Raw genomic sequence first — 332,086 nt, 5'->3', positions numbered from 1 at the left:
CGTCGGTATAATCCGCGCTGACCCGGGGGAGGCCCCGGTCACTTTGGAGGACCGCTGAACCCCATGTCTGCCGTTGGCACCGTCATTCAAGTCACAGGCCCTGTCGTCGACTGCCGCTTCCCGAACGAAGGCCTCCCTGAGGTCTACAACGCCGTCACGATCAAGGATGAAAAGCTCGGCATCGACCTGACCTGCGAAGTCGCCCAGCACCTCGGCGACGACATGGTGCGTTGCATCGCCCTGTCCTCCACCGACGGACTCGTCCGCGGCCTCGATGTCCACGACACCGGCGGCCCGATCACCGTGCCGGTCGGCGAAGCGACCCTCGGACGCGTTTTCAACCTGCTCGGCAAGCCCATCGACAACGTGGGCGACGTGACTGCCGAGGCCTACCTGCCTATCCACCGCCAGCCGCCCGCTTTCAGCCAACAAAGCGTCAAAGTCGAGTTGCTCCAGACCGGTCTCAAGGTCATCGACCTGCTGATCCCCTTCAACAAGGGCGGAAAGATCGGCCTCTTCGGCGGCGCCGGGCTGGGCAAGACGGTCCTCATCCAAGAGCTCATCCGCAACATCGCGGTCGAAGCCTCGGGCGTGTCGATGTTCGCTGGTGTCGGCGAGCGCACCCGCGAGGGCAACGACCTTTGGCGCGAAATGAAGGAGACGACGTTTAAGGACGCCAGCGGCGAAATGAAGCGCGTCATCGACAAGACCGCCATGGTCTTCGGTCAGATGAACGAGCCGCCGGGAGCCCGCCTCCGCGTCGCGCTGACCGCCCTGACGATGGCCGAGTATTTCCGTGACACCGTCGGCACCGACGTCCTCATCTTCATCGACAACATCTTCCGGTTCGTCCAGGCCGGTTCTGAGGTCTCCGCCCTTCTCGGCCGTATGCCCAGCGCCGTCGGTTACCAGCCGACCCTGGCCACCGAGATGGGCTTCCTCCAGGAGCGCATCACCTCAACGACTAAGGGTTCGGTCACCTCGGTCCAAGCGGTGTACGTCCCGGCCGACGACCCGTCTGACCCGGCCCCGGCCACGACCTTCAGCCACCTTGACGCCTACGTCTATCTCGACCGCGGCATCGCCTCGAAGGGCCTCTATCCGGCCGTCGACCCGCTGGCTTCGACCTCCAAGAACCTCGACCCGCGCATCGTCGGTGACGAGCACTACCGGGTCGCCCGCGAAGTGCAGCAAGCCCTGCAGCGGTACCGCGAACTGCAGGACATCATCGCGATCCTCGGCATCGACGAGCTCAGCGACGACGACAAGACGCTGGTCGCCCGCGCCCGCAAGATCGAGCGCTTCTTCAGCCAGCCGAACTTCGTCGCCGAACAGTTCACCGGAAACCCGGGCCGCTATGTGCCGATCGACGAGACCGTCGAAGCGTTCAAGAAGCTCATCGCCGGCGACCTCGACGACCTGCCCGAGCAGGCGTTCCTCTACTGCGGCGGCCTCGACGATCTGTACGAGAAGGCCAAGAAGCTGCAGTCTGCGTGAGCTTGATAAACCGATCCTCGCACCCTCCCGCTTCTCATGAGCGGTTCGTGCGGGGGTCGGTGGCAAACCGTGTTTCGGCCCGCAATAGTGTCATTTGGTTGCGGCCTAGACCTGAACGCACCGAGGAACCGCTATTTGCGCAGCACGCTTTGGTAGCCTTGTTCGAAAACCTCGCGTAGTTCGTCACAGTCCACCAACTCCAGGCGCACCAGGATCGCCGGGTAGTTCTTGTAGTGCGGTTCGGTGAAGAACTTGCCCGTCGCGGCACCCTCCTGGACCAACATCTCCTTGGCCATCATGTTCGGCGTGCGGACTGCGTAGACCTCGGGGTTGACCACCCTCGGCTTCTTAGGGTGCACACGCTCGCGCCATGCCCAAGCGATGCCCTTCGCCTTGCCCTTCACCATGACGTTGTAGCCCGGTTGTTCACCGTCTGCCGCCACGACCCCAGGGAAGGAGAGGGCGATCCGGCGGAGGTCTGCGACGGTCGCCATGTTCAGTTCCCGCTCACCGAGTCCACCCGGGCAAAGATCGTCCGGGCCCGGGCGACGACCTCCGGGGGCAAGGGCGGCGCGTTCATCGAGGTGACGTTGGCCCGCAGGTGGTCGACCGAGGAGGTCCCTGACAGGACGACGTCCATCCCTGACTCATGCCGGGCGAAACGGTACGCCGCGTCCACAAGGTCCGGGCCCATGAACCCCAGCGGGTCGGACCGGTCAAACGACGCGGGGTCGACCTGGCCGGAAGCGACCAAACCGTCCATCAACTCCATCAGGGCCTCAGGCCGCGACAACGCCCTTCGGACGGCGAACATGACCTGCGTCCCGCAGCCGTTCTTCCTCACCATGTCCATGACCTGGCCCTCCGCGGAGAAGTTGACCACACTGTAACCGACCATGACGACGTCCCACAAGTCGTCCTCGGCCAAGGCCTGTCCCAGCATAGCGTGCGCGGTGTCCTTGAGGAACTGCTCGGTGACACCCAGGAACCGGACCTTCCCCTCCTCGCGCATGCGGACGAGGACAGGCGCTAGGTCTGACCGCACCCGCGCATACTCACCCGGCAAGACGCCATGGACGTTCATCACGTCGATGTGGTCGGTGCCTAGGCGGGAAAGGCATGCCTCCACCCGTTGGCGATAGACGGACGGACTGAACGGGCCCTGGTCGTCGCCGCTCCCGACCTTCGTCGAGAGCACCACCGATTCTCTCGGCACGCCCTTGAGGGCGAGGGCGACGACCGGCTCCGTACCGTACGACTCGGCGGTGTCGATGTAGTTGACCCCCAAGTCGAGCGCGGCGCGCACGACATCCGCCGCTTCCGAGGTCGACCTGCCCAGGGCCAGACCCAGGCGGCTGTGCCCACCGCACCCCAGCCCCATGCGGCTGACCTTGAGCTCCGTCCGGCCAAGGGTCGTCTGCTCCATGGACTCCGTCATACCCCGCGGCCGGTCGTCCTCGGCCCCAGTCCGCCCAGGTTAAACTGAGGCGGATGCAGCGCACCGCCATGATCCTGGCCGCTTTCGCCGTCTTCGTCTTCGCCGGTTGTTCGTCGGAACCGGCCAAGACGAGCGATTCGCCCGCCCCGACGGCCCCTGGGGCAGTCGGCACCGCACCGGCCCCGGCCAACGCCGCCGAAAAGACCGCCAAGGACAAGGAGCTTACCGGGGCTGCCGCCCAGGTCGACCTCGAGAAGGACGCCCTGCCGCTGATCGCCAGCCGTTGCTCTGCCTGCCACACCGGCGCGGACGCCAAGGGCGGCCTGGATCTTGGCGCCATCAAGTCCAAGAAGGACGCCGAAGCGATGAAGGACAAGCTGGCCAAGGCCGCTGACCTGGTCGAGTCACGGCGTATGCCGCCGCGCAAGGCCCCCCAACTCTCCAAGGAAGAGCAAGACACCCTCGTCGCCGCCCTACGAGGTCTCTGAGCCGCCGTCGGCGGCGAGGGTAACATCGCCGCCGACCACCATGGCCACCGAGTTCCATCTTTCCGTCGTCTCCCCCGACCGGACGGTGTTCGAAGACAATGTCGAGGCGGTCGTGTTGCCGGGTGTCGAGGGTTACCTGGGTGTCCAGGCCAACCACGAGGCGACTATCGTCGCCCTGCGCCCGGGCATCGTGGAGTTTCGCGACAACGGCGGCCAGCGTCACTACGTGACCACCTCGGGAGGATTCGCCGAGATCGCGAACAACAAGGTCATCGTCTTGGCCGCGCACGCCCAACGGAGCACCGAGATCGACGTGGCCGAGGCCGAGAGGATCCTCGAAGAGGCCCGCCGCGCGCTCCGGGGCGAGGCCAGTTCGATGACGACCGAGCGGGCCGTCGAAGAGATTGAACTCGCCCAGGTCCGGCTCAAGGCGTCTCGGCTCAACTGAACCCAAGCCCGGCCGCCGGGCGTCCAAAGCCATAGCGGCCATGCTCGCCTGCCTGATCGTCGCCCTCGCCAACCGTGTCATCGATCCCCTGATGGTCACGCGTTTCGGGGCGTCTGAGACCGCCGCTGTCCGCGCCTGGTGGGCCAGTCCCGACCGGTTCCGGGTCGAAGACCAGAACCCTGGTGCCCCCTACGTCGCGGCACCGACTGCGGAAGGCTCCGCATGGCTCCTTGCCTACTACAAGGCTTTCTATCCCGGCCAGCCCGTCATGCCCGACCGCGACCCCACTCCCGTGACCCGCGACCAGATCGACGCCAACGTCTGGCTCCGCCGCCGGATCGACGTCGACTATGCTGTCGCCGAACAAGAGGCCAAGGCGCTCAACGAGGGGCGTGAACCCCTGCCCGACGCCCGGGCCGACACCCCCGCACGGGTCCGACAGTTGGTCGGCGAGGCACCCCGGTTCGCCCGGCCCTTCCATGCCCGCCGGTACACGGTGGCACTCCCCGATTGCACCGTCTTCACCGCCGACACTCCCAAGACCCGCCGCGAGTTTCCCTACCTGCGCACCGTCGGCGGGGTGGACATCCCCGGCGTGGCGACCGGCGAGTCGTTCTGGGCCGCCGCCCGCCGCCAGGTCGGCGCCAACGACCAGCGCGGGCGCGTCCTGCAGGCCGTCGCCCGCCTGGAAGGCGGGTTCGACACCGTCAACACCTACGACACCGGCCGCGTCAGCGTCGGCATCGTCCAGTTCGCCGCGATGGCCGAAGGCCGTGGCTCCCTGGGGTCGGTCCTCTTGGCCTGGCGTAACGCGGACAAGGCCGGTTTCGTCAAGCACCTCCACCGGTTCGGCATCGACGTCACGCCCGACGGCGCCCTGGTCGTCATCGACCCGGCCACGGGGTGGGAACTCCATGCCGCCGCCGCCGCGTGGCGGGTGCGCACCGACGCCCGGCTTGCCGCCGTCCTGTCCCGCGCCGGACGGTTAAGCCCCGGGTTCCAGGCCGCCCAAGTCCGCACCGCCATCGCCCTCTTCTGGCCCGGGGACAAGCGGGCCACCTGGACGACCGGCGGCAGGACGTACACTGCCCGCCTGGCGGACGTGTTCAGATCCGACGCGGGCATGGCGACCTTGCTCGACCGGAGCGTCAACACCGGTGACGTCAGCACCGTCCTCAACGTCGTGCAAGGACAAGCGGTCAGGTCCGGCGCCCGCTCCGCCGCCGACCTTGCCGTCTACGAGGGTGACTTCGTCCGTGCCCTGCGCTACCGCCAAGACTTCACCGCGGTCGCCGGGCTCAGCAAACCAGGGGCCGCCGTGGCCAGTAGCCGCCCCGCGCCGCCGCCCCTGCCCGGCACCACCGCCGGGCCGGGTGTCCTGCGCCCCGCCAACCCCTTGGCCTGGGAACCGCACGGGGGGACGGCGACGACTCCCGCCGCACCGCCCCGCGAGGAAACGGCGCCCCAGCTTCCCGAGGGTGCCGACCCCAAGGTCGCGATTCCCCTCGGCCCGCCTCCCGAACCGCGCAAACCCGAAGACTTCGAGTCGCCCCTTAAGAAAAAGCCCGTGGAAAAGCCACCAAAACAGAACGGAGGCTGATATCCTTCGAGACATGGTGACAATCGTCGCCGCCGCCATCGTGGGCCATGCCGCTCTGTTCACGCCGGACGAAGCCCGGCAAATCGTCGAATTTTGGAAGCCTGAGTACCGGCTGACGACCAAGCCGGTCATCGACGCCGAGACAATGGGCCCCTGGGCCGCGGTGTACAACCCGGAGGCAAGCACATGGCTCCTCGCCTATCTCAAGGCCCGGCAAGGCAACGGCGGCAAGGTGATCCCCACCCAGGACCCCGCCGGCAAGACACCGGAACAGAAGGCGGCGGACGCTTGGATCGACGCCAAGGTAAACCACGACGAGGGCGTCGCCAAGCACAAGGCCGTCGACCTCAACTTCCCCGCCGCCCGGGGAGGCGCCCCACGGCTGCCCATGCCGCCCGCCGACCCTGGCCCCTGCCCGGCCGACATGGTCGCCCTCGTCGGGGCACCGCCCCCGCCGTTCTACTTGACGATGCGGCGCACCGACTTCACCGTCCAGTTTGACGACCTCATCGTGCGCTACCACGACAACGTCAAGGTCAGGCGCAAGTACGCGTACTATCGGTTCGCCGACGGGGTCGCCAGCGAGGGGGTGCCGGTCAAAGAGATGGCACCGGCAGAACTAGACCGCCTGTTTGTCGACGCCGGGCTTTCCGCGTCCGACCGACGCGTCATGGGGGCGGTCTCGCTTCTTGAAGGTGGCTTTGACGCCGTCAACACCTACGACACCGGCTACGTCTCCATCGGCTTCATCCAGTTCGCTTCCCTGAAGGAGGGCGCCGGGTCTCTGGGCAAGATGATGCTCGCCTACAAGACGTCCGACCCCGTGAACTTCAAGAAGGACTTCCATGACTACGGCGTCGAGGTCGACGCCGACGGTGCGCTCGTCGTGCTCGACTTGGCCACGGGCGAGGAACGGAAGGGGCCCGACGCGAACATGGCCTGTGTGCACGACAAGCGTCTCGTCGCCGTCTTCCAGCGGGCCGGGCTCCTCTCCAAGCCGTTCCGCCTTGCCCAACTCCGCTCCGCCAAGCAACAGTTCTATCCCGGCGACGACCCCGTCACCGTCGTGTTCCCCGACGGCCACACCGAACAGGCGTCCGTCCACGACTTCATCAAGAGCGAGGCAGGTATGGCGACCCTCTTCGACAAGAAGGTCAACACCGGGCACATCCGCGAACTGGCCACCGTGCTCGCCGCCGTCGCCGCGGAGCACGCCTGCCCGTCTTGCAAAGAGCTTTCCCGGTACGAACTCGAGGTCGTGCAGAAGATGCGCTACCGGCGCGACTTCCTGGCCGACCCGACCTTGAGCAAGCCGGCCCCGCCGCCGGGCGGCTAAGCTCTGGTCTGCCAGCTCTTCCAGTAGTCGGGGTCCTCGAGGGCGAGGGCCTCGGCGGTGAGGGCCAGCGGCTTGAACGTGTCCATCATCACGGCCAGCTCGTTGGTCCGGGTCGCCCCGATCGAGGCCTCGACCGCCCCCGGTTGGGGACCGTGTGGAATGCCTAGGGGGTGCATCGTGATGGACCCTTCCTCAATGCCCTTGCGTGACCCGAACTTGTCGTTGCAGTAGTACAGGATCTCGTCCGAGTCCACGTTGGAGTGGTTGTAGGGGATGACGATCGCGTCGGGATGGTAGTCCAGCATGCGGGGGCAGAACGAGCAGACGACAAAGTTGGGCGTCGCGAACGTCTGGTGGATGGGCGGAGGCAGGTGGAGCTGACCCGTGATCGGCTGGAAGTCATGGATGCTGAACGCGACCGGATAGACGAACCCGTCCCACCCGACGACATCCAGCGGGTGGAAGCGGTAGCGGTACCGCGTGTGCCGTCCGCGGGCCTTGACGACGACGGCGTAGTCCCCCTCGTCGGTATGAGGCACCAAGGAGTCCGGGGCCCGAAAATCGCGTTCGGAGTACGGGGCGTGCTCCAACATCTGACCGTACTCGTTGCGGTAGCGCCGGGGCGTGGTGACGGGGCCGTGGGATTCAAGCACGACCGCGCGGACCGGAAAGGTCTCGAAGTGGAACCGGTAGATGGTCCCCCGGGGGATGACGACGTAGTCGCCGGGCCGCACCGCCAAGCTGCCGTACATAGAGTCCAACCGCCCCGTCCCGTCGTGAAGAAAGTAGATCTCGTCCGCCTCGGCGTTCTTGAAGAACGTGGTGTCCGGCTGGTTTTCCGCCACCAGGGCCTGGTTCCAAACGCAGTCGCGGTTCCCCATGAGGGGCACGCGGCCGGTGACGCAGTCGCCGCGCGGCGTCATCCGCGCGGTCTTGAGGTGGCGGTGGCGCAGGGGCTCGTCGGCCAGGTATGTCGGCGCGGCCGGGCCGAGGTCTTCCCACCCGGCGACTTCGGTGGGCAGGTTCCGGTGGTAGAGCGTGGTCATCGGCCCGTCGAAGCCGATGGTGCTGAACAGTTGCTCGGCGTAGAGCGAGCCGTCAGGTTGGCGGAACTGGACGTGCTTCTTGGCGGGCAAGTCGCCAAGGCGGTGGTAGCGGATCATCGTCGATGGGCCTCCTCCCCCAGTATAGGTTCTGGGCGGGGAGGCCCTGCGGACGACTAGCGGATCCGGTCGGCGATGGCCCGCCGGACCATCGTGTCGACGATGTCGTCGGCCGAGACGTGGTAGGTGCCCGCGTCGACCTTGGCCTTGATCTCGGCGACCATGGCGTCGCGGTCAGGGGCCCTCAGCACGTCGCGGGTGACAGACTGGACAAGGTCGGAGTCGACCAGGCGGATGACGGCGTCGTCGACCTTGTTGGCTTCCGGGGTGATGACCGGTTCGGCGATGACGCGGGCGATTTGTTCGTTCGATACTTTCACGACAGACCTCTGGGCTGATGGTCTTGGTTTGGCAGCCCGGCCGTCTCCGTGAGACCCGTCGGCTTTGCGGACCGGAGTCGCCTCCGGGGTGCCCTTGAACATCCAAGTCCGTCGCTATTGACCTACATGTGCCATTACGGCGCGACCTCCCCGGTTCTTTAGGGTGGTCCCGCAAAATTAACGGGGCAAGCGGGCCGGGGCGGGGACCGCTCCTCTTTGGTCGCCACCAACGCGCGCTGGACGACGCCGACGTACCACACCCCGTTCTCCCCGGGCGGGGTCTGGTGCCAGTCGTACAGGTACCCCTCGACGAGGTCGCGCCCGCTCAGCCGTTCCTTCAGATCGTACGCGGGGACCCACACCTCGGCAAGGACAGGGTAGCAGTCGGTGGGGAGCGGCGGTTGCATGAGCCGGTAGTCGTCCGTGACATCGACGACGACGACCCGCGCCATGTTGTATTCCCAAAGGTTCCCGCCGATTTCCGCCATCCGCTAAGGGAGAGGACGGACCGAGGGGCTAGTTCGCACCGCCGGCCGTCGGCTTCGGCCCCAGGGCCTGGTCTTTGGAGGGCAAGACGCCCCGGGGGTCCCGGGCGATCGCGCTGCTCTCGGGTGACGCTGGCGCCTGGGGCAGGCTGAGGTTGACCTGCTTCATGTACTTGTAGGGCATCACGATGCTCACGCGCCGGTTGCTGAAGTGGTACGGGTCGTCGGGCACCCGCGGCTCCTTGTCGGCCTTGCCCCGGACTTCAAGGATCTGCCCCTCCTTCACCCCGCCGAGTTGCAACAGGCGGCGCACCGCGTTGGCCCGGGCGCTGCTCAGGTCGTAGTTGTCCATGCCGCCCGCCATCGGGCGGGCGTCCGTGTGGCCGTCGATGAACATCTTGCGGTTCATTTGGGCAAGGACGGGGGCCAAGGTGTTGAACAGCTCCCGGGCCTTGGGGCGGATCTCCGCCGAGCCCAGTTGGAAGAACACCTCGCCGTTGGTCTCGTTCTCGATCAGTTCGATTTGGACGCCCTCGGCAGTCTGGTCGACCGTGACCGCCCCGGTCTGAAGGAGCGGCTTGAGGTTCTCGTCCTTCTGGATCTTCTCTTCGACTTCCTTCTTGACCTTCTCCCCCTCTTTGCGCTCATGCTCGGCGTTAGCGTCAAAGGTCGGCGAACCGGCCGCGCCCGCCGTCACCGGCGGGTTGTCGTCCATGAGGTTGGGCGGGTTGTTGCTCGACCCCTCGTAGACCCCGACGGGGTCGCGGAAATAGGAGGCGATGACGCGCTTTTGGTCCTCGCTCATGCCGAGGATCCACATGACCATGAAGAAGGCCATCATGGCGGTCACGAAGTCGGCATAGGCGACCTTCCACGCCCCGCCGTGGTGGCCGTGGCCGTGCTTCTTGACCTTCTTGATGATGATCGGGGTGCCGTCTTGCATGGCCCTGCCTTAGGCGGCGTCCTTCTCTTTCACCGTGGTTTCCATCTCGACGAACCCGGGCCGGATGCTCGGCTCGATTTGGCGTCGGGCGAACTCGACGCACGTGATCGGCGACTCGCCCCGGGCAAAGCTGAAGAGGGCGTGGCGGATGCAGTTCATGTACATGCCGCCCGACTTGACGCGGGCCGCCACCGACTTACTGACCGGGGCGATGCAGACGTAGCCGATGAAGATGCCCAGGAAGGTACCGACGAGGGCGGCGGCGACCGAGTGGCCGATGGTGGCCGGACCCTGGTCGATCTTGCCCATCGTGATGATGACGCCCAAGACGGCGGCGACGATACCGACGGCGGGCATCGCGTCGGCGACGTTCTGCAGGGCCTCGGCGGGGACCATCTCCTCCTCGTGGGCGACGTCGAGGTCCATCTCCATCATCTCGCTGAGGTCATGGGGACCGACCGCACCGGTGAGGACCACCTTCATCGTGTCGCAGAAGAAGTGCACGGCGTGGTGGTTGCCAAGGAAGGAGGGGAACTTCTTGATGATGTCGCTCTCCTCCGGCCGCTCAATATGCTTCTCGAGGCCCAGCAGGCCTTCCTTGCGCGCGACGGTGAAGAGCTGGTACATCATCTTGAGCAGGTCAAGATAGGCTTGTTTCCCCGCCTCCGGCTTCAAGAGGCCCAGCACGGCCTTGATCGTCGCCTGGAACGTCTTCATCCCGTACGAGCCCAGGAAGATGCCGAGCGCGGCGCCGACGAGGGTGATAATTTCGTTGATCTGGATCAGGACGCCAAACTGGCCACCATGCATGAGGTAGCCGACCAGGGTGGCGATCAGGCCGATGATGATCCCGATGAACGCGAACATGGGCGGTGGAAAACTCCGGGGCCGCACGCCGACAAGGGGCTCGCGGCTGCTCCCAAAGGGATTGTCGGAACGTCCCGTACAATTGCTTAGGAGCGTCAACCGGCGTTCCGGAGACTCGTGATGGCGTCGGCCCCCCTGAAGCCCCCTGGACAGACGGGCAGGGTGCGTCTGCTCGACAGCCACACCGTGAACCAGATCGCCGCCGGCGAGGTCGTCGACCGGCCCGCCGCCGCAGTCAAAGAACTGGTGGAGAACGCCCTTGACGCCGGCGCGACACGGGTCGACGTCGAGGTCGAGGACGCGGGGCGCCGGCTTATCCGTGTCTCCGACGACGGCCACGGCATGTCTGACGAGGACGCCCGTGCCGCGCTCCTGCGCCACGCGACAAGCAAGATCGGCTCGGCCGACGACCTCCTGCGCGTCGCGTCTTTCGGGTTCCGCGGTGAGGCCCTGCCGTCCATCGCCTCGGTCTCCCGGCTGACCCTCTCGACCGGCACGGCCGACGGGGTCCGGCGCGTCCTCGTCGTCGAAGAGGGGCTGACGACCCGCGACGCGGTCGAGGGCGGGCCGCAGGGGACCACCGTCACCGTCGAGGACCTGTTCCTGTGCGTCCCCGCCCGCCTCAAGTTCCTCAAGAGCGACACGACGGAGGTCGGTGCGGTCGCCGACGTCGTCGGCCGCGCCGCGACGGCCCGGCCCGACGTCGCCTTCCGCCTCAGCCATGGGGGCACCGTGGTCCTCCAGACGCCCGGCTCCGGCAGCCTGCTCGACGCGGTGGCGGCGGTGTGGGGGCGCGACCCGGCGCGCGGGCTTGTGCCCGTCGACACGTTCAACGGCCACGCCCGCGTCTGGGGGCTGGTCTCGCCGCCCCACTTCACCAAACCGACCCGGTCGCACCAGTGGCTGTTCGTCAACGGTCGGCCGGTGCGCTCCAGGCTGGGGACGGCGGCGCTCGACCAGGCGTTCCGCTCCCTCACCCCGGAGAAGCGCTACCCCTTGGCGGTGGTGATGGTCGAGGTCGACCCCGCCCAGATCGACGTCAACGTCTCGCCAAGCAAGAGCGAGGTCAAGTTCCATCAGGAAGGGGCCGTCTTCGACGCGGTCCGCCGGGCGGTCAAGGACGCTGTCTTGGCCAGCGGGGCGGTGCCCAGCCTGGAGGGCCTCGCCGCCGCCAACGCCGCCCTGTCGCCCGAAGCCGCCGCACCTCCGGCAGCCCTCTTCCACGTCGCGTTCGGCGAAGGGCTCTCGTCGACGCCGGCCTTCGAGCCGCCCCCCGTCGCCACGCCGGACAGCTTCGTCGACGGCCTGCGCGTGCTCGGCCAGATCGACGACACGTTCATCGTCGCCGAGAACCGCACCTCGCTCCTTGTCGTCGACCAGCACGTCGCCCACGAGCGGGTGCTCTACGAGCAGATCCGTGACACGCGGGGGGCGGGGGCGGTCGAGACCCAACGGCTCATCGAACCTGAGACCCTGGTGGTGGGGCGCCGCACGTTGGAGGCCGTCACCCCGCGGCTCGGGGAGCTCCGCGAGGTCGGGTTCGACGTGGAGCCGTTCGGCACCGAGACTCTTCTCGTCCGGTCGGTGCCCGCCCTCGGGCGGTTCCGGCCCCCGCTCGCCGCCCTGAAAGACATCCTTGACGAGATGGTCGAAAACCCGCCGGGCGCCCTGACCCCGACGCGCGACGACGTTTACATCCTCGCCTCGTGCAAACTCGCCGTCAAGGCCGGTGACCCCCTGGGCCACGCCGAGATGACCCGTCTGCTCCACGACCTGGCCCGCACCGAGAACCCGTACCTGTGCCCGCACGGGCGGCCGATCACGGTGGTCTATCCCAAGGACGCCCTGGCGAGGAAGTTCAAACGTTGACCGTCCTCGGCGTCGACCCGGGCTATGGACGGCTGGGCTACGGCGTGGTGCGCCGGGACGGGAGCCGCCTGGCCTGCCTGGACTGTGGCGTCGTCGAGACCCCGCCCGGCGACATCGGCGGACGGCTCGCCACGATCTACGACGCGGTCGAGGAGGTCATGGCCCGGCACCACCCTGACGCCTTGGCGTGCGAGCGGCTCTTCTTCACCAAGAACCAGACCACCGGCATGGACGTCGCCAAGGCGGCCGGGTGCGTCTTGCTCGCCGCGGCCCGCCGGGGGCTGCCGTGCCACGAGTACGCCCCGACCGAGGTCAAGCTCTCGGTGGTCGGGCACGGGGCGGCCGAAAAGAAGCAGGTGCAGTTCATGGTCGCCAAGCTGCTCGGCCTGGCCGCCGCCCCCCGCCCCGACGACGCCGCCGACGCCCTTGCCGTCGCCCTGACCCACGCCCTGCGGTCTGGGGCCCTGGCCGCGCGCCCCTAGGCGACCGAGCCCAGGGCCTCCCGGACGACCCCGGCCCCAAACAGCGACGGCTGGGGTGGGCGGGCCGGCCGGGACACCAGCCCCGCGACGAACGCGGCCGCCTCCGCAGGGGCCGCCGGGGCATGGACCGCCCCCAGGGCCACCAAGGCGGCACAAGCCGGGCACCCCGGCGGGCCCCACACGACCACCGACGACAGGCGTCGGCGCAGCGCGTCGGCCGCGCCCGCCCACGTGCCCCCGGTGCGGAACCGCGGCTGGACCACCAACGTCACGGGAGACGCGGCGTAGAGCAGGGCGTTGCGGGCCATCGCCTGCCCCGTGCTGAACGGCGCGTCCGGGGCCCACGGGGCGAGGCGGGCGACGCCCGGGGCGGGCGAGGCGGCGTCAAGGCCGCACGGGAGCACCTCGACGGCGCGGCCCTCGCCGCACGCCCGGGCCATGCCGGCGACGGCGAGACGGTCCACCCCATGGGCCCCACCAGATACAAGCGAGAGACCGGCCGCGGCGAGCCCGGAGACGACGGCGGCCAACCACCGCTCGGCCTGCGGCGTCGGCCGTCGTGACCCGGCGACCCCGGCCACGCGGCACACCGGCACCGTTCCGGAGGCCCACACGGCCGGCGGGGCCGACGTCCCGAGGGCGGCCAACCAGCGGGCCGGGTAGGCCGGGCATGACGGGGTCACGGCCCGGGACGCCTCGACAAGAGCCAGGGCCCCCGACAGTACCCCGGGGGCGTCGAGGGCGGCGGCCTCGGCCCACAGGCCCCGGCGGCGCAGGGCGGGGGGGACGGCGCCCAGCGTGGGCGCGTCGGCACGCAGCGCGTCCCAGACCTTGGGCCACCGGGACGCCTCGCCGGCCAAGGCCCCGCCCGGCCCGCCACGCAGGTACAGAGCGACCAGTGCGGCGGCGTGGACGCGCCGCTCCCCTTTGTCCGACCCCGTCACAACGCAAAAAGTATACTGCCGGGCCGTCCAGGTAGGGCCATGCTCAAGCACACGACGATCACGCGCGACCGCGTCCGGCAGTTCATCGAGTTCCAGTTGCGCGAGGGTCTGTTGCACTCGGCCGTGGACGTGCCCGCCGAACTGCTCGTCCAGGCCTGCGCGACACCGGCCGACGCCGCGGCGGCGAAGGGCTGGAAACCGGTACGGCCGGGTGACGTGTGGGGCCCGACCTACCAAGAGGGCTGGTACCGGGTCGCGGCGGACGTCCCTGCCGAACTCCGGGGGCAAAGCCTGGTCCTCACCTACGGGAAGCCCGAGATCGCCTGGGAGCGCGGCGAGATGGTGGAGGGGACGGTCTTTGCCGGCGACGTCGCCGTCGGGGGCCTCGACTTCGCCCACAACTGGTTCCGGCTGCCGGGCGGCGCGACACGCCTGGACTACCTGGTCCAGACCTACGCCCACAACGCCGAGACCACCGTCCACCGGCCCGAAAAGCCGCGCACGGCCAAGCCCGAGGTGTTCCGCGGCTTCATCCTCGCCGCCCTGGACGAAGAGCTCCTCGCTCTCTACTTCGACTGCGCCTTCTGCTTCGACTTCCTCAACGCCGTCGCCGAAGACGACCCGGCCCACGCCACCGTCCTGAGGGCCCTCAACGATGTCTGCAACCTCTGGGCGGGAGGCCGCCCCAAGAGCCTGGCCGGGTGCCGCAAAGTCCTTCGCGACGCGCTGGACAGCCTTGGCAACGAGCTCAAGCACACGATCACGCCGGTCGGCCACGCCCACCTCGACACCGCGTGGCTCTGGCCGCTCAGCGTCACCCACCTGAAGATGACCCACACCACCGCGCTCCAGCTGGACTTGATGGACAAGTATCCGGAGCACGTCTTTGCCCACAGCCAGGCGAGCCAGTACGAGTGGCTGGAGAAGGAACGGCCCGAGCTCTTCGATCGGGTCAAGCGCGCGGTCAAGCGCGGCCAGTGGGAGGTCGTCGGCAGCATGTGGGTCGAGGCAGACTGCAACCTCACCGGACCGGAGAGCCTCGTGCGCCAGTTCCTCTATGGCCGACGCTATTTTCACAAGCACTTTGGGACGACCACCGACGACTTGTGGCTCCCCGACGTCTTCGGGTACTCGGCGGCGATCCCCCAGATCCTCGACAAGTTCGGCATCCAGTTCTTCCTCACCCAGAAGATGAGTTGGAACCAGACCAACAAGATCCCCCACAACACCTTTTGGTGGAAAGGGATCGACGGCACGTCGGTGTGGACCCACTTCCCCCCCGCCGACACCTACATCGCCAGCGGCGCCCCCAGCGAGATCGTCGCGAGCGTCAAGAAGCACCGCGACCAGTCCCGGAGCGACCGCTCCCTCTATCTCTATGGCTTCGGGGACGGCGGCGGCGGCCCGACCGAGTTCCACCTGGAACGCCTGCGCCGGGCCCGCAGCGCGCCGGCGATGCCGGCGATCGAGACCCGCACCAAGGCCAACCACTTCTTCCACCGGGCCAAAGAAGAGAGCAAAGACCTCTGCACGTGGAGCGGCGAACTCTACTTTGAGATGCACCGGGGCACGTACACGAGCCAGGCCGCCAACAAACGCGACAACCGGGTGTGCGAGTTCCTGTTGCGCGACGCCGAGCTCCTCGCCGCCTTCGCCCCCGACTATCCGGCGGCGGAGTTGGAGTCGGCATGGAAACTCGTCCTCCTCAACCAGTTCCACGACATCATCCCCGGCTCGTCGGTGCGCGAGGTCTACGTCGACAGCGCCCGTGACTACGCCGAAGTCAAAAAGACCGGCGCGGCGGTCGTGGAGCGGTCGCTCCGCGCCCTGGGACAGCCGCTCGTCCCCGCTGGGGTCGAGGAACCGTTCGCCATCTTCCACAACGCCCGCGTGCCCAGCCAGGCGGCGGTGCCCTTTGCCGGCGGGCCGGAACCGAATTCCGTCGTGTGCGACGGCGAGAGCCTCCCCGTCCAGGTTGTCGAGGCGTTTGGCGAAAGGCAGCTCGTCTTCCCCGTGCCGACCGGCGCCCTCGGGGCCGTCGCGGTGGCCCACTTCAGCGACGCCCAGCCCCTCGCCCAGCCCCGTTTGAAGGCCGCCCCGCGCAAGTTGGAGAGCCACGAGTGGTCGGTGAAGTTCGACGCCCACGGCAACATCACCAGCCTGCAGACCCTGGAAGACGACCCGGTCGAGTTCGTCCAGCCGGGCAAGCTCGCCAACCTCTTCCAGATCCTCGACGACCGCCCGCTCTTCTGGGACGCCTGGGACACCGACGCCTACAGCCAAGAGGCCCCGCGGGACCTCGTGAAGTCTGAGTCGTTCGAGGTGGTCGAAAAGGGGCCAGTACGGGTCGCCGTCGAACTGGTCAAGCGGTTCGGGGACAGCACGGTCCGCCAACGCATCAGCCTGGGCCCCACCCCGGGGATCCGCTTCGACACCGAGGTCGACTGGCGGGAGAGCCACAAGATGCTCAAGGTCGCGTTCCCGGTCAACGTCAATGCGACCCGCGGGTCGTTCGAGATCCAGTTCGGCCACGTGGAGCGTCCGACCCACCGCAACACCAGTTGGGACACCGCCCGGTTCGAGGTATGCGCCCAAAAATGGGCCGACCTCAGTGAAGGCGGACACGGAATGGCGTTGATCAACACGGGCAAGTACGGCCACGACGTCCACGACAACGTCATGCGGCTCTCGTTGCTCCGTTCGCCCAAGGCGCCGGACCCGGTCTGCGACATGGGCGTCCACCGGTTCACCTACGTCCTCCTCCCTCACTACGGCCAGGTCCAGCACAGCGACGTCGTCGACGCGGCCTACGCGGTGAACGCCGAGCCCCACGTGGTCAAGCTTAAAGCGGGCAAGGGCGGGGCGGGGACGTCCCCCGAGTTGGCGCGGGTCGACGATCGGAACCTGGTTGTCGAAGCGGTGAAGAAGGCGGAGGACTCGGACAAGCTGGTCGTGCGCCTCTACGAGGCCCACAACTCGCGCGGGACGGCCCTGCTCAGCCTGGCCCGGCCGGTGAGGAGGGCCTGGCTGGCCGACCTGATGGAGAAGCCCGGGGAAGACCTTGAGGTCGTCGACGGGTCGGTGAGGCTCACCTACCGTCCCTTCGAGATCATCACCGTCCTCGCCGAAGTCTGAACCGCGACGCAGTAGTATGGCGGCATGCTCACCGCCATACTGCTGGCGCCGCCAGTGACCTGGCAGCATGTCGTTGTCGACCCCGCCTTCCGGTCGGAGGCGGTCGCGGTGGCCGACGTCGACCGCGACAAGAAGCCCGACATCCTCGTCGGCGACTACTGGTACGACGGTGCCGCGCGCAAGCGGCACGAAATCCGGCCCCCGCTGGAACTCGGCGACGGATTCTCGACCTACAGCGAGGCGTTCGCGGTCTTTGCGGGCGACGTGGACGGCGACGGCTGGGTCGACCAGATCACGGTCGGCTATCCGGGCACGGCGGCCAAGTGGTACGCCAACCCGAGGGGCAAGCCCGGCCACTGGAAGGAGAACGTCGCCTGGCCCAGCGTGTGCAACGAGTCACCGCTCTTCGTCGACCTCTTCCGCGACAAGAAGCCTGTGCTGGTGTGCGGGACCCAACCAAACGGTCAGGAAAACCAGGGCCAGATGGTTTGGCTCGAACCGGGCCGCGAGTGGCGGGCCCACCCGGTCAGCGGGCCGTCGACCCCGGGCCACGAGGTCCCCGGAACCCAGCGGTTCTCCCACGGGCTTGGCGTCGGCGACATCAACGGCGACGGGCGGGACGACGTCGTGACGGTGGACGGCTGGTGGGAGCAGCCCCGGGCGGGCCGCGGGGCGGCGGGGCCGTGGCCCTTCCACCCGGCCAAGCTGGGCGGGCCGGCCGCCCAGCTTGCCGTGCTGGACATCGACGGCGACGGCAAGGCGGACGTCGTGGCCAGCTCCGCCCACAACTACGGCGTGTGGGCCGCCGTCCAGCAGGGGGACGGTACGTTCCTCATCAAGGAGCTCTTCCCCCGACTCGTCGCCTCGGCCCACGCCCTGGTCATGGCCGACCTGGACGGAGACAAGGTTCCCGACATCGTCACCGGCAAAAGGTTCTGGGCCCACGCATGGAACGACCCCGGCGCCCGCGACCCGGCCCGCCTGTATTGGCTACGGGGTCGCCGGGCCCGCGACCGGTCGGTCACGTTTCAGCCGGTCGTGGTCGACGAGGACAGCGGCGTCGGCACCGGTCTCGTCGTGGCGGACTTTGACGGTGACGGCAGGCAAGACATCGTGACGAGCAACAAGAAAGGTGTCCATGCCTTTCTGCAGCGTCGCGGCTAGAACGGGTGGCTGGCCGGCGCGTCGATCCGGTCGCCGCCCATATAGGGCACCAGCGCGGCGGGCACCTCGACGTGGCCGTCACGCCAATACGTCTCCAGCAACGCCACCATCAGACGCGGCACGGCGAGGCCAGACCCGTTCAAGACGTGCACGAACTCGGGCGGGGCCCCGGCCTCACGCCGGAAGCGGATGTTCGTCCGACGAGCCTGGAAAGCCTCGAAGTTGCCGCAGCTCGAGACCTCCAGGTAGCGGCCTTCGCCGGGGGCCCAGACCTCCAGGTCGTAGATCTTGGCGGCCTTGTCGCCCATGTCCCCGGTACAGAGTTCGATGACCCGGTAGTGGAGGCCAAGGGCCTGGAGGACGTCCTCGGCGTCGGTCACAAGGGCCTCCAGTTCGTCGTACGACGTCTCGGGTGTCACGAATTTGACAAGTTCGACCTTGTCGAACTGGTGCATGCGCAGGATGCCCCGGGTGTCCTTGCCCGCGGCCCCGGCCTCGCGCCGGAAACACGGCGTGTAGGCGGCCAGCTTGACGGGCAGTCGGGCCCCGTCCAGGATGGTGTCGCGCATCAGGTTGGTGACGGGCACCTCGGCGGTCGGGATCAACCACAGGTCTTCTCCCTCGGCCTTATAGAGGTCGTCGGCAAACTTGGGCAGGTTGCCGGTCCCCTCCAGGCTTTGGCCCAGCACGAGCGCTGGCGGTGACACCTCGTAGTAGCCGTTCTGGCGCACCTGAAGGTCGGCCATGAAATTGGCGAGCGCCCGCAGCAGCTTGGCCCCGGCCCCGGTGTAGACGACAAACCGGCTCCCGCTGACCTTGGCCCCCAATTCGGCGTCGAAGAGGCGGAGGTCCGCGGCGATCTCCTGGTGCTGTCGGCTCGGCTCGGCGCGCTTCTCGCCCCACGTGCGGACCACCGGGTTCTCGGTCTCGTCCTTTCCGTCAGGTGCCGACGCATGGGGCAGGTTGGGGAACTGCAGTTCGACTTCGCGGAGCTGTTCTTCAAGCCACCGCTCCTTCTCCTCAAGCACCTTCTGCTGGCCCTTCATTTCGGCCGTTTTGGCCCGGGCCGCTTCGAACTCTTCGGTCTTGCCGGCCGCCCGCAGGGCCCCGATGGAGTCGGCCACCCGTTTGGCCTCTGCCCTCAGGTCGTCGAGTTCCTTTTTGGTCGCCCGCCACTCACCGTCGACGCGCAGGAACTCGTCGACCGGGGCCGAGACACCCTTGCGGGCGGCCTGGGCGCGGACGAATTCCGGCTGTTCGCGGACGAGCTTGCGGTCGAGCATGTGGACACACAATGTACCTTTCGCGAACCTAAACACCGCCCGACAAGGGCCTTCCGCCGATCCCGTCGATTTACCCGCACATTTGTTACACAATCCTGGACAGGCAGGGTGACTCGACGATGAGGGCTGTTGTGATGGCGGGGGGAGAGGGGACGAGGCTAAGGCCGATCACGGCGAACCGCCCGAAGCCCTTGGTGCCCGTCGCCAACAAGCCGATCATGGAGCACATTGTCGAGCTCCTCAAGGCGCACGGCATCACCGACATTGTCACCACCGTCCACTACCTGGCCCACGAAATCCAGAACTACTTCGGCGACGGCAGCGATTTCGGCGTGGCGATGACCCACAGCATCGAGGACAACCCCTTGGGCACGGCCGGCGCAGTCAAGCAAGCCGAGGTGCTCCTGAAGGGCGAGACATTTGTCATCATCAGCGGCGACGCCCTGACCGACTGCGACATCACCAAGGCGGTCGCGTTCCACCGGGCCAAGGGCAGCTTGGCCACCATCGTCCTCTCCCGCGTGCCCAACCCGTTGGAGTTCGGCATCGTCATCACCGACGAGGAAGGCCGCGTCCTCCGGTTTCTGGAGAAGCCGGGGTGGAGCGAAGTCTTCAGCGACACGGTCAACACCGGGATCTACATCCTCGAGCCGGAGATCTTCGCCTACATGGAGCAAGGGAAGAACTACGACTGGAGCAAGGACATCTTCCCCCAGCTCTTGCGCGAGGGCAAGCCTCTCTACGGCTACATCATGGGCGAGTACTGGTCCGACATCGGCACCTTGGAGCAGTACCGCGAGGCCCAAGCCCATGTCCTGCAGGGTCGGACGAAGCTCAACATCCCCGGTGAACGGACCGCCCCCGGCATCCACATCGGCCATGACACCGTGGTCGACCCGCTTGCCGAGCTGGTCGCCCCGGTGTGCATCGGGAGCAACTGCCGCGTGAAACGCGGGGCCAAGGTCGGCCCGTTCAGCGTCGTCGGTGACTCGTGCCTTATCGAGGAGCGCGCCCAGATCGAGCGGAGCGTGATGTGGGACCGGTGCTACATCAGCATGGACGTGGAAGTCCAGAGCGCCACCCTCGGCAGCCGGGTCACCGTGAAGCGCGAGTCACGGATCAACGAGGACGCGGTCGTCGGAGACCGCTGTCTGATCGACGTCGGCTGCACGATCCGGCCCCGGGTCAAAGTCTGGCCCGACAAGACGATCGAACGGGGCAGCACGGTCACGATGTCGCTCGTGACCGGGAACCGTTGGCGCGGCACCCTGTTCCGCGACCTGGGGGTCGCCGGCATCAGCAACATCGAGATGACGCCGGAGTTCGCCACGCGGTTCGCCTTGGCCTACGGGTCGGTGCTCCCGCCCGGCAGCTTGGTCGTCAGCAGCCGCGACAGCAGCCGCAGTTCCCGGATGATCAAGCGGAGCGTCATGGCGAGCCTGCTCAGCACGGGATGCCGCGTGGTCGACCTGCACGGCCTCCCTGTCCCCATCACCAGGCATCACACCTGCCTCATGGGCGGGGCCGGAGCGGTGAACGTGCGCAAGCTGCCCGGCAATACCAAGCTGACTCTCATGGAGGTCTTTGACTCCAACGGGGCGTACCTGCCGCGCGCCGTCGAACGCAAAGTCGAGGCCAGCTTCTTCCGCGAGGACTTCCGGCGGGCCGACATGGACGACCTCGGCCAAATGGTCGAGGCGGTCCAGCCGGTGGAGGCCTACACCCGCGACTTCAAACTCAAGTTGCCCGAACCCGGAAACCGCCGCATCCGCCTTGTTGTCGACTATGGGTTCAACTCGGTCAGCACGATCTTCCCCGAGATCCTGTCGCAGGTCGGCTTCGAGGTCATCAGCCTCAACTCCTTCAACGACGCCCGGTCGGCCCCGAGGCGGCGGGACCAGATCGACAGCCACCTGGACAACCTGTCGCGTATCGTCCCTTCGGTCGGCTACGACATGGGCGTGCTCGTCACCCAAGAGGGTGAATCCCTCCACCTGGTCGACGACAAGGGGCTTCGGGTGGTGGGCAACACCCTGTTCACCGCGATGTGCCTTCTCGTGGCCCGGTCGAAACCAGGGGCGCGGATCGCGATGAGCGTGACCGCCCCCAACCGGCTCGAGGAGCTCCTCACCAAGCATGGGGCGACCACCGTCCGGTGCCGCTCGGGCGTGCGCGACCTGATGGCCGCGGCGGCCGACAACGTCGACTTTGCCGGCAACGAGTCGGGGGGGTTCATCTTCCCCAACCTCCATCCCGGCTTCGACGCGATGTTCGCCCTCGTCCACTTCGCGAGGCTCCTCCAGGCGGCCGGCACACCGCTCAACGACCTGGTCAACACCCTGCCGGAGTTCCACCTGGCGTACCGGCAGATACCCTGCGCCTGGGAGACGAAGGGCACGGTGATGCGCAAGTTGAGCGAAGAGAGCCGCCAAGGTGCCCGGGTCGAATTGGTTGACGGTATCAAAATCTACGACGAAGACTCTTGGGTCTTAGTGCTACCCGACTCGTTTGAGCCCGTGTTCCACGTCTTCGCCGAGAGCCCGTCCCTGAACAACAGTGAGGCCATGGTGCACGAGTTCGCCGGAAAGATCGACGTGATGAGGTCGGGACGTTGACCCTGGCCCGGATTCTGAGCGCCGCTGTTCTGGTCGGAGCCCTGGCAAGCCACACCCCTGTCGCCGCCCGGCCCGCCCAGGTGTTCACCCAGCCTGCCCGGGTCACCGAACGAAAGGGCAACACCGAAGGGTCGGTGATCGTGCCGATGTACCACCACATCGGGCCGACCGAGAAGTACATGTTCCGGTCGTACGAACACTTCCGCAACGACCTGCTGCGCTTTTACAAGATGGGGTTCCGCCCCGTCACCATGCGGGAGTACGTCCATGACGACATGAAACTCGCCCCCGGGGCGTCTCCCGTCGTCATGACGTTCGACGACTCCCACCGCGACCAGTTCAACATCCTCGAGGACGGCACCGTCGACCCCAAGTGCTTCGTCGGCATTTGGATGGCCTTTGCCGCCAAGCATCCTGACTTCCCCGTCAAGGCCACATTCTTTGTCAACGCGAACGGACCGTTTGGCCAAAAGAAGTGGGTCGCCAAAAAGATCGAGATGCTCAAGGCCTGGGGGTGCCAGGTCGGATCACACACCATGTCCCATCCGAACCTCAAGAAGCTCTCTGAAGAACAGGTCGTCAAGGAAATGGGAGCCTGTATCGACATGATCGAGGCGTTGGGCATGGAGGCAGACTCGTTCTGCTACCCTTACGGCATCAAGCCCAAAGACATGACGTTGCTGACCAAAGGGTTTGAGTACAAGGGCAAGCGGTACAAGCACACCGACGCGTGCCTGGCCGGAGACCAGCCCGCCTACTCGCCCAAGAGTAAGAAGTTCAACCCCTACAACATCGCCCGGGTCGGTGCTGACGATAAGGACCACGGCCTGACCTATTGGTTGAACCGGATCGCCGACGGCAGGCACAAACCTTATGTCCAACCCTGAAGAAACCCTCGTGCCGGCCACCGAGAGAACGGAGAGTCGGACAGTGACATTCAAGCGGGTTAAGACTAACCCAAAGGTCAGGGCGTTGATCGCCGGTGCCAACGACGTCATGCGGGCGATGGGCTACACCGAACACGGCCAGCGGCACGCTGACGTCGTGAGCGGCATCACACGCTACATCATGGAGGGACTAGAGATGCCGCCTCGGCAAGTCGAACTTGCCACCATCGCGGCCTACCTCCACGACATCGGCAACTCGATCAACCGCAACAACCACCCGATCTCCGGCGCCGGACTGGCCTACAACGTCCTCAACGAGATGGGCATGCCGACGGAAGAGATCACGCCGATCCTGGGGGCGATCGGAAACCATGAGGAACTGGTCGGCCAGCCCGTCAGCATCATGTCGGCCTCGCTGATCATCGCCGACAAGGGCGACGTCCACTTCAGTCGTGTCCAGAACCCGGTGATAGAGACCTTCGACATCCACGACCGCGTGAACTACGCCGTCCAGAAGAGCCGCGTCGAGCTCGACGCCCATGCCAAGACCATTCTCCTTGCCCTGGAGATCGACACGTCGTTCGCTACCGTGATGGAGTACTTCGAGATCTTCCTGTCCCGCATGGTCATGTGCCGCCGCTCGGCGAACATGATGGGCTACCGGTTCGCCCTCTCGGTCAACGGAACCTCGTTGGAATAGTAAAGGAAGTCCGCCCGGGGCCAGTCAAGGCACCCGGACGGACATCATCGAGGCGGGGCCGGGCCTAGACACCCACGGAGCCAGCGGCCTTGCGTTCCTTGTTCTTGATGCGGAGGTGCTTGCCGTCGATCGAGAACGCGAACTCAAACTCACCGTCACCCATGTCACCCAGCAGCTCGCGCTGAGCGGGGGTCAGGTCGGCCGGGGTCAGGTACCCCTGGTCCGCCATCATCTTCTTTTGGCCGTCGGTCAGGCTGTCCAAGATCTTGCGGGCCTTGTCTTGGTCCATGGTGAAGTGGCGGTCGATGTCCAACGTGTGACCGTCGAACCCTGACTTGACCTTCGTCGCCTTCTTCACCTCGGGGCGGGTGACCTTGTAGGTGCCGTCCTTGTCGATCGTGATCACAACGTCGCCACCCTTTGACCGAAGGTCGATGACCTGCTTCTTGCCGTCCGGACCGACGACGGTCACTTGGCCGCCCGGGCCAATGAGCCAGCTATGTCGGCCAAGTTCAGCCAAGGCCTTCGCGTCAAAGCCGAAGCTGCGGCCCGTCTTGCCGTCGGCAAAGCCCTTCTGCAACTGCTCCATCTGTTGGTGGAGCTTCTTCATAGCCTCACCGTCCAGCTTCATTTCACCGGCATGGGCCTTCATCTCCTTGGCCAGCTTTTCCATCTTGGCCTTCCACTCGGGCGAGTCGAACTTCTTGGCAAAGTCCTTGCCCCAGGCTTCCATGTGCTTCTCAAAGGCCTTGGAGTCGAACTTCTTCTCGAACTGCTTGGACCACTCGCCCATGTGTTTTTCGACAAGTTCCTTGAAGCGCTGCTTTGTCTTCTCGTCGGCTTGTTCGATGTCCTTAAGGTCCTTGACCCCCATCTCCTTCTTGATCTTGTCAAAGACTTGGGGGATCTCCGCGAACATCTCGACCGGCGGGACAGGGACGGCCTCCGCCGACTGCGGGACTTCGGGGACCTCGGGGATGTCAAAGTTGCCCGCCACGATCTCCGGGAATCCAGCCGGGCAAAGGACGTACTTGTCCCCCTCCTTCTTCGCCTGTAAGCCCATCGCGCTGGCGAGGAGCGGGCCGACGTCCGCGGGGTCGACGTCGGTCAGGGTCAAGGTGACGTCGCGGTCCGGGATGTCCGAGTCGGCGATGGAGATGGGCAGATTGCGGGAGCGTGCCCATGACACGACCTCCCGGGCAGGCACATGGTCAAAGGTTTTGGTCACCTTTTGGGCTGAATCGACCGGGTTGGACGCCACGTGCATGGCACTACCGTCAAGACTGACGAACTGGGCCTTGGCGATCATGACACCTGTCACAGCAACGGCTACTCCAGCCGCTACAACCAGCTTAGAACGGATATTCTTCATGAATCCCCCACCTTGCGAAAGCAAAGCTAAGTGTCCTTACCGGACGAAGGATGCGGGAGGTTCCATGGTCCCTGAGGAAAGGTGAAAATCAGGGAACCCAGGGCCGACCGGGCGGTCCGGGTATCTTGGCGCACTGTCTCACGCTCTCTGTGCCAGGCCAGTGGGCCGGGCACTGTACAGAGGCCATAGGGAGCCAAACAACATGAAGACGTCCAAGTACGAAGCGCTTTATATCGTCCCCGCCTCGCTCACCAGCGAGGAAGTCCAGGCCGTCGCCGACAACTTCAAAGGCGTCGTCGAAAAGAACGGAGGGACGGTCGAGTCGGCCGGTCTTTGGGAGAAGCGGAAGCTTGCCTACGAGATCAACGACCATCGCGAGGGCAACTACATCCTCATGCACTTCGAGGCCCCCGGCAACGTCCCCGCCGAGCTCAACCGCCTCATGCGGATCAACGACCAGGTCATCCGCCACACGATCCTCACCCGTGGCCCCGAGACCGAGACTCCCGCCGAGGTCAAGGCATGAGCCTGAACCGCGTCGTCCTCATCGGCCGGCTGACCCGTGACCCCGAACTTCGGTCGACGACTTCCGGTAAGTCGGTGGCCAACTTCGCGATCGCGGTGGACAAGCGGGTCAAGCCGACGGACGGTTCGCCGACCGCCGACTTTTTCAACATCAGCGCCTGGGGCCAGACCGCCGAGTTTGTCGCCAACTATCTCTCCAAGGGGCGGCTTGTCGCCGTCGACGGCCGACTGCAGTCGCGCAAGTACACCGACAAAGAGGGCCAGAACCGCGAAGCCTTCGAGATCGTCGCCGACAGCGTCCAGGGGCTGGACAGGCCGCGTGACGACGACGGCGCACCGCGAGGCGGCTCCTCCGCCCGCGCCACCGGGACCGCCCCGGCAGAGAACGAGTACGACCCCTTCGCCGACGAGTAAATGCCCCTCCTCGACGACCGCTCCGCCGTCACCCAGCACGACCCGTCCGGCTTCGTCGGGCTGGTCGAGGCGTTTCCTGAGCAGTGCCTCCGCACTTTGGAGATCGTCCGGGGCGCCGACTTGCCCGACGCCCTGCCGGGCGTCACGTCGGTCGTGCTCACCGGCCTCGGCGGCAGCGCGGCCGGAGGAGACTTTGCCAAAGGTCTCTTCGACGCCCAGTCCAGCGTCCCCTTCCAGGTCAACCGCGACTACCACCTGCCCCACTGGGTCGGGCCGTCGACGTTGGTCTTTGCGACCAGCTACAGCGGCAACACCGAGGAGACTCTCGCCGCCTACGACGAGGCAAAGTCTCGCGGCGCCACGGTCGTCGCCGTGACGAGCGGCGGCCAGTTGGCAGAGAAGGCAAAGGCCGACGGATTCACGTGTGTCACGGTCCCCGGAGGCCAGCCGCCCCGCACCGCCCTCGGCTACATGCTCGTGCCGGTCGTCTTCATCAGCGACAAACTGGGCTTGCTGCCCCGGCAAGATTACGAGGGTGTCGTCGCCACGCTCTTTGAAGCCCGCGACCGGTTCGGTCTCGACCGTCCCACCACCGGGAACGAAGCCAAGCTACTCGCCGAAAAGCTCAGCGGCAAAGTCGGCCTCCTGTACGCCGCGGGGGCCTGGCAGGCCGGGGTCGCCAACCGCTGGAAGGGACAGATCAACGAGAACGCCAAAGAAATGGTGTTCACCCACGTCTTCCCTGAGCTCTGCCACAACGAGATCCTTGGTTGGGAGGGGTCGGGCGAACAAGGCGTCGACGCGTGGGTTACCGTCCTCATGCTCGGCGGCGACGAGAGCCCGCGCATGCTCGCCCGGATCGCGGCGACATTTGAACTCATCGAAGGCAAGACCTCGTTTGCCAAGGCGAGCGGATTCGGTGAGAGCCTGCTGGCGCGGATGCTGTCCCTCGCCCATTTCGGCGACTACGTCTCCGTCTACATGGCCGCGTTGGCCGGACGCGACCCGGCCGCCATGGTCGCGATCGACCGGCTCAAGGCCGAGTTGGCCAAGATCGACGCGCCGGCCTAGTCTCGCGTGACCAAGCCCCGCAGCAGCGTGACGTCGACCTTGGTGAGTGAGTCGACCACCACGTCGGCCAAGGAGAAGTCATAGTCCCTCGTGACCGCATTGGGCACGGCGACTGCGGCCATGCCCGCCCGCTTCGCGGCCAAGACACCGTTCGAAGAGTCCTCCAGCGCAACAGAGGCAGTTGGCTCCGCCCCAAGGCGAGAACATGCGCCCAGGTAGAGGTCGGGGGCTGGCTTGGGTGCGTGGTCGTCGCGGGTGACGACGGCGGCGAACCGCTCAAGCACGTCAAGCCGGGCCAGGTGGCCCTCCACCCAATCCCGCCGCGAGCTTGACGCCACCGCGACCGACACGCCGTCGTCGCTCAGGGCGTCGAGCAGGGCCTCGACCCCGGGGAGCAGCAGCAGACCTTCGTTCAGCCGGTCTCGACGCGAAGCCCATTCGGCCATGGTCGCCGCCCTGTCCAGGTCTTGTCGGGAAAGGACGACCAGGTGTTCGAAAGCGTCAAAGGCGGTCGGGCCCGCTCCGACCGCTTTGGCCCAGTCCTCGGGCGCAAGGTCGCACCCATGGTCGGCATAGACCGACTGCCACGCCGCGTACTCGTTCGACTCCGTGTCAGCGATAAGGCCGTCGAAGTCGAAGACCACCGCTTGCAGCATCTTCAGTCGTTGAGTTCCTTCGCCTTTTCCAGGTCGAGCTCCACTGGGATCGCGACCTTGAACGTCGAGCCCTTGCCGACCTCGGACTCTGCCCACACACGGCCAAGATGGACGGTCTCGACCAAGTGCTTGACGAGGTAGAGGCCAAGGCCGGTGCCGTAGATCTTCCGGTTGTCCTCGTTGTTGACCCGGTGGAACCGCTCAAAGACCTTGGAGAGGTGGTCGGCAGGGATGCCGATGCCGTGGTCCTCGATGCCGAAGACGACCTCGTCCCCTTCACGCTTCAGGTGGACGATGACGTCACCACCCTCGGGCGAGTACTTGATCGCGTTGTTGAGAAGGTTTGTCAGGATCTGGTCGAGCTTGTCCTCGTCGCCAATGATGCTGTCGGGGATGCCCTCGGGGACGATCTGCAGCTTGACCTCGTGCCGGTGCGACGCCTGGTTCTGGACCCGCACGACTTTCTCTACGAGCGGCACGACGGCGAACCTGGTGTAGTTGGGTTTGAGCGACTCGCCCGCCTCGATCCGGGCCGTGTTGAGCAAGTCGTCGATCAAACGGCGCAACCGGTCGCACTCGCTGACCACGATGCCAAGAAACTCCTTGCTCTCTTCCTTGGAATACAGGTTGTCGTCCAAGCCCTCGAGCAGGGTGCTGCTGAAGCCTTTGATGGCGGTCAGTGGCGTGCGGAGCTCGTGGGAGGCCATCGCGACAAAGCTCGACTTCATCTTGTCGATGTTCTTGGCCTCGGTCACGTCGTTGAAGATGACGACGAAGCCCAGGTTTTTGGCCTCTTCGTTCTTCACCAAGGCGCCCTGCACGGTGTAGATGCGTTCGACACCATGGAAGTCAAGGCTGACCTCATAGGGATCTGGTTCGTTGCCTGCCGCGCCCATCACCATGAAGGCGTTCAAGCTCTCTTCGGGAAACGCCTCGGAGACATGCTTGCCGACCACGTCGGCGCCCAGCCGGAAAATCGCCCGTGCGCTCTGGTTGATCTGGCTGATCCGCGCGTCGGGCGAGACAAGCACGAGGCCGCTCGTCAAGCTCTCGAAAGTCTGGAGAAGCTCTTCTCGCTCCTCGACGACCTTCTTATACAGCTGCAGGTTGGCGATGATCGACCCGACGTTGCGGGCCATGCGCTCCAACAGGCGGACGTCCTCGTCGTTGAAGTCCTCGCCGTGCCGCTTGTTGAAGGCGTGCAAGACACCGATGGTGGTGCGGTCGACGATCCGGTTCTCTTCGTCGCGCCGCTCGATGACCAAGGGGACGGTGATGCCGTTCTGGACGTGCATCAAGGCGACCAAGTCCTTGCGGGTGCGGGGGTCGTCGTCCGCGTTGTGGAAGATCAGCGGCTCGCCGTCACGGAACACCTGGCCGGTGATGCCTTGGGTCGCGCGGACCTTGAACTTCTCCAGCTTCGACTCTTCGACGCCGTAGGCGGGCGGAATGGCGACCAGTTCGCCGACCTCGGCCTGGTAGAACATGATGACGATCTTCTCCGCTTGGAGGATCATCGCGATGCGTTGGACCAGCCGTCGAAGGGTGACGTCCCCTTCTTGGATGCTGGCCACTTCGCTGGCCGACTCCATCGGCACGGCGGCAGGCACGTTGTCGGCCGGTTTGGACTGCCGGTCAGGTTCGCTGCTGCTGCGAAGGCGCTGGTTCTCCGCCTCCAGCTCAGCGATCCGACTTTGAAGAGACTCCAACCCCTCGTTGCTGTCCGGTGCATGCATCTCGCTCATTGGTTCGCTCAGGGGTCAAGTCCGCTCAACGCGAATGAGGAAGGATACCCAGCGGGCCCTTCGGTCCCACCATCCCGTCAGAAGTCCCGGCCAGCTCTGACACCTCAAGGTCAGGGCTCCCCTAGCTATAATTGAACCATGTCCGAGCACCTGGAGGAAATGCCGCTCTTCCCCCTCAACGCGGTGCTGTTCCCCCACGCCGACCTCCAGGTCCACGTCTTTGAGGACCGGTACCGCGAGATGGTGCGTGACTGCGTCCAGTACGACAGCGGCTTTGGGGTCGTGCTCATCCGGTCGGGGAGCGAAGTCGGACCAGGCGCCGAGCCATACATGGTGGGCACCGCCGTCCGGATCGTCAAGGTGCAAACCTTCGAAGACGGCAAAATGGACGTCCACGTCCGGGGCCAGCGCCGGTTCAGAATCCGCAAGCTCGACGAGTCACGCAGCTACCTCGTGGGACATGTCGAGCCCGTCGTCGAGCTGGAGGTCTCCGACGAGGAATGGGCCACGAAGTTGATCGACCAGGTCCGCGGGACAGTCCACCAACTGCTTGAAGAACAGTTTTCCAAGCTCGACGTCAAAGTGACGTCGATCCACTTGCCCCAGGACGCGACGGACCTCTCGTTTGTCATCGCCAACCTCCTGCACTGCGACAACATCCGCAAGCAATACCTGCTGGAGACCACCGACACGGTCGACCGGCTCAGCGAGATGCTCCCGATCCTAGAGCAACAGATCGTCCAGGCCGAAGAAGCCGACCGGGTGGAGTCACCCACCAATTTCCGCCTGACCACCCAACACTTCGACGACGTGATCTCGCCGAACTAGCGGCGCCGTCAGTCGTGGGCCCCGCGTCCCAGTCCGGCGACCGACATCGCCCGTCGCGTCGCGCGGTGGGCCGTCGGCCAGTCCGCCGCCGTGTATTCGATCGTGAAAGCGTCGAGCCGCTTCCACCCGTCCAGCAAACAGGCGGCGTCCGTCTCCTCGCTCCGGTTGTGCTCGAGCCTGACCGTCACGGGCGAAGTGAAGACCGTGGGCGCAGACCCGGCCGAGCGCACCGCCTCGGCCGCGGCCGCTTCGATGAGCGGACCGGTCACCGACGGGTGGAGGAGCCGCCCCATGTACCGGCCGATCCCATGCTTGACCACCGCCGTCTTCACCCCCGGGACCAGGCCGGCCGCCTCGGCACAGCCCGCCGCGTCACTGGAGACGAAGACGAGGGGCACACCGTAATGGCCCGCCGTCGCCGCCGAGAGGCCGATCTCGCCGGTCTCGACGCCGTTCACCCAGCAGCGGTGCACCATCCCGCTGATCGTGTGCTCCATGATCCCATGGAGCGTCCCCGCCATCCCGTGGTAGCCGACCAGCATGGCCGCATCGAAGCTCCCGTCGATGCCTTCCATCATGCCGTCGGCCCCGCTCCCCTGGCCGCTCATAAGCTCGACGCCCGGCTCCAATTCGTCGATCAGCAGGTTCTTGCTGTTGCCGTGGCTGTCCTTGACCAAGATCATGTCCGCCCCGCCAGCGCGTGCACCCCGGACCGCCGCGTTCACGTCGTGGGTCATCATGCGGCGGGCGAACGCCCAGTCGTAGCAGTCGGAGTTGGGGCCACCGGTTTGAGCCCAGCTCACTGTCCCGGTCGTCCCTTCGATGTCGGCGGAGATATAAACTTTCATGGCTTGTCGTCCCGCACTTCGATGTGCTCGAAGTGCCAGATCGGCACGACCGTCTTTCGGGCGACTTCGACCTCGACGACCGCGGCTTTCAGAGAGCCTGGCACATGGAGCCGCATCTTGACGACCTGCCACATCTGGTCTTGGCGTTCACTGGTGTAAGAACTGAACGGCTCAAGTCGCACCGGCCCGGCCGCCTCACCGTACGTGGCCTTCCACTTGGCCCAAGCCGCCTGGTCAGGGGCCGCCTCCTTGGTCTGGGCGTTCCAGGCGTCAAGGACCCCGGAGCCGTCCCACTTGCCGAACGCCGAATCCGCGAACGGGGCGACGAACGTCGTCGCCGACGCCCGGATCTTTCCGTGGGCGTCGCCCCAAACGACCATCATCCCTGCCAAGGGGAACCCCAGGAAGAACGCCATCAGGCCCGCGACTTTCCACTTTTGGTTCATCTATAACCCCAACTTGGCCTGCAGGGCCTGGTACGCCACCCACTGCGCCCCCGACAAGAACACCAGCAGGGCCAGCTTCGCCCACACCACCCGGCGTCCAAAGAAACGCTTCAGGTCAGCCTTGGCGACGATGTAGAACGTGAAGACGAAGGCACCGAACAGGCCCCAGTTGTTCATGGGCCGAAAAGGGATGTCGTCGAGGCGGTACACCGCCCCGTGGCGGGCGCTGAGCGCCACGACGACCTCGGCCCAGCAGTTCAGGAGGCCGACGATCGCAAGGGCCCCCAGCACGGTCTCGGGCCAAAACCTCCGGTACGGCCGCAGGAACCATACGACCATGGTCAGGATCACCGCGACGTCGACGGCGAACCCCAGGGCGTGCGTCTGGGCCACGCCGCCCACCTGGCTGTAGTAGCGGACCGCCGTCTGAAAGCCTTCCAGGTTCTTCAGGTAGGCCAAATCGGTCCCCAAGAGGACAGTGACCGTCAGGGCGAAGAGCCAGTCCTTACCACCCGGGCCCTGCCCGGTCCTTGGCTCGTCAGGCAGACGGTCGTCGATGCTCATGCGTCGAGCTCGGTGTCCGGCATGGCGTCCGGACGGGTGGCGTGGACGACCGGGACGATGTGGCGTCCTTGGGTGCTCGACTCGTGCACCGCGTGCATGACGTCCAGCAGGTGGGCCGCCATCTGCCCGTTGGCCCGGTGCGGCCGGCCGGACTGGATGGCCAGGGCCATGTCCAGCACGCCGACGCCACGGCTGTTCTCCGCATAGGGGCGTCGCACCTCGACTTCGGTGAAGCTGTCCGCACCCTTCTTCTTGAGGAGCACCGGCCCGCCAAAGCCGTTGGGGTCGGGCACGCGGACCATGCCCTCACTGCCGAAGATGTCAATGTGAGGGTAGCCGGGGTCGGCCATCGTGTCAAAGCTGGTCGTCAACTGGGCGACCGGGCCACCCTCGAACTCCAGGACGCTGTGGATCAGCGTCGGTGTCATGACGGGGATCTTCTTGCCCTCGTTGCCGGCGCTGCTGGCGGTCCTCTCGGCAAAGGTGGTCTGGGCCGAGCCCGTGACCCGGGCCACCGGGCCGACCAAGGTCATGAGCGCTGACAAGTAGTAAGGCCCCATGTCGTAGAGCGGCCCTCCCCCCTTGGCATAGTAGAAGGTCGGGTTCGGGTGCCAGCCTTCCGGCCCGGCCCCCATCATCCAGGCCTGGGCGCTGACGACCCGGCCGATCTCGCCTCGGTCGATCAGTTCGCGGGCCGTCTGCACCCCCGCCCCGAGCACGGTGTCGGGCGCGCAACCGACCCGGACCCCTTTGGCCTCGGCGGCGGCGAGGAGTTCTTGGGCCTCAGCCCGCTCAACCGTCAGCGGCTTTTCGTTGTAGACGTGCTTCCCGGCGCTGACCGCCTTCATCGCCACCTCGTGGTGCGCGTCGGGGACGGTGATGTTCAGGATAATTTCGACTTCTGGGTCGGCAAGGATGTCGTCGAGGCCGTACGCCTTCGGGACGCCGTGCTCTGCCGCCTTGGCCTTCGCCCGGTCGAGGTCGAGGTCGGCGACGGCGGCGACCCGAGTCTGGGCGAATCCGGTGAGGTTTTGCAGGTAGATGCCGCTAATGTTGCCGCAGCCGACGATTCCCACGGCAGTTTTGCGCATGGCCGATTCTGGGGGACGCTTAGCCCCGGTCACGGGACCGGGAGCAATCATAATCACCCTGCCTTGCCCACCCTGTACGACATCTTGGGCGTCCCTCCCAAAGCCGACGAGAAGGAGGTCCGCTCTGCTTACCGCAAGCTCGCGCGCACCTTCCACCCGGATTTGAACCCGGACCCCAAGGCTCACGAGCGGATGGCCCAGATCAATGTCGCCTTCGAGGTGCTCAGCGACCCCGTCCGTCGCATGGAGTACGACGCCAGCATCGGCGAGACGGGCAATGCCGAGCCAGAGCAACGGCAGACGAACCGTAAGCGCGCGGTGGTCGCCACCATCGCCCGGCGTCTGCGCGACCACCGGACCCCCGTCTACGCCATGGGCTTCGCGCCGGGCGCCAACCGCCTCGCGACGGCCAGCTTCGACAACGAGGTGATCTTCTGGTCACCCAGTTACGAGTACCCCGAGTCGCGGGTGAGGCTGGAGGGAGGCGTGGTCAGCGCTATGAGCGTCCAGGGCCCCGAGAGGGTCGTCGTCGCAGGGAGCACCGAACAGAACCTCGCTTGCTGGCGGGTGGACGGAGGCCGCGTGGACGTCTGGCGCACCCAGCCCAAGGACTGGGTCGTGACCCTCGCCCCGTCGCCTGACGGCGAGAGCCTCGCCCTGGGGAGCGTCGACTGTTCGATGCGGGTCGTCCGGGTCTCGGACGGCCAAGTGCGCTTCAGCGGGCACACCCACACCGAGTCGGTGACCGCCCTGGCCTGGAGCCCTGACTCGGCCCGCCTCGCCACCGGTTCGGCCGACGCGACCGTCAAGATTTGGTGCGGATTGACCGGCCGGGAGTTACTGGCCCTGAGCAACGTGCGGTCGACGGTGACGGCCCTCGCCTTCAGCCCCGACATGCGGCTACTCGCGGTGGCCGCCGTCGACCTCTCGATCCGGGTCTTCAACTTGGCCGACGCCACGTTGACGAAGACTTTCTTCGGCCACCAGCGGCCGGTCGAGACCCTGGCTTTCCACCCGCGCAGTTGGCTTCTCGCCTCGGGCAGCCGGGACGGGCGCGTCGGGCTATGGAACGCCCGCAACGGCACCGGTCACGGCCAGATCGACGCTTCGCACCAGCCTGTGTCGTGCGTCGCCTTCTCCCCTGACGGGCTGGCCTTGGCCGCAGGCGGTCTGGACAAGACGCTCCGCGTCTGGTCGCTCAGCACGCCCGAGATCGAAGACTAACCCCGGGCCGCCGCTTCAATCTTGGCGACGTCGATCTTGCCCATCTCCATCATCGCCTCAAAGGCGCGCTTGGCGACGTCGCCGCCTTGGGCCAAGGCGGAAGTGAGGGCGCGCGGCGTGATCTGCCACGAGACGCCCCACCGATCCTTGCACCAACCGCAGGCGCTCGCCTCGCCTCCGTTGCCGACAATGGCGTCCCAGTAGCGGTCGGTCTCGGCCTGGTCTTCCGTGGCGATCTGGAAGGAGAACGCCTCGCAGTGGGTGAACACAGGCCCGCCGTTCAAACCAAGGCATGGGATTCCGCAGACGGTGAACTCGACCGTCAGCACCGCGCCGGCGGTGCCGCCGGGATAGTCGGACGGCGCCCGGTGCACGGCGTCGACCGAGCTGCCCGGGAAGGTCTCGGCGTAGAACCTCGCCGCCGCTTCGGCGTCGTCGTCAAACCACAGGCAAATTGTGTTTTTGTGCATCAGCGGCATTGTGGCCCGAAGCAGGCCGGTCACCCGCTCGTCACCGGCCCCATCTGGACGACTTCGAAGTTCGAGCCCTGCACCGTTTTCAGCGTGTTCAGTTGCTCGTCGTCCCAACGGGAGTCCGGCGCGCCGGACACGTACCAGTCCGAACCGTTGTCGGCGACGATCATCCCGTACTTCTTCATGGCCCGGAGCACGACCTGCGCCTGGGGCGGGAAGGTCGAGATGTCAAAGGACGCCTTGAGCCGCACCCGCATCCCCATTGGCGGGCGGTCCGGGTCGGTGTTGCTGCTCGCCCAATGGCGGGCCGGCGCGACGTAGGCGCGACGGGTCGTCGCCACGGTGAACCGCAAGGCGTGGTTGATCTCACCTGCCGAGACCTCGTCGTAGCGCACCAGCCCAGGAAAGACCGGCAGGCCCGCCGCATCGGCGCTCGTCCACCCGGCCGGGCGGGTCGTGCCCGTGGTCAGGTTGAACTTGGCCCCGGAACCGCAGTGCCAGGACGCGCCCCCACCCTGCGGGTGGCTGTCCCATGTTTCGTAGAGCGTCCAGTTGTCGCGGTCGATCACGAGGACATGGCGGTCGCCGTCGCTGGCCGCCCCGCCTTCGATAGGCGCGTCGGCCGGGAACGGGTACGGGCCAGGGTCACTCTCGTCGGCGTAGTCGAAGCTCATCGGCACCTTGGCCTGGCTTCCCGCGACGACGATGTAAGGGATGCCGAACGGGCCGCCGTTCCAATTCGCCCCGAAGTCCGGGTGCAAGCCTTTGGTGAGCCCGATCGACGCGATGAGGTTGGCGCTGTTGCGGTCCACCGGCATCGTGTCGACCGGGGTGTTCCAGGGGTCGTCGGCAGGCAGTACCCGTTTGCCCCGTAAGTTGGCGTTCGGCCCGAGGTCCGGAGTGCCGGGCGTGCCTCCGGTCGTGCCCGTCGTGCCGCCTCCCGTCGAGCTGCCGCCCGTCGTCCCTCCCGAGGTCGACCCTGTCGAACCAGAAGTGCTTGCCGCCGTACCGCCGCCACCCCCGCCGCAACCGACGACGACCACCATGGCCGCAAGCAGGGCGGCGAGCGCTTTCATGTAATTCTTGTTCCGCATTGCAAGTTGGCGTATCATGCGATTTCGACTGGTCTCGGCGTGGCCTGACAATGGTCAGGACGAGGGACGAGGCGAATCCAGTGTGCTTTCTGACGGTTCAAGGCACGTCTAGGGGCGGTTTGGCATGAACGACCTTCAGCTCGGTATCCACGTCTTCTTGCAGATTGCGATCATCCTGGCGGTGTGCCGCCTCATCGGTTGGCTCGGGCGCCGGTTCCTGGGCCAGACGCAGGTGGTCGGCGAGATGATCGCGGGCGTGTGCCTCGGCCCGTCGCTCCTGGGCGCGGTCGCCCCTCAACTGTCGGACGCGCTCTTCCCGCTCACTTTGCCCGGTGGAGGGCGGCATCCGACCATCCAAGTCGTCTACGCGATCAGCCAGGTCGGCCTGTCGCTGTACATGTTCCTCGTCGGCGTCGACTTGGACATCAACCTCCTCCGGTCGAGGGCCAAGGGCGCCCTCGCCGTTTCAGCAAGCGGCATCGTCGTCCCGTTCATCCTCGGCATCGGACTGGTCCACCTGGTCTATCCCCGGTTCGGCCTCTTTGAGCCGCACGTCGGAGTCGACCAAGCGGCGCTCTACATGGGCGCGGCCATGTGCATCACCGCGTTCCCGATGCTCGCCCGGATCATCCGTGAGAAAGGCATCTCCGGCACGTCCATGGGGACGCTCGCCCTGTCGGCGGGGGCGATGGACGACGTCGTGGCGTGGGTCGGACTCGCCGTCGTCGTCGCCAGCACGAAATCCAACCCGTCGTACGCCTGGTTGGCCATCGGCGGCGGCATCCTGTACGCCATCTTCATGCTGACGGTCGGCAAGGCCCTGTTCAGAAAGGTCGCCCAAGCCGTCGAAAAGGCCAATGAGATGAGCGCGGACGCCTTCGCGGTCGTCCTCATCGTCGTGATGCTGGGGTCGTGGTTCACCGACCTTGTCGGCGTCTACGCCGTCTTTGGCGCGTTCATTTGCGGCACGGCCATCCCCAAAGGTGCGCTGGCAGAAGGCCTCAAGGAGAAAATCGAGCCGTTCGTGGTCTCGTTCATGCTCCCGCTCTTCTTTGTCTTCAGCGGCCTCAACACCAAGATGGGCCTGATCGACTCGCCAGAGCTTTGGACGTTCGCCCTGGCCGCCCTGGGCGTCGCGGTGTTCGGGAAAGGTGTCTCCTGCACCCTTGCCGCGCGGGCCAACAAGGAACCGTGGCGCGAAAGCTTCGCCATCGGCACCCTGATGAACTCGCGCGGCCTGATGGAGTTGATCATCCTCAACATCGGCTTGCAACAAGGGGTCATCACCCAGCGGCTGTACACGGTCTTGGTCCTGATGGCCGTCATCACGACCCTCATGGCCTCACCGCTCTACAGTTGGATCATGGAGAAGAAGCGGCCCGGGGTCCCCGCCGGAGAGCCCGCCTGACCAGTCCCCCGGTGCCTCGCACCGGTAGACTGGCCGGGTCACGAGGCATTCAATGGCAAGGATCGGCATCAACGGTTTTGGACGGATCGGGCGGCTCAGCCTACGCACCCTGCTGACCCACTACAAGGGAAAGCATGACGTCGTCGCGATCAACGACTTGACCGACACAAAGACAAACGCCCACCTCTTCAAGTACGACACGACCTACGGGCCCTGGGCGGGGGGCGTGGAGTCCGCAGAAGGGTCGATCACGGTGGACGGCGACAAGTTCAAAGTCTTTGCCGAGACCGACCCCGCGAAAATCCCGTGGGGCGACCTGGGGTGTGACATCGTCATCGAGTCCACCGGCCGCTTCACCGACGCCAACGCGGCCCGGGCCCACATCACCTCGGGCGGCGCGAAGAAGGTCGTCATCAGCGCACCGGCCAAGAACGAGGACGTCACCATCGTCCTGGGCGTGAACGACGGCATGTACGACGCGGCCAAACACAGCGTCATCAGCAACGCGAGTTGCACCACGAACGGCCTCGCTCCGGTCGCTAAGGTGCTGCACGAAAAGTTCGGGATTGAGAAGGGGCTGCTGACCACTGTCCACGCCTACACGAACAGCCAGCGCACGGTGGACACCGCCGCCAAGGACTTGCGCGACGCCCGCGCCGCCGCCGAGAACGTCGTGCCAAGCAGCACCGGCGCCGCCAAGGCCGTCGGCCTCGTCATCCCCGAGCTCAAGGGCAAGTTCACCGGCATGGCGTTCCGGGTGCCTGTGCCGACCGTCTCGGTCGTCGACTTCACCGCCCACCTGGGACGCGCGGCGAGCGCGGACGAGATCAACGCGGCGATGAAGGAGTTCGCCGACGGCCCGATGAAGGGGATCCTCCTTTACAGCGACGAGCCGTTGGTCAGCAGCGACCTGAAGGGCAACCCCCACAGTTCGGTCTTCTCGGCGGTGGACACGATCGTCCTCGACGACATGTGCAAGATCGTCGCCTGGTACGACAACGAATGGGGTTACAGCTGCCGCATCGCCGACATCTGCGACTTCATCGCCGCCAAGGGCTTCTGACCCCGACGACCGGCCCCCTGCTCTTCGAGGGGGCCGGTCCGCACACATCTTCGGCGACAACGCCCGTGTCGTCGCGTATCCTATCGGGGCGGCCATGCCATTTGAACCGCTTCAGACCGACGAAAAGATCGAAGGGGGGTATCCCCGACGCAAACGCGACCTTGAGACGCAGTTGCTGGGCGGTTGCATGGTCGTCCTGGTCGGGAGCCTCATCACCTACGCCATGGTCGTCTGGCCCTGGTTCGTCTTCAAGGAGTACGCCGTCTCGGGGTTGGGTCAGATGGCCGTCTTTGGCGGTGTCCCGGCCACCGTCTTTGGCGTCGTCGTCATCCGCAAGCTTGAGGCCGCCGGCTTGGCCGCCTTCATGGGCGGAGCGATGGCCGCCGGGGTGTTTGTCTTTCTGCGCCTCCAACAATCGAACCTGGGGCGCTATGCCCAAGACCTCCCGATGCCGGAGTACCCGGAACGCTGGGTCGTGATGGTCCCCCTCGGCTGGCTGGCCTGGATCATTCTCGTCGGGTTGGCCACCTATCCGCGCCGCCCCGAACAGCCATCAAGTTAGGCCCGGCTCGGGCCGACAATCTCCTTGGGCCACCAGCCCCCAAGGACCGACCGAGTGACGTACGGCAAGTCGATCGACCAATACCGCAAGGCTGCGGTGACCAGCGCCTCCCCCCTCCAACTCGTCGTGATGCTCTATGACGGCGCCCTCCGCTTCATGGAGGCCGGCAAGCACGCCATGGAGACCGGTGACCTCTACAAACAGAACGAAAACCTTCAACGCGCGCAAAAGATTGTCGCCGAACTGACCGGTACCCTCGACTTGGAGAAGGGGGGCGAAATCGCCCAAAACCTCGCCGCGCTCTACTCCTTCGTCTACGACCGTCTGGTCCAGGCCAACGTCACCGACCAGTCGAGCTATATCGACCAAGCAATCAAGGTGATGAGCGACCTGCGCGAGGGTTGGTCACGGCTGACCGCCCAAGACAAGGCGCCCCAACTGCTGACCGTCGGGGAGGGGCAAAGTGCCGCTTGAGACCAGCCAACTGAAGTGCGCCGAAAAGGTGCTTGTGCTCACCCACGCCCTCCTCGCCGCGGCCCGGCGGGGCGACTGGGACGATTTCGCCGAGACACTGCGTGCCCGGGAATCGGCGATCTTGAGCCTGGCCAGCGCGCCACTTGACCGGGAGTCGGCTGCGGTCTTGGAAGCCGCGCGGTCCTGCGAGCGGGCCGTCGAACAGGCGATCGCCGAAGCCCAGGGCGACCTCGTCGGAGAGATGGCGGCCGCCTACCGCGACCGGCGCGGCCTGGCCCGCTACGCCGCCTCGGGTCGCCAAGGCGGACTGTTGGACAGCCGCGGCTGAGCCCGCCGGGTACAACCAGCCCCATGTTGACCATGGAGCAGCATCAAGCGCTGTCCGAGGCGAAGGCCCGCCTGGACGCTATCAGGGGGCATCTTTGACCTGCCCCGCTTGGAATCCCAGCTTCAAAAACTAGAAGAAAGGCAAGCAGAGCCTGGGTTTTGGGACGATCCTTCGGCCGCACAGAAGGAACTCCAAAAGGCAGCCCGGCTCCGAGACATGATCAACCCCTTCAAGGCCCTCGCCAAGAGGGAGGGGGAGGTTCGTGACAACTACGAGCTTCTCGCCGGCGAAGAGGACCCCGAACTGGAGGCCCTCGCCGACAAAGACGCCCTGCAGTTCATCAAAGACTTGGACGCCTACGAGCTCCAGACTCTGCTGAGCGGCGAGCACGACGGCAACAACGCCTTGGTCGAGATCAGTGCCGGAGCCGGAGGCAGCGAGGCCTGTGACTGGGCCGAGATGGTCTTCCGGATGTATTCGCGCTGGGCCCAGACCAAGGGCTACAAGATCGAAGTCGTCAGCGAGACCCCGGGCGACGTGACCGGCTACCGCAACGTCAGCTTCGAGGTCACCGGCGCGAACGCCTACGGCTACCTGAAGTGTGAGGGCGGTGTCCACCGCCTCGTCCGCATTTCGCCCTATGACGCCGCCGCACGCCGCCACACGTCGTTCGTCCGCGTCGAAGTCCTGCCCGAAGTCGAGGAAGCCGAGTTCCAGATCGACATGTCCGAAGTCAAGGAGGAGACTCTCCGCGCCGGAGGGGCTGGCGGACAGCACGTCAACAAGACCGAGAGTGCGGTGCGCATGACGCACATCCCGACCGGCATCGTCGTCTTCGCCCAGAGCGAACGGAGCCAGCACAAGAACCGCGCGGCCGCGTTGAAGGTGCTCACGTCGCGCCTCGCCGCCCTGCAACAGACCGAGGACGCGGCCAAGCTGAAGGCCCTGAAGGGCGACATCGGCCCCGCGGAGTGGGGCCGCCAGATCCGGAGCTACGTCATGCAACCGTACACGATGGTGAAGGACCACCGGACCGGCCACGAGACGGGGAATGTCCTGGCGGTGATGGACGGTGACATCGACGGCTTCATCGAGGCGTTCCTTAAGAGGCCGCCGGCATCAGAAGACGACTATGTCGAGTAATCCGGGCCCCTTGGGCCCGTCTACGGAGTGATGATGCTGACCGCCTTTGTCCTCGCCTGCGCGCTGAACCGGATCGGCCAGCAGCCGATGCCGGTGGTCCCCGCCGGTGCCGACCGGACGTTCCAGGCGACGGTCCAGAAGGTTGTCGACGCCACCAACGCCAAAGACTGGGAGAAGGCGGCCCGCCTGGCGGACAGGCTGCCTGAGGACAAGGTCGCGATCCAACTTGACTTCGCCGGTGTCCCCGAAATCCGTCGGCCCGGCTTCCGGGCCGCCGTCCAGAAGGCCGTCGAGGTGTGGAAGGCCGCCCTGCCTCACTTCACCGTGACCGTGGCGGAGAAGGGTCAGATCAAGATCGGCTTCGTCGACAAGCTTCCGCCTGACGAGACCACCAAACTCCCCAAGGGTCTCGTGTCGTTTGTCAGCGACGACCCGGCCGACCCACGGGTGGAGGGCGTCGTCGCTCTGCACCGGGTGAACGACACGACCTCGATCGACGACATCCACGTCCAGAACGAGACCGTGTTCCTCATCGGCCAGTACCTGGGGCTTGGCCAACTGCCACCCGGCACGTCGGCTATGGCCCGGGCTGACACCATCGCGAACTACCCGCATGCGGTCAACGGTGCCGAGAAGGGCGCCGCGGTCGGCGACCTTGAACTCGCCGCGTTCCTGCGCAAAGCGGTCAAGGACCGGAAGCAGGTGTACGCCGGCAAAGCCCATACCCGCGTCAATCCCACCGTCGTTGACTTTGGCGAGGTGACCCAGGGGCAACCGGCGTACGGAGTCTTCGAGGTCACGAACCTGGGTGACGGGCGGAGCGCCCTCCAAGTGGTCCCTGACTGCAGTTGCTTCTCCATCCGCGCGACCAGCATCCTTTCACCGGGCGAAAACACCCGGGTCACCTTCGGGGCCGACACGACGATGTTCCCCGGCCCGTTCCACAAGCAGCTCTATGTCACCACCAGTGACCCCGACCGGCCGATGACGATCGTCGAGGTCAAAGGCAACGTCAAGCCGGCCTACCGGTTCCTGCGCGACAAGGGCCGGGGCCTGGTCTACATGGAAGACGACAGCGGCAAGGCGACCTATTATCTGGCCCTCGCCAAAGGCGTGGACCTCAAAGTCAAGCGGGTCTATGTCCAGGGTCTCAACGCCGCCGTGGCCTTCGAACCCTGGTCGGGCAAGATGGCCGACCCCGAACTCGGCGGCCCCACCGAGGACCGACACGGCTACAAGATCGACCTCCTGATCAGCCCAGGGTCGGTCACCGGTCGCATGCTGGCGACCCTTGTCGTCGAAACCGACGACAAGGTGTGGCATCACCTCTACCACGCTTTCAACGTCCAGCGCGGCATCGCCGCCGACCCGGGCCAGCTCTACCTGGGACTCATCGACAAGGCACCGCGGCGCTACGCCGTCTTTGTCACACGACCTGGCCGCCCCTTCACCGTCAAGGGCGCCAGCGTTGACAACGACCACCTGAAGGTGTGGCCGGAGAGGGTGTCCAGCGACACCTGGCGGGTCGTCGCCGAGTTTGACGGCAAGGCCCTGACCGGTAGCTTGAGCGGCACGATCAAGATCCGCACGGACGACAACGCCCAGCCACTCATCGAGGTCCCCGTGGCGGCCGAGGTGCGGTGAAACTCCTTCTTTGGCTCGTCGCGGCTTTGGCGGTGGGTTGCGGCGTCGCCGCGCCACGACCCGCCGACACCTGGACGGTCGTCATCATGGGCGACACCCAGGGCTACCTGTCCCCATGTGGCTGCACCTCGCCCATGACGGGAGGAATCGTGCGCCGGGCCCAGGCGTTGGACGGGCTTGACCCCGCCCGGTCGCTCGTGCTGGACATGGGTCGGCTCTCGGGCGGGCTGACCCGCCAAGACCAACTCAAGGCCGAGGCCCTCGCTGAATCGATGGCCTACTACCGCGTCGACGCCGCGCTCTTGTCCGAGGAAGACCTGAGAAGCGGCCCCGGGTTCGCCGGGAACCTGGCGGCCCTCGGCAAGTTCCGCTGGATCGGGCGGGTCTTCACCGGCCCGGGCATGGAGATCCTGACCGACATGGCGAAGGGCCCCTTCGGCGTCACGGTGGACGACCCGAGCCAGCCGGTGGCGGTCCAGCCAGGCACCAACATCGTCCTCACCACCGGGGGGCAAGACCGGGCCAGGAAGCTCGCCACCGAGCACCCGTCCCTCCGATTGGTCGCCTACCGCAGTTCTTCGTTGACGACCAAGCCGGTCAAGGTCGGCCAGACCCTGCTCGTCAGTTGCGGCGAGCGGGGAAAGGCGCTGGTGCGGGCCGAGTGGTCCGGTGGGTCGTTCAAGTCGGCGACGGGGATTGAGTTAGGGCCTGGCTTCGACGTCTCCCGACCCAGCCCAGCCGCCCAGGAAGTCGCCGGTGTGTTTCGGCGCTACCTCAAGCGTGTGGAGGGTGAGAAGCTGGTCGAAGCCCTGCCCCGCACAGACTCCGCCTCGTACGCCGGCTCGGCCGCATGCGCCCCCTGTCACGCGGCCGCCGACGCGGCCTGGCGTAAGTCGGGCCACGCCCACGCCCTGAAGACACTGGAAGACAAGGGCCAAGGGCGGGACCCCGAGTGCCTTCCCTGCCATGTCGTCGGCCTGGACAGCAAAGTCGGCTTCCGTGACCGGGTGACGACGCCAGGCCTTGCCGACGTCGGCTGCGAGTCTTGCCATGGCCCACTGCAAAAACACGCCACCGCCCCGGCAACGGAAAAACCAGCCCGGGTCGGCCCAGACACGTGCGCCAAATGCCACAACCTGGAACACAGCCCGGGGTTCGACTTCGCGAAGGCCTGGCCGAAGATCGCCCACTGAAGGAGTTCACCGGCCGGTGTGGATAAGCGGTTGAAAGATCGGCAATCTTCCTGACCTTCGCGACCCAGCTTGAATATAGGCTTGCAAGACACGTTTACTACAGGTTCTAGCCTTGTACTTGTCGTTATTTTTGCATGCCCGGTCTTGAACCGTCCGCGTCCGGACCGGGACAATGAGGTTCCCAGTCCGTTGGGACGAGACTCCTCGAAATGGCCGGAACCGCATTGCGTCCACCTTCATGTGCACAGCCTTTGGGCGGCAGAGTTGACGCTACCGGCACCAATCCTGTCGTGACTTTGGCGTGCAACCAAGGGGCGGTCGAGTTGGCCAGGGAGTTTTCCACCGACCCTTCGCGCCATATCGTCATCGTCGGTCCCTCAGGCTGGGGCAAGACGACCCTGCTGGAGGCGACGGCCCGCGCACTCTGCGAAACCACGGGGCGAGGTGTCTTTGTCGTCCCGGCGACCCGCTGGGTGGAGAGCAAGGCCCTCGTCGGAGACATCGGCCCGGTCGTCGTCGACGACGCCCAGGACGCGACGAAGAACCCGCGGTCGACCCACAAGTTGCGGCAAGCCCTGGAAAGCCGGCTCCGGTTGCACCGTCCGACACTGCTCAGCTTTACGGTCGCCCCTGGGCACCGGATGCGGCCGCCGCTCTGGCTGGCGTCCCGCGAATGGACGGTCGGCACCATGGGTGAACCGGAGGGACCCGAACGCGAAGCGGTGGTCCGGTCCCTGGCCCGGGCCGAAGGTGTCCTCCTAGGCCCGGCCGTCGTCCGGCTCATCGCCCGCCACCTCCGCGGCAACGGCCGGTCGGTCCGCGGCGCCCTCCAGCGCCTTACCCTGGTCAAGCACAACTGGACCGGGGTCGAAGACGCGTGCCGGGCGTGCGGCGTCCTGATGCCCTATTTGATCGGGGAAAACGGTTGGGACCCCCGCGACGAGGTGCATGACGCGGTGAGCCAGACGCTTGCCGACTGGGGTAGGCCCACAAAGAGAAGCGTCAGCGACGTCTGCGCGTATATCCTCTTACACGAGGTCGGCCTCTCCGAACGCGAGGTCGCCAGCTTCTTGGACGTCCAACCGGCGCGGGCCTTCGCCATGGCCTCTGCCGTCGCCAAGAGGATGGGTGAAGGTCGCCCTTCCGCCTCCGTACAGGCTTGCAAGAATGCCGTTTTTGACCGGTTCTGTGCCGAATGAGACAAAACCCAGTGCCATCCTGGACCGTGCGGGTCGTCAATTCGACCGAGAGGTGACCCAAGAATGCGACGCGTCCGCGACCTAGAGCTGAACCGGCTGTCGGTGTCGTCCGACAGCACGTTCTCGGCCGCGCTCACCCTGATGGCCGGGTCGGGACAGTCTGCGGTCGCCGTCGTCGACGACGGCAAGTTCTTGGGCGTGGTCACGATCGAAGCGGCGATTCTCAGCGATGCCGAGGCCACGGTCAAGGAGGCCATGCAGGGCCGCCGTCTGGACCTCTCGCCTGACCAACCGGTCCGGGACGCGGCGAAGGACTTCGTGGGAAGCCAGAGCGCCGTGGCCGCCGTCTTTGACGGCGACCAGTTCCTCGGTCTCTTGTCCCCTCTCGGCTTGCTGATCGAACTCGGCCGTTCCTGGGACCCCATGACCGGCCTGAGTTGGAGCGACGCTCTGCGGGAATGGGGCGTCAGCCAGCTAGAGGCGGACAACGAGATCACCGTCGTGCTCTTCGATATCGACGACTTTGGCCGGTTCAACAAGAAGCACGGGCACATATTCGGCGACCGGGTCGTCTGCGCCTTGGCCGACCACCTGAAGACCAGCATCGACCCAGAAAGGGACGTCCTTGTCCGTTACGCCGGCGACGAGTTTGTGATCGCGACAAGGCGAAACCGGGCCGACACGGAAGCCTTCGTCCAAGGCCTTCTGCGCAAACCGCTTGTGGTCAAGGGGCTGGACGAAAGGGTGACGTTCTCCCATGGCATCGCGGGAGGCAAGCGCGGTCGGTCGCCCAGTCGCACCGACGAGTCGTCGCACCTCCACGCCCAGTCGACCCTTGACAACCTGATCAACCTGGCCAGCAAGGCGATGACGGAGAACAAGTCCGTTAAGAAGGGGGCCGTGACGAAGGGCTTCCCCGAGGGGTTGCGGGTCATGGTCGAGTCGACCGAGCCGGCGGTGGCGACGGTCGAGGCGGTGCGGGACGGTACGACCGGGGTCGGCACCGCGTTCAAGGGCCGCGGGCCCATGGCGATGGCGGTCGCCCGCGCCACGGTCGAGGCGGTGGTCGGCGCGTCGGGCGCCCGGGTACGGGTCGACGATGTCTTCTTTCACCTCGACGCCGACGACGCCAAGCACGTCACCGTCGTCGGCCGCTGGGACGATGCGGGGGAGGAACGGTCGCTGGCCGGGACGGTCGGGAGCGAAGGCGACCCCGACCTCTCCGTCGCCCGGGCCACCCTCGCCGCCCTTTCTCCGGTGACCGCGGCCACCGCCAAGGGCAACCGTAACTAGGCCCTGGTGGTCCGGGCCAAACGCTGGCGTAGTATGGAGTGACATGAACTCTCCACTGGGCGACCGCTTGTCGCAACTGATCGCCCGGCTCGAGGAAAAACTTCCGGCCGGAGACGCCAAGGCCGCCAACTTGCTGGCGGCCTTGCGCCAGGAGTTGCAACGGATGGAGGGTGACGCCCGTGAGCACAGGGAGCTCATCTCCCAGTACGAGGAGGCGTACCAAAAGCTGACCCAGCCTGCCAACCGGATCGCCGTCCTCACGCGGCTGATGGACGACGACGAGGTGCAGGTCGTCCTTGGCGACACCGACTACATCACGCTCGTCGACTCCAGCGTCGATCCCGAAACCCTCGAGCCCGGCATCCAGGTGAGGCTCAACGAAGCCTATGTGGTGGTGGGGACAGTCCCCGAAGGGGACACCGGCCCGCTCGTCAACGTCGGCGACGTGCTCGCCGACGGACGGCTCCGGGTGGGAAACGACGCCCCCGGTTCTCCCGGACGGCTCGTCGGCCGGGCCGCCGCCCTCGCCTACCTACCCATCAAGGCAGGCGACGAGGTCCGCCTCGACGCGGCGGGCCGAATGGCGGTCGAGCACTTTGTCAAGCGGGCGGCGCGGGACTACTTTGTCGAAGAGGTTCCCGAGACCCCGTGGTCAAAGGTGGGCGGACAGCACGAGGCGATCCGCATCATTCGCGAGACGATCGAGCACCCGTTGCTCTATCCGGAGATTTATGAGCGGTTTGACAAGAAGCCGGTCAAGGGCATCCTCCTCTACGGGCCGCCCGGCTGCGGCAAGACCCTGATCGGCAAAGCCACGGCCTACAACTTGGCCAAGGACTATAGCCAACGCCTAGGCAAAGACGTGAAGGAATGCTTCCTCCACATCAGCGGCCCTAAGGTGCTGAACATGTGGCTGGGCGAGACCGAGCGCATGGTCCGCGAGATCTTTGCCACCGCCCGAGCCAAGGCGAAGGAGGGGCAGCTTGTCGTCGTTTTCATCGACGAGGCCGAGGCGATCCTCCGCACCCGGTCAAGTGGCCGTTGGCTGAACATCAGCAACACGGTGGTGCCCCAGTTCTGCGCCGAGATGGACGGTCTGGTCGAACTCGAGAACGTGGTGCTCGTCATCACCTCGAACCGCCCCGACTACATCGACCCCGCCATCCTGCGGCCGGAACGCATCGACCGCAAGGTCAAGGTGGTCCGCCCGGACAAGGAGTCAAGTCGTGAGATCCTTTCGATTTATCTTCACGAGCGGCTGCCCATGGATCCGGGACTCGTCAAGGAGCACGGCGGCGAAGAGTGCGCCCGGGCGCACCTCGTGGAAGCCGCCCTGGAGCACCTGTGGCGGGCCAACAAGCACACCGAGTTCCTCAAGATCCAGTTACGCAACGGGACGACGGAGACTCTGCACTGGCGCGACATGGTGAGCGGCGCGTTGCTGAAGTCGATCGTAGACCGAGCCAAGGACGCGGCGATCCGGCGGGCCGTCGCCGACCCGGGCACACCGCACGGGTTGACCCTGGACGACCTGAAAGCTGCCGTCGAAGCGGAGTACCGGGAGAACGAAATCTTTCCGAAGTCCGACGCGGCCGAGGACTGGTTGAAGCTGCTGGACTTCGAGCCCGAAGCGGTGGCCAATGTCCGGCCCGTCAAGGCAGCCAAAGGCGAAGACCTCGCCCGCAAAAGCGTCATCTGACCAGCGGTCGTCAGAAGCTGACCGGGAAGACCGCCTTGAGGACCAGGGTCTTCTTGAACTCGGTGGCGTTGGGGTCGCCGAGGATCACGAAGAACTCGTTGCCGCGCTTGCCGCTCATCCGGTAGCTCAGGTACCAGTTCCAGTCGGAGCCCCGGTTGACCAGACGGCCCCCTAGGGCCTCAAACTTGCCGAGGTCGTAGTTGGCCGAAAAGACGACTTGTCGCTGAAAACCGTCGAACTCGACGAACTGCGTCTGCACAGCAAGCTGGGCGCGTGAGACAGGCCGGTAGTTCACTTGGAGGCCGACTTGCCGGTACGGGACACCCTGAAACCGTCCCCACGCGAACGAGGCACGGGCGTTGCGGTACGTGTTGGACAAAGGATATTGGGTCTGGACCGAGACGAGGTGGTCGTCCGAGTCCTCGAACCGCGACGATGTCAGCTCGTAGCCGACCCCGATGTCGCTGCGGAACAAGATCTCATTTCGGAGGCTGACTTCACGGCGGTAGGCGCGGCCGTCGAAGTGCCAGTAGTTGGCCCCGGACAGACCTACCTCGTACTGGCGGACGGCCCCTCCTTTCGGTTGTCGCTGGACCCCCGCGTTGAAGTTGAACCCGCGGAGGTCCTGTTCCGGCGAAAAACCGAGGGTGGGGTTGAAGTCCGGGGTGACTTGGACGAGTTCAAAGCCGCCGGAGAAGCCACCACTCTCCCTGAACAGGCCGGCATTGACACGGGAGCCAGTCTTGGTCACTTGGTCGTTGGTGCCCTGTACACCCAAGTAGGCGTCCCAGTCCCCCATGCGTTGGTCAAAGAACATATTGAACGCGTCGTTGTCCATGCCCCGGCGGCCCCGGTGGGCGACGCTGAACTCCAGCGTCCGCGAGTTGTCGAAGCGGTGGCTCATCGACCCGGCAAAGGTCATCTCGTTGCCAAAATCGAAGGTCGAGAGGACGGCCATCTGGGTCTTGGCGCCCAGGCGACCGTAGGCGTTGACGCCGATATCGAAGTCGGTGATCCGCTGCGAAGCAAAGATCCTCTGGTCGAACCCGAAGTTGCGGTAGCGGCTGCCCTCCTGGAAGAAGGGACGGGCGTCGTCGGCCAGCCGCTCAAAGTAACTGTGGTCCAGGGAGAGGATGTTATTTTCGATGTTGCGGAAGTCGGGGTTGACCGTGCCGACGACGGTCAGACTGTCACCCACCTCACTCTTCAGGTCCAACCCGCCGTTGGTGATGTGGCGCCCGTTCTCATCGACGCCCGCATAGACATAGGGCAACATCTTGATGGACCGGTCCTTGGCGACATACGGCACGTCAACCCCCGTCCAAGTCGGAAAGTTGCGGAAGTCGCCCTTGGTGACCGTCCACTCGAAGGTGTTGGTCTGGGCGGACTGGTACCACAAGACGTTGAAGGTCAGGTCGTGTTTGCCGGGCGCCGGACGGCTGACCAGAGCCCAGGGGATTCGGGCCTCGACCTGCCAGCCCGTCGCGGTCACCTTGCCGACACAGTCGAACTCACCCAGCCACTCCGTCTTGGCCGCCCGGCCGCCGCTCAGCCGAAGGCTGGTCGCTCCCTGGGGGTTCATGCCGAACCGGTCGGAGTCTTGGCCGGATCGGTTGGCGTCGATGGCGAGAATGAACGTGTCGTTACCGTCCAAGTCGACGTTCTTGCGGTACTCGTCTTTGACAAGCCGGGAAGGGTCCGTGGCGGCCCGGGCGGCAAAGTACACGAACTTCTCGTCATAGGCCAACCAAAACTCGCCCTTGTCCCGGCTCGGGACATAGACGTCCATGTCGAAGAAGTTCTCCCCGTGACCGGCCCCGGGCCACTCGCCATCGCTGAGGACACCGTCGAGGCGCGGGGCGACGGCGACCTTGACGCCCGGCAACTGGGGGACCGGGTCACCTGGTGTGGCCTGGCCAAGCAGGGCCAAGAAGCAGAGTCCACACGCGGACAAAGACAATCGAACCATGGCGGTCACTACGTGTCAGCGCGCGCCAAGGGTTCCGCGCCGCCGACCAGCGGTGCGGGAGACTACCACGCTCCCCGTATGGAGCTAGAAACTCACCGGAACCACCGCTTTGAGAACGAGCGACTTCTTGAAGTGCGTGGCGTTGGGGTCGCCCAAGATCACAAAGAACTCGTTGCCCTTCTTGCCGCTCAGGCGGTACGAGAGGTACCAGTTCCAGTCGGAGTCTTGGAGCACGACCCGCCCGGCGAGGGCGTCAAAGTGGCCAAGGTCATAGTTTGCGGTGAGGACGAACTGCTTTTGGTCAGGGGTGAACGACACCCACTGGGCCCGGGCGTTGAGTTGCATCCGCTTGACGGGCCGGTAATTGACCCCCAATTGGAGCGACCGGAAGGGACGCCCGCCAAAGCGGCCGACCGTCCCGCCGAAACTAAAGCCGCGGTACACGTTGACAATGGGGTGTCCAGCCTGGAACTGGACGTAGTAGTCGTCGGAGCCCTCAAACCGTGAGACGTCGGCGACGACCACACCCGACCAATTCGACCGCAGATCAACGGCAAACTGGTTCTGGACTTCCCAGCGGTAGGGGCTTCCGTCCATGTGAGTGTAGTACTGGGCGTTGACATTGTCGACCACCGAACTGAACGGCCCCGACTTTGGTTGCGCGTTCACGCCGTAACCCCCCGAGACGCCACGGAGGTCGGCTTCGGGGGCGAACCCGAGCCGGGGGAAGAAAGAAGGGGTCACCTGGGAATACTCCAGTGACCAGTTGGAGCCGGGCGACTGGTTGAACGCCCCGGCGGTGAACCGTGAGCCGCTCTGCACCTCGCTGTCGTGGGTGAACATGCCCCCCACGTAGTACTCCGTGTTTCCCGCGCGCCAGTCGTAGAGGGCGTTGACCGCGTCGTTACGGACCTTCCCCATGTCGTCACGGACGTATCCGACGTTCCACAACGAGTATTCGTCGACCCTTTGCTGGAACGCTCCGGCGAAGACCCCTTGGTTGCCGAAGTCGAAGGTGGAGAGGACGCTTAGCTGGGAACGGGACCCCGGCGAGCCATAGAGGTTGACGCCGAAATCGAAGTCATGTACCCGCTGGGGCGTGAAGGTGTTGAACCCAAACCCGAACGTCCGGAACCGAGACCCTTCCTGGAAGAACGGGCGGGCGTCGTCGGCCAGCCTCTCGAAATACGAGTGGTCGAGGTTCAAGATATTGTTCTCGATGTTGCGGAAGTCGGGATTGACCGTGCCGACCAGGGTGAGGGAGTCGCGCACGCTGGTCTTGAAGTCAAGTCCTCCGTTGAAGATGGCCCTTCCGTCGTCATCGACCCCGGCGTAGCCGTAGGGCAGGAGCTTCACCGAGCGGTCCGGCGGTACCAAGGGGATCTCGACCCCGGTCAGCTTGGGAAAGTTCTCGTAGCCGCCCTTCGTGTACTCCCACTCATATCCCCGGCCGTCCGCCGACCGCAGCCACATCATGTTGAAGACGACGTCGGCGGTCTGCGGCTTCGGCCGGTTGATGAGCCGCCACGGCACCCGCGCCTCGACTTGCCAGCCGTCCGCGGTGATCTTGCCCTTGGCGTCAAACTCCCCGAGCCACTCGGTCTTGGCGGCCCGCCCCCCGCTCAACCGGAGATTGGTCGCCCCCTGGGCGTTGACCCGGAAGAGGTCGATGTCCTGGCCCGAAGCGGCCGCGTCGATGGCAAAGAGAAAGCCGTCGTTTCCGGCAAGGGAGACATTCGGCCGGTATTCGTCGGCGACGATCTTCTTGGGGTCGGTGTAGGCACGGCCGGCAAAGTAGATGAACTTGGCGTCGTACATGATCCAGAACTCGGCCCGTTCGGCACATGCCTGTCCCGAGTTCTGGTCGAAGAAACCTTCTCCGTGGGCGGCCCGGGCCCATTCTCCCGGGGCCAAGTCGCCATCGACGACCGGTGGCGTCGCCGTTTTCACCCCGGGCAGGCTCCGCGGGCCCGCCCCCCGGCTCGACACCGCAAACCCTGCCACGGCAGCCAGGGTCAAGACACGTGCACCCCAAAACATCAACGGTGGATACCGGTGGACTTGCACAGACGTTCCACAATTTTTTCGTTTCTTAAATGCCTATGTCGCGCCAGGGACCTTCTGCCGGCGTGGCAGGCTGGCCATAATTCCCACTATCTGCAGCCCATGCTGAACTGGATTCCCGCCCTGTTCCTGTTGCTGATGCACGGCGCGGCCGTCCCCGAGGGGACGGTCCGTGACACGCGTCTGCCTCTGGACGCCGTGGCGATTGTCCAGGCGGCCCAAAGCCGCGCCCATGGGCCGGGCCTCGCCGCGACGTTTCGGCTGATCGTCCGCTACGCCGCGCAGGCGGAAGCGGCGGCGGCCCCGGCCGCCAAGGCCCTGCTCCCGGTGGCGACCCGGCCGACGTCTGGGGTCGACCAGGCTCTGCCTGAAGACGCTTTCATCACCTCGTCCCGGTCTCGGGACGGCCCGTCCCTCGTCTGACCCCCTCTTCATTTGCCGGCTTGCCCGTGCCCAGGATCTTCGGGCGGCGGGCCCGGCACGGACGATTCCAGGCGACGTGACATAACCAATGATCCAATTTCTCCGCAAACTATTCGACACCAGCGACCGCGACATCGCGACGATCATGCCGATCGTCGAGCAGATCAACGCCCTTGAGGACCAGTTCAAGGCGATGGACGACGAGACGATTCGCGAGACGACCCAGAACTTTCGCAAAGCCCTTGACGACGGCGTGAGCCTGGACAAGGTCCTCCCCGAAGTGTTCGCCGCCGTCCGGGAGGCCAGCCGGCGCACCCTGGGCATGCGCCAGTTCGACGTCCAGCTGATCGGCGGCGTGGTGCTCCACCACGGCCGCATCGCCGAGATGCGGACCGGTGAAGGCAAGACGCTCGTCGCGGTGGCCCCCATGGTCCTCAACGCCCTGAGCGGCAAAGGCGCCCACCTCGTCACCGTCAACGACTACCTCGCCCGACGCGACGCGGTCTGGATGGGGCCGATCTACCACTTCCTCGGCCTGAGCGTCGGCGTCGTCCAGGGCCAAGGCGAAGACAGTGACGAGCTCGGGGGTAGCTACGTCTATGACCCAGGCTACGAGCACGAGGACCCGCGGTATATGCACCTTCGCCCGTGCAGCCGCCGGGAATCGTATCTGCAGGACATCACCTACGGCACGAACCACGAGTTCGGATTCGACTACCTGCGCGACAACATGGCCTTCGACATGGAGCAGTTGTCCATGCGGGAGCTGAACTACGCGATCATCGACGAGGTCGACTCGATCCTCGTCGACGAGGCCCGCACCCCCCACATCATCAGCGGCCCCTCGATGGAAGACGTCAGCGTCTACAAGGAGATCGACGCCATCGTCCGCCACATGAAGATCGAAGAGCACTTCACGGCGGACAAGAAGAACCACAGCGCCAGCTTCACGGAAGAGGGCATGGACTACCTGGAACAGGCCCTGGGCATCGACAACATCGCGAACGACCCGCGCATGTTCCACCACGCCGGGGCTGCGATCAAAGCGTACGGACTGTTCGACAAAGACGTCCACTACGTGGTCCGCAACGGCGAGGTCGTCATCGTCGATGAAAACACCGGCCGCCTGATGTTCGGCCGCCGCTTCAGCGACGGCCTGCACCAAGCATTGGAGGCCAAGGAAGGCGTCACCGTCCAACGCGAGAGCCAGACCATCGCGGTCATCACCTTCCAAAACCTCTTCCGCATGTACAACAAGCTGTCGGGCATGACCGGCACGGCGAAGACCGAGGAAGACGAGTTCCGCAAGATCTACGGCCTCGACGTCGTCACCATCCCCACCAACCGGCCCATGCTGCGCGACGACCAAGAGGACGTGGTCTACAAGACCATGGACGCCAAGTTCCGTGGCATCGGCCGCGAACTCCTGCGCCTCTACGCCAAGCAGCAACCCACCCTCGTCGGCACCCGTTCGATCGAGATGACCGAGACGGTCTCTGCCCGGCTTCAACCTGAAGCCCTCCAGAAGCTGATCCTCGCCGACATGCTCCTGGACAAGTACACCAACGAAAAGAGCTTCCCGAAGACGGCCAAGAAGGACGCCGAGGCGGTGTTCGCCACCAGCCTGGACGAGCTCCCCGTGGCCCAGCTGAAGGACACCATGCGGGCCGCAAGCCTGCCGCCCGACCCCTTCGCCGACGAGGTCGCGGAGTGGTTTTTGGCCAAGCACAACCTTCCCACGGGGACGGACCAGGAGAGGTCGGAGAACTTCACCTTCCTGAAGGAGGCCCTCCACCACGGTGTGCCGCACAACGTCCTTAACGCGAAGTACCACGAAAAAGAGGCCCTGATCATCAGCGAGGCGGGCCGCAAGGGCGCGATCACGATCGCGACCAACATGGCCGGCCGCGGCGTCGACATCCTCCTCGGCGGTCGTGTCGAGGACGACATCGTCAAATTGGCCCGCAACCAGGAGTTGGAGGACGGCGGCTTGGCCAGCGAGTACGCCGACACCTTCCTCAGCTTCCGCCGCGGAGGCACCGAACGTGCCGCGCCGCCGCTGCCCCTCGACGACACCGAGCGCCGCGAACGGGCCGAAGAAGTCCGCGCCCTGGGCGGGCTCTACATCCTCGGCACCGAGCGGCACGAGAGCCGTCGCATCGACAACCAGCTCCGTGGCCGGGCCGGCCGCCAAGGCGACCCGGGGGTCAGCCGGTTCTTCGTCTCCCTCGAAGACCAGCTGTGGAAGATCTTTAACGCGAAGATGCTTGAAAACCCGGTCCTCAAGGCATGGCCTGAGCAAGAAGAGGTCCGGGCCAAGTTCATCTCGAACATGATCCTGAAGACTCAGGAGCGGATCGAGAACCACTTCTTCGAGGCCCGCAAGCACGTCCTTGAATACGACGACGTCCTCAACAGCCAGCGCGAGCACATCTACGGTATGCGGCGCGAGATCCTCTTGGGAGAATCAAGCCGCGACGAGCTGCGCAAGGGCGTCGTGGAAGTCGTCGGCGAGATCGTCCAGACAGGCTGGTTCCAAGACGAGGAAGGTACCGGCTATGCCAGCGACGAGGTGTACGAAAAGCTCAACAACCTCTTCCCGCTGGTCGACCAAGCCACACTCAGTGAGTTTGAGTCATATGAGCCCGGCGAGCAGTTGCTCACCTACTCCACTGAAGCGGCCCTGAAGGCATACGACCAAAAGGTGGAAGCCTATGGCGAAGACGTCATGGGGCGCCTTGAGCAGCACGTCATGCTCCGCGCCGTCAATGACCGGTGGATGGAGCACCTGCAGATGATCGACTACATCCGCGAGGGCATCGGCCTGCGCGGATACGGTCAGGTCGACCCGTTGGTCGCCTATAAAAAGGAGACCTACGACCTCTTCCAGCACACCCTGAAAGCCATCCGGGACCAGGCGGTGAACATGCTGTTCCAGGCCCAGATCCGCTTCGAGGACCCCGCTCCGACGCCGGAAGAACCCATGGCGATGATGCGCATGGAAGACGACGGCTCTGTCGAGCCGAGTGTCGCCAACGGCACGACGGCCCCCGGGTTTGACATCGACAAGGTCGACTGGAAAGTGGTCGGCCGAAACGACGCCTGCCCCTGCGGCAGCGGCAAGAAGTTCAAGTCTTGCCACTATCCCATCGTCCGGTCGATGGGCATCATTTGACCATTTGGTCGACTTACCGCTCGGTCGCAGATCCGGCCGGGCGGTAAGCCAGCAGGTGTTCGACGTGCTTGGCAAGCACGTCGAACTCAATGTTCACTTTGTCACCTGCCTGGCGTCTGCCAAGGGTCGTGACTTCAAAAGTGTGGGGGACCACGGCGACCCTGAAGACGTCGCCGTCGGGCTCGACGACAGTCAGACTGACCCCGTCGACGCAGACCGAGCCTTTGTCGACCAGGTAGCGCCCGCCGCCTAGGCCCGCGTCAAAGACGAACTCCCACCAGCCTTTCCGGTCCTCGACCGCCAGTACCGTGCCGACCCGGTCCACATGTCCCTGGACGATGTGCCCGCCGAACCGGTCACTTGGCCGCATGGCCCGCTCCAAGTTCACCTCAGCGCCTTTGCCCAACTGGGCAAGGGTGGTGCGTCGAAGGGTCTCCTCGCTTAAGTCGAAAGTGATGCTCCGTCCCGTCGTCGCCGCGGTCAGGCAGACCCCCTGCACCGCCACGCTCTCGCCCAACGCCACCGGGTCGCCGGGCCAAGCGTCGCCGATGTCGACCACGGTCTTGAGGGCAGCAGTCTCGGCCACCCGGCCGACCGCCTGGACGATCCCCGTGAACATGGACCGATTATGCGGCGGCCCGGGCTGGCAGGGTGGGCAAGGCACCCATTCCCAGCGACATTGCCTGTGTACCGGGCCGGACGCATACCGACCATGAATGACGGGGCGGAAGGGAAAGGACGTGGCAAACAGGCTAGGGACAGCGGTCAGGACAGGGTTGCGCACCCAGGTGCGCGTCGATCCCAAGGTCGTCTTGGGCAGCCACCTTCTGGAGGTCAGCCAGATCGAACTGGAGCAGGCGATCGAGGCGGAACTCCAGGAAAACCCGGCCCTCGAACGGATCGACGACTTTGAGGAGCCGGTCACCTTCGACGAGATCGTCTCGTCGATCGCGCCGCGCGACAGGTCTCGGCAGACCGACGACCATGAGCAGGCCAGGTCGGTTCCGCAAGACGCCAGCTACGACCTGGACTGGACGGACCTTGCGGGGACAAACGACTCGCTGCTCGACCACCTGCTCGGGCAGTTGCGCGTCGCCCTGCCGGCCCGGCTGTGGCCGCTCGTCACCTACTTTGTCGGTTCGATCAACGACCGTGGCTACCTGACTTGCACCGTGGAAGAGGCCGCCCTTGACTGCGACGCCCTCCTCGAAGACGCCGAGACAGTCCTGGCCGCCCTCAAGGCCTGCGAACCGGCCGGGGTCGGAGCGGCGGACTTGCGCGAATGCCTGTGGCTCCAGACCCGGGACGCCACGACCGAGGCGGAGAAGTTGGCCCGCGCCATGCTCAAGCGCAACTGGGACGACCTCGTCTCCCGCGACTCACGGGCCGTGATGCGGTGCTATGGCGTCGACCGCGAGACCGTCGACGCCGCCTTCGACGTGATCCTCCGGCTCTCACCCTTCCCGGGCGAAGCCTTTGCCGACGGACACAAGCGGACCCGGCGGGACGATCCCGCCACCGTTCGTCCCGACGTCGTCCTCCGATTTGATCCCACGGGCTGGATCGTCGAGGTGCCCGGTCCGAACGCCCTCAGCCTGCGGCTTGACCCCGCTTACGCCCGGCGGCGCGCCGAGCTAGACGACAAGCCGTGGAGCAACGCAGAGCGCCGCCACGTCTTCGAGTTCTCCCAGCGGGCCGAACAGTTCATCGACGCGATCTCCGACCGTCGCCGCACCCTGGCCCTGATCGGCAAGCACCTGGTCGAGTGCCAGACCGGCTTTGTCCAGACCGGCGAGTACCGGTTCCTCGGCACGCTGACCCGGACGCAGGTCGCCCGCGACCTCGGTCTCCATGAAAGCACGGTCAGCCGGGCGACCAACGGGAAGTTCGTCCAGATCGCCACGGGCGACCTGGTCTCGTTCGACATCTTCTTCAAGCCCGCGTTGCGTGTCCAGAAGCTCATCGAGGAAATCTTGGCCCACGAGAACCCGGACAACCCCCTCAGCGACGACCGCATCTCGCAGATGCTCGCCGAGCGGGGGGTCAAGGTGGCCCGGCGGACCGTCAACAAGTACCGCGACCAGAGCAAGCAGTTGAGCAGCCGCCTTCGCCGTGCCGGCTGACGTCTGCTAATTGAGGGCGGCGGCGAACTGCTGCCGGTACATCCGGGCGTAAAGGCCGTCGTCATCCATGATCAAGTCGGCGTGCTTCCCGGTGGCGGTCACGACGCCGCCTTCCAGGACCACGATCCGGTCGGCCTTGATGATCGTGGACAGGCGGTGGGCGATGACAAAGCTCGTCCGCCCCTTCAGAAGCCGGTCCAGCGCCTCCTGCACGAGCGCCTCGGTCTGGGAGTCGAGGGAGCTCGTCGCCTCGTCGAGGATAAGGACACGGGGGTCGGCGAGCAGGGCACGGGCCATCGACATCCTCTGCTTCTCGCCCTGGGAGAGCGAGACGCCCTTCTCGCCCAACCGCGTGTAGTAGCCGTCCGAGAGGTTTTCGATCGTCTTGTGGATGTTGGCCGCCTTCGCCGCTTCGACCACTTGGTCAAAAGTCGCGTCGGGGCGCCCGTAGCGCAAATTTTCGAGGACGGTCGTGTTGAAAAGCGCGCTGTCCTGGATCACATAACCGACTTGTTCGCGGTAGCTCCGCACCTGGATGTCACGCAAGTCGTGGCCGTCGACCAAGATCCGTCCGCCAGTCGGGTCGAAGTGGCGCATCAGCAGGTTGGCGAGCGTCGTTTTGCCCGACCCGCTGAAACCGACGAAGGCGATCATCTCGCCGGGGCGCACGTCCAAATCAATGCCCTTCAAGACTGGCGTGTCCGGCAGGTATTCAAACCAGACGCCCTGCACCTGGACATGCCCCTCTACCTCGGGCATCGCCTTCGCCCCCTCCTTGTCGCTGACCTTGTTCACCGTGTCTAGGGTGCGGAATATCCGGTAGACCGCCGCCTGCGCCCGTGAGATGGGGTCGAGCACCAGCAGGAACCTGACGATCGGCCCGTAGACGTAGTGCACCGAGTAAAGCAAGAACATGACCAGCGTCCCCGCCTTCATTTCGCCGCGAAGGCACATCATGCCGCCGTAGTAGAGCACGAGGGCCTGCCCGACACCGCCGAGGGCCTCGGCAAAGGTCCACATCCGCGCGCCCATCTTGCTCATGTCCAGGTTAAGCCCCATCAGCCCACGGGTCAGGGAGTAAAAGCTGCGGACTTCCCACTTCTCCCGGCCGAACCCCTTGACGACTTGGATGCCGGTCAACTTCTCCTGCATGTCGCCGTACATCTCGTCGCGCGTCCGGCGGATGTCGTCGCTCTTCCGGTTCAAGGGCTTCATCGTCCAGGCGATGTTGAGGATGTAGACCGGGGTGGCGACGAGGCTCAGCAAGGCGAGCTTCCAGGAGATTGAAAAGAGGACGACAAGGACGATGGCCAGCTGCACGGCGTCGCTGGCCATCGTGTTGAGGTTGCCCGTGATGAGGTTCTGCACCGTGCTCGGGTCGTTCATCACGTTACTGACCAATTTGCCGGTCGGGTTCTTGTCAAAGTAGGCGATCGGCAAGCTCTGCATGTGGTCGTAGAGCTTCTCCCTGACGGCGAGAAGGAACGACCAAGAGAGGCGCTGGGTGGTGAAGCCGACCGCGTAACTCAGCAAGCCGGCGATGGTCGCAAACGCCAGGATGTAAACGAAATAGAGGACGGTGTCGACACGCTCGCCGCCCTGGAGCTTGTTGACAATGTCGCCCAGGATGACCGGGGGCAGAAACCCGAACCCGGCCTGGAGCATCGTGAGGAACAGGACGAGGACTTGGAGCCGCCAGAACGGGCTGAGCTCCTTGGCCAACCGCTTGGCGACCACCCAGACACTGTCATATTGCGACGACCCCTCGGGCACGCGCCGCCGCTCGCGCCGCTTCCGGATCATCGCGGCCTCACGCATGCGCGCGAGGCTACCAGCACCGGTGGCGCGGACCTACTCCATCGGCCGGCGATGCCGCAGATAGACCCCGACGCGGACGATTCGGTTGCGGGTCATTTGCTCGACACGTAACTTGCCGACGCCGGTTTCGACCGCGTCTCCCAGCCGTGGCATCCGCTGCACCGTGTCGATCACCATCTGCGCAAGGGTTTCCGTCGAAGCTCCGTCGGAGTCCATTTCGAGGAAGTCAAGCAGCTCGTCGTATCTCACGTCGCCGCGGGCGCTCAGGCGCACCTGACTGGTCTGTTCGACGGGGGCCCGCTCGCTCTCCAAGGTGTCCTCCAGGTCGCCGAAGACCTCTTCGACGACGTCCTCCAGGGTGAGCAAACCGCTGGTGCCGCCGTATTCGTCCTGGACGATCAGGATCTGGGTCTTCGACTCGCGCATCTGGACCACCGCCCGGTCGAGGGTGAGGTTCTCCGGCACAAAGACCGCCGGCCGCGCCACGGCGCGCAAGTCCATCGCGCCCGACGCCATCGCCTTGAGCACGTCTTGGATATACACGATCCCCACCACCTCGTCGATGTCCCCGTCGCAGACTGGGATGCGCGAGTGGGGGATCGCGGCCAGAGCCTCCACCAATTGGTCAGGCGGGGTGGTGACGTCCAGCCACTTGACGTCCAGACGGTGGGCCATCACGTCGTTGGCGTCCAGCCGGTCCAGGCGCAACGTCTTGCTCAGGAACTCGGCCTGGTTCTCGTCGAAGGCCCCCTCTTCCTGGCCGGCCTGGACGATCAAAGCCAACTCGTCGCGGGAGACGCGGTCGGCGTCTCCCGACCCGGCCAGACCGAAGACCCGCAACACCATCGTCCCCGAGGCATGGAAGAGCCACACCACCGGCTTCATGACCAAGACGACCAGTTGCAACGGGCGGACCAACCACCGGGCCGACCGCTCCGGGTCGCGAAGGACGAAGTACTTCGGCACAAGCTCGCCAAAGACGACGAGGGGATAGGAGACGAGGACGATCGACAGGATCTTGACCACCGAGGTCGGTGCGACGGGGCCGATCAGGTCGACAAGACCCTCGGTGACCGGCGGCTCGACAAACGCGCCGAGGGCGATGCCCACGAAGGTGATCCCCGTCTGGATGCCGGCGACGTAGGTGGATTTGTGCTCCAGGGCCGCCAAGACCCGTTTGGCTCCGGCGTCGCCTTTCTTGGCCTGCGCCTCCAGACGGCTTTTGCGGGCCCCGACGACGGCATACTCCGCGGCGACGAAGAAGGCGCTCGCGAGCACCAGGGCCAAGGTGGCCAGGGCAAGGACCAAGGGGCTCATCGCCGTGGCCTGGCCCGGCGCTTCGGGGCCTGTCCGTCGGCACTACTACTGGCAGTGTCGTCCAAGTCGAATTGGATTCTAGCAGAACCGTCCCGTGCCATCATCGACCCATGTTCTTGGAGCCAGGCGTCTATCCCGCCTCGGTCACCCCGCTGACGGACGACGACAAGGTCGACGAGGAGTCGCTTGCCCGGCTACTGGCCAAGTTTGAGGCAGAGGGGTGTCGAGGCGTCGTGCTGGCCGGCACGAACGGCGAAGGGCCGTCGCTCTCGGCCGTCGAGAAGCGCGACCTTGTCCGCCTCGGCGTCGCGTGCCGAGGCAAGCTCAAGGTGGTCTTGGGGGTGGCGACGCCGAGCCTCGACGAAGCAAAGTGGCTCGCCACTCAGGCGGGCAAGGCCGGTGCTGACGGAATCCTTGTCATGCCACCCGCGTACTTTCGATGGGTCGACACGGAGGGGATCGTCGCCTGGTTCAAGGCCCTTGCCGACGCCTCGCCGCTCCCCCTCTTGGCCTACAACTTTCCCAAGGCGACGGGGATCCCGTTGACGGCAGCGACAATGGGGAGGCTGCTGGAGCACCCCAACATCGCCGGTCTCAAGGACTCGAGCGGCGAGGAAGGCAACATCGCCGCCTACCGACAGGCCGCCGGGCCCGACAAGGTCTTGTTTGTCGGAGACGAGTCGCTCCTGGTGCCCGCCATGGAGGCAGGGTGGACCGGCACGATCTCCGGCGCGGCCAACACGGTGGCCCCGTGGCTTGTCCGGACCGTCGCCGAGCCCGACCAGCGCGCCGTCTTGCGCGACCTGCTCGACCCCGTCATCGCCGCCCTGCGCGGCTCGCCCCAGCCGCCGACCAACAAAGCCTTGCTCCACTGGCTCGGGGCCATCAGTTCACCGCGGGCCCGGCTCCCCCTGACGACCCTCGACCCCGTCGAAGTGAAGTCCGTCCTCAGCGGACGCCTGGGCCTCAAGCCAGGTCAAGTTTCAGCGGCGCCAAGCCACGGATCTCGCGGTCAAGACGCCTGAAGTCGGTCGAGACCCCGGCCGCGTGGGGGTTGGCCGACCAGAAATGGTCTCGGACGACACGACGGGGCAAGAAAAGCCCAAGGGCCCTCTTCAACCCACGGAGACGCGACGGCCCGTGGCCCAACATGGGTTGTCCCAGCCGCCACGCCCGACCCCGACACCCCAGCAGGGCGTAGACGGCGAACAAGTTCTGGGCGTTCGCGGCCAACCCTTCCTCGACGGCGCCGCTGCCCGGACGGGCCCGCCGCCAGTCGGACGCGTGGGCAAGGAGCGCCTCGCGTAGCCGCACCTCCTCCAGCATTTGGCGCTCGCTGACCGTGAACGAGTTGTTTTCGTGCATCCGCCAATAGGTCAGGCGTTCGGGCACGCAGACTGCCGGGCCTCGCCAACTGGCCTCCAACAGGGCGACATGGTCGCCCGAATAACGGCATGAAGTCTCGAAGCGGAGCCCCTTCCGTCGAAACACGACCCCGCTGGCGAGCACCCGGTTCTCGTTCAAGAGACAGGGCAGCAGGTCTTGCCTCGGCGTCGTCGGCCAGCCGGCGTGGACGTCCTCCCCCTCGTCGGGACAACCCTTGTCGTCGGCCTTCCAACCGAGGACATAGCTGAACGTCGCCTCGGGCGAAGTCTCCAAGGCCGCCACTTGCTTAGCCAGTTTCTCGGGGTGCCAAAAGTCATCGGAGTTCATCACCGCGACAAGCGGCCCCGACGACATTTCCAAGCATTTTTGCTGGGTAGCGTAGGTGCCCAGGTTGGCGTCGTTGACCGCGACCCGGATGCGGGGGTCTCGGGCGGCGTAGCTCCGTGCGGTCGCCACGCTGTCGTCCGCGCTACCGTCGTCGATCAACTGGAGGTCCCAGTCGGTAAAGGTCTGGGCAAGGACGCTGTCCAAGCACGCCGTCAAGAACCGGCCGTGGTTGTAACTCGGCACAATCACGCTGACCGTCGCCATCTTGCCCCTCCCAGAAATGTTACGCCTGGCAACCACGAGAGTTACCAGGCGCGTGTCAGGGATGTCTCAAGACGACCGTCACGAACCCTGGACTTGCTTCCAGGTGGCCTTGAGCGCTTCGGCGCTCTTGAGCAGGCCCTCCTTCTCCGCCGCGCTGACGGCGGGCTCCAAGACCTTGACGGCTCCGGCCCGGCCGACAAACGTGGGCAGGCTGAGGGAGATGTCACTGATCCCCATGACGCCGGTCTGGGCCGACGACACGGGAAGGAGCTTGTGGTTGTCGAGGGCGATGGCCTCGACGACCTCCTTGATCGACACGCCGACCGCCCGGCCCGCGCCGCCCTTCTGGGCGATGACCGTCGCGCCTGACTTCTTGGTGGCGTCGAACAGCTGGTCGGCGAGCTCCTGGGTGAAGCCCGGCAGCGAGGCGAGGGGCACGCCGTTGATCGTCGCCGACGACCAGATGGGGACCATCGAGTCGCCGTGCTCGCCCAAGATCACCGCCTTCACGTCGGCCGCACCGACCTTGAAGTGGTCGGCGAGCAACGAACGGAACCGGCTCGTGTCGAGGACGGTGCCCAGGCCGAGGACCTTTGACGCCTCCCAAGTGCCGTCGGCGACGGTCATGTGGGTGAGGATGTCGACGGGGTTGCTGACGACCAAAATGGTCGCGCCCGAGGCCAGTTTGACCTTCTTCAACTCGTCCAAGATGCCCTTGAACAGGCCGACGTTGCGGTTGATGAGGTCGAGGCGGCTCTCGTCGGGCTTGCGGCGCAGGCCCGCGGTGATGACGACGCAGTCGCTACCCGCGCAGGCCTCGTAGCTACCGCTCGTGAACGTCTGGTTCGCGATCAGACTGGCGCCGTGACGAAGGTCGAGGGCCTCGCCCGCGGCCAAGTCCTGGTTGACGTCGACCAAGGCGATCTCGTTGATCAGGCCGCCGAGTTGAAGGGCGTACGCGGCGTCGCTGCCGACCCGGCCGCCACCGCCGATAATGCTGACTTTCATGGTGGGTGGCCCGAGTATACGTAAGCCTAAATGACGGGCCAGGGCACGGTCCGGGGATAGGTGTAGGCCTCGATCCGTCCGCTCGGCTCAAATCCCCGCCGTTGGTACCAGGGCACGAGCTCGGCGGCGCATTGGAGCACGACCGGACGGCCCGCCTCGGCGGCCATGAACTTGACGAACTCGACCGCGTCGGTGCCGTGGCCCGCTTCGCGCACGTCGCTGCGGACGCATAGGTTGTAGAGCCCGAACGCCCGCGCCGAGACCGACACCATCACCGCCGAGGCGACCCCGGCGCGGTCCCGCCAACCGAACAACCGGTGGGACGAGCCCGCTGTCGCGGCCGCGATTCGCGCCCGTCCTTCGTCCCCCGTCCGGCTAAAGAACTGGTCCGCCATGAACCGCGCGGTCTCCCGCCGGTCGAAAGGAGACCGGGCCTCGTCCAGGTGGTGGACCAGCCGGAGCGGCGGGGCCGGGCAGGTCATCTGCACCATCGCCTGGCGCCGCTCGAACCCATGGGCTTCCAGCCGGGCGGGCAGGTCGTCAGGCGAGTCGCCGGTCATCGCGAAGGCCCAGAAGCCGACGGTCTCCGACGCATAGCGGGCCAACCATGACAGGTGGCGGTCAATGTCCTTGTCCAAGTCAAACCCCGCCGCGAAATTGCAAAACGAGAGGTCGGTGGGCCCGGAAATGAGGGTGTACGGCTCCCGAAACCGGAGGACGGCCTCGGTCATGGACGACGCGAGGCCCAGGTAGGTCGCCAGGATGTTTTCCCGCGCAGCCTGATCAAGATCGACTAAAAGACCACGCTCCATACCAAAGCCGGTGCCGCACGGCGCGGCATTGCCACCACCCCTAATGATAGACCCTGGTTCACCCTTCGGCCCAAATAAATCGAGAGGCCCTTGGGGGCAAGCATGACGGTGGCGAAGGCGTCGGAGTTCACGTTGGACCGCCAGACGTCGAGGCCGACGCCGACTTGGAGGCCGCGGGCCGTGTCCGCCATCATCGCCAGGCGGACGGTCGGGGAGTAAAACTTCGTCGGTGCGGTGAACGACTTGTTGCTGAACGACGCCTCACAAAACCGGGCGACGGTGTCTATGAGCCGCCTTTGGACGAGAAACCCCCCATAATGTCCGGTTTCAAGAACCAAGACCTGCACATTGCCGAGGTGGTCGATCAGGGCTTGGCTCGTGTCAGGGGGAATGACGGTGTCTTGTCGTGCCCGGACGACAAAGGTCGGCCTCGTGTCGTCCTTTTTGAGAAAGGTGAGTGGCTCGACGGGGACGAGTTCCTGGCGGAGCTTGTCCTCGGTGTAGCCCAGGCGGCGGAGCGCCTCGCGCTGCTGGACGACCCTCGAACTCGACCACAAGACGCCGGCGAGGTCCGCACCGCCCAGCATAAAGGCTCCGGCCCGGAACCGTGGTTCAACGGCGTAGGCCAGTTCGGCCACCAGGGAACCCAGCGACGTGCCCGCAACGGCGACGGCACCCGGTTTGAACTCGTTCCGGGTCGCGATCCAGTCGACGGTGCGCCGGACGTCCAAGACCGCCTGGGCCATGGTCTGCCTCAGCTTGGCGGGGTCGGGCTGGACCGCCAGTTCACCCGACTTCATCCCCCGGGGCGTCCTGCTCAAGTGGTAGGGCAACGGCATCAGCACGCTGGCCATGCCTCGGACGGCCAACCGCTCGGCCATCTCGACCTCGACCATGTTGTCGGTCGCGCCCCAAAAGTGGAGGAGGATGACGACCGGGACCGGCCCCGTCCGCTCGGTCGGCATAATGACGCGGAGCTTGACGGTGTCGTTCTCCGGCACGCCTGAGGCCACGACGCTGGGGAAGCTCGTCGTGAACTCCTCGGTGAATTCTCCTGTCGAAACCTGGCGAAGGACGCCAAACTCGACGGGGGGTACCGGCCCGTCGACCGGCGGAGGTTCCTGGCCGTAGGCCAGGCCTGAGACTACACTCAGCACTAACGCGATGACGACCCTGACGAGCTTGCTGTTTGGCATGGCTGCCCTCCAAACGGCGTCCAGTTTAGACAATGCTCTTGACGCCGCGCTTGGAAGCGCCGGCCTCGACCGGGCGTCGACTCGTGTCGAGACCTCGGCGGTCGACCTGTTCCGCGCGTCCGACTACGTCCCCCCGACCGTCACCGTCGCGCGCCAAAACGTTTGGCGGTGGCCCGCGATGTCCGCGGCATACCGCCAGCCGCTTCTCTCGACCGCCCATCAACCGGAGGCGACGCTCGCCGCCGCCGGACGCCTCGCCGGGCTCGGGGTGCGGCGCGACTTGGTGAAGGACGCCATCGAGACCGCCGAGGGCCGGGCCCTGCGACCCCAGGCCCTGCAGATCGCCCTCGAAAGGATGCGCCAACGCGGCGCGTTTGGCGACAAAGTCCCCTCGGTGGCCAACGTGCCGGGGGAAGTCCAACGGGCCGCCGCCCTGGTGCTGGAAGTCGCCCTCGACACGGTGGCCCTGCGCCAAGCGGCGTTCGCCGGCGTGACCGACATTGACCTGGAGATGAAGCGGGCCCGGCCCGACGGCCTTGCGAGCGACCCGCTGGAGTACCGCCGCGCCCTGGAGACGGCCGACAAAATCGACTTGGCGTACCTCCTCGCCGCGAGCCAAGACCTCGCCCGGGCCGTCGAGCACGCCGGCCAGATCATCGACGCGGTTCCCGACACCGCCGCCTACGAATGGCGGGTCACTACGGCGTGGGGTGACATCGTCCTGACGGGCGGCGGAAAGACCGTCCACAGTGACCGACCCGTCTTGCTGGCCGTCGACACCGGCGGCGACGACACCTACGTCAACCTCCCCGCCAACAAGAACGCGGCGAATTGGCTCAGCGTCGTCATCGACAGCAGGGGCAGTGACAAGTACCTCTCGGAGCCCGACGGAGCGGACAAGCAGGTCAAGAGCCGTCCCGACCGGGCCGGTGGACGGTTCGTCGGCGGTTGCGCCTCGGCGTCGTTCGGGATCACCATCCTGAGCGACCTGCACGGCGACGACCTCTACCGCAGCGTCCGTCCCGCGTTCGGCTCAGCGTCCGACGGCGTGGCGTTGCTGGTGGACGCCGAGGGGGACGACACTTACGACGCGTACGCGGGCTCCGAGGGGTTCGCGACGTTTGGCTTCGGCATCCTGGAAGACTTGTCCGGCAAGGACACCTACCGCGTGTTCAACCAGGGCCAAGGATGCGGGCTCACCAACGGGCTCGGACTCTTGCTCGACCGCAAGGGCCAAGACACCTACGTCGCCGAAGACGAGCCGCGCGATTTTCCCGCCGCGCCTGACCAGACCCATAACGCCAGCTTTGCCCAAGGGGCCGGGGTCGGCCTGCGGATGGACGTCGTCAACGGCAAGAGCCTGGGCGGTGGTGTCGGGGTGCTTCTCGACACCGAAGGAGACGACCAGTACTTTTGCGGGGTCTATGGCCAGGGAGTGGGCTACTGGGAGGGTTGCGGACTCTTGTGGGACCTCGCCGGAGACGACACCTACGCGGCCCAAAGGTACGCCCAAGGCGCGTCGACCCAGTTCGGCCTGGGCAGCCTCGAAGACCTCCGTGGCAACGACGTCTACACACTGGCCGGCGGGCAGGGCCTGGGATTCGGCCAAGACTTTGGTGTCGGCGTCATGCTCGACAGTGGCGGCGCTGACAAGCGGTCAACCGGTACAGAGGCCCTCGGTTTCGGCGCATTGAACGGCGTCGGTTGGGCGGCCGACTTGGACGGCGACGACGTCTACGAAGCCAAGGGACGGGCCCTCGGCGACATCACCGAAGCTCCGGGAAACTCGCTTCGTGCCCCGTTCATGACCCTCGGGGCCTTCCTTGACCTTGCCGGGCGAGACACCTACCCCGCCGCGGTGGCCTGGGCCAAGAACTCCCAACGTTCGGTCCAGCTGCGTCGGCGGGGCGGAGACCCGTCGGAGACACAAACTGGGATCTATTACGACCGGTGACGCAACCATCCCCCACTCTGGTCGGGTAGACCAAGGACGGGAGGATAGAGTTGAACAGAACACTTCTCGCCACGTCCGCCTTCGCCGCATTGGCCGCCGCCGGTTGTTCGGTGCTCGGCCATAGCCTGCTCGAAGAGACCCGTGCCACGGGACCAGTGGTGTCCAAAGAGGCTGCCGCCGGCGAGTTTGACAAAGTCTTGATCCAGGGTCCGTTTCAGGTGGACTTCACCGTCGGCCCCGCCACAACCCCCAAGCTCGACGCCCAGAGAGAGGTCGTCGACGCCACCGAGATCAGGAACGAGCGAGGGATGCTGACCGTCCGGTTGACGAAAAACGTCAGCACCGACAAGCCGATCAAGCTGACCATCTCGTCGCCGAACCTGACTTCCCTTGAGATCGGTGGGGCATGCTCGTTCAAGGTCACCGGTTCGGTCGCGGGGCCCCTGGCCGCCCATGTCGGCGGAGCCAGCAACCTGGAAGTCTCGGGGGGACTCACCACCCTCGAAGTCTCCGGGGCGTCGAGGGCGTTGGCCAAAGGCGTCAAAGGCGCTTCGCTGTCGATCGAAGGAAGCGGCGCTTCGAACATCACCGTCGTCGCCGACGTCGACCGTGTGTCGATCAAGGCAAGCGGAGCGACCCAGGTCAAGCCCGGCGTCAGTGCGAAGCAGGCCACCGTCGAAGCGAGTGGGGCCTCCTCTGTGCGGCTGGCCGTGGCCGAAAGCCTGGTCGCTGATGCAAACGGCGCCTCCAACATCCGCTACAGCGGCCCGGCCGAGCACGTGAAGGCCGAAGCAAAGGGCGCTTCCTCCGTCCAGCGCGGGGACTAGGGCAAAGCGGGGTAAAAGTGCGGGGTCGATGGCGTCCCTTCCGACGACTCCGCCACAGCGGCTCCTTCCCATCCTCACTTGGACGCTGATCGGCCTCAACATCTTGGTCTACGTGTGGGACCGAGGTGGCAACGTCTTGGGCACCAGCACCGTCCTCACCGACTTGGCGATGCGGCCCCAGGAGATCGTCTTCGTCTTCCAAGGTAAGGGTGAGACACTGGCCTTAGGCAAGGTCTTCACCAGCATGTTCCTGCACGGGAACCTGGCCCACCTCCTCGGCAACCTGCTCTTCCTCAACACCTTCGGACCGAGCGTCGAACGCGCCCTTAGCGGCCCGCGGTTCGCCCTGTACTACCTCTTCTGGGGGGTTGTGGCGGCCGCCGCCCACGTCTTCGTCAATCCCGCGTCCGACGTCCCGACCCTGGGGGCCTCGGGGGCGATCGGCGGCGTCCTCGGCGCGTTCTTCATCTTGTTCCCGGCAAGCAAGATCGAGGTCTTCCTCTACATCACGACCGAGGCGGTGCCGGCTTGGCTGCTTCTTGGCGCATGGTTCGTGTGGCAGATACTCTTCCCCCAGCAGGGGGTCGCCAACTGGGCGCATGTCGGCGGCTTCATGGCCGGCATGGCGACGGTCCTGCTCCTTGGCGGCCGCAAGGGCATCCTCAAGGAGCGGCCTTTCGCTGACGAAGACGACACCCCCGATGAATGACCGACCCGTCCCCAAGTGGGTGTGGGCCAGCTTGGTGCTCACCGCCCTGGCCAGCCTCCTCACCATCGTCCCCCGCTTCATGGCCGAGCGCGAGAACCGGGCCGTCGGCCTGGCCATGGAGGCCGAGAACATCCGGCAGCTTGGCTTGGCCGACGGCAAGTCGTATGCCGAGTCGCTGGCCTATCTGGCCGACCATGGCCTGACCGCCGTGGTGATGAGTGACGACGTCCTGGGTGACGAAGTCGGCCTCGGGGGCATGCAGGTGCGCGAGCAGGGCGGTTCGACGACGGTCGTCTGCCCCGACGCCGAGTCTGCGTCCCGTGTCCTCGGGGCTGCCCGGGCCAGGTTTCACACCGGCTCCGCCGCTCCGGGCCAGGCCGTCGTCCTCCAAAGTGTCGACCCGACCGCCCTCAAGTCGTTGTCCATTGGGATCGACCCGGACGCCGCCGCCAAGGTGCGCGGGGCCGGACTCAAGATCATCGCCCGACACGCGAACCTTCCCGGCATCAACGGGGAGTACCTCGACTACCTCTTGGCCACCTCACGCGAACGAGGGGCGGTCGGCTACCTCCCGGTGGGCGACTCAGTCCTGGGCTACCGGGGGCTCAGCCTTCACCTTGGCGACAAGCTCAAGGAGTTGGGGATGCAGTACTGCGCCCCGGAGTTCGCCAAGATCGCCGGCGACTCGAAGATGGTGGAGAAATTCCCCGACATCACCGTCCGCCTCCACACTGCGCAACAGGCTGAGACCAACCTGCTGTCGCCAGGGGCGGTGGTCGAACGGTACGCAAAGGCCTACAAAGAGCGCGGGATGCGTTGGCTCCTCCTGCGGCCGACGACCCTGGCCTCTCCCCAACCGCTCCGCGATGCGGCGTTGATGCTCAACGACATCAAGAAGGCCCTCGTCAAAGAAGGCGGTCAGGTCAGGGCCCCCAGGCCGTTCACCGAGCCCAAGACGGACCGGCTTGCCTTTGTCTTGGTCGGACTTTTCGCCGCGCCGTTTGTCGCGTACACCGGGTCCCGGCTCCTGTCCCCCAAGCTCCTCGTGCCGTTCCTTGTCCTCGCGGCCCTCGCGGGTGCCGCCTGTTATGTCGAAGCCGGCCGTCCGTACGTCGCCCTGGCCGCGGCGACGACGGCGCCATTGCTCGGGTTCCTGTGGCTGAGCAAGTCTGAGGCCCCGTGGTGGCGCCTCTACCTGGTGGTTTCGGCGGTGACCCTCGTGGGTGGCTTGGTCGTGGCAAGCCAACTGGTCGGCCTCAAGTACATGGTCCAAGCCGAGCAGTTCACCGGCATCAAGGTCGCCGTGTTCCTCCCTGTCCTCGCCGTAGGCGCCCTCTTGGCCGACCAGGTGTTCGGCGTCAAGGAGATTTTCGGGCAACCGGTCAAATGGGGCACCCTCGTCACCGGCCTGGTGTTCCTTGCCGCCATGGCGTTTATGATCTCGCGCACGGGCAACGACAACCCTGCCGGGGTCTCCGGGCTCGAACTGAAGCTCCGCTCGATGCTGGACTTCATCTTTTCGACCCGGCCACGGACGAAGGAGTTTGCGGTGGGGCACCCCGCCATGGTTCTGGGCCTCATGCTCTGGACGAGGCGGAAGGAGCTCCCCGGTCTGCAGGGCTGGGCCGCGATGCTCCTCACCGTCGGCGCGGTCGGCCAGACCAGCGTGGTCAACACGCTCTGCCACGCCCATTCCCCCGTCCAGCTGGCGCTGCAACGCATCGTGACGGGCCACGTGCTCGGGTGTATACTCGGCCTCTGTTTGTGGGGGGCGGCCAGTCGGTTCATCAAGCGGCCGGCGAAGTCGGCCTAGATCCATGCCAAGACTCTTGCTTGCCGGTTACTTTGGGTCCGGAAACCTGGGCGACGACGCCATTCTCATGGGGTTTGTCCATGGTTTGCGGGATAAACCTTATGAAGTCCGCGTGATCGCCGGCAGCCCCGAGCGCCTGATGCGCAACTATGGTTTGGTCGGCGTCCCCAAAGTCGATTTCGGCGCGATCAAAGACGCGGTCGAGCAGAGCGACGCCCTGGTCTTTCCCGGCGGCAGCATCTTCCAGGACGTCACCAGCACCAAGAGCGTCATCTACTACGCGAAACTGGTCGATATGGCCAAGAAGGCCAAGAAAAAAGTGATCTTTTTGGGCCAAGGTGTCGGCCCTCTCAAGGGCTTCATCGGCAAGCGGTGCGCCGGCGGGGCGTTCAACGCCGCCGACGTCGTGGCCGTCCGCGACCCCGCGAGCCTGACGACGCTCAAATCCATCGGCTACAAGGGGACACCCCGGGTCACCGCCGACATGGCCTTCCTTCTCCCGAAGCCGGAGATGCCCGCCGACGGCACCTCGTTCGGGGTCGCCAACATGAAGACTGTCGGCGTCAACTGCCGTCCTGTGGCCGGTGACAAAAACATCGTCAACATCTTCGGCGAACTTGTCCGCATGCTCTACAACGCCGGTTACGTCCCCGTCATGCTGCCGATGGACGAGGTCGAGGACCGAAAGCTCCTCGACGACATCGCCAAAGCCCACGGGGGGAAGGTGCCCGAGTTGAAGGGCATCACGACGCCCCGGCAGTTGCAGGAGCGGGTGATGCGGATGGAAGGGGTCGTCGCCATGCGCCTCCATGCCGGTGTCCTTGCCGCGACCGTCGACGTGCCCGCCTACATGGTGAGCTACGACCCCAAAGTCGCCGCTTTCTCGAACCTGATGGGCTACCCAGCCCCTCCATCAGTGCAGGGGATCACCGCCCAGAGGATCTTCGATGGCTTCCAGACCTTCATCAAGGACCGGGAAAGGCTGGCCGCGTCGCTGGAACGACGCCGGGCCGAGTTGGCGGCCTCGGCCCGAAGCAACATCGACATCTTGGACGCGTGCTTTGGGAAGTAGGGCGCTCTTCGTGGTCGTCGCGGCCCTCCTCGCCGCCGGAGCGCAGGGACAGGCCGACAAAAGATTTGAGAAGTGGTACCGCGAGCAGATCGCCAGCCGCATCCGGCTGTCGGGGTACCGCGACCTGGGTTACCACGTCGAGACCGTCACCGGTGACGGCGAGGCCTTCGACCAGACCAACTACGGCGGCCAAGGGGACCGGCGGTTCACCGACCGGGGCTTCGTCCGGGCCGTCGGCAACAAGGTACTTGGCCTCTTCGACTTCGATGTGAACCTGCAGGACAGCCGCTTTCAGGACCCCCAGGGCGAGAAGTTCACCGTCAACTATGACGCCGGCGCCTGGAGCTTCAGCGGAGGCGACATCCAGGGCCGGCTGCTCAACACCAACCGGTTCGCCCGGTTCAACAAGACGCTCCGCGGGCTCAGCGCGGGCTACCGCTCCGGCCCTCTCCAAGTGAAGGCCCTTCGGTCGCAGGCACGAGGCGAGGCCCGTACAGTCAGCATCGAGGGCAACAACACGCCCGGCCCCTACTTCCTGCAAAGCAGCCAGGTCGTGCGCGGGTCCGAATCCATCACCGTCGACGGCGTCACGATGGTGTACGGCGTCGACTACTGGATCGACTACGACCTGGGCGCGGTCACCTTTGAAAACCGGGCGACCGGGTCCAGCCGCCTGATCCCGCCCAGCAGCACCATCGTGGCGACCTACGAGTCGTTCGGGTTTGGCGGCCCGGCAGGCACGATCGAAGGGATCGGGGCCACGTACAGCTTCGGCAAGGGCGGCCGGGCGGGGACGCTGGGGGTCACGACGATGCGCCAGGTCACCGGTTCGTCAGGCCGGCTCTCGTCACGGCTGGAAAAGTTCCAAGGCTACGGGGCGCCGGGCACCCCCTACACGCTCCAGTTCACCCCTCTCCCGGGCCAACCCCTGACGGTCAGAATCGACGGAGTCTTGCAGGCCGAGGGGGTCGACTACTACTTCGACCCGGTCAACAAGGCCGTCTTCTACATCACCCGTTTCGTTCCTTCGACCAGCACGGTGGACGTGGTCTACACACCGACCCCCACCAACAACGTCCAAGGAGACCGGGAGGTCTTCGGCCTGGATTACCGCCTTCCCCTCGGCAAGGGCGGGGACCTCACCGTCAGCCAGGCGTTCGGCCGACTGACCAACACCACCTCGCCTCAAAGCGGACAGGCGCGTAGTGTCGAGGGGCGCTACGTCTCGGGCAAGTACACGTTCAGCGGCTCATGGCGGGACGTCGGCGACGACTTTGTCAGCATCGAGTCCACCGGGTTCAACCGCAACGAGAGGTCATACGACGCCGGCGTCGAGTACAAGCCGGACCAGTGGCGCAGTTTCACGTTCAACACGTCGAACAACAGCATCGCCGTCCGGTCGGTGAACGGGGCGCAGACCACCGTCAACCGCACCAGGTTCACTCGGAACGAGTTCAGCCACACCCTGACCGCTGACCAGACCAAGGCATGGCCCCTCACGTTTTCAGTGGTCGACACCAAGAGTGCCACGTCGGCAGGGGAGACGACGGTGGACACCGCGTCGGTGTCCACACGCCGGACGTTCGGCAAGTTGTCGTCCAGCCTCGGCATCGACTCCAGCCGGATCAGCGGGGTCAGCTCCGGTTCGGTGGACAGTGTCTCCCTCCGAAGCACTTACCTCGCTTCAAAGGTGCTCCAAACCAGCCTCGACCTCGCTCTGAGCAACGTCCGGTCGGGTGACGAGTCGGGTACGGGGCGCAGCGTCAACTTCCGGGCCCGGTACTTCCCCAACTCCGACTTCAACGTTTCCCTGACCTACACCGACGCGGACAACGGCGGGGTCAGCGCCCTGAGCGGGTTCAGCGGCGGCTATGGCTACGGCTACGGGGGCAACGGGTTCAGCAACGGGGCGGACACGTCGATCGTGGGGGCCAGCTCTGGCCGCCGTCTGGCGGTCTCGGCGGACGCCCGCCTTTCCGACCGCTTGTCCGGCTCCGGGACGGCGAGCTACTACCGGACGTCGGGCTCGGTCTCAAGCAACTCGGAGACACGCCAAGTCGGCGGCATGCTGTCGTACGACATGGGCCAGGGCTTCCGGCTGGAGGCCAACGCCGACATCAGCCGTACCCAGTTCATCGACCTCCCCCAAACCTCGTCGAGCACGACCGCCGGGCTCTACCTGGACGGTTCCCCGCCGGGACGGTTCAGCTTCCGCGTAGGCGTCTACCGCCTTTTCACCGGGGGAGGCGGCCAGTTCGGCCAAGACAACGCGTCGTATGAGCTCGGGATGGCTTACCGCCTTGCCGACCGTCATGCCTTGATCTTCAACTGGAACAGTTCCCGCACCACAGGCTACTACCCCCAACTGGACACCGAGTCGTCGCTGACCTACCGGTACCAAATCTGGCGGTCGTTGGCCCTCAACGCCTCGTACCGCTTCCACGACGTGACGAACCTCGACCCCACCAACACGTCCGGCGCTTATCAGTCACGAGGCTTCCATGTTGAGCTTGCGTTCAACTTCGGTCAGTAACGCCACGTCGCTTGGCGCGTAGAATGGTTCACAATGTGCCGCCACAAAATCACCTTCGCTGTCGCCGCGGCCGGACTCTTGCTCCTGGCGGGCTGTGGAGGTTCAAGCGTCGTCAAGACCTCGGTCATCACCGGGACTGTCCTCGACCTCAACTTTCAGGCCGTCCGAGACGCCAAGGTTTGGACTGAGTTCGGCCAGACCACCACGTCGTCAGCTGGCTCATACGCCTTGACCAAGGTCGGCGACGGCGAGGTCCGTGTCTACGCCCGGGTCAACAAGGGGGGCACCTGGTACGCCGGGTCGACCTCCGTGCTGACCACCCCCGACGTCCAGTCGAACGGCAACATCATCGTCGCGCCGGAGGCGGTCATGGCCCGTGTCCAAGGCAACGTGCAGGACCGATCGGGCTACAACCTGGCCCACGCCTCGGTCTTCGCCTATTTCGGCGGCAGTAACAGCAAGCGGGTCTTCACCGACGAAGACGGCAACTTCGAGTTTGACGACCTGCCCGCCAACACGAGCATGAAGATCTCGGCGAGCGGCCGGACGTTCCGGTCGGACCAGGCGATCGTGAACCTCTCGGTCGGTGAGGTCCGCCAGCTTAACTTCATTCTCGACGACGCTGGTTCGCCCGACCTGACACCGCCGCAGAACATCACCGCCACCGCCTATACCTCCGAGCCGGTCGCGACGAGGGGGGCGTCCTCGACCGCGTTGGACTGGGTCAAGAACCATGTCGCCAAGCAACGCAAGGGGCGGACGGTCACGGTTTCTAAACGGGGGCGGCTCCGCAGCGACGTCAATGTCGAAGTCGAGTTGAACTGGGACGTCGACCAGTTCCCCGACCTCTTCGGCTACGGCGTCTACCGCTCGACTTCGGTCACCCAGTCGCCCACAAGCTGGGACTTCGTGTTCGACCCCCTGGGGGCGACCTACCTGGACGCGGGGCTCGAGCCGCTCAGCGACTACTACTACTCGCTGACCACGGCGTCGGCCTGGTTCCCCGACGACCCCTACGTGACCGAAAGCGACTTCAGCCCGGTCGTCGGGGCGCGGACTCTGGAACGTGTCTACACAAGCGGGTTTAACTTCAGCACCAACAAGTTCCAGTACACGGTCAACTCAGGGGCGACGAGCTACGTCGTCTACCTGTTCGACACCTTCCCGAGTGTCAACACGACGGCCAAGTGGCACAACGAGTCAAGCCCCAGCACGACCGGTTCGGTGACGTACACTGGCCCGGCCTTGCAGTCAGGCCGTACGTACTACTGGTTCGTGGAAGGGCGGGCCGACGGCGGGGCGAGTCGAACGATCAGCCAGATTGAAGCACTCCAACCCTAGAGGCCCCGATTGTTGATGAGACATCCGTTTGCCCGGGCGGCGTTCGCCGCCCTCGTCCTGTCGGCCAGCGCGCTCTGCCTGGCCGACCTGCGTGTCGAGGTGGGCGGTGGCCGGTCTCGCGACGACGTGTCCACCCTTGTCGAAGGCGCGGCGCGAATCTACAACCACAACCTTGCCGTGTTGAGCGCGGGCTCCCGGCGACTCCATCGGTCGGACGTCGTCTTCTCCCAGCCGGTACGCGCCTGGCTGACGGTCGGCGGTGAGCCGCTGCGCGGGAGGGCGACGGGTCGGGGCCGCGGCCGTGGCCCGATCACGCTTCAGTTCGAGACCTCCGGCTCCCGCGCGTTCCCCTCCGCTTACAAGGCGTTCCTTCAGTCGGTCTTCGCTGCGGCGACACCGACGCTCGACACCATCTTTGGTCAACCGCTGACTTCGGGCGTCGTCAAAGTCCAAAACTACGACGCCGACCTGCCCGACCGCGCCGCGGTGAGCGGCGGTGTCTTCGTCCCCAACGGGGCCGCGGGCATGGAGATCCATTTCCCGGTCTATCAAAACGACATCGCGGCGGCGGTCAATTTCATCCACACCTTGCTGCTGGCCTACACCGGCACGACGCCGTACCCCGGCGACGTCTACGAGGAGGGGTTTGTCCGCGCCGCCACCATGGCGGCTTGCCGGGTCCCTGGGGTCATCCCCAACAACCCGACCGCGCAGGACGTCGAATCCGTCCTGGACGGCCTCTACGACGCGTCCGCCGAGTACGACTGGTCGAACCAGCCTGGCCTGGGCGGCCCGGCGTTCATCGCGCCGAACCTGGTCTCCACCCCTCTCCCCGTCGGAGGGAGCACGGGCGGCGTTTATCTGTTGCGTTTCAAGATGGCCGGGACGGCGTGGGCGAAGGTGCTCGCCCAGTACCCGACGTTTATCGCCCGCTTCAACACCGACTATGCGACCGCCCCCGCCGCGTACCAAACCCCGGCCGCGGTGGCCGCGCTGGGCCAGCAAGTCATCGACGACCTGGCCGGGCACGCCGGCGCCACCGTGGAGGGCCGCTCTTTCGCGGACTGGACGCAGCGCCAGTGGATCCTCGACACCCGGCTCTCCCCTGGCCTCAAACTTGTCGCCGAGGCCGTCCCTGTCCCGCCCTCGGTGAGCGACGACTTCGGTGTCTTTGGCGTCATCCTCAACGCCTTCAAGGTGGACTCGGCCGGCAACGAAACCCTTCTTTCGGGACGGTGCTACCCCCTCTACTGGAGACCCGAGTTCACCCGGTTCTTCATGACCGCCCAGGACGACATCCTCCAGGTCGGCAACGGGTACGGCTCGGTCGTGCCTAACTTTGGGGCCGACCTCTTTGCCAACAGCCCGTACCGGGTCACCGTCGACCTTCCCTTTGGCGGCAAGGTGGCCCGAGTCGTCCTGCCGGCCGGGGCCGTCGCAACAGCAGACAGTCCGGTGGCCAAGAACGTCTACGGCACCATCACCGGCGTCCCGGCCGACGCGACGGTCTACAGTGTCGTCGTCGACTGGGTCGGGGGCTCCAACAGCGTCCAAGCCCAGAACCTCGCCTTTGGCATGACGATCGCCGACCCCAACTTCGAGAAGGCGCAGTCGGTCACCGTCAAGGTGTTCAAGATCGTCAGCGGGTCGGTCACCGAGCTCTTCAGCAGGGTCGTCAACAAGGGGTTCGGCCCCTTGGCCCTCGACCTGCGCACACCCGCCTGCGACGCCACTTTCACCCTGACCCGCGGGGCCAAGCAAGCTTTGGTCGGCCTCCCGCTTGAACCCTACCGCACCAACGCGGCCGACGTATTCGGCATGCCTGACTCCACCGCCCTCGTGGCCCGGTACAACCCGGTCTTGGCCCGGTACGACCTCTATCCCGACGAAGGCGAGGTACGCGCCGGGCTGGGCTTCTTCATCCGCCCGGCCACGGCCGGCTCCGTCACGGTCAAGGGTCTGATCAACCGCGAGACCCCGACGTCGGTGGCCCTCCGGCCCGGTTGGAACATGGTGACCTGCCCCGACGACGCCAGCCTCGGCACCGCCGACGTCCAGGTGACCCAGACCTCCCAATCCGTCGGCACATGGGCTCAGGCGGCAGGCACATTGCTCGGCAACACGTTCTTCAAGTGGACGCCTGACCCGGTCAACCCCGACCTCGGCACGTTTGTCCCCGCGACGACCTTCGACCCCGGGGTCGGCTACTTTGTCCGGGCCCTGGACGCCGACGGCGCCGTGCTTGTCTTCACCCCTAAGACCCGTGGCCGGGGCACCCGCGCCTTCCACCCCGGGACTGAGGCCACGTCCGGGGCGTGGCCGACCAAGTGGTCGGCCGACCTTGTCGCGACGTCGAGCGCGGGGAACTATTCCGTGTGCACGACGGCGGCCTCGGCGGCAGGTACTTTGGACGACAACCCCCGGTTCGACGACAAACTGCCACCGTCCCCCGGCGGGTTCCAGATGTCGGTCGAAAGCAACGGCGACTATTACCGCAAGCTGTGGCCCGCGTCCCGACGGTCTTTCACCCTCAAGCTGACCGGCCTCCGACCTGGCGTCCTCTGCACCCTCCGGGCCCCCAAGCTCGCGGGGGCCGTCGCCCTCAACGTCCAGCTTCCCGGTGGGCGGGTCCGGCCCCTCACACCATGGTCGGCGGTGACCTTCGCTTCATCGACCAGCACCCTCTTCCTGAAGGTGACGGCCAAGTGAGACACGGTGTCCTTCCCTGGTTCGTCCTTTTCGTCCTTCTTCTCGCCCTGGGGTGCGGGGGAGGTGGAGGAGGGGGTATCGCCACGCCGGACACGGTCAACTTGGTCGGCAACGTCGTCTGGATCGAGACCGGCGAAGGCACCAACCCGGCGTCCACCGTCCGATCCGGGTCGGTGTCGACGGCGGCCGGGGTCTCCGACGGGTTCTTCTCGTTGGACGTGCCCTCCGGCACAACTTCCGTGACCGTCACCTACACACCTGCCTCGGGACCACCGGTCGTCCAGACTTTCACCTTCGCTGCCGCCGTCTCGGACACTGACCTGGGTGAACTCTTCATCGGCCCCAGCACGGTGACCGTCCGTGGCCGCGCCGTCGATTCCTCCACGGGGTCGCCCGTCGCGGCGGCGTCTGTCTCCTTGGCGGGAAGGAACGCCGTCTCCGGTGCCGACGGCTCGTTCAACCTCACCGGTGTCGCGTACTCCAACACTGTCCAGTCGATCTTTCACTCGCTCCAAGGCACCGTCGGCAAAACGGGTTACTTCAACCAGTTCTTCGCCCCGACGGCCGCGGCGGTGGGCGGGGTCGTCGACGTCGGCGACGTCAGCCTGACACCCCAGGGCAGCGACGACACCCCTCCTCCGCCTGGCAACGTCTCGGTGACGGTCACCCCGACCGGAGGCGGAGCGACCGTGCAGGCGTTGGTCGGGGCGACCGTGGTCCGCACCGCCACCTCCGACGGGAACGGACTGGCCCGGCTGTGGCTTCCCGCCGGCAGCTACACGATCAAGGCCACGCTGGGAGGCAAGAGTGGGTCGGCCCCCCTTGTCCTGACCGCGTCAAACCAGACTGCCAACGTCAATGTCACCCTTCAGTAACCGGTCAGTCCGCTTCGCCGCCGGAGCCGCCGTCATGGCGGGGGCGGCGTGGGCTTGCTGGTGGGGCACGGTCAGACTGTTCTCCGTCGACCCCTTTGCGGACTTCCGTCCCGCCAACACGCCGGAGCAAGGCATTGAACTAGGGGCGTTTCAGCTCCGAAGTTTTATCGGGGGGAGGTTGGTCGCCTACGCGTCCGTGAAGGAAGCCACCGCGCGCCGTGACCGTTCGATCCTCGACCTCGTCGGGCTCACCGACGGAAAGTTGACGTCTGATTCCGGTGATGTCTACAATTTCTCGGCGACGACTGCCACATATGGGACGTTCAACAAGTCGCTGACCGCCGAGTCGGGCGCCCGGATATGGAACGAGCACCTCGACCTTGGGGTACCCCGGTTCAGCTACGACGGCACGAGTCGGGTCCTCCGTGTGGACGGAGCCGTCAGTGGCCGGCTCGAAGACGGGGCCATGGTGGCGGCCGGCGTCACCCTCGACCTCGCCAAGCAAGAACTCCTCGTCAACACCTTTGATTGGCAGGGCCAGGCCGCTGCCAGCGGTCAGGGCCGGCAGGAATGGAAGATCAAGGGCGAGAAGTCGCACCTCACCAACGACCTTTGGACCAGCCAGAACGCCCGCGCCGAGTCGTCCGACACGATCGCCTATGGGAAGTCCCTTTCCCTCGACCGTAAGAACGACGTCCTGACCATCACAGGTGACGTCCGCTACTACGGCACGGACGCCAACATGACCTGTGACAAGGTGACCATCTACCGCAAGGAAGGCCGGTCGGTCCTCGAGGGCAACGTCCACATGTTGGTCAAGCCGGAGACCGACAACAAGCCGGTCGAGGTCCAGATACCGCCCCTCGCCCCCGTCGTCCCTGAGTCCATCAGCCAGAGCCGCCCCCCGGCACCCGCCACTGATGCCGGGAAGTCCCAGGAAGACGCCGTCCGCGACCGGGAGAACTTGCGCCAATACCCCGCCGCGGTCGTCGCCGACCGCATCGAGTATTGGTACAAGAAGGGCAGCCGGCGGGCGGTCATCACCGGCAACCCCCAGGCCCGCCAAGAGCTTCCCGGCAACCACTGGCGCATGGTCTGGGCCAATGAGGCGTTCTACGACGGCGAAAAGGACCGGCTCAAACTCGTCAGCCGCGAGGGCAAGAAGGACGCCCGGATCAAGAACAGCCTGGGCGACGACCTTCAGTGCGTCGATGTGCTCGTCTCGACCAAGAAGGGCGACGACATGATGGAGGCGTCGGAACCAGAAGGGGTCGTCACCGTGCGCGACGACGAGACGCCCGAGAAGCCCGGTGGCGGGTCGGGAGGCGGGACAACCGGAGGGGCACCACCCTCGGTCACCGGACCGATCGGCGGCGGGCGGCGCGGCTAAGCAAGTCCGGCCAGGCCCAGAGCCTCGGCGTCGCCCTGCATCGCCGCCAGTACGTTGGCGATGTGCTCTTCCAGCGGGAGGCCGACCAGTTCCGCCCCGCGGGCCACATCGTCGCGGCTTACACCGGCGGCAAAGGCGGGTGTCTTCAGTTTCTTCACGACACTTTTCACCTCGACCTCATGGACACTGCGACTGGGCCTCACGTAGGTGACCGCCGTCACAAACCCACTCAGCTCGTCACAAGCGAAGAGATGGCGCTCCAGGGAAGACTCCGGTTCGACGCCGGTCTTCTGCGGATAATGCGCGGCGACGGCCCGGACGACCGCCGGGTCAACCTCCATGGATTCCAGCAACTTGATCCCCCACAGCGGGTGCTCGTCGGGGTGCTGTTCGTAGTCGAAATCATGGAGGAGCCCCGCCAGCCCCCACTGCTCCACGTCGGCGCCGAGTCGGGTGGCGTACCAGCGCAAGCAACACTCCACGCCCAACATGTGCCGCCGGAGCGAATCGCTGGGGGTGTGCTGGCACATCAGCTCATAGGCGGCGGCGCGGTCCATCTTCGTCAGTCTATCCGGCGGGTCAGGTCCGCCACAGTGCCGACAAGGGCAACGCCCACAAGCCGTCGCCTCCGGCCTGGGCCGTGTCGCCCAGATAGAAGACCACCCCCCGGGCCAAGGCCTGCCCGGCGATGGCCTGAAAGAACCGCAGGGCCTGGAAGTCGGCTGGCGCCACCGCCTTGTCGGCGACCACTGACACGCCGACGCACTTGCCCCCGGGCCCCTGGACCACCACCGGCAAGGCGTATTGGCGTGCGGAGCGAAAGTGCGAGACGGTATGCCCCGCCCCAAGCCAGGCACATTGTTTCACCAATTCCATGCAGACAAAATTGGACAAAAAGGCCTCCTGCTGGCCCGGAGCGAGGTAGTCGGCGACACCAGAGTCCACCAGGGCGAGCCTCGGCGACTTGGCGACCCTCGCCTCACCTCCCGACCATGCGGGGATCGAGCGCACCAGATATACGGCCTCCAGCAGAGAGAGGTACCGGTTGACGGTGGAGGGCGGGATCGCGGTCACCCGGGAGAGCGACGTCACGTTGACCACGGCATACGGCTCGGTGGCCACCGCCCGCAAGAGCCGCGGCAACTGGACGACGCCGTCCACGCGGGCCAGGTCGCGCACGTCACGCTCCACCAGGGCGCGGACATAAGACGAGAACCATGCCTCACGGCGTGCGGCACCTTCCCGCTGGGCCGGCTCGGGAAACCCGCCCCGGTTCAGGCGGTCGCGCCAGTCGACGGCAGGGTCAATGGGTTCGGGCGGTTCGTCGGAAAACGCCCACGGGACAAAACCCTCGCGCCGGCCTTCTACTTCCCCCTGCGAGAGGGGCCAGAGGTCGATGGTCTCCATCCGGCCCGCCAGACTTTCGGCCAGCTTGGGAAGGAGCAGCAGGTTCGCCGAACCGGTGACGAGGAACTTTCCCGGAGAGCGGTCCTTGTCAACCAGCGACTTGAGGGCGCGGAACACACCGGGGGCGCGTTGGACTTCGTCGATCAGGGCGCCTCGGGCATGGCTGGCCACGAAAGCGGCCGGGCGGGTGCGGGCCAGGTCAAGGGCGACGTCGTCGTCCAGGGTCACGTACGGCTCGGGTCGCACCGCCTGGGCCAAGGTCGTCTTGCCACACTGCCGGGGGCCGACCAAGGCGACGACTGGCGTGTCGGCAAGCGCCTCACGGACGCGTGTTTCGGCGAACCGCTCGATCACGGAGGAATATTACCCACAGCGTGGTGGATTTTCCACCAATTATAGGTTACTTGCCTGCTTTGTCCCGCCGGGCGGCGACGAGGATCTTGCGCCACTTCTCTTCCCGCAGGTCGTCGGTCGCGACCCCGTGGTGCGTCCCGCTGCTGTGGATGAAGTAGGCGCCACCGTCCGGGAAGAATCCGAGGAAGATGCCGGTGTGCCCGACCTTGCCGCGCTTGGACTCCCAGAAGGACAGCCGGTCGCCTGGTTGCAAGTCTTCAAATCGTTCGACCGGCGTGCCGACCCGCGACTGCTCGTCGGCGGTGCGCGGCAGGTCGACCCCGATCTTGCCGAACAGCTTCATCACGAAGCCGCTGCAGTCGATGCCGTTCTTGAGGTCGGTGCCGCCCCAAACGTACTTGGTGCCGATGTAGTTGAAACTGTAGTTGAGCATCGCCTGCTTGAGCTGGGCGTCTTGGCCGTTGCCCGTGCGGACAGGCGAGCCACTCCGGCTCGGCAAGCTGCCCCCCCGCTGGGGAGTCGCGGCGGCGGTGACGTCATACGGTAGCTGGGCGACACGGTCAGAAAGGATGTAGCCCGTGCTCCCGTCCGACATCACGACCGCAAGCCACTCCTGGTTGTCGGTCGGGTTGACGACCAGGTACTGGTACAGCTTGGTGCTCGACAGGGTCCGCGATTTGATGTTGCGGTTGCGGAAGATCCTCGTGGCGTCGACGACCTGGCCCAAGCGTCCGATGACCTTGACATTCGGGTCGGGCTTGGCTTGCTGGGCGGCGGTGGCGTCTTGGGCAAAGGCCGGCACCGTGGCGGCCGCCATCACCAAGAACCCGAGGGCGCGTCGGATCTCCATAGGCGTCACGTACATTATAGGTCGTTTTCGAGGCGGCGTTAGTTCAGTGCCAACGTCCGAAAGGCCGCCAAAACCGCCAGACCGTCGTCAGAACCCAGTAGTTTTCGCGTCGCCCGCTCGGGGTGGGGCATCATGCCAAGGACGTTTCCGGCCGGGTTGACGACGCCGGCGATGGCGTTGGTGGCCCCGTTGGGGTTCCACTGGTCGGCCACCTCTCCCTCCGGCGAAACATAGCGGAACGCCACGAGGCCCTCGCCTTCCAGTCGGGCCAGGGTCTCGGCGTCGGCGACGTACCGGCCCTCCATATGGGCGATGGGTACACGGATGACGCCGTCGACACGCTCTGTCCACGGGCTTGTGCGGTTCACCGCCTTCAGATAGCAGTCCTGGCCCAAGAATTTTTGGTTGACGTTCTGCATCAGGGCGCCGGGCAAGATGTGTGCCTCGCACAGAATCTGGAAGCCGTTGCAGATACCGGCGACGGGCCGGCCCTCGCGGGCGAACCGCCGCACCTCGTCCATCACCGGGGCCGTCGCCGCCATCGCGCCGCATCGCAGGTAGTCACCGTAGGTGAAGCCGCCGGGCACAAACACCGCGTCGAACCCGGCCAGCGAGGTGGAGTCGTGCCACACGTACTCGGCCGCGACGCCGACGTCCTCGCGCAACGACCAAAGGGCGTCTTGGTCGCAGTTGCTGCCGGGGAACTGGACGACGGCGACCTTCAATTCAGGACCTCGTAGGTGTAGTCCTCGATCACCGGGTTCGCGAGAAGCTTCGCGCACATCGCTTTGACCCGCTCCTCGTCGAACTTCTCCATCTTCAGGGTGATCGTCTTGCCGATCCGGGCGTCGGCGACTTCGTCGAACTGCAACTTGTGCAGCGCACCGGTCACCGTCCGGCCGGCTGAGTCCAAAAGCGACGGCTTGAGGTTGACGAAGACTCGGACTGTGACCATATCTGCGATTGTGGCAGTAGTGGTCGGCCCTCGTGGCCGGGCCAACCCAAAGGACCGGCCCGCGACCCCTCCCATGGGTACCTTGTGGCCGACATGCGACTGCGGCTCGGACTTCCCAAGGGCAGCCTGGAAGAGGCGACCTACAGCTTGTTCGGCCGGGCCGGGTTCACCATCCGCACCGCCAGCCGAAGCTACCAGCCGATCATCGACGACGAGACGATCGAGCCGGTCTTGCTCCGGCCCCAGGAGATCCCTCGCTTCATCGAAGACGGCGTCATCGACGCGGGGCTGACCGGCCACGACTGGATCACCGACTGCCAGGCCGACCTCCACGAGATTTGCGAACTGCGCTACTCCAAGCTGACGAGCAACCCCATCCGGGTGGTCCTCGCCGTCCACGAGGACAGCCCGTACCAGACAGCGAAAGACCTCGCCGGGCAGACCGTCGCCACCGAGTACGTCCGCATGACCCAGCGGTACTTCGCCGACCATGGCGTTGACGTCAAGGTCGAGTTCAGTTGGGGGGCTTGCGAGGTCAAGGTCCCCAGCCTTGTCCCCGCCATCGTCGTCAACACCGAGACGGGCTCCAGCCTGCGCGCCCACAAACTTCGGATCATGGACACCCTTCTCACGTCCACCACCCGGTTTGTGTGCAGCCGTTCGGTATGGGACGACCCAGAGAAGAGGGAGAAGCTCGATTCCATGGCGATCCTGCTGACCGGCGCGATCAACGCCACGAAGTTGGTGGGGCTCAAGATGAACATCCCCGTCGCCGAGAAGGACGCGGTCCTTGCCGTCTTGCCGTCGCTCAAGAACCCGACCCTTTCGCAGCTCAGCGACCCTTCCTGGCTTGCCGCCGAAGTGATCCTCAGCGAGCGGGAGGTGCGTGACCTGGTCCCGGCGCTGAAGAAGGCCGGGGCGACGGGCATCGTCGAGTACCCGCTGAACAAAGTCATCCTGTAATACCTTCCGTCCCGAGGTCGGGGCCGCCGGACCCGCCAAAGGTAAAGTCCGGCGATGGCCCGCCGCGCGATCAAAGCCGAGGACTTGGCGCTCTTTCAGCTTGTTTCCGACCCGCAAGTGTCTCCGGACGGTAAGACCTTGCTGGTCACGAAATCGGTCGTCAACGACAAGAACAAAGTCGTCAACAACCTGTTCTTGGTCGACGTCGCCACGGGGGCGGTCAAGCAGCTCACCCAGGGCGAAGGCGGAGCAGGCCACGGGCGTTGGTCACCAGACGGCAAGAAGGTCGCGTTTGTCTCGGGCCGAGAGAAGCCGACGGCGCAAATCCACCTGATCGCGGTCGACGGTGGCGAGGCGGCGAAGCTGACCCAGTTCCCCGAAGGAAGCGTCGGCGCGTTCAAGTGGTCGCCCGACGGCAAGCACCTCGTCGTCTCCTTCCGCGAGACCCATCCGGACCGCACCACAAAGGCCGCCAAAGAGCGGGAGGAGAAGGGCCTGAGCACGCCTCCCTGGGTCATCGACGACGTCTGGTACCGCGAGGACGGCGACGGCTACTTTGGCGGTCAGCGCTACAAGTTGTACTGCGTCGACGCTGAGACCGGCAAGCACAAGTTGCTCTATGACGAAGCCTCGATGGGCGACTATGGCTTTGATTGGCTCCCCGACTCCAGCGGGCTGATTGTCAGCCACTCGGCGGAGAAGGACCCCGTCTTGACCCCGCCCGACGACCAGCTGTACCACGTCCCGCTCAAGGGCAAGGCGAAGATGCTGAAAGGGCTCCTCGCCGGGAACAAGTTCATGCCTGTCGTCTCTCCCGACGGGACCACGGTCGCATTCCTCGGGGACCACGACAAGTCCGACCCGTGGGGTGTCCGGAACATCCGGCTCTACACCGCCCCCGTAGAGGGAGGCGACCAAAGGTGCCTCACCGACAAGGACGACTACTGCCTGGCCACGATGACCCTTACCGACACCAGCGCGGCGGGCGGGGCCTTCTTGGAATGGACCCCCGACGGCAAGGCCCTGACCGTCATGGTCGGGTGGCACGGCTCCGTCCAGGTCGGCCAGGTCGACGCGAAAAAGGGCGGAGTCAAGCTCCTCACCGAGGGCGTCCACACCCTCCACGTCGGGCCCAGCAGTAAGGACGGTTCTGTCCGGGGACTGGCCGTGGCCGACTTTGGCAGCCTGACCGAAGCAGGTGTCTTGGTCGGCGGCAAGGTGAAGACGCTCACCCACTTCAACCAGGAATACTTTGAGAAGGTGAAGGTCGCCCCCGTCGAAGAGATGTGGCTTGACTCCACCGACGGCGTCAAGGTCCACACCTGGGTGGTCAAGCCGGCCGACTTCAACCCCAAGAAGACGTACCCCTGCGTCATCGAAGTCCACGGCGGACCCCATGCCCAATATGGGACAGCCTTCTTCCATGAGTTCCAAGTGCTCGCCGCCGAAGGCTACGTCGTGGTCTTCAGCAACCCACGGGGCAGCAAGGGATACGGGGAAGCCTTCTGCGCGGCGATCCGGGGCAAATGGGGCGACAAGGACTGGGCGGACGTCCAGGCTGTCACCCACTGGGCCCAACACCAGCCGTTCATCAAGAGCGGCCAGGTCGGCATCATGGGCGGGTCGTACGGCGGCTACATGACCAACTGGGCGGTCGGCCACAGCGACGCTTATCGCGCCGCGATCACCGACCGCTGCGTCTTCAACTGGCTTTCCGCCGGCTGCAACAGCGACTATCCACTCAACCGGGACGGCTACTTCGGCGGCAAGTCTTGGGGCTCGTACAAGGACATCGAGGTCTTGTGGGACCAATCGCCGGTCAGCCACTTCGACAATGCGGACACGCCGATGCTCATCATCCACAGCGAGGGCGACTTGCGTTGCAACGTCGAACAGGGGGAGCAGGTGTTCGCGATCTTGAAGACCAGGGGCGTCGAGACCCGCTTTGTGCGCTACCCGTCGAGCACAAGCCACGGCATGAGCCGCAACGGACCGCCCGACCTGCGGGTGCACCGGCTCGGGCAGATCGTCGATTGGTGGAAGCGCTTCTTCTGATCTAAGGGCCGCTTGTCGCGACACCCAGGGCGTCGACGATCCGTCCGGCCCCGTCGCGCAAGACGTCGACGACGGGGATGCCCAACCGGTCTTCCAGTTCCCGGGCATGGGCACCGGCCTCCTCACGGGTCAGAGAGCCAGGGTTGAGCGCGACGGCGACGGTGCGGGGTCGGGCGAATGCGACCACCGCCTCGGCGAGGTCCTCCACCAATTGGATGGCTTTCTCGACCGGAGGCACTTTCACCCACGGTTGGCGGGGGATGACTTCCATCCCCGCCCGGTGGCACATCACAAGGTGGGTGGGCATGGACCCGCGGAGAAGAGGGAGCGGCGCGGTGCTCGCCGGGTGGCCAAGGGAGCCTTGGCCCTCGATCACAATCAACTGCTTGTCCATGTGCCGGGTCACCTCGCGCTCGACGGACGCCGCCGCATAATCGACGCGGACCGCGTCAAGAGGCACACCCGCCCCGCTGACGACGATGCCGATTTGGCCGGTGGCGACGAACGCCGACGAGATCCCCCGTGACTGCGCCTCACGCAGGACCTCCAGGCCGGTCGTCATCTTTCCGACCGCCATGTCGGTGCCGACCGTCAGCAAACGTACCCCGTTGTGCAGCCGTGCCTGGCCACTGGCCGAAGACAGGCCCGGCGGCTCCTGCCTGACGTCCCAGACCCAACTTTTCGCGCCAGGATAGCGCGGCGCCAGCCGCTCATGGAGCCCGTTGACAACGTTCAACCCAAGGCTGACCATTTGGTCAAGGACCGGTCGCCATGATTCGGGGACGAGCCCGCCCGGAGGCGCGATGCCGAGGACGACGGTGTCCGCACCCAGGCCTGCCGCCTCCGCGACCGTGGCGACGACGGGGACACGGCGCGGAACCCCGGTGAGAGGGACGCTGTCTTCGCCGGCGTGCCGGCAGTCCACCAGGCACACCACGTCGTTGGGGCTGTAGCGCAGGACGCCGACCGCCATTTTGGCGGTCTTGTCCTCGAAGCCACCTTCGCAGTAGAGGGCGAGCCGGTTTTCGGGCTTGAGCACGGGTCTATGAATCTACCAACTCGACGCCCAAACCGGGCCGGTCGCTGGGCATGACGAGTCCGTTTTCGACGGTGAGGCCGACGGCAGGGTCCGGGGCCAAGTTCAAATGGGAGTCGAGGTCGATGTGGTCGAACAGCGCCCCGATATGGGCTCCCGCACCAATGCTCACCGAACTCTCCCCCATGCAGCCGATCATCGTCCCCAGCCCGTGGGCCCGCGCCACCGCGACCAACCGGAGCGCCTCGGTGAGGCCTCCGGTCTTCATCAGCTTCAGGTTCACGCCGTCGCACCGGTCGGCGAACCGAGCGACGTCGGCGGCGACGCGGATGCTCTCGTCCAGGAAAATCGGCAATTTACGGGAAGCGAACAATTCGGGAAGTTGATCTTCGGCCCCACGCACCAGGGGCTGCTCGACATAGTCGCAGCCACATTCGGAGAGCCAATCGACCATGTGCTTGGCGTCGGCGAGCGACCAACCACCGTTGGCGTCGACCCGCAACAGGGCACCGTCGGCCACAGACCGCGCCGCCTCGTAGGAGGCTTTGTCGGCTTCGATGCCGGCAGGATTGCCCAGCTTGATTTTTAGAGCCCGGCCGTTATTGTCTTTCAGCAGCTCGGGAACGCGCTCCAACACGACCTCGGGCGTCTCGATCCCCATCGTGACGCTTGTCGGCACCGTCGGCTTGCCGAGCCCGAACAACCGGTAGAGCGGCATGCCCGCTTGCTTGCCGAGCAAGTCCCACAAAGCGATGTCCAGGGCGGCGACCGCGCCGGCGTCGATCCCGGCGGCCACCGCCTTTGCGTAGACGGCATGGATGCTCAGGCCTTCGATGTCGCCGAGACCCTTCAGCTGCTCTTGGGCAAGGGCGGCCAAGGTCTCGTCGAAGCCTGTCCCGGGAGCGCATTCGCCGACCCCGGTGTGGCGGCCGTCGGACACGGACACGTAGAGGTTGGTCGAGCCGGTCGAAAGACCGCGACTGATGCGGAGGGGGAACTTCTTGGTGACCTGGACGGTGCGAAAGGACAGCGTCACTTGCGCGCGGCTCCCTTGAGCGAAGCTTCGATAGCGTCCAGCTTCAGTTTGGCGGCCCTACGGGCAAATCCTCGACAAAGCAGTGCGGTCAGAGAGGCGGCGACAAGAGTGAAGAACAGGTTCTCTGGCGAAGGCCCGCCGTAAAAGTAGCGGTCTGCAATCAGCTTAGAGACGATCCCGAGCCAAATGGGAAACGTGACAAATCCCGTAAGCACCGCGGGCCAGTTGTACGCCTTGGCCGAAAGGGTCGTCACGCCGTTGGCCTGGACGACTGAGATCTCGCCATAGCCCGGCCCCAGTGCCGTCTTGGATGTCCAAACCGAACGCTGGCCGATTGGGGTCGCCCACATCGCCTTGCCCCCACCGATGGCGGTCAACAACGCTTCGATATGCGAAGCAGAAGCTCCCCCCTGCCAACTCCGCTCCATCTCTGTCCGATAGAGTGTGACGATCTCGCCGGCAGCACCCCCTGGCGCATGCTGGGGTTGGTCGGCCAAGCGCTCGGCAAGGGCCTTTTCCAGAGCGTCCGGATCGATACGGAGTTCGGTGGCAACTTGGCGCAACTCGTCGAGGCTCACCGTGCCCGGCTCACCCTGGATCTCCAAGGCACGGCGGATGACTTGTGCGGCTTCGTCCTCGCCCAGTCGCTTCAGTTGCTGTTCCAACACGTTCACCCAGATTGTAGTCCCATCAGGAGGCTACGGGGCATCGCCTCAACCGCGTTGCATACTCTTGACCTCGTCGGCGTAGAGATCCTTGACGACCTTCCGCCGCACCTTCAGGCTCGGGGTCAACTCGCCGCCCTCCACCGAGAAGGCCCGGCCGAGCAAGACGTGCTTCTTGACCTTCTCAAAGTCAGCGAGCTTCTTGTTCGCCTTGTCGACCTCGCCCTTGAGCAGTTCCTTCACGGGAGGCAGCGTCACCGCTTCGGCGAGGTCGGCGGCCTTGAGTCCTTGCTGGCCCAGCCACGTCTTGAGCCGGTCAAAGTCGGGCACGACCAGCGCGCAGCAGTACTCCATCCCGTCGCCAAAGAGCACGACCTCGTTGATGTAAGGACTCTCCTTCAGGGCGTTCTCCACGGCCTGAGGGGCGACGTTCTTTCCATTGCCCAACACCAGGAGGTCTTTTTTGCGGTCGGTGATCTTGATCCGCCCGTCCTCCCATTCACCGATGTCGCCGGTGTGGAACCAGCCCTCGGCGTCGATCGCCTCGGCGGTGGCCTCGGGCAGGTTGTGATAGCCCGACATCACCGACTGGCCACGGATGAGGATCTCGCCGTCTCCGGCCAGTGACACCTCGACACCTTGGATGGGTTCGCCGACCGTCCAGTACCTGCTCCGGTCGGGGTGGTTCAGACAACTTGCCGCGGTCGTCTCGGTCAGGCCATAGCCCTGAAGGACGAGGAGGCCGAACGCCATGTAGAACTCGGCCACGTGGGTGGGCAAGGCGGCACCACCCGAGACAAAGAACTTGATATGGCCGCCGGTCTTGGCCCGGATCTTCTTACCCACCAACGCGTCGGTCAGGCCGAACAAGGGGGCAGGCTTGCCCTTGGCCCGGGCCACACCTTGCTCCAAGGCCAGGTTAAAGAGCCATTTCTGTAGCGGCTTTTGCTTTTCGACCCCGTCTAGGATGCGCGACTTCATGTTCTCCAAGAACCGGGGGACGCACAGCATGACAGTGGGCTCATGCTTGACCATGTCGCCAGCGAGCGAGGCGAGACTGCCCGCGTACACGATCCGCGCCCCGACGGATACCGGCAAGATGTGACCGGCAAACCTCTCGTAAACATGCGACAAGGGTAGGAACACCAAGAAGGTGTCGGTCTCATCGACGGGGAGCGAACTCTTGATGTTCTCACACAAAAAGACGAAGTTCCGATGGCTGAGCACCGCCCCTTTGGGTTGGCCGGTGGTGCCCGACGTGTAGATGAACGTCGCGGTGTCGTCGAGTCCGACGGCGTCGATCCGCGCCTCCCAAGCGGCCTTGTCCATTCCGGAACCTTGGGCAGCGTCAAGGAGTCCTGGCTCACCGTCGGAGGGGCGCAGGTAGACGGCTTCCCGGCCCGGCAGCTTCGGGGCCAACCGACTTTCCAGAAGCACGGAAACCTTCGCGCCGCAGTCGTCAGCGATGTAGGTGGCTTGGTCGGGCGGCAGGGTGGGGTAGATCGGCACGGTGACGACACCCAGCGAGAGCGCCGCCCAGTCGGTCAACGCCCACTCGAAGCACGACTCGCCGAGAATGACAAGCCGGTCGCCTTTCTGGAGGCCTAGGGAGTCCAGGGCCCGGGCGTACTCGAAGACTTTGTCGTACAGCTCACGATATGTCGTCGCCTGGTCTCTCCCTTTGGCGGTGACCAAGTGACTTGTGCGGTCGGCGTACTCCTGACAACGGTCACGGAGCATGTCGCCGAGCGACCGGGCGCGGAGTTGTCCCGTCATTTTTCGACCGGAAGGCCGCGGCCTGTGTACTCCGTCCACCCGCCCCGCAGGCTGGCGACGTCGGTGAACCCCATCTCCTGAAGCACCTGGGCGGCCAAGGCGCTCCGGTGCCCGCCCCCGCAATAGAGCACGATCTTTTGCGAACGGTCGGCCAAGTCCGGGTCCCGTTTGTAGTGCTCCAAGTCGGCACGGACCTCGAGAAAGCCCCGGGGGTAGTTCCTCGCCCCGGGAATGCGCCCGGCGGCAAATTCATCGGGTTCCCGGACGTCCATCAGCCAGTAGTCCGAAAGGGCGGGCAGGTCGTCGACGCCGACCTCCCGGACCACCTCCAGGGCTGCCTGGACATAATCGTGGAGGGACTTCGCCATGACGACCAACATTACCCTTCTCAGCCTGGCTCTGGCGGTGTCGCCATGGGGGCAATCGAAGCAGATGGACGAGATCAAGGCGACCCTGGACAGACTGCCGAAGCTCAGTGAGGCGACCGTGGCCACCGGCGACTGGCTGGTCAAGAACCCCCGTGAGCTTGCCAAGGCGTACCACGGCCCCGGCCCCCTCGACGTCACGCTGGACAACGGCCTCGTCCGCCGCACATTCCGACTTGGCCCAGGCGTGACGACTTACAGCCTGCAAGAACGGACGGGCGGCCACGAGTTCCTCCGCGCCGCTTCGCCCGAGGCGACGTTGACCCTCAACGGCACAAAGGTGCCGGTCGGCGGGATGACCGGACAACCCGACCGGGCCTACCTCACCCCGTCGTGGCTCGACGCGATGAGGCCGGACCCCGAGGCGTTCCAGTTGCTCAGAGTCCAGTTCACCGTCCCGGAGAAGCCGTTCGACTGGACCCCCAAGGGCCGCCCGGCGGCGGGCCCATGGCCACCGCGCGGCTGCGCCTTCACCATGTCCTTCACCCACCCGCGGCATCCCGGGTTGTTGGTCGACGTCGCCTACGAACTGTACGACGGCGCCCCCGCGATGATGAAGAAGCTGGTGCTGCGCAACGTCGGACAGGCCCCCGTCCGGATCGACGGGTACCAAAGCGAAGTCTTGGCCCTTGCCGAGGCACAGAGCGAGGTCGACACCCCGGCGGGCTGGACGTACCCGAACCTCGAACTGTTGAGCGACTACTCGTTCGGCGGCATGGCCGGGGGCGAAGCCAACCGGGCCCGCAAGTGGAGCGAGGACCCCGCGTACACCACCCAGGTGAACTACCGCCTGCAGACCCCGTGCCTGCTGACCAGCGAACCACCCGTCGGACCCGGGGTGATCGTCCCACCCGGAGGCAAGTGGGCGAGCAACCGCTCGTTCCTCTTGCTCTACGACACGACAGAGCGGGAGCGGCGTGGCCTCGCCCTCCGGCGCGCATACCGGCTCCTTGCCCCGTGGACGGCGGAGAGCCCGATCATGCTCCACCTGACCACCACCGACGACGCGAAGGCCAGGGCCAGCATCGACCAGGCCGCCGAATGTGGGTTTGAAATGGTGATCTTCTCCTTCGGCAGCGGCCTTGATATGGAGAATTTTTCCGAGGACAACTTGTTGAAATTCAAGAAGTTGGCCGACTATGGCCACGAACGGGGGCTCAGGGTCGGCGGCTACTCCCTGCTGGCCAGCCGGCGGATCGACGACCGCAACGACGTCATCAACCCCAAGACGGGGAAGACCGGCGGGGCGATCTTTGGCAACTCCCCGTGCCTGGGCAGCGAATGGGGTGAGGAGTACTTCCGCAAGGTGCAGACATTTCTCCAGCGGACCGGGTTCGACCTCCTGGAGCATGACGGCAGTTACCCGGGCGACCTGTGCGCCAGCACCAACCACCCGGGCCACCAGGGCCTGGAGGACAGCCAGTGGACGCAATGGCGGCAGATCACGGGCTTCTATGCGTGGTGCCGGGCACGGGGGATCTATCTCAACGTCCCCGACTGGTACATGCTCGCGGGCTCGAACAAGACCGGGATGGGTTACCGTGAGACCAACTGGAGCCTGCCCCGCGCCCAACAACACATCCACAACCGGCAAAACCTCTTTGACGGGACCTGGACCAAGTCGCCGACGATGGGCTGGACCTTCGTGCCGCTCACGGAGTACCAAGGTGGAGGCGCGGCGGCGACGATCGAACCGCTCAAGGACAACCTGGCCGACTATGAGCGGCACCTCATCAACAACTTCGCCTACGGCGCCCAGGCCTGCTACCGCGGCCCGAGGCTCTACGACGCGCCCGAGACAAAGGCGGTCGTGGTCAAGTGGGTGCAATGGTTCAAAAAGCACCGCGAGGTGTTGGAGGGCGACATCATCCACCTCCGCCGCGCGGACGGGAGGGACATCGACTACGCCCTGCACGTGAACCCGCGCGGCGGGGAGAAGGCGATGCTCGTGGTCTTCAACCCGACCGACGCGGCGGTGAAGCGGGAGATCAAAGTCCCCTTGCACTATGCGGGTCTGGCCGGAAAGGCGTCTGCGTCCGTCAACGACGGCCCAGCCAAGGCCGTGGCGCTCGACGCCCTTGAAACCGCCAAGGTGGTCGTTGACGTCCCCGCCGGAGGGTTCAGCTACTTGACCTTCAGGGCGCCGGTCAAATCAGGCTGAGTTCTTTCACCCGCAAGTAGGCGCCGACGAGGGCGGACGCGAGGTCTTGCGGCTCGGCCTCAAGGGTGTGGAACCCAGCGGCGCGCAACACCGACTCGGCCTTCTTGCGGTCGGCGGCGTACCACAGGGCCGCCGTCCTCGCGTACATGTCCCGGTCGTCCTGCACCCGCAGGGCCCGAAGTTCGCGTAGTTTGGGGTCGGCGACCCGGACGACCATCAGCAAGTGGCGCCGGTGGATCGGCCCCAGGGAGCTGACCAAGTCTTGGGCCTGGTCTTCGTTCTCGGCGTCGGTGAAGACGACGAGCAGGGACCGCTTCTTCCACCGGTTCGCGAGGTAGGTGAACGCGGCGGCGTAGTTCGGCTGGACGGGTTCGGCCTGGGCGTCGTGGACGCGGTCGAGGATCGCCGCGACCTGGGCACGGCCTTTGCGGGGGGCCGCATAGGCCTTGATGACGTCGTTGAAGGCGAGGAGCCCGATCTGGTCGCCCTTACGTTCCGCGGTGTGCATCAGCATCAGGGCTGAGTCGAGGGCCAGGTCGAGTTTGCGGACGCCGTCGACCTCTGCCATCATGTGCCGCCCGAGGTCGACACACACGATCACCGCCTGGTTCTTTTCGGTCTCAAAGTTCTTCACGACCAGCTTGCCGCGCCGGGCGCTGGCCTTCCAGTCGATCGTCCGGTAGTCGTCCTCGTTGTAGTCGCGCAGCGACTCAAACTCCTGGCCCAGCCCTTTGTGGCGCGTCCTTCTGAGGCCAAGCATGTTGAGCTTGCCGCGCTGCTTCAGGAGGTCAAACTCCTTGACCGCCTTGACATTCGGATAGACCCGCACGGTCTCTTGGGTGGGCAGCACCTTCTGCACCCACGCGAGCCCTAGCGGGGCGAGATAACGGACGTGGGTGCCGGCGAAGTCCTGCTCGCCCCGTTCCCGGGGGACGATCGTGTAGCTGACCTCCTCGGGGCGGTCGGGCGACAAGGTCATCTTGAAGTCGGTCTGGCTGGCCTCTGCCGAGCCCGGAGGCTCGTCACGCACCTCGGCGACCACCGGTGCTTGGCTGGTGTTCTCCAGGGACAGCTTCACCGCATTGGGCACGCGGACACTGAGGATCGGGTCGCTTTCCCGCTTCACGACCAGCGGGTCGCCCTTCTTTGCGACGAGACCCGTGATGAGCAAGAGGCCGAAGATGCCCACGTCGTAGGGCAGAACGAACTTCTCGAAACCAGGCACGACCGCCCCGACCAAGGCCATCGGAATGCCCAAGGCGACCAGGGCCCAAAAGCGTTTGGTCGGAACGATCATGCGTGTACGATCATACACGTGACCGACCAGCATATGGTTTTGACCCCCGAGAAGGTCGTGGTCAGCTACCGTCTGGCGAGCCTGGGGACCCGGATCATCGCCCACCTCATCGATGTGGGCCTCGCCCTCATCTTGCTCTACCTGGTCGCCGTCGCGGCGGCTTTTGGCCTCGCCGCAACTCCGGAGCTTTCCGGGGTCGCCATCGCCCTCATCTTCACGTTTGGCCTGTACCTCTACTTTGCCTTGCTGGAGGGACTGTGGGGTGGCAAGACGATCGGCAAGAGCCTTATGAACCTGCGGGTGATGATGGTGGACGGCACCCCGGTCACCTTCCCGGCCGCCGTCTTTCGCAACCTCCTTCGCATCGGCGACTTCCTCCCCGGCCTCTATCTGGCCGGGTTCCTTTCGATCTTCACCAACCCGCGGAGCCAGCGGATCGGAGACATCGTCGCCGGAACCGTCGTCGTCCACGAACCGCGGAACCTCTACTCGTTCACGCCGGCGCCGCACCGTTACGGCGTCCACCGCTTCGAGGACACCGTGGGCGACCTACGCAAGATGACCCTTCAGGAGTACTTCGCGATCAAGCGGCTCTGCGACCGATTCCCCGAACTCCCCGCCCAAACCCAGACGGAAAGCCTCCGTGACATCTGGTTTCCCTTTGCAAACCGCATCGGGGTAGAACCGAACCCCAACGTCCATCCGCTCTACCAGATGGAGGCCGTCGTGATGAAGTACGGCCGTATGCACAAGCTGGTGTGAAACCAGGGGAAAGAGTGGGGGACCGATTGGAGAACCGGGCGACGGGGAGAAACCCCGCCAAACATGATCATTTCCCACATGCTTTTCCACTTGGGCAAGGCTGGCTGCTCGGACCGTTTCGAACCAGAGTGCCGGGCTCTTTGAAGGTCGTCATGCTGGCGTCCATCTGGTTTTCCACACGTGCCAACACCCTAATAAGAACAACAGGTTTGATAAAGAACACCCGTTTGAAGAGAGAAGCGTTGTGGACGGCGTGACGGTCACGTCGGCGCGCTACCAGGACTTCCGCAACTTAGGCGCGGTGGTTTTGAACGCGGACCGAGGTGTCAACCTCATCGTCGGGCCCAACGCCCAGGGCAAGACGAATCTCTTGGAGGGGCTGTACCTCCTCTCCACGGGACGCCTGTTGCGTGGGTCGCGCGAGGCCCAGGCGGTCCGACATGGAGAACTTCGTGCTGGTGTCGAAGCTGACTTGGCCCCACACGGCACGACCATTCGCGTCGGGATCGAACCTGGTACACGCAAGCGTGCCTTGGTCAACGGAGTGGCCCTACCCCGGGCCGCCGATCTGATCGGCCGCCTACCATCGGTCAGCTTCAGCTCGCAAGACCTCGCCGTCGTCTCCGGTGAGCCTGCCGACCGCCGTCATCTCCTGGACACCGAACTCAGCCAGGTCTACCCCGCCTACCTCAAGCACCTGACGATCTACAAGCGGGCGCTGGAGCAGCGCAACGCCCTCCTCCGGCGTGCTCAGGAGAGCTACGTGGACTCCACTGCGTTTGAAGTCTGGGAGGACCAACTCGCCCACCACGGTGAGGCCATGCGCGGACACCGCTCCGCGTGGGTCGCGGAACTGGCAGGACTGGCGTCCGAACGTCACGCGGTGCTTGGGGACGGCGAAGTGCTCTCTTTGTCGTACCGGCCCAACGACGAAGGCGACCTCGCCAATGCCCTTGCCTCTGGCCGAGGCCACGACGTCCACCGTGGTTCGACGGGTGTCGGCCCGCACCGCGACGACCTGAACATCTTCGTGGGTGGGGCCGAGGCGCGTCATTTCGGCAGTCAGGGCCAGCAGCGCACCGCTGTCGTCGCGATCAAGCTTGCCGTCCTCGCTCTCGCCGTGCGCACGTTCGGTTTCCCGCCGATGTTGCTCTTGGACGACATCTTCTCCGACCTGGACGACCGGCGTCGCGCCCACCTGATGGAGGTCGCCTTCGACGCGGGCGGCCAGGTGTTCGTCACCTGTACCGAGGCTGAACAAGCGGGTGCAAAACTCCTGCGCACGGCCAAAGTCTTCCGGGTACGATCCGGACGGCTGGAGGAGGAATGAAGAGGCTCTCGGACGTGTTGTCTGGCGCATTGCCAAGCCCTGAACTCTTGCGGGCTGCGCGCGCCCAAATGGTCATGCGGCGCTGGGAGGAGGCGGTCGGCCCCTTCCTCGCGGAAAAGTGCGTTCCCGACCGCTATGACCACGGCACTCTCTGGGTCGCCGCCGCCGGATCGGCCTGGGCCCAGGAACTGCGCATGCGCCGCCTGCAGGTCACCGAGGTTCTCAACGACATGGCTCGCGAGAACCTGTTCACCGACCTACGCGTCGGCGTGCGCCCACCCCGTCGAGACTAGAAGGCCTCCCCATGCGCGACCAACTGGCCCGTCGGCCGATCGTGGTCGCGTTCCTCGCCCTCTGCGTGGGGCTGACGTCTGGGTTCGTCCCGTGGCACGCCTTGGGTGCCGTCGCCCTCTTTTGGTGCCTCCCCGACCGTCGGAGCCGGGTGATCATATTGGTCTGCCTGGGGATGGGCTGGCTGCTCCGTCCGGTTCCTCCCGAAAGGCTTGTGTGGGAGAGGCACCCAACCTTTCTGACCGGGCGCGTGGCCAGTGTGCCGTCCGATATCTCCCAAGGCCAACGTCGGTGCCTCTTCGACACGGGGCAGGGTCGATTCACCCTGACGGTCCCGGACGGCCAAGACGTGTCATTAGGTGACACGGTGCGAGTCGGAGGTGAACTGGGCCCGCTGTTCGAGGGTAGCGGTGACTCCCGGGGTGCCGTCGGCCACATCAAGGCAGTGGGCGGCGTCGAGGTGGTCTCGGCAGGCCCGTTCGTCGGGCGTTGGGGCCTTGCCGTGCGGGACAGCTTCCGGCGCTTTGTCGACGGAGCCCTGCCGCCCAAGGACGCCGCCCTTGTGGACGGGATCGCCTTCAACGTCACGTCGGGGATCGACGAGGCCGACCACGTCAACATGGTGCGCGCCGGCATCGTCCATGTCGTCTCGACGTCGGGTGTGCACGTCGTCCTTGTCGCCGGGATGCTGGCCTGGTTGGCCCGGCGAGCCCCGATGCCGCGGACTTGGAGCCTGGCCGCGCTCGGGTTGCTCCTCGTCGTCTACGCTTGTGCCTCGGGGCTGAGGCCCCCGATGGTGCGAGCGGTGCTGATGGCTCTCATGGCCCTCTCGGCCTACCTGTTTCGAAGGGAGCCGGACGGCCCGACTTCCCTGGCCGCGGCCGGACTGGCGACCCTGGTCGTCGACCCGTGGGCCGTCGTCGACGTGGGATTTTGGTTGTCCGTGGTGGCCGTCGGGGCTCTTGTGCTCTTTGTCGACCCGTTCACCACGTTGGAGACAGGCCGCGACCCCCGGGCCTGGTTGACGTCGGCATGGCGGAGCAGCCTCGTCGCCACGGCCGCCACCTTGCCCGTGGTCGCCACGGTGTCGGGGAGTGCCGCCTTGGCGGCGCCCCTCGCCAATCTCGTGGCCGTACCCGCCAGCGAGACCCTTCTTGGTGCGTCGTTGGCCAGTTGGCTGGTCAGCCTTGTCGTGCCCGTCATGGGCAAGGGCCTCCTCTTGCTCACATCGGGCCCACTTCTGGCGCTCCTGCGGGGTGCGGCGGCAGCCGGGTCGGCCGGCTGCGTGCCCGTTCCCGCCCTGTCTCCCTACTGGTGTCCGTGGCTCTATGGAATTGCGTTGGCCTTTTGGCGACCCTGGGTGCGTCCGGCGTGACTTCCTCGTCGCCTGGGCCGTCGTCGGCCTGGTCGGCATGGGGCTTGAGGTCTCGCGACGCCACATGCCGCCCCAAATCAGCTTCCTCCAAGTGGGGCAGGGAGACTGCACCGTGTTGCAGACCGATGGCTATGTCATGGTGGTCGACGCGGCGGGAAAGACCGACGGCTTCGACGCTGGCGAACGGCTTGCCGTGCCCGAACTCCGACGGCTGGCAGTCGACCGCATCGACCTCCTTGTTCTGACCCATCCCGACGCCGACCACGTCGGCGGCCTGGCAGCCCTCACCTTTCACTTCCGCGTCGGTGCGGTCGCCGTCCCCGCGCATTTCCAAGGGGACCTTGCCATGCTCGGCACGTTGCGGCATGCCGGCATCGACCCTGCCCGTGTCCATTGGGTGCGTGACCCTGTCGACTTGTCGTTCGGTGTCGCCCAAGTCAGATTGACGACGGCCCCGGCCTCGCTGGTCGCCAGCGACAATGACGGGTCGATGCTGACCAGAGTCAGAGTGGGCGACGGCACCGCCGTCCTGACGGGTGACGCCAGTGACGCGGTGGAGCACTGGCTCCATGGCCGACCCGGCTGGCAGACGCAACTCCTGAAAGCCGGCCACCACGGCAGTCGGTCGTCGACATCCACCGAGTGGTTGGTTCAAACCTCGCCCCAGTGGGTCGTCTTCAGTTGTGGTCGGACAAACCGGTACGGCCACCCTACCGCCGAGGCTCTCCAGCGAGCGTCAAAGATGGCCAAGGTGCTGCGCACGGACCGCGACGGCACCTTGACCTTTAGGTTAGGGGAAGGCGGCTTTCACCGTTTGGTCAACCGCCAAACGCCTTGATTTGAGCCGTCGCCTTCTCCGCCCGGTCCTTGCCGTCGGCAAGGTTCGCCCGTAACTTCTCGACGACCTCCGGCTTTGCCCGTTCGACGAACTGGGGGTTGGCCAACTGGGCCTCCATCTTCGCCAACTCGGCGTTGAGTTTGTCAAGCTCTTTGCGCAGGCGCTGCACCTCTTTGTCTTTGTCGATGAGGCCCTGCGTCGGAAGGAACACGTCGATGCCACCGGCGGTGGCGGAGACATGCTCCTCCGTCGGTTTGTGCGGCTTGAGTTCGGCAAACCAAGCCTGGGTGCGGACGAACTCATGGCCCTCGCCGAGGTCACCCTCGAAGTAAGCGACGGGCAACTGCTTGATCGGCGACGCCCCGCACTCCGCCCGGAGGGCGCGGAGCGCCCGTGTCGCCTCGATCCAGCCGCCGACCTTGCCCTCGGCCTCTGGGTCGGCCCAGGCGGCCAGGGTGGTAGGCCAGTTCTCGGCCATGACAAACTGTTTTTTGTCCTTCACCGGGAGGTCGGCGTAGACCTCTTCGGTCAGGTGGGGCATCACGGGGTGCAGCATGACCAAAAAGGCCCGGAGGCATTGCACAAGCACCCACTGCGGGGTGGCGCGCTGCCCTGGGTCTTGGAGCCGGGACTTGCTGACCTCGATGTACCAGTCGCACAGTTCGGACCAGAAGAACGCATAGAGGGCTTGGACCGCCGACTGGATGTCGTAGCCTTCGAATCCGGCCGTCACCGCGTCTTGACAGGCGGCAAGCCGGCTCAGGATCCATCGGTCGACGGTCTGCAGGCTCTCGGGCTCCTTGTCGACAAAGCCGTCCAGGTTCATGAGCACGAAGCGGCTTGCGTTCCAGACCTTGGTGCCGAAGTTCCGCGCCTCGTCGATCTTCCTCGGCCCGTACCGGAGGTCTTGGTTGAAGCCGGTCTGGCTGAACAAGGCGAACCGGAGGGCGTCGGCACCCTTGGTCTGGATGACTTCCAACGGATCGATACCGGTGCCGAGGCTCTTGCTCATCCGCTTGCCTTGCTCGGTGAGCACCGTCGCGTAGATGTAGACGTGCTTGAACGGCAACTGCTTGGTCAGGTCGAGGCCCATCATGATCATGCGGGCGACCCAGAGATAGAGGATCTCGCGGCTTGTGACGAGGACGTCAGTCGGATAGAAGGTGGCGAGGTCGTCGGTCTGCTCGGGCCAACCCATCGTGGCGAACGGCCAAAGCCCCGAGCTGAACCAGGTGTCAAGCACGTCGTCGTCTTGGCGGACGATCTTTGCGTCGCCCGCCTTGACCTGCGCTTCGTCCCAGGTCAGGGCGGCGTAAGGCGTGCCGTCCTCGGTGTAGTAGACGGGGATGCGATGGCCCCACATGAGTTGGCGGCTGACGTTCCAATCACGGATGTTGCGCATCCACTCCAAGTACACGTCCTTGTACCGGGGCGGGAAGAACTTCACCTCATCCGACTCGGCCGCTGCGATCGCCCCTTCGGCCAAGGTGGTCTGCGAGGCAAACCACTGCTCACTGACCAAAGGTTCGATGACGTCCTTGCTCCGGTCGCTGATCAGGATGGCGATCTCGTGGTCCTCGATCTTCTCGAGGGCGCCGGCCGCCTCAAGCGCCTCCACCATCTTCGTCCGGGCCTCCTTGCGGTCGAGGCCCTGAAACTCAGGCCCACCAAGCTCGGTCACCTTGCAGTCAGGGTCGAGCATGACGAGGATGGGCAGGTTGTGGCGTTGCCCGACCTCGAAGTCAAACGGGTCGTGGCCTGGCGTGATCTTCACCGCGCCAGTGCCGAACTCGGGGTCGGGATACTCGTCGGCGATAAGGGGCACCTCACGACCGACGACTGGCACGACCAGGGTCTTGCCGACAAGGCCGGTGTACCGGCCGTCCTTTGGGTGCACCGCCACCGCGACATCGGCGAGAATGGTCTCCGGGCGAGTGGTCGCGATGGTGATGTGGCCGCTTCCGTCGGCGAAGGGGTAGCGGACATGGTAGAGCTTGCCCTGGATTGTCTGGCGTTCCGTCTCGATGTCACTGACGCTCGTTTTGAGGACAGGGTCCCAGTTCACGACCCGGAGGCCGCGCTTGATCAGGCCCCTCTCAAACCAATTGACGAACGTGGTCAGCACCGCCTTTGAGTAGTCGTCGTCCAGGGTGAACCTTTGCCGTGACCAGTCGAAGGCGCAGCCGAGCATCCGGAACTGCTTCAGGATGGTGTCGCCACTTTCCCGACGCCACTCCCATGCCTTGGCGACGAACTCGTCTCTGGACAAGGCGCCCGGGCTGATCCCCTGCTTTTGGAGGCTCTTGCGCACCACGGCCTGGGTCGCGATGCCGGCGTGGTCTTGTCCAGGCAAGACCAGCACCCGATAGCCGCGCAGCCGCTTGTACCGGCCGAGCAAGTCTTGGACGCCGTAGCACAAGGCATGGCCCATGTGCAGTGACCCGGTGATGTTCGGTGGGGGGATGGTGACGGTGAAGAGGGGCTTGGAAGTGTCGGCGTCGGGCTGGAAGAGGCCCGCATGCTCCCATGCGGCATACCATTTGGGCTCGGCAGACGTGGCCTGATAGCCCGTGTTCGGGGCGGTTTCGCTCATATTCGGTTACCTTCGTGTCGCGAAGACGACCTGATTGTACAGCGGGCTAGGGCCGTAGCGGGCCGTTTGTTTCACGTGAAACATCAAGCAGGAGGCTGGAGGGCGGCCAGGAGGAGGACGGAGAACGGCAATGAGACAAGCAGAGAGTCCATGCGGTCGAGGAGTCCGCCGTGGCCCGGCAAAATGCCACCGCTGTCCTTCTTGTTGACCGATCTCTTGAGCGCGCTCTGCAGAAGGTCGCCCGTCTGCCCCGTCACCCCGGCCAAGGCGCCCACCAGCAGCCCGACCCAGGCCGGGGGCCCGATGAAGAGGGACAGCACGGCCCCGGTCATGGCAGAAGCAAGGAAGTTGGCGACCGCCCCCTCCCAAGTTTTGTTGGGGGAAATCGCCGGGGCCAGCGGGTGCTTGCCGTAGGCTCGGCCGACGAGCAATGCGGCGGTGTCACCGATCCAGAGGGGGCCAGCGGCGAGCAAGACCAGATTGGGGCCGATCAGGTGCGGCTTGCTGGCTGCCGCCGAACTCATTTGCAGTTCCATCGCGGCGACAATCGGCGCGACAATCCAAAGGACACTGAAAAAGTCGGTGCCGGTCGCGCCTTTGGCCTTGATCCGTCGCAACAGGGCGGCGACCCCGACCACCGTCCCCGCAATCCCGACAGCCGCAGGCGGCAGCCTCATGGACAGCCCGGCCAGGGCCAATCCGGCCAGCCCGGCGCAGGCGATCACGGGCCACTTGGGCGTGGCCCCGACGAGGTCGGCCAGTTCCCAAGAGCAGGCGTACGCCACAAACGCGGCCAAGGCCAGCGCGGGCCAGACCACCGTGCAATGCACGGCGAACATCGTCACCAGGAGGAGAACGAAGGCGGTCGCGAGGCGCGTTCTCAATGCTTTAACACAGATACGGCCCGGAAGCCAAAAGGGCTCCGGGCCGCGTGGAAGTCAAGTCGGCCTCAGGGGTTGACGGTGACTTTGATGGTCGTCGAGTACGGTTTCTTCAGGCCATAGGCGTCCGAGATCGTCAACTTGACGACATAGTCGCCCGGCTTGCGGAAGCGCCGCGTGACGGTCTGGCCCTCGGCGTCGACTCCGGCGAAGTTCGCCGAGTCGAAGCACCACTCGTACTTAAGGGCCGTGGCGCCACCATAACCGCTGCCGACAAACGTGTATTCGTCGCCGACGGCAAGGTTGAGGTCGGCACGCGTGTTCATTTCGCCGTAAATCGGCGTCGGATCGTTCACGATCTTGATCTGGCCGATGTAGAACGTGCTCACGCTGTCGCCTGAGAAGGCGATCGAGACGATCTCCTTGTTCGTCTTCTCAAGTCCGCTGATGGCTTGGAGCGGGATCCCCGCGGGGGCCCAACCTTCCTTGCCGGCAAAAGTGGACGAGAGGTCGACGTAGGCCTCCGACATCTTGCCGTCGCTGGTGCCGACGACGACGCGCACATGGGTCAGCGCGGGGACTTCGGTCGAAGTTGCCGACTGCCCGCCCTTGCTGCCCGGGAATCCTCCCGGCCCACCAGGGCCACCGGGCAATCCCGGCCCACCACCGGGGCCGCGCTGGCCACCACCGCCACCGGCTCCACCGGCGCCCGCTGGCCCACGACCGCCACCACCACCGGCTCCGCCGGCGCCCGCCGGTCCACGGCCACCCGCGCCACCAGCTCCGGCCGGGCCACGGCCGCCGGCACCGGGGAAGCCGCCCGCGCCAGGGAATCCGCCGCCGCCGAACTTGCCGCCACCGGTGCCCCCAAACGTTTGGTTCTTGCCTGGGACAAGCACCATCAACTGCAACAGGTTGTTCTTGTCGTTAAACGCGGTTCCCACGTTCACCGGGTTCGCAAATCTGAGGATGCCACCCTGGAAGTAGTTGCGCGAAGACACGCGGATCGAAGTCGTGCCTTCGAACGCGGCCTCGTCGGCCTCCTTCACTGTGCCGCTGCCCCAAGAGCTGAGCGAGATGCCTTGGTCTTTGGCGGTGCGGGTCGGCGCGTAAATCTCCTGTGACAGGCCGACCACGGCCGCCAAGGAGAACGCGGCCAAAGTCGTGGTTTTGATCCAAAGTTTCATGTCGGGCCCCTGGTTTTGCAGCCTCTGCACATCTTATGGACGCCGTAACCGGCTGATCGCTACGGCGCGCCCTGTCTCTGTTGAGACGTCGATGACTACTCCACAGATTACACCAGGTTCGTTCGCGACTTCAAAGCGTGTCGGCAAGCCTGACACGAACTTCCGCAGCACGATGTCCTTGTCCATGCCGATCACGCTCGGGACCGGGCCGCACATGCCGACGTCGGTGATGTAGGCGGTGCCGCCGCGCAGAACCGTCTCGTCCGCGGTCTGGATGTGGGTGTGGGTGCCGACCACCGCCGACACGCGACCGTCCACGTAGTGGCCGAAGGCCACCTTTTCGCTGGTCGCCTCGGCATGAAAGTCAATAAAGACGTGCTTGGTGCCGATGTGGGGCAGGAGCTCGTCGACCGCGGCGAAGGGGTCACCGTAACCGTCCAAGAAGACGCGCCCGCAGAGGTTGACGACGGCCAAGTCGACCTGGCCCTTCTGCACATGGCACACGCCACGGCCCGGCACGCCCTTGGACATGTTGTGGGGCCGGACAATGGGCTTGCCCTTGTCCAGGTAGTCGAAAATCTCCCGCTTATTGAAGGCGTGGTTGCCGAGAGTGACGGCGTCAACGCCGTTGCGAAAAAGCTCGTCGGCGATGTCGGGCGTGATCCCGACCCCGGCGGCGCTGTTCTCGCCGTTCACGATGACGATGTCGGGGTTATGGGCGTTCCGGAGGCTCGGCAGCGCCTCGAGGACGGCGGTGCGCCCTGGCTTGCCCACGATGTCGCCGAGGAAGAGGATGCGGTATGTCACTGGCCCACGACCTCGGTGACACGAAACTCACGAATGACGGTGACGCGCAAGGGGCCAGGGTACTCCACGCCGGCCTTGATCCGCCTCGCGACCTGCTGGGCGACCCGCTGGGCCCCAGCGTCGTCGATCTGGTCGGCGCGGACATAGACGCGGACCTCGCGCCCCGCCTGCACCGCATAGGCTTTCTCGACACCAGCGAGGCCCGTCGCCAGAGACTCGATCGTCGCCAACCGCTCGATGTGGGCCTCGACCTTCTCGCGCCGTGCGCCGGGCCGGGCCGCGCTTAGGGCGTCGGCGGTCGCGACGACGACGGCCTCCGGCGTGTCACAAGGGATCTCGTCGTGGTGGGCGCCGACGGCCTTCAGCACTTCGTCCTGTTCGCCGTGGAGCCTCAAGAACTCCATGCCGGCCAGGGCGTGGGGCCCTTTCCACTCGGCACCGAGGGCTTTGCCGACGTCATGGAGCAGCCCAGCCCGGCGGCAGACCGCGTCGTCGGCCCCCAGTTCTCCCGCGAGCAGGGAAGCCAGCCGCGCCACCTCCACACTGTGCTCAAGGACGTTTTGGGCGTAGCTGGTGCGGAACCTCAGTTGACCAAGGACGTGGGCGACAGGAGCGGGCAGCGGGCCTGCCTGGGCCCGGGCAGCCGCGTCGTGGCCCGCGTCGACCAGGCTGGCCTCGATGTCAGCCAGGGTCCTCTCGTGGATCTCCTCGATCCGGCCAGGGTGGATGCGACCGTCCAAGACGAGTCCGACCAGGGTCATCCGGGCCGCCTCGCGCCGCAAGGGGTCGAAGCAGGAGACGGTCACCGACTCCGGGCTGTCGTCGATGATGAGGTCGGCTCCGGTGACCGACTCGAACGCCTTGATGTTGCGGCCGTCCCGGCCGATCAGCCGGCCCTTCATGTCTTCGCTAGGCAAGGGGACCACCACGGTCGTGCCTTCGGCCACTGCGGAGGCCGCCGCGCGACGGACGACGTTGAGCAACAGGCGTTTGGCCGCCGCCGCCGCCTCACCGGGCGTCATCAATTCGTCGCTGCTCGCCATGTCTCAGTCGGGAAAGAGCCGTTCGACCACGTCGCGGACGGTTTCTTCGTCAAACCCCCGCGCGGCAAGGTACCTGGCCACCTTGGCCGGCCCCGCCGCCGTGCCCAGCTTGGCGGCGAGTGTCGTCGCGCGCTCGACCTCGCCGGCGTGGTCCATGGTGCCGAGTGCCTCGTCCACCACGGCCTCGTCCACTCCGCGCGACAAGAGCTTTGCCCGCACTTTGTCTCGTCCCACCGGCTTACCGGACTTGGCCGACTGGACAGCGTCGTCGGCGACGCGGCCGTCGGCCACGTAGCCCAGTTCGATCAGCCGGGCGACGACCGCGTCGATGTCGGCGGCCTCGATCCCGCGCGCCGTCAGGTGGCGGGCCAATTCGCTGGCCGTCCTTTCGGATCGGCCGACTGCGGCCCACGCGATCTCGAAGGCGCGGTCGCGGGAAGTCACACGTTGAGGGCGCCGCCGACCACGGCGGTCTCCGAGATGGCTCCGCGGGCCTTCACGCCCAGCTTTTGGCGCACAAGGCCGTCCAATTCGTCGAGGACCTCAGGGTGCTCGTCCAGGTAGCCCCGGGCGTTGTCTCGACCTTGTCCCAACCGGGTCTCTCCGTAGTTGTAGTACGTGCCCGCCTTGCTGACGAAGTTGTGCTCCACGGCCAAGTCGAGAACGTCGCCGGCCCGGTTGACGCCTTCGCCAAAGATCATGTCGAACTCGGCGTTTTTGAACGGCGGGGCCACCTTGTTCTTCACGACCTTGACCTTGGTGCGGGCACCGTAGGCGTCGGGCCCGTTCTTCAGGAACTCGCCGCGGCGCACCTCCAGGCGGGTGCTGGCCCAGAACTTGAGGGCGCGGCCACCGGGGGTCGTCTCCGGGTTGCCGAACATGACCCCGATCTTCTCGCGGATCTGGTTGATGAAGATCGCCGCCGTCCTGGTCTTGTTGATCGAGCCTCCGAGCTTGCGCAGGGCCTGGGACATCATCCGGGCTTGGAGGCCGACGTGGCTGTCGCCCATGTCGCCCTCGATCTCGGCCTTCGGCACGAGCGCGGCGACCGAGTCAAGGACGACGACGTCCATCGCGCCGGACCGGACCATCGAGTCCATGATCTCCAAAGCCTCTTCGCCGGTCGTCGGCTGGGCGACGTAAAGGCGGTCGACGTCCACTCCGAGCCGCTTCGCGTACTCCAGGTCAAGGGCGTGTTCGGCGTCGACGAACAGGGCCATGCCCCCGGCTTTCTGCGCCTGGGCGATGACGTGCAGGGCAATCGTGGTTTTGCCGCTCGACTCCGAGCCGTAGATCTCGGTGATGCGGCTACGTGGCAGGCCGCCGATCCCCAGCGCGGCGTCCAGCGAAAGGGACCCGGTCGAGATGGCCTCGACGGGCTCTTGGTCGGCTCCCCCCAGGCGCATGACCGAGCCCTTGCCAAACGACTTCTCGATCTGCTGAAGCGCGATCTCCAGCGCCTTCTCTTTGTCCCCCGTGCTGCTTTTGTCTATCGCCATAGTCGTGGTGTCCTGTTTTCACCCAGAGTGTTAGACATCAGTATACCAGTATTGCCGCCGGCTGGCAACCGCACGCCTCGTTGTCAACCTCGCAGAAATACCTGAATTGCCCTATTGTCCCAAACTTGACTAGCCCAGTATTTGTGCGGCCAGTAATATTACTGGTGCAGCCGCGACAATCTGTGCGGCTCAGGTTTGAGGGAGATATGCAGAAGATTTTGTTGGTTGCCGGTGGCGCGCTTGTCGCCGCCCTGGGCCATGCGTTCACGGTCGCGTCATTCCAAGACCCGACCATCGGTGAGTCCGACCTTGTTGTTTTCACTGTGACCGGCTCGACGATCGGAGCCGCCTATACCGGGATCGAGCTCAACGTTCTTGGCACCACTTACTCCGACGTGACCCTGGCGATGGCTCCCGTCGCCTACTCGGGTGCCGGGGCCGTCAAGGACGTCGCCGCCGGGTCCGCTGTGTTCAGCACGGGGTCGGATTCAAACGTCCTCACCATCACCTGGGACGCGGGCACCTTTGTCGCGCCGTTCGGGTTTGGAGCCAGCTTTGCCTCTTTGCAGAACGTCACCTTCAGCGGGTCGAGCATCCCTGCCGAAGCGAGCAACTGGATCGACCAGCAGTTTGCCTTCTCGTTCGCCAATCCGCAGACTTCGGCGGACGGAGACACCTACTCGGCGTCGATGACGTCGTCGGCGGTGCCCGAGCCGGCCACGATGGCCGTCCTCGGCTTAGGCGTCGCCGCCCTCGTCGGTCGCCGCCGCCGGGGCTGATTGCCCCGCCCAGGTTCCAGCGCGGCGTCAGCGGTAAAGCTGACGCCGCCTTTGTATACTTGCGGCATGCTCAGGGCGACCTTGGCCGCTCTTGTCTTGGCCATGGCGTCGCTCGCCCTGCCCCAAGACCGCCCTGTCACGACGGTGCGCATGATGGCCAAGACGTGGGCCGTCCCGTCACCCAACGCCAGCGACCCCCGTTCGGTCGCCCGACGCGCCATCTTCGACGAGTTCCACCGACAGAACCCCGACGTCCAGGTCGCCAACGCCGGCGGGCTTGAGCTGGCCTCCGACACTCAAGAGGTCGGCCTCTTCATGTCCATGGCGGGCGACACCTCGCCGGACGTGTTCTACGTGAACTTCCGCCAGTACTACAACTTCATCGACCAAGGGTTTTGTCGCCCGCTTGACGACCTCGTCCAGAACGACCCTGACATTATCGGCCGCATCACGCCCGAGGTGCTCCGCGTCCTGCGCAGTTACGACGGCCACTTGTACGCGGTGCCGTTCTTTCAGGCCGCCCAAGCGCTCTACTACCGCCGCGACCACTTCCTGGAGGCCGGCCTCGATCCGGACCGACCGCCCCGCGACTGGGCCGAGTTCCTGGAATATGGCCGCAGGCTCACCGACAGCAAGCCGGGCCGGAACGGATTCGCCTTCGGCACCTCGGCCCAGAGCCAGGCGTATTGGTGGGTCAACTTCCTGTGGCAAGCCGGTGGCGAAGTCGCCCTGCCCACCGAGTCCGGGGTCTGGAAATCGGCTATCGACTCGCCTCAAGGTGCGGTGGCCCTCGACTACTTCCGGCGGCTGACGACAGAGAAGTGGACCGGCAAGGACGGCCTGAAGCACGGGCCGATCAGCCGCATGACCGCCGACCTTTCTGCCGACATCGCCGCAGGCAAGATCAGCATGTGGTTCAGCTACACCGGGGACGTCGTGCTCAACCAGAGCGACATACCCGCCCAGTTGATCGGCATCGCCCAGATGCCGGCCGGGCCGGCCGGCCACGCCAACGAAGTCAACGCAGGCATGTGGGCGGTCAGCAGCAAGGTCAAGGACCCCAACAAGCTGGACGCCTGCTGGCGCTTCATCAAGTTCTGGGCGAGCCAGCAGGGCGCCCGCATCAGTGCGGAGCGGTTCATTGACGCCGGGCTCTCCAAGTTTGTCAATCCTGCCGTGCTGGAGGAGATCGGGCGGCACGACCTGGCCACGCAGGTCGACCCCAGCTACGCCGAAGCCAACCGCGAACTGTTCAAGCATGGGCATCCGGAACCATACGGCCACAACTGCCAGCAGGTCTATTCGGTCCTCGACGGTGCGCTGGAGCGGGCCCGGCACGAAAGCACCCCCGCCCGAGTCATCCTCAAACAAGTCGCCGCGGAGATGGACCGCAAGCTCCTCGGCTACACCCCGCCTGCCGTCCTCGCCCGCCAACGCGGGTGGGCCACCGGGCTGGTGGTTTTTCTGGCCGCCCTTGGTGGTTGGCTCGGGTGGGTCGCGGTCAGAAGGGCCCGGTCCCGCCTTGCCCAGGTCGAAGACCGGCTCGCCGCGGGGACCGACCGCCGCCGGGTCGCCCGGTTCTTGTTCTGGTGGCTCCTGCCTGCGGCCGGCACGATCTTTTTCTGGGCCTACGTCCCCCTTGCCCGGGGCTTGGTCATCGCGTTCCAAGACTTCAAGATCATCAAGGGCAGTCACTGGGTCGGCCTCGACAACTTCATCGAGGTCTTCACCCAACCCATCTTCTACCGGTCGGTCGTCAACAGCCTTGTCTTCGTCGGTCTGTCGGTCGGGGTCGGGTTCTTGCTCCCTGTCTTTCTGGCCGTCGGGCTCAACGAGATCCCTCGGGCCAAGGTGTTCTACCGGACGCTTTACTACCTTCCCGCGATGACCAGTTCGGTGGTCGTCGCCTTCCTTTGGCGACAGATCTACGACCGGGGGCCCCAAGGTCTGCTCAACTCCTTGCTCGACCCGTTCGCCGCCCTGTGGGACCGTGTGTCCGGCGTCCAGCACGTCCCGCTCGCCCTCGATTGGCTGGGCGACCCAAAGCTCGCGATGCTCGCCGTCGTGCTCCCCGGCATCTGGGCGGGGGCGGGCCCCGGGTCGATCCTCTATCTTGCCGCTCTCAAGCAGATCCCCGGAGAACGGTACGAGGCCGCCGATCTCGACGGGGCCAGCTGGGCGCACAAACTGCGCCACATCACGTTCCCCGGCCTTCGGCCCCTCTTGCTCATCAATTTGCTCGGCGCGGTCATCGGCGGGTTCAAGGCGATGGAGGGCATCTTCATCCTCACCGGGGGCGGCCCGGTCTACGCCACCCACGTCCTCGGCCTCGAGATCTGGACGAACGCGTTCCAGTTCCTCAAGTTCGGCTATGCGACCGCCGCCGCCTGGGTCATGGGGGCGATGCTCATCGGCTTCACCCTGGTCCAGATGCGCACCCTGACCCGGTTGAAGTTCAGCGCGGGGAAGGGATGAGCATGGCTAACGGCTACCCGCGCCCAGGTCCAGGGGACTGAGGACGCCCTTGTTCGCGACCGCCTTGACGACCCGGTCACCCCTGCTCTTGCGCACCGAGCCGTCGACGGTGAGCAAGCATCTCACGCCACCCTGCCAGTCCATCGAGTCAAAGAACATGAGCGTGAGGTCTCGATGCTCCATCGCGAAGGCGTTTTGACTGGCCAGGAGACTGTTACCGGAAAAGTTGTCGCTCCGGGGGTTTGTGCTTTTGAACACCGTCTCTACCGCCTGTTCTGCGCCCAAGACGACATTCGAAGCGACAAACGGCAGGACGCCTGAGCCCGAGTCCATGACCGGGGGGAAGCGGTCGTCGTGCTCGCTCGCGTACATCAGGGTCGCGGTGCCGATCTTCCTGAGTCTGCTCATGTCAGCGGTCTGTTGGGCAGCCAGCCTGGCCTGGGCAAACACCGGATAGAGGAGCGCTCCCCCGACGGGGAGGCACACCACGCACATCAGGGCGACAGCGATGGCGGCGACCATCGCCGGGCTTCGTCCCGTGGTCGCGGTGTACGACGGCGGGGAAGGAGGGGACACTGACTCCGTCTGGGGAGGAGGTGTCGCGAACAACCCACCCAGCGATCCTGCCGCCACCGGATCGCCCCCCGACTCTGGTCGCAGGGTCGAATCAGGCCTTATCTCGCCTTTGGCCGCCAGTTCTTTGAGCTGGTCGAACGTGAACGGCCCCTCGTCGGCCTCGCCGACCACGACAAAGTAGCGCATCGTCTCCCCAGGATAACGCACTCGGGCGTTCCCTGGATCATGAGGAGACGACATCTCGACGGCCCCCCGGGCCGGCCATGGCGCGGGTAGCTTTGTGTCGATGCCGGAACGGATCCTAGTGGCCGATGTCGGCATGGAGAGCCGGGCCGCCGGCGCGGACGCGGTGTACACCTACGCTGCCCGTCCCGGCTTGCGGGTAGGGGACGCCCACTTGGTGCCTCTCGGGCCGCGCGTGGCGGTCGGCTACGTCCTCGCCGTCCGCGAGGTCGAGCCTGAAGGCCTCGGGTTCGACCCGGCGATGCTCAAGCCAGTGGGCCCCCAAGTCCGTGGCATGGAACTTCCCCCTCCGACCCTTGACCTCGTCCACGAGGTCGCCCGCCAGACCCTGTCGTCATTGTCTACCGCCCTCGGCCCCGCCGTGCCTCCCGGGACCCGCGACCGTCTCGTCACGACCTGGGAGTGGACCGGGCGCCAAGGCGGGGGTGATCTCTCGCCCGCCCTGCAGGAATGCCTCCGTGTCCTCCAAGAGAAAGCGGTGGTCGACACCAAGGCCAAGCCTTTGCCGGGCGGCACGAAGCGCCACCTTCTCGACCTCGAAGGACTCGGGCTAGCGCGACAGGTGTTCGCCCTAGCCCCGGCCGTGGCCCGGCGAGGGGCGGTCGGCCCCCTTCGGCTGACTCCCGACAACGAGAGAGTCGAGAAGTTCCTCGCCGGCCCTGGCCGCCGCAAACCGGCCCAGTCGGTGACACTGATGCGGCTGCAGGGTAGCGAGGGGGCCAGCTTTTCGGCCCAAGAGATCAAGAGCCTCGGCGGGGTGACCGACCAGACCGTGAAAGCCCTGGTGGACGCCGGGCTCCTCGTACCGTCGACGGACGAGACGGTGGCCGCCCGACCCCCCAAACCCAACCTGGAACAACAGGCGGCCATCGACGCCGTGTCGGCCGCGGTCCGGGCCGGGAGGCCCGAGCGGTTCCTCCTCTTTGGTGTCACCGGGTCGGGGAAGACCGAGGTGTATCTCCGCTGCGCGGAAGAGGCACTCAAGCGGGGTCGGCAGGTGCTTTATCTCGTGCCCGAGATCGCCTTGACCGCCCAGGTCATCGCCCAACTCCGCGCCCGGTTCGGCCCGCGCGTCGCCGTCCTGCACAGCAACATGACTCCGGCGGAACGGCTTGAGTCCTGGCTGCGCGTCCGCGGTGGGGAAGCGCCCGTCGTGCTGGGGGCCCGTTCGGCCCTCTTCGCGCCGCTCCATGACATCGGCCTCATCGTCATGGACGAGGAGCATGAGGCCAGTTACAAGCAGGAGAGCGCCCCTCGGTACCACAGCAGGCGCGTCGCCGTCTGGATGGCGGGCCGGCACGGATGCCCCCTCGTCACGGGTTCGGCGACCCCGTCGGTCGAGAGCTTCTATGAGGCCGAGACCGGCCAGGCCACGCTCTTGCGCATGGACAAGCGCGCCGCCAGCGCCCGCCTGCCCGACGTCCACCTGGTGGACCTGACCGAGATGTTCCGCGAACACCGCGCGTCTGTCTTTGCCCCGCCTCTGCACGAAGCGCTCGGTGAGACCCTGGCCGCGGGAGAACAGGCGATCCTCTTCCTCAACCGCCGGGCCTACGCGCCCTTCGTCGTCTGCCGCGACTGCGGCCACCGATTCACCTGTCCACGGTGCGCCGTGACCCTCTCGTTCCACCGAAGAGAGCACCGGCTCCGGTGCCACCATTGCGACCACGACGTCCCGGCCCCCGACCAATGCCCTGCCTGCTGCGGCGATAAAGTCAACGCGTTCGGCGTCGGGGCCGAAAAGGTCGAAGAGGCCGTCACCGTCCACTTCCCGACCGCCCGGGTCGCCCGGCTCGACCGCGACGTCGTCCGCCGGAAAGGCGCCCTGGAGGAGACCTTGGCCAAGTTCCGCGGCGGTGAACTAGACGTGCTTGTCGGCACCCAGATGGTCGCCAAGGGCCTCGATTTTCCCAACGTCACCCTTGTCGGGGTCATCGCCGCCGACATCTCGCTCAACATCCCTGACTTCCGCGCCAGCGAGCGGACATTCCAGCTCCTCTCCCAGGTGGCGGGGCGGGCGGGCCGGGGTCAAAAGCCGGGCCGTGTCTTCATCCAGACGCTGAGTCACGAGCACCCTTCGGTCGTCGCCGCCCAAAGTCATGACTACGAGTCGCTCTACCGGGCGTTGAAGGAGGAGCGGCAGGCCGTCGACTACCCGCCGTTCCGGCTCCTCGTCAATGTCGTGTTCTCGGGGCCGGTGCGCCAAGCGGTGGTCGAGCACGCCGCCGCCGCTGGGCAACGGCTCCGTACCGCCCTGCCCGACGCCGAGGTGCTCGGCCCCGTCGACTGCTCCCTGGAAAGGCTGAACGAGCAGTGGCGCAAGCACGTGTTGCTCAAGCTGGACCCCGGTGCCGACCTCTCCCCAGTCCTGGCTGCGGTCCGCGGCATCGAGTCCTCTGATGTCCGCACTGTCATCGACGTCGACCCCTACAACATGATGTGAGGGGCCTGCCTCAGCCTTACCGCAGGTACGCGGCGAACTGCTCGAGGTGGTACATGTCGTGGCCGGCGACGGTCCACGCCCAGTCTTGGGCCGACATCGGGCCGCGCTCGTTGTGGACGGCCACGCTGTCCCACTGGGCGTCGCTCAGGCTACTGCAGTACTCCACCAATTTGGCCCGCTCCTTGTCGAACCGGTCGAGCGTGGCAGGCACGCCCCAGGTCTCGTAGTGCTCCGCGACCGCCCGTTCTCCTTCGTCGATCCCGTACACGGTCGAGCCAGGTTCTTCCACGCATTGCCTGATCCGGCCGAGCATGATCGGTTCCCAGTCCACCAGGTGGGCGAGGGCGAACCGGAGCGAGAACCGGCCCGGTTCCAAGGCGTCGTCATGCCGGCTCGTCGGCACGGCCGACACGACGCTTCGGACGGCAGCAGGGCTGAGGCGCAGGGCCTGGAACAAGTAGTGGCGTTTGTCCATGTCGCCTTCTACCCCCTGTCGGGGGGCAGAAGGCGTCACGACCCGCGGTCAACCTCGGCCCAAGATCGCGTCCATCGCGTTCGAGGCGTTCTTGGCCCGCACGAGGGGGTAGTGCCGGTAGCCAGGGATCAATTCAGCCACGACCGGGCCCGAGTAGCCGACCGCCTCGATCGCCGCCATCACGGCGGGCCAGTCCACATCGCCCTCCAGCAGGTCGACGAAGCCTTCGGCGGTGCCGACGGCGCGGCGGAAGTCTTTGAAGTGGACACCGGCGACCCGGTGGCCGAGGATGCGCAGCCACTGGTCGGGGTAGCCGTAGGGCAAGATGTTGCCCACGTCGACGTAGGCGCCGCACGCCTTGTCGCCGACTTCGTCGATCACCCGGGCCATCTCCATCGGCGACAAGAGGAACTTGTTCCAAACGTTCTCGATCCCCATGCGCACGCCCAAGGACTCGGCGGTCGGGGCCAGGGCCTTCAGGCCTTCGATGGCGTGACCGGTCACCTCGTCGTAGCTTTGGGTCGGGCGGTCGGGGAGGAAGAAGACATCGACCGCCCCCGGGATCGTCAGCAAAGTCTTGCACCTGAGCCACGCGGTGATCTGGAGCATCTTGGCCAACGCGTCCTTGGCCCGCTGGCGGTCTTCGGCGGCCGCGCTGGCCAGGTTGTAGCCCCAGTACAGGCCAGAGGCCACGCTGGCGACCTTGACCCCGGCCGCGTCGGCTTGGGCCAAGATTCCGGCGCAGTCCGCCTCGCTGGTCTCCAATCCCAGCACGCCGTCTTCCGAGACGCAGACTTCGACCGCTTCGTACCCGTGGTCCTTGGCCCATGCGAAGAACTGGGGCAAGGGCAACGTCGCGTCAAGGCCGCCGGGGTACGACCAGTAGTTGATCGACTTCAGGATCATGGCCCGTGGTACCTGGTTTCTAACCAGCCTGGCTAGGCTTGGGCGCGGCCCATGGCCCGAAGGCCGTGGCGAGGGCGGCGGCCGCGCAGACGGCTCCTGCCATCCAGTACGGCCAGGCGGGGTGCATGTCGAACAGCCATCCCCCCAAGACCGGCCCTCCGACGAAGCCGACACTACGGGCGCTTTGCATGATGCCGAACAGCTCGCCTTGCCGTTCCGACGGCACCGCCTTGCTCGCCATGCCGCTGATCGTCGGGTTGGCCACTCCGGTCCCTGAGGCATAGAGCGAGCTGAGGACGAGCAGTCCGCCCAAATGGGGGGCCAGCGGGGTCAGGCTGAGCCCCACGCCCTGAAGGAGGAACGACGACCAAAGCAGCGTCCGCTCACGGAACCGCGCGACCAGCCACCTGAGCGCCAGGGCCTGGACAGCGAGCGCCACCGCCGACTCATAGGAAAAGACGATGCCGAACTCCCTCGACCCATAGCCCAAGTTGTGTTTGATCAGCCGTCCGAAGGTGCCTTCCAGACAGGACAACGCGAACCACGCCACCCCGGCCAGCGCGACCAGAGACGCGACGCCCGGATGCTCGCGCAGCAGTCCGGACCGATTCTCCTTCGGCTCACCAGGGGAGACACGGGCCGAGGACGGTCGGACGGCCACCGCGACCAGCAGGAGACCGGTGGCGGAGAAGGCTGCCGCTAAGTAGCCGAGTGTCGCCGAGCCGAACGACGCGGTGACCAGGCCGCCTAGGGCGGGGCCAAGCACGAGACCCGTCGACATCGCCGCGCCCAGGCGGCCCAGCGCGGGCGTGCGCTCCTCGGTGCCGGTCAGGTCGGAGACCGTGGCTTGGGCGACCGCCATGTTGGCGCCCCCGAGCCCGGCGACAAACCGGCTGACCGTGATCCATGCCACCGTGGTCGCCGCCCCGTAGATCACCATGCTCACGACGGAGAGCCCGGTGCAGACGAGAAAGATCTGTTTCCGACCGACCCGGTCGCTGGCGTGGCCCCAAAGTGGCGAGGTCAGGAGCTGGACGACGAACATAAGGGCCAGAATCGCCCCGATCTGGATCCCTGGCGCTCCCAGCGCCTCGGCGCGCAGCTGGAAGTCCGGGATCAACATCCCGAAGCCCAGCATGTCGAAGAAGACCGCCCCAAGGTACGGCCATTCGGCCGGTAGCCGCCTCACGTCTTTGGCGTCCCCTCAAAGAACGGGCAACCTGAACTGTCCCGCTCCGGCGCGTCGGCAAGGTCGAGGGTCGCGGGGGCCGCACCGGTCGCCTTCGCAATTTCAGTGTTCATGTCTTCCAGGATCCGCTTCGAATATCCAGGATATTGCTTGATCACGACCCCGTCGCGACCAATAAGCGTCGAATACACCGAATTGAGCGCGTGGTAGGCGTCAAATGTCTTGCGGCCTGGCTCGATGACGATGGGGAACCGGGCGTCAAAGTCCATCTTGTATTTCTCCGCCTTGATTCGAGTCGCGTCGGTCACGCCCAAGATCGAGAACTTTCCGGCAAAGTCTTTGGTCAATTGGTTGAAGAACGGCTGGGCTTCGATGCTGCACGGGCACCCGTCTTTGATCGTCACGACAAGAACAGGCCCCTTGGCGACCAGCTCGGACAGCCGGACCGTCTTCCCCGACGTGTCGGGCAACTCGATCTCGGGGGCCACGAGGCCGGGCACCGCTTCGGCCGACCGTCGCATCGCCTCCGTCACCGGGTGGCGTGGTTCGAGGGCCATGTTGACCGAGTTGGACACGACCGGCCCGGCGGTGACAGACCCTTTGAACGCCGACGTCGCCAAGCCCCAGGCCACGACCGCGGCCCCCGCTCCGACTAAGCCCCACCGCATCAGGCGAACGTCCATGGCTCCAGTCTAGCAAGCAGTCTGCTTACCCCGGGGACCCTGGTCTGTCGTAAGTACAATATCAAGCTATGGCGCAGCGCCTCCCCGAGTGGCTGACGATCCGGCTTCCTCGCCCGGACACGATCAAGGAGGTCGAGCAGATGATGCGGTCGAAAAACCTGCACACTGTCTGTGAAAGCGCGCGCTGCCCTAACCTTCCCGAGTGCTGGTCCAAGAAGACCGCCACCTTCATGATCCTGGGCAACACCTGCACGAGGAGTTGCGGCTTTTGTGCCATTAAAGTCGGCCGGGGCGAGACCGTCGACATCTTCGAGCCCCTCCATGTCGCCGAGACCGCCAAGACGATGGGCATGAAGCACGTCGTGGTCACCAGTGTGGCCCGAGACGACCTGCCTGACCAAGGGGCCGGCCAGTTCGCCCTGACGATCGACGCCCTGCACCGCGAAAACCCCGACATGATCGTCGAGGTCCTCACTCCCGACTTCCGTGGTGACGAAGAATGTGTGCGCACGGTCTGCCAGGCCCACCCCGAAATCTACAACCACAACATCGAGACCGTCGAACGGCTCCACACCATCGTCCGTCCCCAGGCCAAATACGCCCGCACGATGCGCCTTCTCCAAATGGTCAAGGAGATCGACCCGACGATCTACACCAAGTCGGGCCTCATGCTGGGCTTGGGGGAGACCAAGGACGAGGTCGTCAAGACTCTTCACGACCTCTACGACCACGGCGTCGACGCGGTGACGATCGGACAGTACTTGCGACCCACGATGAAGCACCTTCCGGTCGTCGAGTACATCCATCCCGACGTCTTCAAAGAGTACGAAGACATCGGCGAGAAGATCGGCTTCGCCTTCGTGGCCAGCGGTCCCTTTGTCCGGTCAAGCTACAACGCGATCGCCTTCAGCGAAAAAGTCATGCGCGAGCGGCTGGACCGCCTTGATGCGCAAATGAAACGACGCACGACCCTGCCCCAGGCCGTCTCTCCATCGTAAGGGGCGTTTCCCGTTATTCTTGACGGGAAGGTCTAGTCGAAGTGGGCAAGCGTCTGTGGCGGACAATCCTCTGGTTCGCCCGCGTCGGGATGGCGTGGGTGCCCGCCCTCTTCATGCTCGCCTGGGGCGTCGAATACGTCCGCGCGTGCGTCGCGACGGTCTTGGCACCAGGGGAACCCGTGACCTATGCGTACCTCTCGTCCGACGGGGTCGTCACCCTCCGCGCCGACTCGTACGTCATCGACGTCGTCAACCAACGGGTCCTCTTGAAGGGGCTTTCATTGTCCCGGCCCGACGGCCAAGTCGTCGGACGGTCGGCCGAAGCGTTCGTCGCAAACCGGCCCGGAAGTTTCCGCGTCGTGCTCAAGTCGGCCGAGGCAAGCTTGGAGCGGGGCAAGAACGGCAAGGTCAATGTCGCCGGGCTGCTCCCGAAACCCACTGGCGAGCCGGACAAGACCCGCCTCGAAGTCGAAGTCGACCGGCTCACCCTGAACTACCGCGACCTCACCGGCCCGACACCGCTGGCCCGCCGGGTCGTCGTCAAAGACCTGTCCGTCGCCCGGGCCGACGGCGACACCCTGGCCTATGCGGACGTGCAGGGGGCGGCGACGGTCGCCGCGTGGGCGAAACCCGACGGCGATTGGTCGGCTGACGTCCGTCTTTCGGGTGGCGACCTTGCTTGGCTCGTCGAACCGGCCCGTCGGTGGGCCCCCGGCCGAGGGGGCGACTGGAGCGCCGAAACCCTCGCCGGACGGGGCCGGATGCAGCTCACCGGGAAGGCAGGTCGGATCTCGGCGACGGGCGACCTCGATCTGAAGGCCGGGGGGTTGACCGTCGGCGACACTCTGCAACGGGCGGAGGTGACCGCCGAGGTCCGCGGCGGGCTTGACCAAATGAAGGTCGTCGCGCGGGCCACGGAACAAGGCCGGTCGGCCACGTTTGACGGGGTCGTCGCCTTCGGCGACCAAGTCGCCGCGGCAGGCAAGTTCCGCGCCACCGTCCGGTCGCGGGCGGACGCATGGCCCGTCTTGGCAAGGGCCCTGCCCAAGGACGTCCGGTTTGGCAACGCGGTGTATGCGGGGTCGGTCAGCTATCGCGACGGCCGGCCCGTGGTCGTCGGGGACCTCACCGCCGACAAAGTCTCGGCGGGCGGCCTGGACCTCGACAAGGTCAAAGGCACGGTAGGGGTCAGCGGCGACCGGGTCGCCTTGGTCGCCAAGAGCATCGGTCTGATGGGCACGGACTGGTCGGGGCGGATCGACCTGGACATCAAGTCCGGCGCACTCAAGGGCTTCGCCGAGACCCGTGACGACTTTGCCAAGCTCCTTCCTCGCGACAGCGACCTCCACTTCGTCGCGCCGGGGCATGCCAAGGTCATCGTGGCGGGCACGACGACTCACCTCACCGCGACCATGGACGGGGCGGCCAAGGTCGCCTGGCTGCGCCCCGACGGGCCGTCGGTGGAACTGGGCGACCTCGTGGCCCGGGCGTCGCTCAAGGACGGCAAGGTGACCCTTGACCGGTGCCTCTTCAGTGGCGCGGCCGGAGCGGCCAAGTTGGCCGGCACCATCGACATCCAAGACAAGGTGCTCGACCTCCGCGCCAGTGTCCCCGGGGTAAGGCTCGAACCCTTCTTTGACACCGTGCAGGGCACCGTGGCCACCGACTTGACCGTGACCGGGCCGGTCGACGGCTGGCACTACGAAGGCCGGGTCGAAGCGTACGGCGTCGAGACTCCCGAGCTTTCCGTCCCCCAGGTCGTCGCGCTCTACACTGGTGACCGGGAAGGGCTCACGGTCAGTGAGTTCCGTGCCCGGCTCCTCGGCGGAAGGCTGACGGGCACGGGCTATGTGGACCTCGTCGAACGGTCGCTGGCAGCAGACTTCACCGCCCAGGACCTCGACGTCGCGCGCCTGACCCAAGGCGAGGTCGTCGGTCAGGTCGACCTGACCGACGGCCACATCGGCGGCACTCTGGACGCGATCGTGGCCGACACCCGGGCCACCTCGGTCGGATTGGTGGCCCAGGGAGTCCGCATTGACGACGCCTCAGCCCTTGTCACCCTTGACGGCGGCCAAATCAACCTGACGGGGGCGAAGGCCACCGTCGGCGGCGGACAGGTGACAGCCGACGGGTTCCTTGAGCTTGACACCTTGGCGATGTCGTTCGCGGGGGGCTGGGACAAGGTCAATCTTGCGTCCCTAGTCCCCAACGCCCTTGACCTTTCAACCGAGGGGACGACGTCCGGCGAGTTCGTGTGGGGCGACCCGGGCGTCGGTATGCCGGGCGGCTACGCCCGCGCCCAGATCGACTCACTCTCGTTAGCCCATCTCGAACTTGGCTCGGGAGACATCGACGCCGAGCTGTCGGGGGGTCATTTCCGCGCGTCAGGACTCATCGGCACAATCGACCGATACGTGCATCTTGTCGCCATGGACTATGACATAGAATCAGACAAGGTCGCGGCCCAAGCGGACATCGCCGAGTTTGGCCTTCGTCAGGCGGTTACGGCAGCCTTGGCCAGGGCCCCTGACATCCCGCTGGAGACCCGAAACATGGTCCAGACGCTGGGTGGGTCGGTCAGCGCCCATGTCGAGGTATCGGGCACGGCCACCGAGCCCGTCGTCTCGGTCCCAAGTCTCACTGTCGACGACATCAGCGCCGACGGCCGGCCCATGGGCGACCTGGTCGCAAACGGAGACTACAGCAAGGGCAAATGGAACCTGGGACAGCTACTCTGGACCAAGGGCGACGCCCGGATTGACGCCACCGGTTCTCTCGACGGAGGCGACAACTTGGCGGGCAAACTCGAGGTCGTCGGGTTGTCCATGGCCGACGTCGGGGCCTTCATCCCTGGCGTCGACATTGACCAGGGCACCGCGTCGGCGACCATGCTCTTTTCGGGCAAGTCTGGTGCGCCGGTCGCCCGAGGCTCGGCCAAGCTGGACAAGGTGGTCTTGCGCGACGGCGCCGGTGGGCGCGTCAACATCCCCCTCTCCGCCAACGTCTCAGAAATCACCTGGCGAGACGGCTTGCTCGTCAGCGACGGAGACTTCACCGTGGCGACTGACCAAGTCCAGGGTGGACTGACCGGCGGCTTCACCCTCGACCTTCCGACGGTCGGTTGGGGTGTCGACGACACCCGCCCCGTGGGTGTGGCCGTCCGGATGGACGACCGCCCCCTTGCCGCCCTGGCCGGCTTGTGGCCGGAGATCGAAGAGGCGGGCACGACGGGCAGCGTCTCCGCCCAGATCAAGGTGTCGGCAAGGAAGGGCGACATCCTTGTCGGGGGTACTGCCAAGGTTGTGGCCGACAGCAAGGGCCAGAGCATGCTCAAGCTGAAGTCGTTGGCCGAACCTGTCCGCGACGTGGCGGCCCAGATTGACTTTGGTGGACGTTCAGCCAAGATCAAGGCGTCGGCCACCAGTCCTTTCGGCGGGACGGTCGCCTTGGACGCCGACCTGGACGCAGACGAGGCCCTCCGTCAAGCGTTCAGCGTAGAGAACCTGCTCGCCGGTTCCACGGTCAACGCCATGCTCACTATGGACAAGCTGGGGTGGCGTGGCCGGATGAACGGGGCTGACCGGACGTCGGCGATTGTCCTGGACGGCCAACTGACCGCGGCGGGCCGCCTGGACGAGCCGACTGTCGGCGGGCGGGTCGAGCTTCATGGGGCCGCCCTCAACGTGGCGCCCGGGCCGCCCCCCGGCGCGATGCCCGACAAGCCACTGGTCGACCCGGTCTTCGACAACGTCACGGTGGTCGCTGACCATGGCACCCAGGTCAACGTGGCGGCCGCGTCGGTCAACCTCTTTGGAACCGGAGTCTTGTCGGGGAGCCTGTCTGACCCGAACTTTGCCGCCGAACTGGGACTTGACGGCGGGGCCCTCCGCCTGCCGAGCAACCGCATCACGCTCGACGAAGACGGCCGGATCAAGGTGCTGGTCGAGGGCTACCCGCCAAGCGTCAGGGTCGATGTCGACCTGACCGGGCGCACTGTCGTCACCGCGCGGCAGACAAGCGACCAGTACCAGACGTACACGGTCAACCTGGACATTAAAGGCAACTTGCTGGGTGACACACCTCTCCAGATCATTGGCACAAGCGACCCTCCAGACCTGACCAACGAGCAGATCATGGCCATCCTTGGTGAGCGCCAGCTCATCGAGTCCCTTGCCGACAGCGCGCTGGGCAAGGGCTCGTCCCAGGGCCTGCGGGACAGCTTCTACTCCGTCGCTCTTCCCACGCTGACCGCCGGCCTGACCGAAAACCTTGCCCAAGGGCTTGGCCTCGACTACCTGCTCCTCGACTACAACCCGCTTGACCAGGCCCTCGTCCGCGCGGGGAAGAACCTGGGCCGGGGCTTCATGCTCCAGGGCGTCCGCCAACTAGCTGAACCGACCTTTGGCCGGACGAAGTATGAGATCGCCTTGAGCTACCGGCCGCCGTTCCGAGACCGGTTCTTCAGCCGCGTCCGGTTCACGTTGTCGCAAGACCAGGACGTCCCGTGGAAGCTGGGCTTCGGCTGGTCCATCCGTTTTTGACCCGGTCGGTGCCCTGACCGTGTCACCGGGGTAATGTGCTCGTCTAAACTAGCGTTTCTGGTTGGATCAAGGACAGGCATGGAGTTTCGTCGAATTCTAGGGGCGGTCGTGTTGGCCGTGGCAGCCTCGCTCGCGATGGCGCAACAGGCCCGGATCGTGTCCAAGATCACGATCAGCGGTAACAAGGAGATCAGCGAGGTCGCCATCGCGGCGGCAATGAAGCTGAAGGTCGGCTCGACCTTCACAGAAGAGGACCGCAAGTCTGACCAGGACAAGATCCTAGACCTCGGCTACTTCCGAGACGCGAAGATATTCCAGTTCCCCGCAAACGACCGTGACATCGAGCTGAAGGTCGAGGTCAGCGAATATCCCGTGATCAAGGAAGTCCGGGTCACGGGGAACCTGGCGGTCAAGGCCGCCGACATTGAAGCGGCGGTCCGCGGCGTCCAACAGATGGGCAAGATCTGGTCGTCGCGCAATGCCAGCCCCATCAAGGACGCGGTCAAGGCCCTGTACGAGAAGGAGGGCATCTTCGTCGAGTTCGAGATGGTCGGCCCCCAACTGGAGTCTCCGGGAACCCTCACGGTCGCCGTGCTGGAACCCACCATCGAGCAGATCAAGTTCCGCGGCCTCACCCGCACCAAGCCAGAGACCATCAAGCGGATGATGAAGTCCAAGCCGGGCGGCACGTTTAACCGGGAACTGCTCCGCAGCGACCTGTACGGCCTGGGGAGCACCTATTGGTTTGACGAGATCAAGCCCGACGTCCAATTGGGCGAGCGCCCCGGTGGGTACGTCGTCAACATTGATTTCAACGAGGCGCGCACGGCCCAGATCAACGCCGGTATCGCCCTGGACCCCCAGAGCCGCATCGTCGGCACGCTCAGCTATGGGGACACCAACTTCAAGGGCCTTGGCCAGAGCGTCGGCGTCCAATTGAGCCAGGCCACCGTCGGCGGCGGCCCGAGCGCCGAGTTTGGTTTCACGAACCGCTTCTATGACGCCAAAGACACGGTGATGAGCTTCCGGCTCTTCTCCAAAGTCATCTACAACTTTGCCGGAAACGGCGTCTTTGGCACCGGTGACGACCAAACCGACCAGTTCGACGAGCGGCGCACCGGCATGCAGTTGAACTTCAGCCGACCGGTCAGCAAGCGCTACCGTGTCAATCTTGGGCTCCAGGCCCGCGACGCCCGCACCATCGACCTCCAGACCACGGGGACGCAGAACTACATCCAGCAGGACGGCACTTTGGTCAGCCTGAGCCTGGGCGGCGAATATGACACGACCCGTGGGGGCGCGGAGCCCTACGCGGGCGACAATTTCAAATTGACCCTGGAGCCGGGGTACAGCAATATCACGAAGGTCGGGGGCAACGTCGCCTCGTACCAGGACCTCGTCGGCAGCAGCACGTTCCTCCGCTCGACCTTGGAGTACCGCAAGTACTGGTCGAAGACGCCGAAGCCCAAGAAGGGAGCGGCCGACCCTAACGCCGACATCGAGATCGCCCCGCGTCCGGTCATCGCGTTTCGGGCCCGCTACGGCAACATCTCCGGCACCGTGCCGTTCTTCGAGCAGTTGTTCGTCGGCGGTTCGGACTCACTCCGCGGATACACCAACCAGCGCTTTTGGGGAAGCCAGTCCTTCCTCGCCACTCTCGAGTACCGGCACCCGATCCAGAAGAACTTCACCCTTGCCGCATTCGGTGACTACGGCGGAGCTTGGGGAGGGTACGGCGAGTTGAACGACTTTGAGCAATCTTCCAGTCCAAACTTGCACTTTGGATACGGGCTGGGCATCATTTTCCGGGTCCAGGGCCTTGGCGGCATCCGCGTCGACCTTGCCTTCAACCAAGAGGGTGGTTCCAGGACCCACTTCTCATTCGGCCAAAGTTTCTGAAACGGGAGACCAGGGAAGGAGTCCGACAGGTAGTGACCTTTATGAGCAAAAACCACGCAATCGCACTGGCCGCGGCCGCCCTTCTGGGGCTCGGCCTCATGGCCTCGGCCGGCTTCCAGACCGGCCAAGACAAGTTCGCCGTCGTTGACATGAACAAGGTCATGAACGAGAGCAAGAAGGGCCAGAAGACGCGTGACAGCCTCCAAGGCAACTTCCGCCAGCGCACCGGCGTGCTGGAGTTCCTGAACACCAACGACGTCGCCACCGAGGAGCAGGCGAACCGCCTCCGCCAGTTGTCGCTCAAGGAGAACCCGACCGACGCGGACAAATCGGCTGTCGAAGCCCTGAAGGACGAGATCAAGAAGTCGGTGAAAGAGTTCAACGACCTCAACCTCAAGAGCTCACCGACTCCCGAAGACCGCACCAAGTTGGAGGGCCTCAACGCGCGCCGGAACACGATGAAGGAGAAGGTCATCCCGAGCATGCAGAAGGAGTTCGACGACGAGTTCAACGAGATGAACCGCAAAATGCAGGGCGACCTCCTGACTGCCGCCAAGGCCGCCGTCAAAGAGGTAGCAGGGAAGAAGGGTGTGACGATGGTCTTCGAGTCCAGTGTCGTCATGTTCTCAGCTAACGACTTGACCGAAGACGCCGTCAAGGCGATGGATGCCAAGGGGTAAGGCCGACCTCCGCCTTCTGGCCGTCGCCGCGGCCGGAGCCGCCGTCGCGGGTTGTGCGCCGGCCTTGGAAGCCGTCCGCCTTGACATGCCCGCGACGCCTGCCCTGGCCCGGCCCGCAACCGGGACTCCGTCCGTGGGCCGCACCATTTCCGGTGCGCATGTCAAAGTTCCTGCCGCCGAACCCCGGTCGGTAGCGTCCGATGTCGATGCCGTCCGCGTCGCCGACGCCCTGGCCGACCTACGCGAATCGCAACGCTTGGAGCTTGAGAACCTGGCGGCGAGGCTGTATGAAAAAGACCTGGAGTCCTTGCGCGCGAGCCGGGCCGACGAGCTCATGGCGGTGAACGCCGAGTACAGCAAGGAGCGGGAGAAACTGTGGGACGAACTGGCTGCCGCGTTTTATGCCCAGGCCGACGCGATGGGCCGTGACCGCATCAGGCTGGCCTGGCTGGTCGGTTTCCCTGACCCAGACCCCAACTCCCGCCGCAAGCCCCGCCGCAACGACCTGGTGGGCAAGAAAGAGCTGGAGCAGGCCGCCCTCGTCCGCAAGAGCATCGTCAAGCGTGAAGACGAGTTTTGGGCCAGGGTCGAGTTGTTGTCCTCGCCGGTCAGGAGCGCCTATGTCGACAAGCTCCGCAAGATCGCCGCGAAGTATATGGCCGCTGACGAACGGGCCAAAGAGGACGCTAAGGCCAAGGCCGCCGACATCCTGAGTGGAGCCACCTCCGATATCGAGACGCCGGGCGTCGAGTTTGGTGTCTTTGTTCCGGCCACCGGAGCCCAAGAGGTGACCCTGGCGCCCATGGGGGTCTCGGCATTGCCCAAGGAGACGAAATCCGTCGAGACGGTCCGTTCGCCAAGGGTCGAGGTCTTTTTGAAGCTGAAGAACTATCGCCTCGCCCAACCTGGCGAGAAAGCCCGCGACGTGACGGAGGAGTTCGCCCGATGGAGCCGCCAGTACAACACAAGACCCTGACCGAAATCGCCGCGGCGCTAGGAGGCACCTTGGTCGGAGACCCGGCCACCGTCGTCGTCCGGCCTGTGCCGGCCGGGAGCGACGATCCCGAGGGCATCACCTTTGCCGGTGACGAGAAGTATCTGGCCAAGGCGTTGGCGAGCGGTGTCGGCGCCGTCATTGCCCGGACAGGGTCCGATCTCCAGGGTAAGGCCGGAATCTTGGTCGACGACCCCCGGCGGGCGTTTGGTGCCGTGCTGGCGATGTCGGCCCGGCCCCTGTCGGCGCCGCCAGGGGTCCACCCCACCGCCGTCATCGACCCCACTGCGCACGTCGCTGGAAACTGCTCGATCGGGCCCTACGTCGTCGTCGGGGCCGACGCGACGGTGGCGGAAGGTTGCAAGCTCCTCGCATCCAGTTACCTCGGCCCTGGTTGCCGTCTTGGTGAAGGGACAGTGCTCATGCCCCACGCCGTCTTGGTGCAAGACGTGCAGCTCGGTCGGCGGTGCGTCGTCCACTCGGGGGCTGTCTTGGGTGCGGACGGATTCGGTTTTGTCTGGGACGGCAAACGGCAAGTCAAGGTGCCCCAGGTCGGCGGTGTCGTCATCGGCGACGATGTGGAGGTCGGGGCGAACAGTTGCGTCGACCGGGCGACCTGCGGGGCGACGACCCTTGGAGACGGCGTCAAACTTGACGACCTTGTGATGGTCGGTCACAACGTCACCGTCGGCGACCAAAGCGTCATGGCCGCCCTCGTCGGCGTCGCGGGCAGTTGCACGGTCGGTTCCCGGGTCACGATGGGCGGCCAAGTCGCCCTCGCCGACCACACCGTGGTGTGCGACGACGTCGTCCTAGGCGGCCGCACCGGTGTCATGCAAGACATCACCGAACCCGGCGCCTATCTGGGTACGCCCGCCGAGCCCGTGCGCAAGGCGATGCGCACCTACGCGCTCTTGACCAAGCTGTCTGAGGTTTTTCAGCGGGTGCGCGACCTTGAAGCGGCGGCGAAGGGGCCGAAGGCTTGACCCGGGTCGTCCCACGGCTGACCGTCGCCCGCGACGTGACGATCGCTGGCCGGGGTCTGCACTCCGGAGCCCCATGCCGCGTGGTGGTCCGGCCGTCGGGCCACGGGATCCACTTCATCTCTGGCGGCACCGCGGTCGAGGCCAATGCCGACAACGTGACCGACACGACCCGTTGCACCCGGCTGGGCCCCGTCTCGACCGTGGAGCACTGCCTGAGCGCCCTGTGGGGTCTGGGGGTCACCGACGCCGCGGTCGAAGTCGAAGGCGGCGAGTTGCCTGGCCTTGACGGTTCGGCGCTACCCTACGTCACCGCGCTCCGGGAAGCCGGCTTCTTGGGTGTCGGTGAACTCCATGTCGACGGCCCGTTCAGTCGGGTCTACCACGTGGACGGTCCGGTGAAGGTCGCGATGGCGACCGGCGAAGGGCGGTGGCGCTACACCTATGACTTGGGTGAGCGGTGGCCGGGTGAGCAGTCGTTCGAGACCGACCTCCACGCCGGGCCCTATGCCGCCGAGGTCGCCCCGGCACGCACGATCGTCCTGGAGGAAGAGATCGACTTGGCCCGACGCGCCGGATTGGGGCAGGGATTGGACGAGGGCGGGGTCGTCGCCATCGGCAAGTCTGGCTACATGACCGACGTCCGTTACCCCGACGAGCCAGCCCGGCACAAACTACTCGACTTGGTCGGCGACCTCGCTCTCAGCGGCGTCCCCGCCGCGGTCCTCAATGTGACTGCCGACCGGAGCGGCCACCGGACCAATGTCGAGGCCGCGTCCAAGCTCGCCAGGCATGTCCGCGTCCGCCGCGTGCCCTAGGTAATTCATCGAGGCTTGTGTGATAAAGTCATATTTTGTCATACATATGTCGCAGACTGTGCTACGATATGGTCAGGTCGCTCGTCCCTCAAGTTGAAGAGAGTCCAGACAGACTGACTTCACGGAGAAATCCGCGGCAGCCACCTGACCGAAGCGGACGAGAGAACAGATCGGCGCCTGAGGCTCTGGCTTTGGCAAGGCCAAATTCAAAGCAGCCCTGTGCTTGTACGGCAGGGAACCTTTGGAGACCTAATTGCAGGTAACCGATCACTTGTCTCTGTTATGGCGGTTCGCCGCCACCACGGAGGTAATGGAATGACAAAGACCACACCACAACTCAATAGGCTCACGATCACTGTGCCGAGCGGCCTTGTCAGCCAGATCGACATGCAACTTGAAAAAGGCGAGTTTGCTAGTGTTTCAGAGTGGATTCGACACGCCATCCGAGAACAGTTGAAGCGGGAAGAGGACACCTTGGAGCGGCTGTTCGCCGAAAACCCGAAGGCAAGGGAGAGTTGGAACGACCTTTTGGCGGGGCGCACGAAGCCAGTGGATCTGAGCAGGTTCGAAGACTAAAGAACGTAGCACGCGCGTGCTCCGATGCGGTGGGGGGATTCGAATGCGCCAGTCCAACGCCTTTGAAGACGAACTGAACAATGTCATTGACCGCCTGACAGAACTTGGTGCATCAACAAGGGAGGTTCGCCGTGACCTTCTGTTGTCGATGACACGACTCAGTGACGACCTTCATGCCGGTCACTTTTATGACAAGCGCGACGGAGTGGCCGCTTTCCGGATAGTCGTGGGCAAGTATCGTCTGGCCAGCGGGTTGGACGCAAGGCTTGCTCTGATTTACACAAAAGAAGACGGTGGACTCTTGGCCTGGCCAAGGATCGAACATGTCGAGGTGGAAGGTTGATCACAAGGCCCCAAGCCGCGGCCAATGGGTCTCGATGCCCTCATTGCGGCAAAGAGCCTGGAAGTCCTCTAAGCGGGTGGCCCGCACCGCTTGGGGCGAGAGCCGTTCGCGCAGGCAAAACCACGCCAGCAACCCCGCCGCCTCGCCGATGTTCCACTCCACCGGATGAAGCCGGTAGCAACCGTTGGTCACGTGCGTCGTGCCGATGTTCTTGCCCGCGGGGAGAAGGTTCGTCATTCTAACGGGGACAAGGGCCCCGAGGGGGATGTGGAACGGCAAAGCAGAGATGTCGACCGTTCCCCGCCCGTTCGTCGAGGGGTGGAGGTCGATACGGTAGGCCCCGACCCCTACCGACTCCCCGTCGTTCGGAGCCCGGTCACAACCAGGGTTCGTCTCGGGCGACACGTCCTGTTCCCTCACCGTGACCTCGGCGCGGACCCGGCGTGACTCGCGGATGTAGGGGGCCTGGCACAGGCCGTCATCGGTCCCGACCAAGTCTCCCGCCAGGCGGAGGTTGGGGTAGCCCTGCTCGGTCTGGAGCCAATGCACCAGGCTCAAGGTCAATTGTCTGGCGGCAGAAAGCCGTTCGGAAACCGTACTGTCGTCCACGTCAAGGACGGTGCCGGCATAGTAGTCGTTCATCGGCCAGTTGACGATGGTCGCGGGTGCCGGGGCACCGCGGCGGTACAGAGAGGGGTCGACAATCTGCCGGTAGGTGAAGAGGTTGAACCCGCCATTGCCGAGGAGGGGGAAGTCCATGACCGTCCCTTTCTGGACATGGAGCATCTTGAAAGACAGGAGCTTGTCGGGCCAACCGGGGGGTCGGTAGGCGCGCCAGAAGTCGTACTGGGCGGGCCGGTCGGTCGTGAAGTCGCCGTCGGGGCAGAGTTCAAGCGCGGCGCACCAGGTCAGTCCCTGGACGTTGTCTGGTTCGGCGTCCCCCGCCAGGGCGTGAGGCTCGTCGGTCTCCCGTTGGCTTTCCGCGCCCACGACGTACTCGGCGCCGCTGAGGGGAAGGAGTTCGCCCGTCTCCGTCGCGTCGAGGACAAACCGGGCGTCCACTTCCAGGGTGGCGCCTTCGTCGTTGACAAAGCCGACGACCCCGATCCGGTCGCCCAGGGTCTCGCACGATTCGACCCTATACCCCAGGCGTAGATCCAGGCCGGGCCACGCTCCGGCATCGTCCAGCATCCGCAAGAGGACGGCGTGCCCGTCGGACGGGCGGTGACAGAGTCGGCTGACCCACCCGCCGCCAGGGTTCAGCCTGGGGTCGTTCCGGGCGGAGACCGTCAGCCGAGGGTCGGCCTGGACGGCCCGCCTCACCCGGGACCGATAGTCGCGGTACCGCGCCGTACACCCAAACTGTTCGATCCAGGGGTGCTCGTCGGGGGGGACTCCCTGGGAGGTGAGTTGGCCCCCGACCCAGGGGTATCGCTCGACCATGACGACCCTGAGCCCCTTGCCTGCCAGGGCCAAGGCGGCGGCGACACCACCGGTGCCGCCGCCACAAACCAGGACGTCACAGTCGAGCCGTTCCACCGCTGTCAGGCCAGTCGGGCGTTCAGGACGATCTCGGGAACGGCGGCCAGAGCCTTGGAAATCGGGCAACCGGTCTTGGCCGCGGCAGCTTTCTCCAGAAACTCCGCCTCGGTGACGCCGGGTACCACGCCCACGAGGTCAAGCACGATCTTCGTGATCGTGGCCCCGTCGCCCGGGTCGGCCAGGGTCACCTTGGCGGTGCATTCCAATCGGGTGGCGGTGTGGCCCGCCGCCGCGAGCTGGGCGCTGGTGGCCATGGCGAAACAGGCGCTGTGCGCCGCCGCGATCAGTTCCTCGGGCGTCGTGTCTGGCCCAGAGCCGAACCGCGAGTCATAGCTGTACGGCCCGGCGAACTTGCCGCTCCCCAGGGCGACATGGCCCTTACCCTCGCGGAGGTTGCCCTCCCACTTGGCGTCGGCGTGACGGACGGCGATTTCTTTGGTCGACATGGTGGTTCCTTGGCGGAGAATCTCCGCCAGGCACCCAGCATACGCCCCCCTTTGTCAGCCTTCGATGACGATGCGCCCAAAGTCCGCGACTTGGTTGAGCGTCCGCTCGACGGCGACAAGGACCTCGAAGTTGTTGCGGCGTTGGGCGTCGTCGTCGGTCAGCACCATCCGGCCCTCGAAAAACGCGTTGATCGGCCCGGCGAGGCTCGCCAGCATCCGGGTGGCCTGGCTGGCGTCACCGCCCAAAAGGGACGCCCACGCCTCGGCCCAGTCCATCGCGAAGTCTTCGGAGATGATGCCGTCGGCCAGTCCGATCAGGGCGATCGGGGACTTGGCGTAGGCGGCGTCCACCTCTTGGCCCAGTCCCTTCTTTCGGGCCGCCGCAAGGATGCTCGACGGCCGCGCGAGGGCTTGGACAAGGGCGGGGTCTGCCTTCACCGCCTGGGTCGCTTGGCAGCAGGACTTGAGCCGGACCGGGTCGAGCAGTTTCTCGACCCTCGCGGTCGGATGGCGTTCGTCGGTGGTCGCTTCGGCGACCGCGAGCCGCACGTCGTAATCGAACTCGGTCAGCAGGGCCTCATACCTTCCGACAAAGATGTCGACAAGCGCGAGGCCGGCCGCCTCAGTGTCGAGGACAACGCTGGGCAGGTGGGCCGCGTAGCCATGGCACGCTTCCTTCCAGAGGACGTCATAGCCGTGGAACGTCTTTGTGCCGCCGACCGCCCACGCCGCCTCGATCAACATGGTGACGGCCCGCCTCAGGCCATAGGGGTCACTGCTTCCGGTCGGCACCAGGCCGACGCCCAGAAAGCCGGCGAGTTTGTCCAATTGGTCGGCGGCCACCAAGGCCAGGGCGGTGGTCCGGGCGTGCCCGTCGGCCAGCCGGGTCGCCGCGGCGACGTCATACTGGGCGCCGACCGCCGCACACGTCGCATCCGGGAGCCCCTCTCGCCGGGCGTATTCCGCCCCGACCAAGCCCTGCAGACTGGCCAGTTCGCCGACCAAGCCGGTGCTCAGGTCGGCCTTCGCGTAGGTGCCGGCCAACCGGGCGTCTTCGACTTGGGCGGGGTCGCCCCCGGCGGCAAGGTAGACCGCCGCCGTCAGGTCGGCCAGCCGGGCCACGCGGTCGTGGACGCTGCCCAGCTTCTCCTGAAACGCCATCCGTCGGGTTTTCTCCAGGAACGAGTCCAGATCGCTGCGCTTGTCCTCGTCGTAGAAGAACTTTGCGTCGTTGAACCGGGCGTTAAGGACCCACTCGTTGCCAGCCCGGACCGACTTCTCTTCGCCCGCGTTGCGTACGGAGACGAACTTGGCCGCGAGCCTGCCGTCTTTGCCGCGGACAGGAAAAAACCGCTCGTGCTTGGCCATGGCGGTGACCAGCACCGGTTCGGGCAGGTCCAGGTAGCTGGCCGGAAAGGTGCCTTCATGGCAGACGGGCCATTCCGTCAAGAAGACGTTCTCGTCGACCAGGGCCGGAGACAGTTCCGGGGTGCCCGAAGCGACCTTGGCGGCCTGCTCGCGGATCAGCTTTTCCCGGACCGCGGGGTCTGGCTCGACATTCCGCTTTCGGAGCCCGGCCAGGAGCGAGTCCCACGTCTTGGCGGCGAAGGGTGCGGGGAAATCGAACCGGTGGCCCCGGCTCTGGAGCCCAGACTCCACGCCTTCGATCTCAAACCCCACCACTTGGCCGCCCAGTGACGCCAAGAGCCACCGGACCGGGCGGGCGAACCGCATGCGCCCCTGGCCCCACCGCATTGTCTTGTCGAACGTCATCGCCTTGACCGCGGCGGGCAGCACTTCGGCCAGGACCTCTTTGGCCGTGCGGCCCTTGACCTCCTTATCGGCCCACAGGTACTCGCCGTCGTTGCGCAGGTCGGCGGGGGTCACGCCGTTCGACCGGCAGAACCCTTCCAGAGCCTTTGTCGGGACGCCTTCCGCGTCGAACGCCGCCTTCACCGAAGGCCCTCGGGTCTCCTTTCTGGTGTCGGCCTGCCCCGCCGCGACGCCTTCGACCCCCACCAAAAGGCGCCTTGGCGTGCCCATCGAGCGCGACGGCCCGTGCGCCAGCCCCGCCTCGTCCAGCCGACGGACGATTTCGGCCTCCAGTTGCTCGTACGCACGCTTGACGCAATTGGCCGGCAACTCCTCGCAACCCAGTTCAAAGAGCAGGTCGGGCATCGACCAGCGAGTCTACCGGGTAGGCTTGGCAGCGGACGTGTCCGTGAGGCCAGTTGACCTTTGTCGCAGGTTCAAGTAGAATACGAGCGCCTGAGAGATCGAGGCATGTCTGGCAAGACACGGAGGATCACAAAAAGCATGAAAAAGCTTCTCGCCTTGGCCGCCATCGGACTGGCTGCTGTCAGCAACGCCCAATGGAACACGCCGACTAACGTTTCGTTCCGCATCGGCTGGGTCTATCCCATCGACGCGGGCCTGCGCGACATCGCTCCGAACTACATCGGTGCCGGCGTCGACTACTATCCTGACTTCCAACTGATCAAGGGCAACGGCGAGACTTACCTCTCGTTCGACTGGATCGGCAAGTCGGGCAGTGGCGCCAAGGGCAACCTGTTCCCGATCCTGCTGAACCACAAGTTCTATGCCGCCGGATCGACGCCGAACGAGCCGCGCTCCTATTTCTCCCTGGGTGCCGGTGTGGCGATCGTCGACGTGACGAGCACCAACACGGTCTTGGCGATGAAGGTCGGGGCTGGCCGAGAGCTCAACCAGAACCTGTTCTTTGAGGGCAACCTCTTCTACACCGATTCCTCGGGCGGCGTCCACGGCACCAGCCTGGGCGTCTACCTCGGCTACCGGTTCTAACTCCGGACAGAGTGACATCCTGCTGGCCGCGCTTCTGGGAGGCGCGGCCAGCGTTGTTTCAGTGTCTATGGGTCAGGTGAGGACGGCTTCGGCGTGGGGCCGGATGTCGTCGTCCGTCAGTTTGCGGACGCCTTGCGCCGTAAGCACGGTGACCGACGGTAGGTGCTTCCGAAATCCGCCGGTCGCCGAGTCCATTTCTGCGGCGATGTCCAACATCGTCAGGCCGTCGCGGAGCACGTCGTCCTGAGGACGGGTGTGCCAAGCCCCCTTCGTCCGCGAGATGAACTCGAAGACACCCCGTATCCGTTCTGACCCGCTTCCCGCCGACGCATAATCCGCGCTCAGGAACCGTCCACCCGCGGTGTCGAAGAAGTACACGCCGAACGAACCCGTCTTCGCGTCATAGTTGGCCGCGATCGGCACAAAGAGGCCGATTCCCTGCATGGCCATGGGGAGGTTCGAGGCCAGCGCACGGCTGATCTCCATCAGCTTGCCCTCCGCCGAGATCTCGACCATGTTCATCCGTTCGTAGTACTTGAAGGCGTGCTTCAGGTAGCGGCAGACCTCGATGGACCTCGCGTAAGCACCGCTGATCGCGACCACGACCGTGTCGTCCAGGGCCTCGATCTTCTCGGCCTGCTCATACATGATCAGGTTGCCCATCGTCGCCCTGCGGTCGGCCATGACCAAGACCCCTTGGTCGAACCTTAGGGCCAAGACAGTGGTGCCGTGGACTTCGTCGGGGCCGGCGGGGATCTTGCCGAGGTCGAATCCGACCAGTTCGGCAAATGACTTCGGCCCGCTGGTCATTGTCCCGACCGCTGGCGGTATTTCTTCGCCTGGTCCGGGTCCACGTTCTTCATGCGGCGGAGCAACTCGTTCGGTGCCTTGGGCCGGTCGATGCCGGGCTTACCTGGGCCGCCCTCGTCGCCGAGCTTGCGGCTGGGCTCGGGCTCGGCCGGTCGTGTCGTCCTGTCAATGTTGACCATATCCTTGTTATCTGTCCTGCACCAGCGCGCAGAACTCCTCCCATGATTCTACGTCGGCCAGGCCCGGATTGAAGTCTCCCACCGGATCAAGACGCAGGTCGACCGTGCCGTCGGGCCCCTGGAAGGCGAGTGATCCCCAGCTGGCCGCCCGGACATGGCGGCCGAACTTGGACGTGGCCAGCCCACGGGCCCAGGGTCGGGTGCCGACGGTTGCGGGCAGGACTGCGGGGACCGGGCTGGGCTCACCGTCGACCTCTCCGGCTTCCACTAGGGCGTCGAACAAGCTCTCGGCCGGGTCGATGTCGCAGTAGGCCAAGTCCAGCGATTGCATCGCGGGGTGGTGCCAGGCCAGACCCTCGTCCTCGCGGAACTGGTCGAGCAACCACCGCTTCGCCGCCCAGTCCACGTTCCGCCGGAACAGGTCGGAGCCGTTTGCCCGGGCCTCCAGCAAGTCCCGGCACTCTGCCACCGTGGCCAAGGTTTCCTCGTCTGGGGCCGCTAGACGCTCCGCCGCGTCCAAGTACGACTCGACCACCAGGCGCGGGGTCGTCCAGCTGGACCCCTCCAAGCCGATCCGCCCCTCGTCATCGACGGCGCGGCTGACCTCGGCGAACGACCGGACCGGGTCGGACAGCCGCCAGGTCGGCACGGCGTCGGCCTCGACGAGGGCCAGAGCCAGGCGGACCAATGCGACCTTGCGGCGGGTGCAGCCGAACATACGGTTCGCGTCGCCGCAGATCACGTGGAGGCGTACCCACTGAGAGGGGTCGGCGTGGGGTTCGTCACGGGTATTGAAGACCGGGCGGCGGTACAAGGTCTCGATGTTTGCCGGCTCGACAAAGAAGTCCGCGCGCTGGCTCATTTGGAACGGGCAGGCCGACCCGTGTTCGTAGCCGACCTTGCCCGCCCCGGTCAAGACCTGCCGGCTGACAAACAACGGGACGAGTGCCTGAAAGAGCCTCTCGAACCCTACCCGCCGGGGCACGAGGTAGCTCTCGTGCGTCCCGTAGCTCGCCCCGTGGAAGTCGGTGTTGTTCTTGTAGACCTTGACCTTTCGCCCGGTCTGCCGGGCGAAGGCGGCGGCGGCGGCGGCCACGACCTGCTCACCGGCTTTGTCGTGACGGGCCAGCTCGTGGGCTCCGCGGCATTCAGGGGTGGCGAACTCGGGGTGCCCGTGGTCGTTGTAGAACCTCGCTCCGTTGGGCAGGATGCGGTCCGAACGCACCTCTTGGTCGCCGGGCCGGGCCCGGCCCGCGTCAAACCGGGCGTCCTCCGGGTCGTAGGCGAGGTGCTCGACTTGGAACCCGCGCAGGTCGCTGCGCGGCGACTCAAACCGGTAGTCCCAACCAACAAAGCACTCGCCCGGATAACTCCGGACGAGTGCCATGGAATCGTCGATCTGTTCTTCGGCGCCCCGCCCCTCGACGCTCAGACCGTATTCGGTCTCAAGCCCGACCAGGACTGGGTGCATCTTGTCCTTAGCGGAAGACGAGGAAGTCGCCCGACGTCGGGAACGGCCAACCGGCCGGCGGCGTGTTCATCGTGAACTTGCCGTTGATGACCAGGTTGCCGATCTTGGAGAAGTCGCTGAACGTGCCCGTGGCCGTCGTGGTCGGTGCACCGAGCTCCTTGATCGGGTGCAGCGTCACGGTGCCGGTCGAGCCGCTCAGGGTCACGGTGCCGTACCACAGGGCCGAGACACCCGCGCCGCTCTTGTTGAAGGCGACGACCTGGTGTTGGCCGTTAGCCTTGGTCGTCGGCAGGACGAGCATCGAGAAGTCGGGGACGTCGCTCAGCACTTCGGTGTAGGAGCGCCAGATGCCTTGGACGGCGATGATCGACAAGGCCGTCGGCGGCGTGCCGCGCGGGTCGGGCTCGTAGACGTTGTAGGTGCCGGGGGCCGGCTGCCCTGCGATCGTCACCGGCGGGGTGATGACGCCGCTCTCCACAAAGTTCTGGGAGTAGAGGTCAAACGAGTTGGCCGTGCTCATGCCACGGGAGATACCGGTCTGGTCGCCAGTGAACATGGCCTTGTCGGCCGGGCCACCCGATTGCATCTGCGGCCGGTCGGCGGCGGCCATCGAACTCATGTCGAACGCGACGAAGTCGCTGAGAAACCCGGGGAGGGCGGTGAGTCCGGCCGGCAGGTTGTCGTTGTTCCAACCGGCTTGGTCGAAAACGATGTCGCCGCCCGACATGCTGATCGACGAGTCGTTGAGATAGGTCTGGACGGTCGTCTGGCGCCCGGCCACCAAGGTCGCGTTGATCGGGAGGCCCGGAAGTTGGACGGGGAGACCAGAGTACAAGGAGACGACGTGGCCGAACTGGTCTTCCACGCCGTAGTCCCACACCTGGAGATAGAGGTCGGTGAAGTTCTTGGCGAAGACACCGTCACCCAGGTCCTGGGTGAACGTGGTGTTGTTCATCGTGTAGCCGCCGAGATTGCAGCTGATACCGTCCAAGGTGCCTTGGAACACGGTCGGCACGGTGTCGATCGTGCCCCGGCCCCATTGAAAGATGTTGAACGTGGCGTGGTTGTCGCCAGAACTGCGGCGTCCTTGCCCCGACAAGATGACGATGTTGGCCTGGGCGGCGCGGCTTGGCAAGTTCACCGTCGCCAACTGCCGGCCTGTCGTGCCGGTCGTCGTCCCACTTGTCGTGCCGCTCGTTGTGCCGGATGTCGTCCCGACGATGCCTCCGTTACCACCCGTGCAACCCACGACGACGGCACCGGCCAAAAATGCGATCAGCCACTTCTTCAAGGCAAAGCTCCTTTGTCCCGGCTTGCCAGCGTGGATTTCACACCACCTCTAGACTGCACGGCCAGGCACCATCAAAGGCGCCGGGCCGTGCTCCAAGCCGGAGCCTATGGTACCCAAAGGACGCGGGACTTATAGCTAATCGTTCGGATCAATCTGCGAGCCGGGCGAAATTGAGGGTCACGGCCGAAACCGCCTCGGCCAGTCGGGCGACCTTTTCGTCCCCCAAGGCAGTGAAGGCGCCTTGGGCCTCGGCAGCCGGGGCGTTGGCAAAGCCCATGTCGCAACCCATTTGGTGGGCGGCCAGGTCGGCGGTTTGGACGGCCTTCCCCAAGCCAGTCGCGTCCGATTTGTGGTGGCTGGCGGCGACGTCGGTGATGTCGGCGGGGAATCCCAACTGGCCCAGGAAGAGGGCGCCGGCCTCCTGGTGGTCGTATCCCAGCAGGTCCGCCTCCATGTCGTGGACTTGGGCTTCGGTGCCCGCGATCGGGCTGGAAGACCGGCCGTAGGTGTCCGGATTACCCCAGAGCATGACGGCGAGGCCGACGTTGTGCAACGCTCCGGCCACCCTTGCCCGGCTTGCGTCACCGCCCGACCAACCCGACACCAACCCGGCCGCCGCGGCCACCGCCACCGAGTGACGGGAGAACGCGGCGGGGTCCTTGCCCGCCGGCCAGGCGGTCTCGCGGAAGAGCATCGTGGTCGCCGCGCAGGTGTAGGCGTGGACGGCCAGACCGGGGCCCGCCGCGGCCGCGACCGCCCCGATCGACAGAAACTCCGCTCCACCGTCGCCGAACGCGCTCTTCGCGATTCCCTCGAGCGCCAGCTTCGTGCACGGCGACTCGGGCGCGACCAGCCGGTCGATCAGTCCAGGGTTCGCGTCGACTTGTTGCAAAAGTTGCGCCGCCCTCTTCAGCGACTCGGCACTCTTCAACGACTGCGTCGCCCGGGCGACGAGAGATCGCATCGCCCCGCGCCGGGGGTCTTGCGGCATCAAGCGGGAAACAGCCATGACCAAACAAATCATTGGCGCGCGAGGCCCGCAAACACATCCCTAACCATGCGGGGTCGGCCCAGGTAAAATCGCGTCCCCCATGAAGAAGGAGGACCTGCTGGATCTGAACGAAGCGGTCCAGAACCCGGGGAAGAAGCTGTCGTTCACCTTTTCGACGGCCCTCAACCAGGAGGAAGACCTCGACCTTGTCGAACCGGTCACCGGACAGATCGACGCGGTCAGCACCGGCAACATGTTGCTGGTCCAGACCGGACTTGAGTCGACCGCCGTCGTGGAGTGCGCGCGGTGTGGCGCCCCGATCGAGGTCAAGTTGAAGTTCCGGATGCAGGACGAGTTCGAGGTCGAGGGGGTGCCGAGCTGCTACGCCTCCGACGGGTACGCCAAGGTCGTCACCGACGAACCCGTCCCCCTCTTCAAGAACAACGCCCTCATCCGCGACAACTATGTGCGGCAGGGTCTGATCCTCAACATTCCCGTCCAGCCGCTCTGCTCGTTTGGTTGGGACGGCCCCTGTCCCAACGCCAAGAGCGGACGCGAAGATTTGACGACCCCCCATGGCCACCCCGCGTTTGCCGACCTTGGCGACCTTATGGGTGAGGACAAGTCTTGACCAGGGTCGCCCTCGACGGCATGGGCGGTGACCATGCCCCGGAACAGATCGTCCTCGGGGCGGTCCAAGCGGCGCACGAGTTCGACGGGGAAGTGATCCTCGTCGGTGACCCCGCCGTTCTCCAGCCGTTGATCGGTGACAAACCCGCCAACTTGCGCCTCCACCCGGCCAGCGAGGTCGTCGCGATGGACGAAAAGCCGGCCGACGCGATCCGGCGCAAGAAAGACTCCTCGATGGTCGTCGCGGCCGGCCTGGTCAAGTCGGGGGACGCGGACGCCTTTGTCTCGGCAGGCAACACCGGGGCGACGGCCGCGTCGGCCCTGCTGGGCTGGGGGCGGATCAAGGGGATCGACCGGCCCGCCATCGCCACCCAGTTCCCCAACAAGCACGGTCGGTTCCTGCTCCTAGACGCGGGCGCCAGCCCCGACGCCGACCCTCGCCAGATGCTGGAGTTCGCCCTGATGGGCCGCGCCTACGCCGAACGCGTGATGGGCCGCACGAAGCCCAAGGCGCATCTCCTGAACATCGGCGAGGAACCGGGCAAGGGCAACGCCTTCGCCAAAGAAGCCTATGACCTCATGGCCGGCCACGACTGGTTTGGCGGCAACATCGAGAGCAAGGAGATGTTCCGCAAGCCTGTGGACGTGGTGGTCTGCGACGCCTTTGTCGGGAACCTCGTGCTGAAAGCCTGCGAAGGCGTCGCCGAGCACATCATGGGCGAGATCCGCCGCGCTGTCCCGTCCGGGCCGGCCAAGCTCCTGTGGCTTCCTCTTCGCAAGGGACTGGCGCCGCTTCGCCAACAGATCGATTACCGCGAGTACGGCGGTTCGCCCCTGCTGGGGGTGAACGGTGTGTGTATCATCGCCCACGGGAGCAGCGACGCGAAGGCGGTGAAGAACGCCGTGCTGAACGGCGCGCGCGCCCACGAGCAAGGGCTCGTCCAGGCCATCCGCGAAAGCGTCGAGGCCGGCATCGGCAAAGGTACGTCATGAAGATCCGCAGCGTCGTCCAGGGTATCGGCCACGCCGTACCCGAAAAGGTCCTCACCAACGCCGACTTGGAGAAGCTCGTCGACACAAACGACGAGTGGATCACGCAGCGCACCGGGATCAAGGAGCGGCACATCTGTCGAGACGACGAGGCGGCCAGCGACCTCGCCGCCGTCGCGTCGCGAGAGGCCCTGGAACGGGCCGGGGTCGACCCTGCCGACTTGGACATGGTCATCGTCGCCACCGTCACTGGCGACTACATCTTTCCCAGCACCGCAGGCATCGTCCAAGACGCGGTCGGTGCCAAGAAGGCCGGTGCCTTCGACGTCCAGGCCGCTTGCGCCGGATCCATCTACGCCCTCAACGTCGCCGACGCGATGCTTAAGGCGGGGCACAGCAAGCGGATCCTCGTCGTCGGGGTCGACACCTTGTCCAAGTTCGTGAACTGGGAAGACCGTTCGACGTGCGTCCTTTTTGGCGACGGGGCCGGAGCGATGGTGCTCACCGCCGAAGAGGGCACCGACCGCGGCATTGTCAAGACCGTGCTTCTGAGCGACGGCAGCGGAGCCGCGCACATCTGTCTTGAGGTCGGTGGCTCGCGCTATCCCCTGGCCCGGCACTACAGCGAGCCGCACAACCACTACATCTATATGAACGGGGCGGAGACATACCGCTTTGCCGTCAAGGCCATCGGCGATGCGTGTTGCCGGGTCCTCGAAGAGGCAGGGCTCCACTCCGACGACGTGGACCTCTTTGTCCCCCACCAAGCCAACCTGCGCATCATTGAGAGTGCCGCGGCCCGCATCGAGCTTCCGCCCGAGAAGGTGTTCGTCAACATCCACAAGTACGGCAACACATCGGCGGGGTCCATCCCCCTGGGCCTGTACGAGGCGGACAAAGAAGGTCGGCTCAAGAAGGGCGACCTGGTCTTGACCGTCGGCTTTGGCGCGGGCCTTGTCTGGGGCGCGAACCTGATCCGCTGGTAGGCCTCACGTCAACCAGGGAAGCAGCAGACTCGCCACCCAGAGCAGCACGGCGAACCCGATCACGTCCTGGAACGCGGTCTCGAACGGGCCGGCCGTCGCGGCGGGGTCAAACCCCAGACGTTTGGAGACGATTGGGATCACCGTCCCCATGAACCCGGCGGTCAGCATGCTGGCGAACATCGCCGTGCCGATCACGACCCCGAAGAACGGATGCCTTGACCAGACCGCCCCGACCGCGCCGAGAAGGATCCCGCAGGCCCCGGCCATCAAGAGGGTCGTCCAAAACTCCTTGCGCACAGCCCGGCGGGTGTCTCTGATCTTCACGTGACCGGTGTCGAGGCCGCGGACAACGATGGCCGCCGCCTGCAACCCGACGTTTCCCGAAATCGCCGAGATCACCGGCATAAACGAGGCGAGGAGGATCACTTTGGTCAGGACGGCGTCAAACCGGGAGATCACGGCCCCGGCGAACAACTCGATGGCCATCGTGCCGAGGAGCCACGGCAGACGCATCCGGGCGACCTGGGCCGGGCTGCGCCGGTCCATCTCTTCCGCGTCGGTGCCGACCATTTTGGCGATGTCGTCGGTGAACCCCTCGACCATGACGTCGATGACGTCGTCGACGGTCACGATCCCGACAAACCGGCCGTCTTTGTCGAGCACCGGGATCGCAAACAGGTCGTACTTGGCGACCAAGCGGGCGACTTCCTGGGCGTCGGTGTCCGTCGCCACCGTCACAAGGTCGGTCGTCATCAGGTCGCGGACCGCTTCGGTGCTGTCGGCCAAGACCAGGTCCCGCATCGAAAGGACGCCGAGCAAGACCGAACCCCCGTTCCCGACGACGTAGAGGTCGGTGAGCGTCTCTGCCTCGCGCCCCTGGAGCCGTACGGAAGCAGTGGCCGCTTGGACTGACTGCCAGGGCCGAAGCCTCACAAAGTTGTCCGTCATGAGTCGGCCCGCCGTACCTTCGGGGTGGGCCAACAGGCCGCGGACCGCCTTGGCGTCGCTGGGGGCCCGGTGCTCCAGCAGGGCGAGCAACTCGGCGGCCACATCGGCGTCTGAATTGGCCAGCACGTCGGCCGCCTCGTCGACCGGCATGGCGTCGAGGAGGGCGACAAGCCTTTCTCGCGGCGTGTTCTCGACGAGGAACTCGACCAAAGACGGGCTGAGGTCGTCGAAGAGGTCGACCGCACGGTCGTTGTCCAGGGCGGCGAACACGGCCAAGGACTCGGAGTCGGACAGGGTGCCGAGCGCCTCGGCGACGTCCACGGCCCGGGCGGTGCCGAGGGCGTCGTCCAAGGGTGCGCCGGTGGCAAGTGCCGCTTGAAGCCGGGCGGCCAGATCGAGGGTGGTTGTGGTCTCCATCGCGTGGTCCTTGCGGGAGACAGAAACAGGGCCTTCCGACATCCGGAAGGCCCTGTCAGAAGACAAGGCAAAGGATATCGACTGGCTAGGTGGGCTCCGCGCCCCGTCTACTACTGTCGCTGTCCATTTGCTCCCTCACGTTACCCACCCGTGTCTTGGGCATGACCCCAAGGACCCCCTGTCCACGAATGGTTTGTCTGACAAGGGCACTTGACAAATGGGGTTAGGACTTTCGGAGCAAATGACTCACGACCTGTATCCATGGCGTCGGTCACGCTGTCAAAGTGTCCACCTCGCCACGACATGAGGCGAGACGATTGGACGTGCAGATGGCAAGACGTGACCAAGAAAACGGGTGCGCAAATTGACGCGCTCGGCGCTAGCCTCCTGACGGACTGAACCTTCACCCAAGGCCCCGGTCCGTCAGACAGACGAACCTTGTGGGCCGGCCTCCCGATCCGGGACGGCACCCCCCGACCAAACAAAACGACCTAAGTCTTCGCCCGGCGGACGCGTCCGGTCGTGGACTGGCCGGTGGCCAAGCGGGCCGCCGAGGGACGGCGATCAATCGGGCCGCGACGGACTCCTTTCGAGGGGCCGGGCGCATGCCTGCCCGTGCCTCATCCTTTGCCCGCTCGGTCCACCGCCGTGGGTCGCTCATGCCCGGCCGTACCGCCATGGCTAGGCAATGGCCCAGGGGTCGAATCCTCTCTGGCCTGAGCCGGTAGTCCAATGTGGGGCGTGCGGGCCCTGACCATGACAAGAGAAGACAAGGGAACGATAAGGAGAGAAGACGATGCGGTTCACCCGGCACTTTGCTGACAAGAGGGTCCCTAAGAGACATCCCGTGACGGGCGGGAGCCAGGCCGACCCCACGGTGGGCGGTTTTGTGTTGCAGGCCGACGAATGGAAGTTGCTCGACCGGTTCTTGGTCTTGGGCACGGAGGGCGGCACCTACTATGTCAACGAGCAAGACCTGACTCTTGAACAGGCCGAGAACGCCCTCAAACTCGTCAAGGGGGAGGGCGGAAAGGTCGTCGAGCGTGTTGTGCAGACGGCCCGGTCGGGCCGGGCTCCCAAGCCTGGCCCCGGACTGTTCGTCCTCGCCATGGCCGCCTCGTTGGGAGATATGGAGACGAGGAGGTCGGCCTTTGCCGCCCTGCCCAAAGTAGCGAGGACGGGGACCCACCTGTTCCAGTTTGTCAGCGAGGCCGAGTGCCTGCGGGGTTGGGGGCGGGCGATGCGCACGGCGGTCGGCCGTTGGTACAACGAGGCCGACCCGGGTGACGTCGCCTATCAGGCGATGCGGTACCAGCAGAGAGGTGGTTGGGGCCATCGCGACCTCCTGCGCCTTGCCCATCCCAAGCCGGTCGACGAGGCCCACCGGGTGGTTTACAAATGGATCGTGGACGGGGAGTTGGTGGGTGCCGAGCCCAGGCTGGAGGCGTTTGAGCGTCTCAAGCGGTCGAGCGACGCCCGGGAGGCCGCCCAGCTTGTGCGCGAGCATGACCTGCCCCGGGAATGCGTCCCGGCGTCGCTCCTGAACTGTGCGGAAGTGTGGGAAGCCCTGCTGGCCAACATGCCCCTCGCCGCCATGGTGCGGAACCTGGGCAACATGTCTCAGGTCGGCTTGCTTGGCGCGGGATCGCACGCGGTGAGGGAGGTCGTGCGGCGGCTCGACGACTTCCAACGCATCAAAGTGGCCCGTGTCCATCCGGTCACCCTCCTGACCGGGCTGAAGGTCTATCGCCAGGGCGACCGGCAGTGGAACGCCGTGCCGGAGGTCGTCGACGCCCTTGACGCCGCGTTCTACCGGTCGTTCGAGGCGGTCGAACCGACCGGCAGGCGGTATGTGCTTGGGATCGACGTGTCCGGGTCGATGAACTGGGCGACGGTGGGCGGCACCCCGCTCTCGGCCTGCGAGGCGGCGACGGCGATGGCGTTGGTGACGATGGCGACGGAGTCCGAAGTCACCCCGATGGCGTTCGCCGAATCCTTCAGCCGCCTGCCCTTCACGCGCCGGACCAATCTGTCCGACGCCATGGCGCACACCCAGGCCCGAAACTTCGGGGGTACCGATTGCGCCTTGCCAATGGTGTGGGCGGCCAAGAACAAGGTCATGGCCGACGTCTTTGTCGTCTACACCGACAACGAGCCTGTGTACGGGGACGTCCACCCGGTCCAGGCCCTAGAGGAGTACCGCCAGAAGACCGGTGTCCCCGCCAAGTTGGTCGTCGTGGGGATGTGCGCCAGCCGGTTCAACGTGGCCGACCCGGCCGACCTGGGGACCCTCGACGTCGTGGGCTTCGACGCCACCGTGCCCTTGGCGCTGAGGGAGTTCGTCCTCGCCTAGTCGAGCCTGAACGTTACAAGAAATCCACCACGTAACGCTTAATGCCCGTATTCATGCGAGAAGGCCCCAAATTGGCACATTTCATGTCGTGTTTTATCGCTACACTTCAGTGATCCCGATCGGCCCTTGGGCCGCTTCACTGTAGAGGACGCGCTATGTACAAACACACTCTTGCCTTGTCGGTCCTCGCTGTGGCCTTTGCCGCCCAAGCGAGCGCGACCGAACTCGTCGTCAACGGCGGCTTCGAAGACCAGCCCAACTGGAACGGCGGTATCTCCCACGACGGGAGCTACACGGCCTTCACCGGCGCCGACATCCCGGGCTGGACCATCGCCGACGGTCATGCCGCCACCATCCACAACCACGGCTACCCCTACATCAGCGGGACGTATAGCCTGAACACCGACGGAGAAGGCTACAACGGGCACAACGTCGACATCTACCAGGACGTCACCCCTGGCCTGGGCTCGCAAAACACCCTTTCCTTCAGTTGGAAGATTTGGTACGAGAACGACGTGCCCAAGCTTGACGTCTCCCTGACCGACCTGGTCACCTTAAACACCATCTACCACGGCAACTTTGGCCAGCCCGACAGCGACGTCCACAACGAGTCGTTCAACTTTGTCGGGACGGGCAACGCGCTGCGGTTGGAGATCAAGGAGTCGCCGGAGACGGGCTACAACGACAACGCCTTCATTGTCGACGACTTCAGCATCCGGACTGAGTCGGTGCCCGAGCCGTTTACCCTCGCTGGTCTCACCTTGGCCGGCGTCTTCGCCGCCCGACGCCGCAAGGCCTGACGGGCAACCGGCCTTGAGAAGTCCTCTGCCCTTAGGGGGGCAGGGGATTTCTCGTTTGCGGGCCTCAGCTGGCGTAGGGTTGAGACTTGATGCTGAACGTCAACTCACGCTCGAGCATCAGCCCGTTGATCTCGGAAAGGTGGACGGTGCGGATCTCCGGGCGGAGGAGCAGGCGGGACAAGTACGCGCTCAGTTCTTCGGCCTCCTCGCGCGACAAAACGATGTCGACGTCGGTCAGGTGCTTGCCCGATTCGTAGTCCCTGATTTCCATGGATTCCCCTGTGGCCCGACGTGCCCCGCAACCCTCCTTACCGGCCTCTGACGTCTCATACGTTCCGGAGTTCTGCGGTTGCGCCTCTCAGATGGTCGGTCGGCCTTCTCATAGGTTCCAGACAACCCCGCACAAGGACCGGTGAGTAGCCCGGTCAAAGGACCCAGGCCGGCTAGTTCGACAGGTTCGGGTCGTGGCTGGGGTAGCTGCCGAGCACGACGGTCTCCATCGCCTCTTCGCGGATCTCGGCCAGAGCGTCCGCCACGTGGGGTTCGGTGTGATGGCCCCCGCAGTCAACGTAGAAGATGTACTCGAACGCCGCCCTCTGGGCGGGCCGCGACTCGATCATGAGCAGGTTGACACCATGCTTTTTGAACGAACCCAACACCGCGTAAAGCTCGCCCGGCCGGTTGCGGAGGTTGAACATCAGGGTCGTCTTGTCCGAGCCGCTCGGGGCTGGCGTGTTATGGCCGAGGACGACGAACCGCGTGCGGTTGTTGCTCTGGTCCTCGATGTGGTCGGCAAGGACGTCGAGGTCGTAAGTCTCCAAGCACAGGCGGTTGGCGATGGCCGCCCCGGTGTGGTCCTCGAGGGCCTTCTCGGCCGCGCGGGCGGTCGGGGCCATGTCCACGACTTCGGCGTGGGGGACGTGCTCACGCAGCCAGTGGCGGCACTGGGCGGCGGGCTGGGGCCCCGCGTACACCCGCTTCACATCGGCCAAAGACCGCGCCCGTGACCCGAGGTGGTGGTGGACTTCAATAAATGTCTCAGCGCAAATCTTGACGTTAGTCGAAGGAAACATGTCGAGGGTCTCGGGGATGACGCCGGCGGTGGAGTTCTCGATGGGAGCTAGGCCGTAGTCGGCCTGCCCATGGTCCACGGCAAGGAACACCTCGCGGATCGAGTCGACCGGCAGCAGTTCGACGCTCCGCCCGAACGTCTCCACCGCGGCTTGGTGGCTGTACGTCCCCACCGGGCCCCAAAAAGCGATCGTCAGGGTCTTTTCTGCCGCCCGGCCCGCGGAGATGATCTCCCGAAAGATAGCGATCAGGTGGGATTTCTTAAGGGCTCCTGACTCGACCTTGGACAACTTCTCGTAGATCTGCCGTTCTCGTTCGGGGGTGAAGAAAGGTCGGTTGTCGCCGCCCTTGATGCGCCCGACTTCCTGGGTCAGGGCCGTCCGCCGCGCGAGGGCCTTGACCAGCGCGTCGTCGACCGCGTCGATGTCGGCGCGGACCTCGTCCAGTGACCTCAGAGGCGGCTCGTCCACGAGGAAGATTATGGCGTGGCGTCGAGTCGGGGGTCGGCCGAGGCTGGACTAAGCTAAACTGGCGGCGAGCTTGAACGAAGAGCTGAACGCCCTGCGGGCCCGCCTTTCCGGGCTCTGGAACCCCGCCGACGCCCTCATCAACTGGATCGACATCCTGTTGGTCGCGTTCATCCTGTTCCGCCTTCTCAAGCTCGTCCAGGGACGCCGGGCCTGGAGCATCCTGTTCGGGATCGGGATCTTTGTCGTCGTCTATCTGGTCAGCGACCGGCTGCACCTCCGGACCCTTCACACCTTGCTGGACAAGGCGTCGGTACTCGCCCCCGTGGCCGTCGTCGTCCTCTTTCTTCCCGAACTCCGCCAAGCCCTCGAAGGATTGGCGCGGCTGGGTTTTTGGAACGAGAAGTTGTCGGCGCGGTTCCTCACGGGTGGCGCCCCCCACGCCAAGCCCAGCTTTGAGGACGTCGTCTTGGCCGCGGACTCACTGGCCAAGTCGCACACCGGCGCGCTGATCGTCATCGAGCGTGAACGGAGCGCCCGGCTCGACGACGTCGTCGCCAACGGGGTCCGCGTCGAGGCTTTGGCGACGACGACCCTGCTGGAGACGATTTTTTACGGCGAGAACCCGCTCCATGACGGTGCCGTCGTCATCCGCGGTGACGTGATCTTGGCGGCCGGTTGCCGGTTGCCGCTCAGCGAGAGCGCCAAGGTCGACCGGAACAAGCATCTTCGGCACCGGGCGGGTCTTGGCATTTCAGAGGTGACCGACTGCATCGTGGTCATCGTCAGTGAGGAGCGCGGCCGGATCAGTGTCGCGTACGACGGGAAACTCGTCGATATCGAGCATATCCAGGACCTGAGGGCTTTCCTGAGAAGAGAGTTGCTCGACGAAGTGGAGGCGCCCAAGCCATGAAGCGGCAAGACATCGCCCTGTTCCTCCTGTCGTTCGTCCTGACGATCCTCATGTGGCTGGCCGTCGGCGAGCCGACGCGCAACAAGGTCTTCAACGTGCCCTTGACCATCGAGACCCGTGACGGGATCGCCGCCGTCTATCCGCCTGCGGTGGTGAGCGTGGACGTGACGGGTAGCCAGGCCTCCATGGACCGCCTGCGCGAACAAGACCTGCGGGCGTTTGCCAACGTCACCGGCTATGGTGAAGGCAACGTCAACGCAAGGATCATGGTGCAGGGCCCCAAAGACCTCGACCTCACCTACACGCCGCGAGACGCGATCAAACGCATCAGCCTGGAGAAGGAGGTCCGCGCCACCTTCGCCGTCGAGTTCCGTCAACCCGGCCCGGAGGGTCTCACCGCAGGCACGGTGCCGCCCAAAGTGCTTGTCCGCGGGCCCGAGTCGGTGGTGGCGCAGGTCGCCCGGGCCGTGGTCGGTTACGACCTGAACAAGGAGGCGGAGGGGCAAGAGACGAGGTGGAAGGTCGAGCTTCTGGACCGCGAGAGCAAGCCGGTCACTGCCTTGGTCGTGGAACCCGACACCGTCGAGATCGACGCCAACCTCCTTTCCCTGGGCCCGCGGTCATTGGTTGTGGCGCCGTCCCTCTTTGGCCAGCCGGCCAAGGGGTTCAAATACGCGGGGACGACGATCAAGCCGCCCGTCCTCAAGGCCCAGGTGCCGCCCGAGCTGGCGTCCACCTTGGCGAGCCTGTCCACCGAGTCTGTCCATATTGAGAACGCGAGTGCCGACGTGACCGTCAAGGTCAAGGTCATCTTGCCCGAGGGTGTCCGCTTGTTCAGCCCGAACGAGGTCGAGGTGACGGTGAAGGTGGTCCCCGACCCTGCCGCTCCGCCGCCGACGCCACCGGCCGCTAAGCCCCAGGGGAAGAGGGGTTGAGGGAGTTCAGGCCGATCCGCCCCGGCGAGGAGGAGGCGTTCTTGTCGGTGTTGTGCGAGGTTTTCGAACTGGACCAAGACCGCGCCCGGCTGGTGTTCTTCAGCGAACCGTTCTTCGACCTTGACCGCAAGTGGGCCGCGTTCGAGGGCGGACGGCTGGTGTCGATCCTGACGACCACGCCGCTCCACTTTGGTTGGGGCGAGGCCGACGGCATCGCCGGTGTCGCGACGCTGCCCGACGCGCGGGGACAAGGGTTGGCTGGCGGGCTCGTCGAGGCCGCCCTCGCCGGAGCGGGCCCGGCCTTACTCTTTGCCGAACGGGCCAGAGTCTACGAAAAGGTCGGGTTCCAAGTCATCGACGAGGTCGTCCGATGCGACATCGAAATCGACATGCACCAAGCCGAGACCCACGCCTTGTCGAACGACGAGGTGAGGCATGTCTATGCCGAGTGGGCCGAACAGAGTCCCGACAGGCTCCGCCGGGACGACCAGCGGTGGCGCTATTGGGAATGGGTCTCCCGCCCATGCGAGCCGTTTGACGGCGGCTACATCTGCCACGAGGCGATGGTCTGTCGGGAGGCGGTGGTCAACAACCGCTATGCGCGGTGGCCGGTCATGCCGGGCAGCCAGTGGGTAGGGACCAGAGGGATGCTCGATGTCGTGGCCGTCCCGGCCGGGCCGCCCCGGCACGAACTCTGGCTCATGGGCCGGGGATTTTCACGGAAACCCCAGATGTTCATGACCGACCAGTTCTAGAGACGTTGACACTTTCCAGACTCCAAAGCGTAGCAAAGCCTGGCTAAACTGAGACCATGTGCAGCAGGTTGGGCTCCTTGACGGCTTTGGCGGCGGGAACGGGGGCTTTGGCCGTGGCCGTGGTCCTTCCGTCGGCACAGACCAAGAAGCCGGACAAAGTCGAGTTCAACCGCGACGTCCGCCAGATATTGGGCAAGTGTGTCGATTGCCATGGGCCGAGCTCGGGAGAGGGTGCGGGCGGCCTCCGGCTGGACACCTTCGCCGGGGCGACCAAGCAGTTACCGGACGGCAAACGAGGCGTCGTCCCGGGCAAGCCCGACGAGAGCGAACTGATCAAGCGGATCATGGCGACGGACGAAAACGTCGTCATGCCGCCCCCCAGCTCGCACAAGAAGCTGGGCAAAGAAGAGAAGCAGACACTCCGTGACTGGATCGAGCAGGGGGCGGAGTACAAGGAGCACTGGGCTTTTGTCAAGCCAGTCCGGCCCCCCTTGCCTACCGTCAAGGAAAGCTCTTGGCCCAAGAACGCGATCGACCGCTTCGTCCTCGCGAACCTGGAGGCCCACGGCCTCTCGCCCGAAGGCGAGGCCGACCGTCCGACCCTCGTCCGCCGGGTGTCGCTCGACCTCACCGGACTGCCGCCCACCCCGGCGGAAGTCGACGCGTTCGTCAACGACAAGTCGCCCGACGCCTATGAGAAGGTCGTCGACCGGTTGCTCGCCTCGCCCCGCTATGGCGAGCGGATGGCGATGGACTGGATGGACTACGCCCGGTATGCCGACAGCAACGGCTACCAGGCCGACTTCCAACGCTTCCAATCGCGGTGGCGTGACTGGGTCATCGACGCCTTCAACAAGAACATGCCGTATGACCAGTTCACGGTCGAACAGCTCGCCGGAGACCTCCTGCCCAACGCGACGATGGAGCAGAGGTTGGCCACGGGATTCAACCGGAACCACCGGATCAACACAGAGGGCGGCGTCATTGCCGAAGAATGGCGGGTCGAGACCGTCATCGACCGGGTCGAGACCACCTCGGCCACGTGGCTCGGGCTCACGGCCGGCTGTGCCCGGTGCCATGACCACAAGTACGACCCGATCAGCCAGAAGGACTTCTATCGTCTCTTCGCCTACTTCAACAACGTCCCCGAGTCGGGGACAGGTGAGGAGCGCCCGGTCAACCATCCGCCGACCATGCCTGCCCCGACCAAAGCGCAGTCCGCCCGCTTGGCCCACTTGGGCAAGGTCGTCGACCAGTTGGACGCGTGGCTCGACGCCGAGGCGGCAAAGAAGGAGTCCGTCGCCGCGGCGTGGCGTCCCGCCAACCTTCTGGGCGAGGTCAAGGACGGCCTGGTCGCCCGGTACCGCCTTGTGCCGGGGACGGGCAAGGCCGAAGGTGAGGTCAGCTATGGGCCCGGCCGGGCCACCGGGGCGGTGACGACGGGTGCCAAGGGATTCGTCAACCTGGGACAGGTCGGCGACTTTGAACGAGACCAGCCGTTCAGCTTCGCCCTGTGGGTCGACCCCCGGAGCGGGGAGGGCGCGCCGCTCGCCCGAATGGACTCGAACAACGGGTTCCGTGGGTGGGAGTGCTCGGTGGTCGGTGGCCGGCCGCAGGCCCATATCATCAACAAGTGGCCGGAGAACGCGCTGAAGGTCTCGGCAAAGGAGACCATCCCGAAGAACGCATGGTCGCACCTGGTCGTCACCTATGACGGCTCTTCCAAGGCCGCCGGCATGAAGATGTACATCAACGGTCGACCGGTGGCCCTGAACGTGGACATGGACACCTTGTCTGCCACGACGCGGACGACCGTCGACACCCGGGTCGGGCGTCGCACCGACTCGGAGCAGTTCGACGGCGCTGTCGACGACGTGGCGGTCTTCAACCGCGCGCTCACCCCCGCCGAAGCCGCCACACTGGCCTCGACGTCACCGGCCCTGCCCGTCGTCTCCGTCGACCCGAGTAAGCGCACCCCGGCCCAGAAGCGCGAGATGGCCCGCTTCTATTGCTTGGCCACTGACCCCGGGTTCGCCGCCCGGGACAAACAGCGGGCCGCGGCCGTGCGCGAACGCGACGAGATCAACGCGGCGGTCCCCAACGTGATGGTGATGGCCGAGATGCCCAAGCCCCGCGACTGCTTTGTCCTTGAGCGAGGCCAATACGACCACCACGGCGAGAAGGTCACCGCCGGTCTGCCTTCGTTCCTGCCGCCCATGCCCAAGGGAGTCCCGAACAACCGGCTCGGCCTCGCCTACTGGATCGTGTCGCCCGACAACCCCCTCACCGCCCGCGTGACGGTGAACCGGATGTGGGAACGGCTGTTCGGCAACGGGATCGTCGGGACGATCGAGGACTTTGGCACCCGGGCCGACTACCCGACCGACCCAGAGCTGCTCGACTGGCTCGCCACAGAGTTGGTGAGACTGAAGTGGGATTTGAAGGCGATGTGGCGCGAGCTGGTGACGAGCGCGGCATACCGCCAGTCCTCCGTCGTCTCGCCGCTGAAGCGCGAGAAGGACCCTGACAACAAGCTGGTCTCGCGTGGCCCCCGTTTCCGCCTCAAGGGCGAGGTCATCCGCGACCAGGCGCTCTATGTCAGTGGGCTCCTCGTCGAGAAGATCGGGGGAGAGTCGGTGCGGCCCTACATGCCAGACGGCGTCTGGGACGAGACCAACGTCTACGGCAACCTCCGCAACTACAAGCACGACACCGGCGACGGGCTGTACCGGCGGAGCCTCTACACGATCTGGAAGCGGACCGCGGCCCCACCGAACATGCTGCTGTTCGACGTGCCGTCGCGCGAGACCTGCCGGGTGCACCGCGCCCGGACGGACACGCCTCTCCAGGCCCTGACCCTGATGAACGACGTCACGTATGTCGAGGCCTCCCGAGTGCTGGCCGAGCGGATGCTCCGGGAAGGGGGGCCGACCGCGGCGTCGCGGATCGCCTATGGGTTCCAGCTTGTCCTCAGCCGTAAGCCCACCGCCCAGGAGGTCGCTGTCTTGGACAAGGGTTTGGAATCGCGGATCGCCAAGTACCGGGCTGCTCCCCGTGAAGCCGACAAGATCCTTGCCGAGGGCGACAAGCTGCCGGACCCGAGTCTCGACCGGCCGACCCTCGCCGCCTACGCGGTGACCGCCAGCACCCTGCTCAACCTCGACGAAACGGTGACGAAAGAATGAACGAGAGCGAAAACTACCGCCTGCAAGACCAGTTCAACCGGCGCACGTTCCTCCGGCGGACGGGCGGGCTCGGCCTTGCCGCCCTGATGGGCATCTTGGGCGACGAAGGGTTCGCCGCCGTCAACCCCTTTGGCGACGGTCAAGGGAAAGCCTTGAAGCGGGTCGGCGGCCTCAGAGACGTGCCCCACTTCCCGGCAAAGGCCAAGCGGGTCATCTACCTCTTCCAATCGGGTGCGCCGAGCCAAATGGAGCTCTACGACAACAAGCCCCACCTGTTGGACAAACGCAAGACCGAGCTCCCTGCCTCGGTCCGGATGGGCCAGCGGCTCACCGGTATGACGAGCGGTCAGAAGTCGTTCCCCGTCGCGCCGAGCGTGTTCAAGTTCAACAAACACGGCCAAAGCGGGATGGAACTGAGCGAGTTGCTCCCCCACCTCGGCTCGGTGGCCGACGACCTGTGCTTGGTCCGGTCGATGTTCACCGAGGCGATCAACCACGACCCGGCGGTGACCTTCGTCCAGTCCGGGGTCCAGCTTGCCGGGCGTCCGAGCATCGGCGCCTGGCTCAGCTATGGCCTGGGCACGATGAACAGCGACCTGCCCGCCTACGTCGTCCTCACCAGCGTCGGCTCGGGGCGCAAGGACGACCAGCCGCTCTACGACCGTCTGTGGGGCTCTGGGTTCCTGCCCACCCAATACCAGGGGGTCAAGTTCCGCAACACCGGCGACCCCGTGCTTTTCATCAGCGACCCGCACGGCATCGACCGGGAGACTCGGCGTGAGATGCTCGACGAGCTGATGGGCCTGAACACGATCCGCCGCAGTGTGACGGGCGACCCTGAGATCGACACGCGCATCAGCCAGTACGAGCTGGCCTTCCGGATGCAGGCTTCGGTGCCCGAGCTTCTCGACATCAAGTCCGAGCCGTCCTCGATTCTGGAAATGTACGGCCCCGACGTCACCCGTAAGGGGTCGTTCGCCTACAACTGTCTGCTCGCCCGGCGCATGGCCGAGCGCGGCGTCCGGTTTGTCCAGCTCTTCCACATGGGGTGGGACCAACACTTCAACCTCCCGACCGCGATCAAGGGCCAGGCCGGCGACATCGACCAGCCCAGCGCCGCGTTGATCAAAGACCTGAAGCAACGGGGCATGTTCGACGACACCCTCGTCGTCTGGGGCGGCGAGTTCGGGAGGACGGTGTACTCCCAGGGTGAACTGACCGAGACCAACTACGGCCGTGACCACCATCCCCGGTGCTTCTCGGTCTGGATGGCCGGGGGCGGCATCAAGGGCGGCGTGACCTACGGCAAGACCGACGACTACTCGTACAACATCGTCGAAAACCCCGTGAGTGTCCACGACCTCCACGCGACGATGCTCCACCTGCTGGGCATCGACCACGAACGTCTGACCTACCGCTACCAGGGTCGCGACTTCCGCCTGACCGACGTCGCTGGCGAGGTGGTCTCAGACTTGCTGGCCTGACCCGGTTTTGGTGATGACTGGCCGCCACCCTCTTGACAACCCGGTCTGGTCGGCCCTGAGCACGCGCCATGCCGCGATGGCGGTGGGAGGCGGCTCGGCCCGACGCTACCCGGCCGACTTCGGCCCGTTCGTCGCCGTCGGCGAGCCGTCCGAGCGTGCGGAGCAAGAAGCGGCCGACCTTGTGGCTCCGGGCGAGTCGATGGTGTTCGGGGCGGTCGCGCCGGCCCTCTCCTCGGCCTGGCGTCTCGACCGGACCGCCGCCATTGTGCAGATGGTTTATGAAGGGCCAAGGCGGGAAGGAGGCGACCCCCGGGTCGTGCGGTTGGGTGAGGCCGACATTCCCGCCATGGTCGAACTCACCGAGATGGTTTATCCCGCCTACTTTCGCGCCGGGACGGCCCGGGCGGGGGCCTTCTTCGGGGTGAAGCAGGAGGGCAGGCTGGCCGCCATGGCGGGGACAAGGTTCCGCATGGACGGCTACACCGAGGTGACCGCGGTGTGCACCCACCCTGGACACCTTGGCCAGGGACTGGCCAGCCTGCTCGTCGCCCACACGGTCGCCCACATTCAAGCTGAAGGGGACCAGCCCTTTCTCCATGTTGACGACGACAACCACCGGGCGATCGGGGTCTACGAGCGCCTTGACTTCCGCCCACGGTGGACCATGCCGCTCTGGGGCGTCACTCGAGTCTGAGGCGAGTACCTGCGCCGGTAGACTTGCCCCGCGATGTTGACCTGCCTCGTTGCCGCGGCCGCCCTGACCCAGGCGGTCGATTCGCCATGGGCCGACCGGGACGGCGACGGCCTGTGCGACTCCTGGGAGACGAAGGGCTTCGGCCCGCTCGACCCCAAGTCGGCGGGTTGCAAGCCAGACCATGCGGACTTGGTCATCGTCTTTCGGCCCCGTCCCGGCTTGACACCCGAAAAGCTGCAGCCGACGATCGACCGGTTGACGCGGTTCTATGCCGAGATGCCCCACCAAAACCCGGACGGCAAGCCGGGGCTGCACCTTGTCCCGGTCGTCTTGCCCCCGTTGGACGCCAAGTTCAACAACCGGAGCTACGCCCAGCTCTACGACGAGGCCATGCCCGAAGAGTGGCGCGGCCTGGGTCACGGCGTCCTTGTCGAGAACAGCCCGGGCGGGGGCGGTCAGGCCAACCGGCCTGACTGGTGCGGCACGGGCTACAACTCTTGGACGATCGTCCACGAGGTGGGCCACCAACTAGGCCTGCCCCACGAGCCGAAGAGCACCGGCGTCGGGTCACCCCTCCACACGAGCCTGATGAACTACGACTACCTGTACCAGTTCGACGGCAGCCCGGACAAAGTCCACTTCAGCACGGGGCGGTTCGCCAGTCTGCGGCTCAAGATGACCGACCTGGACGAAGTGTTGCCGTTCCCCTACGCCGACCTCGAATACCTCAGCAAACGGCCGGGTCATTACACGGTCAAAAAGATCGACGAGACCCACACGGCGGTGGATTGGAACCGCAACGGCGTCGTCGGCGAACACCATGTCCGGGCGAACATCGACGACGGCTATTCGGTCGGCATCCGCGGCCTGGTCAAGGGCCCGAAGGTCAGCGGGTCACCGGCAGTGGCCGCTTGGGGCGGCGGGCTCTACAACGCGGTGCCGGAAGGCGGCTCAGGCGACAAGTACAGCCCGACCCCCGAAGACCTGGCCCGGCTCGCCGTCTACCGGGTTGAGCCTGACGGCAAGTTCAACCGGGTGTACCAGGGCCCGCCCGACGACGTCGCCAGCGACGTCTCCGCCCTCGGCGACGCCAAGTCGCTGTGGCTCGCCCATCAGACTCCCAAGGGCTGGAAGTTGACGACGCTCACCCACGGGCCGGGGGACACGGTGCAGGTGGCCAACCGGCGCTTCGACGAGGCCGGCGAACCCGTGCTGGCCATGGTGAAGGGCCGCGTTTCAGCGGTCGTGCGGGGCAAAGGCGGGGAGTTGACCGTCGTCGACCTGCGGGACCGGGCCGCAAAGCCGCAGAGTCTCGGGTTGACGAGCCTGGCCCCGGCTGGAGTAGCGTGGCGTCAGGACAAAGACCGCTTGGCCGTCGTCACCGTGGAGGACCATGGCGTGATCACCGGGGTCATGGTGGTCCACGAGCTGGCCCGGTCAGGGGACGGGTGGAAGGAGGTCGGCAAGCCCCTGACCGTCGGAGGCGAGAAGACCCCGGCCCGGTGCACGGGGCGGCCGGTCCTCTTGGTCGAGGACGGGCAGTACCAGGTCTATTGCAAGGGGCACAAGGACAAGGCGGGCGACCCCGGTCTCAACTACCTGTGTCGCCAAATCGCCACGGGATCCGGTTGGTGGACCAAAATGATGGGCAACGAGTGGGCTTTCTCGCGGAGTGTGGGCGGGGTTTGCCGCTTCGGGGGCGACATCGTCTACGCCTACCGGTGGCACGGCGGGCCGGAGGACAACACCGTCTGGCTCCACCGGCACGGGTCGGGGATCCATGACGGGGTGGTCACCGACTTCGACGAGGTGTCGTACATTTTTGAGCAGGGCCTGCGCGACTCGCTTCGGGCCGTCCAGAACGAGCAGTGGAAAGTCAATCGGCGGTGACGGACGGTGCGGGACAGCCTTGTTGAGGCTGTCCCGGCAGGAGAGACGCGAGTCCCAGTTCAGGCCTTGCGGCGTCGGGCCACGGCCAATGCCCCGAGGCCAAGGACGGCCAGCGAGACGGGCTCGGGCACCGAGGTGATGGTGGGGTCGTTGATGTCGGACCCGTAGTGGAACGCCACGTTGCTGATGTCACTCTCGCTCATCGAGGCGACGTTGAGTTGGTTGACCAAGGTGTCCTGGACCAAGGGGATCGAGTTGAGTTGAGGCTGGCTCTCGTGACCTGCAGCGGAGATGACGTTGTAGTCGTCCCCGTTGGGGGACCCGCCACCCGAGATGAACAAGTTGCCCGGGCCAAAGATGCCGATGCCGACGGACGAGAGTCCGTAAGCGTCGGTCACATTGAGCGTCCCGCCGGCGGTGATGCCCGACTTAAGGGCGTAGTGCTGACCCAGCGTGACGCCCAACCAGGTGTATGTACGAGGGACCTTCTTGGGCCCCCGTCAGGCCGCCAATCGGTATCCTGCCCGCCGGTTCGATGTCTTACCGGCAGATCCACACATCCGAAAGTGTCAGCGAGGGGCACCCCGACAAGCTCGCCGACCAGATTTCCGACGCCGTCCTTGACAGCGCCTTGGAGCAAGAAAAGCACGCCCGAGTCGCGATTGAGACGCTGGTCACCCACGGCCTTGCCGTCGTCACCGGCGAGTTGACGATGAAAGAGGGGTACGTCGACGTCGCCAAACTCGTCCGCAAGACGATCACCGACGTCGGCTACACGAGCACCGACATCGGTTTTGACGGTGAGATGTGCGGCGTCATGGTCAGCATCCAAGGGCAGTCCCCCGACATCGCCCGGGGCGTCGACACCGGAGGCGCCGGCGACCAAGGGATGATGTTCGGCATGGCCACGGACGAGACTCCGGAGCTCATGCCCCTGCCGATCGCGGTGGCCCACGCGATGATGCGCCAGTCGGCCGCCGTCCGCCGCGAGCAGCCCAGCTTGGGCCTACGGCCGGACGCCAAGAGCCAAGTCTCCGTGGAATACGAGGACGGACGGCCCACGCGGATCAACACCGTCGTCGTCAGCCAGCAGCACAACGCCGAGGTCGAGCGCAACATCCAAGAGATCGTCCATGAGCATGTCATCAGGCCGGTGCTTGCCCAGTACGCGACCTACGCGAAGGGTGACATCACCTACCACATCAACCCGACCGGGCGCTTTGTCACCGGGGGGCCGCAGGGCGACACCGGTCTCACCGGTCGAAAGATCATCGTCGACACCTATGGCGGCATGTGCCCCCATGGCGGCGGCGCCTTCAGCGGCAAAGACCCCACCAAGGTCGACCGGAGCGCGGCCTACATGGCCCGCCACGTGGCCAAGTGTGTCGTCGCCGCTGGTCTGGCCACCCGCGTCCAGGTGGCCTTGGCCTACGCCATCGGTGTCGAACAGCCGGTCGCGGTCAACCTGGAGACCTACGGCACCGAGACAGTGCCGGTGGATACGATCCGCGAGCGGGTCAGCGCCACGTTCGACATGTCGCCGCAGGGCATCATCAAGCACCTCGGTCTCTTGGACTTCAAATACTCGCCGACGGCCAAGAACGGCCACTTCGGCAACCCGGCGTTCCCCTGGGAACGCACCGACGAAGCGTCGGCCCTGCGCTGAGCCGGAGACAGCAATGAGAAACTCCACCCGGCGGGGTGGAGTTTCTTTGCCTTTGGCTAGTGAAGGACGTCGTTCCGCGGCTGGGTCGAGCGGATGCCCATCGCGGGGACCCACGTCCCCTTGTGGCGGACCGGGCGGCCGCAGGCGAGGTCTTCCATCCAGAGTTCGACGGCGTCCAAGGAACTCGCGACTTGCTCGCGGAAGGCCGCGATGTTGCTCTGGGCAAGGGCGCGGCGAAAATCTTCGGCGGCATGGGTCAGGTCGCCCTGGCTTAGGCGGGCCATGCCTCGGGTGTAGCGGTAGCCGGGCTCGTGAGGATTGAGCCGGAGCAGCCGGGTCATTGTCGCAATGACAGCGTCGAACTCGCCACCAAACCACTGGGCCTGGGCGATGGTCTCAAGTGCGCCCAAGTGGTCCGGGTCCTTGGCCAGTGTTTCCAGACACGCCTCCTTGGCCTGCCTCCAGTTATAAGACTGCAGCATCAATTTCGCCTCCTCAAGCCTGATTGCAATAACGTTCGCGTCGCCAGCGCTCCCCAGCCACTGGCCACCCTTCGGCTTTCGCGCCTGCCTGGACGCTCCAACCGAAGCCCCGCCGTGCAAGCGTCCCGACATGTTAGTCCGACGAACGGCCGTCCTGTCACGTTGTCCTGGTGTATTTCTCATCTTATGCGGAAGTCTTTTCGGAAATCAGGTGGTTTTGCGGGCCAAAGGCGGCGACTTTCGCCCGCAACGCCAGGGGGATGCGCGCCCGGCCGTCGGGCGTGGTGAGGGCCACCATCGACGCGATGGCGGCGGCTTCGTTGGCCCAACTCCGGGCAAACGGTTCGGCGACGTCGCGCAACGCGACGACGTAGTCGCCCTCGTCGCGGCGGCACAGGCCCGACCCGGTCGGCAACTTCGCGCGCAGCCGCATCGCGAACTTGCGGACGGCCAGGTCGTAGGCGGGCCGGCCATACGACTCGACAAGGTCTTCGCGGCGAGGGACGTCAAGGTAGACCAGGCAACCGCGGCCCATGCCTTTCAGGCAGTCTTGGAACTCCTTGGGCGTCATCAGGCCCTCGGGGTCTCGGCCACCTTGCTCGTGCCGGGCCAAGGCGTGGCCAAGTTCGGCGGTGACGACACGGAGCGTCTCGAGGCGGGCGTTGTCCACGCCGCCGACCCGGTGGGTCGCCGCGGTCAGGAACCCGTAAGGCTCCTCGCCGAAGCTGACGGGAAGCACGACGACGCTGCCGATCCGCTTCTTGACCGCCTCGGTCTTCGGGAACCTGTCGTCGGCCAAGGCGTCGACCATGACGATCTCCGGCGCTCCGAGCTTGAGCCAACCGTGCAGGCCCGGCCCATAAGCGAACGACATCGACTCGACCGGCTGGACGGGCAACCCCCGAAGGGCGACCTGGACCGCGGAGGCGTCCTGCAGGAAGTTGACGGCCAGATGGTCGAGACGCAGCACCTCGCCAAGCTCCCGCACGACCCGGGACACCAAGTTTTCTTTGGACTCCGAGCCCTGGGCGGTGGTCGCTACGGTGTAGAGGAGTTCGGTCTCGCGCAGCCGCCGCCGTTCCATGTCGCGCTCGCGTTGGGCGGCCAGAAGGTGGGCCAGGCTGTCGGCGGCGTCGCCGACGACCTGGAGGGCGGCTTCCAGGCCCTTGAGCGTCTGGTGGAACAGGGCGACCATGCCGACGACGCGCCCGTTGCGCTTCAGGAGGGCCGTGCCGACCTGGGTGGCGTCGCCTTCCGGTTTGATCGCGTTGAAGCGCTTCTCAAAGAGGTGGCGCATTTGGGCGTCGCTCATGCCCATGGGAATGTCAAAGTGCGTTTCCGCCGACCCGACGGGAAACTTGCCCGACGCGGCCTCGACGAGCAGACGACGGCCTCCGTCGGTCGCACCGAAGACGACGACCCCTTCGGCCCCCGAGCTCTCTTTGGCCGCTTCGGACAGGCCCTGGAACGGGTTGTCGGTCGCCCGGTTCACCGAGTCGAACAGTTTCACCATCGCTTGGTCGCGGCGGTGCCGTCGCTGAAGGTCGTCGGTGTGTTGCTTTAAGGCACGGTAGGTGGCGCGGAGCTCGCCGTTGTCGCTGGGCGTCTTGGTCTTCTCTCCGGCCGCCTCCGCGGTGACGAAGACCTTCTTTTCCTCGACGACGACACGGGTTTGGTTGCCCAGCAAGCCGACGACGAGGACGCCGACGGTGTGGAGCATGACGGGGGCGGTGAACCCCTCCCCCCCGAAGAGGTTCGACCCGACCATGATGGTCGCGGCGACGAGCGGGGCCATTGACGCGGCTTCCGCCTCGTACTTGCCGGCGGCCCACATCATGGGGGCGAGGACGAGAAAGCCGTAGAACTGTAGGGTGTGGGCGTTGCTGAGGGCGGCGGCGATCCAGGCCGCGTCGATGACGGCGGCGATCCCCGCGACCCCTCCGTTGCGCAGGCCCTTCTTCTCCACCATGTAGAGGACCCCGAAGTACGCGAGCCCGACCAAGCAGAGCTTCCAGACGAAGTCGAACTCGGGCTTTCCCGTCGCCAAAGAGACGCCAAAAACAGCCAGGGCCACGCAACAGCGGACGGCAAGTTCGACCATCACTTCAGGTTTTCGGCATGAAAAACCTGCACTGGAGGGTGAGTTTCTGGGGATTGTGCGAGCCCGGTATTCACCAGGCCGTCATCCGACTAGGCCCGCGCCCATTCCCATAGCCGGGCCACGTTGACGGCGTGGTGGGTGTCGGCCTCCGGCGTCTCGACGACGATCATCGTCTGCTCGAACCGGGGGTCCTTCACCAGGCACTGGAACGCCACCGGGCCGATCTCGCCTTCACCCAGGTGCTCGTGGCGGTCCACCCGTGTGCCCAGACCCTTCTTGCTGTCGTTGCAGTGGACCACCTTGATCCGGTCGCATCCGACGAGGCGGTCGAACTCGGCGAAGGTCGCCTCGTAGGCCTCCGCCGTGCGGATGTCGTAGCCGGCGGCAAAGATGTGGCAGGTGTCCAGGCAGACGGCCAGCCTGGCCGGGTCGCCGGCCGCCTCGATGACCGTGGCAAGGTGTTCAAACCGGTAGTTGAGCGAAGACCCTTGTCCGGCCGTCGTCTCCATCAGCAGGGTCACCGAACCGGGCGTGTCGGCCAAGACCTCACGCGCCGACTCGGCGACCCGGGCCAGCCCGACCTCTTCTCCCTGCCCCGAGTGCGCCCCCATGTGGCTGACGACGAAGGGGATGCCGTACCGGTCGCACCGCCGCATCTCGCCCTTCAGCCCCTCCATCGCCTGCCGGCGCTTGTCTTCGTCGGCGTTGGCCAGGTTGATCAGGTAGCTGTCATGGCTCACCGTGTGCCGGCCCAACCCCGACTCTTGGGCCGCGGCCCGGAAGGCGTCGGCCATCTCGTCGGTCACTGGCTTTGCCGCCCAGTTCTGGGGGCTGGAGGTGAAGACTTGCACCGCGGTGCACCCGATGCCGACACCGTTCTTCAGGGCAAGCGGCAGGCCTTTGCCGGTCGGCATATGGGCCCCGATGAGTTGGGCTGGCATCGTCTGGTCTTACCTGGTCCCCCTGGGCCAGCCTGGTAACCTTGCCGCGCAAATGGGCCAGTATCTTGCCTGCTTCAAAGCCTACGACGTCCGCGGCAAGGTGCCCGGCGAGCTGAACCCAGAGGTCGCACGGGCGGTCGGACGCGCCTATGCCCGTCAAACGGGCGCCAAGACCGTCTGCGTCGGCCACGACATCCGGTTGAGCGGCCCTGAGCTGGCCGAGGCCCTCACCCAAGGCCTTAACGAAGAGGGCACCAGCGTCGTCGACCTCGGCATGGTCGGCACCGAGATGGTCTACTTTGCCACCGCCGCCTACGGCTACGACGGCGGCGTGATGATCACGGCCAGCCACAACCCGCCGGAGTACAACGGCATGAAGATGGTCCGGCAGGAGAGCCGCCCCATCAGCGGAGACACGGGGCTCTACGACATTGAGAAGGACGCCGCCGACATCTTGGGCGGCAAGGTCGGCCCGGGGAACGGGTCGGCGGTCAACACCAAGCGCGACGCCTACGCCGACTTTGTCCGGCACCTCCTCCAGATTTGTCCGGCGGACGCCCTGAAAGACTTCAAGGTCCTCGCGAGTCCCGGCAACGGGGCCGCCGGGGTCGCGATGGAGGCCTTGGCGCCGCACGTCCCGCTCCAAGTGACCAAGATGATGTTCGAGCCGGACGGAAATTTCCCGAACGGTGTCCCCAATCCGATCCTAGAGGAAAGCCGCGCCCCGGTCGTCGAGGCGATGAAGACGGGTAAGTACGACCTCGGCATCGCATGGGACGGTGACTACGACCGTTGCTTCTTTGTGGACGAGCGCGGCGAGTTCATCGAGGGCTACTACTTGGTGGGGCTGCTTGCCCAGTCGATCCTCGCCGACAACCCCGGCGCGGCGATCATTTATGACCCCCGGCTCACCTGGAACACGGTCGAGATCGTCGGGCGGCACGGCGGACGCGCGGTGATGTGCAAGAGCGGCCACGCCTTCATCAAGGAACGGATGCGGGCCGAGAACGCCGTCTACGGCGGCGAGATGAGCGCCCACCACTACTTCAAGGCGCACTGGTACTGCGACAGCGGCATGATCCCGATGCTCCTGACCCTGCGGCTGATGGCCCAGACCGGCAAGAGCCTGGGCGAGCTTGTCGGGGGGATGATGGACCGTTACCCCTGCAGCGGAGAGATCAACTCCACGGTCTCCGACGTCAAGGCGACCCTGGCCAGGGTGGAAGCGGCCTATCCGGGGGGCGAAGTCGACAAGACCGACGGCCTGAGCCTTGAGTTCAAGGACTGGCGGTTCAACCTACGGGGGAGCAACACCGAGCCTGTCATCCGGCTCAACGTGGAGACCCGGGGCGACAAGGCTCTGCTCCAGGCGAAGACGGAAGAACTCCTCGCCTTGGTTCGGTCCTAGAGGGTCTGGGCCCAAAAGACCTAGTAAGCCCACCAGGATCGGGACGCAGGCATGCGCGACATGCCAATATTCCACACAGGCGTAGAGCCCGTGTCTATGCCATCAGGACGACTGACGCAGGACGCGTCGCTAAGCAATCGCAGACGGGCTTGGCTTCACAGGGAACTTAAGGAAAGTTGTGAGGTCCGGAGTCCGGTCCCCGCGGTGGGCACAAGCGACAAACGTCAAGCCAAGGTCGGCCTGAGTTTGGAGCCAAACATGAACCGCATGATGAAGCTCGCTCTGAGCACACTTCTTGGCGTCGCGCTGGTCGTCCCGGCGTTCGCTCAAGACCAATTCCCGGACGTCGTTCCGGACAACCACTGGGCCTATGACGCCGTCGCCAACCTGAAGGGCAAAGTCCTGATTGGTTACCCCGACGGTAAGTTCCGCGGCCCGCGCGAAATGACCCGCTACGAGTTCGCCGTCGCGATCGACCGCCTGTGGAAGATCTATGACGAGCGCTTCAAGGCGATCGAAGGCCAGATCAAGGCCCTCGAAGCCCGCCCGTCGGGCGGTGGCGGTGGCGGCACCGACAACAGCGGCGACATCCAGGCGCTCAAGGACCAGCTCTCCGAGCTCAAGTCCGCGGTCGCCGGCATGAAGGACTACTCGGGCGACATTGCTGAGCTCAAGAAGCTCAGCAAGGAGTTTGAGAAGGAACTCGCTGGCCTCGGCGTCAACGTCGAAGACATGAAGAAGCAGTTGGCTGACCACGAAGCCCGCCTGAAGGCCCTCGAAGCCTACAAGCCGGCTCTGGACATCCACGGCCAAGCTGACCTCCTCATCCTCGCCGGTCACAGCAGCGACAACAACCTGGGCATCCTCCACGGCGGCGAGATCATCGGCGCCGACCGGAACACCGGCTTTGCCGCTGGCATGACCCGCAACTTCTCGGTCCTCCACCAGCTCGCCTTGAACTTCAAGTCGACGAACGAGGGCCCGAAGGTCGCCGGTACGCTCGTCATCGGTAACGTGCTCGACACGCTGGGTGCCTACGGCGCCTACATGCCGGGCGGACGCCTGGCTGTCGAGGGCGCCACCGACGTCTACCTGCAAGACCTGGCCGTCAACTATGACGCCAGCCTCGCGGGCCAGGGCTTCAGCGCCCAAGTCGGTCGCGTCCACACGAAGGTCGGTCACTACCTGTTCCAGCGCACTGAGTACACCTCGGAGTACTTCGAGAACTCGGCTCGCGAGAACGGCGACTACTACTTCGACGGCGGCATCCTGAACTTCAAGTTCGGAAAGGCTGACCTGAAGGTGATGGGCGGCCGCAACAGCGCCCGCAACAGCACCAACGGCGTCGACCTGAACCCGATCGGCATCGGCATGACCGGTAGCCAGATCGACCAGAACCTGGGCGTCCAGCTCAAGTTCCCGATCGGCGACATGGGCAGCGTGAACCTGGCCTACCTCTGGTTGGACAGCAACACCCGCTCGACGGTCCCTGCTGGCGTCGTCAACCGGATGAACGTCTACGGCGGTGAGATCAAGCTCAAGTTCGACAAGATCAACGTCTATGGCGCGTACTCGAAGTCGCAGCTGAACGAGAACAACAGCAGCACCGTCGACAGCGACAACGCTGCTTGGCACGCTCAGTTGACCTACAACGCGGGCAAGTTCCAGATCGGTGGCGGTTACCGCCGCGTCGAGAAGAACTTCCTCGCTCCTGGCGACTGGGGTCAGTTCGGTACTTGGCAGAGCCCGGTGAACTTTGAAGGGTTCAACATCTCTGCTTCGTTCATGCCGAACGACAACCTCACGATCTGGGGCATGGGTGAGTTCGTCAAGGGTGTCAGCAACACGGCTGGTCTGGGCAACAACGTCCTGACTGGCGGTAGCGACGACAAGATCGACGACTTCGCCATCGGCGCGGACTTCAAGCTGAACAACATGTTCGACGTGAACCTCAAGTACGAGGACACGAAGTTCAAGTTCGGTGCGGGTACCCAGCCGAAGCAGCGCTGGTACACCCTCGGCCTGGGCTACAACCTGGGTGCGACGAGCCGCCTGACCTTCAAGTACATGTTCAGCGACGTCGACAACGGCAGCCGCACGGGTATGACCTTCAACCCGGGTGGCTTCGGTGGCGCGAGCTCGGTCTTCAAGGGCGGCCTCTTGGCCACCCAGCTGACCGTCAAGTTCTGAACCTGACCTGACAAGCCGACTCGGCCCCGACGACCTTGGTCGCCGGGGCCGAGTCCCTTTTGGGCCTGGGCCAGCCCGAACCCATCATGGCGATGGGGTCGTCTAAACTCATGTTATGGACCGTAAAGCCGTTGTCCGCTCCGCCATGGTCGGCGCCGCCATTTTTGTCGCCGGGGTCGCCGGGGCCGGGCAGATCAAGCAAGTTCTCAAGATCCTTGGCGTGGGGGCCGTCGTCGACCGCTTTGGCGGCGACATCAACCGGGAGTTCAACAAGATCACCGGCCACGAGGACACCAACAAGAGCTACACCAAAGTTGTCCCGATCCTGACCGTCGGCCTTCGAAGCCGCGGGGCCATCGGCGCCGCCCAGGTGATGGGCTCCAAGTCGAACGTCGAAAAGGTCCGGGCCGTGGCCTCGCCGGAGATCGAGATGTTCGGTGAGATCCACCTGCGCGCCTTGATCCCCGTCTCGACCACCGACGTGACCGACGCCAAGAAGCTCAAAGCCGTCGACGGCGTGGGCGTCAGCGGGATCGTCGACCTCAAGGTCTGACCTCCCCGACTTGGTTCCGCCCCGTGATTTATCGGGGCGGAATCGAGTAGAACCGGGCGATGCCGTGCCTCACCTGGTTGGCTCTGGCCGTCGCCATCGGCCCCTCCGACGCTGTCAAGCGCACCCAGAGCCCCGCTGTCTCGCCTGACGGCCAGACCATCGCCTTCAGTTGGCAGGGCGACATCTTTGTCGTGCCGACGAGGGGAGGCATGGCCCGCCGTCTCACCGTGAACGCGGCGGACGAAGACAACCCGCTGTGGACACCCGACGGTGGTTCGATCGTGTTTACTTCGGACCGGTACGGCAGCACCGACGTGTTCATCATGTCGGCCGAGGGTGCCGCCGTCCGGCGGCTGACCTTTGACAGCGGCAGCGAGGTGCCGTTCTCCGTCTCGCCCGACGGCAAGACGGTCTACGGCCACTTCAACCATTGGGGCCGCTCCAACCTTTTCGCCCTACCTGTCACCGGCGGCGACCCGGTGCGCCTGACCGGTCACCCGATGGAGACTGACTTCCAGCCGGCCGTCTCGCCCGACGGTAAGACCATTCTCTATTGCTCCGCCGGAGGGCCGTCCACCTGGCGCAAGCCGGGCCTGACCGGATCGGCGACGCCCCATGTGTGGGCGGGCAAGGTCGGCGTCCCCTTGTCCGGCATGCGCAAGGTCACCAGTTCTGAGTTCTATGAGTTCTCCCCTTCGTTTGTGTCCGACCGCGAGTTCGTCGCCGTCAGTAACCGGAGCGGGGTGCCTAACCTTTGGAAGTTCGGGTTGGACGGCAAAGGCCGCCGGCTCACCGACCTGGCCGACGGGACGATCAAGTCGGTCTCGACCGGCGGAGGCGTGGCGGTGTTCCAGCACGACAGCGAAGTCTGGGCGGCCGATTTGGCCACTGGTAAGGCGGCTCCGGTGCCGATCACCGCGCCGGCGGATTCCCGCCGGGCCGCTGTCGAACCCGTGACGGTCAACGCAGGCCTCTCCGACTTCGACGTCTCTCCCGACGCCAAGCGGATCCTCCTCGAGGCCCGGGGTGACCTCTTCCTGATTCCCGAGTCCGGAGGCACCACCCGTCAACTCACCACAAACCCGGCGTTCGACGGGTCTCCCGTTTGGCGGGACGCCAAGTCGTTCCTCTATGTCTCCGCTGGGCCGCGGGCCCGGCGACGCCTGATGAGTTCCGGCCTGGACGGCCGTTCGACCGTCTTCTACGAGTCCGACAAGGACGTCACGAACCCGACGGTCTCGCCCGACGGGCACTGGGTCGCCTTCCACCGGGGCGACCGTGAGGTCTGCGTCATGCCGGCCGCCGGAGGCGAGCCGACCGTGGTCGCCACGGGTAACTTCGCCAGCACTTACGCGGGCAGCCGCCAATACAACTGGTCGCCGGACAGCCAATGGCTGGTCACCACGGTCAGCAACGGCCGGAGCGACGACGTGACCCTGCACCGGCGCGACGGAAAGGGCCATGTCTTGGTCGGCCGGCTGGCCCGGGCCCAGGGGGCGGCGCAGTTCTTGCCCGACGGCAAGTCAATCTTGGCGGTCAGTTCCGAGGGCCTGGACTTCAGCGAGTCCCGAGACGGTACGAGCGCCCTCTACAAGTTCGACCTCGTGCCGCCCGAGACCACGTTCAGGGAAGACGACCTGGACAAGATCGACGAGCCCAAGGCCAAGGAAGGCAAGCCGGTCGTCAAGGTCGTTATGCGGGGGCTGGAGAACCGCAAGCGGAAGCTCGCGGCGGACGTGCGCGCCTTCTTTGTGACCGGCGACGCCAAGACGGTCGTGACCGTCGGCCCGAACGGGGCGGCACGGACCAGCACGACGTCGGGGCAGTCGCGGCCGATCGCAGGGGTGACATCGGTCCGCAGCTATGTGCAGGGCAAAGGGGGGAAGGCGTACCTTGTCCAGGGGGGCAAGCTCTTTGCCCTGAGCCCCGGAGCAGAGACTCCGTCCCCGGTCAACTTCAGCGCGACGGTCCGGGTCGACAACCGTGCCGAAGAGTCGGCCCTCTTCGAGGACGCGTGGCGCGCCCTACGCAACCTCTTCTATGACCACAACTTGCATGGCAAGGACTGGGACAAAGTCCACGACCAATTTGCCGCCGTCGTCCCCTACGTCACGAGCCGCGACGACTTCTACGCCCTGATGGGTGAGATGGTCGAGCGCCTGGACAGCTCCCACCAGGGGGCGACGAGCAGCGCGCCGTTCAGGGCCGAGCACGCCGAGCCGACCGGTTTCCTCGGCGTCGAGTGGGACTGGCCCGCCCTGGCCAAGGGGACATACCAGGTGGCCCGGGTCATCGAAGGCGGCCCGGCCTCCCTGCCGGACAGCGAGCTTATGGTCGGAGACGTCGTCGTCTCGATCGACGGTCAGGACGTGGGTGCGGCCCGACCCGTGAGCGTCGCCTTGGCTAACAAGGCGGGCGACAAGACGACGGTGGTCGTCCGGCGTGCGGGGAAAGAGTTGACCGTCCTCCTCAAGCCGACTTCGACCGGGTTCCGCTCGGCGGCGAACTACGACGACTGGGTGGCCTGGTCAAAGGCGACCGTCGACAAGCTGAGCGGCGGCAAGTTGGGCTATATCCACTTGCGCGGCATGGACGCGGCCAGTCTGGACCGGATGCTCGTCGACGTCCGCACTGACCTAGTGGGCAAGAAGGGCTTCATCCTCGACGCCCGCTACAACGGCGGCGGGTTCACCAGCCACACGGTTCTCAACCTCCTTCGTGAGCAGACGTGGTTGAAGCGGACGCACCGTGACATCCCCGGGGAGTGGGTCAGCGAAAACCTCATGCGGGGCGACACCGTCGAGCTGCCCGTGGCCTGCATGACCAACTGGGCCAGCTTCAGCAACGCCGAGATGCTCAGCGAGGGGTTCAAGGCGATGAAGATCGGCCCGGTCATCGGCGAACGGACCGGTGGCGCGGTCATCGGCACCGGAGCCTACAGCTTGTGGGACGGCGGTTCTGTCCGCATGCCCTCGATCGGGGTCTATGCCGTCGACGGCGAGAACCTTGAGCACCACGGCCGGTACCCCGACTACATCGTGCCGTTCGACCCCGACGCCTGGGCGGCGGGACACGACCCGCAGCTTGAGAAAGCGGTCGAGGTGATGCTGAAACGGATCGGTTAGGGCCGGGTCAGTCGGTGTCCTCGTCCAGACGGATCGCCCCGCTGGGGCACTGTCGGACGAGGGCGCGGACCGCGTCGGGCTCGCCGTTCTCCAGGACGATCCACGGCCTTCGTTTGGGGTCGAAGACGGCGGCCATGCCGCGGGCGCAGACGCCCGAATGCTGGCAAAGGGTGGGATCCCACCACACCTTGAGGTCGCCCGCTTCGTAGAGCTTCTTGCCGGTAGCCATGCGATATTGTCGCACCTTTGGCCGGCGCACGGCTCAGGGTTGCGGGGTGCCTTCCTTCTTCGGCAGGATGTCCTCGCCAAGAACGTACCGGGCGACCATGTTCTGGTTGATCTTGTACTTGCGCGGGCGGGGCGAGAGGGTGTTGCATTCCACCTTCTCGGAGAAGTCGAGCTTCGGCCCCTCCGGCGCCCACGTGGCCTTCGTCGTCACCAGCCACCGGTCGTCGTGGCGCTCGGGCTCGTCGAGCTTGAAGTGCGCCCCGCGTGACTCGTCGCGGGCGATGGCCCCGCTGACGATCGCTTTGCTCATCTCGATCATGTTGCCCAGTTGGCGGGTGAAGGGGACGGCCTGGTTCGTCCAGTCGCCGTTGTCGAGCACGGAGCACTGCCTGGCCCGCTCAGCAAGTTCGTCCAGCTTGGCCCGGGCGGCGAGAAGCTCCTTCTGGAGCCGCCAGATGCCGCAGTAGTCCCACATCGTCTCGCTGAGTTCGCTGGCGAGGCGGTACGGGTTTTCGGTGCCCTTGTTCTGGCGTAGGGCGGCATAAGCCGCCTCCTGTTCCTTGCGGGCCGCGTCGGCGGCCCCGGGTTCCAGTTCGCCGCTGACGTTTTTCAGGTACGCGAGGACGCCCAAGGCGCAGAGTTCGCCGCCGGTGAGACAGGTCAGCAAGGCGTTGGCGCCCAGGCGGTTGGCACCATGGTACTGATACTCGCATTCTCCGGCGGCATAGAGGCCGGGGATGTTTGTCGCCTGGTTGCGGGGGCTCAATTCGTCCAGGGTGGTGTCGTGACCCTTCTCATAGTCGACCCAGAGCCCGCCCATCGTGTAGTGGACGGCAGGATAGATGCGCATCGGGTTGTCGATGGGGTCCTCGCGCATGAACTTCTCGTAGATCTCGAGGACGCCGCCGAGTTTGTCGTAGATCAATTCGCGCGACATGCCCTCTTTGTGGTGGAGGTGGGTGATGTCGAGATACACCTGCTGGCGTTGCTTGACCCCCTTCTGGGCCCGGCAGACGCAGTAGATGATGAAGCTGACTAAGTCGCGGCTGAGGAGGTTGCCGTAGACCGGGTCGAACTCTTCGCAGAAGTACCAGCGGTCCTTCTCGGGAATGTCGAGCGGCCGGCGGGTGTCGTTCGGGTCGCGGGGAGACCAGAGGCGGCCGCCTTCACCGCGCACCGACTCGGACATCAGTCGGCACTTGTCTTCGCCGGGTATGGCGGTCGGGTGGATCTGCACCATTTCCGGGTTGCCATAGACCGCGCCTTGCTGATAGCAGATGCTCACCGGTGAGCCGGTGTTGATGATGGAGTTGGTCGTGCGGCCAAAGATGACCCCGTTTCCGCCCGTGGCGATGACGACGGCGTCGGCGGTGAAGCTCTCGATCGCCATGGTCCGCAGGTTTTGGGCGACGATCCCACGGCAGACGCCGGCCCCGTCCTTGATCAACGAGAGAAACTCCCAACCCTCGTACTTGGCGACCTTCTGCTCTGACTCAAGCCGCCGGACTTGTTCGTCGAGGGCGTAAAGAAGTTGCTGGCCGGTGGTCGCGCCGGCGTAGGCGGTGCGGTGCTTGAGGGTGCCGCCGAACCGGCGGAAGCTGAGAAGGCCTTCCTGGGTGCGGTTGAACGGCACGCCCATGCGGTCGAGGAGGAAGATGATCGCGGGCGCTCGCTCGGCCATGCGCATGACCGGAGGCTGGTGGTTGAGGAAGTCGCCGCCGGTGATGGTGTCCTCGAAGTGGAGGTAGGGGGAGTCCCCCTCACCGCGCAGGTTCACCGCCCCGTTGATACCGCCCTGGGCGCAGACGCTGTGGCTTCGCTTGACCGGGACCACGCTGAACAATTGGACGGAGTGGCCGGCCTCAGCCAGCTTCATGGTGGTCATCAACCCGGCGAGACCGCCGCCGACGACGACGACTTTCTTTTGCGCGGCCATGGCTGGCGATTATTGTACTTGGATCGGCGGACGATCCCACCCGACTTCCTCGGGAACCGGCGCTCTGCAGACTTTGTGAACAAGACAACGGGTCACAGAACGGTTGATGGTCCGGATACTCAATCGTATGGCCAATGATTACCCTTGGAACTGGCATGATAGGCTTGGAATTGCCGTGGGCACACGCCAGCGGTTGCTCGAAGCAGTTCGGCACACTATACTGGCACTATGGACAAGAGGCTTAGACTTCGGCGACTCGGTGGAGCCGTCTTGGTGCTGGCGGCCTCGGCCGCCGCGTTGGGGACTCCTTCCGAAGACAAGCTTCTCGCCCGGATCGCGGCCATCGTCAACCGGGCGAAAGCCGGTGTCGTCACCACGTACATTGAAACGGACAAGCCCTCCGGGGAGACCACGCTTTGCCGCTTGTATTTGACCAGCACACAAATGCGGCTTGACAGCATCAGGGAATATGACCCGGGCAAGCCTCTCCGTGACCCGCAGGTCGGCCTGCAGATCGTCACGTCGGACGCAGTGACACGAGACGGTGTCGTCAGGTTGCCGGGAACATTCAAGGACGCCGACGCTGTCTTCCAGGCCATGCTGGCCGACCCAAGTCCAGTTTCGCGCACCACCCTGACCAAGGGCACGCTCGGCTTCTCCAACGCGCTCAAGCTTTACGGGTTCACGGGCAAGGAGTGGTTCACCGACCAGATCGCACGCTCCGACAAGGTTGTCGTGACCGGCGACACATCGCTAAAGTGGCATGTGGCAGGCAAGGTCTCCCTGGAGGCGGTGGTGTCGGACGACGGGAAGCGGTTCACGAAGGTCACCCATGAGCCTCTGCCGGGTCAGCCAAGTGGATTCGTCAGGGCAGTGGTGGGGCCCGATCCGGCATCGCCGAGGCAGGCCGACGACTACATGGCCACCGCTGAGTATCGCGGGGCAGAGCCCATGTCCGCCACCTTCCACATCCAATCGGAGAAGTTCGGCCCGATCGACCCCAAGGTCTTTCATTTCACGGAGTCCGAAGGCTCGCTGCTCCGTAAGGGCGGCGATGTGTCCATCAAACGAGACGGCGAGCTGTCGAAGGGTGACGGAGGAAGCCAGAAGACGCCGCCGCCCTCAGGGCAGGTGGCGGTGACCGGGGTCGTCGGCTTGGTCCTTCTCGTCGCTGGGTCCGCCGCCGTCTGGTTGCGACGTCGATAGCCCCTTGGCAAAAAAAAACCCTGCGTCTTGCGGAACGCAGGGCTATCGCTGCCTTTCGGGTCACGTCCGGCGATGGTTGCCGCGCGACTCGTACCTGTGGTGACCTAGCTGTCACCTGCACGGATGATTATACATCCATGCTTATTGAATTGTTCCACCTGAACGCACTTTTTTGCCGCAAAATTCCCCCAGCTGTCGACAACCTAATGTTTTGACCGGGCCAGGCGGGCGTATGCGTTGTGGGCGTGGATCGACTCCTCGTTCTCGACTTCGACCTCATAGGAGACGACCCGCGGGTCGGCGTCAAGGCGCAGGGCGACCTCGCGGACCAAGTCTTCGACAAACCGGGGGTTGTCGTAGGCGTGCTCCGTGACCCACTTCTCGTCGGGGCGCTTGAGCACAGGGAACAGCGGGCAGGAGGCCGAGGCCTCGATCCAGTCGATGACCTCCTCCAGCCAGACATGGTCGTTGGTGCGGACCGTTGTCGTCACCCAACCGCGCTGGTTGTGGGCGCCCCGGTCGCTGATCTCCTTGCTGCACGGGCAGAGTGTGGCGACGGGGACGCGGAGCCAGAGGGCGACTTCGACGGTGCCGTTCCCCTCGGCCAGGAACCCGCACTCGTAATGCATCATCCCTGCCTTGCCCGTGACCGGGGCGGGCCGCTCGACGAAGTAGGGGAACCGGACGTCGACGTGGGCTTGTTGGGCGTGGAGCCGTGCCTTGAGACTCTCGACCAAAGGCACGAGCCCTCTGACGCTGATCTCTCGGCCATGCTCGCCGAGGGCCTCCATGAAGCGGCTCATGTGCGTGCCTTTGAACTCGCTGGGCAGGTCGACGGTGAGGGTGAACGTGCCGACGGTGTGCTGGCGGTCGGCGCTGCGGTCCATCACCATGATCGGGTACTTGACCCCGCGCACCCCGACCTTGTCGATCGGAATGTTCCGGACGTCCGGTGTCTTCTGGATGTCAGGTAAGGGCGTGCTCACGTGGGTCCTCAACGTGCGACGGCGTTTGTCCGCCGGGCACCTTTAACAATACGCTTTTCTCCACTTTGGTTCACCACTCGTCAGCGAGTACCGGGTCCTGGCCGCCGGGCTAGCCCGAGAACACGGTCTCCAAAAGCTCGGGCAGGAGCACCGGGACAGGGCCGGACCCGGCTTCGTCACGAGCTTGCTGGAGCCAGGCGTGGCATCCCGGGTTGCCTGACACGACATAGTCCGCCCCGGTCGCGGCGACGTTGGCCCACTTGCGGTCGAGCAACCGGCGGGCGAACTCAGGCTGGAAGAGGTTGTAGGTCCCCGCGCTGCCACAACACATGTCGGACTCCTTCAGCGGTATATGGGCCAGCCCCGGCACGGCGGCGAGCAGCTCGCGCGGTTGCGACCGGATCTTTTGCCCATGGGCGAGGTGGCAGGCGTCGTGGTAGGTGACGGTGACGCCCGGTAGCCCGTCCGAAGCCCTCAACGCTTGCGCAAGCCCGTGGGCGAGGAGGAACTCACTGATGTCGAATACCCGTCCGCTTAGGGCGGACTGCTCCTTCAGCCAGCTCCCGCAACCGGCGGAAGGGACGACCACGGGCAGCCTCGGGTCCGCTTTCTGGGCCAGTCCGTTCGCCATGGCTTGGCCTTCGGCAAGGAACCCCGAGTGGGCATGGAGGGCGCCGCAGCACCCCAAGTCGGTCTCCGCGGTCGCGTGTCCCACACGGCGGAGGAGCCTCTTGGTCGCCTCCACCGCCCGCGGAAACAGGACGCGCATCGCGCAACCGTCGAGGACAAGCACCTCTCCCTGGACCGGCGGCACCGGGCCGAGGGCGGGCCAGGGGTCGGGGGCGGGAAGTCGGGGCGACCGCACCGCCGCCGGTCGACCCGACACAAGCCGGGAGACTAAGCCGGGCACCTTGTCACCGGGCCAAAGCGCGGAAAGGGCCGCGCTGACCGTCATGCGGAGCGGGTCGGCCATCATGTCGACCGCCGCCTTCCGGGCCCGGGAACTGCGCGGAGGGGCCAGGGCCTTTGCCTGCTCGATGATCTGGCCGTACTGGACGCCGCTGGGGCATGCGGTCTCGCAGGCGCGGCAGCCAAGACAGGTGTCAAAGGCTTCGGTCGCCCCCTGGTCCCACACCGCCTGTCGCGCCAGGCGGATCCTTCCGCGGGGCCCCTTGGTCTCGTCGCCGGTCAGCACAAAGGTGGGGCACGACTCCAGGCAGAATCCGCACCGCACGCACGCGCTTGTCAGGTCGTCGAGGCTCTGCGCCACGGGCCCATTCTACAGCCTCGCAAGGTTCCGGCCATACTCAAGGGTGATGGAGGTCCGCGGCAAGATGGACGCGAGTGGCCGGCGTGTCGGGGTTGTGGTCGCCCGATGGAACGAACTGGTCACCAAAGAGTTGCTGGAAGGAGCCCTCGACACGCTGAGGTCGTACGGGGCAGAACCGGTCGTCGTCCACGTGCCTGGCACCTGGGAGATCCCGCCTGCCGCGACGGCTTTGGTCGAGTCCGGCGGTGCCGACGCGGTCGTCGCCCTGGGGTGCATCTTGCAGGGGGCCACGACCCATGCCCGGCTTCTCGCCGCGGACGTCAGCCGGTCGCTGATGGACCTGCAGGTGCGGACAGGCAAGCCGGTTTCGTGGGGCATCCTGACTCCGGAGACGCAGGAGCAGGCCCTGGAGCGCACCGGCCTCAAGCACGGCAACAAAGGCCGCGAGGCCGCGTCGGCCGCCGTGGAAATGATCTCCGTCCTCGCTCAGGTCAAGAAGTAGCGTTTCGCCGCCTGGAGGACCTGGGCGTATTCTTTCGGGTCGTCGATGTCGACGACGGACTCCGGGTCGGCGCCGGGCACCAGGAGCACCTGGCACCCGAAAACGCTTTCCAGCACCCTTTCCCCGTCGGCCAAGCTGAACCGGCCGGTGGCGAACTTGAAGGCGTTGGCGATCCCCAGGCGGACCGCCATCTTCACCTGGCTGCGCCGGTCTTCGCTGAACCCGGCGACCACACCGGTCGCCTGTTCAAACCCGGCGCGGGAGGCGGCAAAGTAGGCCCCGCTGTGCCACCGGCCGTCGCGCAGGCGGAGAGAAGGCTTCGGGCACTCCGGAAAGGCCCCTCGGTAGACGTCCGCCGGGCAAAGCCCTGCGGCCAACCATCTTTCGCCCTTGGGCCGAGCCTCGATCCCCGCGACAAAAGCCTGTAGGCCGGCGGCGGACAAGAACGGGGCGTCCGCGGGGAGAAGGAGGACCGCATCGGCTTCGGGCACCGCGGCCACGCCCGCCCGGGCGTTGTCGATCTGCCTTTCATGGTCGGGGACATGTACTGCCGGCATGCCCTCCTTCCACGCGTCGTCCCCGGTGACCACGGCGACCGGGCCGAGCGCGGCTTCCGCGCAGGCGGCCAGGACACGGTCCAGGCAGGTGCGACCCTCGACGACGGCCAGGCATTTCCGGTCGGAGCCGATCGCTTGGGCCAGGGCCTCGTCGACCCGGCCTCCGGCGACGACGACGGTCCCCCACGTCATGGCGAGAACGCCCTCCAGAGGAACCAACCGGACATGACGACACCGTACACGACGATCCCGACTCTCAACTTGGCCGGGTCGACACGTTGGGACCAGCGTCCGGACAGGTAGCCGCCAAGGAGCCCGCCGACCAAGAGGACTCCGGCCATCGGCATGTCGACGAGACCCTTGGTGAGCAGTACCGTCGAACTGACGAGGTTGATGACCAGGGTGAGCCAGTTCTTGAGCGCGTTGAGCTCATGGATGTCGGCCCGGATCGCGACGCCCATGCTCGCCAACATCATGATCCCCATCCCCGCACCAAAGTAGCCGCCATAAACGCTCACGACAAACTGGATGGCGACCATCGCGGCCAGGCTCCCCTCGCCATGGCCCGTGACCGCCTTGATCCTTTGCTGGAGGGCCAGCACCAGGGTGCCGGTCAGAGTGAGGAACGGGACGGCCACTTTGAACACGCCAGGCGGGGTGGAGACGAGAAGGACGGCACCGAGCAGGGACCCGGCCGCGGTCGCCGGCAACATGGGCAGCAGGTGGCGCTTGGTTTGGCCGAACCGGTCGAGAAACGCCAGCGCGCCGGCGAGGTTGCCGCCGCAGAGTGCGACTCCGTTCGTGGCGTTGGCCACCTTCTCGCCCAGGCCAGCTGCGACAAGGGCAGGAAAGGACACCAGTGAGCCTCCGCCCGCAAAGGAGTTGATGGCCGAGGCGACGAAGCCGGCTGCGAAGACCGCCGCCCCCCGCGCTATCGCCGCGCCGTCCATCGAGGCGGGTTGTACCTTGCCTTGAGAAACCTTTCCCTATGCTACACTTGGCGCGACGCGATGGATCGAAGGCCGCTTCTCGCCCTGCTCGGCGTCGCCGTGATCGCTGGTGCTGTGGCCGAGACCGAGCAGATCTCCCAGCCGGAGCATAGACCTGACCGGGTCATCGTCACTTACTGGGAGAAGTGGTCGGACTTTGAGGCCGACGCGATGCGGAAGGTCGTCAACGAGTTCAACCGACGGCAGGACAAGATTTTCGTCAACTTCCTCTCGACGAGCGGCATCGAGAACAAGACGATCATGGCCACGGCGGGAGGCATCCCGCCCGACATCGCCGGACTCTTCGGGGCCAATCTTCCGCTCTACGCCTACTACGAGGCGATCATGCCGCTGGACGAGGTGTGTGCCAAGGCAGGCGTCAAGAAGGACGACTATATCCCTGTCTTTTGGGACATCTGCACGTACAAGGGGAAGCTTTACGCGTTGCCGACGACCCCGGCGACGACCGCGCTCCACTACAACCGTAAGATCTTGCGCGACGTGGGTTGGGACCCCGACCGGCCCCCGGCGACGATCGAGGAGCTTGACGAACTCGACAAACGGGCGATGATCCTCGACAAGCAGGGGCACGTCGTCCGGGCGGGGTTCATGCCGACCGAGCCGGGGTGGTGGCCGTGGAGCTGGCCCTACTTCTTTGGTGGCACCCTGATGGACGACAAGGGCAAGGTCACCACCGACCTGCCCGACAACGTCCGGGCCTACACCTGGATGGCGAGCTTCGCCAAGCGGTACGGCGCGAGTCAATTGCAGTCGTTCAAGCAGGGCTTCGCCAACGCCTTCAACTCGCCGCAGAACGCCTTTCTGGACAAGAAGGTCGCCACCGTCTTGCAGGGCGTCTGGATGGCCAACTTCATTCAAAAGTACACCCCGGACTTGGATTGGGCCGCCTCACCGTTCCCGACTCCTGCCGACCGCCCCGAACTCAAGGGTCGTGTCATCGCCGACCTGGACATCGTGGTGATCCCACGGGGGGCCAAGCACCCTCAGGAGGCGTTCGAGTTTCTCAAGTTCCTTCAGTCACAAGAGGGGATGGAACTACTCTGTATGGGGCAGAAGAAGTACACGCCCCTAATGAAGGTCAGCCCGTCCTTCTATGCCAACCATCCGAACCCGTTCATCAAGCTGTTCCGTGACCAATCGCTCAGTCCTAACGTTTTCTACACACCGCGCACCCCGATCTGGAACCGGTACCAACAAGAGTTGCAAGTCGTCATTGACAAGATGAACTTGCTTGACAAGCGTTCGGTCAAGGACCTGCTTGGCGACGTCAAGGCTCGTGTGCAGCCGATGCAGGACGAGGTCGACAAGATCGAAAGACTCCGCGAGGAGCAGAAGAAGCGATGACAAGCGCCAAGAAACGCGAGGCTTTTTTCGGCGTCCTCTTCGCCTTGCCCTGGCTCATCGGCTTCTCCGTCTTTCTCATCTATCCCATTTCGCGGTCTATCTATTACAGCTTTTGCGACTACAGCGTCCTCAAGACACCGTTGTTCACCGGCATGGACAACTACGTCAAGCTTATGTCAGACGAAGTTTTCTGGCAGAGCCTGGGTAACACGCTGTACTTCGCCTTTTTGTCCGTGCCCCTAGGCACCATCGTCAGCCTGGCATTGGCGATGCTCCTGAACACCAAGGTCCGCGGACAGGCCTGGTACCGGACCTTCTTCTTTTTGCCGTCACTGATCCCCGCGGTGCCCATCGCCATGTTGGGCCTGTGGCTTTTCAACGGCGAGCACGGGATCATCAATCATTTGCTCCGCTCGTTCCATATCTTTGAACTGTTGCACCTCAAGGAGCCGAACTGGTTGGGCGACCCCACGTTCACCAAACCGGTTCTGATCATGATGGCGATCTGGGCCGGCGGCAACGCGATGGTGATCTATTTGGCCGGACTTCAGGAAGTGCCGAAGCAACTGTACGAGGCGTCGGAGCTCGACGGTGCCTCCGCTTGGCACAAGACGCGCAACGTCACCATCCCGCTCCTCTCGCCGATCATCCTCTTCAACGTCATCATGGCGATCATCGGGTCGTTGCAATACTTCACCCAAGCGTACGTCATGTTTCCGGGAGGGACGCCGGCGCGGTCCACCTACTTCTACACGATGTATCTTTTCGACAACGCGTTCACGTTCCAGAAGATGGGCTATGCATGCGCGATGGGTTGGATTTTGTTCCTGATTATCTTGGTTCTCAGTTTTGGCGCTTTCAAATTCAGTCAAAAGCGCGTTTACTACGAGGGAAGTTGACACGATGGTCGAGTCTCGACGCAAACAGGATCTCTTGACCAAGTTGGTCATCTATGCCGTGCTGACGGTGATGTCGGCAGTTTACTTGTTACCGCTTCTGTGGATGATCAGCACGTCGCTGAAGTCGGACGCCCAGTCGGTGGTCAGTCCGCCGGTATGGATCCCCGACCCGGTGATGTGGCAAAACTTCCCCAAGGCTTTCGCCTACAACGCGGAAAAGCTCGGCTACGTGCCGTTTCTCATCTACGCGCGCAACACCCTTTTGCTGGTCATCCTGACGGTGTCAGGGGCGGTGGCTTCGAACGCGATCGTCGCCTATTCGTTCGCCCGGCTGAGGTGGCCCGGCCGCGACCTCGTCTTCAACATGACCCTGGCGACGATGATGATCCCGTTCCCGGTGCTCATGGTGCCCACCTTTGCCCTGTACCGCGACTTTGGCTGGATCGGCACCTTCCGACCCTTGTACGTCGCCGCGTTCTTCGGCGGGGCGTTCAACATCTTCTTGCTGCGGCAGTTCTTTCGGGGTATCCCGATGGAGTTGTCTGAGGCGGCGAAGATCGACGGCTGTAACGAGTGGCAGACGTTCTACCAAGTGGTCTTGCCTCTCGCCAAGCCGGCGCTGGCGGTGGTCGCCCTCTTCACCCTCATGGGGACGTGGAACGACTTCCTCGGGCCGCTCATCTACCTGCAGAGCCCGACCCAGTTCACCCTGTCACTGGGGCTGCAGCAGTACCAGTCCCAGGCCGGGGGCACGTCGTTCAACCTCCTGATGGCGGCGTCGCTGATCGTCGTCACCCCGATCATCGTGCTCTTCTTCTTCACCCAGAAGCTGTTCATCCAGGGCATCGCCGCCACGGGTCTCAAGGGATGAGCGGCCCGGGCCTCCAAGGTCGTCCGCTCGCCCAGGTCGCGATCGTCGTCCGGGACCTCGAAGCCGCAAAGGCGCGCTGGGCCGCCCTGTTGGGGGTCGAGGTGCCCGAGACCGTCCGCACCCCGCGCGGCGGCGAGGTGAACATGGTCGTGCGCGGCATGCCGTCCGACGCGACGTGCCAACTGGCGTTCTTCGATCTCGGCAACATCCAACTCGAACTCATCGAACCCGACGGTCGGCCGAGCGCGTGGCAGGAACCCCTCGACGAGCGGGGCGAGGGCCTTCACCACGTCGCTTTTTGGGTCGACGACATGGAGCAGACGACGTCGTACCTTGCCGACCAGGGCTGCCCGGTGGGGCAGCGGGGCGACATGGGGGAGGGGCAGTACGTCTATGTGGACGCCCAGGCCCAGTTCGGCACCTGGATCGAGTTGCTGCAACGCAAGCGTCCCGCGGGCTAGTCGTTCGGTCGGGCCGCGACAAGGGGCACGGAAGGGAACGCCCCCTCGCTGGACAGCCGGTTCTGGACGGCGGCCATGACGGCGGCCTGGACCCGGAAGAGTTCGGTGGACGAGGTGTCCACCCAGTAGTACACCGTCGCCTCGACCGAGGTCTCGACGAACCGGGTGCCGACGACAAGGACCGGCGGATCGGCCTGGACGCCCTCGACAGACTCGACCGCGCTCTTGACTCCGTCGGCGGCGGCTTGGAGGTCGGCGTGAGGGTCTAGACGGACAACGAACTCAAACCGGCGCACGGGCCGGTCGGTCACGACGGTGACGATGTCGCCGAAGACCTTCACCGAAGGGATGAGCACCAGTTCGCCGTCAAACTTGCGCAGGCTGATCGAGCGAACGCCGATCTCTTCGATCTGGCCGACCACACCCTGCGCCCGCACGACGTCTCCGATCTTGAACGGGCGGCTAAGCAGGATCACGAACCCGGCGAAGAAGTTCTCGAAGACGTCCTTGAACGCAAATCCGACGGCGATGGAAGTCAGGCCGAGCGTCGCCACGACCGAGTCGAGCGAGAACTTGGGGAAGGCGATGCTCGCGGCGACGAGGGTGCCCAGGGTCGTCACCGAAAGGCTCACCAGGCGGCCGACCGTGGTGGCCGTGGTCGGGTCGCCGGTGCGGTCCCGGACGGCCTTGCCGATCGAGCGTTTGAGGCCCCGGGCGATCATGACGGCCACCCCAAAGAGGACGAGGGCGACGAGAAAGGTCGGCAACTGGGCGATGGCGTGGCTCAGCGTGTCGACCGCTTCCTTACCGGCCTTGTCGAGGACTTCCTTCACGTTGACAGTCTATTGCTTGTCACGCACAGCGGCATGGCCAAGGCCGCATGTGTCCCAGAAATGTCGACAGGGACGGATAAACGACGTGGCGACCCCGGCGTGATTCGAACACGCGACCCACAGCTTAGAAGGCTGTTGCTCTGTCCCCTGAGCTACGGGGCCGTCAGACGGCTCTATTGTGGCCCAGACACAAAGAAAGCCCCTCCGCCCGGTTCGGACGGAGGGGCGAGGGGTGGGCTCAGGCGGCCATCTTCAAGGAGTGGCCACTGTTGTCGGCCACCTTGAACTTCGCGACGGCGGCCTTGAGTGAGCGGCTCATCTCGGCGAGGGTCGCGGCGGCGGCTGAGACTTCCTCGATGCTGGCGGTCAGCTCCTCGGCACCGGCGGCGGTCTCCTCGCTGGTCGCCGCGACGGTGCTGATACTGTCGCTGACCCGGTTGGCCCCTTCCGCCATCTCTTCGGACGCCCCAAGGTTCGATTCGGCAGCCTGGGCGACGGCTTTCATCGCGCCGCTTGCCTGGGCGGTGAGGTTGGAGACGGCGCTGGCGCTGTCGGCCACCTCCGAGGCGGCGGCAAGGATCTGGGCGAGTGACTCGCCCGCCTCGACGGTTTTCTCGGTTCCCTTTTCAACCTCGGCGGTGACGCCGGCCATGCCGGAGACCGTCGCGTCGACCTTGGCCTTGACGCCGTCGATGAGGGCGGCGATCTCCTTGGTGGACGTGCCCGCTTCTTCGGCCAGCTTGCGCACCTCCTCGGCGACGACGGCGAAGCCACGGCCGTGTTCACCGGCCCGGGCCGCTTCGATGGCGGCGTTCAGGGCGAGCAGGTTGGTCTGCTCGGCGATCTGCTCGATCGCCTGGACGATGTCGCCGATCTTCTGGCCCATCGCGTCCAGTTCGCGGACGTCGGCGGCGCTCTCCTCGGCCCTTTCGCGGATGGCGCGCATTGCGGCGACGCTTTCCTTGACCGACTTGTCACCCTGGTTGGCCAATGCGGACACCTGCTGGGCCGCGGCGGCGACTCCCGAGATGCCTTCACCGGCGTGCTCCAGCACGGTCTCCGTCTCGGTGACCTGCCGGGCCTGGTCGGTGCTGCCGGCACTGACTTGGCCGACCTGCCGGTTCAACGTCTCCATGACGGCGGCCGCGTCGGTCGCGCCCTGGGCCAGGCGTTGGCTGGCTTCCGCGATCTCGGTGGCGGCGTTGCCGCTCTGGGCCGAGGCGGAGGCCAACGACCCGCTCGTGTCCTGGACGTCGTCCGCCTGACGCGAGACGTGGCGGATGAGGTCGGAAAGGCTGTACCGGGTGTCGTTGTAGGACGTGATCGCCCCCTGAATCTTGGCCAAGACGTCATTGAAGAGCAAGGCCAGCTTGCCGAACTCGTCGCGGCGGTCGGTGGGGAGGGCCGTGGTTGTGGATTGGACGTCGATAGTGAGGTCCCCTTCGGCAAGGGCCCGGATCCCTTGGTCCAGGTTGGTGGCGCAATGGTCACGGATGTATGTCATCCGATCTTCGAAGGCTGCCACAGGCTTACGGATCGACCGCTGGATGACCGAAGCGACGGTGACCGAAGCGACCAAGGCGAAGACGAGCGCACCAAGCGTGACGCTGATGAGCCGGCCGATCGTCGACGAGGACCCCTCGATGGCCGTCGAGGCCAGGTGGTGAAGGTCCTGTCCGATCATGTTGTCCGCCTCGTCGAGTTCCGTCGACAGCGGGGCCAGTTCGTCCGCCAACTTCGCGGAGGCCTTCTTGGCGTCGCCGTTGATCTGGCTCATGGCCGCCTGACAGGCGTCCTCAATGGACCGGATGGTCCCGGCCATCGACTTGATTTCGGACTCCTGGGCGGTGCCCTGGGCCTCGTCTTCCCACTCCTGGACGTCCTTGTTAAGCTTCTCGGCGCTCTGCTTGAAGCCTTCGGCGCACTTTTGGCGGAAGGCGTCGTTCGTCGTGCCAAGGCAGACGAAGGCGTACGCAGGCAAGAGGTTGGCTTCGGTGCGGACGTCGCCCCCGACGTTCAGCAGGGCCACGCTCTTGGCGACGTTGCCTTTGACTTGTCGGTTTGTGTCGCTTAGCCCGAAGTAGACCAGGCCCGACACAATGAGGAAGAGAATGATCGGGCAGCCGACTAAGACCATCAGCTTGCGCGACATGGAGAGGTTGTCAAAGAACTTGCTCACTTGCTTGCTCACCCAGAACTGTCAGGGTTGACCCCGACGTTGCTTGTCATTTCATTCGTCGGCACGATGGACCGTAGAATTCAGGGCAAGCACTTGTGTAAATGTTGACATTGCAGTCATCATTTGTCCGGAAGTGGGGAACAGGCCCCGGTTCAGGCCGGGACCAGGGTCAGGACGGAGACTTCGGGTTTGCAAAACAGGCGGCTCGGCGGCCCGGTCACTGCCACCCCGCGTGACACATAGAGGGGCACCGGAGCGCTTGGGAAATAGCCCCGTAGGTACTTCGATCCGTAGACCGATGTCATCGGCGCGACCCCGCCCGGCAAGGTGAACTGACCGCCGTGGCTGTGGCCGCTGAGCATCAGCTCGGGGCCGCGCGGCATCAGGTCGACAAGGTCGCCTTCGTGCCAAAGCACGACGGTGGGGAGGTTGGGGTCGGATTCGAGGATCGGCGTGAACGGGTCGGCCCGGCCCGCAAGGCCGTCGTCGACGCCGACCCAGTTGACCCCGTCGTGGACGACCAGTCCGTTGCGGAGCATCCGCACCCCGCACGCCGCCATGTCGGGTTCCAAGAAGAACGGCGTGCCGCCGCAGTAGTCGTGGTTGCCCCAAACGCCGAAGGCGCGGCCTTCAAAGTGCCGGAGGGGGGCGAGACACTCGCGCACCCGCGGCCCGATCGAGGGCCGGTGCAAGTTCAGCACGTCACCGAGGACCGCCACGACGTCGGGGTCTTCCTCGACCAGCCACTCCGCCGCCTCGCGGGCCATGCGGAAGCTGTCGTCGGAGCCGAGGTGGATGTCGGCGACCAGGCCGACCCGGTACCCGGCCCGGTCGGCCGGCCACCGCGGCAGACGTAGGGTGTGGCGTTCACGGCTCAGACGGCGTGCCTCAATGAGCGCGCCATAGAGGAGGAGTCCGGCGCCCGTCGCCGCGGCGCCCAGCACGGCTTTCACCGGCGACATGCGGCCCTGACCTTACCAGGCCAGGGCGTCGCGTCGCAGGGCGCACAGGTCGGCCAGAGTGTCTGCCTCGGCCCGAAGGTCGACGATGGCGTCGTGTTCGCGCGGCGAGAGGCGGTCGACGGGACGGTTTGTCCGGACGGGCCCCATCAAATCGCCCTTGCGCCCCGAGTCGTCCATGCCCATGACGTGGCCGAACTCGTGGGCGGCCGCTTGGGCAAGGGTCGCGTCGGGCAGCCGCACCCCGTCACTTCCGAGGAGGGCGAGGTCGATGTCGGCGGAGAACTCAGAGCGCCACCGGCCGCCCGACGACCATACCTGGCGTGACCACACGGCGTGGCCCGCACACCGGCCCCCGGCGACCTGTCCGGCCGACCAAGTCACGCGGACGTTGGCAAACGGTTTGGGCACGACGGCGATCTGGAGGTCGCCACCCAGTTCGTCGCGCCACATCTGGACGGCCCGGTCGAGAGCTTGCCGGGCGGTGAGCCGTTCGGCGATCGTCATGCCCGGCGTGTCCAGGCTGACATTCACCGGGCCGCGCATGAGCACCAGCCCGGCCCGCGCTTCGGCCTCGTCGACCAGCCCGGCGTCAAACAGGTTTGCCGCCCGGTCAAGCTCGGCCAAGAGCTTGGGCTGAAGATAGCGCCGGCTTTCGCTCCGGACACCCATGGCTGAAACAGCCGCACAGAGACACACAATGACGGCCCCCCACCGTCCCAAACGGTTTTCCATTTTGTAACCCTCGGCGGTTCCCCAAAAACCAACCGCCATCATTGTCTTCGGATCACAGCGGAATGAACCTCACACCAATTGCGAGGTTTTGGTCAGAACTGACAATCTTGCGGTGATCCAGGTAAACCGGTCGGCGATGTCCAACGACGTGCGTTTCGGCCTGATCGGATGCGGTGGTTTCATGCGCCACCACCTGTCATTCCTCACGAAGGTCCCCGGGGCCCGTGTCGTCGCGCTCAACGACAATGACCCGGTCCAGATCGAGCGCACCCACGAGTCGTATCCCGTCACCCGGCACGCGACCGTGCACGACGATTACCGGGCCCTGCTCGGTGCCGGGGGGCTCGACGCGGTGATCATCTCCACGCCGCACACCCTGCATGTCCAGCAGGTGCTCGACTCCCTCGACGCGGGCGTTCATGTGCTGGTCGACAAACCGATGGTCACCAGTGTGGAGGACGCCAAGAAGGTCATCGCCAAACGGGACGCGACGGGAAAGGTGTGCGGGGTGAGCTACCAGCGGCACGGGTCGGGCACGTTCCGTTGGCTGAAGCAGGTGACCGGGTCGGGGCAGTTTGGCAAGATCCGCATGGTGACGTCCCATCTGGGGCAACAGTGGCTGCAGTTGACGCGGGGGTCATGGCGACAACAGGCGGCCCTGTCCGGCGGCGGGCAGTTGAACGACAGCGGCAGCCACATGATCGACGTCCTCCTTTGGTTCACAGGGCTCAAAGCCGCACGGGTCTCGGCGTTCATGGACTTCTGCGGCACCGAAGTCGACATCAACTCCGTCGTCAATGTCGTCTTCGAGACCGGTCAGTTCGCCTCGCTCAGCATCATTGGTGACGCGGCGTGCTGGCACGAGCGGCACAACATCTGGTTCGAGGAGGCTTTGGTCACGCTGGCCGACGACACGGTGCGGGTCGTCCAGCGTGACGGAACGGCCTTCACGATCGACCACTGGCCCACCAGCGAGACGCCGGAGCAGAACTTCGTCGACGCCGTGCGGGGCCAGGGGTCTGTCTTGGCCCCGTTCGAGTGCGGCCTCCGGACCATCGAACTGACCGAGGCGGCATGGCGGTCGCACGAAAGGTCCGGAGCCCCGGTCGAAGTGGCGTCCCTCGGCTGAGCTAGTCTCAGGCCTTGAACTTAAGGGACGAGGCGATGGCGTCGAACCCCTTTTCGCGTTCGGCTAGCTTGTCCGCGCCGCAGCTCACCGTGACGGTGTAGACCTTCTTGTTGTGGAGGTACTGGTACCCCAGGATCTGGTAGGACGCGGCGCCCAGCTTCATCGTCGCCTTGTACCGGAGCACCTTCTTGCCCCCGACGTCCACGAGTTTGGCTTCGAGGGCGGGGTCGCTGAGACCCTCCTTCAAGATCTTGGTCACCTCGGCGACACTGCTCTCTTGCCACTCCGACTGGCCGCTGTCCTGGACGTTGACATTGACGTTGTCGACAAAGTCGCTCTTGTCGTCGAGCTTGCTGCCGTCAAGGCCGATGAACAGGACGGCGGGGACGCCGGCCATCCCTTCCATTTGGGCGGCCATGCCGGGCTTGGACTTGGCGACCTTTTCCTTCATCGCTTTCGCTTCGGCGGAGTCGCCCATCATCGGGCCCCAACCGGTGGGCAGGGTGATGGTGAAAGAACCGTCTTTGGCGGCGAGCCCCCCTCCATCGGTCGGCGCGGCGGTGGCCGCAGGGGCTTCCTTTTGGGGGGCGGCGGAGTCCTTGGACGGAGCCGATGCCTGAGGGGCAGGTTGGCAACCGACAGCACAGAGAGCGACAAACAGGGGCACGCAATAACGCATGCGCCATTGTGGCACGGGCTTATTGGTCGCCGGGCGGGTCGATCCGCGTCGCGACCAGCTTGCCGTCCTCGTGGACGCAATAGAACGTCGCGGCCCGGTCGCGCGGCCAGAGTTGCACGTTGTCGAACTCGGGCTTGGTCAGGGCGTCCTTGCGCACCTTGATGGTCACGTAGTGGGGCGTCGTCTGGACGACGGCCTCCTTGCCTGGCTCCTGGCGCGACGCGACCATGATCGAGACGACCGCGTTCACCTTGTCCCAGGTGCGGTAGCAACCGTCGATCCGTTCTTCACCCGGCTGGGGCTTGCCCAAGCCGCGACGGAGGAACGCCCGCGGCCTGCTGAGGACCTCGGCGGCGTGGAGCGACTTGAGCGGATTGCGCAGTCCCTCGGGGCTGAAGAGCTCAAAGTGGAGATGGGGCCCGGTGGCGTTGCCCGAGTCACCCACGTAGCCGATGAACTGGCCCGCCTCGACGCGTTGGCCGAACCGCAGGTCGGGGGCGAACATGAAGTCCCTTTCGCCCCGGTTGTCCTTGGTGCCGGGTGTGTCGTCGTTCAGGTGGGTGCCCAGGCACTTCCACCCGTCGTCGCCATAGATCCAAAACGTCATGTTCTTGAACCCGATCTTGCCGCTCATCGGCGCGACAATCGGGGTCATCTTGGGGGCGGCGAGGTCTTGGGCGGTGTGGCGGTAGCCGCCTCCCCGGTTGTGGTTGTAGGTGTCGTGCCACCGCGCGCCGCCGACGACAGGGAAGACAAGGCGGTGGAAGACGACTTCGGTGTTGAGCGACTCGGTGGTGTCAGGGGCCACGGGGGGCATCAGGCTGGCCCGGGTCGTGCGGCTCGGGAACCCGTACTGCTGTTGCGGCGGGGCCGTCACCGGTCCGACGACCAGCAAAGCGAGAGCAACACCCGACACCATAGTTCAATTATGGGCTCTGCATGCGGGAGCATGAGAGCGCTGACGTCAAGACTGGGTTGGACCTGAGACAACGCGAGGGCCCCGGTCCAGAGTGGACCGGGGCCCCGAAGGACAGGACGAGGCGTTGCGCTCAGCGCTTGACGAACTGGAAGCCGCGGCGGGCTTTCTTGAAGCCGTACTTCTTCCGTTCTTTCACGCGGGCGTCGCGGGTCAGGTAGCCACCCGACTTGAGGCCGGGGCGCAGGTTCTCGTCAAGTTGCAGGAGGGCGCGGGCGATACCCAGGCGCACCGCACCGGCTTGGCCGCTGAGCCCGCCGCCCTTGACCTTGGCACGGACGTTGATCTTGTCGGCCATCTCTAGGTGGACGAGCGGAGACTTCACGAGGATCTCGAGGACGGGGCGGCCGAAGTACTCGGTGAAGTCCCGACCGTTCACGGTCACGAGGCCTTCGCCGTTCTCCACCCACACGCGGGCGACGGCGCACTTGCGCCGGCCGGTGCCGTAGTTCACATTGGGTCGCTTGGGTCGCATTAGTCTTGGGTCACCTTAAGGGGCTGGGGTTGTTGGGCGCTGTGCGGATGCTCGGGGCCGGCGTAGACCTTGAGCTTGCGGAGCATGTGGCGCCCCAGTTGGTTCTTGGGCAGCATGCCCCAGACGACCTTCTCGATCAGCCGGGTCGGCTTCCTTTCCAGCATGTCGCCGCGCTTGATGTTGCGCAGGCCGCCGGGCCACATGGTGTGCCAATAGATCAGCTCGTCAGATTTGCGCCCGGTCCAGACCGCCTTGTCCGCGTTCACGACGACGACAAAGTCGCCGGTGTCCACGTGGTAGCTGAACGTGGGCTTGTGCTTGCCGCGCAAAATCTGCGCGACTTGGGCGGCGAGACGCCCGACTGGCACGTTGGCCGCGTCGACCACATACCAATCGTGCTTGACCGTCGCCGGTTTTGCCACGTATGTCCTGTTCATTTCTTCAATCCTGTCCTTCAGTTGTAAATCGTCTGTTGTCAGTAAGGGTCCGACCGTACCGCACCCTCATGAGGGTGAGCCCGTGGGCGGGGAGGAGCAGAGGCCACTGGAACGTGCCTCGCTCGCGGGCCGCGAGCAGGTCGCCGACGCTGTCCGGTGTCCGCCTGTGCCGCCCGCACTCGACCAGGGTCCCGGCGATGCGGCGCATCATGCCACGGACAAAAGCGGTGCCGACCACGTCCACCCACACCTCGTCGCGGACGAGGGAGACCTTGACGGAGTAGAGCGTCCTGACCGCGTTGGCCCCGGGCTCCAGCATCTGGCTGAACGCGAGGAAGTCGTGCTCGCCCTCCAGCTGGGCCGCTGCCCTCTGCATCGCGTCGATGTCAAGTGAGCGCCCGTAGTGCCATGCGTACCGTGTCCGATGGGGGTCGCGGGCTCCGGTCATCACCCGGTAGCGGTACCAACGGTCTTTGGCGTAGAACCGCGAGTGGAAGTCGGCAGGCACGATGTCCGCCCGCAAGACCGATAAGTCGCTCGGGAGCACCTTGTTGAGCACCCTTGGCCACTTGGCCGGCTCGATCGGGACGGTGCTGTCAAAGTGGCAGACCTGACCCTTCGCGTGGGCACCGCCGTCAGTGCGGCTGGCTCCGACGACCTCGCATTCTTCGCCCGAGACCTGGCGTATCCCTTCTGTCAATGTGCGTTGGACAGTCCTCTGCCCAGCCTGCGGCGCCCAGCCGCAGAAATCGGTTCCGTCGTAGGCGACGACCAAGCGGACGCGCCGCTTAGTCGACAAGCTCCAGGACGGCGGTCATGGCGGCGTCGCCACGGCGCGTCCCGGTCTTGGTGAGGCGGGTGTAGCCTCCGTTCCGGTTCTTATAGCGCGGGGCGACGTTGTCAAACAGGTGGGCGACAAGGTCCTCGCCGTTGATCAGGCTCCGCTGGCGCAGGATGTGCAGCTTCTCCAAGTCGGTCTTGCCGGCGAGGGCCTTCAGCGGCTTGGGGCTGCTGGAACTGTGGCCGACGAGCACCTTGCGGGCCTGACGGCGCGCGGCGACGGTGTCTTCCTTGGCGGTGGTGATCAGCTTTTCGACGAGGCGTCGGAGGTCCTTGGCCCGGCCCTCGGTCGTGTGGACGTAGCCGTGCCGGATGAACTGGCGCGTCAGGTTGGTCAACAAGGCCATACGCTGGTCGTGCGGCAGGCCGAGCTTTCGGCGGTCGATCTTGTGTCGCATGGTCTGTCTCTATCCCTTAATAGTCCTCGTCATCCAAGATGTCGAGGTTGATGAAGCCGCCCTTGGCCGGCTTGAGTTCGATTTCGTGCTCAGCGAGGGTGTCGCGCACCTCGTTCAGCGACTTGCGGCCGAAGCCACGGATGCTGGTGAGGTCGCCCTCGTTCACTCCCGCGAGTTGGCGCAGGTTGAGGATGCCGGCGCGGCGCAGGCAGTTGAACGTGCGCTGGCTGAACCCTAGCTCCTCGATCTTGATCTCGGGCACGTTGCTGAGTTCCGTGTCGTCCTCGGCGCCCAAGGCGAACACGTCGTCCTGCATGGTGCGGCCCAGGTCGAAGAAGAGGCGGAAATACTTGTCCAAGATCTGCGCGGCCTGGGTGACGGCGTCGTTGGGCGGGACCGTGCCGTTGGTCCAGACTTCGAGCACCATGCGCTCGTAGTCGGTGCGCTGGCCGACGCGGGTCTGCTCGACGATGTAATTGGCCTTCTTGACCGGCGTGTACTGCGCGCCGACCGGGATGACGCCGATGACGCCCTTGTACCGTTCTTGGCGCTCCGGCAAGGTGTAGCCGGTGCCCGTCCCTGCGTACATCTCGACGACCAGGGTCGCCTTCGGCTCGCTGATGGTGGCGAGGTAGCACTCGGGATTGGCGATGGTGACGCCGTCCGGACAGACGACGTCCGCACCGGTCACCCGGCCCGGGCCCTTCAGGTCGATCCGCAGGGTGATCTCGTCCGAGAACACCATGTCCGGGTCGAGCTGGATGGCGAGGTCCTTCAGGTTGAGGATGAACTCGGTCGTGTCCTCTTTGACCCCCGGGATCGCGGCGAACTCGTGGAACACCTTGTCGATCTTGATCGCGTTGACGGCCGCACCGGTGATGGAGCTGAGCAGCACCCGGCGCAGGGCGTTGCCGATGGTGTGGCCATAGCCGCGCTCCAGCGGTTCGAGCACGAACTTGGCGTATTCGGTTGAAGTTTCGAGGGTTTGGATCGTGGGCATCGTCAGTTCAGGGTGGGGTCGTTAGACGCGGCGTTTCTTCGGCGGGCGGCACCCGTTGTGCGGGACGGGCGTCACGTCCTTGATCAGCTTCACTTCCAAGCCGTTGGCGTGGACAGAACGGATCGCGGTCTCGCGTCCGCCGCCGGGGCCGCTGACGTGCACGTCGCAGGTTTCCATGCCGTGGGCCTTCGCCTTCTTCGCGGCGTTCTCCGCCGCCAACTGGGCGGCGAACGGGGTGCCCTTGCGGCTGCCCTTGAACCCGACGTGGCCGGCGCTCGCCCAGCACAGCGTGTTGCCCTGCGGGTCGGTCACCGTGACGATCGTGTTGTTGAACGACGAGTGGATATACACGTGGCCGTGGGCCACCTGTCGCTTTTCTTTGGCCTTGCCGCGGGAGGTTTGCTTGCGTGCCATGTCTTACTTCTTGGCCTTCTTCTTGCCGGCGACGGTCTTGGCCTTGCCTTTGCGGGTGCGGGCGTTGCTCCGGGTGCGTTGGCCTCGGGTGGGCAGGCCTCGCTTGTGCCGGACACCACGGTAGCAACCGATCTCCATCAGACGGCGGATGTTGGAATAGATGTCGCGGCGCAAGTCACCTTCGACAACAAAGTCGCTGTCAATCACCGTGCGGATCTGGGCGACCTCTTCGTCGGTGAGGTCACTGATCTTCTTGCGCGGGTCAAGGCCAGTCTTGGCGATGATGTCCGACGCGCCTTTCGGGCCGATTCCAAAGATGCTCTGGAGGCCGTAATAAACGCCCTTGTTGCGTGGTAGGTCTACGCCTGCGATACGCGCCATATATTCTTAGCCTTGCCTCTGCTTATGCTTAGGGTTCGAGCAGATCACCCGCACGACACCCTCGCGCTTGATGATCTTGCACTTGTTACAAATCTTCTTGACACTGGCCCGGACTTTCATTGGGTCACCCCTCGCCGCTGAATCTCTTCGTCCCGCCGCGGCGTCTCTACTGAGAAAGCGGGCAATACGCGTCAAGGCCACCGGTGCCTTGGCGCGGAGTCGAATGATACCAGGCCCACGGCGGATTCGTCACCACCAGGACCCAGTCCCCTCCCCGACCTATTGTCGGACGTCTTGGCAGGCTTGCCAACCGGGACAGGTCACTAAGTGGTCGTTCACCATGCCGACCGCTTGCATGAAGGCATAGCAGATCGTCGGGCCGACGAACGAAAACCCCAGCCTCTGGAGCCCTTTGCTCATCGCCACCGCCTCGTCGGTGACGGCGGGGGCCTCCGTCGGCGTCCGCCATGAGTTCACGACAGGGCGTCCGCCGACGTAGGACCAGAGAAGGCCCGAGGGGTCGGGCAGGGCCAGCCACGCCTGGGCGTTGGCGACCGTGGCCAGGACTTTCGCCCGGTTACGGACGATTCCGGGGTCCAGGAGGGCCTGCTCGACATCATCGGAGGTGAACGCGGCGACCTGACGAGGGTCGAAACCGCGGAAGACCCGCCGGTACCCCTCGCGCCGCGCCAAGACGGTGGACCAACTGAGGCCGGCCTGGGCCCCCTCAAGGACGAGGAACTCGAACAAGTAGCGAGGGTCCCGGTTGGGACGGCCCCATTCCTCGTCGTGGTACGCGACCATCAGGTCGCCGCTGGGCCATGTGCACGCCCCATCCATGACCACGGAGTATAGATAGGGAGCAAGGCGACACCCATGGCCGCGACCACCCCTTCCCTCAGTCAGACCGACCTGCAGACCTGGCAGTCCGACGGCCGGCCGATCCCCGAAGTCAGAGACGGTCTGAAGTATCTCGTCGGCGGCGAGATCAAAGAGTGGGGAGGCACCACCCAAGAGATCGAGTCCTGCCTCTTCTTCACATGGAACGGAGGCACTGTCCGTCCGAAACTTGGGCCGGGCGCGATGCTCGACCCCGAAGAGTCCATGCGGGCCCTTGCCGCGGCCGAGAAGGCGTGGGACGAGGGCCGGGGCGAGTGGCCCACGATGTCCACCGACCAGCGGATCCGGGCGATGGAGAAGTTCGTCGAACGTATGGTCACCGTCCGCGACGTCGTCGTCGAGCGGATGATGTGGGAGATCGGCAAGACCCTCAAGGACTCTCAGAACGAGTTCGACCGCACCGTCAAGTACATCGAGGACACCCTCAAGTCACTCAAGGACATGGAGCGTGACGCGGCGCGGTTCAGCGTCGAGACGGGCTTTTTCGCCCAGATCCGCCGCTCACCGCTGGGCCCGACGCTGTGCATGGGGCCGTACAACTATCCTCTTAACGAGACCTTTGCGACCCTGATCCCCGCCGTCGTCATGGGGAACCCGGTCATCAGCAAGCTTCCCCGCTACGGCCAGCTCCTCAACATCCCGTTGCTGGAGGCCTTCGCGGAGTGCTTCCCGCCTGGCGTCGTCAACATCATCAGCGGGCGCGGCAACGAGATCATCACGCCGATGATCCACAGCGGGCGGCTGTCCATGCTCGCGTTCATCGGGGCCTCGAAGACGGCTGATGTGCTCAAGAGCGCCCACCCCCACCCACACCGGTTCCGGTCGGTCCTTTCGCTGGACGCCAAGAACCCGGCGATGATCCTGGAGGACGCCGACATGGACGTCGTCATCCCGCAGGTCATCGCGGGCGCCCTCGGTTTCAACGGCCAGCGGTGCACCGCCCTCAAGATGATGTTCGTCCACAAGTCCCGCGAGGAGGAGTTCCTGACCCGGCTGGGCACCGCGATCGACGGGCTCAAGGCGGGACACCCGTGGACGCCCGGTGTCCGCGTTACCCCCGTCGCCGACCACCGTGGCGCGATGAAGTTCCTCGGCGGCCTGATCGACGAGGCGGTCTCGACGGGGGCGACGGTCGTCAACCGGGGTGGCGGCGACCGCGTGGAGAACTACATGCACCCCGCCGTGGTCCACAACGTCTCGCCGAAGACGCAGCTTTACCAAGTGGAGCAGTTCGGCCCCGTCCTGCCGGTGAACTCGTTTGAAAAGCCGGAGGAAGTGATGAAGTACATCGTCGAGTCGCCGTTCGGCCAGCAAGTCAGCGTCTTTGGCTACGACCCGAAGGTGATCGGGCCGGTCATCGACGTGCTTGTCAACCAGGTCAGCCGGATCAACCTGAACACCCAGTGCCAGCGCGGGCCCGACAATTTCCCGTTCACCGGCCGCAAAGCGTCGGCGGAAGGGACGCTCTCGGTGACCGACGCGCTCAAGCGCTTCTCCCTCCGGTCGCTGGTGGCGACGGACTACGATGAACGTAACCGCGACCTCGTCAACGGCATCCTCGCCGCCCGGTCGAGCAACTTCCTACGCACCGACTTCATCTTCTGAACCGCGGACACCGTCCGGTTGGTTGGTCAAAATAGTAGACATTAGACTACTATTTTGGCGTAGAATGTGGTGCATGGCACTGCAGATGACGTTGTTCGGGCCGGAACCCCGGCCCAAGCCGCCGGCGAGGATGGGCCAGACCGTGTTCACCGAGCGCGAGGCCAAATCGATCCTCACCCCGGCGACGGGGATGATGAAGAGCTACGACTACATGCTCAACCCGTACCGTGGCTGCCAGTTCGGGTGTTCGTACTGTTATGCGGCGTGGTTCTCCGAGCCAGAGGAGATGGCGACGTGGGGAGAGTGGGTCCAGGTCAAGTCGAACGCCGTCCGGCTGCTGCGCAGGGAAAGGGCCCTGCCTGGCGCGAAGGTGTACATCGGTTCGGCCACCGACCCCTACCAGCCGGTCGAATCGAAGACCCAGTTGACCCGGTCGTTGTTGGAGGTGATGGCCGAAATGTCACCCCAACCTCGGATCGTCATTCAGACCCGGTCGCCGCTCGTGGTCCGCGACGTCGACGTCCTCGGACGGTTCGAGCGCGTCCAAGTCAACGTGTCGGTGCCGACCGACGACGACACCGTGCGCAAGGTGTTCGAGCCCTCCGCGCCAAGTATCGTCCGCCGGTTGGCCGCGCTCAAGATGCTCCATGCCGCGGGGATCCCGACGACGGCCTGCGTGATGCCGATGCTGCCCCTGCGCGACCCGGTGGACTTCGCCCGGCAGCTGGTCGAGTCCCGGGCGGACAAGGTCTACACCGGCTACTTCCACGACGGGGCGCGCCACTACCGGGTCGGGACGAGGCCGGAGGGCCTGCGCCTGGCCCGCAAGTACCAGTGGACCCCCGAGAAGTACGAGGCGGCGGCCGCCGCCCTGAAGGCTGCGCTCGACCTGCGCGAAGGTGCGCCGGCCGCCTAGCCGAAGGCGGCCTCCACCTCGGCCCTGGTCGGGACCGACGAGATCGCCCCCATCCGCGTGGTGCTGAGGGCGGCCGCCTGGGAGGCATAGCGCAGGGCGCCGGCAAAGTCGTCGCCCAGCATGAGGGCGGCGACCAAGGCGCCGTTGAAAACGTCGCCCGCCGCCGTCGTGTCGACGGGGCTCACCCTGGGGGTGCCGACCATGGCCGGGCCGTCGGCACCGAGCCAGAACGACCCCTTCTCTCCCAGCGTGACCACGACGTTTTGGGCTCCCTGTTCTCGGAGCCGCTCGCCACAACGAAGGGTGCTCGCCTCGTCGACGGGTGCCACCCCGGTAAGGGATTCGGCCTCGGTCTCGTTGGGGGTGACGGCAAAGCACCGGCGGAGCAGTCTGTCGGGCAGGGCGGCGGCGGGAGCCGGGTTAAGGATGAACATGGGGTGCCGCGAGGCCGCCTCCACGCAGGGCATGTTGGTTTCCAGTTGGGCCAGAACGGCGTCGGGCCGTACTGCGGCCAGCGTCTTTTCGACATGCCCGGTGTCGAGGGCGGCGTTGCTTCCCCCCGCGACGGTGATGAGGTTGGTCCCGTCGTCGGCGACGAGGATCGAGGCGTTGCCCGTCGGCACCTCCGAACGGACGACATGGCTGACATCGACACCGGACTCTTGGAGGACCTGGAGCAAGGCCGAGCCGGCGTCGTCGTCGCCGACACTGCCGCAAAAGACCACCTGGGCCCCGGACCGGGCGCAGGCGACCGCCTGGTTCATGCCTTTGCCACCCGGAAAGGTCTGGTAACCGGTGGCGGCGACCGTCATTCCCGGGGCGGGAATCTGGCGCACCCGGTAGACATGGTCAAGGTTAGCGCTGCCGACGACCAGCACGGTTTTCATGTCCGGAGAGTCTACTTTGACCAAACATTTGGTCAAATGGGTCATCGACCGACTCCAGGTATTTTTACTAGGTTTGACTAGAGGGGCCCCAAAAGCGGGAAAGTGGGCGCAATAATGTCTGACCAATCCTTTGGTCTCGGATAGACCAAGCGATTGGTCATCGAGGCAATGGCAACTAAGCCCAAGTCGAACCGGAACGTCAGTCTGCGAGACATCGCAGAGCGGGTGAACGTCAGTCCGTTCACCGTTTCGGTCGTGCTGAACGGGTCGAAGTCAAACACCCGGGTCTCGGAGGCGACCCGGTCGCGGATCGTCGACGCGGCGCGGGACATGGGTTACCTGCCCAATTCCTTGGCGCGGGCATTGCGCACCAAGCAGACCAACATCCTGGGCTTGTACTTTGGTTACGGGCACCTGGAGCCGCACGACTCCTTCCATGCCGAAGTGCTGACCGGGCTCCAACGCGGTTGCGAAGAGTGCTATCGCGACCTGATGATCCACTACTCGTTCCACCGCTATGGCGTGGACGAAGTCTTTGCCGAGCTCGCCGGCGGCAAGATCGACGGGCTGGTGCTGATCGCGGCGCCTGGCGACCCCTTGGTCGAAAAGCTCCGTGGCTCGACGATGCGCTTTGTCGCGATCACCGACCGGATCCCGGGCGTGCCGTCGGTCATCGCCGACGACGAGGCGGGGTCGGTGGCGATCGCCGAACACCTGCACGCCAAGGGCCACAAGACCATCCTGTACCGGCAGTGCCCCGGGGTCTCCGACTCGGCGACCCGCCGCAAGGACGCGTTCGTCCAGCGGGCCGCTGAGCTGGGCATGTCCACGGTCGAGGGCTCCACGACGGACTGGAGGGGCAAGGTGGAGGCGCACGAGGCCGACTTGCTCGCCCGCCGAAGGGAGCTGGGCATCACCGCGGCGGTCTGTTGGGGCGACCCCAGCGCGCACGCCCTCTGCGCCTACTGCAAGGAAGTCGGGATATCCGTCCCGCAAGAATTGGCCGTCGCGGGGTTCAACGGGATTCAACCCCCGTTCGAACCCGCGACGAAGCTCACCACTGTACGTGCTCATTGGGCGAACGTCGCCCAGCGGGCCGTGCAACTTCTCGTCAACCAACTCGACGGCACGGGGGAGGTCGCAGACCTGACTGTGCTGCCCGTCGAATTCACCCCTGGGGAGACCACGTGAACCCCCGGAAACCCGCAACGAGGCGCAAATGAAACGCAACAACTCCGCTGGCTTCACCCTCATCGAGCTCCTTGTCGTCATCGCGATCATCGCGATTTTGGCGGCCATTCTCTTCCCGGTCTTCGCCCAGGCAAAGGCCGCGGCCAAGACGACGGCCACCATCTCGAACGTCAAGCAGATCACCTTGGGTGGCCTCATCTACTCCAACGACTACGACGACGTCGCCCACCTGTACCAGGACGTGACCAAGAGCCCGACGGCGGGTTACTACGCGATCCTCGAGCCCTATCTCAAGAGCAAGCAGATCATGTTCGACGCCGCCCGTGGCGTCGCGGTGGACACGAGCAGTACCACCGACTACACGTGGTCTCAGTTCGTGACCCTCGCCGCCAACCGCAACGGCTGGCTCGGATACGAGCCGTTCACGCCGCCCGACACGTTCTATCCGCGCGTCTACCGGACGATCTCGGCCCAAGAAGAAATCGCCAAGCGCGGCGCCTACATGATCGTCACGAGGCCGACCGGCAACCTGTCGACGGGTTACAACTTCGTCACGGACGAGGCGGCCTGCGCCGTCAGCGTCAGCCCCGAGACCGTGGCCAACACCCGTCTGAACCGCGTCTATTCGGCGACGAAGTTCCACCGCGACAAGATCATCGCCGGGTTCGGCGACGGCCATGCCGGGAACGTCCCGTACACCCGGGTGAGCGGCGTCTATCAGACGGTCACCGAGGCCGAGGAATGCGCCGGTTACGGTGGCGGAAACACGACGTACATCCCGCTTGACAAGTCGGAGGGCGGCGGCATGGACAAGACCTTCTGGGGGCACTGGGAGCAGGCCACGCAGTAACCGTGAAAACCACCGAAGTCAAACCGATCGTCTTGGTCTTGGTCGGGGTCGTCGTCGTGGCAGTGGTCGTCGGGTTCTTCATTTCCCAGAACCCGCAACCCAAGCAGGTCGACCTCAGCAAGGTCACGAAGGCTGACCTCGAAGACCGTGACCCTCCGAAGCGGGGCCAGCCCGGCTACCGCGAACGGACCACTGACCCGGTCTCCCAGTGAGACCGTTGGCCCGGAGTTCCTGCCGACCGGACTCGGTCGGCAGGCCCGGGCTATAGCCCAGACCAATGTCTCAATCCCCCGACCCAAGGAGTGGCGCCGGCCCAGAAGCCAGCACGTGGCAAGTCCTCGTGCGCCTTTGGGGGTTCCTCCGGCCCTACCGGTCGAAGTTCATCTTGGGTCTGGCCTTCGTCCTGCTGGCGGTCCCGTTGGCCCAACTGGCCGTTTTCTTGACCCGTGACCTGACGAACCAGGCCATCGCGTCAGGGTCGATGACGGCCCCGCAACGGTGGGACGCCGTGGTGCGCATCCTCCTGCTGCAGGCGGGCCTGTGGCTGGTCAGCAACATCCTCTCGGTATGGCGCGAGGTCATCGAGTGGTATGTCTCGATGCGGGCGACGCTGGACTTGCGCCTGCGCTATTACCGTCATCTCCTCCGGCTTTCGATGGCGACTCTGTCGCAACGGCCTCCCGGCGAGCACCTCTATCGCGCCACGGCCGACATGGTCTCGATGTTCCGGGTCGGCAACCGGGTTGAAACATCGACCCCCGCGGGCCAGATGCCCCCCGACAGCAAGGAAGTCCAGCTCACGTATTTCTATTCAAACGACGTCGACCCCTACGACCCGGGCGTGATGGGGATTTTCAGCCGGACGATGCCCCTCTTTCTGGAGACGTCGTACTCGTTGGCGTGGGGCTGTGCGCTCCTGTGGTTGATCGACCCGGTCGTGTCTCTGATCTTGCTCGCCTACATCGTCCCGTTCGCGGTTCTGTCCTACCTCGCCTTCAACAAAGTCCAGGCCGCCGGGTTTGAGTTCAAGGCGGGCGTCGAGAACGAGACCGCCGTCCTGCGCGACAGCATCTCGGGCCTGAGGGCGGTGGCGTCGGCCGGCCGCCTGGCGTTCCAACGCAAGAAGTTCTTCCGGGCCGCCGGCGGAGCCCGGACGGCCGGGGTGCGCCTGGCGGGCAAGCTCGTCCAGACCCAAGGCCTGCTGCAGCAGGGGATGCGGTGGGTCGTCACCGTCGTCGTCTACCTGTATCTGGCCCGTCGCATCGTGCTGGGCCAGGCCACCATCGGCGACTGGGTGGCCACCGCACTCCTGATCGAGGCGGCCCAGATGCCGCTTCAGAACTTTGTCCAGCTCCTCCAGCTGGTCAAGATGCAGTTGGTCCCCGTCCGGCGCATTTTGGAGACCCTCGACACGTCGCCCCAGCTTCTCGACAAGCCAGACGCCAAGGCTATGGAGCGTGTCGAAGGAGGGATCGAGTTCAGCGGGGTGGACTTTTCCTACCGGCAGGGCGAGCCGGTGCTCCGGGCCCTCGACCTCACGATCAAGCCGGGCGAGTATCTCGGCATCGTCGGCCCGAGCGGGGCGGGGAAGAGTTCGCTGGTCAACCTTTGCCTGCGCCTCTACGGGGCCGAGGGTGGCGCGGTGCTCGTCGACGGGCAGGACATCCGCGACGTGGCGGTGGACTCCTACCTCCAACATGTCGCCTGTGTCCCTCAGGCCACGTTCCTCTATCAGGGCAGCCTGGCCGACAACATCCGGTTCGGCCTTCCCGAAGCGACCGACGACCAGATTCTCGACGCCCTTCGGCTCGCGGGGGCGGACGAGTTCGTCACCCGGCGGCCCGAGGGGATCGACGCCCTCGTGGGCGAGCGGAGCGGGTTGAGCGGCGGCGAACGCCAGCGTATCGGCATCGCCCGGGCCATCGTCCGCGACCCCAAGATCTTGTTCCTCGATGAGGCGACGTCGGCCCTCGACCCCGAAGCCGAGGCCAGGGTCTTGGCGACCATCGAGCGGATCCGCAAGGGTCGGACGGTGGTCTCGGTCGCCCACCGCTTGAAGGCAGTGGAGGCCTGCGACCGGATCATCGTGCTCGAGGGCGGGCGGATCGTCCAGTCGGGCAGCCACGCCGAACTCGTCCAGGTGCCGGGCACCTACCGAGACCTGTGGCTGCGCCAGGCCGCCGAGGAGGACCATGGCCGAAGCAGTTGAGTCGGGCTACTTGGGACAGGAGGTCTCGCGAGGCTCGTGGAAGGCCTTCAAGTACGTCCTGCGTTTCCTCCGGCCGCAGATCCACCGACTCCTTCTCGTCTGTCTGATCGACGTCTCGGTCACGTTGCTCAACTTGACGATGCCCTGGCTGGGCAAGTCCATCATCGACCAGGCCTTTCCCGCCCGGGACTGGAACCTGGCGGTGAGGATCGCCTGTGTCCTTGCCGGCCTTGCCGCGTCGGTCTATCTGCTTTCGGCCTTGAGGACCTACATTTATTCGACCGCCGAGATGCTCGTGGGCCTCGACATCCGCCGTCGGATGTACGCCCGGATCCAGCGGATCGCACTGGAGGAGGTCGAGTCCGTGCCGGTCGGCCAGATGCAGTTCCGGGTCAGCACCGACGCCGACCGGATCGCCCACATGCTGGTCCGGATACTGCCTACCTGCACGATGCTGGTGGAGTTCGCCCTGATCCTTGTCGCCGCCGTCAGTGTCGACCCGGTCCTCACCCTGGTCGTCCTCGGGTTCTTGGTGCCCTGGACCATCTTGTTCGTCTGGGTGACCCACTACGGCCGGGTCTACGACCGCCGCCGCCTGAAGCTCTGCGAGCTCCGCGACGCCTCGGTCATGGAGGCGGCGTCCAGTTTTTCCACGATCAAGGCGCTCGGCCGGTCGCGGTTCGAGCGACTTCGGAACACCAAGGCGAACATCGGCGTGCAGCGGGTCGCCGCCCAGGGGTATCTCATCCTTGTCGGCTTCGAGTTCGCGACCCAAAAGCTCTTGCCCTACCTGAAGCAGACGACGATCTATGTCTATCTCATCCGTAAGGTCGTGTTTGGGCAGATGACCCTGGGCATGACGGTGCCGATGATCGCCTATTTGGGCCGGTTGGCGTTCCCCTTGGAGCGGATCGTCAACTTTGGATGCTGGATTTGGCAGACCATGGTCTCGGCCGACCGCCTGATGCAGATCCTGACCGCGCCGGAGGACGCCGCCGACGCCCCGGGGGCGGTGCCGCTGGGCGACTTTTCCGGAAGGTTGGAGATGGTGGGGGTCTCGGCGTCCAGGCCGGGGATCGGCCCCGTGCTCCGGGATGTGGACCTCACCCTGTCCCCCGGAAAGATGGTCGCCGTCGTGGGGCCGAGCGGAGCGGGCAAGAGCACCCTCGTCTCGGTCGCGTTGCGGTTGGTCGGCCGGGACTCCGGACAAGTCTTGCTCGACGGCAAGGACGTCGACGCCCTCCGGGCGTCCACCTTCCGCCGCCAATGCGGCGTGGTCAACCAACACACGTTCATCTTTGCCGGCTCGGTCCGCGACAACCTCCTTGTCGCCGACCCGGAGGCCAGTGACGACCGCCTTGCGGCGGTGATGGACGAGGTAGGCCTTGGGCCATGGCTCGCCGGGTTGGGCCACGGATTGGACACGGATCTGGCCAGTGGCGCCGGGCTGTCGGAAGGCCAGCGGCAACGGATCGGGCTTGCCCGGGCGGTGCTGGGCGACCCCAAGCTCCTGCTCCTCGACGAACCCACATCGGCCCTCGACGCCGAGACCGAAGCCTTGGTGATGGCGGTCGTCCGTCGCGTCAGCCGGGGCCGGGCCGTTCTGCTTGTCACCCACCGCCTGCACACCGTCGTCGACGCCGATGAGATCGTCGTGATGGACAAAGGCGCCGTGGTGGAGCGCGGAACGCACGGACAACTATTGCGAAGCGGCGGCCTGTACCAGCGCATGAACCAAGCCCATGAAAGGACGACAGTGACGGTGAACCCATGAGATCCCCTTTGCCTCCCGACTGGCGCACCCAAAACCGGGCGTTGCGCCGCGTCTATGCCAAGTACATGACCTGGCTGGAGCGGTTCGGCTACGTCGTCGTCGCCCTTGTCATCGGTGGCTTTGTCTATGCCTTCACCTATGCGGTCGACGAGACGGTGTCGGCGGACAAGGTCAAGTTGGAGTTGGCGGGCGAGCCGGCGGTATTCGACACCCCGGTCCACGTAGTCGACACGCTCGTCGACGACTTCGGGCCGGTCAAGAGGGGTCAGCCCGTCTTCACATACACCACAAGCAGCCAGGGCGCGCCCCAGGTGTTCGTCGCGCCAAGCGACGGAATCTTCAAGATGTCCGCCAAGCCCGGTCCGGACGGCATCGTCCCGCCGGGCCAAGCGGTCGGCACGGTGTACGACCCCAACCGGATCGTCTGCAAGGCAAGTCTGGCCGGGCCGTCCGTCGCGAGGGCGACCGAATCCGGCGAGCTACGCGTCTCGAACATCGTGGTGGAGCCGTCGGCGGGAGTCGTCCTCCGGCAGTCGACGTCCGGGGGGACGGTCGTGTCCAGCCAGCTCCTGGGCCAAGACTTGGTGAAATCGGCGACGGCAGCTCTCAAGGGATACGACCTGAAACTCCGTGACGACCAGCCGTTCGCGCCGGGAGACGTGACCGAGTTGAGTGTCGAGGCGGTCGGTGGCAGCGTCTCGTCGGCCCGGGCGGTCGACCCCCGCGCCGGGCTCACCTGTCGGGCCAAGGTCTTGTCGGGCCGGGCGCAGGCGGTGGCGCAAGTCGCCGACTTGCCGCCCGACCTCAGTGCCAAACTACGTGAGGCGGTCGCTCAAGAAATGTCGCGGCAAGGTCTCCAGGCTCCCGACGACATGCGGTTCGTCTTGAAGCTGAAGGGGGTTCCGGACAACGGTTCCGGCACGGCGGTCCCCGCGACGGCCCTGACCCGCACGTTCGACATCGACGCCGAGTTGGTCGGCCCGCCCGAGGAACTGCTCGGGGCGGTGCGACGGGCTCTTATGGCGGGCAAGAGCGTCACGGCCAAGGTGGAGCTCAAAACTGGTTCGCGACCCCTGGCCACAATCCTCCTGAAAAAGTCATGATCGTCCCTCCGACTTCCCTCGCCTCGCCACCGGTGCCCGAACCGGTCGGCCACGCCTCGCACCCGTCCTACGCCGAGCGGGTCTATGCGGGTGTGTTGGGCAAGTTGATCGGCGTCTACCTGGGCCGTCCGGTAGAGAATTGGAGCCAAGACCGCATTGAGGCCGAGTTCGGCGAAATCACCTACTACGTCCATGAGAAGCGCGCCCGCCGCCTCATTGTCACCGACGACGACATCTCGGGGACACTGACCTTTCTTCGCGCTCTTGAAGACTCCGGCTATGACCCAGGCCTTACCCCTGAACAAATCGGCCGGACATGGCTGAACTATCTGGTCGAAGAGAAGACGATCCTGTGGTGGGGCGGCCTGGGCAACTCGACGGAGCACACCGCCTATTTGCGGCTGAAGAGCGGTGTGCCGGCTCCGCAAAGCGGTTCGGCCGCCCTCAACTCGCAGATCGTTTCCGAGCAAATCGGCAGCCAGATCTTCATTGACGGATGGGGTCTCGTCAATCCCGGCGACCCCGAGCGGGCCGCCGACTTCGCCCGGCGGGCGGCCAGCGTCAGCCACGACGGTGAGGCGGTCTACGGCGCCCAAGTCGTCGCCGCCATGGTCGCGTTGGCCTTTGTTCGCCGCGACATCGAGAGCGTCGTCGCCGAGGCGGCTTCCCTTGTCCCGCCGGATTGCGTCGTGCGTCGGCTGATCGACGAACTGCGGGAGGGTATTGCCCGGGGTGACACGTGGCGCCAGGCGCGGGCCTTCCTCGACCGTGAGTACGGCTACGACCGGTTTGTGGGCAACTGCCACCTTGTGCCCAACCACGGCGTCGTCATCATGAGCCTGTTGCATGGGCGGGGATGCTTCGACACCTCCATGTCGATCGTCAACACCTCGGGGTGGGACACCGACTGCAACTCGGGCAACGTCGGCACGGTTCTCGGGGTGCTCCGTGGTTTGCCGGGCTTGGCGGTCAAGGACTGGCGCGGCCCGGTCGCTGACCGGCTCTACCTGCCGTCAGCCGACACGGGGCGGGCGATCACGGACGCCGTTTCCGAGGCGGTCGCCGTCGCCGACGCGGGACGTGCCTTGGCGGGACTGCCTCGGCTGGCTCCCAAGGGCGGGGCCAAGTTCCACTTTTCGTTCCCGGGGAGTGTCCAGGGCTGGCGTTGTGCCGACCGTCCCGGTGCCGTCCACAACATCAGCCAGGCCGAGGCAGACGGCCTCGGCGGGTTGGTCGTCGACGCCCGCCACGCCGCCGTCCGTGCCTCCACCCCGACGTTCATCCCGCCGGAGTTCAAGGACGTGGTGACCGGCTACGTCCTTGTCGCCAGCCCGACGCTCTATCCCGGGCACACCGTCAAGGCCATACTTTCTGGCCTCGCCGCCGGCACAAAGGGAAGGTTCTTTATCGGTCGATATGACGAGAACGACGAGACGGTCACGGTGGACGGGCCGGCCTTCCATCTGGCCGAAGGCGAGACGACCGAGGTCGCGTGGACGATCGGTGACCAAGGTGGGTATCCGGTTCACGAACTTGGTGTCGCGTTAGAGAGCGGCCGGCTCCTGATTGACACAGTCGATTGGTCGGGGGTGCCGACGACCTCGTGGCCGCCGGTGAAGGGAACGATGTGGGCCAGGGCCTGGGGCCAGGCCGTCGACCGGTTCCAATACGTCCGGGACGCCTATGAGTTCCTCACCCACAACGAGGGCACCGGCCTCCTCATCCAGGGAAACCGTGAGTGGACCGACTATCGCGTCACGGCCCGGGTCACGCCGCGGATGGCCACGTCAGCCGGGCTCGCCGTGCGGTGCCGGGGGATGAGGCAGTTCTACGCCTTTGTGTTCGGCGGAGCCGGCGAAGTCCGCCTCGACAAGGTCGACCACGAGCGGCGGGTCGTCGCCCAGGCCCCGTTCGCTTGGGAACCCTTCCACGACTATGAGTTCTGCGTCGAGGTCTCGGGCCCGACCCTCCGGTTGACCATCGACGGCGTCCCGGTCCTGCAGGTCACGGACGAAGCCGACCCGATCCTCAGCGGGGCGGTCGCGTTCATGGTCGAGTCTGGCTGCTTCGGTGCCGGGACTCCCACGATTGCTCCGTTGTCGGGTGGCCTGGCCTGATGCCGGATTCCGTCCGCTTCCGCTTCACGTCCGAGCCCCTGAGGCGGGCGGTCGACCTGAGTGTCGAACGAAGGCTCAAGTCTTTTGTCATCGACGAGGAGTCCGAACCGGTCGCGATGTTCTCGCCGACCTCCCGGGAAGCGAGCCACGGTGGCGACTGGTATGGCGAGCACGTCGGCAAGTGGTTGGTGGCGGCGAGCCTGGCGGCGGGTCGGACCGGCGACGAAGATCTGGACCGCTCAATCGGTCGGGTCGTCGAGGCGTTGGCGGGATGGCAGGAACCCGACGGCTACCTGGGGACGTACCCGTCGGGGTCGCTGGCCCGGTTCACGTCGGAACATGTCGGGGGGCAGAGGACGTGGGACCTGTGGGTGCACGCCTGGCTGGTGCTCGGGCTCCTGGCGACAGGCCGCCCGGACGCCCTTCAAGTCGCCGAGCGCATCGGCAGTCTGGTCGTCCGGACGGTGAGCGAAGGCCGGCACCTCGTTCACCAGGGTAACCACGCGGGCCTGAGCAGCTTGGTCATGGTCGAGCCCCTTGCCCTGCTCTCCCAGGTGACCAGTGACCTGCGCTTCGCCACGACGGCGATCGAGGAACTCCGGTACGCCGACGCCCAAGGACTCGGACTCCTTTCTGCCCGCCCCGGGTGCGACGTGAGCAAGGTGGGGACTGGCAAGGTGTATCAGATCCTCTGGTGCCTGGTCGGCATGCTCGAAGCAGGCAAGGCGCTGGACGACGACCAAGCCCTCCAGGCCGTCGTGGCGCTCTACGACGACGTCCGCCGTCACCACCTCAACCCGTTGGGTGGCCCGTGGGGAGGCGTGGCGACCCACATGGAGGTGTTCAACCCCCGGGGGTTCTTTACCCCGACTGGGTTTGTCGAGACGTGCTCGTCGGCGACCTGGCTCGACCTCTCCCTCCGCCTCCACGCCCTGACCGGCGACCCGTCCTATGCCGACGAAGCGGAGAAGACCCTGCTCAACGCCGTGCTTGGGGCTCAAGACGCCGATGGGGAGGACTGGTGCTACTTCACCTTTGCCAACGGCCGCCGCAACAACACCTACCACTGGGCGTGCTGCAAGTCAAGCGGGGCCCTGGCCCTGGAGCGTGCCGCACGGGCCGCCTTTGACGGCTCGACGGTCAATCTGCTTCAACCTTTCGAAGCCGAGACACCGGAAGGGGTCAGAGTGCAGTTAGTCCGCCAAGGGGACGAGAGGTTCAGCCTGGCCGCGGACAAACCCACGACCCTTCATGTCCGGGTACCGGCCTGGTGCGAGGGTGGCGGAAGGGTTGTCGAGGCCGTCCTGTCCCCGGGCGAGCCATTCCAGTTCGAGGCCCGGCCAAAGGTCGCCGCCCAACCCTACACGCACACTGTCGACCACCACGGCCAAGAGGTCGTCCACGAGGAGTACGTCTGTTTCAGCCGTGGCCCCTTTGTCTTGGCGGCGGGCCCAGACGGGGACATCCCCACCGCGCCGACCGTCCGCTTGCCACGTCTGTTCCCGCTTAACTGCCTGCATGAGTCGGGCGACGACGTCGAACTCAGGCCGCCGGGAGGCAAACCGGTGACTTTGAGCCCCTACTACCGCGCCGGGGGAGCCCATCACGGGGCTTGGCGCAACACGTGGCTTCCGGTGGCCTGGCAATGAGTTTTGTCGCTGGTCATGCCGGGCCCGACATCCGGGCAGACGTAAGGGTCGTCGCCGAACCCGACGGCCAGTTCTCGTTCAGCTACGAGTCGTCGGTAAAGACCTTGTACGGGGAGGCGATCGAGCGGCAGGTCCAGGAGATGGCCGTCGACTGGGGCGGCCCGGGCCTGCGCGTCCACGCCGTCGATTCCGGAGCCTTGCCTTTCACGTGGCGGGCCCGGCTGGGATCGACCTTCGCCCAAGCCGGGTACGAAGCTCCCCGACGGGCCGCCGTCCGGCGCAGCCCGCGGACTGGCCGCCTACGCCGGTCCCGGCTGTATGTCCCGGGCGACACCCCCAAACTCCTTCTGAACGCCAGCCTGTGCCCCGCCGACGTCTACGTCTTCGACCTGGAAGACGCCGTGCCTGCTTCTGAGAAGCACGCCGCCCTCTGGCTGGTGGACGAGGCGTTGCGGAGTCTGGATTTCGGTGGGGCAGAGGTCTCCGTCCGCATCAACGCCGGTGAAGCCGGTTTTGCGGAGGCGGCGTTCCTTGCCGACGCGGGTGTCGAGGCGTTTTGGCTCCCCAAATGCGAACACCCGGAGGAGATTGTCGCCCTCGACCGGACACTCGGTCAGATTGGCTCGCTGGCCCGTGTGGTCGTGTTGGTCGAGTCGGCCCTTGGGGTGGAGAACGCCTACGACCTCCTGCGGTGCAGCCCCCGTGTGGTCGCCGCGTCGCTCGGTGTCGAGGACTACCTTCGGGACATCGGCGCCCAGCGGACGGAGGGCCAGGCGGAGTCGGCCTGGGCGCGGGGCCGGGTGCTCAACGCCGCCGTGGCGGCCGGTGTCATGCCCTTGGCGTCGGTGTACCCCCGGTTCGACGACTTGCCCGCGGTCTCGGCCTATGCCCGCACGGCGCGCGCGGCTGGGTACGAGGGAGTCGGTTGCGTGCATCCGGCCCAGGTCCCGGCCGTCCACGCGGGGTTTACCCCGGACGCCGGCGAGTTGGACTTGGCGAGGCGGACGGTCGAGGCCTATGAAGCGGCGGCGGGGCGGGCCGTCGCCGTCGACGGGCGGATGGTGGACGAACCGGTCTATCGCCGCGCCCAGCAGGTGTTGACGCTGGGCGAGGAGCAAGAGTGATGACGTTCGACCGGGCACCGGGCCAGGTGTGGAGACCGTACGGAGGTCTGGGTGCCGTCCGGCCCGAGGGCCGGAGAGTCGGGCCACCGCTCCGGACGGCGGCGGACTTTCCGGCCGACGGCGACAAGCGCGTCGCCGACCTGAAGGAGGCCTTGTCGCGGGCAGGGCTCCGTGACGGGATGACCCTGAGCACCCACCACCACTTGCGCAACGGGGACCGCTGCGCCCTGATGCTCTTCCAGGCGGTGAAGGAACTGGGAGTCAGGGACGTCGTGTGGTTCCCCAGCGCGGTCTTTCCCTGCCACGAGGCGTTGCTCCCCTACTTGGAGGACGGCACGGTCCACCACATCGAAGGGAGTCTGAACGGCCCGGTAGGCGACTACGCGAGCCGAGGGAAGATGCGTGGACTGGCGGTCTTGCGCTCTCACGGGTCCCGGTATCGGGCCATCGTCGAGGGTGACGTCCACATCGACGTCGCCGTCGTCGCGGCCCCTTCGTGCGACATGTTCGGCAACATGACCGGTGCCTGGGGGCCGTCGGCCTGCGGCAGCCTCGGGTTTGCCGTCGGCGACGCCGAGACCGCCGACCACGTGATCGCCGTCACGGACAACTTGGTCGAGTTCCCTTGTGCCCCGTGGCAGATCGCGGGGAACCATGTGGACCAAGTCGTCGTGGTCGACTCGATCGGCGACCCGTCCCAGATTGTCAGCGGCACCACCCAGATGACAAAGTCGCCGGAGCGGCTGCTGATCGGTCGGCTTGCGGCCGAGTTCTGCCGGGCGGCCGGCATCATGCGCGAGGGATGGTCGTTCCAGGCCGGTGCCGGAGGCGTGTCGCTGGCGTTCACCGTCTATCTCTCCGACATGATGAGGGCCGAGGGCGTCCGGGCCGCCTTCGCGCGCGGCGGGAGCACCCGGCAGCTGGTCCAGATGCTGGAGGCTGGGCAAGTCGGGGCCGTTCTCGACGGCCAGACATTCGACCTCGAGGGAGTCCGCAGCATCCGTGAGAACGAGCGGCATGTGATGACGACCCCCTTCAACAGCTACAACTACCACGGCAAGGGACGCACCGCCTCGATGCTGGACGTCGCCGTCTTGGGGGCCACGGAGGTGGACATGGAGTTCAACGCCAATGTCGCCACCCACTCGGACGGCCGGTTGCTCCACGGCCTGGGGGGTTGGCAGGACGCGTTGTTCAGTCGGTGCACCATCCTTGCCGTCCCGAGTTTACGCAACCGGATCCCTGTGCTCCGCGACCGCCTGACGACGACCTGCGGCCCGGGCGAGCTTGTGGACGTGGTCGTCACCGAGCGGGGCGTCGCGGTCAACCCGCGCCGGACAGACCTTCTCGACGCGGTCAAGGGTTCGCGCCTTCCTTTGCGCGACATCCACGACATCAAGCGGGAGGCCGAAGGGCTGGCCGGAGGCCCCCCCTCTGCCGCGCCGACCACCGACGACATTATCGGCCTGGTCACCTGGGTCGACGGCACCGTCATCGACACCGTGAAGAGCATCCGACCATGAGCATCGCCGCCATCATCCTTGCAACCGCCGCGCAATCAACCACCTTTGACCCGGCCAGGCTTGATAAAGTCGTCCCGGCCCTGGTGAGGGCTGTCCACCACGAAGCCCTGGCGGGCAGTGTCGTCCTTGTCCGGCAACGGGGGCGTGTCCTTCTCAGCCGCCCCATCGGGCTTGCTGACAAGGATGCCGGGAAGCCCATGCAGGACGACACCATATTCCAGGTGATGTCGATGACCAAGCCCGTGACCGCGACGGCGGTCATGCTGTGCGTGGAGGACGGACTCTTGAACCTGGACGACCCGGTGGCCAAGTTCCTTCCGTCGATGAAGGGAGTGACCGTCCAAGGGGCGAAGGTGGAGCGTGCCCCGACCGTGCTCAACCTCCTGACCCACACCAGCGGTCTGGCCTCGGACGACCCCGGCGGCCTTACCGACGAGCAGAAATGGACCATGACCCTGGCCGACTACAGCAAGCTGATCGGCACCGAACCCCTCCTTTACCAGCCGGGCACGCAGATCAAGTACAGCGGGGTCGGGATATCGGCGGCGGCCGCCGTGGTGGAGAAAGTCACCGGCCAGGCGTTCCAAGAGTTCGTCCAGAAGCGGATCTTTGACAAGTTGGGCATGACCGACACGCATTTCTTCTTGCCGACAAACAAGAGACCGCGCCTCGCCCAGGTCTACACCGGACGTCCGGGCGCCCTGCAAGTTTTTGCCCACGACCGGTTCCGGAGCGGAGCCAAGTTCGCCAACGGGGCTGGCGGCCTCTATTCGACCGCCGCCGACATGGCGAAGTTCATCGAGAGCTTCTTGGGCAAGAGCCTGCTCTCTCCGTCCGGCACCAAATTGATGACGTCGCTCCAGACCGGAGACCTCTTGATGGACGGGAACACCGAGCGCGGGGTGGGGATCGGATGGATCGTCTCGCGGAGAGCGCCCGTGGGGACGACTCTTCGTCCTGCCGGGAGTTTTGGTCACACCGGAGCGTTTGGAACAGAGTACTGGGCCGATCCGAAAAGCGGTACGGTCGCGGTCTTTATGGCGCAGACCTTTGGTCTGCCTGAAGACCCGAGGAAGGCGTTCGACACCATGGTCGCGGCGGCGTGCTGCCGCGGCTAGGCGCCCGGCGACGGTTTCGCGCTGTTAGTACCGGTAGACGATCCGGGCACGGGTGAGGTCGTAGGGGGAGACTTCGACTTTCACGCGGTCGCCGACCATCAGCCGGATCCAATACTTGCGCATCTTGCCACTGACGTAGGCAAGGATCTCTTGGCCGGTGTCTTCGAGTTTCACTCGAAACTGGGCGTTGGGCAAGTTTTCGGTGACGACGGCGTCAAGGCTGATCGCCTCTTCTTTGCCTTCGACCTGCTTGCGGCGGGGGGCTTGGTGTTTATAGCGTGCCATACGTGGGCTTGTTTTCCTGACGAACTGGTCGTCATTCCTGGGTCAGGATTACCGGACCCTCCTTAGTCACCGCGACAGTGTGCTCGAAGTGAGCGCTTAGTTTACCGTCTGCCGTCACGACGGTCCATTTGTCGTCCAGGTACCTGACGTCGGCGGTGCCCTCGTTGATCATCGGCTCGACGCAAAACGTCATGCCGGGACGGATCGGTTCGCCTTTGCCCGGGCGGCCGACGTTGGGGATGCTGGGCTCCTCGTGAAGCTTGCGCCCGATCCCGTGGCCGACCAACTCGGTGACGACCCCGTAGCCGTTGGACTCGCAATACCTCTGGACGGTCGAGGCGATGTCGCCGACCCGGTTCCCTGCCTTGGCCTTAGCGATGCCCTGCATGAGGGCTTCGCGGGTGATGTTCATCAGGCGCTGGGCGTTGGGTGCGATTTTCCCGACGGGGTACGTCCATGCTCCGTCGGCGTGCCAGCCGTCCAGGATGACGCCAAAATCCAGCGTCACGATGTCACCCTCTCCGAGCGGACGGTCGTTAGGGATGCCGTGGACGACCATCTCGTTGACGCTGATGCAGGTGTCCGCCGGGTAGCCGCGGTAATCTTTGAAGCTGGGCACGCCCCCGGCGGCCCTGATCTTTTCCCCGGCCATGGCGTCAAGTTCTTTGGTCGTCACGCCAGGGGCGATGCAGGCCGCGACCTCGCGCATGGTGCGGGCGACGATCCGCCCCGCCTCGCGCATTTTCGCGATGTCGGCGGTGCTCTTGTAGAGGATCAAACGAGCCCCTTGACGATGTCGTCGTACACCTCGTCAGCCTGGCGGTCGGCATCGACGCGTCGCAACGAGCCGCGGGACTCGTAGTAGTCGATCACCGGCTTGGTGTTCTCGCGAAAGACGCGCAGGCGTTCGCGCACGGTGTCGGGCTTGTCGTCCTCCCGCACAAAGAGGGGGCTGTTGCACTTGTCGCAAATGCCTTCCCGCTTGGGGGGTTTGTTAGTCGAGTGGTAGATCTCGCCGCACTTGGTGCAGCCCATTCGACCAGACAACCGGGCGACGATGACGTCCTCGGGCACCTCAAGCGAGACCACCGCGTCGATGTGGACGTCCAGGTGTTCCAACTCCTCGGTCAGTGCCTCGGCTTGACGGACGGTGCGGGGAAAGCCGTCAAGGACAAACCCGCGCCGCCGCGTGTCCTCGGTGCGGATCCGCTTGACCATCATCTGGATCGTCACCCCGTTGGGCACCAGCTCCCCGCGGTCGATGTAGCTCTTGGCCAGTTGGCCGAGGTCGGTCTCCGCCTCGATCTCAGAGCGGAAGATCATTCCAGAAGAGAGGGGCCGTGCTCCGACGCGTTGCTCCAAAAGGGCCGCCTGGGTGCCTTTGCCGACACCAGGAGGCCCGATGAGAATGAGTCGGAGGGACAAGGCTTAGCCCTCGTACTGCTTGGCCAGGAGGTTCGCCTCGATCTGCCGCATCGTTTCCAGCGCGACGCTGACCATGATGAGCAACGAGGTGCCAAAGATGAGGCCGAGGTTCTGGACGGCGGCGATGAGGGGCAGAACGTACTGGGTCAAAGCCACGATGGCCAGGAAGCCGGCACCGACAAAGGTGACCCGCGAAATGACGCCGTCGAGGAACTCCTTGGTCTGTTTGCCCGGCCGGATGCCACGGATGAAACTGCCATGCTTCTTCAGGTTGTCGGCCATGTCTTCGACGTTGTACTGCAACGCGGTGTAGAAGTACGTGAAGAAGAAGATCATGGCGGCGTAGACGACCGCGGCGACCCAGCCTTCCCAGTGGCGGAAGTCAGGGTAGAAGAACTTCCCGATCATGTCCAGCGCCTGTTGGGCCGGGTGGCCTTGCGGGAACACGCTGCGGAACATGCTCGGCAGGTTCGTCAGGGCCAGGGCGAAGATGATGGGGATGACGCCCGCCATGTTCGGTGAGATGGGCAGATAGCTCACCTGTCCGCCGATCGATTTGGTGCCGAAGTTCCGGCGCATGTGCTCGATCGGGATACGCCGCTGGGCGATGGTGAAGTAGACGACGACGTACGTCGTCAAGAGGAACAGGGCCAGGATGACGACGACCTGCCCCCAACCGACGGTGCCGTTCTTGACCGCGTTGCCGAGGATTCCGGCGATGTTGGGGATCGAGATGACGATACCGGCGAAGATGAGAATGGAAATACCGTTACCGATGCCGCGCTCGGTGACCTGCTCACCCAGCCACTGCAACAGTGACGACCCGCACATCCAGAAGATGACGACGGCGATCTTGGCGAACGGCACAAGCTGGGCGACGACCGGGCCCATCTGGCTCATGAGGCCGAACCCTTGGAACACGCATAGGGCGAGGGTCAGGGAGCGGGTGCGCTTGTTCTGTTGCTTCCGCGCGTATTCGCCACCTTCCTTCATCTCCTCCTTCCAAGAGGGGATGCCCATGGTGAGGACCTGCATGATAATGCTGGCCGAGATGTAGGGGCCGAGGCCGAGGGCGAAGATGGACAGACGCTTGAACGCGCCGCCGCCAAAGGTGTTCAAAAGGTTGAAGAACGCGTTGTCTTCGAGCAGCTTTTGCATCTGCGCCGGGTCGAACCCCGGCACCGGCACGGGCACCTGGACACCCATCGCGTAGATGAGGAAGATGCCGATGACGAAGGTCAGCCGCTGGCGCAGGTCGTCGTCTGCCCAGGCGAGGCGGAGCGTGTCCGCCAGCGAGAGCCGCAGACTTTTGTCGCCCCCGCCCGGGGAGCCACCGAGTGCACCAGCGGCCATCCTCACAGCGTGACCGCCTGGCCGCCCGCCTTCTCGATCTTCTCTTGGGCCGCCTTGCTGAAGGCGTGGGCCTTCACGGTGAGCTTCTTCGACAGGTCGCCGAACGCGAGCACCTTCAGGCCGCCGTTCGGCAGGTCGCTGACAATGCCCTTGGCGACCACCGCTTCGGGAGTGACCTCGGCGCCTTTGTCAAAGTGCTTTTCCAGGTCGTCCATGTTGATGATCGCGAAAGTGACGCTGTTGATGTTGCGGAAGCCCTTCTTGACCGGAAGCCGGCGGTGGATGGGCGTTTGGCCGCCTTCAAACCACGCCGGAATCTGCCGACGTGCTTTCTGGCCCTTGGTGCCTCGGCCCGCGGTCTTGCCGAGGCCGCTGCCGATGCCCCGCGCCACGCGGCGGCGGCGCTTGGTGGAGCCTTCGTTCGGTTGAAGATCGTTCAGGTTCATTCGGATGCCTCGTCGGCTTTCTTCTTCGTCGTGCGCTTCTTGGGCGCGGGTTCGTCGCTGGCCGGCTCGGCCTTGGCGGCCGCCTTCGGCTTCTTCTCAGCCTTGGGTGCGGCGGTCGCGGCGGCTTTGGCCTTGTGGCCACGGCGCTTGCGCGGGATCTCGCCTTCGACCTCGACTTCCTCGACCGTCAAGACGTGCTTGATCTGGTGGATCATGCCCTTCACCGCCGCGGTGGGATGGTTCAGGGTGGACTGCCCGATCTTGCGTAGGCCGAGGGCGTGGGCGGTCTTGACGTTCTTCGGCACCTGGGCGATCAGGCTCTTGCTGAGGGTGATCTTGAGCGCCTTAGGCATGGTCAGCCTCCTCCTTACGGGCCTTGGCGAGCCAGGGCACCAGTTGGGCGACGTCGGCCCCCCGGGTCGACGCGGTGCTTTCGGGGGCTTGGAGCTCCTTGAACGCGTTGACGGTGGCATAGGCGATGTTGACGCTGTTGCGGCTACCGAGACACTTGCTCAAGACGTCGTGGACGCCGAGGGCTTCCAGGCACATCCGGACGGCCGATCCGGCCTTGACGCCGGTACCGGGCGAGGCGGGGCGCATGATGACACGGGCGGTGCCATGCTTGCCTTCGACTTCGTGGGGGATCGTCGCGCCGAGCATTTCGACCCGGAACATGTTCTTGCGCGCGGCGTCTTCGGCCTTGCGGATGGCGTCGGGGATGCCGCGCGCCTTACCGAGGCCGACACCGACCTGGCCCTTGTTGTCGCCGACGACGACGAGCACCGACCAAGACATGGTCTTGCCGCCCTTGTGCGTCTTGCTCACCTTGTTGGAGGCGATGACGCGGACGTCGAGCTGCGGCCCGCCGTCCGGACGGGGTTGGTTCTGGCCGGTCGAACGCCGACCGACGATTCGTGGTCCTCTTCGTGCCATGTTAGAACTCCAGTCCCGCCTCGCGGGCACCGTCGGCCAGGCTGGCCAGGCAACCGTGGTAGCGGAAACCGCCGCGGTCGAAGACCACCGTCTTCACGCCGGCCGCCGCGGCACGCTTGCCCAGTTCCAAGCCGACCTTCTTGGCCCCCTCGGTGTTGTCGCTGGCGCCCAGGGCCTTTTCTGCCGTGCTGGCCGCCGCCAAGGTGTGGCCCTTGGTGTCGTCGATGACCTGCGCGTACAGGTGCTTTTGGCTCTTGAACACGGCGAGGCGCGGGCGCTCCGTCGTGCCGACCAAGGTCTTGCGGATGCGCTTGTGGCGCACCACGCGCATGTCGCTTCGGGTTTTGACTGACATTGTTACTTACCGGCCCTCTTGCCTTGGCGGAGCTTGATGACCTCGCCCTTGTAGCGCACGCCCTTGCCCTTGTACGGGTCAGGCTTGCGGGTCTTGCGGATGTCTGCGGCGGTCTGGCCGACGAGGGCCTTGTCGATGCCGCTGACGACGATGGTGGTGACGCGCGACTTGTCGTCGGCCTTCACTTCGAAGTTCACTCCCTGGGGCGCGGTGACCACGACCGGGTGCGAGTACCCCACGTTGAGCGTGACCGACTGCCCCGCCGCCTGGGCGCGGTAGCCGACACCGTGGATCTCCAACGCCTTCGAGTGGCCCTCGGTGACACCGGTGACCATGTTGGCGATGAGCGTCCGGGTGAGGCCGTGCTGGCTCCGGTTGCGCCGCTGGTTGTTCGGTCGCGACACGGTCAGCTTGCCGTCCTTCTGTTCAATGGTGAGCTCGCGGGCGACCGTCTGCTTCAGTTCGCCCTTGGGCCCCTTCACGGTCACCTCGGCGTTCTCCACCGTGACGGTGACGTTGCCGGGGACGGTGATCGGTTTCAGTCCGATTCGTGACATCAATACACCTCACAAACGGCCTCGCCGCCAATGTTGCGGCGTCGGGCCTCTCGGTCGGTCATGACCCCCTGGCTCGTCGTCATGACGACGACGGACAGGCCGCTGCGCCGGGGTCGGAGTTCGTCCACACTCTTGTAGCTGCGTAGGCCTGGTTTGCTCACGCGGCGGATTTTGTGGATGACCGGCTTGCGGCGGTGGTCGTACTTCAGATGGACGCGGAGGACCGGGAACTTGCCCTCGGTGATCGTCTCCTGCGACTTGACAAACCCCTCGCTGACCAAGATCTTGGCGATTTCCACCTTGATCTTGCTCAGGGGGCAGTCGATGAACATCGCCCCGGACATCAGTCCGTTGCGGATGCGCGTCAAAAGGTCGGCGATGGGGTCGCTATGCATAGGTCACCAACTGGACTTGACGACCCCGGGGAGCAGCCCCTTGTGTGCGCATTCGCGCAAGCAGATGCGGCAAATGCCGAAGTAGCGGAAGTAGCCGCTGTCACGCCCGCAAAGGCTGCAACGGTTGTAGGCGCGCACCTTGAACTTGGGTTTCGCCTTTTGTTTGATTTTCAAGCACTGTTTGGCCATATGTTCACTGTCCACCGTTGTCCGGCCGGTTTGCTCGGGGGCCACCTTGCACCCTTTCGCGGCGGCGCCGCGTCTTTGGGGGTGGGATAGGTTCCGTCGCACCTGGCCGGTGGTCAGGTTTTGTTTGCCCGACGGACCCGCAAAAGGCACGCCGAAGCAACGGGGGATGATACCCGCCGCCGTCAAGGAGCCGGGTCCTCTGTGGGCATCCCCTCGCATGCATTATTGGAGACCGGCCCGGCCTGGTTCAGCGCGGCCTTGTCGGCACCGTCCGTCAAGTGTTTGACAATGGCGTCGAAAACTGTTCAAAAATGAAAACGTTTGAGCCAGAAACTCGTTGGACATTTGAGGGAGGAGCGGTACACATATGTCCGAATCGCAAAACGCGGCACAGGCAGCTTATCGGGCCGGTGACTACCGCCGGTCGGCCGCCTTGTTCCGCGAGGCCGTCGAGGCGGCACCCTCCAACCCCAACGCCTGGTTAGGCCTCGGGTTTGCTCTGTACGCCTGCAGACAGGCGTCTGAGGCGGTCGAGGCGTTCCGCGAGAGCCTGATCCTCTCGGGGGGCACCGTGGAGGGGCACTTTGGTCTGGCAATGGCCCTGTGCGCCGTCGGCGACGACATTGGGGCCGCCAAGGAGCTTGAGGCCACCCTCGCCCTTCAGGGCGACCACGCCGCCGCGCGGCGGGGCTTGGGTTCGACGCTGGTCAGGGCCGCCCGCAAGCACCTGGCGGACGGGCAGTTGCCCATCTGCGAAGACCTGCTCACCAAGGCCTACGCCCACGACCGCCACAACAGCGACGTCATCTTGGCTTTGGTCGACTACTACCGCCGGGTAAAGATGTACGACGAGGCGATGGCCGTCGTGCGCCAAGCCATGGAGGACGTGCCCCACCTTCCCGGCATCCACGACCTGGCCGCCGAGTTTGGGCTCGTCAAGAAGCGGGAACGCGGCTGGCTTTATTGACCCTTCACGAGGGCGAGGACGTCTCGGAACGCCTCGTGCTCCGCCGACCCCAGCCACTCGTAGGCGACTGACTCGCTGTGCACCACTTCGACGCCGACGTCGCGCAATCGCTGGAGGGCGACGTCGTGCATCTCGGCGCTGCGGGCCGACACCGCGTCCGCGACGACAAAGACGTCGTGGTCGTCCCCCAGCAGGTCTAGGGCGGTCTGGGTGACGCAGATATGGCTCTCGACGCCGCAAAGGACGACTTGGGCGCGGTCGTGACGGTCGATGGCGTCGTTGAACTTGGGCTCGCCGCAGCAACTGAACGACATCTTGCCGATCACCGGGCTGTGGAGGAGTCCGCTGATCTCAGGGGCGACCCCGCCCATCCGGTCCGGATACTGGGCGGTGGCGACGACCGGGACCTCCAAGCGCCGCGCCACTTGGGCGATGAACTGGCAGCGGGAGAGGACGCGCTCCCTCTGGTGGATCGGCGCCAGGAACGTCGGTTGCATGTCCACGATGACGACGACGGACTCTTCCGCACGCAATGACATGCCGCGGGTTTACCCGCGTGGGGTGGGGGTGGTCAAACGCGGTCCCCAGGAACCCAACGCCACCTTGGCCAGTCGTCGATGGACTGCTTGGCTACGACAAGGTCGGCGAGGAACCGGCCCATCCAAGGCCCGAACTTGAACCCGTGGCCACTGCAAGGGCTCGCGACAAGGGTGCGGTTGTCGAGCCATCCGATCACGAAATCGTCGTTGGCCGCCGTCGTGTAGAGGCAGACGCCCAGTTCGACGGCCTGGGGGTTGTGGATGTGGAACCGCGACTCGACCCGCCCAAGGACCGCCCGCACCGCGACAGGGTCGGGCTCGCGGGCCGCCTCGTCCGGGTCGGTGACGGGGCCGGCAGAGTGGTAGCCGACCTTGAACGCCGGTGAGCCGGGTTCGCTGGGGAATCCGTAGATGTGGTCGCCGAACGCCTCGATCCAGACCGGGCCCTCGTGCTCCCCCCGGATGTAAGCAAACGTCTGCCGGGTGACCTGGACGGGAAGGGGGGCGTACTGGGCGACCCACGCTCCCGCAGTGACAACGACCCGTTCGAAAGCCGGAAGGGCGCGGGGGTCGACGCGCTCGCGCACCCATTGCGCGCCACTTGCCAGGGCCAGTCCCTGCAACGTCTCAAGGACGGTGGGCACGTCCGCCCACCCGGCCCGGTGGGTCAGCAGGGCCACTTCGTCGTCGTCCAACTCCATCGCGAGGTGGTACCGTCGGACGTCCTCCGGGCCGACCTCGACGTACTTGACTCCGTTTGCCTCGAGCCCGGTGCGTTCCGCGTCCAGTTCGGCGTCCCCGTGGCGGCCGATGAAGAGCAGTCCGACTTCGTGGACGAGCTTGCGACCTGTCTCATGCTCCAGGTCGGCCCACAGACGGTGGGCTTCCACCGCGACCTTGGTGTAGAACGGGTCGGGGTAGGCCTGCCTGACGATCCGTGAGCGGCCGTGGCTGCTGCCACCGGGCCAGCCCGGGGCGTTCTGTTCGAAAACGGTGACCTCGTGACCGCGCTGGCTGAGGGCCGTCGCGGTCGCGAGGCCCATCACACCGCCGCCCACGACCGCTACACGCACCGCACACCCTCCCGCCCCAACCGGGCCGGGGGGTTTGCCGCGAGCATGGCCGCGCCCATGAGCCCCGCGTCGGGCCCGTACGGGGAGGTCGAGACTCCGGCCTCTTCCCATGCTGGGGCCATCCAGTCGGCCAAGCCGACGCCGCCGCAGACGACGACGCGGTCGGGGTGGAACAGTGACTTGACGGTCTCGACGGCCACCTTTCCCACCGCCCGGGCGGCGTCGCGCGACTCTTCGTCCGGAGACGGCCCCAGGCTCAAGCCGCCCAAGACGTCTTCAAACGTCCACCCACTGACGACGGGGAGGTCGTTTAGGCGGGGGTAGTCTCCGCCAATGTCGGTCTCGACGTCGCGAGGCCCCGCGACGCCGCACCCGACGCCGGTCCCTAAGGCGACCGTGGCGACCCGCTCACCGTACCAATCGCCGTGGGTGGCGTGGCCCCATGCGGTGGCGAGTCCGTCGTTCAGGGCGTAGACCTCGACGTCAGGCAAGGCAAACGACCGGCCGAGGTAGTCGGGCACGAACGGCTTGCAGTCGGTGACTCGGGCCGTCCTGGGGTCGACGACGCCCCCGGCCGAAACCCCGACCCGGTCGACGCCGGCCCGACGGGCCAGCCCTGATATCCAGTCAAGCCGCTCCAGGTGGGTCGGGGGCAAGGGCACGCGCTCTTGGCTGTGCAACCGACCGTCTTCGAAGACCGCCCACCGAAGCCACGTCCCTCCGAGGTCGACGGCGCCGACGGGCTGCTCCAGACGGGTCGCGGACAGGAATCTGTGGGTGGTCTTGAGCGGGTCGTTGAGGGCACCGCCGACAACGACGGCGACGGCCCCGGCGGCGAGGGCGGCGCGGACCTGCCACGGCTCGTCGTAACGACCTTCGGCGAGGACGGGCACCCCGAACTGGGTCGCGGCCCGCACGAGGGCGATATCGGGGCCGACCAGGTGGGGTGACCCCGACGTGTAGCCCGAGAGAGTCGTGCCGACCATGTCGCAACCGCAGGCGACGGCGTGGCGCACCGAACCGACCGAGTCGCAGTCTCCCATGACGATCAGGCCGAGCCCATGGGCGATGCGGACAAGGTCGGCCAGCCGGGCTTGTTCGGGCCGCCCGCGAGAGGTGGCGTCCAGGGCGACGACCTGGGCCCCGGTGGCGGCGACTTCGTGCACTTCGACGGCGGTCGGGGTGATGTGGATCTCACTGTCCAGATAAGTCCGCTTGACTAGGCCGATGATCAGGGCGTCGGTGGCCCGTTGGACGGCTTGGATGGACGCGACGCCTTGGAGCCTGAGGACTTTCACTCCCTGGGAGAGGGAAGCGAGGGCCATGGCGCGGATGACTTGGGGGTCGCTGCAGGGTGACCCGGCAGGGGCTTGGACGCTGGCCACCAGGGGTGCCTCGCGCAGCTGGTCGAGGAACTCGGCGACCGTCATCGGGCCCTCGCCGCCGCGCGGCGAGAAAGCTCGTTGGCCGCTTCCCACGCGCGGGTGATGTCGGCGACCAGCAAAGAGAACCCGCCGTCGTGGTCGGGGCGTTGCTGACGGAGGATGTACGCCGGGTGCAGGGTGGCCATGGCCGTCTTGGCGTACGGGCAAGGGAAGTACTTGCCCCGTTCGACGGTGATTTTGAAGTCTTTCTTGATGAGGTTTTTCGCGCTCGGGGCCCCGATGCAGAGGACCACCATGGGCTCGATGGCGGCCAGTTGGGGCACCAACCAGCGGCGGCACGCGGCGACCTCGTCGGGTTCGGGCGGTCGGTTTTGGGGCTTGCCGCTCGACCAGTCGGCGGCCCGGCATTTGACCGTGTTGCAGATGTAAACGGAATCACGGCCTAGCCCGGCCTCGAGCAGGGCCTTGTCGAGCAACCGGCCCGCCTTGCCGACAAACGGCCGACCAGTGGCGTCCTCGTCTGCGCCGGGCCCCTCGCCGACGAGGACCAGAGGCGAGAACGGGTCGCCCTCGCCAAAGACGACGTTGGTGCGTCGTTCGGCAAGGCGGCAGTCACGGCAGCCTGCCGCCGCCTGGGCCAACTCGTCGAGCCTCATGTGTCCGCCTCCACCTGGGCCCGCAGGAGGTCGTAGCTCTCGTGAAGGTCCTGAGGGATGACCCGGACGTCGCCGACGGTGGTCATGAAGTTGGTGTCGCCCGACCAACGGGGCACGATGTGCCAGTGGATATGCGACGGCACCCCTGCACCGCCCGCGCTGCCGAGGTTGACGCCGATGTTGAATCCTTGGGGCTTGTAAGCCGCCGAGACCCAGCGCACCGCCGCGGCGACCAGTTGGTTGATCTCCAAGAGTTCGTCGTCGTCCAGTTCGTCCAAGTCGGCGGTGTGTTTGTACGGGGCGACCATGAGGTGGCCGCTGGTGTAGGGGAAGGCGTTGAGCATCACGAACGCCCGCTGGCCGCGGTAGAGAAGCAGGTTAGCCCGGTCGTCGGCCCGCAGGGGCAGTTCGACGAAAAAGCAACCGCCTTTCGCCGTCTCGTCAGCCTTGGCGATGTAGGTGAACCGCCACGGCGCCCACAAACGCTCCGCCATGCCCGGATTCTATCCGCACAGGGGAGACTCTGGGCGTCCTCACGGTGAATGACGCCCGAGGTCGTTCAAACGCCGTGGGCGAGCAGGATCGCGTCGGCGATCTCTTTCATCGATTTCCGCGCGTTCATCGACTGTTGCTGGATGCGCCGGTAGGCCTCTGACTCATCGACGCCTTGCTCCTTCATGAGCAGGCCCTTGGCCTTTTCGATGCTCTTGCGGGCCTCAAGCCGCTCGGTGAGGCTGGTGACCTCGCTGTTCAGCTTGGTCGTGGTTTCAAACCGGCTGCGGGCGACTTCGATGGCCGGGGCCAGGTCGCTCGGCTTGAACGGCTTCACCAGGTAGCCGAACACCCCGGCCTCCTTGGCCCGGTTGATCAACTCGGTGTCGCTGTAGGCGGTGAGGAGCACGGCCGGGGCGATGCCGCCGTCGGCGATCTCGGTGGCGGCGTCGATGCCGTCCTTCACCGGCATCTTCACGTCGAGGACGCAGGCGTCCGGCTTGGTGGAGAGGGCCAGTTCCACGGCCTGTTGGCCGTCCTCGGCCTCGGCGACGACGCTGTAGCCCAAGGTCTCCAGCATCTGCTTCAAGTCCAATCGGATGATCGGGTCGTCGTCTGCGATCAATACGCGCATAAGTTCACCAGGGTGCTTTTGTGGCAGGCACTGCGGCGTGACGCGCCAACGTAGGCCGACCAGTGTACCGAAGGGCTATCGCCAGCCTTGGGGTCCCCAGTTACAATAATGGCCATGCCTTCGCCGTTGCACGGCTTGTTGAGAGGTCGGTTGGACTATGCCGGGCTTTATCCGCCTGCGGCATTGGGTCAGCGCGAGGCTTGGGACGAGTACGTGCGGTACCAGCAGTCGCCCCACGCCTGGTTGTTGGGTCGGTTTTGCACCCCGGCACGGGCCAGAGGGGTCTTCACTGAGTTCGCCGCCCATGACGGGGTCGAAGCCGAGGCCAGTGCCATCGGCACACCGGTCGCCCAGGCGCGCGAGGCGGCCGAGTCTATCGGCCTCGACGTCAAGAAGTGGCTGCCGGACGGGCCGGTCGAAGCGGTGACCTACGAAGTCAGGTTGCCGACGGAGGAGGCCGGTGTCGCCTTGCGCGCGCTCAAGAAGGCGACGGAGCAGGGCCCCTTCGACACCGTGTTCGTCGAGTTTGGTTGGGGTGAGGGATGGTCGGACGCGCTCCATGAAGCCCTGGGGACCATCGAGGAAGTCGGCCTCAAGGCGCGGTGCGGCGGACTTTCGGCCACCGACTTTCCCGGAACGGCCCAGATCGCCGAGTTCATCTACCTCGGAGCAAGCCTTGACGCCCCGATGAAGTTCACCGCGGGGATCCATCAGCCCCTGTGGCACTTTGACGAGGCCCTTGGGGTCCACCGCCACGGGTTCGTCAATCTGTTTGTCGCCACGGCGCTGGCGGAACTGTACGATTTGACCCCGCAGGAGTTGGAAGAAGTCCTCGTGCTGGGTGCCGACGGGTTTGCCTGGGACGACCGGGGCGTCATTGTCCTGGGTCAGCGCCTGGAGGCCATCGACTTGGTCGATTGTCCGGTGTCGGGCTGGGGGTCGTGCAGCGTCGCCGAACCGGTGGAGGCCCTGGCCACCCTCGGTTGGAGGTAGCTTCGGGGCATGTCCAAACCGTATGTAGTGCCGCCTTCGGTGCGCTCGTGGGTGCCCGTCGCCGCAGACAGCCACTTCCCGATCCAAAACCTCCCGTTCGGGCTGGCCGCGCCCAAGGGCCGCTCGGCCTCGGTCGTCGTCGCGATCGGTGACCAATGCCTCGACCTGACCGTCTTGGGGGAGGCCGGGCTGATCAGCGACGAGGACTTTCCCATCCTGGACAGCTTCATTGAACTCGACCGGGACGCGCTGACCGCATTACGTGAGATCGTCTGCGACCTATTGCGGGAGGACAACCGGACCTTGCGCGACGACAAGAAGGTGCGGGAGAAGGCGTTTGTCCCCCAGAACCACGCCCGCCTCCAGGTGCCCGTGCCGCCGCCGTCGTTCGTCGACTTCTACAGCGGCATCCACCACGCCTCCAACGTGGGCAAGATGTTCCGGCCGGACCAGCCGCCGCTGCTGCCCAACTTCCGGCATCTCCCCGTGGCCTACAACGGGCGGGCCTCGTCGGTCGTGAAGAGCGGCACCCCGATCGTCCGGCCCAAAGGCCAGTTTCTTGAGCCCGGGGCCACCGCACCGGTCTACGAGCCTTCACGCGAGCTGGACTTCGAACTGGAACTCGGGGTCTACGTCAACCACGGCCAAGAGATGGGGAAACGGATCACCTGTAGCGCCGCGGAAGACCACATGCTCGGCCTCGTGCTCGTCAACGACTGGTCGGCCCGAGACCTACAGCGGTGGGAGTACCAGCCCTTGGGCCCGTTCCTCGCCAAGTCGTTCGCCACGACGGTCTCGCCCTGGATCGTCACTTTGGACGCCTTGACGCCGTTCCGCGTCGAGGGATGTGTCCAAGACCCGCCCGTCCTCCCTCACCTGAGACGGCACGGCACCCAACATTTCGACCTCGTCCTTGAGGTGTGGTTGCAGACCGCGAGGGCGAAAAAGCCCCAGCTGATCTCCACGTCCAACACCGCGCACCTCTATTGGTCGCCTTCCCAGCAATTGGCGCACATGACCTCGAACGGGTGTCCTGTCGAGTTCGGCGACCTCTACGCCAGCGGCACGATCAGCGGGCCGGAGAAGGGGCAAGAAGGTTCCCTGCTGGAGTTGACGGTCCGAGGCAAGGAGCCGTTGACGATCGCTGAGACGGGGGAGACCCGGACGTTCTTGGAGGACGGCGACACCCTCACCCTGACGGGTTATGGTCAGGGCGAGGGACACCGGATCGGCTTTGGCACCTGCGTCGGCCAGGTGTCTCCGGCGGTTTAGCCGAGACCGGGCCGGAAGTCGGTGTCGGGCTTGACGAGCCGGCAGTACGCCGCCATGACACGGGCGCACTGCTCCACGTCGCTCAGTTGGAGGAGCTCGACGGGTGTATGCATGTAGCGCAGGGGGATCCCGACGAGACCGGTCGCCATGCCGCCACGGCTGACCTGCATGGCGTTGGCGTCGGTGCCGGTGCCTCCGGGCTCGGGGCCGATCTGGACGTCCACACCCTCCTTCTTGGCGCCCTCCATGACCATGCGGAAGACGACCGGGTTGATGTTGGCCCCGCGGGCGACCGAAGGGCCCTTGCCAAGCGCAATGTCGCCATAGCGCGACTTGGAGACGCCCGGATGGTCGATGGCAAAGTCGACGTCGACGGCCAGGCCGCTTTGGGCGTCGACACTGAAGGCCGACGTGCGGGCCCCCCGCAGGCCGATCTCCTCTTGCACCGTGCCGACGGCATAGACCCCGACGTTGGGGTCGAGGCCACCGTCTTCCTTGAGCAGGCGGAGGGCCTCGGCGACGGTGAACGCACCGACTTTGTTGTCAAAGCCTCGGGCACAGGCTCGGCCGTTGGCCAGCTCCAGGAACTCCACCTGATACGTCACCGCGTCGCCGAGTGAGATGAGTTTGAGGGCCTCTTCTTTAGACGAAACGCCGATGTCGATCCACATGTCGTGGAGCTCGGGCTTCTTGTCTCTTTCGCTGGACTCAAGCAGGTGGATCGGTTTGCGGCCGATGACGCCGGGCACCCGCCCGTCCGGCCCGTGGACCCAGACGCGCTGGCCGACCGGCACGGTGGAGTCGTGACCGCCGATCTGACGGAACGAGAGGAAGCCGTCGTCGCTGACATAGAGGATTTGGAAGCCGATCTCGTCTATGTGCCCGGCGAGCATGACCTTGGCCGATGCGCCAGGGTTCAAGACGGCGACGACGTTCCCGTGGTTGTCAGTCGTCACCTGGTCGGCAAAAGCGGTGGTGTACTCGCGATACGCCTGCGCCGCCGGCTCCTCATATCCGCTCGGGCTGGGGGCGTTGACGATGTTTTTAAGAAACGTAAGAGACTCGGGACGCATCGGTGACTTTTACCCGAGATCAGGCCCGGAAGTTCCGGCCGCATTGGACAGGCGGAGGCTGGCCCACGCCTCGTCAAGGACGGCCGTTGCGGGCTGGCTGGCGTCAATGACCACCCAGCGGGTCGGCTCCAAGGCGGCTTCGGCAAGGAATCCCTCGCGCACGCGGCGGTGGAAATCGATGGACTCTCCGTCGAGCCGGTTCGCGTCCCTCACCCGGGCAAGCCCGACCTCGGCAGGGAGGTCCAAGAGCAAAGTCCGGTCTGGCACCAGCCCGCCGGTGGCGAGCCGGTTCAGCCGGCGCAGCTCGGCGATGTCCAGCCCGCGGGCGTGACCTTGGTACACCACCGTCGAGTCGGCATGACGGTCGCAAACCACCCAAGCGCCCCGCTCCAGCGCGGGACGGACAAGGGTCGCGACGTGGTCGGCCCGGTCGGCAAGGAAGAGAAAGACCTCGGCCCAAGGCGTCATGGCCTCGCCTTCCAGGAGGAGCCGGCGCACCCCGCCGCCAAACGGGCCCGCACCAGGTTCACGGGTCACGACGACCTCGTGACCTCCTGCTTCCAGACGCGCGGCAAGGGACCGGGCCAGCGTGGATTTTCCCGCCCCTTCCGGCCCTTCGAGCGTCACGAACACGCCGCGAGGATACACTTCGGGCGTGACGGATCAGGAGACCTTGCGGCGCGACTTGGTCGCCATCGTCGGGGAAGCCAACGTCCTCACCGGGCCCGCCGTCCAAAGGACGTACGACGCCGACGCCTATGGCGTCGAGCATTTCCCGCCCCAGGCCGTGGTCCTCCCCCTCGACACCGCCCAAGTCGCGGCGGTCGTGCGGTACTGCAACAGGCAAGGTCTGCCGTTCACCCCGCGGGGTGCCGGCACTGGCCTCAGCGGAGGGGCGATGCCCGCCCTGGGCGGCGTCGTCATCTGCACGAAACGGCTTACTCAGATTCTGGAAGTCGACTTGGCGAACCGCCGGATGAGGGCCCAGACGGGCATCGCGAACGCGCGGCTTTCCGCAGCGGTCGCGGCGGACGGGTTTGAGTTTGCCCCCGACCCGAGCAGCCAAAGCGTCAGCACCCTGGGAGGCAACATCGCGGAGAACTCCGGCGGGCCGCACACCCTCAAGTACGGAGTCACCGCCCAGCACATTCTTGCCGTCACGCTTGTCGACGCCTCTGGAGAGGTGCGCGAGATCCGTCGCGGGCCGGGTTATGACGTCCTTTCCCTTGTCGTGGGGGCGGAGGGGACGCTGGGGATCGTCACCGAAGCATGGGTGAGGCTGACGCCGCTCCGCGCGAGGGTGGAGACGGCCCTCTTCTCGTTCCCCAGTGTCCGGGCGGCGTGCGACACCGTCGCGGACATCGTCGCCGCGGGCGTGGTGCCCGCCGCCTTGGAGATGATGGACGACCGCATCCTTGTCGCGGTGCGGTCGGCGTTTGGGCTCGATTACCCTGACGGCACCAAGGCGATGCTCTTGGTGGAGTGTGACGGGGAGCCGGCCCCGGTAGGGCGCGAGATGGCCCGGGTGGTCGAAATTGCCAAAAAGCACGGCACGACCCAGGTGGAAACGGCACGTGACGAGGCCGAAAGAACCCGTTTATGGCATGTCCGCAAGAAAGGCATCGGGGCGATGGGGCGGTTTGCGCCGACCATCGTCACCCACGACGGGGTGATCCCTCCCAGCAAACTCCCCGACATGCTCGATTTTGTCTACACGGTGGCCGAAGAGGCGGGGATCGGTGTGGCGAACATCTTCCATGCTGGAGACGGCAATCTGCATCCGTGCTTTTACTTCGACGAGCGGGAGCCCGGGGTGGTCGACCGCGTCGTCGCCGCCGGTGAGAAAGTCATCGGCCGGTGCTTGGAGCTTGGCGGGTCGGTGAGCGGCGAGCATGGGGTCGGGGTCGAGAAGTCAGACCTCCTTGCCCACATGTTCGACGCCGATTCCATGCGCCTCCAGCTGGACTTTCGCCGGGTGTTCCACGAGAACCCCTTGTGCAACCCGTGCAAGGTGGTGCCTGATAACAAGTCGTGTGTCGAGCACAAGGTCCGGTGGCGCGGGGTGGCGACGTGAGTGTGGTCGCCGATCTGAGGGACGCGGTGCTGTCCCACGGTCAGGTGCGCGTGGTCGGCACGGGTTCCCGGCTGGAATGGTGCACGCCGTGGGACGGGCCGACCGTCTCGACGCGGGGGTTGGTCGGGATCGAAGAACTTTCGGTGGCAGACCGGCTCGTCACGGTGCGGGCCGGGACGCTGGTCGTCGACCTGGTCGAAGAGCTGGCCTCGCACGGGCTAGGGCTGCCATTGGCCCAGGGCGAAGACGTGGTGACCCAGCGCTACGGGACGGTGGGAGGTCTGTTGATGGGCGGTCTCCCCGCCTGGGGCACCGAGACCCGTGACTGGGTGCTCGGCATGCAAGTGATGCGAGGCGACGGAAGCCTATGCCGGGTGGGGGCCAAGGTCGCCAAGAGTGTGGCGGGCTACGACGGGCACCGGTTCTTGGTCGGGTCACGGGGCGGACTGGCCGTCTGCGTCTCGGTGTCCCTCCGTCTATGGCCCGCGTCGCTGGTCGAAGGCCTGCAGGCCCCCCAATATGGCGAGGTCAGGGCGGTCTGGTCGGACGGCCAGGTGGCTTGGGGGGCAGCGCCGCCGCCTGGCGCGGAGTGGTGGGTGGGCCGCGGCGGGTCGCGGTCGCCCTCCGTGGTCCCCGACCTGGAGCGGCGGGCGAAAAGTATCCTTGACCCGGACGGGAGGTTCGTCGAAGGATGGCAAGCGTGACAGAGACCGAGACCCTGGGGCGGGCCGTGGCTTTCTTGGAGGAAGTCGTCCGGCCCTCGGCGAACACGCTGGACGATGACCCGGAGGCCCTGAGGCCGGTCTTGGCGGCCATGGGTGAACGACGGTTGATGGCGCTGCGGTTGCCGCAAGCCTATGGCGGCCCGGAGGTCTCCGAGCCGCAGTTCCGCGCCTTCCAAGAGGAGGCCGCCCGGGCCAGCGGGGCGTTTGCCTTTTTGCAGACTCAACACCAGAGCGCCGCCTCGATGATCGCCAAGGGGGCGCCGGACGAGTTCAAAGCCCGGTATCTGCCCGGGATGGACGACGGCACCCGGACAATCGGCATCGGTTTCAGCCAACTCCGCCGGTCTGGCCCGCCGGTCTTGACCGCAGCGAAGGTCACCGGCGGGTACCGCCTGAACGGGACGGCCCCATGGGTCACCGGGCACTCGTTCTTCAGGGAGTTCCTGGTGGGGGCGAGCCTTCCCGACGGGGAGGCGGTGTTCGGGGTCGTCCCGTTCGCCGACACCGAGCAAGGCGGCGGCACCGTCCGGTGCAAGGGGCCGATGCGGCTGGCGGCGATGGAGGCGGCGATGACAATGGTCGTGGAGTTCAGAGACTGGTTGCTGCCCGACGAGGCGGTCGCCTTCGTCAAGCCGCAAGGCTGGATCCAGAACAACGACATGATCAACGTCTCCCTCCAAGCTTCGTTCGCCATCGGGTGCGCCCGGGCCGGGCTCGACCTGCTGTGGCAAGCCTACGAGAAGAAGGGGCTGGAGTTCGTGAAGTCGGCATGGACAGACCTCGACGCCGAGCACAGGGCGTGCAAGGCACTGGCCGACGACCAAGGACTGCCGCGTGAAGACCGGTTGCGCGCCCGGGTCTGGGCCATCGACATGGCGGCACGGTGCACCCACGCGGCGGTCGCGGCCCACAGCGGCCAGGCGGCTGGAAAGCGGCACGACGCCCAGCGCCTCTACCGGGAGGCCATGGTCTACACCGTCTCGGCCCAGACCAGCGACGTGATGGAAGGCACGCTCCGGCGGTTGGTCGCCCGGGCAGGGGGTCACGCGTGAGGTCGGCTTTGGTGGTGGGGCTGGCCGCGTTGGCCGGAGTTTCCTGGGCCGACCGCTTGGTCTCCGTCCCGACCGGGACCAAGGTGTACTCGGGCTACTTTAAGCTCGAAGGCGTCGAGTGGGGGGGCGACAAATCGCAGCAAGCATGGCTTGCTTACGGGGTGGACCGGAGTGTCGAGGTCGCGGCGACATGGTTCCGGGCCAGCGGTGAGACAGGGAAGGTGTCGTTCGACGCGGCCTATAACGTCGTCGCCCCGATCACCGACACGTCGCCGGGCGTCTCCTTCGGCTTGATCGACGGGGCCAACGTGACGCCGGAAGGCCGGGCCCTCTACTTGGCGACCACGTGGCGGCTGGGCAACGACGGCGAACTGAACCAAGACGTGCCGACTGAACTGCACTTTGGGTTCTGGACCCGTAGGGAGGGGTTGCTCTTCGTCGGTGCGTCCCTGCCCTTTTCGCCTCAGGTGCGCTTTATCGCCGAGTACGACTCGGTGAGGACCACGGCGGGAGCAGAGATCCGGCCCCTCCCCGCCCTCAGTGTCAAGCTGTTGGCGCGGGACGGTCGGCCGTCACTGGGTCTGGCTTGGTCTCAAAAGCTTTGAGAGGTAGGCCCGCCTCGTTGGTCAGCCTCAAGATGTCCGACCCGAGCCGCTCGGCAAAGAGCCGCCGCGCCTCTTTGTCGTCGCCGGCATTGATGTCGGCGTAGGTGAAGGGTCTGCCGAAGACGACGGTGATCCTTGCCCGGCGGATCTTCTTGGAACCGCGCGGCCACATGATGTTGGTGCCGCCAAGGCCGACGGGGACGACCTGTGCACCGGTCTTCTTGGCGAGCATCGCCATGCCGCTTTGGATCGGTTGCATGGTGACGGCGTCGCCCCGTTGGCCCTCGGGGAACATGATGAGGGCGCGCCCTTTGCCTAGCTCCTCGATGGCGAGCCGTACGGCGGCGGTGTCGGTCGTGCGGCGCTTGACCGGGAACGCCCCCAGCGACCGGATCAGCGCGCCGAGCGGCCCCTTGAACAGTTCCTCCTTGGCCATGAACCGGAGCGAACGGGGGCAGACACCGCCCAGCACGGGCGGGTCAAGAAAACTGACGTGGACGGGGGCGATGATCACGGCCCCGGACATGGGGACGTTCTCCATGCCGTGGATCCTGACCCCGCCCATGAGGCCGAGATATCCCACGCGCATGAGCCACGAGACAAACCGGTACCACAGCGTCCCTTCCCGCTTCACCACCCGCGATTATGGAGGGTCCCTGGTCGGCCGACGCGGCGGGTGGTTCCAAGTCGGGGCGCCCTGAGTCCAGGCCGGTACAATCCGCCCCGCCTATGCTGGAGAGACTGGCCGAGATCGAGGCGCGATTCGACGAGATCGAGCGGCAACTGCAAGACCCCGACCTGGTGACCCGCCAAGCGGACATGCAGCGTCTCGGCAAGGCCCGGGCCGACCTGGAAGACTTGGTCGAAGAGATCCGGGCCTACAAGCGCGCCCTCAAGGAACTGGACGAAGCAGAGGGCCTGCTCGGCGACCCGGACATGAAGGACGCCGCCCAAGAGGAGGTCGACGTGCTCAAAGCCACCATCGCGCGGCACGAGGAGACCCTCAAGGTCATGCTCTTGCCCAAGGACCCGAACGACGACAAGAGCGTGATCATGGAGATCCGGTCGGCGGCGGGCGGTGACGAGGCGGCTCTCTTTGCCATGCAGCTCTTCCGGATGTACACCCGCTACGCCGAGCGCAAAAAGTGGAAGTACGAGATCATCGACCTGGAAGAAAGCGGCATCGGTGGCGCGTCATACGTGTGCTTCACGATCGCCCAACCGGGGGCGTACAGCCAGCTCAAGCACGAGAGCGGCGTCCACCGGGTGCAGCGCGTGCCGGCCACGGAAAGCAGTGGGCGTCTCCACACCTCCACCGTCACGGTGGCGGTCATGCCCGAGGTCGAAGACGTGGACATCGAGGTGAACGAGAAAGACCTCGACATCTCGACTTTCCGGTCGTCGAGCGCGGGTGGTCAGCACATGCAGAAGAACGAGACCGCGATCCGCATCATCCATCGTCCGAGCGGCATCGTCGTGACCTGCCAGGACGAGCGGTCGCAACAACAGAACAAGTTGCGGGCCTTGTCGGTGCTGAAGGCCAAGCTCTACGAAGCGGAGCAGGAGCGGCAGGCCAAGGAGCGCGGGGAACTCAGAAAGGGCCAGATCGGGAGTGGCGACCGGTCAGAAAAGATCCGGACGTACCACTTCGTCCAGAACCGGGTCACCGACCACCGGATCGGGATGGACGTCTTCGACGTCAACGGCTTCATGGACGGCGACCTGCAAAAGATGGTGGACGCGCTGGTCCAGGAGCATCAGGCGCGGCTGCTGGCCGAGGCGGGCGAAGCCGCCGCGACGGGATAGCGGGTCACTTGCCCTCGCGGGCCGCGCCGCGCCACGCGGACCGAAGGCCGAGCCACAGGGCGACGACAGCACACGCCGCCCAACCGAGGGCCCAGAAGACCGCGGGCACGAGTGAGGCCTGCTCCAGGATCTTGGCGTCCGACATGGCCTCCGATGAGGTGCTCAGGCGAAGCAGGACGGTCACGGCCTGGAGGGCGGTCAATCCCAGTTGCATGCCCATGAACCGGGCGACAAACACGGCGGCGTCTTTGCGCAGGAACTTCGCCCCCGCCAAGAACGCGGCCGTCCAGAACGCTCCCATGGCGAGGCCGGCCAGTTCACCACGGACAAAAAGGAGCATGGAGAGCCCCAACATGGCGCCCACCGTGGCCATGACGGCCCGCGATGACTTCTCTGTCCGGGCAAACGCGATCATCAGGCCCCCGACGACCGCCGAACCCAGGTAGCCCGCGCTGGCCAAGACAAGGAGGTTGCCGCCCATCACCGGGGTCACGCCGCTGCCGTCCGGGCGGACAAGGATGTGCTCGACCTGTCCGCCGGTCGCCAGGGCGGCGAGGGCATGGCACAGCTCGTGGACGTGGGTGTTGAACAGCGTGAGGGGCCAGAGGAGGAACCGGAGGGGAGGAACCGCCCAGAGCGCGACCGACGCCGCTCCGGCGCCGAGGAGGGCCCACTGGCCGGGCCTCACCGTCCGCGTCGGCGGGCCGCCCTTGTGTCTGCTCAACCGGCCCGCGAGGCTCATGGCGTCGAAAACCTGAAGTCGATTGCCAAGTATAGGCCCTCGCCCTGTCGCAACCGAACCCGATAAACATACCAGGATGCAAAGGGGTCTTTATGCAGCCGGCACGGGGATGGCGACAGCCACCCAGTGGATGGACGTGATCGCCAACAACCTGGCGAACACGAACACGACCGGCTTCAAGAGGGACGTCATGGTGTTCAACGACGGCCTCGAAGCGGCCGCTCGACGCCAAGGGGCCCTAGGCAACGACTTAGGCAAGATCGGCGCCGGGCCGATCTCCAAGGGGGTGTTCACGGAATGGACTCCCGGAAACTTTGTGTCCACCGGCAACCCGCTGGACTTTGCCCTCGGCAATCCGGACGGGCTCTTCGCGGTCGAAGGCATTGACGGCGTCCAATACACCCGCGACGGTGCGTTCTCACGTAGCGACAAGGGCCAGTTGGTCAGCAAGCGCGGCTTTCCCGTTCTCAGCCGGGACGGCGCCCCGATCGACCTTCCCGAGGGAGTGTTCACCGTCAGCAAGAGCGGTGAAGTCTCGGTGGACGGCAAGACCGTCGCCGTGATCGGTGTCTACACCGGAGATTTCTACAAGAACGGGAGTGACCAGTACTCCTGTGCCAACGCCCAACTGATGGCGCCGGAGCGGGTCGACGTCCGCCAGCACACCATCGAGACCAGTAACGTCAACGCGGTCCAAGAGATGATCGCGATGATCCGACTCAACCGGGCCTTTGAGATGGCGCAAAAGAGCGCGCAATCGGAAGACGAGGCCAACGAAAAACTCATCCAGACCCTCCAGTCCCGTTGACGACACCGGACCGCACCCATGAAGGGGGCGGAGATGGGCGCAGGTCCCGAAGCGGCCCGCGCCGAACGGCCAGGAAGGCATGGACATGACTGAACGAAAACCTTACAAAGCGTGGTCCCTGCCCTATGATGCGAGCACTCAGTACTGCCGGCACCGGAATGGTCGCCCAACAAACAAACATGGACGTCATCGCCAACAACCTGGCAAACGTCAACACGACGGCGTTTAAGTCCCAGCGCGCCGAGTTCCAGGACTTGATGTACCAGACGTTCCGCGCTTCGGGCGCCACGTCCGGCGGCGACACCCGACTGCCCGAGTCGGCCCAGATCGGCCTGGGTGCCAAATTCGCCGCCTCGGCGACCAGCTTTGCCAATGGTTCGCTGACAACCTCGCCCAACGCCACCGACATGGCGATCAATGGCGAAGGCTTCTTTCAGGTCGAGTTGCCCTCGGGAGAACTCGGCTACACCCGGGACGGCACGTTCAAGATCGATGCGACCGGGACGTTCGTCACCGCCGACGGCTATAAGCTCAAGCCCAACCTGGTCCTCCAGCCGGGATACCGGGCGTTGACGATTTCCCCGAGCGGCGAGGTCGCCTGCGTCCTTCCGGGTAACGACGACCCGACGACAGTCGGCAACATCACGATCTGCACCTTCAGCAACCCGGCCGGTCTGACCCGTGTCGGCCAGAACATCTATATGGCCGGAGGTGGCAGTGGCTCACCGACCGAGCTGACCCCCGGCAAGGAAGGCAGTGGTTCGCTCCAGCAGTACGCCTACGAAGGCTCGAACGTGCAGGTCGTCGAAGAGATGGTCCGCATGATCACCGCCCAACGTGCCTACGAGATCAACTCGAAGGCCATCCAAAGCGCCGACGACATGCTCGGCATCCTGAACAACCTCAAGAGGTGAAGCTAGCCCATGACCGCCGCGTTCATTCTGGTTCTCGCCGCCCGGGCCTCGCTCGACGTCAAGGTCGATGGCGAAGGCTACTTCCGGTTCGCCCGCGACGGGCGTCCGGTCTATGCCAAGTCGGCCAAGCTGGTCGTCGACCACGGCCGGCTGTGCAGTGCCGAGGGGCCCTCGTTGGTCCCCGAGATGTTGGTGTCCGGCACTCCCGACAGCCTGCGCGTCACCTTGGCCGGGGACGTCTACGCCCACTACCCACAGGGTGAGAACAAGGTCGGCCGTATCGTCCTCGTCCAGTTCGCCGCCGACGTTCGGCCGGTCGAAAGCAAGGGGTTCCTGATCTGCAGTGGCAAAGGCGAGGTCGGCGAGGCGGGGCAGGGTCTGTTCGGCGTCGTCCGCACGGTAGCCGACGCGGCCGCGCCGACGGTGCCGGAGATCAAGATTTACGATGCGGACAGCCAGCCGGTCGTCCAGGTCTCGCCCAGCAAGGCGACCGACCTGAGGTTCCTCAAGGCCGGTGGCGTGAAAGTGACCCTTTATGACGACGTCGTCGTGGAAGGAGACGAGGTCCTTCTCGGCGAAGTCGCCAACGTCTCGGCAAACGCCGACGCCGTGGCGAAGGTCGCGGCCTTGCCGGTGGCCGAGTCACCGCTGATCGGCGTCACCACCAGCGTGACCCGTGCGGAGATCGAGCGTGCCCTGGCCAAGGCCGGCCTCGACACCAAGACCCTCGACATCGAAGGGCCTCCGCAAGTCCGTGTCAAGCGGGCGTTCCAGGAGATTGACCAAGAAAACTTCGTCAAGGCTGCCTTGGAGCAGAGCCGGAAGCAACTCGGCGACAACATCAAGCCGGCCTTCGACTCCAGCCGTCCCGGCCCGCTCAAGGCACCCAAGGGCGACATCGAGTTCGAAGTCGAGAACATCGAAGTCCATGGCACCGTCGCGGCCTGCCGCGTCGTCGCCAAGGTCGACGGCAAGCGGATCAACTCGCGGACCGTCAACCTCAAGGTCGAGCAAGCGCCAAGCGTGGTGAAGACCCGCCCCGGTGACGTCGTCAGCGTCCGAGTGGTCAAGAACGGTGTGTCGGTCGAGACCCGTGGCCGGGTCAGGAGCGTCGACACCGCCACGGGAAGGGTGACGGTGGAGGTCGAGCCGAGCAAGAGCATGGTCTCCGGACAACTGATGCCCGACGGCTCGGTGGAGGTCAAGGCGTGAGACTTCTCTTCACCACCGCGCTGGCGGCCCTGGCCTTGAGCGCGCTCGCCCAGACCGAGGCCAAGGCCAACGCCGGCTCGATCTACGGGAGCCAGGTGCAGAACCCCTATTTGGACCGGGTGGCACGGGAGAAGGGCGACCTCCTCATGGTGGTCATCGACGAGCAGTCGGCTTCGACGTTCGTGGCGAACACGAAGACGTCGAACACGTCGTCGAACAGCACCACGTCAAGCATGCTGAACGCGATCAACTTCCTGTTCGGCCCCTTTTCCAACAGCAGCGACTCAAGCAAGGTGGGCCAAGGGCAGACCGACCAACTGGGCAAGATGTCCGCCCGAATGAGCGTGATGGTCAAGGACGTGTTGCCCAACGGCTATCTCGTCATCGAGGGCACCCGCTCTTTGGTGACCAACAAAGACACCCAGACCTTTGTGCTTTCCGGCATCGTCCGCCCGGCGGACATCGCCTCGGACAACTCGGTGGTGAGCAGCAAGATCGGTGACGCCCACATCGCGATGCAGGGCAAGGGCCAGATCGCCGACCGCCAGCGCAAAGGGCTCCTGACCCAGATTCTGGACTGGATTTTCTGATGAGACACATCCTGACCACCAGCATTCTCCTCGCGGCGGTACTTGCCGGCGCCCAAGCCGGGTCGCCGCCGCCGGACAAGCAGAACGTCCCGCCTGCAAGCCAGGCGAAGCCCACGGCACCGCCGTCAGGGCAGACCTCGGAGCAGCTTGCCGCGCAAGCGCGGGACGCCCGGATCCGGGCCGCCGAGGTCGAAGGGGTCGAAGTGCAGTTGAGCGCGATCGGCCGCTTCCGTGGCGCGCGGGGCAACTCCATCGTGGGCTATGGCATTGTCGTCGGCCTGAACGGGACGGGCGACTCCAGCCAGGTCGGCGTGTCGCAGACCGTCATGGCCAACGTGCTGAGCCGGTGGGGCACCCTTGTCGATCCCAAGAACTTCAAGAGCAAGAACATCGCCTTAGTCAGCGTCACGGCGGAGATGCCCGCGTTTATCTCGCCGGGCTCCAAGATCGACGTCCTCGTCCAGTCCATCGGTGACGCGAAGAGCCTCGAGGGCGGCGTCCTTCTGCCGACGACGATGGGGCCGATGGGCGACGCCAAAACGACGTTCGCGGTGGCTTCTGGGCCAGTGTCGACCGGTGGCTACACCGTCAGCACCAACGGAAGCACCAGCTCCAAGAACTACCCCAATGTAGGCAAGATCAGCGGCGGGGCCGACGTCCAGCGTTCGGTCGACACCCAGTACGTCTTTCCTGGCAACGTCCTCTACTACGACCTGCAGACCCCCGACTTCACGACGGCGATGCGGGTCGCGGAGAAGGTGCGCTCTTTGGGTGCGGGCTTTGAAGCCCAGGCGATCGACGGTGCGACCGTCCAGATCCGGTTCCCCGAGGGCATGCCGCCCGTGCTGGCGACCAGCAAGATCGAAACGGTCACCGTCTTTGCCAACACACCGGCCAAGGTCGTCATCAACGCCCGCAACGGCGTCATCGTGGTCGGAGGCAACATCCGCTTGGCCCCGGCGATGATCGCCTACGGTTCGTTGAAGGTGCGCATCGACACCGAGAACAGCGTCAGCCAGCCGAACCCGCTCACCAAGGGTCAGACCAAGGAAGTCAGCAATTCCGTCGTCGACGCCCAAGAGGACACGACCCAGATCGCCCTCGTCCCGCCCAGCGCGACGGTGAGCGACCTGGCCGAGATCCTCCAGGCCCTCAAGCTGAGCGCCCAAGACCTCATCAGCATCTTCCAAGAGCTTTCGCGACAGGGCGCCCTCAAGGCGCAGGTGGAACAGACATGATCACCCGAGACGGCATCCGGGGGCTGGAGGCGTTCGCGCCGACGGCTCCACCCAAGACCGACCCGACCAAAGCCGACGCCAAATCAGGCTTCGACAAAGAACTGGGCCGTGCGTTGACCCAACCTGCGGCGGTACCGGCGACCCTGCGGCCGGACTACAAAGCCAAGTTGGAAGAGGCGTTGAAGAGCCTGCTGGGCCCTCAGACGCCGACGTCGCCGGCCAAGGTCCCCGTCGCGGTGGCCCCGTTCGTCAAGACCGTCGCCACGCCGCCGGCCCGGCCGACGACGATCGACCTGGACAAGTTGCCGGAGCCACCGGCGGCCAGCCAGTTGAAGACGATCGACTTGGACAAGTTGCCTCCGAAGGCCCTGAACGAACTCAAGACGCTCCAGACGGCCGCCGAAGGCTTTGAGGCCCACTTCATCAAGGACTGGTTCAGCAAGATGCGCCGGACCACCTTCGACAGCGACAAGTCCCAGACCGGGGCGATGGCCAAAGACTTCATGGACCAAGCCCTCGCCGAATCGGCCGCGCGGGGCAGCGCCAACCTGGGGATCGGCAAGACCGTCTTTGCCGCGACCGGCAAGCGGGTGGTCCAAGACTTCCTTGCCCAGAACCGAATCACGACCGACACGAACGCCTGAGAAAACGAACATGGCAAAACCGACCCGAGAACTCGCGACCCTGTGGTGGGACTGGCTTTCCACCGCCGAGCGCCTCATCCACACGCTGCACGAACAGACGGCAGCCCTGACCTTGCGCCAAGTGGAGCGCGTCGAGAACCTTCAACCAGAGCTCGACAGCCTGATGGCGCGGATGCAAGACATTGACGGACAAGCTGTGGCGTGCGCCAAGAGGCTGGCCGAAGACTTGGGTTGCGAACCCAACCTTCGAAGCCTGGTGTCCGCGCTTGAGAAAGCCGAAGCACAAGACATCCAGTCGGTCGCCAACCGCGTCATCGTCGTCGGCCGTAACGTGCAGCAGATCATCGCCAAGAACAAGGCCCTGGTCGAGAACGAGCTGGAGTACGTGAACGGGACGATCGCCCTTGTCGCCCGCGAGGCCCTGGAGCAACGCGCGGGTTACGAAAAGGCCAACCCTGAATCCAGTGTCTTGCTGAACCAGGTGGCCTGAGGCAGGAGGAACCGAGATGTCGAGTCCGTTCCTTGGATTGGGGATCGCCCAGAACGCGCTGAGGGCCTTTCAGCGTGCTTTGGACACGACGGGGCACAACATTGCCAACGTCGACACCGCCGGATACTCGCGCCAGACGGTTGGGTTCACCAACATGGACCCACTGGCGTACTTCCAGAACGGATGGAAGTTCCAGGGCCAGGGGGTCTTCACCGGCTCGGTCACCCGCATCCGCGACCAGTTCCTCGACGCGAACTATCAAGCGGCCAACAGCGACCTCTCGAAGTTCAAGGCGGCCTCCGACGGCCTGAAGTCGATCGACGGTATCTTCAATGAACCGAGCGAAGACGGCGTCGCCAATGGGATCACCAAGCTCTTCGACGCATTTTCCGCCCTGGCTGCCAACCCCAGCGACGCGGCCACCCGGAGCCAAGTCCGTCTTGCCGGCCAAAACCTGGCCGACCGGGTGCGGGGGCGGTATGGGGCCCTCTTGGGCCAACAAGGCTCGCAACAAGCGGGCATCAAAACGACGATCAACCAGATCGACACCTTGGCGGGGCAGATATCGGCGTTGAACAAGGAGATATCCAAATACAACAGCGCGAGCGGGCCCCCCAACGACATCCTCGACGCGCGCGACCGGGCGGTGGACGCCTTGGCGCAGTTGGTGGACATCAAGAAGTACACCCAGCCCGACGGCACCTACACGGTCTATGCGGCCGGTAGCTTGCTGGTCGACTCTGGCGGGGCGAGGGCGTTCCCGGCTAGCTATGACCCGGCGACGGGCACGGTGAGCGACGGGACGTACAACTATCCGGTGCGCAGCGGACGACTGGCCGGACAGTTCACCGCGCTCAGCGGCACCCAGACCGCCATGGCTGACCTGGACACGCTGGCAAACCAGCTGCGGACCCAGTTCAACGCCGTCCACCAGACCGGCGTCAACGCCCTGGGGAACACAGGGGTACGTTTCTTCAACGACTCGACGACCGGCGTCCAGACCGGGGCGATCGACTTCGACCTGAGCGCCGAAGTCAAGGGCAGCCCGTTGGCGATCGCCGCCGGTGTGTCGGGCGCGGCCGGCGACGGTGGTCTGGCCCAGTCGCTCTCGGACATGCGGGACACGACGTTCACCGGCCTCGGCAACCAGACGTTCTCGGTGTACTTCCAGGGTGTCGTCAACAAGTCGGCGACGAACGCCCAGTTCTACGCGGGCAAGTCAGACACACAGGCGGCGGTGGTCCAGCAGATCGACGCCCAACGCCAGGCAGTCAGTGGCGTCTCGATGGACGAGGAACTGGCCAACATGCAGAAGTTCCAACGTTCGTACCAAGCGGCCGCCAAAGCCCTGACGATCTTCGACCAAGTCACCCAAGATACATTAGACATGATCCGCCGCTAGTGGAATTACCGGGGAGCACATGAGGATCAGCACGACGACACAGTGGACGACCTACCTGACGGACACCCAACGGGCGAACGAGCGCTATCTCGCCGCCCAGCGGCAGGTGGCCACCGGGCTGAGGTTTCAGACCGCGGCCGACGACCCGGTCGGTGCCCAGTCGGTCATCAGCCTGTCCGCGCTCAAGAACCGATACGGCCAACTGGACGCGAACTTGAGGGTCGCCAAGGAGTACCTGAACAACGGCGAGCAGGTGCTGTCCCAGACGAACGACGCCGTGCAGTCGGCCTACTCTCTGGCCCTGACCGGGGCGAACGGCACGAACGACGGGGCCGTCCTCCAGGGCCTGGTCAGCCAGGTCGAGGAACTCCAACGTCGCGTCGTCAGCCTCGGCAACACCCAGCTGTCGGGGAACCGCTACCTCTTCGCCGGGCAGCAGGTCAGCACGAAACCGTTCGCAGTCAGTGGGTCAAACCTGACGTTCAGCGGCGACGACAACCCGGTGAACGTGGAAGTGCGGCCGTCCGACGTCATGCGGGTCAACCTCCAAGGTGCCGGCGCGCTCTACCAGGACATCTACGCCAAGTTGGAGACGCTGAAGGACAACCTGTCCTCGGGTGACGCCACCCTGATCGGGCAGAGCATCGCCGACATGCAGGCCCTGGGCACCCAGCTGACCCAGTACAGGGGCGACTTGGGCAGCAAGCTTAAGACTGTCGCGTCCCTTGCCGCCGACAATTCCCGCCGCCAGGACGACCTGACCAGCCAGGTCTCCGACGCCCAAGACATCGACATCGCGGAAGCGATGACCAGACTCCAATCTTCCCAGACGGCTTACCAAGCCTCCTTGACCGTCTTGGCCAAAGGGTCGAGGCTCAGCCTGTTGGACTACATGACATGACAATCTCCAGTGCCGTCCAGACAACCCGGTTCGGGCTCGTGCCCTACGCCGCCGCCGACGTCGTGACCTTCACCCATGGTCTGCTCGGATTTCCTGGCCTGCGCGACTTCGTGCTGGTCAACCACAAAGACGACAGTCCGTTCCGATGGCTGCAGTCGGTCGAGGACGGGGACACCGCGTTCCTCGTGGTGGACCCGGCGAACTATGTCGCCGACTACGCGCCCGAAATGCCACCGCACGACGCCGAAGCCGTCGGAGCCGACGCCGAGACGCCGGTGCTGGTCTATACTATCGTCACGATTCCCCGGGGTCGACCGACCGACATGACGATCAACCTGGCAGGTCCGATCGTGATCAACGCGGCGACGGGCAAAGCGGTGCAGGTTGTCGTCGAGGGCGACGCGTACCCCATCCGCCATCGCGTGTTCCCGGAATCGGCAAGCGAGGCCGCTTAAATTGAGATTGAGGAACCAGACCGCCACGGAGGGCAAGGTCAATGCTGGTACTGACACGCAAAGTCAACCAAAGTATCCGGATCGGGCCTGACATCGAGGTCGTCGTCTTGGAGGTCCGTGGCGAGCAGGTGAGGCTCGGCATCAAGGCACCTCGCACGGTCGCCGTCCATCGTCAGGAGATCTTCGAGCAGATTCTCGAAGAGAACCAGTCGGCCAGCGACACCGACGTGCGCGACGTGCCCCAGTGAGCGTCGATTGGTCAGTCCCGGCCCGTCGGCTCCGCAATAGCTTGGAGTGGTCGTCCGCGATGGCGATAGCCGCCTTGGCCGCCAATGCCGGCGCCGGATTGGTCGCCCTGAAAACGACTAAGCAAGCCGACACGAACCCGGCCGCTGTCCTCGCCTTTTTGGGATTGGTGGCCCTGGCGACGGGGTTCGTGTTTTTTCTCTCCCTCCTCGCCGCTCCGTCTATGGTCGACGACGAGAGGCTCACGCCAGTCCACGTGGCCGTCCTTCCGCTTGTCTTTGTCGCCGAACTCAAGACCCTGCTTCTTGTCCTCGTCGAAACCCGTTACAACGTCCGCTACTTCCCCGAGGTCACGTTGGGCGACAAGGTCGCGAACAGCAACCTGACCCTTGTCGGTGTCTTCCTGGTCCAAGTGGCCGTCCTGGCCCTGTTGGCTTGGTCGGCTCGAAGGAAGCCACAATAGTCCCCGCGATATGGTCGTTCACTTCGGTACCGGCCGACTGAAGCCCGAGTGGAGCGCGGCGGTGGCTTGTCTGGGCACCTTCGACGGCGTCCACGTCGGCCATGCCGAGCTGGTCCGCCGGGCGGTGGCGCGCGGCAGTGAGAGCAAATCTCCGGGTGTGGTCGTCACATTTGACCGCCACCCCGCCGAGGCCCTGGCCCCTGAACGTGTCCCGCCCTATATCGCCACCCTTGACCAGAACCTTGCCGAGTTCGCCCGGTGGGGCGCGGCGGCGTGCGTCGTGCTCCCCTTCGACCACGACCTCACCCAAACGTCGGCCAGTGACTTCCTGAGGACTTTGGTGGAGCGGGTCCGGGCCACTGAGTTCGTCGTGGGGCATGACTTCACCTTTGGCAAGGGTCGCGAGGCGGACGCGGCCTGGCTGGCGGCCCGGTACCCGACCCAGGTCGTCGAGCCGGTCCTCGTCGACGGCGCACGGGTCAGCAGTTCGGCGGTGCGGCAGGCGGTCGGTGCCGGACTTGTCGAGGCCGCGGCCCGCCTCCTCGGGCGTCCGTTCGCCTTCGCCGGGGTCGTGGTGGGCGGGCAAATGTTGGGTCGGCAGTTGGGATATCCGACCGCCAACCTGGCGTCCTCGGGCCGGATGGTCGTCCCGTCGGACGGAGTGTACGGGGGCCTGGCCACGACGCCGCTCGGCCGGTTCCGCGCCGCGATCAACGTCGGTGTCCGACCGGCGGTCGGCGGCGGCGAGCGGACAGTCGAAGCGTATCTGTTAGACTATCCTGGTCAAGACATCTACGGAGCCGCGGTGGAACTGCAGTTCGTGTTCCGGATCAGGGACGAGGCGGACTTTCCCGACCTTGACGCTCTCAAGGCGCAAATCGCCCGCGACGTGGCGTTGGTCTCCGCCCAAGTACCCAAGCCCTGACCACGGGCGGACGTTGGTATGGACATGAAGAAGGCGTTGCTTGTCGGGGCGGTGGCCTTGGTCGTCGTAGGAGTCGTCGGTTTCTACGCGGGGGGACGCCCGTCGGACGAAGAACTGATCCAGCGGACGCTGAGGGAAGCGGTGGTCGCCAGTAAGGAAGGACGGGCCAACCCAGTCATGGACGCGGTCAGCAGTTCGTTCCGCTATGGTGAGGACATGCCCGACCGGCGCGAGATCGCCCGGGTCGTCCGCCAGGCCAAGCCCGAGATCGTCGTCCTGTCACCGAAGCCGACGATCAGCGGCGACACCGCCACCGTCCATTCCGACGTCGCGGTGAAGTTCGAGTTCATGGGGATGTCGATGGACCAGACGGTGAAGGACGTGGACATCACGTTCACGAGGGAACCGGCGGTGGAGTACGGCGTCCTGCCGTCGTCGAAGTGGCGTATCACCCAGGTGACTGGGCCCGCATTGCCCCAGGGGGAATAATCGTGGCCATGCGGACTCTCCTCGGCCTGGCCTGCGCCCTGACCCTCGTCTTTGCCGTCGGTTGCGGCCCTCAGGAGCCCGAGGGATTGGCGCACCCCGCGCCGGCACCGGCGGCCGGTGACAAGAAGGAGACGCCGCCGGCCCCGGTCGCCGCGGAACCGTCCAAGACGGAGGCGCCGGCACCAGACACGTCAGGGTCCAAGACCGAGACTCAGCCCGAGAAGCCGTTGCCTGGCCCGGGAGCCGAGCCGACCCTCGGTCATCAGTGAACCGTCGTCCGGCTTCGGAACCTCACCAGCCGCGCGGGGCCAGGAGCTCGCGGTCGGGGATGGCGGCCACGTTGATGCCGACCATAGCCTCACCCAGCCCAGCGCTGATCTCGGCCAACTTCTTGGGGTCGTCGTAAAAGTGCACGGACTCGACGATCGCCTTGGCCCGCTTGGCGGGGTCGCCGCTCTTGAAAATGCCGCTCCCCACGAACACCGTCTCCGCGCCCAGCTTCATCATGAGGGCGGCGTCGGCCGGGGTGGCGATGCCGCCGGCGCTGAAGTTTGGTACCGGGAGTTTGCCTAGTCTGCGGACCTCGCGGACGAGTTCTAGCGGGGCCTGGTGTTCTTTGGCCAAGACATAAAGCTCGTCTTCGCGAGCGCTCTGGACCTGGCGGATGTCCGCCATGATCGTCCGCATGTGGCGCACGGCCTCCACGACGTCGCCGGTCCCCGCCTCACCCTTCGTGCGGATCATCGCGGCGCCTTCGGCACATCGCCGCAGGGCTTCGCCTAGGTTCCGCGCCCCGCAGACGAACGGGACGGTGAACAGGTGCTTGTCGACGTGGTTGGCCACGTCGGCGGGGGTGAGCACCTCGCTTTCGTCGATGAAGTCGACTTCCAGGGCCTGAAGGATCTCGGCCTCGACAAAGTGGCCGATCCGGCACTTGGCCATGACCGGGATCGAGACGGCTTGCTTGATTCCCGTGATCAGGTCGGGGTCGCTCATGCGGGCGACGCCACCCTGGACTCGGATGTCGGCGGGGACGCGCTCCAGCGCCATGACCGCGACGGCACCGGCGTCCTCGGCGATCCGAGCCTGCTCGGCGGTGACGACGTCCATAATGACGCCACCCTTCAACATTTCGGCCAGGCCGACTTTCTCGCGCCAAGTCTTCAGGGAGGGGGCGGCTCCGTTCGTTGTGCTCATCGTCTTGGTCCTCGCATGTCGCGGGACTCTTCGGCGACGGTGGCCAGTTCAGCGCGTCCCGCGAAACTTTGTAAGATTGTACTGCCACGCGGCGTCCGGACCCAGCATATCGGGCCTCCCCCTACGGGGCCTGGCCGCCTCGTCCTACCGCCCGCGCCCCGTGTCCGGCCGACCAGTTGATCGTGTTCGTGCCTCTTCCCGGACCTTGGCGCCCGTCGCGGGATCGATCCATGCCGTCGTGAGGATCTGAATCGGGAACAGAATGGCATGAGTGCCGAGAACACCTGAACGCGAGCAGGCCCTGGACTTGGCTCAAGGCCGCCCCGCGACACCCAAAGAGATCGCCAGGGTGGCGGCCGTCGTCGGGGACGACGCGGCGCGTTGGGCCTTCACCCAATGGGCCTTGCGCGACCGGGGCCGGGCAAAGTTTGCGACGGCAGACAAGATGGTCTTCACCCGCGAGGGCCTTGAGATGGCGAGCGCGGAGCCCGTGGCCACGGTGCACGCGCGGTTGCTGGGCGGGCCGTCTCCCCAGGGACTCCGCTTCATCGACGCCACCTGCGGGATCGGGGCCGATACCCTGGCCCTGGCCCGTCTGGGCCCAACCACGGCCTGCGACCTTGACGCCGTCCATGCCGAAGCCACCCGGCACAACCTCACCGTCCATGGCCTCGTTGCCGACGTCCGCGTGGTGGACTCTCTCACCCTGGACTGGTCGTCCTCGGCTGTCCTTGTCGACCCCCAGCGGCGCACGGGGCAGGGGCGGACGCTGGACCCGGCCTTGTTCAGCCCGCCGTTGGACGTCGTCGTCGCGAAGTGCCGGACGGCGCGGCGGGCTTTGGTCAAGACGTCGCCCCTCTTGCCCGACCCAGTCTTGGGCCAAGGCGACGGCCTTGTCTTTGTGAGCCACGGCGGAGAGTGTGGCGAGGCGCTGATGCTGTTTGGGTGTGGTGTGGGTCGGCGGGCGCATCACGTCGAGAGCGGGGCGTGGCTGGACGCGGCGGAACTGGCTGGGACGGTCGCCGACCCCGACGTCTTTCTCTTTGAGGCAGACCCGGCCGCCGTCCGGGCCCACGCTCTCGGTGCTTTCGGTCTCCCTGGACTAGGGGACTCCAATGGCTACCTGACTGGACCCGAGCTTCTGACGTCGCCGTGGCTCACCCCGTTCCGCGTCTGCTGGCACGGCCCGTTCCGCGAGGACAAACTGCGCGAAGCCGCCCGAGGACTTGGTCTCGGCGTGAACGTGGTCAAGAAGCGTGGTGTGGAGGTCGAGCCGCAGAAGCTCGTCCGACGGCTGTCGGCACGGGGCGGGTCACCTGGGGTCGCCCTCCTGTACCCGGTGGGGAAAGCGGTACGCGCGGTCCTGGCCACAAGGACGGCCTAAAGATCGGCGGGGCGTCACCCGACATTCCTACCAGGGAGTCCCTGCCTTGGCAAACAAGTTAGCGATCAAGTCGACCAAAGCCGCGGTGATGAGCCTGGAATGCCAACTGGCCCAGGTGCAGATCAAGCGGTTCTTGAACGGCGACAACATCCCTGAAGACCTCCTCAAAGAGCTTGAGCAGCACCTGCTCAGCTGCACCGACTGCCTTGCCGTCGCCAAGGGCGAACGGGCCGCGGTGGAGGCCCATATGGTGGCCAACGCCGGCGAGGCGGTCGCGGTCCGCCAGAGCGCGCCGGCCAGCTCCGTCTTCGACGTGTTCAAGCAGCCCAAGACGGTCTTGTTGAGTGTCGCCCTCGGCGTCGTCCTGATCGTCATGTCCACCGTCCTCCGCGACCCCACCAAGCTATTGGGCACCAAGGCCATCGCCGCCCATCCGGAAGCGACCCGAACTGAGTCTGCGACCCAGGACCCCGAGGCCGAGGACGAGACGGACACGAAGGAACCCCAGAAGGACGTCAAGGATCCCGTGGAACCCGCGGAGACCAAGGCGACCACTCCGGACACGACCCAGGCAGAGCCCAAGAAGCTCGAGTCGACCCCCCCAGTTTCCGACGCAAAACCGCGTGACGAGACAGCCGGCCACACCACCCCGCCCGGGCCGGCTGCCGCGGCGGTGAAGGCCGCCCAGCAAGCGGTGGAGAAGGGCAAGAGCTCGGTACCCGGCAAGCCGACCTTGACCAAGAGCCCGATCGTCGAGGTCACCGAAGGCAAGCCCAAGGCGTCGCCTCCGAAGGCGACCACGCGCCGGACGACGCCTCGGAAGACGACCACGCGTCGGACCACTCCCCGCCGCACGACATCCAAGCCCAAGAGCGGCGGCGGCGTGAAGATTTACAAGAACTGACCCCGAGGATGACGATGAGAAACCTGACTGCACTCGCCGCCCTTTGCGCACTGGCGCCACTGGCCTTGGCCCAAGACCCGGGCAACGCCAACATCGGCGTCGCCACCTCGTCTGCCGGGAAGGTCACGATCACTTCCAAGGGACGTGACGTGCGTGACGTTCTCTATGACCTGTTCCACCAGAGCAAGAAGAACTTCGTCATCGTCGGCGAGGCTCGGGCCAATCTCTATTTGAACCTGGAGGCTGTGGACTTCGACCAGGCGTTCGGCATCATCCTTAGGCAGGTCGGTCTGCAATCCTGGGTCGACGGCGAGATCACCTATATCGGCAAGAACCGGCCGGCCGGCGCATCCTCGTCTTCCGAGAACTCCACGACACGCCCAGAGACGGCAAAAGCGACCAAGCCGGGCCCAGACCTGGACAAGAAGATCACCGTCAAACTGACGAAGGTCACGTTCAAGGAGCTGCTCAAGGAGTTCACCAACCAGACAGGGATCGACTTTGTGGTCGCCCACGACGTAAAGGAGTTCCGTCTGGACGCCGACCTGACCGGTAAGTCGCTGAAGTACGCCCTCGACCTGATCACCAAGCAGGTCGGCCTGCAGTACTACGCGCTGGAGAGCGGCGCCGTCCTCGTCGAGCACAAAGTCAACTGACCGGACCCAGCCCGTCCTGCCACCCTTGGAGGGCGACGTCCTCGGGGAAGGCACGGGCGAGTCCGCTGACAGCCGTGTGCAAGAGCGGCGGGGCACAGCCACCCGTTTCGACCGGGAGTAGGGCGGCCTTGCCGACGTGCTCGGCGGCAGTCGCCCGCATGCGGGTGCGCGTCGCCAGGCTCCACGCCAACATATAGCGGACCGCCGCGTCGTCGCGGTGCCGCAGGAGTTCGTCGGCCAAGCGGGCGAAGTCGGCCCAGAACCCCCAGACCCCCAATCGGGCGAGACAGTCGCGGGCGGCACGGGCGTCCAAGGCCACCGGGGCGACCAAGGGGTTGGGCTCGCTCCCCTGCGCCTGGTCCTGTCGCAAGAAGGCCTCGACACGAAGCATGGGCTCCATCGGCGACAGGAAGTGGGCGTTGGGCAGGGCCTCGTCGTCCTCGCCCTGGTGTCGGGCGACGGCCGCCTTGGCCCACCAAAGGAGGGCGTCGTCACCGTTGGTGACCAGGGCTTGGTCGACCGCCTCGTCCGCCAAGGCCCACGCGGCAGCCCGCGCATGCTTGACCGCCTTGGCGGTCGCGACGACATGCTCGGTGCCGGGGAGACCGGCCGGTAGGTCGGCCGGTGACTCGGCGCAGGCCTCCCATGTGGCGGAGATTCGGCGGAACTCCGGCTCGGCGGTGGGGCGGTGCGAGTCCGTCCATGCCGCCGTGGCGGCGCTGGGCGTCATGGCGGGGCGGGTTGACGGACGGACCGGGCTTGTCTCGATCCATCCCAGGCATGTGCTCTTGTCCACGAGGGCGGCGCGTTTGACTGGGGGAAGCCCGCTGGTCGATACCACGGTGGCGACGGCGGCGGCGAGCCGGACCGACGCCTTGAGGGTTTCGCCTGACTCCGTCTCGACGTGGAGCTCGACCTCGCCGACATCCCGCTGGGCGACCACCTCCATGCCGTCGGGCCGCCACGCGGCCACCCAGTCGGTGCCGGTGCCGTGGACTTCGCCCAGGCCTCCGTGAGGCGCCAAGGCGATGTGGCCGGCCACCGTCCTCCCCCCCAGGAGGACAGCCGGGGTCACGTCAACCAGCGGCCAGCGGACGCCGTCGGGGGGGCGGACGCAATCGACCAAGGCTCCCGCGCCATCATGCCCGACGACGACCGCGGTCCCGTTGTCCAGGCCGTGGGCGGCCAGACCGTCGGGGAGGGTGACCATGTCCGGCACTGGCACGGCAACTAAGCTGCGACCGTGGGCCTGGACGTCGACCTTCACCCAGGCGTCGTCCGGGCCAAGCGAGACGACGGCCCAGGTGTCGGTCTCCAGCGAGGCAGAAATGCGAAAGAGGGAGACGGCGCCGGCCCCGCCTTGTCCGACAGGTTCGCGGACCTGGACATTCCAACCTCCGGTGTCAGCAGGGTCGCCGATGGCGACCGTCCGGCCCGCGGGTATCAGTTCGGTGCCCGACCTTTTGTCATAAAGGCTCACTATCGGTCGGCCCATGGCCGGGGCCAACGTGACGCGGACAAAGGGGTTTTCGAGGGTGATCCCTTCGGCACCGTGCTGTTCGGCAAGTATTTCGGACCTGATCGTGACCATTTGGGGGCCTAAACGCCGGAAACCTCGTCTATAAAAGGTACGGGTCCCGTGCCCACAAGTATGTCTGTCTCACCAGAGCGTGTCGCGTCCTTCGTACTCAAGTTCATCGTGGCGCCAGCGATTCTCGCCGCGGTCGGCTACTACGTCGTCGGCCCTGCCGTCGGTCGATTGTCGGTGACGGAAAAGTCGTCGTCCGCCGAACTGGCGCCCCTGAAGGAAGAAGCGTCCAAGGTGGCCGAGGCGGCCGAAGCCGTCCGCAAAGGCGACCGGGTCTCCCCACCGTCGGGGACGAAAACCTCCACCCCCGAGCCCGACGTCGACGTGACGATTGAGAAAGAGGGGGACGAAGCGCCCCGTGCCCCGGTGAAGGTGCCCGCCACCCCTCCCGCGACGGAGAAGGACCCCACGGAGACAATCGAAGTACCGGCCGAGGTCGACATCAAACCGGCAAAGCCGAAGCCCGACGTGGCCAAACCCAAACCGCCGACCAAGCCCAAGCCGGCGAACACCAAGCCCAAGGACAAGCCGGCACAGAAACTGCCGAACACGCCGGAAGTCGGCGACGGCGGAGACTAGCCTAAGCCAAAGAACCGATCGGCGTTGGCGTTGGTCTGCCGGCGGACCACATCGACGTCAAGGCCCAGTGTGACCGCCAAGCCTTCGCCGACCAGGCTCGCCCACGCGGGGCGGTTTGGCTTGCCCCGGTGGGGGTGTGGTGTCAGCCAAGGGGCGTCCGTTTCGACGACAAGGTGGTCCAGGCCGATCGTCCGGACGGTCTCGCGCAATTCGTCGGCCTTCTTGTACGTGACCGGACCGTCCACGCCAAAGAGGCAGCCGAGGGCCAAGGCGCGCCGGGCGTCGTCCTGGTCGCCAGCGAAGCAGTGCAGGAGGTACGGGCGCACCGGGCGGTCCTCCAAGACGGCGAGCAACTCGGGATAGGCCTCGCGGCAATGAAAGACGACGGGCAAGTCGAGCTCGGCGGCAAGGTCGAGTTGGGCGTGGAGCGCCCGTGTCTGCTGGTCAAGGGTGGCATGGTCCCAGTGGAAGTCAAGGCCGACCTCGCCCACTGCCACCGTCTTGGGATGGCGGGCCAGCTCGCGCGTCGCGGCCAATTCGTCGTCGTTGATCCCGGCCGACGAGTTGGGGTGCCAGCCCACCACGGCCCATACATGGGAAAAGGACTCGGCCAACTCCACGGCCCGCCGGCTTGACGCGGTGTCCACGCCGACGACGACCAACCGGTCGACGCCATGGTCGTTCGCTTCCCGAACGGTATCAGCCGGGTCCGGAAACGCCCTTTCGTCGTTCAGATGGCAGTGGGTGTCTGTCCAGCCGCTCACAGTAGGCTCCTGAGGTCAGGCCCCCCTGCTTGCCCGGGTGGCAGTTCCCGGGTCACACCAGTGAGGACGAGAAACGTCGGACACGACGCGGCGGCTCCCGCCGCGATGTCGGTGTCGAGGCGGTCACCGACGACAAGACATTCGTCTTGCGAACAGTTAGAGTCGCGAAGAATATTAAAGACCAACCCGGGGGAAGGCTTGCCGACGACGGTCGGTTCTTGGCCGGTGGCGGTGGCGACGGCCGCGACGATGCTTCCCGCTCCGGGGTCCTCTAGGCCGCCCTCGACCGGATACGTGGCGTCGCGGTTTGTCGCGACGAAGACGGCTCCCTGCGACACCGCACGCTGGGCGGCGCGGAGCATCGCGTACGTGAACGACCGGCAGATGCCGACGACGACCGCTTGGGCACGGCCCTTGACCGCGTCGTCGTCGCGGACGGTCTGGACTCCGGCCTCGCGGAACGATTGATGGAGGGGTTCTTCTCCCACGACATAGGCCCGCGAGAGGCCAAGCCCGGAGACGTGCCGGGCCGCGGCGGGCCCGGTGCCGTAGACCCAGCCCGGCTCGCAGGGAAAACCCAGGGCCCGGAGTTTGGCCGTCGTGGCGTCAGGCCTCGCGGCGGAGTTGTTGGTGAAGTACCGGACAAGGGTCCCTCTCTCGACGAGGGTCGTGACCACTTCGGGGGCATGGACGACGGCCTCAGAGCCTCGGTATAGCGTGCCGTCGAGGTCGAAGACGACGAGCCGGGGCGCGCTCACAGTTCGCGCTCGACGACAAAGTCGGCGACACCGGCCAGAGTGTCGCGGGCCGCGCCACCGGGCAGACCAGCCAGGGAAGCCTTGGCGGCCTCGGTCTCGGCCCGGGCCGCGCCCCCGACCCGGTCAAAGGTGCCGCACTGGGCCATGAGGCCGGCCAACTCGTCAAGCTGCGTCTCGGAGACGCCGTTGCCGAAGACCTGCGGCCACCGGCCCGCGCCCGCGGCGGCGGTGTAGTCGATCAGGGGCCAAGTGGCGCATCCTTCGCGAAAGTCGGTCGCCCGAGGCTTGCCCGTCTTTGCGGGTTCCCCGCGGTAGTCGAGCAGGTCGTCGACGATCTGGAACGCCATGCCCAGGTGATGGCCGAACCGTCCGAGGGCCTCCTGTTGTTCCGCCGTCCCGCCGGCGACCAGGGCGCCGACCCGGCAACAGACTTCGATGAACGCCGCCGTCTTCATGCGCAGGATAGCGAGGTGTTCGTCGAGGGCCAAGTCGAAGACACCCCGTGACGCGACTTCGCGGACCTCCCCCTCGGCCATTTCGACCACAGCCCGGCTGACCAAGCGGATGACAGGCAGGTCACCGTCGTCGGCGAGGATGACCATGGCCCGAGCCAACAAGGCGTCGCCCGAAAGCACGCTCGCCGTGTTGCCATAGGCGTGCGACGCGGTCGGTCGGCCGCGCCTGGTGGTCGCCTCGTCGATGACGTCGTCGTGCACGAGGGTCGCCATGTGGACCATCTCCATGCAGGCCCCCAAGTTCACGACCCGCGTCCGGTCAAAGGGGCGCCCCGTCGCGTGGGCGGCCAAGGCGACGAGAGCGGGCCGCATCCTTTTGCCGCCGGCCTCGAGGGTGAGCCGGCCGATTTCCTGGGCCAACGGCACCTCGCTGCACATTTGGGCGGTGAGGACACTCTCGACGGCCAGCGCCGTCTCGACTAAGTCGGCGAGCAGGCTGTCGTCGAGCCGCCCGGACAGTTTGTCGAGAAAGGCGGTCGCGCTCACCGGCGCACCCCCCACATCATGCAGATGTTGCCGAACATGAAGTCCTTGTGCCGGACATCCTGAAAGCCGGCGGCACCGAAAGCGGCGGCGAGGGCGTCGCGGTCCATAAACCTCTCCGCGCTCTTGGGAAGGTAGGTGTAGGCGCCCTCGTGGCCAAAGAGGCGTCCGACCATCGGGACAGCCTTGTGGCAGACGGCTTCGGCCACGGGCCCGATGACCGGGGCGGTCGGCCGGGCCATGTCGACGCTGACGAACCTGCCGCCGGGCCGGAGCACCCGGGCGATCTCCCGCAGGGCGGCCTGAGGGTCGGGCACGTTGCGCAGCCCCCACCCGACGGTGGCGGCATCGAAGCGGCGTGGGCCAAACGGGAGCCGGGTCGCGTCGGCCAGGCCGAGTCGGGCGCGGCCCGCCAGCTTGCGGGCGGCCTGGCGGAGCATCGGCGGACAGAAGTCCACGCCGACGACCTGGCCGGAGTCGCCGACCGCCTCGCGGGCGACGGTGCAGAAGTCTCCGGTGCCACAGCAGACGTCGAGGACGGACTCGCCCGGCGACAACCCAATGACCTGGACGGCCTCGCGGCGCCAGGCTTGGTGCATACGGAAGCTGACCAAGCTGTTGACGAGGTCGTAGTGCTCGGCGACCTCGTCAAAGAGGGCGCGGACAACCTGGCGTTTGTCTTCGCCGGTCGTTTCCCAGGCCGCTTTGTCCAGCGTGCTCTCCATGCTCCTCCTTGTCACGGTTTATACCGCCGGGCACGGCAGCTTTCTGAACTTTCAGAAACAATTGAAACTTCGGGACTATGCCGGGCAGAGTGGGGCGAAGAGGTCGACCAGGTTCCCGTCCGGGTCGACGACTTGGGCGTAGCGCTGGCCCCAGAAGGCGTCCCAGGGTTCGCGGCCCCCAGAATGTCCAGCGGCGACGACCCTGGCGTACAGTTCGTCCACCCCGGCCGCGGTCTGACAGTTGAACGCGAGGCCCATGCGATGGCCGACGGGCTCTTGCCAATGCGGGTCGATTTCTCGGGCCAGTTCGACGTTGTCCCACATCAGGCGGAGGCCATTGGGCAAGACCGATTCGACGTGGGGCCCCTCCATGTCCACAGGGCGGGGCACGCCCAGCAGTTCGTAGAAGCTCACCGAGGCCTCGATGTCCTTGACGACGATGCCAAGGGCGTCCAAATGGGCAGTCATGTCAAAATAGTAGACACAAACCAACTATATTGTCAAGGTCCCGACACGGTCGCCGTCGAAGAATGTCGCAACGGGAAGGGTCACGGCGAGGTAACTTTGTCTGGGTTCGTCCCGGGAAGTCTGTCGATGTCGAGCCGTCTGGTAGGTGTCGTGTTGGGCGCGGTCGGTTGCGCCGTGGTTTTGGTGGCCGTCCCGGTAGCCTGGATGAAGTCTAGCGCCCAATCTTCAGAAAGCCTGGTCAAGAAGCTCATGGCCGACCACGGTTTGCCGGTCACCACGGCCGGACTCTATCCGCCCCCGACGGCCCCGGCCGACGAGAACGCGGCGATGCTGATGGACGAAATGGCCAAGGTGTCGCGTCCTGCCGGTGCGGTGGTGGTGAAGGCACCGCCGCCGGGGGGAGACTGGGACGTCGGGCAACTGCGCCGGTCCGTGGATTCCCGGCATGATTTGATCAGCTTGGCCGAGCGTGCCGCCGCCATGCCTTACTGGCAACCGGTGATGCATGGTGAGGGCCCCTACCTCCGGATGGACCAGATATCACCCATCAGGGCCGGAGCCAAAGCCCTTGCCGAACGGGCCCGGCTCCGGGCCGCCGAGGGCGACCTTGGCGGTTGTGTAAAGGACGCCCAGTCGATCCTGGACTTAGGCGACTTGCTACGAGACGAGCCCGTCATGATCTCCGGCCTTGTCCGGGTGGCCACCCACGCCATCGCCTATCAGGTGATGGCTGAGACCTCGGGCAAGGTCCGGCGCGACAAGGCGGCCATGGACGAGTTGGTCAAGCTGGCCGCGCGCCCCGTCGTCAACGACTATCGCCGGATGTTTTTGGGGGAGGCGACCATGGCCTACCACATGGCCACCCACCGTTTTGACGCCGTGGACTACTCCCTGGACGATTCCGCTGGGAGCGCACCAGCGACAAAGCTGAGGTTCGCCAAGATGGAGCTTGACCGGCCGTATTGGGGCCCCGTTCTGGTCCGGGCGTGGGTGGATTACCTGGACCAGGCTCGAAAGCATCCGTCGGACATCGACGCCAACCAAGAGGCCTTTGCCAAGCTTGGCCGGCTTGCGCAGTCAAAGGACGACCGGCTCGATGCGTTGAGCCTGGTCTTTCCTGTCTTTGACCAAGCCTTTGTGGCGTTTCGTCGCGAGGCGGCAAAGCGCGACCTGCTCGAAATCGGACTTCGAGCGGTGCGCGACGGCGGCATGCCTCAGGTCGGTCTAACGAGGGACCCGTTCTCGCACCAGCCGTACCGGGTGGCGAAGACTGATTCCGGGTGGAGGGTCTACAGCGTCGGGCCCGACCATTCTGACGACCAGGGCATCGCCCAGCTGGACAAATCGCCTGCGTCCGACACGCCAAGGGGCGACATCGTTTTCGCTTGGGACGGAGCGAGAGCGAGCCTTCAGGGGCGGTGACCGGTCAACCGAGCTTGACCGGCAGGATCCTCAACCTGCGCTGAGGCTCTTGGCCGACGCTTTCGCTGGCGAGCCGCTTGCCCTCGGCGATCTGGTGCTGGACCTTGCGTGTGCGGGCGTCGGCGGGGGCCAGTTCGACCGGCTTGCCGGTCTGCAACACCACGTCGATCGCTTGGGTCACTTCGACGGTGGCGGCCTGGTGCCGCTCCGAGTCGGGGGCGTTGCCGCGGACCACCTCTTCGACGGCTTGGGCGATTTGGCTGAACGTGTTGCTCTTGACGACGACAGTCGGGACACCCTTGCCTAGTTCCTTGAGCCTGCCACTCTTGGTCTGGACGGTCGTGCGGATCGCAATGACCGCGTCGGCCTGGTGGATGTCGTTCGTGATGTAGGCGGGCGCCTTTTTTTCCCGGATCGCACGTTCGAGCCGGGTGCGGGCGATCCCGTACGGGTAGATGCGGACGACGTTGACCTTCTTGACGGTGTCCTTCGGGGAGGGCTCGCGGTCCGGCTTCTCACGTCCGAAGAGCCCCTTCTCTTCCTTGGCCGCCCTCCGGCGCTCGACGGGGGTGTCGTCCTGCCTGGTCGCCAGGCTGGGGAACCGTTCATTAAAGCCGGGCTCGTCCAGGTCGGGCACAAGTTCCCGTTGGACCACCTCGACGGCACCGGCGGTGCGGACCCGTACCTCGGGCCGGGGGGCGATGCCCCGCAACATCAGGTCCACCGTCTTCATCACGTTGTGGTGGACGGCCAGCTTGTCAAAGTCGAGGAGTTCGATGACGACGTCGAACGTTGGCGGGGCCTTGCGCTCCAGAACGGTTTTTTGGGTGCCGCGCCGGCGGGCCTCGTCGTCGCTGAGGGTGACCGCCTGGATCCCACCCACGAGGTCGCAGAGGGACGGGTTGAGCATCAGGTTTTCCAGAGTCTGGCCGTGGGCCGTGCCGATGAGTTGCACGCCGCGCTCTGCGATGGTGCGGGCGGCCATGGCCTCGGCCTCGTTGCCGATCTCGTCGATGACGATGACCTCGGGCATGTGGTTTTCCACGGCCTCGATCATCACCCCGTGCTGGCGCACCGGGTCGCTCACCTGCATCCGCCGCGCGCTGCCGATGGCAGGGTGGGGCACGTCTCCGTCGCCACCGATCTCATTGCTCGTGTCGACGATGACGACGCGCTTGTTGACCTCGTCCGCCAACACGCGGGCGACCTCGCGGAGTTTGGTCGTCTTGCCGACGCCGGGCCGCCCCAAGATCAGGATCGACTGCCCGCTCCGGACGATGTCGTCGATGATGTCGATCGTCCCTTCAAGGGCCCGGCCGACCCGGCACGTCAGTCCGATGACCTTGTCGTGACGGTTGCGGATCGCGCTGATGCGGTGGAGGGTGCGCTCGATACCCGCCCGGTTGTCGCCGCCAAAGGCGCCGACGGCCTTGACGACGTGGTCGATGTCGTGGTCGGACACGATGGTCTGCGGCCAACGTTCCACACTGCCGATGAAGCGGCACTCGGCGGGCCTGCCGTAGTCAAGGACGACCTCGACCAAGCTCCTCAGGTCAGGATGGACTTCGAGTTTTTCTCGGACGACCGGTGGCAGGATTTCCAGGAGTTCCGGGAGTCCGTCATGCGACCAAGACATGCGTCACTTATCATGACGCCGACAAGATGGCGATCGCACCGTCACCGAGTGCCCTATCCACCACTCTTGATGTGACCCAGCGGGTTTGCCAGGGTCGCCGGCCTAGTCGCTGGACTCCGTCAGGGTGACCTTCGCCTGCTTGACCTCTCCGGCAGACCAATACTTGACCACCACGGTGTCGCCGGGGCGCTTGGTCGTCAGAGCGGCGTTGTAGTCGTCGACGCTCGCCAGGGCCTGTCCGTCGAGAGACAGGAGGATGTCGAGCTGATGGATGCCGGCGCGGGCCGCCGGCCCGCCGACGAGCACGTCGGCCACGATCACGCCCTGGGCGGGCGGGGCGTCAGCCGCGTTGGTCAGGCGCTGGATCTGACGACGGACCCGCGACATCTGCAGCAGGCCGGCGCGACGGTCGGGCACGAGACCAGGGTCGCCGTAGCGGACCCGCCCGTCCTTGACGATGTCGCGCACTACTTCCTTGACTCGGTTGACGGGGATGGCGAAGCCGATCCCGATCGAGCCGCCGTTCGTGCTGGCGATGGCCGTGTTGATGCCGACCAGGTTGCCTTGGGCGTCAACGAGCGCGCCGCCGGAGTTGCCCTGGTTGATCGCGGCGTCGGTTTGGATACCGTCGACGAAGAGGGCGTCGTCCCCCTGGAGTGGTCGGCCCGTGGAACTGACGATGCCCAGGCTGACGGTGTTGGAGAAGCCCAGCGGGTTCCCGACGGCAAGCACCCATTCGCCGGGCTGGAGCTTGCTGCTGTCGCCGAGAGCCAAGGCCTTGGCCGAGGGATTGTCGATCTTGAGGACCGCCAAGTCTGACCGACGGTCGGTACCGACGATCCTGGCCTCATAGGCCTTGCCGTCGCTGAACGTCACCGACACAGCGTCGGCGAGAGGGCCCTTGGGCGAGCCCAGCCGGACGACGTGGTTGTTTGTGACGATGTAACCGTCGGTCGAGACCACCACACCCGAACCCTCGGCGTAGGGTTGGACGACGCGACGTCCGAAAAAGTCTTCGCCCGAAGCGGTCGTTTGAATGCTCACGACGCTTTCTAGGGCCTTGCGGGCGGGTTCCCGGAAGTCGAACCCGATGGCGCCTTCGGTCGAAGCGTTGATGAGCCTGGCTCCGGGAGGGGTAGCAAAGGTGACCCCTTCCGTCGGTCGGTGGCGGACGAACCGGTCCAGTTGGATGGCTCCGAAAACCACCGCGAAGACGGCGGCCAAGGAGCCGGCGGCGAGGACAGCTGACTTAAGGCCCTTCATCTTGCACCCTATTCCTCTTAACGACCAGTCCAGCCCGCCACGTCACCGACTGGTACACTTTTCTGACTTTGGCCTCAGACTCGACGCCGCTGGTCGGCATGACCGCCGCCGAGCTCCGCGAACTGGCCGCGAGCCTGGGTGAGCGCCCGTTCCGGGGCTCCCAGGTGGCGAACTGGATTTACAAGCGCCATGCCGCGACAGTGGCCGAGATGGCCGACCTACCCGCCGCGTTCCGTGCCCGGTTGGCCCAGGCGCACACGGTGACTGACCTGGCCCAGTCGGCCCACCGGTCGAGCAGCGACGGCGTGGACAAACTCCTCCTCCACAATGGCGACGGCCAAGTCTATGAGTGCGTCCTCTTGCCCTACGAAGACCGCGTCAGTTGTTGCCTTTCTAGCCAAGTCGGCTGCCCGATGGGTTGCACGTTTTGTGCGACCGGACTCGGCGGTTTCGACCGCGACCTTGGGGCGGACGAGATCGTGGGGCAATACCTCTGGCTCCAGCGTTTGAGCCCGCGGCGCATCAGCCACGTGGTCTTCATGGGCATGGGCGAGCCGTTGCTCAACATCAAGAACGTGGTCAGGGCCCTACGCGTCCTTCACGAGGAGGTCGGCCTGAGTTACCGCCACTTGACCGTCTCGACCGTCGGCCTTGTCCCCCAGATCCGGCAGTTGGCGTCCCTCGGACTGCCGATCAATCTGGCTCTCTCGTTGCATTCGGCCGTCGACGAGGTGCGCAGCCGCCTCATGCCCGTCAACCAGCGCTGGCCCGTCGCCGAGGTGTGGGGGGCGATGAAGGACTATCACCGGGCGACCGGTCGCAAGGTGACCGTCGAGTACCTCCTGATCAGCGGGGTGAACGACACCGTGGACCAGGCCCAAGCCCTCGTCAAGTTGGTGAAGGGGACTCCGACAGTGGTCAACTTGATCCCGTTCAACTATGTCGACACGAGCCAAGGTTTCGCCCGTCCCGGCAAGGAACGGGTCAGGGCCTTCCGGGCGGTGTTGGAGGCGGCGCGGGTCAATGTGACCGAGCGGGTCGAACGGGGCCACGACATCGCCGCGGCGTGCGGGCAGCTTGCCGGACAGCACACCGGCCGGTTCGCGAGGAGGGGCCGGGCATCCACGCTACCGCTCGCTTCACGCTGATCGCACTCGGTCTGCTGGGCGGATGTTCGACTCCGCAACCGAAGCCGACCCCGGAGAAACCCAAAGAGGCGGTGGGCATGCCGGTGGCTTCTGGGCGGGTGACGATCACGGCGCGCGACGCCGCCGGGGAAGTCGCCTGGGTCGTCCACGCCCGCGAGAGTTCGGGCGAGATCGTGGGCCACGCCTCGACGATGACCCTCACCGGGGTCGAAGGGGAGCTGCGGTCGAAGGGGAGGGTCGTCAGCACGTTTGCCGCCGACGCGGCCGATGCGGACCAGGCGACGCGGTCGCTCGACCTGCGCGGCCACGTGGTGGTGCGCAGCATGCCGGACAAGGCCGAAGGCAAGACGCCCGCCGAGCCCCTGACCTTGACCGCGGACCGGGCCAAGTGGCTGGACGACCGCAAGGTCGTCGCGGCCCAGGGTAGCGTATGGGTTCGTTCGTCCGTCTACGAGATGGGCGAGTACGCAGAGCTATGGGCGACGGAAGACCTCGGCAAGATCGGCACGCCCGACAGGTTCGCACGATGAAGACCCGCTCGATCCTTTCCTTCGCCGCGGTGGCGGTGCTGGCGGTCGCCTTTGCCCAATCGGCGGGCCAGGCAGGCAGCTTCAAAGACCGTGCGGGCAAGTTTGGCGTCAACGGGATCCTTTCACCGTCGGTCGAGTCAGACCCGCGGAAGGGGACGCTCCACTTCGATTTCGCCGGCAAGCCGCTGACCGGGTTCAGCAAAGACCAGGGCCTACAGTTCCGCGCCCTCCGCGCCGAAGGCGACCTCCTCAAGGTGGCCTCGGCTTACAACGTCCAGGCGGTGACCCTGACCGGGGACGTGTGGTTGAAGGTCACCCAGTCGGACGCGAGGACCAAGGGCTCAAACGAAGTAGAGGCCAAGTCGGCCCAGTTGACCGTCGTCGACGGGGCAGAGCAGGCCAAGGTCACTTCGCCGGGGGCGATCACGGTGACGTCGATCGGCTCCGGGCAAGGCACGAGGCGGATCGACCTGAAGGGGCCGAACGCGACGATGACCCTGGACCCGCTCACCCAGAAGTCGGACGACCCCCTTCGGACGGTGTTGATGACCGGTGGGGTGACGGTCGTCGTCGACAGTGTCGCGGTGGACAAGGACGGGAAGGAGAACAAGGTCTCCCTCACCGCGACGGGGAGCCGCCTCACGTACGACCGGGCGACCCGCGAGGTGGTCCTGTCGGGCGACGTCAAGGTGTCGGGCACGAACACAAGCCCCGGCGACGGGCAAGACATCGTGTTCAGCGGCACGCTTTCCGGCAAGGAGTTCCGGCTCAAGATCGACAAAAACAACGAAGTCGCCGGTTGGTCGTTGGGTCAAGGCAAGGCGGGATTTCGCGAGGGCGGATGAGAATCCGGGCTGAGAACCTGGTCAAGGTGTACAAGCGCCGTCGCGTGGTGGACGACGCTTCGATTGAATTTGACCAAGGTGAGATCGTCGGTCTGCTGGGCCCGAACGGGGCGGGGAAGACGACCACGTTCTACATGGTCACCGGCTTGGTGAAGCCGGACGGTGGGCGGGTCTGGTTCGACGACCGCGACGTGACGAGGTGGCCGATGTACCAGCGCGCCCGGGCGGGGGTCGGATACTTGGCCCAGGAGCCGAGCGTCTTCCAAAAGCTCTCGGTCGAGGACAACATCCGGCTGGTCTTGGAGATGAACCATGTCTCCGCGAAAGAGGCCGACGATCGGGTCGCCCAACTCAGCGAGGACCTGCACATCACCAAGATCCTCAAGTCCGAGGGTGGCGTCCTGTCCGGTGGCGAAAGGCGAAGGGTGGAAATCGCCCGGGCCTTGGCGACCCGGCCCAAGTTCATCTTGCTTGACGAACCGTTCACGGGTATCGACCCCGTCACGATCGAAGAGCTTCAGATCATCATCGCCCGGCTGGCCAAGCAAGGGATCGGCATCTTGATCACCGACCACAACGTCGAGGCGACCCTCAACATCACCGACCGGGTCTACATCCTCATCGACGGCAAGATCATCGCCGAAGGCGACCAGGACTCGATCCGTGACAACGAGTTGGTCCGCCGCCACTACCTGGGCCAGGGCTTCGACAAGATCAGGGGCGGTGCCGGGCGGCAAGACGAGGCGCAGTGAAGAGGCTCGACTTCCTGGTCGTGAAGGAAGTGGCCCCCATGTGGGGGTCGAGTTTCTTCTTGTTCAGCGTCTTGATCTCGGCGGGGCAGTTCCTTTTTGAACTCACAAACCTGATCAGCCAGGGCGCCCCGTTCGCCAGCGTCGTCCAGTTGGCCCTCTACATCCTGCCCGGCATCTTGGCCAAGAGTTTTCCGATGGGGATGCTCCTGGCGACGCTGCTCGCCTTCGGCCGGTTGAGCGGGGACAGTGAGATCGTCGCCCTCCGGGCCGGGGGCGTCAGCTTGGGCCGGATCATGTTGCCGGTCGCCGGTTTCGGCCTGCTTGTCTCCCTCATGACTTTCGGTTTCAATGAAGTCGTGGTGCCGTGGGCGTCGACGGGGGCGATCAAGGTCCGGGCGGGCATCGAGGGCTCACTGCAGAAGGCCCGGCAGCAGAGCGCCTCGCAACCGTTCTACCAAGACGACCGGCTCGTGGGGTTCATCAACGCCGAAAACGTCGACCTCCGCACCCAGACTCTGAGCGGGGTCACGGTGGTCTATCTGGGTGACGACGGCCAGCCGGCGTCGGTCCTCCAGGCCGGCAAGCTGCGCTACACGGACCTGAAGGATTGGGAGATCATCGGCCAGGCCCGCGTCTATGACCTGAAGTCGAGGGGCGACGTCCTCTTGGAAGAAGGGGCCTGGCCCCGCGGGCGGGAGAAACCGGCCGTCAGCCTCGACGACATCATCTCGCGGACGCTCCGCGACCTCGACGTCTACAACATGGGGCAGATGCGCGAGCGGATCGCGCGGATGCGGGCCGACCCAAGCCATGACAAAGCCCAACTTGCGAACCTGGAGTTCGGGTACTGGAACAAGATCGCCATCCCTCTCGGCGCCTTGGTCTTCGGACTACTGGGTGCGCCTCTGGGCATTCGGCGGCATCGGGCCGGGGCGGCGACCGGCTTCGCCTTGTCGGTCGTGATTATTTTCGGCTACTTTATGTTGACGAACGTGCTCGCGGTCATGTCCAAGGGCGGGATCGTGCCGCCGTGGGCGGCCAGCTTTGTGCCGGTGGTCGTTGGCGTGGCGTCAGCGGCCTATCTGATCAGACGACGGAACGTGCAGTGAACCAAGGGATTGTCTTCGCGGGGGTGTTGGTGCTGGTCGGCGGCGCGGTCGCCGCCCTCGGCGACACCATCGGCCGCAAGCTGGGCAAACAGCGGCTGCGTATCGGCCGCCTCCGTCCCAAGCACACCGCCGTTGTCGGCACCTTTTTGGCGGGGATGTTCGGCACCCTGCTCACCGTGCTGGTCATGGCGATGTTCAGCGAGCCGGTGAAGGTCTGGCTGCTGGAGGGCGACAAGGCCCGTCGGGAGTTGAGCGGTCTGCAAAACGACCTGAAGAACGCCCAGGGCACCGTGCTCCAGACCAAGGAGCGGCTGGGGACGGTGTCCAAGGAGTTGGCGGGCCAGGCGGAGAAGCTGAAGACGGCCCAAGACAACGTCAAGAGCGCCCAAGCCCAGGCTGACGAGTTCAAGGCCAGGGCGGCCACCTTCAAGGACAACGTCGTCGCGGTCAAGAAGGACTTGGCAACCGTGAAAGCCACCCTGGCCACGACCGGGGCAGACCTGAAGGCGGTGCGCGAGAGGATCGAACAGGCCAAGGTCGCGCAGGCCCGCATCGTCGGGGACAACACGGCGATCCAGGCCCAAAACCTCAAGCTGACCCAGCAGAACGCCGTGCTGGAAGGCGACTTGGCCAACCTTCAGGCCCAGATTCCCGTGCTGGACGCCAAGATCAAGGAACTTGAGACCGCCAAAGACCTCCTGGACAAAAGCTACAACGAACGGCTGAAAAACAACCAGGCCGACTTGGCGAAGGCCAACAAGGAGTACCAAGTGGCCCGCCAAGAGCTCGAAGACGCCAAGAGCGACCTTGAGTCGGTGCGCGCCCAAATCCGCAACCTTGGCAACGCCCAAGTGAACGCCCGCACCAGCGCGGTGATCTACAACACCGGTGACGAACTGGCGCGGGTGGTGGTGCCCGAGCAGAGCACGGAGGCGGAGGCGCGGAACGCCTTGCTCGCCGCCCTGCGGGCCGCCGAGACCGACGCCTCCGCGAAGGGTGCCCAGGCAAGCCCGACGAGCACGTCGGCGGTCGGTTTCATCCCCTTTGAGATCGGCAACCGGACCGTCTCGGTAAAGGACCAGGAGCAGGACGTCGTGCGGAGCCTGGCGGGCAAGCGGACCCCGATGGTGCTCCTGTTGCATTCACCGCTCAACGCCTTCCGAGGTGAGTTCGTCTGGGTGAGGCCGACCGTCCTGCCCGACCCCGTCGTCTATCAGGCCAACGACCTTGTCGCCGAAGGGCAAGTGGACGGGCGATTGAGCCAGGCCGAAGTCGCCCAGCAAGTCTTGGACATCGTCAACACCAAGATCCGGGACGCCGCGGTGCGGCGTGGCATGATCCCCGCCGTGGGCCGGGACATGCCGCTCGGCCAAGTGACAATGGAGCAGATCCTGACCATTGTCAACCAGGTCAGGGCCAGCGAGAAGACCGTCCGCGTCCAGTTTTTGGCGGCCCAGGTGACGCGGGCGGCCGAGCCTCTGCGTCTTGTCCATCGGTTGCGCTTATGAGGACGCTCGGCGACAAGACGGTCCTGGCCATCGACCCGGGGCGCAGCAAGGCCGGCATGGCCTTGGTGACCCGGACTGAGAGCGGGCAAGTGCACCTCGCCTGGCGTGCCGTCGTCCCCGCCCCCCAGGTCGTCGAGAAGGTGCGCGAGGTTCAGGAGCGACAACCGTTCTCGATGGTCGTCGTCGGGTCGGGCACCCAGTCGCGGGCGACGGTCGAGGCTTTGCGCGAGGCCTTCCCCAGCATCGGTATCCTCGTCGTGGACGAGAAGGACACGACGATCCAGGCCCGTGAGCGGTATTGGCAACACAACGAGAGGCCGTGGTGGCGCAGGCTCGTTCCCGCGACGCTTCAAGTGCCGCCTGAGCCGGTGGACGATTTTGTCGCCCTCATCCTTGCCGAGCGCGTGCTCGACGTGGATTGACGCGTCAATCCTTCGACTCAACGGCGGCGGCGACGGTGCTGAGGAACGCAGCTTCCTGGTCGGGGCCATACCCACCGAAGCCCCGGTTCACGACGCCGTTCTTCACGACCAAGACATAGGGCGTGTAGTTGATTCCCCAAGCTTTCTCGGCCTTGCCGTCCTTGTCCCAGTACTGCGGGGCACCTTCAATCAGGGGGCTGGCGGGTTTCTCCTGGCCCAGAGAAACCTCGACGAACCGCGCTTCCTTGCCGTAGGCGCTGACCGCCTTGGCGAGTGCCGACCGCATGGCCTTGCTCACGTCGCAGTCAGGGGCGGTGAAGACGACGACGGTCGGTTTCCCCGCAAAGTCCAGCTTGGTGGCGGCCTTACCCGCGGCGTCATAGACCGTTGTGGCCGGCGCAGGCTCGGGTGCCGTGACGGTCTGTCGGGCCGGGCCGACGTTGTACGGCACATAACCGTCGATCAGGCGCGCCGAGATGCTGTTCTCGATCGTCGCGACACGCTCGTGGGAGGTGAAGTCCGTGGTGTACTCCGTAGTGCCCATCATGCCGACCGTCTTGACATAGAACCGGGCGACCCGCCCGACGTCGTCGACAAACAGGTGGACCGTGACTTCCGCCTGACCCTTCTCGACGGCATCGATCTCATCAACTTTCTTGCCGTTGATCTCAACAGACTTGGGTGCTGACCACTTGAACCGACGAAGTCCTTGGGGGTGGAGGAGGAAGCTTGGGTAGGCGATCTCCAGGAGCTTGTTTTCGGGCGGGGGCGGGGCCAACTCGGTGAACGCGGGCCACTCCATATATTCCTTCTTGTGGTGGATATAGGACAGGGTCGCTTCAGGCGTCTGGATGAACTCAAAGCTATATCCGCCCGACTTCGCCTTCAGCCGCTGTGTCAGGGGCCGGGCCAGTTCCCACGAGCCTTCGGCGAACTTCACACCCTTCCCGTCGGCGACGGTGAACGTCGTCAGGTAGTGGGTCGCCCCGTCCATGTAGCGGGCCAAGCGGGCGACGGGATCGTCGGCCTGGAGGGTGGCGAGTGCCGTGGCGACGAGGATTGCGGAGAACATCGTTCGTGGGACCCTCGGTCCATTATGCGCCGATTCCGGCACGGTTGCCAGGCTAGGCGGGCGCCAACCGTGGAATTGGCCTCCTACGGCTTTTTGGGGGCGAACAAGATGGACGAGAACAAATTTGTCGTTTTTCGATTGGAAGGTGACCAGTTCGGATTGCCGATCGAGGCGGTGGAGCGCATCCTGGCGGACCAGAAGCCGACGCGCATCCCCCGGACTCCGGCCATGCTTCTGGGCGTGTTCGACCTCCGTGGGGAGACGGTCGCGGCCGTCGACCTGCGCCTGAGGTTTGAGTTTCCCGAGCGCCTGGGCGTCGCCAACTTCATTGTCGTCAACACCGAGAAGGGCCGCGTCGCCCTGCGCGTGGATAAGGTCGAGGGCATCATGACCCTGGAAGACGCGGCGATCGAGGAGAGCCCGCAAATGATGAGTTCGAAGGACGACGACTTCATGTCAGGCGTCGCCAAGAGCGGTGAAGACCTCATCGTCATCTTGGAACCAGACAATGTCATCCCGAAAACATTACGCAAATCCATCGAAAAGGCCGACAGCCGGTCTCTGGCCCTCGCCGCATGAGCGGCGGCCGGTTCAGCGGGCCAGCCAGGGATGGAGTCCACCGGTGAGCGTGCCTCCGGCAAAGTCCCACGTGTAGACGCCGGCATAGCGGGCGTGGGAACCGCCCTGGCAGACCCACGTCCGTCCGAGCCGCTCCGGTTGCGCCAGCACGGTGTGGCTGTGTCCGCCGAAGACGATGTCGAAAGCGCCGGTCTCGGCCAGTCTCACGTCTGTCCGGTGCCCGACGTGGCTGACCAAGACGAGGAGGTCGATGTCGCCACGGATCCGGTCGGCTTCGGCGAGGGCGGCCTCGACCGGGTCGGTCCAGAGGTACTGGCTGGCCGCGGCCGTCGCCATCCGGGCCGTCACCATCGCCACCATCGTGCCGACGAACCCGATCCTTTGGCCCCGGACACCGACAATATGGGATGCGGGAAAGACCGGGGTCCCGTCGCGGCCCGTCATGTTGGCGACGACCACCGGATGGGCCATGCCCGCCGTCTTGGCGGCGAACGCGGCTCTCAGGACATGGCTCTCCCGGTTGCCCAGGGTCGAGACGGTGCACCGGGCCTGGCGCAGGCACGCCCAATAGGCCTCAGGCCCAAGCGGCACGCCGAGGTTGCCCGCCTTGACACCGTCGCCGGAGTCGACGTACAAATCGACCCTCTCGCGGAGATCCAGGAGGAACGGCAGAGACGAGCCGTCAAGCCGCCCGTGCAGGTCGTTGGTGTGCAGGAAGGTGACTTGGCCGTCGGCCACGGTCGCCTCAGCGGTTGAGGTGGTGGCCGATGAAGTCCAAGACCAGCATGAGGAGCATGAAGCCGCCGCCCAGGTAGATCGTGACCTTGGAGATCTGGTCGTCGAAGCTCGCCTTGCCCCGGAAGGTGGTGCGGACAGCCGTACCGCCGCTCGACATCGCGTCGCCCTTGCCGGTCACAAAGACCAACATGATGAAGACCACGGCGCAAACCAGCGCCAGGCCGAGCAGGATGTTGTAGGCGACTTGCATGGGGTTACCACCGCGTGACTAGTGACGGCTCACCAAGATACCCGCCACGGCGCAGGGACCCGAAGGACGAGCTCGACCAAATAGATCGCGAAGCTGGCCGCCCATCCCCCCAGGACGACGTATGGGATACCGCTGTTGAGGATCCGCTGGAGCGGGTTGGCGACGTGTTGCGGGGCCTTTTCGTAGTTAGCGAGCAGGTCTTCGCCCGCACGGATGCCGGTCTGGACCTGGGCGGCGGTCGGAGGTCGCGTTGTGAACCAGTGCTGCAGGAACGACCCGACCGGCTTCCACAGAAAGAACGCGGCCAACAGGCCGAGGAGGATGCTCGCGCCGTTCCTCGGGGTGCCGGAGGGCGAAAAGGCGACCATGACGAAGAGCATGAGCCCCGCCATGTAGTTCGTGCCGCACCGAGGGTGGACCCGAGGCATGCGCGCGACGACTTCGGGCACAAGGTCTTCGCCGCGCTCGATGGCATGGACGGTCATGTGCTCGGCGGCATGGGTACCGGACAAAGGTATGGCCCGTAGGGCGACGACGAAGAGGAGAAAGGTCAAGAACGACAAGGCGTCGAGGGCGACGGGGCTGAACCGTTGTTGGGGTGGGAGTTGAAGTTGGAGCCACGTCGTCGCGGTGTCGGCCGCCACAAGGATGGTCGCCATGAGGGCTCCGGTCAACACGAGACCCCACCACGGGGCCCCGCCCGAGACGTTGCCGCTCGTGAGGTACACGCCGACCGGAGTGGCCATGCCGCCGACCATCTTGGGGCGGTTGCGTCGGCGGGGTGGGTTGAAGAGCCGGGCCGGAGAGACGACGCCGACGACCAGGCCTCCGTCGTCGACCACCACCGCCCACGCCTGCCCGAGGGTCTCCATTTGCCGTAGCACATGGGCCCCGGTCTCGTAGGGGCGCACCGTCAAGACGTCAGTCCGGGCGATGGTGCGCACGGGGGTGGACGGGTCGGTCCCGTCGGCGAGGGCCCGGGCGAGGTCAGGTTGGCTGACCGCGCCGACAAAGCGGCCGTCGCTCGTGACGGGGCAGACGTCCAAGCCGTGGTCCACCATGTGCCGGGCGGCGGCGCGGACCGACGTCACCGACTCCACCGGTTCGGCGACACGGGCCAGCGCACCGGCTGGCAAGGCCAGCATGTCAGGGACGGGCGTCGGGCTCATGCCTGTTCGGCGCGGCGCCTGATGGCATCGAGCAGTCCCTCGATGTTCTTGGTCGCCAAACTGTGCACGACCTTTTTGACGAGCGGGCCGAGACCGGGGACGACGTATTCATAGTCCAATTGGCTCTCAAAGGTGGTCCCGCCCTCGTGCTCGCGGAACACCCAGGTCCCTTCGAGCTGGTCGTAGTCGCCCTTGAGTTGTTTGAACTGGCACATGTGGTGGGCATCGTCCCAAATGTCCTCCTGCGTCCACCGCACTTTGATGCCGAAAGCGGAGATGGTGCCGACCCAGTCGCTGACGACACGGGGGCCAGATTCTTCGACGACGGTCAAGGAGACGACGTCGTCCATGAACTCAGGGAACGAACGGTTGTCCTTCGCAATGGCGTAGACTCTCTCAAGAGGCGCGTCGATCCACACGGACGATGTGATGGTGGGCATGGCAGAACCGGCAGGGGCCGAGTCTACCAGTCCGCCCCCTCGGGCAATCCTGACCGTGACCGCACCTAACACCCGACAAACGATGAAGGCCCTCGTGCTCATGGAGCCGGGATGCCTGAGACTGGGAGAGGTGGCGGTGCCCGAACCAGGGCCTGGCGAAGTGCTGGTCCGCGTGAGGGCCGCCACGACCTGCGGCACAGACCTGAAGGCGTTCCTCCGGGGCCATCCCCAGATTCCGATGCCCGGGGTCTTGGGCCACGAGTACAGTGGCGACGTCGCGGCGGTCGGGTCGGGCGCACCGTTCCAAGTCGGGCAGGCTGTCATGGGGGTTCACTCCGCCCCGTGCCAAGAGTGCCGCTGGTGCCGGGCAGGCCAGGAGAACCTTTGTTCGACGATCATGTCCACCAAGGTCTTGGGGAGCTACGCCGAGTACCTGTTGGTGCCCGAACGGGTGGCCAGGGTCAACCTATTCGAGAAGCCTGAGTCCTTGGACTACGCGACCGCGTCACTGCTCGAACCCCTGGCCTGCGTGGCCCAAGCCCTGATCAAGGCGCCCCCAAAGCCGACCGACCAAGTCGTCGTCGTCGGGCCCGGGGCGATCGGGCTGCTGTTTGTCACCGCCTTGAGACGCCTGGGGGTTGAAGATGTGACGCTGGTCGGCCGCAACCGGGCACGGCTGGCGGTGGGCCGTCAGATGGGGGCGAGGACGGCCGACCTAGAAAATTTCCAGGCCGAGGCTGACCTTGTCGTCGAGTGCACGGGCAAGGTCGTCGTGTGGGAGCGCAGTGTCGATTGGGTGCGGCGCGGCGGCACCGTCGTGCTCTTTGGCGGGCCACCAGCGGGTTCTAAGGCGACCTGGGACACCAAGCGCCTCCACTACGACGAGATCACCTTGGTCAGCCCGTTCCACTTCGGCACCGCGGCAGTGCGCCAGGCCCGCGAGTGGCTGTTGGACCCCGATTTCGACGTGAGCCCCCTGCTCAGTGGGACCCGCTCGCTCCAACAGGGGCCAGAGGTCTTCAAGGACCTTGAGGCGGGCCTCGGCGTCAAGTATGTTTTCCTGCCATGAGGGTGGGGAGGTATCTGGGCGCGGGGCGAGTTGAGATCGGCGAGGCCCCCCTTCCCCAGTGCCCCCGCGGCGGCTTGCTTGTCCGGACGGAGGCCTGCGGCCTTTGCAGCGGCGAGCTCATGGACTGGTACATGGACCGGAAGGCTCCCCACGTCCTGGGGCACGAAGTGTCCGGGGTCGTCGTCGAGTCGCAAGACAGCCGGTTCCCGGTGGGTTGCCGGGTGGCCCCGCACCATCACGCCGCGTGCATGCGTTGCGACCGCTGCGCGCGGAGGGCCTATGTCCACTGCGAGCAGTGGAAGGCGACCCGGCTGGACCCGGGCGGCATGGCCGAGTACTTCGCGGTCAGTGCGGCCAACCTTGGGGACTGCCACCGGGCCGACGACCTCGCCCCGGAGACCGCCGCCCTCGTGGAGCCGGTCGGGTGCGTTGTCAAGTCGCTCTGGCGGGCGCACTACCAGCCGGGCGAGCCGGCCGCGGTCGTCGGGCTCGGCTTTATGGGGCTGGTGCACCTTTCCCTGATGCCCGCGGCGGTGGGCTACGACACAAACCCGGAGCGGGTGGCCCATGCCAAGCGGCTCGGCTTCGACGCCCGGCACCCCGACTTCAAGGAGACCGCCGACGTCGTCGTCGTGTGCCCCGGGAACCAGCCGGCGTTGTCGTTCGCTTTGGAGATCGCCGAGCCGGACGGGCGCGTCGCCCTCTTTGCGCCGATGCCGCCGGAGTCGCCGGTCAGCCTTGACCTTGAACGGCTTTACTTCCGCGACTTCCGCTTGTCGTGCAGCTATTCCTGCGGGCCGGACGACACCGCCCAGGCCATGGACCTGCTCCGGTCGGGGCTGGTGACCGCCGACCGCGTGGTCACGGCCCGGGTCAAACTGGACGGCCTGCCCGACACCTATGCCCGGATGAAGGCCGGTTCGGTCATCAAGCCGATGGTCGTGTTTGACGATTGACGGGACAAATTAGGCTAGTATTGGGTCGATTGGTGACCGCACAAGCAACATTTTCCGTGCCGATGCGTCAACCTTGACAGAGATGCGCCACGCCTTCGCCGCCTTGCTTTTGGTGGCGCCACTGTGCGTGGCGTTGGCCCAGAGCCCTGCCGTCCCCGCCCCCCAGGACGACAAGAAGGCGGCCCAGGCTGAAGCGAAGCATAAGAAAGACATCGAAGCCGACATCTCCCAAGGCAAAGAGTATTCCGCCGAGGTCGACAAGGAACTCAAGCCAAGTAAGGACGAGGCGATGAACGCGAGGCTCCAGCGCGTCGGGGGTGTCTTGGCCGAGATCGCCCGCACCCACCAAGTGCAGGTCCTCTTCGGCGACCCGAGGATGAACGTGTTCCCCTACTCGTTCAAGCTCGTCCAGGGCGACGACGTCAACGCCTTCTCGATCCCGGGCGGCTACATCTATGTGTACGAGGGGCTCATGAAGTTCGTCGAGTCTGACGACGAACTTGCCGGTGTCCTGGCCCATGAGATATCCCACGCCGCATTCCGGCATTTGGCCACGATCCGCAAGAAGAGCAACCCGTTGCAACTGGCCCAGCTACCCTTGCTCATCGTCGCGGCGGCGGCAAAGAGTTCGGAAGCGATGAGCGCCTTGATGGCGGTCCAACTCCTTAACCAGTCGTACCAGAGCGGCTGGTCGGTCGAGGCCGAGACCGCGGCAGACTACGGGGCCCTTCAGTATCTCAAGTACAGTCCGTACAACCCCGTCGGCGAACTGACCTTCATGGAACGGCTCGCCCACAAGGACAGTCTGGGCCCCCGGGTCGAGTGGGGCATCTTCCAGACCCACCCCGTGACCGAACAACGCGCCCGGTTTCTCATGACCAAGCTCAAAGAAGCGGGGGTGGAGATCAAGCGGAGCCAGGTTTCCTCGACCTATGCGGCCCGGGCCGTCCAGCGCCCCGACTCCTCGGTGGAAGTGTGGTTCGGCAAGAACGAGATCCATACGTTCAGGGGTGGCCAGGCCGCCTCGCGCGCCCAAGAGGCGGTCGTCCGCATCAACACGTTCATGGACGCCGTCCCGAGCATGGGCGACGCCTACGTCCAAGACACCATTGCGGTCCGTGGCGGAGACCGGGTGCTCTTCCTTGTCGAAGACGACGACGTGAAGGACCAAGGGATCACGGCGGGTGAGGAAGCGAAGCTCAGCCTCTCGCGCTTGCGCAAGGTCATCTATGACCTTGGCAACCGCCTTTTCCTCATCACGCGCGGGGGCGGCGGCAGGCCGTGATCGCGGGACCGTTCTGACGGCAGGTACAATAGGACGACTGCGCGGGTGGTGGAATTGGTAGACACGCTACCTTGAGGTGGTAGTGCCCACAAGGCGTGAAAGTTCGAGTCTTTTCCCGCGCACCAGCTTTAGATTGTTTTGGGGCCAGGCCCCTTTTGCCCTGCCGCGACTAACGTATCATAAGTGGCATGCGCGTCGACGAAATGGTGGCCCAAGGCAAGCCGCTGTTTTCGTTCGAGTTCTTCCCCCCCAAGACCCCCGCGGGTGACCGGGCGCTCTTCCACAACCTTGCCGCGCTCAAGGAGCTTGGGCCCGCTTTTGTCTCGGTGACGTGCGGGGCGGGCGGCAGCACAAAGGGCCAGACGGTCGAGTTGGCCCGGCGGATCCATGACGAGGTGGGATTGGAGGCCGTCGTCCACATGACGTGCCTGGGGGTCCCGCGTGACGACTTGGTCGCCTCGGTCCGCCAGGTCAAGGCGGCGGGACTGCACAACATCTTGGCCCTGCGTGGGGACGGGCCGGCGTCTGATGAGGCCGCCTGTCACGCCGACGAACTTGTCGCCCTCGTCCGAGACGTGTATCCCGAGGCTTGCGTCCTGGGGGCGTGTTACCCGGAAGGACACCTTGAAGCAGCGTCGAAACAGGACGACCTCACCCACCTAAAACGGAAGGTGGACGCCGGGGTCGACGTCCTGGTCTCCCAGTTGTTCTTTGACAACCGGCACTACTTTGAGTTTGTCGGACGGGCCCGGACGATCGGGGTCGGCGTGCCGGTTCTGCCTGGCATCATGCCGATCCAGAACGCCGACCAGGTGCGACGGTTCACGACGATGTGCGGGGCGACCGTCCCCCGCGACCTTCAGGGCCTCCTTGACCAGTACAAGGTTTCAGACGCGGCGACGTTCTACATCGGTGTCGCCCACGCGGTGTCGCAGAGTAAGGAGTTGCTCGCTTCCGGGGCCCCCGGCGTGCATTTCTACACCCTGAACAAGTCTCCGGCGACGCGGTTGGTCGTCGAGGCGCTGCGACGCGAACTCGCCTAGGCGTCATGCCGTTTATTTGAGCATTCCGGCCAAGACACCGGCCACCCCGGCCATCGCGTCGGCGACCTTGGCGGGATCCTTGCCGCCTGCGGTGGCAAACTCCGGCTTGCCGCCGCCCCCACCCCCGACGACCTTGGCGACCTCGCGCAACAGGTTCCCCGCATGGGCTCCCTGGGCCAAAGCGACGGCGCCGACGGACGCGGTGATCCCTACCTTGCCGTCGGCGGTGTTGAAGACGACGACGACGCGCCCGGCGGCGGCAAGTTTGTCGACGACCAATTTGGCGTCTTGGGCCTCGACTTCCGCAAGATGCTCGGTCACGAGGTCGATGCCGGCGACGTCGGTATGGGTCGCGTTTTGCCCTCCCGACTGGACCACCATGCGGCCACGCTTCTTCTTCTCTTCCTTCAAGTCCGCCAGGGCCCTCTCGACGGCTGAGGTCAAGTCCTTTGGGTTAGCCTTGAGCAAATCGGCCGCCGTAACCACGGCCGACTCCTGCTCCCTTGCCCACGCAAGGGCCCGTGCTCCCGCCACGGCGGTGATGCGGCGCACCCCGCTGGCGACACTGGACTCGTGCAGGATCTTCACCACGCCGATCTGGCCGGTGTTGCGCACGTGGACACCGCCGCAAAGTTCGCGGCTGAACGACGGCTCGTCGGGGGCCATGTCGCCGACCTGGACCACGCGGACGCGGTCGCCGTACTTTTCGCCGAAGAGCGCCATGGCCCCCATCGCACGGGCTTCGTCGATGGGGACGTCAGAATAGACACGGACCGGGGCGGCCTGCCACACGACCTCGTTGACGATCCCTTCGACGCGGAGGAGTTCGTCGTCGGTCATCGCCTTCCCGTGGGTGAAGTCAAAGCGGAGGGACTCGGGCGACACCAGCGAGCCCGCTTGGGTCACGTGCGGGCCAAGCACCTCGCGCAAGGCGGCGTGGACGAGATGGGTCGCGGTGTGGTGCCGGACCGTCTCAGCCCGGGTAGGGTCGACCCTGCCCGTGACCCGCTCGCCGACGTACATCTGTTCGAGCAAGGCGAGCGCCTCGTCGTCGGCCAGCCCTTCCCAGGGCGCGCCCTCGGCCTCGACCAAGTGGACATAGATACCGTCCTGCTTGGTCACGTCGAGGACGCGCAGGCTGACGGCCGGCCCCACGATGACGCCGGTGTCGGCGACTTGTCCGCCTGATTCGGCATAGAAGACGGTTTGGTCGAGGGCAAGGACGAACGCGGGGCGGGCGTGACCGTTTTCGTCAAGAACAGGTCGGACGCCGATGATCTGGCCCTCGGCCTCGGTCGAGGCGTAACCCAGGAACATCGTGGTGGCGACGCGCCCGCCGCCATGCTCGATGGTCGCGACCTGGACGTTGTCGTACGGGTTCTCCATCGCGCTGGCGCCCCGAGAGCGCTCCTGTGCCTCGGCCATGGCGTCGCGGTAACCCTCGACGTCCACTGCCACCCCGATTTCCGCGCAGAGTTCCTGGGTGACCTCAAGAGGGAATCCGTACGTGTCGTAAAGCATGAAGGCGGTCGGGCCGTCAAGGGGAGTGGACGGTGCACGGGTGCCGTCGCGCCAAGCCCTCAGCTTGTCGCTCAAGATCGTGGTGCCCTGGGCCAAAGTGCGGCGGAAGAGCGCCTCTTCGTTCTTCAGGGTCTCCTCGATCACCGGCCGTTTCTCGACCAGTTCGGGGTAGTAAGCGCCCATCGTCTCGGTCACCGAGCCGACCAGACGGTACAAGAACGTCTCGCCAAAGCCGATCCGTCGCGCCCCTTGGAGGACGGCCCGGCGGAGGAGCCGGCGGAGGACATAGCCACGGCCGTTGTTGGAGGGAAGGATGCCGTCGCCCACGCAAAAGCACGCCGCGCGCAGGTGGTCCGCGATCACACGCATCGCATGGTCGACCGAGGAGTCCTTCCCGTATGCCAGGGCTCCGGCAAAGGGAAGGGCCTCCATGGCGCGGAAGACGGGCTGGAAGGCGTCGGTGTCGTAGACGGACCGGAACCCGCCGAGGACGCACGCCGTCCGCTCCAGTCCCATGCCGGTGTCGATGCTCTGGAAGGGCAGGTCGGGCATGCCCGTCTTTTCGTATCCCTTCTCAGGCCTGGCCGGATCACGCAATTTTCCTTGCCAGTCGGAGCTAATGAAGACATCGTTCCACACCTCGAGCCATCGGCCTGCCGCCTCGTCGCGCAACCAGTCTTCTCGGGTGTACTCGCCTGGCTCGACCGAGGGGGGCGGCACGTCGTCGGGCACCCAGTAGAACATTTCGCTGTTGGGGCCGCACGGGCCGGGAGGGCCCTTGGTGAAACTGCCGGCCGGCCAATAGTTGGTGTCTTCGTCGAGGCGGAAGACACGGCTCTCCGGGGCGACCCCGGCGGCGCCGAGGTGTTCGGACCAGTACCCGTAGGCCTCGTCGTCTTCCTCGAAGACGGTGAACGACAGGCGGGTGGTGTCGCGGGCCAGCCAGAGGGGGGAGGTGAGGAACTCCCAACTGAAGGCGACCGCCTCCTTCTTGAAGTAGTCGCCGAACGAGAAGTTGCCGAGCATCTCGAAAAGGGTCAGGTGGCTGTCGTCGCCGACCTCCTCGATGTCGCCGGTGCGGAGACATTTTTGGCAGGTCATCAGCCGGGGGTGGGGGGGCTGGGCCACCCCACGGAAGAACGGTTTGAACTGGTTCATCCCCGAGCCGTTGAACAAAAGAGACTCGTCAAGGCGGCCGGTGACGTCATATGGCACCAGGGAGCTTGCCGGGAACCGTTGGTGCCCCTTGGATTCAAAGAAGGCGAGGTACTTGGCGCGCAGTTCCGAAACGTTCATCGGCGCGTCAAGGGTACCAGCGGGAGGTCTTCGCGCTAAAGGGACGGGCACCTGCGGGACGGCGGGTAACTTCAACTTCTGATGGATTGCTATGAGATTTGGGTCGACCTTGCGCCAGGGGTCAAGGACCTCGAGTTCGTCGACGCGCTCCGTGCGTACCTTGGTGCGTTTCAGGCGGACGGAAGACTGGAATCCTTTCGGATACGACGCCGAAAGTTGGGGTTTGGGCCGGAAGGTCTCGGCGAGTTTTGCATAACCATAGAGTTCAAGGACTTGGCGCAACTCGACACGGCGTTCAACCAGGCGGCCACCCGGTCAGGCGTGGTGGAGCAACTGCACGCGCAGGTGTATTCACGCGTGCGCAACTTTAAGTCCGCCCTTTACCGCGACTTTCCCGACCCTGTCCGCGCCTAGCCGGTATGTCCGCCCCCTCGTCCCGGTTTCAGACCCTCCAGACCTTAAACGTCACGAACTTGGACGTGGCGTTCGTGAACATGTTCGTCGCGCTAACGACGGGCACGTTCTTGGTCGGGTTTGTCAAGTACCTGGGGGGCAACGACTATTGGGTCCAGCTTGTCGTGGCCGTCCCGACTTTGGTCGGCCTGCTCCAGATCCCCGGTGCGGTCGTGGGCCGGTCGTTCAAGGAGTACCGAGGGTTCATCGGGGCGGGCGGCCTCCTGTGGCGCCTGCTCTACATCCCGGTGGCCGTGCTCCCTCTCTTGGCCCTGTCAAACGACCTGCGCCTGGACATCTTGCTCTTGTGCGTGTCGGTGGCGGCGGCGGCGATCAATTTTGTCTCGCCGATCTACAACGACTGGCTGGGCGAGATCGTCCCCGCCGAGAGCCGGGGTTGGTTTTTCAGTCGGCGGACGCTGATCATGACGGTGACCGGGGCCGTGGCCGGCTTGGTGTTCGGCGTCGCCCTCGACGCGTTCAAGGCTGCCCGACTTGAACCCCAAGGCTACGCCTTCATCTTCGCGATGGGCGTCGTCTTTGCTCTCTTTAGCTTCGCCTACTTCTGGAAGATGGGGCGGCACGAGCGCGAGCACCCGGTCGAGCCGCAATGGTCCGCCACCTGGCGTATGGTCCGCGAGCCCATGCGCGACCGGAACTTCCGCAAGGTGCTGCTCTTCACCGCTATCTTCTTGGCGAGCCAGGGCTTGGCGGGCAACTTGCCCAGCGCGTATGCGATCGAGGTGCTGAAGCTGCCGTTTTGGCTCCTTCAGCTCACCGGGTTGGTCAGCGCCCTGGGCGTCGTGGTGTTCATCCGGGTGTGGGGGTTCCTCGCCGACAAGTACGGCAACAAGCCGATGCTGGCGATCATCATGGTCGGCGCGGTGCTGACGCCCGGGCTTTGGATCCTTTGCCGGCCCGACGACCTCCATCACAACGCCGTCGTCCTGTTGGTCGGCATGTTCTTCAACGGGATCGTGTGGAGTGGAGCGTCGCTGACCCACTTCAACCTCTACCTGGCGTCGGCCAAACCGGAAGACCGGGCCAACTATCTGGCGGCGGCGCTGGCGGTCCAGGCTTTGGCGGCAGGCGTCTCGCCCCTCGTCGGCTCGGCCCTGCTGACTTCGTTGCGGGTGACCCATGACGCGGTGACGGCGTACAAGATCGTTTTCTGGACCATCATGGGGGTCCGCGTGGTGGCGATGGTCACCCTGGCGCCCGTCCATGAACCGGGGGCGACCTCGTTGCGCAAGGCGCTCAAGCAGTTCCGAAGGGTGACGCCGCAGGGCGTGGCGGCCTTGCGGACGATCCGGGCGGGCTCGGACACCGGCGAAAGGGTCGCCGCCCTGGACCGCATCGGCACGACCCAGTTCACCTTGGCGCTGGCAGAGGTGGCCCGCGCCCTCGCCGACCCGGTCCCTCGGGTGAGACGACAGGCCGCCGCGACATTGGGTCGTATGGGGAGCGCCGAGGCGGCCCAGGCCCTGCTTGACCACATGGAGAGGCATCCCGAGCTTATTGAGGACGAGACTCTGGAAGCCTTGGGCGAGACAGGCAACGCCATCGCCGTCCCGGCCCTTATCACGTTTCTCCAGCACCCCAGGGCCCTCCTGCGCCGGTCGGCGGCCCGGTCACTCGGTCGCATCGGCGACAAGACCGCCATCGACGCCCTGGGAGTGGCGGCGTCACCAGAGTCTGACCCCGACTTGCGGCGGTCGGCCCTGCAGAGCCTCCGCATCATGGAGGCCCGCGACGCCACTCCCATTTTTGCCGCCGCCCTCCGCGACAACAACCGGTCGGTCCGTTCGGCGGCGGCGGAGGCGGCGAGTGAGATGGTGATCACCGAGCTTGCCGTCCCGCTCCGTGAGGCCTTGGCGAACCACGAGCCGCCCCAGAGCGAGGTGGCCTATGCGTTGGGATGCGTCGGCGACATCGACGACATTCCGATGATCTTGCGCAGCGCGGCCGCGGCTCCTAACCCGACCGTCCGTCGTCGGTGCCTCCTTGCCGTGGCCAGACTCCTGGGAGTGGAGGCGGACACCTACAAAGTCTTCTCCTTGGAAGGGATATCACGGGACACCGAACTCCTGAACCGCTTAAGGTTTCTGACCCGTCGCTCCGAAGAGGTCAACCAGGCCTTCACCAGGTACAGTACGGGGGACGAGGCGGGGGCGCTGGCCGACCTGGCCCGACACGTGCGGACACCGGCGGTCCAATACCTTGCCGAGACGCCGGTCGAGGAAGGGTTCCTGGTCGCGGTGCTCTCGGTGGCCCGCGGTTCGGTGGCCACGGCCTGACCCGCTCGGCGACCCATGGCAAACCTGTCGTTCCGCAAGACGCTCGTCCTCCATATGGCCGCCGTGGTCTCGTTCACCATGGCGGTGGTCGGTGTCTACACGTATGCGCAGATGAGCCGCGACGCCGAGGAGGCGGGCCGCCGCGTCATGCGCCAGACGACCGCGCTGGTCGACAAGCGGATCGGCAACCTCCTCCACCTGGCCGAAAGCCAAGCCAGGATCCTCGCCGACCTGAGTTCCGACACCCGGCCGGGGGCGCTCGACCAGTTCTCCCAGACTTTGGTGAAGGTGTTGCGGTCGAACGACACGCTGGGCACCGCCGCCGTCACCCTGGAGGCCACCGGAGAGACCCTGTCCCTGGACCAATCGCCCGGAGGTGGCCTGCAACTCACCCACTGGCGGATCGGGGGGATCGGCAAGGAACGCCGGGTTTCGGTGCCCTTCGGTTCGGCATCGCTCGACCGGGGGACGGAAGTCGGCTGGCCGACCGACCCCCGCTTGGATCCCGCCTACGTCCGGTGCAAGGCCAAGGGGCGCACCGCCTGGACGGAGACGCGGGTCGGCCCGGCGGCCATGGGTGACCGCCCCGGCGTGACGGTGGCGACCCCGGTCGTCGACGACCAGGGCATTTTCAAGGGTGCCGTCTCGGTGACGTTGACCCTTGACGATCTCAGCCGGTTCCTTGCGGGGGCCCGGGTCAGCGACCGGGGGACGGCGTTCTTGGTCGAGTTCAGGGGCGGGGACGCGCGGGTCATCGCGTATCCGACCGCCTCGCGGCTGCTTGTCGCGGACGACGGACACCAGCGCCTAGCGACCCTCAAGGAGCTTGACGACCCCGTCGTCAGCAAGGTCGTGGCGGCCCTCGCCTCACCGAGTGGACTTAAGGGAGACAGACCCGAGGTTTCGGTGAACGGGGTCCGGTACCTGGTCGGCCTGAAGGTCGTCGAAGGCGAGGAAGTCCCGGCGTGGACCCTGTGCGTGGTCAGCCCGGCAGACGACTTCCTGGCCGGCACGCGTCAGACGGCCGTCTTTTTTATCAGCCTGGCCTGCCTGGCCGTCGCGGTCGGGGCCGGGGCGAGCTTCTTGCTCTCCCGACGGATTTCCCAGCCGATGGTGGCGCTGGTCGAAGAGGCCGACCGAATCCAGAGCCTTGACCTCACCGCCCCACCCATTCCGGCGACGAGCATCCGGGAGGTCGACGAACTCAGCCAGGCGATGGAGCGGATGAAGTCGAGCATGCGGTCGCTGGAAAAGCTGGTGCCGACAGAGTATGCCCGGTGGCTGATCAGCAGCGGCCAGGAAGCCAAGCTGGGCGGTGAGAGGCGGCACATCACCACCTACTTCGCCGACATCATCGGCTTCACCGCCTTGTCACGCGACCTGCCTCCTGAAGAATTAGTTGATGTCTTGACGGAATACTTGGATGTATTAAGTGCCGAAGTCCTGCGCCATGGCGGTACGGTCGACAAGTTTAACGGAGACGACGTCATGGCCTTCTGGGGGGCGCCGACGATCACGACCGACCATGCGGTGGCGGCCTGTCGAGCGGCCTATTCGTCGCTGTCGAGTATCGACTCGCTGCACGTTGAGTGGCGCGACCACGGGCGGCCGCTCCTCCGGGCGTCCTTTGGCATCGCGACGGGCGACGTCGTCGTCGGGAACGTCGGGAGCCGCCAACGGATGAACTACACCGTCATCGGCGACTCGGTCAACATGGCGAGCCGCCTGCAGGGGTTGAACAAGTTCTATCAGACCAACATCCTGATCGGCCGCGGCACCTACGAGGAAGCGGGCGAGGCGGTTGTCGCCCGGCACGTGGACCGGGTCGCGGTTTTCGGCCGCGACGACCCCGAAGACGTCTATGAGCTCATGGCGATGGCCGAGCAGGCCACCGACCTTGACCACAAACTTGCCGCGCTGCACCAGGAGGCGATGGCCGCTTACCTGGGCCGTGACTGGGACGGCGCGCTTGCCGCATGGGAGAAGGTGCTGCACTACCTGCCCCACGACGGCCCCGCCCGTGTCTTGCTCAACCGGACTCTGGCCTACAAAGAGCGACCGCCAGGCAAACTATGGGACGGATCAACCCAGATGATGGCGAAATGACGAGAGACGCGCGAGTGGCGGTCCTGGTGGGGACCAGGGGGCGGGGGAGCAACATGGCCGCCCTTGTCCGGGCTGGACAGAAGGGAGTGATACCCGCGCAGGTCGTGCTTGTCGTCGCCCCCCGCGCCGACACACCGGCCCTCCAGACCGCGGCTGACTTAGGCGTGCCGACGGCGGTGCTCAGGGGTGGTGCCGATGGTTACGCCGAGGCGTTGGTCGCGGCCCTTGCCGCTGCCGAGGTCGACATTGTCTGCCTCGCGGGTTACATGACGCTCTTGCCCGAAGAGGTCTTGGCGAATTATCCCGGCCGGGTCCTCAACGTCCATCCCGCACTCCTTCCGAAGTTCGGGGGAAAGGGAATGTACGGCCACCATGTCCACGAGGCCGTGGTCGCGGCGGGCGAGAGCGAGTCCGGCTGCACCGTCCACTTGGTGACGCCGGTCTATGACGAAGGCGAGGTCGTCGTCCAGTTGCGGTGCCCGGTCGGGCCGGGCGACTCCCCTGAGGATTTGGCGTCGAGGGTGCTCGAACTTGAGCACAAGGCGTATCCGATGGCCGTCGCCGAGGTGTGGCGTCGTGCGTGAAGTCCCTGAGCCCCACAGTCAGTTCCTCCGCGTCGTGGCCTTTCCCGTCTTGAGGGCGGTCGCTTGGCTCCTCTTGGCCGGGTTCGGCGCGCCGATGCGGGCGCGCCACCGGAGCCGCGTCCCCCGCACCGGCCCGTTGCTGGTGCTGTCGAACCATATGTCCAATGTTGACCCCGTCGCCGTCCAGTGGGCGTGCCCCCGGCTGGTCCATTTCATGGCGCGCAAGAGCTTGTTTGAGATGGGCATCGGCAATTTCATGCGTTGGTGGCGGGCGTTTCCGGTCGTCCAGACCTCTGCCGACACCGGCGCCCTGAAGACAGCCTTGGCCTTGCTCGCCGACGGTCGGTGCGTGATGTTGTTCCCGGAGGGGCAGTTGTCTCCAGACGGGCGGCTGATCGACTTGCAGCCGGGAACGGCGCTCCTTGCGCGGAAGAGCGGTGCCCCGGTCGTGTGCGTCGGCCTGAAGGGGACCGACGGTGTGATGCCGTGCCCGACCCAGCAACCGCGCTGGTCTGGCCGACCCATTGTCGCCACATGGGGTGAGCCCCGCGTCTTCGGCAAAGACGCGTCGGTCGAGGAAGTGCTCGATTGGGTCCGGTCAGAACTCAGCCGTCTGAACGGACAAGGATCTTGAACGGGTCAGGCCCAGCAGACGGTCACTCGTCGACCTTCGGGTTTCGCGGCAAGGCGGTGGAAGGCGCGTTTTCCCAGCCCGGGGTGGGCTCATAGGGTCGGCTGACGTAGTCGATCATGGTCGCGAACATCGTCAAGAACCAGATGAAGCCACCGATGGCGAAAAGCTTGCTCACCTTGCTGGCCCACTTGACGCCCATGAAGATGGTGACGACCAGCCACGCCTTCACAATGGCGATACCGATCGCGACAAGGTTCATGAACACCGTGTTGCTGTGGAGCGGCTCAGGCATGGCGACGGCGGCGACGATGGTGGCGACCATCAGGCCAAGCAAAGCGAAACCGGTGGTGAGCAGCGTGCGCTGCGACGTGATATGGTGGCCGTGGTGGGCCTGGTGCGTGACGTCAGCCATGTTCGTTTACTTGGGGATGAGATAGAAGAGCGGATACAGGAAGATCCAGACGAGATCGACGAAGTGCCAGTACAGGCACACCATCTCTGTCGGGATGTAGTCGGTGATGACCGGGTGTTTTTGGACGATCAGTTTGATAAGCCAACCAAACAAGAGAATGCCGATCGTGACGTGGATTCCGTGTAGACCGGTCATCGCGAAGTAAAGGCTAAAGAAGAGGCGGGCCCGCTGGGGGTTGCCCTCTTGCTCCTTCTCCGGACCGTCGATCTTTTCGACGATCTGGGTGAACGGCCCTGGCTTGTGGACGCCAAACTCCTTCTCGTAGGCTTCGTGGGCTTGGTGGCCGTAAACGAACGTCTTGTTGGGGAAGAGGTGGTGCTCGAACTTAGCGCCGTACTCGACGGTCTTGACCGCCAAGAAGCCAAAGGCGCAGACCACAGTCAAGGTGAGCATGGCGACCTGCCACTTGGTCTTGTTCTTTTGCGCGAAGTGGACGGCCAAGGCGGCGAACAACGAACTCACGAGGAGGATCGTCGTGTTGAGGCCGCCGAGCTTCCAACTGAGTTGTTCGTGGTAGTGGTACCAGTCCGCCTGGTACTGCCACCGGTAGAGGGCGTAGGTGAGGAACAACGCACCAAAGAACATGACCTCGGTGACGAGGAACGCCCACATCCCGACGATGTAGGTCTCCTGCTGCTGGTCGATGTCCTCGTATTGGAAATAGACCGGCGGCGAATCCGGGTCGATATGTTCTGGTGCGTGGGCGTGCGCCATCTTAGTGCTTGCCTCCGGTCAGAGCCGGCGTGTCGTCTTCTTCAGGCTCGTAGAGCTTGCTGTCTTCTTCCGCGTCGTAATCGTAGACCCGACCGGTGACGATGACCTTGTGGTCAAAGTTCTCGGTGATGGGCACCACGTCGGTCTCCTCCCACTCCAGACCCTTCGCGCCCCAGGGGTTCTTGGAGGCCTTGGGCCCGCGATAAAGGGAGTGGAGGAGATAGAAGACCGGCAACAGGAACCCGACGCCGAGCACCGTCGCACCCGCGGTCGAGAGCACGTGGTAGATCTGCCACTCGGGTGCGAAGTAGTACAGGTGGTAGCGGCGCGGCATACCCAGGTAGCCGACGATGAACTGCGGGAAGAACGTCAGGTTGAAGCCGACGAAGACGATGATCGCGCTGATCCGGCCCCAGAACTCGCTGTACATGCGGCCGGTCATCTTGGGCCACCAGAAGTGGAGGCCGCCGAGGAACGCGGTGACCGCACCGCCGACCATCACGTAGTGGAAGTGGGCGACGATGAAGTAGGTGCCGGTGAGGTGGACGTCGGTGCCGATCGCGGCCAGGTAAAGGCCGGTGAGACCGCCGATCACAAAGAGTCCGATGAACGCCAGGGCGTAGATCATCGGCGTCTTGAGGTGGATGCTGCCCTTGTACATCGTCGTCGACCAGTTGAAGACCTTGACGGCCGACGGGATGGCGAGGACGAAGCTGAGGAACGAGAACACCACGCCGAGCAGGGCCGACTGGCTGCTGAGGAACATGTGGTGGCCCCACACGAAGAAGCCCAGCAGGGCGATGGCCATGGAGGAGTAGGCGACGAACTGATAGCCAAAGACGGGCCGTCGGCTGAAGCACGCCATCAGTTCACTGATGACGCCCATGCCAGGGAGCACCATGATGTACACGGCCGGGTGGCTGTAGAACCAGAACAGGTGCTGGAAGAGGACCGGGTCACCACCAAGCTCGGGGCTGAAGATGCCGATGCCGAACGCGCGCTCGAAGAGCACGAGCAACAGCGTGATCGCGACGACCGGGGTGCCGAGGATGATGATGATGCTGGTGGCGTAGGACCCCCAGACGAAGAGAGGCATGCGGAACCAGGTCATGCCCGGCGCCCGCATCTTGTGGATTGTCGCGATAAAGTTGACGCCCGTCGTGATCGAGGAGAACCCCGCGATGAACAGGCCGAGCAAAGTCAGGGTGATCTGGGTGTTGGAGTAGAGCGAACTGAGCGGTGTGTAGAACGTCCAGCCCGCGTCGACCCCGCCCATGGCCATGGCCAAGAGGACGATGACGCCCGAGATGGTGTAGAGGTACCAACTCAGCAAGTTCAGTCGAGGAAAGGCGAGGTCGCGGGCCCCGATCATGAGCGGGATCAGGAAGTTGCCGAGTGTCGCCGGGATGGAGGGGATCAAGAAGAAGAAGATCATCAAGATCCCGTGGGCCGAGAACGTCTTGTTATAGGCCTCTGAGGACAACAGGTGGCCGTGCGGGCTGGTCAGCTCAAAGCGGATCAGACCGGCGGCGACGCTGCCCATGAAGAAGAAGATGCTGATCGAGACAAGGTAAAGGATCGCGATCCTCTTGTGGTCTGTCGTCAGCAACCACGACTTGATGGTGTGGTCAGCCGTCAGATAGGATTTCTTCTCCCCGTGGTGCTCGTGTCCGGTACCAGCCGGGATAGCCGTTGCGCTCATGGTCTTGTCTCCGATTGTTTGAATTGTGCGGCACCGGCGCTCACCTCGCGGTTGGCGGTGTCAGTGGTGCTGTGCGGGCCGCTCATACCAGGGGTGGTGCCTTTGGTCTCGCGTCCGGCCGGGGCAGTCGGTGCTCCGGCGGCGCTGCCGGAGACCGACTTGATGTAAGCCATCAGGTCGAGAACCTGCTCTTCGGTGATTTGTCCCTTATAAGCAGGCATGGTCTGGTCATATCCCTTGGTAATGAGCCGCCACGGGGTGACGATGGACTCGCGGACGTACTCGTTGTCGGCGGTGAGCTTTTCGCCGGTGGTGAACTCCCGTTCCTTGCCGTAGAGTCCGATGAGGGTGGGGGCGCGCTCGGTGTCGACGTCGCCGTGGCAGTTGCCGCAACCCTTCTCGGTGAAGAGCCGCTTGCCGGCGTCCGCCATGCTGAGCGGGGTCGGTTCGAACCGGTTGCCGCCCTTGGCCAGCCAGTCGGCGTAGTCCTTGGCGTTCATGACGTAGACGCTGCCGACCATCTCCGAGTGCTGGGTGCCGCAGTGCATGGCGCACAGCATCTTGAACTTGCCGGTCTGGGTCGGCGTGAATTGGAGTTCGGTGTAGCGGCCGGGCACGACGTGGAACTGGGCCCGGAAGTCGGGCAGGTACATCGCGTGGATGACGTCCTGGGAGATCATCGTCATCTTCACCGGCTGGCCGACAAGGACGTGAAGCTCGTTGTTCTCGCGGATGCCGTTCATGTGCTGCAGGTGCCACATCCACTGCTTGCCGATCACGAAGATCTCGGTGGCTTTCTCCGGCATCTTGCGGTACTGGATGAACTCGTAGGCGCTCCAAAAGAACATCGTCAGGGCCAGACAGAGGGGCGGGATCGACCAGCTGAGCTCCAAGATCGTGCTGTGGTCGATCGGGTTCCGTCGGTCGGCCTTACTGCCAGCCCGGTACTTGGTCGTCAGGACCAGGACGAGGACGAGGACGAGGAGGGTGAAGAACGCCGCCAACGCGTTCGTCCCCCAGAAGAGGAAGTCGTAACGCGTGGCCCACTCGGAGGCTTGCGGCGGCATGATCGGGAACTGGAACATACGCTTACTGGTCGTCTCCGTCGGTGTGGTTGGCCGTCTTGGCCTTGCGGCTCCAAACAAACATAGCTGTGGCCATCGCCAACACGGTCAGCACGCCGAACGTGCGGACGACGTTGAGGATGTTAAGTGACCGTTGACCTGTCAGGGGGTCGACGTTGACGCACGCCAGGAAGAACGGCCGGTCGTCCTTGACGCCGATCTTTTCTTCCTTAGCGGCCCTGATCGAACTGAGCAACACTTGTTGCGGGTATTCGGTCGTGACGAAATAGCGGCTGAGCCGGCCGGACGGCGTGAGCACCATCAGGCTGGCCGGGTGGGTGATGTTGCCGGTCTTGGGGTCGCGGTTATAGACAAAGCCCACCTGACTGGCCAGTTTCTCGATGTCTTCTTCTTTGCCGGTGAGGAAGTGCCAACCTTTGTCTGACTTGTCCCGGCCCGGCACAGTGCTGTTGACCTTGTAGATGTCGACAAAGGTTTGCTTTTTGGCCTTGGCTTCCTTCGGCCCTTCGCGTGGGTCGATGCTGACGACGACGACGTCGAAGGTGTCGCCGACATTGTCCTTTTTGAACCCCTTGACCGAAGCGACCAGGTTGTTCAACTCGTCGGTGCACACACCGGCGCACTCGTAAAAGACAAGGAGCAGAACGACGGGCCGCTTGTGGAAGTATTCGTCAAGGGTGACGTCCTTGCCTTCGGAATCGACGAACGGAAGCTTGAGGTCGATGTAACTGTCGAGCTTCTGGTCGACACGCACACCCGCGCTGGTCGCGTCGGTGGCGACGCGGGCCTGGCCGGGGACGGGGGCGTCCTTGTAGCCGTAGAATTGGGCCGAAGCCAGCGCCGAGGCGGCGACGAGGGCGGCAAGAAGCCAACGCTTCACTTGTGGCCCTCCATGGTGGCACCCGGTCTGGTGGGGAGCCCGCGCTCGGCGACGATGCGCACGGCGTCCTCGACGGGGATTTGGGCGATACCCTTCCCCTGGTCGACCCAACCTAGCTTGGTCTCCTTGGCTTCCTCTTGCTTGCGCAGGTCGATCATGTCGGTCTTGGCCGTCAGGCCCGATTGGACGACGGGATAGTCCTTGGGCGGGGTGACCTTGCGGGCTTCGACCTTGGTCGGGTTCAGGCTGAACGCCTTCGTGCGGTCGACGACGCCGATGAACGCCCAGCAGCCGATCGTGATGACGGTCAGCACGACGAACATGAGGAACGCGGTGGTCAAGCCTCCTTTGTCGACGTTGAGGTCCCGGCCCTCGTAGCCCATCTGCTCCAGCAGGTTCACATCGTCTTCTTCATGATGCATCGGCGACAGCCTCCTTGTGGTCCAAGTACGGGTGGGCAGTGGTCAGAAGCGGCGACTTGGCGATTTGGTAGCCGAAGTGGGCCAGCCAGATGCCGCCGACCAAGGCGAAGCAACCGATGTCTGCCGCCGTCACGGAGATCTCATTGCGCAGGAACGGCATGACGGCGTAATGGACGTCGGTGAATCGGAAGAAGAGGATCCACGCCGCGACGATGCCCAAGCGGACCGGGTCTCGCTTCACGCCCGGTGAGAAGAGCAGGAGCAACGGCACGAAGAAGTTGAAGGTGATCTGGAAGAAGCCGAAGAGGTTCCAGTTACCGGTCAACCGTTGGAGGTAGTAGCTCGTGAACTCGGGGAGGTTGCCGCTCCACACGATGAGGTACTGGCTGAAGGTGAAGTACGCCCACAACATCGTCAGCATGAGCATCATGTTGCCGAAGTCCTTGGTCATCAGCTTGTCGCTGAGGATCGCCTTGTACGACTCCGCCTTCCTGCCGAAGATCACCACGAGGACGGCGAAGGCCGTGGCCGAGAGTGCGTTGCCGGCCACCCAGATGAACCCGTACATCGTCGACGACCAATGCGGGTCGAGGGACATGACGATGTCCGTCATGAAGAAGTTGGTGATGAGGACCATCAGGACGATGGCCGCGCCGGAGAGGCGGTTACGCTTTTCACCGTAGGCCGGGTCGCCGGTCAGCTCTTCCTGGCGCGTCCACGTCTTGAACCGGGCGGCCATGTAGTAGAACAGGCCAAAGTACAAGAAGATGCGACCGAACCAGAACGGTTGGTTCAGGTAGGTGTTCTTCCTCGTGATGAGGATGTCGTTCGCCGGGGCGTGCATCCAGGCCGCATAGAGCTGCTCCCTGAAGATGAACACTGGGACCATAAGGACTAGCGCGAGCACAATGCCCGACGGTCCGGCCGCTGCCTCCCAGATGCGGGCGACAGGGGCTTGCCAACGGCCCCGCAGGGCGTTGAAGAGGACGGTCATGGACAGGCAGCCCATCGTCATGGACCCCCAGAACACCCAGGCGTAGAGGTAGGAGCCTGCGAAGGCGGCCTGGCCACCCTGCATGTAACCGAACGCACCCAAGGCGAGGCCGACGACGGCCAAGACCACACCAAACGTGACCGCACTACGGCCGAGCTTGGCTTGTTCGTTCACCGCGTGCCTCCATTGTTGGTCGGGGCCGGCTGCGCCAAGTCTGGCGCGATAGTCTCGGCTTCGTGGCGGAGCGGACTGGGCGGAAGGGGGCTGGCGTTGCCGCCGGTGCCTTCCACCGTGCCGGTCGCGGCCGGCTGCGTTTGATGGGACTGGTCCCGAAAGAGGGGGCCGCTGTTGCTGGCCGCGCCTTCGGCACCCAGAGCCCGCTTGGTCGTCTCGTCCAAGTCACCCACAGCGGCGTGTTGGCTGAACTGGAGCGTGCGGATGTAGGACACGATCGCCCAGCGGTCGGCCGGTTTGATGCGGGCGGCCATGGGGTACATGGCTCCATAACCGTTTGTCATGACATCGAAGAAATGGCCGACGGGCATCGCGCGCAACCGGTCGGTGTGATAGTTGGCGACCGGTCGGGAGATGTTGTAGCCGCGCTGGGCGATCATGCCCTTGCCGTCGCCGATGGCCCCGTGGCAGTGGGAGCAAAACGCCATGAAGCGGTCTTGGCCACGGCGGATCAACTCCTCGGTGACCGGGACGGGGAACTCCTTGACCAGTTGCCCGTTCTCAAACCCGGTGAAGAACGCGGAGTCGGCCTTCGCCCCGTCGAAGGAGACAGTGCCGTCGACCGGTTTGCGGCTGCTCTGGGCGTCGGCGAAAAAGTCGCTGGAACTTTGGCTCTTCGCCTTGGGCTGTTGCCACATGTCGATATGGCAGCCGCCGAGCAGCAGGCCGCTGGCGATGACGAGAGGGGCCCACCGCTTCATCAATAGCCCTCCGACGTCATGACGCGCTCGATGGAGAGCGGCTTCAGGGTCTCGAAGAACCCGACCAAAGCGTCCTCGTCGTAGCGCGGGTCGGTCGCCTCGACGGCAATGATGAACCGGTCTTGGGAGGCGCGCTTCATGGCTTCAGCGTTGAACATCGGGTGGTGTGGCTTCGGCAGCCCGTTCAGCCCGATCATGCCGAAGGTCGCTCCGAACGCCGAGAGAAGGATCGTGAGCTCGAACATGATGGGGACGAACGCGGGCAATGAGAACAGCGGTTTGCCACCGGTGTTGTGGGCGTATCCCGCGAGTCCGGGAGGGGCCGGCATCCAGTCGGGGAAGCGGAACCCGGTGCTGGTCCACCAGACTAGGCTAAGGCCGACGAGCAGACCGGTGACGCCTCCGCCAAAGGTGATCCAACCGAGGAGGTCGTTCTTCCATTCGAGGGCGTCAGTCACGCCCTCGACCGGGACAGGTGAATAGGCCTCGACGTCGCGGTAGCCCGCCGCTTTGGTCGCCTTAGCGGCGGCCAGCAGGTCGTCAGGGTTGTCGAACGCGGCGCAGACCGCGAACGGCTTCGGTGATGTGTCTCGTCCGTGGGACATAGGTCAGTGCGCTCCCGCGGCCTCCGGGTCCGCGTGGTGGTCATGTCCGTGCCCTTCGTGCATCTGATGCTGGAGCTCCTTCATTTCCCAGATGTTGATCATGGGGAGGAAGCGGACGAACAGGAACATGAGGAAGATGAAGAGTCCGATCGAACCGAAGAACATGCCGAAGTCCCACGGGGACGGCGTGTAGTAGCCGAAGCTCGACGGCACGTAGTCGCGGGTCAGCGACATGGGGATGATGACGAACCGTTCGAACCACATGCCGATGTTGACGCTGAGCGAGACCAACATGAGGACGGTCAGGTTCTTGCGCATCTTAGGTGACCAGAGCACCTGAGGGATCGTGCAGTTGAAGAGGATGAGGAGCCAGAACGCCCAGCTGTACGGGGCGTTGGCCAAGTTGATCCGGTTGTGCAGGAGCGACTGCTCGGCGGGGAGGCCACTGTAGAAGGCGTAGAACGCTTCCATGATGTAGCCGTAGAAGACAATCAGGCCGGTGGCGAGCATGACCTTCGCCATCCAGTCGAAGTGCTTCATCGTGATGATGTGCTCGAGCTTGTACCACTTGCGCAGGGGCACCGCGAAGGTGATGACCATCGCGAACCCGGCGAAGACAGCGCCGGCGACGAAGTACGGCGGGAAGATCGTGACGTTCCAGCCGGGTACGACACCCATGGCAAAGTCGAAGGACACGATCGTGTGGACGGAAAGGACGAGCGGCGTCGAGATGCCGGCGAGCATCACACTGGCGTGGTCGTAGCGGTACCAGTGCTTGGCGCTGCCGCGCCAGCCCAGGCTGAGCACGCCGTAGACGTACCGGCCAAGGCCCTTCGCCCGGTCACGCAGGGTGGCCAGGTCGGGGATCAGGCCCATGTACCAGAAGAGAATGGACACCGTCATGTAGGTGCTGACCGCGAAGACGTCCCACACCAGGGGGCTCCTGAACTGCGGCCACATGCCCATCACGTTCGGATAGGGGAACAGCCAGTAGGCGACCCAAGGTCGACCCGTGTGAAGGAGCGGGTACAGGCCGGCGCACATGACGGCGAAGATGGTCATCGCCTCCGCCATGCGGTTGATCGAGTTGCGCCACCGTTGGCGGAGCAGCAAGAGGACCGCGGAGATGAGGGTGCCGGCGTGCCCGATACCGATCCACCAGACGAAGTTGACGATGTCCCATCCCCATCCCGTGGGCTGGTTGTTGCCCCACACCCCGATGCCGAACAGCAACAGGATGGTGATCGAGAGCATCAGCAGGTTGACGCCCAAGAAGCCCGCGGCGAGGAAGATCTGCCACGGACTGGTCTGGAACTTGGCGAGCGGCCCAGGCAAGGAGATGCCAGGCTTGTTGTGACGCGCCTGACTCAGCGGGATGTCGCCGATCAACGCATCGAACTCGTGGTCCTTGTACTCAGCGCTGAGCAGGTCCTTATCGGGTGGGACGGGGTTCGCAGACATTACGTGGTCAGGCCTCTAGGTCAGGGTGCGGGTTGCGGACGCGGGCCAGGTAGCTGGTGCGCGGCCGGGTGTTGACTTCGGGCAGAAGGACGTAGTTCCTCTTGTCCGAACGGGACTTGCCGACCGCCGAATCGGGGTCTCGCTTGTCACCGAAGACGATGGCGTTGGCCGGGCAGGCTTGCTGGCAGGCGGTGATGATCTCGCCGTCCTTGATCTGCCGCGACTCCTTCTTGGCGTTGATGCGGGCCGCGTTGATGCGTTGCACGCAGTAGGTGCACTTCTCCATCACGCCACGGGTGCGGACCGTGACGTCCGGGTTCTGCAACAGCTTAAGGACGGGCACCTCGTGCGTCCGCTGCGTGTACCACAGGAAGTTGAAGCGCCTGACCTTGTAGGGACAGTTGTTGCTGCAGTACCGGGTACCGACGCAACGGTTGTAGACCATCTGGTTGAGACCCTCGTGGCTATGGACGGTCGCCGCGACCGGGCAGACGGGTTCGCACGGCGCGTTCTCGCACTGCATGCAGGTCAGCGGTTGGAAGTACGTCGGCGGGTTGTCCGTGTCGATTTGGTCACCCTGCTCCGTGTCCTTCCAGTGGCCCTTGAAGTACCGGTCAATGCGGATCCAGTGCATCTCGCGTCCCTTCATGACCTCGTGCTTGCCGACGACGGAGATGTTGTTCTCACTTTGGCAGGCCGTCACGCAGGCGTTGCATCCGGTGCACATCGAGAGGTCCACCGTCATCGCCCATTGGTATTCGGTCTTGCTGAAGTCGAACTCCTTCTCGTCGAACATGGAGACGGCTTTCCCCGTCTTGCGCACTTCCTCCTTCTCGTGCTTTTGCTCTTCGGAGACGTGCCCTTCTTCCTCCTCCCCAAACGGCTTGCCTGCGTCGAGCAGGGCCGGGGTGGTCTCGAAGATCAGTTCGCGGTAACTGTCGATCAGGCTGGTGTCGATCGTGTTGTGGAACTGGGTGTTGGCCAGTTCGTAGGTTCCGGGCACCTTCTTGATCTCGACCTGGGTCGCCACCCACGGGCTCTTGGAACTGCGGATGGAGTTGGTGTCGAACCCGCCCCCGTGGGCTCCGTTGCCCGACTTGCACACGTCGCCGCCTGCTCGGCGGCCGTAGCCCAAGTGGAGCAAGGCGACGTCGTCGGCCTGGCCCAGGTTGACCCAGACCGGGACGACGAGCTTTCGGCCGTCGACGGTGACCTCGGCCAACTCGGCGGGGCCATAGAACGGAATGATGCCGAGTGTCTTCGTGACTTGGCCGACGCCCAGGCGCTTGGCGGTGGCATGGCTCAGGTAGAGCGCGTTGTCCCAAGTCAGGTTGCTGATCGGCCTGGGCAACTCTTGCAGCCAGGCGTTGTTGCCGTACCGGCCGTCATGGATGTTCGGGTCGGGAAGGAAGACGAGCTCGATACCGTTGGCGGGGGCGGGAATAGACACCGCGCCGGCGACACCGGCCACGACCGTGGCGGTCGTCGGCTTCGCCGCCGAGCCGTCCACAGTCCCCTTGGCCAAAGTCTCTCGCCATCGCAGGTCTTGGGCACGGCGTCCCACCGTGTCCTTGGCCAACGGGCCGACGTACATCTCCTCGACGAGGGCGTGACCCCCGCGGGCCTTGCCCGTCAGGGCGTCAAGGAACTCAATGTCGGACTTGGAGTCGTAGAGCGGCTCGATGAGCGGTTGTTGGATCGAGACGGTTCCTTCATGGGCCCGTCCGTCGCCCCAGGCCTCGAGGAAGTGGCTCTGCGGGAACGCCCAAGTGCTGGCGGAGGCCGTCTCGTCGGGGTGGAGGGAAAGGGCCGCCGTCAAGGGGACCTTGGCGTAAAGCTCTTTGAACCCAGTGTCGGCGTAGGCTGAGAAGACCGGGTTGCCGCCCAAGACGACCAAGGCCTTGCACTCGCCGCTGCCCATCGCCGTCACGAGTTCGGCGAACTCGGCGGCCTGGTTCGTCGGTCGGGCCAGCACCGGCTCCAAGGCCAAGACGGTGGCGCCGATGTTGCCGAGATGGCTGTTGATCGCGGCGGCCAGGGCGTGCGCTTCGGGCGGCTGGTGGTCGCCGACGATGACGGCACAGCGGCCACGGTGCTCTTGCAAGTCCTTGACCAAGGCCTTGACCGCCTTGGCGTCGACACCGGGGACCTCACCGCCCGTCGCCCCCGGGACACCCAGTTCAAGGGCGAGGAGGCTGGCCAGGCGCGCGATATCCGAAGCTTTGACCCGGAACCGGTGGTCGGCGACGACGCCGGCGGTCGTCCGGGCCGACTCAAAGGCGTAGATCCGGTTGTAACCCTCGGGATGTCCGGGCTTCCGGCGGGCCATGACGTCGCGGGCGAACCGCACGGCGCCGGGGCCGGAATAAAGGAAGTCGCTGTCCAGGCTGACGATGACGTCGGCCTTTGCCAGGTCATAGGTGACGTGGACGTCCTGGCCGAAGGCGGTCTTGATCCCCTCCCGGGCGTTGTCGCGGTTGGCAGGTTCCCACTGCACCCACTTGGCGGCCGGATAGACCTTGAGGAACTCCTGGATCTGCTTGGCGAGCAAGGGCGAACCGACCGTTTCGGTCAGCAGGTAGAACCCGGCGCCGGTCTTGCTGTCGGTCAGGGCTTGCCTCAGGGCGGCGAGGCCGTCTTGCCAGCCGGTGGTTTGGCCGAGGTACTGGGGCACCCGCAACCGGTCGGGGTCGTAGAGGGCCACGATCTGCGCCATGGTGACGGCGTCCAACCCGCCGAGGCTGCTCGGGTGGTTGGGGTTGCCGTCCAGCTTGGTCGGGCGGAAATCGTGGGCGGTGGCAAGCACACCGACACCAAACCCGCCCTGGTTGTAAACGGTGGCGTACTGGGTCGTGGTGCCGTTGACGGCGTTTTCGGGCTGCTGGACGTAGGGGACGACCTTCTGTTGCGGCAAGACCAGCGAGCGGCAGCCGCTGAGGCCGGCCAGGGCCGATGCCGCGCCCATGAGCTTCAGGACGCTGCGGCGGTCGACCTCAAGCAGGGACTTGCGGTGGGGGAACTCGTCGGCACTCAGCTTGTCGAACGCCTCCGGGTCTTGGAGTTGTTCGATGCCACGGACGTAGACCGGCTTCTTGTTGCGCTTTTCGTTCATGGGGTCGGACATCAGTGGTGGCAGATGTAGCAGTCCTTAAGCTGCTCGACGTTGATCTTCCTGTCCTTGACGAGCTTCTTGCCGAGTTCGGTGTGGGTCTCGTCTTGCGGGATCAGGTTGGGGAGTCCCTCGGCCAGCGCCAACTCAGCGTCGTTGAGCGGTCTGCCCTCGGAAACCTTGCGGTAGAGCATGAACACCTGTTCGCGCGGCGACTTGTTGTCACCGCCGACGGGCTGCACCAAGTACTTGGCGGGGTCGTTGTGGCAGTCCAGACACCAGGACATGCGGAACGCCTGGCCCTTCCAGGTGATGGGCATCTCTTGCACGGGGCCGTGGCACGTGTTGCAATTGACGCCACGGTTGATGTGGATCGAGTGGTTGAAGTAAACGAAATCGGGGACGGAGTTCACCTTGTTCCACTGGAGGGGCGTCCCCGTCTCCCAGCTTTGACGCACCGGGTCGAGCAAGGGGCTGTTCGTCCAGATCTGGCTGTGGCAGGTCATGCAGACTTCGGTGGACGGGACGCTGGCCTGGGCGTTGTCCTCGACATTGCTGTGGCAGAAGCGGCAGTCGATCCCCAGCTCCTTGGCATGGTGCTTGTGACTGAACGGCACGGGCTGGTCCAGGGGGTTGTCGACCTTGGTGTTGGCCGGCGAACTGGTGATCTGGGTGCCGCCGACAAGCAGCACGAACGGCACGCCGGCGGCGACGAAAAGGCTCGCCGTCGCGATCGTGTTCGCGTATGGAGGAAAGATTTGGGCCATCGCTACCTGCGCTCCTGAAAATATGTCACAAGACGCCGTTGCTTCGCTGGCAGGTTCGCCGGCGCCGGGGCCTGAGTGGTCAAGCCATCACCGTCCTGTCCACGGCAATAACGATAAAGATCAAGGCCAGATAGACCATCGAGAACTTGAAGAGCTTCCTGGCGTGGGGTCGGTCCGGCGTTTTGAACAAGAGCAGGCTATGGGCGAGCAGCCCGGCGTTCAAAAGTCCCGAGCCCACCAGATAGACCGGCCCCACGGCCGTTTTCTCAAGGAGCGGCATCGCGCAGACCAGGGCGGTGATGACCGCATAAATGACGATCTGGACGACAGTGACCCGGTCTCCCTTGACGACGGGCAACATCGGCACGCCGGCCTTGGCGTAGTCGTCTTTGATCAGGATCGCCAGCGCCCAGAAGTGGACCGGCGTCCAAGCGAAGATCAGGGCGAAGAGGAACCACGCGAACGGGTTGAGGCTCCCGGCCACGGCGGCGTAACCGACCAAGGGCGGGAAGGCTCCGGCGGCCCCGCCGATCACGATGTTCTGCCACGTGCGACGCTTGAGCCAGAGGGTGTAGACGAAGACGTAGGTGAGCAGCCCGCACAGCGCCATCGTGGCCGACAAGAGGTTGGCCGACCACGTGAGGATGGCGAAAGAGCCGACCGCCATCGAGTAGGCGAAGACCAGGGCCTGCCGCTTGGTGACCGCGTGGGTCACGGTAGGCCGGTGGCTGGTGCGCTCCATCGCCACGTCGATGTCCTGCTCGACGATCATGTTGAAGGCGTTGGCCGCGCCGGCCGCCATATAGCCGCCGACCGTGACCCACAAGGTCAGCCACCAGTCGGGCCAGCCCCCCTTGGCGATCACCATCGCCGCGATCGTCGTGAAGAGGAGGAGAGAGATGATCCGAGGCTTGGTCAGGGCGATATAGGCCTTCACCGTCTCGCCCAGAGACCGTGGCTCGGCCGGGGCCTCGTGGACATCGTCTTGGGCCGACCAACTAACCCCGAGGGCGTTGGCGCACAGGAGCACCAGGGCGATCCAGCCGGAAACCGCGAGGGCCAGGTGGACGAGCTGCATCCACACCGGGGCCGAGACGATCAGGTTGGCGATACCGAAGACGAACTGGCCAACATAAAGCCCGACGGTCCAGCGGCTCCACTTGTGCACCGCCGGGGTGGGGCGGTGCTCGGAGACATATCCGGCCAGCCACAGGACGATGACGCCGACGGACGTGGCGACGAGCGGGTGAAGGATGCCGCCCTTCAGGATCGCCGGGGCGTTCTCGCCTAGGTGTTGGGCCCACCGGTCGGCGATAGTCTTAGCCGAGGCCAATTCAAGGGCGAACGCGGTCTTGCCAAGTGCGCTGATCGCCCCGGTGACGCCCAAAAGGGCGACACCGCCGACCATCGCCTTGAGGGCGGTGCCGACGCCCCCTTGACCGGCGAAACGGACCCTCTCGCCCCCGCGTCCGAAGTGCCAGGCCAGGGTGAGCGAGGCGGTGAGCGCGAACGTGCTCATCAGGTGGACGGGCATGGTCACAGCCCGGGCCATGGACTTGTCGACCGTCACCCAGCCCATCTTGACGAGGGCGGCCCCGATGAGAGCCTCGAAGATGGTCAGGCCGAACGCCCAGTTCGCCGCCTGGCGGGCCGCCGCGCCCTTGGGGAACGCCCGTCGTCCGAAGACGAACAGCCCGACCATGGCGAAGAAAAGGATCCCACTGCTCGCCCGGTGGCCGAACTCAAAAACGGTCTTGATCTGGCTGAACGCAGGGATCACACCCCGGCCGTCGCCACAGAGAGGCCAGTTGTTGCCGCAACCGTCTCCTGACAGGGAAGCGCGGACAAACGCGCCAAAAACGACGGTCGCGACCGTGTAGACAAGGGTCGCCAAGGCGTACTTGGCAAACTTGACGTTTTGGTGTGGGTTCGATGCTGGGTTAGGATGATGGTGGGCCTGGTCGGAGTCGGCCTGTAGGTGAGGGTCGTCCCTCAGGGCACCGTCGGCATCCATGAGCATCTGATGAATCATTGTAGCCACACAAGGAAGCCCAGAGTCAACTCCGGACCCAGCCGGTAGAATCGCTCCGCCTTGACTGTCCGCCTTGCCATCGTGGTGCCCGCGTACGACGAATCGGCCCGAATCGGGCCGACTTTGGCCACATTGGCGGCGTTTGTCGCGTCGTTGCCGTACAGTTGCCAGGTTTTGGTCGTCAGCGACGGCAGCAAGGACGGGACTGAAAAAGTTGTCAGCGACTTTGCACAATCGCACCCAGGCTTCCAATGCGTCCACTATGCGGTGAACCGGGGGAAGGGCTACGCGGTCAAGCAGGGGGTCTTTGCCGCTGACGCCGAGTACATCCTCGTCTCAGACGCCGACTTGGCGACGCCGATCGACGAGGTCGACAAACTGTGGAAGGCCATAGACGCGGGGGCCGACGTGGCGATCGGCAGCCGGCCGCTGCGCGAGAGCCAACTCGAAGTCCGGCAGCCGTTCTACCGCGAGATGGCCGGGCGCATGTTCAACCTGGCCGTCCAGCTCCTCGCCGTCCGAGGGATCAAGGACACCCAGTGCGGCTTCAAGCTCTTCCGGGCCGAAGTCGCCCGCGAAATCTTCCGCCGTGCGACAGTCGACCGGTTCGGGTTTGATTTTGAGGCCCTCATGATCGCCCACGACCTTGGTTACCGGATCGCCGAGATCCCGGTGAGGTGGAGGCACCAGGAGGGGTCGAAGGTGGTGTTGCTGCGCGACGGGCCGGAGATGCTCGGCCAGCTCGTGAGGCTCCGGTTGAAGGGGAAGGCGAAGAGGTTGGCGTTGCCGGCCGAGGCGGGCCGTGCAGAGTGACGAATACGGCAAGATGCGCGCGGCGGAGGACACCTATTGGTGGTTCGTCGCCCGCCGCCGCTTGGCGTTGTCTTTGGTCAAGAGGTTCGCGCCCGGCGGCGGCCGCATCCTTGACGTCGGCTGCGGTACCGGGGCGGTCCTCAACGAACTGGCCGAGGTCGGCGCGACAGCGGGGGTCGACGTCTCACCGCTGGCCCTCGGTTTCGCCAGTGAGCGAGGCCTGAAGAACCTGGTTCTGGGCGACGCCCAGCGTCTGCCGTTCCGGCCCGGCTCGTACGACACCGTCGTCTCGCTCGACACCGTCGAGCACGTCCCCGACGACGTGGCAGCGGTGAAAGGGGTCTTCGACGCGCTCAAGCCGGGAGGGGTCTTCGTCATGAACCTGCCTGCGTTCGCCTGGCTTTGGGGACCCCATGACGTGGCGCTGATGCACTGCCGCCGGTACACGGCCAGGCAGGTGAGGCGCCTCCTCGTGGACGCCGGGTTCCAGGTGGAGTTTCTGTCATACAGTGTGTTCTTCCTCTTCCCGGCGGTGGTGCTCACCCGGTGTGTCGAACGCTTCCGCCGGGGGCCGGCAAAGGTGCGGCTGCCCGCCGTGAACGGCCCGGTCAACGCCGCTCTGGTCGCCTTGATGGAGTTTGAGTCGAGGGTCATGTCCGCGGTGCCGCTGCCATGGGGCAGCAGCGTCTGCGTCGTGGCGCGGAAACCTGCGGCGCGTGATACCATCGGCCGGTGAGCACCGCCCACGGCTACTCGGGCAAACCATTGGTCGAAAAACTGGGATGGAAGCCAGGCGACTTAGTCGTGACTAACTTTGACGGCGACTACCTGTCGCTTATCGGCGGAGACGTGTCCCTGGCCGTCTGGGACGGGACGCAAGCGCGGCGGGCCCACCTCTTCCACACGTCCCGGGCTGACCTAGAACGCGACCTGGCCGTCGCCCGGCGGGTCGGCGGCGACCTCGCCGTCGTGTGGGTGAGCTGGCCGAAGCGGACCTCGAAGGTGGCCACCGACATCACGGAGCAGACCGTCCGCGACGTCGCGCTCCCCATGGGGTGGGTCGACGTCAAAGTGTGCGCCGTCGATGAGTCGTGGTCGGCGCTCAAGCTCGTGGTCCGGAAGTCCGAACGAGGCTGACGGGGACCGCGTAGGATGCAGGCATGCCCCGGTTCACGGTCGCGTCGGTGCCCTATGTGAACGCCGCCCCGCTGGTGTGGTGGTTCGAGTCGCAAGGCGAGGAGTCGCCGGTCCAGGTGCGCTACGACGTGCCGTCGAAGCTGCCAGTCCTGCTGGAACGGGGCGAGGCCGATGCGATCTTGGTCAGCAGCGTCGACGCTTTGCGCGAGCCGGGCCGCCGCGTCCTTCTTGCCCCAGCGATCGCGACTCGGGGCCCGGTCCGGAGTGTCCGTCTGTTCAGCCGCGTCCCGTTCGACCAGGTCCGGACGCTGGCCTGGGACGCCAGCTCAATGACGAGCAACCGCTTGGCCATGGTGGTCCTCGGCGAAATGTTCGGCGTCAGGCCGGAAGCGGTCGAGATGGCCCCAGACTTGGCCACGATGCTGGGTGCATGCGACGCCTGCGTCCTGATCGGGGACCTCGGCATGACCGCCGACGGCACGGGGTGCCATGTCCTCGACTTAGGCAAGGCCTGGACAGACCTGACCGGGGTGCCGTTCGTTTGGGCGGTGTGGGCAGGTGGCGAGGGGTTGACCCCTGAACTGGGCGCGCACCTCCATGCGGGATGGCTCAAGAGCGGGTGCGGGGCACAGACCGAGCGGACCGCCAAGACCGCGACCGCTCTCGCTTGGGCGGCGGGCCGGGCCGGATGGACGGTGGAGGTGGCGGACAGTTACCTGAACCAGACAATGGACTTCGGTTCGGAGTCGTTCTTAGAGTCGTCCCTCCGCACGTTCCGCGAGTTGCTTCTTGCCCACGGGTTCGAGGACTGCCGCCACTTTCCCATGGTCGTCGGGCCGACCGCCGACTGTCCCGTGTGACGGCCGGCCCGAGAACCTCTTCTCTTACTGCGACCGTCGCCGACGGAGGGCGAGGGCGCCAAGGCCAAGGACAACCAGGGTGGCTGGCTCGGGGACCGCTTCCTGGCGGATGTTGTCGAAATAGACCTCGTACGGGCCGGCGTCGCCGCCGACCGGCTTGATGCCGAAGTTCTCTAGGACGCCCTTACCCGTCGTTGATTCGAGGACTCCGTTTCCGGTGAAGCCCTTCACCACGGGCGGCGCGGCCAAGTCGATGGCGTAGTGGAACCACGAGCCTGCGGTGATGAGCGTGCCTCCGCCGGGGCCGCCCGTGCCGGAAAGCGAGTCGTTGGAGACCCACTCGATCGAGCCACTGGTGCCGCCGTTCTCGCCGATCGCGGCGGTGGTGTTGGTCTCACGCAGGCCGATCGCGATGGTGATGTCCTTTGTGGTGTAGACGTCGAACTTGAGCCACTGGGTGAAGTCGACCGTCGGGTTCTTCAGGTTGGTGGCGTTGAAGGTGGTCAGCCGCAACCAGCGGCTGGCCTCACCGTCAATGAACTGGAAGTTGGTCTTCAGAACGTTGGTGACGTTGCCACCGACGCCTCCGTCGGGTTTGACGACTTGACTGAGGTTGGGGTCGGTGAGAAGGTTGCCTGACGTGCTGCCGGAGAACCGGGGGTCGCGGAAAAGCACGGTGCCGTTTGCCGTCGGGGCGGTGAAGGATTCGAAATCGGAAATCAGCGTCTGTGCGGCGGCGGGGGAGGCGAAAACGAGCGACACACCCGCGAGCCAGAGTCCTCTGTTCATTATTTACGCTCCAATCCCCTGCATTTCTGGCAGGGAAGTCTCACCTTGGCACAGTCACCGGGTTGATTGCGACCCTTCCGCGACGAATATGGCGCGGGGCTCGGTTGGAGGTTCAATTCTCGTAGATTTACGGGGAAGGCGTTCGAGGCCGCACCTTGTCTGATACCATGCGCCCATGCGAGAAGGTCAGGGGGCGCACCTTGTCCGTCAGATCGGCTTGGGCAGCGGGGTCGCGGTGGTCGTCGGGAGCACGATCGGGTCGGGGATCTTCAGGAGCCCGGCGGGCATCGCCGAGCAACTCCCGGGCCCGCTTCCGTTCCTCCTCGTATGGGTCGTCGGAGGCTTCTTTGTCCTGTGCGGGGCCTTGACTTTGGCCGAGGTGGGCAGCGCCTATCCCTATGCCGGCGGCTTGTACGTCTACATCCGCGAGGCGTTTGGGCGACAGGCCGCGTTCCTGTTTGGCTGGGCGCAGCTCATCTTGATCCGGCCCTCGTCGGTCGGGGCGGTCGCCGTGGTGTTTGGTGAGCACGCCTTGAGGCTGTTCGGCGTGCAGAAAGAGCATCCGGCGTTCGTGGGGTTGGTCACCGCCCTGTCCGTCGCCGCGATCCTTGGCGTGGCCGCGGCGAACATTCGCGGGGTCAAGTTGGGGACGGGCGTCCAGAATCTGACGACCCTGGCGAAGACGGCCGGGCTGCTCGCCCTGGTCGTCCTGGCCTTTGCGGTGGGCCTGCCCAAAACGGGCGGCCACTTCTCACCCGCCGTGCCGCCTGGCAGTTTCAATCTGTCCCTGTTCGGCCTCGCCCTGGTCTCGGCGTTGTGGGCGTATGACGGCTGGACGGACGGCACCTACGTCGGTGGGGAAATGACGGAGCCGCGCAAGAACCTGCCTCGGGCGACCCTGTTAGGGACGCTCGCCGTCATCGGGGTCTACCTCCTCGCCAATGTCGCCTACCTGTCCGTCTTTTCGGCGCAAGAGGTCGCCGCGAGCCCCCTGGTCGCGGCCGACGTCATGAGCCGTCTGGTCGGGGCGGGCGGGGTCACCTTCATTGTGGCGACCGTCATGGTGTCCACCTATGGCACCCTCAACGGGTCGGTGCTGACGAGCCCTCGACTGTTCTTCGCCATGGCGGAGGACAAGCTCATCTTCCCCCAATTGGCCACCGTCCATCCCAAGTTCAAGACGCCGACCACCGCGGTCGTCTTGGTCGCTTGCCTTGGCGTCCTGTACGTTGTCGTCGCGGCCGCGTTCACCGGGTCAAAGACCTTTTCGACCCTGACGGACGCCTTCGTCATCGCGAGCGTCCCGTTTTATGCTCTGGCGGTGGGTTCTGTGTTCGTGTTCCGCCGTCGGCGACGACGTCTGCCCACTTCGGCCGGGCCGGAACCGGACTCCTTGGTCGACGCTGGTGACGACGCCGGGACCGGGGCCCGGCCTCATGTCTATGAGCCCGCCGCTCTGACGCCCGGGTTCCCCGTGGTGCCGGCCCTGTTCATTCTCTCGACCGTCTTTCTCTTGGGCAACTCGTTGCTGGACCCCGGGGCTAGGGGGGCCACCTTGGTCACCTTGGGTCTGGTCGCCCTCGGGTACCCGGTTTACGCGTTCACGATCGGTCGGCGCGCGGCATAGGGACGGCGAGGGTCTCGTAGCCGAGACCCTCGCCGGGGTGGTGCGGATGCCAGTTCAGGCTTTCTTGCGGCGGCGGAGGAGCGCCAAGGCACCAAGGCCGAGGACACACATGCTCGCGGGCTCGGGCACAGCGGCCAAGTAGCCCATGTTGTGTCCGGTGTCGAACTTGCCGTTGTCCGTCCAGGTGCCGCCGTTGTCCAAGTAGCGCTGGATGAAGTTGCCGGTGTGGCTGGAGACGAACATTTCCTCGCCATCGGGGCTGAAAGTGATGCCGACGGCGCCACTGACGTCAAATAGAACGCTGCTCGACGTGGGGTTGTAATCAGCGTCGAGTTCGACCTTGATGACCTTGCTGCTGTTGAAGCTCGCGACATAGAGCGACCCGCCTCTGAACGCCATCTGATGGGTCGCGTCAGCTTGGCTCATGGTGAAGTCCGTCGAGTTGCCAAACCCGTCCCCGACAATGTCGGTGATGTGGAGGGCGTTACCGACGCCCGACGTGATCATCTTCTTGCCGTCCGGCGAAATCCACACGTCGCGGACCGCGCCGTTGGCGACGCTGGCGATCTCCGTGTAGCCCGAACCGGTGTCACGGTAACGGTGGGTGCCGTTGGAGACCGTGGTGACATAGAGGTCGCCGTTCGGGGCGAACTGGAACCCGTGGAACCCTTGGCTGGCCGCCGTGGTCTGCTCGGCGACTGTCGCACCGCCGGACAAGGTCTTCGTCCCAAAGTCGAAGTCGAATTCTTGGACACTCCCTTTGCCCTGGGTGTTGCCCCAGCGGTTGCTGACGTAGAGTTTGCTGTTCCGGACGACGAGACCGACCGGGTCGTGCAGATCGGCGGCGGCCAAGCCCCCACCGGCGACAAACGAGCCGCCCGTCGAGGCAAAGTCGTACTGCTGGACGCCGCCGTAGTGAGCGGTGTCTCCGCCAAGGGAACCGGAGTTGGTCTCCGCGGCGAAGAGAGTGAACTGGGCCAATGCCCCTTGGGTCAGTAAGACTACAAGGGCCGAGCAAATCATCAATCGCATGTCGTCAGTCTATGACATTGCTTCAACACGTGGGCGGGGACGTAACGGACGTAACGCTAATCCCCGTAAGTTTGCGGGGAAGAACCCATAAATCTCACAAGGCGCGGTAAGTCCGTCAAGGTGCCGCAAGGACTTTGACATCCATGTAAATGTAGTGGCATCGTTGGGATAGACTGGACCGCCATGACGACGATCCTTGCCTGCGTGATGCTTTCGTCCGCTTTGGGCGCACCGGCCGCCCAGCAGGGGCCGCCGCCGGGAGGGCAGGCGAGACAAGGCCGCTTTGGCCAGCCTGAACAGACCGGTGCGGCAACCCACCCCATGCCATCGTTGCCGGAATCCCGGACCGACCACACCATCAACCTCCCGAGTGGCGCACTGAAGTACAAGGCGGTCGCGGCCCAGATCCCGCTTGGGCCCGACGGGGCCCCGCCCGAGTGCGAGATGTTCTATGTCGCCTACCTGAAGGACGGTGCGGACGTCACGAAAAGGCCGGTCACTTTCGCCTTCAACGGCGGTCCCGGTAGCGCAACCCTGTGGCTCCACATGGGCGCCCTCGGTCCCAAACGCGCCCCGATGAACGACGACGGCAGCTTGCCCGCCCCGCCGTACGAAGCGGTCGACAACATGGAGTCTTGGCTGGACTTCACCGACGTCGTGGTCATCGACGCCCCGGGGACTGGGTACAGCCGGTTGGCAAGCCCGAGCTACGGAAGCAAGTACTTTGGCGTCCAGCAAGACATCGCCGCGTTCACCAACTTCATCAAGGGCTGGCTGAACAAACACCAGCGATGGCGCTCGCCGCTCTTCGTCGCCGGCGAAAGCTACGGCGGTATCCGTGGCTCGGGGCTCACGAACAGCCTTCTGCGGTCGGGCATCGCCATCAACGGCTTTGTCAGCATCTCGGGCACGAGCAACTTCATGACGCTGGACGGCATGAGGGGGAACGACACGACGTACATCGGGTTCCTGCCCTCCATGGCGGCGTGCGCCTGGTACCACCACAAGCTCAACCCCCGGTTCAAGTCGGTCGAGGCCGTCGTCAAGGAGTCCCAAGAATGGATCGACAAGGAGTACGCCCCCGCCCTTCAGCGCGGCGACAGCCTGAGCGACCAAGAGAAGGACCATATCGCGGCCAAGTTGTCTGAGTACCTGGGAATCAGCAAGGCGTACTGCCTGGCGGCGAACCTGAAGATCAGCGAGTTCCAATTCTTCCGGGAGCTGTTGCGCGACCAGCGGTTGACGATCGGCCGCTATGACGGGCGGTTGGTCGGCCAAGAGGAGTTGGGCGTCGGTGACCGGGGTATCGCCGGTGACCCCAGCGACAACGCCACGACTCCGCCGTTCACCAGCACGATCAACGACTACCTTCAGCGTGACCTGGGCGTCCGGGCTCCGTTCCCCTACCTGAATTCAGGGTCAGTGCAGCCCTGGCAGGAAGCGGAGGGCGGCTATTCGGAGACGGCTTCGGCACTCCGCACCGCCTTGGCGCGGAACCCGTACCTCCGTGTCCTCTACTGCTGTGGCTACTACGACCTCGCCTGCCCGCTCAACGCGACCGTCTACACGGTGAACCACATGGGATTGGACAAGGCGACCCGGGCACGTCTTTCGTTCGAGTACTACCCGGCCGGTCACATGATGTACATCGAAAAGTCATCACGGATCAAGTTCCACGACGACGTCAAGGCGTTCGTGGAGATGTGCCTGAAAAAGTAGCCCTCACATGGCCGGGTCGGACGTGGTCCATTCGCCCGTCTCGACCCGGCCGGCAAAGCGGTAGGCGGTCTCTCCTGCGGACGCCGACACGTCGTACCACCGGGCCGACTTGGCCGTGGAAACCCTGACCTTGCGAGAGCCGTGGGCGGGGACTCTGACCGTCGGCAGCTTCTCGCCATAGCTTTGGTCCTTGACCACCACTTGGATCGATTCGCCGGACGGGTTAAGGATCTCCAGCTGGACGTCACCACCAAGGGACCGGACGTTTGCCTCGAACAGGGGCGTGCCAGACGACTTGACCTGGCGGAGGAAACCGTTTGGCCCGTCGATCCTCACGTGGACACGGTCACCAACGGGGAGTTTGTCGGTGACGGTGTCCCCGGGCGTCACGGCATAGGCGCGGGCGACAAAGGTCGGCGCATAGGAATAAGCCATGAACGCCCCACCGGCGGCCTTCTTGCCGTGCCGCGTGTCCCCTGCCTGAAGACTGATGTGCGCCTCACCGCCCTTGACGACGACGCTGGCCTCAAGTTCGTAAGGCAGGGGGCAGGCGGGGCGGACGCCTGGTTCTTGGGCGGCCGCGACTTTCGACGCCAAGGCGTCGTGCTCCGACAGGCCTCGGACGGGCTCCGGCTCCTTGCGAAAGCTGGCCTTATGGATCCGCTCGATGGTGGTGTCACGCTGGAGGAACTCGGGCAGCTTGGTCTTCTGTCCCTCATAGCGTTGAAACGCCGACGTCAGGTCACCGCAGACCGTCCGGCGCCACGTGCTGATGTTGGACTCGTGCACCTGCTTGCCCTTGCCCGCCAACCATGTCTCGATAAACCTGATGATCGATGTGTGGTCGCTGACCTGAGAGTTCACCGCGCCGCCGCGGGTCCATGGTGAGGCGACCACGAGCGGGCATCGATATCCTAAGCCGATAGCGTGGTCTCGGTTGTGGGTGTCCGCGACGTCGACCGAAGTGTCAATGTTTGGAGAAGTCTTACCGGTCTCGGGCCGACCCGGATGAGGGGCGATGAACGGCGGCACATGGTCGAAAAGGCCGTCGTTCTCGTCATAGCACAGGATGAAGACAGTCTTCTTCCAGACCTCGGGGTCCTTCGTGAGGATGTTCATCGCCTCACTGAGATACCAGGCGCCGAACCATGCCGACCCCGGGTGGTCTGAGAACCGTTCGGGGGCGACAAGCCACGAGACCGCCGGCAGTCCGCCCGACATGACGTCTTGGCGGAACTGGTGCAACACGTCGCCCTTCGGCACTTTGATGGTCCGGCTCGTGCCGTTGTCGTCATAGGTGTGGTCGACAAGGGTGCGAAAGTCAGGGTCTGCAGCGTTGTCGGCGAAGGCCCGGCGATGCAACTCGCGGTCATGCGCGGGGAGAGCGGCCCACGCCGACTCGCTGTAGGTTTCGGCCTCGAGCCGCAACGCGGCGAGCTTGGACTTGGCGTCATTTGTAGCCCCACCCTTGGCCGCTTCTGCCTCAAGCCGGGCGATCTCGCCCTTCACAAACTCACGCCGTCGAGGAGAGAAGCGGACCCGGTATTGCTGGAACCACTCCAACGGGTTGTCGGTGAAGTTAGCCAGCCACGTGTCTTCGTCGCCGTTCAGTCCTGAGCTGATCGAGATTTCGTTCTGATAGACCTTCCACGAGACACCGGCTTCCTGGAGCCGCTCGGGGAAGGTTTTCCATGCGGCCTCTGAGCCATAGTCGGTCTCGCCATTTGTGACCCGGGCCGGGTGGTCGGCGTCCTCGCGAATCGTTCCAGTCCAAAGGAAGAGGCGGTTGGGCGTCGTGCCGGTCAGCGACGAGCAAAACGCTTGGTCAAAGACGGTGAAGCAGTCGGCTAACGCGTAGTAGAAGGGGATGTCTTCCCGGCTGAAGTAGCCCATGGTCATGGGGAACTTGTCACCTCGACGCTTGGCTTGGAGCCATTTGTCATACCTTCCGCCGTGGCGGGCGTCGATCTGGTCAGTCCATGAGTGCGGTGTCCCGCCCATCCATGTGACGTTGGTTTTGTCCATCTCCAGGCGGAACGGCGGCACGACGGTGCCGTCGTCGTCGGTCTGGAACCAGGCGCTTCGTCCGTTGACAAGTTCAAACGGCCGCGGGTCGCGGAACCCGCGGACGCCGCGAAGACAGCCGAAGGTGTGGTCGAACGAACGGTTCTCTTGCATGAGGACCACGATGTGCTCGGCGTCGTGGAATGTGGTGCCCGGGTCGGGGTCGATCATTGCCGCCCGGACGATCGTGGCGGTGATCGCCTCGTTCAGAAAGGCGGACGAACCGACCGCCGCAGCAGCCTTGAGGAAGTCACGTCGGGAAGGGGCCACCCCCGGATTATACGCACGGCGCTTGAAGGCCGGCTTAGGTTCAAGGAACCGTGTACATCCGCACTTCTGGCGAACGGACACCGGGCCGCATCTCGCCGTTGACGACCACCCAGCCGCCTGCCCAGGAGACGCTCGGTGCGGTGACCCTAGGCGCGGTGAGAGACCCCGCCGACACCCATCCTGAGTACGGCGTGGCCAGGAGCTGGACGTCCTTGGCAAAGCCCTTGTGTTGTCCGGGGGGCACACCGACCTGGGAGCCGTCGTCCCCGCCCAGGATGAAGATTCCGCGCGGGGAGGTCGGGGCGGGTGACGGGGCCGCGACGGCGGGCCGGGGCAGGTCGGCGACGCGACGCCAGCCGTGCTGCGGGTCATACCGGTAGGCGTTGCGGAGATACGTGCGGACGGGTTGCCCCTTGGCGTCGGGGTGGAGCGACGCGCCGCCGAACACCCAGAACGAGCCGTCGTGGGACGCGGCGGCGGCGAGGATACGGCCCTCTCCGGGGAATCCAGGGACCTCCTTCCATGCCGGGGTTTGGTCCCCCAAGCCTAGGACATAGACGCGGGACAGGGCCGAGGTCGAGTCCGGCTTCTCCTGCCCCCCGGCGACGTAGAGGAGGTCGCCGACCAAAGCTCCGCATCCGTTCGCCATGGTGACCGGCAATGGGGGCAGGTTTTTGACGGAGAACTTGCCCTTAACAACCTCGACGGTAAAGGCGTCGGCGTAGTGCCGGTCGGCGTCGCTGCCCCCGACACACACGACTCGGTCACGGAAGGACACCGACACACCATAGCCAAGGGGGCGGGGCAGACGGCCGGCCACCCGCCATTCGCCACCGGGCCTGTCCAGGGCATAGACCGTGTCGTACCAGACCTTCTTGCCGCCCTCCCACGGTTTCTTGTCGGGGAAGTTGGCGCCTCCGGCGGTGACGAGAGAGCCATGGCTTGTCCCCGCGTACATCCCGGCGAACCCTTCGGCGTCGGGGAGGGGCGGCAAGGCCGTTGATCCAAGGGACTGGGTCGCCGTCATCATCGCTATGGTGACCAGACACATCATCGCGTCGCCACCCAATCGAAGAACCCTAAGGCGTCGAGGTCGGATTTCAGCCGGGCCACTGAGTCGGCGGTAAGACCCGCGTTGGGCAGTCTCGGTGCGCCGACGTCCACCCCGAGGAAACCCATCGTCGCCTTGGCCGCCGCCATGTACCCGTAGGAGGCGAGCAGCTCGACGAGCCGGACGGACTTCAGCTGCTCCTGTCGGGCCGTCCCCATGTCCCCCGCTTCAAACGCCGAGACCAAGCGGTGGTACACCGGCGCGGCGAAGTTGAAGCTGCTGCCGACGGCACCCTTGGCTCCCAGGGCCAGGGCCCCGAGCATGTATTCGTCGACTCCCCAAGGGATGTCGAACGGGGTGCGCAGGCAGTTCTGGTATGCCATCAGATCGGGGTTGGTGAACTTGATACCGGCGAGGTTGGGGATCTTCTCCGGTGCCCGGGCGAGGAACTCGGGCATCGAGAAGTTCACGCCGGTCAGGGCCGGGATGTCGTAGAAGTAGAACGGCACCTGGGGGGCACTTCTGGCGACTTCGGCGCAGCAGTCGACGAGGACGTCAAGCGACTTCGGCTTGAAGTACATCGGGGCGAGGGCGGAGACCGCCGCCACACCACGCGACGCCGCGTGGGCGGCCAAGGCGCAGGCGTCTCGAAGGCAGTTCGACCCGACGTGGACGACGACACCCAGTCCATGTTCGCAGGCTATAGTTGTCCATTTCTCGGTCATGGCGAGGCGTTCGTCCAGGGAAAGCGAATGACTTTCGCCCGTGCTGCCCCCGATGAAAACTGTCGTGACGCCGTTCTTGGCGAGATGGGCGGCCTGAGCGTCCACGGCGTCCAGGTTCAGCTCCCCGTGGGCGTCGAACGGCGTGTGGGTCGCGGCGACGAGGCCATGGAGCCGGAAGGTCATTTCGCGACCTTCCTTACCGTCGAGGACGGCATGCACGCGCCGACGCCCGGCCTGGCCTGAAGGGACTTCAGGCCAGTCTCGACTTTGGCAATGGCGTCGGGTTCCTCACGCACCGCCCGCATCTCCGCCAGAAGACGCGTCCCCGTCTGGACTAGCAGGTCATGTTGCCCTGGGTCTCGGGCGAGGTTCCGGGTTTCTCCCGGGTCGCGCTGAAGGTCAAAAAGCTCCCATTCCCCAAGCTGGTCGTAGAAGATCACTTTGTGGCGCTCGTCTCGCCAGGCCATGTAGCGGGGTGCCTTATGGTCGGGGTCGTCGCTCTCGTAGAAGTGGCCGTAGACCTCGGTCCTCACCGGCTTGCCCGCCGGGTTTTGCAAGAGGCTCTTGAGCGAATACCCCTGCATGTCGCGAGGGACCGCCACACCCGCAAGGTCGAGGAGGGTCGGGGCGACGTCCACGTTGGAGGCGAGGCGCGACGTCGCCTTGCCGGCCGCCCCTCCCGGCCACGCGACGATCAACGGGGTGCGGCTTGACGGTTCGTAGAACCAACGCTTGTCATACCAACCGAACTCGCCAAGGAAGAAGCCTTGGTCGGAGGCGTAGACCACCACGGTGTTCTTCTCAAGTCCTGAACGCTTGAGGTAGTCCAAGACACGGCCGACCCCGTCGTCCACCGCCGCGACGCACCGGAGGTAGTCCTTGATGTACCGCTGGTAGTTCCGGCGCACCAACGCCTTCCCTTGGAGGGGCACTGTCCCTTCTTTGTCCAGCGGGCGATAGAACGCGTCCCAAACTTTGGCTTGCTCCGCGTTCATGCGCGGCGGCGTGTAGCCAAACTTCAGGTCTACCTTGGGGTTCATGTCGCGGCCGATCCGCATCAGCGTGGCGGCGGCTCCCGACGCCAGTCCGTCGTAGTCACGGAAGAGGTCCGCCGGTTCGGGGACGTCGCGGTCGGCAAAGAGGGGGAAGTGGCGCGGCGCCGGCTCCCAGTTCCGGTGCGGGGCCTTGTGTTGCACCATCAAAAGGAAAGGCGCGGACTTGGGCCGTGCGTCAAGCCAACCAAGGGCTTTGTCGGTGATCAGGTCGGTGACGTACCCGGTCTCCCGGTGGGTGCCCGAAGGGTTGACGAAGTCTGGGTTGTAGTAGGAGCCTTGGCCGGGCAATATCTCCCAATGGTCGAACCCCTGGGGCTTCGACTCCAGGTGCCATTTGCCGATCAAGGCGGTGGCGTAGCCCGCGGCGTGCAGGAGCTTCGGGAACGTGGGCTGCGACCCGTCAAAGGAGGTCGAGTTGTCCTTGTGGCCGTTGATGTGGCTGTACTTGCCGGTGAGCATCGTGGCGCGGCTCGGTGCGCAGATCGGATTGGCCGTGTAAAAGCGGTCGAACCGCACACCGCGGCGGGCGATGGCGTCGATGTTCGGGGTGCGGTTGATCCGTGAGCCATAGGCCGAGACGGCCTGGGCAGCGTGGTCGTCGGTGAAGATCACGACGATATTGGGCCGGTCCGCCCGGACGACGGACGAGAGGACCAGGGCGGTGGCGGCAACGACCATAGGACTCCCTCCCCCAAGCCTACCTACGTGAGGCGATGACCGGGAGCACGGGCGCCGCCTTCGGTTGGGCGGCCCGGTAGTCCTGCCCCAGAAGGGCGGCGATAGTCGTCGCGACCTGCCCGTTGGTGACGGCGGGGACGTTCGTCCGCTCGCCAAGGGCCGGTGTGTCCGGGCCGACGACCATGATCCAGGTCTGCTCGGCCCGGTCGATCTTTTGCCCGTGCGACGTCCACTCCTTGCCCACGCCCCGGCCATGGTCCGTCGTCACGACCATGGTGGTCTTGCCTCGGTATCCGGGCATTGATTGGACGGTCTCCCAGATTTCGCGCATCCAGGTGTCAAAGCGGTGGACGGCGCTCAGATACTTGCTGTAATCGCCGGAATGCGCCCAAGAGTCCGTCTCGCCGTAGAGGACGGCCATGACCCGGGGCTTCTTCGCCTTCAGGTACATCAGGGCCGCCTCGTGGGTGAACGTGTCGTCGGGGTCGGGCGGGAACGGACGGTTTGTCGTCGACAGCATCTTGTTGTAGAGCCGTGACTCTGGGGTGTCGGCGAACCTGATCGGTTCCGGGCCGCACTGGGTGAAGAAGCCGCAACGGGCTTTGTTGAAGATCGCGGAGACCACGTCCCAGTTGGCAAACCCGGCGACCTTGCCCTTGAACTCGGGCTTTTTCGCCAGCCATTCAAAGACGGTGGCGTTCGGGTTGGGGACGGGGTCGTTGCTCGTGATCACGGGGTCGTAGAAGCCCTGCATCGTCTCGCTGTAACCCGGATAGCTGAACTTCAGCGGGTTGGCGACTTGGCAGTCGCTGCCCTTGGTCCGGTTGCCGAAGAGCTGTCCTTGTTTGCCGACGACGCTCCAAGTAAAGGGCATCAAGGCGGCACGGCGTGCCTCCGGCGTCTCGGCCCAGTAGGTCTTGTCTTTGCCGACCAGGTCGGCCTCCGCGCCAGTGAAGACTTCCTGCCAACGCAGGCCGTCGGTGAAGACAAACAGGACGTTCTCGGTCTTTGGCGCCAGAAGGGCGCACGCGGCGACCACGGGAGCGAACATGGGGCCGAGCCTACCACGGGCGCGTGGCGCGCCTCGTGGTGGCTCGGCGGAGGGAACGTTTACAGGGCTTGGGCGGCTTCAATCGCCCGAGGGAACAGGATGTTGTTCTCCAAGTGGACGTGCAGATGGGTGTCGGCCTCCAACTCGGCAAGAGCTTGGAGCATCGCCCGCCAGGTGTTGCAGGCATGTTCGGCGGGGGTGAACCCGTCGGTGAGTTCGCGCATCCGCTCAAGCGCGGCGCCGGCGTCGTCGTGGTCGTCCAGCATGTGCTGGATCGGCTCGGCGATGCGCCGGGAGATCGCCGTCACCTCGCCCTGGCCGTCGAGCGACCGGATGGCCGGGAAGAGGATTTTGTCCTCCTTTTCGGTGTGGAACTCCATGTCGGAGCGGAACCGGGCATAGACGTCGCGGAGTTCGACCAAGCGGGGGTCGCGCTCCTCATGGCGGTCGGCGACACGCTCGGTCATCGCCGTCAGGCGCGGCAATGAGTCGCGCAGGTAGCCGTGGTGCACCTCCTGGATGTGGTCGGCCAGCTTGGCCATGGGTTCCTTTGTCCAGTCGATGGTGGGCGGTTGGGGTTGGGCGTCGCTGGCCTCGAGGTCGTTCACGACCGCCTGAGTGTCGAGACCCTTCTTGGCACACACGTCGGCGAGGGTCTTGCGGCCTCCGCAGCAATAGTCGATGCCCCAGCGTTCGAAGACGCGCGAGCGGGCGGGCTGCTCGGCCACGAGTTGGCCGACAGGTCGGTCTTGGAAGAGGGTGGTCATGGTCTTTGTCCTTCTAGGGTACGGGGTGGTTGGAGACGGCCGCGATGCGGCGGCCCTCGGTGGCGTTTTTCTCGATGTAGTCGGCCCACTGGACGGGCACGTCGTGCTCGACAAAGATGGCGGAGACCGGGCACTCCGGCTCACAGAGACCGCAGTCGATGCATTCGTCGGGGTTGATGTAGAGCATCAAGTCGTCTTCGTAGATGCAATCGACGGGGCAGACCGCGACGCACGAGCGGTCCTTGACTCCAATGCAGGGCTCGGTGATGACGTAGGGCATCAGTCGACCCCTCCTTTGGCCGTGGCCAATTCGGGGGTGGCCATGTGCAAGCGGAAGATCTGGGTGATCTCGGCCCGGTTCGGGGAGACCAGGTCGGCCAGGCTGACCGACCGCAGTTCGGCAAAGAACGCCCCCAAAGCCGAGCCCAGGGCCCCCTTCAACAGACACGCCGAATCAAGCGGGCACTCCGACTTGGTCATGGGCTGCATGCACTGGACGAGGGCGAAGTCGGGTTCGATCGCCTTCACCACGTCCTCGACAGTGACCTGGTGCGCCTCGCGCGAGAGCAAGAGCCCACCGGCACGGCCCCGGGTGGTCTTCACCAGGCCGTGGGCGGCCAGCTTCGCCGCGATCTGCATCATGTGGGCCCGGGAAAGGTCGAGCCGGAGCGCGACCTCGCGGATCGTCGCGGGTTCCCCGCCCTTGGCGGCGAGCACCATCATGATCCGCAGGGCGTAGTCGGTCTGTGCGTTCAGCCTCATGGCACGTCACCATTATACATGAGTCTTACATTCATCTTTCCACCTAGGACGAAAGCCGACCTCTCCTACCAGTATTTGCCGCCGTGGTCGCGCATATAGAGGAGGACCATGGCCACCTCGGCCGGGTTGGCGATGCCCTTCGGGCCCGAAAGGACCTGGCCATAAGCGACCTCGCCGTCGGCGTCGATGACGTAGACCGCGGGCTCGCCGTGGGGCTGGGGGCCCTCGTCCACTTCGTCCGAGCGGTACACGCCGTACTGCTCCGACACCGCGAAGCCCTCGTCGGACAGAAGTGGGAAGGGCAGTTCCAACCGTTCTTTGAGGCGCCGGTGGGCGTCGGGCGGCTCGACGGTCACCGCCGCCATCTCCGCGCCGAGGGAGCGGACGCGGCCCCAGACGTTGGCGTAGGCGAGCAGGTCGCGGCGCGTGGTCGGGCAGTCGGCGAAGCGGAGGAAGAGGAGGAGGAGCGGTCGGCCCTGGCGCAGTCCGGCCAGGGTGCGTGTGGTCCCCGTCTCGTCGAGGAGGGCGAAATCAGGGGCGGTCGTCTTGTTGCGGATCACGTCTTGGTCCTCGGGCAAATTGTGGCCCGAGAAGGGTGACGTGGCGGCTGGCGGTGCCATCGTCGGTGAGGGCGAGGCGGGTCATGTCTGGCGATAGTCCACCGCGCGGAGATTGCCGCCTTCGTCCACCACGTTGGTCTCCATGCCCGGGACGACGTCGGTGTTGTGAGCCAGGACGCACCTCCAGCCGGCGGTGGTGCGGCGCACCACAAAGGAGAAGACGGTATGGCGCGTGCCTGGCTTGACGACCCCGGCGACCGCCGTCTGGCCGGAGAGGACCATGCGCACCTGCACGACGGCGATGACGTCGGACAGCCGCTTCGTCCGCATCGTGCCGATGCTGAGCGTCGACTCGCTGAAGATATGGGCGAGCCCGTAGGCGTGCGCCTTCCGGACGGACTCGCGGTCGTGCCACCAGAGCCCGGTGACGTTGACGAACTCGGCGTCCTCTTCGAACAGCGCGGCTATGCCGTCAGCGTCGCGACGGTTCCACGCCTCGACGAAGGCCAGGGGAAGATCTTCGGGATTGTTCAGCGTCATGTGGTCAGGCCGCCAGTTCGGGCGTCAGTTCACGCTTCGGCCGCACGAGCAAGACCAGCGCGACGTTCACCGCCACCAGCACGGCCCCGACGCCGAGGATCGTCTCGAACGAGGCCCCGCCGTCCTTCATGTGGCCGACCGCGATGTCGGCGAACCCGCCGATGCTCACGCTCAGGAAGTTCATGAGCCCGTAGCCCGTCGCGCGGAACTCGGGCCGGGCGAGCTGGGCGAGGATCGGCATGTTGTTGCAGTCGAACAACCCGAAACCGAGCCCGAACAGCGAGAGGAACGCGACGGCGACCCCGAGGCTGGGCGAGTGGCCCAGGCCGTAGAGCGCGGGGATGAGCAGGGCCATGCCGACCGCACTGACGTACGTCCGCCCCCGCACCGTCCGGCGCACCCACCGGTCCGACATCCAGCCGCCCAGGAACAGACCGGCGAACCCGGCCACGTTCACGTACAGCCCGGCCGACACCCCGGCGACGCCCTGGCTGATGTTGAACTGGTCTTTCAGCATGCTCGGCATCCAGTCCTTCATCATCCAGCCCGGCATGGCGACAAGGGTGAAGTAGACGGCGAGCAGGAGGAAGGACGGGTTGCCGACCAGGGCGCGCAACGTCTCCCCAAGGCCGGGTTTGGCCACCGGGCCGTCCGCGGCCACGGGACGGGGCGCGTCCTTCAGGAAATAGAGCAGGGGGAAAGCGTAGAGGACGCCCAGCGCGCCGGTGACGGTGAAGGCGAACCGCCAGCCCAGGCCGGGGGCGTCGGCGACATAACCCGAGAACCCGCCGAGGATGACGCCGACGTAGATCGCCGCCATGTGGACGCCCACCGCCCGCGACTTGGTCGCTCCGGTGTGGTAGTCGACGATCAGGGCGAGGGCGGCGGGGATGTAGAGCGCCTCGCTCACCCCCATCGCCGTCCGCGTCCAGAGCAGGGTGTGGTACGAGTCGGCGTGGCCCGTCCACCAGGTGATCGCCGACCAGACGAAGAGGCTGGCGCACACGATCCACCGGCGGCTGAACCGGTCGGCCAGGTAGCCCCCGATCGGACTGAAGACCGCGTAGACCCACTTGAACTGGGCGAGCATGACCCCCCAGTTCGTGTCCGTGCCGATGTCCTTGATGTCGGCCATGACGGAGAACTTCATCGACGCGAGCATCTGCCGGTCGAGGTAGTTCAGCAGTGCGACCGGCGCGACGAGGGCGACGACCAACCACGCGGTCCGCAGGGCTTTGGCTTGGGGCGTCGTCGCGGTCATCGTCGGGCTCACCCGGCCTGAGTATGCCCCAGCCGGCTACTTCCCGCCCTTGGTGCGGTTGTCGGCCTTGCACAGCATCTGGCAGTTCGCCGCGTCTGTCTTCCCGCCCTCGTGCCAGGGCTTGATGTGGTCAGCCTCCATCTCGCCGATCTCGAACTGCTTCTTGCACACCGGGCAGACGCCGTTCTGCCGCTCGTAGGCCTCGCGCTTCTGGTTGTCGGTGAAGGCGCGGATGTTCAGGCGCCTCTCGTCGCCGGTCAGCACGTACGGGTAGATGCCCGACTTCTTGGTCACGTCGTCGTCCCGCATCAGCCGCGCGACTTCTTTCTCGAGCGCCGCCGCGTCGAACACCTTGTCCTTATGGTCGCGGTAGAGCGGGCCCCAGTCCACGCTCCTCATCTCCTTGCGGTGGGTCGTGAACGTCCCCGAGACCCACGTGATCGCCGCCTGGAAGTGCGCCCACAGCGCGTTCGCGTTCGGGTCCCCTTGGTGCGCGGCCATGTACTCCTCGACCTTCCCGTCGTTGATCCACTCCAGCGCCGTCTCCAAGAACTCCTGCCGGATCGGCGAGCCGGTCACGTACTTCTCCCCGATCGCGTACGCCGGACAGCCCGTCTTGCTGAACCACTTCTTCGCGTCGGCCAGCCACGGCCCGGTGTAGATCGCGTTGCGCAGTTCCTGGTCGGTCAGCTTCTCGCCCGCGATGTTGATGATCTTGAACCAGTCCAGCTTCTCCTGGTCCGTCCCGTCGCACACATAGATCTGAAGTTCGTAGTCCAGGATCCCCTGCTTCCGGACTTCGCTCAAGTTGTGGAAGAAGTACGGCGCGCCCTCGATCGTCACCGCGAAGTCGCCCTGCACGAACTGGCAGACGCTGACCGTGCGCTGCTGCCCGTCCATCAGCTCGAAGCCGTCCCCCGCCACGACCCAGTACATCGTGTTCAGCGGGAAGCCCTTGCGCACGGTGTGGACCACCTCTTCGCGCTGCTTGTCCTTATAAATGAACTCGCGCTGGTAGGCGGGGCGGATGTTCAGCCGGCCGCCGTAGCCCCGCACCCCCTCTTCCTGATGGTCCACGTAGCCCGCGACCAGCTCCGAGACCTTCACGCTGCGCAGTTCGATCTTCATTTCATCGGCCCCATACGATGGCGTCCGTATCCAGGAAACCGTCGGTCGCACCCCTGTGCGCCGCCCAGAGGCTATTGGTTGATTTGATTCGCAGTGTCATCAAGTGTCCGACCGTGATGCCGTAGGCATTGCTAGAATCCGATCTGCTTATTCCAGTCGGCTAAGTGCATTTCGATTCGGGAAAACTCTGCTGGCAGTAGCAGCCGGTTGTGAGCTACGAAATTCCGGGCCTTCTCCAAGTCTTCGAACTTCTGCTTGATCCAGGCTTGGGTCGGGATGACGTCCTCAAAGTCATCCCACTTCGCAATGATGATGTCGGAAAGCTGACCAAAGTCAATCCAATAGATCTTTCCTTTGTTTTGGCCTTCGAGCCACGAGTTCTTTGCAGCATCTGCCTCCCGTGAGTCCGCATGTCTTCGAATCTTCTCAGGAACCGCCGAGTCCCACCAATTCGTACCGTACTTTTCTTCCAAGCGATCCCGGACGAACTCCCGGACGCTGTTTTCAAAGCAGTTCAAATATGCGTAGAGGCGGGCCATTTGCAAGGCCTCGTTTCGCATGCTCAAACCGAAGGAAGCAAGTACTTCGCCGAACAGGCTTTCTTCTGTCGATCTGAGATCGTGTCCGAGTTGCACGCCAGCGCGACGGAACTGTTCGGCTTCTAGTTCGAACATCAAGCCCCGAAACAAGTAGTCACGCAAATCCTTCGGATTACTCTTCAAGAAGGTTCTCCCGGAGTGCCCTAAATATCGCATTGAAGACTTCAATATCCTTTGTGGCAGGAAGGTGGATTTCAATGTTGTAATGCAGGCCAGTCGAAAATTTGCGTCCTCCAGGCGTTCCCTTCTCTCCTATTGCAAGCTCTTCGACATCCTCTTGCTCGGTCGGGATTGTTCCCGCCTTCGCCGAATGATCCGCAAGCTTCCAGAAGGCCAGGAACGTGGCGGCAGCGAGTTTTGACTTCGATTCATCCAGTCCGCCTTCAGATGTAAACTTGCCTTCTATCGCCGTTCGATCAGACTCCGATAAATTTTCATTGATCTGGAACAGGCTCGCGTACGCCTCCCGCAGCGCGGCCCCGAGAACTTGCTTCGATTTGGATTTGTCTCGATAATCGTGATAGCGCTGGGTCGGCGCTCCTTCGGAGGTCAGGAAGCCAATGGCCTTCAGAACGGGCAGAATTGCCCGATCACCGCTTGCTTTGAAGCCGATGCCCTTAAGGTGAGCCTGCGTAAACTTGGCGGGAGGGGCTCCTTCGACAATCTTTGCAAGAATCTTCGAGACGTTCCCGGTCCCGCCCGCCATGTAGTTGGTCGGTAGTGACATATAACCTTCCCCCCTAACTATGCGCGATCACCGTCAGCGTCGCCGACCAGTCGGTCGTCACCACGTCGGCGTCCACATACGCCGCCTGGTAGCGCCGCTCCTCGGGCTCGCCCGCGACCAGCGCCGCGCGGTTGTCCACGAAGGGCGGGGTCATGTCCGTCCCGATCTCCGTCCACGTCGCCTCGGCCGCGCGCTGCGAGCGCACCCGGACGCCCGCGTGGCCGCCCCGGTTCCAGCCGACCTCGACGTTGTAGCCGGTCAGGGCCGTCCCCGTCAGCACCGGCGGGGTGACCCCCGGCGCGGCCCCCGTGCTCACGATCCCCAGGTCCTGGCCGATCGCGACGGTGTAGCCCGGGTCCGTCTTGATCCGCGCCGCGATCTGCCGGTACCAGGGGACGATCCCCGCGATGGCCCCGACGGGGAAGTCGGCCCAGGCCGTCGCCGACGGCGCGGTCGGCACCGCCGTCCCCAGCGGGGCGTAGAGCATGATGTTCTTGACGTTCGTGTACTCTTGGGCGTCCTCGCGGATGTTGTTCACCGTGTTGACCGCGGCGGCGAGGGTCGTCGAGTTCGTGTTGGCCTGGGTCACGTCGGCGGCGGCGACGGTCGTCAGCACCGGCTCGTGCACGGCCAGCTTCACCGCGAAGTTCTGGGCGAACGAGATCAACTCGGTCTCGGTCAGGTTCAAGAAGTCGGCCATGGTGTCGTGTTTCTACCTGAATTGTCCGACCTTGCGCGACGAATCCCCCGACCGGCGCGATGAATGCCGCGACCCGTGCGGCGGCGGCCCCGACCGGAGCCATGGATGCTTCGACCGGAGCGGCGGCGGCCCCGACCGGCGTCGCAGATTCCCCGACCGGCGAGGCGGCGGTCTCGACCGGCGCGGCAAATTCCTCGAGCGGCGAGGCGGCGGGCCAGACCTGGGTCGCAGATTCCCCGACCGCCGCGGCGCGGCGGGGGCTCACTTGCGCCTGATGACCACGCGGACGTACGTCGGCTTGCCCTTGATCGCGCTGTCCTTGTCCTTGATGAGCCCGTGCTCCTTGAAAGGGGCCGTAGTCTTCTTCTTCCGGAGATCGTTCGCGTCAAGGATGGCGAACTGGTCGGGGTTGTACTTGTCGAAGAAGGTGATCGGCACCCCCATCGCCCCGTCGTAGTCCACGGGGATGTCGGCGACCTTGTTCACATTGATCGCGTCGTAGTTGTCGTACTTCGGGTATTCGGCGGCGGTGTACTTCCGGAAGAGCGGGATCGTCTCGTGCCGCTTCGGGTTGTCCATGTTCGTGAACCAGCCGACGTTGCGGAACTTGACGAGGCCGGTGCTCTGGTCGTAGACGCCCGAGGCGAACTCGCGGACGTTCGCCTCGGGGATGCGGAAGAACGCGTTGCCGTTGGCGAAGCCGGTCCCTAGCCAGACCTTGTTCTCCTTGATGAGTTTGAAAACCTCCTTGTAGGTGATCGCGTTCTTCGAGCCGATGATGAGGAACTTCTTGTCGTGCTCGACGAGCTGGGCGATGTACTCGCGGAAGAGGGAGAAGGGCGGGTTGGTGACGACGACGTCCGCCTCCTTCAGCGCCGCGACGCACGCCTGGCTGCGGAAGTCGCCGCCGGGGTAGGTCCCGTCGCCCTGGAGCGGGCGGGCGACGTTCTTGCGCTGTTTCAGGAGCAGGCCGACGTCCACGAGGTCCACCGAGCCGTCCTGGTTCAGGTCGGGGACCTCGACGATCTCGACGAGGTAGGGCTCCTTGTTCCTCTGTTCCTTCAGGCCCTCGATCTCGAAGAGGGGGAGCTGGCCGCCGACGACGGGCGATCCGGCGTAGCTGGCGCAGACGAGCTTTTTGAGGCCGAGGGCGCGGAAGTTGAGGGCGAAGTACCGGAAGAAGTTGGACTCGTAGGGGTCGTCGCAGTTGCAGAGGACGACTTTGTTTTTGAGGTGTTTGGTGTAGTGCTTGAGTTCGTTGGCGATGTCGGGGAGCTGGGTGTAGAACTCGTCCTGCTTGGCGCGCTTGGCACTGGAGAGGGTGCGGTTACCGGGGGCTTCGGCGTCCTTGTTCTCGGCCATCGGGTCTGATTATTGCCGACATCGGCCGGGGCCATGGGCGTCTGGCCGTCGGGGCGGCTCCGGGATAGAATGGGGCGGTGCGGCCGTCGCCAGCCGCCCGGACCCCCTGACCATGAAGACGTGCCTCGCCTTGCTGGCCCTGCTGTCGGGGGCGGCCCCCGCCGTCGGCCGCGACGTCCCGCCGCCCCTCGCGACGCCGGTGGAACTGGTCGTCTCGGGCCGCACGTCCACCCTCAGGTCGGTCACGGTCCGGGACGTGGGGCAGGAGGTCCCCAAGACCTTCTCGGGGGACCGGCTGAAGAACTCGCCGGGGTTCAAGTGGTACGTCAGCCGGCACTACGCGCTGCAGACCGACTATGACGCGGCGCGGGCCCGCCACCTCGTCACCCTCCTGGAGTTGGCGTACCCCCACTACAGGGAGGCCTTCGGGCGCGAAATGCCGGGCAACGAGACGACGCGGATGGCGGTGGTCTACGCCGCCAGCGCCGACTCGCTCCGCAAGGTGCTGCTCGGCGACGGGATCAATTGGAGCTTCCACGGAGGCGGGATCACGTTCGAGGGCGTCAAGGCGGCCTTCGTCTATCCCAGCGGTTCGCTGCAATACCACCAGCGGGCGATCATGCTCCACGAGGCCGTCCATCTCTACCAGATGTGCCTGAACGGGACGGTCGGCAACACGCCGGCGTGGTACTTCGAAGGGGTCGCCGACGGGCTGTCCAGCCACGTCTGGGACGAGTCGGCCCGGCGTCTGACAATGGGCGTCACCGACAAGCCGACGATCGCCAACTGGTACGACGACGGCCTGGAGGATTTCGCCCGCACCCCGTTCAAGCTGTCCCAACTCCTGGGCGAGCAGCCCAAGTCGCGGGCCCGCAGCTTCCTCATCTACACGTTCTTTACGAGCGACCGCGAGCGGCTCACCCGCTTCCGGACCTGGCGCGACGAGATTTCTAAGCTCAAGCCGGGCGAGGCCTGGCAAGGGCCGTCAGCCCGCCTGTTCGAGCGGTTGTTCGGCATGGCGAGACTCGACGCGGACTTCGACGCGTGGGTCCGGGCCCGCCGTTCGTCGTTCCACTACGTCGACTGGGGCTGGGAGCAGGACGGGGACACGTTGATATCCTATGGCTGGCCGCAGTCGGGCCCCTTCTCGCAGACCAACCTGAACTTCCCGCCCGGCCAGACCCCGGTGTACGACCCCTTGGTCATGGACTACCCGCTGCACCCGCAGTCCTCGCTCGTCGGGCCGGTCCGGCGGGGTGTCCCTGAGCCGACCGTCGGGTGCCTGGTCGGTTTCCAGAACACGCCGGACACGGGGGTCGCGGGCCTCGGCCTTGGTGTGGAGGACCGGTCGATGGTCAAGGTCCTCGTCGACCGGCGTCAGGCCGTCGTCGTCGACGGGACAGACCTCGGGGCGGGCAAAGCCACCAAGGCGCTCGGCGAGGCGTTCCGGGCCGCGACCGCCAAGACGATGGAAGTCGGCCTGACCGTGCGCGTCGCCGCCAAGGGTTTGGAGGTCACCGTGCGCGGCGGGCAGCCCGGTCACGTCCAAACGGTCACCGTCACCCTCCCGCTGGACCGGGCCCAGCGACAACGGGTGCTCTCCCGGCCCTTGGCCGTGCTCTCGCGTGACGGCCGCCACCGACTCACGCCCTACGTCGACGACCGCCGCATGCCCGAGCCCGATCTGTCGGTCCCCGCGCCGCCGAACCGTTGGCGGCTCCCGGTCTGGGCGCGGACTGCCGGATGACTTGGTGAGGTCGGCACGAATCTTTTGGCGCCTCGCCGATGACCCTGATATGATAGGGGCATGTCTGTTATTGTTTCTGCCCTCGCCTTAGCCATATCCGTAAGCCAGGACGGTGGCCTTTTCCAGCCGAACCAGCCCCCGACCGGGACTCTGGCCTTGCCTCCGGTCGGAGCCGAGCTAGGTGTCTTCGGCAAGTGGGAAAGGCCCGCGGGGCTCGCACTCGGCAAAGAGCCCCGGATCGAATCCAAGAAATCTGACATCCAAATCAAGTCGTTGACGACCACGCGGGTGGACGACCCATACGGCGGCCGCGGACACGTCCGGGTCGACGTCGTGCTGACCGGGAGCACGCCCGACCACTATGTCGACCTCTATGTCGCCGGCTACTACATGGGTGTCATCGGCGAGGTCGAGGGCGTCAAGGACGTCGGCCGTCGACCGGCCTACGAGTTCGCCCGTGTCCACCACAACGGACTGAACAAGCATCCGACCGGCAAGCTGTTTCGCACCTGGCAGTTCCGGGTCCCCGACGTCTTGCCCGCTAAGGTCCGGGCCGAGCTCTACCAGATCAAGCTCGGCAAGCCGGCGCGTCTCCTCGCCACAAAGGAGACCGGCTTCGACACGGACTTCAAGGACATGGGCGTCTTGACGGGATACCTTTTCGGCGTCCCGGGGAAGTCGGTGACGAAAGCCTCGTTCCTGGTGCTCCCGGGCACGGAGTCGGTCAGCGTGCGCGTGCCGGCCCTGAAGCCCCTCAAGCCCGGCGACTTCAGCAACGACCTCACGTTCAACATCCGCACGAAGGGACGGACGGAGGTCCACGAAACGCTGGCCAAGGACATCCAGGGTCGTGGACTGCGTTGGAAGGCCACGTGCGTCAGCGCCGGCCCGTTGGCAAAGGACCGGGACACCCGCAACAACGAGTATTGGCCCGGGTTAAAGGACGCCGGATACCTGGACGTCCCGCCAGTCCGGGTGGGCTCGACCGTGACCTACCCGGGAGGGGCGTAGGCACCTCCCGGGGCCACCCTGCGCCATTCCGTCAGGGCGCGCTGGTGGCGATGAAATCCGAGACCTTCAGACTCTTGACGTTACGCCAGCGCACGCTGCCGTCGTGGCTCAGGGGGTTGAAGCCCCCGGTGTGGCGGTCGGGGTAGTGGGTGTGCTTGGTGTCGGCCTCGGGCGGGAAAGGCGTCCACGGGGGTCCGGCGTGGCCCGTCCGAGTGTCGGCGCAACCCGGCGTGCGGCGGTGGTCCCACACCTGGAGCACGACGGGGTTGGCGACCTCGCTGGCGCTGCGGCCCATGGGCCCCTCGGTGACGTAGCTCATGGCGTAGCCGACTTGCCAGACCGTGTCCGACGGGTCCTTAAAGATCTGGAAGTTCTTGACGTAAGGCTGGAGAAACCCGCCCTTCCAGTGGTAGTAGGGTCCGGGCCAGTCGGGCTCCACCGAGTTGTCGTAGGGTGCCCACCAGATCTCCTGCGGCCCGGTCCATTGCACCGGGTTGGTGAGATACGTGCACAGTTCGTTGCCGGGAAGGTCCGGGCAGAAGCGGTACCGCGGGTTGTAGTCGTCGTAGTCGGGGCGGTACATCGCGATCGCAAGGCCGATCTGCTTGAGGTTGGAAAGGCACACCGCCTTCTTGGCGGTCGCTTTGGCCTGGGCAAACACGGGGAACAGGATGGCGGCAAGGACCGCGATGATCGCGACCACGACCAAGAGCTCGATGAGCGTGAACGCCCTTGGTCGGCGGTTTCTTCTCTGGGGAGCCATGACCGCTTGTTACCCATGGCCACCAAAGGTCGCAGGGACTGCCGGACGGTGCGCCGGGACCTTCGTGCGGGAGGGAGAAAGGTGACGGGTCGTCCGGCCAGAGGCCGGACGTGGATAGACTCTACCCATGTTCGCCGCGCTAGTCCTCGCCATGGCCCCCTTCGGACACGACCACGTCGTGGCCCGCGACGGGGGATGGTGCTGGTTCGCCGACCCACGGGCGGTCTGGTTCCGCGGGCGGATCGTCGCCGGGAGCGTCGCCTCCGACGGTGACGTCACCGTCCATGACTACGACCCGGTGGCGAAGAAGGGGACCGACCTGCTCCTCGCCGGGCAGTTTGAGCGGGACGACCACGACAACCCCGCCTTCCTTCCCCTGTCGGGCGGGCGGCTACTGGCGTTCTATTCCAAGCATGCGGGCCGCGAGATCTGGATGGCGGAGTCCGACGGAGGCGCCGGTGCGCTGCGCTTCGGCCCCGCCCGGGCTCTGAAGCTGAACGGACAGGCGACGCGGATGACCTACACCTATCCGAACCCCCAGTCGCTTTCGGCAGAGAAGGGCCGCATCTACCTCTTTTGGCGCGGCATGGACTGGAAGCCGACGTTCAGCTGGTCCGACGACCAGGGCAAGACGTGGGAGCCGGGCCGGGTCTTCGTCCAATCCCCCGGCACGGGGCCGGGCGTCCGTCCCTACATGAAGGTCGCCGGTGACGGCGTCCGTCGGATCCACTTCGCCTTCACCGACGGCCACCCCCGCGACGAACCCACGAACTCGATCTATTACATGCGCTACGAGGGCGGGGCGTTCCGCGACGCCGCCGGCCGCGTGGTGGGCCGCCTCGACGGGCGCCCCGTCGACCCCAAGCAGGCCGGCCTGGTCTACGACGGAGAAGCAGAGAACGTCAGGGCGTGGATCTGGGACGTCACCGCCACGAAGAAGGGGGACCCCGTCATCGTCTACACCCGGCTGCCCGCCGAGGACCACCACGTCTACCGCTACGCCTGGTGGGACGGACGCCGTTGGGTCGACCGGAAGATCGTGGACGCAGGCAAGTGGTTCCCGCAGACACCACCGGGCACGAAGGAGCTCGAACCCCACTATTCGGGCGGCGTCTGCCTGGACCCCGCCGACCCTCGGTTCGTCTATCTCTCCCGCCCGGTCGGCGGCCGGTTCGAGATCGAGCGGTGGTTCACCGCCGACGGCGGTGACACCTGGAGCCATGTCGCGGTGACCGGGGCGAGCAAGCACGACAGCGTCCGGCCGTTCGTGGTGCGGGGCGACCGCCCCGGACAGGGGCCGGTCGTCATGTGGGAGAACGCCTCGAAGTACCGCCACTACACCGACTACCGCGCCACCCTCCAGGCCGCCGACGAGGACCGCGGGCCCTGGTCGGCGACGGACCCGACGCGGACAATGGAGGCGGTCTGGCGATGGGTGCGGAGCAACCCCTCGCGGCACCAGCCCACCGACTGGACGGTGGCCCCCCTCTACTCGGGCGTGCTGGACTATGCCGCCGCCACCGGCGACGAGGAGGCCCGGTCTTGGGTGCGGGCCGTCGGCGAGGCCAACGCCTGGAAGCTCGGCCCGCGAAAGCTCATGGCCGACGACCACGCCGTGGGCCAGGCGTACCTGCAGCTCTACGCCAATGACCACGACCCGCGCGAGCTCGCCGCGGCCCGCGCGATGGGCGACAATGTCGCCGCCGCCGACCACACCGGCAGCCTGGAATGGAAGGACTCCGTCCACGACCGCGAGTGGGCGTGGTGCGACGCCCTCTACATGGGCCCGCCGACCCTGGCGATGCTCGCCCGCGAGACCGGCGACCGCAAGTACCTCGACCTGGCCGCCCGGCTCTGGCAGAAGACGTCCGACTACCTCTACGACCCCGTCGAACACCTCTACTTCCGCGACAGCCGGTACTTCAAGACCCGCGAGGCCAACGGCAAGAAGGTGTTCTGGTCGCGGGGCAACGGCTGGGTCCTCGCCGGGCTGGCCCGGGTGCTCGGCCAAGTCCCCAAGGGCGACCCCGTCCGGCCCCCGCTGGAGGCGCAGTTCAAGGCGATGGCCGCCCGCGTGGCGGGACTGCAGTCCAAGGACGGCTACTGGCGGAGCAGCCTGCTCGACCCGGCCTCCTACCCGGCCGCCGAGACGAGCGGCACCGGGTTCTTCTGCTACGCCTTGGCCTGGGGGGTCAACGAAGGACTGCTCGACCGGGCCGCGTTCAAGCCCACCGTCGACCGCGCCTTCGCCGCCATGACCCGCGCGGTCGACCCCAACGGACGGCTGGCCTGGGTGCAGCCGATCGGCGCCGACCCCCGCTCGGTGTCGTATGCGGACACCGACGCCTACGGCGTGGGGGCGTTCCTCCTCGCCGCGTGCCAGGTGGCCAAGATGTGATGAGCCGGGGCGGCGCCGGCGGGGACGACCGGGGTCACGACGGCCGCTCCCCCCGGCCGCTCCAAGGGCCTGGATGCGCTGGTCAAAGAGCCGTCCTCGTCGGCCGTGCGGAGGCCCCCCTCCGACCTTTCGCTAACCTTTCGCTTACCTTTCGCTCACCTTTCGCTCACTTTTTGCTCGCGCCGCCCCCGCCGACCGGCTTTGGGGGCCATGTGGCGGCCCGCCGAGAGGGTCCGGTAAAAGCCGCCATGACAATGCAGGAAGCGCTGAGCACACTTGCCGCGCTGCTGATGAATGGCACCGAGACGCCTGTTTCTCGATGGCCTCGCCGGGTGCGTGGACGCAGTCATCATGCCATCGCAAGAACGTGTTGGTTGACGCGGTGATCGGTGCCCGATTGGAAGCTTCCTCCATGCTAGGATGAAGACGAGGTGTGAGCGATGAGCCACAAAGAGCCGACCCACGATTGGCTGCCCGCCGACATCGACAAGATGTCGGACTTGCTCCCAATCATCGGGGCACCGGGCTTTCAAGTGTGCCTCGCGCCCGACCCGCCCAAAAAGACCAAGGGCCGGGCCACGAGCATCGTCGGGCCTGGCGTTTCCCAGAGCAACGTCTACAACGGCCTCGACACCCGCGTGGGCTCGACCACAAACTCGGTGGGCCGCTCTTTCCTGCGGGACGGAGCCTACGTCACCGATCCAGTGCTCTCCGACGGAGCGGCAACCTACGCGCCGGGCGTTTCCGAGCGAAGAAGGGCGGCCACGACCTTCCTTCATTCGGGCACCAAGAATGCCGACGCCCAGAGCGGGACGGGCCAGACGGTGGCGGCATCCAGGCAGTACGACGCTTTCGGCAACCTCATTGCTTCTACGGGGACATGGAACGGTCCCTTCGGTTATGCGGGCGGATTCGGCTATCAAGAGGATGCTACGGGCCTGAGGCTTCTGGGGCACAGCTACTATGACTCCTCTACCGGAAGATTCCTTACACGCGACCCTATCAATGATGGACGCAATTGGTATCTCTATTGCGATAATGACCCTCTTAGCCGGCAAGACCGTACCGGGCTAGCTTGGCATGATCCCGTCTCGGTTACTGTAACTGCTGGTTTTGGTGGCAAGGTCATTGCATTCGGAGACTTTCCGTGGATGCCTGGCGACGGTTGGCGAGATACAGAAGTGCCACGTGGATATGTAACTCACCCCGACATGGACGTGGATATGGTCCTGATCATACATCCAGACGGTCGCACTGAGTTCGTGTTTCTACCAGGCAACGGGATTGTTGGAGACGGTAAGGAGACGCGTTCTTGCTACTACATAGACGCTGACGGAAAAGTCCGCTCTGATATCTGTCAAACCCCATGCATCCCAGCCGGCCCTGGCTTATTTCAATGGTGGGATCAACGTTGGAGCGATTGGATTGAAGAAGCATACGGGACAGGCTTCCCGAAGGGTTATGGACCTAAGCAGTCACCATTCGAGCCCTGTCTGGCGCGCTGGTAGCTATGATCGAGTTGATCTTGTTTTGGGCATCAGGGCTAGGAGCCTTGTCCCTAGTCGTTTGCCTTTGGGCATTCGCTCCGCTAGTAGTTCCCTTATTGCTCGCGGTTCGACTCTTCTTTGGGTTAGGCCAGGTGTCGAGAACAGTATTGATTATTGCTACTGGTTCATGTCTACCATATGCACTTCCCGCCTCTTGGTTAGGAGGTGGACTGATATATTTAGCCGTACTCGTAATAGTAATATGCCCTCCGTGTAGTCTCTGGGCGCTCTTCAACAAGCAAGGAGATCAGCAAGCGAAAGAATGGATTTTGGTACTACTGGCTCCTTACGCTCTTGGAGCTGCACTTCGGATTATTCCTGCTACGATTAGTCCTGTAGGATAATACTCGACAGGCTACTTGTAGTAGGAACATAACTCAAAAACACCGCTTTAAGCAAGAATAGCTCAATGCGCCCCCAAGGCCCCACTTTCAACGCTTCGAGTAATGACGCCTTGGCCGCGATAGAACGCCTCTCGGTTCAGCACTCGCAAGACTTGGACATGGGAGAACTCGGTCCCTCGCCTTGGCTCGGAGACCTTGTTCGCAGACGAGTAGGAACGGTAGGAGTTCACCTCTGGGGAAACCGTTGACAACAGTTTACGAAGTGTTGGCCCCGCCTGGGAAACGGTATGGAGAAGGATAGCCAACGAGCATGACATTGTTTCATCCTGACTCGCACGTTTGCGAGCAAAGTGCCCTATAATGGGAGCTATTCGAAGAGTTCCCTGATGTCGCTGACTGTCCTTTCCCGTGCCCGTGCGTTTCGCGCCATGTCCCTGTGCATGGCCGCGACCCTGACCTACAGCGCGCGGCGGCAGGCTTGAACGCCCTCGCTCTCGGGGCGGTGGAACTAGGCTCCCAGGTTCTTCGGGGACGGGCTCCCCACTTTACCGAGCGACCGACAAAGGTGTACCGAGGGGACAACCCACGCCGGGATTCTATGCGTTCGAACTGGTGGACGCCGAGACTCCAGCGCGACTTAGCTGACAATTTACAGTTGTGGAGATCGCTTTGAAGATCATTGCATGGTTTCTGGTGATTGGTTCATTCGCCCTTTTCCTCTCCGGGTGTTCGCACACAAAGACGATCTTTGTTGTGAACTACCGCAATGAAAATCTCACGGTCTCAACCAGTGAGAGTCGCGGACAAAGTGACTCCGTGGTTGCTCGGTCGGGTACCACTCTGACGTGTGATGAATATGTGGGTGGTTCCTTAACGATCATCTTATTGAACTCAAAAGGCACTAAGGAAACTCTCGTTGTTGATTCGACTACAATGAAATCGATGACGATCAAAGACTCAGTAGTCATTGTAGAAATACGATGACTACTGAATAATTGCGATGTGTGCTCCCACAGCCACGTTTTCGACGCTTCGCGTGATGACACCTTGACCGCGATAGAACGCCTCTCGGTTCAGCACTCGCAAGACTTGGACAAGGGTGAACTCGGTCCCTCGCCTTGGCTCGGAGACCTTGTTCGCAGACGAGTAGGAACGGTAGGAGTTCACCTCTGGGGAAACCGTTGACAACAGTTTACGAAGTGTTGGCCCCGACTGGGAAACGGTATGGAGAAGGATAGCCGACGAGCATTACATTGTTTCATCCTGACTCGCACGTTTGCGAGCAAAGTGCCCTATAATGGGAGCTATTCGAAGAGTTCCCTGATGTCGCTGACTGTCCTTTCCCGTTCCCGTGCGTTTCGCGCCATGTCCCTGTTCATGGCCGCGACCCTGACCTACAGCGCGCGGCGGCAGGCTTGAACGCCCTCGCTCTCGGGGCGGTGGAACTAGGCTCCCAGGTTCTTCGGGGACGGGCTCCCACTTTACCGAGCGACCGAAAGGCAAAGAAACGGAAGTACAAGCGGTGACAAGGACAAGAGACTTCCTTTGGCCGAGCGTATTCCTAGTTCTTGCTATTCTCAGTTTTATAATCCGAAGTGGTCTAGGGATACCAGTTCTGTCTGGCACGTGGATCAGGAGCATCGTCACCATGGAGCCATTCGGCTTCAATGTGACGGGTCTTGGCCCTTGGTACGACGGGTCATGGGGATGGCCGTTACTCGTTGCCACCGTGCTCGTGTTTATCTCCGCTTTGGTAGTGTTGAGCCGCGATCAGAACCCATTGTTTGCATATGCGGTGTTCATCCTTCTAGGAATAGCATCGATACCCACATGGGCATTCCCGTTGTCTCTACTGGTTCCAGTAGCACTAATAGGACTGCCAATAATCGCGTTCAGCGTGATCTGGCAAGTCTTTAGAAAAGGGCCCCATTCTTATTCGCAAGCCTCACAACTCCGTGCAGCCTATGTACTTTCCCTGTTCTCCCTAGTGCTCGCTGGCCTAGATTGGGCAATGGTTTTTCTTGTCGGAGGAAGCTAACAGGATGGCCGAGTGTGCTCCCGAAGCTCCACCTTCGACGCTTCGAGTGATGACACCTTGGCCGCGATAGAACGCCTCTCGGTTAAGAACTCGCCAGACTTGGACATGGGAGAACTCGGCCCCGGCCTTGGTTCGGAAGCCTTGGGCGTTCAGTTCTCCCGCGAACTTTTGAAGCGTCATTCCCTGATCACGCATGGCGATGACCAGCCGGATCGATTCGGCTTCCTCTTCGATCAGTCGAAGGGCACGCTTACCGGGGTTCCCCCTTTGGTCTTCGGGCCGACAGCCGAGAACACCGTGGCCACCCG

311 protein-coding genes, 2 tRNA genes and 1 riboswitch are annotated in these 332,086 nt (G+C 65.4%); of the genes, 156 read left to right on the top strand and 157 right to left on the bottom strand.

Annotated features, from left to right (window positions below; genetic code table 11):
• Positions 1–63: 63 nt before the first annotated feature.
• Complete coding sequence (gene atpD / locus KF857_04970; GenBank protein ID MBX3111342.1) at positions 64–1,497, top strand: F0F1 ATP synthase subunit beta; 1,434 nt, start codon at positions 64–66, stop codon at positions 1,495–1,497.
• A 131-nt stretch (positions 1,498–1,628) separates the two neighbouring features.
• On the opposite strand, the gene KF857_04965 is transcribed toward atpD, so the two are convergent.
• The gene (locus tag KF857_04965; GenBank protein MBX3111341.1) at positions 1,629–1,991 is read right to left on the bottom strand and encodes a hypothetical protein; all 363 of its coding nucleotides are present in this window, start codon (positions 1,989–1,991) and stop codon (positions 1,629–1,631) included.
• Positions 1,992–1,993: 2 nt separating this feature from the next.
• Positions 1,994–2,923, bottom strand: a complete 930-nt coding sequence (locus KF857_04960) for an aldo/keto reductase (protein ID MBX3111340.1) — start codon at positions 2,921–2,923, stop codon at positions 1,994–1,996.
• A 65-nt stretch (positions 2,924–2,988) separates the two neighbouring features.
• Here KF857_04960 and KF857_04955 point away from each other — a divergent pair, with 65 nt between their 5' ends.
• Genes KF857_04955 through KF857_04940 form a run of 4 tightly spaced genes read left to right on the top strand, consistent with a single transcriptional unit; the run spans position 2,989 to position 6,807 of the window.
• Positions 2,989–3,423 carry a hypothetical protein gene (locus KF857_04955; protein ID MBX3111339.1) on the top strand — a complete coding sequence of 145 codons (435 nt, stop codon included), beginning with the start codon at positions 2,989–2,991 and terminating at the stop codon, positions 3,421–3,423.
• A gap of 40 nt (positions 3,424–3,463) precedes the next feature.
• Positions 3,464–3,871 carry an ATP synthase F1 subunit epsilon gene (gene atpC, locus KF857_04950; protein MBX3111338.1) on the top strand — a complete coding sequence of 136 codons (408 nt, stop codon included), beginning with the start codon at positions 3,464–3,466 and terminating at the stop codon, positions 3,869–3,871.
• Positions 3,872–3,911: 40 nt separating this feature from the next.
• Positions 3,912–5,471: a hypothetical protein gene (locus KF857_04945; GenBank protein MBX3111337.1), complete on the top strand. Its 1,560-nt coding sequence runs from the start codon at positions 3,912–3,914 to the stop codon at positions 5,469–5,471.
• A 13-nt stretch (positions 5,472–5,484) separates the two neighbouring features.
• Positions 5,485–6,807: a hypothetical protein gene (locus KF857_04940; GenBank protein ID MBX3111336.1), complete on the top strand. Its 1,323-nt coding sequence runs from the start codon at positions 5,485–5,487 to the stop codon at positions 6,805–6,807.
• Here KF857_04940 and KF857_04935 read toward each other — a convergent pair.
• The 5 genes from KF857_04935 to motA all read right to left on the bottom strand — a co-directional run bounded on the left by KF857_04935 (position 6,804) and on the right by motA (position 10,585).
• Entirely contained in the window at positions 6,804–7,970 is a 1,167-nt protein-coding gene (locus KF857_04935) for a homogentisate 1,2-dioxygenase (protein ID MBX3111335.1), read from the bottom strand. The genes KF857_04940 and KF857_04935 overlap by 4 nt on opposite strands.
• 56 nt (positions 7,971–8,026) lie before the next feature.
• Positions 8,027–8,290, bottom strand: a complete 264-nt coding sequence (locus tag KF857_04930; GenBank protein ID MBX3111334.1) for a flagellar biosynthesis anti-sigma factor FlgM — start codon at positions 8,288–8,290, stop codon at positions 8,027–8,029.
• Positions 8,291–8,317: 27 nt separating this feature from the next.
• Positions 8,318–8,393, bottom strand: a riboswitch (cyclic di-GMP riboswitch).
• A 55-nt stretch (positions 8,394–8,448) separates the two neighbouring features.
• Positions 8,449–8,778: a hypothetical protein gene (locus KF857_04925; GenBank protein ID MBX3111333.1), complete on the bottom strand. Its 330-nt coding sequence runs from the start codon at positions 8,776–8,778 to the stop codon at positions 8,449–8,451.
• 28 nt (positions 8,779–8,806) lie between these two features.
• Positions 8,807–9,718, bottom strand: a complete 912-nt coding sequence (locus tag KF857_04920) for an OmpA family protein (GenBank protein ID MBX3111332.1) — start codon at positions 9,716–9,718, stop codon at positions 8,807–8,809.
• A 9-nt stretch (positions 9,719–9,727) separates the two neighbouring features.
• On the bottom strand, positions 9,728–10,585 hold the full coding sequence (motA, locus tag KF857_04915) for a flagellar motor stator protein MotA (GenBank protein MBX3111331.1): 858 nt from the start codon (positions 10,583–10,585) through the stop codon (positions 9,728–9,730).
• Between the two features lie 162 nt (positions 10,586–10,747).
• Here motA and mutL point away from each other — a divergent pair, with 162 nt between their 5' ends.
• Positions 10,748–12,454: a DNA mismatch repair endonuclease MutL gene (gene mutL, locus KF857_04910; GenBank protein MBX3111330.1), complete on the top strand. Its 1,707-nt coding sequence runs from the start codon at positions 10,748–10,750 to the stop codon at positions 12,452–12,454.
• Positions 12,451–12,936, top strand: coding sequence for a crossover junction endodeoxyribonuclease RuvC (ruvC, locus tag KF857_04905; protein ID MBX3111329.1), 486 nt, complete (start codon positions 12,451–12,453; stop codon positions 12,934–12,936). Before mutL ends, ruvC begins: the two co-directional genes overlap by 4 nt.
• Here ruvC and KF857_04900 read toward each other — a convergent pair.
• Positions 12,933–13,880 carry a DNA-processing protein DprA gene (locus tag KF857_04900; protein MBX3111328.1) on the bottom strand — a complete coding sequence of 316 codons (948 nt, stop codon included), beginning with the start codon at positions 13,878–13,880 and terminating at the stop codon, positions 12,933–12,935. The genes ruvC and KF857_04900 overlap by 4 nt on opposite strands.
• 39 nt (positions 13,881–13,919) lie before the next feature.
• Between KF857_04900 and KF857_04895 the strand changes: the two genes are divergently transcribed.
• Both KF857_04895 and KF857_04890 read left to right on the top strand, forming a co-directional pair.
• A complete protein-coding gene (locus tag KF857_04895; protein MBX3111327.1) occupies positions 13,920–17,015 on the top strand; it encodes an alpha-mannosidase in 3,096 nt (1,031 codons plus the stop codon).
• Positions 17,016–17,039: 24 nt separating this feature from the next.
• Entirely contained in the window at positions 17,040–18,179 is a 1,140-nt protein-coding gene (locus KF857_04890; GenBank protein MBX3111326.1) for a VCBS repeat-containing protein, read from the top strand.
• On the opposite strand, the gene serS is transcribed toward KF857_04890, so the two are convergent.
• On the bottom strand, positions 18,176–19,462 hold the full coding sequence (gene serS / locus KF857_04885; GenBank protein ID MBX3111325.1) for a serine--tRNA ligase: 1,287 nt from the start codon (positions 19,460–19,462) through the stop codon (positions 18,176–18,178). The two genes, KF857_04890 and serS, sit on opposite strands and share 4 nt — an antisense overlap.
• A gap of 119 nt (positions 19,463–19,581) precedes the next feature.
• Between serS and KF857_04880 the strand changes: the two genes are divergently transcribed.
• The 3 genes from KF857_04880 (at position 19,582) to KF857_04870 (ending at position 23,664) form a co-directional block, all read left to right on the top strand.
• Positions 19,582–22,077 (top strand): NTP transferase domain-containing protein, encoded by a 2,496-nt coding sequence (locus tag KF857_04880; protein ID MBX3111324.1) that lies wholly within the window; start codon positions 19,582–19,584, stop codon positions 22,075–22,077.
• Complete coding sequence (locus KF857_04875; protein ID MBX3111323.1) at positions 22,074–22,964, top strand: polysaccharide deacetylase family protein; 891 nt, start codon at positions 22,074–22,076, stop codon at positions 22,962–22,964. Before KF857_04880 ends, KF857_04875 begins: the two co-directional genes overlap by 4 nt.
• 85 nt (positions 22,965–23,049) lie before the next feature.
• Positions 23,050–23,664 (top strand): HD domain-containing protein, encoded by a 615-nt coding sequence (locus KF857_04870; GenBank protein ID MBX3111322.1) that lies wholly within the window; start codon positions 23,050–23,052, stop codon positions 23,662–23,664.
• A gap of 64 nt (positions 23,665–23,728) precedes the next feature.
• Here the strand turns inward: KF857_04870 and KF857_04865 are convergent, their stop codons facing one another.
• A complete protein-coding gene (locus KF857_04865) occupies positions 23,729–24,973 on the bottom strand; it encodes a hypothetical protein (protein MBX3111321.1) in 1,245 nt (414 codons plus the stop codon).
• A 265-nt stretch (positions 24,974–25,238) separates the two neighbouring features.
• Here KF857_04865 and rpsF point away from each other — a divergent pair, with 265 nt between their 5' ends.
• From rpsF to KF857_04850, 3 genes are read left to right on the top strand one after another with little or no spacing between them, the layout of a single operon-like run.
• Positions 25,239–25,562 carry a 30S ribosomal protein S6 gene (rpsF, locus tag KF857_04860; protein MBX3111320.1) on the top strand — a complete coding sequence of 108 codons (324 nt, stop codon included), beginning with the start codon at positions 25,239–25,241 and terminating at the stop codon, positions 25,560–25,562.
• Positions 25,559–25,975 (top strand): single-stranded DNA-binding protein, encoded by a 417-nt coding sequence (locus tag KF857_04855; GenBank protein ID MBX3111319.1) that lies wholly within the window; start codon positions 25,559–25,561, stop codon positions 25,973–25,975. The genes rpsF and KF857_04855 overlap by 4 nt, the downstream gene beginning before the upstream one ends.
• Positions 25,976–27,046, top strand: coding sequence for a bifunctional phosphoglucose/phosphomannose isomerase (locus tag KF857_04850; GenBank protein ID MBX3111318.1), 1,071 nt, complete (start codon positions 25,976–25,978; stop codon positions 27,044–27,046).
• Here the strand turns inward: KF857_04850 and KF857_04845 are convergent.
• Complete coding sequence (locus KF857_04845) at positions 27,043–27,702, bottom strand: HAD-IA family hydrolase (protein MBX3111317.1); 660 nt, start codon at positions 27,700–27,702, stop codon at positions 27,043–27,045. The genes KF857_04850 and KF857_04845 overlap by 4 nt on opposite strands.
• A gap of 2 nt (positions 27,703–27,704) precedes the next feature.
• Positions 27,705–29,447 carry a GAF domain-containing protein gene (locus KF857_04840; GenBank protein MBX3111316.1) on the bottom strand — a complete coding sequence of 581 codons (1,743 nt, stop codon included), beginning with the start codon at positions 29,445–29,447 and terminating at the stop codon, positions 27,705–27,707.
• 138 nt (positions 29,448–29,585) lie between these two features.
• Here KF857_04840 and KF857_04835 point away from each other — a divergent pair, with 138 nt between their 5' ends.
• A complete protein-coding gene (locus KF857_04835) occupies positions 29,586–30,275 on the top strand; it encodes an LON peptidase substrate-binding domain-containing protein (GenBank protein MBX3111315.1) in 690 nt (229 codons plus the stop codon).
• Between the two features lie 8 nt (positions 30,276–30,283).
• On the opposite strand, the gene KF857_04830 is transcribed toward KF857_04835, so the two are convergent.
• The 4 genes from KF857_04830 to KF857_04815 are packed head-to-tail and all read right to left on the bottom strand — an operon-like array spanning position 30,284 to position 33,224.
• A complete protein-coding gene (locus tag KF857_04830) occupies positions 30,284–31,123 on the bottom strand; it encodes a M55 family metallopeptidase (protein ID MBX3111314.1) in 840 nt (279 codons plus the stop codon).
• Positions 31,120–31,569, bottom strand: coding sequence for a hypothetical protein (locus KF857_04825; GenBank protein ID MBX3111313.1), 450 nt, complete (start codon positions 31,567–31,569; stop codon positions 31,120–31,122). The genes KF857_04830 and KF857_04825 overlap by 4 nt, the downstream gene beginning before the upstream one ends.
• The gene (locus KF857_04820; protein ID MBX3111312.1) at positions 31,570–32,133 is read right to left on the bottom strand and encodes a hypothetical protein; all 564 of its coding nucleotides are present in this window, start codon (positions 32,131–32,133) and stop codon (positions 31,570–31,572) included.
• A complete protein-coding gene (locus KF857_04815; GenBank protein ID MBX3111311.1) occupies positions 32,130–33,224 on the bottom strand; it encodes a Gfo/Idh/MocA family oxidoreductase in 1,095 nt (364 codons plus the stop codon). Before KF857_04815 ends, KF857_04820 begins: the two co-directional genes overlap by 4 nt.
• A gap of 63 nt (positions 33,225–33,287) precedes the next feature.
• Here KF857_04815 and KF857_04810 point away from each other — a divergent pair, with 63 nt between their 5' ends.
• On the top strand, positions 33,288–34,448 hold the full coding sequence (locus KF857_04810; GenBank protein ID MBX3111310.1) for a DnaJ domain-containing protein: 1,161 nt from the start codon (positions 33,288–33,290) through the stop codon (positions 34,446–34,448).
• On the opposite strand, the gene KF857_04805 is transcribed toward KF857_04810, so the two are convergent.
• Together KF857_04805 and KF857_04800 are read right to left on the bottom strand one after the other, a co-directional pair.
• Positions 34,445–34,918 (bottom strand): VOC family protein, encoded by a 474-nt coding sequence (locus KF857_04805; protein ID MBX3111309.1) that lies wholly within the window; start codon positions 34,916–34,918, stop codon positions 34,445–34,447. The genes KF857_04810 and KF857_04805 overlap by 4 nt on opposite strands.
• Positions 34,919–34,947: 29 nt before the next feature.
• The gene (locus KF857_04800) at positions 34,948–35,997 is read right to left on the bottom strand and encodes a hypothetical protein (GenBank protein MBX3111308.1); all 1,050 of its coding nucleotides are present in this window, start codon (positions 35,995–35,997) and stop codon (positions 34,948–34,950) included.
• 142 nt (positions 35,998–36,139) lie between these two features.
• Between KF857_04800 and KF857_04795 the strand changes: the two genes are divergently transcribed.
• From KF857_04795 to KF857_04745, 11 genes are all read left to right on the top strand, one after another.
• The gene (locus KF857_04795) at positions 36,140–37,423 is read left to right on the top strand and encodes a cation:proton antiporter (GenBank protein ID MBX3111307.1); all 1,284 of its coding nucleotides are present in this window, start codon (positions 36,140–36,142) and stop codon (positions 37,421–37,423) included.
• A 52-nt stretch (positions 37,424–37,475) separates the two neighbouring features.
• Entirely contained in the window at positions 37,476–38,486 is a 1,011-nt protein-coding gene (gene gap / locus KF857_04790; GenBank protein ID MBX3111306.1) for a type I glyceraldehyde-3-phosphate dehydrogenase, read from the top strand.
• Positions 38,487–38,580: 94 nt separating this feature from the next.
• Positions 38,581–39,048 carry a hypothetical protein gene (locus KF857_04785; GenBank protein MBX3111305.1) on the top strand — a complete coding sequence of 156 codons (468 nt, stop codon included), beginning with the start codon at positions 38,581–38,583 and terminating at the stop codon, positions 39,046–39,048.
• 54 nt (positions 39,049–39,102) lie between these two features.
• Positions 39,103–39,522, top strand: a complete 420-nt coding sequence (gene fliS, locus KF857_04780; protein MBX3111304.1) for a flagellar export chaperone FliS — start codon at positions 39,103–39,105, stop codon at positions 39,520–39,522.
• The gene (locus tag KF857_04775) at positions 39,512–39,850 is read left to right on the top strand and encodes a hypothetical protein (protein MBX3111303.1); all 339 of its coding nucleotides are present in this window, start codon (positions 39,512–39,514) and stop codon (positions 39,848–39,850) included. Before fliS ends, KF857_04775 begins: the two co-directional genes overlap by 11 nt.
• Positions 39,851–39,958: 108 nt before the next feature.
• Positions 39,959–40,993, top strand: coding sequence for a peptide chain release factor 2 (gene prfB / locus KF857_04770; GenBank protein MBX3111302.1), 1,035 nt, complete (start codon positions 39,959–39,961; stop codon positions 40,991–40,993).
• 33 nt (positions 40,994–41,026) lie between these two features.
• Positions 41,027–42,637 (top strand): DUF1573 domain-containing protein, encoded by a 1,611-nt coding sequence (locus tag KF857_04765; GenBank protein MBX3111301.1) that lies wholly within the window; start codon positions 41,027–41,029, stop codon positions 42,635–42,637.
• Entirely contained in the window at positions 42,634–43,830 is a 1,197-nt protein-coding gene (locus KF857_04760; protein MBX3111300.1) for a cytochrome c family protein, read from the top strand. The genes KF857_04765 and KF857_04760 overlap by 4 nt, the downstream gene beginning before the upstream one ends.
• Positions 43,831–44,120: 290 nt before the next feature.
• Positions 44,121–45,029 carry a hypothetical protein gene (locus KF857_04755; GenBank protein MBX3111299.1) on the top strand — a complete coding sequence of 303 codons (909 nt, stop codon included), beginning with the start codon at positions 44,121–44,123 and terminating at the stop codon, positions 45,027–45,029.
• Between the two features lie 63 nt (positions 45,030–45,092).
• Positions 45,093–46,322, top strand: a complete 1,230-nt coding sequence (locus tag KF857_04750) for a diguanylate cyclase (GenBank protein MBX3111298.1) — start codon at positions 45,093–45,095, stop codon at positions 46,320–46,322.
• Between the two features lie 43 nt (positions 46,323–46,365).
• Positions 46,366–48,021 (top strand): AAA family ATPase, encoded by a 1,656-nt coding sequence (locus KF857_04745; protein ID MBX3111297.1) that lies wholly within the window; start codon positions 46,366–46,368, stop codon positions 48,019–48,021.
• A 10-nt stretch (positions 48,022–48,031) separates the two neighbouring features.
• On the opposite strand, the gene KF857_04740 is transcribed toward KF857_04745, so the two are convergent.
• Complete coding sequence (locus KF857_04740; protein ID MBX3111296.1) at positions 48,032–49,990, bottom strand: hypothetical protein; 1,959 nt, start codon at positions 49,988–49,990, stop codon at positions 48,032–48,034.
• 84 nt (positions 49,991–50,074) lie between these two features.
• Positions 50,075–52,030: a hypothetical protein gene (locus KF857_04735; protein MBX3111295.1), complete on the bottom strand. Its 1,956-nt coding sequence runs from the start codon at positions 52,028–52,030 to the stop codon at positions 50,075–50,077.
• Positions 52,031–52,156: 126 nt separating this feature from the next.
• On the opposite strand from KF857_04735, the gene KF857_04730 reads away from it, so the two are divergent.
• Positions 52,157–52,477, top strand: coding sequence for a hypothetical protein (locus KF857_04730; protein MBX3111294.1), 321 nt, complete (start codon positions 52,157–52,159; stop codon positions 52,475–52,477).
• A gap of 88 nt (positions 52,478–52,565) precedes the next feature.
• The gene (locus KF857_04725) at positions 52,566–55,652 is read left to right on the top strand and encodes a preprotein translocase subunit SecA (GenBank protein ID MBX3111293.1); all 3,087 of its coding nucleotides are present in this window, start codon (positions 52,566–52,568) and stop codon (positions 55,650–55,652) included.
• Positions 55,653–55,665: 13 nt separating this feature from the next.
• Here the strand turns inward: KF857_04725 and KF857_04720 are convergent, their stop codons facing one another.
• The gene (locus tag KF857_04720) at positions 55,666–56,271 is read right to left on the bottom strand and encodes a riboflavin synthase (protein ID MBX3111292.1); all 606 of its coding nucleotides are present in this window, start codon (positions 56,269–56,271) and stop codon (positions 55,666–55,668) included.
• A 121-nt stretch (positions 56,272–56,392) separates the two neighbouring features.
• Here KF857_04720 and rpoN point away from each other — a divergent pair, with 121 nt between their 5' ends.
• Positions 56,393–57,775, top strand: coding sequence for an RNA polymerase factor sigma-54 (rpoN, locus tag KF857_04715; GenBank protein ID MBX3111291.1), 1,383 nt, complete (start codon positions 56,393–56,395; stop codon positions 57,773–57,775).
• Between the two features lie 6 nt (positions 57,776–57,781).
• Here the strand turns inward: rpoN and KF857_04710 are convergent, their stop codons facing one another.
• Positions 57,782–59,593, bottom strand: a complete 1,812-nt coding sequence (locus tag KF857_04710) for an ABC transporter ATP-binding protein (GenBank protein ID MBX3111290.1) — start codon at positions 59,591–59,593, stop codon at positions 57,782–57,784.
• 33 nt (positions 59,594–59,626) lie between these two features.
• The gene (locus tag KF857_04705) at positions 59,627–60,910 is read right to left on the bottom strand and encodes an HlyC/CorC family transporter (protein MBX3111289.1); all 1,284 of its coding nucleotides are present in this window, start codon (positions 60,908–60,910) and stop codon (positions 59,627–59,629) included.
• A gap of 110 nt (positions 60,911–61,020) precedes the next feature.
• Between KF857_04705 and KF857_04700 the strand changes: the two genes are divergently transcribed.
• Positions 61,021–61,935: a dihydrodipicolinate synthase family protein gene (locus KF857_04700; GenBank protein MBX3111288.1), complete on the top strand. Its 915-nt coding sequence runs from the start codon at positions 61,021–61,023 to the stop codon at positions 61,933–61,935.
• Here the strand turns inward: KF857_04700 and KF857_04695 are convergent.
• From KF857_04695 to KF857_04680, 4 genes are all read right to left on the bottom strand, one after another.
• Complete coding sequence (locus tag KF857_04695) at positions 61,877–62,887, bottom strand: glycosyltransferase family 2 protein (GenBank protein MBX3111287.1); 1,011 nt, start codon at positions 62,885–62,887, stop codon at positions 61,877–61,879. The two genes, KF857_04700 and KF857_04695, sit on opposite strands and share 59 nt — an antisense overlap.
• Before the next feature lie 78 nt (positions 62,888–62,965).
• The gene (locus KF857_04690; protein MBX3111286.1) at positions 62,966–63,895 is read right to left on the bottom strand and encodes a lactate/malate dehydrogenase family protein; all 930 of its coding nucleotides are present in this window, start codon (positions 63,893–63,895) and stop codon (positions 62,966–62,968) included.
• A gap of 26 nt (positions 63,896–63,921) precedes the next feature.
• A complete protein-coding gene (locus KF857_04685; protein MBX3111285.1) occupies positions 63,922–64,626 on the bottom strand; it encodes a GNAT family N-acetyltransferase in 705 nt (234 codons plus the stop codon).
• 62 nt (positions 64,627–64,688) lie between these two features.
• A complete protein-coding gene (locus tag KF857_04680) occupies positions 64,689–65,903 on the bottom strand; it encodes an alpha/beta hydrolase family protein (protein ID MBX3111284.1) in 1,215 nt (404 codons plus the stop codon).
• On the opposite strand from KF857_04680, the gene KF857_04675 reads away from it, so the two are divergent.
• From KF857_04675 to KF857_04630, 10 genes are read left to right on the top strand one after another with little or no spacing between them, the layout of a single operon-like run.
• Complete coding sequence (locus KF857_04675) at positions 65,872–67,857, top strand: hypothetical protein (protein ID MBX3111283.1); 1,986 nt, start codon at positions 65,872–65,874, stop codon at positions 67,855–67,857. The genes KF857_04680 and KF857_04675 overlap by 32 nt on opposite strands.
• Before the next feature lie 50 nt (positions 67,858–67,907).
• Entirely contained in the window at positions 67,908–68,684 is a 777-nt protein-coding gene (locus tag KF857_04670; GenBank protein MBX3111282.1) for a DUF2807 domain-containing protein, read from the top strand.
• Between the two features lie 28 nt (positions 68,685–68,712).
• Entirely contained in the window at positions 68,713–69,393 is a 681-nt protein-coding gene (locus KF857_04665; GenBank protein MBX3111281.1) for a rhomboid family intramembrane serine protease, read from the top strand.
• Complete coding sequence (locus KF857_04660; protein ID MBX3111280.1) at positions 69,386–71,206, top strand: hypothetical protein; 1,821 nt, start codon at positions 69,386–69,388, stop codon at positions 71,204–71,206. The genes KF857_04665 and KF857_04660 overlap by 8 nt, the downstream gene beginning before the upstream one ends.
• A gap of 4 nt (positions 71,207–71,210) precedes the next feature.
• Positions 71,211–72,278, top strand: coding sequence for a polysaccharide pyruvyl transferase CsaB (csaB, locus tag KF857_04655; protein MBX3111279.1), 1,068 nt, complete (start codon positions 71,211–71,213; stop codon positions 72,276–72,278).
• Positions 72,268–74,811 (top strand): hypothetical protein, encoded by a 2,544-nt coding sequence (locus tag KF857_04650; GenBank protein ID MBX3111278.1) that lies wholly within the window; start codon positions 72,268–72,270, stop codon positions 74,809–74,811. The genes csaB and KF857_04650 overlap by 11 nt, the downstream gene beginning before the upstream one ends.
• Positions 74,812–74,844: 33 nt before the next feature.
• Positions 74,845–76,152 (top strand): carboxypeptidase regulatory-like domain-containing protein, encoded by a 1,308-nt coding sequence (locus KF857_04645; protein ID MBX3111277.1) that lies wholly within the window; start codon positions 74,845–74,847, stop codon positions 76,150–76,152.
• 15 nt (positions 76,153–76,167) lie between these two features.
• Positions 76,168–78,861 (top strand): hypothetical protein, encoded by a 2,694-nt coding sequence (locus KF857_04640; GenBank protein ID MBX3111276.1) that lies wholly within the window; start codon positions 76,168–76,170, stop codon positions 78,859–78,861.
• Positions 78,858–79,736 (top strand): carboxypeptidase regulatory-like domain-containing protein, encoded by an 879-nt coding sequence (locus tag KF857_04635; protein ID MBX3111275.1) that lies wholly within the window; start codon positions 78,858–78,860, stop codon positions 79,734–79,736. Before KF857_04640 ends, KF857_04635 begins: the two co-directional genes overlap by 4 nt.
• The gene (locus KF857_04630) at positions 79,720–81,126 is read left to right on the top strand and encodes a hypothetical protein (protein ID MBX3111274.1); all 1,407 of its coding nucleotides are present in this window, start codon (positions 79,720–79,722) and stop codon (positions 81,124–81,126) included. The genes KF857_04635 and KF857_04630 overlap by 17 nt, the downstream gene beginning before the upstream one ends.
• Here the strand turns inward: KF857_04630 and KF857_04625 are convergent.
• The 5 genes from KF857_04625 to purS are packed head-to-tail and all read right to left on the bottom strand — an operon-like array spanning position 81,123 to position 84,692.
• Entirely contained in the window at positions 81,123–81,683 is a 561-nt protein-coding gene (locus KF857_04625; GenBank protein ID MBX3111273.1) for an HD domain-containing protein, read from the bottom strand. The two genes, KF857_04630 and KF857_04625, sit on opposite strands and share 4 nt — an antisense overlap.
• Positions 81,684–81,705: 22 nt before the next feature.
• Positions 81,706–82,887, bottom strand: a complete 1,182-nt coding sequence (locus KF857_04620) for an ATP-binding protein (protein MBX3111272.1) — start codon at positions 82,885–82,887, stop codon at positions 81,706–81,708.
• 46 nt (positions 82,888–82,933) lie between these two features.
• Positions 82,934–83,737 carry a C40 family peptidase gene (locus KF857_04615; protein ID MBX3111271.1) on the bottom strand — a complete coding sequence of 268 codons (804 nt, stop codon included), beginning with the start codon at positions 83,735–83,737 and terminating at the stop codon, positions 82,934–82,936.
• Between the two features lie 38 nt (positions 83,738–83,775).
• Positions 83,776–84,462: a phosphoribosylformylglycinamidine synthase subunit PurQ gene (gene purQ, locus KF857_04610; GenBank protein ID MBX3111270.1), complete on the bottom strand. Its 687-nt coding sequence runs from the start codon at positions 84,460–84,462 to the stop codon at positions 83,776–83,778.
• Entirely contained in the window at positions 84,459–84,692 is a 234-nt protein-coding gene (gene purS / locus KF857_04605) for a phosphoribosylformylglycinamidine synthase subunit PurS (protein MBX3111269.1), read from the bottom strand. The genes purQ and purS overlap by 4 nt, the downstream gene beginning before the upstream one ends.
• A gap of 93 nt (positions 84,693–84,785) precedes the next feature.
• Between purS and KF857_04600 the strand changes: the two genes are divergently transcribed.
• Positions 84,786–85,655: an ATP phosphoribosyltransferase gene (locus KF857_04600; protein ID MBX3111268.1), complete on the top strand. Its 870-nt coding sequence runs from the start codon at positions 84,786–84,788 to the stop codon at positions 85,653–85,655.
• Between the two features lie 54 nt (positions 85,656–85,709).
• Positions 85,710–87,710 (top strand): S9 family peptidase, encoded by a 2,001-nt coding sequence (locus tag KF857_04595; protein MBX3111267.1) that lies wholly within the window; start codon positions 85,710–85,712, stop codon positions 87,708–87,710.
• A 1-nt stretch (position 87,711) separates the two neighbouring features.
• On the opposite strand, the gene KF857_04590 is transcribed toward KF857_04595, so the two are convergent.
• From KF857_04590 to KF857_04570, 5 genes are read right to left on the bottom strand one after another with little or no spacing between them, the layout of a single operon-like run.
• Positions 87,712–88,749: a DUF1611 domain-containing protein gene (locus KF857_04590; GenBank protein ID MBX3111266.1), complete on the bottom strand. Its 1,038-nt coding sequence runs from the start codon at positions 88,747–88,749 to the stop codon at positions 87,712–87,714.
• A 4-nt stretch (positions 88,750–88,753) separates the two neighbouring features.
• On the bottom strand, positions 88,754–89,782 hold the full coding sequence (locus tag KF857_04585) for a dipeptide epimerase (protein MBX3111265.1): 1,029 nt from the start codon (positions 89,780–89,782) through the stop codon (positions 88,754–88,756).
• Positions 89,779–90,456, bottom strand: coding sequence for a hypothetical protein (locus KF857_04580; protein ID MBX3111264.1), 678 nt, complete (start codon positions 90,454–90,456; stop codon positions 89,779–89,781). Before KF857_04580 ends, KF857_04585 begins: the two co-directional genes overlap by 4 nt.
• A gap of 39 nt (positions 90,457–90,495) precedes the next feature.
• On the bottom strand, positions 90,496–92,223 hold the full coding sequence (locus KF857_04575) for a long-chain fatty acid--CoA ligase (protein MBX3111263.1): 1,728 nt from the start codon (positions 92,221–92,223) through the stop codon (positions 90,496–90,498).
• A complete protein-coding gene (locus tag KF857_04570; protein ID MBX3111262.1) occupies positions 92,220–92,591 on the bottom strand; it encodes a hypothetical protein in 372 nt (123 codons plus the stop codon). The genes KF857_04575 and KF857_04570 overlap by 4 nt, the downstream gene beginning before the upstream one ends.
• Here KF857_04570 and KF857_04565 point away from each other — a divergent pair.
• On the top strand, positions 92,590–94,809 hold the full coding sequence (locus KF857_04565) for a hypothetical protein (GenBank protein ID MBX3111261.1): 2,220 nt from the start codon (positions 92,590–92,592) through the stop codon (positions 94,807–94,809). The genes KF857_04570 and KF857_04565 overlap by 2 nt on opposite strands.
• Here KF857_04565 and KF857_04560 read toward each other — a convergent pair.
• Positions 94,796–96,106: a DUF58 domain-containing protein gene (locus tag KF857_04560; protein ID MBX3111260.1), complete on the bottom strand. Its 1,311-nt coding sequence runs from the start codon at positions 96,104–96,106 to the stop codon at positions 94,796–94,798. The two genes, KF857_04565 and KF857_04560, sit on opposite strands and share 14 nt — an antisense overlap.
• Before the next feature lie 18 nt (positions 96,107–96,124).
• On the opposite strand from KF857_04560, the gene KF857_04555 reads away from it, so the two are divergent.
• The 5 genes from KF857_04555 (at position 96,125) to KF857_04535 (ending at position 100,702) form a co-directional block, all read left to right on the top strand.
• Positions 96,125–96,868 carry an RDD family protein gene (locus KF857_04555; protein MBX3111259.1) on the top strand — a complete coding sequence of 248 codons (744 nt, stop codon included), beginning with the start codon at positions 96,125–96,127 and terminating at the stop codon, positions 96,866–96,868.
• Positions 96,869–97,112: 244 nt separating this feature from the next.
• Positions 97,113–98,198 (top strand): DNA replication/repair protein RecF, encoded by a 1,086-nt coding sequence (locus KF857_04550; protein ID MBX3111258.1) that lies wholly within the window; start codon positions 97,113–97,115, stop codon positions 98,196–98,198.
• The gene (locus KF857_04545) at positions 98,195–98,491 is read left to right on the top strand and encodes a DUF721 domain-containing protein (GenBank protein MBX3111257.1); all 297 of its coding nucleotides are present in this window, start codon (positions 98,195–98,197) and stop codon (positions 98,489–98,491) included. The genes KF857_04550 and KF857_04545 overlap by 4 nt, the downstream gene beginning before the upstream one ends.
• A gap of 11 nt (positions 98,492–98,502) precedes the next feature.
• On the top strand, positions 98,503–99,864 hold the full coding sequence (locus KF857_04540) for a ComEC/Rec2 family competence protein (protein MBX3111256.1): 1,362 nt from the start codon (positions 98,503–98,505) through the stop codon (positions 99,862–99,864).
• On the top strand, positions 99,818–100,702 hold the full coding sequence (locus tag KF857_04535; GenBank protein MBX3111255.1) for an MBL fold metallo-hydrolase: 885 nt from the start codon (positions 99,818–99,820) through the stop codon (positions 100,700–100,702). The genes KF857_04540 and KF857_04535 overlap by 47 nt, the downstream gene beginning before the upstream one ends.
• On the opposite strand, the gene KF857_04530 is transcribed toward KF857_04535, so the two are convergent.
• The 7 genes from KF857_04530 to recA all read right to left on the bottom strand — a co-directional run bounded on the left by KF857_04530 (position 100,683) and on the right by recA (position 108,712).
• Entirely contained in the window at positions 100,683–103,295 is a 2,613-nt protein-coding gene (locus KF857_04530; GenBank protein ID MBX3111254.1) for a valine--tRNA ligase, read from the bottom strand. The two genes, KF857_04535 and KF857_04530, sit on opposite strands and share 20 nt — an antisense overlap.
• Before the next feature lie 83 nt (positions 103,296–103,378).
• Positions 103,379–104,179: a phosphatidate cytidylyltransferase gene (locus KF857_04525; protein MBX3111253.1), complete on the bottom strand. Its 801-nt coding sequence runs from the start codon at positions 104,177–104,179 to the stop codon at positions 103,379–103,381.
• A 65-nt stretch (positions 104,180–104,244) separates the two neighbouring features.
• A complete protein-coding gene (locus tag KF857_04520; protein MBX3111252.1) occupies positions 104,245–105,363 on the bottom strand; it encodes a PKD domain-containing protein in 1,119 nt (372 codons plus the stop codon).
• 33 nt (positions 105,364–105,396) lie between these two features.
• A complete protein-coding gene (locus tag KF857_04515; GenBank protein MBX3111251.1) occupies positions 105,397–106,170 on the bottom strand; it encodes a TIGR00282 family metallophosphoesterase in 774 nt (257 codons plus the stop codon).
• Positions 106,167–107,213, bottom strand: a complete 1,047-nt coding sequence (rny, locus tag KF857_04510) for a ribonuclease Y (GenBank protein MBX3111250.1) — start codon at positions 107,211–107,213, stop codon at positions 106,167–106,169. The genes KF857_04515 and rny overlap by 4 nt, the downstream gene beginning before the upstream one ends.
• A gap of 3 nt (positions 107,214–107,216) precedes the next feature.
• A complete protein-coding gene (locus KF857_04505) occupies positions 107,217–107,657 on the bottom strand; it encodes a regulatory protein RecX (GenBank protein MBX3111249.1) in 441 nt (146 codons plus the stop codon).
• A complete protein-coding gene (gene recA / locus KF857_04500) occupies positions 107,654–108,712 on the bottom strand; it encodes a recombinase RecA (GenBank protein ID MBX3111248.1) in 1,059 nt (352 codons plus the stop codon). The genes KF857_04505 and recA overlap by 4 nt, the downstream gene beginning before the upstream one ends.
• Positions 108,713–108,918: 206 nt before the next feature.
• Here recA and KF857_04495 point away from each other — a divergent pair, with 206 nt between their 5' ends.
• The gene (locus KF857_04495) at positions 108,919–109,491 is read left to right on the top strand and encodes a PEP-CTERM sorting domain-containing protein (GenBank protein ID MBX3111247.1); all 573 of its coding nucleotides are present in this window, start codon (positions 108,919–108,921) and stop codon (positions 109,489–109,491) included.
• A gap of 66 nt (positions 109,492–109,557) precedes the next feature.
• Positions 109,558–111,966, top strand: a complete 2,409-nt coding sequence (locus KF857_04490) for an extracellular solute-binding protein (protein ID MBX3111246.1) — start codon at positions 109,558–109,560, stop codon at positions 111,964–111,966.
• Positions 111,967–111,972: 6 nt separating this feature from the next.
• Here the strand turns inward: KF857_04490 and KF857_04485 are convergent, their stop codons facing one another.
• Entirely contained in the window at positions 111,973–112,749 is a 777-nt protein-coding gene (locus KF857_04485; GenBank protein MBX3111245.1) for a DUF4339 domain-containing protein, read from the bottom strand.
• Between the two features lie 79 nt (positions 112,750–112,828).
• Between KF857_04485 and priA the strand changes: the two genes are divergently transcribed.
• Entirely contained in the window at positions 112,829–115,228 is a 2,400-nt protein-coding gene (priA, locus tag KF857_04480; protein MBX3111244.1) for a primosomal protein N', read from the top strand.
• 16 nt (positions 115,229–115,244) lie between these two features.
• Here the strand turns inward: priA and KF857_04475 are convergent, their stop codons facing one another.
• Genes KF857_04475 through KF857_04460 form a run of 4 tightly spaced genes read right to left on the bottom strand, consistent with a single transcriptional unit; the run spans position 115,245 to position 118,481 of the window.
• Positions 115,245–115,703: a DinB family protein gene (locus KF857_04475; GenBank protein MBX3111243.1), complete on the bottom strand. Its 459-nt coding sequence runs from the start codon at positions 115,701–115,703 to the stop codon at positions 115,245–115,247.
• Positions 115,704–115,751: 48 nt separating this feature from the next.
• Positions 115,752–116,609, bottom strand: a complete 858-nt coding sequence (locus KF857_04470) for a sugar phosphate isomerase/epimerase (GenBank protein ID MBX3111242.1) — start codon at positions 116,607–116,609, stop codon at positions 115,752–115,754.
• 19 nt (positions 116,610–116,628) lie between these two features.
• Positions 116,629–117,798 (bottom strand): MFS transporter, encoded by a 1,170-nt coding sequence (locus KF857_04465; GenBank protein MBX3111241.1) that lies wholly within the window; start codon positions 117,796–117,798, stop codon positions 116,629–116,631.
• On the bottom strand, positions 117,795–118,481 hold the full coding sequence (locus KF857_04460) for a redoxin domain-containing protein (GenBank protein MBX3111240.1): 687 nt from the start codon (positions 118,479–118,481) through the stop codon (positions 117,795–117,797). Before KF857_04460 ends, KF857_04465 begins: the two co-directional genes overlap by 4 nt.
• 68 nt (positions 118,482–118,549) lie before the next feature.
• On the opposite strand from KF857_04460, the gene lipA reads away from it, so the two are divergent.
• The 9 genes from lipA (at position 118,550) to KF857_04415 (ending at position 130,316) form a co-directional block, all read left to right on the top strand.
• On the top strand, positions 118,550–119,479 hold the full coding sequence (gene lipA / locus KF857_04455; GenBank protein MBX3111239.1) for a lipoyl synthase: 930 nt from the start codon (positions 118,550–118,552) through the stop codon (positions 119,477–119,479).
• A gap of 41 nt (positions 119,480–119,520) precedes the next feature.
• Positions 119,521–124,023: a hypothetical protein gene (locus KF857_04450; protein MBX3111238.1), complete on the top strand. Its 4,503-nt coding sequence runs from the start codon at positions 119,521–119,523 to the stop codon at positions 124,021–124,023.
• Between the two features lie 117 nt (positions 124,024–124,140).
• Positions 124,141–125,922, top strand: coding sequence for a BamA/TamA family outer membrane protein (locus KF857_04445; GenBank protein MBX3111237.1), 1,782 nt, complete (start codon positions 124,141–124,143; stop codon positions 125,920–125,922).
• A 41-nt stretch (positions 125,923–125,963) separates the two neighbouring features.
• Positions 125,964–126,602 (top strand): OmpH family outer membrane protein, encoded by a 639-nt coding sequence (locus KF857_04440; GenBank protein ID MBX3111236.1) that lies wholly within the window; start codon positions 125,964–125,966, stop codon positions 126,600–126,602.
• A complete protein-coding gene (locus tag KF857_04435) occupies positions 126,589–127,578 on the top strand; it encodes a hypothetical protein (protein ID MBX3111235.1) in 990 nt (329 codons plus the stop codon). The genes KF857_04440 and KF857_04435 overlap by 14 nt, the downstream gene beginning before the upstream one ends.
• Positions 127,548–128,582: a UDP-3-O-(3-hydroxymyristoyl)glucosamine N-acyltransferase gene (gene lpxD / locus KF857_04430; GenBank protein MBX3111234.1), complete on the top strand. Its 1,035-nt coding sequence runs from the start codon at positions 127,548–127,550 to the stop codon at positions 128,580–128,582. Before KF857_04435 ends, lpxD begins: the two co-directional genes overlap by 31 nt.
• Positions 128,579–129,397: a UDP-3-O-acyl-N-acetylglucosamine deacetylase gene (locus KF857_04425; protein MBX3111233.1), complete on the top strand. Its 819-nt coding sequence runs from the start codon at positions 128,579–128,581 to the stop codon at positions 129,395–129,397. The genes lpxD and KF857_04425 overlap by 4 nt, the downstream gene beginning before the upstream one ends.
• Before the next feature lie 357 nt (positions 129,398–129,754).
• A complete protein-coding gene (locus tag KF857_04420) occupies positions 129,755–129,973 on the top strand; it encodes a hypothetical protein (protein ID MBX3111232.1) in 219 nt (72 codons plus the stop codon).
• A 43-nt stretch (positions 129,974–130,016) separates the two neighbouring features.
• Positions 130,017–130,316, top strand: coding sequence for a hypothetical protein (locus KF857_04415; protein MBX3111231.1), 300 nt, complete (start codon positions 130,017–130,019; stop codon positions 130,314–130,316).
• On the opposite strand, the gene KF857_04410 is transcribed toward KF857_04415, so the two are convergent.
• Genes KF857_04410 through glyS form a run of 3 tightly spaced genes read right to left on the bottom strand, consistent with a single transcriptional unit; the run spans position 130,317 to position 134,482 of the window.
• A complete protein-coding gene (locus tag KF857_04410) occupies positions 130,317–131,855 on the bottom strand; it encodes an FAD-dependent oxidoreductase (protein ID MBX3111230.1) in 1,539 nt (512 codons plus the stop codon). It abuts the gene before it with no gap.
• A 5-nt stretch (positions 131,856–131,860) separates the two neighbouring features.
• A complete protein-coding gene (locus KF857_04405; protein MBX3111229.1) occupies positions 131,861–132,304 on the bottom strand; it encodes an OsmC family peroxiredoxin in 444 nt (147 codons plus the stop codon).
• Between the two features lie 54 nt (positions 132,305–132,358).
• Complete coding sequence (gene glyS, locus KF857_04400) at positions 132,359–134,482, bottom strand: glycine--tRNA ligase subunit beta (GenBank protein MBX3111228.1); 2,124 nt, start codon at positions 134,480–134,482, stop codon at positions 132,359–132,361.
• A 138-nt stretch (positions 134,483–134,620) separates the two neighbouring features.
• Between glyS and KF857_04395 the strand changes: the two genes are divergently transcribed.
• Positions 134,621–135,127 (top strand): hypothetical protein, encoded by a 507-nt coding sequence (locus KF857_04395; protein MBX3111227.1) that lies wholly within the window; start codon positions 134,621–134,623, stop codon positions 135,125–135,127.
• Between the two features lie 72 nt (positions 135,128–135,199).
• Here KF857_04395 and KF857_04390 read toward each other — a convergent pair whose 3' ends face one another.
• From KF857_04390 to KF857_04370, 5 genes are all read right to left on the bottom strand, one after another.
• Positions 135,200–135,937 carry a hypothetical protein gene (locus KF857_04390; protein MBX3111226.1) on the bottom strand — a complete coding sequence of 246 codons (738 nt, stop codon included), beginning with the start codon at positions 135,935–135,937 and terminating at the stop codon, positions 135,200–135,202.
• Entirely contained in the window at positions 135,934–136,116 is a 183-nt protein-coding gene (locus KF857_04385; protein ID MBX3111225.1) for a ubiquitin-like protein UBact, read from the bottom strand. Before KF857_04385 ends, KF857_04390 begins: the two co-directional genes overlap by 4 nt.
• A gap of 7 nt (positions 136,117–136,123) precedes the next feature.
• Entirely contained in the window at positions 136,124–137,587 is a 1,464-nt protein-coding gene (locus KF857_04380) for a proteasome accessory factor PafA2 family protein (protein MBX3111224.1), read from the bottom strand.
• A 7-nt stretch (positions 137,588–137,594) separates the two neighbouring features.
• Positions 137,595–138,878 carry a hypothetical protein gene (locus tag KF857_04375; protein MBX3111223.1) on the bottom strand — a complete coding sequence of 428 codons (1,284 nt, stop codon included), beginning with the start codon at positions 138,876–138,878 and terminating at the stop codon, positions 137,595–137,597.
• 148 nt (positions 138,879–139,026) lie between these two features.
• Complete coding sequence (locus KF857_04370) at positions 139,027–139,887, bottom strand: HDOD domain-containing protein (GenBank protein ID MBX3111222.1); 861 nt, start codon at positions 139,885–139,887, stop codon at positions 139,027–139,029.
• Between the two features lie 82 nt (positions 139,888–139,969).
• On the opposite strand from KF857_04370, the gene KF857_04365 reads away from it, so the two are divergent.
• Genes KF857_04365 through KF857_04355 form a run of 3 tightly spaced genes read left to right on the top strand, consistent with a single transcriptional unit; the run spans position 139,970 to position 142,475 of the window.
• Entirely contained in the window at positions 139,970–140,500 is a 531-nt protein-coding gene (locus KF857_04365) for a DUF177 domain-containing protein (GenBank protein MBX3111221.1), read from the top strand.
• Entirely contained in the window at positions 140,497–141,492 is a 996-nt protein-coding gene (gene plsX, locus KF857_04360; protein MBX3111220.1) for a phosphate acyltransferase PlsX, read from the top strand. Before KF857_04365 ends, plsX begins: the two co-directional genes overlap by 4 nt.
• Positions 141,493–141,494: 2 nt before the next feature.
• Positions 141,495–142,475 (top strand): ketoacyl-ACP synthase III, encoded by a 981-nt coding sequence (locus KF857_04355; protein ID MBX3111219.1) that lies wholly within the window; start codon positions 141,495–141,497, stop codon positions 142,473–142,475.
• Positions 142,476–142,478: 3 nt separating this feature from the next.
• On the opposite strand, the gene mgtE is transcribed toward KF857_04355, so the two are convergent.
• A complete protein-coding gene (gene mgtE / locus KF857_04350) occupies positions 142,479–143,840 on the bottom strand; it encodes a magnesium transporter (protein ID MBX3111218.1) in 1,362 nt (453 codons plus the stop codon).
• A 796-nt stretch (positions 143,841–144,636) separates the two neighbouring features.
• Here mgtE and KF857_04345 point away from each other — a divergent pair.
• A complete protein-coding gene (locus KF857_04345) occupies positions 144,637–146,193 on the top strand; it encodes a TROVE domain-containing protein (protein MBX3111217.1) in 1,557 nt (518 codons plus the stop codon).
• Positions 146,194–146,369: 176 nt separating this feature from the next.
• A complete protein-coding gene (locus KF857_04340) occupies positions 146,370–146,993 on the top strand; it encodes a PEP-CTERM sorting domain-containing protein (protein MBX3111216.1) in 624 nt (207 codons plus the stop codon).
• A 64-nt stretch (positions 146,994–147,057) separates the two neighbouring features.
• Here KF857_04340 and KF857_04335 read toward each other — a convergent pair whose 3' ends face one another.
• Positions 147,058–147,264, bottom strand: coding sequence for a hypothetical protein (locus KF857_04335; protein ID MBX3111215.1), 207 nt, complete (start codon positions 147,262–147,264; stop codon positions 147,058–147,060).
• A 172-nt stretch (positions 147,265–147,436) separates the two neighbouring features.
• Positions 147,437–148,534, bottom strand: a complete 1,098-nt coding sequence (pheA, locus tag KF857_04330; GenBank protein MBX3111214.1) for a prephenate dehydratase — start codon at positions 148,532–148,534, stop codon at positions 147,437–147,439.
• Between the two features lie 70 nt (positions 148,535–148,604).
• Between pheA and cdaA the strand changes: the two genes are divergently transcribed.
• The 7 genes from cdaA to KF857_04295 are packed head-to-tail and all read left to right on the top strand — an operon-like array spanning position 148,605 to position 158,387.
• Positions 148,605–149,444, top strand: coding sequence for a diadenylate cyclase CdaA (cdaA, locus tag KF857_04325; protein MBX3111213.1), 840 nt, complete (start codon positions 148,605–148,607; stop codon positions 149,442–149,444).
• Positions 149,441–150,379, top strand: a complete 939-nt coding sequence (locus KF857_04320; GenBank protein ID MBX3111212.1) for a hypothetical protein — start codon at positions 149,441–149,443, stop codon at positions 150,377–150,379. Before cdaA ends, KF857_04320 begins: the two co-directional genes overlap by 4 nt.
• A complete protein-coding gene (locus KF857_04315; protein ID MBX3111211.1) occupies positions 150,376–151,134 on the top strand; it encodes a GNAT family N-acetyltransferase in 759 nt (252 codons plus the stop codon). Before KF857_04320 ends, KF857_04315 begins: the two co-directional genes overlap by 4 nt.
• Positions 151,135–151,190: 56 nt before the next feature.
• Positions 151,191–154,319, top strand: coding sequence for a DUF1549 domain-containing protein (locus tag KF857_04310; protein ID MBX3111210.1), 3,129 nt, complete (start codon positions 151,191–151,193; stop codon positions 154,317–154,319).
• Complete coding sequence (locus KF857_04305) at positions 154,316–155,803, top strand: DUF1501 domain-containing protein (protein MBX3111209.1); 1,488 nt, start codon at positions 154,316–154,318, stop codon at positions 155,801–155,803. Before KF857_04310 ends, KF857_04305 begins: the two co-directional genes overlap by 4 nt.
• Positions 155,804–155,816: 13 nt before the next feature.
• Positions 155,817–156,497 (top strand): GNAT family N-acetyltransferase, encoded by a 681-nt coding sequence (locus tag KF857_04300; GenBank protein ID MBX3111208.1) that lies wholly within the window; start codon positions 155,817–155,819, stop codon positions 156,495–156,497.
• 33 nt (positions 156,498–156,530) lie between these two features.
• Positions 156,531–158,387 carry a hypothetical protein gene (locus tag KF857_04295; GenBank protein ID MBX3111207.1) on the top strand — a complete coding sequence of 619 codons (1,857 nt, stop codon included), beginning with the start codon at positions 156,531–156,533 and terminating at the stop codon, positions 158,385–158,387.
• Between the two features lie 59 nt (positions 158,388–158,446).
• Here KF857_04295 and KF857_04290 read toward each other — a convergent pair whose 3' ends face one another.
• A complete protein-coding gene (locus KF857_04290) occupies positions 158,447–158,851 on the bottom strand; it encodes a PEP-CTERM sorting domain-containing protein (GenBank protein MBX3111206.1) in 405 nt (134 codons plus the stop codon).
• A gap of 71 nt (positions 158,852–158,922) precedes the next feature.
• Here KF857_04290 and metK point away from each other — a divergent pair, with 71 nt between their 5' ends.
• The gene (gene metK, locus KF857_04285; GenBank protein MBX3111205.1) at positions 158,923–160,053 is read left to right on the top strand and encodes a methionine adenosyltransferase; all 1,131 of its coding nucleotides are present in this window, start codon (positions 158,923–158,925) and stop codon (positions 160,051–160,053) included.
• Between the two features lie 56 nt (positions 160,054–160,109).
• On the opposite strand, the gene KF857_04280 is transcribed toward metK, so the two are convergent.
• The 3 genes from KF857_04280 to KF857_04270 form a co-directional block, all read right to left on the bottom strand.
• Positions 160,110–160,535, bottom strand: coding sequence for a tetratricopeptide repeat protein (locus KF857_04280; GenBank protein MBX3111204.1), 426 nt, complete (start codon positions 160,533–160,535; stop codon positions 160,110–160,112).
• Positions 160,536–160,719: 184 nt separating this feature from the next.
• Positions 160,720–162,636: a hypothetical protein gene (locus KF857_04275; protein MBX3111203.1), complete on the bottom strand. Its 1,917-nt coding sequence runs from the start codon at positions 162,634–162,636 to the stop codon at positions 160,720–160,722.
• 89 nt (positions 162,637–162,725) lie between these two features.
• Positions 162,726–163,577 (bottom strand): deoxyribonuclease IV, encoded by an 852-nt coding sequence (locus KF857_04270; protein MBX3111202.1) that lies wholly within the window; start codon positions 163,575–163,577, stop codon positions 162,726–162,728.
• A gap of 52 nt (positions 163,578–163,629) precedes the next feature.
• Between KF857_04270 and KF857_04265 the strand changes: the two genes are divergently transcribed.
• The 4 genes from KF857_04265 (at position 163,630) to KF857_04250 (ending at position 170,853) form a co-directional block, all read left to right on the top strand.
• The gene (locus tag KF857_04265) at positions 163,630–164,985 is read left to right on the top strand and encodes a phosphomannomutase CpsG (GenBank protein ID MBX3111201.1); all 1,356 of its coding nucleotides are present in this window, start codon (positions 163,630–163,632) and stop codon (positions 164,983–164,985) included.
• 267 nt (positions 164,986–165,252) lie between these two features.
• Positions 165,253–167,175: a hypothetical protein gene (locus KF857_04260; protein ID MBX3111200.1), complete on the top strand. Its 1,923-nt coding sequence runs from the start codon at positions 165,253–165,255 to the stop codon at positions 167,173–167,175.
• Between the two features lie 115 nt (positions 167,176–167,290).
• The gene (locus KF857_04255) at positions 167,291–167,728 is read left to right on the top strand and encodes a hypothetical protein (GenBank protein ID MBX3111199.1); all 438 of its coding nucleotides are present in this window, start codon (positions 167,291–167,293) and stop codon (positions 167,726–167,728) included.
• A 59-nt stretch (positions 167,729–167,787) separates the two neighbouring features.
• Positions 167,788–170,853 carry a PD40 domain-containing protein gene (locus KF857_04250; GenBank protein MBX3111198.1) on the top strand — a complete coding sequence of 1,022 codons (3,066 nt, stop codon included), beginning with the start codon at positions 167,788–167,790 and terminating at the stop codon, positions 170,851–170,853.
• A 7-nt stretch (positions 170,854–170,860) separates the two neighbouring features.
• Here KF857_04250 and KF857_04245 read toward each other — a convergent pair whose 3' ends face one another.
• Positions 170,861–171,082: a (4Fe-4S)-binding protein gene (locus KF857_04245; GenBank protein ID MBX3111197.1), complete on the bottom strand. Its 222-nt coding sequence runs from the start codon at positions 171,080–171,082 to the stop codon at positions 170,861–170,863.
• A gap of 33 nt (positions 171,083–171,115) precedes the next feature.
• A complete protein-coding gene (gene sdhA / locus KF857_04240) occupies positions 171,116–173,017 on the bottom strand; it encodes a succinate dehydrogenase (quinone) flavoprotein subunit (GenBank protein ID MBX3111196.1) in 1,902 nt (633 codons plus the stop codon).
• A 228-nt stretch (positions 173,018–173,245) separates the two neighbouring features.
• Between sdhA and KF857_04235 the strand changes: the two genes are divergently transcribed.
• Positions 173,246–174,223 (top strand): hypothetical protein, encoded by a 978-nt coding sequence (locus KF857_04235; GenBank protein MBX3111195.1) that lies wholly within the window; start codon positions 173,246–173,248, stop codon positions 174,221–174,223.
• 203 nt (positions 174,224–174,426) lie between these two features.
• Here the strand turns inward: KF857_04235 and KF857_04230 are convergent, their stop codons facing one another.
• Together KF857_04230 and KF857_04225 are read right to left on the bottom strand one after the other, a co-directional pair.
• Complete coding sequence (locus tag KF857_04230) at positions 174,427–175,209, bottom strand: GTP cyclohydrolase I FolE2 (protein ID MBX3111194.1); 783 nt, start codon at positions 175,207–175,209, stop codon at positions 174,427–174,429.
• A gap of 109 nt (positions 175,210–175,318) precedes the next feature.
• A complete protein-coding gene (locus KF857_04225; protein MBX3111193.1) occupies positions 175,319–176,479 on the bottom strand; it encodes a (Fe-S)-binding protein in 1,161 nt (386 codons plus the stop codon).
• 46 nt (positions 176,480–176,525) lie between these two features.
• On the opposite strand from KF857_04225, the gene KF857_04220 reads away from it, so the two are divergent.
• On the top strand, positions 176,526–176,981 hold the full coding sequence (locus KF857_04220) for a 6,7-dimethyl-8-ribityllumazine synthase (GenBank protein MBX3111192.1): 456 nt from the start codon (positions 176,526–176,528) through the stop codon (positions 176,979–176,981).
• Here KF857_04220 and KF857_04215 read toward each other — a convergent pair.
• Positions 176,966–177,730 (bottom strand): nucleotidyltransferase family protein, encoded by a 765-nt coding sequence (locus KF857_04215; GenBank protein ID MBX3111191.1) that lies wholly within the window; start codon positions 177,728–177,730, stop codon positions 176,966–176,968. The genes KF857_04220 and KF857_04215 overlap by 16 nt on opposite strands.
• On the bottom strand, positions 177,727–178,488 hold the full coding sequence (locus tag KF857_04210) for a sulfite exporter TauE/SafE family protein (GenBank protein MBX3111190.1): 762 nt from the start codon (positions 178,486–178,488) through the stop codon (positions 177,727–177,729). Before KF857_04210 ends, KF857_04215 begins: the two co-directional genes overlap by 4 nt.
• Positions 178,489–178,548: 60 nt before the next feature.
• On the opposite strand from KF857_04210, the gene KF857_04205 reads away from it, so the two are divergent.
• From KF857_04205 to KF857_04190, 4 genes are read left to right on the top strand one after another with little or no spacing between them, the layout of a single operon-like run.
• The gene (locus KF857_04205) at positions 178,549–179,892 is read left to right on the top strand and encodes an ABC transporter substrate-binding protein (GenBank protein ID MBX3111189.1); all 1,344 of its coding nucleotides are present in this window, start codon (positions 178,549–178,551) and stop codon (positions 179,890–179,892) included.
• Positions 179,889–180,791: a sugar ABC transporter permease gene (locus tag KF857_04200; GenBank protein ID MBX3111188.1), complete on the top strand. Its 903-nt coding sequence runs from the start codon at positions 179,889–179,891 to the stop codon at positions 180,789–180,791. Before KF857_04205 ends, KF857_04200 begins: the two co-directional genes overlap by 4 nt.
• Before the next feature lie 4 nt (positions 180,792–180,795).
• Positions 180,796–181,662 carry a carbohydrate ABC transporter permease gene (locus KF857_04195; protein MBX3111187.1) on the top strand — a complete coding sequence of 289 codons (867 nt, stop codon included), beginning with the start codon at positions 180,796–180,798 and terminating at the stop codon, positions 181,660–181,662.
• Positions 181,659–182,123, top strand: a complete 465-nt coding sequence (locus KF857_04190; GenBank protein ID MBX3111186.1) for a VOC family protein — start codon at positions 181,659–181,661, stop codon at positions 182,121–182,123. Before KF857_04195 ends, KF857_04190 begins: the two co-directional genes overlap by 4 nt.
• On the opposite strand, the gene KF857_04185 is transcribed toward KF857_04190, so the two are convergent.
• From KF857_04185 to KF857_04165, 5 genes are all read right to left on the bottom strand, one after another.
• The gene (locus KF857_04185; protein MBX3111185.1) at positions 182,120–182,956 is read right to left on the bottom strand and encodes a mechanosensitive ion channel family protein; all 837 of its coding nucleotides are present in this window, start codon (positions 182,954–182,956) and stop codon (positions 182,120–182,122) included. The two genes, KF857_04190 and KF857_04185, sit on opposite strands and share 4 nt — an antisense overlap.
• 86 nt (positions 182,957–183,042) lie before the next feature.
• Positions 183,043–183,118: transfer RNA gene (locus KF857_04180), tRNA-Arg, on the bottom strand.
• Positions 183,119–183,194: 76 nt separating this feature from the next.
• Positions 183,195–185,147: a hypothetical protein gene (locus KF857_04175; protein MBX3111184.1), complete on the bottom strand. Its 1,953-nt coding sequence runs from the start codon at positions 185,145–185,147 to the stop codon at positions 183,195–183,197.
• Positions 185,148–185,287: 140 nt separating this feature from the next.
• The gene (locus KF857_04170; protein ID MBX3111183.1) at positions 185,288–186,097 is read right to left on the bottom strand and encodes a metallophosphoesterase; all 810 of its coding nucleotides are present in this window, start codon (positions 186,095–186,097) and stop codon (positions 185,288–185,290) included.
• A gap of 12 nt (positions 186,098–186,109) precedes the next feature.
• On the bottom strand, positions 186,110–186,766 hold the full coding sequence (locus KF857_04165; GenBank protein MBX3111182.1) for a matrixin family metalloprotease: 657 nt from the start codon (positions 186,764–186,766) through the stop codon (positions 186,110–186,112).
• Between the two features lie 175 nt (positions 186,767–186,941).
• Between KF857_04165 and KF857_04160 the strand changes: the two genes are divergently transcribed.
• Positions 186,942–187,958, top strand: coding sequence for a Gfo/Idh/MocA family oxidoreductase (locus KF857_04160; protein MBX3111181.1), 1,017 nt, complete (start codon positions 186,942–186,944; stop codon positions 187,956–187,958).
• 7 nt (positions 187,959–187,965) lie between these two features.
• Here the strand turns inward: KF857_04160 and KF857_04155 are convergent, their stop codons facing one another.
• The 11 genes from KF857_04155 to KF857_04105 all read right to left on the bottom strand — a co-directional run bounded on the left by KF857_04155 (position 187,966) and on the right by KF857_04105 (position 194,398).
• On the bottom strand, positions 187,966–188,637 hold the full coding sequence (locus KF857_04155; protein MBX3111180.1) for a hypothetical protein: 672 nt from the start codon (positions 188,635–188,637) through the stop codon (positions 187,966–187,968).
• Between the two features lie 19 nt (positions 188,638–188,656).
• On the bottom strand, positions 188,657–189,556 hold the full coding sequence (locus KF857_04150; GenBank protein ID MBX3111179.1) for a M23 family metallopeptidase: 900 nt from the start codon (positions 189,554–189,556) through the stop codon (positions 188,657–188,659).
• Between the two features lie 130 nt (positions 189,557–189,686).
• Positions 189,687–190,088, bottom strand: coding sequence for a 30S ribosomal protein S9 (gene rpsI / locus KF857_04145; protein MBX3111178.1), 402 nt, complete (start codon positions 190,086–190,088; stop codon positions 189,687–189,689).
• The gene (gene rplM, locus KF857_04140; GenBank protein ID MBX3111177.1) at positions 190,088–190,525 is read right to left on the bottom strand and encodes a 50S ribosomal protein L13; all 438 of its coding nucleotides are present in this window, start codon (positions 190,523–190,525) and stop codon (positions 190,088–190,090) included. Before rplM ends, rpsI begins: the two co-directional genes overlap by 1 nt.
• Positions 190,526–190,529: 4 nt before the next feature.
• The gene (gene truA, locus KF857_04135; GenBank protein ID MBX3111176.1) at positions 190,530–191,324 is read right to left on the bottom strand and encodes a tRNA pseudouridine(38-40) synthase TruA; all 795 of its coding nucleotides are present in this window, start codon (positions 191,322–191,324) and stop codon (positions 190,530–190,532) included.
• Positions 191,314–191,763, bottom strand: a complete 450-nt coding sequence (rplQ, locus tag KF857_04130; GenBank protein ID MBX3111175.1) for a 50S ribosomal protein L17 — start codon at positions 191,761–191,763, stop codon at positions 191,314–191,316. The genes truA and rplQ overlap by 11 nt, the downstream gene beginning before the upstream one ends.
• 16 nt (positions 191,764–191,779) lie before the next feature.
• On the bottom strand, positions 191,780–192,763 hold the full coding sequence (locus tag KF857_04125; protein MBX3111174.1) for a DNA-directed RNA polymerase subunit alpha: 984 nt from the start codon (positions 192,761–192,763) through the stop codon (positions 191,780–191,782).
• 21 nt (positions 192,764–192,784) lie between these two features.
• Positions 192,785–193,177, bottom strand: a complete 393-nt coding sequence (rpsK, locus tag KF857_04120) for a 30S ribosomal protein S11 (GenBank protein ID MBX3111173.1) — start codon at positions 193,175–193,177, stop codon at positions 192,785–192,787.
• 3 nt (positions 193,178–193,180) lie between these two features.
• Positions 193,181–193,558, bottom strand: coding sequence for a 30S ribosomal protein S13 (gene rpsM, locus KF857_04115; protein ID MBX3111172.1), 378 nt, complete (start codon positions 193,556–193,558; stop codon positions 193,181–193,183).
• Positions 193,559–193,564: 6 nt separating this feature from the next.
• Positions 193,565–193,678 (bottom strand): 50S ribosomal protein L36, encoded by a 114-nt coding sequence (gene rpmJ, locus KF857_04110; protein ID MBX3111171.1) that lies wholly within the window; start codon positions 193,676–193,678, stop codon positions 193,565–193,567.
• A 159-nt stretch (positions 193,679–193,837) separates the two neighbouring features.
• Positions 193,838–194,398, bottom strand: a complete 561-nt coding sequence (locus KF857_04105; protein MBX3111170.1) for a DNA-3-methyladenine glycosylase I — start codon at positions 194,396–194,398, stop codon at positions 193,838–193,840.
• Between the two features lie 36 nt (positions 194,399–194,434).
• Between KF857_04105 and KF857_04100 the strand changes: the two genes are divergently transcribed.
• Both KF857_04100 and KF857_04095 read left to right on the top strand, forming a co-directional pair.
• Positions 194,435–196,063, top strand: coding sequence for an aldehyde dehydrogenase family protein (locus tag KF857_04100; protein MBX3111169.1), 1,629 nt, complete (start codon positions 194,435–194,437; stop codon positions 196,061–196,063).
• A 73-nt stretch (positions 196,064–196,136) separates the two neighbouring features.
• A complete protein-coding gene (locus tag KF857_04095) occupies positions 196,137–196,979 on the top strand; it encodes a radical SAM protein (protein MBX3111168.1) in 843 nt (280 codons plus the stop codon).
• Here KF857_04095 and KF857_04090 read toward each other — a convergent pair.
• Entirely contained in the window at positions 196,976–197,866 is an 891-nt protein-coding gene (locus tag KF857_04090) for a ribokinase (protein ID MBX3111167.1), read from the bottom strand. The two genes, KF857_04095 and KF857_04090, sit on opposite strands and share 4 nt — an antisense overlap.
• A gap of 168 nt (positions 197,867–198,034) precedes the next feature.
• Between KF857_04090 and KF857_04085 the strand changes: the two genes are divergently transcribed.
• The 11 genes from KF857_04085 (at position 198,035) to KF857_04035 (ending at position 212,524) form a co-directional block, all read left to right on the top strand.
• Positions 198,035–199,057: a LacI family DNA-binding transcriptional regulator gene (locus tag KF857_04085; GenBank protein MBX3111166.1), complete on the top strand. Its 1,023-nt coding sequence runs from the start codon at positions 198,035–198,037 to the stop codon at positions 199,055–199,057.
• 28 nt (positions 199,058–199,085) lie between these two features.
• A complete protein-coding gene (locus KF857_04080) occupies positions 199,086–199,907 on the top strand; it encodes a prepilin-type N-terminal cleavage/methylation domain-containing protein (GenBank protein MBX3111165.1) in 822 nt (273 codons plus the stop codon).
• 2 nt (positions 199,908–199,909) lie between these two features.
• Positions 199,910–200,119 (top strand): hypothetical protein, encoded by a 210-nt coding sequence (locus KF857_04075; GenBank protein MBX3111164.1) that lies wholly within the window; start codon positions 199,910–199,912, stop codon positions 200,117–200,119.
• A gap of 65 nt (positions 200,120–200,184) precedes the next feature.
• Complete coding sequence (locus tag KF857_04070; GenBank protein MBX3111163.1) at positions 200,185–202,116, top strand: ABC transporter ATP-binding protein; 1,932 nt, start codon at positions 200,185–200,187, stop codon at positions 202,114–202,116.
• Positions 202,100–203,890: an ABC transporter ATP-binding protein gene (locus tag KF857_04065; protein ID MBX3111162.1), complete on the top strand. Its 1,791-nt coding sequence runs from the start codon at positions 202,100–202,102 to the stop codon at positions 203,888–203,890. The genes KF857_04070 and KF857_04065 overlap by 17 nt, the downstream gene beginning before the upstream one ends.
• Positions 203,887–204,993 (top strand): hypothetical protein, encoded by a 1,107-nt coding sequence (locus KF857_04060; protein ID MBX3111161.1) that lies wholly within the window; start codon positions 203,887–203,889, stop codon positions 204,991–204,993. Before KF857_04065 ends, KF857_04060 begins: the two co-directional genes overlap by 4 nt.
• Entirely contained in the window at positions 204,990–207,110 is a 2,121-nt protein-coding gene (locus KF857_04055; GenBank protein ID MBX3111160.1) for an ADP-ribosylglycohydrolase family protein, read from the top strand. Before KF857_04060 ends, KF857_04055 begins: the two co-directional genes overlap by 4 nt.
• On the top strand, positions 207,110–208,759 hold the full coding sequence (locus KF857_04050) for a glycoside hydrolase family 127 protein (protein ID MBX3111159.1): 1,650 nt from the start codon (positions 207,110–207,112) through the stop codon (positions 208,757–208,759). Before KF857_04055 ends, KF857_04050 begins: the two co-directional genes overlap by 1 nt.
• Positions 208,756–209,883 carry a hypothetical protein gene (locus tag KF857_04045; protein MBX3111158.1) on the top strand — a complete coding sequence of 376 codons (1,128 nt, stop codon included), beginning with the start codon at positions 208,756–208,758 and terminating at the stop codon, positions 209,881–209,883. Before KF857_04050 ends, KF857_04045 begins: the two co-directional genes overlap by 4 nt.
• Entirely contained in the window at positions 209,883–211,406 is a 1,524-nt protein-coding gene (locus KF857_04040; GenBank protein MBX3111157.1) for a hypothetical protein, read from the top strand. The genes KF857_04045 and KF857_04040 overlap by 1 nt, the downstream gene beginning before the upstream one ends.
• Positions 211,403–212,524, top strand: a complete 1,122-nt coding sequence (locus KF857_04035; GenBank protein ID MBX3111156.1) for a beta-lactamase family protein — start codon at positions 211,403–211,405, stop codon at positions 212,522–212,524. Before KF857_04040 ends, KF857_04035 begins: the two co-directional genes overlap by 4 nt.
• Positions 212,525–212,548: 24 nt before the next feature.
• On the opposite strand, the gene infA is transcribed toward KF857_04035, so the two are convergent.
• Genes infA through KF857_03980 form a run of 11 tightly spaced genes read right to left on the bottom strand, consistent with a single transcriptional unit; the run spans position 212,549 to position 218,462 of the window.
• Positions 212,549–212,809 (bottom strand): translation initiation factor IF-1, encoded by a 261-nt coding sequence (infA, locus tag KF857_04030; protein MBX3111155.1) that lies wholly within the window; start codon positions 212,807–212,809, stop codon positions 212,549–212,551.
• Between the two features lie 31 nt (positions 212,810–212,840).
• Positions 212,841–213,587, bottom strand: coding sequence for a type I methionyl aminopeptidase (map, locus tag KF857_04025; GenBank protein MBX3111154.1), 747 nt, complete (start codon positions 213,585–213,587; stop codon positions 212,841–212,843).
• Complete coding sequence (locus KF857_04020) at positions 213,584–214,234, bottom strand: adenylate kinase (protein MBX3111153.1); 651 nt, start codon at positions 214,232–214,234, stop codon at positions 213,584–213,586. Before KF857_04020 ends, map begins: the two co-directional genes overlap by 4 nt.
• Before the next feature lie 3 nt (positions 214,235–214,237).
• A complete protein-coding gene (gene secY / locus KF857_04015) occupies positions 214,238–215,587 on the bottom strand; it encodes a preprotein translocase subunit SecY (GenBank protein ID MBX3111152.1) in 1,350 nt (449 codons plus the stop codon).
• Positions 215,588–215,589: 2 nt separating this feature from the next.
• Positions 215,590–216,033, bottom strand: a complete 444-nt coding sequence (rplO, locus tag KF857_04010) for a 50S ribosomal protein L15 (GenBank protein ID MBX3111151.1) — start codon at positions 216,031–216,033, stop codon at positions 215,590–215,592.
• Positions 216,030–216,386 (bottom strand): 50S ribosomal protein L30, encoded by a 357-nt coding sequence (gene rpmD, locus KF857_04005; GenBank protein ID MBX3111150.1) that lies wholly within the window; start codon positions 216,384–216,386, stop codon positions 216,030–216,032. The genes rplO and rpmD overlap by 4 nt, the downstream gene beginning before the upstream one ends.
• Complete coding sequence (rpsE, locus tag KF857_04000; protein MBX3111149.1) at positions 216,379–216,966, bottom strand: 30S ribosomal protein S5; 588 nt, start codon at positions 216,964–216,966, stop codon at positions 216,379–216,381. The genes rpmD and rpsE overlap by 8 nt, the downstream gene beginning before the upstream one ends.
• A 1-nt stretch (position 216,967) precedes the next feature.
• The gene (gene rplR / locus KF857_03995; GenBank protein ID MBX3111148.1) at positions 216,968–217,321 is read right to left on the bottom strand and encodes a 50S ribosomal protein L18; all 354 of its coding nucleotides are present in this window, start codon (positions 217,319–217,321) and stop codon (positions 216,968–216,970) included.
• Between the two features lie 2 nt (positions 217,322–217,323).
• Positions 217,324–217,878 (bottom strand): 50S ribosomal protein L6, encoded by a 555-nt coding sequence (rplF, locus tag KF857_03990; protein MBX3111147.1) that lies wholly within the window; start codon positions 217,876–217,878, stop codon positions 217,324–217,326.
• Positions 217,878–218,273 carry a 30S ribosomal protein S8 gene (rpsH, locus tag KF857_03985; protein ID MBX3111146.1) on the bottom strand — a complete coding sequence of 132 codons (396 nt, stop codon included), beginning with the start codon at positions 218,271–218,273 and terminating at the stop codon, positions 217,878–217,880. Before rpsH ends, rplF begins: the two co-directional genes overlap by 1 nt.
• Positions 218,274–218,276: 3 nt before the next feature.
• Positions 218,277–218,462 (bottom strand): type Z 30S ribosomal protein S14, encoded by a 186-nt coding sequence (locus KF857_03980; GenBank protein ID MBX3111145.1) that lies wholly within the window; start codon positions 218,460–218,462, stop codon positions 218,277–218,279.
• A 367-nt stretch (positions 218,463–218,829) separates the two neighbouring features.
• Between KF857_03980 and KF857_03975 the strand changes: the two genes are divergently transcribed.
• Entirely contained in the window at positions 218,830–219,429 is a 600-nt protein-coding gene (locus KF857_03975; protein ID MBX3111144.1) for a tetratricopeptide repeat protein, read from the top strand.
• Here KF857_03975 and KF857_03970 read toward each other — a convergent pair.
• The 6 genes from KF857_03970 to KF857_03945 form a co-directional block, all read right to left on the bottom strand.
• Positions 219,423–219,968 carry an isochorismatase family protein gene (locus tag KF857_03970; protein MBX3111143.1) on the bottom strand — a complete coding sequence of 182 codons (546 nt, stop codon included), beginning with the start codon at positions 219,966–219,968 and terminating at the stop codon, positions 219,423–219,425. The two genes, KF857_03975 and KF857_03970, sit on opposite strands and share 7 nt — an antisense overlap.
• 32 nt (positions 219,969–220,000) lie before the next feature.
• Positions 220,001–221,041, bottom strand: coding sequence for an FAD-dependent oxidoreductase (locus KF857_03965; protein MBX3111142.1), 1,041 nt, complete (start codon positions 221,039–221,041; stop codon positions 220,001–220,003).
• Positions 221,032–222,519 carry a putative N-acetylmannosamine-6-phosphate 2-epimerase gene (locus KF857_03960; protein ID MBX3111141.1) on the bottom strand — a complete coding sequence of 496 codons (1,488 nt, stop codon included), beginning with the start codon at positions 222,517–222,519 and terminating at the stop codon, positions 221,032–221,034. Before KF857_03960 ends, KF857_03965 begins: the two co-directional genes overlap by 10 nt.
• Complete coding sequence (locus tag KF857_03955; GenBank protein MBX3111140.1) at positions 222,468–223,082, bottom strand: uracil-DNA glycosylase; 615 nt, start codon at positions 223,080–223,082, stop codon at positions 222,468–222,470. Before KF857_03955 ends, KF857_03960 begins: the two co-directional genes overlap by 52 nt.
• Positions 223,079–223,576 carry an HIT domain-containing protein gene (locus tag KF857_03950; protein MBX3111139.1) on the bottom strand — a complete coding sequence of 166 codons (498 nt, stop codon included), beginning with the start codon at positions 223,574–223,576 and terminating at the stop codon, positions 223,079–223,081. Before KF857_03950 ends, KF857_03955 begins: the two co-directional genes overlap by 4 nt.
• A gap of 65 nt (positions 223,577–223,641) precedes the next feature.
• Positions 223,642–224,208 carry a response regulator gene (locus KF857_03945; GenBank protein MBX3111138.1) on the bottom strand — a complete coding sequence of 189 codons (567 nt, stop codon included), beginning with the start codon at positions 224,206–224,208 and terminating at the stop codon, positions 223,642–223,644.
• A 114-nt stretch (positions 224,209–224,322) separates the two neighbouring features.
• Between KF857_03945 and KF857_03940 the strand changes: the two genes are divergently transcribed.
• Together KF857_03940 and fahA are read left to right on the top strand one after the other, a co-directional pair.
• On the top strand, positions 224,323–225,201 hold the full coding sequence (locus KF857_03940; GenBank protein MBX3111137.1) for a hypothetical protein: 879 nt from the start codon (positions 224,323–224,325) through the stop codon (positions 225,199–225,201).
• A 9-nt stretch (positions 225,202–225,210) separates the two neighbouring features.
• Positions 225,211–226,473 carry a fumarylacetoacetase gene (gene fahA, locus KF857_03935; protein ID MBX3111136.1) on the top strand — a complete coding sequence of 421 codons (1,263 nt, stop codon included), beginning with the start codon at positions 225,211–225,213 and terminating at the stop codon, positions 226,471–226,473.
• Here the strand turns inward: fahA and KF857_03930 are convergent.
• Positions 226,470–227,546 carry a M42 family metallopeptidase gene (locus KF857_03930; GenBank protein MBX3111135.1) on the bottom strand — a complete coding sequence of 359 codons (1,077 nt, stop codon included), beginning with the start codon at positions 227,544–227,546 and terminating at the stop codon, positions 226,470–226,472. The genes fahA and KF857_03930 overlap by 4 nt on opposite strands.
• A 9-nt stretch (positions 227,547–227,555) precedes the next feature.
• Complete coding sequence (tmk, locus tag KF857_03925) at positions 227,556–228,179, bottom strand: dTMP kinase (protein MBX3111134.1); 624 nt, start codon at positions 228,177–228,179, stop codon at positions 227,556–227,558.
• Positions 228,180–228,201: 22 nt separating this feature from the next.
• Here tmk and KF857_03920 point away from each other — a divergent pair, with 22 nt between their 5' ends.
• From KF857_03920 to KF857_03905, 4 genes are read left to right on the top strand one after another with little or no spacing between them, the layout of a single operon-like run.
• A complete protein-coding gene (locus KF857_03920; protein ID MBX3111133.1) occupies positions 228,202–229,620 on the top strand; it encodes an FAD-binding protein in 1,419 nt (472 codons plus the stop codon).
• Positions 229,617–230,324, top strand: a complete 708-nt coding sequence (locus KF857_03915; GenBank protein ID MBX3111132.1) for an FAD-binding oxidoreductase — start codon at positions 229,617–229,619, stop codon at positions 230,322–230,324. The genes KF857_03920 and KF857_03915 overlap by 4 nt, the downstream gene beginning before the upstream one ends.
• Positions 230,312–231,397, top strand: coding sequence for an acyl-CoA/acyl-ACP dehydrogenase (locus KF857_03910; protein MBX3111131.1), 1,086 nt, complete (start codon positions 230,312–230,314; stop codon positions 231,395–231,397). The genes KF857_03915 and KF857_03910 overlap by 13 nt, the downstream gene beginning before the upstream one ends.
• Complete coding sequence (locus KF857_03905) at positions 231,394–232,002, top strand: hypothetical protein (GenBank protein MBX3111130.1); 609 nt, start codon at positions 231,394–231,396, stop codon at positions 232,000–232,002. Before KF857_03910 ends, KF857_03905 begins: the two co-directional genes overlap by 4 nt.
• Here KF857_03905 and KF857_03900 read toward each other — a convergent pair.
• The gene (locus KF857_03900; GenBank protein ID MBX3111129.1) at positions 231,941–232,636 is read right to left on the bottom strand and encodes a 1-acyl-sn-glycerol-3-phosphate acyltransferase; all 696 of its coding nucleotides are present in this window, start codon (positions 232,634–232,636) and stop codon (positions 231,941–231,943) included. The genes KF857_03905 and KF857_03900 overlap by 62 nt on opposite strands.
• 95 nt (positions 232,637–232,731) lie before the next feature.
• On the opposite strand from KF857_03900, the gene prfA reads away from it, so the two are divergent.
• Complete coding sequence (gene prfA, locus KF857_03895; GenBank protein MBX3111128.1) at positions 232,732–233,808, top strand: peptide chain release factor 1; 1,077 nt, start codon at positions 232,732–232,734, stop codon at positions 233,806–233,808.
• 4 nt (positions 233,809–233,812) lie between these two features.
• Here the strand turns inward: prfA and KF857_03890 are convergent, their stop codons facing one another.
• Entirely contained in the window at positions 233,813–234,550 is a 738-nt protein-coding gene (locus tag KF857_03890) for a M50 family metallopeptidase (GenBank protein MBX3111127.1), read from the bottom strand.
• Positions 234,551–234,659: 109 nt separating this feature from the next.
• On the opposite strand from KF857_03890, the gene KF857_03885 reads away from it, so the two are divergent.
• The 15 genes from KF857_03885 (at position 234,660) to KF857_03815 (ending at position 245,596) form a co-directional block, all read left to right on the top strand.
• Positions 234,660–235,358: a flagellar hook-basal body protein gene (locus KF857_03885; protein MBX3111126.1), complete on the top strand. Its 699-nt coding sequence runs from the start codon at positions 234,660–234,662 to the stop codon at positions 235,356–235,358.
• Between the two features lie 125 nt (positions 235,359–235,483).
• A complete protein-coding gene (flgG, locus tag KF857_03880) occupies positions 235,484–236,272 on the top strand; it encodes a flagellar basal-body rod protein FlgG (GenBank protein MBX3111125.1) in 789 nt (262 codons plus the stop codon).
• A gap of 9 nt (positions 236,273–236,281) precedes the next feature.
• A complete protein-coding gene (locus tag KF857_03875; GenBank protein ID MBX3111124.1) occupies positions 236,282–237,484 on the top strand; it encodes a hypothetical protein in 1,203 nt (400 codons plus the stop codon).
• Positions 237,481–238,074, top strand: coding sequence for a flagellar basal body L-ring protein FlgH (locus tag KF857_03870; protein MBX3111123.1), 594 nt, complete (start codon positions 237,481–237,483; stop codon positions 238,072–238,074). The genes KF857_03875 and KF857_03870 overlap by 4 nt, the downstream gene beginning before the upstream one ends.
• On the top strand, positions 238,074–239,312 hold the full coding sequence (locus KF857_03865) for a flagellar basal body P-ring protein FlgI (protein ID MBX3111122.1): 1,239 nt from the start codon (positions 238,074–238,076) through the stop codon (positions 239,310–239,312). Before KF857_03870 ends, KF857_03865 begins: the two co-directional genes overlap by 1 nt.
• On the top strand, positions 239,309–239,956 hold the full coding sequence (locus KF857_03860) for a rod-binding protein (GenBank protein MBX3111121.1): 648 nt from the start codon (positions 239,309–239,311) through the stop codon (positions 239,954–239,956). The genes KF857_03865 and KF857_03860 overlap by 4 nt, the downstream gene beginning before the upstream one ends.
• 10 nt (positions 239,957–239,966) lie before the next feature.
• Complete coding sequence (gene flgN / locus KF857_03855) at positions 239,967–240,446, top strand: flagellar export chaperone FlgN (GenBank protein MBX3111120.1); 480 nt, start codon at positions 239,967–239,969, stop codon at positions 240,444–240,446.
• Positions 240,447–240,462: 16 nt separating this feature from the next.
• Positions 240,463–241,848 carry a flagellar hook-associated protein FlgK gene (flgK, locus tag KF857_03850; GenBank protein ID MBX3111119.1) on the top strand — a complete coding sequence of 462 codons (1,386 nt, stop codon included), beginning with the start codon at positions 240,463–240,465 and terminating at the stop codon, positions 241,846–241,848.
• A gap of 19 nt (positions 241,849–241,867) precedes the next feature.
• A complete protein-coding gene (locus tag KF857_03845) occupies positions 241,868–242,749 on the top strand; it encodes a hypothetical protein (GenBank protein MBX3111118.1) in 882 nt (293 codons plus the stop codon).
• Positions 242,746–243,204 (top strand): flagellar assembly protein FliW, encoded by a 459-nt coding sequence (locus tag KF857_03840; protein MBX3111117.1) that lies wholly within the window; start codon positions 242,746–242,748, stop codon positions 243,202–243,204. Before KF857_03845 ends, KF857_03840 begins: the two co-directional genes overlap by 4 nt.
• Positions 243,205–243,245: 41 nt before the next feature.
• Positions 243,246–243,452, top strand: coding sequence for a carbon storage regulator CsrA (csrA, locus tag KF857_03835; GenBank protein MBX3111116.1), 207 nt, complete (start codon positions 243,246–243,248; stop codon positions 243,450–243,452).
• A 59-nt stretch (positions 243,453–243,511) separates the two neighbouring features.
• Positions 243,512–243,913, top strand: a complete 402-nt coding sequence (locus KF857_03830; GenBank protein MBX3111115.1) for a hypothetical protein — start codon at positions 243,512–243,514, stop codon at positions 243,911–243,913.
• A gap of 10 nt (positions 243,914–243,923) precedes the next feature.
• A complete protein-coding gene (ribF, locus tag KF857_03825) occupies positions 243,924–244,838 on the top strand; it encodes a riboflavin biosynthesis protein RibF (protein ID MBX3111114.1) in 915 nt (304 codons plus the stop codon).
• Between the two features lie 24 nt (positions 244,839–244,862).
• Positions 244,863–245,327 carry a hypothetical protein gene (locus KF857_03820; protein MBX3111113.1) on the top strand — a complete coding sequence of 155 codons (465 nt, stop codon included), beginning with the start codon at positions 244,863–244,865 and terminating at the stop codon, positions 245,325–245,327.
• Between the two features lie 8 nt (positions 245,328–245,335).
• The gene (locus KF857_03815) at positions 245,336–245,596 is read left to right on the top strand and encodes a hypothetical protein (GenBank protein MBX3111112.1); all 261 of its coding nucleotides are present in this window, start codon (positions 245,336–245,338) and stop codon (positions 245,594–245,596) included.
• Between the two features lie 22 nt (positions 245,597–245,618).
• Here the strand turns inward: KF857_03815 and pdxS are convergent, their stop codons facing one another.
• Positions 245,619–246,524 (bottom strand): pyridoxal 5'-phosphate synthase lyase subunit PdxS, encoded by a 906-nt coding sequence (pdxS, locus tag KF857_03810; GenBank protein ID MBX3111111.1) that lies wholly within the window; start codon positions 246,522–246,524, stop codon positions 245,619–245,621.
• Positions 246,525–246,795: 271 nt separating this feature from the next.
• Between pdxS and KF857_03805 the strand changes: the two genes are divergently transcribed.
• From KF857_03805 to KF857_03795, 3 genes are read left to right on the top strand one after another with little or no spacing between them, the layout of a single operon-like run.
• Complete coding sequence (locus KF857_03805) at positions 246,796–247,908, top strand: hypothetical protein (GenBank protein ID MBX3111110.1); 1,113 nt, start codon at positions 246,796–246,798, stop codon at positions 247,906–247,908.
• Between the two features lie 46 nt (positions 247,909–247,954).
• Entirely contained in the window at positions 247,955–248,812 is an 858-nt protein-coding gene (locus tag KF857_03800) for a hypothetical protein (GenBank protein ID MBX3111109.1), read from the top strand.
• A 14-nt stretch (positions 248,813–248,826) separates the two neighbouring features.
• Entirely contained in the window at positions 248,827–249,468 is a 642-nt protein-coding gene (locus tag KF857_03795) for a hypothetical protein (GenBank protein ID MBX3111108.1), read from the top strand.
• Here KF857_03795 and KF857_03790 read toward each other — a convergent pair.
• The gene (locus tag KF857_03790) at positions 249,461–251,059 is read right to left on the bottom strand and encodes a hypothetical protein (protein MBX3111107.1); all 1,599 of its coding nucleotides are present in this window, start codon (positions 251,057–251,059) and stop codon (positions 249,461–249,463) included. The genes KF857_03795 and KF857_03790 overlap by 8 nt on opposite strands.
• A 108-nt stretch (positions 251,060–251,167) precedes the next feature.
• On the opposite strand from KF857_03790, the gene KF857_03785 reads away from it, so the two are divergent.
• Positions 251,168–251,635: a hypothetical protein gene (locus tag KF857_03785; GenBank protein ID MBX3111106.1), complete on the top strand. Its 468-nt coding sequence runs from the start codon at positions 251,168–251,170 to the stop codon at positions 251,633–251,635.
• Here the strand turns inward: KF857_03785 and KF857_03780 are convergent.
• From KF857_03780 to KF857_03760, 5 genes are all read right to left on the bottom strand, one after another.
• A complete protein-coding gene (locus KF857_03780; GenBank protein ID MBX3111105.1) occupies positions 251,632–252,399 on the bottom strand; it encodes a TatD family hydrolase in 768 nt (255 codons plus the stop codon). The two genes, KF857_03785 and KF857_03780, sit on opposite strands and share 4 nt — an antisense overlap.
• A complete protein-coding gene (locus KF857_03775) occupies positions 252,396–253,157 on the bottom strand; it encodes an HAD-IIA family hydrolase (protein ID MBX3111104.1) in 762 nt (253 codons plus the stop codon). The genes KF857_03780 and KF857_03775 overlap by 4 nt, the downstream gene beginning before the upstream one ends.
• Complete coding sequence (locus KF857_03770; protein ID MBX3111103.1) at positions 253,154–254,158, bottom strand: polyprenyl synthetase family protein; 1,005 nt, start codon at positions 254,156–254,158, stop codon at positions 253,154–253,156. The genes KF857_03775 and KF857_03770 overlap by 4 nt, the downstream gene beginning before the upstream one ends.
• The gene (gene ubiE, locus KF857_03765) at positions 254,155–254,880 is read right to left on the bottom strand and encodes a bifunctional demethylmenaquinone methyltransferase/2-methoxy-6-polyprenyl-1,4-benzoquinol methylase UbiE (GenBank protein MBX3111102.1); all 726 of its coding nucleotides are present in this window, start codon (positions 254,878–254,880) and stop codon (positions 254,155–254,157) included. Before ubiE ends, KF857_03770 begins: the two co-directional genes overlap by 4 nt.
• 75 nt (positions 254,881–254,955) lie before the next feature.
• Positions 254,956–255,348, bottom strand: coding sequence for a VOC family protein (locus KF857_03760; GenBank protein ID MBX3111101.1), 393 nt, complete (start codon positions 255,346–255,348; stop codon positions 254,956–254,958).
• A gap of 126 nt (positions 255,349–255,474) precedes the next feature.
• Between KF857_03760 and KF857_03755 the strand changes: the two genes are divergently transcribed.
• A complete protein-coding gene (locus KF857_03755; protein ID MBX3111100.1) occupies positions 255,475–256,770 on the top strand; it encodes a hypothetical protein in 1,296 nt (431 codons plus the stop codon).
• 4 nt (positions 256,771–256,774) lie between these two features.
• Here KF857_03755 and KF857_03750 read toward each other — a convergent pair whose 3' ends face one another.
• Both KF857_03750 and KF857_03745 read right to left on the bottom strand, forming a co-directional pair.
• Positions 256,775–258,406 carry an AAA family ATPase gene (locus tag KF857_03750; GenBank protein MBX3111099.1) on the bottom strand — a complete coding sequence of 544 codons (1,632 nt, stop codon included), beginning with the start codon at positions 258,404–258,406 and terminating at the stop codon, positions 256,775–256,777.
• Positions 258,407–258,508: 102 nt separating this feature from the next.
• A complete protein-coding gene (locus KF857_03745) occupies positions 258,509–259,669 on the bottom strand; it encodes a trypsin-like peptidase domain-containing protein (GenBank protein ID MBX3111098.1) in 1,161 nt (386 codons plus the stop codon).
• A 68-nt stretch (positions 259,670–259,737) separates the two neighbouring features.
• Between KF857_03745 and rlmN the strand changes: the two genes are divergently transcribed.
• The 7 genes from rlmN (at position 259,738) to KF857_03710 (ending at position 265,983) form a co-directional block, all read left to right on the top strand.
• Positions 259,738–260,817, top strand: a complete 1,080-nt coding sequence (gene rlmN, locus KF857_03740; GenBank protein MBX3111097.1) for a 23S rRNA (adenine(2503)-C(2))-methyltransferase RlmN — start codon at positions 259,738–259,740, stop codon at positions 260,815–260,817.
• A gap of 77 nt (positions 260,818–260,894) precedes the next feature.
• Positions 260,895–261,347: a hypothetical protein gene (locus KF857_03735; GenBank protein MBX3111096.1), complete on the top strand. Its 453-nt coding sequence runs from the start codon at positions 260,895–260,897 to the stop codon at positions 261,345–261,347.
• Positions 261,344–262,192 carry a hypothetical protein gene (locus KF857_03730; protein MBX3111095.1) on the top strand — a complete coding sequence of 283 codons (849 nt, stop codon included), beginning with the start codon at positions 261,344–261,346 and terminating at the stop codon, positions 262,190–262,192. The genes KF857_03735 and KF857_03730 overlap by 4 nt, the downstream gene beginning before the upstream one ends.
• Positions 262,189–262,944: an LPS export ABC transporter ATP-binding protein gene (gene lptB / locus KF857_03725; protein ID MBX3111094.1), complete on the top strand. Its 756-nt coding sequence runs from the start codon at positions 262,189–262,191 to the stop codon at positions 262,942–262,944. The genes KF857_03730 and lptB overlap by 4 nt, the downstream gene beginning before the upstream one ends.
• Positions 262,941–264,053: an LptF/LptG family permease gene (locus tag KF857_03720; protein MBX3111093.1), complete on the top strand. Its 1,113-nt coding sequence runs from the start codon at positions 262,941–262,943 to the stop codon at positions 264,051–264,053. Before lptB ends, KF857_03720 begins: the two co-directional genes overlap by 4 nt.
• Positions 264,050–265,561 carry a DUF3084 domain-containing protein gene (locus KF857_03715; GenBank protein MBX3111092.1) on the top strand — a complete coding sequence of 504 codons (1,512 nt, stop codon included), beginning with the start codon at positions 264,050–264,052 and terminating at the stop codon, positions 265,559–265,561. The genes KF857_03720 and KF857_03715 overlap by 4 nt, the downstream gene beginning before the upstream one ends.
• Positions 265,558–265,983, top strand: coding sequence for a hypothetical protein (locus tag KF857_03710; protein ID MBX3111091.1), 426 nt, complete (start codon positions 265,558–265,560; stop codon positions 265,981–265,983). Before KF857_03715 ends, KF857_03710 begins: the two co-directional genes overlap by 4 nt.
• 4 nt (positions 265,984–265,987) lie before the next feature.
• Here the strand turns inward: KF857_03710 and KF857_03705 are convergent, their stop codons facing one another.
• On the bottom strand, positions 265,988–267,055 hold the full coding sequence (locus tag KF857_03705; protein ID MBX3111090.1) for a thioredoxin family protein: 1,068 nt from the start codon (positions 267,053–267,055) through the stop codon (positions 265,988–265,990).
• A gap of 69 nt (positions 267,056–267,124) precedes the next feature.
• On the opposite strand from KF857_03705, the gene KF857_03700 reads away from it, so the two are divergent.
• Positions 267,125–267,634 (top strand): purine-binding chemotaxis protein CheW, encoded by a 510-nt coding sequence (locus KF857_03700; protein ID MBX3111089.1) that lies wholly within the window; start codon positions 267,125–267,127, stop codon positions 267,632–267,634.
• A 12-nt stretch (positions 267,635–267,646) separates the two neighbouring features.
• On the opposite strand, the gene KF857_03695 is transcribed toward KF857_03700, so the two are convergent.
• From KF857_03695 to KF857_03680, 4 genes are read right to left on the bottom strand one after another with little or no spacing between them, the layout of a single operon-like run.
• Positions 267,647–268,372 (bottom strand): metallophosphoesterase, encoded by a 726-nt coding sequence (locus tag KF857_03695; GenBank protein MBX3111088.1) that lies wholly within the window; start codon positions 268,370–268,372, stop codon positions 267,647–267,649.
• A 7-nt stretch (positions 268,373–268,379) separates the two neighbouring features.
• The gene (locus KF857_03690) at positions 268,380–268,622 is read right to left on the bottom strand and encodes a preprotein translocase subunit SecG (GenBank protein ID MBX3111087.1); all 243 of its coding nucleotides are present in this window, start codon (positions 268,620–268,622) and stop codon (positions 268,380–268,382) included.
• A gap of 29 nt (positions 268,623–268,651) precedes the next feature.
• A complete protein-coding gene (locus KF857_03685; GenBank protein ID MBX3111086.1) occupies positions 268,652–269,791 on the bottom strand; it encodes a DUF1385 domain-containing protein in 1,140 nt (379 codons plus the stop codon).
• A complete protein-coding gene (locus KF857_03680; protein MBX3111085.1) occupies positions 269,788–270,231 on the bottom strand; it encodes an SRPBCC family protein in 444 nt (147 codons plus the stop codon). The genes KF857_03685 and KF857_03680 overlap by 4 nt, the downstream gene beginning before the upstream one ends.
• A gap of 55 nt (positions 270,232–270,286) precedes the next feature.
• Here KF857_03680 and KF857_03675 point away from each other — a divergent pair, with 55 nt between their 5' ends.
• The 5 genes from KF857_03675 (at position 270,287) to metF (ending at position 274,584) form a co-directional block, all read left to right on the top strand.
• Positions 270,287–271,300, top strand: coding sequence for an alcohol dehydrogenase catalytic domain-containing protein (locus KF857_03675; protein ID MBX3111084.1), 1,014 nt, complete (start codon positions 270,287–270,289; stop codon positions 271,298–271,300).
• Positions 271,297–272,256 carry an alcohol dehydrogenase catalytic domain-containing protein gene (locus KF857_03670; protein MBX3111083.1) on the top strand — a complete coding sequence of 320 codons (960 nt, stop codon included), beginning with the start codon at positions 271,297–271,299 and terminating at the stop codon, positions 272,254–272,256. The genes KF857_03675 and KF857_03670 overlap by 4 nt, the downstream gene beginning before the upstream one ends.
• Before the next feature lie 82 nt (positions 272,257–272,338).
• The gene (locus KF857_03665) at positions 272,339–273,541 is read left to right on the top strand and encodes a M48 family metalloprotease (GenBank protein MBX3111082.1); all 1,203 of its coding nucleotides are present in this window, start codon (positions 272,339–272,341) and stop codon (positions 273,539–273,541) included.
• 39 nt (positions 273,542–273,580) lie between these two features.
• A tRNA-Leu gene (locus KF857_03660) sits at positions 273,581–273,666 on the top strand.
• A gap of 63 nt (positions 273,667–273,729) precedes the next feature.
• A complete protein-coding gene (gene metF, locus KF857_03655; protein MBX3111081.1) occupies positions 273,730–274,584 on the top strand; it encodes a methylenetetrahydrofolate reductase [NAD(P)H] in 855 nt (284 codons plus the stop codon).
• A 12-nt stretch (positions 274,585–274,596) separates the two neighbouring features.
• Here the strand turns inward: metF and alaS are convergent, their stop codons facing one another.
• Complete coding sequence (gene alaS / locus KF857_03650; protein ID MBX3111080.1) at positions 274,597–277,401, bottom strand: alanine--tRNA ligase; 2,805 nt, start codon at positions 277,399–277,401, stop codon at positions 274,597–274,599.
• A gap of 81 nt (positions 277,402–277,482) precedes the next feature.
• Here alaS and KF857_03645 point away from each other — a divergent pair, with 81 nt between their 5' ends.
• The 5 genes from KF857_03645 to KF857_03625 are packed head-to-tail and all read left to right on the top strand — an operon-like array spanning position 277,483 to position 283,475.
• Positions 277,483–277,815, top strand: a complete 333-nt coding sequence (locus tag KF857_03645) for a hypothetical protein (GenBank protein ID MBX3111079.1) — start codon at positions 277,483–277,485, stop codon at positions 277,813–277,815.
• A 59-nt stretch (positions 277,816–277,874) separates the two neighbouring features.
• Complete coding sequence (locus KF857_03640; protein ID MBX3111078.1) at positions 277,875–280,151, top strand: MFS transporter; 2,277 nt, start codon at positions 277,875–277,877, stop codon at positions 280,149–280,151.
• 15 nt (positions 280,152–280,166) lie between these two features.
• Positions 280,167–282,257 carry an adenylate/guanylate cyclase domain-containing protein gene (locus KF857_03635; GenBank protein MBX3111077.1) on the top strand — a complete coding sequence of 697 codons (2,091 nt, stop codon included), beginning with the start codon at positions 280,167–280,169 and terminating at the stop codon, positions 282,255–282,257.
• Positions 282,254–282,841 carry a phosphoribosylglycinamide formyltransferase gene (purN, locus tag KF857_03630; protein ID MBX3111076.1) on the top strand — a complete coding sequence of 196 codons (588 nt, stop codon included), beginning with the start codon at positions 282,254–282,256 and terminating at the stop codon, positions 282,839–282,841. The genes KF857_03635 and purN overlap by 4 nt, the downstream gene beginning before the upstream one ends.
• Entirely contained in the window at positions 282,834–283,475 is a 642-nt protein-coding gene (locus KF857_03625; GenBank protein ID MBX3111075.1) for a 1-acyl-sn-glycerol-3-phosphate acyltransferase, read from the top strand. Before purN ends, KF857_03625 begins: the two co-directional genes overlap by 8 nt.
• Before the next feature lie 22 nt (positions 283,476–283,497).
• On the opposite strand, the gene KF857_03620 is transcribed toward KF857_03625, so the two are convergent.
• From KF857_03620 to KF857_03560, 13 genes are all read right to left on the bottom strand, one after another.
• A complete protein-coding gene (locus KF857_03620) occupies positions 283,498–283,887 on the bottom strand; it encodes a hypothetical protein (GenBank protein MBX3111074.1) in 390 nt (129 codons plus the stop codon).
• Positions 283,888–283,893: 6 nt separating this feature from the next.
• Positions 283,894–284,661 carry a cytochrome c oxidase subunit 3 gene (locus KF857_03615; protein ID MBX3111073.1) on the bottom strand — a complete coding sequence of 256 codons (768 nt, stop codon included), beginning with the start codon at positions 284,659–284,661 and terminating at the stop codon, positions 283,894–283,896.
• 1 nt (position 284,662) lies between these two features.
• The gene (locus tag KF857_03610) at positions 284,663–286,363 is read right to left on the bottom strand and encodes a cbb3-type cytochrome c oxidase subunit I (GenBank protein ID MBX3111072.1); all 1,701 of its coding nucleotides are present in this window, start codon (positions 286,361–286,363) and stop codon (positions 284,663–284,665) included.
• Positions 286,360–287,448, bottom strand: coding sequence for a c-type cytochrome (locus tag KF857_03605; GenBank protein ID MBX3111071.1), 1,089 nt, complete (start codon positions 287,446–287,448; stop codon positions 286,360–286,362). Before KF857_03605 ends, KF857_03610 begins: the two co-directional genes overlap by 4 nt.
• A 4-nt stretch (positions 287,449–287,452) precedes the next feature.
• A complete protein-coding gene (locus KF857_03600) occupies positions 287,453–288,328 on the bottom strand; it encodes an SCO family protein (protein MBX3111070.1) in 876 nt (291 codons plus the stop codon).
• A complete protein-coding gene (locus KF857_03595) occupies positions 288,325–288,750 on the bottom strand; it encodes a hypothetical protein (protein ID MBX3111069.1) in 426 nt (141 codons plus the stop codon). Before KF857_03595 ends, KF857_03600 begins: the two co-directional genes overlap by 4 nt.
• Positions 288,740–289,918 carry a hypothetical protein gene (locus tag KF857_03590; protein ID MBX3111068.1) on the bottom strand — a complete coding sequence of 393 codons (1,179 nt, stop codon included), beginning with the start codon at positions 289,916–289,918 and terminating at the stop codon, positions 288,740–288,742. Before KF857_03590 ends, KF857_03595 begins: the two co-directional genes overlap by 11 nt.
• Positions 289,915–290,679, bottom strand: coding sequence for a cytochrome c (locus KF857_03585; GenBank protein ID MBX3111067.1), 765 nt, complete (start codon positions 290,677–290,679; stop codon positions 289,915–289,917). The genes KF857_03590 and KF857_03585 overlap by 4 nt, the downstream gene beginning before the upstream one ends.
• Positions 290,679–291,284, bottom strand: a complete 606-nt coding sequence (locus tag KF857_03580) for a DUF3341 domain-containing protein (GenBank protein ID MBX3111066.1) — start codon at positions 291,282–291,284, stop codon at positions 290,679–290,681. The genes KF857_03585 and KF857_03580 overlap by 1 nt, the downstream gene beginning before the upstream one ends.
• 3 nt (positions 291,285–291,287) lie before the next feature.
• Positions 291,288–292,745, bottom strand: coding sequence for a polysulfide reductase NrfD (nrfD, locus tag KF857_03575; protein ID MBX3111065.1), 1,458 nt, complete (start codon positions 292,743–292,745; stop codon positions 291,288–291,290).
• A gap of 7 nt (positions 292,746–292,752) precedes the next feature.
• Complete coding sequence (locus KF857_03570) at positions 292,753–295,857, bottom strand: Fe-S-cluster-containing hydrogenase (GenBank protein MBX3111064.1); 3,105 nt, start codon at positions 295,855–295,857, stop codon at positions 292,753–292,755.
• An 11-nt stretch (positions 295,858–295,868) separates the two neighbouring features.
• Positions 295,869–296,621, bottom strand: a complete 753-nt coding sequence (locus KF857_03565) for a cytochrome c3 family protein (protein ID MBX3111063.1) — start codon at positions 296,619–296,621, stop codon at positions 295,869–295,871.
• 79 nt (positions 296,622–296,700) lie between these two features.
• Entirely contained in the window at positions 296,701–298,641 is a 1,941-nt protein-coding gene (locus KF857_03560; GenBank protein MBX3111062.1) for a heme o synthase, read from the bottom strand.
• A 72-nt stretch (positions 298,642–298,713) separates the two neighbouring features.
• Between KF857_03560 and KF857_03555 the strand changes: the two genes are divergently transcribed.
• Genes KF857_03555 through KF857_03540 form a run of 4 tightly spaced genes read left to right on the top strand, consistent with a single transcriptional unit; the run spans position 298,714 to position 301,463 of the window.
• The gene (locus KF857_03555; GenBank protein MBX3111061.1) at positions 298,714–299,466 is read left to right on the top strand and encodes a glycosyltransferase family 2 protein; all 753 of its coding nucleotides are present in this window, start codon (positions 298,714–298,716) and stop codon (positions 299,464–299,466) included.
• Complete coding sequence (locus tag KF857_03550) at positions 299,456–300,202, top strand: class I SAM-dependent methyltransferase (protein ID MBX3111060.1); 747 nt, start codon at positions 299,456–299,458, stop codon at positions 300,200–300,202. Before KF857_03555 ends, KF857_03550 begins: the two co-directional genes overlap by 11 nt.
• Positions 300,199–300,603 (top strand): hypothetical protein, encoded by a 405-nt coding sequence (locus tag KF857_03545; protein ID MBX3111059.1) that lies wholly within the window; start codon positions 300,199–300,201, stop codon positions 300,601–300,603. Before KF857_03550 ends, KF857_03545 begins: the two co-directional genes overlap by 4 nt.
• 23 nt (positions 300,604–300,626) lie before the next feature.
• Entirely contained in the window at positions 300,627–301,463 is an 837-nt protein-coding gene (locus KF857_03540; GenBank protein ID MBX3111058.1) for a menaquinone biosynthesis protein, read from the top strand.
• A gap of 24 nt (positions 301,464–301,487) precedes the next feature.
• Here KF857_03540 and KF857_03535 read toward each other — a convergent pair whose 3' ends face one another.
• Positions 301,488–302,252, bottom strand: coding sequence for a PEP-CTERM sorting domain-containing protein (locus KF857_03535; GenBank protein ID MBX3111057.1), 765 nt, complete (start codon positions 302,250–302,252; stop codon positions 301,488–301,490).
• 175 nt (positions 302,253–302,427) lie between these two features.
• On the opposite strand from KF857_03535, the gene KF857_03530 reads away from it, so the two are divergent.
• The gene (locus KF857_03530) at positions 302,428–303,879 is read left to right on the top strand and encodes an amino acid permease (protein ID MBX3111056.1); all 1,452 of its coding nucleotides are present in this window, start codon (positions 302,428–302,430) and stop codon (positions 303,877–303,879) included.
• Between the two features lie 54 nt (positions 303,880–303,933).
• Here the strand turns inward: KF857_03530 and KF857_03525 are convergent, their stop codons facing one another.
• Positions 303,934–304,911: a PEP-CTERM sorting domain-containing protein gene (locus KF857_03525; protein ID MBX3111055.1), complete on the bottom strand. Its 978-nt coding sequence runs from the start codon at positions 304,909–304,911 to the stop codon at positions 303,934–303,936.
• A 183-nt stretch (positions 304,912–305,094) separates the two neighbouring features.
• Between KF857_03525 and KF857_03520 the strand changes: the two genes are divergently transcribed.
• Positions 305,095–306,630, top strand: coding sequence for a hypothetical protein (locus tag KF857_03520; GenBank protein MBX3111054.1), 1,536 nt, complete (start codon positions 305,095–305,097; stop codon positions 306,628–306,630).
• A 3-nt stretch (positions 306,631–306,633) separates the two neighbouring features.
• Here the strand turns inward: KF857_03520 and KF857_03515 are convergent, their stop codons facing one another.
• From KF857_03515 to KF857_03440, 16 genes are all read right to left on the bottom strand, one after another.
• Positions 306,634–308,964, bottom strand: coding sequence for a phospholipase C, phosphocholine-specific (locus tag KF857_03515; GenBank protein MBX3111053.1), 2,331 nt, complete (start codon positions 308,962–308,964; stop codon positions 306,634–306,636).
• Between the two features lie 40 nt (positions 308,965–309,004).
• Positions 309,005–309,991, bottom strand: a complete 987-nt coding sequence (locus KF857_03510) for a hypothetical protein (GenBank protein ID MBX3111052.1) — start codon at positions 309,989–309,991, stop codon at positions 309,005–309,007.
• Positions 309,992–310,014: 23 nt separating this feature from the next.
• Entirely contained in the window at positions 310,015–310,923 is a 909-nt protein-coding gene (locus KF857_03505; GenBank protein ID MBX3111051.1) for a dihydrodipicolinate synthase family protein, read from the bottom strand.
• Positions 310,920–312,473: a sulfatase gene (locus KF857_03500; GenBank protein MBX3111050.1), complete on the bottom strand. Its 1,554-nt coding sequence runs from the start codon at positions 312,471–312,473 to the stop codon at positions 310,920–310,922. Before KF857_03500 ends, KF857_03505 begins: the two co-directional genes overlap by 4 nt.
• Positions 312,474–312,492: 19 nt before the next feature.
• Entirely contained in the window at positions 312,493–313,524 is a 1,032-nt protein-coding gene (locus KF857_03495; protein MBX3111049.1) for an alkaline phosphatase family protein, read from the bottom strand.
• Between the two features lie 59 nt (positions 313,525–313,583).
• Positions 313,584–314,291 carry an iron-sulfur cluster repair di-iron protein gene (ric, locus tag KF857_03490; protein MBX3111048.1) on the bottom strand — a complete coding sequence of 236 codons (708 nt, stop codon included), beginning with the start codon at positions 314,289–314,291 and terminating at the stop codon, positions 313,584–313,586.
• Positions 314,292–314,304: 13 nt separating this feature from the next.
• On the bottom strand, positions 314,305–314,571 hold the full coding sequence (locus KF857_03485; protein ID MBX3111047.1) for a 4Fe-4S binding protein: 267 nt from the start codon (positions 314,569–314,571) through the stop codon (positions 314,305–314,307).
• Complete coding sequence (locus KF857_03480; protein MBX3111046.1) at positions 314,571–315,053, bottom strand: Rrf2 family transcriptional regulator; 483 nt, start codon at positions 315,051–315,053, stop codon at positions 314,571–314,573. The genes KF857_03485 and KF857_03480 overlap by 1 nt, the downstream gene beginning before the upstream one ends.
• 65 nt (positions 315,054–315,118) lie before the next feature.
• Positions 315,119–315,613 carry a redoxin domain-containing protein gene (locus KF857_03475; GenBank protein ID MBX3111045.1) on the bottom strand — a complete coding sequence of 165 codons (495 nt, stop codon included), beginning with the start codon at positions 315,611–315,613 and terminating at the stop codon, positions 315,119–315,121.
• Positions 315,614–315,694: 81 nt separating this feature from the next.
• Complete coding sequence (locus KF857_03470) at positions 315,695–316,153, bottom strand: SgcJ/EcaC family oxidoreductase (GenBank protein MBX3111044.1); 459 nt, start codon at positions 316,151–316,153, stop codon at positions 315,695–315,697.
• A 4-nt stretch (positions 316,154–316,157) separates the two neighbouring features.
• Positions 316,158–317,426, bottom strand: coding sequence for an MFS transporter (locus KF857_03465; GenBank protein MBX3111043.1), 1,269 nt, complete (start codon positions 317,424–317,426; stop codon positions 316,158–316,160).
• 24 nt (positions 317,427–317,450) lie between these two features.
• The gene (locus KF857_03460; GenBank protein ID MBX3111042.1) at positions 317,451–318,542 is read right to left on the bottom strand and encodes a DUF262 domain-containing protein; all 1,092 of its coding nucleotides are present in this window, start codon (positions 318,540–318,542) and stop codon (positions 317,451–317,453) included.
• Positions 318,543–318,673: 131 nt separating this feature from the next.
• On the bottom strand, positions 318,674–319,216 hold the full coding sequence (locus KF857_03455) for a hypothetical protein (GenBank protein ID MBX3111041.1): 543 nt from the start codon (positions 319,214–319,216) through the stop codon (positions 318,674–318,676).
• A 37-nt stretch (positions 319,217–319,253) separates the two neighbouring features.
• The gene (locus KF857_03450) at positions 319,254–319,868 is read right to left on the bottom strand and encodes a DUF5343 domain-containing protein (protein MBX3111040.1); all 615 of its coding nucleotides are present in this window, start codon (positions 319,866–319,868) and stop codon (positions 319,254–319,256) included.
• 13 nt (positions 319,869–319,881) lie between these two features.
• Complete coding sequence (locus KF857_03445) at positions 319,882–320,568, bottom strand: hypothetical protein (protein MBX3111039.1); 687 nt, start codon at positions 320,566–320,568, stop codon at positions 319,882–319,884.
• 261 nt (positions 320,569–320,829) lie between these two features.
• Positions 320,830–321,930 (bottom strand): adenine-specific methyltransferase EcoRI family protein, encoded by a 1,101-nt coding sequence (locus KF857_03440; GenBank protein MBX3111038.1) that lies wholly within the window; start codon positions 321,928–321,930, stop codon positions 320,830–320,832.
• 112 nt (positions 321,931–322,042) lie between these two features.
• Here KF857_03440 and KF857_03435 point away from each other — a divergent pair, with 112 nt between their 5' ends.
• Both KF857_03435 and KF857_03430 read left to right on the top strand, forming a co-directional pair.
• Positions 322,043–323,677 carry a hypothetical protein gene (locus KF857_03435; GenBank protein ID MBX3111037.1) on the top strand — a complete coding sequence of 545 codons (1,635 nt, stop codon included), beginning with the start codon at positions 322,043–322,045 and terminating at the stop codon, positions 323,675–323,677.
• Positions 323,678–323,737: 60 nt separating this feature from the next.
• Positions 323,738–324,688, top strand: coding sequence for a hypothetical protein (locus KF857_03430; GenBank protein MBX3111036.1), 951 nt, complete (start codon positions 323,738–323,740; stop codon positions 324,686–324,688).
• A gap of 31 nt (positions 324,689–324,719) precedes the next feature.
• Here KF857_03430 and KF857_03425 read toward each other — a convergent pair whose 3' ends face one another.
• A complete protein-coding gene (locus KF857_03425; protein ID MBX3111035.1) occupies positions 324,720–325,451 on the bottom strand; it encodes a type II secretion system protein in 732 nt (243 codons plus the stop codon).
• A gap of 127 nt (positions 325,452–325,578) precedes the next feature.
• On the opposite strand from KF857_03425, the gene KF857_03420 reads away from it, so the two are divergent.
• The gene (locus KF857_03420; protein MBX3111034.1) at positions 325,579–327,849 is read left to right on the top strand and encodes a glycoside hydrolase family 88 protein; all 2,271 of its coding nucleotides are present in this window, start codon (positions 325,579–325,581) and stop codon (positions 327,847–327,849) included.
• 440 nt (positions 327,850–328,289) lie between these two features.
• The gene (locus tag KF857_03415) at positions 328,290–329,357 is read left to right on the top strand and encodes an RHS repeat-associated core domain-containing protein (GenBank protein ID MBX3111033.1); all 1,068 of its coding nucleotides are present in this window, start codon (positions 328,290–328,292) and stop codon (positions 329,355–329,357) included.
• Positions 329,358–331,739: 2,382 nt separating this feature from the next.
• Here KF857_03415 and KF857_03410 read toward each other — a convergent pair.
• Positions 331,740–332,086 (bottom strand): recombinase family protein (locus KF857_03410; GenBank protein ID MBX3111032.1); only part of this gene is annotated, 347 nt, incomplete at its 5' end.

The organism is Fimbriimonadaceae bacterium (assembly GCA_019638795.1).
Classification (GTDB): Bacteria; Armatimonadota; Fimbriimonadia; order Fimbriimonadales; family Fimbriimonadaceae; genus JAHBTB01.
Note: the sequence above shows the minus strand (reverse complement) of the source record. Positions and strands in the feature narration are given on the sequence as shown.

Excerpts from the sequence above, each read along its gene's own strand:
- atpD (MBX3111342.1), top strand. The coding sequence starts at position 64 with ATGTCTGCCGTTGGCACCGTCATTCAAGTCACAGGCCCTGTCGTCGAC.
- KF857_04965 (MBX3111341.1), bottom strand. The coding sequence starts at position 1,991 with ATGGCGACCGTCGCAGACCTCCGCCGGATCGCCCTCTCCTTCCCTGGG.
- KF857_04960 (MBX3111340.1), bottom strand. The coding sequence starts at position 2,923 with ATGGAGCAGACGACCCTTGGCCGGACGGAGCTCAAGGTCAGCCGCATG.
- KF857_04955 (MBX3111339.1), top strand. The coding sequence starts at position 2,989 with ATGCAGCGCACCGCCATGATCCTGGCCGCTTTCGCCGTCTTCGTCTTC.
- atpC (MBX3111338.1), top strand. The coding sequence starts at position 3,464 with ATGGCCACCGAGTTCCATCTTTCCGTCGTCTCCCCCGACCGGACGGTG.
- KF857_04945 (MBX3111337.1), top strand. The coding sequence starts at position 3,912 with ATGCTCGCCTGCCTGATCGTCGCCCTCGCCAACCGTGTCATCGATCCC.
- KF857_04940 (MBX3111336.1), top strand. The coding sequence starts at position 5,485 with ATGGTGACAATCGTCGCCGCCGCCATCGTGGGCCATGCCGCTCTGTTC.
- KF857_04935 (MBX3111335.1), bottom strand. The coding sequence starts at position 7,970 with ATGATCCGCTACCACCGCCTTGGCGACTTGCCCGCCAAGAAGCACGTC.
- KF857_04925 (MBX3111333.1), bottom strand. The coding sequence starts at position 8,778 with ATGGCGGAAATCGGCGGGAACCTTTGGGAATACAACATGGCGCGGGTC.
- KF857_04920 (MBX3111332.1), bottom strand. The coding sequence starts at position 9,718 with ATGCAAGACGGCACCCCGATCATCATCAAGAAGGTCAAGAAGCACGGC.
- motA (MBX3111331.1), bottom strand. The coding sequence starts at position 10,585 with ATGTTCGCGTTCATCGGGATCATCATCGGCCTGATCGCCACCCTGGTC.
- KF857_04895 (MBX3111327.1), top strand. The coding sequence starts at position 13,920 with ATGCTCAAGCACACGACGATCACGCGCGACCGCGTCCGGCAGTTCATC.
- KF857_04890 (MBX3111326.1), top strand. The coding sequence starts at position 17,040 with ATGCTCACCGCCATACTGCTGGCGCCGCCAGTGACCTGGCAGCATGTC.
- serS (MBX3111325.1), bottom strand. The coding sequence starts at position 19,462 with ATGCTCGACCGCAAGCTCGTCCGCGAACAGCCGGAATTCGTCCGCGCC.
- KF857_04880 (MBX3111324.1), top strand. The coding sequence starts at position 19,582 with ATGAGGGCTGTTGTGATGGCGGGGGGAGAGGGGACGAGGCTAAGGCCG.
- KF857_04865 (MBX3111321.1), bottom strand. The coding sequence starts at position 24,973 with ATGATCGCCAAGGCCCAGTTCGTCAGTCTTGACGGTAGTGCCATGCAC.
- rpsF (MBX3111320.1), top strand. The coding sequence starts at position 25,239 with ATGAAGACGTCCAAGTACGAAGCGCTTTATATCGTCCCCGCCTCGCTC.
- KF857_04855 (MBX3111319.1), top strand. The coding sequence starts at position 25,559 with ATGAGCCTGAACCGCGTCGTCCTCATCGGCCGGCTGACCCGTGACCCC.
- KF857_04850 (MBX3111318.1), top strand. The coding sequence starts at position 25,976 with ATGCCCCTCCTCGACGACCGCTCCGCCGTCACCCAGCACGACCCGTCC.
- KF857_04845 (MBX3111317.1), bottom strand. The coding sequence starts at position 27,702 with ATGCTGCAAGCGGTGGTCTTCGACTTCGACGGCCTTATCGCTGACACG.
- KF857_04840 (MBX3111316.1), bottom strand. The coding sequence starts at position 29,447 with ATGAGCGAGATGCATGCACCGGACAGCAACGAGGGGTTGGAGTCTCTT.
- KF857_04835 (MBX3111315.1), top strand. The coding sequence starts at position 29,586 with ATGTCCGAGCACCTGGAGGAAATGCCGCTCTTCCCCCTCAACGCGGTG.
- KF857_04830 (MBX3111314.1), bottom strand. The coding sequence starts at position 31,123 with ATGAAAGTTTATATCTCCGCCGACATCGAAGGGACGACCGGGACAGTG.
- KF857_04825 (MBX3111313.1), bottom strand. The coding sequence starts at position 31,569 with ATGAACCAAAAGTGGAAAGTCGCGGGCCTGATGGCGTTCTTCCTGGGG.
- KF857_04820 (MBX3111312.1), bottom strand. The coding sequence starts at position 32,133 with ATGAGCATCGACGACCGTCTGCCTGACGAGCCAAGGACCGGGCAGGGC.
- KF857_04815 (MBX3111311.1), bottom strand. The coding sequence starts at position 33,224 with ATGCGCAAAACTGCCGTGGGAATCGTCGGCTGCGGCAACATTAGCGGC.
- KF857_04805 (MBX3111309.1), bottom strand. The coding sequence starts at position 34,918 with ATGCACAAAAACACAATTTGCCTGTGGTTTGACGACGACGCCGAAGCG.
- KF857_04800 (MBX3111308.1), bottom strand. The coding sequence starts at position 35,997 with ATGAAAGCGCTCGCCGCCCTGCTTGCGGCCATGGTGGTCGTCGTCGGT.
- KF857_04795 (MBX3111307.1), top strand. The coding sequence starts at position 36,140 with ATGAACGACCTTCAGCTCGGTATCCACGTCTTCTTGCAGATTGCGATC.
- gap (MBX3111306.1), top strand. The coding sequence starts at position 37,476 with ATGGCAAGGATCGGCATCAACGGTTTTGGACGGATCGGGCGGCTCAGC.
- KF857_04785 (MBX3111305.1), top strand. The coding sequence starts at position 38,581 with ATGCCATTTGAACCGCTTCAGACCGACGAAAAGATCGAAGGGGGGTAT.
- KF857_04765 (MBX3111301.1), top strand. The coding sequence starts at position 41,027 with ATGCTGACCGCCTTTGTCCTCGCCTGCGCGCTGAACCGGATCGGCCAG.
- KF857_04750 (MBX3111298.1), top strand. The coding sequence starts at position 45,093 with ATGCGACGCGTCCGCGACCTAGAGCTGAACCGGCTGTCGGTGTCGTCC.
- KF857_04745 (MBX3111297.1), top strand. The coding sequence starts at position 46,366 with ATGAACTCTCCACTGGGCGACCGCTTGTCGCAACTGATCGCCCGGCTC.
- KF857_04740 (MBX3111296.1), bottom strand. The coding sequence starts at position 49,990 with ATGGTTCGATTGTCTTTGTCCGCGTGTGGACTCTGCTTCTTGGCCCTG.
- KF857_04735 (MBX3111295.1), bottom strand. The coding sequence starts at position 52,030 with ATGTTTTGGGGTGCACGTGTCTTGACCCTGGCTGCCGTGGCAGGGTTT.
- KF857_04730 (MBX3111294.1), top strand. The coding sequence starts at position 52,157 with ATGCTGAACTGGATTCCCGCCCTGTTCCTGTTGCTGATGCACGGCGCG.
- KF857_04725 (MBX3111293.1), top strand. The coding sequence starts at position 52,566 with ATGATCCAATTTCTCCGCAAACTATTCGACACCAGCGACCGCGACATC.
- KF857_04720 (MBX3111292.1), bottom strand. The coding sequence starts at position 56,271 with ATGTTCACGGGGATCGTCCAGGCGGTCGGCCGGGTGGCCGAGACTGCT.
- KF857_04710 (MBX3111290.1), bottom strand. The coding sequence starts at position 59,593 with ATGCGTGAGGCCGCGATGATCCGGAAGCGGCGCGAGCGGCGGCGCGTG.
- KF857_04705 (MBX3111289.1), bottom strand. The coding sequence starts at position 60,910 with ATGAGCCCCTTGGTCCTTGCCCTGGCCACCTTGGCCCTGGTGCTCGCG.
- KF857_04700 (MBX3111288.1), top strand. The coding sequence starts at position 61,021 with ATGTTCTTGGAGCCAGGCGTCTATCCCGCCTCGGTCACCCCGCTGACG.
- KF857_04695 (MBX3111287.1), bottom strand. The coding sequence starts at position 62,887 with ATGGCGACGGTCAGCGTGATTGTGCCGAGTTACAACCACGGCCGGTTC.
- KF857_04690 (MBX3111286.1), bottom strand. The coding sequence starts at position 63,895 with ATGAAAGTCAGCATTATCGGCGGTGGCGGCCGGGTCGGCAGCGACGCC.
- KF857_04685 (MBX3111285.1), bottom strand. The coding sequence starts at position 64,626 with ATGACCGAGGCCGTCCTCCGGTTTCGGGAGCCGTACACCCTCATTTCC.
- KF857_04675 (MBX3111283.1), top strand. The coding sequence starts at position 65,872 with ATGACGACCCTGACGAGCTTGCTGTTTGGCATGGCTGCCCTCCAAACG.
- KF857_04680 (MBX3111284.1), bottom strand. The coding sequence starts at position 65,903 with ATGCCAAACAGCAAGCTCGTCAGGGTCGTCATCGCGTTAGTGCTGAGT.
- KF857_04665 (MBX3111281.1), top strand. The coding sequence starts at position 68,713 with ATGGCGTCCCTTCCGACGACTCCGCCACAGCGGCTCCTTCCCATCCTC.
- KF857_04660 (MBX3111280.1), top strand. The coding sequence starts at position 69,386 with ATGAATGACCGACCCGTCCCCAAGTGGGTGTGGGCCAGCTTGGTGCTC.
- csaB (MBX3111279.1), top strand. The coding sequence starts at position 71,211 with ATGCCAAGACTCTTGCTTGCCGGTTACTTTGGGTCCGGAAACCTGGGC.
- KF857_04645 (MBX3111277.1), top strand. The coding sequence starts at position 74,845 with ATGTGCCGCCACAAAATCACCTTCGCTGTCGCCGCGGCCGGACTCTTG.
- KF857_04640 (MBX3111276.1), top strand. The coding sequence starts at position 76,168 with ATGAGACATCCGTTTGCCCGGGCGGCGTTCGCCGCCCTCGTCCTGTCG.
- KF857_04630 (MBX3111274.1), top strand. The coding sequence starts at position 79,720 with ATGTCACCCTTCAGTAACCGGTCAGTCCGCTTCGCCGCCGGAGCCGCC.
- KF857_04625 (MBX3111273.1), bottom strand. The coding sequence starts at position 81,683 with ATGGACCGCGCCGCCGCCTATGAGCTGATGTGCCAGCACACCCCCAGC.
- KF857_04615 (MBX3111271.1), bottom strand. The coding sequence starts at position 83,737 with ATGGAGATCCGACGCGCCCTCGGGTTCTTGGTGATGGCGGCCGCCACG.
- purS (MBX3111269.1), bottom strand. The coding sequence starts at position 84,692 with ATGGTCACAGTCCGAGTCTTCGTCAACCTCAAGCCGTCGCTTTTGGAC.
- KF857_04600 (MBX3111268.1), top strand. The coding sequence starts at position 84,786 with ATGCGACTGCGGCTCGGACTTCCCAAGGGCAGCCTGGAAGAGGCGACC.
- KF857_04595 (MBX3111267.1), top strand. The coding sequence starts at position 85,710 with ATGGCCCGCCGCGCGATCAAAGCCGAGGACTTGGCGCTCTTTCAGCTT.
- KF857_04575 (MBX3111263.1), bottom strand. The coding sequence starts at position 92,223 with ATGACGGGACAACTCCGCGCCCGGTCGCTCGGCGACATGCTCCGTGAC.
- KF857_04565 (MBX3111261.1), top strand. The coding sequence starts at position 92,590 with ATGACGACCAACATTACCCTTCTCAGCCTGGCTCTGGCGGTGTCGCCA.
- KF857_04570 (MBX3111262.1), bottom strand. The coding sequence starts at position 92,591 with ATGGCGAAGTCCCTCCACGATTATGTCCAGGCAGCCCTGGAGGTGGTC.
- KF857_04560 (MBX3111260.1), bottom strand. The coding sequence starts at position 96,106 with ATGATCGTTCCGACCAAACGCTTTTGGGCCCTGGTCGCCTTGGGCATT.
- KF857_04545 (MBX3111257.1), top strand. The coding sequence starts at position 98,195 with ATGAAGAGGCTCTCGGACGTGTTGTCTGGCGCATTGCCAAGCCCTGAA.
- KF857_04540 (MBX3111256.1), top strand. The coding sequence starts at position 98,503 with ATGCGCGACCAACTGGCCCGTCGGCCGATCGTGGTCGCGTTCCTCGCC.
- KF857_04535 (MBX3111255.1), top strand. The coding sequence starts at position 99,818 with ATGGAATTGCGTTGGCCTTTTGGCGACCCTGGGTGCGTCCGGCGTGAC.
- KF857_04530 (MBX3111254.1), bottom strand. The coding sequence starts at position 103,295 with ATGAGCGAAACCGCCCCGAACACGGGCTATCAGGCCACGTCTGCCGAG.
- KF857_04520 (MBX3111252.1), bottom strand. The coding sequence starts at position 105,363 with ATGAAACTTTGGATCAAAACCACGACTTTGGCCGCGTTCTCCTTGGCG.
- rny (MBX3111250.1), bottom strand. The coding sequence starts at position 107,213 with ATGGCGAGCAGCGACGAATTGATGACGCCCGGTGAGGCGGCGGCGGCG.
- recA (MBX3111248.1), bottom strand. The coding sequence starts at position 108,712 with ATGGCGATAGACAAAAGCAGCACGGGGGACAAAGAGAAGGCGCTGGAG.
- KF857_04495 (MBX3111247.1), top strand. The coding sequence starts at position 108,919 with ATGCAGAAGATTTTGTTGGTTGCCGGTGGCGCGCTTGTCGCCGCCCTG.
- KF857_04490 (MBX3111246.1), top strand. The coding sequence starts at position 109,558 with ATGCTCAGGGCGACCTTGGCCGCTCTTGTCTTGGCCATGGCGTCGCTC.
- priA (MBX3111244.1), top strand. The coding sequence starts at position 112,829 with ATGCCGGAACGGATCCTAGTGGCCGATGTCGGCATGGAGAGCCGGGCC.
- KF857_04475 (MBX3111243.1), bottom strand. The coding sequence starts at position 115,703 with ATGGACAAACGCCACTACTTGTTCCAGGCCCTGCGCCTCAGCCCTGCT.
- KF857_04470 (MBX3111242.1), bottom strand. The coding sequence starts at position 116,609 with ATGATCCTGAAGTCGATCAACTACTGGTCGTACCCCGGCGGCCTTGAC.
- KF857_04460 (MBX3111240.1), bottom strand. The coding sequence starts at position 118,481 with ATGGACGTTCGCCTGATGCGGTGGGGCTTAGTCGGAGCGGGGGCCGCG.
- lipA (MBX3111239.1), top strand. The coding sequence starts at position 118,550 with ATGGCGCAGCGCCTCCCCGAGTGGCTGACGATCCGGCTTCCTCGCCCG.
- KF857_04440 (MBX3111236.1), top strand. The coding sequence starts at position 125,964 with ATGAGCAAAAACCACGCAATCGCACTGGCCGCGGCCGCCCTTCTGGGG.
- KF857_04435 (MBX3111235.1), top strand. The coding sequence starts at position 126,589 with ATGCCAAGGGGTAAGGCCGACCTCCGCCTTCTGGCCGTCGCCGCGGCC.
- lpxD (MBX3111234.1), top strand. The coding sequence starts at position 127,548 with ATGGAGCCGCCAGTACAACACAAGACCCTGACCGAAATCGCCGCGGCG.
- KF857_04415 (MBX3111231.1), top strand. The coding sequence starts at position 130,017 with ATGCGCCAGTCCAACGCCTTTGAAGACGAACTGAACAATGTCATTGAC.
- KF857_04405 (MBX3111229.1), bottom strand. The coding sequence starts at position 132,304 with ATGTCGACCAAAGAAATCGCCGTCCGTCACGCCGACGCCAAGTGGGAG.
- glyS (MBX3111228.1), bottom strand. The coding sequence starts at position 134,482 with ATGCCCGACCTGCTCTTTGAACTGGGTTGCGAGGAGTTGCCGGCCAAT.
- KF857_04395 (MBX3111227.1), top strand. The coding sequence starts at position 134,621 with ATGAAAAAGCTTCTCGCCTTGGCCGCCATCGGACTGGCTGCTGTCAGC.
- KF857_04390 (MBX3111226.1), bottom strand. The coding sequence starts at position 135,937 with ATGACCAGCGGGCCGAAGTCATTTGCCGAACTGGTCGGATTCGACCTC.
- KF857_04385 (MBX3111225.1), bottom strand. The coding sequence starts at position 136,116 with ATGGTCAACATTGACAGGACGACACGACCGGCCGAGCCCGAGCCCAGC.
- KF857_04380 (MBX3111224.1), bottom strand. The coding sequence starts at position 137,587 with ATGCACCCAGTCCTGGTCGGGCTTGAGACCGAATACGGTCTGAGCGTC.
- KF857_04370 (MBX3111222.1), bottom strand. The coding sequence starts at position 139,887 with ATGGCTGTTTCCCGCTTGATGCCGCAAGACCCCCGGCGCGGGGCGATG.
- KF857_04365 (MBX3111221.1), top strand. The coding sequence starts at position 139,970 with ATGAAGAAGGAGGACCTGCTGGATCTGAACGAAGCGGTCCAGAACCCG.
- mgtE (MBX3111218.1), bottom strand. The coding sequence starts at position 143,840 with ATGGAGACCACAACCACCCTCGATCTGGCCGCCCGGCTTCAAGCGGCA.
- KF857_04345 (MBX3111217.1), top strand. The coding sequence starts at position 144,637 with ATGCGGTTCACCCGGCACTTTGCTGACAAGAGGGTCCCTAAGAGACAT.
- KF857_04335 (MBX3111215.1), bottom strand. The coding sequence starts at position 147,264 with ATGGAAATCAGGGACTACGAATCGGGCAAGCACCTGACCGACGTCGAC.
- KF857_04320 (MBX3111212.1), top strand. The coding sequence starts at position 149,441 with ATGAAGCGGCAAGACATCGCCCTGTTCCTCCTGTCGTTCGTCCTGACG.
- KF857_04310 (MBX3111210.1), top strand. The coding sequence starts at position 151,191 with ATGTGCAGCAGGTTGGGCTCCTTGACGGCTTTGGCGGCGGGAACGGGG.
- KF857_04305 (MBX3111209.1), top strand. The coding sequence starts at position 154,316 with ATGAACGAGAGCGAAAACTACCGCCTGCAAGACCAGTTCAACCGGCGC.
- KF857_04300 (MBX3111208.1), top strand. The coding sequence starts at position 155,817 with ATGACTGGCCGCCACCCTCTTGACAACCCGGTCTGGTCGGCCCTGAGC.
- KF857_04295 (MBX3111207.1), top strand. The coding sequence starts at position 156,531 with ATGTTGACCTGCCTCGTTGCCGCGGCCGCCCTGACCCAGGCGGTCGAT.
- metK (MBX3111205.1), top strand. The coding sequence starts at position 158,923 with ATGTCTTACCGGCAGATCCACACATCCGAAAGTGTCAGCGAGGGGCAC.
- KF857_04280 (MBX3111204.1), bottom strand. The coding sequence starts at position 160,535 with ATGCTGCAGTCTTATAACTGGAGGCAGGCCAAGGAGGCGTGTCTGGAA.
- KF857_04275 (MBX3111203.1), bottom strand. The coding sequence starts at position 162,636 with ATGGTCGAACTTGCCGTCCGCTGTTGCGTGGCCCTGGCTGTTTTTGGC.
- KF857_04270 (MBX3111202.1), bottom strand. The coding sequence starts at position 163,577 with ATGCCAGCCCAACTCATCGGGGCCCATATGCCGACCGGCAAAGGCCTG.
- KF857_04265 (MBX3111201.1), top strand. The coding sequence starts at position 163,630 with ATGGGCCAGTATCTTGCCTGCTTCAAAGCCTACGACGTCCGCGGCAAG.
- KF857_04260 (MBX3111200.1), top strand. The coding sequence starts at position 165,253 with ATGATGAAGCTCGCTCTGAGCACACTTCTTGGCGTCGCGCTGGTCGTC.
- KF857_04255 (MBX3111199.1), top strand. The coding sequence starts at position 167,291 with ATGGACCGTAAAGCCGTTGTCCGCTCCGCCATGGTCGGCGCCGCCATT.
- KF857_04250 (MBX3111198.1), top strand. The coding sequence starts at position 167,788 with ATGCCGTGCCTCACCTGGTTGGCTCTGGCCGTCGCCATCGGCCCCTCC.
- KF857_04245 (MBX3111197.1), bottom strand. The coding sequence starts at position 171,082 with ATGGCTACCGGCAAGAAGCTCTACGAAGCGGGCGACCTCAAGGTGTGG.
- sdhA (MBX3111196.1), bottom strand. The coding sequence starts at position 173,017 with ATGGCCGCGCAAAAGAAAGTCGTCGTCGTCGGCGGCGGTCTCGCCGGG.
- KF857_04235 (MBX3111195.1), top strand. The coding sequence starts at position 173,246 with ATGGACAAGAGGCTTAGACTTCGGCGACTCGGTGGAGCCGTCTTGGTG.
- KF857_04220 (MBX3111192.1), top strand. The coding sequence starts at position 176,526 with ATGGAGGTCCGCGGCAAGATGGACGCGAGTGGCCGGCGTGTCGGGGTT.
- KF857_04215 (MBX3111191.1), bottom strand. The coding sequence starts at position 177,730 with ATGACGTGGGGGACCGTCGTCGTCGCCGGAGGCCGGGTCGACGAGGCC.
- KF857_04210 (MBX3111190.1), bottom strand. The coding sequence starts at position 178,488 with ATGGACGGCGCGGCGATAGCGCGGGGGGCGGCGGTCTTCGCAGCCGGC.
- KF857_04205 (MBX3111189.1), top strand. The coding sequence starts at position 178,549 with ATGGATCGAAGGCCGCTTCTCGCCCTGCTCGGCGTCGCCGTGATCGCT.
- KF857_04200 (MBX3111188.1), top strand. The coding sequence starts at position 179,889 with ATGACAAGCGCCAAGAAACGCGAGGCTTTTTTCGGCGTCCTCTTCGCC.
- KF857_04195 (MBX3111187.1), top strand. The coding sequence starts at position 180,796 with ATGGTCGAGTCTCGACGCAAACAGGATCTCTTGACCAAGTTGGTCATC.
- KF857_04190 (MBX3111186.1), top strand. The coding sequence starts at position 181,659 with ATGAGCGGCCCGGGCCTCCAAGGTCGTCCGCTCGCCCAGGTCGCGATC.
- KF857_04170 (MBX3111183.1), bottom strand. The coding sequence starts at position 186,097 with ATGTCGCCGGTGAAAGCCGTGCTGGGCGCCGCGGCGACGGGCGCCGGA.
- KF857_04165 (MBX3111182.1), bottom strand. The coding sequence starts at position 186,766 with ATGGGTGTCCGGAGCGAAAGCCGGCGCTATCTTCAGCCCAAGCTCTTG.
- KF857_04155 (MBX3111180.1), bottom strand. The coding sequence starts at position 188,637 with ATGCGTTATTGCGTGCCCCTGTTTGTCGCTCTCTGTGCTGTCGGTTGC.
- KF857_04150 (MBX3111179.1), bottom strand. The coding sequence starts at position 189,556 with ATGGTGTCGGGTGTTGCTCTCGCTTTGCTGGTCGTCGGACCGGTGACG.
- rpsI (MBX3111178.1), bottom strand. The coding sequence starts at position 190,088 with ATGCGACCCAAGCGACCCAATGTGAACTACGGCACCGGCCGGCGCAAG.
- rplM (MBX3111177.1), bottom strand. The coding sequence starts at position 190,525 with ATGAACAGGACATACGTGGCAAAACCGGCGACGGTCAAGCACGATTGG.
- rplQ (MBX3111175.1), bottom strand. The coding sequence starts at position 191,763 with ATGCGACACAAGATCGACCGCCGAAAGCTCGGCCTGCCGCACGACCAG.
- KF857_04125 (MBX3111174.1), bottom strand. The coding sequence starts at position 192,763 with ATGCCCACGATCCAAACCCTCGAAACTTCAACCGAATACGCCAAGTTC.
- rpsK (MBX3111173.1), bottom strand. The coding sequence starts at position 193,177 with ATGGCACGCAAGCAAACCTCCCGCGGCAAGGCCAAAGAAAAGCGACAG.
- rpsM (MBX3111172.1), bottom strand. The coding sequence starts at position 193,558 with ATGGCGCGTATCGCAGGCGTAGACCTACCACGCAACAAGGGCGTTTAT.
- rpmJ (MBX3111171.1), bottom strand. The coding sequence starts at position 193,678 with ATGAAAGTCCGGGCCAGTGTCAAGAAGATTTGTAACAAGTGCAAGATC.
- KF857_04105 (MBX3111170.1), bottom strand. The coding sequence starts at position 194,398 with ATGGATGGGGCGTGCACATGGCCCAGCGGCGACCTGATGGTCGCGTAC.
- KF857_04100 (MBX3111169.1), top strand. The coding sequence starts at position 194,435 with ATGGCCGCGACCACCCCTTCCCTCAGTCAGACCGACCTGCAGACCTGG.
- KF857_04095 (MBX3111168.1), top strand. The coding sequence starts at position 196,137 with ATGGCACTGCAGATGACGTTGTTCGGGCCGGAACCCCGGCCCAAGCCG.
- KF857_04090 (MBX3111167.1), bottom strand. The coding sequence starts at position 197,866 with ATGAAAACCGTGCTGGTCGTCGGCAGCGCTAACCTTGACCATGTCTAC.
- KF857_04085 (MBX3111166.1), top strand. The coding sequence starts at position 198,035 with ATGGCAACTAAGCCCAAGTCGAACCGGAACGTCAGTCTGCGAGACATC.
- KF857_04080 (MBX3111165.1), top strand. The coding sequence starts at position 199,086 with ATGAAACGCAACAACTCCGCTGGCTTCACCCTCATCGAGCTCCTTGTC.
- KF857_04070 (MBX3111163.1), top strand. The coding sequence starts at position 200,185 with ATGTCTCAATCCCCCGACCCAAGGAGTGGCGCCGGCCCAGAAGCCAGC.
- KF857_04065 (MBX3111162.1), top strand. The coding sequence starts at position 202,100 with ATGGCCGAAGCAGTTGAGTCGGGCTACTTGGGACAGGAGGTCTCGCGA.
- KF857_04060 (MBX3111161.1), top strand. The coding sequence starts at position 203,887 with ATGAGATCCCCTTTGCCTCCCGACTGGCGCACCCAAAACCGGGCGTTG.
- KF857_04055 (MBX3111160.1), top strand. The coding sequence starts at position 204,990 with ATGATCGTCCCTCCGACTTCCCTCGCCTCGCCACCGGTGCCCGAACCG.
- KF857_04050 (MBX3111159.1), top strand. The coding sequence starts at position 207,110 with ATGCCGGATTCCGTCCGCTTCCGCTTCACGTCCGAGCCCCTGAGGCGG.
- KF857_04045 (MBX3111158.1), top strand. The coding sequence starts at position 208,756 with ATGAGTTTTGTCGCTGGTCATGCCGGGCCCGACATCCGGGCAGACGTA.
- KF857_04040 (MBX3111157.1), top strand. The coding sequence starts at position 209,883 with ATGACGTTCGACCGGGCACCGGGCCAGGTGTGGAGACCGTACGGAGGT.
- KF857_04035 (MBX3111156.1), top strand. The coding sequence starts at position 211,403 with ATGAGCATCGCCGCCATCATCCTTGCAACCGCCGCGCAATCAACCACC.
- infA (MBX3111155.1), bottom strand. The coding sequence starts at position 212,809 with ATGGCACGCTATAAACACCAAGCCCCCCGCCGCAAGCAGGTCGAAGGC.
- secY (MBX3111152.1), bottom strand. The coding sequence starts at position 215,587 with ATGGCCGCTGGTGCACTCGGTGGCTCCCCGGGCGGGGGCGACAAAAGT.
- rplO (MBX3111151.1), bottom strand. The coding sequence starts at position 216,033 with ATGAACCTGAACGATCTTCAACCGAACGAAGGCTCCACCAAGCGCCGC.
- rpmD (MBX3111150.1), bottom strand. The coding sequence starts at position 216,386 with ATGCCTAAGGCGCTCAAGATCACCCTCAGCAAGAGCCTGATCGCCCAG.
- rpsE (MBX3111149.1), bottom strand. The coding sequence starts at position 216,966 with ATGGCACGAAGAGGACCACGAATCGTCGGTCGGCGTTCGACCGGCCAG.
- rplR (MBX3111148.1), bottom strand. The coding sequence starts at position 217,321 with ATGTCAGTCAAAACCCGAAGCGACATGCGCGTGGTGCGCCACAAGCGC.
- rplF (MBX3111147.1), bottom strand. The coding sequence starts at position 217,878 with ATGTCACGAATCGGACTGAAACCGATCACCGTCCCCGGCAACGTCACC.
- rpsH (MBX3111146.1), bottom strand. The coding sequence starts at position 218,273 with ATGCATAGCGACCCCATCGCCGACCTTTTGACGCGCATCCGCAACGGA.
- KF857_03980 (MBX3111145.1), bottom strand. The coding sequence starts at position 218,462 with ATGGCCAAACAGTGCTTGAAAATCAAACAAAAGGCGAAACCCAAGTTC.
- KF857_03975 (MBX3111144.1), top strand. The coding sequence starts at position 218,830 with ATGTCCGAATCGCAAAACGCGGCACAGGCAGCTTATCGGGCCGGTGAC.
- KF857_03970 (MBX3111143.1), bottom strand. The coding sequence starts at position 219,968 with ATGTCATTGCGTGCGGAAGAGTCCGTCGTCGTCATCGTGGACATGCAA.
- KF857_03955 (MBX3111140.1), bottom strand. The coding sequence starts at position 223,082 with ATGAGGCTCGACGAGTTGGCCCAGGCGGCGGCAGGCTGCCGTGACTGC.
- KF857_03950 (MBX3111139.1), bottom strand. The coding sequence starts at position 223,576 with ATGGCGGAGCGTTTGTGGGCGCCGTGGCGGTTCACCTACATCGCCAAG.
- KF857_03945 (MBX3111138.1), bottom strand. The coding sequence starts at position 224,208 with ATGCGCGTATTGATCGCAGACGACGACCCGATCATCCGATTGGACTTG.
- KF857_03940 (MBX3111137.1), top strand. The coding sequence starts at position 224,323 with ATGCCTTCGCCGTTGCACGGCTTGTTGAGAGGTCGGTTGGACTATGCC.
- fahA (MBX3111136.1), top strand. The coding sequence starts at position 225,211 with ATGTCCAAACCGTATGTAGTGCCGCCTTCGGTGCGCTCGTGGGTGCCC.
- KF857_03930 (MBX3111135.1), bottom strand. The coding sequence starts at position 227,546 with ATGCGTCCCGAGTCTCTTACGTTTCTTAAAAACATCGTCAACGCCCCC.
- KF857_03910 (MBX3111131.1), top strand. The coding sequence starts at position 230,312 with ATGGCAAGCGTGACAGAGACCGAGACCCTGGGGCGGGCCGTGGCTTTC.
- prfA (MBX3111128.1), top strand. The coding sequence starts at position 232,732 with ATGCTGGAGAGACTGGCCGAGATCGAGGCGCGATTCGACGAGATCGAG.
- KF857_03890 (MBX3111127.1), bottom strand. The coding sequence starts at position 234,550 with ATGAGCCTCGCGGGCCGGTTGAGCAGACACAAGGGCGGCCCGCCGACG.
- KF857_03885 (MBX3111126.1), top strand. The coding sequence starts at position 234,660 with ATGGCGACAGCCACCCAGTGGATGGACGTGATCGCCAACAACCTGGCG.
- flgG (MBX3111125.1), top strand. The coding sequence starts at position 235,484 with ATGATGCGAGCACTCAGTACTGCCGGCACCGGAATGGTCGCCCAACAA.
- KF857_03875 (MBX3111124.1), top strand. The coding sequence starts at position 236,282 with ATGACCGCCGCGTTCATTCTGGTTCTCGCCGCCCGGGCCTCGCTCGAC.
- KF857_03865 (MBX3111122.1), top strand. The coding sequence starts at position 238,074 with ATGAGACACATCCTGACCACCAGCATTCTCCTCGCGGCGGTACTTGCC.
- KF857_03860 (MBX3111121.1), top strand. The coding sequence starts at position 239,309 with ATGATCACCCGAGACGGCATCCGGGGGCTGGAGGCGTTCGCGCCGACG.
- flgN (MBX3111120.1), top strand. The coding sequence starts at position 239,967 with ATGGCAAAACCGACCCGAGAACTCGCGACCCTGTGGTGGGACTGGCTT.
- flgK (MBX3111119.1), top strand. The coding sequence starts at position 240,463 with ATGTCGAGTCCGTTCCTTGGATTGGGGATCGCCCAGAACGCGCTGAGG.
- KF857_03845 (MBX3111118.1), top strand. The coding sequence starts at position 241,868 with ATGAGGATCAGCACGACGACACAGTGGACGACCTACCTGACGGACACC.
- KF857_03840 (MBX3111117.1), top strand. The coding sequence starts at position 242,746 with ATGACAATCTCCAGTGCCGTCCAGACAACCCGGTTCGGGCTCGTGCCC.
- csrA (MBX3111116.1), top strand. The coding sequence starts at position 243,246 with ATGCTGGTACTGACACGCAAAGTCAACCAAAGTATCCGGATCGGGCCT.
- KF857_03830 (MBX3111115.1), top strand. The coding sequence starts at position 243,512 with ATGGCGATAGCCGCCTTGGCCGCCAATGCCGGCGCCGGATTGGTCGCC.
- ribF (MBX3111114.1), top strand. The coding sequence starts at position 243,924 with ATGGTCGTTCACTTCGGTACCGGCCGACTGAAGCCCGAGTGGAGCGCG.
- KF857_03820 (MBX3111113.1), top strand. The coding sequence starts at position 244,863 with ATGAAGAAGGCGTTGCTTGTCGGGGCGGTGGCCTTGGTCGTCGTAGGA.
- KF857_03815 (MBX3111112.1), top strand. The coding sequence starts at position 245,336 with ATGCGGACTCTCCTCGGCCTGGCCTGCGCCCTGACCCTCGTCTTTGCC.
- pdxS (MBX3111111.1), bottom strand. The coding sequence starts at position 246,524 with ATGAGCACAACGAACGGAGCCGCCCCCTCCCTGAAGACTTGGCGCGAG.
- KF857_03795 (MBX3111108.1), top strand. The coding sequence starts at position 248,827 with ATGAGAAACCTGACTGCACTCGCCGCCCTTTGCGCACTGGCGCCACTG.
- KF857_03790 (MBX3111107.1), bottom strand. The coding sequence starts at position 251,059 with ATGGTCACGATCAGGTCCGAAATACTTGCCGAACAGCACGGTGCCGAA.
- ubiE (MBX3111102.1), bottom strand. The coding sequence starts at position 254,880 with ATGGAGAGCACGCTGGACAAAGCGGCCTGGGAAACGACCGGCGAAGAC.
- KF857_03760 (MBX3111101.1), bottom strand. The coding sequence starts at position 255,348 with ATGACTGCCCATTTGGACGCCCTTGGCATCGTCGTCAAGGACATCGAG.
- KF857_03755 (MBX3111100.1), top strand. The coding sequence starts at position 255,475 with ATGTCGAGCCGTCTGGTAGGTGTCGTGTTGGGCGCGGTCGGTTGCGCC.
- KF857_03750 (MBX3111099.1), bottom strand. The coding sequence starts at position 258,406 with ATGTCTTGGTCGCATGACGGACTCCCGGAACTCCTGGAAATCCTGCCA.
- KF857_03745 (MBX3111098.1), bottom strand. The coding sequence starts at position 259,669 with ATGAAGGGCCTTAAGTCAGCTGTCCTCGCCGCCGGCTCCTTGGCCGCC.
- KF857_03735 (MBX3111096.1), top strand. The coding sequence starts at position 260,895 with ATGCCGGTGGCTTCTGGGCGGGTGACGATCACGGCGCGCGACGCCGCC.
- KF857_03730 (MBX3111095.1), top strand. The coding sequence starts at position 261,344 with ATGAAGACCCGCTCGATCCTTTCCTTCGCCGCGGTGGCGGTGCTGGCG.
- lptB (MBX3111094.1), top strand. The coding sequence starts at position 262,189 with ATGAGAATCCGGGCTGAGAACCTGGTCAAGGTGTACAAGCGCCGTCGC.
- KF857_03710 (MBX3111091.1), top strand. The coding sequence starts at position 265,558 with ATGAGGACGCTCGGCGACAAGACGGTCCTGGCCATCGACCCGGGGCGC.
- KF857_03705 (MBX3111090.1), bottom strand. The coding sequence starts at position 267,055 with ATGTTCTCCGCAATCCTCGTCGCCACGGCACTCGCCACCCTCCAGGCC.
- KF857_03690 (MBX3111087.1), bottom strand. The coding sequence starts at position 268,622 with ATGCAAGTCGCCTACAACATCCTGCTCGGCCTGGCGCTGGTTTGCGCC.
- KF857_03685 (MBX3111086.1), bottom strand. The coding sequence starts at position 269,791 with ATGAGCCCGACGCCCGTCCCTGACATGCTGGCCTTGCCAGCCGGTGCG.
- KF857_03680 (MBX3111085.1), bottom strand. The coding sequence starts at position 270,231 with ATGCCCACCATCACATCGTCCGTGTGGATCGACGCGCCTCTTGAGAGA.
- KF857_03670 (MBX3111083.1), top strand. The coding sequence starts at position 271,297 with ATGAGGGTGGGGAGGTATCTGGGCGCGGGGCGAGTTGAGATCGGCGAG.
- KF857_03665 (MBX3111082.1), top strand. The coding sequence starts at position 272,339 with ATGCGCCACGCCTTCGCCGCCTTGCTTTTGGTGGCGCCACTGTGCGTG.
- metF (MBX3111081.1), top strand. The coding sequence starts at position 273,730 with ATGCGCGTCGACGAAATGGTGGCCCAAGGCAAGCCGCTGTTTTCGTTC.
- alaS (MBX3111080.1), bottom strand. The coding sequence starts at position 277,401 with ATGAACGTTTCGGAACTGCGCGCCAAGTACCTCGCCTTCTTTGAATCC.
- KF857_03645 (MBX3111079.1), top strand. The coding sequence starts at position 277,483 with ATGGATTGCTATGAGATTTGGGTCGACCTTGCGCCAGGGGTCAAGGAC.
- KF857_03635 (MBX3111077.1), top strand. The coding sequence starts at position 280,167 with ATGGCAAACCTGTCGTTCCGCAAGACGCTCGTCCTCCATATGGCCGCC.
- purN (MBX3111076.1), top strand. The coding sequence starts at position 282,254 with ATGACGAGAGACGCGCGAGTGGCGGTCCTGGTGGGGACCAGGGGGCGG.
- KF857_03620 (MBX3111074.1), bottom strand. The coding sequence starts at position 283,887 with ATGGCTGACGTCACGCACCAGGCCCACCACGGCCACCATATCACGTCG.
- KF857_03615 (MBX3111073.1), bottom strand. The coding sequence starts at position 284,661 with ATGGCGCACGCCCACGCACCAGAACATATCGACCCGGATTCGCCGCCG.
- KF857_03610 (MBX3111072.1), bottom strand. The coding sequence starts at position 286,363 with ATGAGCGCAACGGCTATCCCGGCTGGTACCGGACACGAGCACCACGGG.
- KF857_03605 (MBX3111071.1), bottom strand. The coding sequence starts at position 287,448 with ATGTTCCAGTTCCCGATCATGCCGCCGCAAGCCTCCGAGTGGGCCACG.
- KF857_03595 (MBX3111069.1), bottom strand. The coding sequence starts at position 288,750 with ATGCATCATGAAGAAGACGATGTGAACCTGCTGGAGCAGATGGGCTAC.
- KF857_03585 (MBX3111067.1), bottom strand. The coding sequence starts at position 290,679 with ATGAAGCGGTGGGCCCCTCTCGTCATCGCCAGCGGCCTGCTGCTCGGC.
- KF857_03580 (MBX3111066.1), bottom strand. The coding sequence starts at position 291,284 with ATGTCCCACGGACGAGACACATCACCGAAGCCGTTCGCGGTCTGCGCC.
- nrfD (MBX3111065.1), bottom strand. The coding sequence starts at position 292,745 with ATGTCTGCGAACCCCGTCCCACCCGATAAGGACCTGCTCAGCGCTGAG.
- KF857_03570 (MBX3111064.1), bottom strand. The coding sequence starts at position 295,857 with ATGAACGAAAAGCGCAACAAGAAGCCGGTCTACGTCCGTGGCATCGAA.
- KF857_03565 (MBX3111063.1), bottom strand. The coding sequence starts at position 296,621 with ATGGCCCAAATCTTTCCTCCATACGCGAACACGATCGCGACGGCGAGC.
- KF857_03560 (MBX3111062.1), bottom strand. The coding sequence starts at position 298,641 with ATGCTCATGGATGCCGACGGTGCCCTGAGGGACGACCCTCACCTACAG.
- KF857_03540 (MBX3111058.1), top strand. The coding sequence starts at position 300,627 with ATGCCCCGGTTCACGGTCGCGTCGGTGCCCTATGTGAACGCCGCCCCG.
- KF857_03535 (MBX3111057.1), bottom strand. The coding sequence starts at position 302,252 with ATGAACAGAGGACTCTGGCTCGCGGGTGTGTCGCTCGTTTTCGCCTCC.
- KF857_03530 (MBX3111056.1), top strand. The coding sequence starts at position 302,428 with ATGCGAGAAGGTCAGGGGGCGCACCTTGTCCGTCAGATCGGCTTGGGC.
- KF857_03525 (MBX3111055.1), bottom strand. The coding sequence starts at position 304,911 with ATGCGATTGATGATTTGCTCGGCCCTTGTAGTCTTACTGACCCAAGGG.
- KF857_03520 (MBX3111054.1), top strand. The coding sequence starts at position 305,095 with ATGACGACGATCCTTGCCTGCGTGATGCTTTCGTCCGCTTTGGGCGCA.
- KF857_03510 (MBX3111052.1), bottom strand. The coding sequence starts at position 309,991 with ATGACGGCGACCCAGTCCCTTGGATCAACGGCCTTGCCGCCCCTCCCC.
- KF857_03505 (MBX3111051.1), bottom strand. The coding sequence starts at position 310,923 with ATGACCTTCCGGCTCCATGGCCTCGTCGCCGCGACCCACACGCCGTTC.
- KF857_03500 (MBX3111050.1), bottom strand. The coding sequence starts at position 312,473 with ATGGTCGTTGCCGCCACCGCCCTGGTCCTCTCGTCCGTCGTCCGGGCG.
- KF857_03495 (MBX3111049.1), bottom strand. The coding sequence starts at position 313,524 with ATGTTCGCTCCCGTGGTCGCCGCGTGCGCCCTTCTGGCGCCAAAGACC.
- ric (MBX3111048.1), bottom strand. The coding sequence starts at position 314,291 with ATGACCACCCTCTTCCAAGACCGACCTGTCGGCCAACTCGTGGCCGAG.
- KF857_03485 (MBX3111047.1), bottom strand. The coding sequence starts at position 314,571 with ATGCCCTACGTCATCACCGAGCCCTGCATTGGAGTCAAGGACCGCTCG.
- KF857_03480 (MBX3111046.1), bottom strand. The coding sequence starts at position 315,053 with ATGAGGCTGAACGCACAGACCGACTACGCCCTGCGGATCATGATGGTG.
- KF857_03470 (MBX3111044.1), bottom strand. The coding sequence starts at position 316,153 with ATGACGCTGAACAATCCCGAAGATCTTCCCCTGGCCTTCGTCGAGGCG.
- KF857_03460 (MBX3111042.1), bottom strand. The coding sequence starts at position 318,542 with ATGAAGATCGAACTGCGCAGCGTGAAGGTCTCGGAGCTGGTCGCGGGC.
- KF857_03455 (MBX3111041.1), bottom strand. The coding sequence starts at position 319,216 with ATGTTCGAACTAGAAGCCGAACAGTTCCGTCGCGCTGGCGTGCAACTC.
- KF857_03450 (MBX3111040.1), bottom strand. The coding sequence starts at position 319,868 with ATGTCACTACCGACCAACTACATGGCGGGCGGGACCGGGAACGTCTCG.
- KF857_03445 (MBX3111039.1), bottom strand. The coding sequence starts at position 320,568 with ATGGCCGACTTCTTGAACCTGACCGAGACCGAGTTGATCTCGTTCGCC.
- KF857_03440 (MBX3111038.1), bottom strand. The coding sequence starts at position 321,930 with ATGGCCGAGAACAAGGACGCCGAAGCCCCCGGTAACCGCACCCTCTCC.
- KF857_03435 (MBX3111037.1), top strand. The coding sequence starts at position 322,043 with ATGAAGACGTGCCTCGCCTTGCTGGCCCTGCTGTCGGGGGCGGCCCCC.
- KF857_03430 (MBX3111036.1), top strand. The coding sequence starts at position 323,738 with ATGTCTGTTATTGTTTCTGCCCTCGCCTTAGCCATATCCGTAAGCCAG.
- KF857_03425 (MBX3111035.1), bottom strand. The coding sequence starts at position 325,451 with ATGGCTCCCCAGAGAAGAAACCGCCGACCAAGGGCGTTCACGCTCATC.
- KF857_03420 (MBX3111034.1), top strand. The coding sequence starts at position 325,579 with ATGTTCGCCGCGCTAGTCCTCGCCATGGCCCCCTTCGGACACGACCAC.
- KF857_03415 (MBX3111033.1), top strand. The coding sequence starts at position 328,290 with ATGAGCCACAAAGAGCCGACCCACGATTGGCTGCCCGCCGACATCGAC.